The sequence below is a fragment of the Paraburkholderia sp. 40 genome (genome assembly GCF_050434105.1).
Classification (GTDB): domain Bacteria; phylum Pseudomonadota; class Gammaproteobacteria; order Burkholderiales; family Burkholderiaceae; genus Paraburkholderia; species Paraburkholderia tuberum.
This window is the reverse complement of record NZ_JBNPVY010000002.1, coordinates 2702351-3058382: the sequence shown is the minus strand read 5'-3', so window position 1 is coordinate 3058382 and position 356032 is coordinate 2702351. Positions and strand designations below refer to the sequence as shown.

The 356032-nt window shown below is 63.5% G+C and carries 295 protein-coding genes, 3 tRNA genes, 3 rRNA genes and 28 pseudogenes; 159 read left to right on the top strand and 170 right to left on the bottom strand.

All coding sequences use genetic code 11. The features are described 5' to 3' along the window. Together OKW28_RS15465 and OKW28_RS15460 are read left to right on the top strand one after the other, a co-directional pair. Positions 1-240: pseudogene (locus tag OKW28_RS15465) on the top strand (amino acid ABC transporter permease); the annotation flags it as partial. 2 nt (positions 241-242) lie between these two features. Then, positions 243-899 (top strand): amino acid ABC transporter permease, encoded by a 657-nt coding sequence (locus OKW28_RS15460; RefSeq protein WP_184034006.1) that lies wholly within the window; start codon positions 243-245, stop codon positions 897-899. Positions 900-924: 25 nt separating this feature from the next. On the opposite strand, the gene OKW28_RS15455 is transcribed toward OKW28_RS15460, so the two are convergent. The 4 genes and pseudogenes from OKW28_RS15455 to OKW28_RS15440 all read right to left on the bottom strand — a co-directional run bounded on the left by OKW28_RS15455 (position 925) and on the right by OKW28_RS15440 (position 6554). Then, complete coding sequence (locus tag OKW28_RS15455) at positions 925-2247, bottom strand: MFS transporter (protein ID WP_429446993.1); 1323 nt, start codon at positions 2245-2247, stop codon at positions 925-927. Between the two features lie 274 nt (positions 2248-2521). Next, positions 2522-3826 carry a c-type cytochrome gene (locus tag OKW28_RS15450; RefSeq protein WP_429446795.1) on the bottom strand — a complete coding sequence of 435 codons (1305 nt, stop codon included), beginning with the start codon at positions 3824-3826 and terminating at the stop codon, positions 2522-2524. A 17-nt stretch (positions 3827-3843) separates the two neighbouring features. After that, positions 3844-6097: pseudogene (locus OKW28_RS15445) on the bottom strand (molybdopterin cofactor-binding domain-containing protein). Position 6098: 1 nt separating this feature from the next. Further along, complete coding sequence (locus OKW28_RS15440) at positions 6099-6554, bottom strand: (2Fe-2S)-binding protein (protein WP_018420878.1); 456 nt, start codon at positions 6552-6554, stop codon at positions 6099-6101. A 361-nt stretch (positions 6555-6915) separates the two neighbouring features. Here OKW28_RS15440 and OKW28_RS15435 point away from each other — a divergent pair, with 361 nt between their 5' ends. Further along, positions 6916-7314, top strand: a complete 399-nt coding sequence (locus OKW28_RS15435) for a hypothetical protein (protein WP_429446793.1) — start codon at positions 6916-6918, stop codon at positions 7312-7314. Positions 7315-7564: 250 nt separating this feature from the next. Here the strand turns inward: OKW28_RS15435 and OKW28_RS15430 are convergent, their stop codons facing one another. Continuing rightward, positions 7565-8485 carry a peptidoglycan DD-metalloendopeptidase family protein gene (locus tag OKW28_RS15430; protein WP_429446791.1) on the bottom strand — a complete coding sequence of 307 codons (921 nt, stop codon included), beginning with the start codon at positions 8483-8485 and terminating at the stop codon, positions 7565-7567. 429 nt (positions 8486-8914) lie between these two features. Continuing rightward, positions 8915-10093 carry a porin gene (locus OKW28_RS15425; protein WP_429446789.1) on the bottom strand — a complete coding sequence of 393 codons (1179 nt, stop codon included), beginning with the start codon at positions 10091-10093 and terminating at the stop codon, positions 8915-8917. 526 nt (positions 10094-10619) lie between these two features. Between OKW28_RS15425 and OKW28_RS15420 the strand changes: the two genes are divergently transcribed. After that, entirely contained in the window at positions 10620-11729 is a 1110-nt protein-coding gene (locus OKW28_RS15420) for an OpgC domain-containing protein (protein ID WP_429446787.1), read from the top strand. Between the two features lie 212 nt (positions 11730-11941). Further along, a complete protein-coding gene (locus OKW28_RS15415) occupies positions 11942-12814 on the top strand; it encodes an alpha/beta hydrolase (RefSeq protein WP_429446785.1) in 873 nt (290 codons plus the stop codon). Between the two features lie 57 nt (positions 12815-12871). Here the strand turns inward: OKW28_RS15415 and OKW28_RS15410 are convergent, their stop codons facing one another. Beyond that, the gene (locus tag OKW28_RS15410) at positions 12872-13966 is read right to left on the bottom strand and encodes an AI-2E family transporter (protein ID WP_429446783.1); all 1095 of its coding nucleotides are present in this window, start codon (positions 13964-13966) and stop codon (positions 12872-12874) included. Between the two features lie 338 nt (positions 13967-14304). Here OKW28_RS15410 and OKW28_RS15405 point away from each other — a divergent pair, with 338 nt between their 5' ends. Together OKW28_RS15405 and OKW28_RS15400 are read left to right on the top strand one after the other, a co-directional pair. Continuing rightward, a complete protein-coding gene (locus OKW28_RS15405) occupies positions 14305-14592 on the top strand; it encodes a DUF3331 domain-containing protein (RefSeq protein WP_013091570.1) in 288 nt (95 codons plus the stop codon). Positions 14593-14875: 283 nt separating this feature from the next. Next, on the top strand, positions 14876-17461 hold the full coding sequence (locus tag OKW28_RS15400) for an adenosylcobalamin-dependent ribonucleoside-diphosphate reductase (RefSeq protein WP_429446781.1): 2586 nt from the start codon (positions 14876-14878) through the stop codon (positions 17459-17461). An 83-nt stretch (positions 17462-17544) separates the two neighbouring features. On the opposite strand, the gene OKW28_RS15395 is transcribed toward OKW28_RS15400, so the two are convergent. Next, positions 17545-18783, bottom strand: coding sequence for an O-antigen ligase family protein (locus tag OKW28_RS15395; protein ID WP_429446780.1), 1239 nt, complete (start codon positions 18781-18783; stop codon positions 17545-17547). Between the two features lie 219 nt (positions 18784-19002). Next, positions 19003-20466, bottom strand: a complete 1464-nt coding sequence (locus OKW28_RS15390; protein WP_429446778.1) for a hypothetical protein — start codon at positions 20464-20466, stop codon at positions 19003-19005. A 792-nt stretch (positions 20467-21258) separates the two neighbouring features. Between OKW28_RS15390 and OKW28_RS15385 the strand changes: the two genes are divergently transcribed. Further along, positions 21259-21996 carry a class I SAM-dependent methyltransferase gene (locus OKW28_RS15385; protein ID WP_429446776.1) on the top strand — a complete coding sequence of 246 codons (738 nt, stop codon included), beginning with the start codon at positions 21259-21261 and terminating at the stop codon, positions 21994-21996. Between the two features lie 110 nt (positions 21997-22106). Here OKW28_RS15385 and OKW28_RS15380 read toward each other — a convergent pair whose 3' ends face one another. The 7 genes from OKW28_RS15380 to OKW28_RS15350 form a co-directional block, all read right to left on the bottom strand. Next, positions 22107-23060, bottom strand: a complete 954-nt coding sequence (locus OKW28_RS15380; protein WP_429446774.1) for a dimethyl sulfoxide reductase anchor subunit family protein — start codon at positions 23058-23060, stop codon at positions 22107-22109. A 19-nt stretch (positions 23061-23079) separates the two neighbouring features. Continuing rightward, complete coding sequence (locus OKW28_RS15375) at positions 23080-23850, bottom strand: 4Fe-4S dicluster domain-containing protein (protein ID WP_429446772.1); 771 nt, start codon at positions 23848-23850, stop codon at positions 23080-23082. A gap of 21 nt (positions 23851-23871) precedes the next feature. Then, on the bottom strand, positions 23872-26823 hold the full coding sequence (locus OKW28_RS15370) for a molybdopterin-dependent oxidoreductase (RefSeq protein WP_429446770.1): 2952 nt from the start codon (positions 26821-26823) through the stop codon (positions 23872-23874). 246 nt (positions 26824-27069) lie between these two features. Then, on the bottom strand, positions 27070-27423 hold the full coding sequence (locus tag OKW28_RS15365; protein ID WP_429446768.1) for an Ldh family oxidoreductase: 354 nt from the start codon (positions 27421-27423) through the stop codon (positions 27070-27072). A gap of 102 nt (positions 27424-27525) precedes the next feature. Beyond that, the gene (gene dctA / locus OKW28_RS15360; RefSeq protein ID WP_429446766.1) at positions 27526-28914 is read right to left on the bottom strand and encodes a C4-dicarboxylate transporter DctA; all 1389 of its coding nucleotides are present in this window, start codon (positions 28912-28914) and stop codon (positions 27526-27528) included. Between the two features lie 172 nt (positions 28915-29086). Next, positions 29087-30262: a UxaA family hydrolase gene (locus OKW28_RS15355; protein WP_429446764.1), complete on the bottom strand. Its 1176-nt coding sequence runs from the start codon at positions 30260-30262 to the stop codon at positions 29087-29089. 117 nt (positions 30263-30379) lie between these two features. Then, positions 30380-30721, bottom strand: coding sequence for a UxaA family hydrolase (locus OKW28_RS15350; RefSeq protein ID WP_018420865.1), 342 nt, complete (start codon positions 30719-30721; stop codon positions 30380-30382). Positions 30722-30991: 270 nt separating this feature from the next. Here OKW28_RS15350 and OKW28_RS15345 point away from each other — a divergent pair, with 270 nt between their 5' ends. Both OKW28_RS15345 and OKW28_RS15340 read left to right on the top strand, forming a co-directional pair. Beyond that, a complete protein-coding gene (locus OKW28_RS15345) occupies positions 30992-31750 on the top strand; it encodes a GntR family transcriptional regulator (protein ID WP_184008499.1) in 759 nt (252 codons plus the stop codon). Positions 31751-31873: 123 nt separating this feature from the next. Beyond that, on the top strand, positions 31874-33352 hold the full coding sequence (locus OKW28_RS15340) for a diguanylate cyclase domain-containing protein (protein ID WP_429446762.1): 1479 nt from the start codon (positions 31874-31876) through the stop codon (positions 33350-33352). 46 nt (positions 33353-33398) lie between these two features. Here the strand turns inward: OKW28_RS15340 and OKW28_RS15335 are convergent, their stop codons facing one another. The 3 genes from OKW28_RS15335 to OKW28_RS15325 all read right to left on the bottom strand — a co-directional run bounded on the left by OKW28_RS15335 (position 33399) and on the right by OKW28_RS15325 (position 35874). Further along, entirely contained in the window at positions 33399-33701 is a 303-nt protein-coding gene (locus OKW28_RS15335; protein WP_429446760.1) for a putative quinol monooxygenase, read from the bottom strand. Positions 33702-33805: 104 nt separating this feature from the next. Next, positions 33806-35206, bottom strand: coding sequence for a heavy metal sensor histidine kinase (locus tag OKW28_RS15330; RefSeq protein ID WP_429446758.1), 1401 nt, complete (start codon positions 35204-35206; stop codon positions 33806-33808). Continuing rightward, complete coding sequence (locus OKW28_RS15325; protein ID WP_429446756.1) at positions 35203-35874, bottom strand: heavy metal response regulator transcription factor; 672 nt, start codon at positions 35872-35874, stop codon at positions 35203-35205. Before OKW28_RS15325 ends, OKW28_RS15330 begins: the two co-directional genes overlap by 4 nt. Positions 35875-36105: 231 nt before the next feature. On the opposite strand from OKW28_RS15325, the gene OKW28_RS15320 reads away from it, so the two are divergent. The 3 genes from OKW28_RS15320 to OKW28_RS15310 are packed head-to-tail and all read left to right on the top strand — an operon-like array spanning position 36106 to position 38244. Further along, positions 36106-36747, top strand: a complete 642-nt coding sequence (locus OKW28_RS15320; protein ID WP_429446754.1) for a hypothetical protein — start codon at positions 36106-36108, stop codon at positions 36745-36747. 43 nt (positions 36748-36790) lie between these two features. Beyond that, entirely contained in the window at positions 36791-37441 is a 651-nt protein-coding gene (locus tag OKW28_RS15315; protein WP_429446752.1) for a cytochrome b/b6 domain-containing protein, read from the top strand. After that, positions 37438-38244, top strand: coding sequence for a molybdopterin-dependent oxidoreductase (locus tag OKW28_RS15310; RefSeq protein ID WP_429446750.1), 807 nt, complete (start codon positions 37438-37440; stop codon positions 38242-38244). Before OKW28_RS15315 ends, OKW28_RS15310 begins: the two co-directional genes overlap by 4 nt. On the opposite strand, the gene OKW28_RS15305 is transcribed toward OKW28_RS15310, so the two are convergent. After that, the gene (locus OKW28_RS15305) at positions 38241-39209 is read right to left on the bottom strand and encodes an AraC family transcriptional regulator (RefSeq protein ID WP_026225869.1); all 969 of its coding nucleotides are present in this window, start codon (positions 39207-39209) and stop codon (positions 38241-38243) included. The genes OKW28_RS15310 and OKW28_RS15305 overlap by 4 nt on opposite strands. 337 nt (positions 39210-39546) lie before the next feature. Between OKW28_RS15305 and OKW28_RS15300 the strand changes: the two genes are divergently transcribed. Further along, positions 39547-40599 (top strand): NAD(P)-dependent alcohol dehydrogenase, encoded by a 1053-nt coding sequence (locus tag OKW28_RS15300; protein WP_429446748.1) that lies wholly within the window; start codon positions 39547-39549, stop codon positions 40597-40599. A gap of 742 nt (positions 40600-41341) precedes the next feature. Beyond that, a complete protein-coding gene (locus OKW28_RS15295) occupies positions 41342-42298 on the top strand; it encodes a LysR family transcriptional regulator (RefSeq protein ID WP_429446746.1) in 957 nt (318 codons plus the stop codon). A gap of 33 nt (positions 42299-42331) precedes the next feature. On the opposite strand, the gene OKW28_RS15290 is transcribed toward OKW28_RS15295, so the two are convergent. From OKW28_RS15290 to OKW28_RS15270, 5 genes and pseudogenes are all read right to left on the bottom strand, one after another. Next, positions 42332-43477: a nucleoside hydrolase gene (locus OKW28_RS15290; protein WP_429446991.1), complete on the bottom strand. Its 1146-nt coding sequence runs from the start codon at positions 43475-43477 to the stop codon at positions 42332-42334. 170 nt (positions 43478-43647) lie between these two features. Further along, positions 43648-45129 (bottom strand): glucose-6-phosphate dehydrogenase, encoded by a 1482-nt coding sequence (gene zwf, locus OKW28_RS15285; protein WP_429446744.1) that lies wholly within the window; start codon positions 45127-45129, stop codon positions 43648-43650. Positions 45130-45366: 237 nt separating this feature from the next. Next, positions 45367-46298: pseudogene (gene lhpI, locus OKW28_RS15280) on the bottom strand (bifunctional Delta(1)-pyrroline-2-carboxylate/Delta(1)-piperideine-2-carboxylate reductase). Between the two features lie 129 nt (positions 46299-46427). Then, a complete protein-coding gene (locus tag OKW28_RS15275) occupies positions 46428-47060 on the bottom strand; it encodes a C39 family peptidase (protein ID WP_429446743.1) in 633 nt (210 codons plus the stop codon). Positions 47061-47107: 47 nt separating this feature from the next. Then, a complete protein-coding gene (locus OKW28_RS15270; RefSeq protein ID WP_429446741.1) occupies positions 47108-48448 on the bottom strand; it encodes an NAD(P)/FAD-dependent oxidoreductase in 1341 nt (446 codons plus the stop codon). A gap of 231 nt (positions 48449-48679) precedes the next feature. On the opposite strand from OKW28_RS15270, the gene OKW28_RS15265 reads away from it, so the two are divergent. From OKW28_RS15265 to OKW28_RS15255, 3 genes are all read left to right on the top strand, one after another. Further along, positions 48680-48934 carry a helix-turn-helix domain-containing protein gene (locus OKW28_RS15265; protein WP_018420847.1) on the top strand — a complete coding sequence of 85 codons (255 nt, stop codon included), beginning with the start codon at positions 48680-48682 and terminating at the stop codon, positions 48932-48934. A gap of 1 nt (position 48935) precedes the next feature. Beyond that, entirely contained in the window at positions 48936-50276 is a 1341-nt protein-coding gene (locus OKW28_RS15260) for a type II toxin-antitoxin system HipA family toxin (protein ID WP_429446739.1), read from the top strand. 407 nt (positions 50277-50683) lie between these two features. Further along, on the top strand, positions 50684-51538 hold the full coding sequence (locus OKW28_RS15255; protein WP_184067124.1) for a helix-turn-helix domain-containing protein: 855 nt from the start codon (positions 50684-50686) through the stop codon (positions 51536-51538). A 59-nt stretch (positions 51539-51597) separates the two neighbouring features. On the opposite strand, the gene OKW28_RS15250 is transcribed toward OKW28_RS15255, so the two are convergent. Further along, on the bottom strand, positions 51598-53445 hold the full coding sequence (locus OKW28_RS15250) for an ATP-binding response regulator (protein WP_429446737.1): 1848 nt from the start codon (positions 53443-53445) through the stop codon (positions 51598-51600). Next, positions 53415-53984, bottom strand: coding sequence for a molybdopterin-dependent oxidoreductase (locus tag OKW28_RS15245; RefSeq protein WP_429446735.1), 570 nt, complete (start codon positions 53982-53984; stop codon positions 53415-53417). Before OKW28_RS15245 ends, OKW28_RS15250 begins: the two co-directional genes overlap by 31 nt. Positions 53985-54252: 268 nt before the next feature. Here OKW28_RS15245 and OKW28_RS15240 point away from each other — a divergent pair, with 268 nt between their 5' ends. Further along, positions 54253-55200 (top strand): phosphoribosyltransferase, encoded by a 948-nt coding sequence (locus OKW28_RS15240; protein ID WP_429446733.1) that lies wholly within the window; start codon positions 54253-54255, stop codon positions 55198-55200. 40 nt (positions 55201-55240) lie between these two features. On the opposite strand, the gene OKW28_RS15235 is transcribed toward OKW28_RS15240, so the two are convergent. Beyond that, complete coding sequence (locus OKW28_RS15235; RefSeq protein ID WP_429446731.1) at positions 55241-56908, bottom strand: ATP-binding domain-containing protein; 1668 nt, start codon at positions 56906-56908, stop codon at positions 55241-55243. 182 nt (positions 56909-57090) lie between these two features. On the opposite strand from OKW28_RS15235, the gene OKW28_RS15230 reads away from it, so the two are divergent. Continuing rightward, a complete protein-coding gene (locus OKW28_RS15230; RefSeq protein ID WP_429446729.1) occupies positions 57091-57717 on the top strand; it encodes a glutathione S-transferase family protein in 627 nt (208 codons plus the stop codon). A gap of 26 nt (positions 57718-57743) precedes the next feature. Here the strand turns inward: OKW28_RS15230 and OKW28_RS15225 are convergent, their stop codons facing one another. Both OKW28_RS15225 and OKW28_RS15220 read right to left on the bottom strand, forming a co-directional pair. Then, the gene (locus OKW28_RS15225) at positions 57744-58439 is read right to left on the bottom strand and encodes a potassium channel family protein (protein WP_429446727.1); all 696 of its coding nucleotides are present in this window, start codon (positions 58437-58439) and stop codon (positions 57744-57746) included. Beyond that, on the bottom strand, positions 58429-59670 hold the full coding sequence (locus OKW28_RS15220) for a TrkH family potassium uptake protein (protein WP_429446725.1): 1242 nt from the start codon (positions 59668-59670) through the stop codon (positions 58429-58431). Before OKW28_RS15220 ends, OKW28_RS15225 begins: the two co-directional genes overlap by 11 nt. A 260-nt stretch (positions 59671-59930) precedes the next feature. On the opposite strand from OKW28_RS15220, the gene OKW28_RS15215 reads away from it, so the two are divergent. After that, complete coding sequence (locus OKW28_RS15215; protein ID WP_429446723.1) at positions 59931-60539, top strand: Fur family transcriptional regulator; 609 nt, start codon at positions 59931-59933, stop codon at positions 60537-60539. Positions 60540-60687: 148 nt separating this feature from the next. Here OKW28_RS15215 and OKW28_RS15210 read toward each other — a convergent pair whose 3' ends face one another. Then, a complete protein-coding gene (locus tag OKW28_RS15210; protein WP_429446721.1) occupies positions 60688-61212 on the bottom strand; it encodes a response regulator in 525 nt (174 codons plus the stop codon). A gap of 516 nt (positions 61213-61728) precedes the next feature. Between OKW28_RS15210 and OKW28_RS15205 the strand changes: the two genes are divergently transcribed. Then, complete coding sequence (locus OKW28_RS15205; RefSeq protein ID WP_429446719.1) at positions 61729-62460, top strand: ribonuclease activity regulator RraA; 732 nt, start codon at positions 61729-61731, stop codon at positions 62458-62460. Between the two features lie 46 nt (positions 62461-62506). Here OKW28_RS15205 and OKW28_RS15200 read toward each other — a convergent pair. Beyond that, positions 62507-63321: pseudogene (locus OKW28_RS15200) on the bottom strand (TetR/AcrR family transcriptional regulator). Between the two features lie 75 nt (positions 63322-63396). Between OKW28_RS15200 and OKW28_RS15195 the strand changes: the two are divergent. From OKW28_RS15195 to OKW28_RS15185, 3 genes and pseudogenes are all read left to right on the top strand, one after another. Further along, positions 63397-64908, top strand: a complete 1512-nt coding sequence (locus OKW28_RS15195) for an MDR family MFS transporter (RefSeq protein ID WP_429446717.1) — start codon at positions 63397-63399, stop codon at positions 64906-64908. A gap of 431 nt (positions 64909-65339) precedes the next feature. Then, positions 65340-66530, top strand: a complete 1191-nt coding sequence (locus OKW28_RS15190) for a hypothetical protein (protein WP_429446715.1) — start codon at positions 65340-65342, stop codon at positions 66528-66530. A gap of 256 nt (positions 66531-66786) precedes the next feature. After that, positions 66787-67861: pseudogene (locus OKW28_RS15185) on the top strand (TAXI family TRAP transporter solute-binding subunit). 45 nt (positions 67862-67906) lie between these two features. Here the strand turns inward: OKW28_RS15185 and OKW28_RS15180 are convergent. Next, positions 67907-69346 (bottom strand): PLP-dependent aminotransferase family protein, encoded by a 1440-nt coding sequence (locus OKW28_RS15180; RefSeq protein WP_429446713.1) that lies wholly within the window; start codon positions 69344-69346, stop codon positions 67907-67909. A 111-nt stretch (positions 69347-69457) separates the two neighbouring features. Between OKW28_RS15180 and OKW28_RS15175 the strand changes: the two genes are divergently transcribed. The 3 genes from OKW28_RS15175 (at position 69458) to OKW28_RS15165 (ending at position 72036) form a co-directional block, all read left to right on the top strand. Beyond that, on the top strand, positions 69458-70345 hold the full coding sequence (locus tag OKW28_RS15175) for a DMT family transporter (protein ID WP_429446711.1): 888 nt from the start codon (positions 69458-69460) through the stop codon (positions 70343-70345). A 118-nt stretch (positions 70346-70463) separates the two neighbouring features. Then, positions 70464-71372, top strand: coding sequence for a sap1 transcriptional regulator SapR (gene sapR, locus OKW28_RS15170; RefSeq protein WP_429446709.1), 909 nt, complete (start codon positions 70464-70466; stop codon positions 71370-71372). Between the two features lie 76 nt (positions 71373-71448). Continuing rightward, positions 71449-72036: an N-acetyltransferase family protein gene (locus OKW28_RS15165; RefSeq protein ID WP_429446707.1), complete on the top strand. Its 588-nt coding sequence runs from the start codon at positions 71449-71451 to the stop codon at positions 72034-72036. On the opposite strand, the gene OKW28_RS15160 is transcribed toward OKW28_RS15165, so the two are convergent. From OKW28_RS15160 to garD, 8 genes are all read right to left on the bottom strand, one after another. Then, on the bottom strand, positions 72033-72587 hold the full coding sequence (locus tag OKW28_RS15160; RefSeq protein WP_026225863.1) for a putative glycolipid-binding domain-containing protein: 555 nt from the start codon (positions 72585-72587) through the stop codon (positions 72033-72035). The genes OKW28_RS15165 and OKW28_RS15160 overlap by 4 nt on opposite strands. Before the next feature lie 249 nt (positions 72588-72836). After that, the gene (locus tag OKW28_RS15155; RefSeq protein ID WP_429446705.1) at positions 72837-74048 is read right to left on the bottom strand and encodes a porin; all 1212 of its coding nucleotides are present in this window, start codon (positions 74046-74048) and stop codon (positions 72837-72839) included. Positions 74049-74125: 77 nt separating this feature from the next. Beyond that, positions 74126-75478, bottom strand: a complete 1353-nt coding sequence (locus OKW28_RS15150; protein ID WP_187610219.1) for a TRAP transporter large permease — start codon at positions 75476-75478, stop codon at positions 74126-74128. A gap of 13 nt (positions 75479-75491) precedes the next feature. After that, the gene (locus OKW28_RS15145) at positions 75492-76001 is read right to left on the bottom strand and encodes a TRAP transporter small permease (protein ID WP_035470962.1); all 510 of its coding nucleotides are present in this window, start codon (positions 75999-76001) and stop codon (positions 75492-75494) included. 175 nt (positions 76002-76176) lie between these two features. Further along, the gene (locus tag OKW28_RS15140; RefSeq protein WP_429446703.1) at positions 76177-77169 is read right to left on the bottom strand and encodes a TRAP transporter substrate-binding protein; all 993 of its coding nucleotides are present in this window, start codon (positions 77167-77169) and stop codon (positions 76177-76179) included. A 610-nt stretch (positions 77170-77779) separates the two neighbouring features. Then, a complete protein-coding gene (locus OKW28_RS15135; RefSeq protein WP_429446701.1) occupies positions 77780-78709 on the bottom strand; it encodes an SMP-30/gluconolactonase/LRE family protein in 930 nt (309 codons plus the stop codon). Beyond that, entirely contained in the window at positions 78706-79560 is an 855-nt protein-coding gene (locus OKW28_RS15130) for an NAD-dependent epimerase/dehydratase family protein (protein ID WP_429446699.1), read from the bottom strand. Before OKW28_RS15130 ends, OKW28_RS15135 begins: the two co-directional genes overlap by 4 nt. Before the next feature lie 100 nt (positions 79561-79660). Continuing rightward, entirely contained in the window at positions 79661-81250 is a 1590-nt protein-coding gene (garD, locus tag OKW28_RS15125; RefSeq protein WP_429446697.1) for a galactarate dehydratase, read from the bottom strand. 255 nt (positions 81251-81505) lie between these two features. Here garD and kdgD point away from each other — a divergent pair, with 255 nt between their 5' ends. The 3 genes from kdgD to OKW28_RS15110 all read left to right on the top strand — a co-directional run bounded on the left by kdgD (position 81506) and on the right by OKW28_RS15110 (position 84936). Then, positions 81506-82423 (top strand): 5-dehydro-4-deoxyglucarate dehydratase, encoded by a 918-nt coding sequence (gene kdgD, locus OKW28_RS15120; protein WP_429446695.1) that lies wholly within the window; start codon positions 81506-81508, stop codon positions 82421-82423. A 189-nt stretch (positions 82424-82612) separates the two neighbouring features. Beyond that, the gene (locus tag OKW28_RS15115) at positions 82613-83971 is read left to right on the top strand and encodes an MFS transporter (protein WP_429446693.1); all 1359 of its coding nucleotides are present in this window, start codon (positions 82613-82615) and stop codon (positions 83969-83971) included. Positions 83972-84192: 221 nt separating this feature from the next. Next, complete coding sequence (locus OKW28_RS15110; protein WP_429446691.1) at positions 84193-84936, top strand: FadR/GntR family transcriptional regulator; 744 nt, start codon at positions 84193-84195, stop codon at positions 84934-84936. Between the two features lie 143 nt (positions 84937-85079). Here OKW28_RS15110 and OKW28_RS15105 read toward each other — a convergent pair whose 3' ends face one another. Beyond that, positions 85080-86663, bottom strand: a complete 1584-nt coding sequence (locus tag OKW28_RS15105) for an aldehyde dehydrogenase (NADP(+)) (protein WP_429446689.1) — start codon at positions 86661-86663, stop codon at positions 85080-85082. Positions 86664-86896: 233 nt separating this feature from the next. Here OKW28_RS15105 and garL point away from each other — a divergent pair, with 233 nt between their 5' ends. The 4 genes from garL (at position 86897) to OKW28_RS15085 (ending at position 90294) form a co-directional block, all read left to right on the top strand. Then, positions 86897-87697 (top strand): 2-dehydro-3-deoxyglucarate aldolase, encoded by an 801-nt coding sequence (gene garL / locus OKW28_RS15100; protein ID WP_429446687.1) that lies wholly within the window; start codon positions 86897-86899, stop codon positions 87695-87697. Beyond that, positions 87694-88623, top strand: a complete 930-nt coding sequence (locus OKW28_RS15095; protein WP_429446686.1) for a 2-hydroxy-3-oxopropionate reductase — start codon at positions 87694-87696, stop codon at positions 88621-88623. The genes garL and OKW28_RS15095 overlap by 4 nt, the downstream gene beginning before the upstream one ends. Positions 88624-89170: 547 nt before the next feature. Next, entirely contained in the window at positions 89171-90004 is an 834-nt protein-coding gene (locus OKW28_RS15090; protein WP_429446684.1) for an RNase A-like domain-containing protein, read from the top strand. Then, a complete protein-coding gene (locus tag OKW28_RS15085; RefSeq protein WP_429446683.1) occupies positions 90001-90294 on the top strand; it encodes a contact-dependent growth inhibition system immunity protein in 294 nt (97 codons plus the stop codon). The genes OKW28_RS15090 and OKW28_RS15085 overlap by 4 nt, the downstream gene beginning before the upstream one ends. Positions 90295-90436: 142 nt before the next feature. Here OKW28_RS15085 and OKW28_RS15080 read toward each other — a convergent pair whose 3' ends face one another. The 3 genes from OKW28_RS15080 to OKW28_RS15070 all read right to left on the bottom strand — a co-directional run bounded on the left by OKW28_RS15080 (position 90437) and on the right by OKW28_RS15070 (position 93756). Beyond that, positions 90437-91735 (bottom strand): MFS transporter, encoded by a 1299-nt coding sequence (locus OKW28_RS15080; RefSeq protein WP_429446682.1) that lies wholly within the window; start codon positions 91733-91735, stop codon positions 90437-90439. A 45-nt stretch (positions 91736-91780) separates the two neighbouring features. Next, the gene (locus OKW28_RS15075; RefSeq protein WP_184067005.1) at positions 91781-92575 is read right to left on the bottom strand and encodes an NAD-dependent epimerase/dehydratase family protein; all 795 of its coding nucleotides are present in this window, start codon (positions 92573-92575) and stop codon (positions 91781-91783) included. A gap of 359 nt (positions 92576-92934) precedes the next feature. Beyond that, complete coding sequence (locus OKW28_RS15070) at positions 92935-93756, bottom strand: alpha/beta fold hydrolase (protein WP_018420811.1); 822 nt, start codon at positions 93754-93756, stop codon at positions 92935-92937. Between the two features lie 623 nt (positions 93757-94379). Between OKW28_RS15070 and OKW28_RS15065 the strand changes: the two genes are divergently transcribed. The 4 genes from OKW28_RS15065 to OKW28_RS15050 all read left to right on the top strand — a co-directional run bounded on the left by OKW28_RS15065 (position 94380) and on the right by OKW28_RS15050 (position 98279). Beyond that, positions 94380-95804 (top strand): cytochrome ubiquinol oxidase subunit I, encoded by a 1425-nt coding sequence (locus OKW28_RS15065; RefSeq protein WP_429446681.1) that lies wholly within the window; start codon positions 94380-94382, stop codon positions 95802-95804. 24 nt (positions 95805-95828) lie between these two features. Beyond that, positions 95829-96833 carry a cytochrome d ubiquinol oxidase subunit II gene (gene cydB, locus OKW28_RS15060; protein ID WP_429446679.1) on the top strand — a complete coding sequence of 335 codons (1005 nt, stop codon included), beginning with the start codon at positions 95829-95831 and terminating at the stop codon, positions 96831-96833. Next, a complete protein-coding gene (locus OKW28_RS15055) occupies positions 96808-97005 on the top strand; it encodes a hypothetical protein (RefSeq protein WP_187610311.1) in 198 nt (65 codons plus the stop codon). Before cydB ends, OKW28_RS15055 begins: the two co-directional genes overlap by 26 nt. 506 nt (positions 97006-97511) lie before the next feature. Beyond that, positions 97512-98279 carry a response regulator gene (locus OKW28_RS15050; protein ID WP_429446676.1) on the top strand — a complete coding sequence of 256 codons (768 nt, stop codon included), beginning with the start codon at positions 97512-97514 and terminating at the stop codon, positions 98277-98279. 46 nt (positions 98280-98325) lie between these two features. Here OKW28_RS15050 and OKW28_RS15045 read toward each other — a convergent pair whose 3' ends face one another. Continuing rightward, positions 98326-100221 (bottom strand): ATP-binding response regulator, encoded by a 1896-nt coding sequence (locus tag OKW28_RS15045; RefSeq protein WP_429446674.1) that lies wholly within the window; start codon positions 100219-100221, stop codon positions 98326-98328. Positions 100222-100627: 406 nt separating this feature from the next. Between OKW28_RS15045 and OKW28_RS15040 the strand changes: the two genes are divergently transcribed. From OKW28_RS15040 to OKW28_RS15025, 4 genes are all read left to right on the top strand, one after another. Further along, positions 100628-101419, top strand: a complete 792-nt coding sequence (locus OKW28_RS15040) for a hypothetical protein (RefSeq protein WP_429446673.1) — start codon at positions 100628-100630, stop codon at positions 101417-101419. Between the two features lie 252 nt (positions 101420-101671). After that, positions 101672-105088 (top strand): alpha/beta fold hydrolase, encoded by a 3417-nt coding sequence (locus tag OKW28_RS15035; RefSeq protein ID WP_429446671.1) that lies wholly within the window; start codon positions 101672-101674, stop codon positions 105086-105088. Positions 105089-105236: 148 nt separating this feature from the next. Then, positions 105237-105413, top strand: a complete 177-nt coding sequence (locus OKW28_RS15030; protein WP_429446669.1) for a hypothetical protein — start codon at positions 105237-105239, stop codon at positions 105411-105413. Positions 105414-105486: 73 nt separating this feature from the next. Further along, entirely contained in the window at positions 105487-105660 is a 174-nt protein-coding gene (locus OKW28_RS15025; protein ID WP_429446667.1) for a hypothetical protein, read from the top strand. A gap of 18 nt (positions 105661-105678) precedes the next feature. Here the strand turns inward: OKW28_RS15025 and OKW28_RS15020 are convergent, their stop codons facing one another. Next, the gene (locus tag OKW28_RS15020; RefSeq protein ID WP_429446665.1) at positions 105679-107121 is read right to left on the bottom strand and encodes an FAD-binding oxidoreductase; all 1443 of its coding nucleotides are present in this window, start codon (positions 107119-107121) and stop codon (positions 105679-105681) included. A gap of 11 nt (positions 107122-107132) precedes the next feature. Then, complete coding sequence (locus OKW28_RS15015) at positions 107133-108107, bottom strand: isopenicillin N synthase family dioxygenase (protein ID WP_429446663.1); 975 nt, start codon at positions 108105-108107, stop codon at positions 107133-107135. Positions 108108-108343: 236 nt separating this feature from the next. Between OKW28_RS15015 and OKW28_RS15010 the strand changes: the two genes are divergently transcribed. The 5 genes from OKW28_RS15010 to hutC (OKW28_RS14990) all read left to right on the top strand — a co-directional run bounded on the left by OKW28_RS15010 (position 108344) and on the right by hutC (OKW28_RS14990) (position 112312). Beyond that, the gene (locus tag OKW28_RS15010; RefSeq protein WP_429446662.1) at positions 108344-109171 is read left to right on the top strand and encodes a transporter substrate-binding domain-containing protein; all 828 of its coding nucleotides are present in this window, start codon (positions 108344-108346) and stop codon (positions 109169-109171) included. Positions 109172-109260: 89 nt separating this feature from the next. After that, positions 109261-109911, top strand: a complete 651-nt coding sequence (locus OKW28_RS15005) for an amino acid ABC transporter permease (protein WP_176105687.1) — start codon at positions 109261-109263, stop codon at positions 109909-109911. Positions 109912-109939: 28 nt separating this feature from the next. Then, positions 109940-110602, top strand: a complete 663-nt coding sequence (locus OKW28_RS15000; RefSeq protein WP_429446660.1) for an amino acid ABC transporter permease — start codon at positions 109940-109942, stop codon at positions 110600-110602. 13 nt (positions 110603-110615) lie between these two features. After that, positions 110616-111503: an amino acid ABC transporter ATP-binding protein gene (locus OKW28_RS14995; RefSeq protein WP_429446658.1), complete on the top strand. Its 888-nt coding sequence runs from the start codon at positions 110616-110618 to the stop codon at positions 111501-111503. Next, positions 111500-112312 carry a histidine utilization repressor gene (gene hutC / locus OKW28_RS14990; protein ID WP_184038599.1) on the top strand — a complete coding sequence of 271 codons (813 nt, stop codon included), beginning with the start codon at positions 111500-111502 and terminating at the stop codon, positions 112310-112312. Before OKW28_RS14995 ends, hutC (OKW28_RS14990) begins: the two co-directional genes overlap by 4 nt. A gap of 122 nt (positions 112313-112434) precedes the next feature. On the opposite strand, the gene hutC (OKW28_RS14985) is transcribed toward hutC (OKW28_RS14990), so the two are convergent. From hutC (OKW28_RS14985) to OKW28_RS14970, 4 genes are all read right to left on the bottom strand, one after another. Continuing rightward, on the bottom strand, positions 112435-113226 hold the full coding sequence (gene hutC, locus OKW28_RS14985; protein ID WP_429446657.1) for a histidine utilization repressor: 792 nt from the start codon (positions 113224-113226) through the stop codon (positions 112435-112437). Between the two features lie 111 nt (positions 113227-113337). Next, on the bottom strand, positions 113338-114018 hold the full coding sequence (locus OKW28_RS14980) for a methyltransferase family protein (RefSeq protein ID WP_429446989.1): 681 nt from the start codon (positions 114016-114018) through the stop codon (positions 113338-113340). A gap of 23 nt (positions 114019-114041) precedes the next feature. Continuing rightward, entirely contained in the window at positions 114042-114878 is an 837-nt protein-coding gene (locus tag OKW28_RS14975; RefSeq protein ID WP_429446655.1) for an arylamine N-acetyltransferase family protein, read from the bottom strand. Between the two features lie 91 nt (positions 114879-114969). Next, a complete protein-coding gene (locus tag OKW28_RS14970; RefSeq protein ID WP_429446653.1) occupies positions 114970-115647 on the bottom strand; it encodes a hypothetical protein in 678 nt (225 codons plus the stop codon). 329 nt (positions 115648-115976) lie between these two features. Between OKW28_RS14970 and OKW28_RS14965 the strand changes: the two genes are divergently transcribed. The 6 genes from OKW28_RS14965 (at position 115977) to OKW28_RS14940 (ending at position 123937) form a co-directional block, all read left to right on the top strand. Further along, positions 115977-117500, top strand: a complete 1524-nt coding sequence (locus tag OKW28_RS14965) for a carbohydrate porin (RefSeq protein ID WP_429446651.1) — start codon at positions 115977-115979, stop codon at positions 117498-117500. 181 nt (positions 117501-117681) lie between these two features. After that, positions 117682-118776 (top strand): hypothetical protein, encoded by a 1095-nt coding sequence (locus OKW28_RS14960; protein ID WP_429446987.1) that lies wholly within the window; start codon positions 117682-117684, stop codon positions 118774-118776. A gap of 33 nt (positions 118777-118809) precedes the next feature. Continuing rightward, positions 118810-120123, top strand: a complete 1314-nt coding sequence (efeB, locus tag OKW28_RS14955) for an iron uptake transporter deferrochelatase/peroxidase subunit (RefSeq protein WP_429446649.1) — start codon at positions 118810-118812, stop codon at positions 120121-120123. A 71-nt stretch (positions 120124-120194) separates the two neighbouring features. Continuing rightward, a complete protein-coding gene (locus OKW28_RS14950) occupies positions 120195-121226 on the top strand; it encodes an iron ABC transporter substrate-binding protein (RefSeq protein ID WP_429446648.1) in 1032 nt (343 codons plus the stop codon). Further along, positions 121227-122831 carry an ABC transporter permease gene (locus OKW28_RS14945; protein WP_429446646.1) on the top strand — a complete coding sequence of 535 codons (1605 nt, stop codon included), beginning with the start codon at positions 121227-121229 and terminating at the stop codon, positions 122829-122831. Between the two features lie 50 nt (positions 122832-122881). After that, positions 122882-123937 carry an ABC transporter ATP-binding protein gene (locus OKW28_RS14940; RefSeq protein WP_429446644.1) on the top strand — a complete coding sequence of 352 codons (1056 nt, stop codon included), beginning with the start codon at positions 122882-122884 and terminating at the stop codon, positions 123935-123937. 23 nt (positions 123938-123960) lie between these two features. On the opposite strand, the gene OKW28_RS14935 is transcribed toward OKW28_RS14940, so the two are convergent. Beyond that, positions 123961-124818, bottom strand: coding sequence for a LysR family transcriptional regulator (locus OKW28_RS14935; protein WP_429446642.1), 858 nt, complete (start codon positions 124816-124818; stop codon positions 123961-123963). 102 nt (positions 124819-124920) lie between these two features. Here OKW28_RS14935 and OKW28_RS14930 point away from each other — a divergent pair, with 102 nt between their 5' ends. Further along, positions 124921-125853: a DMT family transporter gene (locus OKW28_RS14930; protein ID WP_429446640.1), complete on the top strand. Its 933-nt coding sequence runs from the start codon at positions 124921-124923 to the stop codon at positions 125851-125853. Positions 125854-125874: 21 nt separating this feature from the next. On the opposite strand, the gene OKW28_RS14925 is transcribed toward OKW28_RS14930, so the two are convergent. Then, positions 125875-127173 carry an MFS transporter gene (locus tag OKW28_RS14925; RefSeq protein ID WP_429446985.1) on the bottom strand — a complete coding sequence of 433 codons (1299 nt, stop codon included), beginning with the start codon at positions 127171-127173 and terminating at the stop codon, positions 125875-125877. 205 nt (positions 127174-127378) lie between these two features. On the opposite strand from OKW28_RS14925, the gene OKW28_RS14920 reads away from it, so the two are divergent. The 8 genes from OKW28_RS14920 to mdcH are packed head-to-tail and all read left to right on the top strand — an operon-like array spanning position 127379 to position 134460. Further along, positions 127379-128149 carry a GntR family transcriptional regulator gene (locus tag OKW28_RS14920; RefSeq protein ID WP_429446639.1) on the top strand — a complete coding sequence of 257 codons (771 nt, stop codon included), beginning with the start codon at positions 127379-127381 and terminating at the stop codon, positions 128147-128149. 20 nt (positions 128150-128169) lie between these two features. Then, the gene (gene mdcA, locus OKW28_RS14915; RefSeq protein ID WP_429446983.1) at positions 128170-129840 is read left to right on the top strand and encodes a malonate decarboxylase subunit alpha; all 1671 of its coding nucleotides are present in this window, start codon (positions 128170-128172) and stop codon (positions 129838-129840) included. A gap of 2 nt (positions 129841-129842) precedes the next feature. Further along, positions 129843-130808, top strand: coding sequence for a triphosphoribosyl-dephospho-CoA synthase (locus OKW28_RS14910; RefSeq protein WP_429446637.1), 966 nt, complete (start codon positions 129843-129845; stop codon positions 130806-130808). Positions 130809-130813: 5 nt separating this feature from the next. Continuing rightward, a complete protein-coding gene (locus tag OKW28_RS14905) occupies positions 130814-131137 on the top strand; it encodes a malonate decarboxylase subunit delta (protein ID WP_429446635.1) in 324 nt (107 codons plus the stop codon). Further along, a complete protein-coding gene (locus OKW28_RS14900) occupies positions 131134-132018 on the top strand; it encodes a biotin-independent malonate decarboxylase subunit beta (RefSeq protein ID WP_429446633.1) in 885 nt (294 codons plus the stop codon). The genes OKW28_RS14905 and OKW28_RS14900 overlap by 4 nt, the downstream gene beginning before the upstream one ends. Next, entirely contained in the window at positions 132015-132830 is an 816-nt protein-coding gene (gene mdcE / locus OKW28_RS14895) for a biotin-independent malonate decarboxylase subunit gamma (RefSeq protein WP_429446631.1), read from the top strand. Before OKW28_RS14900 ends, mdcE begins: the two co-directional genes overlap by 4 nt. Further along, complete coding sequence (locus OKW28_RS14890) at positions 132830-133528, top strand: malonate decarboxylase holo-ACP synthase (protein ID WP_429446629.1); 699 nt, start codon at positions 132830-132832, stop codon at positions 133526-133528. Before mdcE ends, OKW28_RS14890 begins: the two co-directional genes overlap by 1 nt. Then, entirely contained in the window at positions 133528-134460 is a 933-nt protein-coding gene (mdcH, locus tag OKW28_RS14885) for a malonate decarboxylase subunit epsilon (RefSeq protein WP_429446627.1), read from the top strand. The genes OKW28_RS14890 and mdcH overlap by 1 nt, the downstream gene beginning before the upstream one ends. 594 nt (positions 134461-135054) lie before the next feature. Here mdcH and OKW28_RS14880 read toward each other — a convergent pair. After that, positions 135055-135969, bottom strand: coding sequence for a LysR family transcriptional regulator (locus OKW28_RS14880; protein WP_429446625.1), 915 nt, complete (start codon positions 135967-135969; stop codon positions 135055-135057). Between the two features lie 100 nt (positions 135970-136069). On the opposite strand from OKW28_RS14880, the gene OKW28_RS14875 reads away from it, so the two are divergent. Next, positions 136070-136897 (top strand): SDR family oxidoreductase, encoded by an 828-nt coding sequence (locus tag OKW28_RS14875; RefSeq protein ID WP_429446623.1) that lies wholly within the window; start codon positions 136070-136072, stop codon positions 136895-136897. Between the two features lie 630 nt (positions 136898-137527). Here the strand turns inward: OKW28_RS14875 and OKW28_RS14870 are convergent. Further along, entirely contained in the window at positions 137528-138868 is a 1341-nt protein-coding gene (locus tag OKW28_RS14870) for a trypsin-like peptidase domain-containing protein (protein WP_429446621.1), read from the bottom strand. 838 nt (positions 138869-139706) lie between these two features. Between OKW28_RS14870 and OKW28_RS14865 the strand changes: the two are divergent. Next, a pseudogene (locus tag OKW28_RS14865) lies at positions 139707-139940 on the top strand (IS5/IS1182 family transposase); the annotation flags it as partial. Between the two features lie 219 nt (positions 139941-140159). Beyond that, positions 140160-141314: an extracellular catalytic domain type 2 short-chain-length polyhydroxyalkanoate depolymerase gene (locus tag OKW28_RS14860; protein ID WP_429446619.1), complete on the top strand. Its 1155-nt coding sequence runs from the start codon at positions 140160-140162 to the stop codon at positions 141312-141314. Between the two features lie 170 nt (positions 141315-141484). Here the strand turns inward: OKW28_RS14860 and OKW28_RS14855 are convergent. The 7 genes and pseudogenes from OKW28_RS14855 to OKW28_RS14825 form a co-directional block, all read right to left on the bottom strand. Next, positions 141485-141734: pseudogene (locus tag OKW28_RS14855) on the bottom strand (IS3 family transposase); the annotation flags it as partial. Between the two features lie 413 nt (positions 141735-142147). Further along, positions 142148-143245 carry an extracellular catalytic domain type 1 short-chain-length polyhydroxyalkanoate depolymerase gene (locus OKW28_RS14850; RefSeq protein WP_429446617.1) on the bottom strand — a complete coding sequence of 366 codons (1098 nt, stop codon included), beginning with the start codon at positions 143243-143245 and terminating at the stop codon, positions 142148-142150. 45 nt (positions 143246-143290) lie between these two features. Next, a complete protein-coding gene (locus OKW28_RS14845) occupies positions 143291-143716 on the bottom strand; it encodes a CopG family transcriptional regulator (RefSeq protein ID WP_018420777.1) in 426 nt (141 codons plus the stop codon). A 510-nt stretch (positions 143717-144226) separates the two neighbouring features. After that, positions 144227-144299, bottom strand: a tRNA-Lys gene (locus tag OKW28_RS14840). Between the two features lie 48 nt (positions 144300-144347). Then, positions 144348-144907 (bottom strand): annotated as a pseudogene (locus OKW28_RS14835) (Hsp20/alpha crystallin family protein). 282 nt (positions 144908-145189) lie between these two features. After that, positions 145190-145597, bottom strand: coding sequence for an Hsp20/alpha crystallin family protein (locus OKW28_RS14830; RefSeq protein ID WP_429446615.1), 408 nt, complete (start codon positions 145595-145597; stop codon positions 145190-145192). A gap of 28 nt (positions 145598-145625) precedes the next feature. After that, complete coding sequence (locus OKW28_RS14825; protein ID WP_429446613.1) at positions 145626-146069, bottom strand: Hsp20/alpha crystallin family protein; 444 nt, start codon at positions 146067-146069, stop codon at positions 145626-145628. A 243-nt stretch (positions 146070-146312) separates the two neighbouring features. Here OKW28_RS14825 and OKW28_RS14820 point away from each other — a divergent pair, with 243 nt between their 5' ends. Next, positions 146313-146696, top strand: coding sequence for a hypothetical protein (locus OKW28_RS14820; RefSeq protein ID WP_429446611.1), 384 nt, complete (start codon positions 146313-146315; stop codon positions 146694-146696). A 165-nt stretch (positions 146697-146861) separates the two neighbouring features. Here the strand turns inward: OKW28_RS14820 and OKW28_RS14815 are convergent, their stop codons facing one another. Both OKW28_RS14815 and OKW28_RS14810 read right to left on the bottom strand, forming a co-directional pair. After that, on the bottom strand, positions 146862-147281 hold the full coding sequence (locus tag OKW28_RS14815) for an ATP-binding protein (RefSeq protein ID WP_429446609.1): 420 nt from the start codon (positions 147279-147281) through the stop codon (positions 146862-146864). Positions 147282-147768: 487 nt separating this feature from the next. Next, on the bottom strand, positions 147769-148569 hold the full coding sequence (locus tag OKW28_RS14810) for an alpha/beta hydrolase (protein ID WP_429446607.1): 801 nt from the start codon (positions 148567-148569) through the stop codon (positions 147769-147771). A gap of 561 nt (positions 148570-149130) precedes the next feature. On the opposite strand from OKW28_RS14810, the gene OKW28_RS14805 reads away from it, so the two are divergent. After that, entirely contained in the window at positions 149131-149940 is an 810-nt protein-coding gene (locus OKW28_RS14805; RefSeq protein ID WP_429446605.1) for a class I SAM-dependent methyltransferase, read from the top strand. A 20-nt stretch (positions 149941-149960) separates the two neighbouring features. On the opposite strand, the gene OKW28_RS14800 is transcribed toward OKW28_RS14805, so the two are convergent. Together OKW28_RS14800 and OKW28_RS14795 are read right to left on the bottom strand one after the other, a co-directional pair. After that, on the bottom strand, positions 149961-152714 hold the full coding sequence (locus OKW28_RS14800) for an HAD-IC family P-type ATPase (RefSeq protein WP_429446604.1): 2754 nt from the start codon (positions 152712-152714) through the stop codon (positions 149961-149963). Positions 152715-152758: 44 nt separating this feature from the next. Then, a complete protein-coding gene (locus OKW28_RS14795) occupies positions 152759-153706 on the bottom strand; it encodes a polyphosphate kinase 2 family protein (RefSeq protein ID WP_429446603.1) in 948 nt (315 codons plus the stop codon). 308 nt (positions 153707-154014) lie between these two features. Between OKW28_RS14795 and OKW28_RS14790 the strand changes: the two genes are divergently transcribed. Next, on the top strand, positions 154015-154470 hold the full coding sequence (locus OKW28_RS14790; RefSeq protein ID WP_429446601.1) for a hypothetical protein: 456 nt from the start codon (positions 154015-154017) through the stop codon (positions 154468-154470). 93 nt (positions 154471-154563) lie between these two features. Here the strand turns inward: OKW28_RS14790 and yjfF are convergent, their stop codons facing one another. From yjfF to OKW28_RS14765, 5 genes are all read right to left on the bottom strand, one after another. Continuing rightward, positions 154564-155661: a galactofuranose ABC transporter, permease protein YjfF gene (gene yjfF / locus OKW28_RS14785; protein ID WP_429446599.1), complete on the bottom strand. Its 1098-nt coding sequence runs from the start codon at positions 155659-155661 to the stop codon at positions 154564-154566. Continuing rightward, complete coding sequence (locus tag OKW28_RS14780; protein WP_184069082.1) at positions 155658-156701, bottom strand: ABC transporter permease; 1044 nt, start codon at positions 156699-156701, stop codon at positions 155658-155660. The genes yjfF and OKW28_RS14780 overlap by 4 nt, the downstream gene beginning before the upstream one ends. Further along, on the bottom strand, positions 156698-158335 hold the full coding sequence (locus OKW28_RS14775; RefSeq protein WP_429446597.1) for a sugar ABC transporter ATP-binding protein: 1638 nt from the start codon (positions 158333-158335) through the stop codon (positions 156698-156700). Before OKW28_RS14775 ends, OKW28_RS14780 begins: the two co-directional genes overlap by 4 nt. A 253-nt stretch (positions 158336-158588) precedes the next feature. Beyond that, on the bottom strand, positions 158589-159575 hold the full coding sequence (locus tag OKW28_RS14770; RefSeq protein WP_184008341.1) for an ABC transporter substrate-binding protein: 987 nt from the start codon (positions 159573-159575) through the stop codon (positions 158589-158591). A gap of 181 nt (positions 159576-159756) precedes the next feature. Then, positions 159757-160359, bottom strand: coding sequence for an alpha-ketoglutarate-dependent dioxygenase AlkB family protein (locus tag OKW28_RS14765; RefSeq protein WP_090806179.1), 603 nt, complete (start codon positions 160357-160359; stop codon positions 159757-159759). Between the two features lie 140 nt (positions 160360-160499). Between OKW28_RS14765 and OKW28_RS14760 the strand changes: the two genes are divergently transcribed. Continuing rightward, positions 160500-161084 (top strand): malonic semialdehyde reductase, encoded by a 585-nt coding sequence (locus OKW28_RS14760; protein WP_429446595.1) that lies wholly within the window; start codon positions 160500-160502, stop codon positions 161082-161084. Positions 161085-161142: 58 nt separating this feature from the next. On the opposite strand, the gene OKW28_RS14755 is transcribed toward OKW28_RS14760, so the two are convergent. After that, positions 161143-161490 (bottom strand): hypothetical protein, encoded by a 348-nt coding sequence (locus OKW28_RS14755; protein ID WP_429446593.1) that lies wholly within the window; start codon positions 161488-161490, stop codon positions 161143-161145. 392 nt (positions 161491-161882) lie between these two features. On the opposite strand from OKW28_RS14755, the gene OKW28_RS14750 reads away from it, so the two are divergent. From OKW28_RS14750 to OKW28_RS14740, 3 genes are all read left to right on the top strand, one after another. Next, positions 161883-163046 carry a metallophosphoesterase gene (locus OKW28_RS14750; RefSeq protein WP_429446591.1) on the top strand — a complete coding sequence of 388 codons (1164 nt, stop codon included), beginning with the start codon at positions 161883-161885 and terminating at the stop codon, positions 163044-163046. 476 nt (positions 163047-163522) lie between these two features. Then, positions 163523-164230: an MgtC/SapB family protein gene (locus OKW28_RS14745; protein WP_090806188.1), complete on the top strand. Its 708-nt coding sequence runs from the start codon at positions 163523-163525 to the stop codon at positions 164228-164230. Between the two features lie 162 nt (positions 164231-164392). Further along, the gene (locus tag OKW28_RS14740) at positions 164393-164647 is read left to right on the top strand and encodes a GlsB/YeaQ/YmgE family stress response membrane protein (protein WP_018420763.1); all 255 of its coding nucleotides are present in this window, start codon (positions 164393-164395) and stop codon (positions 164645-164647) included. Between the two features lie 104 nt (positions 164648-164751). On the opposite strand, the gene OKW28_RS14735 is transcribed toward OKW28_RS14740, so the two are convergent. From OKW28_RS14735 to OKW28_RS14725, 3 genes are all read right to left on the bottom strand, one after another. Next, positions 164752-166251 carry an acetyl-CoA hydrolase/transferase family protein gene (locus tag OKW28_RS14735; protein WP_429446982.1) on the bottom strand — a complete coding sequence of 500 codons (1500 nt, stop codon included), beginning with the start codon at positions 166249-166251 and terminating at the stop codon, positions 164752-164754. A 177-nt stretch (positions 166252-166428) separates the two neighbouring features. Continuing rightward, positions 166429-166647: a hypothetical protein gene (locus OKW28_RS14730; protein ID WP_429446589.1), complete on the bottom strand. Its 219-nt coding sequence runs from the start codon at positions 166645-166647 to the stop codon at positions 166429-166431. A 138-nt stretch (positions 166648-166785) separates the two neighbouring features. Then, positions 166786-168999 (bottom strand): FUSC family protein, encoded by a 2214-nt coding sequence (locus OKW28_RS14725; protein ID WP_429446587.1) that lies wholly within the window; start codon positions 168997-168999, stop codon positions 166786-166788. A 199-nt stretch (positions 169000-169198) separates the two neighbouring features. Here OKW28_RS14725 and OKW28_RS14720 point away from each other — a divergent pair, with 199 nt between their 5' ends. Next, positions 169199-170209: a LysR family transcriptional regulator gene (locus tag OKW28_RS14720; protein ID WP_429446585.1), complete on the top strand. Its 1011-nt coding sequence runs from the start codon at positions 169199-169201 to the stop codon at positions 170207-170209. Here the strand turns inward: OKW28_RS14720 and OKW28_RS14715 are convergent. Beyond that, positions 170198-170709, bottom strand: a pseudogene (locus OKW28_RS14715) (DDE-type integrase/transposase/recombinase); the annotation flags it as partial. The gene OKW28_RS14720 and the pseudogene OKW28_RS14715 overlap by 12 nt on opposite strands. Before the next feature lie 60 nt (positions 170710-170769). Between OKW28_RS14715 and tnpA (OKW28_RS14710) the strand changes: the two are divergent. The 3 genes and pseudogenes from tnpA (OKW28_RS14710) to OKW28_RS14700 all read left to right on the top strand — a co-directional run. Then, positions 170770-171207 carry an IS66-like element accessory protein TnpA gene (gene tnpA, locus OKW28_RS14710; protein ID WP_429446583.1) on the top strand — a complete coding sequence of 146 codons (438 nt, stop codon included), beginning with the start codon at positions 170770-170772 and terminating at the stop codon, positions 171205-171207. Between the two features lie 473 nt (positions 171208-171680). After that, positions 171681-171872 (top strand): IS66 family insertion sequence element accessory protein TnpB, encoded by a 192-nt coding sequence (tnpB, locus tag OKW28_RS14705; RefSeq protein ID WP_429446980.1) that lies wholly within the window; start codon positions 171681-171683, stop codon positions 171870-171872. Positions 171873-172289: 417 nt separating this feature from the next. Next, positions 172290-172472: pseudogene (locus tag OKW28_RS14700) on the top strand (IS3 family transposase); the annotation flags it as partial. A gap of 5 nt (positions 172473-172477) precedes the next feature. Here OKW28_RS14700 and istB (OKW28_RS14695) read toward each other — a convergent pair. Together istB (OKW28_RS14695) and OKW28_RS14690 are read right to left on the bottom strand one after the other, a co-directional pair. Further along, positions 172478-173278 (bottom strand): annotated as a pseudogene (gene istB, locus OKW28_RS14695) (IS21-like element helper ATPase IstB); the annotation flags it as partial. Continuing rightward, positions 173275-174378 (bottom strand): annotated as a pseudogene (locus tag OKW28_RS14690) (Mu transposase domain-containing protein); the annotation flags it as partial. The pseudogenes istB (OKW28_RS14695) and OKW28_RS14690, both read right to left, overlap by 4 nt. An 87-nt stretch (positions 174379-174465) precedes the next feature. Here OKW28_RS14690 and OKW28_RS14685 point away from each other — a divergent pair. After that, positions 174466-175511 (top strand): annotated as a pseudogene (locus OKW28_RS14685) (IS3 family transposase); the annotation flags it as partial. 27 nt (positions 175512-175538) lie between these two features. Here the strand turns inward: OKW28_RS14685 and OKW28_RS14680 are convergent. The 3 genes and pseudogenes from OKW28_RS14680 to OKW28_RS14670 form a co-directional block, all read right to left on the bottom strand. Continuing rightward, positions 175539-177608, bottom strand: a complete 2070-nt coding sequence (locus OKW28_RS14680; RefSeq protein ID WP_429446581.1) for a recombinase family protein — start codon at positions 177606-177608, stop codon at positions 175539-175541. Then, entirely contained in the window at positions 177601-177792 is a 192-nt protein-coding gene (locus OKW28_RS14675) for a hypothetical protein (RefSeq protein WP_429446579.1), read from the bottom strand. Before OKW28_RS14675 ends, OKW28_RS14680 begins: the two co-directional genes overlap by 8 nt. 502 nt (positions 177793-178294) lie before the next feature. Next, positions 178295-178690: pseudogene (locus OKW28_RS14670) on the bottom strand (IS21 family transposase); the annotation flags it as partial. Positions 178691-178935: 245 nt separating this feature from the next. Between OKW28_RS14670 and OKW28_RS14665 the strand changes: the two are divergent. The 3 genes and pseudogenes from OKW28_RS14665 (at position 178936) to OKW28_RS14655 (ending at position 182384) form a co-directional block, all read left to right on the top strand. After that, positions 178936-180444 (top strand): integrase catalytic domain-containing protein, encoded by a 1509-nt coding sequence (locus tag OKW28_RS14665; RefSeq protein ID WP_429446577.1) that lies wholly within the window; start codon positions 178936-178938, stop codon positions 180442-180444. Between the two features lie 151 nt (positions 180445-180595). Next, positions 180596-180967 (top strand): annotated as a pseudogene (locus OKW28_RS14660) (DDE-type integrase/transposase/recombinase); the annotation flags it as partial. A gap of 46 nt (positions 180968-181013) precedes the next feature. Next, the gene (locus OKW28_RS14655) at positions 181014-182384 is read left to right on the top strand and encodes an IS30 family transposase (RefSeq protein WP_429446576.1); all 1371 of its coding nucleotides are present in this window, start codon (positions 181014-181016) and stop codon (positions 182382-182384) included. A gap of 82 nt (positions 182385-182466) precedes the next feature. Here OKW28_RS14655 and OKW28_RS14650 read toward each other — a convergent pair. Next, positions 182467-182991, bottom strand: a pseudogene (locus OKW28_RS14650) (IS3 family transposase); the annotation flags it as partial. Between the two features lie 262 nt (positions 182992-183253). Between OKW28_RS14650 and tnpA (OKW28_RS14645) the strand changes: the two are divergent. From tnpA (OKW28_RS14645) to istB (OKW28_RS14625), 5 genes and pseudogenes are all read left to right on the top strand, one after another. Further along, positions 183254-183661 (top strand): IS66-like element accessory protein TnpA, encoded by a 408-nt coding sequence (tnpA, locus tag OKW28_RS14645; RefSeq protein WP_429444462.1) that lies wholly within the window; start codon positions 183254-183256, stop codon positions 183659-183661. After that, entirely contained in the window at positions 183658-184002 is a 345-nt protein-coding gene (gene tnpB / locus OKW28_RS14640) for an IS66 family insertion sequence element accessory protein TnpB (protein WP_429444458.1), read from the top strand. The genes tnpA (OKW28_RS14645) and tnpB (OKW28_RS14640) overlap by 4 nt, the downstream gene beginning before the upstream one ends. A 30-nt stretch (positions 184003-184032) precedes the next feature. Continuing rightward, positions 184033-185559 (top strand): annotated as a pseudogene (gene tnpC, locus OKW28_RS14635) (IS66 family transposase); the annotation flags it as partial. Positions 185560-185743: 184 nt separating this feature from the next. Continuing rightward, positions 185744-187267 (top strand): IS21 family transposase, encoded by a 1524-nt coding sequence (gene istA, locus OKW28_RS14630; protein WP_429446574.1) that lies wholly within the window; start codon positions 185744-185746, stop codon positions 187265-187267. A gap of 12 nt (positions 187268-187279) precedes the next feature. Continuing rightward, on the top strand, positions 187280-188047 hold the full coding sequence (gene istB, locus OKW28_RS14625) for an IS21-like element helper ATPase IstB (protein WP_429446572.1): 768 nt from the start codon (positions 187280-187282) through the stop codon (positions 188045-188047). Positions 188048-188193: 146 nt separating this feature from the next. On the opposite strand, the gene OKW28_RS14620 is transcribed toward istB (OKW28_RS14625), so the two are convergent. The 15 genes and pseudogenes from OKW28_RS14620 to OKW28_RS14550 all read right to left on the bottom strand — a co-directional run bounded on the left by OKW28_RS14620 (position 188194) and on the right by OKW28_RS14550 (position 204220). Continuing rightward, positions 188194-188406 (bottom strand): transposase, encoded by a 213-nt coding sequence (locus OKW28_RS14620; protein WP_429446978.1) that lies wholly within the window; start codon positions 188404-188406, stop codon positions 188194-188196. Between the two features lie 308 nt (positions 188407-188714). Next, positions 188715-188828: ribosomal RNA gene (rrf, locus tag OKW28_RS14615) — 5S ribosomal RNA — on the bottom strand. Positions 188829-189080: 252 nt separating this feature from the next. Continuing rightward, positions 189081-191962: ribosomal RNA gene (locus OKW28_RS14610) — 23S ribosomal RNA — on the bottom strand. A gap of 366 nt (positions 191963-192328) precedes the next feature. Continuing rightward, positions 192329-192404, bottom strand: a tRNA-Ala gene (locus tag OKW28_RS14605). Positions 192405-192457: 53 nt separating this feature from the next. Continuing rightward, positions 192458-192534 (bottom strand) — tRNA-Ile (locus OKW28_RS14600). Positions 192535-192613: 79 nt separating this feature from the next. Further along, a 16S ribosomal RNA gene (locus OKW28_RS14595) occupies positions 192614-194144 on the bottom strand. The 16S, 23S and 5S rRNA genes sit together here with 2 tRNA genes alongside, the layout of an rRNA operon. A gap of 502 nt (positions 194145-194646) precedes the next feature. Beyond that, entirely contained in the window at positions 194647-195207 is a 561-nt protein-coding gene (locus OKW28_RS14590; protein WP_187630374.1) for a phosphonate degradation HD-domain oxygenase, read from the bottom strand. Between the two features lie 3 nt (positions 195208-195210). Continuing rightward, positions 195211-196663, bottom strand: a pseudogene (phnY, locus tag OKW28_RS14585) (phosphonoacetaldehyde dehydrogenase). Then, positions 196660-197925 (bottom strand): phosphonoacetate hydrolase, encoded by a 1266-nt coding sequence (gene phnA / locus OKW28_RS14580; protein WP_429446570.1) that lies wholly within the window; start codon positions 197923-197925, stop codon positions 196660-196662. The pseudogene phnY and the gene phnA overlap by 4 nt, the downstream one beginning before the upstream one ends. A 121-nt stretch (positions 197926-198046) precedes the next feature. After that, positions 198047-198802, bottom strand: coding sequence for a phosphonate utilization associated transcriptional regulator (locus OKW28_RS14575; protein WP_429446568.1), 756 nt, complete (start codon positions 198800-198802; stop codon positions 198047-198049). Positions 198803-198898: 96 nt separating this feature from the next. Beyond that, positions 198899-199762: a 2-aminoethylphosphonate ABC transport system, membrane component PhnV gene (gene phnV, locus OKW28_RS14570; RefSeq protein WP_429446566.1), complete on the bottom strand. Its 864-nt coding sequence runs from the start codon at positions 199760-199762 to the stop codon at positions 198899-198901. Continuing rightward, positions 199752-200714, bottom strand: a complete 963-nt coding sequence (locus OKW28_RS14565) for a 2-aminoethylphosphonate ABC transporter permease subunit (RefSeq protein WP_429446564.1) — start codon at positions 200712-200714, stop codon at positions 199752-199754. The genes phnV and OKW28_RS14565 overlap by 11 nt, the downstream gene beginning before the upstream one ends. Continuing rightward, the gene (phnT, locus tag OKW28_RS14560; RefSeq protein ID WP_429446562.1) at positions 200692-201792 is read right to left on the bottom strand and encodes a 2-aminoethylphosphonate ABC transport system ATP-binding subunit PhnT; all 1101 of its coding nucleotides are present in this window, start codon (positions 201790-201792) and stop codon (positions 200692-200694) included. The genes OKW28_RS14565 and phnT overlap by 23 nt, the downstream gene beginning before the upstream one ends. Before the next feature lie 73 nt (positions 201793-201865). Continuing rightward, a complete protein-coding gene (phnS, locus tag OKW28_RS14555; protein ID WP_429446560.1) occupies positions 201866-202957 on the bottom strand; it encodes a 2-aminoethylphosphonate ABC transporter substrate-binding protein in 1092 nt (363 codons plus the stop codon). Between the two features lie 507 nt (positions 202958-203464). Then, the gene (locus tag OKW28_RS14550; RefSeq protein ID WP_184068108.1) at positions 203465-204220 is read right to left on the bottom strand and encodes a DeoR/GlpR family DNA-binding transcription regulator; all 756 of its coding nucleotides are present in this window, start codon (positions 204218-204220) and stop codon (positions 203465-203467) included. A 295-nt stretch (positions 204221-204515) separates the two neighbouring features. Here OKW28_RS14550 and OKW28_RS14545 point away from each other — a divergent pair, with 295 nt between their 5' ends. After that, the gene (locus OKW28_RS14545; protein ID WP_429446559.1) at positions 204516-206072 is read left to right on the top strand and encodes an ABC1 kinase family protein; all 1557 of its coding nucleotides are present in this window, start codon (positions 204516-204518) and stop codon (positions 206070-206072) included. A gap of 87 nt (positions 206073-206159) precedes the next feature. Further along, positions 206160-207029, top strand: coding sequence for a DMT family transporter (locus tag OKW28_RS14540; RefSeq protein ID WP_429446976.1), 870 nt, complete (start codon positions 206160-206162; stop codon positions 207027-207029). 36 nt (positions 207030-207065) lie between these two features. On the opposite strand, the gene OKW28_RS14535 is transcribed toward OKW28_RS14540, so the two are convergent. After that, positions 207066-208013, bottom strand: a complete 948-nt coding sequence (locus OKW28_RS14535) for a L,D-transpeptidase (protein ID WP_429446557.1) — start codon at positions 208011-208013, stop codon at positions 207066-207068. Between the two features lie 450 nt (positions 208014-208463). Here OKW28_RS14535 and nadE point away from each other — a divergent pair, with 450 nt between their 5' ends. Beyond that, the gene (nadE, locus tag OKW28_RS14530) at positions 208464-209324 is read left to right on the top strand and encodes an ammonia-dependent NAD(+) synthetase (protein WP_429446555.1); all 861 of its coding nucleotides are present in this window, start codon (positions 208464-208466) and stop codon (positions 209322-209324) included. A gap of 111 nt (positions 209325-209435) precedes the next feature. Here the strand turns inward: nadE and OKW28_RS14525 are convergent, their stop codons facing one another. The 5 genes from OKW28_RS14525 to OKW28_RS14505 form a co-directional block, all read right to left on the bottom strand. Continuing rightward, on the bottom strand, positions 209436-209702 hold the full coding sequence (locus tag OKW28_RS14525; protein WP_429446553.1) for an RNA-binding protein: 267 nt from the start codon (positions 209700-209702) through the stop codon (positions 209436-209438). Positions 209703-210129: 427 nt separating this feature from the next. Beyond that, on the bottom strand, positions 210130-210480 hold the full coding sequence (locus tag OKW28_RS14520; protein ID WP_429446552.1) for a hypothetical protein: 351 nt from the start codon (positions 210478-210480) through the stop codon (positions 210130-210132). A gap of 79 nt (positions 210481-210559) precedes the next feature. Then, the gene (locus OKW28_RS14515) at positions 210560-211234 is read right to left on the bottom strand and encodes a hypothetical protein (RefSeq protein WP_429446550.1); all 675 of its coding nucleotides are present in this window, start codon (positions 211232-211234) and stop codon (positions 210560-210562) included. Positions 211235-211425: 191 nt separating this feature from the next. Beyond that, complete coding sequence (locus tag OKW28_RS14510; RefSeq protein WP_429446548.1) at positions 211426-213090, bottom strand: S10 family peptidase; 1665 nt, start codon at positions 213088-213090, stop codon at positions 211426-211428. Positions 213091-213170: 80 nt separating this feature from the next. Continuing rightward, positions 213171-214730 carry a S53 family peptidase gene (locus tag OKW28_RS14505; protein WP_429446546.1) on the bottom strand — a complete coding sequence of 520 codons (1560 nt, stop codon included), beginning with the start codon at positions 214728-214730 and terminating at the stop codon, positions 213171-213173. A gap of 311 nt (positions 214731-215041) precedes the next feature. On the opposite strand from OKW28_RS14505, the gene OKW28_RS14500 reads away from it, so the two are divergent. Then, the gene (locus OKW28_RS14500) at positions 215042-215554 is read left to right on the top strand and encodes a DUF1993 domain-containing protein (protein ID WP_429446545.1); all 513 of its coding nucleotides are present in this window, start codon (positions 215042-215044) and stop codon (positions 215552-215554) included. A gap of 35 nt (positions 215555-215589) precedes the next feature. Here the strand turns inward: OKW28_RS14500 and OKW28_RS14495 are convergent. Then, a pseudogene (locus OKW28_RS14495) lies at positions 215590-215917 on the bottom strand (YnfA family protein). A gap of 55 nt (positions 215918-215972) precedes the next feature. Here OKW28_RS14495 and OKW28_RS14490 point away from each other — a divergent pair. Then, the gene (locus OKW28_RS14490) at positions 215973-216128 is read left to right on the top strand and encodes a DUF1289 domain-containing protein (protein ID WP_429446974.1); all 156 of its coding nucleotides are present in this window, start codon (positions 215973-215975) and stop codon (positions 216126-216128) included. Between the two features lie 53 nt (positions 216129-216181). Here the strand turns inward: OKW28_RS14490 and OKW28_RS14485 are convergent, their stop codons facing one another. Continuing rightward, complete coding sequence (locus tag OKW28_RS14485; protein WP_429446543.1) at positions 216182-216862, bottom strand: LysE family translocator; 681 nt, start codon at positions 216860-216862, stop codon at positions 216182-216184. A gap of 152 nt (positions 216863-217014) precedes the next feature. Here OKW28_RS14485 and OKW28_RS14480 point away from each other — a divergent pair, with 152 nt between their 5' ends. Together OKW28_RS14480 and OKW28_RS14475 are read left to right on the top strand one after the other, a co-directional pair. Then, on the top strand, positions 217015-217485 hold the full coding sequence (locus OKW28_RS14480) for an Lrp/AsnC family transcriptional regulator (RefSeq protein WP_018425024.1): 471 nt from the start codon (positions 217015-217017) through the stop codon (positions 217483-217485). 86 nt (positions 217486-217571) lie between these two features. Next, positions 217572-217805, top strand: coding sequence for a hypothetical protein (locus tag OKW28_RS14475; protein WP_429446541.1), 234 nt, complete (start codon positions 217572-217574; stop codon positions 217803-217805). Positions 217806-217875: 70 nt separating this feature from the next. Here the strand turns inward: OKW28_RS14475 and OKW28_RS14470 are convergent, their stop codons facing one another. Next, complete coding sequence (locus OKW28_RS14470; protein WP_429446539.1) at positions 217876-218352, bottom strand: OsmC family protein; 477 nt, start codon at positions 218350-218352, stop codon at positions 217876-217878. A 47-nt stretch (positions 218353-218399) separates the two neighbouring features. After that, positions 218400-218783, bottom strand: a complete 384-nt coding sequence (locus OKW28_RS14465) for a hypothetical protein (RefSeq protein WP_429446537.1) — start codon at positions 218781-218783, stop codon at positions 218400-218402. 64 nt (positions 218784-218847) lie between these two features. Here OKW28_RS14465 and OKW28_RS14460 point away from each other — a divergent pair. Then, positions 218848-220182: pseudogene (locus tag OKW28_RS14460) on the top strand (bifunctional DedA family/phosphatase PAP2 family protein); the annotation flags it as partial. A gap of 268 nt (positions 220183-220450) precedes the next feature. Further along, positions 220451-220939 carry an LssY C-terminal domain-containing protein gene (locus OKW28_RS14455; protein WP_429446972.1) on the top strand — a complete coding sequence of 163 codons (489 nt, stop codon included), beginning with the start codon at positions 220451-220453 and terminating at the stop codon, positions 220937-220939. A 328-nt stretch (positions 220940-221267) separates the two neighbouring features. Here the strand turns inward: OKW28_RS14455 and OKW28_RS14450 are convergent, their stop codons facing one another. Continuing rightward, on the bottom strand, positions 221268-221579 hold the full coding sequence (locus tag OKW28_RS14450) for a hypothetical protein (RefSeq protein ID WP_429446535.1): 312 nt from the start codon (positions 221577-221579) through the stop codon (positions 221268-221270). Positions 221580-221785: 206 nt separating this feature from the next. Between OKW28_RS14450 and OKW28_RS14445 the strand changes: the two genes are divergently transcribed. From OKW28_RS14445 to OKW28_RS14435, 3 genes are all read left to right on the top strand, one after another. Continuing rightward, positions 221786-223027: a phospholipase A gene (locus OKW28_RS14445; protein WP_429446533.1), complete on the top strand. Its 1242-nt coding sequence runs from the start codon at positions 221786-221788 to the stop codon at positions 223025-223027. 297 nt (positions 223028-223324) lie between these two features. Next, a complete protein-coding gene (locus OKW28_RS14440; RefSeq protein ID WP_429446531.1) occupies positions 223325-224557 on the top strand; it encodes a hypothetical protein in 1233 nt (410 codons plus the stop codon). A 16-nt stretch (positions 224558-224573) separates the two neighbouring features. Further along, positions 224574-227171, top strand: coding sequence for a response regulator (locus OKW28_RS14435; RefSeq protein ID WP_429446529.1), 2598 nt, complete (start codon positions 224574-224576; stop codon positions 227169-227171). Between the two features lie 36 nt (positions 227172-227207). Here the strand turns inward: OKW28_RS14435 and OKW28_RS14430 are convergent, their stop codons facing one another. From OKW28_RS14430 to OKW28_RS14405, 6 genes are all read right to left on the bottom strand, one after another. After that, on the bottom strand, positions 227208-228314 hold the full coding sequence (locus OKW28_RS14430; RefSeq protein ID WP_429446527.1) for a porin: 1107 nt from the start codon (positions 228312-228314) through the stop codon (positions 227208-227210). Between the two features lie 109 nt (positions 228315-228423). Then, entirely contained in the window at positions 228424-229251 is an 828-nt protein-coding gene (locus OKW28_RS14425; RefSeq protein WP_429446525.1) for an MFS transporter, read from the bottom strand. Then, positions 229248-229682 (bottom strand): hypothetical protein, encoded by a 435-nt coding sequence (locus tag OKW28_RS14420; protein WP_429446523.1) that lies wholly within the window; start codon positions 229680-229682, stop codon positions 229248-229250. The genes OKW28_RS14425 and OKW28_RS14420 overlap by 4 nt, the downstream gene beginning before the upstream one ends. Before the next feature lie 92 nt (positions 229683-229774). Next, positions 229775-230737, bottom strand: coding sequence for a PDR/VanB family oxidoreductase (locus OKW28_RS14415; protein ID WP_429446521.1), 963 nt, complete (start codon positions 230735-230737; stop codon positions 229775-229777). Between the two features lie 14 nt (positions 230738-230751). Next, on the bottom strand, positions 230752-231534 hold the full coding sequence (locus OKW28_RS14410; protein WP_429446519.1) for an SDR family NAD(P)-dependent oxidoreductase: 783 nt from the start codon (positions 231532-231534) through the stop codon (positions 230752-230754). A gap of 105 nt (positions 231535-231639) precedes the next feature. Continuing rightward, the gene (locus OKW28_RS14405; protein WP_429446970.1) at positions 231640-233058 is read right to left on the bottom strand and encodes an aromatic ring-hydroxylating dioxygenase subunit alpha; all 1419 of its coding nucleotides are present in this window, start codon (positions 233056-233058) and stop codon (positions 231640-231642) included. 141 nt (positions 233059-233199) lie between these two features. On the opposite strand from OKW28_RS14405, the gene OKW28_RS14400 reads away from it, so the two are divergent. Beyond that, positions 233200-233988: an IclR family transcriptional regulator gene (locus tag OKW28_RS14400; protein WP_429446517.1), complete on the top strand. Its 789-nt coding sequence runs from the start codon at positions 233200-233202 to the stop codon at positions 233986-233988. A gap of 512 nt (positions 233989-234500) precedes the next feature. On the opposite strand, the gene OKW28_RS14395 is transcribed toward OKW28_RS14400, so the two are convergent. Continuing rightward, positions 234501-235676 carry a M23 family metallopeptidase gene (locus OKW28_RS14395; protein ID WP_429446515.1) on the bottom strand — a complete coding sequence of 392 codons (1176 nt, stop codon included), beginning with the start codon at positions 235674-235676 and terminating at the stop codon, positions 234501-234503. Between the two features lie 287 nt (positions 235677-235963). Here OKW28_RS14395 and OKW28_RS14390 point away from each other — a divergent pair. Continuing rightward, a pseudogene (locus OKW28_RS14390) lies at positions 235964-236852 on the top strand (IS3 family transposase); the annotation flags it as partial. Between the two features lie 39 nt (positions 236853-236891). On the opposite strand, the gene OKW28_RS14385 reads toward OKW28_RS14390, so the two are convergent. Next, positions 236892-238142, bottom strand: a complete 1251-nt coding sequence (locus OKW28_RS14385) for an IS256 family transposase (RefSeq protein WP_184073972.1) — start codon at positions 238140-238142, stop codon at positions 236892-236894. 84 nt (positions 238143-238226) lie between these two features. Between OKW28_RS14385 and OKW28_RS14380 the strand changes: the two are divergent. Then, positions 238227-238472 (top strand): annotated as a pseudogene (locus OKW28_RS14380) (integrase core domain-containing protein); the annotation flags it as partial. A gap of 232 nt (positions 238473-238704) precedes the next feature. On the opposite strand, the gene OKW28_RS14375 reads toward OKW28_RS14380, so the two are convergent. The 3 genes from OKW28_RS14375 to OKW28_RS14365 form a co-directional block, all read right to left on the bottom strand. Next, positions 238705-239559 (bottom strand): PA4780 family RIO1-like protein kinase, encoded by an 855-nt coding sequence (locus OKW28_RS14375; protein WP_429446968.1) that lies wholly within the window; start codon positions 239557-239559, stop codon positions 238705-238707. A 368-nt stretch (positions 239560-239927) separates the two neighbouring features. After that, positions 239928-240227 carry a hypothetical protein gene (locus OKW28_RS14370; RefSeq protein ID WP_429446514.1) on the bottom strand — a complete coding sequence of 100 codons (300 nt, stop codon included), beginning with the start codon at positions 240225-240227 and terminating at the stop codon, positions 239928-239930. Between the two features lie 123 nt (positions 240228-240350). After that, positions 240351-240884: a GNAT family N-acetyltransferase gene (locus tag OKW28_RS14365; protein WP_429446513.1), complete on the bottom strand. Its 534-nt coding sequence runs from the start codon at positions 240882-240884 to the stop codon at positions 240351-240353. A gap of 302 nt (positions 240885-241186) precedes the next feature. On the opposite strand from OKW28_RS14365, the gene OKW28_RS14360 reads away from it, so the two are divergent. Together OKW28_RS14360 and OKW28_RS14355 are read left to right on the top strand one after the other, a co-directional pair. Continuing rightward, positions 241187-241639 (top strand): VOC family protein, encoded by a 453-nt coding sequence (locus OKW28_RS14360; protein WP_429446966.1) that lies wholly within the window; start codon positions 241187-241189, stop codon positions 241637-241639. Between the two features lie 117 nt (positions 241640-241756). Then, positions 241757-242152: a GNAT family N-acetyltransferase gene (locus OKW28_RS14355; protein ID WP_429446964.1), complete on the top strand. Its 396-nt coding sequence runs from the start codon at positions 241757-241759 to the stop codon at positions 242150-242152. Between the two features lie 240 nt (positions 242153-242392). On the opposite strand, the gene OKW28_RS14350 is transcribed toward OKW28_RS14355, so the two are convergent. The 3 genes from OKW28_RS14350 to OKW28_RS14340 all read right to left on the bottom strand — a co-directional run bounded on the left by OKW28_RS14350 (position 242393) and on the right by OKW28_RS14340 (position 245281). Beyond that, complete coding sequence (locus OKW28_RS14350) at positions 242393-243541, bottom strand: WD40/YVTN/BNR-like repeat-containing protein (protein WP_429446511.1); 1149 nt, start codon at positions 243539-243541, stop codon at positions 242393-242395. A gap of 83 nt (positions 243542-243624) precedes the next feature. Beyond that, a complete protein-coding gene (locus OKW28_RS14345; protein WP_429446510.1) occupies positions 243625-243894 on the bottom strand; it encodes a MoaD/ThiS family protein in 270 nt (89 codons plus the stop codon). Positions 243895-244507: 613 nt separating this feature from the next. Then, on the bottom strand, positions 244508-245281 hold the full coding sequence (locus OKW28_RS14340) for an SDR family oxidoreductase (RefSeq protein ID WP_429446509.1): 774 nt from the start codon (positions 245279-245281) through the stop codon (positions 244508-244510). 93 nt (positions 245282-245374) lie between these two features. Between OKW28_RS14340 and OKW28_RS14335 the strand changes: the two genes are divergently transcribed. Then, complete coding sequence (locus OKW28_RS14335) at positions 245375-246010, top strand: TetR/AcrR family transcriptional regulator (protein WP_429446507.1); 636 nt, start codon at positions 245375-245377, stop codon at positions 246008-246010. Positions 246011-246255: 245 nt separating this feature from the next. Continuing rightward, positions 246256-247764, top strand: coding sequence for an integrase catalytic domain-containing protein (locus OKW28_RS14330; RefSeq protein ID WP_429445184.1), 1509 nt, complete (start codon positions 246256-246258; stop codon positions 247762-247764). A gap of 909 nt (positions 247765-248673) precedes the next feature. On the opposite strand, the gene OKW28_RS14325 is transcribed toward OKW28_RS14330, so the two are convergent. From OKW28_RS14325 to OKW28_RS14305, 5 genes are all read right to left on the bottom strand, one after another. After that, positions 248674-249015, bottom strand: a complete 342-nt coding sequence (locus OKW28_RS14325; RefSeq protein WP_429446506.1) for a hypothetical protein — start codon at positions 249013-249015, stop codon at positions 248674-248676. A gap of 367 nt (positions 249016-249382) precedes the next feature. Beyond that, a complete protein-coding gene (locus OKW28_RS14320; RefSeq protein WP_429446505.1) occupies positions 249383-250732 on the bottom strand; it encodes a DUF3734 domain-containing protein in 1350 nt (449 codons plus the stop codon). An 11-nt stretch (positions 250733-250743) separates the two neighbouring features. After that, entirely contained in the window at positions 250744-251526 is a 783-nt protein-coding gene (locus OKW28_RS14315; RefSeq protein WP_429446503.1) for a 3-hydroxybutyrate dehydrogenase, read from the bottom strand. 28 nt (positions 251527-251554) lie between these two features. After that, positions 251555-252334, bottom strand: a complete 780-nt coding sequence (locus OKW28_RS14310) for an acetoacetate decarboxylase (RefSeq protein ID WP_187616608.1) — start codon at positions 252332-252334, stop codon at positions 251555-251557. A gap of 655 nt (positions 252335-252989) precedes the next feature. Next, positions 252990-254282, bottom strand: a complete 1293-nt coding sequence (locus tag OKW28_RS14305; protein WP_429446501.1) for an NAD(P)/FAD-dependent oxidoreductase — start codon at positions 254280-254282, stop codon at positions 252990-252992. A gap of 135 nt (positions 254283-254417) precedes the next feature. On the opposite strand from OKW28_RS14305, the gene OKW28_RS14300 reads away from it, so the two are divergent. After that, on the top strand, positions 254418-255080 hold the full coding sequence (locus tag OKW28_RS14300; protein ID WP_429446499.1) for a TetR/AcrR family transcriptional regulator: 663 nt from the start codon (positions 254418-254420) through the stop codon (positions 255078-255080). A 49-nt stretch (positions 255081-255129) separates the two neighbouring features. On the opposite strand, the gene OKW28_RS14295 is transcribed toward OKW28_RS14300, so the two are convergent. The 3 genes from OKW28_RS14295 to OKW28_RS14285 all read right to left on the bottom strand — a co-directional run bounded on the left by OKW28_RS14295 (position 255130) and on the right by OKW28_RS14285 (position 258620). Beyond that, complete coding sequence (locus OKW28_RS14295) at positions 255130-256176, bottom strand: FUSC family protein (RefSeq protein ID WP_429446497.1); 1047 nt, start codon at positions 256174-256176, stop codon at positions 255130-255132. Between the two features lie 951 nt (positions 256177-257127). Then, the gene (locus OKW28_RS14290; RefSeq protein ID WP_429446495.1) at positions 257128-257940 is read right to left on the bottom strand and encodes an IclR family transcriptional regulator; all 813 of its coding nucleotides are present in this window, start codon (positions 257938-257940) and stop codon (positions 257128-257130) included. A gap of 113 nt (positions 257941-258053) precedes the next feature. Further along, positions 258054-258620 (bottom strand): VOC family protein, encoded by a 567-nt coding sequence (locus tag OKW28_RS14285; protein ID WP_184059845.1) that lies wholly within the window; start codon positions 258618-258620, stop codon positions 258054-258056. A gap of 147 nt (positions 258621-258767) precedes the next feature. On the opposite strand from OKW28_RS14285, the gene OKW28_RS14280 reads away from it, so the two are divergent. The 8 genes and pseudogenes from OKW28_RS14280 to OKW28_RS14245 all read left to right on the top strand — a co-directional run bounded on the left by OKW28_RS14280 (position 258768) and on the right by OKW28_RS14245 (position 266447). Continuing rightward, complete coding sequence (locus OKW28_RS14280) at positions 258768-259619, top strand: fumarylacetoacetate hydrolase family protein (protein ID WP_429446493.1); 852 nt, start codon at positions 258768-258770, stop codon at positions 259617-259619. A gap of 56 nt (positions 259620-259675) precedes the next feature. Next, on the top strand, positions 259676-261208 hold the full coding sequence (locus tag OKW28_RS14275; RefSeq protein WP_429446491.1) for a bifunctional 3-(3-hydroxy-phenyl)propionate/3-hydroxycinnamic acid hydroxylase: 1533 nt from the start codon (positions 259676-259678) through the stop codon (positions 261206-261208). 90 nt (positions 261209-261298) lie between these two features. Next, positions 261299-262645, top strand: a complete 1347-nt coding sequence (locus OKW28_RS14270) for an MFS transporter (RefSeq protein WP_429446489.1) — start codon at positions 261299-261301, stop codon at positions 262643-262645. A gap of 75 nt (positions 262646-262720) precedes the next feature. Next, the gene (locus tag OKW28_RS14265) at positions 262721-263107 is read left to right on the top strand and encodes a nuclear transport factor 2 family protein (RefSeq protein ID WP_429446487.1); all 387 of its coding nucleotides are present in this window, start codon (positions 262721-262723) and stop codon (positions 263105-263107) included. A 37-nt stretch (positions 263108-263144) separates the two neighbouring features. Further along, positions 263145-263309: pseudogene (locus OKW28_RS14260) on the top strand (hypothetical protein); the annotation flags it as partial. Between the two features lie 109 nt (positions 263310-263418). Continuing rightward, entirely contained in the window at positions 263419-264798 is a 1380-nt protein-coding gene (locus tag OKW28_RS14255) for an IS4 family transposase (protein ID WP_429443705.1), read from the top strand. A 204-nt stretch (positions 264799-265002) separates the two neighbouring features. Next, complete coding sequence (locus OKW28_RS14250; RefSeq protein ID WP_184036555.1) at positions 265003-265305, top strand: ArsR/SmtB family transcription factor; 303 nt, start codon at positions 265003-265005, stop codon at positions 265303-265305. An 83-nt stretch (positions 265306-265388) separates the two neighbouring features. Beyond that, positions 265389-266447, top strand: a complete 1059-nt coding sequence (locus OKW28_RS14245) for an alkene reductase (RefSeq protein ID WP_429446485.1) — start codon at positions 265389-265391, stop codon at positions 266445-266447. 91 nt (positions 266448-266538) lie between these two features. On the opposite strand, the gene OKW28_RS14240 is transcribed toward OKW28_RS14245, so the two are convergent. Then, entirely contained in the window at positions 266539-267066 is a 528-nt protein-coding gene (locus OKW28_RS14240; protein ID WP_429446483.1) for a GNAT family N-acetyltransferase, read from the bottom strand. A 150-nt stretch (positions 267067-267216) separates the two neighbouring features. On the opposite strand from OKW28_RS14240, the gene OKW28_RS14235 reads away from it, so the two are divergent. The 4 genes from OKW28_RS14235 (at position 267217) to OKW28_RS14220 (ending at position 270462) form a co-directional block, all read left to right on the top strand. Next, positions 267217-267864 (top strand): VTT domain-containing protein, encoded by a 648-nt coding sequence (locus OKW28_RS14235; protein WP_429446481.1) that lies wholly within the window; start codon positions 267217-267219, stop codon positions 267862-267864. A gap of 120 nt (positions 267865-267984) precedes the next feature. Beyond that, positions 267985-268437, top strand: coding sequence for a MarR family winged helix-turn-helix transcriptional regulator (locus OKW28_RS14230; RefSeq protein WP_429446480.1), 453 nt, complete (start codon positions 267985-267987; stop codon positions 268435-268437). 45 nt (positions 268438-268482) lie between these two features. Beyond that, entirely contained in the window at positions 268483-269061 is a 579-nt protein-coding gene (locus OKW28_RS14225) for an isochorismatase family protein (protein WP_429446479.1), read from the top strand. A gap of 51 nt (positions 269062-269112) precedes the next feature. Continuing rightward, the gene (locus OKW28_RS14220) at positions 269113-270462 is read left to right on the top strand and encodes an MFS transporter (protein WP_429446477.1); all 1350 of its coding nucleotides are present in this window, start codon (positions 269113-269115) and stop codon (positions 270460-270462) included. A gap of 40 nt (positions 270463-270502) precedes the next feature. On the opposite strand, the pseudogene OKW28_RS14215 reads toward OKW28_RS14220, so the two are convergent. After that, positions 270503-270856 (bottom strand): annotated as a pseudogene (locus OKW28_RS14215) (LysR substrate-binding domain-containing protein); the annotation flags it as partial. 231 nt (positions 270857-271087) lie between these two features. Between OKW28_RS14215 and OKW28_RS14210 the strand changes: the two are divergent. From OKW28_RS14210 to OKW28_RS14200, 3 genes and pseudogenes are all read left to right on the top strand, one after another. Continuing rightward, positions 271088-272491: an MFS transporter gene (locus OKW28_RS14210; RefSeq protein ID WP_429446475.1), complete on the top strand. Its 1404-nt coding sequence runs from the start codon at positions 271088-271090 to the stop codon at positions 272489-272491. A gap of 51 nt (positions 272492-272542) precedes the next feature. After that, positions 272543-273613: a Gfo/Idh/MocA family protein gene (locus OKW28_RS14205; protein ID WP_429446962.1), complete on the top strand. Its 1071-nt coding sequence runs from the start codon at positions 272543-272545 to the stop codon at positions 273611-273613. Positions 273614-273665: 52 nt separating this feature from the next. After that, positions 273666-273932, top strand: a pseudogene (locus OKW28_RS14200) (type II 3-dehydroquinate dehydratase). A 37-nt stretch (positions 273933-273969) separates the two neighbouring features. Here OKW28_RS14200 and OKW28_RS14195 read toward each other — a convergent pair. Further along, positions 273970-275049 (bottom strand): hypothetical protein, encoded by a 1080-nt coding sequence (locus tag OKW28_RS14195; protein ID WP_429446474.1) that lies wholly within the window; start codon positions 275047-275049, stop codon positions 273970-273972. 119 nt (positions 275050-275168) lie between these two features. On the opposite strand from OKW28_RS14195, the gene OKW28_RS14190 reads away from it, so the two are divergent. From OKW28_RS14190 to OKW28_RS14170, 5 genes are all read left to right on the top strand, one after another. Beyond that, positions 275169-276074 carry a LysR substrate-binding domain-containing protein gene (locus tag OKW28_RS14190; protein WP_429446472.1) on the top strand — a complete coding sequence of 302 codons (906 nt, stop codon included), beginning with the start codon at positions 275169-275171 and terminating at the stop codon, positions 276072-276074. 98 nt (positions 276075-276172) lie between these two features. Further along, the gene (locus OKW28_RS14185; RefSeq protein WP_429446471.1) at positions 276173-276847 is read left to right on the top strand and encodes an HAD-IA family hydrolase; all 675 of its coding nucleotides are present in this window, start codon (positions 276173-276175) and stop codon (positions 276845-276847) included. A gap of 34 nt (positions 276848-276881) precedes the next feature. Further along, entirely contained in the window at positions 276882-278030 is a 1149-nt protein-coding gene (locus OKW28_RS14180; RefSeq protein WP_429446469.1) for a DSD1 family PLP-dependent enzyme, read from the top strand. A 239-nt stretch (positions 278031-278269) separates the two neighbouring features. After that, positions 278270-278680, top strand: coding sequence for an RNase A-like domain-containing protein (locus tag OKW28_RS14175; protein ID WP_429446467.1), 411 nt, complete (start codon positions 278270-278272; stop codon positions 278678-278680). Positions 278681-278687: 7 nt separating this feature from the next. Further along, positions 278688-278981, top strand: a complete 294-nt coding sequence (locus tag OKW28_RS14170) for a contact-dependent growth inhibition system immunity protein (RefSeq protein WP_184071466.1) — start codon at positions 278688-278690, stop codon at positions 278979-278981. Between the two features lie 29 nt (positions 278982-279010). Here the strand turns inward: OKW28_RS14170 and hpaR are convergent, their stop codons facing one another. Continuing rightward, positions 279011-279418 (bottom strand): homoprotocatechuate degradation operon regulator HpaR, encoded by a 408-nt coding sequence (gene hpaR / locus OKW28_RS14165; protein ID WP_018424961.1) that lies wholly within the window; start codon positions 279416-279418, stop codon positions 279011-279013. A gap of 191 nt (positions 279419-279609) precedes the next feature. Between hpaR and OKW28_RS14160 the strand changes: the two genes are divergently transcribed. The 7 genes from OKW28_RS14160 to hpaI all read left to right on the top strand — a co-directional run bounded on the left by OKW28_RS14160 (position 279610) and on the right by hpaI (position 285625). Next, positions 279610-280383: a fumarylacetoacetate hydrolase family protein gene (locus OKW28_RS14160; RefSeq protein ID WP_429446465.1), complete on the top strand. Its 774-nt coding sequence runs from the start codon at positions 279610-279612 to the stop codon at positions 280381-280383. Further along, on the top strand, positions 280380-281138 hold the full coding sequence (locus OKW28_RS14155; RefSeq protein WP_429446463.1) for a fumarylacetoacetate hydrolase family protein: 759 nt from the start codon (positions 280380-280382) through the stop codon (positions 281136-281138). Before OKW28_RS14160 ends, OKW28_RS14155 begins: the two co-directional genes overlap by 4 nt. A gap of 40 nt (positions 281139-281178) precedes the next feature. Next, a complete protein-coding gene (hpaE, locus tag OKW28_RS14150; protein WP_429446461.1) occupies positions 281179-282636 on the top strand; it encodes a 5-carboxymethyl-2-hydroxymuconate semialdehyde dehydrogenase in 1458 nt (485 codons plus the stop codon). A gap of 82 nt (positions 282637-282718) precedes the next feature. After that, positions 282719-283582, top strand: a complete 864-nt coding sequence (gene hpaD / locus OKW28_RS14145; RefSeq protein ID WP_429446459.1) for a 3,4-dihydroxyphenylacetate 2,3-dioxygenase — start codon at positions 282719-282721, stop codon at positions 283580-283582. A gap of 19 nt (positions 283583-283601) precedes the next feature. Further along, on the top strand, positions 283602-284000 hold the full coding sequence (locus OKW28_RS14140) for a 5-carboxymethyl-2-hydroxymuconate Delta-isomerase (protein WP_187617791.1): 399 nt from the start codon (positions 283602-283604) through the stop codon (positions 283998-284000). A 7-nt stretch (positions 284001-284007) separates the two neighbouring features. Then, positions 284008-284811 (top strand): 2-oxo-hept-4-ene-1,7-dioate hydratase, encoded by an 804-nt coding sequence (hpaH, locus tag OKW28_RS14135; RefSeq protein WP_429446457.1) that lies wholly within the window; start codon positions 284008-284010, stop codon positions 284809-284811. A gap of 10 nt (positions 284812-284821) precedes the next feature. Next, on the top strand, positions 284822-285625 hold the full coding sequence (hpaI, locus tag OKW28_RS14130) for a 4-hydroxy-2-oxoheptanedioate aldolase (protein WP_429446455.1): 804 nt from the start codon (positions 284822-284824) through the stop codon (positions 285623-285625). A 21-nt stretch (positions 285626-285646) separates the two neighbouring features. On the opposite strand, the gene OKW28_RS14125 is transcribed toward hpaI, so the two are convergent. Together OKW28_RS14125 and OKW28_RS14120 are read right to left on the bottom strand one after the other, a co-directional pair. Then, a complete protein-coding gene (locus tag OKW28_RS14125) occupies positions 285647-287968 on the bottom strand; it encodes an EAL domain-containing protein (protein ID WP_429446453.1) in 2322 nt (773 codons plus the stop codon). A gap of 236 nt (positions 287969-288204) precedes the next feature. Continuing rightward, the gene (locus tag OKW28_RS14120; RefSeq protein ID WP_429446451.1) at positions 288205-288498 is read right to left on the bottom strand and encodes a hypothetical protein; all 294 of its coding nucleotides are present in this window, start codon (positions 288496-288498) and stop codon (positions 288205-288207) included. Between the two features lie 510 nt (positions 288499-289008). Here OKW28_RS14120 and bcsD point away from each other — a divergent pair. From bcsD to OKW28_RS14085, 7 genes are all read left to right on the top strand, one after another. Next, entirely contained in the window at positions 289009-289464 is a 456-nt protein-coding gene (bcsD, locus tag OKW28_RS14115; RefSeq protein ID WP_429446449.1) for a cellulose biosynthesis protein BcsD, read from the top strand. Between the two features lie 146 nt (positions 289465-289610). Then, positions 289611-290339 (top strand): cellulose biosynthesis protein BcsP, encoded by a 729-nt coding sequence (gene bcsP, locus OKW28_RS14110; RefSeq protein WP_429446448.1) that lies wholly within the window; start codon positions 289611-289613, stop codon positions 290337-290339. Beyond that, positions 290336-291124 (top strand): cellulose biosynthesis protein BcsQ, encoded by a 789-nt coding sequence (bcsQ, locus tag OKW28_RS14105; RefSeq protein ID WP_429446446.1) that lies wholly within the window; start codon positions 290336-290338, stop codon positions 291122-291124. The genes bcsP and bcsQ overlap by 4 nt, the downstream gene beginning before the upstream one ends. Continuing rightward, complete coding sequence (bcsA, locus tag OKW28_RS14100; protein ID WP_429446445.1) at positions 291121-293328, top strand: UDP-forming cellulose synthase catalytic subunit; 2208 nt, start codon at positions 291121-291123, stop codon at positions 293326-293328. Before bcsQ ends, bcsA begins: the two co-directional genes overlap by 4 nt. A 3-nt stretch (positions 293329-293331) precedes the next feature. Beyond that, positions 293332-295896 carry a cellulose biosynthesis cyclic di-GMP-binding regulatory protein BcsB gene (bcsB, locus tag OKW28_RS14095; RefSeq protein WP_429446443.1) on the top strand — a complete coding sequence of 855 codons (2565 nt, stop codon included), beginning with the start codon at positions 293332-293334 and terminating at the stop codon, positions 295894-295896. Between the two features lie 332 nt (positions 295897-296228). Beyond that, the gene (bcsZ, locus tag OKW28_RS14090; RefSeq protein ID WP_429446440.1) at positions 296229-297416 is read left to right on the top strand and encodes a cellulose synthase complex periplasmic endoglucanase BcsZ; all 1188 of its coding nucleotides are present in this window, start codon (positions 296229-296231) and stop codon (positions 297414-297416) included. Continuing rightward, positions 297407-302122 carry a cellulose synthase subunit BcsC-related outer membrane protein gene (locus tag OKW28_RS14085; protein WP_429446437.1) on the top strand — a complete coding sequence of 1572 codons (4716 nt, stop codon included), beginning with the start codon at positions 297407-297409 and terminating at the stop codon, positions 302120-302122. The genes bcsZ and OKW28_RS14085 overlap by 10 nt, the downstream gene beginning before the upstream one ends. 67 nt (positions 302123-302189) lie before the next feature. On the opposite strand, the pseudogene OKW28_RS14080 reads toward OKW28_RS14085, so the two are convergent. Beyond that, positions 302190-302342: pseudogene (locus OKW28_RS14080) on the bottom strand (DUF2252 domain-containing protein); the annotation flags it as partial. A 467-nt stretch (positions 302343-302809) separates the two neighbouring features. On the opposite strand from OKW28_RS14080, the gene OKW28_RS14075 reads away from it, so the two are divergent. The 3 genes from OKW28_RS14075 to OKW28_RS14065 all read left to right on the top strand — a co-directional run bounded on the left by OKW28_RS14075 (position 302810) and on the right by OKW28_RS14065 (position 306423). Continuing rightward, positions 302810-305470 carry a response regulator gene (locus OKW28_RS14075; protein ID WP_429446434.1) on the top strand — a complete coding sequence of 887 codons (2661 nt, stop codon included), beginning with the start codon at positions 302810-302812 and terminating at the stop codon, positions 305468-305470. A gap of 205 nt (positions 305471-305675) precedes the next feature. Next, positions 305676-306002: a transposase gene (locus OKW28_RS14070; protein ID WP_090806367.1), complete on the top strand. Its 327-nt coding sequence runs from the start codon at positions 305676-305678 to the stop codon at positions 306000-306002. 154 nt (positions 306003-306156) lie between these two features. Then, the gene (locus tag OKW28_RS14065) at positions 306157-306423 is read left to right on the top strand and encodes a hypothetical protein (RefSeq protein WP_184036397.1); all 267 of its coding nucleotides are present in this window, start codon (positions 306157-306159) and stop codon (positions 306421-306423) included. Positions 306424-306451: 28 nt separating this feature from the next. Here OKW28_RS14065 and OKW28_RS14060 read toward each other — a convergent pair whose 3' ends face one another. From OKW28_RS14060 to OKW28_RS14050, 3 genes are read right to left on the bottom strand one after another with little or no spacing between them, the layout of a single operon-like run. After that, positions 306452-307825, bottom strand: a complete 1374-nt coding sequence (locus OKW28_RS14060) for an ATP-binding protein (protein WP_429446431.1) — start codon at positions 307823-307825, stop codon at positions 306452-306454. Then, positions 307822-308535, bottom strand: coding sequence for a response regulator (locus OKW28_RS14055; protein WP_429446428.1), 714 nt, complete (start codon positions 308533-308535; stop codon positions 307822-307824). Before OKW28_RS14055 ends, OKW28_RS14060 begins: the two co-directional genes overlap by 4 nt. A 27-nt stretch (positions 308536-308562) precedes the next feature. Then, on the bottom strand, positions 308563-308856 hold the full coding sequence (locus OKW28_RS14050) for an EF-hand domain-containing protein (RefSeq protein WP_429446425.1): 294 nt from the start codon (positions 308854-308856) through the stop codon (positions 308563-308565). Between the two features lie 247 nt (positions 308857-309103). Here OKW28_RS14050 and OKW28_RS14045 point away from each other — a divergent pair, with 247 nt between their 5' ends. Next, entirely contained in the window at positions 309104-309394 is a 291-nt protein-coding gene (locus OKW28_RS14045) for a hypothetical protein (RefSeq protein ID WP_429446423.1), read from the top strand. A 316-nt stretch (positions 309395-309710) separates the two neighbouring features. Next, on the top strand, positions 309711-309989 hold the full coding sequence (locus OKW28_RS14040; RefSeq protein ID WP_429446420.1) for a hypothetical protein: 279 nt from the start codon (positions 309711-309713) through the stop codon (positions 309987-309989). Here OKW28_RS14040 and OKW28_RS14035 read toward each other — a convergent pair. Beyond that, on the bottom strand, positions 309978-311228 hold the full coding sequence (locus OKW28_RS14035; protein WP_429446418.1) for an arsenic transporter: 1251 nt from the start codon (positions 311226-311228) through the stop codon (positions 309978-309980). The two genes, OKW28_RS14040 and OKW28_RS14035, sit on opposite strands and share 12 nt — an antisense overlap. 274 nt (positions 311229-311502) lie before the next feature. Here OKW28_RS14035 and OKW28_RS14030 point away from each other — a divergent pair, with 274 nt between their 5' ends. From OKW28_RS14030 to OKW28_RS14020, 3 genes are all read left to right on the top strand, one after another. Beyond that, on the top strand, positions 311503-312066 hold the full coding sequence (locus tag OKW28_RS14030; RefSeq protein ID WP_429446415.1) for a cytochrome b: 564 nt from the start codon (positions 311503-311505) through the stop codon (positions 312064-312066). Positions 312067-312182: 116 nt separating this feature from the next. Further along, positions 312183-312758 (top strand): YceI family protein, encoded by a 576-nt coding sequence (locus OKW28_RS14025; protein ID WP_429446412.1) that lies wholly within the window; start codon positions 312183-312185, stop codon positions 312756-312758. A 48-nt stretch (positions 312759-312806) separates the two neighbouring features. After that, positions 312807-313388, top strand: a complete 582-nt coding sequence (locus OKW28_RS14020) for a YceI family protein (protein ID WP_429446410.1) — start codon at positions 312807-312809, stop codon at positions 313386-313388. 32 nt (positions 313389-313420) lie between these two features. Here OKW28_RS14020 and OKW28_RS14015 read toward each other — a convergent pair whose 3' ends face one another. Together OKW28_RS14015 and OKW28_RS14010 are read right to left on the bottom strand one after the other, a co-directional pair. Then, complete coding sequence (locus tag OKW28_RS14015; protein WP_429446408.1) at positions 313421-315001, bottom strand: EAL domain-containing protein; 1581 nt, start codon at positions 314999-315001, stop codon at positions 313421-313423. Positions 315002-315387: 386 nt separating this feature from the next. Continuing rightward, positions 315388-315771, bottom strand: a complete 384-nt coding sequence (locus OKW28_RS14010; protein ID WP_429446405.1) for a hypothetical protein — start codon at positions 315769-315771, stop codon at positions 315388-315390. A gap of 247 nt (positions 315772-316018) precedes the next feature. Between OKW28_RS14010 and OKW28_RS14005 the strand changes: the two genes are divergently transcribed. From OKW28_RS14005 to OKW28_RS13990, 4 genes are all read left to right on the top strand, one after another. Next, complete coding sequence (locus tag OKW28_RS14005; RefSeq protein ID WP_429446402.1) at positions 316019-316462, top strand: Hsp20/alpha crystallin family protein; 444 nt, start codon at positions 316019-316021, stop codon at positions 316460-316462. Between the two features lie 28 nt (positions 316463-316490). After that, positions 316491-316898, top strand: coding sequence for an Hsp20/alpha crystallin family protein (locus OKW28_RS14000; protein WP_429446400.1), 408 nt, complete (start codon positions 316491-316493; stop codon positions 316896-316898). A gap of 170 nt (positions 316899-317068) precedes the next feature. Then, positions 317069-317632: an Hsp20/alpha crystallin family protein gene (locus OKW28_RS13995; RefSeq protein WP_429446398.1), complete on the top strand. Its 564-nt coding sequence runs from the start codon at positions 317069-317071 to the stop codon at positions 317630-317632. Between the two features lie 203 nt (positions 317633-317835). Next, complete coding sequence (locus OKW28_RS13990) at positions 317836-318075, top strand: hypothetical protein (protein ID WP_429446395.1); 240 nt, start codon at positions 317836-317838, stop codon at positions 318073-318075. Positions 318076-318341: 266 nt separating this feature from the next. On the opposite strand, the gene OKW28_RS13985 is transcribed toward OKW28_RS13990, so the two are convergent. After that, positions 318342-318527: a hypothetical protein gene (locus OKW28_RS13985; RefSeq protein WP_429446392.1), complete on the bottom strand. Its 186-nt coding sequence runs from the start codon at positions 318525-318527 to the stop codon at positions 318342-318344. Positions 318528-319191: 664 nt separating this feature from the next. Here OKW28_RS13985 and dinB point away from each other — a divergent pair. Together dinB and OKW28_RS13975 are read left to right on the top strand one after the other, a co-directional pair. Next, positions 319192-320337 (top strand): DNA polymerase IV, encoded by a 1146-nt coding sequence (gene dinB / locus OKW28_RS13980; RefSeq protein ID WP_429446389.1) that lies wholly within the window; start codon positions 319192-319194, stop codon positions 320335-320337. A gap of 87 nt (positions 320338-320424) precedes the next feature. Next, positions 320425-320625: pseudogene (locus tag OKW28_RS13975) on the top strand (DNA polymerase IV); the annotation flags it as partial. Here the strand turns inward: OKW28_RS13975 and OKW28_RS13970 are convergent. The 6 genes from OKW28_RS13970 to OKW28_RS13945 all read right to left on the bottom strand — a co-directional run bounded on the left by OKW28_RS13970 (position 320592) and on the right by OKW28_RS13945 (position 329787). Then, entirely contained in the window at positions 320592-322064 is a 1473-nt protein-coding gene (locus tag OKW28_RS13970) for a heavy metal sensor histidine kinase (protein WP_429446386.1), read from the bottom strand. The pseudogene OKW28_RS13975 and the gene OKW28_RS13970 sit on opposite strands and share 34 nt — an antisense overlap. Then, the gene (locus tag OKW28_RS13965; RefSeq protein ID WP_018424874.1) at positions 322061-322747 is read right to left on the bottom strand and encodes a heavy metal response regulator transcription factor; all 687 of its coding nucleotides are present in this window, start codon (positions 322745-322747) and stop codon (positions 322061-322063) included. Before OKW28_RS13965 ends, OKW28_RS13970 begins: the two co-directional genes overlap by 4 nt. Before the next feature lie 106 nt (positions 322748-322853). Then, positions 322854-324389 (bottom strand): efflux transporter outer membrane subunit, encoded by a 1536-nt coding sequence (locus tag OKW28_RS13960; RefSeq protein WP_429446961.1) that lies wholly within the window; start codon positions 324387-324389, stop codon positions 322854-322856. A gap of 50 nt (positions 324390-324439) precedes the next feature. Next, positions 324440-325666, bottom strand: coding sequence for an efflux RND transporter periplasmic adaptor subunit (locus OKW28_RS13955; RefSeq protein WP_429446384.1), 1227 nt, complete (start codon positions 325664-325666; stop codon positions 324440-324442). Between the two features lie 23 nt (positions 325667-325689). After that, complete coding sequence (locus tag OKW28_RS13950) at positions 325690-328944, bottom strand: efflux RND transporter permease subunit (protein WP_429446382.1); 3255 nt, start codon at positions 328942-328944, stop codon at positions 325690-325692. Between the two features lie 408 nt (positions 328945-329352). Then, positions 329353-329787, bottom strand: a complete 435-nt coding sequence (locus OKW28_RS13945) for a VOC family protein (RefSeq protein WP_008918388.1) — start codon at positions 329785-329787, stop codon at positions 329353-329355. 151 nt (positions 329788-329938) lie between these two features. On the opposite strand from OKW28_RS13945, the gene OKW28_RS13940 reads away from it, so the two are divergent. The 3 genes from OKW28_RS13940 to OKW28_RS13930 all read left to right on the top strand — a co-directional run bounded on the left by OKW28_RS13940 (position 329939) and on the right by OKW28_RS13930 (position 332080). Beyond that, a complete protein-coding gene (locus tag OKW28_RS13940) occupies positions 329939-330814 on the top strand; it encodes a LysR family transcriptional regulator (RefSeq protein WP_429446379.1) in 876 nt (291 codons plus the stop codon). 187 nt (positions 330815-331001) lie between these two features. After that, positions 331002-331640 carry a LysE family translocator gene (locus OKW28_RS13935; protein WP_429446378.1) on the top strand — a complete coding sequence of 213 codons (639 nt, stop codon included), beginning with the start codon at positions 331002-331004 and terminating at the stop codon, positions 331638-331640. Positions 331641-331729: 89 nt separating this feature from the next. Then, positions 331730-332080 (top strand): hypothetical protein, encoded by a 351-nt coding sequence (locus OKW28_RS13930; protein WP_429446376.1) that lies wholly within the window; start codon positions 331730-331732, stop codon positions 332078-332080. A gap of 132 nt (positions 332081-332212) precedes the next feature. On the opposite strand, the gene OKW28_RS13925 is transcribed toward OKW28_RS13930, so the two are convergent. Genes OKW28_RS13925 through OKW28_RS13915 form a run of 3 tightly spaced genes read right to left on the bottom strand, consistent with a single transcriptional unit; the run spans position 332213 to position 335782 of the window. Beyond that, positions 332213-333457, bottom strand: coding sequence for a complex I 51 kDa subunit family protein (locus OKW28_RS13925; RefSeq protein WP_429446374.1), 1245 nt, complete (start codon positions 333455-333457; stop codon positions 332213-332215). Between the two features lie 20 nt (positions 333458-333477). Then, entirely contained in the window at positions 333478-335127 is a 1650-nt protein-coding gene (locus OKW28_RS13920; protein WP_429446372.1) for an FAD-binding protein, read from the bottom strand. A gap of 16 nt (positions 335128-335143) precedes the next feature. Then, on the bottom strand, positions 335144-335782 hold the full coding sequence (locus OKW28_RS13915; protein WP_429446370.1) for a 4Fe-4S dicluster domain-containing protein: 639 nt from the start codon (positions 335780-335782) through the stop codon (positions 335144-335146). Between the two features lie 103 nt (positions 335783-335885). Here OKW28_RS13915 and OKW28_RS13910 point away from each other — a divergent pair, with 103 nt between their 5' ends. Further along, positions 335886-337328, top strand: a complete 1443-nt coding sequence (locus OKW28_RS13910; RefSeq protein WP_429446368.1) for an anion permease — start codon at positions 335886-335888, stop codon at positions 337326-337328. A gap of 62 nt (positions 337329-337390) precedes the next feature. On the opposite strand, the gene glnA is transcribed toward OKW28_RS13910, so the two are convergent. The 14 genes from glnA to OKW28_RS13840 all read right to left on the bottom strand — a co-directional run bounded on the left by glnA (position 337391) and on the right by OKW28_RS13840 (position 354404). After that, positions 337391-338896, bottom strand: a complete 1506-nt coding sequence (gene glnA, locus OKW28_RS13905) for a type I glutamate--ammonia ligase (RefSeq protein ID WP_429446366.1) — start codon at positions 338894-338896, stop codon at positions 337391-337393. 101 nt (positions 338897-338997) lie between these two features. Beyond that, positions 338998-339201 carry a hypothetical protein gene (locus OKW28_RS13900; protein WP_429446363.1) on the bottom strand — a complete coding sequence of 68 codons (204 nt, stop codon included), beginning with the start codon at positions 339199-339201 and terminating at the stop codon, positions 338998-339000. Positions 339202-339513: 312 nt separating this feature from the next. Next, positions 339514-340680 (bottom strand): radical SAM protein, encoded by a 1167-nt coding sequence (locus OKW28_RS13895; protein WP_429446361.1) that lies wholly within the window; start codon positions 340678-340680, stop codon positions 339514-339516. Between the two features lie 238 nt (positions 340681-340918). After that, positions 340919-342010 (bottom strand): hypothetical protein, encoded by a 1092-nt coding sequence (locus tag OKW28_RS13890; protein ID WP_429446360.1) that lies wholly within the window; start codon positions 342008-342010, stop codon positions 340919-340921. Between the two features lie 472 nt (positions 342011-342482). Continuing rightward, positions 342483-342608, bottom strand: a complete 126-nt coding sequence (locus OKW28_RS13885) for a zinc ribbon domain-containing protein (RefSeq protein ID WP_409340077.1) — start codon at positions 342606-342608, stop codon at positions 342483-342485. 160 nt (positions 342609-342768) lie between these two features. Next, a complete protein-coding gene (locus OKW28_RS13880) occupies positions 342769-344385 on the bottom strand; it encodes a methyl-accepting chemotaxis protein (RefSeq protein WP_429446358.1) in 1617 nt (538 codons plus the stop codon). A gap of 179 nt (positions 344386-344564) precedes the next feature. Then, on the bottom strand, positions 344565-345110 hold the full coding sequence (locus OKW28_RS13875) for a phosphatase PAP2 family protein (protein ID WP_429446355.1): 546 nt from the start codon (positions 345108-345110) through the stop codon (positions 344565-344567). A gap of 32 nt (positions 345111-345142) precedes the next feature. After that, positions 345143-346855: a SulP family inorganic anion transporter gene (locus OKW28_RS13870; RefSeq protein ID WP_429446353.1), complete on the bottom strand. Its 1713-nt coding sequence runs from the start codon at positions 346853-346855 to the stop codon at positions 345143-345145. A gap of 656 nt (positions 346856-347511) precedes the next feature. Further along, positions 347512-348564 (bottom strand): LacI family DNA-binding transcriptional regulator, encoded by a 1053-nt coding sequence (locus tag OKW28_RS13865; protein WP_429446351.1) that lies wholly within the window; start codon positions 348562-348564, stop codon positions 347512-347514. Between the two features lie 45 nt (positions 348565-348609). Then, positions 348610-349770, bottom strand: coding sequence for an ABC transporter ATP-binding protein (locus OKW28_RS13860; RefSeq protein ID WP_429446349.1), 1161 nt, complete (start codon positions 349768-349770; stop codon positions 348610-348612). A gap of 3 nt (positions 349771-349773) precedes the next feature. Next, a complete protein-coding gene (locus OKW28_RS13855) occupies positions 349774-350691 on the bottom strand; it encodes a carbohydrate ABC transporter permease (protein ID WP_090806412.1) in 918 nt (305 codons plus the stop codon). Next, positions 350688-351644, bottom strand: a complete 957-nt coding sequence (locus OKW28_RS13850; protein WP_429446346.1) for a carbohydrate ABC transporter permease — start codon at positions 351642-351644, stop codon at positions 350688-350690. The genes OKW28_RS13855 and OKW28_RS13850 overlap by 4 nt, the downstream gene beginning before the upstream one ends. A gap of 8 nt (positions 351645-351652) precedes the next feature. After that, positions 351653-352891 carry an ABC transporter substrate-binding protein gene (locus tag OKW28_RS13845; protein WP_429446345.1) on the bottom strand — a complete coding sequence of 413 codons (1239 nt, stop codon included), beginning with the start codon at positions 352889-352891 and terminating at the stop codon, positions 351653-351655. A 94-nt stretch (positions 352892-352985) separates the two neighbouring features. Then, positions 352986-354404, bottom strand: a complete 1419-nt coding sequence (locus tag OKW28_RS13840) for a GH1 family beta-glucosidase (RefSeq protein ID WP_429446343.1) — start codon at positions 354402-354404, stop codon at positions 352986-352988. A 321-nt stretch (positions 354405-354725) separates the two neighbouring features. On the opposite strand from OKW28_RS13840, the gene OKW28_RS13835 reads away from it, so the two are divergent. Next, on the top strand, positions 354726-355112 hold the full coding sequence (locus OKW28_RS13835; protein ID WP_429348248.1) for an ester cyclase: 387 nt from the start codon (positions 354726-354728) through the stop codon (positions 355110-355112). Positions 355113-355387: 275 nt separating this feature from the next. Here OKW28_RS13835 and OKW28_RS13830 read toward each other — a convergent pair whose 3' ends face one another. Both OKW28_RS13830 and OKW28_RS13825 read right to left on the bottom strand, forming a co-directional pair. Further along, positions 355388-355543 carry a hypothetical protein gene (locus tag OKW28_RS13830; protein ID WP_429446341.1) on the bottom strand — a complete coding sequence of 52 codons (156 nt, stop codon included), beginning with the start codon at positions 355541-355543 and terminating at the stop codon, positions 355388-355390. An 82-nt stretch (positions 355544-355625) separates the two neighbouring features. Further along, positions 355626-355814 (bottom strand): annotated as a pseudogene (locus OKW28_RS13825) (YbiU family protein); the annotation flags it as partial. Positions 355815-356032 lie beyond the last annotated feature (218 nt).

Genomic DNA, 356032 nt, shown 5'->3' with positions numbered 1-356032 from the left:
GCGGCGAACTTCATCCAGTCGCGCAACTTCCGCTCGTTCGAGAGCTACCTGATCATCACGGCGACCTATCTGCTGATGTCGATCGCGTTGCGGCAGCTGTTGAACCGCTTCGGCCGCGGGCTGTTCGCGGGCCGCGCGACACGTGGTCACAACAGCAGTAGCGGCAACGACGGCTTGCCGCGCAACTGGCGCAGCCGCCTGATGTGGCGCGGCGCGCGCACCCTGCCGACGGAGCGCTGATCATGGTCGAATTCACGCTGTGGGACATCGCCCGCAACCTGCTGCTCGCCGCGCGCTGGACCGTGCTGCTGTCGCTGATCGCGTTCGTCGGCGGCGGGATCGTCGGGCTCGTGCTGCTCGCGATGCGCGTGTCACCGATCGCGTGGCTGCGCCGCATCGTCGTGCTGTACGTCGAGGTGTTTCAGGGCACGCCGCTCCTGATGCAGCTTTTTCTCGCGTTCTTCGGCTTGCCGCTCATCGGCATCGACGTGTCGCCGTGGGCCGCCGCGACCGTCACGCTGACGCTCTATACGAGCGCGTATCTGGTCGACATCTGGCGCGGCTGCGTCGAAGCGGTGCCGCGCGGTCAGTGGGCCGCGGGTGCGAGCCTCGGTATGACGTTCGGCCAGCAGTTGCGCTATATCGTGTGGCCGCAGGCGCTGAAGATCGCGGTCGCGCCGAGCGTCGGTTTTCTCGTGCAGGTGGTCAAGAGCACCGCGCTCGCGTCGATCATCGGCTTCGCCGAACTGACGAAGACCGGCACGATGATCACGAATGCCGCGTTCCGGCCGTTTCCGATCTACGGCATGGTCGCGATGATCTACTTCGCGATGTGTTTTCCGCTGACCTGGTATGCTCGCGTGCTCGAAAAGCGGCAGAAGGTGGGACAGCATCGGTGAGGTGAGGTGATTCGCGGTCTGTAGTTCAAGTCATGGATACGTGCTGCCGGGAAGCAATCTTGATGCGCGAGACGAACCACGCCGCGAGCACGAACCACCCCGCTGCGACGACGAACGCGACGACATAGGCGGGTCCGGCACCGGCAAACGCCTTGACCCATGACAGCATCCACCCGGTGACGGCAGGGCCGAGGATCTGCGGTAGCACCATCGACACTTGCCAGATGCCCATGTCCTTGCCGCTGGACGCATCGTCTGGCAACACTTGCAGCGCGAGTGCCCAGTCGACGGCTTGATAGGTTCCGTAAGCGGCGCAGAAAACCAGCCCGACTGTTACCACCAGCAACAGGTTTGGATGCAACGCCAGCAGGACAAAGCCGATCGCAGCTCCGGCCATGATCCAGCTGGTCAGGCGGACGACGGGAACGACGCCGTGCCGGTCGGCGAGCCGTGCGCCCAGCAGGCTGGCCGGGATCGCAAGCACCACGCCGACGCCAAGCAGCCCATTCAGGAGACTGGTCGGATGACGAATGCCGATCACGTCCTGCAGGTAGTACAACATGAAGGTGAAGATCGACCAGATTCCCATGTTGCCGAACAGACGGGTTACCAGCACCCAGTAAAAGTTTCGGTGCAGACGTGGATCGAGATAGAACGAGCGCATGAACTTGACGAGCTCGAACCGTTCTCGGGATCTGACAGGTGTCGGCTCGCGCGAGCCGCGAATCGTCAGCCAAAGGCAGAGCAACATGATCGCAATGAACGCGGCAACCGTAGGATACAGGTGGCCCGGCGAATAGAGGACAACGAGCACCACGTTGCCAATGATCGTGCCGAGCACGGTCATCACGTTGAGCCACGCGCTCGCGCGGTTGGTTTCCTGTTTTGGCACGACATCGGGCACCAGCCCGGCGTACGGCCCCGCCGCCCAGTTCCACCAGAACTGGAGATGCAGGAACGCGAGTGTATACATCCCTACGCTCCCCCCGCCGTTGAATGAGCCAAGCCATACCAGTGCAACCGCAATGCCGAACACGCCGGTGACGAGAAACGGTCGCCGACGTCCATGTTTTGCAGAGCAGCGATCTGAAAGCGCGCCGGCCAGCGGCGCCACGATCATCGCAATGAATGCGCCGGACGCAATGACGGAGCCGGCCACGCCTTCCTTCAACGCGGCATCGCGTCCGAGCATATCGGCGACTTGTGCCGGCACGAGCACCGGAACGACCGTCATCCATTGGGTAAAGAGCGCAAACCACAGCGACGCGATCTGTATGTGACTGAGCGTCGACAAGCGAGAAGCCGACGGTGTGACCGACACGTTCCGGGCTTGACTGGGTAGGGTCATGTCGGAAGTCCATGAGCTTCGCGCAGAGACTTCGACGCCGCACGGCGAACGAAGGTCGTGGCCAATTCTGAGAGCCGTTCGAACACGACGGGGACTCCCATAGGACCAATGCGCCTGTATCGGTCGTGATGCAAATGTCGGCATTGGCCGACGGCGAGTCCATCGACGAAGGCGCGGTGTGGCCGCCCCATTATGATAGCTGCCGTCGGTTGGCCCACAACCTGAAACGGCGCGAGGTCGGCAAGCGCGCTTCTGCGCCGCACTTAGCGACCGATCAACGCCCCGCCTGCGTCGACTGCCGCAACTTCGCCACCTCCGCCGCACCGACCGCCGGCGCGCCGTTGTTCCAGCCAGCCCGCACGAAGCTCAGCACGTCGGCGATCTGCTGATCGTCGAGCACCGCGGCGAAGCCGGGCATCGGAAACGGCGACGGCACGCCGTCGATCACGAGATCGCCGGTGCCGTTCAACGTGACGTTGATCAGCGACGACGCGTCCTTCGCGAGCACGTTCGGATTGCCGGCGAGTGGCGCGAGCATCGGCGCGAAACCGTGCCCGTCGACGCCATGGCAATGCATGCAATACGCCGTATAGACGCGTGCGCCAGCATCGTTCGCGGGGCGATCGAGCGACACCTTCGTCGCCTGCGGATCGTACGTATAGGCCGCCGCGCCGGTGCCGCCGGCCGGCGGCAGCGACTTCAGATACGTCGAGACTGCCGCGACGTCCTGATCGCTCATTGCTTGCGTGCTGTTGTTGATCACGCTCGTCATCGCGCCGAACGCCGATGCATGGCGATTCGCGCCGGTCTTCAGGAACGTGCGCAGATCCTCGTCGCTCCAGCGGCCGAGCCCGGTGTTGTGCTCGCCCGTGAGGTTCGACGCGAACCAGCCGTCGAGCAGCGCGCCGCTCAGGAATGCGCTGCCGCTTTCGTCGAGCGCACTTTCCTGGAACGCAACACCGCGCGGCGTGTGACACGACCCGCAATGTCCGAGCCCTTGCACCAGATAGGCGCCGCGATTCCACGCGACGTCCTTGCCTGGCTTGTCGCGATACGCACCCTTCTCGAGAAACGCCATGTTCCAGAACATCAGCGGCCAGCGCATGTTCAACGGCCACTTGATGTCGGACTCGCGATTCGCCTGCTGCACCGGCGCGACGCCGTGCATGAAGAACGCGTACAGTGCCTTCACGTCGTCGTCGTCGACCTTCGCGTAGGACGGATACGGCATCGCCGGATACAGGTTGTGGCCGTCTTTCGCGACGCCCTCACGCAGCGCCCGCGCGAAGGCGGCTTCAGTGTAGCCGCCGATGCCGGTCTGTGAGTCGGGCGTGATATTGGTCACGTAGATGCGGCCCATCGGGGTGTTCATCGGCAGGCCGCCGGCGAACGGCTTGCCTTTCGGCGCGGTGTGGCAGGCGGCGCAATCGCCGAGTTGAGCGAGGTAAGCGCCGCGTTGCACGAGCGTTTGATCGGCTGCGCCGGTGGCTGCCGGAGTTGCGGCATCAGCAGGTGCCTGGGCGATAAACGGCAATGCGACGCATAGCGCCGCGCCAAGACCCTTCAGCATTTTTTTCATGTCGGGCTCCTTTCGCGTCAGGCGCTGTGCAGTTGGCGGCCAACCGGCAATTGCCGCAGCCGCGTGCCGGTGGCCGCATAGATCGCGTTGGTCAGCGCGGGCGCGAGCGCCGCGGTGCCGGGTTCGCCGATGCCGCCGGGCGCCTCGCCGCTCTTCACGATATGCACGTCGATCGGCGGCGTCTGGTTGATGCGCAGCATCCGGTAGTCGGTGAAGTTGTTCTGCTCGACCCGACCGTCCTTGATCGTGATCTCGCTATAAAGCGCCGCCGTGATGCCGAAGATGATGCCGCCCTGCACCTGCGCTTCGATCGTGTTCGGGTTGACGAACATCCCGCAATCGACCGCGCAGTTGACGCGCTTGACCGTCACTTCGCCCTGCTCGACCGCGACCTCGACGACGATCGCGAAGAAGCTGCCGAACGCGTGCATCACCGAGATGCCGCGCCCTTGCCCCTTGGGCAGCGCGCTGCCCCAGTTGCCCGCTTGCGCGGCCAGGTTGAGTACGTTCAACGCGCGCGGCGATTTGCCGAGCAGATCGCGCCGGTACTGCACCGGATCGATCTTCGCGTGCGCGGCGAGTTCGTCGATGAAACTCTCGACGACGAACGTGCCGCGCGTCGGCCCGACGCCGCGCCAGAACGCGGTGGGCACCGCGTGCGGCTCCACGCGCACGTAGTCGACCAGCTGGTTCGGCAGGTCGTACGGCAGATCGGCGGCGACCTCCACCGCGTCGGGGTCGAGCCCGTTCTTGAACGCGGGCGGCGCGAAGCGCGCCATGATCGACGACCCGGCGATGCGATGCTGCCACGCTATCGGCTTGCCGTTCCCGTCGAGCCCGGCCGAGATCGTGTCGTAGTAGTACGGTCGGTACATGTCGTGCTGGATGTCCTCCTCGCGCGTCCACAGCACCTTGACCGGCGTCGACACCTGTTTGCCGACCTTCACGGCCTGCGTGACCATGTCGGTTTCGAGCCGCCGTCCGAAGCCGCCGCCGATCAGATGGTTGTGCACGATGATCTTGTCGGCGGGGCAAGCCCGTGACCGCGACCGCCGCATCGACGACACGCGTCGGCACCTGCGAGCCGAGCCAGATTTCGCAGGCGTCGCCGCGCACGTGGACCGTGGCGTTGACCGGCTCCATCGTCGCGTGCGCGAGGAACGGCTGCTGGTAGACCGCGTCGACGCGCGACTTCGCATCGCCGAACGCGCGGCCGACGTCGCCGTCCTTGCGCGCCACCGCGCCGCCATGTTGCGAGGCCGCCGCGAGATCGTCGACGATGCGCTTCATCGATAACTGCGCGCCCGCGCCCTCGTTCCACTTGATGTCGAGCGCCTGCAGGCCGCGCTTCGCGGCCCACGTGTGAGCGCCGATCACCGCGACCGCGTTGTCGAGCTTGATGACCTCGCGTACGCCGGGGATCGTCTTCGCATGCGTATCGTCGACGCTCGCGAGCGTGCCGCCGAACACCGGACAGTTCGCGATCGCCGCGTAAACCATGTCGGGCAAGCGCACGTCGAGGCCGAACTGCGCGGTACCGTCGACTTTCTCCGGCGAATCGAGACGCTTCGCCGGCGTGCCGATCAGCTTGAAGTCCTTCGGGTCTTTCAACGGCACGTTCTGCGGCGCGGGCAGCGCGGAGGCGGCCTGCGCGAGCTGACCATAGCTCGCGCTGCGATTACTGGCCGGGTGGATCACCTGACCGGCCTGCGCATGACAACTCGCCGGATCGACCTGCCACTGCTGCGCGGCCGCGTTGATCAGCATCACGCGCGCAGTCGCGCCCGCGCGGCGCATCGGCTCCCACGCGAAGCGGATCGACGTCGAGCCGCCGGTCAACTGGCCGCCGAGCAGCGGGTCCATGAAGAGCTTTTCGTTGGGCGGCGCGTGATCGAGCGTGACCGTGCCGAGCGGCACTTCGAGTTCCTCGGCGATCAGCATCGGAATCGACGTATAGACGCCTTGGCCCATCTCGACCTTCGGTATCACGAGCGTTACCTTGCCGGCGTTGTCGATCTGGATGAACGCGTTCGGCGCGAACACGCCGCTTTGCGGCGCCTCGTTCGCATCGCCGCCGATCACGCTCTTGCCCGCCTTCTGATCCTGGCTCGCGGCCGGCATGCTGAAGCCGAGCAGCAGACCGCCGCCGGCCGCGGCGCCGACCGTCACGCCGAATTTGAGGAAGCCGCGCCGCGAGATGCCGCGTGCATGCCGCGTGTCGGTGTCAGCCGGCTGCGCGCCGTTCTGTGCATCGAGCAACCCCTGGGACATGTCAGGCCCCCTTCGCGGCGTGCTTGATCGCCGCGCGCACGCGGTGATAGGTTCCGCAGCGGCAGATGTTGCCCGCCATCGCGGCGTCGATGTCGGCGTCGCTCGGATTGGGATTGCGCGCGAGCAGCGACGCCGCCGACATCACCTGCCCCGACTGACAGTAGCCGCATTGCACGACGTCGAGCTCACGCCAGGCCTGCTGCACTTTCTGGCCCGTGGGCGTGGCGCCGAGCGCTTCGATCGTGACGATCTTGCGGTCGCCGACCGCCGCCGCCGGGAACACGCACGAACGCACCGCGACGCCATCGAGATGCACGGTGCATGCGCCGCATTGCGCGATGCCGCAGCCGAACTTGGTGCCGGTCAGCCCGACGAGATCACGCAGCACCCACAGCAGGGGCATGTCTGGCGGGGCATCGACGGTATGGGTTTCGCCGTTGATATTGAGCGTTGTCATGAGCGGCTCCGGATGGGGATGTTGTTGTGGTCGCGCGGTTTAGATCGCGACACCGCACCAGACCGCGCACATGCACCGGCTTTGTTCGGCGCGTCGCGCTAATAAGCCATGAAATGCGGCCTGTGAGCGAGCGGGTGTCGCAAGAAAACCGGCCGATTGTAGTCGTGTCGAAAGAAGTTCGCTTTGGCGGTGTCAGGCGGCACGTCGCATGCTGTGCGCGGTGGATCGCATGTGTCGGCTGGAGCGATGCGTTACCATCGACGAATCGATCCGTTAGCGTGATCGCGCGACCCGCTGCATCGCACTGAGTGGTGTTGCGACGCACGATTCCGTCGAATCACCTCAGCCGCTGGAGCCGCCGATGAACGACCCGCAATGCATTCAATTCCTCACGGACATTCGCCGACCATTGCTTGCGCTGCACAAGGCGATTCTCGATCACGAACGCGCCGCGTACGAAAAGGAATTCGGCCCGGTAACGCCGGCGGCGTTCCTGCAGGTGCTGATCAACGGCTCGGGGTTTCGTTGGCTGACGCCGCTGTCGACGGTGATCGCGAGCGTCGACGAAGTTCTCGACGACGCGGAAGCCGAGGCCGGCGACCGTCTCGCGACCGCCGAGGCCGTGGTCGGCCTGTTCTCGCCCGATCAACCGCACAATCACTTCCTGCCGCGTTATCTGCCGCTCTTGCAGGCCGATCCCGCGATCCTGCATTACCACGGCGAGGTATCGCGGCTGCTGCGCGGAGTGCAAACGACGTAACGGCGATTCACACCAGGCACGGCGGCGGCGCGTGCGCTGCCTGCCGGCTCCTGCATTGCCTCACCGTTCATAAACGGCTGCGGGTCGAGGCCGCATGGTTGATCGTCGGTATTCTTGCGCAGATCGAGCGGAATGCTCTTACGTGAAGGTACTTTTGCAACGATTCGTCGACCGCCGGAATGCGCGGTCGATCAAATTACCTGGTTTAGCTGAATAAATTCGAGGTGAGCATTTCCGGGAACGTGGAAGCTCAGCCGCGCCCCTGCGGCAGATAAGGCAGCGGATCGACCGGCTTGCCGTCGCGCCGCACTTCGAACCCCACCGACACACGCGAGTTGTTCTCGTCGCCCATCTCCGCGATCTGCTGTCCCTTGCGGACGATGTCGCCCATCTTGACCATCAGCTTGCGGTTGTGCGAATACGCGGTCAGAAAATCCTTGTTGTGCTGAACGATGATCAGACTGCCGTAGCTGTTCAGTCCGGTGCCCGCGTACATCACCTTGCCGTCGGCGGCGGCTCGCACCGGATCGCCCGCGTTGCCGCCAATTTCGATGCCGCGTGTTTCGCCGGGCTGGAACGCTTCGACGACGCTGCCCGCGGCAGGCCACGCGAGCGTCACGCTGCTCGCGTGCCGGCGGGTTTCCTGCGTGACTTCGCGGACTGCGGTGGCATCCGGCGCCGGCGCGGCGGACTGTGTCGAAGCTTGCGCCGAGGTTTGCGCTGTCGCTTGTGACGCACGCTGCGCCGCGGATTGCGCCGCCGCCTTCGCCGCGCGCACCGTTTCCGGCGACGCAACGTGCAGTACCTGCCCCGGCTTCAGCCGCGCCGACGCCTTCAACCCGTTCCATGCCTGCAACTGCTTGACGCTGATGTGATGATGCTGCGCAACCCGCGCGAGCGTGTCGCCGCGCCTGACCCGATACACGAGGGGCGGCGCCTTTTTCAGCGGCGCGTTATCGCTGGCGTCGATCGACAGCGGCGCGGCTGCCGCCGGGTCGCCAGACGCCGCTCCCGTCGCATTCGCCGCCGGCACGCCGGACGCCGCGTTGGCGCTGGTTGCCGCACCGTTCTGCGCATTGGGTTGCCCGACGTTCGCACAACCGCTGACGGCCAGCGCGACCCACGCGCCGGCGAGACTGGCCAATAACGTTCTGTCGAAACGCTTTCTCATCCTGTTCGACTCCTGCTGTATGAATGCGCAAGCCGGATAGCCAGATGCCGCGGACGAGGTGCGCGATCTTCGGCCGCGCGGCCTTCCCGACGGCACGGCGAAGCCGCCTCGTACGGCGCTCATTTCCTGCCTGCTTGCCGATCAAATTTCTCGCGGAATTCTAAAGTGTCGTTTAATAAAAACGCCTGCCCCACACACTCTGATACAGACGTTACGAGCCGTATTTCCGCGTTACGACCGCACGTGTATTGGGACGCCAACGACGCACACACATCACCGCTTCGCCGCGGCGCGTTCAGACTTGTTGACATTCGACTTATCGGCAGGCGCGAGGGGAACTTGAATAGACATGCGTCGCGTCGGAGGGCGAAAAAAAGGCCAGCCTTCGAAATCCGAAGGCTGGCCGATCTGCGTTTGAAGGGCAGCCAACTAGAACTTATGCCGGATCGCCGCGCGTACGACGACCTGCTTCGACGTCGACGACGGCGACTGCGTGCCGGGGATGAATGCGTAATCGAGGATCGATAGCGTGGAATCGCCGGTGACCTGTTGATAGGCGCCCTGCAGATAGAGGTCGGTGCGCTTGGACAGGTTGTAGTCGGCCATCAGGCCGAACGTATGGATGCGCGGCTTCACGCCGCCGTTCGATGCGTCGTAGGTTTCCATCGTGTACACGTACTGCGCGCCGACGAACAGCACCGGCGAAATCTGATATTTGCCGTTGATCTCGAAGTTCTGATACTTGAGCGAATTCAGCAGCACGCCCGGCGGTGTGACGGGCACGAGCGGCACCGGCGGCTCGATGCCGAGATAGCCGTTTGCGGTCGGCTCCAGGTAGTTCGAGTTGCTATAGACGAAGCCCGCCGTCGCCGGTCCGAACGTATAGGTGATGCCGCCGCCGAACACGCGCAGGCGCGTCGCGACGAAGCCGGCGTCGTTCGCGGTGATCGCCCCGTTCGAGCCGTTGCCCGGATTGTCGGCCTGCAGATAGGCGGCCGCGACCAGCAGCCCGCCGTACGTGTACTGGCCGCCGAAGCTGTAGGCGCGATTGTTGGCGAAGTTCGTGTCGTTGCTGAAGCTGTAGGTGCCGCCGAACTGGAAGCCCGAGATCGACGGGCTCGTGTACTTGACGGTGTTGTCGAGGCGGAACGTGTTGTCGGTGTTGTCGTTGTCGTACGGATGCGAGAACAGCTCGCCGCCCCAATTGCCATTGGCCGTGGTCTGCGCGAGATAATCGACGACCGAGTCGTATTGCCGGCCGAACGTCAGCGTGCCGTACGCCTGTGAACTGAGTCCGACGAAAGCCTGCCGGCCGAACAGGCGGCCGCCCTGCCCGAGCCGCCCGGAATTCAGATCGAAACCATTCTCGAGCTGGAAGATCGCCTTCAGGCCGCCGCCGAGATCTTCGGAACCCTTCAGGCCCCAGCGGCTTCCCTGCGCAAGACCGCTGGCGAGTTCATAAACATGGCCGTGGCCGACATTGTTCGTGTAGTTGATGCCTTCGTCGATCACGCCGTACAGTGTGACGCTAGTCTGCGCGGCGGCAGGTGCGGCAAGAACGACAGACGCAGCAATGGAGACAGCCAGCGCGAACACTTGCTTGTTCATGATGATCTCCCTGCACCTCGAGTGATAGGACAACTCGATCCGGCCGCTTTTTTCTCTTTGCTCTTTATTCTCGTCACTTTTCCAGCAGTTCTGAAGACTGCTCCAATAGCTGCGCTTTTCCGGAAATCCTCACACGACATAGTCTGGCCGTCCATGAGTGGATGCGCCAAGCATCGAGAATGTTGCTAATTCTCCACTGCGCGTTGCTGCCTCTTTTTTCATAACGTCGCTTCAGGTAAACAGCAGCCGCCGCTGCGGCCTCGCTGCGTCATTGTCATGAAAAGAAATATAATCTGCGCCTTTGCTGCGATGCAACGGAACTCGGCGTCACCGCAAAGGTCATCTTCACAGCCCGCTGACACGGCCGCCTTGCGATACCGGTCGAGCGTGGCGAGATGGGCCACAGGCGACGCCAGCACGGATCACCTCACCGCCGCAGCACCCAATCCCATATTAAAAAGCCTTGTGAGACGCCCGCCGCGCTGGATCAGCGCGCCGTCGCACGGGGCTACTTTTGACGCAAACAATGGCCAAGTCATCTTCCCGCATGATCGAGCTCGACTTTTTCCGCGGACTGGTTCTGCTGATCATCGTCGTCGATCACATCGGCGGCAGCATTCTGTCGCGCGTGACGCTGCATGCGTACGCGCTGTGCGATGCCGCCGAAGTATTCGTGTTCCTCGGCGGCTTCGCGACCGCCACCGCCTATGCGACGCTCGCCGAGCGGCGCAATGAGACGATCGCGCGCGGCCGCTTCCTGCGCCGCTCGTTCGAGATCTATCGCGCGTTTCTCGTCACCGCCGGGCTGATGCTGCTGGTCAGCGCGGTGCTAACCGCATTCAGCATCGACGGGCCGAATCTCGCCACGACCGATCTCGACGACCTGATCGACACGCCGCTTGCCGCGCTGCGCGACATCGTGCTGCTACGCCGCCAGCCGTACCTCGCGTCCGTGCTGCCGATGTACGCGTTCTTCGCGCTGCTGGTGCCCGCGATCCTGCCGCTCGCGCGCAGCAAGCCTTGGCTCCTGGTCGCCGGCAGCGTCGCGCTGTGGGTCGGCGCACCGGCGATCAGTCAGTACCTTCCCGCCGCGCCCGACATGCAGTGGAACTTCAACCCGTTCGCGTGGCAACTGATGTTCGTGCTCGGCGTGCTCGCGCGCTGCCAGCCGGTGTATCAGCGCACCAGCGCGCATCGATCCGGATGGCTCGTCAGTGTGCTGGCGTTCGCGGTGGTCGTGGGCGCCGCGTACTACAAGCTCGTTCTGCTGGATGCGCCACTTGCCGGGAGCCTCAAGCAGAACCTGTCCTACCTGCGCGCTGGGAACTTCCTCGCGATCGCGTGGCTCGTCGCCAATCTGGTCGAGCTCGGCTGGGCGAAGAAGGTCGCGCGGCGGCTGCCGTGGGTCGGCGTGATCGGGCGTCAGGGTTTGCTGTGCTTCATTGCCGGCGCGGTGATTTCGCTGGTGATCGACTCGGTGCTCTACGCGGCGACCGATGGTTACCTGAACTATCCGCTCGGACTGCTCGCCGATGCGGCCGCGGTCGGCGCGCTGTTTGCCGTCGCGTTGGCCGTGGAACCGCTGAAGCGGGTCGTCAGGCGGCTCGTGGACGGGCGGCTGCGGACGTCGGGCTGAAGAACTTTTCGGCTACGCTTCGAGCGCCCTTCGAGCGCGTCCCTGACGCGTCGCGATTTTCGGGGCACTTGACGTACCCTTGGCGCCCGAAGAACTTTGCGCGCATAAAGCGCCGTCCTTCTCTGCGCCACTTTCCATCTCAAATCTGGCGCCAATGCTGATAGCATGACGGCCGCGCGCGAGTCCCGCGCCCGCCGTCCTTCCCTACTGACATGCGTCGATTCCTCAGTTACGCCCTCGCACTGCTTGCCTTCGCCGTCGGCGCGCCCGCGTTCGCGAGCACGGTCGCGAGCCGCAGCTTCCATTCCGATGCGCTCGGCCGCGACTTGAACTACACGATCTACCTGCCGGGCGGCTATCGCGCGGACGGTCCGCGCCTGCCGGTGCTCTACCTGCTGCACGGCAATAACGGCGACGCCAAAGACTGGCTCACGCAAGGTCATTTGCAGAACGCCGCGGACACGCTGATCGAGCGCAAGGAGATTGCCCCGGTCGTCATCGTGATGCCGCAAGGCGGCACGGACTGGTACGTCGACCGCAAGGAAAAGATGGAGAGCGCGTTCTTCGACGATCTGCTGCCCGAGATCGAAACGCACTACGCGGTCGCGACGCAGCGCGGAGGCCGGATGATCGGCGGCGTGTCGATGGGCGGCTTCGGCGCGCTGCGCTACGCGCTGACGCGGCCCGAGATGTTTTGGGGCGCGCTGCTGCTCAGTCCGGCGATCTACACGAGCGAGCCGCCGCGCGCGTCGGCGGCACGGCGGGTCGGCGTGTTCGGCGAGCGCCAGTTCGATCCGCGCGTGTGGCACGAGCTCAACTATCCGGCGCAGTGGGACCGCTACATGAGCCAGGCATATCGCCTGCCGATGTTCATCGCATCCGGCGACGACGACCTCGACATCCAGGCCGACGCGTCGCTGCTGTACACGCATCTGCGGCTCGCGGGCAATCCGGCGGCGTTGCGCATCATCGACGGCGGCCACACGTGGGACGTGTGGAGCGCGCTGTTGCCCGCCGCGCTCAAATACACGCTCGGCTGCGTGAAGCCGCCGGCGCAGGAGCATCCGTCGAATCAGCGCCCTTGAGCCGGCGCGGCACGCGAGGCGCACGGCCGCCCAGCCCCGCGTCCCTCGACACTTGCGCTACTCCACGAGATCGGTCCACAGCACCATCAGCACCGTCATCAACGCGGGGCCGATGAAAATCCCCAGCAGCCCGAACGTCTCCGCGCCGCCGAGAATGCCGAATAGCACGAGCAGAAACGGCAGGCGCGTCGAGTTGCCGATCAGCACCGGCCGCACGAAGTGCTCGGCGACGAACACGACGACCGCGCCGAATACCAGCAGCCCGGCCGCCGCGACCATCGAGCCCTGCACGAGCAGCCACAGCGCCGCAAGACCGAACACGATCGGCGCGCAGAACGGCAGCATCGCGGCGATCGCCGTGACCAAGCCGAGCAGCGCCGCATGCGGCACCCCGGTCACGAAGTAGGCGACGCCAAGCAACAGGCCTTCGCCGACGCCGACCACGATCAACCCCGACACGGTGCCGCGCACCGCGGTACCCATATGCGCGACGAGGTCCGCGCCGCTATCGCCGAAACCGCGTCGCGCGGCCTTCAGCAGCGAGCCGGACAGCCGCGGCCCCGCCTGAAAAATCACGAACAGCGTGACCAGCATGAACGCGAACACCATTGCCGCATGCACGGCGCGCGCGCCGAAATGCCGGCCGAGCGTCATCACCGTATTGCTGTGCAAGCCTTTCATCGCGGCCGAGTCGCGCAGCGGCTGAGCAAGATTGGCCTGCCACCAGGAAGTGATCTGCTGCACGCCGAACGGCAGACGGTTGATGAAGTCCGGCAGCGCGATGCCGTTCTCCTGCGCGCTGCGGAACCAGTCGTTCAGCTCGTGCGCCTCGCGCAGCGCCTGGCCGATGCCGAGCCCGACCGGCAGCAGCACGAGCACGGCGATCACCAGCGTGAAGACCGTCGCGAGCAAGGTCGCGCGCCCCTTGAACCAGTGGCTGCCCGCCACCTTGTGCAGCAGCGGCCACAGCGCGATCGCGACGACCCCGGCCCACGCCACCACCACGATGAAATCGCGCACCACCCACAATGCGAGCAGCGCGAGACCGATATAGAGCACGACCGATGCGGCCTTCTGCTTTTTCAGGCGCTCGGCGGCAACGGACGACGCTTCGGGAGAGTTGGGGGGGACGGCGGGAGGGCGTGGAATCATGTGAACTCTTGTGTTGAACGGTGTGCGCGCGAGCCGACCTGAAAAATTCAAACCCGCTACACTGACGGCTCAGTTCGCCGCCCGACATTCGACATCTTAAAGGAAGCGTTGCCGCTTCTTTCCCGGCCACTGTCCTCGTCGCGCCACAGACAACACAGCGTTGCAAAACTATGCATTATTAAAAAATCACATAAAAATGCTTGCAACGCCTGTCATTTCGGCGAATCGCTATGTCAAGTCTGATTATTGCTAATTCCGGAACGGTGTTTCAACGGTGACACAATGGCTATCCGGCGCGCGTGGGACTAAATTCGGCACTCCACAATACGGAGCCGATGATGACCCTGGAGTCCATCCCCCTCGACGGTAGCAATGGCGTACGCATCGAAATTCTCGAGAGCTCCGACACGACGCTGGTGATCCGCTGGGTCGAGCCGGGCCGCTGCCACTACGGTGAGCAGCGCTGGCGCCGTCGCTCGGCGCATTCTTCCGGCACCTGCGCGGTGTCGCGCCGCAAGATCCGGCGCGGTGACCCGGTGTTCAAGCCGGCCGAGCGCCCGGCGCCGTCGAATGCGTCCGCGATGATCTGCGCGGAAATCCTCGAACCGCTGCTTGAAGCGGCCTGACGCACGGAACATTCCTGAGTCCCGCGCACGAAGCGCGGGTTTCAACCCGTTGTTCCGGGGTCGATCTCCCTACCGCCCACGTGCCCTTAGCGACCACGCGCCCGGCGGCTGCGGCATCGCAAGATGCGGCGCCGCGCCGGCCCCGCTGCCGGTTGCCGCCCCACGCCTCATGCGTTAAGGTGGACTCGTTGCGCCCGCCCGACCGCCGGCTCGCTATCCGGTGCCGGCCGCGCGCCTTCCACCACCGCGCCGCGTCCGCCGCGACGCCGTTTGAGGGCCGATCATGGCAGAAGACACGCCGCAAACCCGCGCGGCCAACGCCGCTTCCACGTCTCCCGCCTCCTCCGCTCCTCCCGCTTTGCTGATCCCGCCGCAGCAGTTCTCTCTCGACGTGCTGCTCGAAAAGTATGCGAAAGGCGACGAGCAATCGGCCGACGATGTATATCGCCGCGTCGCGCGCGGCGTCGCCGAGGCCGAGCCGCCCGAGTTGCGCGCGTCGGTCGAGGAACAGTTCGTCGACAACATGCGCCACGGCGCGCTCGGCGCGGGCCGCATCATGAGCGCGGCGGGCAGCGGCATCGCCGCGACGCTGATCAACTGCTTCGTGCAGCCGGTTGGCGATTCGATCCAGGGCGTCGATGAACAGGGCTTGCCCGGCATCTACGTGGCGCTGCTACAGGCGGCCGAAACGATGCGGCGCGGCGGCGGCGTCGGCTACAACTTCTCCGCGATCCGGCCGAAGGGCGCGCGCGTTCACACCACGAGTTCGGCCGCCTCGGGTCCGTGCAGCTACATGGACGTGTTCGACGCGTCGTGCCGTACCGTCGAAAGCGCGGGCTCGCGGCGCGGCGCGCAGATGGCGGTGCTCGACTGCAACCACCCCGACCTGCTCGAATTCATCGAGGCCAAGCATTCGAAGGGACGCTGGAACAACTTCAACGTGTCGGTCAGCGTCACCGACGAGTTCATGCGCGCGGTCGAAAACGACGAACCGTGGCAACTGGTCCATCGCGCCGAGCCGTCGCCGGCGCTGCGCGCGGCCGGCGACGTGCGGCAGCGCGAAGACGGCCTGTGGGTCTACAGCGAACACCCGGCGCGCGCGATCTGGGACCGCATCATGCGCTCGACGTACGACGTCGCCGAGCCCGGCATCGTGTTCATCTCGCGGATGAACGAGGACAACAATCTGCGCGCCGTCGAAACGATCCGCGCGACCAATCCGTGCGGCGAGCAGCCGCTGCCCGCGTACGGCTGCTGCAATCTGGGGCCGCTCAATCTGACGCGCTTCGTCGTCGATCCGTTTGCGCAGTTGCAGGGCCGCCAGCCCTCGTTCGACTGGGACGGCCTCGCGCGGCGCACCCGCACGCAGGTGCGTTTTCTCGATGACGTGCTCGACGTCACGCTGTGGCCGCTGCCGCAGCAATACGACGAATCGCGCGCGAAGCGGCGCATCGGCGTCGGCTTCACCGGCCTCGGCGATACGCTCGTAATGATGGGCCTGCGCTACAACTCGCAGGAAGGCCGCGATTTCGCGGTGCGCGTCGCGCGGCTGATGCGTGACGAGGCGTATCGCGCATCGGTCGAACTCGCGAAGGAGCGCGGCGCGTTCGAGCTGTTCGACGCCGCGCGCTATCTGGAAGCCGGCACGTTCGCGTCGCGCCTGCCCGATGACATTCAGCAGGCGATTCGCCGCGACGGCATTCGCAACAGCCACCTGCTGTCGATCGCGCCGACCGGCACCGTGAGCCTCGCGTTCGCCGACAACGCGTCGAACGGCATCGAGCCGGCGTTCTCGTGGACTTATACGCGCGTGAAAGTGATGGCCGACGGCGGCCGCGAATCGTTCGACGTCGAGGACTACGCGTACCGGCTCTATCGCGAGCTCGGCGGTGACGTGAGCCGGCTACCCGACTATTTCGTCAGCGCGCTGCAGATGTCGGCGCGCGACCATCTCGACATGATGGCGGCCGTCCAGCCATACGTCGACACGTCGATCTCGAAGACCGTCAACGTGCCAGCCGACTATCCGTTCGACGCGTTCGAAAGCCTCTACTTCGATGCATGGAAAAGCGGGCTGAAGGGCCTTGCCACCTATCGCCCCAACGACACGCTCGGCGCGGTGCTGAGCGTGACGCCCGCGCAGGCCGACGACACGCTCGCCGAGATGGATCAGGACCCGCTGCGTATCGCGATCGATCATCGGCCCAGAGGCGAGTTGCCGGCGATCATCGAGAAGGTCGAGTATCTGACCCAGGCGGGCAAGAAGTCGCTGTATGTCGCGGCGTCCTTCATCGAGGTGACGGGGCGGCTCGGCGGCGAGGACGTGACGATCGAGCGGCCGATCGAGTTCTTCATTCCGACCGGTCAGCGCGATGAGTCGCAGCAGTGGATCACCGCGACGATGCGTTCGCTGTCGCTGGCCGCGCGCGGCGGCTTCGTTGCGCGCAATCTGCAGGATATGCGCAAGGTGTCATGGGATCGCGGACAGGTGCGGCTTGGCGACGTGCAGCGTCTCGACGGTCATCGCGCGCCGCGCTGGCACGATTCCGAAGTGGCGGCGCTCGCGTTCGCGATCCAGCAAATCCTGTATCGACGCGGCTTTCTCGACGCCGAGGGCAATCAGGTCGCGTCGCGGATGCTCGCGCGTTTGCCGCGCGGCCACATGAAAACCGACATGGCGCTGTCCGCCGATTTCGGCATCCGTCCGAATCCAGCGGATAGCGCCGACACCTTGCTGCAGCCGAACGGCACGCAAGGACTGCACACGATGCTCGGACGCAAATGCGCTTCGTGCGGCGCGAATGCGGTGATTCGCAAGGACGGCTGCGATTTTTGTACCGCGTGTGGGGAGGTGGGGGCGTGCGGGTAGTGTGAGACGAGGTGCGTGCCGGGCCGGTGTACGTGTGGGCATTACCTCGGCTTAGCGTGGAGTATCACTGTAAACAGATGCGCTCAAGTGTGATCCTGTCGTGTCGGCGAAGCCGCTCTGAACGGAGGGGGAGGCAGCCGCCAGGCGAGCAGCAGCGATATCACGAGCGAAAGGATCAGCACGTTCGATGGCGTCACGAGGCGATGTTCGGTAGCAGACATGACGAGCAGGCAAATCGAAGATAGCTCGACAAAACGATAAGCGGCGAAGTTCCTGCCGCCATTGCGCAGCGCCGACACGGCTGCGCCTCTCTGGCTCCAGGCGATCAGCTTCCAATAGAAGCTCAGCATTAGCGCGAGCCCTACGATGCCGAGTTCCGCCAGGATATTAAGGTATGAATTGTGGGCGTGTGAATCGCTGTGTTCAATGATTACATCGGAAGGAATGCCGAACAGGCCGAAGTACGAAGCGACCGAACCTATGTGATCATCGAACGATCCAAATCCAAGTCCGACGATGGGGCTTTGCTCGAAGTAAGCAAGGGCTCGCGGCCACAACCATTCGTAGCGAATGCTTAGATTGGCGGCTTTGGGGTCCGAGTCGTGAAACGCAAATGTGTACCCCATATAGTCGACGTGCGGAAGGACGTTATAGATGGCAAAAGCAATCGAGGCAGTGACAAGGATGACAAGCAAGCTAGCCAGCGCCCAGCGCTTACGGCCCAGATACAGGTACGCAAGCATCCCGGCGACACCCAACAAAGAGCCTCTGCTGTAGGTGGAAAACAGCATCAGCGCATTCAGACCGAGTAACGCCAGAAACAGCTTGCTCCGTCGTTGCAGGCGGCACGCCACCCCGAGGCAGAACAGCATGGCGAAAAATCCGCCGGCCGCGTTGCGGGCAATGAAGTAACTGCCAAAGCTGTCGAACTGATTGGCGAACATGCCCAGCAAACCGTTCTGCCCAATGTAATATAAGTAAGGCGGTAGATTGACTGCCACAGCGAACCCGAAGAATGTTCGAAGAACTCTATTCAAGTCCAGGCGGTGCGTGTAGAGGCAACCTGCGAAGATCGGCGCATACGAGATGAAAAAGTTGCCGTCGCGTCGATAAAAGTCAAAGTTGATAAAAGACTGCGGGTCATAGAACAACGTCGACAACCCAGCGAACAAGGCGAACGCGGTTAGCGGTGTCATGAAGTCCGGATACCTGCGTCCAAAGAAACGCCACGACAACAAAACGATCGGCAGAAACCCGGCCGCACTGACGGGTATCAGATTGGTCACGGTCAGGAATAGCGCAAGTAACGTTATGAAGGCCATTGCGACTCCCTCGACAGGCCAGGACTCCCCAACTTTGACTCGGTGCACCTCTAATGCTCACGAGGTGACGCCCGCTTGGGCCGGCCGTCACCTCGTCAATACGGAGTATGGCCAGAGGTCGGCGAACTACCCAATGAAACGTGCAACGCTTCGCGTTGTCGCCCAACGGAGGTAAGCAGCGCAGTATAACCACGCTCGCGTTCGCTGCACCGCAACCTTCTATCGGTGTACGACGATGTAACTCAAATGCATCGGTTGCCTGCCCTTTTCGCCATTCATCGGTTGCCTGCCCTTTTCGCCATTCACCAGAGCGGGTATTTTGAACCGAATCTTCATGCTGTCGCCGTCCCGTGTCAACGCTACCGCGTCGCGTGCACTGACGACTCCTCCGACGGCGTCGATCAACCGCACACCCGGAGTCGGAGACGTCGACGGATCGATTCCCGCAACCGTGACATCTCTCCAGCCGGGCGCGCCGCGCACCTGAAGCACGATGTCGTTGCCCGACCGAAGCGCATAGCCGCTGGCGCCATCGCTGAATTGCAGCGCCCCCGCGAATGTCGAGAGCGGCCCACTCAGCGTTTCCCGAAGGACGATCAGGCTCCGTCCAGACGGATTGTAAGTTCGCCTGGGAGGGCCAGGATGCGTGAGAACAAAAGGCTGTAGACCGTCCCAGTGATAGATCATCGATACGTACTTGTCCGCATCGTCCCAATTGCGCTTGAGCGCCCATACTGCGAAGTCGAAGTAGTAACGCGGCAAGTAGTGCGGATCTTCCATGTACTCGAAACCGATCTCGGTTTGCCACAGTCCGCGGGCTGGACCGTGACTCACGTACTTCTCATATAGCGAATCGAGATCTTTGACAGGCAGGTAGTGTGTATCGATGTAATCCACCCAGTCGAGCATTCTCTCGTTATTAAACACAGGGCTTCTGTATTCGAGCCATTTGCTGTAGTTATCGAGCCCCCCTTGGTCCGGCCAGCCGCCATAGACAACGTACGCGTGATAGCTGCGAATGACACGCGCGGCTGGAATATGGATACGTTCGACATAGTCTTGCATTGCGCGGCCGTACGTTCCGGACCCCTTGCCATCAGCCGTTGAACTGGGCCCGTGCCAGAACGGCGATTGTGGCAAGCCGCCGGACAGCCGGCCACACGCCTCATTCCATATCTGGAAATGACGAAGGTTGTAAGGCGGGGCCGAATATTTGCGGACCACCGCATCCACGTAATGCTTCCACGCGTCGACATCGACAGGCGCTGACTTTGAATCTCCCGGAATCTCTCCATTCCATTCGGGTGTGAACGCGAGCAGAAGCAATGAGCGAATGCCATTCTTTTTGTTGCGGATCAGGATCGGCGGCAAGTCAGCGTTGGACATTGTTCTATCGACACGCATAGGGTCCATCGCCGAATTTGGCTGTCCCGGTCCCACCACATCGCGTCCCCATGTGATGCCCATTTCATGCCACATCGCTATGTCCGACGGCGATCCCGGCCAGCCGTTCGCCCCGATCATGTCAGTGATCTTGCGGCCGACCGTTCCGCCTGGACCCGCGCCTGACCCGGCGCTCAGGCTGGGGCCCGTGGAAACCGCCAGCGCCGGGTCCAACGCGGCGCACACGATGCCGCCAAGCAGGCACAGCGCACGCCGCCGCCCGGCGCCGACATCGTCCAAGCAAGGAGCTCGAGCCGCAAGGTGGCCACTCGCGCAGGAGGATCGCGTCTGCGCTAGCACTCGCCGTGACCACTGCCACTGATATCTGCGCGAATCCATCAAAGCCCTCCGGGCGGTAACGCTTACTGAAACGCGTATCGGAAACGATGGGCAGTGCCTTTGCGATCGTAGATCGATGTTCGCCAACGCCTGGCGGACAAGACTTTCGCCATTTCAACAGGCAGGCGGACCTGCTGCGCCCGTGCAGGGAAACCGCGGACCCGTTCTCGTGGAAGACTTACTTAGGCCAACATGGGAATGGACGAATCCATATGTAGTGCCTGAATGGTTCGAATCGCTAACAATGTATGAGGTCCGTTCAAAACAATGCCGAAGCGAATCATAGCGTGCGGTACACATTTTTGCTGCCGCCGGCCGAAATTCGATTGTTATTGGCTGATCGAGCGAGGCTGAAGCTCGCCTCGGCACCATCAGGATCCAATTCGGAAAGATCCGCCATTACGTCGTAAGTAATCGGCCAATTTTCGGATGCTGCTGCGCAGGAGGCTATTCTGCATCTCATCGTGCTTAACATGGATTCGGATAACTGATAATCGTCCGATTAAAGGATTGCCTTTTCTACGCTACTGAATCAGCACGACGCCATTGTTTGATTCGCATCACAAGTGCCGTTCACTGCACGCTAGCCAGAACCGGTGCGGCGCACTCCCATGAACCGCTGTTTTCTTGTACGCCCACTTAACGCAAGGGGTCAAAGCTTGATCCCGAACGCAACTGCGAGGGTGACTCCACATGATGAACAACAGAATTCGACAGCAATGGGAAGCGCTTGGGTCTGATGATCCCTATTGGGCCGTCCTTTCGCACCCCGAGAAGCAGCACGGTGGATGGAATAAAGATGAATTTTTCCGGACCGGAACGGATGAGATAGCTGATGCCCTTGCTAAAGCTTCGTCTTTAGAGGTGCGACTCAGATTTGACGTCGCACTGGATTATGGATGCGGTGTAGGACGTCTGAGCAGGGCACTTTCACCTTCGTTCCAGCGTGTTATTGGTATCGATATTTCGGATGCCATGCTGGCCGAGGCGCGGTCTGCCAATACGAGTTTCGACAACATCCAGTTTGTACGTAATAGCGGCAACGCTCTGCCATCGATAGGGGATGGAGAAATCGATTTCATTTATTGCAACATCGTTCTTCAGCACTCTCCGCGAAAAACCCAGCGTTCATTGCTCGGCGAATTTTCCCGAGTGCTACGCCCGGGAGGACTGTTGATCTTCCAAACGCCTGCGCATCAGAATTTGATGACATTGAAAGGCCTGCTCCATTTTTTGTTGGGTAATCACGTACTGAACATTGGAAGAACATTGAAGTATGGAAAAGCGCGCGTAATGGAAATGCATACTTTCCCGAAAAGCGATGTATTGAAGACGCTCGATGAGGCTGGAGCGTCGGTTCTTAAGGTGGAACGGTTCGATTGCGCCGGACGGTCTTTTATCAGCTATGTTTACTTCGTCACCAAGCATTAGTGGATGAGACCGGTTACAAGCCATCGGTGACCTGTACATCTTCAAAAGCCTCTTACCCTTTCCCGTGCCGTGGTGGGATGCGGTTTCAGCATTCAGGGCTATGTTATGCCTCACCCCACCCTCGCGTAGTAAAGATTCTGCGGATGCTTCGCCTCCGCGAAGAAAAACCAGCGCTCCGCCACGAGCCCCGCATACTGCACGAGACAAGCCGCGGCCAGCAAGCCGAACGACCCGCCAGGCGAACGCAGCCCCGCCCCCAGCACGATCAACACGACCGGCACGACGAACGCACCCACGAGAAAGCCCCATTTGACGCCACGCAACGTCCGCGCCGATTTGCCGTGAAAGAACTCGCGCAAATTGAACGCACCGGCGGTGAAGCCTCGTGACACCTGCACGAGCTTTCGATTGCGAATGCCCGTCGCGCTCTGCACCGTCGATTTCGGTCGCAAGCGCGCATTGCGCATGAGCGACGCGTAGCGGCTCGCGCATCCGGCGAGCGTCAGCAGGCACGCCCAGACCGCCAGTCCCGCCGTCAGCGCGGGCGCGAACCATGCGCTCAGTGCGGTCGCGAGCGTCAAGCCCGATGCGCAGCCGAGCAGCACGAAGTTCACCAGCGTCAGCGGCGTCGCCCACTCCTGCAGAAAGCGCAGGCACGCATAGATCATCGCGGTGCAGACGAACAGCGCGGCGCTCGCGAGCACGCCGAGCCAGCCGAGCGCGAGCGACCACGGCGAGCCGAGCCAGTGCGCGACGCCATACAGGCACGCGCACGCGAGAAACGCCGGCAGGCACAGACATTCGCGCGACAGCCAAGAGGTGCGCCACATCGCGATCGCGCGCCACGCGCGTTCCGGATGGCCCAGATGGAAGAACGACGCGATCAGACCAAGACCGCCCAGCAGCACCGCGAGCGCCGCGCCGCTCACGTAGAACGCGGTGGCGGCGGGTTGCGCAACGACGCCCAGGCATGCCGCACTTTCGACGCCGACGAGCGCGATCAACAGCCCCTGCGCCGCGCCGCTCAGCGTGGTCAGGAAGACTACGGAAAAAGCCGGATTCATCGTGCGGCCTCGTTGTCGTTCAAATGCGCTTCGCGATCGACGCCAGATGCACTTGGCCATGCGCGAGCTGCCCCTCGAGCTGCGAGTCGGGCGAGCCCGACGTGTGCATGGCATCGCCGGTGGTCGTTCCTGACGATTTGCACGAGCACCCGTCGCCGCCGCAACTCGCGGACGTGATCGGCACGCGCGGCAAATAGTGATTCGCGGGACGCGTGCCCCACTCCGGCATCAACTGATAGCCGCCGCGCTCGCGGATCGCTTGCGACACCACCGACTCCGGATCGTGAATATCGCCGAACAGCCGCGCGGATGTCGGACATGCGAGCACGCAGGCCGGCTTGCGATCGCGCTCGGACAGATGCTCGTCATGAATGCGATCGACGCACAGCGTGCACTTGGTCATCTCCTTGCGCGCTTCGTCGAGTTCGCGCGCGCCGTACGGGCACGCCCACGCGCAATACTTGCAGCCGATGCAGCGATCGAAATCGACCAGCACGAGACCGTCTTCCTTGCGCTTGTAGCTCGCGCCCGTGGGACACACCGGCACGCACGGCGGGTCCTCGCAATGCAGGCACGACTTCGGGAAATGGATCATCTCCGTGTCGGGGAAGCTGCCCGCTTCGAAACTCTGCACACGGTTGAAGAACGTGCCGGACGGGTCCGCGTCGTAAGGATTGAAATCGGCGAGGCTGCCCGATTCGCCTGACGTGTTCCATTCCTTGCAGCTCGTCACGCACGCCTGGCATCCCACGCATACGTTCAGATCGATCACCAGCGCCATCTGGGTCATTGCAAGCTCCTTGCTGTGGCTTTAGCGGTCGTCGCCGTTAGTTTCGGCGCGGCGCAACGTCCCGCGCAGGCGAGCCGCGAATTCTCCGCGTCCCGCGAAATAGGTCTGGACGATGCGCGACACCACACTCTTCTGTGCAACCGCGCCGGGCAATTCGGGCATCGCCTCGAACTGCGGCAGCGTGTGCCGCGCGTCGGCTTCGGCCGGATAGATGCGCACGCGCACGTCGTACCAGGCGGCCTGGCCCGTCACCGGGTCGGAGTTCGACATGCGCGCGGGTGCCTCGTCGCGGCCCGGCAACTCGTCGGTGATCAGGTGATTGAGCAGGAAGCCGCGCTGCGATTCGTTCGCGTCGGGACCGAGATTCCATGCGCCCGCCGCTTTGCCGATCGCGTTCCACGTCCATACGGTGCCCGGTTCGACGGTCTCGCTGTAGCGCGCCATACAGCGCACGCGGCCCCATTGCGATTCGACGTAGATCCAGCTGCCGTCGGCGATGCCGTTCCCGCTCGCCGTTTTCGGATTCACATAAAGGTAATTCTCCCCATGAATCTGCCGCAGCCACGCGTTCTGCGAATCCCACGAGTGATACATCGCCATCGGCCGCTGGGTGACCGCGGCGAGCGGGAATCGCGCGAGATCCGTCGCCGCGCTTTCGAGCGGCGCGTACCAGAACGGCAGCGGATCGAAATACCTGTCGACGCGCGCGCGCAGATGGTCGGGCGGCTGCCGGCCGCTCGTGCGTCCTTGCGCGGCGAGCCTGAACTTCTGCATCACGTCCGAGTAAAGCTGGATCAGAATCGGTTCGCTGAATTTGCGGAAGCCATTTTTGACCGCCCAGTCTAGATACGGTCCGTTGCAGTTGCGCGTGTACTGCAAGGTCTCGGGCAAGCGGTAATGGAATACGCAGTTGTTCTTCGCGTACTGCTCCCATTGATTCGGATTCGGCTCGCCGACGAGCGCCTTGTCGCCATCCTTGCCGCGCCAGCCGATCAGAAAGCCGACGCCGGAACCGGGCGACGTCGTGTGATTGACGATGAAGTCCGGATAGTCGCGAAAGCGCCGGCCGCCATCCGCATTGGTGAACGCCGGAAACCTCAGGCGCGACGCCAGTTCGATCAGCACTTCCTGGAACGGCTTGCATTCGCCGGTCGGCGGCACGACCGGTACACGCACCGAATCGACGGGGCCGTCGAACTCGGAGATCGGCCGGTCGAGCATCGACATCGCGTCGTAACGTTCGAGGTAAGTCGTGTCCGGCAGGATCAGATCGGCGAACGCGGTCATCTCCGACTGGAACGCGTCGCACACGACGAGAAACGGAATCTTGTAGTCGCCGTTGGCGTGTTTGTCGGCGAGCATCTCGCGCACCTTCATCGTGTTCATCGACGAATTCCACGCCATGTTGGCCATGAAAATCATCAGCGTGTCGATGGGATACGGATCGCCGCGCCACGCGTTGGTGATCACGCTGTGCATGACGCCGTGCACCGCGAGCGGATATTCCCACGAGAACGCCCGGTCGATGCGCACCGGACCGCCGTGTTCGTCGATGAACAGATCCTCGGGCGCGGCGGGCCAGCCTAGCGGGCCCGCCGCAAGCGGTGTATTGGGCTTCACCGCGGCGGGGTCGTTCGGTGGTTTCGCCGATGGCGGCACCGCGCGCGGAAACGGCGACTTGTGACGAAAGCCGCCGGGCCGGTCGATCGTGCCCAGCAGCGACATCAGCACGGCGAGCGCGCGGATCGACTGAAAGCCGTTCGAATGCGCGGCGAGCCCGCGCATCGCATGAAAAGCGACCGGGTTGCCCGTGACCGTCTCGTGCGTTTCGCCCCACGCGTCGGTCCAGCGGATCGGCAGCGTGATGCGGTGCCGGCGGCCCGTCTCGATCATCTCGCCGGCGAGCCGCCGGATTGTCTCGGCCGCGATGCCGGTGATCGCCGCCGCCCATTCGGGCGTGCACTCGGCGACGCGCTCGCGCAACAATGCAAACGACGGCGTCACCGGCTTGCCGTTGTCGAGCGTGTAACGGCCGTCGAGCGCGGGCGTCACGCCGCTCGCATGATGCGGCACCGCGCGCTGGGTGGCCGGGTCCCACCACAGATGATTCTGCGGAAACAGCGGATTGCCTTCGGCCCGTTCGGGATCGCGCACGAACAAACCGAAGTTTTCGCTCGCTTCGTCGAGATCGATCAGCTCCGCCGCGTTCGTGTAGCGCTGCACGAACTCGTGATCCCACGCATCGGCGGCGATCAGTTCGTGCAGGAACGCCATGAACAGCGCGCCGTCGGTGCCAGGCTTGATCGGCACCCATTCGTCCGCGATCGCCGCATAGCCGGTGCGGATCGGATTGATCGCGATGAAGCGGCCACCCGCGCGCTTGAACTTCGCAATCGCGATCTTCAGCGGATTCGAATGATGATCTTCCGCGGTGCCGATCATGAAGAACAGCTTCGCGCTGTCGAGATCCGGTCCGCCGAATTCCCAGAACGAACCGCCGATCGTATAGATCATGCCGGCCGCCATGTTCGACGAGCAAAAGCCGCCGTGCGCCGCATAGTTAGGCGTACCGAACTGCCTGGCGAACAGGCCGGTCAGCGCCTGCATCTGGTCGCGGCCCGTGAACAGCGCGAACTTCTTCGGATCGCTCGAGCGAATCGCGGCGAGACGCTTTTCGAGCACGTCGAACGCGGTGTCCCACGAGACCGGCTCGAACTGCGCGCTGCCGCGCTGCGCGCCGGCCTTGCGCATCAAAGGCTGTGTAAGGCGCGCGGGCGAGTACTGCTTCATGATGCCGGAGGCACCCTTCGCGCAGATGACGCCCTGATTGAGCGGATGCTCCGGATTGCCGTCGATATAGCGCACCTCGCCGTCGCGCAGATGCACGCGGATGCCGCAGCGGCACGCGCACATGTAGCAGGTGGTGGTCTTGACATCGAGCCGTTCGTTCTGCGTGCGGGCGTGGTGCTCCATGGCCATCTCCGTCGTTGCTTCTGGTGGGCCGAAGCGCGCGTCATACGCGCTGCTCATACGATACCGACCATCGTATTCGCACCTGCCTCACAAGGGAAATCGCGATTTGCGAGCAAAACTATCTGGCGCACCGATAGTTTCGGTTTCGCTTTCAGCTATGCGCTTTTTTCGACGGCGTGTCCAGTCGGGTGAGATCGGTTAGGTGCGCTGGGACGCTCGTTTGAGCGCGGCCCTCCAGTTGCGCGATCAGCGCATCCGGAATTTCGACGCCCTCCTCGTATGCCGCCTGCGCAAGCTGCTCCCGGCGATAACCGGGCAGGCGCACGTCGAGGCTGGATACGCGAGGCCGTCCGCGCCGTCGAGCAACACGGCCGCGCCGCGATCCGCGACGATGACGGCTTGCGCTGCCGGATCGACGCGACCGTTGCGCAACTGTGCGCAGTACATCGGCAGACGCGATACGCCGTGCGAAGACAGGCCGCGCACGTCGGCATAGACGAGTGCGCGCGCCGTCCATCCGGCCGTCGCCGGCGACGCGTCCGCGCGGCGCAACGCGCCAATCGCAAGCGCGGTGAGCGCGTCGGGAAACAGTCGGGCCATCGGGTCTTCCTTGGTTTGGTTGCCATCAGCGCAACACTTTGTCATTGCGGCAGTGAAGCATCAAGTCCGGCACTACCGTTCGATGCCGGCGCGCCGCGATCCTCACTTCGCCGCCTTCTCGAACAGCGCCGTTGCGCGCGGATGGTTGGGTTCTTCCTCGCGCGCCTGAGCCGCCTGCCCGGCAGGGCCCGCTTGCGTCGCCTGCGGTTTGCGCACCGGCTGCGTCAATGCCTGCGCTTGCACCTCGCGCGGCGCGGCAAGGAATTCGCGCGCGGCGCGCGCATCGAATGCGCGTTCCCAGCGCGCGACCACCAGCGTCGCGACGACGTTGCCGATCATATTGGTCAGCGCGCGGATCTCGTTGAGCACGCGGTCGACGCCGAGAATCAGCGTGATGCCCGCGACCGGAATGATGTTGTGCGTCGACAGCGTCGCGGTCAACGCGACGAGCGCCGCGCCCGCCACACCCGCTCCGCCTTTCGAGGTCAGCATCAGGATCGCCAGCAATCCGATCTGCTGCATCAGCGTCAGATGCGTGTTGGTGGCCTGCGCGATGAATAGCGACGTCATCGTCAGATAGATCGCGGCGCCGTCGAGATTGAACGAGTAGCCGGTCGGCAGCACGAGCCCGACGACCGCGCGCGGACACCCCATGCGCTCGAGCTTTTCCATCAAGCGAGGCAGCACCGACTCCGTGGTCGACGTGCCGAGCACGATCAACAGCTCCTCGCGGAAGTATTTCAGCAGCGGCCATAAGCCCACGCCGGCCCAGCGCGCGGCCGCGCCGAGCACGATCACGATGAACAGGATGCTCGTGATGTAGAAGCACAGAATCAGCAGCCCAAGTTGCTGCAACGTGGCGATGCCGTATTTGCCGACCGTGAACGCAATCGCGCCGAACGCGCCGAGCGGCGCAAGCCGCATGATCATTTCGACGATGCGCATCAGCGTGTCGCCGAACTGCTCGATACCGCGCATCAGCAGCCGGCTGCGCTGCGACATGATCGACAGCGCAATGCCGAACAGCACCGAGAACAGCAGGACCTGCAGCAGATCGCCGCGCGCGAACGCGCCGACCACCGAGTTCGGCACGATCATGTCGATGAAGCTCGACGATGCCGCGTGCGCATCGGCGACGTAATGCGTGAGCGCATGAGGATCGAGCGAAATGGGATCGATATTGAGCCCCGCGCCCGGACGCAGCACGTTCGCGACGACGAGGCCGAGCACGAGCGCGATGCTGGTGACGACCTCGAAGTACAGCAGCGTCTTGAAGCCGACGCGGCCCACCTGCTTCAGGCTTTCCATGCGCGCGATGCCCACGGAAACCGTGCAGAAGATCACCAGCGTGATCAGCATCTTGATGAGGCGAATGAAGGTATCGCCGAACGGTTTCATCTGCACGCCGAACGCGGGCGCGAAATGACCGACGAGAATGCCAGCCGCAAGTCCGATCAGGACCTGCACGTAGAGATGTTTGAGCACGCGCAAGATGGTGTCTCCTCCACTCGCTGCTGCCAGATGTCGAGCCGGCGCTACTGCCGCATGAGCTGCCGGTCACGGGGGCGTCGCCGGCCACTTCTGCGTGCCGGCATACGCCGGGAAGATGAGGACCGCGGCGCGCGAGCCGTGCGGCTCGCCGCGACGGTCGGGGCCGCCCGCGTCAGGCGCTTTCGAACAGACGCGTCAGGACGAACTCGCGATGACCGAGCGCTTCGGCCGCGGTGAAACGGCCGTTGATCGTCGCCATCATGCATTGGAGCAGTTTGTCGCCGCTCTGGTCGAGATTCTGCTCACGCTGCAGAATGCCGGTCACGTCCACGTCGATATGCTCGCCCATCGTGCGGACGGTGCGCGGATTCGCGCAGATCTTGATGACCGGCACGATCGGATTGCCGATCACGTTGCCCTGCCCGGTCGGGAAGAAATGCACGACGAAGCCCGATGCCGCGCACAACGTCACCATCTCGGCCGCCGCGGACGACGAGTCCATGAACCACAAGCCCGAATGCGTCGGCTGCTCGGCTTTGTCCAGCACGCCGTCGACCATGCACTTCTTGCCGATCTTCTGGATGTTGCCGAGTGCCTTTTCCTCGATCGTCGTCAGGCCGCCCGCGATATTGCCCTTGGTCGGCTGCGACTCGGACAGGTCGTCGGTTTTCCAGCGGTTGATCATGTCCTGATAGCGGTCGAACATGAACTGAAAGCGCTCGCGCACGCCGTCGTTCGCGCAGCGCGCGGCCACGATCTGCTCGCCGCCGGTCAGCTCCGAGGTTTCGCCGAACACGAGCGTGGTGCCGAGGCCGTAGAGTTTGTCGAACGCGTTGCCGACGGTCGGATTCGCGCCGCAACCTGACGTGGTGTCCGACTCGCCGCATTTGGTCGACACCCACAACTCGGAGATCGGGCACGCTTCGCGATCGAGCGACGTCGCGTACTGCACCATTTCCTTCGCGGCTTTCGACGCGCGCATGACCGTGTCGTGATCGCCATGCAGTTCGATGCCGAAGCCCATCACCGGCTTGCCGGTTTTCGCAATGCCGTCGACGACACGCTTGGTCCAGCCCTCCTCGATACCGATCACGACCACCGCCGCGACGTTCGGATTGCTGCCCGCGCCGATCAGCGTGCGGAAATGCAGTTCGAGGTCGGCGCCGAATTGCAGCCGCCCATACGGATGCGGCAGCGCCATGGTCCCCTTGATGTTGTGTTCGACCGCCTGCGCCGCGGCATTGGACAGATCGTCGACCGGCAGGATGATCACGTGGTTGCGTACGCCCACGCGGCCGTTGTCGCGACGATAGCCGCGGAAAGTCGTATCCAGGTCAATCACGCTCATGGTGTCTCTCTCGTTCGGGTTGATGCCAGTGAGGGGCGGCTCGATGCCGCGAAGCGGGAATCCAGCAAAACAGCCGGGCGGCAAAAGCGCGCGCAGCGACGCGCGGCGCTGCTCGGCCTACCAGCGCTTCGTCTTGATGTTGTGCACGTGGGCGTGCTCGCCGGCCTTGATCGGTGCGACCACCTTGCCGATGTCGACGCCGTACTTGAACACCGTGTCGCCAACGGCCATGTCCTTCAGCGCGACCTTGTGACCGATCGGAATGTCCTGCTTCGCCGGCACGGTGACGATTTCGTCGTCGTCCATGATCCATGCGTTGAGCAGCGTGCCCGCCTTGATGCCCTCGACCACCGCCACGCCGACCGTGTCTTTCGCCTCGTGCAGCACGATGTGGATCGTTCTGCGCGGCGCCGACGCGCCCGCTGCGGTGTCGTTGATGTCTGCCGTGGGATTGCTCATGAGCGTCTCCGTTCGTAGTTTGAATGCGGTGAGGGTGCCGCCGGGGGCAGCGCAGCCAGGTGCGCCGCGGTGAATCGATATTAGGCGGCGATTTACCCAATGTCAACTAGGTCATATATATGTGTTAGACGACCGGGCGAGAACCGGGCTGTTGTCGCGATTCACCGACAACATACGATTCATCCAGATGTATTAGATGACCTGGTCGTTTAGAATCAGGGCAGGTTCAACCCCCGCGAGCGGCACGACTCGCGTATCCCAGAGGTTTTCATGAGCACGCTCGCGATCAATGCGCCCGCAGTGGGAGGCACACGGTACAAGGAGGTCAAGAGCGCAATTCTCGCGGCGCTCGCGGCCGGCGAATGGAAAGGCGGCGAATGCATTCCTTCGGAAAAGCGCCTCGCCGAACGCTTCGGCGTGTCGATCGGCACGCTGCGCAAAGCCATCGACGAACTGTGCGCCGAGAACATTCTGATCCGTCATCAGGGGCTCGGCACGTTCGTGGCGATGCATCAGCGCGACCGGCACTTCTTCCGCTTCTTTCGCATCGTGCGACGCGACGGCGACAAGGCCTACCCGGTCGTCACGCTGATCGGGTTCAGGAAGGCGCGTGCCTCGCGCGAGGCAGCCGCCGCGCTCGGCATCGACACCGGCGCGCGCGTTCTGCAGTTCGTCAACGGGCTCGCGCTGCACGGCAAGACCGTGCTGATCGAACATATCACCGTGCCCGAAGCGCTGTTTCCCGGCTTGACGGAAAGCAAGCTGCGCAACCGGCCGAACACGCTGTACAACTTCTATCAGGACGGTTTCGGCATCAACGTGGTTGAGACCGATGAGCATGTGAGCGTTGCGCTCGCCAATGAGCTCGAAAGCACACAACTAGGCGTCGAAGTCGGCGCGCCGCTGCTCGAGATCCGGCGCATCGCGTACTCGTATCACCGCAGCGCGGTCGAACTGCGCATTTCGCGGCTCAATACCGAGGAGTACGAGTACATCGGCACGCGCGCGGCGCGCGACGATCAGAAATAGCGGACCTCGGTCGCTGCCTGCGCTTCATATCACATCTGCGCAAAAACGACAGGCCAATCGTCTTTCATTTTCGGCCGGCGCCAACCTGTCTAAAATAGCCGCACTTCCGCCCCCGAGAACCTCATGCTGGATACCCTCACGAGCGGCTCCGCGCCCATCAACGACGACTCCGGGATGTTCGAACTCGCGCCCGTGTCTCTGTGGCTCGAAGATTTCAGCGGCGTGCGCGCATTGTTCGACGCGTGGCGAGCCGCCGGCGTGACCGATCTGCGCGCCCATTTCGCCGAAGACCCGCGCCGCGTCACCGAATGCGCTCATCGCATCCGCGTGATCAAGGTCAATCGCCAGACGCTCACGCAATTCGAGGCCGCCGATTTCGACACGCTGACGAGCAATCTCGCCTCGGTGTTCCGCGACGACATGCTGAAAACGCACCTCGAAGAACTGTGCCAGCTGTGGGCCGGACAGTCGAACTTCACGAGCCACACGGTCAACTACACGCTCGGTGGACGGCGCCTCGACGTGCTGCTGAAAGGCGCGGTGCTGCCCGGTCACGAGGAACGCTGGGACCGCGTGCTGGTGTCGACCGAAGACATCACCGAGCTCGAAGGCGCGCGGCGCCGCGTCGCGCAAGCGGAGGAATACGCGCGCGGGCTCTTCGAGCATTCGCCGGTATCGCTGTGGGTCGAGGATTTCAGCGCCGTCAAACGCCTGCTCGACGGCGCGCGCGCGGCCGGCATCAACGATTTCCGCGTGTTTACCGACGTCCATCCCGAGTTCGTCGAACGCTGCATGGCTGAAATCCATGTGCTCGACGTCAACCATCACACGCTCGGGATATTCGGCGCGAAGGACAAGAAAACGCTGCTCGCGCGCCTCGCCGACGTGTTCCGCGACGACATGCGTCCGCATTTCCGCGAGCAGTTGATCGACCTGTGGGACAACAAGCTGTTCCAGCAGCGCGAGGTGCTCAACTATTCACTCGACGGCAACGAGGTGCACGTACACCTGCAATTCTCGGTGCTGCCAGGCCACGAACAGGACTGGGACCTCGTACTCGTCGCGCTGACCGACATCACCGCGCGCAAGAAGGCCGAGGCGTACCTCGAATTCCTCGGCAAGCACGACGTGCTGACCAAGCTGCGCAACCGCTCGTTCTACGTCGACGAGCTGAACCGGCTCGAACGCAAGGGACCGTGGCCCGTGACGATCATCATGGCCGACCTGAACGGCCTGAAGCGCGTGAACGATCAGCTCGGTCACGCGGCCGGCGACGCGCTGCTGCGGCGTGCCGGCGAAGTGCTCGCGAAGGCGATGGAATCGCCGTTCCACGCGGCCCGCATCGGCGGCGACGAGTTCGCGATCCTGATGCCAGATACCGACGAGCGCGGCGGCGCGGCGATGATCGACGCGATCCGCCAGCTCGTCGAGATGAACAACCAGTTCTATCCGGGCTCGCCGCTGAGCTTCTCGATGGGCGCGGCAACCTGCCAGCGCGGCGATCGGCTGGAAGCGGGCGTGCAGCACGCCGACCTGCTGATGTACGAGGAAAAGCGCGCGCACTACGAGGCGCAGCCGGCGACGGACGCGACGGCGAAGTAACGCTCGCCGGCGTCAGGCGTTCACCACGCCAACGCAACGCTCAACCTCAGCCCGGCAGCCTGGCCGCGAGCACATCCACCTTGACGATGCTCGGTGGCGACGCGAACAGCTCGCCCGCCTTCTCCATCAACGCGGCCGCGACCTTGCCGTTCAGATGCGCGTCGCGGCCGGCTTCGTCTTCGAACGCATCGAAAATGGCGTACGTCGACGGACCGAGCTTCAGACCGAACCACGCGGCGGTGGCCGGCTCCTGCTCGACGAGCGGCAGGCCGCCGAGCAGAAACGCCTCGACTTCCTTTTCCTTACCGGGCTTGGCTTCCAGACGGACATACAAAGCGAGCTTGACCATGATGCGACTCCTGGTGAGTTCGGCAGCGAACGGTCCTTTCAAAGCGCTTTGAAAAGTATAGGCGGCGTCGGCTGAGGCTGCGCCGGACCTACCCCGCTAGCAAGTCACGCACCCGGAAAGCGCAGCTCGAAGCGCACGACGCCTGGCAGCGGACACACCACGCGCGCACTGCCGCCATGCAGATGCATGATCGCCTTCACGATCGCGAGCCCGAGTCCGTTCGATTCGGTGAACGCGCTGCGCGCCGCGTCGCCGCGATAGAAGCGGTCGAACAGCCGGTCGAGTTGCACGGCGGGAATCGGCTCGCCCTCGTTTTCGACCGTCACCAGCGCGCCTGCTTCGTCCTGCGCGCCGCGCAGGCGCACGATCGTGTCGCCCGCGCCGTAACGCACCGCGTTGACGACCAGATTGTTGATGGCGCGGCGGCACAGCATCGGATTGGCAGACGCGACGCCCGCCGCGTCGACTTCGAAACGCATCCCGCGTTCGTCGGCCAGGCCTTCGAAATAGTCGGCGATCCTGATGAGCTCGCCATGCAGATCGACCGGCTGCCGCTCGATCGACAACGCCGCATGATCCGCATGCGCGAGAAACAGGATGTTCTCCGCGATATGGCTCAGGCGATTCAACTCCTCGAGATTCGATTCGAGCAGTTGCTGATATTCGTCGGCTTCGCGCGGCTGGGCGAGCGCCACCTGGGTTTGGCCGACCAGCGCGCCGACCGGCGTGCGAATCTCGTGCGCGAGATCGGCGGAAAACTGCTGCAGGCGTTGATAGCCGTCGGCGAGACGATCGAGCATCGCGTTGAACGCGTGCGTGAGTTGACGCAGTTCCACTGGCGCCGCTTCGTCGTCGAGCCGCACCGCCAGGTTCGTCGGACTGATTTGCGCGGCCCGCGTGGCGATCTCGCGAACCGGTCGCAGCGCGCGGCGCAGCACGCCGTAAGCGAGCAGCGTCGCGGCCAGCATGCCGGTCAGCGTCGCCAGCACGATGCGGTTGCGGTATTCGGCCAGCATGCGCATTTCGTGCGTCATCGGATGGCCTGCGATCACCTCGACTTCGGCGCCATCCTCGCGCGCTGTCGCGCTCGCAATCGCCCAATGCACCGGCACGCCGTCGGGCGTGCGCGTCTGACGCATGTCGGCGGCACGCGGCGGATTGCCCGCCGGGCCGGCCGGTAGCTCAGGCACCGCGAGCCTGCCCGGATTCACGTCGACGAACGGCGCTTCGCCCGGCCGCCGGAAGATCAGCACGTCCTCTTCCGCGCCGAGCATCGTCTCGAACAGCAGCGGGCGCTTTTTTAATTCGCTAACCGAATAAAGGTCGTGCACGATGCGGCTGAAATGCTCGACACGGCCGCTCAGCACGACGTCGGCGCGGCGTTGCAGCGAGACTTCGGCGGAATGATAGAAATACGCGCCGAGCGAGCCGATCACCGCGCAGGCGATCAGCGCGAACAGCACCGTGGTGCGCGCAATCAGCGAGCGTTCGCTCCAGAGTTTCATGCGCCGTCGCCGAACGTGTAGCCGATGCTGCGCACCGTGTGAATCAGCTTCTTCCCGAACGGGTGATCGACCTTTGCGCGCAAGCGCTTGATCGCCACGTCGACCACGTTGGTGTCGCTATCGAAGTTCATGTCCCACACTTCCGACGCGATCTGCGAGCGTGACAGCGCTTCGCCCTCGCGGCGCGCCAGCAGATGCAGCAGCATGAACTCCTTGTTGGTCAGCGGAATGTCGACGCCCTCGCGCGTGACCCGGCGGCGCAATACGTCGAGCTTGAGGTCGGCGACTTCGAACACGTCGCTCTCGCGGATTACGCCACGGCGCAACAGCGTGCGAACGCGCAGCACCAGCTCGGTAAACGAAAACGGTTTGACCAGGTAGTCGTCGGCGCCGAGTTCGAGACCGCGAATGCGGTCGCTGACCTGATCGCGCGCGGTCAGGAAAATCACCCGCAGATCGCGCCGCGCACGCAACGCCCGCATGATTTCCCAACCGTCGATGCCGGGCAGCATCACGTCGAGAACGATCAGTTCGTATTCATGCTCGAGCGCCAGATGCAGGCCGTCCGTGCCGGTGCGCGCGAGGTCGACCGCGTAGCCATTCTCGCGCAGGCCCTTCTTCAGATAGTCGCCGGTTTTCGGATCGTCTTCGATGACCAGAATGCTCATGATGCTCGCTGCTCCTCTCGCGCGATGCGACCGTAAAGGCCGCGCTCGCACGCGCAAAAAGCCTGATGACAGCGCTCGAGAACAACCGCAGCGCTCCCGGCGGCCATTCTACGTGGCCACCATCGACCATTGATGACGTTTTTGTCATCCTCCCGTCACTCTGATGAGCCGATGCGACGGCTAGTGTGAACGCACCATCCACCACGCTGCATCCCTTCCTGGAGTTGCCTCATGAAGACCCGCATGAAGATCGCCCGCGCACGAACGCTGCGCGCCCTCGCCGTCCCTGCACTCGCCGCCGTGCTGCTCGCGACGACGTTCGCGGCTTCGGCCCAGACCGCCGCGCCGACCGGCGTGCGCGGCACAGTGACGTCGCTGTCGGGCGATCTGCTCAAAGTCCACACGCGCGATGGTCAGGACGTCGACGTGAAGCTCGCCGCCGACACGCCGATTCGCGGCGTCACGCTCGCCAACGTCAGCGACATCAAGCCGGACAGCTACGTCGGCACCGCCGCGATTCCGCAGCCCGACGGCACGTTGAAGGCGCTCGAAGTGCATGTATTCCCGCCGAGCATGCGCGGTTCGGGCGAAGGTCATCGGCCGTGGGATCTCGGCGCGAACAGCACGATGACGAACGGCACGGTCGGCTCGCTCGTGGTCAGCAACGGCCGCACGATCACCGTCAAGTACAAGGATGGCGAGAAGAAGATCGTGATTCCGCAGGACGTGCCCATCGTCAGTCTGGAGCCGGGCAGCCGCGCGTTGCTCACGCCCGGCACGAAGGTCGTGCTGTTCGCGCACAAGGAAGCGGATGGCGCAATGGCGGCGAATTTCATTTCGGCCGGCGAGCATGGCGTGACGCCGCCGATGTAAAGCGGCGCGTCGTTCGTCTTCATCCCTCTCGTCTTTGAAGCCAATGCCCGACTCGCAAGCATTTCTTGTCGTTCATCCCCTGGTCGTTCGCGTGACGCACTGGATCAACGCGTTCGCGATGGCCTGCATGGTGATGAGCGGCTGGGCGATCTATAACGCGTCGCCGATCTTTCCGTTCCGGTTCCCCGTGTGGGCGACGGTCGGCGGATGGCTCGGCGGCTCGATCGCATGGCACTTCGCGGCGATGTGGCTGCTGTGCGCGAACGGGCTGCTGTATCTCGCGTATGGCGTCGCGAGCGGCCATTTGCGTCGCAAGCTGCTGCCGGTGCGTGCCCGCGAGCTGGCGCGCGATGCGGCGCTTGCGTTGCGCCTCAGACTGCCGCACGAAACCGGCAGGTACAACGCCGTGCAGCGCGCGTTGTATCTGCTGGTACTGCTGCTCGGCGTGCTGCTGGTCGCATCGGGACTGTCGATCTGGAAGCCGGTGCAATTGTCGTGGCTAACCGCGCTGTTCGGCGGCTTCGATTTCGCGCGCCGCGTGCATTTCGTCGCGATGGCCGGCGTGGTCGGCTTTGTCGTCGTGCATCTGCTGCTGGTGCTGCTGGTGCCGCGCACGTTGCCGCCGATGTTCACCGGACGCGCCCGGCGCAGCGCGCAGCGCATCGATCAAGCCCCCCAGAGGACTCGCGCATGAGCGCCCCGCAACGAACCGACACGGCGAACGATACGCACGCCAATACAGAAGACGCGCGCCGCTCACGCATCGTGCTTGCCGAGCACCGGCCGCGGATCGAGCAGTTGCAACGCCGCTTGTTTCTGCGCTCCTCGCTATCGATCGGCGCGCTCGCGATGCTGTCCGGCTGCAACCTGCAGGACAACGATTCCGTCGACAAGGTGCTATGGGCGATGTCGCGCTGGAACGACCGCGTGCAGGCGTGGCTGTTCAGTCGCAACAAACTCGCGCCGACCTATTCGGCGCGCGATATCACCGATCCGTTTCCGTTCAACGCGTTCTATCCCGAGTTCGACGCGCCCGATATCGACGGCTCGACCTATCGGCTCGAAGTATCGGGGCTCGTCGCGGACAAACGCGGCTGGAGTCTCGCGCAGTTGCGCAGGTTGCCGCAGGTCTCGCAGATCACGCGTCACGTGTGCATCGAAGGATGGAGCGCGATCGGACAATGGAGCGGCGTGCCGTTTCGCACGTTTCTCGAACGGATCGGCGCCGATCTGAGCGCGCGTTATGTGGGCTTCAAATGCGCGGACCGCTACTACTCCAGCCTCGACATGGCGACCGCGCTGCATCCGCAAACGCAATTGACGCTCGATTTCCGCAACGCGCCGCTGCCGGCCAGATACGGCTATCCGCTGAAGCTGCGCGTGCCGACCAAGCTCGGCTTCAAGAACCCGAAGCACATCGCCGCGATCTTCGTGACCAACACGAACCCGGGCGGCTACTGGGAAGATCAGGGCTACAACTGGTTCAGCGGGCTTTAGACCGCGGTCACATAACGCGGCACCGGCTTGTGCGCGCGCGGCGGCGGCGCATCGTGAGCGACGCGCATGCGCTTGACCTCGTCGACGGGACTCAGGCCGAACAGCCGCTTGAACTCGCGGCTGAACTGCGACGCGCTTTCGTAACCGACCCGCACGGCGGCCGCGCCCGCATTCAAGCCATCCTGCACCATCAACAGACGCGCGTGATGCAGACGCGTGGTCTTCACGTACTGCATCGGCGAGGTCGCGGTGACCGCCTTGAATTGCGCATGAAACACCGCGAGACTCATGCCGGCCTCGGCCGCGAGCGTATCGACATCGAGCGACGCGTGGTAGTCCGCATGAATGCGCCGCAGTGCTTTCGCGATGCGGCCAAAGTGATTCTGATGCGTGAGCGCCGCGCGAATCGCGCCGCCCTGCTCGCCGGTCAACACGCGATAACAGATTTCCCGGACGATGCCTGGCGCCAGGATTTGCGCGTCGAGCGGCGACGCGAGCGCCTCCAGCAGACGCTGCACCGCGCTGCTCAGTGCGGCATCGAGCGGCGTCGAATACATGCCGGCCGGTTCGTATTGCGCGAGGCCCTGGGTTTCGTTGAGCGCCATCAGCAGTTCGGCGACCATCGTCAGATCGACACGCACCGACATGCCGAGAAACGGCTCCTGTTCGCTTGCCTCGGTCTCGCATTCGAACGGCAACGGCACCGACAGCACCAGGTACTGCTGTGCGTCGTACTGGAACACCTGATCGCCGAGATAGCCGCGCTTGCGCCCCTGACAGACGATCACGATGCTCGGCTCGTACATGACCGGCATGCGCGGCATCGGACGATTCGCGCGCAGCAGGCTGACGCCTTCGAGGCTCGAGCGCGTCATGCCGGCATTCGGCGCGAGCAGGTTGAACAGTTCGAGCAAGCGGCGTTGCGCGGGGTCTTCCGGAATGGAACCGACAGCTTGAGTGGACATGACGATATGGTGACGGCCAAGAGAATAATGCTTGAAATTTAGCATCAAACAGCCTGTCGCGCTGCCCGTCCAGAGTTTTAGGCAAACCTTCAAGACGATCAGGTATTCCCCGGGCGGCGCCGGGCTCCTAACATGGGAACCCTGCCGGATCGCCTTTTTCGACGCGCGCAGCGTGCGCGGTCATCGACCGCCATGCGCCGACAGCTTGCCAACGGTGGCCCCCAACGCTCGCGCCCCGATCCCGGATCATGCTGCGGCCCGCCGCATCCGCAACCCAGTGTTGCGCATCGTCGGCGCGTCGCATGTTGCGCCATCACCCTCTTTGCTGGAGCCATCCATGAGCACGACGTATGCCTATGCAGCGACCGACGCCACCGCGCCGCTCGCCCCATTTGAAATCCAGCGCCGCGCACCCCGCGCCGATGACGTGCAGATGGAAGTGCTGTACTGCGGCGTGTGCCATTCCGACCTGCATCAGGCGCGCAACGAATGGAAGAACACGATCTACCCGGTCGTGCCGGGCCACGAGATCGTAGGCCGTGTGACCGCGGTTGGTCCGAACGTGACGAAGTACAAGGTCGGTGAACTGGTCGCGGTCGGCTGTCTGGTCGATTCGTGCCGCACCTGTTCAAGCTGCGCGGAAGGTCTCGAGCAGTATTGCGAGAACGGTTGGGTGGGCACGTATAACGGTGTCGATCGCGTCGACGGACAGGTCACTTACGGTGGCTATTCGACGCAACTGGTCGTCGATGAGGCTTTCACGCTGCGCGTGCCGCAGAATCTCGACCCCGCGGGTGTCGCGCCCCTGCTGTGCGCGGGCATCACCACGTATTCGCCGCTACGCACGTGGGGCGTGGGCCCGGGCAAGAAGGTCGGGATTGTCGGCCTCGGTGGACTCGGCCATATGGGTGTGAAGCTGGCTCGGGCGATGGGTGCGCATGTCGTGCTGTTTACGACCTCCCCGTCGAAGATCGAGGATGCGAAGCGGCTTGGCGCGCATGAAGTCGTGGTTTCGAAGAATCCGCAGGAGATGGAAGCGCATGTGAATAGCTTCGATTTCATTCTCAATACGGTGGCTGCGCAGCATGATCTGAATCCGTTTTTGAATCTGCTCAAGCGTGATGCGACGATGACGTTGGTGGGCGCTCCGGAGCACGATCATCCGTCGCCGCAGGTGTTCAATCTGATCTTCAAGCGGCGGCGCCTTGCTGGTTCGCTGATTGGCGGTATTGCCGAGACGCAGGAGATGCTCGATTTCTGTGGCGAGCATGGCATTACTTCTGATATTGAAATGATTCCGATGCAGAAGATCAATGAAGCGTATGAGCGCATGCTCAAGAGCGATGTGAAGTATCGGTTTGTGATTGATATGGATTCGATGCGGAAGTAATAGCAACTTTTTGGCCGCGCAGCGGGTGGTTTTTTTGCGCCCGCGGCGCGGGGTTCTGTTTTGTTGTTGTGTTTTTTTTGCCTTCGCCCGTTTTTTCTGTGTTCTTAGGGCGTTGGCCTTTCCTTGATTTCTTGTCGGTCTATTGGCGTTGCCCCTGTGCGGGGCGGCACCTACTTTCTTTGCTGCTGCAAAGAAAGTAGGCAAAGAAGACAGCTTTAAACCGCTAACTCTTAAGCGGGTCCCTTTGTCCACCGCGGGTAGTGGTGCATCTGGAATCTGTGTTCCCGCACACTCCGCGTTAGTGACAAGGCCGTCATTCTTCCGGCGGCGCTGCGCGCGCCGAAGCGCTGTTCTCAGACCATTGGTCGTTTCGGCGCGTCGCCGAGGCGCAGCCGATGGCCCCACTAACCTAAAAAAACACTCTGGTTTCCCTTGCATACCCGTCCGCGACGCACGTAGTGCGCAGTGGGATGGATGACGGCTTTGTCACTGCCGTGGAATGTGCGGAGGCACGGATTCCAGATGCACCACTGCCATTTGTGGAGCACGGTGCCCGCTTAAGAATTAGCGGTTTGAGCTGTCTTCTTTGCCTACTTTCTTTGCAGCAGCAAAGAAAGTAGGTGCCGCCCCGCACAGGGGCAACGCTAATAGACCGACAAGAAATCAAGGAAAGGCCAACACCACAAGAACAAAGACAAATCCGCCGCAGGCAAAAAAATAGAAAACCATTTGGAGCATCCCAGTGATCGACAGAATAACTGCAATGCGCACATTCATCCGAATTGTGGACACCAACAGCTTCACCCGCGCAGCGGAGTCATTAAACATTCCGCGTGCAACGGCGACGACGATCGTCCAGAACCTGGAAGCCCTGCTGGGCACAGCGCTGTTAGTCCGCACGACGCGCCGCCTGAGCATCACGCCGGAGGGCGCCGCCTACTACGAACGCTGCGCGCAAATCCTGGCCGACATCGACGAACTGGAAGCCAGCCTCCGCAATTCGACCGACAACCTCACCGGCCGCCTCCGCATCGAAATGCCCAGCGCGGTAGCGAGTGCAATCGTGCTGCCGTCGCTAGACGAGTTCCACACCCGTTACCCGGACCTCGACCTCGCGATCGGCGTCAGCAACCGCACCGTCGATCTGGTCTCCGAAGCAATCGACTGCAGCATCCAGCTCGGTGAATTGCCCGATTCCAATCTCGTCGCGCGGCAACTCGGCACGCTCGATCAGGTCACCTGCGCGAGTCCGGCCTACCTGGCCCGTCACGGCACGCCCGCCGATCTCGACGATCTGCGCGCGCACGTCGCGGTCAACTGCGTGTCGCCGCATAGCGGCCGCGAATGCGACTTCGATTTCGAAGTGGGCGGCGAAGCGCGCAAGGTCAAGCTCAACGGCTTCGTACAAGTCAGCGACGAACAGGCGTACCTGACCTGCGGACTGCAAGGCCTCGGCATGATCCAGCCCGCGCGCATCGCCGCGCAGCCTTACCTCGATTCGGGCTTGCTGCATGAAGTGCTGCCGCAATGGAAACCCGTGCCGATGCCGGTCTCGGTCGCGTATGTGAAGAACCGCCGCGTGTCGCCGCGCGTGCGCGCGTTCGTCGATTGGCTCGCGGAGCTGTTCGACAAAGCCGGGCACGTCGAGCAGGATCTGTCGCGCGTGCGTCAGTTGCTGCGCGGCCTGCATCCCGCGTGAAGCGGGTCCGGGCGCGCGGCGCTCGCGCGTTGACTAGTCCAACGGCCGCACCGGCACCGGCCGCGTCAACAGATCGACATAGAAATTAAAAAACGCCGGATTATCAAATCGTTTGACGACCGTCATCTTCTGCAAACCCGGCGGCGGTGAACTCGTGTAGCCCCTTGCCTTGCCATCGTTGGCGCCGAAGCCCGTATCCACATCCACCCACTCCTCGACGGTCTGCGTCGCGAACGACGGATGCATCAGATAGGCGAGCGTCAGCGTGTCCCAGATGTTCGTCGTGTAGTTCGGATTGGTCTCGAAGCCGTTCTTGCCGTCGTATCCGTAGCCGTTCAGCGTCCTGAACAGTTGCGTGATGATGGTCTGCTTCGCCGGATCGTGCGCGACGCGATCGTACAGTGCCTTGTCCATTTTCACGGTATCCGTCACGTCGAGCGGAATCACCGTCTGTTTGATCGGCAGACGCAGCACCGCTTTCGCCGCTGCGGGATCGAACCACCAGTTGAATTCGGCGGCGGGCGTGGTATTGCCCCGCACGTCGATCGCGCCGCCCATGTAAATGATCTGCTTGATCAGCGGCACGATCTCGGGATGCTCGCGCGTGGCCAATGCGATGTTGGTCAGCGGGCCGATCGCGAGGATCGTCACCTCGCCCGGGTACCGCTTGACCGATTCGGCGATGAAGTCGATCGCGCTCTGGCTCTGCACCTTCGTGTGCGTCGCGAAGCCGTCCGGCGGCGCGACGAGGTCGCTAGCCGATTTCGGCTCGGGCCTGCTCCATGCGCCAACATAGCCATCGCCGCCGGGGAATTCCTTCAGTTCCCGCTGGATCGTTTTGAAGTCGTGCGTCAGTGCGTAGTTGGCGCCCGCATAGACGCCGATCTGTTGTTCGACGCCGAGTCGTTCGACCGATTTCAGCGCATCGGCAACACCTTGCTTCAGCCACTGATTGCCCGACACCACGGTAATGCCGAGCACTTTCAGCGAGCCCTGCGCCTGCAATTGCGCGGCCATCACCCCGAGCTGACCGTCGTCGCCGAGCGTGTTGTAGTCGCTGTCGATGATCACCTTCGGCGGATCGCTCCGGGCATCGAGACTGCTGCTGGCGCAAGCCGTGAGATCGAGTGTGATTGCCACGCTTGCCGCCCAGATCAATGCCACGAGAATTCGCCCCATCGATGCCCCGTTTGGAATGCCGCTGAGTGACGCGGCCAAGGAAACCGTCATAGGCGCAAGCCGTATGAATGGCGAATAATCAGCGCGGCAACGACAGCACACGCAAAAGCGGCTCGCGACGCCATTGCAACGTCGCGAGCCGCTTCGAATAGCGCGCTGTCAAAAGCCCGTTACTGCGATTCCTCCGCCCACACGGCGTTCTCCCGCGTCATCAACGCGGTCGATGCCGCCGGTCCGAACGTGCCCGCCGAATATGAGCGCGGCCGCTCGCCCGACTTCGCCCAGCCTTCGAGAATCGGCTCGGCCCACGCCCATGCCGCTTCGAGTTCGTCGCGGCGCATGAAGTGCGTCAGACGTCCGCGGATCACGTCGATCAGAAGTCGCTCATAGGCTTCCGCGCGACGCTCGGTGAACGCCTGCTGCAGGTCGAGGTTCAGGCTCACCGGCAGCATGTGCATGCCGCTGCCCGGCTCTTTCGCAAGCACCTGCAACTGGATCGACTCTTCGGGTTGCAACTGGATCACCAGACGATTGCCGTAGGTTCGCCCACCGCTCGGGATGATCGAGAACGGCAGATCGGAGAATTCGATGACGATCTCCGACAGCTTCTTCTGCATCCGCTTGCCGGTGCGCAGGAAGAACGGCACGTTGGCCCAGCGCCAGTTGTTGATCCGCGCGCGCAACGCGACAAAGGTTTCGGCGCGGCTGCCCGCCGGCACGTTGTCTTCCTCGAGGTAGCCCTTGACCGCCTCGCCATCCACCGCGCCCGCCGTGTACTGGCCGCGCACCGTGTCGCGCGCGATGTCCTCGGGCGTCATCGGCCGCAGCGAGCGCAGCACCTTCAGCTTTTCGTCGCGCACCGCGTCGGGATCGAGCGACACCGGCGGCTCCATCGCGACGATGCACAGCAGTTGCAGCAGGTGGTTCTGCACCATGTCGCGCAGCGCGCCGGTCTTGTCGTAGAACCCCGCGCGGCTGCCCACGCCGACCGTTTCGGCCACCGTGATCTGCACGCTCTTGATGTATGGCGCCTGCCACAGCGGCCCAAAAATCGGATTGCCGAAGCGCAGCACCATCAGGTTCTGCACGGTTTCCTTGCCGAGGTAGTGGTCGATCCGGTAGATCTGCGCTTCTTCGAAATGCTTGCCGACCGCGTTGTTGATCTCCTGCGCGGACGCGAGATCGTGGCCGAGCGGCTTTTCGAGCACCACCCGCGAATTGCCGTCGACGAGCCCGGCCGACGACAGGTTGTCGCAGATATGGGTGAACAGATCCGGCGACGTCGCCAGATAGAACACGCGGTTCACGCCGTCGCGCGACGCTTCCTTCAGGCGCAGGTAGTCCTCGGCCGCATCGACGTCCATCCGCACGTATTCGAAAATCGCGAGGAATTTGTCCCACGCCGACGCGTCGAACGCTTTTTTGTCGATGAAGGGCTTCGCCTTCTCCTCCATGAATTCGCTGATGTATTCCTCGCGCGACCAGGGCTTGCGCCCGATCGTCAGAATGCGGGTGTCGGGCGGCAGGTTGCAGTGCAGATGCGCCATGTACAGCGCGGGCAGCAGCTTGCGGAACGACAGGTCGCCGGTGCCGCCGAAGATGATCATGTCGAGCGGCAGGTCGGGTGTGGCAGGAGCTTGTTGGGTCGTCATGGCACGGTCGCAGCGTCTAGGGGGAAGGCGTCGATCAGGAATCGGCGGCGGGCGGACGGGCTACGGCTCACGTCCGCTATGGCGCTTTTTCCGGCAAACATCTATGGTGCAACGTTTTGAGATAGTTTGCACGGCAACATCTGCCGCAGGTTAGCGCAAGTTGCCAACCTTGCGCGCCCAGACAGTTGTTTTTTCGGGATATTTTGCGCGATTATTTGCCGGTTGGGCCGCTGACGGTCAGCCGCGCGCCAGCGCGTCACGCGCGACCCGGCACGCGGCCAGATCCCACGCCGCGCAGCCTACGCTCTTGAACACCACCGGCCCCGCCGGCAAGGGCTGCGTCTGCTCGAGCACCGCGGCGATCCCGCCCACCCGCGCCCAATCCACACCGGCCTGGATGAAATCGCCGGCCTCGTGCATTGCGCCAGCCTGATCGTCGACGAACAGCGCGCTGCCCGCGATCGTAGTCGCGCCGATCTCGACCATCTGCGGCGTGAAAGCGCCGACCCCGATCACGAGCCGCTCGGCGCGTGCCGTCTCGTCGTAGACCGGCTGTTTGCTCGTGGTCAACGCGATCACGACGTCGACCGAAGCGGGAATCGTCGCGCCCGCATCCGCAGCGGCCGCAGCTCACGCACCTTGCCGCGCTGCGCCGCGCAGAACGCTTCGGCGCGCACGGGCGCGCTGCCCTTGACCCACACGCGCGCGTCGGCAAACAGTTCGCCGATCGCCTCCAGATGATTGAGCGCCTGCGTGCCGGTGCCGATCAGCAGGAACTCACGCGGCGTGCGCGCGGCGAACGTCGCGATGCCGAGCATCGACATCGCCGCGGTCCGGCGCCCCGTCACTGTCGGACCATCGAGGATGAACAGCATCTCGCCGGTATCGGCATCGAAGGCCATGACCTGACCGTGGATCGTCGGCAGACGGCGCGCGCCGTTGCTCGCGCACACGTTGACGAGCTTGTGGATCGCGAGATCGGGCGCGGTGGCGGGCATCGACAGCATGACGCCGCCGGCGTTCAGCGGCACGACGAGCCGCTCGGGGCTCACGATGCGTCGTTGCGCGTAGTCGATGCTAGCGCGCCTCAACGCGTCGACAAGCGCTGCGTAAGGCATCAGCCGCGCGGTGGCGGCGGCGTCGAAGATCTGCGTGGTCGGGCGGGTCATGGGCGGAGCGATCCAATGGGGATGGAGTGGGCATGACGTCACCGTAACCGAGCGCGAAAAAATTGACCAGTCGTGTGGACGTCTACTGCCCGCCGAATCGCGAACTCCGCTTCATGCCCAGCGCGCCGGCTAGCTCGTGCCGCGGCTGAGCGTCATCCCCCGCCCTGCATAGAAACGCGACATCGTCGCGAACGGCAGGTACACGTCGGACTGATGCGGCGCGACGCCCGACGGGTTGTGAAACCACACGCCGCCGCGATCCCGCCCGTGCAGCAGGATCAGATGACCGCCCCGCCGCTGGTTCGTCCGCTCCGGATAGCGGATCTCGGGACTCACCGACACGATCGCGAGCGTATCGTCGTCGAGCCGCGCCGCGATCTCCTCGAGCGACGCCTGCGGCAGCACGTCGATATCGAGGCCGAACGCCGGGCCCGCCCAGTCGGCGAACGGCCGGTAGATCAGACCGTCGACGCCGCCATCGTCGCGCAACCGGTATACGCCATGCCGCAGCGCGTCGTCGAGCAGTGCGGCGCGCGGCGCGTGATCGATGCTCCAGTAGTCAAGAGCCGACTCGAGGCACGTCAGCCCGCACAGGCGTTGCGCCCAGAAGCGATAGCGCTCGGGGTCGGCGAAACCGCTGCGCTGCCAGTGCGGATCGTCGCACGGGTCGCGCTGCTGTTCGACGATGGCGCGCACCCACTCGGGGCTGCCCCATTGCGTGTAGTACGGGACGTCGGCGTGACGGAGGACGGGTTCGGTCATCGGTGGTATCGGTTGGATTGGGTTGTATCGGGCTGGGTTGCGCGGGGTTACAGCATGCTGCGCGGCCGCTTCATCGTGCCGTCGAAGAAACGCTGCAAACGGAACGCCGACAGATCGAGCGACGCCTTGCCGCCATCGTTGAGTTCAGCCAGCAGCTTGCCGACAATCGGCCCCATCGCGAAACCGTGACCGCAGAAGCCGGTCGCGATCGTCAGGCCCGGAACCTGCGGCGCCGCATCGATCACCGGAATGCCGTCGGGCAACACGTCGATCAGCCCCGCCCACGCCTCGACCACCTGGGCGTCGCGCAACGCCGGAAACAGTGCGCGCAGCTTTTTCAGCGCGCGCGGCGCGTGGCTCGCGTTCGGCTGCGGATGAGGGTCGCGCGGATAGAGCACGCGTTCGGCGTCGGGCACGCCGCCCGGCAGACGTTCGCGCAGATCGCGCAAACAGGCGCCGTTCAGATGGAAGCTGAACTTCTCGCGCTGCGTCCACAGTTCGGGCAAAAACCATTTCAGCGCGCGGAAATGACCGAGCGTCATGTCGATGTCGACCTGCATGTCGTCGGCGAGATTGATCGCGCCGTTCGCGCGCTGCCGGATGCCGAGACCGTGGCCCCAGAAGGTCGACGCCGTGATCGGCGGCAACGGATTGGTGCGCATGCAGGTACCGCGCACGGCCTGCTGCGGGAGTTCGAGACCGAGCGTTCCGAGCAGCCGCCAGCTGCTCGCGCCGGCCACGCAAATCAGACGCGAGGTACGAATCGTGCCGCGCTCGGTGACCACACCAGCGATCGCACCGCCCGCGCGTTCGACGCCGACCACGCCGCAGCCCTCGAAAAACAGCGCGCCGGCTTCGGCCGCCCGTGCCGCGAAGGCCGCGGCGACGCGGCGCGGTTCGGCCTGGCCGTCGCCTGGCGTGTACAGGCCGCCGAGCGCGGGGCCCTGCATGCCGGTCACCACGGCGTCGATCTGCCTGCGGTCGAGCGTGCGGGTATCGAGGCCATACTGACGCGCGACCTCGGTCCATTGCTGAAACGATGTCCAGTCTTCGTCATGGGTGGCGACATACAGGCAACCGCCCTGGCGCCATTCGAGATCGAAATTCAGCTCACGTTCGAGTTCTTTCCACAATGGAATGCTGGCGATCATCAGCGGCACCTCCGCGGCTTCGCGACCCTGCTGACGCACGAAACCCCACGCGCGCGATGACTGTTGCCCGGCGATCCGCGACTTGTCGAGCACCGCCACCGACAGGCCGCGCCGCGCCAGGTAATAAGCGGCCGCGCAGCCCATGATGCCGGCACCGGCGATCACGACGTCGGCGTGGCCGGGAAACGGTTGGTCGGCGGGCGTGAAGGTCGAGTGCAGCGGGTAAGTCGTGGTCATCGGTGGGCGGATTGGAGATGTGGGCGTCATCTTCGCAGTGGGAGCCATTGTCCGCAATGACGAGCGACGTCGGTACCGCGGCTGGTCGCAGCCGGGACGGCGCGGCCGGCGCCCGCCGAAATGCCCGATTATCCGTCACACGAATATTTGTCGATTATGCGTCACACAAATATTTGACAAATATTCGTCTCACGCATAAATTGCATTTATTCGTCTCGCAGATAATCCGCCATGCTCCACCTGATCGCCACGTCGGACCAGCTCGCGCAGTTGCTAGCGGCCAGCCGCCGCCAGGCCGGCCTCACGCAGACCGAGGCCGCCGCGCGCGTCGGCGTGAGCCAAAGCCGCATTTCCACGCTCGAAACCGATGCGAGCGGGCTCACGCTCACCCAGCTGCTCGCGCTGTGCGGCGCCTACGGCCTGCAACTGCAGTTGCGCGACAAAAATCAGCCGAGCTCCGAGCCGGCACCGAACGTCGAGTGGTGAGATGGCCCGGCAAACCGCTTCGAAGGCATTGTCGGTGTGGGCCAACGGCGAGCGCGTCGGGCTCTGGCGGCTGCCCGCGCGCGGCCCGATGGAGTTCGCCTACGACGCCGCCTGGATCGCGTCGCCCGCGGGTCGTCCGCTGTCGCTGTCGCTGCCGTTCACGCCCGGCAACATGACGCACAAAGGGCCGCGGGTGCTCAACTACTTCGACAACCTGCTGCCCGACAGCGACGTCATCCGCAAACGCATCGCGCAGCGCTACCGCACCGAAACGCTCGACGCGTTCGATCTGCTGCAGGCCATCGGCCGCGACTGCGTCGGCGCGGTCCAGCTGCTCGCCGAAGACGACGCGCCGGCCGGGGTCCAGCGCATCGAAGGCACGCCGCTTTCCGACGACGACATCGAGGCGCTGCTCGCGCAGACGGTCGGCAAACCGACGCTCGGCGCGCCCGACGAATCCGACGACTTCCGCATCTCGCTCGCCGGCGCGCAGGAGAAAACCGCGCTGCTGTGGCACGACGGTCAATGGCAACGGCCGCACGGCGCGACGCCGACCACGCATATCTTCAAGCTGCCGCTCGGGCTGGTCGGCAACCGGCTCGCCGATCTCAGCACGTCGGTCGAAAACGAGTGGCTGTGTCTGCGGATTCTGCGCGCGTTCGGCCTGCCGGTCGCGAACACCGAGGTGCTCAGGTTCGGCAAGCAGCGCGTGCTCGCCGTCGAACGCTTCGACCGGCAGATGCATTCGAGCGGCAGCTGGCTGCTGCGTCTGCCGCAGGAAGATTTCTGCCAGGTCTACGGCGTGCCGTCGCATCGCAAGTACGAAAACGAGGGCGGCCCCGGCGTGCTCGACCTCGCGCGGATTCTGCAGCAATCGGTCGAGGCGCGGCAGGACATCGAGACCCTGCTCGCGAGCCAGATCCTGTTCTGGATGCTGGCCGCGCCGGACGGCCACGCGAAGAACTTCAGCATCCGCCTGCTCGTCGGTGGCCAGTACCGTCTGACGCCGCTTTACGACGTGATGTCGATCTGGCCGGTCGAGGGCAACGGCCCGAACCAGTGGTCGTGGTACAAGGCGCGGCTTGCGATGGGTCTATGGTCGCGCAGCAAGCACGATGCGTTTCGCGACGTGCAGCGGCGACACTTCAACGCGATGGCGTTGAAGTGCTCGTACGGCGCCGACGCCGAGCCGCTGCTCCAGCGTCTGATCGAGCAGACACCTGGCGTGATCGAGCGGGTGTCGGCGGAGTTGCCCGAGCGCTTTCCGGGCAAGGTCGCCGAGCGGATTTTCAAAGAACTTCAAAATTCGGCGGCCCGGCTCGACACGATGCCGGCAAGCTGAACGCGGACCGCGCGTGCCGGCGCAAACCCGATCCCTCCGGACACACTTTTCATTGCGCCTCTCGCCTGGCTTTTCCGCAAGAGCGGACCTGCCGGGCTTTGCGGCAAGCGGCCGGATCCGTCGCCTTGCGCACTACTCATTCGTGGATTCCCTACGGTTTCGTCATCGTTTCACCGGTAGAATGCCTTGTGATGCTCAATGCATCAAAAGTCACCGGCACGGCCATGGCGTCGCTTGCATCAGCGGACTCGGCGGCCGGTCTGACAAAATCATAAATGGTGAATTTTTTTACGGTACATTTGCTGTCCCCGCGTGGCCGATTCATGCGCATAGCATGCGCAGGGTCGGCTTGCGCCTGCCGACCGCGCTCCAGATGTACCTTTTAACCCAGCGGATTTTCACGCAGCATGGCCAACGAAACACACTCACCCGACTCCATCGCGGTTGCCGAGCGCGTGCGCGAGTTGATGAGCAGGCATGGAATCGGCAAGCGACAGCAAACCACGGAGCTATGCCGCATCCTCGATCTGAGTTTTTCTCAGGGGCACCGCAAACTGCGCGGCAATAGTCCGTGGACGCTGTCGCAGATCAAGAAAGTCGCCGAGGTATTCGACGAACCCGCGGCGCAGCTGTTCGGCGCGCAGTCGCTCGATCCGGGCGTCGTCGGCGCGATCGCCCAGGAGGCGGTGTTCTGCATCGGCGCGACCGAAATCGCCTGCACCGCGTGGGTCGGCGCGGCGCTCGAACCGGGTAGCCGCCCGGAATTCGTCGCCTATTCGCGGCTCGGTCAATGGCGCGTCTCGCGTCATGATGGCGCGCTGTATCAGAGCGCGTACGAAGTTCACAAGATCGAGATCTATCCGCGCCGCGCCGAGACCGACAAGCCGGCCATCGCGGTGGTCGACGACGATCGTGCAAGCGCCGATAACCTGCGCGATTATCTGGAGCGCAGCGGCTTCACTGCGGTCGCGATCTATGGGCTCGCGGCCTTCAGCGAGCAGTTGCAGACGCAGGTGTTCGACGGCGTGATCATCGACTGGCTGTTCGGCTCGCAGACCTCGGCGGCCGCGATTCGCGCGGTGCGCGCGTCGGAGAACCCGGACGCGCCGATCTTCGTACTGACCGGAGAACTGCTGACCGGCAAGGCCAGCGAATCGGAGATCAGCGAGGTGATCCGCGATTTCGACGTCGCGTGCTACGAGAAGCCCGCGCGCATGGCGATCCTCGTCGCCGATCTGTCGAAGCGGCTGAACCGCCCCTGAAGCGCGGGCGCCGATGCGCGCCCCGTTCGCGGCAGCGCCACCTTCACGCGCTCACGCGCTCACGCCTGATGCCGCGCCGCCAGCGCCCGCTGCAGGGCGTGCTTCAGATCCTCGTAATGGACTGGCTTTAACAGCGCCTCGAACACCGACAGCGCGCCAGTCGCGCCACTTTCGCCATTCCGCACGACCTCCGGCGCGTACGCGCTGACCACGATCACCGGCACGCCCGCCGACGGTCCGCCGCGCATCGCGAAGTCTTCGAGAAACGTGTAGCCATCGCGCTCCGGCATGTGCAGATCGAGCAGCACCACTTCGCAGCGGTGGGTGTCGAGCCACGCGAGCGCGTCGTTGACATTGCCGAGTGCGAGCGAGTCGTAGCCCATGTGCGCGACCATTTCGCTGAGCGACTCGCGGATCAGCCGGTTATCGTCGATGATCAGCACGCACGGCTGCGCGCCGTCCGGCTCGGCTTGCTCCGCGACGTCGGCCGGCTCGACGGTTGCGACCGGCACGACCGGGATCCTCACCGTGAAGCGGGTGCCCTCGCCGACCGTGCTCGCAACATCCACCGTGCCGCCGAACAGCTTCACGAGCCCTTGCACGATCGTGAGCCCCATCCCCGCGCCTTCGAAGCGGCGCGTGCGCGACGCGTCGAGCTGCGTGAACTCCTCGAAGATCAGCGGGATCTGTTCGGACGGCACGCCCGGCCCCGTGTCGCTGACGACGAAAACCAGCAGCGCCGGCTCTTGCCGCAGTTCGACGCGCACCGTGCCGGTCTCGGTGTAGCGGATCGCGTTGGTGACGAGGTTGTTGACGATCTGCCGGATGCGGTGCGGGTCCGACTCGACGAGCCCGCTCGCGCCGCTCGCCTCGCTTTCGAGCTCGAGCCCGCGCGTCCTGGCGGACATCGTGTGTTCATCGACGATCGACGCCAGCAGCTCGCGCGGCTCGAAATGCTGGTGCCGCAGTTCGAGCTTGCCGGCGCCAAGGCGCGCGTAGTCGGTCAGGTCCTTCATCTGCGCCTCGAGATGGCGCGCCGCGGTTTCGAGCCGCTGGATCACCTTGCGGTCGGCCTCCGAGTGATAGTTGAAGCCGAGCAATTCCACCGACGAGACGATCGCATGCAACGGCGTGCGCAGCTCATGGCCGATCATGCCGAGAAACGCATCCTTCGCGAGGCTCGCCTCGCGCGCCGCGCGGCTCGCCTGATGCTCGGCTTCCAGCGCCGCGCGCTGCTGGCGCATCAGCCGCGTGCGGCGCCGGCCGTTGAGCACGAGCAGCAGCGTCGCCGCCGCCGACAGCAATAGCAGCACCAGACCGCCCGCGAACAGAATGCGGCGCTTGTCGATGAAATCGCGGTTCATCGCCTCGCGGTCGGCGACATCGGCGAAACGGCGCGACAGCGCGAGATCGTTGACCTCGCTCCAGTGCTGGCGCAGCTGCGCGTCGATCTTCGCGGCACGCGCACGGTCGCGCTGCAGTACGTCGATCTCGGGCTGGATGTCGCCGAGCACAGTCTCGAGCGTCTTGATTTCGTCGAGCTGCTGTTGCAACAGAGCGAGCTGCGCGGAGAGCCGATGCGTCGAGCCGGCCATCACGCGCAGCTTCGATTGCAGCAGCTGGAAGCGCAGCTGCAACTGCTGATAATCGTCGTCGGCACCGGACTGATACAGCAGCAGCTGGTTCTCGAAGCGCGCGTACGCGATCTGCAGTTGCGCGGCGTCCCAGTAGAAACCGTCGTAGGTACCGGTCAGCTGCTCGGTTGCGCGCGGGTTCAACAGGTTCGCATAGAGCAGATAGCCGATCGCGCCGGCGGGCGCCGCGAGCGCCATCAGCCAGATCAGCACGTACAACACGCGCCGCCACGGACGGCGCGCTATTTGACGATGAGGGCCTTGATCTGCCATACGAATTTCGAGTCGCCGACCGCGCCAGTCAGTTCATCTGGAAAAGCGTCGCGCGGATAGATCAGAAACAGCGGCCCGAAGTCGCTGAGTTTCAGGCGCTGGCCGTTCATGCTGTACGCGACGATCACGCCGTAGCGTTCGCAGTCCGACACCGGCACGGTGTAGGTGTAGTCGTCGAACGTGTGGAGCTCGATCTGGGTGCCGTGCGCGCCGACGGCCTTCAGGATGTCGGCGAGCCGGGGCCCGGTGAACGTCGAGCGCGGCGTCCAGGTGGTCGAGGTCGTGATCGTATGCACGGGCAGCGCGAGCAGTTGAGCCTCGTTGAAGTGATAGGTGCGATGCGCGGCGTCGTTGGTATTGGCGATCTTGCCCTGCACGTCGAGCGCCAGCGCCGGCGACTGCCGCGCGCCCGACTGCGCATGCGCGCAACAGACGGAAAGCCCGACGATCAGTCCCGCCAGCCCCGTCAGCCAGCGCATCCGCCAGGGCACACCGGTTCCGCTGGCTGCGTTGGGCAGCGTTGCAATCAGATTGGCCATTTGCTTTTTTTATCCGTTTTCGTTGATTCGCCGGACCGCGGGCGGCGCCACGGTCAGCCGATCTCATGCCACGCGAAATTGCGCCGTGCCGTGCCGTCAAACGCGTGCGACCCCGACACGCGACCTTTGACCCGCATGCATAATATCGCCAAAATGCGCTGACTCAAAAACGGGGACCCGCGATGTCGCGCCAGTGCGTCAGCGCGCGCCGGGCGCGCATCCCCGCGGACCATTGCCTTCCATCGCGCCACGCGGCGCCTCGATAGTCATGAACAAGCCGGTCCTGCCTCTGACGTACGAACAGCTCGATCACTGGATCGAATCACTGCAACCCGCGTTGCTGGCCGAGCGTTTCGCGATGGCGCTCGGGATTCTGCGCGGCGGCGCGCCGCTCGCGCTGATGGTGTCGCACGCGGTCGGCGCGCCGGTCGCGTTCCTGCGCTACGACCGCCAGACGCGCGCGGTCGCATGGGATTCGACGCTGCCGATCCCGCCCGCCGGATCGAAAGTGCTGTTGTGCGAGGACATCGCGGGACGCGGTTTTACGCTCGTCGATTGCATCGCGTTTCTGCAGGCGCACGGGCTCGAAGTCAAAACCCTGACCGCCGCGGTCGATGATCTGAGCCGCGCGCAGCCCGACTACGCGATCGATGCGCGCGGCTACTTCGCCCTCTTTCCATGGGAGCGCCAGGCGTACACCGAGCGCTACCGCGACGACTGGGCGCGCGTCGAAGCCGGCGCCGCGCCCGCAATGGCGAACGACCACGAGTACGCGGTCTACGCGATCGACCTCGACGGCATCCTGCTGCCCGACGTACCGCTCGCGCGCTACGACGAGGACCTCGCCGCCGCGCTCGCCGAGCGCGACGCGCTGCTGCCGTTCGAGGTGCTGCCCGGCATCGACCTGCAGCAGGTGCGCACGATCATCACGGGCCGCCCGGAGATGGATCGCGCGCGCACCGAAGCGTGGCTGGCGCGACACGGCTTCGCTCACATGCAGTTGGCGATGCGCACGCCCGGCCTGCACGACGACAGCCTCGCCGGCGCGGCCGCGCACAAGGCGAGCGCGGCGCTGCGGGCGGGTGTCACGCACTTCGTCGAAAGCGATCCGGTGCAGGCGCTGCTGATCGCGCAGCAAGCGCCGCTGCTGCGCGTGATCTGGTGGGATGCGCTGACGCGCACGGGGATGCTGGTGAGCGCAAGGGCGTGGAGTTGAGCGCAACGTTCCGAGTGGGCGCAGCGCCCGAACGCCGCCGCTACCTGTCCTTCGCCTCGCGCAACTGCAAATGCCGCGCGGCCCGCTGCGACGCGACGACGATCAGCTTCATCGTCGCGCGCGTCGCGCCGACGAACAGCTTGCGCGCGCTGCGTTCGTCGAACGCGTCGAAGTCGATCTCGGTGAAGATCACGCACGGCGCCGCCTGCCCCTTGAAGCGGTAGATCGACTCGAACAGCACGTCGCCTTCACGATACTCCGGGTTGCCGAACAGATCGTATTTGCCGGTGAAACTGCGCAGCCGATGCGGTCCGAGATGATCGAGCGCGCTCATCGCCGAGCCCTCGCGGCCGCGGAACGACAGCACCGCGATGTCCTGCTTGCGAAAACCGAGCGATAGCGCCTGGGTGATGGCGCGCTTGGTTGCGTCGATACTGCTTTCGGCGCCCTGCGCTTCGTCGTAGACCGACACCGAAACCTCGGAGCCGTCGAACGGACTGCCCGACGTAAGTGCCGCGGCCAGCGGCACGGACGCGCCCAGCACGTCGCGCAGATAATCGAGGATGTCGCGAGGACTGCGGTAATTGGTGGTTTCTTTCAGCGTGGTCCAGCCGGGCAACGAGACCGGCTCACGCATGTACAGATTCTGCAGTGGGTCTTCGAGCCACCACCACGCGGCGCCCGGCCGCAGCAGCCGCTCGAGCGCGGCAAACCATGGCTGCTGGAAATCCTGCCCTTCGTCGACGATCAGTACGTCGAATTGCCAGCGCGGTTCGATCGGCGTGTCGGCGAATACGGCCTCCAGTTGATCGAACACCTGCGCCGACCGGAAATCGGGCGCGCGGCCCGCGTCGCGCGCGATCCAGTCGCAAAGCTGATGATAGTTCGCGACTTTCGCCTCCGGCGGCGCGACCCGCGCGATGTGATCGGCGAGCGGCCGGTTGAAGCACACGTACAACGGCCGCTCGCCGCGCGCGACCGCGTCCTTCATCACCTGCACCGCGAGTTGCGTCTTGCCGGAGCCCGCCGTGCCAATCACGCGCAAACGGAACGGCGCGAATTCGAGCCGCCGGGCCCATGTCGCAAGTCCGCCCGCGAGGCGCGTGACGAGCGTGCCCGCCTGCCCGACGAGCGCGCTCGTGTCGGGCGTCAACGCGAGTTCGTCGGCGAGAAAGTGGTGGATTTTCGCCGCGCAGGGAAGCCGCGGTTCATCGGCCGGCAGCGCTTCGCGGATGATCGCCGCGAGACGCTCGCGCCGCGTAGCGTCGACGATGCGCGCGGGATTCACGCCGGCGATCGCCGCATCCTTGACGATGTGATCGGGACAGTACAGCAGTTCCTCGATGAAATAGGCGCCCGCGCCGAACGCCGCGGTAAAACGCCGGTGCAGACTCTCGATCGTATGCGCGAGCGCGATCGCGACGTTTCGCTCGGTTTGCAGATACACCTTGACGAGCCCCTTCGGCGTTTCGCGCAGAAAGCCGGTCTTCTGCTCGATGATCAGCAGGCGCCCGGCGGGACTCACGATCACGAAATCGGCCTCGCCGAACACGGAGAAGTTCTGGTTCAGGCGCGTCCAATGCACGCCGTGGTAGACGGTGTAGTCGGCGGGCAGTGGCTTTTCGAGCAGCGCGAGCGTTTCACGTTCGCGCGCCGCCGCGCCGGTCGCTTCGAGGCTTTTCCAGTCGTCGGGAACAATGCGGGCCATGCGATGCCTCAATGAGTTGGGATGCGTGTTTTCAGCGGGCGATCCGGAGTGCGGTCATTGTACGCAACGCAATGTCGGCCGGGCGGCCCGTCGCGCAAAGGCGCGCGCATCGTGTATCGTTACTGGCTGAACGCCGCGCACGCCGCGCGGCTTGCCAACCGTAAGAGAAAAGGATTTACCGGATGATTACGATCTGGGGACGCGCCAACTCGGTCAACGTCCAGAAGGTCTTGTGGTGCTGCGACGAACTCGTGCTGCCGTTCGATCGCATCGACGCGGGCCTGCAATTCGGCCGCAACAACGAACCCGACTATCTCGCGATGAACCCGACCGGCAAGATTCCGACGCTGGTCGACGACGACTTCGTGCTGTGGGAATCCAACTCGATCCTGCGCTATCTGGCGATGCAATACGGCGAATCGAGCCTGCTGTATCCGGCCGACCCGAAACTGCGCGCGAGCATCGACCGCTGGCTGGACTGGTCGCTGTCGACGCTGCAGCCAATGGAACGTCCCGTGTTCTGGACCCTCGTGCGCACGCCCGAGGCCGAGCGCGACGCCGCCAAACTCGCCGCCGACGTGAAGGCGGTCACCGTGCTGTGGCGTTTGCTCGACACGCATCTGCAGGGCCGCTTCTTTCTCGAAGGCGACAAGTTCACGCTCGCCGATATCGTGATCGGCGCGTACGCGAAGCGCTGGTTCGGCCTCGACGGTTTGCAGCGGCCGCCGCTGCCGAATCTGGAGCGCTGGTATTCGCGTCTGTCGACGCGCTCGGGGTTCAAGAAGTATGTGGATTTCCCGTTGACCTGAGCATGGCGCGGGTCGGCGCAAACGGTTCAGGTATTCGCGTGACCCGCAAACTCTTCAACCCTGCTCGCGGGGCCCGATACGATCAGCAGATCCCCCGGCACAACAACTGTGTCAGGCCCCGCGTGCTGGAACTCTCCGCCAGCGCGCCTGACGGCCACGACCATGACACCGAACGCCTCCAGAAGGCCGCAATCTGCGAGCGGACAGTTGTGTGTCGGCGCCGGGGCATGAATCGTGGCGACGGCAAATCCTTCGCCGAATTCAATGTAGTCCAAGATTCGGCCTGTGATCAGGTGAGCGATCCGTTCACCCATTTCCGCTTCCGGATAAACCACGTGATGCGCGCCGATGCGCTGGGCAATCTGGCCGTGTTCCGTGGTCACCGCCTTCAGCCAGATGTCCTTGATCTGAAGTTCCGTTAGGGCCATCAAGGTCATCAGGCTCGCCGACAGGTCGCTTCCAACGCCCACGATCGCATGAGGGAAGTCGGCAACGCCCAATTGGCGCAGGGTATTCACGTTGGTCGAATCGGCCTGGACGGCATGCGTCAACCGGTCCGCCCATAACTGCACCTGCTGCTCGTCCCGGTCGATTCCCATCACGTCATGGCCAAGCCGAAGCAGCGACTGGGCCACGGCACAGCCAAACCGCCCCAAACCGATGACGACCACACTGTCGCTTTTCGAAAAAGAGAGCGAAATCTTGAACAGGTCAGCCAACAATTGGATGCTCCTCGGGGTAGCTATATTGCGCACGCCGCTCAACCAGCATCAACGACGTCGCAAAGGTAATGGTTCCAACCCGGCCGACGTACATCAGCGCGATGATCACGAACTGTGCCGGCGCAGGCAAATCACCGGTGATACCCGTTGACAGACCGACCGTACTGAACGCCGAAATGACTTCGAAGATGACCTGATCGGTAGGGAAATCGGTGATGTGCAAAACGATCAGTGTGCCGACCGTGATCATCACGGCACCCAGCGCCACCACGGTAATCGCTTGCCGCTGCGCCGACGCGCTGACACGGCGCCCAAACGCTTCGATATCGCCACGCCCGCGGATCTCTGCGATCACCAGCAAGGCCAGAATGGCGATGGTGCCGATCTTGACACCCCCTGCCGTCCCCGCGCTGCCCCCGCCAACGAACATCAGGAAGAAATGCAGGGCCCAGCTGTCATGACTCATTGCGCCGACGTCGAGCGAGTTGAAACCCGCCGTGCGCGCGGATACCGAGGCGAAAGCTGCCGAAAGGAGCTTCTCTCCGAACGGCATCGGACCGAGGGTTTTCGGATTGGTCCATTCGAACAGCAGCAACGCAAGAAATCCGCCGAGCAGCAGCGCCCCCGTGACCACTAAAGTGAGCCTGGTGTGCAACGAAAGCCGACGGGCACCCCGAAGTTTTTCCCGCAGATCGTACAGAACCGGAAACCCGATTCCGCCGACGACAATCGCGACCATCACCGGAACCAGCATCGACGCGTCGGCGGCATAGCGCATCAGACTGTCCGGGTGAATTGAAAAGCCCGCGTTGTTGAACGCGGAGACCGCATGGAACCATCCACTCCATGCGGCCTCGTCCCATTGGAAGTTGTACCCGAGATGAAGCCTGACCGTCAGCCAGAGTGCCGTGGTCAGTTCAGTGACGAGCGTCACGACGAGCACCAGGCGCGCCACGCTGCCGATGTCCCCGAGACGGAGCGTGTGCGTCTCGACCTGGGTGATCAGCTTCGCTCGCAGCGGCAAGGACCGGTTGACCATGAGTCCCAGCAAGGTGGCTGCGGTCATCATGCCGAAACCGCCAATCTGAAACAGCCCCAGGATGACCCACTGTCCAAAGCTTGACCAGTAGGTGCCCGTATCGACAACGACGAGTCCAGTCACGCAGACCGCGGAGGTAGCGGTAAAAAAAGCGCTCAGCCACGGCGCTGCCTCACCTTTGGCCTGCGACAAGGGCAACCGCAAAAGGAGGGTCCCTGCGGCAATCGCAAAGAGAAAGGCTAAGGCTACTGCCCGAGATGGGTGAAGCAGTTGTCTCATCGAGGTCCCATCAAACACATTCAGCGACTGACTGACAAAGAATAGGCATTTTTTGCCAGTAAAGACCCTATTTTTCGTTTGTTGTCAGTTGTAAGCCAAATCTGGGGAATCCCGGTTCTCTCGACGCTTCGACCGGCGCGGCACTTGCATCCCCCTGCCTCTATAATCGACGCATGAAAACCGCCAAGCCCGCCGCGACCGGCCGTCCGGTCGCTCCCACACCTGCCGCCCCCGCCGCCCCCGCCGCCGATGCACACGATCATCAAGCGCATCACGACGTGCACGAGTCGTCGCACGCACATGGCCCGTCGCAGGAAGCGGCTCTCGCACTCGCCGAGGAATATTGCCGCGAACGCGGCGAAAAACTCACGCCGATCCGGCGCAAGGTGCTCGAACTGCTGCTGAACTCGGGACGCGCGACCAAGGCCTATTCGCTGCTCGACGAAATGCGCCAGATCCACGCCGGGTCGGCGCCGCCGACCGTCTATCGCGCGTTGGATTTTTTACTGTCGGTGGGGCTCGTGCATCGGATCGAATCAATCAATGCGTTCACTGTCTGCCATGATCTGACGCAATGCCAGCACGGCATTCTCGTCGTATGCCAGCAATGTGGCAGCGTCACCGAATTGCATCAACCGAAGCTGCGTCAGGCCCTCGTCGCGCAGATCGAGGACGCGGGCTATCGGCTCGCGAGCGACGAAATCGAATTGAAGGGATTGTGTGCCGCCTGTCAGGCGGCCAAAGCGGCCAGCGCGGCCGCGCCGGTGGCCGCGGCGAAATAGCGGCGCGCCACATTGGGTGCGCAACGCTGCGTGACGCGCTGCAAGGCGTCGATGGCCGTGCGCTGCTTCGAGAAACGACATCTCCCCGCCGCGCGCCGGCCTGCTCTGTCTAAAACCCGTTCCCACGAGAGCCGCTGCTAAGCGTCGATCAACCCGCCGCGCGGGCGTCGATCGCGTCGTGCAGCAGCGTCACGAGCGCTTCGGGTAACGCGGGCTTGGTCATGAAATGCTGGAAGCCTTCGCCGATGCTGCGCAGGCGATATGCGTCGTCGGTATGGCCGGTGAGGGCCACCGCCACCGAGGGGGAATGACCGCCGCAAATCTCGTGGTCGCGCAGCCGCTGGATCAGATAGAAGCCATCCATGGCCGGCAAGTCGAGGTCGCAGACGACCGCGTCGGGAAGCAACCGCATCGCCGCCACGACGCCCTCTTCCGCATCGGCGACCGCGCAAACCTTCGCGCCTTCCGCCTCGAGTAACAAGGTCAACGATTCCCGGCTGTCCGGGTCGTCCTCCACCAGCACGATCGTGGCCTGATCGAGCCTCATTGCTGCGTTCATCGTATGTTGTTGCTCTGAAAAACCGGTTAGGCCGTCCGAGGGGGCCGAGGTTTCACTTCGTATTTCACTTTGCTGATTGCCGCCGATTCGCGCGGCCAGGGTGTTGCTGTCCATGATTCCGACTCGATTTCGCACGCCGAGTTGCAGACAGGTCCGCGCCTGTAAAACATTGCGCAACATCTTCCCGAGTACAACCCTTGCGCACGGTAACGCGCCAAAATTGCACGTCGATGAAAAAACGGCGCTCGACGCACACCGCGATTTAGCTGCTCAGTGTCCGCAGTTTTTCCGCGGCTCGCCGATCGCCGGCACCCGATGTTCCGGCGCGGTTCGTACGAACCCCGTTCGTACGGCCTTCCCCGCCCGGTATCGATTCTGCCCTTCGTATTGTTTGCACAACGCGGCGCTGCCGTTCGTTTTGCGTCGCTCGCATCCGACGACACTGCAAGCACGTCGCGTGCCTCGTTGCAGCGGTTCGCGTCACGTAAAGAAGGGCTCGGTCGCGGTTGCCGATGTCGCGGCGATGAATGGCGCTGGTCTGCTAACCGGTGGTGTCGTGGCGCTATCATCGTGGGCGCGCACGCGTGCCTACCGATGTCCCCTCATCTCAACCCGAGGTCAACCGACACCATGTCCGCCACATCGCCCGCGCTTTCCGCCGCGACGCTCGACATCCTTCGTCACGTCAGCACTGCCACGCTGACCACGCAGCTATTCAAGCGCGGTCTGCGCAACACCTTCATGCAGGGCGTCGCGCCGCTCGGTCCGCGGCGCGGCGCGAATCTGGTCGGGCCGGCGTTCACGCTGCGCAACATCCCATCGCGCGAAGACATCGACGTACTGGAGCTATTCGCGGACCCTGAGTACGCGCAACGCAAATGCGTCGAGACCATTCCGCCGGGCCACGTGCTCGTGCAGGATTGCCGCGGCAAGCGCGGCAGCGCGTCGTTCGGTTCGATTCTGTCGCTTCGTTTGCAGGTGCGCGGTGTTGCCGGCATGGTGTCCGACGGCCCGGTACGCGACAGCGCGACGATCGCCGCGCTCGACATGCCGGTGTTTTGCGCCGGCGCGAGCGCGCCGCCCAATCTGATCCGCCATCACGCGGTCGATATCAACGTGCCGATCGGCTGTGGTGGAGTCGCGGTGTTTCCGGGCGACGTGATCGTCGGCGATGTGGATGGAGTTGTGGTAATTCCGCTGAAGATGGCCGACGACGTCGCGCAAGCCGCCGCCGGACAGGAACAGCTCGAGGCGTTCCTCACCGAAAGGATTCGTGCCGGCGCCGCGCTGCCCGGCACCTATCCGCCGAACGACGAGACGAAGGCGGCGTTCGACGAGTGGAAGAAAAATCGCAAAGTCTAGGGCCTTTTCAAAGGACGCGGCGACCGGTGCGCCACCGGGCGCCAGTTCAATCGCCCTTGCCGGGCCCGATGCCCTGCACCAGCAACGCCACCGCGTGCCGCGCAATCTCCGCGCCGCCGATACTGCGGCGCAATGGATCGTTGCGCCACAGCTTCGAGGTGGCAAGCGGCAGAATCGTCATGCCGAGCAGCGTGACGAACACGAGCGCGGGTTCGAGCGATGCATTCAGGCGCCCCTCCTTCTGCCAGCGCGCGATCGCCAGCAGCGACGCGTTCTGATGCGCGAAACCAAAGCGCTCATGCATGCGCTGGCGCAGCAGCCCGCCGTCGCTGATCACTTCGCGCACCCACAGCGACGCGAACCATGGGTTGTCGCTCGCGATCTGCACGAGCCGCGCTCCGTGAGTTGCGTGATTGCCGCGACCGGATCGTCGGGATTCTCCTGAAACGGCAGCCCGAGGCTCGCGCGCAACGGTGCGAAACACTCGTCGATCAGCACGTCGAGCAGTTGATCGCGCGTCTTGAAGTAGTAGTGCACCATCGCGGGCGTGAAGCCGGCCTCGCGGGCGATCTCGCCCAGCGATGTCTCGACGATGCCCTGCCTAGCGAACAGCGTCAGCGCGACGTCGAGCAAGCGCGCACGCTGCGCGGGACCGCGCGCGGCGCCCGACGGCCGGCCAGGGCGGCGGGCGGCCGATCCAGCCGGTGCGCTGCTTCCGATATTCGCGGCATGAATATCCGTTGGCGCTGCCGTGAGTTTGGGCTTCGACGCGTCGCGCTCTTTCGCGGCAATTCGCGCGGGCGGCCCCGTATCTGCCGCGGCATTATGCGCCGCGGCGTCGTCAGGCGAGATCCTTGTCATTGCATTGAATTTGACGTGAGAGGCGATGTCACATATATTAATCTCTCAGTTAATTAATTTCAACGCGTTGCCGCCATGGAACAACCCGCTACGACCCTGTCAGTCGACCCCACGCCCGCGGCCGACCATCCGCCGATCCGGCTGCTGTTTCCGGCGCTGCTGCTGGTCATGCTGCTCGCCGCCCTGGACCAGACGATTGTCTCGACCGCGCTCCCGACCATCGTCGGCGAACTGGGCGGGCTCAATAACCTGTCGTGGGTCGTGACCGCCTACCTGCTCAGTTCGACCATCGTCGTGCCGCTGTACGGCAAGTTCGGCGACCTGTTCGGCCGCAAGATCGTGCTGCAGACGGCGATCGTCATCTTTCTCGTCGGCTCGGCGCTGTGTGGCATCGCGCAGAACATGAGCCAGCTGATCGTGCTGCGCGCGCTGCAAGGGCTCGGTGGCGGCGGCCTGCTCGTCGTGACGATGGCAGCGATCGCCGACGTGATTCCGCCCGCTGAGCGTGGCCGCTACCAGGGCGTGTTCGGCGGCATCTTCGGTCTCGCCACCGTCATCGGTCCGCTGCTCGGCGGCTTTCTGGTCGAGCATCTGACGTGGCGCTGGATCTTCTACATCAACCTGCCGCTCGGCATCCTGTCGCTCATCGTGATCGGCGCGGTGTTCAAGCCGCACGTGCGCCACGTGAAGCACACGATCGATTACATGGGTGCCGCGTTTCTCGCCGGCGCGCTGACCTGCATCATCCTGTTCACGAGTCAGGGCGGCACGATCCTGCCGTGGTCGTCGCCGCAACTGTGGTTCACGCTCGGCATGGGCCTCGCAGCGATCTGGGGATTCATTCACGAAGAACGCAGCGCGGTCGAACCGATCATGCCGCTCGGACTGTTCAAACAGCGCACGTTTCTGATCAGCAGCCTCGTGAGCTTCATCATCGGCGTATCGCTGTTCGGCTCCGTGACGTTCATTCCGCTCTATCTGCAGGTCGTGAAGGGCTCCACGCCGTCGCATGCCGGCATGCAGATGCTGCCGATGATGGGCGGCCTGTTCATCCTGTCGATGGTGACGGGCCGCGTGATCAGCAAGATCGGCAAGTACCGGCTGTTCCCGATCATGGGCACGTTCCTCGTCTCCGTGGCGATGCTGCTGCTCGCGCGCCTGCAGATCGATACGCCGATTCATGTGATGTATCTGTACATGGGTCTGCTCGGCTGCGGCCTCGGCATGGTGATGCAGGTGCTGGTCCTCGCGGCCCAGAACACCGTAGAGTTCAAGCATATGGGTGTGGCGACGTCGGGCGTCACGCTGTTTCGCTCGATCGGCGGCTCGATCGGCGTGGCCGGTTTCGGTGCGGTGTTCTCGAACGGCCTCGCCGGACGCCTCGAAAAGCTGATCCCGCCCGACACCGAACTTCCGCACGCATTGGGTCCCGCAGCGATTCATCAGCTGCCCGAAGCATTGCGCAACGACTATCTGCATGCGTTCGCGGGTGCGTTGCACACCGTGTATCTGTCGGCCGCATGCGTCGTGGTGCTCGCCTTCGTGCTCGCATGGCTGCTGAAGGATCATCCGTTGCGCAAGCACTGAGCGTACTTCGACGCCTGATCGGGAAGCTGATGCAAACGCGTACCGGCAAGCGCCAGATAGAAGGTCGATCACGAGGTCGCACGCACGACGCGTCGGCCTCGTTGTTTTTTTGTCGCGCTCGCTTCATGCAGCGCGATGCTTCCGGTTACCTTCCATTTGTCGTGAAACAACAGACACATACACTCGTTTCGAATGCATGGCCAGGGTTTCTTCATACCTCCAAATGAGCGGTAGCGCACACAATCCAGGGGCCAACCGCGTTGACGTCCCCCGTGAAACGCCACATATTGGAACCCGTGGAAACGCGGCCGCTGCCTACGTCTCCACGACTTCCGGCGCATGTGGATCGTGATTCCGCGGACAAGGCTCCTGCCTCAACCCGATCCGAAGCATGCCTTTACGGCATCGTTTTCCAAAGGTGGGTCCACGGCATGTCCACCCAGACAGCAACCGGCCAAAGTTTCCCCACGCCCTGCAAACGCTGCGGTGGCGCACTGTACCGACAAGTCGACGCCTGCCCCTACTGTGGCGCTGCGCATCCGTTCGACCAGGACGATCGGCACATCCGCACCGGTATTCCAGGCAGCCGTGCGAGCGCCACGCACAAGCCCCTGCCCCGTTTCGACGACGATCTCGGCACACGGGACGAGTCCGCCATCGCCGCTGCCGCGATGGCGTCCGAACCCCTGTTGCAGACCGAGCCGGTCATGCACACGGCGCTCGTGTCGACCGACACCACTATCCCACCTTACGAAGATCCGATGTATGCGCCGCCCAACACTGCGCAGACTATCTGGCGCGTGCTGTACGTGATCGGCGCGGTTGTCGCAATCGGCCTGGCGTATGTCGCTTATACGCTATTCAGCGACGGCGGCGAATCGGAAGATAAAGGCGTGGAGCAGATTACGCCGGATACCAGAACAACGACCGGCATGATCGCGCCGCTTGTGTCCGCCCCGGTGATTGCTCAAGCACAGACCACGCACGCGCCGGCCGCGGCCAAGCCTGCGCCACCGCCCGTGACCGCACTGGCGGCGAAGCCCGCGCCCGTCGTGCCCGCGGCTCCCGTCATTCCAGCGACACCAGCTGCGCCGCCTGCCGCGCCGCCGATGGCCGCGACGCCCATGCGGCCCGCGCCGCAATCCCACGACGCCGGACAAGCATTGCAGGTCGCGAGGACAGCGTTCCGCGCGAACGATCTGTCCGCCGCGCAAGCCGCTCTCGCCGCCGCGCAAACGTTACAACCCGGAAACAGCGACGCGCAGGGTCTGGCCGATCAGATGCGGCCGCTCGTCCAGCGTCGCGATACTGCGCTACAGGCCGCGCAGGCCTGCGTCGCGCAGCAGTCGTGGCCGTGCGCGCGTCTGCACGCGAACGAGGCGCTCGCGATCGACAGCGGCAACGACGCGGCGAAAGTGATCCTCGAGCGCGTCATTCGCGAGACCGGCTGGGCGCCGCTGACTCCGCCGCATGCGGCGACGACGGATGCCGCGCCGGGCGTGCCGCTCGCGCAAGCGCAAGCGCAGGCACCGCTGTCCGTCGGCATGCAAGCGCACGGCGAACTGGGCGTGACTGCAACGAACGTCGGCGTCGTGAGAACCGCGACGCCGCGGAGCAACTAGCGCTCACCCGCGACGCGACGGTCCGAACAGGGTCCCGGAGACGCAAACTGCTGCGCCGTCGCGCAAAAACATTGCTTCGCATACCAGATCAAATGGCCGCCGTCTGTGCCGATTCGCACATTATCGTGCGTCCTCTGAGCGGAAACAGACGGAGCGACCCTGGCAGCAGTTTGAACATGACAGGGCAACCGGATCACTGGTGCTTCCACGCGCCACGCGTGAAGCGGGATCAACCTGACCGATAGGTAGAAAGATCATGCTGAAGAGACTTCTCGCGGGCTGGCTGGGCCTGGTGGTACTGGTCGCATGTTCGCTGGCCGGCGCGGCAACCGGCGCACTACAAGATCGTCACCGGGCCGGAGCGCGGCACGTATATCCAGATCGGCAATGACCTGTCGAAATGGGTGGCCCAGCCGGTTGGCATCGACCTCGAAGTGGTGGCGTCGAAAGGCTCGGCGGAAAACGTGCAGCGCATGCGTTTCGAGCCCGGCGTGAAGCTCGCGCTCGTGCAGTCCGACGTGTACCAGGCGTTCATCGACATGGCCAACTCGGGCAACCCCGATGCGGGCACGACGATCCGGCCGCTGCGGCTGATCATGCCGCTCTACGACGAGGAAATTAACGTCGTCGTACGGGCGGATTCGCCGCTGAAAACGCTCGCCGACATCAAGGACAAGACCATCAGCGTCGGCCTGCTAGGCAGCGGCACCGCGCAGTCGGCGACGACGCTCTACCGCCTGATGTTCGGCCAGCCGATTCCGCAGCAGAACGTCGTGCATCTGAGCAACGAGGACGCGCTCGCCGCGCTGATCGTGAAGAAGATCGACGTCGCGATCATCGTGGTCGGGCAGCCGGCAAAGCTGTTCAACGACATGAAACCCGACCTGCTGTCACAGTTGCGTCTGTTGCCCGTCGATCCCAACGCGCCGGAGACGAACCGCGCGAAGCAGACCTACTTTCCGACTACGATCCACCAAAGCAGCTACCCAGGCTGGTTGAAGGAAGACGTGCCGGGTCTGACCGTCAAAGCGTTTCTGGTCACCTACGACTACGGCTTGCGCGACACAGTCAGCAATCTGAATCATTTCGCCGACTCGTTGTGCGCGAACTTCGACAATCTGCAGGAGCATGGCCATCCGAAATGGAAACAGGTGAAGCTCGAATTGCCGACGCTCGTTCATGGGTGGAAGTACTACGGTCCGGTCGAGAAGCATCTGCGCGCGTGTCTCGCGAACCGCAGCGCGGCGATGAGCGCGGCGGCCGCGCAACCCGCGCCGAAACCGCACACGCCTTGCTCGGAAGAAGAACGGATGCTTCTGCTGTGCAAATAGCGCTGTAGCGGCGGACCGCGAACGCCTGTTTCGCCTGAGTTCGTCTCAGACCCGCTCGCGCCCCGCGTCGGCCGACACCGTGCACGCTTCCATCGCCCGTTGCAATGCCTCGTACACCTTCGGGCGATTGCATTGCGACACGTTGAAACGCAGAAAGCCCGCCGCCGCTTGCGACGCGCTGAACACGTTGCCCGGCGCGAACACGACGCCCGCCGTCAGCGCGTGACGGGCGATGTCGGCGGCATCGAGCGCCCCGGGCAAGCGCGCCCATACGAACAGGCCCGCGCGCGGCCGTGTCCAGATATCGAGGCCCGCATAGCCGAGACGCCTGATGGTCTCTCCCATCGCATCGGCCAGCTTCGCGCGCATCGCCTCTAGATGACGCCGATAGGTGCCGTCGACGAGCATCCGATGCACGACGCTCGCCGCGAGCTGACCATTGCCGAACGATGTCGCGAGCTTCAGATCGATCAACGGGTCGACCCATTCGGCGCGTGCCGCAATATAGCCGCAGCGCACCGCCGCCGACAGCGTCTTCGAAAAGCTGCCGATCGACACGACGCGCGCGAGGCCGTCGAATGCGGCAAGGCGCGGCGCGGCTTCGTCTTCGAAGTCCGCGAAGATGTCGTCCTCGACGATCAGCAGATCGTGCTCGCCGGCGAGCTTCAGCAGCCGGTGCGCGACGGCCGGCGCGAGCGTCGCGCCGGTCGGATTGTGGATCGCCGAGTTCGTCACGTAGAGCCGCGGACGCTGCTCGACCAGAACGCGCTCGAACGCCGCGAGATCCGGTCCCTGCGACGTGTACGGCACGCTCGCGATCCGCACGCGATGCGCGCGCAACAACGCCTGAAAATTGAAATAGCAAGGATCGTCGATCAGCACCGTGTCGCCGGGTTCGAGCAGGAAGCGGCACACGAGATCGAGCGCATGGGTGCCGCCGTCGGTCAGCAGGATCTGCTCGGGCGGTGCATCGACCCCGTGCGCGGAAAGCCGCCACGCAAGCTGCTGACGCAGCGCGGGCAAGCCCGCCGGGCTCGCGTAATCCGCGAGCAGCGATTGCGGATCACGGGCGACCGCGCGCAGCGCGCGCCGCACGCCATCTTCCGGCAACCACGAAGCCGGCATCCAGCCGCAGCCGGGCTTCAGCGCTTTCGAGCCGGTCTCCAGCGACTGCCGCGTGAGCCACAGCGGATCGACCTCGCGATCGAGCCGCGGCCCGAGATCGGCGAGCGCGAGCGGCGGCGCATGGCCCGACACGAAGAAGCCCGAGCCGCGCCGCGCGATGATCACCCCTTCCGCAACGAGACGGTCATAGCCTTCCACCACGGTCGACTTGGACACGCCGAGCGTGTCGGTCATCGCGCGAATCGACGGCACGCGGGCGCCCGGCATCAGCGAGCGGCTCGCGATACGCTCCCGTAGATTGTTCATCACGAGGCCGACACGCGTGCCCGGCACCGTCTCGTTGCTCTCGCTTTCCGCCATCTGTACTGCTCCCATGTTCGGTACAGTTTGTACGAACTGTACTGATCTGTAGCTTAACGTTTACGGCCGCGGCGCGCATCATGAGACTCTTTCAGCGCAGGGATGTTTGCCATGGACAAAACCACCAACGGCTGGCTCAGCGGTTTCGCGGGCGTGCTGATTTTCAGCGGCTCGCTGCCGGCCACGCGGCTTGCCGTGCAGGGCCTCGATCCGGTGTTTCTGACCGTGGCGCGCGCGACGATCGCGGGCATCCTTGGTCTACTGCTGTTGCTGGTGTTCCGCGAGACCCGCCCGGAGCGGCGCGATCTGCTGCCGCTCGTCGTGGTCGCGCTCGGCGTCGTGGTCGGCTTTCCTTTGCTGACCGCGCTCGCGCTGCGTCATGTGAGCGCCGCGCATGCGGTCGTGTTCATCGGCCTGCTGCCGCTCGCCACCGCGATCTTCGGCGTGTTGCGCGGCGGCGAGCGGCCGCGGCCGGCGTTCTGGCTGTTCTCGACGCTCGGCAGCGCGGCGGTGGCCGCGTTCGCGCTGCGTCACGGCATCGACGCCTCGCCGCTCGGCGACGCGCTGATGCTCGCGGCGATCGTCGTGTGCGGGCTGGGCTACGCGGAAGGCGCGCGGTTGTCGCGTCATCTCGGCGGCTGGCAGGTGATTTCGTGGGCGCTCGTGCTGTCGCTGCCGTTGATGCTGCCGCTCGCATGGTGGACGCGGCCCGTGTCGTTCGACGGTGTCGGCGCCGCCGCGCTGTGGGGACTCGCGTACGTGTCGCTGTTCAGCATGCTGATCGGCTTCGTGTTCTGGTATCGCGGGCTCGCGCTCGGCGGCATCGCGGCGGTCGGCCAACTGCAGCTGCTGCAGCCGTTTTTCGGGCTGCTGCTCGCCGGCGTGCTGCTGCACGAGCAGGTACCGCCATCGATGATCATCGTCACCGTGATCGTGGTCGCCTGCGTGGCTGGCGCACGGCATTTTTCGCGCGCCGCGCCGGTGCGGCGGCCGGTCTGACGCGGCTCGACCGTCGCACGGCGAACAGGCTTTTTCAGGATCGAATTGCGCGAGCCGTCGATCGATATGTCATCATTTCGCAGACTGGCACAACCAGCGCCCCGCGCCGCGACTGACGATGACGACTGCTTTTGCCCAAACCGTCGAAGCCCGTTTTGCCGAACTCACGCCGACGTCGAAACGCGTCGCCAGCTACATGCTCGCGAATCTCGACCGGCTCGGCCTCGAGACCGCCGATCAGATCGCGCAGCGAGCCGGCACCAGCGGTATTTCGGTCGGCCGCTTTCTGCGTAGCGTCGGCTATCGCAATCTCGACGATCTGAAACGCGAGCTGCGCGGCACGCAGCAGCGGCCCTGGCTGATCACGGACCGGCTCGACGCGTTCCGCCGTGGCCCGAGCGACTGCGCGCAAACCGGTGAGCCTCATGAACCGAGCGTCGCTGACGGCTCCTCGCCGCGCGACGCCTCGCTCGCCCAGTCGCTCGAACTCGAGATCGGCGCGATCCGGCACGTGTATGAACTCGCGCGCTCGCCGGCCTTCGCGCGCGTCGCCGAGCGCATTGCGAACGCCGATGCGGTCTACATCCTCGGCATCCAATCGACGCGCGGCATCAGCAACGCGTTCTACAGCTATCTCGAATACATCCGCCCGCGCGTGTTCTATTCGGACGGCATGTCGGGTTCCTACGTCGATTCGCTGAACTCGGAATTCAGCACGCCCTATCTGATCGTCACCGACACGCGCGCCTATTCGACGATCGCGCGACGCTATTGCCAGGCGGCCTCGCGCCGCGGCGTGCCGTTCGCGCTCGTCACCGATATCTACTGTCCGTGGGCGCGCGATTTTGACGGCGATCTGCTGCAGGTGACGACCGACGTCGGTCAGTTCTGGGATTCGCTCGCGCCGCTGACATGCCTGTTCAATCTGCTGATCTCGGCGGTCGTCGAACGGCGTGGACCGGCTATCGACGAACGCGTGGCGCGTAATCGCGAGCTGCAGAGTGAGTTCGATCAATTCGATCTTTGACCCGCTTCAAATCCGCCCCGGCGACAGGCATAGTGAAGACGTCCGCTAAACTGCGCCCGCCAAGACAGGACCCCGCATGACTTCACCCAGCCCTCCGCTCGACGCCCCGCTGATCCGCGACGCCAGCGAAGCCGACCTCCCCGCGATCCAGGCGATCTACGCGCATCACGTGCTGACCGGTGTCGCGTCGTTCGAGGAAACCCCGCCGTCCGTCGACGATCTGCGCGCGCGGCTCGCAAGCGTGCGCAGCCACGGACTGCCATATATGGTCGCGGAGATCGAAGGCGACGTGGCCGGCTATTGCTATGCGACGCCGTATCGCCCGCGCGCCGCCTATCGCAACACGATCGAAGACTCGATCTACGTCAACGACGCGTATCGCGGACGCGGCCTCGGACGCGTGCTGCTGCAGGCGCTGATCGAACGTTGCGAGACCGGACCGTGGCGTCAGATGATCGCAGTGATCGCCGATGGCGGCAGCGGCGGCTCACTGTCGTTGCACGCGCAACTCGGCTTCGAGCTGACCGGCACGTTGAAGGCTGTCGGCTACAAGCACGGCCGCTGGCTCGACACGACGCTGATGCAACGCCCGCTCGGCCGCGGCGCATCGACTGGGCCCGACGACGACTCAAACGCAGCGGGCGACGCCGAACGCAAAACCTAACGCGCGCGCGGCAAACGCGTGAACAAGGTCGGATAGTCGATCACGAGACCATCGCTATCCACGCGCAAATTGGCGGTGAACTCGCGAAAAATGCCTTCGTAGCGGTACTCGCCATTCAACTCGATGCACGTGTATGCCTGCTCGGCGCGCGTGACCTGCAAGTCCGGCGTCGAGATATACGCGACTTCGATCGGCTGACGTTCGCCTTGCGCCAATTGCAGCCGACGGATCGGCAACGTATTGGTGTACGGCGTCGCCGCGATATCGATGTCGATACAGCCTTCGATCGCGCTGAGCGCGAGGCCGTGCCCGTCGTGCCAGTGGCCGTCGCCATCGCCATGCAGCTCCAGCTCGCCGCCGCCGACGATCTTCAGCCGCGCGTAGCGCGTGCGCCAGCGCGCGTCGCAGCGCACCGCGTAATGCAGCCCGTACGCCTTGCCATAGCGCTGCCCGACCACGACGCTTTCAACGGCGAAGCCATCGTCGCGCGCATCGAATACCAGATGTTCGATGCCATCGCCCTCTTCCGAAGCCCATCGTAATTCACGCATCGGCGTCTCCTCGCGAAACGGCGCAGGAAAGCGCGCCGGGCTCTCATCGTAACGCGAAAGCCCGCGCGCGAGGCAATCCCAACCCAGATCTGGCACCGCTGGCGAGACCAGCGCCGGCGATGCATCAAAATGAAGCATCGAAAAAAAAAGCTGCGCACGTAATGTGCGCAGCTTTGCGAGACTGACGATGCGAAAAAAACGCGTCGATGTGGCGGCAAAACAACGCGCCGCCACGTCTTCAGTAACTGTTTAGAACTTGTGGATGATACCCACGCCAACCGCGGTCTGGCTGCGCGACGAGGACGGCGAACCGTTCTGGCCGTCACCGATGCTTGCCACTGCGTTGATGATGGACTTGCCGTTGCCCGACAGCGTCTGGCCGCTAGCGCGCTGATACGCTTCGAGTGCGTACAGGCCGGTGCGCTTGGACAGCGAGTAGTACTGCGACAGGTTGAACTGGCTGTAGCTAGCGGTGCTCTGAATGCCGTTCGACGACGTTGCACGGGTGTAGCTATAGCCAGCGGCCACGTCCAGCACCGTGATCGGCTTCCAGTGCAGCACTGCGCCACCGGTATTCCAGATCTGCGTGTCGTGGAACAGCGAAGCCTCGCCCGCAGCGTATTTAACGTTCGAGTATGCGAACGAAACGTCCCACTGCGAGTTGAACGCGTAGCCACCCGTCACCGCAATGCGCTGCTGCTTCGCTGCGGTCTGGAAGCCGTTGTTGATTGCCGAGACGGACGGCTGAGCGCCGTTGTTCGTCGCCGTGGAATTCCACGCGGGGGTGGCAACGGATGCCGCGTTGTCAATGCGCTGGATACCTGCCGCGACACCGATCGGGCCGTTCAGGTACTGTGCCGCCACGCTCCAGGTTTGGCCGGCTGCGAAGCTGCCCGCATTGCCGCCCAGTGCGTACGAACCGCTAACCGTCAGACCGGCAAAGCTCGGCGACGTATAAACCAGTTGGTTGTTCACCCGGAACGTCGTATCCAGCGAGTCGATATCGCCCGGATGCGCACCGTATGCACCGGTCAGCCACGTGGTCGGGCTATACGGCGAGAGCAGCGTGTAGTACGAGGTGTACCCGCGGCCTGCCGTCAGCGTACCGAACTGCGCGTTCGTCAGACCGACCCATGCCTGGCGGTTGAATGCCAGACCCGACACACTTTGCGCGCCAGTTGCGCTGTTAAAGCCTTCTTCCAACTGGAAAATCGTCTTAGTGCCGCCACCCAGATCTTCCGAGCCCTTCAAACCGAAACGGCTGCCTGCCCAGATGCCGTTGATCATCTTGACCTGCGAGCTGCCAGGGATGGTCTGCGGTTTCGCCGCGGTGGTCAGCGACGCCGAGCTGTTCTGCCAACCCAGGCCCGTATCGACGATACCGTAAAGCGTCACGCTGCTTTGCGCATGAGCGCCCAGGGCGACCAACCCCAAGGCCGAAGCTAAGAGAGTCTTTTTCATTTTTACTCCTCTGTTAAAAACTTTCTAATGCGGCCTATGCGAGCGCCGCTGAGTGTGGGTAAGACGTTTTATTTGGATCAGAACACCGGATGGCCGTTGATGATGCTCGGTAACCAAGTCGAGAACCACGGGACGTAGGTGACAATATTGATGGCCGAGAAGATAGCGAGGTAATACGGCCAAGCCACCTTAGTAGTTTCCCCTATCGACACATTGCCAATTGCGCAACCAATGAACTGCACCGAGCCAATCGGCGGATGCACGAGACCCAATGCACAGTTCAGCAGAATCATGATGCCGAACTGAACCGGGCCCACCCCGTTGTGCATGGCCATCGGCAGGAACAGCGGGGTTGTGATCAGGATGTGCGCCGCCATGTCGACGAACGTACCGAGGAACACCTGAATCACGTTGATGTACAACAACATCAGCCACGGCAGCGAGGTCGCGCCGTCGAGCATGCGTTCGATTGCCTCCGGGATCTCCAGATAGGCCATCTGGTAGCGCAGCATGTTCGACACACCGATCAGCAGCAGCACCACGCCGGTCGTTTTCGCGGCCTTGCCGAGCGCATGGCCGAGCTTCTTCATCGACAGCGAGCGATACACGACGATGGTCAATATCAGCGAATAACCGACGGCGATTGCGGCCGCCTCCGTCGCGGTGGCGATACCGCGCGCCACGCAGAACAGAATGATCGCGATGACCATCAGACCCGGCACCGCGCCGATGAACGTGCGCAGCACCGCCATCCAGCCCGGGAAACGCTGCAGTTCGGTCGAGCCGTCGGGACGGCGCGGATAGCCGAACTTGACGGCCTGCCAGTAAGCGGCGATCAGCACGAGGCCCATCACCCACAGCACCGGCAGCAGACCCGAGAACAGCAGATCGCCGATCGACACGCCGCTCATCTGCTTGCCGTTCAGCACGCCGCTCACGCCTTGCGCGGCGAACGCGTAGATGATCATGTTGGTCGATGTCGGCATCAGCGCGCCGGCGAGCGACGAGTGCGTGGTCACGTTGACCGCGTATGCGGCGCTATAACCTTCGCGCTTCATCAGCGGGATCACGACGCCGCCCATGGCCGACGTATCCGCGGTCGGCGAACCCGACACGCCGCCGAACAGCGTACAGGCGACCACGTTGGCCATGCCGAGGCCACCACGGAAATGGCCGACCGTGGCCTGCGCGAAACGCAGGATGCGGTCAGCGATGCCGCCGTGGAGCATCAGCTCGCCGGAGAAGATGAAGAACGGGACCGCGAGGAACGAGAAACCGTTCATGCCCGAGATCATCGACTGCATCGCGGTCGCGGTCGGCAAGCCTTCGAACAGGTACGTCAGAACGCAGGACAGGCCCAACGCGAATGAAACCGGAACCCCGAGGAAGAGGAAGATTAGAAAACTGGCGGTAAGAAGGGCAAGTTCCATGATGGTTCTACTTTTATTCCGTGGCGGAGAGTTCGAGCGCCGGCTCTTCCCGTTTCCCCGCGAAGAGCTCGAGCAGATGCTCGATCGAGAACAACGCGATGCACACACTCGCGAAGATCGGGATGCAGTAGCGCACGCCTTCCGGCACGCCGATGATCGGAATGCGGTCGCCCATCGTGGTTTCCGCCATCTCGAGGCAACCGACGAAGACCGCCACCGCGAAAGCGACCAGACACAGGTGCTGAATCCCTTTCGCGATCACCTGGCCTTTCTCGGGCAATTTCTTGACGAGCGAGTCGAGTCCGATGTGACCGCCCTCGCGAACCTTCAGCGCGGCGCCGAACATCGCGATCAGGATCACCAGCAGCAATGCGATGGGCTCAACGAAATCGGGCGCGTCGCTAAACACGTAGCGCATCACCACGCTATAAATCACGAGCAGGCAAAGTACGGCGAGGCTAAGCGACGCCACGACCAGCAGCACGCGAAAAAGAAAATCATTTGGGCGTTTCAGGAAACTCATGACCCTGTCCTTGCTTACGACCGACCTGTGCTTGAAATTCAGCCGTCCCGATGCGACGCGATCCGCACGCGCGCGAAATCGCGCGGCGGAAGGTCTCGCGAATTTCCTCGCGGTACCATTCACGCCGCTGTTGCGACAAGCGTTGCAATTGCTGATTGCGTCCGGGACGCGAGACTTACTTGATTGCTTCGATCTCGTCGACGATCTGCTTCATTTGCGGGGTCTTTTCGTACTTCGCCCACACAGGCTGCATCACCTTCACGAAAGCCGCGCGGTCGATCTGCGAAGCCGCGATGACCGTTGCGCCACCCTTCGTGACGGCCTTCTGTGCGTCGGCTTCGCGCGCGGTCCACAGCTTCTGGTAGTACGGCACCGAGTCAGCCGCGGCCTTCTTGATGATCTGCTGCTCTTGCGGCGACAGCGTGTCCCACACCTTCTTCGAGAACACCAGCACTTCAGGCGTCATCGAATGCTGGGTTTCCGAGTAGACCTGAGCGACTTCGAAGTGCTTGGTTTCTTCGTACGACGGCAGGTTGTTTTCGGCACCGTCGACGAGGCCGGTCTTCAGGCCCGTATAGACTTCCGAGAACGGCATCGGGGTCGGCGTGCCGCCCATTGCCTTGATTTCGTCGACCATCAGGTCGGACGGCTGCACGCGGACCTTCAGCCCCTTCATGTCAGCCGGCGATTTGATCGCCTTCTTCGCGTACATCGAGCGTGCGCCGCTCTCGTAGAACGTCAGTGCGATCATGCCCTTCGCGGTGAAGGCGTCGAGGATCTTCTGGCCTTCCGGACCGTACATGACCTTGCGGAAATGGTCGACGTCGCGGAACAGGAACGGCAGCGACGGGATCATCGATTCCGGCACGATTTCGTTGAACGCAGCACCGTTGGCACGGGCCATGTCGAGCGCGCCGATACGGACCTGGTCGATCGTGTCGTTTTCCGAACCGAGCGCGCTGTTGCCGAACACCTTCACGGAGTCCTTGCCGTCGGTCGCCTTGTTGATCTCCTCGCCCATGTGCTTCACGGCCATGTTGGTCGGGAAGGTGTCGCCGTGCACATCGGCAACGCGGAACACACGCGCTTCAGCCGACATCGTGCTGAACGCCAACGCCGCGGCCGCGACGATCATCGAAACATGGGAAGAGGCAAACTTCTTGTTCATCGTGACATTCCTTGAAAAATAGACCATCCCAGCAACAGCGGATGTGACATGGTTTTGACGCGTCTCCGGCTTCACGCTCACTGCCTTCGCAGGCGCGGGCGTTGGCCGTACTGGCTGCGCGACTTCCCCGGCACAGTTGACCCAGCACTCCAGTCGACAACTCGACTACTTACTTCAATCACGCCGGCCGGCTTCGGACATGCATGCCGCATCGACCGCAGCGGCACGAATGCCCTGCAAACCCACCGAATTGCACTGGCACACCAACACAGAAAGCCATTTGTTTGGGCTTATATGTTGTACGACAACATACGAAGTCTATAAAAGGGGTTTTATCTTGTACAGACGGTATTTACCCGCATCAAGAAAAGCGCCGGCACGGATGACCGGCGTGGCATGCCACAAGGCCCTGCGCCGTCTGGCATTGGATGGGGCGGAATCGGTATAGTCTGCGGAGCTGTTGTATTTTTGCTGAAGAAATACGTGGTGTCGTGGTCTTCACGCAACATGTTGTACGACGAGTGACGAATAAAGGGCCACACGAGTGGTCCTGAAAAATGAAAACGCCGGGAGAAAGCTTCGTCCCGGCGCATGCTTCATGCAAGCAACGTTACAGTTGCCCTGCGAATTCGGGCTCAGGCAGCCCGCTCACGCCGGGCCGCAGCGCGAACACGTGGCCGTCGTGCTCGCTCGCGCCGTTGGCGGGACGAATCGAGGTGACGAACAGTGTATCGAGATCACGGCCGCCGAACGCGCACATGGCAGGCTTGATGGCCGGCACCGGAACCTGCCGGTCAAGCTTGCCCTGCGGCGTAAAACGCAGCAGCAGACCGGCGTCGTTCGCGCAGATCCAGTAGCAGCCGTCCGCATCGACCGCCGCGCCGTCCGGACGGCCCGAATAGTGATGCAGGTCGGCGAACACGCGGCGGTTGCGCGGCTCACCGGTGTCGACGTCGTAGTCGAACGCCCAGATCAGCCGGCGCAGCGGATGCGAGTCGGACAGATACATCGTCGTGCCGTCCGGCGACCAGCCGAGGCCGTTCTGCGTGATCAGCGAATCGACGACCGGCGCGGACAGCATGCCCTTCTCGTCGAAGCGGTACAGCGCGCCGCCCGGGATCGCCGCGGCCATGTCCATCACCATCGTGCCGGCCCAGAAACGCCCTTGCCGGTCGCAGCGGCCGTCGTTGAAACGCATTCCGCCGTGCGGGAATTCAGGCGCCGCGAGCTTGCGCAGCGACGCTGTCAGCGGCTCGCCGCTCGCCGCCTTCGACGCGTCCGCGAGCGTGAGCGCGAACAAGCCGGTCTCGCAGCCGGCGAGCACGGTGCCGGCGTGATCGAACGCGATGCAGGCAACCTGCTCCGGCAGCAGCCATTCGGTGCGCTTGCCTGTCTCGAGCGAACCGCGCACGATCTTCTTCGCCGGAATGTCGACCCAATACAGCGCCTGCTCGGCCGCGCGCCAGACCGGGCTTTCACCGGTGGCCGCGGGCAACGGACCGGCCGCTTCGAAGCGCTCCACTTGCGGATTCGCGCTCATTGTTTAGGCTCCCGCTTCGGCTCCATCGGACCGGCTAGCACGAACGGGCCGCCCTGGTACAGTTGGGTCGGGTCGTCGAAGCGCGTGTCGGGGGCGCTCGGCGGGAACAGGTGTTCGAACTGCGCCGAGCTGTCTTGCGGACGGTAGCCGAGAAACGCGGCGTTCGTGTTGTCGACCCACGAGATGCGGTTGTTCGACACGCCGTAGACGATCGCGTGACCGACGCGGTTCGTGAACAGCGAGCAGCGCACGAGCTCGATGAAATCGCGGTAGCTCAGATACGTGACGAGCATGCGCGCGGTCTTCGGCTGCTCGAACGACGAGCCGATCCGCAAACACACGGTCTCGAGGCCGAAGCGGTCGAAGTAGTAGCGCGACAGCGATTCGCCGAAACACTTCGTCACGCCGTACATGCCGTCCGGACGCAGCGGCACTTCGGTATCGAGAACCGACGTCACCGGATGGAAACCCACCGCGTGATTCGAGCTCGCGTAGATGATGCGCTTCACGCCATGCTTTTGCGCCGACGAGTACACGTTGTAGAGGCCGCGGATGTTCGCTTCGAGCAGGTCTTCGAACGGCGCTTCGACGGAGATGCCGCCGAGATGCACCACCGCGTCCACGCCTTCGAGCAGCGCGTGCACGGCTGCTTCATCGGCGAGATTGACGACGGCCGCTTCCTCGTGCGCGGCGACTTCGCCGAGCGCAGCGATATCGGACACGCGCACGATGTCGGCCCATTGCGCGAGCGCGGGACGCAGTTGCTTGCCGAGGTTGCCGGCGGCGCCGGTGAGCAGCAGACGGCGGAAGGGTTTCTTTGCCGCGGAGCGGTCAACGTTCAAATCGGTCATGTCTCTTTGCTGTTGTGATTGCGATCGGGTCTTCTGAACGGAAAGGCGAGCGCCGGCTGGACCGGCGCTCGCCTGAGTATTGACGGGGCAAGGTGCCTGCTCAGGTCACCGGCGCCGGGTTGAACAGCGTCAACGCATTGTGCAGTCCGAGCTTCTCCGCGCAGGTTTCCTTGCGGCCGCTCGCGACTTCGAGCATCAGGCGGAACAGTTCCCAGCCCACCTCCTGGATGCTGGACTGGCCGGTCGCGATCGTGCCGGCGTCGAGGTCCATCAGATCGTGCCAGCGACGCGCGAGGTCCGAACGCGTCGCGACCTTGATGACCGGTACTTCGGCGAGGCTGTACGGCGTGCCGCGGCCGGTCGTGAATACGTGCAGCGTGATGCCCGAGGCGACCTGCAGCGTGCCGCAGATGAAGTCGCTGGCCGGCGTCGCCGCGTAGATCAGGCCCTTCTGATTGACCTTCTCACCCGGCGACAGCACGCCGGAGATCGCCGAGTTGCCCGACTTGATGATCGAGCCCATCGCCTTTTCGACGATGTTCGACAGGCCGCCCTTTTTGTTGCCGGGCGTCGTGTTCGCGCTGCGGTCCGCGCCGCCGCGCTTCAGGTAATCGTCGTACCACTGCATCTCGCGGATGATCGCCTGTGCGACGTCCGCATTGGCCGCGCGCGCGGTCAGCTGATCGACGCCGTCGCGCACTTCGGTGACTTCCGAGAACATCACGGTCGCGCCGGCGCGCACCAGCAGATCCGTTGCAAACCCGACGGCCGGGTTCGCGGTCAGGCCCGAGAACGCGTCGCTACCACCGCACTGCACGCCGATCACCAGATCCGACGCCGGACAGGTTTCGCGACGGCGGTTGTTCAGGCGCTTCAGATGCCCTTCGGCCATCCTCATGATCGACGTGATCATCGACTGGAAGCCGACGTGCGATTCGTCCTGCAGCACCACGACGTCGCCGTTCTGGTCTAGCGCGACATCACCGATGTCCGCAACGTCGTCGACGACCGCTGCCGCCGCGATCGGAATCGTTCCCGGCGGCATCAGACGCTCGGGCTGCAGCTTTTCGCAGCCGAGGCTCACCATCATCACTTCGCCGCCGAAGTTCGGGTTCAACGCGATGTTGCGCACGGTCCGGATCGGCACCATCGCGTCGGGCGCGTCGATCGCGACGCCGCAGCCGTAGGTGTGACCGAGGCTGACGACGTCGTCGACATTCGGATATTTCGGCAGCAGCTCGGCCTTGATGCGCGTGACCGCGTGTTGCACGACGGCGGCGACGCACTGCACGGTGGTGGTGATCGCGAGGATGTTGCGCGTGCCCACCGAACCGTCCGAGTTACGGTAGCCCTCGAACGTGTAGCCTTCGAGCGGCGGCATGTCCGGCGCTTTGGTGGTGGCGATCGGCAGGTCTTCGAGTCCCGGCGGGCTCGGCATGCGGATCACGTGCTCGTTGATCCAGCTGCCCTTCGGCAGCGGCTTCAGCGCATAACCGATCACGACGTTATAGCGGATGACCTCGTCGCCCTCGGCGAGATCGGCCAGCGCGACCTTGTGGCCCTGCGGCACACGCTCGCGCAGCCTGAGGCCATCGGCAAATACCGCGCCCTCGCCCAGACCGCCGTCGTTGACGACGATCGCGACATTGTCATTGGGATGAACGCGGATGTAGAGCGGAGTTTGTTCCATTGATCGATCCTTGAGGCGTGATAGACCTGCTTCGCCAGAAATCATACGTCATCCTACAACATGAAGTTTTGCCCGGATGTTCCGTATTTACCCTATAGGGTGAATTATGCCGTGAAAACCCCGTTGAGTTACCGGATATGTTGTTGTACGATGACGTATAAGAAATCTGATTTCCAAAGATTTTCTACTAGTACGACGTCCGTTGTACTGGTTGGAACCAACAACGACCCAATCCGACGCCTGGATATTTTGATCATGACGACACCGCAGGAACTCAAGCAGATCGTTTCGGAAGGCCTCCTGTCCTTCCCCGTCACCGACTTCGACGCTAAAGGCGACTTCCGCGCCGACACCTACGCAGAGCGTCTCGAATGGCTCGCTCCGTACGGCGCTTCGGCGCTGTTCGTCGCCGGCGGCACGGGCGAATTCTTCTCGCTGACGCATGACGACTACACGCAAGTCGTGCGCACCGCCGTCGAGGTCTGCAAGGGCAAGGTACCGATCCTCGCCGGCGCCGGCGGCCCGACCCGCGTGGCGATCGCCTACGCGAAGGAAGCGCAGCGCCTCGGCGCGCACGGCATCCTGCTGATGCCGCACTACCTGACCGAAGCAAGCCAGGACGGTATCGCCGAGCACGCCGAAGAGGTCTGCAAGGCTGTTCCGGGCATGGGCGTGATCATCTACAACCGCGCGAACTCGAAGCTCAACGCCGACATGCTCGAGCGTCTGGCAGACCGTTGCCCGAACCTGATCGGCTTCAAGGACGGCGTGGGCGAGATCGAAAACATGGTGACGATCCGCCGCCGCCTCGGCGAGCGCTTCTCGTACCTCGGCGGCCTGCCGACCGCGGAAGTCTACGCTGCAGCCTACAAGGCGCTGGGCGTGCCGGTGTACTCGTCGGCGGTGTTCAACTTCATTCCGAAGACCGCGATGGACTTCTACCGCGCGATCGCCGCTGACGACCACGCGACGGTCGGCAAGCTGATCGACGAATTCTTCCTGCCGTATCTGAAGATCCGCAACCGCCGCGCCGGCTACGCGGTCAGCATCGTCAAGGCTGGCGCGAAGCTGGTCGGCCACGACGCAGGTCCGGTGCGTGCACCGCTGACCGACCTGACGCCGGAAGAAATGGAGCAGCTCGACGCGCTGATCAAGAAGCTCGGACCGCAGTAAGGCACCGGCGCCGGGGTCTCGAGCGAGAAAGCTCGCCAGCCTCATCGATGAGGGCCGCCTAGACGGCCGCGTGGCGAACGCCCGGCACAGCAACGTCGCCGGGCGTTCGTGTGTTTGCCCGACAGGCAGGTGGTCTGCGGGCCACCCGGTGTGCAGACTACACCTCGCCAGACAATACAGGAGATGACCATGGACTTGAGCCGCTCGGCCAGTTCCACCGACGCCGCTTCTAGCGCGGCACGCACCAAGGTCCGCTACGGGATCCTGCTGCTGATCTTTGTGATCACCACCCTCAACTACGCCGACCGCGCGACGCTGTCCGTCACCGGTTCCGCAATGCGCACCGCGTTCAGCCTCGACGCGATCCGCATGGGCTATATCTTTTCCGCATTCAGCTGGGCTTACGTGCTGTCGCAACTGCCGGCCGGCTGGCTGCTCGACCGTTTCGGCGCGCGCCGCGTGTACGCGGCGAGCATCTTCTTTTGGTCGATATTCACGCTGCTGCAGAGCTCGGTCGGCCTGCTCGGCAGCGCCGGTGCGGCGATTACCGGCCTGTTCGCGCTGCGCTTCGTGATGGGCGCGGCCGAGTCGCCGGCGTTCCCGGCGAACGCGAAGGTCGTCGCGAGCTGGTTCCCGACCAACGAGCGCGGCACCGCGTCGGCGATCTTCAACGCCGCGCAATACTTCGCCGCGGTCGTGTTCACGCCGCTGATGGCGTGGCTCACTCACGCATTCGGGTGGGAAATGGTCTACGTCGTAATGGGCGTGGCCGGGCTGCTGCTCGCGCTGACGTGGCTGAAGGTCATGAAGAATCCCGCCGACCACCCGCGCGTGTCGCGCGCCGAGCTCGAGTACATCGAGCAAGGCGGCGGCCTCGTCAGCGGTGCGCGCAAGACGCACCCGGACGATGTTTCGAAGGCCGGCGGCTGGACGCTCGTGCGTCAGTTGCTCGGCAACCGCATGCTGCTCGGCGTCTATCTCGCGCAGTACTGCATCAACGTGCTGACCTACTTCTTCCTGACGTGGTTTCCGATCTACCTCGTGCAGGCGCGCGGCATGACGATCCTGCATGCGGGCCTCGTGGCCTCGCTGCCGGCGATCTGCGGCTTTCTCGGCGGGGTGCTCGGCGGCGTGCTGTCGGACGGAATGATCCGCCGCGGCTGTTCGCTGACCGTCGCGCGCAAGGTGCCGATCGTCGGCGGCATGCTGCTGTCGACCTGCATCATCGGCTGCAACTACGTGTCGACCGACTGGGTCGTCGTCGCGCTGATGTCGCTCGCGTTCTTCGGCAAGGGCATCGGCGCGCTCGGCTGGGCGGTCGTCGCTGATACGTCGCCGAAGGAAGCGCTCGGCTTGTCCGGCGGGATCTTCAACATGTTCGGCAACATCGCCGGCATCGTGACGCCGATCGTGATCGGTTATCTCGTCGCGCGCACGGGCTCCTTCAATGGCGCGCTGGTGTTCGTCGGCGCGAACGCGCTGCTGACCGTGATCAGCTATCTGGTGATCGTCAAGGACATCCGGCGGGTCGAGTTGCGTCCGGCGTGAGCCCGTTATAGGCTTGGTTATCGTCGCGGTTATCGTATTTCCGGCCGACCGACCCGGCGCCTCGCGCGATCTATCCGCGCCGAGGCGCCAAACTTCGGGCCTACGCCGATATACGTGACATTTGCGCCGGAAACGATCAGGCCTTATATAATCAGTCGTCAGACGACGATATAATAAAAATGCACGATTCCCAGCGATCTTTCAAACAAGGAGCGTTTTCGATGGCTACACCACTAGCATCCGCGGCACCGCCACGACGCGCTCGCAATCTTGCCGAATTCGTCGTCAACTACGTCACCGAGCAGATCACGGCCAACCTGCTGAAGCCGGGCGACAAACTCCCCACCGAATCGCAGCTGATGAGCACACTCAGCGTGAGCCGCACGGTGATTCGCGAGGCAATCTCGCGGCTGCAGGCAGGCAAGGTCATCGAGACGCGGCACGGCATCGGCAGCTTCGTGCTCGAGCCGCAACGCGAAAAGCTCGGCATCGACATGGTGCCCGCCACCACGCTGCGCGACGTACTGTGCATTCTGGAGCTGCGCATCAGCCTCGAAACCGAATGCGCCGGTCTCGCCGCGCAACGCGCGAAACCGGACGACCTCGCGCGCATGCGCACCGCGCTCGACGCGATCGAGGCCACGCGCCACAACGGGCTCGACAGCGTGGAGGCCGACCTGCAGTTCCACATCTCGGTCGCACGCGCAACCGGCAACCGCTATTTCGTCGACATCCTGTCGCAAATGGGCAGCGCGCTGATTCCGCGCAACCGGCTCGACTCGGCCGGCATCGCGCGCGCCGATCCTGATGCGTATCTGTCGCTCGTGAACCTCGAGCATGAAAGCATCCTCGAGGCGATCAGCCGGCACGACGCCGAAGGCGCACGCGCGGCGATGCGCATGCATCTGTCGAATAGCCGCGAGCGGCTGCGTCGCGCGAATGAAGTGAGCGAAGCGAACAGCTGATTCTCACGAAGCTCGCGGGCGAAAAAAATGGCCGGGAATCTCCCGGCCATTTTTTTATCTTGCGATTGCATCCGCCCTTCCCTTCGATCCGCGCCCGGCCGACCGGGCCCGGGCACGCATCCGTTCAGGACGGCGTCACGCGATTAACCGCGCGTGAGTTCGCCATCGCGACGACGCCACAGTTCCAGCGGATTGCCGTCAGCCAGCGTTTCCGGCAGCAGCTCGGCCGGGAAGTCCTGGTAGCAGACCGGGCGCAGGAAGCGGTCGATCGACGTGGTGCCGACCGAGGTCGCTCGGCTATCCGACGTTGCCGGGAACGGGCCGCCGTGGACCATCGCGTGGCACACTTCGACGCCGGTCGGGAAGCCGTTGACCAGAATCCGGCCGGCCTTGCGCTCGAGAATCGGCACCAGCTTCTTCGCAGCCGCCACGTCGGCGCTGTCCATCTGCAGCGTCGCGGTCAGCTGGCCGGCGAAGTGTTCGGCGACCTTCAGCATTTCCTGCTCGTCCTTGCAGCGGATGATCGTCGACACCGGGCCGAACACTTCGTCTTCGAGCGCCGGGTTCGCGAGGAACGTCTGCGCGTCGGTCACGAACAGCGCCGCGCAAGCCTGGGTCGGGCCGGTTGCGGCGACGCCGCGTGCCACGACTTCGACGCCCTTCGTTGCGGCCAGTTTGCCTTCGCCGTCCTCATACGCGGCGTGAATGCCCGAGGTCAGCATGGTCTGCGCCGGCTTCGCCGCGAGCGCTTCCGATGCCGTCGCGACGAAGCCCTTCAGCGCGTCGCTGTCGATCGCGATGGCGAGGCCCGGGTTGGTGCAGAACTGGCCCGCGCCGAGCACGAGCGAGTCGACGAAACCGCGCGCGATGCTGTCGCCGCGTGCCGCAAGAGCGTTGGGCAGCAGGAACACCGGGTTGATGCTGCTCATTTCAGCGTACACCGGGATCGGCTCCGGACGCGCCGCCGCGACGCGCATCAGCGAAGTGCCGCCCGCGCGCGAACCGGTGAAGCCGACCGCCTTGATGGCCGGGTGCGCAACCAACGCCTCGCCGACCGAGTTACCCGCGCCGACGATCATCGAGAACACGCCTTCGGGCAGATCCATTTCCTGCGCGACACGCTGGATCACGCGACCGACCAGCTCCGACGTGCCGAGGTGAGCGCGATGCGCCTTCACGACGACCGGGCAGCCAGCAGCCAGCGCCGCGGCGGTGTCGCCACCCGCCACCGAGAACGCGAGCGGGAAGTTGCTCGCGCCGAACACCGCGACTGGGCCGAGCGCGATCTTCTGCATGCGCAGATCCGAGCGCGGCAGCGGCTTGCGCTCTGGCAGCGGCGAATCGAGCGTAGCGTTGAGCCACTGGCCCGCGCGCACGGTCTGCGCGAACAGCTTCAACTGGCCGGTGGTGCGGCCGCGCTCGCCTTCCAGACGCGCCTTCGGCAGGCCCGATTCAGCCTGCGCGCGCTCGATCAGTTCGTCGCCGAGCGCGGTGATGCCGTCGGCGATACGGTCCAGGAACTCGGCGCGCACTGCGAGCGGCAGTTGACGGTAGGCGTCGAACGCCCGTTGCGCGAGCGCGCAGGCCTGCTCGACGTTCTCGACGGTGCCGCTGCCGAACACCGGCTCGGCAATCTCGGAACCCGTGGCAGGATTGAACGCGCGCAGCGGTTTTTCTTCGCCGCGCACGGCTTTGCGACCGATCAGCATTTCGCCGGTAATAGGCATTTTTGGCTTTCCTTTAATGAAGGCTAAAGATATAGGTCATCCTACAACATCGCGGGGACCTTATGCAACCCAAAACGCTTGTCTGACAGGGGCATACGGGTATACTCGCCCGTTACAACCGGGCCGTGCGGTGCTAATCTGCGCTAGTCATACGACGACTTATAACTCGCATTTCGCGGGGTTTAGCATTGTCGCAGCTTTTCCCGATCCATCGCCGTTCGAGGAGACACCGCATGCCCGCCGTCACGCCTTACGAATCCTGGCCCAACCGCTTCCGGCGCGCGGTGCGCGAGGGAAAAACCCAGATCGGCTGCTGGGCGTCGCTCGCCAGCCCGATCGCCACTGAACTGCTGGGCACGGTCGGCTTCGACTGGATGCTGCTGGACGCCGAACACGCGCCCAACGACGTGCTCACGCTGATCCCGCAGTTGATGGCGCTCAAGGACAGCGGCAGCGCACCGGTCGTCCGACCACCGGCCAACGACAGCGTCGTGATCAAACGTTTTCTCGACAGCGGCTTTTCGAACTTCCTCGTGCCCTTCGTCGACAGCGCCGACGACGCCGCCCGCGCGGTCGCGTCGACACGCTATCCGCCGCAGGGCATTCGTGGCGTGTCGGTCGGCCATCGCGGCAATCGCTACGGCACCGTGTCCGACTACTTTGCAATCGCCAACGACAACGTCTGCGTGATCCCGCAGATCGAAAGCCGCAAGGCGGTCGAGAATATCGACAGCATCCTCGCGGTGGACGGCATCGACGCGGTCTTCATCGGTCCGTCCGACCTCGCAGCCTCGTATGGCCACCTCGGCAATACGAGCCATCCGGACGTGCAGCAGGCGATCGCGCATGTGTTCGCGCGCGCGCAGGCGGCCGGCAAGTCGAGCGGCATTCTCGCGCCGGTGCAGGCCGACGCGGAACGATATCTGTCGATGGGCGCGCGCGTCGTCGCCGTCTGTGCGGATCTCGGGTTGCTCAAGGGCGCCGCGCAGGCGGCACAGAAACACTTCATGCAGAAACCGGCGGGTGAGGCTTGAACGCGGCCGCCACGACATCTTCGGAGCATTCCATGCAAAAAGCAGGCTTTATCGGACTCGGCATCATGGGCAAGCCCATGGCCGCCAACCTTCTGAAAAACGGCGTGTCGCTCGCCGCCTTTACGCGTAGCGGCGTGCCCGCCGAGCTCACGCAGGCCGGCACCCTCGCATGCGACAACCCCGCCGCGGTCGCCGCCAACGCGGACGTGATCTTCATCATGGTGCCTGACACGCCGGACGTCGAACGCGTGCTGTTCGGCGAGAACGGCCTCGCGAGCGCGCTGCGCGCCGGCCAGACCGTCGTCGACATGAGTTCGATCTCGCCGATGGCAACCCGCGATTTCGCGGCGCGCGTGCGCGCAACCGGTGCCGATTATCTCGACGCGCCGGTGTCCGGTGGCGAAGTCGGCGCGAAGGCCGGCTCGCTGACCATCATGGTCGGGGGCGAACAGGCCACGTTCGACAGCGTGAAGCCCCTGTTCGACATGATGGGCAAGAACGTCACGCTGATCGGCGCGGTCGGCGCGGGCCAGGTGTGCAAGGTCGCCAACCAGGTGATCGTCGCGGCGACCATCGAGGCGGTCGGCGAAGCGCTGCTGCTCGCGTCGAAGGCCGGTGTCGATGCGGCGCGCGTGCGTGAGGCGCTAATGGGCGGCTTCGCATCGTCGCGCATTCTCGAAGTGCACGGCGAGCGCATGACCAGGCGCACGTTCGATCCGGGCTTCCGCATCGAACTGCACCAGAAGGACCTGAACCTCGCGCTGTCGACCGCGCAGGCGCTCGGCGTGTCGCTGCCGAACACCGCCACCTGCCAGGCGCTGTTCAACGCGTGCGTCGCGCACGGCGGCAAGGCGTGGGACCACTCGGCGATGGTGCGCGCGCTCGAAGTGCTCGCGAATCACGAGATCGGTCAGAAGACCGCGTAAGCACGCAGTCGCACGGCGCCACTTCACAGTTGCGATCGGGTTTTCCGTCTGTCCCCATGTGACCGATGGCCGACTCGATCGCAATTCGTCGTCTGATCGAGAGCGATCCTCCTCACGGTCGACCATCACGGCTTCCGCCGCGGCATCGCTCTGAATTGCCGCCTGATCCAGCGTTTGTCACCAGCGTATGACTATCAACGCGTGAGCATATCTCGCGACCTTCAGTTCTCCCCTCAGTAACGGCAGCAGCCTGATGTTCGAACAGGCGCAGTGCGTCGTCGACGCTCGCCGCCGTATCGCTGCTGCTTTCGCATTTTCATTACGAGCTATTCGCCCATCTTGCGCCTGTTCACAGCACACGGCGTGGGTGGTGGCCGCGCTGTCGCGACATTCGCCGCCATGCCCTTGCGCCATGCAATCCGACTAACGTCCGATCGAGCGAACCATTGGGGAGCACGGACGGGCGCAAGAATCATCCTTCGCCCATTCCCTATCCCTGTAGTCGGCTGCTAGCTTGGCAGCCCCAACAACTACAGAGGAGTCCACAGTGTCGTATGACCAGGATTCGGACGGCGTGCGCCTCGTACTCAGTGCGCCACAACTGGTGGCGGTGCTGACCCGCCAGTCGATTAGCCACAGCGAAATGCTTTCCAACCGGCTATGGGGCGGGTTGCAACTCGTCGGCGGTCTGCTGGAAATGGTCGGAGCCGGAGCGCTCTGTGTGATGCCGGAACCGACAATGGCAAGCAAGGCCGGATGCGTCGTGTTCGGCGTACATGGCTCCGACGCAGCGGCCGCCGGCTTGCGTCAGATCTGGACGGCGCGAGATACGGCGACGCTCACCCAGCAGGGCACGACGAAACTCGCCGAAGCGATTAAGGCCAGTCCCGATATGGCGAACAATATCGGTCTGTCGCTCGATATGGTCGTGCCGTTTGGCTTTGCTGGTTCGATCAAGGCTGTACGGGCTTCGCGGATCGTGATGGGCCGGATCAGTCTGGACATGCACGAAGCGAAGGCGGGGAGCCGGATTGGCGGACATACGCTGTTGAAGCACGTCGGACGGACCGAAGCGCAGTTGCGGGAAAGGTTGCGCCTGGAACCGAAAAGAGACGTGGTATCGTCGTTTAGGGATTTAGCGGCGGCCGAATGGTCGATCTCTAGAGTGATGGAGTCCAACGCGTCTGAGATCAGGAATTGGGCTCAATCAAATCCGAGGCGATTTCTGACTTTATCTCAGGACGTCGGAAAAAAGGTAGGCTATGGAGTTATTCGGGAAACCGGAGAATTCAAGGACATGAGCACCGTTCATATCGTCATTAAATTTCAAGAATTCAATGGGATGCCATATTACATTTTTACGTCTTATCTACTGAAATGATGAACAAGGAGTCATATCCTCAGTTCTATGTCTTGTTTGGCGGATATCTCAACCAGGATAGTGATCTGTTAGGCGATAGCCTGGCGGAGGTTGTATCGTGCTTCAAGGGAGACAGTTCTACTGAAGAAATTGCCGAAACGCTGCGCGAAATAGACAAATATAAAAAAGAAGCAGGCGAGAGTCTTGACCAAAAGTTTTACGAAGATTATGGATTTAATTTCTATCCGAAATTGTGGGGATACACGACCGAGTCCTTCTTTGACGAATTAAAACGTCTGCTGGGCGACTAATCTGCTTGCCGGCTGCAACGCTCACGGCGCAACACCGCCATGTTGCATATGGCCGCAAAGCCCGACCACAAAAAAACGGCGCCCACTCATGGGCGCCGCTTCTTTCACAACATTGGCCCGCTAAAGCCAACCGCACTTCGCCCTACTTCGCCGTCACCGCACCGGCCGACGCCCACTTCGGCTCCGGCATCTTGTCCGAACTCCTGGCCATCAGGCAGACCACGACCGCGGCAATCAGATCGAACACCGCCAGCACGACGAACAGCGGGCTATAGCCGATCTGCGTGACGAGCACACCGAACAGCGCGGTGAACGCCGCGGCGCCCAGATATCCAGCCATGCCGCCCATGCCCGTCGCGGTCGCGACCTCGTGCTTGCCGAACATGTCCGACGTGATCGCGTACAGTGCACCCGACAACGTCTGGTGCGCGAAGCCGCCGACGCACAGCAGCGCCACCGCCATGTAAGGGCTCTCGACGAGACCGACGCACGCAGGCCCGATCATGAACAGCGCACCGACCACGAACACCATCTTGCGCGACGTGAACAGCGACACCTTCGCGTACTTGTGGAACAGCGGGCTCAGATAACCGCCGAGCACGCAGCCGATGTCGGCGGCGAGGAACGGCATCCACGCGAACATCGCGACTTCCTTCAGGTTCATGTGACGCTCGGTCATCATGTACAACGGAATCCACGCGTTGAACGTTTGCCAGGCCGGCTCGGACAGAATTCGCGCAATACCGATCGCCCAGAAATCGCGGCTCGCCAGCATCGCGCGCCAGTTGCGCTTCGGCGTGTTGATGTCATCGTGATGCTTCGCTTCCTGTCCGCTCAGAATGTAGTCGCGCTCCGCGTTGCCCAGCAGCTTCTGGTTGCGCGGATGCTTGTAGATGATCATCCACAGCACGCTCCATACGATACCCGCCACGCCGACGATCACGAATGCGAGTTGCCAGCGGCCGTGAAACAGTGCCCACACGACGAGCGGCGGCGCAAGCAGCGCGCCAATCGACGAGCCTATGTTGAACCAGCCGATCGCAACCGACCGCTCTTTCGCCGGGAACCACTCGCTGGTCGCCTTCACGCCAGCCGGAATCCCGGCCGATTCGGCGAGACCCAGGATACCGCGGAACACTGCGAGGCTGCGCCAGCCCGTCGCCCATGCCGCCGCCGCGCAAGCCACCGACCACGCCAGCGCGAACACCGCGAAGCCGACCTTGGTGCCGATCGTGTCGAGCACGAAACCGGCGACCGGCTGCATGAACGCATAGCAGAGCTGCCACGCCACGACCACGTGCGAATACTGCTCGGTCGTGATGTTCAGCTCCTTCATCATCGTCGGAGCCGCAACCGACAACGTGTTACGCGCCAGGTAATTGATGATCAGGCCGGCCGCGACCAGCGCGACCATCCACCAGCGAATACCCTTGATCTTCATTGCTGCTACTCCTCGTGATGCAATGCCCGTCAAACCGAACGGGACTTAAGCCTTGCGCGAATAGTCGATGCCGACGAAGCTACCGCCCTGGTAGCGCTGGCATAGCTCATCGAGCGGATTCGGGCGCGACAGGATGTCTTGCGCGTAGTCCTCGGCGTTCTGCTTCGGCTCGTAGCCGAGACGCGCGGCGCCGCTGTTGTCCCACCAGCTGCGCGTATTGGCCGACACGCCCCAGATGGTCAGGAAGCCGACGTCTTCCGCTTCGATGCAGCGCTCGAGGAAATGCATCAGGTCCTTGTGGCCGAACCAGGTGCTCAGATGGCGCTGCTCGGTCGGACGCTCGAGGCAGCTGCCGATCCGCACGCACACGCTTTCGATGCCGTGCTTGTCCCAGTACATGCGCGCGAGCGCTTCGCCCCACACCTTCGACAGGCCGTAGAAGCCGTCCGGGCGCAGTTCGCAGTCGAGGCTCAGATGCTCGGTGACCGGGTACATGCCGATCGCGTGGTTCGAGCTCGCGAACACGATGCGCTTCACGCCGTTGCGGCGCGCGCCTTCGTAGACTTCGACGAGGCCGCGCAGGTTGTTCTCGATGATCTCGGGCAGCGGACGCTCGACGCTCGTGCCGGCGAAATGGATCAGCACGTCCACGCCGTTCAGCAGACGGTCGACCACCGCCGGATCGCGCAGGTCGCCGTTCATCACGTCTTCGCCGTCGACGAGGGGCGTCAGTACTTTTGAGCCCGCGGCCGAGCGCAACGGCACGCCACGCGCGACGAATTCAGCACGTACCACGGAGCCGAGCTGGCCGCCGGCGCCACTCAGGGCAATCTTCTTCATAGGGGTTCCTTTTACTGCGCCGCGCGCGAGGTCTTCAGAGAACAGACAGAGAATCTGAGCGGCCGGCGAAATCGCGCTGCGCGCGTCGCATAACACACTCAAGTTGTACGATAACGTACTATCGATGATGGACAAGCGGATTTCAACTCCGCATTTACCCTTAAATTACTGCGCGGCAGTTTCATAGCTCCTTAAAAAACAAAGGCATAGGAACGTCGCGTTCGTGCGACATCGTATAACTAGAATTGGATTTTTGTTCCAGGAGCGGATTTACCCGACGCCAGCGGGCGCGTGGCGTCCGACGCGAGCGGCGTCCGTATGCCGCCCGCGCCCTCAACAGATCACATCGTTACGTTCGCTCAGGCGCCGATGAATTCGAGCAGATCAGCATTGACCTTGTCGGCCTCCACCGTGCACATGCCGTGCTGGCCGCCCGGATAAACCTTCAGCGTTGCGTTCTTGACGATCTCCGCGGTGCGTCGGCCGGCTGCGTCGATCGGCACGATCTGGTCGTCGTCGCCGTGCAGCACCAGGGTCGGCACGTCGATCTTCTTCAGATCTTCGGTGTAGTCGACTTCGGAGAACTGCTCGATGCAGTCATATAGCCCCTTGATCGAACCGGCCATGCCCTGGCGCCAGAATGAATCGATCACGCCCTGCGACACCTTCGCGCCCTCCCGGTTGTAGCCGTAGAACGGCACGGCCAGATCCTTGAAGAACTGCGAGCGATCGTCCGCGACGCCCTTGCGGATGCCGTCGAACACGTCGATCGGCAGGCCGAGCGGATTATCGGCGGTCTTCAGCATCAGCGGCGGCACCGCGCCGATCAGCACAGCCTTCGCGACGCGCCCCGTGCCATGCCGGCCGATGTAATGCGCAACTTCGCCACCGCCTGTCGAATGGCCGACCAGCGTCGCGTCCTGCAGATCGAGATGTTCGATCAGTGCGGCGAGATCGTCGGCGTAGGTGTCCATCTCGTTGCCGTCCCACGGCTGCTCCGAGCGGCCGTGACCGCGCCGGTCGTGCGCGATCACGCGGAAGCCTTTGCTGCCGAGAAACAGCATCTGCGCATCCCACGCATCGGCGGTCAGCGGCCAGCCGTGCGAAAACACGACCGGGCGGCCATGGCCCCAGTCCTTGTAGAAAATCGAGGTACCGTCTTTCGTCCTGATCGTGCTCATCTGCTGACTCCTTGTCGATGAAGTCTGCCGTCGCCGGCAGGTGGATGAAGCGGAAGCTGCTCACGAAGCATGCGCGCGACGCATGACAGAACGCCGTGCGAATGCGGCAATGAGTAATGACCTATTGAGAAATTCCGCCGCGAAATAACATCAACACCAAACGAATGGCGAACGGATAATGCGCAACGGATACTGAAGAGAAAAAGCGGAAACGGCCACGCGGCAGCGTGCATCGTAGAAGTAAAAAAATCGCCTGACCAGCACGCCCACCGACGAAGTCGGTTTGGATGGATCGATTGTCGGCTGGCGACAGACACCGCCCGCGACCTTGCCGCGCAAGGCTGCGCGAAACGCATTGCTGCAGCGCGGTCGATTGACGCAGTTCGCGCGACGAGGCACACACGGCGACGTATCAGCCGCCAGAAGAAACTTGATACTCAACAATGGTTTGCCTCATCGATAAGCGTATTTCGCATAAAACAAGGCGGTTTTTTGACGCACATCGCATCGCAACACTTTTTGTTTCGATCCCCTACTCTTGCGCCATCTGCCCAGCGCAGTGCGCACCGACATCGGTCGACGCGCGTAAGTCCGCTCACGCGGCCATCACGCACAACAGGATCATGAACTCCGCACTATCGGCATTCGATCTCGCGCGCATTCAATTCGCGTTCACCGTTTCTTTTCACATCGTTTTCCCCGCGCTCAGCATCGGTCTCGCCAGTTTCATCGCCGTTCTCGAATGGCGTTGGCTGAAAACCGGCAAGGCCTACTACAAAGATCTTTGTCTGTTCTGGTCGAAGATCTTCGCGGTGGCCTTCGGCATGGGCGTCGTCTCCGGCGTCGTGATGAGCTATCAGTTCGGCACCAACTGGTCGGGCTTCTCGAGTTTCGCCGGGCCGATCACCGGTCCGCTGCTGATGTACGAAGTGATGACCGCATTCTTTCTCGAAGCGGGCTTCCTCGGCATCATGCTGTTCGGCTGGCAGCGCGTGAGTCCGCGCGCGCACTTCGGCGCGACGCTGATGGTCGCGATCGGCACGCTGATCTCGACCTTCTGGATTCTCGCGTCCAATAGCTGGATGCAAACGCCGCAGGGCTTCGAGGTCGTCGACGGTCATGTCGTGCCGCTCGACTGGTTCAAGATCATCTTCAATCCGTCGTTCCCCTACCGGCTCGCGCATATGGCGCTCGCGGCGTTCATCGTCGCGGGGCTGGTGGTCGCGGCGGTCGGCGCGTGGCATCTGCTGCGCGGCCGGCGCGATCCCGCCGTCAAGAAGATGTTCTCGATGGCGCTGTGGCTGCTGCTGATTCTGACGCCGATCCAGGCATTCGTGGGCGATCAGCACGGCCTCAATACGCGCAAGTATCAGCCGGCGAAAATCGCGGCGATCGAAGGCTTGTGGGACACCGAAAAAGGCGGTACCGCGCTGAACCTGTTCGGCATCCCCGACATGAAGGCGGAAACCACGCGCTACGCGGTGTCGGTGCCGCACCTCGGCAGCCTGATCCTCACGCATAGCTGGGACGGCGAAATCCGCGGCCTGAAGGAATTCCCGCCGCAGGACCGGCCGGATTCGACCGTCGTGTTCTGGAGCTTCCGCATCATGGCCGGCCTCGGCGTGCTGATGATCGCGATGTCGATCGCGGCCTGGTTGCTGCGCCGGCGCGGGCGTCTGTTCGAAGCGAAGTGGTTCCAGCGGCTGTGCGTCGCGATGGGGCCGAGCGGCTTCATCACGCTGCTGGCCGGCTGGGTCACCACCGAAGCGGGCCGTCAACCGTGGGTCGTGTACGGCGTGATGCGCACGTCGCAGGCGGTGTCGCCGCTGACCACGCAGCAAGTCGGTCTGTCGTTGATGACGTTCGTGGCCGTCTACTTCCTCGTGTTCGGCACCGGCATCTACTACATGCTGAAGCTGATGCGCTCCGGTCCCGCGCTGCCTGGCGGCAAGTCGCACGACATGCCCCACGGCCTGCCGCAGCCGACGCCCGCGCAGACCGCGCGCCGCCCGCTGTCCGCCGCCGATCAGATGATCGACGCCGTCTAACCTACGCTTCGAGAGAAAGAAAAAATGGACGTAACCGTCGTATGGGCCGCGATCATCGCGCTGGGCCTTTTCATGTACGTCGTGCTGGACGGCTTCGACCTCGGCATCGGCATTGTCTTTCCGTTCTTCCCCGACGAAAAGGAACGCGACCTGATGATGAACACGGTCGCGCCGGTGTGGGACGGCAACGAAACCTGGCTCGTGCTCGGCGGCGCCGCGCTGTTCGCGGTGTTTCCGGTCGTCTACTCGACCGTGCTGTCGGCGCTCTATCTGCCGCTCGTGTTCATGCTCGTGTGCCTGATCTTTCGCGGCGTGTCGTTCGAGATCCGCGCGAAGTCGCGGCGCACGAAGCATCTGTGGGACCTCGCATTCATTGGCGGCTCGGCGGGCGCGGCGTTCTTCCAGGGGATCGTGCTCGGCGCGTTCCTGCAAGGCATTCCGGTCGCCGATGGCGCCTATACCGGCGACGCGTTCGGCTGGCTCACGCCGTTCAGCCTGCTGACGGGCCTCGGACTCGTCGCGACCTACGCGCTGCTCGGCTGCTGCTGGCTCGTCGCGAAGACCGAGGGCGATCTGCAGCGACGGCTGCATCGCGTGGTCTGGCCGCTGACGCTGGTGCTGCTCGGCTTCATCGCGCTCGTGAGCCTGTGGACACCGCTGATGGATGCGGGCATCGCGCAACGCTGGTTCCATGACGGGATCTTCGACCGTCTGCTGCCGGTGCCGTTCCTCGTCGCGATCTGCGCGTTCTTCATGCATCGCGCGGCGCGCGCGCGCCATCACAACACGCCGTTCGTGCTCGCGCTGGCGCTCGTGCTGCTCGGCTATCTCGGGCTGCTCGTGAGTCTGTGGCCGTATGCGATTCCGGCGAGCATCACGCTATGGGAAGCCGCCGCGCCACGCACGAGCCAGACGTTCACGCTGGCCGGCGCGGCGGTGATCCTCCCGATCATCGTCGCCTATACGACGATGGGTTACTGGGTCTTTCGAGGCAAGGTGCGTCATGGCGACCAACATCACTATCACTGAAACGCGGGGTGCCAGTGCGTCGGCTCCCACCGCCACTGCCGCAACGCCCAGCCGCAAACTGCCGGGCTGGCTCTGGTTCATCGCGCTATGGTGCTTCGGCGTGAGCGCGGCGATGTCGCTCGGCTTCGCCTTCAAGCTTCTGATGAATGCGACGCTGTTCGCGGTCAGATAGCGGCGCGCGAACCCGTGTCGATCCGGCGGGCATAAGCTTCCGGATCGTGCGCGTCAGCGCTTCAAAAACGGGGCGCGCGGCTCGTCTACGTAGCAAGCCGGAACCTATGCGCGGGAGACCTGCCTTAACATCACGAAGCGCATCGAACGATGCCGGCAGCCGGCCACGCGCGGCACGGCAAGGGAGCGGGACCCTGGCGAGTTGGAACGATGCCGGATGCGGCGGTAAGTGCGACACTCCACGCGGCGAGAACCGAGGCAACGATTTCGGCGACGACCGCGGCATCAAAAGCAGCACGAATCGCAGCGTCAATGAACGGCAATCGGATCGACTCGTCCTGGGAGCCGAGGATCGACCAGGAAGCGCGGACGACCAGCCATGATGCGTGTCACGAGTACAGCAGTTAGTCATACTGCAACTGCGCAGCCTGCAACTGCGCAGCCTGCAACTGCGGCATGCGCAACGGCGGCAGCCCTCAACGGACAGGCTCGACTCGCGGAGACATCATGAAGTTTCTTGTAGCCGACGACCATGAACTGATCCGGCAAGGCGTCAAAGGCATGCTGCGCGGCTTCGATCCCGACGCCCAGTTCGACGAAGCCGACAGTTGGGAAACCCTTGCGAGCGCCGCGCGACCCGACGCGAATCACGATCTGGCGATCGTCGATCTGCATATGCCGGGCATGAGCGGCGCGACGTCGCTCGAAACGCTGCTGAAGGCGAATCCGGCGCTGCCGGTCGTGGTGCTGTCCGCGGAGGAATCGCCCGACGAGATGCGCGCGGTGCTCGCGGCCGGCGCGCTCGGCTTCGTGCCCAAGCGCCAGCCCGCCAGCGTGATGCTGAAGGCGATCGAACTGGTGCTGTCCGGCGGTGCCTATGTGCCGATCGAGGCGCTGAGTCTGCTCGGCTCGCGCGAGACGCAGGCGGGCACCGGTGCGGATGGATCGGCACGGGTGCCGGCCCCGGGCGCCGCCGCGCAAGCCGTCCGCGGGCCGGGCCCCGGCACCGTCCCGCAGATCGAACCGGTCACGCAGGTACCGTCGCTGCAGCCGCATCAGCAGCATCTGCTGGAGAACCTGTCACCACGTCAGCAGGACATCATGCGGCTCGTGCATCGCGGCTGGACCAACAAGATGATCGCGCGCGATCTCGGCGTCGCCGAAGGCACGGTGAAGGTGCATCTGTCGGTGATCTTTCGGGCGCTTGGTGTGCATAACCGGTCGACGGCGATCGCCGTAATCAATGGATGGCTGGAGGCCGGGAAGACGTTGTAGCGCATTGTGCTGCGCCGCAAGCCCAACCCGTCTTTGTTTCCCGCCTCTAAGGCTGCGTTTCGCTTTGCGCGCCTGAGCCCGCTTCGGCTTGCGGCGAGCCAGCCGCGGCGGGTGGCGGCGGTGGGTCGTCCACCGCTCCGCCCCCCAACACCACCGCACCCGCCGGCCGCCCCTGATCAAGCTCCGCCTGCTGCCACAGCATTTCCAGCGTGCGCCGCAACCGCGCCGGCGTCACCGGCTTGTGCAGCACCGGAATCCCCTGCAACGCGAGCGCCGTCAGCTCCGCCGACGCCATATCGCCGGTGATCAGCAGCGTCACCACATTGCCGTGCCCCTCCTCCCGCGCAAGCACGCCCCGTATCGCGCTCAGCGCCTGCGCGCCGGTGCGGTGATTGGCGAGCTGGTAGTCGCACAGCACCGCATCGGGCACGAAGCCGTCCGCGAGCGCGGCGAGCGCGCCGGCTTCGTCGCGCGCGCCGCGCACGTCGCAGCCCCAGCGCTCGAGCAGACTCGCGAGGCCTTCGAGTATCGACGGCTCGTCGTCGATGCACAGCACGCGCCGCCCCTGCGCGGCCGGGCCGCCCGCGACCGAATCATTCAGACTCGCGACGATGCCGCTCGCGTCACCCGCCTGCACCGCAAAGCGGAACACCGAGCCGCGCCCCGGCGCCGAGCGCAGCTGCAACTCGCCGCCGAGCAGGCCGACGAGCCGCCTGACGGTCGGCAGCCCGAGCCCATGCCCCTGACGCGCGTCGCGCTGTGGATTCTCGACCTGGTAAAACTCCTCGAAAACGCGCTCGTGCTCCTGCGGCGCAATGCCGACGCCCGAATCGCGCACCTCGATATAGCCGCCCTTCTGTCGCCCAGCGCGCCGGAAGCCGAGCCAGATCGCGCCTTGCTCCGTATAACGCACCGCGTTCGACAGCAGATTGCTCAACACGCGTTCGAGCAGCACCGGATCGTCGTAGACGACCATCGTCGTAGGCGCGATGCGTAGCGCGAGCCCCTTCGCCGCGGCCTGCGGACGATACTGGCTACCAACCCGTTCGAACAGCTCGGAGAGCCGGAAGTGCAACCGGATCACCTGGGTCACGCCGCTTTCGAGCCGCGCGAGATCGAGCACCTGGTTGAACAGCTGATTGAGCGCCTCGACGTTATAGACGATGTGCCCGGCCGTCTTCGCGTGCTGCGCGGGCGTCGCCGCCGGATCGTTCAGAGATGCCGCAAGCAGGCCGATCGCATGCAGCGGCTGACGCAGATCGTGGCTTGCCGCCGCGAAAAAGCGCGTCTTCGCGAGGCTCGCTTCTTCGGCGACGCGCTTTTGCGCGGCCAGCGATTCCGCGAGGTATTGCTGATCGACTCGCGCCTGCACGACCTGGCGAAACAGCTTGCGATAGCTCATCGCGTAGACGTTGATCGCGCAGAAGAAGAACGCGAGCACGATCGCGAGAATCGTGCGATCGAACGTATGCGAGCCGAAATGCAGCACGATCGACGGCAGCAGCAGAAATGGAATCGACGTCGAAAAATTGAGGAGATCGAATCCATTCGACATGAACACGCCGGCCGCGAGCGTCACCAGCATCACGGTATGCAATAACGGCAGATCGGTTTGCGGACTCTGGAACGCGAACCACACTGCGAAGCCCGGCCCGCTATAGAGGAGCACGCCGCGCAGCGCGTGCAGATAGATCCAGTCGCGCGGCGAGACGAGCTGCGGATAGCGGCGATTGCAAATCCACAGCGCCAAGCCCGCGCAATTGGCGAGCGCATAAAAAACGAAGCACGCGATAAACAGCGGCGGCGCCGGCACATGCGGCCAGTAGATCGCCACCAGGACCGCGATCGAAAACCAGTGCGAAAAGAACGCGATCGGATCCTGCGCGTAGAGCACGCGCACGAGGTCTTCGTCGATGGCACGCTGGATCGGGTCGGCCCGCATGGGGCGGTCTCCTCTGTCGATCGGCGTGAGCGCTTTAGCGCTTACGCCGATCCCACGCAGCTTTATCGCAGGGGCATGGCAACTTCGTTGAGACGAAACACTGACGAAGCGGCGGCGCTCCGGCGCTTCGTGGCAATCGCGGGTCGAACCGGGCGACCGAGCGCGCCCGCCCGCGCGGTCTATTCTACGGCGAATGTCCGCTCCTCAGATGAATCGTCAGCAATCCATCAGAAGGTTTACCCGGCAGTTTACCCATCGGCTAACACTTAATCCATATAGGCGAAGGCCTTGCCGCGAACCATACTGCATTCACGTTTCAGCGCGGCATTTCAGCCACCTTCCCTCGACTCGCGGCCCACGCGCCGCGGCTCGCCGCGCTCCCTGCCAACCGTGACGGAGGTTTTCCATGGGCGCAGTCCCGAGCTACGAGTTCGCCCGCCAACTCGACGACGCGATCCTCCCCGATCTGTGGCGCAGGCGCACCCGGCTCTCAGCGGACGAAATGGTGTCGATGGTCGAACTGGTCAAGCGCGCGTTGCGGACCTACCACCCGCTCGAACTGCAGGCGCTCGGCGAGGACAAGGAAGAACTGGTCGCTCAGTTCATCTACGCGAAGGTGTTGCGCCTCGCGCCCGGCCACACCGAAACGAACGCGCGCGCCGACAGCGCACCGTCCAACGGCTACGCGGTATGCGCGTATTTCCGCCGCTATCTGATCGACTGCCTGCGCAGCGCGTGCCATCAGCGCAATGTGTCGATGGAGACCGAGGGCGTCGCGCAGGAAATCGATCTGCACGCGCACGCGCTCGAAGACCCGGTGGAAAGCGTGCTGCTGCAATACGGCCTCGACGAACAGCGTGTGCGGCGCGCGGCGCGCGAGTTCATCGAAGGGCTCGACGAACCCGAGCGGATCGTGCTGGCCGGCAGCCTCGGCTGGTGCTCGGAAGGCAAAGGCGGGCTTTCGGCGGTCGCGGCTCAGCATCGGGTGCCCTCTTATCACTATCGCGCCGTCAAACTCGGCGTCACCACGAAAAAGACGGCCGGCGCCGAGGAATTTTCCAACACCAAGCTCGGCCGCTGGCTCACCGACGCGCTCGGCATCGAGATCGACGTCGACAATCGCGCGGCGATTCTGGTTGCGCTGAATCTGCTCGCGGTGGAATCGAGCGATAGCGAATTCTATGAAGTGGCCGCGTAATAGTTCGGATAACCAACAAGCCACATAAGAAGCGCGATAAGTGCGCATGCCCGTACGGCCGGGTACGCCCGGCAACGGCCGGCCGGGCGTGCCGCCCTGAACGTCGCACGCTACGACTTCGGCGCGCCCTCCACGGCGCGCTTTTTTTGCGTCGATATTCCGCCTACGATAAAAAAGCTCCCGCAGCACGCCGTCTTTGTTCCGAAGTCGAGCTTCCGTTCCCCGCATCCGATTCCAGACGAGGTGGTCCTGATGAACCGCTTATCGAGCGCGCCGACGGCGCTGCAACGGCATTACGAAGTGGTCGTGATCGGCTCGGGCTACGGCGGCGCGATCGCCGCGAGCCGCATGGCGCGCGCGGGCCGTCGCGTGTGCGTGCTCGAGCGCGGCCGCGAATTCATGGCCGGCGAGTATCCGCGCACGCCCGTGCAGGGCATCGATCAGATCCAGTACAACACGGCCGAGGCGCAGATCGGTTCGCCGCTCGCGCTGATCGAAGTGCACGTGAACGAAGACGTCAACGCGGTGGTGGGCTGTGGGCTCGGCGGGACGTCGCTGATCAATGCGAACGTAGCGCTGGAAGCCGATCCGCGCCTGTGGGACGACCCGCGCTGGCCGGCCGCGCTGCGCGCCGACCAAGCCGGACGCGACGACGGCTATGCGCTCGCCTGGAAAATGCTGTCACCGTCGCCGGTGCCCGACGATTTCCCGCCGCTGCCGAAGCTCCAGGCGCTCGAAAAATCGGCGCAGGCGCTCGGCATGGCCGACCGCTTCAGCCGTCCGCCGATCACGGTCACGTTCAAGGACGGCCCGAACGCGGCGGGCGTCGAGCAGCAGCGCTGCGTCGGTTGCGGCGATTGCAACTCCGGTTGCAACTACGACGCGAAGAATTCGACCCACATGAACTATCTGCCCGACGCGGTCGCCCACGGCGCGCAGATTTTCACCGGCACGGCCGTGCATTCGGTGCTGCGCGATCCCGACACGCAGCAATGGAAGGTCAACTTCCAGCTCGTGAAGCTCGGCCGCGAAAGCTACGACGCGCCCGATCTGTTCGTGCTGGCCGATATCGTCATCGTCGCGGCGGGCACGATCGGCTCGACCGCGCTGCTGCTGCGCTCGCGCGACGCGGGCTTGAGCACGTCGGAGATGCTCGGCCAGCATTTCACCGGCAACGGCGACGTGCTCGCCTTCGCGTACAACACCAGGGACACGATCAACGGCGTCGGCTGGGGCGAGCACAAGCCGGGGCAGATTCCGCCGGTCGGGCCGACCATCACCGGCCTGATCGACAATCGCGCCGACGAGAAAAACGTCAGGGATGGCTATGTGATCGAGGAAGGCTCGCTGGCCGGTGCGGTCGGCGAGGCGCTCGTCGGCATGCTCGGCGCGGTCGCGCCGCTCGAAGGCGTGGATGCGGCTGGGGCCCCGTCGCTGCTCGAGCGCATGAGTTATGACGCGCGTGCGCTCGAAAGCCTGATCCGCGGCCCGTACCACGGTGCGCTGAATCACACGCAAAGCTACCTCGTGATGGCGCACGACGACGAAAGCGGCCGCATCACGGTCGGCGACAAAGGCCGTGCGCGCATCGAATGGAAAAACGCGGGACGCCAGCCGATCTTCCAGAGCATCGAGAACGTGCTGATCGAGGCGACCAAACCGCTCGGCGGCAAATATCTGCGCAACCCGATTTCGACGAAGATCGCCGGCCGGCACACCGTCACCGTGCATCCGCTCGGCGGCTGCGGCATGGGCGAGGACGCCGCGCATGGCGTGGTCGATCATCTGGGCCGCGTGTTCAGCGGCACGGCCGGCGTCGCGGTGCACGACGGCCTCTACGTGATGGACGGCGCGGTGATGCCGATGTCGCTCGGCGTCAATCCGCTCCTGACCATCTCCGCGCTCGCAGAGCGCAATTGCGCGCTGCTGGCCAAAGCGTACGACTGGTCGATCGACTACATGTCGAAGGGCACCGTCGCCGCGCCGCCCGCACAGAAGATCGGCCTGCGCTTCACCGAGACGATGGTCGGCACCTACACGCCCAGCGTGGCGGGCGAAGCCGCGAAGAGCGCGATCGAATTCACGCTGACGGTCGAGTCCGACGATCTCGCCGACATGCTGAGCAACCCGAATCACCTCGCGCGCACCGCCGGCACACTGACCTGCCCCGCCCTGTCCGCCCAACCGCTGACGATCAGCGACGGCACGTTCAACCTGTTCGTCGTCGACGAATCCGACGTCGACGAACGCAACATGAACTACCGGATGACGCTCGACGCGGTCGAAGGCAACACCTGGTATCTGACCGGCAAGAAGATCGTCACGCGCACGTCGCCGATCAACCTGTGGGAGCAGACCAACACGCTGTATGCGGAGATTCGCGCCGCGGCGCAGGACGATGCGCCCGTCGTCGGCACCGCGACGCTGATCATCACGCCCGAAAACTTCCTGAAGCAGCAGCGCACGCTCGAAGTCACCCACGCGCCCGACCTGAAGACGCGCCTCGAATGGACGCTGAAGTTCGGCAAGTTCTTCGCGGGCGTGCTGTTCACCGAATACGGCGGCGTGGCCGCGCCGCTGCAGTTCTACGATCCATACATACCGCCGCGCGCGAAACGCACGCTGCGCGCGCCGGCGCCGCAGATCACGTACTTCGACACACCCGACCGCACGCGGCTCAAGCTCACGCGCTACTGCGATCCGGCCGCGGGCAAAGCCGCGAAGCCGATCCTGCTGATCCACGGCTCGGGCGTATCGAGCCGCATCTTCTCGACCGATCTGATACCGACCAATCTCGTCGAATATCTGTACGCGTCGGGCTACGATGTGTGGCTCGTCGATCTGCGCGTCAGCATCGAACTGCCGAGCGTGCTCGTGCCGACCAACGTCGACAAAGTCGCGCGCGAGGACATTCCCGCCGCCGTCGCGAAGATTCGCGAAGTGACCGGCGCGCCGAACATTCAGGTACTCGGCCACTGCCTGGGCGGCCTCGCGCTCAGCATGTCGCTTCTCCATGGACTCGACGGCGTGCGCTCGGCGGTGATTTCGCAGGTGTCCGCGCATCCGGTGCCGGGCACGTTGCAACGGATCAAGGCCGGCTTGCATATTCCCGACCTGATGCAGCATCTGCGCATACGCGACCTCACCGCCTATACGCAGGAAGATTCGTGGCCCGCGAACCTGTTCGACGAAGCGCTGCGTCTCTATCCGCTCGATCACGGCGAGGGCTGCGGCAATCCGATCTGTCATCGCGCGACGTTCCTGTATGGCCTGCTCTACGAGCACGACAAGCTGAACGAGGCGCTGCATGCGAATCTGCAGGAACTGTTCGGCATTCACGACATGGCCGTGTTCCAGCATCTGGCCACGATGGTGCGCGCGGGCCAGGTCGTCGATGCGCGCGGCGACGACGTGTATCTGACCGGCGCGGACGGCATGAAAGGACTCGAGGGCATGCGTTTGCCGATCGGCTTCATTCACGGCGAGAAGAACGAAACCTATCTGCCGGTCAGCACGGCGCGCACTTACGACCTGCTGCGCGAGCGCTTCCCCGAGCAGCCGTACGAGCGGCATCTGATTCCAGGCTATGGGCATATCGACTGCATCTTCGGCAAGAACGCGGCGGTCGATGTTTATCCGTTGATCGTCAGCTATCTGAACGCGCATTGACGGCAGAGCATGTAAAACAAGAGATTTTGATAGAAGCCGGCGTGTCGCAATATTGCGTGGATTTGTTCGACCACTATCTCAAAATCACGAGGCGCGATTAATACGTTAGCATCGACCCTGTCGTAAAGGCGAGGCGCAAAGCTTCCGATTGCATCCGGTTGGCGGCGACGGTGTTTCATTCGGATGTATCACGCTGAAAAGCGTCGCCGACTTTAGCAAGCTTCGACATGCGCTCCTGCATACGCCGACTGTTCAGGCCGGTAGTTCAGGGCTACACGCTTACGGATGGATCGAGGTAACGACAATTGGCGACACTTGCCCGTAGACTTTGCAAGCTGTTTCTTTTTTTGGCTTTGTTTTTGTTATCGGTGCGATATGTCCACACGTACCCATCACCCATGACGCTGGAGCAGCAGCAAATATTGATCGAAATCTCCGATAAGCTCGGAGTGGCCGATTATGAACTGCTTTACATCGGCGCAATGACGGCTATAGATCTGATTGCGGCGATCGTTATTTACGTGCTGACCGTGAAAATATGGCGGACTTGCACGCGAGGGAGAAGTCGTTGATTTGCTTCTCATCGAAACTCAGAACAGCTTGCCCGGATTCAAAATGCCGTTCGGATCGAGCGCACGCTTGATCGCGACCATCGCGGCAAGCTCGGCCGGCGAGCGCGAAATCGGCAGGAACTCGCGCTTCAGCGAACCGATGCCATGTTCCGCCGACACCGACCCGCGCAACGGTCCGAGCATCTCGTAGACGAACGTATAGACCGCGTGATGATCGACGCCCCGAATCGAATGGCCATCGACAGTCAAATGCAGATTCGAATCGCCGATATGCCCGAAGAAATACGCTTCGTTGCCGGGCCAGCGCTGATCGAGCGCCGCGCGGCAACGGTCGACGAACGTGCCGATCTCGCCGATCGGCAGACTCACGTCGAAGTTGATCGGATCGAGCTTGATCGGAAACTCCGCGGTGCACTCGCGGATCGCCCATAGCGCGCGCGCATCGGCGACCGATTGCGCGATCACCGCGTCGCGCAGCGCGCCCGCTTGCAGCGCATCGGTCAGCGCCTGGGCGAAACGTTCCCCAGCGTCGTCGGCATCGAAGCCCGCGTGTTCAATCAGCGCATAGAGCGGATGCGCGGCGTCGAACGGCGAGCGCGCGCCGGTCAGCTTCACGCCGAAATCGTAGAAGTCCGGCCACATGATCTCGAACGCGCCGATGTCGTTGCCGAAGCGCGTCGCGAGACGGCGCAACAGGCTCACCGCGGCATCGTAATCGTCGAGCGCGACGAGCGCCGTATGGCGCGCCGCACGTCGCGGATGCAGCCGCAGCACCGCGCGCGTGATCACGCCGAGCGTGCCCTCCGAACCGATGAACCAGTGCTTCAGGTCATAGCCGGTGTTGTTCTTGACCATCTTGCCGAGCGAACTGAGCACGTCGCCATTGGCGAGTACCACTTCGAGCCCGAGCACCTGGTCGCGCGCGGTGCCGGACTGGATCACGCGATTGCCGCCCGCGTTGGTCGCGAGATTGCCGCCGATCTGGCATGAGCCGCGCGCGCCGAGGTCGAGCGCGAGTTCGAAGCCCGCTGCTTCGGCGGCTTCCTGCGCGGCCTGTAACGTGGTGCCGGCACATACGGTCAGCGTGGCCGACGCCGCGTCGAGTTCTTCGACGCCGCTCAGGCGTTCCAGCGACAACGCGATATCGTTGGCGCGCGCGATCGCGCCGCCCGCGAGTCCGGTCATACCGCCTTGCGGTACCACCGGCTGATGCGCGGCGTGGCAGATCGCGAGCGCACGCGATACTTCGTCGGTCGTGCGCGGCATCAGCAGCGCCGCCGGACGCGTCGGCTCGTGGCGCGTCCAGTCCGTCAGCGCGCGTTCGCCGATCTGCTCGCCGACGCGCACCGCGTCGAGGCCGAGCGCGGCGCGCAAGGCCTCGAGTGTCGTCGCGAGCGGTGCGGTTGCGGTCGGGGTTGCGGTCTGGGTCGTCTTGTCGTCGGTGATGCTCGGTTCTGTCATGCAGGAGGTCCTTACTGTGCGGTAGCGGCGAGTTTCTTGCGGTAGCCCATCGAATCGTTGATGCGGCCGAGGATATAGTCGCCCGCGGCGACCGGCTGATATTTGCTTTGCGCGTCGCTCGCGCCGAGCTCACGCGGATCGACGAGCGCGCCGTAGGTCGGATCGTAGAACGTCGCGATCGAATAGCGTTCGCGCCCCGATGCGTTGATCACGCGATGCAGCGTCGAGCGGAAGCGGTCGTTGGTCCAGCGCGCGAGCAGATCGCCGACGTTCACGACGAAGCTGCCTTCGACGGGCGGCGCCTCGACCCACGTATCGTTGGCGATTTCGCGCACCTGCAGGCCGCCGACCTGATCCTGCCACAGCAATGTGATGCAGCCGTAGTCGGTGTGCGGCGCGACGCCGAACAGATCTTCGTCCGACTGCTGCGGCTGCGGCGGGTAGTAGACCATTTGCGTGCGCTGCATGCGCTTCGTGTAGCGCGGCGCGAAGAAATTTTCTTCGATGCCGAGACTCACCGCGACCGCGCGCAGCAGATCGGCCCCGCACGCGCCGAGCGCCTCGTAATAGTCATACAGCACCGGCCGCAACCCGGGCATGAAGTCCGGCCAATTGTTCGGCCCGCGTAGTGCCTGGCCCGCCAGCACGTCGGGATCGTCTTCCGGCAGTTCGAGGCCGATGCTGAAGAACTCCTTATAATCGGGCCGCTTCGCCTGATACATCGTCGCGTCGCCAAGCGCATTGAAGCCGCGATGCCGATGATTGACCGCCGCGCGTCGTTTCGTGTCGACCGGAAACGCGAAGAAAGTGCGCGCGGCCTGCGCGGCGGCATCGATCTTCGCTTGCGGCACGCCGTGATTGACGATGTAGAAAAAACCGATCGTCGTACACGCTTCATGAATTTCCTTCGCGATGCGTCGGAGCGCCTGCTGATCGCCCGCGCGCACGCCGGCGACATCGATGATCGGAATGCGGGTCACGGGCATCGCGCGGCTCCTTCGAGGATCGGTATTGCAGTGGTATATACCGGCAAAAACAGAGCCGCAAGTTGCTTCGCTCGCCTCGATATCAGGGCTTTCTCTACTCGAGCGAGCATTTATTTTTCGCTGGAAACGCGGTATATACTGCCCAGCGAGGCCCGCATCGCGCCGCCGGCGCGGCGGGTCCTAACGAAGACTTCGACACGCCGGCGACCCAACACCAATTCGCCCCGGAGAACCCCATGCGTATCCTTGCAGGCTGGAAATGTCGTCTCGTCATGCTGGCGCTGTGCGCCGCAAGCGCCGCCGCGCACGCCGAAGACCAGCTCGCCAAAGTGAAGAAAGCCGGCGAACTGGTGGTCGGCACCGAAATGCAGTTCGCGCCATTCGACTTTCTCGAGAACGGTCAGCAAGCCGGCTTCAACAAGGAGCTGTTCGCGGAGATCGGCAAGGAAATCGGCGTCAAGGTGCGCTTCATCGATCTGCCGTGGCCGAGCGTGCTGCCCGGTCTCGAAGCGGGCAAATTCGATATGGTCGGTGGCCCGCTGACGGTCACGAAGGCGCGCATGGAACGCTACACGTACACGCTGCCCGTCGCCGATGCGACCGACGCGCTGCTCAAGCGCGCGAACGATGCGTCGATCAAGCAATCGTCGGATATCGCGGGCAAGACGGTCGGCGCGGGCAAAGGCACCGCGCAGCTGGACCAGCTGAAGAGCTACGCGGCCACGCTGCCGAAGCAGCCTGAAATCCGCGAGTACGTCGACAACAATCAGGCTTACGCGGACCTCGCGGCGGGCCGCATCGCCGCGGCAGCGAACTCGATGACCAACATCGCGTATGTCGCGAAGCAGCGCCCCGAGATGTTCGCGGTCGTGCAGCCGCCGTTCGGCGCGAAGGTGTACTTCGCGTATGCATTGCGTAAGGACGCCGACAGCAAACCGCTCGCCGACGCGTTCAACGCAGCGCTCGTGAAGATGCAGAAGGATGGCCGCCTCGCCGCGTTGCAGAAAAAGTGGTTCGGTGTCGCGATGGAGATGCCGTCCACGATGCCCACGCCGAACTACTGAGCGTCTTCAACGTGGGCGTCCCGCGTCGTGCAATAGTTTCGCCGTAGCGCGGCGCGCGGCGCCCTTCCCGTTTCCACCGGCCGCGACCCATGTTCAACACGACCGTCTTCGTTCAGGGCCTGCCGCTGCTGCTGCATGCGGCGCTCGCCACCGTCGGCATTTCTCTGACGGGGCTCGTGATCGGATTCTTCGTCGGCATCGGCGTGTGCACCGCGCGGCTGTCGCAGCATCGCGCCGCGCGCCTCGCGGGCGGCGCCTACGTGTTTTTCTTTCGCGGCGTGCCGATGCTCGTGCAGCTGCTGCTCGTGTACTACCTGCTGCCGTTCGCCGGCATCAACGTGTCGCCGATCGTCGCCGCGATCAGCGCGGTGTCCTTGTGCTCGGCCTCGTACATCGCCGAGATTCTGCGCGGCGGTTTTCTGAGCATTCCGCCCGGACATCTCGAAGCCGCGCGCATGCTCGGGCTTTCCCCGCTCGATACGCTGCGGCGCATTCTGGTGCCGCAAGCATTCCGTTTGACGCTGCCGTCGCTCGTCAACGAAATGGTGCTGCTGATCAAGGCTTCTTCGCTGATCTCGGTGGTCGGCGTCGCCGAGTTGACGCGCACCGCGCAGAACATCGCCGCGAGCACTTACCGGCCGCTCGAAGCGTATGTCGCGGCCGGGCTCATCTACTTCGTGATCTGCGGTTCGCTCGCGCTGGTCGCGCATGCGGCCGAACACCGTTTGCAGCACGCCTGAATCGACTCACGTTTAAGCGAACCTCGCCATGCAAACGTTCGACCCGACCGTCATCACGCACAACCTGCAGCCGATCGCCGCCGGCCTGGCGACGACGCTCGGCAGCTGGGCCGCGGGCGTCGCAATCGGTCTCGCGATCGGCTTCCTGATCGCGGTGCTGCAACTGTTCTGCGGACGCTGGCTGCGCGCCGTGTTGCGTGTCTACATCGAGTTGCTGCGCGGCACGCCGTTTCTCGTGCAGCTGTTTCTGCTGTATTACGCTGGCCCGTCCATCGGCCTCACGCTCGAACCGATGACGGCTGGCATCGTCGGCCTCGGCCTCTACGGCAGCGCGTATTTCGCCGAGGCGTTTCGCTCCGGCTTCCAGTCGGTGCCCAAAGGCCATCTCGAAGCGGCGGCGTGTCTCGGACTCACGCGCTGGCAGGCGATCCTGCGCATCCAGGCGCCGCAGATGCTGGTGCTGATCGTGCCCGCGCTGACCAATCTGATCATCGTGTTGAGCAAGGAAACGGCAGTGCTGTCGATCGTCACGGTGCCCGAACTGACGTTCGTGCTGACCGGCATCGGCTCGGCCACCTTCGCTTTCGTCGAAACCCTGCTGGTGCTGTGCGTGTGCTATCTCGCTCTAGTCGAGCTGACCTCGCGCGCGGGCATGTGGGCCGAAGCCCGCCTCGCACGCTTCATGGCATGATTCCGGAACACCTATGAACGCCATCGCCGACATGTCCTCCCCCGCGCAATCTTCCGCGCCGTCCGCCAGCGCAACGGCGAACGCGTCGAATGCCGCGCCGCTGATCGAGGTGCGCGATCTGCGCAAACGCTTCGGCGATGTCGAGGTGCTGCGCGGCGTCGATCTCGAGATCGCGCGCTCGGAAGTGGTCTGCATCATCGGGCCGTCGGGCTCGGGCAAGAGCACGCTGCTGCGCTGCCTCGCCGCGCTCGAAACCTACGATCACGGCGACGTGCGCATCGAAGGCGAACTGCTCGGCTATACCGAGCGCAACGGCAAACGCGTGCGCGCCTCGCAGGGCGAGATCAACCGCGTGCGCCGCAACGTCGGCATGGTGTTCCAGCACTTCAACCTGTGGCCGCACATGACCGCGCTCGGCAACGTGATGGAAGCGCTGCTGCGCGTGCAGCGCCTGTCGCACGACGAAGCGCGCCGCCGCGCGAGCGCGATGCTGGAGACGGTCGGCCTCTCGCACAAGGGCGACGCGTATCCGGCGAAACTGTCGGGCGGTCAACAGCAACGCGTCGCGATTGCGCGCGCACTCGCGATGGAGCCGCACATCATGCTGTTCGACGAACCGACGTCGGCGCTCGATCCGGAGCTGGTCGGCGAGGTGCTGCAGGTGATGAAGCAGCTCGCGCGCGACGGCATGACGATGGCCGTGGTCACCCACGAAATGGGTTTTGCCGCGCAGGTCGCCGACAAGGTCGTGTTCATCGATCAAGGCCGCATCGCCGTGCAGGGCAAACCGCGCGACGTGTTTCACGATGCCGCGCAGCCGCGTCTGCGGCAGTTTCTGCAAAACTACTTCGACCGCAATGCGTTCTGGACGCGCGGCCCCGACGACACCCCGCCCCTATGAGCGCCACCGTTCGCAACAAGCCTCATGGCAAATCGTCCGCCAGCGCGGCCAGCGCCGCGGCCAAAATCGCGCGCGGCAGCGACGAAGCGCCGGCCGCGCGCTACGAGCAGGTCAAACAGCACATTCGCCAGATCATCGGCTCGGGCGAACGCCAGGCGGGCGACCGTCTGCCTTCGGAGCTCGACCTCGTCGCGACGCTCGGCGTTTCGCGCATGACGGTCAACCGCGCGCTGCGCGAACTCGCCGACGCGGGGCTCGTCACGCGCCTATCGGGCGTCGGTACTTTCGTCGCGCCGAACAAGCCGCAGTCCACGCTATTGATGATCGCCCATATCGGCGACGAGATCCGCTCGCGCGGCCACGCTTATCGTTGCGATATGGTGCTGTTGCAGCGCGAGACCGCGTCGGTCACGGTGTCGAACGCCTTGGGGCTGGCGCCGGGCGCTTCGGTGTTTCATGTGATCTGCGTGCATCGCGAGAACGGTCTGCCGGTGCAGCTCGAAGATCGCTATGTGAATCCGGCCGTCGCGCCGGATTTTCTGCAGCACGATTTCTCGGCGCTGAAGCCGTCCGAGTATCTGCTGACGGTCGTGCCGATGCACGATCTCGAACACGTGGTCGACGCGGCGCTGCCGACGCCTGCCGAAGCAGAGCTGCTCGAAATTCACGCCGAAGAACCGTGCCTGACGCTGACGCGCCGCACGTGGACGGGCGGCGTCGCCGTGACGTTCGCGCGTTTCGTGCATCCAGGTTCGCGCTACCGGCTCGGCTGCCGCTTTTCGCCGAATACCTCGCAGCGCCAGGGATAACGCGCGCTTCAGAAACCGTACCAGGGCCTGTTCACGCTAATAACGGGCTTGCGCTGGCCGCCAGAAGGTTTTTTAAAACAGGGGAACGTGCCTTTCCGCCCGTATTGCTGCGTGAACAGGCCCTAGACGGTCCCCGCCAGATGAAAACGCGACGCCGGATGCCATAGCCGCACCGACGTCGCGACGTTCTCGCCGACCCACGTGCGCCGCCACAGCAGCAGACACGGCTCGCCGATATCCATCATCAGATGACGCCGCACATAGGCCTCGGGCTTTTGCGCGTAGATGCGAAACTCGGCGCGCTGCACGGGCGCGAGCCGCACCATGTAGTGATTCGGCGTTTCGACCGAGAAGTCCTGCTGCAGATATTCAGGGAACACCTTCGGATTGACGAAGCGGTCCTCGTACTGGATCGGCTCGCCCTCCTCGCTGTGCACGATGCACGAATGAAACGCGGGACCGTTCGCGAGACCGAGCGCTTCGAGCGCATCGGCGTCATCGCTCGGTTCGAGCGTCAGCACGCGCGCCGAATGACGATGACCGCGCGCGGCGATTTCATCGGCGATATTGCGGATCTCCAGCACCGTAGATTCATACCGCTGCGGCGCGACGAAGGTGCCCGAGCCTTGCACGCGCGTGAGCACGCGCTCGGCGGTCAGCTCGCGCAGCGCGCGCGACACCGTCATGCGCGCGACGCCGAACTCCTTGACCAGTTCCGTTTCGGAAGGGATCAGCCCGCCCGGCTTCCATGCGCCTTCGCTGATGCGCTGAAGCACGTAGCGTTTGATCTGCTCGTAGGCGGGCATCGCCTTGACCGGCGTGTCGCGATCGCGATCGCGATCGCGTTCGGCGGAATGCTGTTTCTGCTCGGCCTGTGCGGCGGGCGCTATACGCGCCTGTGTCGTTGTTTTCACTCCAAACCTCATCGGTGGTTCGCCGGTGGTACATGAGGTACACCGTGGCCGGTTCTCCGACGGCCGGGCCCAATCTTACCCGGTTCGACGCTGGCAGACGGCTGGAACGCGCTACCAGATAAACGGCACGAAACGGTAACGCACACGAGCCATGTATTGGGTGTAGCCATCGAGCTGCCCGGCGAGCAGCCGCTCCTCGCGCACCGCGCGCCAGCCCATCCCGTACGCCATCACGGGCAGCGCCACCAGCCCCCACCACGAGCCGAGCATCAGCGGCGTGCCGACGAAGAACACCAGCGCGGCCGCGTACATCGGATGACGGACGTACGCGTAGGGCCCGGTGTCGGCGACCTTGTGCCCGCGACTCGACTGAATCTTGACCACCGGTGCGGCATAGCTGTTCGCGCGAAACACGAACCGGCACATGAAGATGCACAGGAACACGCACAACGCGCCGAGGCCCATGAGCCACGACGGCAGAGGCGCGGACCAGCGAAACCGCATCGCGTCGAAACCCATCAGGATCAGCCAGCCGCACCACGCGGCCCCGATCGCGGCCATGAACACACGATCCCAGCGGCTCTGCTGCGCCTGCACGAACGGCGCGAGCCGCTCCGCGAGCAGCGCGGGATCATGACGCGCGAGCCACAAGCCGAGCCACAGGCTCAATACCGCCAGCTCGAACAGATACCACCACGCTGCCGGCCACGCGAGCGTGCCGGCCGCGCCGAACAGCAGCACGCCCATGAAAACCAGCCACGCCAGCGATTGCAGGATCAGACGTGCGACCATCGCGGCTCCCTTGAGCGGTCGGCTCATGCGGCCTCATCGCGCGTGCGCACGCGCTCGAACACGTCGGCGATATCGATGTCCTCCAGATTCAAGCCGAAACGCTCACGCAGACAGTCGGCGAGTTCGGCGGCGCTCGCAAGGCGCCGTTCGTTGACGATCTGCCCTCGTGCGTCGCGCTCGTTGAACTGATCGTTGAATAGCGCCAGGCGCAGTTCGGGCAACACGCGGCACGCCAGCAGGTTATGAACGAACTTCGAATCCGGTGACGTCGACGTGTACCAGTTCGAGGTTTCATAGTCGATCCACTCGACTGCGCGCAGATCGACGTGATAAACGCGGGTCCAGCTCTCGTCCGGCGCCAGCACCTCGAGATAGACGGTGTCGCGCCCCGCGTCGGCGAGACGGAACGTGCCGAGCGGAATCGGCTGCGCGAGGCCGGCGGTCAGCCGCAGCGGCGCGGTCAGCGTCACGGCGCCGAAGCCGACGTCGGCGATCCATTCGTCGCCGTCGATATCGACGCGCAGCACCATATGCGTGCGCGGCGAGATCGTGCCGGGGTCGCGGCCCCACACGACGCGCGCAAGCATCGGCGTGACCTTGAAGCCGAGTTGCATCAGCACGTTCGCGAACAGAATGTTCTGCTCGAAGCAGTAGCCACCGCGCTTTTCGGTCACGAGCTTGCGTTCCACGGCTTCGAGCTCGAGCCTGACGGGCCGGCGCGTCAACGGGTTCAGGTTCTCGAACGGGATCGCGGCGGGATGGAGCCGGTGAATCGCCCGCAGCACGTCGAGCGTGGCCGCGCGCGGGCCCTGATAGCCGATCCGGGCGAAGTAGTTTTCCAGATTGATGGTGTGGGACATCGGCGGAATTCCGGTTGGGTTGCGGGTTCGACGCGATCATAGCGGCTTTCGGCGCTGAATCGACCGCGCGCGGGACGAAGCGAAAACGCGCCTACAACCCCTTCAACGCCGACGTCGCGATCGACGGCACCGTAATGCCGTGGCTCGATGCGAACTGCACGGCCGAGCTCAGCGTCGACATCAGCGACTGCAACTGACCCGGCGCCGATTGCGCGATATACGAAGCGCTTTGCGCGGTCTGCGGATTGAGGCCCGATTGCAGCAGCGACGACGGACTCATCTGACCGAGGCTGCCGAGCCCCGACTGCAAGCTCGAATACTGGCTCACACCCTTGCCGAGCGACGACAGACCCTGCGTGAACGCTTCCTTGTTGACCGGCGTCGCAGACGCGCCGCCACTTGCATGATTCGCGAACGCATCGGTCAGCTTCTGCGACAGCGACTGCTGGGTGCTGCCGACCTGCGTCAACTGACTGACCGACGGCGCGCCGCCGCTGAGCAGCCCCGCCGCCTGCTGCGCCTGGCCGGCGGCACTCGTCATGCCCATCGCCGACGCGAGGCTCGACTGTCCGCTCAGCACCTGCTGGTTCGCGCCCACGTAACTCTGCAGCAACTGCGACACGCCGCCCGACGACGCCCCGGCACCCGCCGCGCTATCACCGCCCCCGCCGATGCCGAACTGCTTCAGATTCAACTGCGCGTGCGCTGCGCCGCCCAGCAACAGACCACCACTCACCAGCAACGAAACCAGAAGAATGCGCTTGCCCATTTCTACCTCCTTACTTTGACTTTCGGGGTGACTCGTGCGCTTCGACACCTCGCCGTTTCACACGTTCGGCCTGACTACATCAATACGTTTTCATTACGCGCTAATGAATGCCTGCTTACGTCCTCATAAAGTTTAGGCACAGTCCGTAAATCCGGGAATTACATGCCAGCAATCTTGTTGCGAATCGTTCTCATTTGTGTTGACTACCGCAATCCGCCTGCGTACGATCACGCCATCAGCCGCTTTGGCAGCCTGGGACAACACGCGATGTCGCGCAAGGCAGTCGCAGATTGATCACATCGGTCGAAACAACACTCATAAGGATTTCGATGAAGTTCGCTCAACTCAATGGATCGCGTGCCAATGCGCGTCCGGTTTGCGACTCTTCCGCAGGTCCCGGCGCAACTCATCGTACGCGTTTGCCTTCGATGCGGCGCGTCGCACTGTGCACGGCCTTCGCGTGTGCCTCGTTGACCGCCCACGCGGCGCTGGCCGAAGCCAATCCCGATGCGAACCCCGAAGCGCCCGAGGCCGACCTGAACATTCAGGCGACGCAGACCAACCAGTGGACGGGCCTCTGGAACCGCCAGCAATTGCTCGGCGACATGGGCGGCCTGCGTCCGTGGCTCGGCAAGTACGGCATGACCTTCACGCTGACCGAAACCAGCGAAGTGCTGGCCAATCTGCGCGGCGGTCTCGCGCGCGGCGTCAACTACGACGGCCTGACCACCGCGACCTTGCAGATGGATACGCAAAAGGCGTTCGGCCTGCCGGGCGGCCTCTTCAACGTCAGCGCACTGCAAATTCACGGCGCGAACCTGAGCGCGAACAAGCTCGGCACGTTGAATACCGCGAGCGGCATCGAGGCCGACGACGCGACGCGTCTGTGGGAGCTCTGGTATCAGCAGTCGTTCCTGAACAAACGCGTGGACGTGAAGATCGGTCAGCAGAGTCTCGACCAGGAATTCATCACGAGCACGTATGCGGCCCTGTTCCTCAACACGATGTTCGGCTGGCCCGCGCTGCCCTCGTACGACATGCCGTCGGGCGGTCCCGCCTATCCGCTCGCGGGTCTCGGCGTGCGCGTGCGCGGCCAGATCACCCCTTCGTTGACCGCGCTTGCCGGCGTGTATTCGGGCGACCCGCTCGGCAACGACCCGGACAACATGAGCGGCACGAACTTCAACCTGCATAACGGCGCGTTGTGGATCGGCGAGTTGCAGTACTCGATCAACCAGCCGGCCGAAGGCGAAATGGTCGGCATGGGCGGCCGCGGTCTGCCGGGCACCTACAAGCTCGGCGTCTGGTACAACACCAACAAGTTCGCCGATCAGCGCTACGACAACATGGGGCTGTCGCTCGCGAATCCGGCGTCGACCGGCATTCCGGTGAATCACAGCGGCAACTACAGCTTCTATGCGGTCGCCGATCAGATGGTGTGGCGCCCCGATTCCGACGCACCACGCAGTCTCGGCGTGTTCGCGCGCGTGATGGGCGCGCCGGGCGACCGCAACCTCGTGCAAGTCGCGGCCAACCTCGGCGTCGTGCTGAAGGCGCCGTTCAAGGGCCGTGACAACGACAGCGCCGGTCTCGCGCTGACCTACATCAAGGTCGGCAGTCACGTGAACGGACTCGACAAGGACTTCCTGGCATTCAACGGCAGCCCCTACGGCGTGCGCACCAGCGAAACCACGCTCGAGGCGACCTACCAATATCAGGTCAATCCGTGGTGGCAGTTGCAGGCCGACGCGCAATACACGTTCAACGCCGGTGCGGGCCAGAACCCGAACGACCCGACGCAGCCGCTGCGCAACACCTTCGTCGTCGGCGTGCGGACCAATATCAACTTCTGACGCCGCCCGCCGCGCGCTTTCATCCTCGCAGGCACATGCCACCCCACGCAACCGGACCAGCACTTCCCATGCTTTCTATCGTCGCCGCCACTCCCGCTTTGTGCACCCGCACGGAGGCCCAATCGTGAATCAACTTACGCGCAAGCTTGCGGCGCGCGCCGCGCGAGCCCTGCTCGCCGCGATGGCCGGCGCCGCCGCTCTCACGATGGCCGCCAGCGCGCAGGCCGAGCCGCAAGGCTTCCTTGAAACGATCAAGCATCACACGACGCTGATCAACACCGTGCCGGATAACGGCGACCAGAATCCGTACGCGCTCGTGGTCGCGCCGGTCAGCGCGGGCACCGTGAAGAAAGGCGACGTGCTGGTCGGCAACTTCAACAACTCGACGAACCTGCAGGGCACCGGCAGCACGATCATCGACTATCACCCGGACACCAGACAGATGACGGTGTTCGCGACCGTGCCGCGCGATCTGAAGGAATGCCCGGGCGGCATCGGCCTGTCGACCGCGATGACGATGCTGAAGTCGGGCTGGGTGATCGTCGGCAGCACGCCGAGCAACGACGGCACGACCGGCACCAAGGGCGCTGGCTGCCTGATCGTGATCGACCCGCAGGGCAAGATCGCGTCGACGATCTCGACGCCGAACATCAACGATCCGTGGGGCAACATGGCGGTCGTCGACAACGGCACGAGCGCAACGCTGTTCGTCAGCAACGCGGGCTTCGGCGTCGGCGGCGCGCAAGGCAATCCGCCCGTGTTCAAGCAGGCCACCGTGCTGCGCCTCGATCTCGACGTGCCGGAAGGCAAGCCGCCCGTCGTGAAGCAGGAAACCGTGATCGGCAGCGGCTTCGGCGCGCAGGCCGACAAGGGCGTGTTCCTCGTCGGGCCGACCGGCCTTGCGCTATCGGACGATCAGAAGCTGCTGTACGTGTCCGACGCGATTGGCAACCGCATCACCGAGATCGACGATCCGCTCACGCGCGACAGCAGCGCGGGCGTCGGCCGCCAGTTGACCGCCGACGGCCTGCTGCATCGTCCGCTCGCGATGGTCACCGCGCCCAATGGCCACCTGCTGGTGACCAACGCGTTGAACGGCCAGGTCGTCGAGATCGATCCGGCGACCGGCAAGCAGCTGTACGCACGCTGGATCGATACCGACAAGGCGCAATCGCCCCCCGGCAACGGCGACCTGTTCGGTATCGCGATGACGCCGGAAGGCGACGGCTTCTACTACGTCGAAGACGACGTGAACACGCTGGTGCTCGCGAAGTAGGCGGCACCCAGGTTTCAGGAAGATGAACTGACCATGACAAACGATCACCCCCCACGGCCGTCACGACGCGGCTTCCTGAAGGCGGGGGGCGCGGCGGTCGCCGCCGGCGCGAGTCTCGGCGCTGGCCTCGCGACCTCGCCGCCCGCGCTCGCGAAGGCGCCCGCGCATAGCGCCCAGAACGCCGATCCGCAGTTCGCGGCCGAGCCGTTCTACGGTCCGCATCAAGGCGGCATCGTCACGCCGCAGCAGAGCCACACCTACGTCGCCGCGCTCGATCTGACCACCGACAAGCGCGACGAAGTGATCGCCCTGCTGCGCACGTGGACCGAAGCAGCCGCGCGCCTGACGCAAGGCGGCACGGCCTTCGCGCTGGCCGCCGGCGACGGCGGCGGCGACCAGGCCGCCCCCGATTCCGGCGACGTGCTGGGCCTCGGCCCGAACGGTCTGACGATCACGTTCGGCTTCGGCCCCGGCCTCTTCACCAAGGACGGCAAGGACCGCTACGGGCTTGCGTCGCGCCGCCCCGCCGCGCTCGTCGATTTGCCGCGCTTCAACGGCGATCAGTTGATCAAGGAGAAGACCGGCGGCGACCTGTTCATCCAGGCGTGCGCGAACGACGCGCAGGTTGCGTTTCACGCGGTACGCCAACTGACGCGCCGTGCCTACGGCGTCGCCGCGATGCGCTGGGGCCAGGCCGGTTTTCTGTCCGGTCCGCGCGCTCAGACGCCGCGCAACCTGATGGGCTTCAAGGACGGCACCAACAATCCGTCGACCGCGAAGCCTGAGCCGATGAACCAGTTCGTGTGGGCTCGCGCCACCGACGACGCGCCGTGGATGGAAGGCGGCACCTACACGGTCGTGCGCCGCATCCGCATCACGCTCGAACACTGGGACAACACCGAGCTCGGTTTCCAGGAACAGGTGTTCGGCCGCCACAAGTACAGCGGCGCGCCGATCGGCAGCAAGAATGAATTCGACGCGGTGGATCTGAAGGCCGAGGACAAGGACGGTAACCCGGTGATCCCCGAGAACTCGCACGTGCGTCTGTCGAATCCGGCGAGCAACAACGGCGCGCAGATTCTGCGCCGCTCGTATTCGTACAACGAAGGCACGAACTTCTATATCGAGCGCTGGCCGCCGTGGCGCCAGGAAACCGAGTACGACGCGGGGCTGATTTTCATCGCGCACCAGAGCGACCCGCGCACCGGCTTCATCCCGATCAACGACCGGCTCGCGAAGTTCGACATGATGAACCAGTTCACAACCCACGTCGGCAGCGCGATTTTCGTCGTGCCGCCGGGCGCGAAGCCGGGTTCGTATGTCGGCGCGGGGCTGTTCGAGACGTGATGCAGCAAATGAAGCACGCCGGGCGTGCAGCGCCTGGCTCACTCAACACAATCAAAACGGACTTCTGCAACATGGCTCATTCCTGGTTTGCCACCCGTCTGCGCGCGCTCGGCAGCATGGCCGCGCTGTCGCTCACCGCGCTCGCGACGATGCCGTCGGCGGCTCACTCGGCGTCGATCACGCTGTACAACGCGCAGCACGAGCAGGTCGTCAATCTGCTCGCAAAGGAGTTCGAAAAGGAGTCGGGCATCTCGGTAAAAATCCGCAACGGCGAAGGCCCGGCGCTCGCCGCGCAGATCGTCGCGGAAGGCGCGGCGTCGCCCGCCGACGTGTACTTCACGGAGAACTCGCCGGAGCTGATGCTGCTCGAGGAAAAAGGTCTGCTCGCGAAGGTCGACGAAGCGACGCTCGGCACGGTGCCGGCACGTTTCAATTCGCCGAGCGGTGTATGGGTCGCCGTGACCGCGCGCGAGAGCGTGCTCGCATACAACACGACGAAGCTGCAGCCGTCGCAACTGCCGCAATCGGTGTTCGACCTCGCGAAGCCTGAATGGAAAGGCAAGGTCGGCATCGCGCCGAGCGACGCCGACTTCCTGCCACTCGTGAGCGCGGTGCTGGCCCTGAAGGGTGAAGAGCAGACGCTCGCGTGGCTGAAGGGTCTCAAAGCCAACTCGCAGATCTTCGACGATGACGAAGGCGTGGTCGCCGCGGTCAATCGCGGCGGGGTCGCGACCGGTCTGATCAACAACTACTACTGGTCGCGTCTGCATGCGGAAATCGGTGATGCGAAAACCCGCAGCGCGATCTATCACTTCGGCCACGGCGACGCCGGCGCGCTCGTCAACGTATCGGGCGCGGGCGTGCTGAAGTCCGCGCATAACGCGGACGGCGCGCAGAAGTTTCTCGCCTATCTGGTCAGCGAACGCGCACAGCAGCTGATGGCCAACAGCCACGTGATGTTCGAATATCCGCTGCACGCGGGTGTCGCGCCGGACCCGATCCTCAAGCCGTTTGCCGAACTGACTCCGCCCACGCTGACGATCCAGCAGCTCGGCGACGATAGTCACGCCGGCAAGCTGCTACGTCAGGCAGGCCTGCTGTAAATGAGCGAAGCACTGTCAGCCGGTCCGCCGGCTGTCCCCCCAGCCCCGGCGCGCGGGCGGACGCGCGCGCCGCGCGGCCTTTTTGCGGCGGCAGCACTCAGCGCTTTGCTGGTGCTGCTGCCGATTGCGTTTACCTTCTGGCGCGCGGCGAGCTTCGGGATCGGCGACGCGCTCGATCTGATCTGGCGGCCGCTCGTCGGCGAGTTGCTCGTCAATACGGTGTTGATCACCGTCACGACTACCTTCGTTTGCGCGGTGATCGGCACGGCCGCCGCGTGGTTCGTCGAGCGCACGCATCTTCCCGGACGGCGCGCGTGGGCCGTGCTGTGCGCCGCGCCGCTCGCGATGCCGGCCTTCATTTCGAGCTATGCGTGGGTGTCGTTGAGCGAGGACTTGCAGGACTTCAACGGCGCGTTGCTGGTCTTGACCTGCGCGTATTTTCCGCTCGTCTATCTGCCGGTCGCCGCCGCGCTGCGCGGCATGGACCCGGCTCTCGAAGAAAGCGCACGCGCGCTCGGCTGCAACCGCTGGACGAGTTTCGCGCGCGTCGTGCTGCCGCAACTGCGGCCGGCGCTGCTCGGCGGCATGCTGCTCGTCGCGCTAGGCGTGCTATCGGAATTCGGCGCGTTCACGCTGCTGCGCTTTCATACGTTCACCACGCAGATCTACGCGGAATTTCGCACCAGCTTCGACGGCGGCGGTGCATCGTTGCTCGCGTGTCTGCTGATCGTGATCTGCCTCGTCGTGCTTGCGTTCGAGTTTCGCGTGCGCGGTGCAGCGCGCTATGAGCGCGTCGATCGCGGCACGCGCCGCGCGGTGTTGCGCTACGAACTCGGCGGGTGGCGCTGGCTCGTCATCGCGGGCTTTGCGCTGCTGACGCTTGCGACGCTCGGCGTACCGCTCGGCATGATCGGCTTCTGGCTCACGCAGCCGGGCGCGGCCGCCGTGACACCCGCCGACGTATCGCCCGAACTGCTGTGGAACGCGACGTGTTCGTCGCTGGGTTTCGGCCTCGCGGCCGCCGCGCTGACCACGTTGCTCGTGGTGCCGCTCGCGTTTCTGCTGGTGCGTTATCCGACGCGTTTCGCGACGCTGTTCGAGCGCACCGTGTTTCTCGCGCAGGGCGTGCCTGGGCTCGTGATTGCGCTCGCGATCGTCTCGCTCGCCGTGCATGCGCTGCAGCCGCTCTATCAAAGCGCGACGCTGCTGATCGTCGCCTACGCGATCCTGTTCATGCCGGTCGCGCTCGTCAGCGTGCGCGCGGCATTCATGCAGGCGCAGCCGCGCCTCGAGGAAACCGCGCGCGCGCTCGGCCTTGACTGGACGCAGACGCTCGTGCGCGTCGTGCTGCCGCTCGCGAGCCCCGGGCTCGGCGCTGCCGCGGCGATGGTGTTCATCTCGGTCGTCACCGAACTGAACGCGACGCTGCTGCTGTCGCCGCTCGACACGCAAACGCTGGCGACCCAGGTGTGGGCCGACACGTCGACGATGGCGTTCGCCGCGGCCGCCCCGTATGCGGCGCTGCTGACCGGCATCTCGCTGTGCGCGTCGGGGCTGCTGTTCGCGCTGCTCGGCCGCTCGGCGCTGCCCGGTGAGCACGGCTGACACGCGCCGGCTTTTTCATCGCTGCTTTTGTTCGACTACTTCGGATTTTCATGAGCGAACTTCGTATCCGCGGACTGCAGAAATCGTTCGACGGTCACCCGGTGCTGCACGGCCTCGATCTCTCGGTCGAGCGCGGCACGCTGCTCGCGCTGCTTGGGCCCTCGGGCAGCGGCAAGACCACACTGCTGCGCCTGTTGTGCGGCTTCGAGCGCGCGGACGGCGGCAGTGTCGAGATCGATGACCGGCGCGTCGTCGGCGACAACCTGCACGTACCGTCGGAGCAACGCCGCATCGGCTACGTGCCGCAGGAAGGCGCGCTGTTTCCGCATCTGTCGGTCGCGGACAACATCGTGTTCGGTCTGCCACGCACGCAACGCCGCGCGCGCCATCGCGTCGCTGAGTTGCTGGAGCTGGTCGGCCTGCCCGCGCATTTTGGCGAGCGCGCGCCGCAGCAACTGTCGGGCGGTCAACAGCAACGTGTCGCGCTCGCCCGTGCGCTCGCACCCACGCCGACGCTGATCATGCTCGACGAGCCGTTCTCCTCGCTCGACGCCGCGCTGCGCGTCGAAACGCGCCTGGCGGTCGCAAGTGCGCTTGCCGCGGCCGGCGCGACTGCCGTGCTGGTCACGCACGATCAGTCCGAGGCGTTGTCGCTCGGGCATGAGGTCGCGGTGCTGTGGAATGGGAGGCTGATCCAGACCGCGACGCCCGAAGTGCTATACCGCCGGCCGGTGACGCGCGAGCTTGCGTCGTTCATTGGCGAGGCGGTGTTGTTGCCGGGCATCGCGCAACATGATCGCGCGAGTTGCGAGCTCGGCGAACTCCCACTGGTCGCGCCCGTCGGCCACGGTGCGGTCGACGTGATGGTGCGTCCCGAGCAGATCCGCCTGCTGCGCGCCGATGAAACCGCGCGCACAGGCGCCGCGCACGACGCGCTCGTCACTGACGTGATCTTCCAGGGGCAGGACGCAAGCGTCGCGCTGCAATTGCAGTCCGCGACGCGGACGATGGTGCGCGCGCGCGTGCCCGGATATCTGTGCCCGCGTCCGGGTGAGCGCGTGCGGCTCGCGGTCGAGGGTGAAGTGACCGCCTATTCGCGCGCCTGAACGGCCAAGGCTGGCACGCTCGGCTACCGCAGCGACAGATCCTGCACCATCTGCTGCGCCAGATAATCGCAGGTCGGCCGATCCGATTTCGCGCTGCGCGCGACCACGATTTCGAGCGGCGCGATTCTCGGCAGGCCTTGCGCATCGCCGAGTATCGCGAGCCGCGGCGGCACACTGCACCGCGTCAGCGCAATCACCGACAAACCGGCATCCACGGTCGCGACGAGCCCCATCAGGCTCGCGCTGCTGAACGCCGCGCGATAACGGATGCGCGCGCCATCCAGCGCAGCCAGCGTGTGCTGACGCGCGACGCAGCCCGGCTCGTACAACCCCACCGGCAACGGCGAGGCCTTCAGCACCGGGGTATCGACAGACGCCCCCACCCACACCATCGGTTCGCTGCGCACGAATTCGCCGCGCATCCTGCGGTCGCGCGTGACGAATGCGAGGTCGATCTTGTTGTCCGCGAGCATTGGCGCGAGTGCCGTGCTCTGCGCGCAGACGATCTCGATCTCGACGCGCGGATACAGCGTCGCGAAACGCCGCAACACCGGCGATAGCAGCGACGACACATAGTCGTCCGGCGCGCCGAGCACCACCCGCCCGGTCACCTCGGGCCGCACGATCGCCGACCACGCCTCCTCCTGCAACGCAAGCGCGCGCCGCGCGTATTCGAGCAGCGTATTGCCGGGCCGCGTCAGCGACAGGTTGCGCGTGTTGCGTGCGAACAGCGTCGTGCCGAGCATCGTTTCGAGCCGCTTGATCTGCATGCTGACCGCCGCCTGCGAGCGATGCACGCTCGCCGCCGCCTTCGTGAAGCTGCCCGCCTCCACGACCGCGACGAAGCTGCGCAACAGATCGACGTCGAATTCAGGGTTCACGATTTATCAACCCGGCTTATGGAATTGCTCAATTTAATTCGTTTGTGAACAGGCCACAAGCGGCGCAATACTCGCAGGCATCATGTTACGGAGTCGTTGCGCATGTCCCTCACCTCACGTCAACAAGGCGCGATCACGCTGGCGAGCGGTGGCCTGCTGATGGGCACGATCGGTGTTTTCGTCGAAGAGGCGCGGCTCGATGCGCTGACGCTCGTGTTCTTCCGCTGCCTGTTCGGCTTTCTCTCGCTCGCCGCCTATTGCGCGTGGAAGGGCTTTTTCACGCGCGCGCAGTTCACGCGCCGCACGGTCGCGCTCGCGCTGATTTCCGGCGTGCTGATGGTCACGCAATGGGTCGGCTTTTTCGATGCGATTCATCGCACCAGCATCGCGGTCGCGACCGTCGTGTTTCATGTGCAGCCGTTCTGGGTCGTGCTGATCGGCGCGGCGCTCTTTAACGAGCGGCTCGGCGCGGACCGGCTCGGCTGGATCGCGACGGCGTTCGTCGGGCTCGTGCTCGCATCGGGCGTGATCGCGGCCGGAAACCTGCAAGGCCACAGCAGCTATCTGATCGGCTTGAGCGAAGCGCTGCTCGGCTCGCTGCTGTATGCGAGCGTCACGCTGATCGCGAAGAGCCTCGGCGAAATGCGCCCGGATCTGCTGACGCTCACGCAATGCGCGGTCGGCGTGATCTGCCTGCCGCTGATCGCGCCGCTCATCGCGCCTTTGACGCTCACGCATATCGGTCCGATGCAGTGGTTCTGGCTGATCGGCATGGGCGTGCTGCACACGGGATTGTCGTATGTGCTGATTTACGGCGCGCTGCCCAAGCTCAGCACGCCAGTGATCGCGGTGCTGTTGTTCGTTTATCCGCTGACCGCGATCGTCGTGGATGCGCTCGTGTATGGCCGTGCGCTATCGCTCTCGCAACTGGCGGGCATGGCGCTGATCGTCGCCGCGAGTCTCGGCGTCAATCTCGGCTGGCCGTTGCTGACGCTGCTCCATCCGGGTGGGCGGGCACGCAGTCACGCGAAGTAAAGCGCGCCGCCCGCCCGGTTCTTACTGCGGCAGCGTTTCGCCCTTCGTCTCCGGCGCGAATGGAATCACGAACAGGCCTAGCACGAACACGAGCGCGGTCAACGCGATCGGCACGCCGAGCGTCTGCATATGCAGCACCGCCGCGCCGAGCAGAAAGTTGACGCCGGCGCCGACGAAGCGTCCAAACGACGTGCAGAACGCAAACGCCGTCGCGCGTACGCGGGTTTCGAACTGCTCGGGCAGCCACAGGCTGAACAACGCGAAGTTGCCGCCGAAAAAGCCCAGCACGAACAGCCACGCGATGAACGGCGCGAGCCCGTTCGGCAGATAGAACGCCCAACCGAAACTCGCCGCGATCGACACCGCCATCCCCGCGAAGTACACCGCGAGCGTCATCTTGCGGCCGATGCGCTCGGCCAGTGGCGGCAGCGCGAGACAGCCGAGGATCGTGCCGATCGACAGCAAGCCGGTCGCGAGCGACGCGGTACGAATCGAATCGCCCTTGGACATGCCGGCGCGCGCCGCCAATTGGATCACCGCGGACGGCTCGTAGACGGCGCCCGCCCACAACCCGATGATCGCGATGGTTAGCAGAATGCACGCGACCCATGTGCGACGCCGGTAAGCCGGCCCCATGATCTCGCGCAACGGCTTCACGCGCACCGTCTTTGCGTCTGCTTTCTGCCACTTCTCCGGCTCCTTCACGCGCAGCAGAATCAGAATCGCGACGACGACCGGTACCGCGCCGGTCAGGAACATCGCGCGCCAGCCGAAATGCACGCCGACCGTGTAATTGAGCGCAGCCGCGAGAAAGAAGCCCGCGTAGTAGCCGGTCTGCAGATAACCGGCGCCCATTTTGCGACGATCCTCCGGCCAGGCCTCGGCAACGTAGGTGCCCGCGAGCGCCCATTCCCCGCCGATCCCGACGCCCGCGATGAAGCGATAAATACCGAGCTGCCACACATTGGTCGAGGTCGCGGCGAGCCCGGTGAAAATCGCGAACGTGAAGATGGTGGCGGCGAGCACCTTGGTGCGGCCGAAGCGATCGGCGAGCGGTCCCCAGATGAACGACAGTCCCCAACCGACCAGAAACAGCGCGAACAGGATCGATCCCGCGAGGCCGACATTCGACGGCGTCGCCGCCAAGCCCGAACGCGGCAACAGCTCGGTCAGCGCGGGCGTGAGCACCAGCGCGTAAATGAACGAGTCCATGCCGTCGAGCGTCCAGCCGGCCCACGCTCCCCAGAACCCTGCGATCTGCGAACGATTGAGCGGTGTGCGCTGACGCGCGACCGCTCGTCGGTCGGTTACTGTATTCATCATGCTCCTCCGGCCTACGATAGTTGAACGTAACGAAGAAAGGGACGGGCGCGCTTGGAGATGGCTCGACGACGTTGATTGATCGGCGATGTCCTCGTACAACTCATTCAGAGGACGGCGCGAGCACCTGCCTGGAATGTGGGTCAAGACTTCCGGGTTTGCCCGCGCTGAAATGCGCGTCTTTTTATATATAATATTTGATACTATGACCGACGCAACTGAAGGTTTTCCCCTGGACGCCGCCATGTCCGGTTCGTTTCTTCCGGCCGCCGCGCCGCGCGAAAGCACCTCGCACATGATTGCTGAGGCGCTGCGCGCGGCGATCGTCGACGGCACGCTCGCGCCCGGCGCCCCGCTGCGCCAGGACGCGATTGCCCGGCATTTCTCGGTCAGTGCGATTCCCGTGCGTGAGGCGCTGCGCCAGCTCGAAAGCGAGGGCTGGGCACGCGCGGCGGTCCATAAAGGCGCGACCGTCGCGCCGCTGTCCGCCAACGAAGCGCGCGAGATCTACGAGATCCGCTCGGCGCTCGAAAGTCTCGCGCTCGGCCTTGCGATTCCGCATCACACCGCCGCGACGCTGCGCGAAGCCAGGGACTTGTGCCGCGCCGCCGAGCGCGAAGAGGATCCGTCGCTATACGTCACGCGCAATGCCGCGTTCCATATGTGTCTCTACGCGCCCGCCGGCCGGCCGCAGCTCGAGGACATGATCGGCTTGCTGCACCGGCGCGGCGAACGCTATCTGCGCCTGAAGTTCGGCTTGCCGTCGTACAAGGGCGAGTCCGACAGTGAGCACGCCGCGCTGCTCGATGCCGTCGAGCGCCGCGATATCGCGACCGCGCAGTCGCTGGTGGTCGCGCATCTGCTCGGCACCGGCGAGCTTCTGCATCGTTTCCTGACCGAGCGCGCGCGCGAAGAAGCGCTTGCGCATCAACCGAAGCCGCGCGGCCGACGCCCGCGCGTCACCACCGGGAGCTGATCGAACCGATGACCGAGCCGATGAACCACCCCGCCGAAGCCGCCGCATCGCGGTCCACTGCCCGCTCGTGGACGACCCGGCGCGACGAAAAGAACCGCCGCCTCGCGGCCATCGCGCCGTGGCTCGAAGACGGCATGCTGCCCACGCATCGCATCGTCGATGCGCTCGAAACGTTGATCCAGCCCGGCGAGCGCGTCGCGCTCGAAGGCGACAACCAGAAGCAGGCCGACTTCCTGTCGCGCTCGCTCGCCACGGTCGATCCTCACAAGCTGCACGACGTGCATCTGCTGATTTCGAGCATCAGTCGTCCTGAGCATCTGACGCTGTTCGAGCGCGGCATCGCGCACAAGGTCGATTTCTCGTTCGCGGGGCCGCAGAGTCTGCGCGTCGCGCAACTGCTCGAAGACGGCCAGCTCGAAATCGGCGCGATCTATACGTATGTCGAGCTGTATGCGCGCATGTTCGTCGACCTGACGCCGCACGTTGCACTGCTATGCGCGGACAAGGCCGACCGTCACGGCAATCTGTACACCGGCCCGAATACCGAGGACACGCCGACGATCGCCGAGGCCGCCGCGTTCCGTCACGGCATCGTGATCGTGCAGGTCAACGAGATCGTCGACGAATTGCCGCGCGTCGACATTCCGGGCTCGTGGGTCGACGTGGTCGTGCAGGCGGACCGGCCGTTCGCGGTCGAGCCGCTGTTCACGCGCGATCCGCGTCATATCGGCGACTTGCAGGTGCTGACCGCGATGATGGTGATACGCGGCATCTACGAGCCGTATGGCGTCACGTCGCTGAATCACGGCATAGGCTTCGATACCGCGGCGATCGAACTGCTGCTGCCCACCTACGGCGAATCGCTCGGTCTCAAGGGCAAGATCTGCCGCAACTGGACACTCAATCCGCACCCGACGATGATCCCCGCGATCGAATCGGGCTGGGTCGACAGCATCCATTGCTTCGGCAGCGAGGTCGGCATGGAGGCGTATATCGAGGCGCGCCCCGATGTGTTCTTCACCGGCAACGACGGCAGCCTGCGCTCGAACCGCGTGCTGTGTCAGTTGGCCGGGCAATACGGCGTCGACCTGTTCATCGGCTCGACGCTGCAGATCGATGCGGACGCGAATTCGTCGACGGTCACGCGCGGACGGCTCGCCGGTTTTGGCGGCGCGCCGAACATGGGCCACGATCCGCGCGGCCGGCGTCATTCGAGCGAGGCGTGGCTGAAGCTGTTGAAGGGCGACGGTGCGGTGTCGCGCGGTCAGAAGCTCGTCGTGCAACTCGCGGAAACGTACAAGAAAGGCGGCGAGCCGACCTTCGTCGATGAACTCGACGCGGTCGCGGTCGGCGCGAAAAACGGCATGCCGATCGCGCCGGTGATGATCTACGGCGACGACGTGAGCCATGTGGTCACCGAGGAAGGCATCGCGCATCTGCACAAGGCCGAAGGCATCGACGAGCGGCGCGCGGCGGTCGCGGCGGTGGCCGGTGTCACGCCGATCGGTCTGCGCGCGAAGCCCGAGAAAACCGCGGAATTGCGCCGGCGCGGCATCGTCGCGTATCCGGAAGATCTCGGCATCCGGCGCGGCGACGCGAAGCGTTCGCTGCTCGCGGCGCGCAGCATCGACGATCTGGTCACGTGGTCGGGCGGACTGTACGCGCCGCCCGCGCGCTTCCGGAGCTGGTGACGATGGCGTCCGCTGCTGTTCTTCCTGAACGGTTGGACGCGCCGCATGCTTCGGTCCTACACGATGCATGTGGCAGGTCGCCGGTCGCGCCGTTTTCCGACGCCCAACTCGCGCGCGACGCGATCATCGCGCTGATCGACGAGGCGGAGCTCACGCCGAAGCCCGCGCTCGTCGATCGGCGCGGCAGCGGCGCGCATCGCGACCTCGATCTCGCGATCATGCGGCGCTCCGCGCACGCGCTCGAACCGACCTTCGCGGCACTGGCGCGCACGGCGCGCCGCCGCGGCGAACCCTCGGCGCTGCTGCGCGCCGAGCTCGCGCAGATCGGCCGCGCGGGCGAACAGGAGATGATGCAGGCGACGGGAGGGAGCAATGCGCATCGCGGGGCGATCTGGATCATCGGCTTGCTTGTTGCGGGCGTCGCGCTCGAAACGGCTTCGAGATCCTCCATGCGTGCGCACAGACCTGGCGATCCCAACCGTGTCGATACCTCGCGCGTCTGCACGCTGGCCGCGCAGATCGCCTGCTTCCCGGATCGCTTCGCCGCTTCGTCCGATAGCCACGGCGAACGCGCGCGTCGACGCTATCAGGTCGGCGGCGCGCGACGCGAAGCGCAGGACGGCTTTCCGCACGCGCTCGACGTCGGTCTGCCGGCATTGCACGCGGCCCGCGCACGCGGTCTCGACGAAAACGCCGCGCGTATCGATGCGCTGCTCGCGATCATGAGCACGCTCGACGATACCTGCCTGCTGCATCGCGCGGGACTCGCCGGCTTGCATGCGGGGCAGCGCGGCGCGCGGCGCGTGCTCGACGCGGGCGGCAGTTCGACAGCCGCGGGCCGCGTCGCGCTCGACGCGCTCGAACGCGAACTGCTGTCGCTGAACGCATCGCCGGGCGGCGCGGCCGATCTGCTCGCCGCCACCCTCTTTCTCGACATGCTGGCGCATCGCGACGCCAGCCGGAGCTGAGCCTCATGGAACATCTGACCTTCGACTATCCGGCGCAACGCGCCGTCACGACCCGCGCGCACGTCGGCGTGGTCGGCTCGGGCGATCTGGAAGTGCTGCTGTCGCCTGCCGCCGCCGATCCAGGCGGTTCGGCGCTCGCCGCGCACGTGGTGGTGCGCACCAGCGTCGACGGCTATAGCCACATCTGGAAGAGCGTGTTCGACCGCTTCTTCACGCGCTACGACGGCGCCGCACACATCGAGATCAACGACTTCGGCGCGACGCCGGGCGTGGTCGCGTTGCGGCTCGCCGAAGCGGTCGAAGCGGCCGAGGAAGGAGACAGCGTATGAGCACGAGCGCCAGCGTACGTAGCGCACCGCTGCTGCGCGAAAGCTTCATCGAACTGCCCGCGCGCGAGCGCGCCCGCTCGCTGCTCGACGCGGGCAGCTTCCGCGAACTGCTCGGACCATTCGATCGCATCGGGTCGCCGTGGCTGCCCTTGCAGGGCATCGTCTGCCAGGCCGACGACGGCTGCGTGATCGCGCGCGGCACGATCGACGGCGAACCGGCCGTAGTCGCCGCGATCGAATCGGCGTTCCAGGGCGGCAGCATCGGCGAAGTGTCGGGCAGCAAGATCGCCGCGGCGCTCGAGATGGCGCTGCGCGACTGCGAGCGTGGCAAGCGCGTGCGCCCGGTCGTGCTGTTCGAGACTGGCGGCGTGCGGTTGCAGGAAGCGAACCTTGGGCTTGCGGTCATCGCCGAGATTCAGGCGGCGATCGTCGCGCTGCGCCGGCGCGTGCCGGTGGTCGGCGTGATCGCGGGCATGGTCGGCTGCTTTGGCGGCATGTCGCTCGCGGCCGCGCTGTGCTCGTATCTGATCGTGACGAAGCAGGGACGGCTCGGCATGAACGGACCTGAAGTGATCGAGCAGGAAGCCGGTATCGAAGAACTCGATGCGAGCGATCGCCGCCGCGTATGGCAACTGATCGGCGGCGAGCAGCGCGTCGCGAGCGCGCTCGCCGACACGCTCGTCGACGACGATGCCGAGGCCGTGCGCGCCGCCGTACGCGCCGCGTTCGCGCAAGGCGTGCCGGCCACGCATCGCAGCGAGCAGGTCGACATGTTCTTGCAGAGGCTCGCGCGGATCGATCCGGCGAGCGTCACGCCCGAGACGCTGCGTGATGTGTACAACCCGCAAGGGCGCGATGCGTCGAACAGGGAGCTGGCATGAACGACACGACACTCACGCGCGGCGCGCGCTGGTTCAATGCACTTGCTGGTGAACCGTCGAGCGCGGCGCCCGTCTGGAGCGGCGATGCGCCGCTCGGCGGCGACACCGCGCGCTTCATCACGGTCGTGCCCGATCCCGCGAACCGTTTTCCGCGCGCGACCACCAACGTAGTCGGGCTCGAACAAGGCTGGCAACTCGCGCGCGCGGTGCGTGAAGCAATCGAAGCGGATAAAAGCGCTAGCACGCGCCGCCCGATCGTCGCGATCGTCGACGTGAAGAGCCAGGCGTACGGCTATCGCGAGGAAATGCTCGGCATCCACCTCGCCTGCGCGGCCGCCGTCGACGCCTATGCGAGCGCGCGCGACGCCGGCCATCCGGTGATCGCGCTGATCGTCGGTCCGGCGATGTCCGGCGCGTTCCTCGCGCACGGCTATCAGGCGAACCGCATCGTCGCGCTCGACGCGCCCGGCACGATGGTCCACGCGATGGGCAAGGAAGCGGCCGCGCGCGTCACGCGCCGCACGGTCGAAGAACTCGACGAACTCGGCGACACGATCGTGCCGATGTCGTATTCGATGGCGTCGTTCGCGAAGTTGGGGTTGCTCGATCAGTTGATCGAAGGCATAGACGCGGACGCGCCCGACGCGGCACAGATCGAGCGCGTGCGCACGGTGCTGGTCGAGCAGATTCGCAGCGCGCGCGAGGGGGATCGTACGCTCGCGCGTCGGCTGGAATCGGCGGCGGCGCGGCAGACTCGCGCGGCGTCGATCGAGGTGCGGCGGCGTCTTGCCGAACAATGGGATGCCGTGTGATGCGCGTGTGTGCGGCTGCGCCCTTCTCCACCGTGCACGCCACGTCGTGCGACGCGCGGTGGCGGCCGCATGATCTGCTGCGCTTGCGGCGGCTGGACTCGCCCGATGACGAACCAGCGTGGGTTCGCGACGCGTTCGAACGCGCGCCGTATGCGGTCGTTCGACGCGCGCTCGCCGCTGATGGTTTCGTCGCGATCGGCGTACGCGGTGCGAAGCGAGCGCAACGCTACGGCACATGGGTGCATGCGGACGATATCGTCGGTGCCGTGCCGCCGGAATCGCTCGCGCAGACGCAAGCCGATGCCGGACGTGATGCATTGCCCTCGTTCGTTGCATTGCTTTCGTTGCAACGTGATTCGGGCGGTCCGCTTGGTGGATTCGCTTGGGGACCTATTGGCAGCACCGGCTTTGAACTGGCGACGCACGTGCCGACTGTCAACGAAACGAGCGACCTCGATCTGTTGATCCGCGTGCCGCAACCGCTGGCGCTGAATGTCGCGAGTGCTTTGCTGGAGCAACTGCAAACGCTCGCGGCGCATATCGGTATCCGCATCGATGCGCAACTCGAAACGCCCGCGGGTGGCGTGGCGCTCGCGGAATGGGCCGCGGGCAAGGCGCGCGTGCTTGCCCGCGATGCGACCGGCCCCCGCTTGATCGCCGATCCGTGGGCGGCGGTTGCTCACAATGGCATTGCCTGATGCTCGCGCTTCTGTTCCCCGGCCAGGGTGCGCAGAGCGAAGGCTTTCTGCATCAACTGCCGCAGCATCGCGCGGTACAGGACACGCTCGCTGAAGCCTCCGACACACTTGGCATCGACGTGCTGACGCTCGACTCATCCGACGCTTTCGATTCGACGGTCGCGGTGCAACTGGGCTTGACCGTCGCGGGCGTCGCGATCATGCGCGCGCTCGCCGATGAAGGATTGGCGGCGGAGATCAGCGCGGGACTGTCGATCGGCGCGTATGCGGCGGCGGTCAGTTGTGGCGCGGTGGCGTTCCGCGACGCGCTGAAGATGGTGCAGCGACGCGCCGAGCTGATGGAAACCGCTTATCCGGCGGGCTATGGTCTCGCGGCCGTCTCCGGCTTGAGCGAGCAGCAGGCGGAAACGCTCGTTGCACAGCAGGCCGCGGAGCAACGGCAACGCGTGTATATCGGCAACGTCAATGCACCGCGCCAGATCGTGATGGCCGGCGCGGACGATGCGCTCGACGGGTTCATCGAACGCGCGCTCGCGGCCGGCGCGCGCAAGGCCACGCGGCTCGCGGTCAGCGTGCCCTCGCATTGCGAATTGCTCGCGCGTGCGAGCGACGAACTGCTGGCGTACTCGCGCACGTTGCATTTTGAAAGACCGCGCGGTGTTTATATCGGCAATCGCGGTGGACGCCCGTTATATACGGCCGATGCGATTCGCGAGGATCTTGCGACCAATATGCGCTACACCGTGCGCTGGTTCGATGCGCTGACCGTGATGCAGGAAATGGGCGCGCAGGTGCTGGTCGAGGCGCCGCCGGGGCAGGTGTTGACAGATATCGTGAGGGAGAATTTTTCTGCGGTCAGTGCGCTGGCTGCGAGTACATTGCCGTTTGACAGGTTGGTGGGGACGGTACGCAGGCGGTTGGAGCGTGGCTGACGGGGTGTGCTTTGCGGTGTACTAATGCGGCTGGGCCAGGGGCGTCTGGGAGCTTCGGCCAGACGCCGCTCGCAAGCCGGCGTCGGTGAATGGTAATCCGTGGCTGCGCAAAGCGGTCATTCCGACGCCGAGTCGCAGCCTGTGTTGCACCTTGCGCCTCGGCAGCGCATGACTGATCCTGGCCGTCCCGGGCTGGAGCGTTGTCTGCGGTGCCACGGAATTGAACGTGCGACACCTGGCGCGTGAAGCGAGCGAAATAGACTTGAGACGCTGTGTTTCAGCTGAGGCAACTGACGCCGATACCGTACCTGGAAAGACCAGCATGGAGCCTGCGATACGGCGTGACCGGCTCAAAGGGGCACCGGACAACGGTCTGGTGTCCGGGGCATAGCAGCCGTTGGAGCGTCAGCGCCGGCGCGTAGCCGAACGGCAGAAAATGGCCTTCCGCTGCCCGAGGCAGTCCGCGCTGGTCTGCCCGATCAGGTCGTTCGATGGCGACCACCGTCATGACTGTTTTCAATCCAGCTACGACTTGAGCTCGAGTTCAGCTAACGGTTGCATAAAAGGCCGTGCGAAGCTGCTGATTCGCGGAAGCTACCTCGACGGCTCGGACCCGCTGCCGGGCAGTTGCCGCACCAGTTCGATGAATGCCCGCAACCCGGCGGGAATATGTCGGCTTCCGGGAAAATAGAGAAACAGTCCGGGAATGAGCGGGCACCAATCACTCAGCACCGCAACGAGCCGCTTGCGTGCCATCGCGTCGCGCGCATACGGCTCGGGTACGTATGCAATACCGAGTCCCCCCAGTGCCGCTTCGATCATCAACGTATTGCTGTCCATCGTGAGCGCGCCGGGCGGATCTATCGTGAAGGCCTGACCGTGACGCGCAAACTCCCATCGATAGCGTTTGCCACTGGGCAGACGTTGCCGGACGCAGCGATGGGCCTGCAATTCGTCCGGCACGGCAGGCCGGCCATGCTTGCGCAGATAACGCGGCGACGCCACTGCAACAAAGCGTAAATCCTCGCTGACCCGTACCGCGATCATGTCCTTGGGTACCGCTTCACCGAGCCTTACGCCTGCATCAAAGCCTTCCGCGACGATATCGACGAAACGTCCGTCCGAGACGAGATCCAGCTCCATCTGCGGATACGTCGCCAGAAAGCGCGGCACGACAGTCTGGAGCAGTTGACGGATCGCCCCGTCGCTTCCATTGATGCGCAGCGTGCCGCGAAGCGCCTCATCTTCCCGCGCGACATCGTCGAGCACGTGATCGAGATCGCCCAGCACAGGGCGCAGACGTGCAAGCAGACGCTCCCCCGCTTCTGTCAGGGATACGCTGCGCGTGGTCCGGTGCAGCAAGCGCACATCCAGATCGTTCTCGAGTCCGCGCATCGCATGGCTCAGCGCCGAACGCGACACGCCCAGTTCGCCTGCGGCCTGCACGAAGCTCCGCCGCGCGGCGACGACCATGAACGCCTGCAAATCGTTGAGAGTCGGTTTGCCCATTGGTGAATTTCCTTCAACACGTCATGCCGATCGGCCTGGCTTCTCCGACGAATTCCATTGTTCTAGCATGAACTCCTGATCCTTCCAACGGAGCATGAGCATGACGAAGAACTGGCTGATCACGGGCGCATCGAGCGGGCTGGGGCGTGGGCTGACGGAGAAGCTGCTGGCACGCGGCGACGGCGTTGTCGCGACGCTGCGCAGGCCCGGCGCATTGGACGATCTGCGCAAGCAACACGGCGATCGACTGGAGGTCGTCACTTGCGACCTGACGAACGTCGATGCAATCAGAGCCGCTGTAGCGCAGGCATTTGCTGCGCTCGCGCGCATCGACGTCGTCGTCAGCAACGCGGGCTACGGGCTGTTCGGCGCGGCCGAAGAGCTCGACGACGCCCAAATTGCACGGCAGATCGAGACGAATCTGACCGGGTCGATCCAGTTGATACGCGCGGTCATTCCGCGTCTGCGGGAACAGGGCGGCGGACGGATCGTGCAGGTGTCGTCGGAGGGCGGCCGAATCGGCTATCCGGCTTTTAGCATTTATCACGCGACGAAATGGGGAATCGAGGGTTTCGTCGAAGCTGCCGCGCAAGAAGTCGGACCGTTCGGCATCGACTTCGTGATCATGGAGCCCGGTCCTACGCGCACCAACTTTGGCGCGGGTCTCGACCGCGCGGCGCCGATGCGCGTGTACGACGACACGCCCGTCGGTGAAATCCGGTGCGCGCTCGACGCTGGCAATTTCGATTTTGCGGATGCGGCGAAAACTGTCGACGCAATGATCACCGCGATCGACAGCCCGTCCCCTCCGCTACGGCTTGCGCTGGGCAAATCCGCGTACGAATCGATACGTGCGTCGCTGACAAAGCAACTCGCGAGTCTCGAGGCGCAGAAGGAGATCGCATTGTCGGTGATGGAGCGTGGATAGCCAGATGGCGAGCCACTCGGTGGCCCCGGAACGTAGCGCAAGCGACGTTTCTGAAGGATGACTTCCAAGGGATGAAGAGATTCGAACAGCCGAACACTTCGTCAACCAAGGGAGCAGATGTGACCGGTCCGTAGTTGACGCGATCGCCCCAGATCGACACGCAAGTGCCCTCCGAATCCCGCGTGCTCTTTACGCCGGCTTCCGACCCTTTACTGCCGGTCGAGCCGTGGCGTTTCCAAGGACGGGCATCAGAGCGGAACGGTCATTTCGTGCCGTCACTCAAGGACAAGTCATCGGCCATAGCCGACGGGCGGTGATTAGGAGCCCTGCGGCGGCCGCACCTTGCTTTGCGGACATTCACAAACCGGCGTCGACGAATGGCAGCTCTCACAGCCGGTGAATGAGCCGTCACGACCCAAGTCGGTCGGCCCCCATGCCCGGTACCAAATGAGCGTTTTCGAAGTACAGCGGCCATTGACTGTGCAGAGGGCTGACACACGCTGCGCGAATATGCCCGGTCTGCGATCCGTCGTGATCGTCCCTCACCCGGGGCGTTAGCGACATGTGTTCACCGCGTCGGCATGCGAGGCGGGAATCGTGTATCGATTAGCCGCTCTCGCACTCCGGTTTTTATTTGAGGTCGACCGTGACGAAGCTTCGTGCGTGATTGCGCTGGATCAGCAACGCTGCCTTCTTGCCAGCCCTTGCCGCAAGCGACGCCAGTTCATCCTGGGACGCGACCAGCGTGCCGTTCAACGACAGCACGACATCGCCCGGCTTGATGCCGGCAGCGGCCGCTGTCCCCGACACGTCATCGACCATCAGACCTTGAGGAAGGTCCATGCTGCGCCGCTCCTGGTCGGTCAAAGAATGCATCGTGAGGCCAAGATGATCAAGCGCGTGAAACTGCCGCGAGCCGGCGTCAGAGCTTGGGCCTGCAACCCCGCCCGCACCTGCGTTCGCCTGTTGCGACGCTGGCCCGATATTCACCATCACCGTCATCGGCTTGTGATCGCGGATCAGCTTCAGCGGGACTTTCGTTCCGGTCTGCAACGCCGGGTTCTGTCCGGTTAGATCGGCCGCGTGGTCGATAGGCTTGTCGGCGAGTTGCACGATCACGTCGCCCGTTTTCAGATTGCTCGCCGCCGCCGGACTGCCCGGGTCGACCGACGTCACCAGCGCGCCCGCCGCGCGCGGCAGGCCGAACGCGCTCGCCAGATTCGTATCGACGTCCTCTACCTGAATGCCCAGATTGCTGCGCGCATTGTCTTGCGCGCTTAGCTGGCCCTGCTGGGCTTGCTCAGCCTGCAACTGCGAGCGCACCTTGTTCGCCATATTGATCGGGATTGCGAACGTCAGGCTCTGCAGGCGATCGCTATCGGCATACACCTGGACGTCGATGCCGACCACTTCGCCCGCGCGGTTGAACACGGGACCGCCCGAGTTGTCGGGGTTCAGCGACACGTCCGTCTGGAAGAACGGAAAGGTGCTGCCATCGGCGAGCGTGCGCGACGTCGCGCTGACGATGCCCGCCGTGACCGTGTTCTGATAGCTGTCTGGCGAACCGATCGTCAGCACCTGCTCGCCGACGCGCACGCGCGCCGAATCGCCGAGCTTGACGGTAGGCAGCTTCGTCGCGTCGATCTGGATCACGGCGATGTCACTTTGCGTATCGACGGCCACGATTTTTGCCTTGAACTCGCGCCGGTCGGTCAGACGCACGGTCACGTCACCCGACTGATCGACGACATGCGCGGTCGTCAGAATGAGACCGTTCGGGCTCACGATGAAGCCCGATCCGACGCCCGACATCGCGCGCGGCGTAGCGCCCTGGCCGTCTGGCGATTGTGGCAAGGCCTGCTTGAAGAACGCGAAGATGGGGTCGTCACCGTCGACCGCTTCGGCTCTGGGACCGAAAGCAGGCGTCGCGCTCGCGGGCGCATTCACCGGCACTGTCACGCGGATATTCACAACCGCTGGCCCATAGCGCTCGACAACCGCCGGAAAGTCGATTGGTGCCGCCGTGCTGGCGGTTGCAGCGCTCTTTTCCCTCGCTGGCGCGGTGGCGGGCGCCGAAGGTGGCGCTGATGCAGGAGCAACCGCGGAAGCAGCTGCCGGAGAAGTGGCGACTGCGGCTGCGTCCGCGCAGGAACAACCGGTCAGACATGCCGTTGTTACGGCGATGTAAAACCCGATGCGAGACAGGGTTGAGTGGGTCGATTGGCTAAGGTTAAGCACAGCGCACCTCCCATGGTGCCTTGCACTGTGAAGAAATTATTTCGCGCGTGTGATAGCGCCGAGCGTTCCAGTGCGCTCGCGCGCAGGGATGCGATCGACCCGATACATGATCTTCGATGGATCAAAGTCGACTTGAGATTCGGCTGCAGCATGTTTGCCAGAAATGGGCCATCAGGACGCGAACGGTTTGCTCGCTCGTCCTCTTTTATTTATAGGGAAGCAGCGGGCAAATTGCAGCGAGTACAAATCCTGGCGTGCGTCAAAGGGTTGTCGTCGGGGGCGTTTCATGCGGCGGTGCAAAAAGCGCCGACGATCCGTTCCTGCGCATAGGTAGGCGCGTCGTCGCCGGCCGCTTCTGACTGGTCGGCCCCGCGCTCGCCGCTGATGCTCAGTAGCCTTTTGTCGATGACAAGGCGCTGAGCGCGCGCGTTTCAAATGTCCCTGATCGACCCTCTACGGCTCTTCGACCCAGCGAGAAAGCAAGGGCCGCTTCAGGAGAGTGCAACGGCCATTCGCTTGGAGCGGCTAACGCAATAGGACCGTTGGCTCTTGATGCGGTACGTTTGCGGGCATGGCGAGAAGAACAGTAAGCAAAGAATTATGGTTGGCGCTGAGCCGCTGGTTCCGGAATTCAAGCCGTCCATCGAGGTGGACGGCGCCGTTCGGTCGATGACCGGGCGGCGCTCAACGGCATCCTGTATGTGCTGAACGATTGCGCCTGGCGATGCTCAGCCGGCTGCGGGAGGACGGTCAAATCGACTGGAGTCGCGCAAGCGTTGATGGCTCTAGCGTGGTCAGCCGTCCGGACAAGCTTCATGCTGATAAGGCTTGCGATTATAGGCGCTGCAGGAGCGATTTTTGCTGATCTGCCGAGTATCGCCGCGCGCATTGCACGCCGCAATCGTCTGTTCGCGCTTTGTCGATGACTTGCCTTAGCGAGTCTTAGGCGGAAGCTGAAACGGCCGGTAATTCGACGGGCGCAGCGACGTCACTAATTTTATTCCGCTCCGACGAGGAGACGACAATGATGACGATGGCGTTAGGCCTACGGTTAGCGTCGGCGGCTGTGTTAGCGATCGGCCTCGCCGGGTGCGGCGGTGGTGGCGATTCCGCCAGTACGGATGCCGGTGCATCGGCAAAGGCGTTAGCCGCCACCGGCAGCCCCACCGCGGACGGTGGATCGGTCGCGTCCACGATCGTTAAACTTCAGCGCTATCGGATCGACCCGACGAAGGTCTTCGTCGCCGGTATTTCGTCTGGCGGTTTCGCGGCGGTGCAGATGCATGTTGCCCACTCTTCGACCTTCAAAGGGGCCGCTGTCTACGCGGGCGGGGTGTACTGGTGTGCCGGCGCCGGGGGAGCCGCGACAGCTTTGGCAAACTGTGGCGGTTTGACGCTTCCGTCGAATCAGGCGTCGTACAAGAGCACGCTTACGGAATCCGAGGCGTATCTGGACGCGCAATCGTCCCTCGGTACCATCGACCCGGCGACGAATCTGCGTGAACAGCCCGTCTACCTCTGGTCCGGCACGCAAGACCAGGTCGTCAATCCGCTCGAAATGGCCGACCTCAACTCGGAATACCGACGTTATGGGGCCAATGTTCACTTTGACAATGCCTATCCCGCCGAGCACGGCTGGGAATCGCCTGACGGCGAACTTGCATGCGGCACGCTCGGGAGTCCCTACATGGTGCGCTGCTTGGCAAATGGCGCAGTCTACGATTCAGTAGAAACGTGGCTGACGATGTTCCTCGGTCCATTGAAACCGCGCAACAACGGAAAGCTGTCGGGTACGCTGTCTTCATTCGATCAGACGGAGTTCGGAGCGTCGCCAAACCTTTCGATGAGCTCGACAGGCAGCGTTTTTGTTCCCAAAGCCTGCGCGCAAGGGGACAAGTGCGGATTCGTGCTCGCTCTCCACGGCTGTCTGCAGGAGGCATCACTTATCGGAAACCGCTGGGTCACCGAGGCCGGCCTCAACGAATGGGCCGACACTAACAAACTGGTGGTCGTGTATCCCGACACGATTGCGTCGTCTGCGCCGGGGCCAACCAACCCGAATGCATGCTTCGACTGGTGGGGCTACTCCAATCAATACGACCCGAACTACGCACTCAAGAGCGGCTTGCAAATGTCGGTGCTCTACGCGATGGTGCAGCGCGTGACTGGCCGACCGTAGGGCCGTCGGGGCACGGTTCGAATCGGGCGGCCGGTCGCCGCTGGCAGCAGGGCTTATTGGGTGCCAAATGATCAAGGTGGGGCCGTCGAGGGCCGGCTTTTGACGTTCAACCGGCGGAGTTTTTGGGGCATTCCAGTATTCACCCCCGGGAATCGTTGAGGCTGTCTGGTTCAAGGTGATGCCGATGCGACAGCGCTGTTGCTGGGTTGCCGGTAATAGTTTGCCTCAGCTTCGACAGGCAAGATGAGCCCAAAAGGGTTCCATCGATCGATGGTGATTGAACCAGGCCACCCATTCGAGCCTGGCCAGCTCGACGGATTCGCGAGTTTTCCATGGGGTACGGCGATGAATCAATTCCGCTTGGTGCAGACCATTGATCGTCTCTCCGAGCGCGTCGTCATGACTGTCGCCGGGACCACCACGATCATCCGCAAAGACTGATGAAGCAACGTTCATCTGCGCCCAACGAACGACCGTTTGCCGGGCGGATTCGACATTTGAACGTCCGAAGGCCCTGACCGCCGGATGACGCTTAATGGCCGATGACTGCCTCATGCAATGGGCGCACATCGCTCGAACTTCGCAAGGCCGCGATCGGCGACACGCGACCCGTTGTTGACGATGGACGAACACGCGTGGATGTCTCCAATTGAATGGCAACCCGCCGTACGTTGATTGCGGCGCAAATCCGGGCTTCGCCGACCTGCCGCCGAGGATTCGCTCCGGAAGTGATTCATCGGGCAGCCTTTATGCAATTGAGCAAGCGGACTTGCTCTACATGCACAGCGGACGCCACTCCGTCGCAATCATAGTAACCACAAGAGAGGCCTGCACTATTGTCGTTGCGGATGATCAAGAAAGAAGCGCAGCATTTCGGCACTCGCATCCGGACCAGTAGCGTCCGTATAACTGCCTCGTGCATTGCCGCCTGCCCAAGCGTGCCCTGCGCCATGAATGGTCCACAACTCGGCGTCGATACCGTCGTCGGAAACCAGCCGCGAGACGGTACAGGCGCGTCGGCCCGCGTCGACCCGACGCCGTTCGCTGCCGGCGTCCGGCCGTGCGTCGAACCTCTGCACGAGCCGCGTGGCATTCGCTACGTGAACGGTGGCATCCGCGTCACCATGAAAGACGATCATGGGCCGTCTCGGTGACAAGTCTGTATCGCCTTGCACGCGCCGTGCGTTTCGGGGGTGCTTGCCGCCTTTCATCGCCGCGAGCGCGGAGGGTAAATTGTGCGCGCACCGTGCCGGAAGACCGGAATGCACGCCGACCGCGGCATACAGCTCGGGATACTCGGCGATCATGATCGCCGCCATTGCGCCCCCGGCGGACATCCCCGCGATGTACACGCGCGCAGGATCGACGTTGTGGGCCGAGATGATTTCGCGCGTGATGCCTGCGATCAGCGACGGCTCGCCGCGCTCGCGATGCTGATCGTCAGGTTTGAACCAGTTCCAGCACTTCGACGGATTCGCCTGCCGCGGTTGCACCGGATAAGCTACGAGACATCGATGCCGCTCGGCAAGCGCGTTCATCTGCGTGCCTGCTGCGAAATCGTCGGCGTCCTGCGTGCAGCCGTGCAGCATCACAATCAGTGGCAGCGGCTCGCCGGCGCCCCCCGCCGGCACATACAGCCGATATTGACGGCGACCGGCGGCATTCGCATACGCAAGCGTGATGAAATGTCCTCGTTCCTCCACGTCAACGCAGTCTTCTCGGGCCTTGTGCGCGGTCGCTTCCTTGGTCTTTGCAAACGGGAAGACAACGGGCTCTGGCGTCTTGTCCCGCGACGCAGTTTCGTTCACTACACCGACGCTTTCCCCTCGCAGTGCGCGTTGTATCGCTTCTGTCGCTTCGGCAACGCCGCGGGTACGCAGCAAAGTCATCGCTTCGTGCATTGAGTTCAGAAAGCCTTCGTTGAGTTTCATCACATTTGTCCGATTACCGGTGTTGAGGGGGTGGGCCTCGCGCGGCTAGTGGATTCTGCCGGCAAGCGCCGTCTTGACTGCGGGCGAAGCGTGAAAGGCTCCCAGCACCACGACGCTTTCGATAGTCGCGAGCGCGAGTTCCGGGGAGACATCGGCGGCAATGCTGGCCAATCCCAGGACCTGGATGTTGAGACGCTCGCGCGCGGCTCGAATCGCCTCGAGATCCTGCCTGGAGAAATGCTGCAGCCCGAGCACGAGCGAACGACGCGCAACCGTTTCCTGGACGACCCGCGCATGTAGCGCGAGCTGGTTGCGAATCGCCGTTCGGATCAGGTCGGTCCGGTTCGCATAGAAGCCTTCTTCAACCAGGAGATCGATCTGCCCGAGGTCGACGGGTCCGAGGTTGATCGTGATTTTTTCCGAGTCGCCGCCTTTCGAGCGGGGGGTGTCCAATACCGCGGGTTTCTTCATCGCACCATCCTTTCGCCATCTATATGGATGGTTATAGGATGGTTTTAGATGCGGCGCAACATAAAATTTGGGGCGAGACGCCTTCTGGGCTCGCCGCATCGCTGGTCGTGGGGGCTAGATAGAGCGCGGATATCGCTCAGTGGTTGTCGCGTGACTTTCCCAAGCGCTATCGCCGGTCGGTGCGCACATGCATAGCTACGAGGTACTGGCCGGTTTGAGGACGCGGCAGCGGTTGAATACTGCGCTGAGCCTCCTCGGCTTCGCGGAACAAATCGCCCGCCGGTCTCATCGTTGTAAAGGCCGGTTACAGCGCTGGGTTTGCGACACGCGCCTTCCTCGATCTGGTGGCTCAATACTATTCGTTTAACAATAGCCGAGGCCCTACTCGCTGAGCAGAACCTTCCGCACGTCGGACTCGGGGGCAATGCGCTCATCCTGCCCCGCTTGACCGGGCACTGGGCATCCAGTGATGTCGCGCCTGCAAGGTCCGACTCGATCGTGCCGCCAGGGTAGGCCGTACTGGATTCGAACCAGTGACCAACGGATTAAAAGTCCGCTGCTCTACCAGCTGAGCTAACGGCCCGACTCGCCCGAGGTTCCCCGCGACCGGGGCACTTCTTGCCTGTTTGGCCTAGCCGATGATCGTGCGACTCGTGGATCGCGCCGGCTCCGATTTTGGCACGGTCAACGTGAGCACTCCATTGTCAAACTTTGCCAGGGCGTGATCGGGGTCGGCGTTTTCCGGCATCGGGATTGTGCGCATGAAGCTTCCATAGGCGCGCTCGAGCCGGTAGCAGCCGTCTTCCTCGCTGCGTACGTCCTGTTTCTTTTCGCCGCGCAACACGATCGCCCCGTCCTCGACGCTAACACTCAGGTCTTCCCGCTCCATCCCGGGCAGTTCGGCGGTCACGCGCAGTACCTTCCCTTCGTCGACCACGTCGATGCGCGGCTGGAAGCGCGATGAACTGAAGTCGCCAACCATCGTTCGAGCGCGCCGCGACCTGCAAACGGGTCATGGAAGAACTCTTCCAAAGCACGCCACGGTTCGCGTGCGAACAGCCGCGGAATGTCAGGCCACGGGGCACGCCACTGTTCGTTCGCCGGGGGGCTTTCCGGGCTGTCCGCATCGGACTTGCGGGCCGCCCCGCGTAGGAACTTGAAGGGATTCCACTTTTTCGGATCCGTATTCATCGTATCCTCTTCTACAGTCTGGCCGGAGAACCGGATTCCTGTCATTGCGCTGAAGTCGCGACTCTGCCCTCGACATTCCGGACTGCATCTGCGGAACGCCGCCACGGCCGCCTCGCGATCCGCGGTGCGTCCTGTCACGTACCGGCACCGCGCCGTATGCTGAGCGTGCGTCCGCGCCAGCATTCATGTATGACGTCCGCATCCAGGCCTCCGCAGTCAGTAGGTGGCGGCCAGACGACCGCCACCGGTTTTCTCCCTGTCGTTGTTGCCCACCTGCCGACTTCAGTCCGTCCGCACCTCGATCCGGCGCGGCCGGGCTTCGTCGCGGCGCGGTATCGTCAGTTTCAGCACGCCGTCCTTCAGGTTCGCATCGATTTTCGTTGCGTCAAAGTCAGCCCCAAGAGCGAACGCCCGCGCGAAATGCGGCTGGCGGATCTCCGCATGTTGCAGGCGCAGCCCCGCCGGCGTGGGCACCACCGCCTCGGCCTCGACGTACAGGTTGCCATCGTGTACCTTCACATCAAGGCGGTCCTTTGTAACGCCGGGCAGATCAGCCCACAGGGTGACGCCCTGGCTATCCTCGAAGATGTCTACGGGCGGCGTTAGCGTGATCGGGCGTTGCGACTGCTCGTCTTCGCGACGGGCCACCGCCGTTTCGTCTTTCCTGGCAAGTTCTGTCGTGTCGTTCATGATGTCCTCCTCAGTTCTGCGACCGGTTTCATTGAACAGTGATGGCCCGCGGCTTCGACGTCTCCCGCTTGCCGATGCTCACGGTCAGGCAACCATTGGTGTACTGCGCCGTCACCTTGTCGGGGTCCGCATGCTGCGGCAGTTCAATGACGCGCCGGAAGGTGCCGACGAATCGCTCCTGCGCATAGGTACGCACGTCGTCGCCGGCCGCTTCCGGCTGTCCCGTCTGGCGCTCGCCGCTGATGGTCAGCAGCCCCTTGTCAATCGACACATCGAGCTTCGCCGGATCGACGCCTGGGGCGAACGCGACGATCTCGATAGAGTCGTCGGTCGAGCCGATGTTGACCTGCGGGAAGGCGCCGAAGCGCCCGGAACGGATGCTGGAGGGGAAGCCGCCGAAGAGGCTCGCCATCTGCCGTTGCAGACGGTCGAACTCGCTGAAAAGGTCGGTCCCGAAGTAGAGACCACTCATGATCGTTTCCTCCTTCGATGCAGCAGGGAAACGAACCGGCCTACGCGCTCCAGTCCGTCCGCCATGCTGCCGGCAAACAAATCGAAACACGCAGCGCGCCGGAATGCCGGCGCGACTGCCTGAGCGGAATTCAGAATAGAATCCCAAACGAAAATTTCAAGGGGATTTTGCGGCTTTCTGTTCCTGAAGCCGGGAGGTCACATCCCTATCTTCACGAGGTCCTGACGACCATGCGAGGACACCATGGAATTCGCATACGATTGGCTGCCCCTTGGCCAGCACCGAATCAGGTTGCGCTCAACAAAGGGGTTCCCGACTGAGACGATGCGCACGGCGGTCGAAGTCATCCGGCTGGCGATCGACAGCAACATGAGCGCGCGTGCGCGGCTGGTTGAAGTGATATTCCTGCAGGAAACCGCCTACGAGATTGCGGTCGGCACCACGTTCGCCGACGACCGGCTTTGCGCGGCGCAGCTGGAAGCGGCGATAGCGACCGTCCTGGGCCTGCAGCCCGCGCAGGTCAATATTTCAGTGACCGTAGTCACCCAGGAAGAGGTCGATCTGCACTTTGGTGTCTACGAAAGGATGCTCGCCGAAAAGCTCGGCGTGGTACCGCCGATCCAGTGATGCGTCGTGGCAGGCAGCGGGCGGACGATCGGCATGGGCACAACTCCGCGCTTGCCGCGCAGTCGCCCGGCTGCGGCTGCTGACGGCGGCGCCGCCTTTGCTGCAATACAGTTAGCAGCGTCCAACCGGATTGCGTACTGCAGAGTCACGCCCTGAGGTGGTCCGTCAAGTTTTTTTGAACGGGAGCCTGTTCTTCCGAAGCCCTCCCGGTTTGACCTGCACGTTGCTGGCCGGGCGAGTTACCCACCGCCGCCCTGTCATGTTCGCTTTGTTGCTCGGCTCCCGCGTCAAGGGATCGAAAATGCGCGCCAAGGTTTCATGCTCGATGGCGGGTCCGCTGTTTCTGACATCGATATAAACCTGGGTTGCGTCTCCGGTCACCTCCACGCGCACCGGCGTATCCTGTGCCCCATACTTGATGGCATTGAGTACCAGGTTCTGAAGCAATTGCTGCAGGCGCCGGCCATCCCACACTCCGTGTAAATTGCCCCTCACCTGAAGCTCGATCTGCCGGTCAGAGTGAACCGCACGCAGTTCATCGATTTCGTCGGCAAGCACGCCCGCCAGATCGATACTCGTTGGCATGACGTTGATGCCCAGGCCCAGCCGCGTCCGGCGGTAGTCACGACCTGCAGCGCGAGTTGGCTCCCGCTGTCATGGCTCGGGGCAGTAGTCGCGCGAAGGAGCTTTGTTCGTTGTGCGCGTCGATCTGCGACGCTTGCGCCGCTGAGTGCGAAAAGCACCAGCACGAACGCTGCGAGCAATGCGCGGAAGCCTGTCGGCGCTGAAGGAATGCACAGCTATGAGGCAGTAAGCAGGGGCTCGCGTTGAGGTCGCATATGCATCGACGTGCCGCAGACGACGACGCGAAATAGCGACGTTCACGGCCGCCGCGCGGCAGGCCAGCAGTAAGCGGGCATATCGACATCGGCACACGGACGTCGGCAATGGCCAATGACGTGTCGCACCGTTACGAGCTGACGACCGTTGCTCCCGGGGAACTGCCGCTGACTTCGTGCGAACTTCCCGGAGCTCCGTACCCCAGCGGGTCCATCCCGCTGCCGGGAAAACATTACTGCTTCTGTAACGGTTGGCCGTGCAGCCAGCCATGAATATTCGCTAGCACCTCAGTCTCGATCCCAAGAAACCCATGCGGCGAGTGCCCACCGCACCTTGTTGACGTATCGCCTTCTCCTTCCGTCGAACCGACTTCGTCATACGCAAAGTGGTTGCTCTCGGCCAGCCGCTTACCCGCATATGCCGGCGACGACACGCATTGGTCGTTCCGGTTGGAGACAACGAGCACCCGATATGTAGTGCCATCCACGTCAAGATCGGAGATAGTCGCGCCGCCCCCCTTGTGGGAAACCGTGACCGGTGAAGTCAGGACAAAGGCATCCGCGATGTTTGGATCGCGTTCCAGCGCGTTGCCGACCGACACCGTGCCTGCGCTCGTCCCGATCAGCGCAATCTTCGACTTTGGGAACCGCTCGCGCAACTTTGCCACGATGGCCTGCGTGTCGGCGAACGACTCCTTGCTGCGACGGAACAGGTCATCGACGCCCGGCGCACGGTCGGACGGCGTATCGACCAGCACCACGGCGTCTCCTCGATCGATCCAATGGTGAGCTGAGCGGATCAGGAAATTGCCCTTGAGCGTCGTCGCGCCGGTAGTGTCCAGATGCAGGGCGCCCGGCGTGCCTCCGAACAGAACGACGACCCACGCCGGGCTCGACGAAGGCGACTCGACAAAAATGCTTTGCGTGGCTCCTTCGCGCGACGCAAACGTCACGAGTTCGCCGTGGTCGAGCGGATCGGCATAGATATGGGCGGATAGCATGAGAACAGCCAGCGTGCAGCAAAAACGTTTCATACAAGAGTCCTCGAGCTATCGATGACGGAGTCGAATGCCATGCAGGTCGTTCGCTCTCCACATGCTCGCGCATCATTAGATACCTTGAACGCAGGCTTCTGTCGGTCACGATCTACCTGACGGACATCGCGCTGTTCGACCGCATTGTTAAGTTAACGCTGAATAAGACGGCCGAGCAACGGGAGGTTGGCACTGATGTTCGCTCGAACACAACGGATGAGCGTCAAGGCGCAAAACCATCAGAATAAGGCGCGAAATGGAGAGGTTCCCCGACCAGTTTTGACAAATTCAACTGCTATCCTTCAAAACTTGAACCCGTTCACTATCGCGGCTTTATCCAGGTAGTTGCTGCCGCAGGTCTCGCCAAACGCAGTCCATCAGCGCTCAAAATCGGAGTAGTCAACATCCCGCGAACCTCTCAACCCCGATGTCACTCGGGCAGCGAAAGCCGGTACTGCGGAAGCGGATTGCGCAGACCTCAACATGGACCAAGGATTACCAGCATACTGGCCCGGTAGAGCCTGAAATTCGTCGTATCGTTCGCACCGCCATGAGGGATATATGCATAAACCCACCGACACTGAAACGATCCGGAGCAATGAATTGCAGCAGGTCAAGGCGACTTATGCCAAGCTTTGCGAGGACTACATTGCACATCGTAGCGATGGTGAATACCGGGACTATGTGCAATCGGTCATTGCCAACAACGCGAGTCTCGATCGCCACGTGCGCGCGTTCGAAATTTACGCACCGTATATCAAGCGTGGCATGAAAGTGCTCGACTGGGGATGCCGGCACGCCCCAGATTCGTGCATGCTTCGCACGCTCTACCATGACATCGATATATATGGCTGCGACATCTGCAAGGATGGGGAATTCGCGGAATTCCATGAGTACGCCGGGTTATCTTTCGCATCGCTCGATCATGAATTTCTGCTGCCCTACGAAGACAATCAATTCGACGTGGTGATCGGAAGCGGTGTACTCGAGCACGTTGCCCGCGAGCAAAAGAGCCTCGATGAGCTATGGCGCGTGCTGAAAGACGACGGTTTGCTGATAATCACATTTTTACCTAACCGCTTATCGGTGACGGAAAACGCGTGCAGAGTCATGAAGAAGTACACGGGCCATAATCGGCTGTACAGTCTCAGCGACTCGAGGCGCCTGTTTCTCAGGTCGGGATTCGTACTGGAAGAATGCGGCTATCATCAGGTCTTTCCCACCTTCGCAAAAGGCATAAAGGGCGGCGGAGCGCTCAACGCCCTGGCCAATATCGGCATGAAGCTGAACCGGCCTTTCGAGCGGATACCGATCGTGAATGCAGTCTCGGCTAATCTGTTTTTCATCCTCCGCCGCGTGCATGAGATGTAGCAGGCGGCCGCCAAGGCGGCCTACCTCGCGGGATCATTGCGCAAGGCCGCGCCCTCCTGTTGCGACGTCACAAATCCTCTCAATGCAGGGGTAAGCCGGAAAACGAGCTTCTCGATCTCCACCACGAGGAAAAACAGGACGCCACCACCGACGAGCCACCCCCACGCCGACAAGGGCAGAGCCTCGGTGTGGAACACGGCATGGAACGGGAACGTATAGGTGAACAGAAGCTGCAAGACCACGACGCCGGCTATTCCGTACCAGAGATAGCGATTGCCTATATGGGCGCGCACGGACAGCGACGAATCGAGCAGATACCGGATGTTGAGCAGATAGAACACCTGGCCCAGCGTAATGGCGTTGACCGCGGCCGTGCGCGCCATCTGATCCGACGCCCCTTGCGACTTCATCCAGAAGAAGGTGGACAGCGTATAGATCACGAGCGCCGCGCCGACGAACAGGATGCGCCAGATGCCGAAGCGCGTGACGATCGGCCGGTCGATTGCGCGTGGCGAGCGGCGCATCACGTCTGCCTCGTGTGGCTCGAACGAAATGGTCAGGCCGAGCGCGACGGAAGTAACCATGTTGACCCACAGGATCTGCGGCGCCGTGATCGGCAGCGTGAAGGCGAACAGGATCGCCACCGCGATCACCGCGCCTTGCGCGACATTGGTCGGCAGCATGAACAGCATCGCTTTCTCGATGTTGTTGTAGACCGTGCGCCCTTCCTTCACCGCCGCGGAGATCGACGCGAAATTGTCGTCGGCGAGGATCATGCCCGCCGCCTCCTTCGTCACCTCGGTGCCCTTGATCCCCATCGCGACACCGATGTCGGCTTTCTTGAGCGCCGGCGCATCGTTGACGCCGTCGCCCGTCATCGCGACGATCTGCCGATTCGCCTGGATCGCCTTGACGAGCCGCAGTTTGTGCTCGGGACTCGCGCGCGCGAACACGTCGACGCCGCGCACGCATTCCTGCAGCGCCGCATCGTTCATCGCCTCGATCTCGGTGCCGGACACGGCGGTCTTGCCGTCGCCGATGCCCAGCATTCTTGCGATTGCCGCCGCCGTGATCTTGTGGTCGCCCGTGATCATCGTCACGCGAATGCCGCCACCGTGGCATTCGCGCACGGCGTCGATCGCTTCTTTGCGCGGCGGGTCCATCAGGCCCACGAGGCCGAGCAGTACGAGGGTACGCGGCAGGTCCTGCGGCCCGAGGCCGCCCGTACGCAGGCCCGGGTCCGACAGCCACGCGAGCCCGAGCACGCGCTCACCTTGCGCGGCGAGCCGGTCGCCCTCCCTCGCGAAGTGCTCGCGATCGAGCGGCGCCGGGCCTTGCGCCGTCTGCTGCCGGTCGCAGTGGTCGAGGATCACCTCTGGCGCGCCTTTGACCAGCAGCATTTCGCCGTCCGTCGAACGGTTCAGCGTCGCCATGAACTTGTGCTCGGACTCGAAGGGGATCGCGTCGATCCTCGGCGCGGCGGCCGTCTCGGCGGCGCGGTCCATGCCCAGCTTGGAAGCGAACGGATAGAGCGCGCCCTCGGTCGGGTCACCTTCCACTTTCCATTTTCCGTCTTCCTCGAAGAGCTCGGCGTCGTTGCACAATAGCGACACGCGGCCCATCAGCTTGAGCACGTCCGGCGCGGCGCCGAGCGGCTTGCCATCCGCGCTGACCTCTCCTTCGCTGGCGTAGCCGTCGCCCGTAACGGCATAGGCCGCTTCGGCCGTTACGACGGAGGTCACCATCATCTCCATCAGGGTCAGCGTGCCCGTTTTATCCGAGCAGATGCGCGAGACGGCGCCCAGCGTTTCGACCGCCGGCAGGCGGCGAATAATGGCGTTGCGCTGGGCCATGCGCTGCACGCCGATGGCGAGCGTGATGGTGATGAGCGCCGGCAGGCCTTCCGGGATGACCGATACCGCAATCCCCACGATGGCCTGGAACAGCTCGACGAAGGTCATGTGTCCGAGCCAGTGCCCCCAGGAGAAGAGCAGCACGCTGACAACGGCGATCACTGCCGTGATGACGTAGCCGAACTTCTTGATCTGGCGCAGGAGCGGCGTCTCGAGCGCGCTGACCTCGGCGAGCATCTGGTTGATCCGGCCGAGTTCCGTCTGGCTCCCGGTCGTCACCACGACGCCGGTTGCCCGGCCCGACAAGACCATCGTGCCGCAGAACGCCATGTTCTCGCGGTCGCCGACCGTGGCTTTGGCGGGTACCGGCGCGGTGCCCTTCTCGGCCGGGAGGGATTCCCCCGTGAGAGCCGCTTCTTCCGTGCGCAGGTTCCTGGCGTCGACGAGACGCATGTCCGCCGGGATTTTGTCGCCCGATTCCAGTAGCACGATGTCGCCAGGAACGAGTTCCTCGGCGGGGATCAAGCGAACCGCTCCGCCACGCATAACGCGCGCTTCCGCGGACAGCATGTTGCGAATCGAGTCGAGCGCCTTCTCGGCGCGTCCTTCCTGCAGGAAGCCGAGCAGCGAGTTGAGGATGACGACGGCCAGAATGACCGAGCCATCGAGCCACAGGCCCAGCATGAATTTGACGAAACCGGCCGCGACCAGCACGTAGATCAGAACGTTGTGAAGCTGCATCAGGAAGCGTACGACTGGCCCCCTCTTCTTGCCCTGCGGGAGGCGGTTCGGCCCATAGGTGGACAGCCGCCCGCTCGCTTCCGTTACATCGAGGCCCTGCGCGGGATCGACGTTGAACTGCCGTTCGATGTCACCGGCCGGCATCGCATGCCACGGCGTCGCACTCTCAACTGAGCTCATCCTCGTGTCTCCCGGTTCCAGTGATTTCGGGTCAGGGGCCGCTCTCAATGGTCTGGATCGTCCCCGGGTTGATCGGGTCTCGTCTCGTCCAACGCTTCAGCGTCGAATTCCTCCCTCGCGGCGGCGAGATCCTTCATCTGCTCTTGCGTGGCTTTCGGATATTCGAGGTCGAGCTTCTCGACGGCCTCGACGATCGCGGCCGCGACGATGAGGCGCGTGAAAGGTTTGTTGTCGGCGGGCACGACGAACCACGGAGCCGCTTCGGAGGCCGTCGCGCGGATCGCCTCTTCATAGGCGTGCATATAGTCGTTCCAGTAGCGACGCTCGCGAACGTCGGCTGCGGAAAACTTCCAGTGCTTGTCGGGATTGTCGAGGCGATCCATGAATCGCCTCTTCTGCTCCCCGTACGACAGGTTCAGATAGAACTTGAGAATGACCACGCCCTGGCGCGTCAGATAGTCCTCGAAGCGCGCGATGTCGGCGAGCCGCTCGTCCCATATGTTGTTGCCGACCCGTGCCGCTGGGATCTTCTGCGCATGGAGCAGATGCTGATGCACGCGCACCACCAGCACCTCCTCATAGTACGAGCGGTTGAAAATGCCGATGTGCCCGCGCTCGGGCACTTTCCTGGAATAGCGCCAAAGGAAGTCGTGGGAGAGCTCCTCATCCGACGGCTGCTTGAACGAGATGACATCGCACCCCTGCGGATTGACGCGCGACATCACGTGCTTGATCGTCCCATCCTTTCCCGCGGCGTCCATGGCCTGGAACACCAGCAGCACAGACCAGGAATCCTGCGCGTAGAGGATCTCCTGCTCCATCGCGAGCCATTTCGACCCGCGCTGGAGTAGTTGCTGCGCCTCTTCCTTATGCATTCTGAGTCCCACCGTCTCGCCGGGATCGAAATTCTTCAGGAAGAAATCTTTGCCGCTCGTGACGCGGAACGGATCGGTGTATGCCCGCAGCGCGTCGAGTATTTCCGTGCGAACCATCGCTCTTTCTCCACGGCATCTGCATTCAGTTGCACGATTCGCGGATTGCATTGCAACCGCAGTCGTACTGTTCACAACTCTTTCTGATAATAGGTCACGCAAACGGAAACGTGCTCATCGGCAACGACGCTGCGCACCCGCGTAGCGACGGGAAACACACGTCTCAACGCTGCAACGTTCCGGACAGCCGAGCCGGTCGATTACAGCCTGTCGGCCCCCTCGACCTAGTCGCGACAAGGCCGTCAGACGATAGGCATTACCTGTGCTTATCCTTCACCAGACAGCGCCAACAAAAATTGCCGAGCACAATGTCGAGCCACGAACACGAGCACGGGGAACAGCGGAGCAGTGGGCGTTACCTGATCCGATACCTGAGCGGCTGGGCCGTCGTGGCCCTCGTCACCGCGCTCGACTGGTTCTGGGTCGCCGGCAAGGGCTACACCGTGCCCGGCGACGGCGTCGCCAATCTCGCGCAAGCCGACGCAAGGCGTGGTGTCGATGCCTTCATTTCACACGACGCTCGCTATTGTCTTTATCTATGCGCTGCGTCGCATGCCACGGCTTTTGCTGTTTGCGATTCCTCTCAACGTGACGATGATCCTGTCGACGCCGACGCAAGGCGGTCATCTCTCGCCGGTGTGTTTGCGGGTCTGCTGCTCAGTGCGCTGACGATTGCAGCGCTCAAGCGCTGCATGCACCTGCTGGCGACGCGCGAATCCGCGAATGCGCCGAGTTCGCGGTCTATGCCGGTGCGAACGGCATGAACTGGACGCTCGGAAGCGGCCGCGCGGACTAACGTGAACGCAGCGCGGCTTGCGCCGCGCCGCCGTGGTTCGAAGCGACTGGAAGACCGCGCGCTAGCCCGGCGCCCGCCCCAACACCTGCGAATCCGACGACGCCGTCGTCGACGTCTCGTCACGCCCGTGCCCATGCCCCGTCGTCGTGACCGCATTGGTGCCGCCGGGCCGACGGACCGATTTCGCGTGCCGCTCGATCAATCGCTGCAGCAAACAGAACGCGCACAGCAGCGCGCCGATCACGATCCGCGTCCACCACGAACTGAGCGTGCCGTCGAACGTAATCAGCGTCTGAATCGTGCCCAGAATGCCGACGCCGAACAGCGAGCCGACCACATAACCGACGCCGCCCGTCAGCAGCGTGCCGCCGATCACCGTGGCCGCAATCGCATCGAGTTCCATGCCCTGCCCTTGCAGCCCATAGCCCGACAGCACGTAGAACGTGAACACCGCGCCGCCGAGCGCCGAACAGAAGCCGCTCAGCGCATACACGCCGACCCGCGTGCGCGCGACCGGCAGGCCCATCAGCAGCGCCGAGCGCGGATTGCCGCCGACCGCATACACGTTGCGTCCGAAGCGCGTGAAATGGGCGACATAGATCGCGGCCGCGAGCGTCACGGCCGCGATCAGCACGTTCGCCGATACCGAACCGACGCCGACGCTGAGACGAAACGCGGAGATCGCCTTGAACGTCGGATCGGTGATCGTGATCGACTGCGTCGTGATCAGAAAGCACAGGCCACGCGCGAAGAACATCCCCGCCAGCGTCACGATGAACGCCTGCAGGCGGAAGTAGTGAATCAGCGCGCCCTGCACCGCGCCGAACACCGTGCCCATCAACAGCACGATCGGAATGATGAGCCACACCGACACATGCATATGCTCGGACAGCACGGCTTCGACGATCGTCGTCAGCGCGACGATCGAGCCCACCGACAGATCGATGCCGCCCGACACGATCACGAACGTCATGCCGATCGCGACGATCAGCAGGAACGCGTTGTCGACGAGCAGATCGAGCAACACCTGCCACGAGAAGAAACCGGTGTACATCACCGAACCAAAGCCGAACAGCGCGCAGAACAGCAGGACCGTCACCGCGATCGGCAGCGTGCGCGGATCGACCACGCGGGCGAGTGCTTCGAGAACGCGCGTCATCGTGCCACCCCGCGCGATTTGACGAGCGACGCGCCGAACGACACCGCGAGCGCGCGTGCCACAGGCGACTGGATCACGCTGACCGCGAGCACGACGGCCGCCTTCACGACGAGCGTCGCTTCCGGCGGCACGCCGATCGAATACGTGGTGTACGTGAGCGTCTGGATGATCAGCGCGCCGAGAACCGTGCCCGCGAAACTGAAGCGGCCGCCGAGCAGCGACGTGCCGCCGAGCGTCACGGCGAGAATCGCGTCGAGTTCGAGCAGCAAGCCCGCGTTGTTGCCGTCCGCGCTACGCACGTTCGAGCTGATCAGGATGCCGGCCAGCGCCGCGGTCAGGCCCGAGAAGCCGTACACCGCGAATACGATCGCCTTCGAGCGCAAGCCGACGAGCCGTGTCGCAACCGGGTTCACGCCGATCGCGCGAATGAACAGACCGAGCGCCGTGCCCTCCACCAGGGCGGCGGTCGCCAGCACGGCTACGGTCGCGATCCATACCGAGCACGGCACGCCGAGCCAGTAGCCGCCACCGACGAACAGATAGCCGGGCGCGCCGATCGGGATGATCTGCCCAGCGGTCAGCAGTTGCGCGATGCCACGGCCCGCGACCATCAGAATCAGCGTCGCGATGATCGGCTGCATGCCGACGAACGCCACGAGCAGGCCGTTCCACATGCCGCTCAAGATGCCGACGACGAGCGCGGCCAGCAGCGCCTGCGCGATCAGCGCACCGCTCGGCACGGCCTGGGTCGCGAGTATCGTCGCGGCCGCGGCGCCCGCGATCGCGACCACCGCGCCGACCGAAATATCGATGCCGCGTGTCGCAATCACGAGCGTCATGCCGATCGCGACCAGCACGAGCGGCGCCGCGCGATTCAGGATATCGATCGGCGCGCCGAACAGGTGGCCGTCGAGCGTGCGCAGCGCGAGAAAATGCGGATTGGCCAGCAGGTTCAGTCCGCCCAGCAACACGAGCGTCACGCATGGCCACAGCAGCGGACGCTCCACCCCGTCGCGCGCGAACCAGTTCGATAGCTTCATTCGCCGCTCCCTGCGATGAGTCGGTAGATGTTGTCCTCGTTCGACGACTTACCGGCCACCTCGGCGATCTTGCGGCGATCGCGCAGCACCGCGACGCGATGGCTCACGCGCAGCACCTCGCTGATCTCCGACGAGATGAACAGGATGGACAGGCCGTTCGCGCACAGCGCGAGCAGCCGGTCCATGATGTCGAACTTCGCGGCGACGTCGATGCCGCGGGTCGGCTCGTCGAGGATCAGCAGTTTGGGATCGGTTGCCAGCCAGCGTGCGAGCAGCGCCTTCTGCTGGTTGCCGCCGGACAGCAGCGCGATCGGCTGTTCGGCGTCGGACGCCTTGATGCCGAGCCGCTCGATCCACATATCGGCGAGCTCGCGTGCGCGTTGCCGGCTGATCTTGCGCCACCAGCCGCGCCGCGCCTGCAACGCGAGCATGATGTTTTCGCGGATCGACAGTTCGGCGACGATGCCTTCCTTCTTGCGGTCTTCCGCGCAATAGCCGATGCCGTGGCGCACCGCGTCGTGCGGCGTGCGCAGCCGCACGGCGCGCCCTTCGACGAGGATCGTGCCGCTGTCCGCGCGATCCGCGCCGAACAGAAGCCGCGCGGTTTCGGTGCGGCCCGAGCCGAGCAGACCCGCGAGGCCGAGAATCTTGCCGGCCTGCATCTCGAGATCGATCGGCTGCAAGGTGCCGCGACGGCCGACGCCGCGCAGCTCGATGAACGGCTGCGTGGCCGTTGCTTCCGTGTGGTCTTGCGCGACCTCCTGCAGATCGTCGGCGGCCTGTCCTTCGTGCGCCGCTTCGCGCAGACGCGCGCTCATGCGCTCGTGGCCGACCATCTTCGCGACCAGCTGATCCGCGGACAGATCGCGCGCGAGATATTCGCCTTCGCGCTCGCCGTTGCGCATCACCGTGATGCGATCGGAGATCGCATAAGTCTGCTCGATGAAATGCGTGACGAACAGGATCGCAATGCCCGATCGCTTAAGATGCCGAAGTATTTTGAATAGCTGCGCGACTTCGCTGTCGTCGAGGCTCGAAGTCGGTTCGTCGAGAATCAGCACGCGCGCATCGACGGACAACGCTCGCGCGATCGCGACCATCTGCTGCACGGCGATCGGATAGGCGTCGAGCGAGCGCGTGACGTCGAGCGACACGTCGAGGCGGGCGAGCGCTTTCTGCGCGCGCCGCTTGATGTCGGGCCAGTCGATCGCGCCGAAGCGGCGCGGCTGCCGGCCCGCGAAGATGTTCTCCGCCACCGACAGATTCGGGCACAGGTTCACTTCCTGGTACAGCGTGCGCACGCCGGCCGCCTCGGCTTCCTGCGGCGACGCGAACGCGACCACCTCGCCGCCGAGGCGGATCGTGCCGGCATCGGGTGCGAGCACGCCGGTGAGCACGTTGATCAACGTGGATTTGCCGGCGCCGTTCTGGCCCATCAGCGTATGGACCTCGCCGGGAAACAGGCGGAACTCGACGTGTTGCAACGCCTTCACGCCCGGAAATGTCTTGCTGACGCCGGAGGTCGCCAGAATCGGTTCGCGCACGCTCATGTCATTCTGTTGGCTTGGCGCGCCCGGCGGCGTGCCGCGCTGCGGCTGGTCCGGCTGATTCGGTTCGGTAGCGGAATGGGTCATGGACCTCGCTCGATCGGCTATGCATGGTTCGGCAGGCCCCAGTGACATGCTCCCGCGGGCGCATGCTCCTGAAAAGAGACCGCCCGCTGCAGAAGAAAGCAGCCCGGGCGGTCAGGCACCACTGGAGAAACCTGTTCGATGCGTCCGTACTGCACATCTCCTTCGCGCCGTGAGCCCGTTGGCCCCGGCGCCTGAACACCGCGCACGCCGCGGCGCTCGCGCGAGCGCGGCCGCGGCGACGTTGCGCGCCGCGTCAGTACTTACGCGACGGCAGAGTTTGCGCGGCCACGCTCATCGGGAAGACAGTCTCCTGAGTCAGGATGCGCTTCGGCAGCGGCTTGCCAGCCACGACGTCTTTCACCGCCGACATCAGCTGCGGTCCGAGCAGCGGGCTGCACTCGACGTCGACATTCATCTTGCCGGCGGCCATCGCCTGGAAGCCGCCCTTGGTTGCGTCGAACGAAACCACCACGACGTCCTTGCCCGGATGCATGCCGGCTTCTTCCATCGCCTGGATCGCGCCGAGCGCCATGTCGTCGTTATGAGCATAGACGACGTTGATCTTGTTGCCGTAGGTCTTGATGAACGCTTCCATCACCTGCTTGCCGCCGGCGAGCGTGAAGTCGCCGCTTTGCGACGCGATGATCTTGAACTTCGGATCGCTCTTGATCACTTCGATCAAACCCGCATGGCGGTCGTTGGCCGGCGCGGAGCCGACCGTGCCTTGCAGCTCGGCGATGTTGACTGGACCTTTATCGTCCTTGTAGTGATCCGCGAGCCAGTGGCCCCCGCGCCGTCCTTCTTCGAGGAAGTCCGAGCCGATCATCGTCACGTACAGCGACGTGTCCTTCACGTCGATGTTGCGGTCGGTCAGGATCACCGGAATCTTCGCGGCCTTGGCTTCGAGCAGCACGGGTTCCCAGCCCGATTCGACGACCGGCGAGAACGCGATCACGTCGACCTTCTGCGCGATATACGAGCGGATCGCCTTGATCTGGTTTTCCTGCTTCTGCTGCGCGTCGGAGAATTTGAGGTTGATGCCGGCGTCCGTCGCCGCCGACTTCACCGATTCGGTATTCGCGGTGCGCCATGCGCTTTCCGCACCGACCTGCGCAAAACCGAGCGTAATTTTCTTGTCCTCGGCATGCGCGCCGGGCGTGGCCAGCGTCAGCGCTCCGAGACTCGCGGAAAGCGCGAGCGCGCCCAGAGCGCGACACGCGGCACGTCGTGTATTCGCCATGACAGTCTCCAATCGTTGTTGTGTAGACGACCCAGCGGTCTGCCCGGCCCTCGTGGCCCTCACGGCGCATGGATCGTGATGTAGCGTACTGTGCGACACGTTAACCGTCCAATCATATGATTCGCGCCCTCGATATCAATTTTGGTATAGCGCGCCGGTCAGAGCATTGCCGCTCGCTGCCTCAGGTCGGCGTCATTCTCGGAGTGACCCAGCGAAACGTCAGATTGATGCGCTCGCCGCTCACGCGCGGCTCCTTCGGCACCCGATGACGCCACTGCGCCTGGGTGTCGCCCTTCATCACGAGCAGGCTGCCGCCCTTCAGCGAGAACGATTGCACGACGCCGCTGCGGTTGTGCTGCAGATCGAACCTGCGCGCGACGCCGAGGCTCACCGACGCGATCACCGGTTGCTTGCCGAGTTCGGGCTCGCGGTCCGCGTGCCAGCCCATGCTGTCGGCGCCACTGCGGTAACGATTCAGCAGCACGCTGTTAAAACGCGCGCCGCTGGTCGCCTCGACGGCCGCCTTCAGTTCGGCGACGGCGGGCGTCCATGCTTGCGGCACGTTGCGGATGCCCGAGTACACGTACACCGCGTCCGGTTCGCCCTGCCAGGCGGTCAGACGCGGCAGTGCAACCCGGCCAGCGGGCGTGCCCATCATGTCCTGGCGCCATTGCACTTCGTCGATCAGTCGGGCCAACAGGCGTTCGGCGTCGGCCGCCGCGAGCCAGTCTGGATACCAGTCGACGTCGGGCGTCGGCAGGTCGTTGAATAAATCGGTGCTCATCGGAATGTCTGGGTGCAAGCGGACAAGTCAAAACCCTGACTATTATGGCGACACTGGCCCACCCGCTGATTCACGCGCGTTGCTCTTTCATTCGACGCGGCTCTCCGCGTTCCCTCTGTTCTTTCGCACGGACTACTTCCATGACACTTTCCGATCAGGCGCTCGCGCAGCTCTTTCGCGACGCGCGTACGCACAATGGCTGGCAGAACAAGCCGATCGACGACGCCGTGCTGCGCGAGCTGATGGAGCTCGTACTGCTCGGCCCGACCTCGGCCAATTCGAGTCCGGGCCGCTTCGTGTTCGTCAGGACGCCGGAGGGCAAGGAGAAACTGCGCCCGGCGTTGTCGGCTGGCAATCTCGAGAAAACGATGGCCGCGCCCGTCACGGTGATCGTCGCCATGGACATGGCCTTCTACCAGTATCTGCCGAAACTGTTTCCCCATGCGGATGCGCGCAGCTGGTTCGCCGGCAACGAGCGGTTGGTTGCGGACACGGCCTTTCGCAATTCGACGCTGCAAGGCGGGTATCTGATTCTCGCGGCGCGTGCGCTCGGTCTCGACACTGGGCCGATGTCGGGCTTCGATCAGGCCAAGGTCGACGAAGCGTTTTTTGCGGGCACGACGGTGAAGTCGAACTTCCTGATCAATCTTGGCCACGGCGATCCGTCAAAGCTGTTAGCGCGCAGCCCGCGTTTTTCGTTCGACGAAGCGGCGCGCATAGTGTGACGGGGCGTTGATGATGGATGGCGCTGCGGGTGCGCGCCACGCGCTGGATCGGATCGCGTCAGGTCAGCACCGCGATATAAAAGACCACCGTGCCGATCAGCGCGCCGATGAAGCAGAAGCCCTCTTCGGCATCGTCGCCATTCGAGCGCAGCCACGCGCCGACCGCACCGAACAGGCCCGCGATGCCGAGCGCGACGCACACCATCACGACGTCGAACAGCGCGCTTTTGCCGAGTTCGGAGAAATCGATGTTGCGTACGCCGACGTAAAGCGCAATCGCCATCAGCGAGATGCCGACGAGCGGCAGCATCACGTGGCTGCCCTCGCGCCCGACATGATGCTCATGATGCACATGATGCACGTCGTGCGCGTGATGCCACAGGTGGCCCGATTTGAGTAGCTTCATGATGTGCCTCCCCCCGCCCGATCTTTCCCGGCGACAGAACCAGTCATGGCCGAAGCGCCCTACGCTGCCCCGGCAACAAGCTGGCTGGTTTCAAGCATACTCCACACATGAATACAATTCAAAGCCCATTTAATTCGCTTGCATAGGCATTGAATGCGTGGCGCGCGGCCCTGTAAGTATGTGCTGAGCAGGAATGCGCCTGCCCCAACGCCCCCCCGTCGTGGCTCGCGCCGGCGCCTTCCGGCCCGCGTATCGTGCGGTGCGGGAGCACGAATTTTGCGGCTACGGCAAGGTACCGAACATGTCGGTAGAATGATTCGCCGCGTTCGTCAACCGATCGCTGCCGCGCTGTCGCTGCCCTTAGGCCCCTTCCCGCCCTGATCCTCTTCTTTATGCGACGTTCATCGTTTCTTGTCCGCATCATCCTGATTGGCATCCTGCTGCATATCTACGTCGGCTTGCGCCTGATTCCCGACATGCCGATCGACGCGGCCGGCCGCGGGCTGTGCGTGCTGTGGCTCGTGCTGTCGATCTACCTGATCCCGGTCGGCATGATGGCGCGCGGCTTCAAGCGCCAGCCGCTCGGCGACCGTCTCGCGTGGGTGGGCCTGCTCGCGATGGGCTTCTTCTCGTCGCTGCTGGTACTGACGTTCGCGCGCGACCTCGTGCTGGCGTCGCTGCTGACGATCGACGCGATCTGGCCGAACACGCTCACGATCGCGCATTGGCGCACCGGCTCGGCGGCGGCGGTGCCGCTGCTCGCGCTGCTGTCGACGCTGATCGGCCTGTTCAACGCGCGCCGTCGCGCGCGCGTCGTCACGATCGAAGTGCCGATCGACGATCTGCCTGCCGCGCTCGACGGCTTCACGATCGTGCAGATCAGTGACATCCACGTCGGCCCGACGATCAAGGGCCGTTATGTCGATGCGATCGTCGACGCGGTGAACCGGCTCAAGCCGGATCTGATCGCGGTGACGGGCGACGTCGTCGACGGCAGCGTGCCGCAGCTGAGCCGGCATACGCAGCCACTGTCGCGGCTCGCCGCGCGGCACGGTGCGTTTCTCGTGACCGGCAATCACGAGTACTACTCCGGAGCGAACTCGTGGATCGCCGAATTCCGCCGGCTCGGCTTGCGGGTGCTGCTGAACGAACACGTGATCGTCGACCATGACGGCGCGCGCGCCGTGATCGCCGGCGTCACCGATTACTCGGCGGGTCATCACGACCCCGCGCATCGCAGCGACCCGGTCGCGGCGCTCGCCGGCGCGCCGGGCGACGTGCTGATCAGGGTGCTGCTCGCGCATCAGCCGCGTTCGGCCGAAGCGGCCGCGGCGGCCGGCTTTACGCTGCAGTTGTCGGGTCATACGCACGGCGGTCAGTTCTTTCCGTGGAATTTCTTTGTGCGCCTGCAACAGCCGTTCACGGCAGGCCTCGCGCGCCTGAACGGACTCTGGGTTTATACGAGTCGCGGTACGGGCTATTGGGGTCCGCCGAAACGACTCGGTGCGCCTTCGGAAATCACGCGCTTGAGACTCGTGCCGGGCGAACCGGATTGAACTCAACATTCGCAGTCCGGAGCAATTAATTACGGCCTGTCTACGATACGGCTGTAGCAAACCCACATGCGCACTCTCCGCCGATCGCGGCTTGACTGAACTTTGCGGCGCCCTCTAAAATCCGCACAATTCTTTTAACCGGAATCACGATCTTGGACAGTAGCAGTTGTACCAGCCGAGTATCGATTTGCCCGCTCGCCTGAGCGGCAGGATTTCCGCGTCAGGTGTCCCTGTCGCCGTCCTGCCCTCGGGCTCGATGGCGCACGTCGCTCTCATTTCATTGTCATTCGCGTACTGTCGGTGAAGCGCAGCGTGGCTCGATGCCATGCCGATGCCGCACGCTTCCGGCCGCCGCACGCGTGTGCGCGCGTATTTCGTTCCACCCTCATGCGTTTACCGTGCACGAGGTAGACGACCTGACGTTCCCACGCGTAGGCTTCACCCTGCGGCAGCACGCACGCCAACCTTTCTGAACGATGACACTCGAATTCTTCCTGCGGCTTCTGACCGCTTTTGCTTGCGGCGTCGCGATTGGCCTCGAACGACAGATGCGCCAGCGCACTGCCGGCCTGCGCACGATCACGCTCGTGGCGAGCGGCGCGTGCCTGTTCGTCACGCTCGGCGTGCTGACCGGCAACGGCGTCAGCGGCGTCACGCAGATTGCCGCCTATGTGGTGTCCGGCGTCGGCTTTCTTGGCGGCGGCGTCATCATGCGCGACAAAGGCTCGATCCAGGGGATCAACACCGCGGCGACGCTGTGGTGCTCGGCGGCCGTCGGCGTGTTGAGCGGCGCGGGACATTACGGACCGGCGCTCGCGGGCACCGCGGTCGTGCTGCTGGCCAACACCGCGCTGCGTGAAGTGAGCCGGATGATCAACTCGACGCCGGTTTCAAACGCCGACCTCGTGCGCGAGTACGTGCTGACGATCGTCTGCCGCGAAGCCGACGAGATCAACATTCGCGCCGCGATTTCCAACTCGATGTACTCGGCGCCGCTGTCGTTCCAGAGCCTCACGAGCGAGGATGTCGAGGACGAACCGGCGCGCATTCGCGTGACGGCGACGCTGACGATGCATCCGAAGGATCAATCGAAGCTCGAACAGATGGCGAGCCGCCTGAGCATGGAAAAGAGCGTGTCCAGCGTCAGTTGGACCGCGCGGGAAGCGGAACCGACGCCCGAGTGAAGCGCAGCGCGTAAGTCTCCTTTGTTCGCGCGCATCGTCTACACTTAGCTGGCAGCAGATTCAGATAATGTTAATTCCGCGTCGTGAACGTGGACGGTCCCATAACCTTCGACTAAGCTCTGTCACCGTGAATTGTTCACACTCAACCAGGGAGTCTCGAATATGGAACACGGCATCATCGCATGGATCATCATCGGCGCGATCGCGGGCTGGCTCGCGGGTGTGCTGGTCAGGGGCGGCGGCTTCGGCCTGATCGTCGACATCATCGTCGGGATCATCGGCGCGTTCATCGGCGGGTGGCTCGCCGGCGTGCTGCATATCTCGCTTGGCGGCGGCTGGATCGGCTCGATCATCACCGCGTTGATCGGCGCGGTCATTCTGCTGTTTATTATCCGGCTCGTGCGACGAGGGTCCTGAGCACCGCATCCGACGTCATCAAGCGCCAGCGGGTTCGAATCGCTGGCGCTTTTTTATGGCCTGTTGCTTCTGCTTTTATCGCCGCGGTTGTGGCCGCCGCAGAATCAGGCCGGCAGCATCGACCCCGTATCGCGCAGCCGCGTATGCCATGCAAACACCTGATCGAGGCAATGCGGCGTCTGACCTCCCCAAAGCAACGCATCGCGGTAGTAGTCGCGCAACAGCTCGCGATACCGCGGATGTACGCAATGCTCGATGATCAGCGTCGCACGTTCGCGCGGCGCGAGGCCGCGCAGATCGGCGAGACCCTGCTCGGTGACGACGACGTCGACGTCGTGTTCGTTGTGATCGCAATGCGGCACCATCGGCACGATGCTCGAAATGCGGCCGTCCTTCGCGGTCGACTTGCTCGCGAACACCGCGCACGACGCATTGCGCGCAAAGTCGCCCGAGCCGCCGATGCCGTTCATCATATGCGTGCCGCCGACATGCGTCGAATTGACGTTGCCGTAGATATCGAATTCGAGCGCGGTATTGAGCGCGATCAGACCGAGCCGCCGAATCACCTCGGGATGATTGCTGACTTCCTGCGGACGCAGCACGAGCCGGTCGCGATAGCGCTCGATATCGCCGAATACCTGCGCCTGCCGCGTGGCCGACAACGTGATCGACGCGCCGGACGCGAACGCGACCTTACCAGCGTCCATCAGATCGAACGTCGAATCCTGAAGGACTTCCGAATAAATTTCGAACACCTCGAAAGGCGAATCGACGAATCCCGCCAGCACCGCGTTGGCGATCGTACCGATGCCCGCCTGCAGCGGCGGCAACTGCTTCGGCATGCGGCCACGCGTGACTTCGTACTGGAAAAATTCGATCAAATGACCGGCGATCAACGCGGTTTCCCGATCCGCGGGCAAGACCGTGGACGGGCTGTCGGCCATGTCCGTCATCACGATCGCCGCGATTTTCTCGGGCGGAATCTCGATAGCGGGTGTGCCGACGCGATCCCGCGCGCGCACGATCGGCAGCGGCTCGCGATGCGGCCGGCGCCCCGGAATCCAGATGTCGTGCAAGCCTTCGAGCCCGAGCGGCTGCGCAAGATTGATCTCGACGATGACCTTGTCCGCGAGAATCGCGAAGCTCGCCGAATTGCCGACCGACGTCGTCGGCACGATACCGCCGCTCTCCGTGATCGCGGCGGCTTCGATGATCGCGACATCGAGCTTGCCGAGCTGGTTCGCGCGCAGCATCTCGACGGTCTCGGACAGATGCTGATCGACGAACATCACTTCGCCGCGATTGATGGCGTCGCGCAGCGTCTTGTCTGCCTGAAACGGCAGACGGCGCGCGAGCACATGCGCTTCGGTCAGCATGCGGTCAACGTCATGACCGAGCGAGGCGCCCGTCATCAACGTGATGCGCAGCGGCTCGCCCAGCTGGCGCGCACGCTCGGCGAGCGCGACCGGCACGGCCTTCGCGTCGCCCGCGCGCGTGAAGCCGCTTGCACCAACCCGCATGCCGTCGTGAATCAGAAGCGCCGCGTCGGCGGCCGTGGTGATTTTTCCGCGCAGCGCGGTGCAGCGAATTCGGTCTTCGTACATGAAAGGGAGTCTCTCCATAGTCGCCAGCTCCGTCTACTGGTGCGCACGTCTGCGGTGTGCTTCGCTCGATAGGCGGTTGCCGCACCCGCCGCGGCGTCTCGATCGGACGGCGTCGCGAGCAGGTGTTGGGTCGCGCGATAGGATCCGCGACAGGTGTTGCGCGTGAGCCAGCCGGACTTAGCTGCCGAAGTAGATGTTGCAGAAGCTCATCGGGCCGACACATTCATCAGCTTTCGCTTTCGGCGCTTCCACATGCTTGCGCGGGGCAACCTTATCGGCGCGCTGGCCATCCGCTTGCGCAACCTGCTGCTCCGGCGCGGCCGGCGCCGTCTGTGCATAGGCGGCGGCAGCGGTGGACAAAGAACAGGCAATCAGGACCGTCTTCAACACTTTCATCTCGTTCTCCAGGACTTACGACTACTGCGACGAATACTGCGAGGCAGTGACGAAACTATATGACCGGCACCTACGCGAATAAACGGGGCTGCCCGGAAGGGATCTTTCCATCTGGCAGAAAGATCCACGCAGCATTGCTCAGCGACGATTGAAGGGCGCGTCCTTGTCGAGCAACGCGCTGCGAATGAAGTGCAGACAGCTCAAGATACGTTGCAGATCTTGATGCCGGGCGCGCTCGGCGTGCACTGCCTGCAGCATGTCTTGCGCGAGCCAGGTGGCCGAGCGCACGGCGACGAGTGCGCGTTCGAGCGAACGTGGACCTGGGCGTTCGAAGAGCCGGGCGAGATCGTCGCACGTGTGTTCGATCACGCTGCGCCAACGCGGCTGAAGGATGTCGGCATAATCGGCGCGTGCGGCTTCGTTGCGCAGATCGATCACGGCGTGACCTACTTCGATCGTCGCGAGCATCCAGCGAAGTGCGTCGCGCCGTCGTCGTGAACGGTGCGTCAACAGCACGCGCAGTTGCGAAGTCAGATCATGCGTGCCCGACTGGAAACGTTGGCTCAGACCCGGCAGCGCGTCCTTGCATGCCGACACCGTTTGCGCTCGCAGGTCGCCCATGATCCGGTCGATGAGCCAGCGCATATCGGCGGGAAAGACCACCGCGAAAACAACCGCTGCGAGCAGCATCGACGCGGTCAGCGCGATGCCGTTGTTGATCAGCAGATCGGGCACGTAGCTGACGACGTTGTCCGGCCCGGCCAGCAGACAGAAGAACACCGAAAAGCCGATGCCAAGCCCTGCCGCGCCGCGACGCGTCGCGATGAATGCGCCGAGCGCGAGCACCGGCACGAGTACCGCGCAAAGCAGCGGGAAACCATCGATGTTCGGATACACGTAGCACATGAACACATAGCCGGCCAGTGTCGCGAGCACCGCGCCGATCGCCATCTGGACGGCCATTCTGGTGGCGCTTGGCGCGGTGGACGTCAACGCGCAGACCAGTGTTGCGCCTATTACGGCGAGACCGCCGCTCGGCCAGTTGGTCGCGATCCAGAACGCACCGGCGATTCCGATGACGACAGCCGAGCGCAGGAACGTGAACAGTACGGCGAAGTGGTTTGTGCGGCTTATAGGTCTGCTTGTGCGATGACTCTTGGTTGGGCTTGAGCTGCATCGTAGGCGGTGCTGCCGGCTTGCTGTTTTGCGCCACAAGCATGCATAGGTTTGCGAATAGTTTATCCATTCGCCCACGAATCGATACAGCAATTCGGCTGCCGTGTCGAAGTCCGCAAGCAATTGCGCGGACGCGGCTTCGAGTGGCCGCCTGGTTTCGCGTACCCGGCGTGGCAAGCTCGTTCGAAAGGGACGCAGATCGGCTGCTGCGTGCGATGCTTCGACGCCGGCTTCAACTTGTGCTTCGAACAAGGCTCCCAGTTCGTCGAGGTACGGACCGATGGCCGCGAGTATCGACACAGCGCGGCTGGCGCGCAACCGTTTGAGCAACTGATTCAGCGCATGCAGACGCGCGCACGCATCCATGAATTCGCGATTCAGACGCGCCAGATGCGCGCTGCGCGAGCGCATCGCCGGATCTTCGAATGCGACGAACGTGCGGGTTGCTTCGAAGCCGGCGATTTCGTCGACGAAATCCGCGAAACGCCGTTCGAACTGATTGCGCTCGAGCCCGCGTGCGAGCACGTCGACAGCAAACGCAGTAAAATTCGCGTACCTGATCTGAAGGTTACGTCGCAGCGCAAGGATCGAGCGCTGAGGCAGCAGCAACGCGCTGACCGCGCTCGAACACACGATGCCGACCGCCACTTGCGCCGCACGCGTGAGTGCGGCGAGGAACAGTCCCTGAGGCGTCGTCACGTTTGGAATGCCGATCAGCGCGGCGGTGTAACCCGCGAGCACAAAACCGTACCATCTGAAATGCCGATACCGGACCGCCGCAGCAATACAGGCGCTCACCCACGCGATCATGCCGAGCATGTACAGTTCGGGCTGCTGAACGAACAGCCCGCCGAGCACGAGCGCGGCCACGGTCCCTACTGCCGTTCCGAGAATCCGGTAGAAGCTCTTCGCGAGCACCATGCCGCTGAACGGTTGCATCAACACAAAAACAGTGGTCATCGCAATGCGCGGCTGCGGCAGATCGAGCAGCATCGCGATGCCCAGCGCCAGCAGTCCGGCGGTGACCGTCTTCAGCAGATGCAGCCAGGTCAGTCCGTCGCTGCTGGCCCAGTCGCGCGCGGCGCGATTGAGTTTGGCTCGGCTGAGTCGTCGCCGCATGACGCCGCGCGGACCGAAGAAATCCGCCGACGGTTCGATCGCATGATCGGGTTTCATCTGGAAACAGTGCACCCCACGTGGTCGCTGAGAGAGCCTCCGGACAGAATGGCTGACACCGGCAGGCGAGGCGCCGATTGTATGAGTCCGCGATGTGTACATTAAGCCGACGGGTGCAGAACATCTGTTCCAGAACGGACAACAATAGGGTTCTGAGACTGACGGAAAATATGATCTTGATCATGAAACAGAAGGTTTGATGGACACGCTACAAAATATGCGAGTGTTTGTGCGCGTGGTTGAAGCCGGTAGCTTCACCGCGGCCGCGCAATCGCTCAATTCAACGACCGGCGCGATGTCTCGCGCGGTCTCGGAGCTTGAAGCACATCTGCGCACGCGCCTGCTGAATCGCTCGACGCGTCGGCTTGCGCTGACCACCGCCGGCGAGCGCTATCTGAAACGATCGCAGCAGATCCTCGCGGATGTCGATGTTGCGGAAGAAGAAGCCAGTTGCGCACACGAGCGACCAACCGGCGCGCTGCGCATGCATAGCTTTGCGAGCATCGGCCAGCATTACGTCCTGCCGGCCATTTCGCGCTACCGCGAGCTTTATCCTGATGTGACCGTCGAGTTGACGCTATCGCAGCGCATGCCCGATCTGTTCGAGGGCAGCGCCGACGTGGCCGTGATCGGCGCATCGACGCTGCCGAATTCGGACCTCGTATCGTTTCCGCTGGGGACGACGTTCAGCATCCTGTGCGCATCGCCGGCCTACGTGCGGGCGCACGGCGCGCCGCAAGAACCGGCTGACCTTGCGCATCACGAATGTCTGATCCTGCATACGCCGGCGTTCCCGCCACATGAATGGACGCTCGACGGCCCGAACGGCAGTGAGTTGATGGAAGTCGACGGCCCCGTGCATGTGAACATCGCCGAATCATTGATCGTGGCGATCCGCGAAGGCATGGGCATCGGCATGGTGCCGCTCTACGCGGCCATTTCCGGATTGCGCGATGGCACGCTGGTGCGCGTGTTGCCGGAATATACGCTGCAGAAGACGACTGTTTATGCGCTCTATCCGTCGCGCAAATTCATCGATGCAAAGACGCGCACGTGGGTCGAATTCTTGCGCTCGCATCTGCCAAAGGTGATTGCGCGCGACGAAGCATTGCTTGCTGAGGTCGGGCAGCTGGGGGGCGGAGATGACCCAGTGCAGCTGGTTGGAGTTGCCCCTGTAACTCAGGACACGCGGACACCGTTAGGTCAATGAAGTCGCGGCAGCACGCCTGAACTCACGCGGCGAGCGGTATTCCAGGGCTTTGTGCGGATGGCGCTCATTGTAGTGTTCAAATGCAACAGCCAGACACGAGAGCGCCGCTGGCGCGTCAGGCTCGTCCATACAGGCGACGTAATTGTGGCTTCATGATCTTCACGAACGATTCGACCATGCCATTGCTCTGCGAAGAACGTGCCGGCGTTGTCAATGACTCCAGGGCCAATTCGCGAGCGAAGCTGCGAATGCGGTGGTCGACATAAGCCGAGCCGTTGTCCGTCAATCATTCGATGGACGGCGCGACCTGCCCGGTGCCGAATTGCTGCGCGACGGCGGCCAGCATCGCGTCGCGCACTACATCACCGCTATGCCCGCCGGTCCCCGCCGCCCAGCCAATCGCCTCTCCGATCGCGGCAGTCGAGTGCGAACGTTACGCGCAACGGCGTGCCATCGTCGCACCGGAACTCACTGCCATCGGAGCACCAGCGCGAGCTGGCCGGGCAACTGTAAGCGGCTCGTGCCGGCCGTTATAGACGGTGACTGAGGGAGACATCAAAGTGGTGCCCATCATTTCCGATCTGATGGGCAGCACTTTGACACAGTCTGCAGAGAAGAAGCCGGGTTCCCGTACGGGGCGCCCTAACTATCCCCGGGAGCTTCGCGAGCGACTGGCTGCAGCAGCTTGCGAGCCCGGCGTATCGGTCGCGAAGCTGGCCCGGGAGAATGGCATCAACGCAAACATGCTGTTCACCTGGCGACGGCGATATCTGGCCGATCAGCAAGCTCAGTCTGCCGGGCTCGTTCCGGTCGTACTGCCAAGCGACGCGCCAACGGAGGCTGTCGCGTCAGCTCCGGGAACACCGCAAGCGCAGGGCGCAAACCCTGTATCACCTGTCGGCACGATCGAGATCCGGATCGGTCGTGCGGTGGTTAAAGTGGATGGCCTGGTCGATGCCGATATGCTGCGAATCGTGCTGGGCAGTCTGCGCTCATGATTTCCCTCCCGGCAGGCACGCGCATCTGGATCGCAGCGGGCGTCACGGATATGCGCTGTTATGCGGAATTGCCGGTTATGCGCAGTTGGCCGGCAGTACACGGGGCGGTAGGGGCCGTGGGCCTGATGACGCTGCGCATAAAGGGCTAGTGCCTCGTTGATCTCAGCATCTCGATCAGAGCGTCAGGCGGCCGGAAACGGCCTCGCCGAAGGTTCGGAATTCCGGTCGCGGCGAGCGCGTCCAGTTTCTCTGTCGGGTCTGCGCGTAGATAAAACTCCGCGCTCTGAACTCTGGCGTGACCGAACCACAGAGCGACCCTTCGGACATCGTGTGTTGCCTGCAGGGTATGCATCGCGCAGGAATGCCGCCTATGTCGCTGGGTAGATAGAGCAGAGATTTTTTTGATTGCCGATCGCGGAATGGCCCCGACTCGACTGTTCACCCGTCAGTAGCCGCGATCGCCAACCAAAAAAATCTCTGCTTTATGTGGTGCACCACATAAGCGATGCGGGTTTCAGGGGCTTGCCGCAAAGGTACAAACGGCGCTTCAGGAGAATCAGCTGGGAGGCAACGTCTACATCTTCCGGGGCCGTCGTGGCGATCTGGCAAAAATCCTTTGGGCTACAGAGGACGAAATCTGGCTGCTCGCGAACTATCTGGCTTGATACTACAACTCCTTCCATTGGATTAGAGAGTTTTGGATCCCACGGCCGCTCGCGTTGCTACTACGCGGTCAGTGAGTCGGTCCCATCGGCTGCTATGCTTAACCGGCGGGTTCGAATCTGGGACGTCGTAGAGGAACGCATAATCGTTGTAGGCATGTCTTGTAACAAGACCATGCTCAACCCACCTGGTGAGTGTTGCTTCGTGGATGCCGAGTCGAGCTGCAGCCTCCGGTTTTGTGAGCATGCCGCAATCGCGCAGTCTGTCGCGACGAGAGCGGAGCCCGTTTCATTGAGCCAGATATGAGACGTGCAGCGCATCAAACCGGATATTCGCCTTACCTGGGCGGACGCAACCGCCAGGGCGAATTGAACCGCCCCGGATTTGGTGCAGGCTCCAACTCTTGAGAGAATGGAGCCATGAACAAGTCGAACAAATTTTCTGCTGAAGTCCGGGAACGTACAGTGCGCATGGTGCAGGAGCATCGGGGCGAGTATCCGTCACAATGGGCAGCGATCGAATCCATTGCCCCCAAGATCGGCTGCACGAGCCAGACATTGCTGGGGTGGGTCAAACCAGATGAAGTCGATAGCGGTGAGCGCGCTCCCCCCTCCGATTCGGGCTCGGGTAATTGACGCCGCCGCGCGCGCTTGTTGTTGTCGGCGCTGCGACGCCGGTAGCTTTCGACGTTCAGCTCGAAGATCGTCGAGTGATGGACCAGGCGATCGATGGCGGCCACCGTCATCGACGGATCGGGGAACACGTCGCTCCAGCCAGAGAACGGCTGATTGGCCGTGATCAGCAGACTGCGCCGCTCATATCGTTCGGCAATGAGTTCGAACAGCACGCTCGTTTCCGGTTGATCCTTGCGCACGTATGACAGGTCGTCGAGGATGATCAGGTCGAAGTGATCGAGCTTGGCAAGCATCGATGGCAATTGCAGGCTCTGGCGGGCCGCCTGCAGCTTCTGCACGATTTCGCCGGTGCGTGTGAACAGCACCCGGTATCCGGCGTCGATCAACGCATGGCCGATGCCACAGCCTAAATGGCTCTTCCCGGCACCCGGTGGCCCGAACAGTAAAATCGTGGCGCCTTTCTCGAGCCACGAGTCACCGCTGGCAAGCGCCATCACATGCGCCTTGGAGATCATCGGCACCAAGCCGAAGTCGAACGTCTCGAGCGTCTTGCCCGGGTCCAGATGCGATTCGACGCGATGCCGCTCGATACGCCGTTTCGCACGCTCGGCCAGTTCATGCTCGAGCAGCGCGCCGAGCAGACGCGTCGATGGCCAGCCCTCCTTGTCGGAGCGCTGCGTGAACTCTGGCCATAGCCGCGCGATCGTCGGCAAGCGCAACTCGGTGAGCATCAGCCCCATACGGGCGGCGTCGTAGGTTGCGGGCGCGTTCATACCGATACCTCCTCGCCGATCAGCGTGTCGTAGAGCGCCGCCGGCGGCATGTCCACCGCCACGTCCGGACACTGCGCCTGGCGCGGCGCAAATTCATGCTGCAGCTGCTTCAGATCGGGCAATTCACCGGCGATGAGCAACGCCTCGAGCCGCTCGGCAAGAACCGCCTCAACTCCGTGATTGGCGGCCAGTTCAAGCAGTCCGACCATGGTCTTGCAGGCTTCGCGCTGCGTGAGTTGCGCCTCGAGCCGCTCCCACGTGCCGCGGTATGCCTCGCGCGGGAACAAGTCGTCGCGAAACGCCAGCCCTTTGAACGCCTGGGGCTTGCGCTTGAGCGCCTCGATGAAGTGCCGGTAGTCGAGCTTGCGACGGCGGCTATTGGCAGCATGGGAACCCCGAGCGGTGCTATGCACGAGTGCGCCGGACAGATAGCAGTCGAGGTGATCGGCGTAGACACGGACCTTCAGACGGTGGCTGATCAGGCGTGACGGCGCGCTGTAGAGAATGCCGCGCACGGTGAAGGTGCCGCAGCGTGTCACGCGTGCTTCCTCCTCGATGAAGTCGGTCGTGCGATGCGCGGGGAGATCCTGCAAATGCTCGCGTTCGGCATTGAACGCAGCCGCGTTGCGGCGGTTGCGTCGCATGACGACCTCGCGCACAAACGCCTCATAGCCAGCACGATCGTCGAAATCGCGATGGCCACGCAGCATCAGCGCCTGATCGACCGCCTCCTTTAAATGGCGGTGCGAGGATTCCACACTGCCGTTCTCGTGGGCCACGCCAACGTTGTTGCGTGTGCCGGCCATGCCGTAATGCACCAGCAACGCGTCATAGCGCGCCGTGAAGTCCTCTTCGGTCTGCAGATTCTTGAACGCTGCCGATAAGCTGTCGGTGCGATGCTCGTGCGGGCAACCGCCGGCCTGCCATAGCGCTTTCTGCAAGCCCGTGGAGAGGGCCTCGAAGCTCTCGCCGCCTTCGACGACATAGGCGTATTCCCAGTGCGAGAACGCGAGCACGAAGTGATAGAGCCGATGATCCAGGGGCGCGCCGGCGATCGTCACATGCAGGTCCCGCATGTCGGTAAAGTCCGACAGTCCCTGAGAGATGGCCGCGCAAATTCGGACAGTCGGATAAGTGGAACGCTCGGGGCCTGAGCCGGCGATAATGCCGAAAAAGGAACCAGGAAGATGACGAAGAGAACCCGACGGACGCACTCAGCCGCGTTCAAAGCGAAAGTGGCGATGGCGGCGGTCAAGGGCGAGCGGACGCTAGCCGAACTGGCGCAGCAGTTCGATGTGCACCCGAACCAGATCACCGAATGGAAGCGGCAGTTGCAGGAACGTGCCGCCGACGTGTTTGGCGCAGGCGGCACGGCGTCGAGCGAGCCGCAAGTCGATTTGAAGGAGCTACATGCGAAGATCGGCCAGCTCACGCTGGAGAACGATTTTTTAAGCGGCGCGCTCAACAAGGCGGGATTGCTGAGCGCAAAGCGATGATCGATCGTACGCACGCATTGCCGGTCTCGCAGCAGGCGCGACTCGTTGGTATCGCAAGATCGAGCGTGTATTACCGGGCGCAACCGGTGAGCGAGGCAGACCTGTTGCTGATGCGCCGGATCGATGAACTGCACATGGAGTTTCCGTTTGCCGGAGCGCGGATGCTGGCGCGACTGCTGCGTCGCGAGGCACACGAGATTGGCCGCCGGCGCGTGCGCACGCTGATGAAGCGCATGGGTATCGAGGCGCTGTACTGCAAGCCGAACACGAGCCGACGCAATGCTCAGCACAAGATCTGGCCGTATCTGCTGCGGGGCATGACGATCACTCGGGCAAACCAGGTCTGGGCACTGGATACGAGTTATATCCCGATGGCGCGCGGCTTCGTGTATCTGACCGCCGTGGTGGACTGGGCCAGCAGGAAGGTACTGGCCCACCGCGTAGCGATCACGATGGAGGCGATGCACGCTGTCGAGGCGTTGGAAGAAGCGTTCGCAAAGTACGGGCAACCTGAGATCGTCAATACCGACCAGGGCAGCCAGTTCACCGCGACAGTGTTCACCGGGGCCGTGCTCGGCAGGGGCATCCGCCTGTCCATGGATGGCAAAGGCGCCTGGCGCGACAACGTGTTCGTCGAACGCGTGTGGCGCAGCGTGAAATATGAAGAGGTGTATCTGAAAGCCTATGAATCGGTCGGCCACGCCCGGCGCTCAATCGGCGACTACATCAATCTGTACAAGTGCGTTTCATACTGCCCAACCTCGCTATGTTGTTGATAAATCTAGAGAGCCCTGTTGTGTCGTTGGTATTGTGGGGTGTCCACGCCGTGCGCGAGCCCGTCCGACGAGTTCGGTAACTGCGTCCCCGGTCCGCGAATTGCGATTGAAGATCCATGGCCCGTTGGGTAACGGATGTTCGGCTGGGATCTTGTTGCGCTCAACTGCGAGCCTGAGCGTTCCGGGGCTCACACCGATGAACGCCGATGCCTCGGTCAACGTCATCCATCCTTCAGCAGCACGTCGTTCGCTCGAATGGACCGGGATCTGATGGTGGCTGCGCAACGCGGTGACTCGCTCCTGGGTCCAGAAGTTACCCCGGCCGGTTCGCAGGTCATTGCGATTGAGTACGCCGGCGATCACCAGATCCGGACAGATACGGACAAGCTGGCGCACGGCATCAATTGCTTCACGTGACGTATGCGTAGTGTTCTCTCCGCGGCGCCGCCGCGGCACGCGAATCTCGGTATGTACTCCGCCCTTCCAGTGAATGACGAGCACGATTTCGCTCGTTGCGTCGTCAACGTCAACGACGACTTCGTGGATCAGGGTGCGCACTATGCGCTTCTTCAGGCGGGCGTCGGCCTGCGGCCAGATCGATTCCAATGCAGTGGCAAGATCGGCAAACTCCTCTGGCTGGGTAGGCGGTATCTGGCCGGATGTGCGCGACTGTTGCTCGATACGCGATTCCAGTTCCTCTACGCGTAGTAGCGCATGATTCCAGCGCCGCTCCAGTTCGTCGGCGACGAGCCGGTTCTCGGGGTCAGCAGCATCGTACTGTTTCTGCGCGCGTTGCGCGGCGTAGCGTGCAGCCTGAAGATCCCGCTGCAACGCGGCCAGCACTTCGTCCTGCTTCAGGGTCTCTTCTTCGCGCGCCACGATTGCTGCCTCAATTGCCGCCGGTTGAACGACCTGCAAGACCGCCTCGGCGATGGCCGCGTCCGCGCGTGTGCCACCGAACGCAATACAACGCGGTTGCCCCTTGTCCATCCAGCCGCGATGACAGCTATAGCGCAAGGCGTCGTGCCTGTTACCCGTGTAGTGTAGCGTCAGCTTGCTCGCGCAGCGCCTGCAGCGCAATAGTCCCGCCAGCAGGGCCTCACCGTTCTTCGGGGCGCCAGCGTGTCCGGCCAGACGCAGGTTGCCGCTAATGGCACACTGGATCCGTTCGAATTCGTCCCAGTCAACGTACCCTTCGTGGGCATTCGGAATGAGCGCAAGCCACTGATCCCGTGGTTTGCGGCGATCACGTTTGCGTGGTTCCCCAGCCTCGTAATGGATCGCGCATTCGGTTTTGCCATAGGCATACGTGCCACCGTAGATCGGGTTGGTCAGGATCCGGTACACCGTGCCGTAGCTCGGCCGTTTCCATTGGATTTCGCCGCGCGGCATGCATGCCGGCAACTGCAGGCCGTGCTCCAGGAACCATAACAACGTCTGACGCACCGAACCAATCGCGCCGAACTGGCGGAATACTGAGCGGATGGCGTCCTGCACGCGCAAATCCGGATCCTTCTCCAGGCGCTGGTCTTCGGTCTTGCAGTAACCCACCGGCGCCGCGACAATGAGTTCGCCGCGTTTGGCCTTCTCCCGACGAGCTTCGAGCGAACGCTGACGCAACAGATCCAGCTCGTATTCGTTCAGGCTGCCCTTCAAGCCGAGCAGCAAACGATCGTTGCTCTGCCGCGGTGAGTAGACGGTCTCCTGATCGACGAGCACCGTGTCGACGACGCGGCACACCTCAACCAGTTGCTGCCACTCGCGACTGTTGCGCGCGAATCGTGAAACCTCGCGAGCGGCAACTGCGCCGACGTGCCCAAGACAGACCTCTGCGACCATCCGTTCGAAGCCCGTGCGCGTTTGCGTTCCGGCCGCAGAGCGTCCCAGATCCTCGTCGATCACCTCGATCTCGTTCCAGCCCAACTGATGCAGACGATCCTGCATCGCATACTGCAGCTTCTGGCTCTCCAGATTGTGGCTGACCTGGTAGGCCGACGACTGGCGCACGTACAGCATGGCCTTGCGCGCCAGATGCTGCGCCCGAATCTTGTCACTCATCGCGCACCTCCGGCTCGTGTACGGCGGCGAGCAGCCCGCGACGGTGTTGCCGCAGCAGCTGCGCCAGGAAACGCACCGTCTGCTGCCGGACCTCTTGCGGCAGGTGCTCCCATTGTGGTGTCTTCGGAAAGAGACGGAACAGGTCGAGTTGACCGCCCGGTTGGGGGTTTGTCTGGCGTCGCATCAGCACCTCCTGTACGGAGCAAAGGATGGTGCTCGGCTTGTACCATACCGCGCGGCGTGGCAGCAGGCGCCTGCGCCAACAGGTACTTCAGTTCCCTCAATGCTTCACAGCTGACGGCGGGAGACGTTGCCGAGGTAATGCGACAGCAGGCAACGGGATCGAACATCCATTGCGGCACCTCCAGCAAGCCCGCCGTGTCGAACGGCTCTCGCCCACAGCGCAGCACTGACCCGGCGTTCTTCCTCTCTATCGTGGTGAAAATCCATACCGTGTGCCCGTACCACGGGTGCCAGCGGTAGAGAACCTCCTTTGATTCGCCGATATGGGCGTTGTGTTGACGGCTTGTACAACCAGAGACGACCTCATTCGAGTCTGGAAGACCGCACGCCGGATGAGGCATACTTCGCGACGCTGCCTGCGATCAAATTGGCAGCATGACTGCCCCGGACGTTCCACTTAAAAATCTCAGAAGACTGTCCGAACGAGTGAGGCCATCTCTCAGCACGCCGGGCAAATGCTGCTGCGGGAAGAAGATTTCCTTGCCGGGACCCTCGAGTGCGCGCCATTGGTTGACGCGCCGCTCGAGCGTGCGCCGCATGCTGTCAGGAAAGCGGTCGGGATGCGCCTCCTGCAGCTTACCCAGCAGCGTGATGGCCTTGAGCCGAGGCGCGTGGCGCAGCATTGGCACGACCTCGCTCCCCCATACGTCGGCGAAAGGATCAGATCGAGTGCGCCATGTGCGCGGCGGCCTCTGCGACGGCAGACGCCCGTCATGCTCGATGCGCCGGGCCGTGCGAACGCTCATGCCCGCCATAGCCGCGGCGACTTCTTGAGTGTGATGTTTGCGCTTGCTCATAAAGAGTCGGACCTGCCGGTCCGTCACGTAGGTTCCGGGCATGGCTGTTCGCTTCTTGTTCGACGCGATCAGCCATCGTAAAACCCCGCTACTCCGGCACCGCCGGTAGTTCGTCGTCTCCGGCGGCTACGCCGCCTTCGACTCCTCACCACCGGCCAAGGTAATTGTCAAAGGACCGGCGCATTGACTCATCAGAAATGCAACTCGCGCTGACCTGTTGCCTCACGTAGTTTGCTACCCGCCGGATTGTCCGGCGGGAGCGACACGAGGTGACGAGGCAAATCAGCATGACGACACGCAAGGAGTTGGTCGCAGCATTGCAGTTGCGGTATAGCAGCGCGGCGTTTGGTGACCGGATCAGGATTCTCGACGAGTTCGTGGCTCTGACCGGATATCACCGCAAGCACGCCATCCGGCTGCTGCGGGAGCAGCCCGGCGCGGCAAAGGGGACGCGCGAGCGCAACCGGGGGTACGACGAAGCGGTACGCCAAGCGCTGACGGTGTTGTGGGAAGCGGCCGACCGGGTCTGCGGCAAGCGCCTGAAGGCGTTGATCCCGAAGCTGGTTGATGCCATGGAGCGGCACGGCCGTCTCGACCTGGATCCGGTCATCAAGGCCAAACTCCTTGAGGTCAGCGCGGCGACCATCGATCGCATGCTGGCCAATGCACGTTTGCAGATCGACGGGCAGCGCAAACGCCGCAAGGGTGTGGGCTCGGCCATCCGGCGCAGCATCCCGGTGCGCACCTTCGCCGACTGGCGCGATCCGCCGCCAGGCTTCTTCGAGATCGACATGGTCGAACACTGTGGCGGTCCGAAGACCGACGGTGACTTCGTCCACACGCTGACGCTGACCGATATCGCCAGCGGCTGGACAGAATGCGTGGCCATGCGAGTACGCAACCAGATGCTGGTTATAGAGGCGTTTGACAAGGTGGCCGCCGATCTGCCATTCGCGATGCTTGGAGTGGACTCGGATAACGACACCGCATTCATGAACCAGAGCGTCTTCGACTACTGCAAGGAACATGGTCTTGAGCAGACCCGCTCGCGGGCCCACAAGAAGAACGATCAGGCCTGGGTGGAGCAGAAGAACGGCTCCGTCGTTCGGCGACTGGTCGGTTATGGCCGCCTGAGCGGCGCCGATGCGAGGAACGCGCTGGCGCAGCTGTACGCGTCATCGCGGCTATACATCAACTTCTTCCAGCCTTCGTTCAAGCTGAAGTCCAAGACGCGCGATGGCGCGCGCGTGCATAAGGTCTACTTTGCGCCGGCGACGCCGTGCGATCGGCTTCTGGCACACGACAGCGTCGAACCAGCTATCAAGGAAAAGCTGAAGGCGCAGTTCAACAGCCTCGATCCTGTGCGCCTGCTGCAGGAGATGCGAACGGCTCAGCAGACATTGAGCGAGTTCGCGGCCCACGGCGTGCGCGCTGACGCAGCGCCAGCAGACGAATCAGACGTTGCCGTCTTCCTCGCGAGCCTCTCTTCGGCGTGGAAGGAAGGGGAAGCACGTCCAACGCACCGAAAGCAACCCAAGGCAAAGCACTGGTGGAAAACCCGGGTGGATCCTTTCGCCGACGCGTGGCCGGTTATCGAAGGGTGGCTGATCGCCGAACCCGCTGTGTCGGCGAATGAATTGATGGACCGGTTGGCGACGATGGTTCCGGACGCCTATGCGAGCAAGGCACAGCTTCGAACGCTACAGCGCCGGGTCAAGGCATGGCGCGCCGAGCGCGTGAAAGAAATGGTCCTGGGCTGCCTGCACAAGTCCGCCGAGACGCCCGCTCAAGTGTGAGCTGCGGAAAAGTTGAAAGCCGGCGGGGGCCGGGCGCTTCGCGCCCGGCAAACCCCCGAAAGAAAAGAAGAAAGAAACCGAAACGACAACAATCCGTCGGGTAACATTCCTTCGTGAGGCAACACGTGAGGCAACACGACCGGCCAAGGTAATTGTCGTTCTCTACTGCACGGTCGAACGGCTGATGAAGCAACCGGGCTTGCGCGGCGTAATGCGAGGCAAACGTGTTCGCACGACGATTGCCGATGCGGCGGCCGCGCGCCCGCTGGATCGGGTCAACCGTCAGTTCAAGGCAGACCGGCCGAACCAGCTCTGGGTTTCTGATTTCACGTACGTTTCGACGTGGCAGGGCTGGCTGTATGTGACCTTTGTGATCGACGTGTTCGCCCGCCGTATCGTCGGCTGGCGCGTCAGTTCATCGATGACCACGGACTTTGTTCTGGATGCACTTGAACAGGCACTTTATGCGCGGCGCCCACTCGGCGACGGAACGTTGACACATCACTCCGACAGAGGCTCGCAAGGCGGATTCAACCGGTCGATGCAACATCTCCTAACGGAGGTGTCACATGGGACGACCACAGGGTTGGGGTTCGGAACAGACGGGAAGACCAATAATGCGATCGCCTGGCAGGCCAAGTGTCAATCAACTAGAGACCAAGCGAGCCTTCTGGAACTGTATCGCGCAGGGCATGGAGACTGAAGCTGCCGCACTGGCATGTGGCGTGTCACAACCTTTGGGACCAAGATGGTTTCGTGAGGCGGGTGGAATGCGGCCGATCGAACTGGCGCCGGGCGCGGGGCCCTATCTGTCTTTTTCTGAAGGCGAAGAAATCGCGCTGCTGCGGGCACAGGATTGCGGGGTTCGTGAGATCGCGCGAAGACTGCAGCGCTCGCCTTCGACGATCTCACGCGAGTTGCGCCGTAACGCTGCGACCCGTGGCGGTACTTTGATATACAGGGCGACAGTTGCTCAGTGGAAAGCTGAGCGTGCAGCGGAACGTCCGAAAGCTTCCAGGCTGGCAGAGAACGAGAGATTAAAGAAATATGTGCAGAGTCGATTGGCGGGAGCAGTCACCGACTCAGAAGGCAGGCCAATTGCCGGACCTGACGTACCGTGGAAAGGACGACGGCAAGGTCGCCGCGCGGACCGGCGTTGGGGCATCTGCTGGAGTCCGGAACAGATCAGTCGGCGATTACAGGTCGACTATCCCGAAGACCAATCCATGAGAATCTCTCACGAAGCCATCTATCAGGCGCTTTACATTCAGGGTCGTGGCGCTCTGCGACGAGAGCTTACTGCCTCGCTGCGTACAGGCCGTGCACTTTGTGTGCCTCGAGCCAGAACGCAACAGCGTGGAAAGCATTTCATCACTCCGGAGGTCATGATCAGTGAGCGCCCGGCTGAGGTTGATGATCGTGCCGTGCCGGGTCACTGGGAAGGCGACCTGATCATCGGTCTTAACCGGTCCGCAGTAGGTACGCTAGTCGAGCGCACCACCCGCTTTACAATGTTGCTCCACCTTCCACCTATGGAGGGCCATGGCACCGGCGTCCGCGTCAAGAACGGGCCACCGCTGGCGGGTCATGGAGCGGAGGCTGTCCGCAATGCCATAGCTGCGAAGATCGTCTTATTACCTGAGCAGTTGAGACGATCACTCACATGGGATCAAGGTGCAGAGATGGCCCAGCATGCGCAGCTCCGAATCGATACGGGTCTGGAAATCTATTTTTGCGATCCTCAAAGCCCGTGGCAACGCGGGACCAATGAGAATACGAACGGTCTGTTACGTCAATACTTCCCAAAGGGCACCGACATCAGCCGGTACTCGGAGCGTGAACTTGATGCTGTCGCAAACGCACTGAATTGCAGACCGCGTAAGAGCCTTGGATGGAAAGCACCGGCAGAAGCACTGCGGGATCTACTACTCGCATCATAAACATCAGGTGTTGCAACGACCCCTTGAACCTAAGTTGACATCCCTGGTCCGAATGTAGAATTACGCCCTCGTGGCGTCGCTGCAGCAACGCCATATCGAATGCGCGCAGCATCAGTTCGGTGTCCAGATGGCTTGACATCGCCCAGCCTACAATTCGGCGACTGAACACGTCGAGGACTACGGCCAGATACAGAAACCCCTCGCCAGTCGGGATGTAGGTGGCGTCCGCCACCCACAGCATGTTTGTCGCCTCCGCGCAGAAGTGCCGACGCACCAGATCAGGCGCACGCCGGGCGCCTGCGCGTGGCCGTGTGGTGCGCGGCCAGCGCCGCCGGCTTGCCCCGCACAGACCCGCCATACGCATGAGGCGCGCCACCCGCTTGCGCCCCACGTGTACGCCTTCGCGCGCGAGCTGCGCATGGATACGCGGTGCCCCATACGTGCCGCGCGAGCTCGCATGTAGCGTGCGGATGCGCGAGAGCCGTTGCGCATCGCTGCGTGTGTGCATCGCGGGCTCACGCACCAGCCACGTGTAATAGCCGCTCGTCGAGACGCCGAGCAGCCGCGCCATCATCGCAATGGGCCAGCGGGCCCGGTTCGCTTTCATGAACCCGTACCGCCCTTCGGTGGAATGGATCCCGTCTCCCTCGCGAACCAGGCTGCCGCGTGAGAGAGGATGTCGCGCTCCATCTTCAGTTGCCGGACTTCACGACGCAACCGTGCGAGCTCCTGCCGTTCGGCTGTGGTCAGACCATCATGCCGCACGCCTGTGTCGCGATCAGCCGGTAAGCGCCTCATCTCGGCCGTTCTCTAAGCAGCCATAAATGGAGGTAATTTGGTTCCCACCAAATTTTTTGGCGGGAACCAAAGTGGCCGACATAGTAGATGGCAAGAACGAAGCGCCCGGTAGGCGCCCGAACTTTCCGCGCGAATTCAAGCGACAGCTGGTCGAACAGACCTTCGAACCGGGAGCTTCCGTATCGCTGGTCGCGCGTCGCAACGACATTAACACCAACCTGCTGTTCAGATGGCGTCGCCAATATCTTCAAGGCGTATTCGGAGCACCACATCCGGCGCATGTGCAACAGCAGTCAGAGGTTGACGTTGCACCGTTTCTTCCGGTGAGCGTTGTCGCCGAAACCGAGACATCGATGTCCATGCGCGAGGCTGTGTCGGAGAACGTCTGCGAGATCGAATTTGACCGTGCACGCCTGCGCATCCGCGGCAACGTGTCGCCTGATATGCTGCGGTTACTGGTACGAGAACTGTCCCGATGATCGGGCTGCCGGCGGGCACCCGCATCTGGATTGCGGCTGGCGTCACCGACATGCGTTCCGGATTTCAGGGCCTGGCGGCGAAGGTGCAAACTGCACTGGAGGAGAATCCGTTCGACGGGAACGTCTTCATCTTCCGGGGCAGGCGCGGTGACCTCATCAAAATCCTGTGGGCCACGGAGGACGGGCTATGGCTCCTGGCGAAGCGGCTTGAGCGAGGGCGGTTTGTCTGGCCGCAGGCCGACGGCGGTAAGGTCCATCTGACACAGGCACAACTCTCGATGCTACTCGAGGGCATTGACTGGCGGCAGCCGCGTCGAACCGCGGCGCTATCGGTGTTGTAAACGCTTCGGGGCACGCGTAAACTCCGGCGCATGACCGATGATGCCCGTCTTCCGGATGACGTCGATGCGCTTAAGGCCTTGCTGCTGGAGGCTCGTGCCCAGCTTGCCGAGCGCGATATCGAGATCGAACAGCTCAAGGCCCAGATCGACAAACTCAAACGGGTGCAGTTTGGCCGCAAGTCCGAGCAGCTGGACCGGCAGATCGAGCGGCTCGAAACGGAACTGGATGAGCTGAGCGGTGGGCGCGGTGTCGCGGATGTTCGCCGCGACCGCACATCGGGCACAAGTGTGCCCGCCGGCGCAGCAGCCTCGAAGGAGGCGTTGCCGCCCCATCTGCCGCGTGAAGAGCGCGTGCTCGAACCCGATCCGAGCTGCCCGAACTGCGGCAACACCATGCGGCCACTCGGCGAGGACGTGTCCGAGCAGCTTGCCCGTGTCGCCGCCATGTTCAAGGTGATTCGCACGATCCGCCGCAAGGCGGTCTGCACCTGCTGCAATCACATCTCGCAGCCGCCGATGCCGGGCTTGCCAATTGAGCGCAGCATCGCGCATCCGGGCCTGCTTGCTGACATCCTCGTTTCGAAGTTCGCTGATCATCAACCGCTGTACCGGCAGTCGGCAATTGCCGCGCGTGACGGCGTTAAGCTCGACCCCGCCAGCATGGGGCGCTGGGTCGGCCAGTGCGAGGCTTTGTGCGAGCCGTTGACCGAAGCGCTGCGCGTCTACACGATGGCAACGTTCAAGCTGCACGCGGACGACACGCCGATCCCGGTGCTTGCACCGGGCAACAAAAAGACGCGCACGGGTCGCCTGTGGGTGTACGTTCGCGACGACAGCCGTTCGGGCTCGACGGACCCGGCCGCAGTCTGGTTTGCCTACTCGCCCGACCGAAAGGGGATACATCCGCAGACTCATCTGGCCGGATTCAAGGGCGTCCTGCAGGCCGACGCCTACGGTGGTTTCGACGAGCTGTATGCAGGCGGCAAGATTCGTGAGGCGGCTTGCTGGGATCACGCGAGACGGTACATATACGACGTTCATGTCCGCACGCCGACTGAGTCGACAAGGCACGTACTCGAGCTGATCGGCGAACTCTACGACATTGAGGCTGATATCCGGGGCGAGCCCGCCGCCGAACGATTGCGCGTACGGCAGGAGAGAAGCCTCGCGGTGCTCGCGACCATCAAGGCGTGGATGACGGACAAGATCGCGACCCTGTCGGCAAAATCCGAGTTGGCCAAGGCGATACGCTACTCGCTCAATCAATGGAACGCACTCGTTCTGTACTGCGAAGACGGTCGTATTGAGATCAGCAACGCTCTCGCCGAAAACGCTCTGCGCTGTGTAAGTCTGGGGAGGAAAAACTTCCTGTTTGCAGGCTCCGACAGTGGAGGCGAACGGGCCGCTGCCATGTACGGTCTGATCGGCTCGTGCAAACTGAATGACATCAACCCCCGTGCATATCTGGAATACATCCTGACTCACATCGCGGACCACAAAATCAGTCGCATCGACGAACTGCTGCCCTGGAACATGGTCGGCAAGTTGCCCACGCAATCCACTCCGCCGTCAGTGCGTATTTCGGACGAACGTGACCGGCCGTTTCGGGATGGTGACCGGCGATTCCGGCAACGTGACCGACGATTTCGGGAACGTGAGCGGTCGGACCGGAAGACAGGATCGGCGTTGCGCATGACATCAACCACGCGGGCTATGCTCGCCGGCTTTGGCCGGAGAGACCATGCCCGCGCACCGGATGAACATGCGCATGATCAAGGACGTTTTACGACTTAAATTTGACGGCGGCTTCTCGCACGACCGGATCGCCGCGTCGCTGGGCATTTCCAAGGGCGGGGTCACGAAGTACCTCGGACTGGCCGGCGCCGCCGGACTCGACTGGGCCAGCGCCAGCGATATGGACGAAGGCGAGCTCGAGAGGCGGCTGCTCGGCAAACCCACGGGGCCAGCGGCCTACGCGCAGCCCGATTACGGGCGTATCCATCAGGAACTGCGCCGCAAGGGCATGACGCTGACGCTGCTGTGGGAAGAGTACCAGGCTGAGTTCGCGGACCGGCAAACGTACCGCTACACGCAGTTCTGCGAGCATTACAGGACGTTTGCGAAACGCCTGAAGCGCTCGATGCGGCAGATTCATCGTGCCGGCGAGAAGCTGTTCGTCGACTTCGCCGGCCCCACGTTGCCGCTGACCACCGGACGCCGGGCACACATCTTCGTGGCCGCCATGGGCGCCTCGAGCTACACGTTCGCGTGCGCCACGCCGGCAGAAACGATGGAGGACTGGCTCGGCGGCATCGCACGCGCGCTGACGTTCTATGGAGGCGTGCCGCAACTGATCGTGCCGGATAACCCGCGCGCCATGATTGCCGATCCCGACCGCTATGAACCTCGGGCCGGCGACACGGTGCTGGACTTTGCGCGCCACTACGGCACCTCATTCCTGCCGGCTCGCGTTTATCGCCCACAGGACAAACCGAAAGTAGAGGTGGCAGTCCAGGTCGTCGAACGCTGGATCATGGCGCGCCTGCGTCATCACCGCTTCGCTTCGGTCCAGTCGGTCGACGACGCCATCCGTCCGCTGCTGAAGAACCTGAACGAGCGCCCGTTCCAGAAACTGCCGGGCTGTCGCGCCAGCGCGTTCGCACAACTGGACGCGCCGGCACTGTCGCCGTTGCCGGCGCAACCTTGGGAACTCGCACGCTTCAAGACGGTGACTGTTCACATCGACTATCACGTCGAGATCAACAAACACCGCTACAGCGTGCCGCATGCGCTGGTCGGCCTCAAGCTCGATGCGCGCATTACGGCCGGTGCGGTTGAACTGTTGCATCGCGGTCGCCGTGTCGCCAGCCACGCCCGTAACGATCGCGCCGGCGACTACACCACCGTCGTCGAACACATGCCGGCCGCACACCGCGCCCACCTCGAATGGACGCCGCAGCGATTGATTCACTGGGGCCAACAGATCGGCGCGGCAACCGGCGTGCTCGTCACCCGGCTACTGCAGGAGCAGCGTCATCCGGAACACGGTTATCGGGCTTGCCTCGGATTGCTCTCGCTCTCACGTCGCTACGGCCGTGTACGGCTTGAAGCGGCCTGCGCGCTGGCGCTGGAACTGGGCGTACACCGCTACCGCCATGTGCGCGACATCCTGGTCAACAACCGCGACCGCGCTGCGTCGGCCACACCTGCTGACTGGATCAGTCCAAGCCACGCGCATGTACGCGGCCCCGGCTACTACCAATAAAGAGAACCCGCCATGATGATGCAACAGACACTGACACAACTGCGCACCCTGAAGCTCGAAGGCTTCGCTGACGGACTGGAAGAGCAATTGACGCAGCCCGGCGCGGCCAGTCTGAGCTTCGAGGAACGCCTGTCCCTGCTGGTCGACCGGGAAGCCAGCTGGCGCGATGATCGCCGTCGTACCCGACTGCTCAAGCAGGCGCGCCTCAAGTATCCGCAGGCCGCCATTGAAGATCTCGATACTCGCGCCGGCCGGGGCGTGGATCCGCGCACGCTCATGAGCCTGGCGCTCGGTGACTGGGTCGAGGCCGGCTACAGCCTGCTCATCAGCGGGCCCACCGGAGCAGGCAAATCGTGGCTCGCCTGCGCCCTCGCGCAGTACGCCTGCCGGCGGGGGCATTCAGCTCTATACCTGCGTGTCCCGCGACTGAACGAGGAATTGCGAATCCTGCACGGCAACGGCGGCTTCACCAAATGGCTGCTGCAGCTTGCCCGTGTTGACGTCCTTCTACTGGACGATTGGGGCATGGCGCCGCTTGACGCGATGGTTCGAAACGACCTGCTGGAAATGATCGACGATCGCTCGGCCGGCAGAGCGACGATCGTCACCAGCCAGTTACCGATTGAGCACTGGCACGGCTGGATCGGCGACGAGACCATCGCCGATGCGATGCTCGACCGTCTCATGCAGCGTCATCACCGGATCACGCTGACCGGCGAATCGCTCAGAAAAGCCCCCCTCAAACCCAACATCATGGAGCCCGAACTCGACCAGAACTGACAAGGAAACCTACAATCGATATCGCGCAACGCTTATCCCGCCAAATCGGTCACGTTCCCGAAATCGGCGGTCACGTTCGCCGAAATGCGCAGTCAGCGACAACCTGATCGCCGCAACGTCTCCTGCCGGTATCCGCGAGGTATCGATCAACGCGTTACCGATAGCGTGCCACATGCGCGCGACACATCACGAACGGCCGACGCGAGGCGCTTACGATCAGCCTGCGCTACCCAGTTGTAGATGGTCTGTGCAGTCGGCTCGAACTCCTTTTCCAGTTCCTCCGGCCTGCGTCCGGCCTTCACCAACTCGACTATTTGCGCCCGAAATTCCGCCGGGTACGGGGTACGATGCTTGCCCATAATCGGCACCTCCTTCTCCAAAGGATAGATGTCCGTTTTTCTGGGTCAACTTCACCTTAGATACGTGCGGGAGGCTAGCGTTGAGCGCGGGAACGCCACCGAGCAGCGCTCGGGACGAGCTAGACGCTTGTTTGTGCGCAGGTCGTATGCGCAAAAAAGCGTCGATCAACAGGCTACTTTTGGCAGTGGCTGGCAACGGCGTCCGGCCACGCTTATTGTTCGTGCTCGGTCGAGCATGTTGCTGTTGATTTGGGCCGTGTAAACGCAAAAACCCCACCGCGGCGGGTGGGGTTTCTGACTGGGGAGGAGCCTGACGATTACCTACTTTCACACGGGCAATCCGCACTATCATCGGCGTGGAGTCGTTTCACGGTCCTGTTCGGGATGGGAAGGGGTGGGACCGACTCGCTATGGTCATCAGGCATGACGGGTTGCTGCGTCGCAGGGTTGGAGTCAACCGGTTGCGCCACAGCCAATCGGGAAGAAGCGTAAAGGATTCGGGTGGGGGTTGTGTTGTTTCTGGCACAACACCGATCTCAACCGTGTGCGTGTTCCTGCCCCCTTCGGGGGTGGGGTCCGGGTAAGCGCTTTGCATGGGCCCGGAGTAAGTGCTGAAGCACTAACTCCGGCCGACAGCTGAAGCGCCAACGCTGACCGCAAAACACACCGGTTATAGGATCAAGCCTTACGGGCAATTAGTATCAGTTAGCTCAGTACATTACTGTACGTGCACACCTGACCTATCAACGTCCTGGTCTTGAACGACCCTTCAAGGGGCTCGAAGCCCCGGGGATATCTCATCTTAAGGCGAGTTTCCCGCTTAGATGCTTTCAGCGGTTATCTCTTCCGAACATAGCTACCCGGCGATGCCACTGGCGTGACAACCGGTACACCAGAGGTTCGTCCACTCCGGTCCTCTCGTACTAGGAGCAGCCCCCTTCAAATATCCAGCGCCCACGGCAGATAGGGACCAAACTGTCTCACGACGTTTTAAACCCAGCTCACGTACCTCTTTAAATGGCGAACAGCCATACCCTTGGGACCGGCTACAGCCCCAGGATGAGATGAGCCGACATCGAGGTGCCAAACACCGCCGTCGATATGAACTCTTGGGCGGTATCAGCCTGTTATCCCCAGAGTACCTTTTATCCGTTGAGCGATGGCCCTTCCATACAGAACCACCGGATCACTATGACCTGCTTTCGCACCTGTTCGACTTGTCAGTCTCACAGTCAAGCACGCTTATGCCATTGCACTATCAGCACGATTTCCGACCGTACCTAGCGTACCTTCGTACTCCTCCGTTACACTTTGGGAGGAGACCGCCCCAGTCAAACTGCCTACCATGCACTGTCCCCGACCCGGATCACGGGCCAAGGTTAGAACCTCAAACAGATCAGGGTGGTATTTCAAGGACGGCTCCACGCAGACTGGCGTCCACGCTTCATAGCCTCCCACCTATCCTACACAGACCGGTTCAAAGTCCAATGCAAAGCTACAGTAAAGGTTCATGGGGTCTTTCCGTCTAGCCGCGGGGAGATTGCATCATCACAAACACTTCAACTTCGCTGAGTCTCGGGAGGAGACAGTGTGGCCATCGTTACGCCATTCGTGCAGGTCGGAACTTACCCGACAAGGAATTTCGCTACCTTAGGACCGTTATAGTTACGGCCGCCGTTTACCGGGACTTCAATCAGGAGCTTGCACCCCATCATTTAATCTTCCGGCACCGGGCAGGCGTCACACCCTATACGTCCACTTTCGTGTTTGCAGAGTGCTGTGTTTTTATTAAACAGTCGCAGCCACCAGTTTATTGCAACCCTTTCACCCTTCTGGCGCAGGCCAGTCAGGCTATGAGGGCGTACCTTATCCCGAAGTTACGGTACCAATTTGCCGAGTTCCTTCTCCCGAGTTCTCTCAAGCGCCTTAGAATACTCATCTCGCCCACCTGTGTCGGTTTGCGGTACGGTCACTGTGAAACTGAAGCTTAGAGGCTTTTCCTGGAACCCCTTCCAGTTGCTTCGTCGCCTGAGCGACTCGCCTCGCACCCTTGAATTCCGCGCCCGGATTTGCCAAAGCGCCTTCTCCAATGCAAGGACCGGGACTTCCAACACCCGGACAACCTTCCGCGATCCGTCCCCCCATCGCATTTCACAATGGTGCAGAAATATTAATCTGCTTCCCATCAGCTACGCATTTCTGCCTCGCCTTAGGGGCCGACTCACCCTACGCCGATGAACGTTGCGTAGGAAACCTTGGGCTTACGGCGAGGGGGCCTTTCACCCCCTTTATCGCTACTCATGTCAGCATTCGCACTTCCGATACCTCCAGCACACTTTCCAGTGCACCTTCGCAGGCTTACGGAACGCTCTCCTACCATGCACATTACTGTGCATCCGCAGCTTCGGTATATGGCTTAGCCCCGTTACATCTTCCGCGCAGGACGACTCGATCAGTGAGCTATTACGCTTTCTTTAAAGGGTGGCTGCTTCTAAGCCAACCTCCTGACTGTTTTAGCCTTCCCACTTCGTTTCCCACTTAGCCATATTTGGGGACCTTAGCTGGCGGTCTGGGTTGTTTCCCTCTTGACACCGGACGTTAGCACCCGATGTCTGTCTCCCGTGATTGCACTCTTCGGTATTCGGAGTTTGCTATGGCGTAGTAATCCGCAATGGACCCCACAACCATGACAGTGCTCTACCCCCGAAGGTGATACACGAGGCACTACCTAAATAGTTTTCGGAGAGAACCAGCTATTTCCAGGTTTGTTTAGCCTTTCACCCCTATCCACAGCTCATCCCCTAACTTTTCAACGTTAGTGGGTTCGGTCCTCCAGCACGTGTTACCGTGCCTTCAACCTGGCCATGGATAGATCACCTGGTTTCGGGTCTACACCCAGCGACTGGACGCCCTGTTCGGACTCGCTTTCGCTACGCCTGCCCTAATCGGTTAAGCTCGCCACTGAATGTAAGTCGCTGACCCATTATACAAAAGGTACGCCGTCACCCCTTCGCAGAGGCTCCGACTGTTTGTATGCATGCGGTTTCAGGATCTGTTTCACTCCCCTCCCGGGGTTCTTTTCGCCTTTCCCTCACGGTACTGGTTCACTATCGGTCGATCACGAGTATTTAGCCTTGGAGGATGGTCCCCCCATCTTCAGACAGGATTTCACGTGTCCCGCCCTACTTCTCGTACACCCAGTTCTTCCATGCTGTTTTCGTCTACAGGGCTATCACCTGCTATGGCCGCACTTTCCAGAGCGTTCGACTAACAATACAGATAACGTGTACAGGCTGATCCCATTTCGCTCGCCACTACTCTGGGAATCTCGGTTGATTTCTTTTCCTGCGGTTACTTAGATGTTTCAGTTCACCGCGTTCGCCTCACGCAGCCTATGGATTCAGCTACGGATACTCCATTAGGAGTGGGTTTCCCCATTCGGACATCTCCGGATCAATGCTCGTTTGCCAGCTCCCCGGAGCTTTTCGCAGGCTACCGCGTCCTTCATCGCCTGTGATCGCCAAGGCATCCACCACATGCACTTGTTCGCTTGACCCTATAACGGGTGTGTCTCTGTCGACCAGTGTTAGCGCTTTAGCGCTTACACTGGTCCCATCCCCGGAGGGGACAGGTTCCCGAAGGAGTCGACCATTCACGTTCCGTTACAGGTTGAGTATTCGTGTTGCGCCGTATTCCAAGGCAATCTTTCGATCACCTTTAAAATACATCGATACAATCACAACCCTGATTCACCTACTCACACACCCATCTCCAGGCATGCTTTCGTGAATCTCTTTACTACTTCTTCCTGATTGTTAAAGAACGGCAGCCGGTATAAAGCCTGTGCCTCATACCGCCCTGACTGGCTCAATCGCCAATGCGCAACGCTCTGCCTTCAGGCAGAACCCTGCGCATTGAGGATTGGTGGAGGATGACGGGATCGAACCGACGACCCCCTGCTTGCAAAGCAGGTGCTCTCCCAGCTGAGCTAATCCCCCAGTCCCACAGCTATTCCAGCGGCCCCAGCCCTTCAGCTCACCAGACAAGACCGTGGTGGGTCTGGATGGATTCGAACCATCGACCCCCGCCTTATCAAGACGGTGCTCTAACCGGCTGAGCTACAGACCCCTGATGTCTGTCTGCGTTGCTTCCATTAACCACAGCCGATAAGCGTGAGCACTTGAGTGCAGTGAATGCACAGCTCTGGAAAGGAGGTGATCCAGCCGCACCTTCCGATACGGCTACCTTGTTACGACTTCACCCCAGTCATGAATCCTACCGTGGTGACCGTCCTCCTTGCGGTTAGACTAGCCACTTCTGGTAAAACCCACTCCCATGGTGTGACGGGCGGTGTGTACAAGACCCGGGAACGTATTCACCGCGGCATGCTGATCCGCGATTACTAGCGATTCCAGCTTCACGCACCCGAGTTGCAGAGTGCGATCCGGACTACGATCGGTTTTCCGGGATTGGCTCCACCTCGCGGCTTGGCAACCCTCTGTTCCGACCATTGTATGACGTGTGAAGCCCTACCCATAAGGGCCATGAGGACTTGACGTCATCCCCACCTTCCTCCGGTTTGTCACCGGCAGTCTCCCTGGAGTGCTCTTGCGTAGCAACTAGGGACAAGGGTTGCGCTCGTTGCGGGACTTAACCCAACATCTCACGACACGAGCTGACGACAGCCATGCAGCACCTGTGTTACGGCTCCCTTTCGGGCACTCCCGCCTCTCGGCAGGATTCCATACATGTCAAGGGTAGGTAAGGTTTTTCGCGTTGCATCGAATTAATCCACATCATCCACCGCTTGTGCGGGTCCCCGTCAATTCCTTTGAGTTTTAATCTTGCGACCGTACTCCCCAGGCGGTCAACTTCACGCGTTAGCTACGTTACCAAGCCAATGAAGGCCCGACAACCAGTTGACATCGTTTAGGGCGTGGACTACCAGGGTATCTAATCCTGTTTGCTCCCCACGCTTTCGTGCATGAGCGTCAGTATTGGCCCAGGGGGCTGCCTTCGCCATCGGTGTTCCTCCACATCTCTACGCATTTCACTGCTACACGTGGAATTCCACCCCCCTCTGCCATACTCCAGCGCTGCAGTCACCAATGCAGTTCCCAGGTTAAGCCCGGGGATTTCACATCGGTCTTACAGCACCGCCTGCGCACGCTTTACGCCCAGTAATTCCGATTAACGCTCGCACCCTACGTATTACCGCGGCTGCTGGCACGTAGTTAGCCGGTGCTTATTCTTCCGGTACCGTCATCCCTCACGGATATTAGCCACGAGGTTTTCTTTCCGGACAAAAGTGCTTTACAACCCGAAGGCCTTCTTCACACACGCGGCATTGCTGGATCAGGCTTGCGCCCATTGTCCAAAATTCCCCACTGCTGCCTCCCGTAGGAGTCTGGGCCGTGTCTCAGTCCCAGTGTGGCTGGTCGTCCTCTCAGACCAGCTACAGATCGTCGGCTTGGTAGGCCTTTACCCCACCAACTACCTAATCTGCCATCGGCCGCCCCTTGAGCGCGAGGTCTTGCGATCCCCCGCTTTCCTCTCCCGAGCGTATGCGGTATTAATCCGGCTTTCGCCGGGCTATCCCCCACTCCAGGACACGTTCCGATGTATTACTCACCCGTTCGCCACTCGCCACCAGACCGAAGTCCGTGCTGCCGTTCGACTTGCATGTGTAAGGCATGCCGCCAGCGTTCAATCTGAGCCAGGATCAAACTCTTCAGTTCAAACCTGTTACTGTTTTCGGGCTCTCTCGAACCCGGTCGCTCACTCAACGTACTGACGATGATTGATCCGTCTTCCGACAGACAAACCTTCCTCCAATACTGTGTGAGGCTTCTGATACTTCTGCCTGACAGCAGATTCCACAGAATCCGCCGCCGCATTCCGCATCAAGCGCCCACACTTATCGACTGTTAGTTTTTAAAGATCGGTCCGCCAAACCCGCCGCGCCTGAACCACCACTACCCGGCACTGCTTCGTTTGCGTCGCTGCGTCTGCAGCAGAGAAACGAGATTATGGAGAACTTCCGTCGGATCGTCAACAGGTTTTTATCACTCGCTTAACCTGCCCACGCCGCTGAAGCCCTCGCCCTCAAAGGCTTCCCGCTTCTCCGCACCCCGGCGTCCGGAGCGCGAAAGAGCGGAATTCTAGTCGCCGACATCGGGACTTGCAAGCGATATTTTGACCGCTCGGCGCGCAACCTATCGCGACCCAAAACACCTCGACTCACGCAGTCGCATGCGCGCGCATCGCCCGTTCGACCACGGCCAGATAATGGTCGATCCCCGGCGTCGCGCGATCCTTCTCTTTCGCGCGATCGTCCCATCGGCGCAAACGCATCGCGTCTTCGGCGTACGGTTTCTGCATAAACGCCTGCGCCTCTTCCCTGCTGAAGACCCCGCCCTGCAATTGCAAGCTGCGCACCGAGTCGGCGGACAGCTGGCCCAAATAGGTAGCGTCGATCGCGCACAGGCAGCGCTTCGCGTCGACGTGCAGACGAATCGGCTCCAGCACCGCATCCGACAACACCGGCCGCAAAAACGGCAAGGCGAAATACTGATGCAGATCGTCGACACCCCGTTCCGTCGGCGTCTCCCCTTGCAGGTTCAGCAGATGGCCGAGGTCGTGCAAGAACGCCGCGGCGACGAGTTCGTCGCTCGCGCCTTCCGCCTCGGCGAGCGCGCCGCTCTGCAACGCGTGCTCGAGCTGCGTCACCGGCTCGCCGCTATACGCGAGGCTGCCGTGTCGCTCGAAGAGCACACGGATATCGTCGAGACTCAATGCCACCTGTTACTCCCAAGGTAATGAAAACGTCTTCAGATTGGTAAAGCTCTTCATCGCTTCCTGAACGCCTTCCTTGTAGCCTAGCCCCGAATCCTTGATGCCGCCGAACGGCGTCAGCTCGATCCGATAGCCTGGCACTTCCCACACGTTGACGGTGCCCACGCGCAGCTCATTAATGAAACGCGTGATCGCGTCCTGCCGGTTCGTACACACGCCCGACGACAGCCCGAACGGTGTTCCGTTGCTGATGCGAATCGCATCGTCGAGCGTGTCGAACGCGATGACCGGCGACACCGGCCCGAAGGTTTCCTCGCGCACGAGCGTCATCGACGGATCGACGTTGTCGAGCACGGTCGGCGCATACAAGGCGCCGCGGCGCTCGTTGCCGAGGCGCAGGCGCGCGCCCGCGGCCACCGCCTCATTAACGCGCGCCTCGAACAGCTGCGCGGCGGCGGCGTCGATCACGGTGCCCATCTGATTCGACGCATCGAACGGATCGCCGAACGTCCACTCGCGCGTCTTTTCGACGACCAGCTCCGTGAATTCCGCCGCGACGCCGTGTTGCACGAGCATCCGCTTGACCGCCGTGCAGCGCTGCCCCGAGTTCTTGTACGAGCCTTGCACCGCAAGCGTCGCCGCGCGCTCGAGGTCCCGCATCGTCGAGCACGATCAGCGGGTCGTTGCCGCCCAGCTCGAGCACGACGCGTCTATATCCGACCTTCGTCGCAATGTATTTCCCGACTGCAACACCGCCCGTAAACGTAACGAGTTCGACCGACGCGTGCGTAACCAGCTCGTCGGCGATCTCGCGTGGATCGCCGGTCAGCACCTGCAGCATCGGCGCGGGCAGCCCCGCTTCATACAGCAGATCGGCCAGATAAAGCGCCGACAGCGACACCTTCTCCGACGGCTTCAGCACCACGCGATTATTCGTCGCGATGGCCGGCGCGACCTTGTGCGCGACCTGGTTCATCGGATGATTGAACGGCGTGATCGCGACGATCACGCCCGCGAGCGGCTCGCGCTGCGAGAACACGCGACGCCTGTTGCCATGCGGCGTCAGATCGCACGAGAAACTCTGACCGTCGTCGCGCAACGCCTCGAACGAGGCAAAGCGGAACACGTCGGCGACGCGGCCGATCTCGTAGCGCGAGTCCTGCTTCGACAGACCCGACTCGAGCGAAATCAGATCCGACGCCGGTTCGATCCGCTCACGCAGCAGCACCGCCGCGCGCTCGAGAATCTGCGAACGCTCGTAGCGCGACAGCGTCGGCCGATACGCGAGCGCGTAGTCGAACGCGGCGCGCACATCGTCGATGCTGGCGAGGGGCACCGTGCCGACGCGCGTGCCGGTATAAGGATCGAACACGTCGAGCGTCCGGGCGCGCGTCGCGCGCTCGCCGCTCAGCCGCAGCGCTTCGGCGCGGAACTCAGGATGGTCCCGCGGCGCCGTGTTCACGATGTCGACACGCGATTGAGCGCGACGTCGAAGATATCGAAATTGCGCAGCCGTTTGCCTTCGCTGCCGGTGGCTGATGGCTGGACGCGCCGGTTGAACAGCAGTGGCACTTCCTGCTCGGAAATCCCACCGTGCGAGCGCAACGGCACGGTGAGCCCGGACAGGTCGTGCTCGTCGCGCCGCGTGCCGAGCACCACATGCTTCGTGCCGATCACGACCAGATCGCCGATGCGATCCTCAGGCAGCCCGAAGCGCACACACGCGGCGCGTCGATCGAGCACGACTTCGATTCCCGGCAGGCGGCCGATCCGCGCAATCACGGACGCAGCATCGACCTCGCGCGGCAAATAGACCGTCGCGAACGAACCCAGCGCGCCATGATGCACGACGTACGGATCGGTGATCGGCAGAATCACGCGCGCCGTCGACGCGTCGAGCCAGTCGTCGAGCAAGTCCTGCAGATAGATCACGTTCGGCTCGCCGGTCTGCGGATCGTGCTTCGCGTTCATGCCGTGATCGGCGGTGAGGCCGATCACCCAGCCGAGCGCGTCGAGCTTCGCGAGATAGCCGTCCATCATCGCGTAGAACGCGTTCGCGCCTTCGGTGCCGGGCGCCCATTTGTGCTGGATATAGTCGGTCGTCGACAGATACATGAGGTCGAGCTTGCGTGTCTGCGCGAGCCGCACGCCGGCCGCGAACACGAATTCCGACAACCCCGCGCTATACACATCGGGTAATGGCAGGCCAACCAGATCGAGCACGTCGTCGATGCCGTTTTCCTCGCGCGTCACCTCGTCAGCTTTCTCCGCCGAAAAGCAGATGCCCTTCAACCGCGAGCCGAGCAGCCCGCGCAGTTTGTCCTTCGCGGTGACGACGGCGACCGCGGCGCCCGCGTCGGCGGCGGCCGCGAGCAGCGTGGGCGCGCGTAGGTAGGCGGGATCGTTCATCATCACCGCCGCGCCCGTGCCGTCGTTCGCGTGGGTGTCCCAGAAGTAGTTGCCGCAGATGCCGTGCACGGACGGCAATACGCCGGTCACGATCGACAGGTTGTTCGGGTTCGTGAACGACGGGATCACGCAGTCGCCGCGAAACGCCGCGCCGCCTTCGAGCATCGAACCGATAAACGGCGCGACGCCGGCCGCGACCGCCGCTTCCAGGTACGCAAACTCGCAGCCGTCGACACAGACGACGACCGTCGGTTGTGAAGGCAGCCGGTAGCTCCGGCCGTTGACTTCGATCGTGCGTTGCTCGGGGTGTGTCATCGCGTGGTTTTCCATTGCCGGGGTCGTCACTGCAAAGGCTTCATCGCCGGGCTGTCTGTTCGTGGGGCGAAGCTGCCGCGGCGTTTGCCGGTGCGCTTGCCTCGGCTTCATCGCCGCGCCGTCATCGCCCGCGCGAGCCGGCCGCACCCGCGCCTGCCGGGAGGCGCTGCTCGTGCGCCGCATCGCCCGCCGCCTCGCAGGCCGCATGCGCGCGCTGCAACCCGCCCTGCACATGCGCGCGCATCAACTGCGCGGCCTGCTCCGCATCGCGCGACGCGAGCGCTGTCAGAATCGCGCGATGCTCGGCGAGCGAGCGCGCCATCGCGTCGGCCTGCACGACTAGCGCCGCACGCCGAAACAGGCTCAGCTCGCTGACGAGCCTGCGATACGTGTCGTACAACTTCGTGTTGCCCGCCGCCGCGACCAGCGCATCGTGAAACGCGACGTTCGCGCGCGCATACGCATCGTGATCGTGCGACGCGAGCGCCGCGCGCATCGCGTCGACCCAGTCGCGCAGCACCGCGAGCTTGCCCGCATCGATGTTCGACGCGAGCATCCGGCACGCCCCCTCTTCGAGCACCGCGCGCACCGCGTAAATCTCGTCCGCCTCCGCGAGCGACACCGTCCGCACGAACACGCCGCGATTCTTCTCGGTGCGCACCAGACCCGCCTGCTCTAGCGCGCGAAACGCCTCCCGCACCGGCCCGCGCGACACCTGCAATCGCGCCGCCCAGTCGGCTTCGTTGAGCTTGTCGCCCGGCGCCAGCATGCCGCTGACGATATGCCGCTCGATCTCGTCGCGCACCAGCGTCGTCAGCGAATGGCGGCGCAGGACCTCGATCGGATCGAGGGAAGCAGAGTGCATATATTCGGTCATTTGGACAACTTTTGCCACATCTGCATCGATGCTCACCGGTTCGCGCGCGTGCTTCAGATCAACGAAATCGCTCGCCGATCACTCGGCTCAGTCGGCTCAGTCGATCCGGCGCCGCGGAGCGCGCGCCGCGATCAGCAGCAGAGCGACCAGCGAGACCAGCAGCAAAATCAGCGACAGCGCGGAAGCCGGCAGGTAATAGCCGCGTTCCACCTGCCCGACGACGACGATCGGCACCGTCGCGAAGCCTGGCGGATATACGGTCAGCGTCGCGCCGAGTTCGCCGAGCGACAGCGCAAAGCCGAGCGCGAGACTCGCGCGTATCGCCGGCACCAGTTGCGGCAACACGACGCGGCGCAGCACCATCGACGGCGGCGCTCCGAGGCTCGCGGCCGCTTCGCGCAACACGGTCAGCTCCGGGCGCAGCGCGGCGGCCGCGCAGCGGTAGCAGAACGGCAGTACCAGCGCGAGCTGCACGAACACCACGATCGCCGCCGAGCTCGACAGATCGAGCGGCCGTTTGTGATACGCGATCAGCACCGCGAGGCCGAGCACGACGCTCGGCACGCCGTTGGGCATCATCGCGATCGTGTCGATGACGGCGCCGAGGCCGCGCCGGTCGCGTCCTTCGAGCGCGAGCGCGAGCCACAAACCGAGGATCGTGCCGAGCACCGCGACGCCCATGCCGACTTCGAGGCTGGTGGTCAGCGCGTCGAAGTCGCTCGAACCGAGGCGCTCGAACCAGCGCATGCTGAAGCCGTCGGGCAGGATCGTGCCGGACCAGTGCGACGCGACGCTCGATAGCGCGACGACCAACACCGGCAGCACGAACAGCCAGAAGCACAGCAGCGCGGCAAAGCCGAGAAACAGACTGCCGAGCAGTCGCACCGCGAGGCTGCGCCGCACCGGCCGGCCCTTCTTGTGCATGACCGGCAGCACGGTCGGATCGAGTTCAACGGCCATGGCCGGCTCCTTTCACCTTGCGACGATTGACACGCCGGTACAACGCGTACAACGACAACGACATCAGCAGCATCACGACCGCGCCGGCGGCCGCGGTCGGCAGATCGAGATCGACGGTGGCGGCGCTGTAGATCGCGACCGGCAGCGTGATCAGATGGGCGCTGCCGAGCACCAGCAGAATGCCGAACTCGTTGAGCGTCAGCAGAAAACACAGGATCGTGCCGGCCGCGATGCCCGGCCACGCGAGCGGCAGGATCACCTTGAACGCGACCATCAGGCCGTTCGCGCCGAGGCTGCGCGCGGCTTCGATCAGTCGCTGGTCGAGCAGCGCGAACGATGCCAACGTCGGACGCACGACGAACGGCGTATAGAACACGACTTCCGCGAGAATCACGCCGCCGATGCCGAACAGAAAATCGAGCGGCGGCGCCTGCAGATTGAACAGCCGCTGCAGCCCGATGCTGACCGAGCCTTGCGAGCCGTACAGAAAGATCAGCGTGAACGCGACCAGAAACGACGGGAACGCGACGAACAGTTCGAGAAAGCGCGTGACCATGCGCGCGCCCGGAAACGGCTTGAAGAACAGCAGCGACGCGAGCGCCACGCCGAGCAGCGACGCCAGGCTCGCGCTCGCGAACAGGATGCCGAGCGTGGTGCCGATCACGCCGCGCGTTTCGGGGTTACCGAAGAACGTTACGTACGCGTGGCCAGACAGGCCATGCGCGCCGGTCAGACTCAGCATCACGAGCCGCACCAGCGGATAGATGACGAGCGGTCCGAGCACCACGACTGCAATGAACAGCAGATGCCATTGCGCGAGGCGCTCGCGCCGCTTGACGGCGGCCGCGTGCGCCGCCGCGCTCGCGAGACGGCGCGCGGCGGCGGCTTCGACCTCGGCTTGCGCGGCAACGTCGAGTGGGTTGGACGTATCAGGGCTTGATAACGACGACATCGCCAGCCTCGTAACGCAGGGAAACACGCGCGCCCTTCTCCGGCGTCATGCCGAGACCACGCTGCATCGTGACGAGCACGGGGTCGTTCGGCAGCGCATCGAGCACGACCGATACCGACAAGGCCGCGCCGTACCACTCGACCGACGCGATCGCGCCGTGCAACTGCCCCTCTCCGAGCGGCACGATGCGCAGCGCCTCCGGACGCAGACACGCGACACGTTCGCGCTCGTTGTAGCGCGCGTCGTCCATGCCGAACGCGACCTGCGGCGGCAGCAGATTGGCCGCGCCGAGGTAGCGCGCGACGAAGCCGTCGGCTGGCGAGTCGTACAGCTGCTGCGGCGTGCCGAGCTGCGCGATATGGCCATCGCGCATCAGCAGCGTGCGGTCGGACAGCACGAGCGCGTCGTCCTGATCGTGCGTCACGCAGACGATCGTCAGATTCGGCAGGCGTTCATGCAGCGCCTTCAGTTCGGAGCGCACCGACGCGCGCAGATTGGCATCGAGCGCGGACAGCGGTTCGTCGAGCAGCAGCACGTCGGGCTCGATCACGAGCGCGCGGGCGAGCGCCACGCGCTGCTGCATGCCGCCCGACAGTTGCGCGGGCATCACGTGACCGGCATCGCCGAGCTGCACGAGCTTCAGCACCTCGGCGACGCGGCGCGCGACGTCGCGCGCCGGAATACGCCGCGCGCGCAACCCGAACGCGACGTTCTCGAATACCGTCAGATGCGGAAACAGCGCGTAGCTCTGGAATAGCAGTCCGAGGTTGCGCTTGTGCGGCGGCATGTGCGTCAGATCGCGGCCGGCCACCGTCAGCGTGCCGGCCAGACCGTCGGCCTCGATGAAGCCCGCGATGAAGCGCAGCAAGGTCGTCTTTCCGCAGCCGCTGCGGCCGAGCACGGTGAGCAACTCGCCGCGCCGGATGGTCAACGACAGATCGTCGAGCACCGTGCGCGCGCCGAAGCGCACCGTCAGGTGATCGATCTGCACGCCGCCCGGCGCGTCCGAACGCGCGGCGCCGAGCGCATCCAGCGGAGCGCCAGGCGCAGTGGGGTGAGCGAGACTGGCCGTATTCACCGGAGTCGTCCTCCAACAGGATCAATGCTGATGCGGCGCCGCGCATTACGCGCGAAACGCCGCCTGAATCGACTTACTTCGGCTTGACCACTTCGGTCTCTTTGCCCGAGGAACCGATCACGTCGCTCTTCCAGCGCGCGGTCCAATCGGCCTTCTTCGCCATCACGTGGTTCCAGTCGACCGGAATCAGCTTGACGCCGCTGATCGCCTGCTTGACCGCTTCGCCGTTCTTGCCGGCGAGCGGCACGTCGCTGCGACCCGGAATGCCGAAGATGTCCGGCACCCTCGACTGCACTTGCGTCGACATCAGATAGTCGATCAGCTTCTTGCCCTCGGCCTGGTTCGGACCGTTCTTGATCAGCGCGATCGCGTACGGCAGCTGGAACGTGGTGGGCTGACCGCCGGGCGTGGCGGCGAGGAACACCGGTTTCAGCGACAGGCCGCCGTTGGCCGCGTCGTCGAGATCCATCTGCAGATCGCCGTTGGCGACCGCGATCTCGTTACGCGACAGCAGCACGTCGAGATAGCCCGTGCCCTTGGTGTGGAACTTGGCGCTCTGCTCGAGCTTCTTCAGATAGTCGAACGCCTGGTCTTCGCCCATCAGCGACGAGGTCAGGATGATCACCGCCATGCCGTCGCCGGCGGTCGCCGGATTCGAATACGCGACCTTCCCGGTGAAGTCCGGGTGCAGCAGGTCCGCGAACGTCTTCGGCTCGGTTTTCGTGACTTCGGGGTTGATCGCGAACGAGAAGTAGTTGTTCACGAAGGTCGCCCACGCGCCGTTCGGCGCCTTCGCGATGGCCGGCACGTTCTTGTAGTTGGCGCTCTGGTACGCCTGCAGCAGGCCGCTCTGGTCGGCCTGCTGAATGAACGGCGGCAGGGTGACGAGCACGTCGGCCTTCGGCTGATCCTTCTCGATGGTCGCGCGATTCACGACTTCGCCGCTACCCGCCGTGACGATATTGACCTTCACGCCCTCCTTCTTTTCGAAGGCCGGCAGCACATCCTTGTACAGATTTTCGAGGCCGTCGGCCGTGTACAGCACGACGGCGTCGGCCGCATGAGCCTGCATCGCGGCACCGCCGAACGCGGCCGCGGCGACCAGCGCCGGCAGCAGTTTGCGCGCAAGGCCGGCCGCAGCGTGAAGGGAATTCGTCTTTTTCATGTCGCTCTCTCCGAAAGGCTAAAAACCAGACGGTCGGGATAACCCATACCTGTAGTGATTGAACGGCGGCACGCGCCGCTGGCGTGTTGCCCGCTGCGGTTGCCGCGCCGGTCTGTCGTGGATTGCAGATTGCCGACAACTTTGCCGCTTCTCGCCCAGCCTGACTGACAGCCCCCTACCACACCCGCGCTGCCTGCCGCGCCTGAGCGGGCACGGCAAGAATCACAGGTTTCGATGACAGGGCCATGACGATTGTGCTGAATTCCAAAAAAAGACACAAATTGCCAACTTGGGCCAACCGATGGAATTCGTCGCGCCACCGAAAAGCAGAGCCCCGCACGCCGATCCCGTGTGGATCGTACATGGCGAAAATGACGATGTATGCACGCCGCGTCGGGAAAATGCGGAGGGGCGGGTGGCTTTTTTTATTTAGATTTTGGCGGGCGCGGAATGTCGCTCAGCGCGAGCGGCGTACGAACGCGGCGGGAACCGTCCCGCCAGCCCGTCTCAGGCGATCAGAATCTCCGGACCATGCGCGGTGATCGCCGTGCCAAGCGCGCGCTCGGGCGCCAGTTCGGTGACCAGATACCGCGCCGACTCGATCCCGTTGATGCGCACCGGCGTCACGCGTCCGAATTTCGAATGATCGGCGACGACGACCACCATGTCGGCCGCGGCGATCATGCGGCTGCGTACTTCGGCCGCCATGCGGCTGTAGTCGGTGAGATAGCCGTCCGGCGAAATTCCGCCCGCGCCAATGAACGCGAAATCGGCGTGGTACTGCGTGAGCTGCTGAACCGTGTCGAGGCCGAAGGTCGCGTCTTCGATATCGGACAGCTCGCCGCCGAGCAGCGTCACGCGATTGTCGTTGCGTCGGCCGAGCAGTAGCGCGATGCGCCAGTCGTTGGTGTAAACCGTCAGCCGATGCCGGTCGAGCAGCGCCCGCGCGACCGACTGCGTGGTGCTGCCCGAATCGATGATCAGCGACGCGCCGTCCGGCACGAACTCGGCCGCGCGCTCGCCGATCGCACGCTTCGCGCCGGCGTTCTCGGCTTCGCGCGTATCGAGATCGGGCTCGCGCCGATCGCTCGACAACGCGCCGCCGTGTGTCGTCACGAGCAGGCCGCGGCCGGCCAGCGCGTTGAGGTCGCGACGGATCGTTTCGCGCGATACGTTCAGTTCGCGCACCAGTTCGGCGACCGACAGCGCGCCGTTCTTTGCGACTTGCGCGAGGATGTATTGATGACGTTGTTCTGCGAGCATCTGAGAAGGCCGAAAGCCGGCACGCTTGGGTTTCGCCGTGGTTGAGGAAGGCCGCCGTATTGTATTACGCGTATTGCGCGTTGTTGGTGCTGGCTTGCAGGTAGCGCTCAGAGTGGCGTGGGGGCGCGTTCATGGCGCGCTCGGCTTGCATCGAGCCGCCCTTGCGCGCGAACACGCCAGCCATCGCGCCGACCTGCTAACCTTGACGGCTGGACTCGCCGGCCATGCGGCGAACGCAACGCCGCCGCCCGGCCGAGTCCCGCGCACAACGCCTCGCCCGTCAACCGAACCGCCGATGCCGCCACTGTTTCGCCGTCTACTGCTGCTGTTCCATGCGCTGCGTTACGGCGCGCGCCTGATCTGGCTCGCCGCCCCGCCCGACCACAAGCTGCACTGGATGATCGAACTGATCGGCCGCGTGCATGCGTCGGAGCGCAGCGGCGCGCAGTTGCATGGTCTGCTGCCGGCGCTCGGTCCGCTCGCGAGCCGCTTCGCGCAGACGCTCGCCAGGCGCCCCGAGCTCGCGAGCGGCACGCTGCATGACGCGCTGGACGCCATCGATCACATGGAAGTGCCGCTGTCGCCGGACGACTCCGCGCTGGCTTTGACTCGCGCGTTCGGCCGGCCGCTCGGCGAGCTGTTCAGCGCGGTCGACCTCGTGCCGGTACTCAGCGGCTTCGCCGAGCAGACCCATTTCGCGCGGCTCGCGATGCCGGTCAAAGGTCATCACGAAGTCGCCGTCAAGCTCGTGCGCGCGCAGCAGTTGCAGCAGATCGGCGATGAACTCGGCCTGTTGCGCTGGGTCGCGCGCTGGCTCGAAAAGCTGTCGCGCGTCGCGCGCCGGCTGCAGTTGCGCGCGCTCGCGCAAACCTTCACCGACGACATCCTGCGCCGCTTCGACTTGCGCGCCGAAGCCGCGAATCTGAGCCAGACCGGCCACCATTTCGACGGCGACAAGCGCATCGTCGTGCCAGACGTGATCTGGGAGCTGTGCACCGATCACACGCTGACGATGCAGCGCATCAACACGCTGCCCGCGAGCGACCTGCCCGGTCTGCACGCGCACGGCATCAAGCTGGCGCCGCTCGCCGCGCATATCGTCGAGGTCGTCGCCGAGCAGGCATTCGAGCATGGCTTCTTCCACGCGACGCTCGATGCGCGCCGCGTGCGCGTCAGCATCGAGCCGGACACGCTCGGGCGCCTCGTGCTCGCGGAGTTCTCGATCATGGCGACGCTGTCGAGCGGCGAGCGCGAATTTTTCGTGCACGGCGCGACCGCGTTGTTCGACCAGCACTACGGGCGGCTCGCCGACATGCATCGCGAGGCCGGCCACGTGCCGGACGACGCGCGCGCCGAGCTGCTCGAAGCCGAGTTGCGCACGCGCGCCGAAGCGCACTTCGCGGCGGCGCCCGAGGATCGCTCGGCGGGTTCGCTGTTTCACCATCTGCTGCACGGCGTGCAACCGTTCGGCGGCCACGTGCCGGGCGGGCTCGCGACCGCGCAGCGCTCGTTCCAGCAGGCGGAGATACTCGCGCGGGCGCTGCATCCGGGCATCGATACATGGAACATCGCGCGCGGCGTGCTCGCCGATATCGCGCGACGAGATCTCGATCATCGCGGCTGGCTCAAGCGACTGTCACACGAGCTGCCGCATCTCGCGCATATGCTGCCGCGCGTGCCGCAACTGGCGGTGCGCTATCTGCAGCAGCACGATCGCACCGGCACCCCGCAGCAGAACGCGCAACTGCTCGCGGATCTCGCGCGCGAATACCGGCGCACGCGCTGGCTGCTGTGGGCATGCGTCGTCTGTGGCGGCGTGCTCGGAGCGGGGATGACGCTGCTCGCGTGGTGACAGTCCCGCGCGCGCGTTGCAGCTTTGAACAAGACGCGCGCCGCCCGTGCCGCCAACATGGCGGCTTTTTTCACGCCTCCCGCCTCGATGCTCGCTTCCTTTCTTGCCGCCGTCTTCGTCGTGCTGTGGTCGACCGGTTTCGTGGTCGCCCGCGCGATTACGCCTTACGCCGATCCCAATCTGTTTCTGCTTGCCCGCTTCGGCGGCACCGCGCTGGTCTTCGCGCTGGCCACGCTGGTCGCGCGCGCAGCCTGGCCGACGGGACGCGACTTTGGCAAGCACCTGGCCGCGGGCGCGCTGCTGCAAGGCGTCTATCTCGGCGCCGGCTACTGGGCCGTCGCGCAAGGTCTGAGCGCCGGCGTGATGGCGCTGCTCGGCGCGCTGCAGCCGCTCGCGACGGCCGCCGTCGCCGCGCCGCTGTTCGGCGAGCGCTTGTCGCGGCGCGGCTGGAGCGGCATGGCGCTCGGCCTCGCCGGCGTCGTGCTGGTGCTCGCGCCGAAACTCGCTGCCGCGACGCCGTCCACGCACGGCAACGCACCCGCGTGGCTGGTCGTGCTGATATCGATCGTCGCGGTGGGGGCGATCACGGCGGGCACGCTGTTCCAGAAGACCTCGCTCGCAAAGGCCGATATTCGCAGCGCGAGCGCCGTGCAGAACGTCGGCGCGGCGATCGTCGCGGGGGTGCTGGCGCTGGCGCTCGGTGAGCATCGCTGGATCGCGTCGCCGACGCTGTGGGCATCGCTCGCGTGGGGCATCGTGATGCTGTCCGGCATCAGCGTCACGTTGCTCGTCTGGATGGTCCGGCGCGGCGATGCGGCGCGCGCAACTGCGCTGCTGTTTCTTGCGCCGCCGCTTGCCGCGCTCGAAGGCTATCTGGGGTTCGGCGAAACGCTGCTGCCAGTGCAGATCGCCGGGTTTGCGGTCGCGCTGACTGGCGTGTTGTTGGCGAGGTCGTGAGGGGCGCCGCGCGCCAGTATTGCCACAAAGCGCTCGTCAGTCGGCCGTATCCGCGCGCGCGGGCATTTTCGCTCGCGCAACCGCGCCCGGTGCTGGCGACCACGCCGGCCGACTCTTGCGCTGCGAATCGACCACGACGATAAAACGCCCCGCCCACGGCATGATCTGCCGGTCGCTTTTCAGCACCCACAGCGATTGGCCGGAATCGACGAGCTGCGCATATCCTGCGTCGAGAATCCCGTAGTGATCGAGAAACGTGTTCAGCGATGCGGGAATCCGCACGCAGCCCTTCGAATGACGAATGCCGAGCAGCGATTCGAGCCGCTCGGGGTCGGTCGCGTGCATCTGAAAACGCATCTGCGACATGCCGCCCTTGCCCCAGCCGCGTTCACCCTGCGCCCAGCCGAGGTCGAAGATGCGCATATCGCGCCGTCCGTAGCCGCGAATATGGTTTTCGTTCTGCGTGCCCTCGGAGCGGAAATCCATGTTGTCGGGCATATGTTCGAACACGCCGAGCGGCGTGATGAAGTGATCGTACTCGCCGGGCCGTCCCGTGGATACCGGCGATGCGCCGATCATCTGCCAGTTGTCGGCGGGCGCCGGGCGGAAGTAAATCAGGAGCGCCTGCACGTTCGCATTGCGATCGACGAGCACCACGTACTCGCCCGACAGATTGCCAAGCTCGTTCTCATTGAGCGCCGTCTCCAGACGGTCGGCGTACGCGCGCTGCTCCGCGACGGGCAGTCTGAGCCGGCGCGTCACGTCCCGCGCGAATACGTCGCGCAGCAGGAACGCGCGGCGCGGATCGACGACGCCAGCCGCGTCGGGCGCGGCGATGGTGGCGGCGTCGATCGTGGGCAACGGCCGGCTCGCGCCATTCCATGCGTTGGCCGGATTGGCCAGATTCACCGTATGCGCCGCTGATGTCGCGGATGCAGGCGACTGAGCGCTACCGGGCGCCGCCGCATGAACCGGCGCCGCCATCGCACCGGCACTCGAGACGACGGCTGCGCAAACCCACGCGCAAATCCTCAGGCGGTTCAATCCAGGCTGGCCAGGCCGATCTGGGTATCTCATCGCGTCTTGGAGCAAACATGATTATTATTGATCGCACGCCGGGTCCCTGCGGCGTTCGGCACGACCGATGTTACTCAGCGAAGCGAGGCGTGTCGATGAAAATGCCTTCTAACCTGCGAACTCTTCAAAAATGATCGGCTATTTTTCGACAATCGACATGCCAGCGAAAACGCAATTAATACGCAATTAAATCGGTCATCGGAAAATCAAACCCCAAAAGGCAATATACGATTTCGTTCGACGAAAGGTAGACCGAAGACGGCGGCACGTGCCGATACTCACGCCGATTTTCAACCTGCTTGCAATCTGTTTCAGGCCACTTCAATCGCTTTTTCTCTCGCGAGGACAACAACGATCATGGCTCAATCCGATCCAGCCGCGCGCCAGGCCCGCATCGCGACCGAAATGCACGTCACCGCCGAATTCGACGCAAGCCGCGAAATCGAGCGCCGGGTCGATTTTCTGGCGAACTATCTGCGCAACAGCCACCTGAGAACTTATGTGCTCGGCATTAGCGGCGGCGTCGATTCGACCACGGCCGGGCGTCTCGCGCAACTCGCGGTCGAGCGTTTGCGGGCGAACCATTACGACGCGAGTTTCGTCGCCGTCCGTCTGCCTTACGGCAAACAACGCGATGAATCGGATGCGCTCGAGGCATTACGCTTCATTCGCGCCGACGAAAATCTGACTATCGATATCAAACCCGCAGCCGATGCGATGCTCGAGTCGCTCGATAAAAGCGGCGTGTCGTTCAAGGACGAATCCCAGCGGGATTTCGTGCACGGCAATATCAAGGCGCGCCAGCGGATGATCGCGCAATACGCGGTGGCTGGCGCGCGCTCGGGCGTCGTGATCGGAACGGACCACGCGGCCGAATCGGTAATGGGCTTTTTCACGAAGTTCGGCGACGGCGGCGCCGACGTGCTGCCGCTGGCCGGGCTCAGCAAGCGCCGCGTGCGTGCGGTCGCGAATACGCTCGGCGCGCCCGACGCGTTGGCGCACAAGGTGCCGACCGCCGACCTCGAGATGCTGCGGCCGCTTCGTCCCGACGAAGACGCGTATGGCATCCCATACGACGCGATCGACGATTTTCTCGAAGGCAAGCCGGTCAGCGATACCGTGCGTGACGTGGTCCTGCAGTTTTACAACGCGACGCGTCACAAGCGGGCGCTGCCGTATACGCCGTTCGATTGGCCGACGTCGCCGGATGGGCAATGATGCGCCCGCGAACGGCGCTCTCAAACGAATAAAGGCGGTGGACATGCGCGCGTCGTCGCGCCTGTCCACCGCCTTCGAAAACAATAGAGCTTACTGCACCATCTGCGGCGCTTACTGCTCGGGCGGCGGTTCGTCGCTGAACAGATCGGCGCTCGCTTCGAGCGGCTGGCCACCCAGGTGCTTGCCGTGAATCTGCCGCGCGATCACGTCGCCGACATACGGCACGCTCGCGTCGAGTTCGACCGTCGCGTAGGCGCTGGGCTTGCCGGCGTCCACCACCTCGACGTGTTTTGCGTAGTGGCCGAGTTCGCGCTTCAGAAATTCCCGCACGTCCTGCTCGCTGCACGATTCGGCGATATTGCGCACGGTCAGGTTCATGTGGCCTACCCTCGCCGCGCCTGGCGGCCCGTCCGTCGGTCAGCGCTTGCGATACGCACCGGTCGCAGCGCGGCACGCTGCTTCGTCTGAGTCGCGCCGAGTGCGCGAAGTGCGACCACGCCGGTCGCGCCGGCCAACCCCATAGCGAGCCATGACAAGTAGAAGGCCATCGTTCAAATCTCCTGTGCGAATTGCATCCTGTTGTCAGGATAGCCCGCTTCGACAGCGAACACACTGTGACGCAGTGTCGTAGGCAATGGCGAAACGTCCCCGTCGATGCACTGTACCTGAATCAGTCGCGCCAATCCTGGGAAAATATCGGCTGCCTCGGCACCTTGCATGCCAGGCCAGCCCCGGCCCGGCACGCAGACCTATCGTCGAAAGCATCGTGCGGGGGACGTGGGCAAAGGCGGACTGATCGCGCCGATCAGTCCGCCGCTTGCACGTTCGCCGCGCTCACCCACCACGCATTCTTACCTTGCGGCAGACGGACCAGCACCGCGGAAGGATCCTCGACGCCGTCATCGGCGATCTGGCATACCGGCAGGCCGTCGGGCAGACGCTTCACTTCGCCAGCGGCCTCGAACAGCGCGATTCGCTGCGCATCCAGCGGGCGCAGTTGCCGATACACGTCAAAGCTGAGCGCCGCGGGCACGTCGCCGCGAATCTCGAGCTCATTGGCGCGCGCGCAATGCGCGGGCGCGACGGCAATCGCGGCGGCGCTGCCGCTCAGGCAGCCGATCGTCAGCGCGACGGCGGCGAGACGGGAATGGGTCATCGTGTTTCTCCGAAAAGAGTGAGGGGCAGCGAACCGTGGTTCCGCGAGGAATGCGCAAGCGTGCGGGCGCGCGGCGCGCTCAACGCTGGCGGGCATGCGCGTCGCCGCGTCGGCTGTCTTCGCTGTCGACGCCATCGTCGTCGCGAGTCGCGAACTCGAGCCGGTTCACGTCGCAGGACGCCTGGCCAAAGCCCGCATACACCGCCGACCAGTTGCCGACGATCACCGCTTGCGCCTGCGCGAGACTCAGCTTGCCTTCGCAGACGCAACGCTTGAGCATCGCCGCCGCGCGTGCCTTGCGGCGCTCGCCCTGCGGGCCGGACCACGGCAATAGATCGAGATTGGCCGGCGCATCGGGCGATCCGCCGAGCATGACCGGCACACGCCGGTCGAGCGCGAACGCGGCGACGTCAACCGCATCGATGCCGCGTGCGGCAAGCATACGATCCTTGTGCGCCATCAGTTCGTCGAACGGCGGCGCGACGGTTTCCGCATAACCGGGGCGGCAAATCGTCTGGCCGATCGACTGCTGGGTCACGCGTTCGTCGAGCACGGCGCTCGGTTGCGCGGCGGCATCTCCGATGCGCAGCACGATCATTGCGCCAACGGTGACGAGCAGCGCACGGTGCGTGATGTGCACGCGAGGGCGAAGGACGCGCGTGGGTCCGAGCCGCGGCGCGTTGGCCGCGTCATTGCTGCTGGTCGTGTCGCGGGAAAGACCGCGCCGATGGGTGTCTGCGATGCCTGCGTTCATTCGTCGGCGCGCCGGCGGCGGCACGCGGTAGTTCAATTCGCAAGGCAATTAAAACACATTCAATATGGATGAGTACAAAAGCCGGACATGAGGGCGCGGCGTTTGCTGGCTCGCGGCAGCCGCCGCGAGCCAGCGCAGACCAACCCAGCACGACGTCGCGATGAGTGATGAGTGGGGGCGCCCCGCCGCCTCTACTTCGCCACCCGCGCCTGCAGCGCGCGGATCCGCCCGAGCGCCTGCGCGTTCGACACCGTCTCTTCGTACATCTTTGCGAGGTCGGCTTTCAGCGCGGTGCGCGAACCGCCATCGAGATACACCATATGCCCCGATGGATAGAACCGTGCCGACAGGTTCTGCCGCACCTGCTGACTGACCAGCGGCATCTGCTGCAGATCGAGCACGGTCTGATAGAACGGCGTGACAAAATCGAAAAAGCCGTTCGCCGACAGCACCTTGAGGTCGGGATTGAGCGCCATCACGGCGGCAAGGTCGCCGGCCGTGTACAGAATGATGTTGCCTGTCGAGTCGAGACCCTTCTGCGCGCCGGTTGGATCGATATGGCCGAAATCCCAGTACTTGAACGCCTGATCGTTGAGGTCGGTGAACGACGAGTTCGACGTGTACTTCAACTGCTCGTTCAGATACACGTTCCACATCGTCGTGTAGACGCCGGTGACCGCGGTCATCGTCGGATCGTTGCCGCCGGAGTTCGGGTCGATCTTGCCGGCGATGCCGGTGTCGATCGCCGTTACGCGGCCGTCGTAGGCGCCGAGCGCGAGGCCTTGCGGCTTCAGCAACGTGGTCAGGAACAGCGAATTGCCGCGGCTGTCGTAGCCCGCGATGTCGAGGCTCCACGCGAGCAGCGTCGTTTTGTCGATGCCGGTGTATTCGCTGAGTTTTTCGGTGGTCGCGGAATCTGTGGTCGGGAACTTGCGCAGCGCGGCCAGGTAGTCGGTGCGCGCGAACTGCGCGACCTCCTCGGCGAACGCGCCGAGATCGGTCGGCCGCGGCGCGACGCCGAGCTTCTTGTGATACCACGCGTCAGCGGCTGCCGTGGGCAGCGCGCCGACCGGATTGCCCGATTGCGTGTAATCGAGAATCGACGATTGCAGCGTAATGCCGTTCAGATCGACCCCATCCTCGTGCAGCCGGTACGCGAGCACGCAGCTACGCGCCGTGCCGTAGGACTCGCCGAATAGATACTTCGGCGAATTCCAGCGGTTGTTCTTCGTCAGGAAACGCTTGATGAATTGCTTGATCGAATCCGCGTCCTGATCGACGCCCCAGAAGTCGCGATTCTTCTTCGGCGCGATCGCCGCCGAATAGCCGGTGCCGACCGGGTTGATGAACACCAGGTCGCTCTTGTCGAGCAGACTGTCCGGATTGTCTTCGAGTGAATAAGGCGCAGGCGGCGTGAACCCCGGCATCGAGGTCTTGATGCGGCGCGGCGCGAACGAGCCGAGCAGCACGAATACCGACGACGACCCCGGCCCGCCGTTATAGAAAAACGTGACCGGCCGCGTTTCTTCCTTCTGATTGTCCTGCGTGAACGCGACGTAGAACAACCTCGCCGACGGTTGCGAGCTGCTCGGATCGACGATCACCAGATGGCCCGCGGTCGCCGTGTAGTCGATCATGTGACCGCCGATCGTCACCGAATGATGCGTGATCGCGGCCGTCTCGACTGTATCGGTAACCGAATCGTCCGGGCCGTTGCCATAGGCGACCGGGTCGAAGAGCGGCTGGTCGCCGGCCTTGTGCGGCGCGCTCGTGGCGGTGGACGCGCCTGCCGAGGCCGTGGCATGCGTGTTGTGCGGCGAATGCTGGCTACCGGAAGCTGATTCTGTATTCGTCATGATCGCTCCAAGGGTTCGTTTTACTTGCCATGCGTCCTCGTTCTTACGTCTCGTTGTTGTGTTATGCGCTGTGTTGCAGACTATAGTGCGCCCGCCACCTTCCCGCCATTGGGGCTGCCTAGTCCCGTGCAGGCGTCCCACCCCTTCGACGCCGCGAAGCTGCCGTTGTTGCCCTGCGTGATGTCGTTGCAGACGCCCGGCGCCTTGTACAGCTTAGCGTTGACGAAGCCGGCCGGCTGTCCCTTCGCCGCGTTGATGCGCGCGATCAGCGCCGCCCACAGCGGCGCGACCGCGCTGGTGCCCCCCACCACCGTTTGCATTCCGTCGACCAGCACGTCGTAGCCGGTCAACGGCGAGGCATCGCCCGCGACATCCGGCACCCCGCGCCCGCCGAGCGGCTGGCTGCCGCCGCCCGTCGCCGTGGCCGACAAACCCTGCTGCCACGCCGGCACCGGAAACGCGGTGCTCACGCCGCCGCCGCTGGCCCCGCCCTGCTCGCCGTCGTTCCACACGACCTCGCGGGTGATCGCCGAACCGGACGAGCTCAGGTGCGTGCCGCCGCAGGCGAGCACGTACGGGCTCGACGCCGGGAAGTCGACCGCGTCGCCGCCGCCCGAGCCGTCGCTCGACCCGCTGTCGCCCGAGGCCGCGCAGATGGTCACGCCGAGCGCCGCCGCCGATTGCAGTACGCTGTTGAGCGCCTGCATCGACTGGCTGGTCCACACTGATTCCGGCGCCCCCCAACTGATCGAGATCACCGACGGCTTGTTAGTTGTGTCGTGCACCGCGCGGCTCACCGCGTCGATGAAGCCGGCGTCGCTGTTCTGCGTGAAGTACACGGCGATGGCCGCGCCCGGCACAATTGCGCCGACGATCTCGATGTCGAGCGTGACCTCGCCGTCCGGCCCGTTCGGATCGCCGCTCGGCTTGTTGCCAGCCTGATCGACGCCGACCGGGGTCACGGTCGGCTCGCTGACACCGAGGCTCGAGAAATAGGTCTTGAGGTCCGACGTGTTGTAGCCGCCGCCGAGCTCGATGATGCCGACGCACTGACCGCCGCCGTCGCCTTGCGGAAACTGGTAGAGCGAGGCGAGCTGCGGCGGCGAGTACGACGTCTGCCCGGCGCGCGCCGGCACGAACGGCGGCCGGATGCGAAAGTGCGGACGCGCCTGCGGCCGGTTGTCGAGTCCGAGCACCGCCTCCACGACGCCATGCAGATCGTCCGGCACGCTGATCGTGCCGGCGCGGCCACGGAACTGACCGGCCGCGTGATGCTGGTAGAGCTCGAGCTTGACCTCGAACGCGCTCTGGAATTGCGCGATCGTGCCGCTCAGCAGCACCGAGCGCGCCGCCGGATCCTCGCGCGCGACGGTGAGCCCATGCGCGGCCGCGAAGGCGCGGACCTTCGCGATGTCATCGGGCGCGGCGCCGTAGTCCTGGGCGAGCGCCTCGCGCGACAGCGGCTTCACGCTCGCGTCGCCGGCTTCGATGCGTTTCATCAAGGCGTCGAACTGCGCCTGCTGCTGGCGGCGCAGCATCACGAAGACCTCGATCCGCTCGGCGGGATCGCATTGCCCGATGACCGTCGTGCCCTGCGCGACCTTTCGCTCGCTGCCCGGCAATGGATGCTTGGTGACCATAGTATCGACTCTCCTGTTAGCGTGGCTTCGCACGCGGTCATGCACGACCGCGCGGCCCGGCGGCGGCCAGGCACGCCACGCGCCTGCATGAAGCGCATCGTGGCGATACGCGGCAGGGGTTGTTCAAGAACTTCATCCAAGCGTCCGACCAAAGCATTCGAACACAGTTCCGGCCAGCGCGACAGTCGTCCGCATGGCCAGCGTCTAATGCGCGGCGTGGATGCGACACGCTATGATGCTGAAGCGGCATTCCCGCCGTTTCATTGCCGCGCGCGCCGCCTGCGCGCACGATCGAGAAATCAGAGGAACTCATGTCAATTTCGATGTATCAAGCATCACTGCCTGTGCTGATTCGCGGCCTCACGAACCTGCAGGCCATCCTGGGCAAGGCCGAAGCGCACGCGGCCGCAAAGCAGATCGAACCGTCGGTGTTCACGAATGCCCGGCTCGCGCCGGACATGCTGCCGTTCGTGCGCCAGGTGTATATCGCGAGCGATACCGCGAAGGGTTGCGCGGCGCGCCTCGCCGGCATTGAGCCGCCGAAGTTCGACGACGTCGAGCAGACTTTCGATGAACTGCAGGCCCGTATCCAGAAAACGATCGATTACCTGAAGGAATTCAACGCGGCGCAGATCGACGGTTCGGAAAGCCGCACCATCACGCTGAAAATGCGGACGGGTCCGATCGAGTTCACCGGAGCGTCATATCTGTTCGGTTTCGTGCTGCCGAACTTCTATTTCCACGTGACGACCGCGTATGACATCCTGCGTCATAACGGTGTCGAGCTCGGTAAGCTCGACTATCTGGGCGGGATGCAGCAGTAAACGGAGCAGGCGGGTCGTCGATCGCGCGGCCGCCCTCACGCGTGCAGGCGCGGCTGGAATGCGATCACCGCCATGCCGGCCAGCGTCAGCGCGACGCCTGCCGCGTCCCACAGCGTGGGCCGCACCTCGTCCACGACCCACAGCCACGCAATCGCGACCGCCACGTACACGCCGCCGTAGGCCGCATACACGCGGCCCGCTGCGGTGCCATGCAGCGTCAGCAGCCACGCGAACAGCGCGAGGCTTGCCGCGCCTGGCAGCAACAGCCACGCGGAGCCGCCCTCCTTTAGCCAGCGCCACGGCCAGGTAACAGCCGAGAATCTCGGCGACAGCGGTCACGACATACAGCAGGAAGGTTTTCATCGATGAGCGTGAGAAGGTGGTTGTGTCGCCGCGCGTGCGCGCGGCCGGCCGCGCTATCGGCTTTATTAACACAATCACCTGGCACCGCGGCCTTTGCATCGGCTGTATGCGCACGCGCGACGAATGCAAAGGCTGGAAAAAAATGAAGGACAAGCATCGCACGAAAATTATCGAGGACCGGCCGCGGCGCGAGCGCAAGCTGAAGAAGTGAGCGGCCGGCGTCGCCGGTCGGTCGCTCCCGCAAACTCACGCCTGCGCCGAGTTTCAATCCAGCGAAAGCCGCAGCGCGAAGCCGATCAACGCAGCCGAGAAGGTCCACCGTTGTACCGTCTGCGCCAAAGGATGGACGCGCATCCAGTTGGCGATGCGCGCGGCGCCGATCGCATACAACGCGTCGAAGCATGCGCCGATCACGAGCAGCACGACACCAAGCTCGATCATCTGCCACGCTACCGGCCCCGCTTCCGGCCGCACGAATTGCGGCAACAGCACCGAGCAGAACAGTAGCGCCTTCGGGTTGAGCAGGTTCGTCAGCAGACCTTTGACGAACGCGGTCCGCAACGGCCGCACCGCATTGCCCGCAACGCTCGAAGCAGTGGATTCCACTCGCGGCGCGCCGGCCGCTTGCTTGTCGCGCGACCCGGCCGGCAATGCGAACCCGGGCGAGCGGAAGATTTGAATCCCCACCCACGCGAGATAGACGGCGCCAGCATAGCGCACCGCGTCGTACAGCCACGGCGCGTTGCGCAGCAGCGCCGCCATGCCGCACGCCGACAGCGTCACGTGCGTCGCGCGCGAGACGCCAAGCCCCGCCGCGGCCGCGAAGCCGCTGCGCACGCCGCGCGCGATGCTGGTTTGCAGGATCAGCGCCATGTCCGGCCCAGGCACCGCATAAACGACAATCAATGCCGCCACGTAGACGGCCAGCAGGTGAGCGGAAATCATCGGAGCCTCCTTGTTGTTCGAGGCTCCATGTTGCTATCGGATGCGGAGCGTTTGCTGGCGATTTTCAGTCCTCTGCATTCAAAAAATAGCGGAATGCGCTAATATTTCGACATCTGGCGACGCCTTCCACCACCCTGCAGCCCCCTCCCGACATGTCCACGGACGATCTCGACAAAACCGATCGCGCGATTCTCGCCGCGCTGCAAAACGACGGCCGCATGTCGAATGCGCGTCTCGCCGAGATGGTCGGCCTCAGCGAGACGCCTTGCGCGCGGCGTCTGAAACGTCTGGAGAACGATGGTTACATCGACCGCTACCGCGCGGTGCTGTCGCGCGCCGGGCTCGGTCTGGGCGTGATCGCGTTCGTGCTCGTGCGCTTCGCGGTGCACGACCGCGTGGTGGCCACGCGCTTCGAGCGCGAGGTGCAGGCGATTCCGCGTATCCTGTCGTGCCACAACGTGTCGGGCAGTGCCGACTACATCCTGCAGATCGTCGCGCGCGACCTCGACGACTACGGCACGTTCATGCGCGACGAACTGCGCGGCCTGCCGGGCGTGACGTCGGTGGAATCGGCCTTATCGTTGCGCGAGGTGAAAGCGTTTGGCGGTCTGCCGCTGTCCTGAGCGCGAACGTGGCATAGTCACCCCTTTAGTCCCCTTTTGAAGCGGCATGAGCCGTTCCGACGCAACCCGACGACCCCGGAGTTCTCATGGATCACGACAAGGCGCGAGCCGAAGAAACCGCCGCAATGGAACGCGTGTTGATCGCCACGAAGCGGGTGCAGACCGCGTTCGCGTCGCTGCAATCGCAATTCCCGCCGGCAGGCAGCGGCAAACCCTCGCAATTTGCGTTGCAGACTTTCGACGCCGCGCTGCAGGAACTCGAAGACGCACAAGCCGCGTTCGACGAACTGCTCGGCGATCTGCTCGACGGCAATCGTTGAGCGCTAGCGAGCGTCTGGCCGGCGCCCCGCTCGCCAGCCGGCTTGCACGCTTCGCGCCGCCGCATACGCCTTAACGCGCGTCCGTCTCCACCACCGGCTCGCAGAGAATCGGAAAATTGACGGAGTTCGCGACGTAGCACTTCTGATGCGCGACGTGATGCAGATGCGTGGCCAGTTCGACATCGCCGCTCGCGCGGATCGTCACGCGCGGGCGCAGCACGATCTGCGAAAAGCGGCCTTCCTGCGCGGTATCGAGCATCGTGCCTTCGGCGTCGTCGCGATAGTCGAGCACGACGATGCCCGCCTCCGAGCACAGATGCAGATACCACAGCTTGTGACACGCGCTCGCCGACGCGACCAGCAGGTCCTCGGGATTCCAGCGCGTCGCGTCGCCGAGAAACGCCGGATCCGACGAGCCCGGAATGTCGGGCTTGCCACCGGAAGAAATCACGTGATCGCGGTCGTAGTCGCGGTAGCCGGAGGTGCCGCTGCCGCGGTTGCCGGTCCATTTCACCGATACGTGGTACTTGTGCTCGCCGCGCGCCATTCGCTTCCCCTTTGGTCGGATCGGACCTGCATTCTATCCGCGCCACACTAGCGCGGCGGCGCCGCGCGGCCGGTCACGTTCGGCGCGCGTGGGTCGGGATTCATATAGAGCGCCGTGCCGTTCGCGCGCATGTTGTTGAGCGCGGCGCCCGAGCCGGTCGCGCCACCAGAGCCGAGCCCATACGAGCCGCCCGCCGACATGCCGGGCCCCGGCATGGTACTCGGACTGACGCCGGTACCGATGCCCGTCGCGCCGCCGACAGCCGCATTGCCGCTGCCCCCGCTGGTCCCCGCGTTCGTGCCCGCATGAGTGCCGTTTTGGCTGCCGCCAGGATTGCCCGGTTGCTGGGCCTCTACCGTTGCAGCGGCCCCCACCGTCAACAGCGCCGCAAGCAACGCCGACCACACGATCCCACCTGTTGCTGTCTTCATAGCTACCCTCCAACCGCATCGATCCGCCGAGCACGATATCTATTCTGAGCCGATCGCGCGACCGATGCAGCGGCGCCGCTCCCGCCCGCGCCCACGGCGTGTCCGTGCGCGTTATGATCGATCGTTACGCCCGAACGGCCGATCGCGCACGATGGAGCACGCCTACATCCACCTTTTGCATATGCTCGCCGGCCACTCGACGTGGATGCTCGCGGTCGTTTTCCTCGCCGCTTTTTTCGAAGCGATCGCGGTCATCGGCACCTTCGTCCCCGGCAGCACCGCGATGTTCGTCGCCGGCGCGCTGACGGGCACCGGCTCGCTGAGCCTTGCCTGGGTCTTCGTGTGGGCCATCGTCGGCGCGGTCGCCGGCGACGGCGCCAGCTTCTGGCTCGGCGATCGCTACAGGGAGCGCATCGTCACTCTGTGGCCGTTCCGCGCACACCCCGGCGTACTCGACGCGGGCCAGCGCTTCTTTCTGAAACATGGCGCGAAGAGCGTCGTGCTCGCCCGCTTCATCGGCCCGCTGCGGGCGATCGTGCCGGTCGTCGCGGGCATGATGGGCATGCGGCCGCTGCGCTTCCTCTCGATCAACGTGCTCTCCGCGCTGCTGTGGGCGCCCGCGCACATCCTGCCCGGCGTCGTGTTCGGGGCGTCGGTGCTGCTCGCGGGGGCGGTGTCGTTCCGGCTCGTCGTGATCATCGCGATGCTGGCGTGCATCGTGTGGCTCAGCTTTCGCGGCGCTGGGTTTCTGGTGTCGCACGCGAATGCGTGGTCGAGCGCGGCAGGCCGTCATCTCGGCAGCTGGGCATGCCGCCATCCGGGTCCGCTCGGCCGCATCGCGCGCCGCATGCTCGACCCCGATACGCCCGATGCGACCCACCTGCTCGCGACGTCGCTGATCGTGCTGGTGGCCGGCGCGCTTTTCTTCGGGGTCCTTGACGACGTCGTCAGCGGCGATCCGCTGACGACCATCGACCTGTCCGTTTATCACTTTCTGCAATCGATACGCACGCCGTGGGGCGACACGGTGCTCGCGGCGCTCGCGACGCTCGGCAGCGGCATCACACTGTTCGCGCTGGTCGTCACGGTTGCCCTGTGGATGGTGTGGGAGCGGCGCTGGCGCACGATCGGCTACTGGCTCGCGGCGGTCGTGTTTTCGCAGCTGCTGATTCTCGGCCTGCAACTCGCGATGCGCCGCGCCCCGCCCAACGAACTCATGAGTGGCCACTTCGTGTTTCCGAGCAATCACGTCGCCGCGACGGTGATCGTCTACGGCTTTCTCGCGTTTCTGCTCGCGCGCCGGATCGGCAAGCTCGGAGGTGTGCTGGTTGCCGCCGCCAGCATCATCGTCGTGATCGTGGTCGCGCTCGCGGGCGTCTACTTCGGCCACTACTGGGTGTCCGACGCGATCGGCGGCGCGGCGCTCGCGTGTGTGTGGGTCGCGCTGGTTGCGCTGACGGCGATCTGGAGGCATCCGCGGCCGCCGCCGCCGCGCCGTTTCATGCCGCTCGTGGTGCTCGCGGTCGTAGCGCTCAGTGTCGGCCTGCAGCTCGGCGTCGCAATGCCGACGCCGCCCGGACAGCGCGCCGCAACCACCCCCCGTGCAGTTCACGCAGACGCAGTGGAAGCTCTCCGGGTGGAAGCGGCTGCCGTGCTTTCGCTCCGACATGGGCGGCGATCAAAAGGAGCCGCTGACGCTGCAATGGGTCTCCGAGCCCGCTTCGATACGCGAGCGGTTGCGCGCGCAGGGCTGGGTCGAGGGCACCGACGTGTCCGCGCACAGCCTGCTGTCGCTTGCTTCGCCCGACGTCGCGGCGGTGTCGCTGCCGGTGCTGCCGAAGCTGAACAATGGCGTGCCGTCGTCGCTGGTCTTCATGCGACCGGGCAATTCGCGCGAGGAACGCTACGTGCTTCGTTTCTGGCCGAGCGGCTACGCGGTCGACAACGGCACCTCCGCGGCGCCGCTTTGGGTCGGCGCATTCGCGCACGAGCGGCTGACGCGGCCGTCCTGGCCGCTGAACATTCTGCGCATCGATCACGACGTGAGCCCGTTCGACGCGCCCAACAGGTCGGGCGCCGAGCTCGGCGCGACGGTTCTCGCGGAGGTCGATTGTCACGGCGTGCCGGTGTCGCTGCTGGTCTCGCCGAGGCAATGAGCTGCACATCCAGGCACATCCAGGCAACTTCAGGCATCTCAGGCATCCCCAACTCAACGATTCGATAAAGGAGACAACCGTTGGCCGCTTTTCGACCGAACAACTCGATGACTACGCAGTGACGTTCGAACGCGACGGCATGGTCGTTCTGCGCCAGCATTTCCCGAAGACGACGCTGCTCGCATCGCGCGACGGCCGCCTGCCGTTGCGTGCGATCACGATGGAACTCGCGTGAGCGAACTCGACAATGCAAGCGCGCCGGAGCAATACCGGAAATTCGCCTATAGAAGAAAGCATTCAGTCGCCGGATTGGCCGCACAACGAATTGTCACGAAAGCGAATCGCCAATTGACGCGCAATTGCCATAACGGAAATGACTGAGGCGAACGCGGGGATACACCGGGTCGAGAACGACAATCGATTTGACATTTAAGCCTTCGTTGCGCAAATGCAACGACACACCGGCATTATCCCCACTTCCCCCCGCTATTTGCACCGATAGCGCTCCTAATTCATTTATCCACTCACGCAATCCGTAATCGCACTGGCAGAATGAGCAGAACGCCAGATAGCGGGAACCGGCACGCGCCGCCATTTCCGCAATGAAACAGGGCGGCCGCGATTTTTTACCCAATTGCACGCATTAACCCTATCGTCTCTTTGCGACCTGAACTCGTAGTCCACCAGGAGCTTAGTGTGCGGAATCGATCGATGTCTCGCGTGAAGAAAGACCGCCAGTCCGCCGTTCGCAGCCTCTGCTCGCGTGTTTCCCGATTATCTTCAAGTCCGCTTTCCGGCTCGGTTTCCAGCTCGCTTTCCAGGCTTCTCCCGCGGTTATCGCTTTGCATGACTGCGCTGGTGCTCGGCAGCTACTCCGCGTATAGCGTCGCCGGCGTTTCCGTATTGCGTCCGCCGCGCGAAGCGCTATCGAGCAGTCCACTCGAAGTGACGATCGTCTATGCCGGCGATCAACCCGGTGGCACCGAAGTCGACGTGCCGGCGCAATTGAATATCGCGATCAGCAATACCGACGTGGTACCGCATCGGCTCGCGCTCACGCGCGAAAGCGGCGCACCCGAGCATCTGAAGCTCGCCGCCGGCGAACTGAAGGCAGTGCGCTATACCGGCACGTGGCCCGAATGGGCGCGCGGCGCGATGCAGATCGACGTGCCGGATCTCGACGTGTCGCCATCGTACGTGCTGCTGACGCGTCCGCCGCGCTCCGGCAAGGACGCGGCGCTCGCGTCGGCCGGGAGCGCCAATGGAGCAACGGCGGCGGGCACCGCGAGCGGCGCACCGTCGTCGACGAGCCTGATCGCGTCGTCGCCCGCGCCATCACGACCGGATGCGCCCGTGCCGCAAATCAACACTTTCCTGAGCCGCTTCTCCGCCTTCGAACCGATGTATTTCGCCGATGGCGGCGGTAGCGAGTCCCTCGCGAAATTCCAGCTCAGCTTCAAGTTCCGCCTCGTCGTTCCGGACGACCCGCGCTCGCGTGGTTTCGCGGACAACCTGTACTTCGCCTATACGCAAACCTCGCTGTGGGATATCAAGAAGTACTCGGCGCCGTTCCGCGACACCAGCTATATGCCGGCACTCTTTTATTACCTCGAAGACACCGGCTGGAAGAGCACGTGGTGGAGCAGAATGGGCGTGATGGCCGGCTACGAACACGAATCGAATGGACGCGACGGTCCGGAATCGCGCGGCGTCGACTATGTGTTCCTCAAGCCGATCTGGGATTTCGGCGACATCCACAGCTACCATCTGACCATCGAGCCGAAGATTTATTACTATACGCACATCGCCGGCGAGAACCACGACATCGCCGACTACCGCGGCTATGTGGACCTGCGGTTCATCTACGGCAGCCCCGACGGCGCGCAATTGGACACGACGCTGCGCAAAGGAACGCAAGGCGGCAAAGGCAGCGTCGATACGCAGTTCACCTATCCATTGGCGAAGCTGATCAATAGCCGCTGGGGCGGTTACCTGTGGCTCGGCTTCTTCAGCGGTTATGGCGAGGACCTTCTCGACTACAACCAGCATCGCTGGATTGCGCGAATCGGCTATAGCATCACACGCTAATCCGGAATTCGCCTGGCATGCAAGCAAAGGGCCGCCGAGCGGCCCTTTTCCATTCGATGACGGCCCACGACGCGCCGTAATACATCGAAAGTTCTGCCGTAATCCTTTCAGAAGTTTGCCCCAAGCCGCCCCCCACCCGGCGGGCAACCCGTCATGGATCGCTCGTGAATGCTGTGTGCACGAACAGACGGGCATATCGGTGTGGATTTCTCTAGAGTTGAAGGGTCACCGGTCCAACCGGCTGGCCACGCCGCGCGCTGACTTTTCCAGCGTCTAATCAAAACCACGGAAAAACCAATGAAAACCGCTCTCCTTAAAGACGTGTCGCCTGTTTCAAACGAGCCAACTGGACTTCTTTTGCATCGGAATAGTGCACCGCTTGCGCTCAAGCACGAAATTCACCCGGAACAGATCCGGGATAGCCTGCCGGCCAGTCAGGGGGGAGTCGGCTTTCTGTTCCACGCGACCGATTGGGAAACCCTTTCATTTTCTTTTCACAACGTTCGCGAACGAAGCGAATCGTTCGAAGAGGAGTTGTGGAAAACCAGGCCTTTCATCGCATCGCCGATCTATTCGGGCGCGCAGGTGATCGGCGCGAATATCGCCTGCCCGGTGCCGCTCGAAATGTGGCTCGGCAGCCCGCGCGGCATCAAGCGCTTTCGCGAGACGCAATTCTTTCCGGCGCTCGAGCTCGCCCGAAAGGCGGGCTTGAACATGGTCGCGATGGGCGCGTCGACGCCCTACGCGTGCAACTACGGCGCGCTGCCCCGGCCGGTCAAGCCGCCTCACATCACGACGGGTCACGCGGCGACCGCGGCGATGCTGAAGGACTGGGCGATCCATTGCTGCGAACAGCTCGACCTCGAGCTCGGCAACACGAAGCTCGCGCTGTTCGGCGCGGCCGGCCGGCTCGGCACGACGGTCGCCAAGTATCTGCTCTACAAGGATGCGCCGAAGGAGCTGGTGCTGATCGATCTGCCCGACAAGATCAACCTGCTGATCGATCAGGCGAACGAGCTGCTCGCGTCGGACCTGCTCGGCAAATCGAAAGTATCGGTGCATACGTTCAGCCCGGACACGCCGCTGCCGGACTTCGACGGCGCGATTCTCGCGAGCAGCACGAGCGTGCCTTACCTGAGCGCCGCCGATCTCAAACGCGCGCAATTCTGGATCGACGACTCGCATCCGCGCGCGGCAAGCGTCGAAGCGGAACTCGCTTCTCGCGGTCATACGCTCTATATTGAATGCTTCGCGCGCGGGCCCGCCGGACTCGACACCGCGTTCCCGTTCAGGCTGCCATCCACCCGCGACTGCTATACCTGCTTCGCCGAAGGCTATTCGGCATGGCAGGAAGGTATCGCCTCCGATTTCATCATTGGCAGCCCGCCCGTGTGGTCGGTCTCTTATACTCATGGTCTCCTGAAGAAGTATGGCTTTTCGGTCGGGCCGTTTCACGGCAAGAACGGCGATTCGCTCGCCGAAGGCGTCGAATCACAGCAATTCAATACGCATGAAATGATGGGTTCCTAATGAACTCGGAGGCCTGATGGCGATACCGCGCGAAAGCATGCGGGATATGCTGGAACGAAGCAGGTTCGCAATTCGATGGGGAGGCGCACTCGGCCTCCTGTGTCACCCCATCTATTACGTCGTCTGGACCTACATTCTTCCGCAGTCTTACGACAACCTGCTGCTGCGGCTCAGCGCGGCGGCCGTCTGCGTTCCCCTGCTGTTCCAGGCGCGCTGGCCGAGGCGCTACAACCCCGCGCTGCTGATCTACTGGCATTGCTGTCTGATTTACGTGCTGCCGTTCGTCTGCACGTTCCTGACCGTCAGAAACGGTTTCTCCACGATGTGGATGATGACCGAGGTCATGATGATCTTCATTCTGGCGCTGTGTATCGACAACCCCCTGCTGCTGATAACCTGCATCGGTATTGGCGTGTTTTCCGGCGGGCTCGCCGGCGTGTGGAGCGCGCCGACGCCGGTCGTTCTCAGCGCGCAGGACAAGTCCAATCTCGCGTTGCTGCCGGTGGTCGTGCTGTGCAGCATGGCGTTCAGTCATGCGATCAGCAAGGGACGCATCTTCGTCGAAAAGAACCGCGCGTTGCAGGCGCTCGCGGGGTCCATCGCGCACGAGATGCGCAATCCGCTGAGCCAGTTGCGGCACGTGCTCGACCGCGTCGAGGAAGCGCTGCCCGCGGCGACCGAAGCGGGCGCGGCGCCGACGCTGACCGACGGCACAGCCTCGCTGATGTACAACCACCTCGCGCAGGGGCAATTGTCGATCGAGCGCGGCCTGCGCATCATCGCGATGACACTCGACGAAGTCGCCGCGAAATCGATCCGCCCGGATAGTCTCAGCTACCTCCACGCAGGCGCGACCACGCGCAAGGCGCTCGATGAATACGGCTTCGACAACGACAAGGAACGCGCGAAGGTGAGCGTCGTCGTCAGGCGCGACTTCGTGTTCAAGGTCGACGAGACGGTTTATCTGTTCACGTTGTTCAACCTGATCAAGAACGCGCTGCATCACATCGTCGCGTATCCGCAGGCGACGCTCACATTGACCGTCGACCGCGACTCGGTGATCGTACGCGATACCGGCCCCGGCATCGCGCCGGAGATCCTGCAGCATCTGTTCGAGCCGTTTCGCACGGCCGGCAACTCGGGCGGCACCGGGCTCGGGCTCGCGTACTGCCAGCGCGCGATGCGCGCGTTCGGCGGCAGCATCGACTGCGAATCGGGACTCGGCAAGTTCACCGCGTTCACGCTGCGCTTTCCACCGGTAGCGGCCGACGAGGTCGAGGAACACGAGCGGCGCCTGTTCGAACGCGCGATGCCGGCGTTCAAGGGCAAGCGCGTGCTCGTCGTCGACGACGACGACACGCTGCGCGCCCGCACCCGCCGCGTGCTGACGAAGGCCGGCGCCTATGTCAGCGAGGCGTCGGGCGGCGAGCTTGCGCTCGCCACGTTGCGGCGCGCGCCGCTCTACGATCTCGTGTTGATGGACATCAGCATGCCCGCGATGGACGGCTACACGACGACCGAGCGCATCCGCGCCGACAGAGACTGCCCGAACCGCAACGTGCTGATCGCCGCCTATACCGCCGAAACGGGCAACGCGGTGCGACTGCGCGCGCGGCGCGCCGGCATGGACGAGATCATCAGCAAGACGTCGAGTGTGCAGGAGCTGCTCACCGCGTTGCAGACCCTCTTCGACAACGGTGCGCATCGTCAGCCGGGCGAACTGCCCGATGTCTTCGCCGGCAGAACCTTTGTGATCGCCGACGACGACACCTACAGCCGGCTTGTCGCGAAGGCGTATCTGGAGCGCTGCGGCGCGAGCGTCGTCGAGGCCGACCACGGTCAGGCGGTGCTGACCAAACTGCACGAAGACGGCTTCATCGACGCGATCCTGATGGACGTGAACATGCCGGGCATGAACGGCATCGAGACGACGAAGTCGATTCGCGCGCGCACCGATGCCTACGCTACGCTGCCTATCGTTGCGCTGACCAGTCACACCGATGCCGAAGCGGTGCAGGCCTGCGTTGCCGCCGGGATGAACGAGGTGTTGATCAAGCCGGTGCAGGCCGGCTCGCTGTACGCATGTCTCGCGCGGCAGTTCGGCACACGCGGCGCGCTGGTTGCGGACGCTCCACAACGAATCACGGAAACCGCGGGCGGAGCCGCGCAAACGGATTTTGCGGCGACGCCGGTGGCATTGCCCCCCACTGCGAACGCGCCCGCGGCCGCCACCATCGCTGAAGAAAGCCTGCTCGACGAAGCGCACCTCAAGGAACTGGTCTCGCTCGATCTGCTTGACGAATCGTTCCTGAACGGCATCGAACAGATTCGCTCGCTCGTCGTGCGCCTCGCAAGCAACAGCGCGGCCGCCGATATCAAGGCGACGCACGCGAGCTTGCATGCGTTGCTTGGCGTCAGCGGCAACATCGGCGCGAAGGCACTGCATCGCTACGCGCGGCAGATCTATCCACGCGTGATCGCCGGTGAGTGGCCAGTGGAAACCGACTGGCACGCCCAGATCCGCGCGTTGAGCGCGCGCTCGACCCACGCCTTGCAGCGGTATTACGCGTCGGCGAAAGGCCGGCGCGATCATCGCGACGCACTGAGCGATTGAGAGGGCGGCCTCGGTCGCCCTCTTTGCAGCATTGAGTCAGAACTTGTGCAGCACGCCGACCGCAACAGCGAGCTGGTTCGCGCCGGTCTTCACGGTCGTCGTCGCGACCGAAGTCGCCCACCCCGTCGCACTCAGCGCGGCCTTCGAGCTGTTGATCACATACGTGATGTCGGTGTACAGCGCCGTGCGCTTCGACAGCCAGTAGTCCGCGTTGACACCGGTGCTCAATGCGTGCGCGTCGACCTGGCGATACGCGTGGTAGTAAGTCGCGGCTGCGAGGTCCAGCGCCGGCGCCACCCTGTAGCGCACGCCCGCGAACGCCATCGACTGCGGCGGCGATGCGGCGAGCGTCGACCGGACGTCGTTCAGCAGCAATTCGTAGCCGCCGTACAGCGTCGCCTTGCCGAACTGATACGAACCGCCGGCCACGTAGCGCCGCTCGCTGTCGCCCGATGACGCGATGGCCGAGCCTTGCCGCTGCTCGTACACGAACGTCAGATTCAGCGGCCCCTGCACATAGCGTCCGCCGATGTCGTACTGCTTGCCGACGCGGAACGAGCCCGCCACCGGCACGTTGTAGGTGACTGCGTCATAGCCGAGGCTGTAGAGCGCATTCAGCTCGAATGGTCCCACATGGCCGAGATACGACACCGCGTTATCCGCGCGACCGACGAACTGCGCGTCCTGCGCGGAAAGGCCGTAACTCGAATAACCGAGCGGGTCGAGCGCGAGGAAGTAGCGATACATCGGCGTCATCTGCCGGCCGAGCATCATCGCGCCGTAGCGGTCCGATTCGAGTCCGACGAACGCCTGCCGGCCGAACAGCCGCCCTCCTTGCTGCAGGGCACCCGTGCTCATCGACATGCCCGATTCGAGCGTGAAAATCGCCCGCAGTCCGCCGCCGAGATCTTCCCTGCCCGTAAAACCCCACCGCGAATTCAGCCGGTTGCCGGTGCCGAGAGCGACCTGCGTGCCCGACGATCCCTGCGACGTGACAGCGTGAGTCACGTATGTCACCCCCGAGTCGACGATGCCATACAGCGTGACCGACGACTGCGCATGCGCAGCGCCGCTGATGCCGATACCAATACCACATGCAAAAAGGACCTTCGACGGCCTGGCGAGAGGCTTGTGCTTCACCATGTGTCTCCTGCTGGAAAGTGAGTTGTTTTGTGATGCGGATTAGTTTTATCGTTCGACCTCTGTCGTCGCGGTAGCCGGCGCGGGGCCGCGTCGGCTACCGGAGAATCGGTCATTCGCGTGCGATGTGCGGGTTGACGAAGAACATCGCGATGACCGCGATAGCGGGTCCGATCGCGAGTGTGAGGAGCGCGAGCATGAACGAATGGCTCGCGCCATACAGCGAGCCGACCACCATCGGCGACACCGCGCTGCCGGACTGCCAGATAGCATTGGTCCAGCCGGCGCTCGCGCCCGCGAGACGCTTGCCCGATGCGTCGCTGACCTGAGCCATCAGCACCGGCAGATAGCCGAACGAGAACGCACCGAGAATCGGCGCGACCAGATAGAACTGATGCACCGTCGAGCAGTAGCCGAACACCAGCAGCGCGATCGCGAAGGCGATCAGGCAGCCGATCGACATCATCCGCCGCGACACACCAGGCAGGTCGGAGATCCAGCCGAGCGTCGGCTTCGCGATCACCGCGCCAATGCCGAACGAGGCGACGATCGATCCGGCGACGATCGGCGCGATGCCGTATTGGCGCGTCATCAGTGCGTTGCCCCATGCACCGAAGCCGACGGTCGCCCACAACCCGCCGCATCCCGCGATCGACAGCGCGATCAGGTTACGGTTGCGCAACAGGCCCAGCATTTCCTGAAGGCTGTTGCGCGCGGGCTTCGCTTCGTTCGAAGGCCGGTTCTTCAGCAGCAGCAACGTGACGATGCCCCACGCGAACGTGACGATGCCGAGCATATGGAATGCGTTCGACCAGCCGTGCCGCGCGGAAAACGACGGCACGACCGCATTCGCGATCACGACGGCGAGCGACGTCGCGGTCGTGTAGAGGCCCATTGCGCGGCCACGGTCGCGCGTGAACCATGCGGGAATGATCTTCATGCCGGCCGAGTAGTCGGCGCCGCCGCGAAACCCATCGCGGCCTGAATCACGATGCCGAATGCGAGCGAATGCGTATTGCCGAACGTGAACGTGAGCACGCCGAGCGGCAGCAGCGCAAGCGTGAGCATCGCGCGACCGCCGAGCAGATCGGTCAGCATGCCGCCAACCACGTTCGCGATCACATAACCCGCGTAAAACGCGGTGACGAACGCACCGAGCATCGACACGCCGATGCCGAGCGACGCGCCGACCGGCGCGGCCACCGTACTCCACGCGACGCGGACCACATAGCTGAGCAGAAACGCGGCCCAGACGATGAACAGCGCGACCCAGCGATACGGGCTCGTGTCGGCGCTACTCGCCGCCCCCGCCCCGTTCGCGGTCCAGACGCTCGCGGGCATACCCTCCGACGACGCCAGATTCTTCTCCATGACTCCTCCGATGCCGGGCGTGCCAGCGGCCGCCCGTTTTCTTTCTGATAGATGGCGCCTACCGCGCCTGGCGGCCGGGCCGGCGATTACGGTTACAGATCGAGCACGAGCACCCTCGACTTCGCGCGTGAACAGCACGGCAGGAACTGATCGTTGCGGGCCTGCTCTTCTGGCGACAGGAACAGGTCGCGGTGGTCAGGTTCGCCTTCGAGCACCCGCGTGACGCAGGTGCCGCAAATGCCCTGTTCGCACGACACCGGCACGTCGACGCCCGCCGCCGCGAGCGCCTGGGTGACCGTGCAATCGGCCGCAATCGACACGACGCGGCCCGAGCGCGCGAGCCGCACGTCGAACGACGCGCCATCACCCGACGGCTGCGCCGCCGCGAAGTATTCGTAATGCAGACGATCGTCACTCCAGCCGAGCGAGCGCGCCGTGTCGAGCACCGCGTTCATGAAGCCCTGCGGACCGCACACATATAGATGCCGGTCCGCGCCGGCGTCCGTCAGCAGTGCGTTCAGATCGAGCATGCCGTGCGCGTCGTCGAAGTGGTATTGCACGTTGTCCGGCCACGACGACGCGGCGATTCGCTCGACGAACGCCGCACGGCTCTTCGAGCGCGCGCAGTAGTGCATTTCGAACGCCGCGCCCATTGCCGCCAGTTGCTCCGCCATGCAGAGAATCGGCGTCACGCCAATGCCGCCCGCGAGCAATAGCGGCTTCGCGTCATGCCGGGCGAGCGGAAAGTGATTGCGTGGCACGCCGATGCGAATCGCGTCGCCTTCGCTCACCGCGTCGTGCATGCGCTGCGATCCGCCGCGCGAATCGGCGGCGCGCAACACCGCAATCTGATACCGGTGACGCTCGCGAGGCGCGTTGCACAGCGAGTACTGCCGCACCGGCCCGCCGGGCACATAGACGTCGATGTGCGCGCCCGCCTCGAACGGCGGCAGGTCGCGGCCGTCGATGTCGACGAACTCGAAGCCGGCAATCCCGTCGGCTTCGTCGTGTCTTGCGGCGACACGCACCATCAGCGTGGAATCGGTCATGTTCATGCCACCTCCTCCGCTCACATCGCCGACAGGCCGCCGTCGACCATCAGTGTCGTGCCGGTTATGTACGAAGCCTCGTCGCTCGCGAACCACAGGATCGGCCATGCGATCTCTTCGGGCGACGCCCAACGGCCGATCAACGACGTGTCCTGGCGTTGCGTCTTCAGCACTTCGACGCTTTTGCCCGATGCAATGGCCCGGTTCATGTGGAATTCGGTCAGCGTCGAACCCGGGCACACCGCGTTCACGCGCACGCCGTTCGCGGTCTCCTCGAACGCGAGTGTGCGGGTCATCGCGAGCATGCCGGCTTTGGTCGCGTCGTACAGGCCCATGCCCTTGCGGCCGGTCACCGCGTAGCACGACGACACGTTGACGATGCTTGCGCGGCCCGCGCGACGCAGGAACGGTAGCGCTGCCCTGCAATAGTTGGATGTGCCGACCAGATTGACCGACACCATCGCCTGCCACTCGGCCGGCGTCGCGTCGGCGAGCGCGCTGTAGTTGCGCATCGCCGCGTTGTTCACCAGCACGTCGAGCCGGCCGAACGAATCGGCGGCGAGTTGCGCCGCGCGCACCGCATCGGCGTCGTGCGACACGTCGGCCGCGAACGTCTCGACACGCGCGGATGGATCAGCCGCCTTCAGTTCCTCGGCGACGCGCGTGAGCGCCTCCGGGTTCGCATCGACGAGCACCACCGCGGCACCCTCTGCGCAGAACACGCGCGCGGTCGCGGCACCGATGCCGCCTCCGCCGCCGGTGATCAGCGCGACCTTGTCCTCGAGTCTTTTACGTTGCTGCATTGCATGCCGGCGCGCAGCCGGCCTCCTTTTGCGGAATGGGCAGAAGGTCCAGTCGGACCAGACGACGACACGCGGGGCCGGACCAGAGTCCGGCTCCGCCGTGCATCAGATCGAGTAGATCGGCTGGTCCTTGCCGTCGTGCAGATGGATCACCGCCCATTCCTGCGGCTTCTGATCGCGCGGCAGCAGCACGCCGGCAGCACGTACGCGCTGCTGGTCGGCGTCGATCGCGGGCGGATCGGTGTCGGGCACCAGCGCCGTTGCCGCCTCGTACATCATGCGGCGCGCCATCACGATCGCGCGGTCGGTCGGCAGCAGCTTTTCCTTGCTGTGATCCTGGATCGGACCCATGCTTTCCTGCAGCGACGCGTCCTGCATCGCGAAGCCGAACACGCCCGAGTACGCGCGCTTTTCCTTCTGAGCCTGGCGGTCGATCAGGTAGTCATTGTCCTTGTTCGCTTTCGGCCGAGGGTGTGTCAAAACGTGCTGCTTCGTAGTCGAGTGCGAAAGTCGACCCACCAGAACGCGCTGTATCGGCTTCGCGGCACGTGGGGAGGGGTAAAGCGACACTCGAAAACCTGGCAGTTTCGAGTTTTGACACACCCTCGGCCGGAACGTGCCACCCTCCTCGTACTCACAATGAATGCCCTTGCCGGCGTTCAGGTCGGCCAGTTCCTGCTCGTCGAGCGGACGGTCCGGGCGGAAGTTGATGCTCCACGCCCAGCAGGTGTGATCGTCGATCGGTACCCATACGTGGCCCGCGAGCGAGTGATCGCCGAACGGCGGGATCAGCGTGTACCACGGGAACAGCCACTGCGTGACGCGCCAGTAGTACGAATCCGGCTCGCCATTGCGGCGGCCGAACAGCGTGAGGCCGAACGGCTGCTTCTCGATCTCGAAGATCACGTTGCCGTCCGCCTTGATGTAGTCGAGTGCCTTCGTGCCCTGATGCATCGGGTCCTCGTCGACTTCGTAGCGGTGTACATACGACACGTGACTCGTGTCGATGCCGCCTTCCATCGCCTGCAGGTAGTTCGATTCCTGCAGCCGCTTCGAGACGAACACGTGGCTCTCCGGCAGATTGCACCACTCGAGATCCGGCGGCGCCGGCTGGCGGTCCTTCGGCCCCATGTACGCCCACACGATGCCCGCGCGTTCGATGCACGGATACGCGGTGATGCCCATGTGCTTGCACGCCTGCGGCGCGGACGGCACTTCCACGCAGTTGCCGTTGCGGTCGAATTTCAGACCGTGATACGAGCAGCGGATGCCGTTCTCTTCATTGCGGCCGAAGTACAGCGACACGCCGCGGTGCGAGCAGAACTCATCGATCAGCGCCGGCTGGCCGTCGGAATCGCGAAAAGCGAGCAACTTTTCGCCGAGGATCTGCACGCGCACCGGCGGGCAATCAGGCTCTGCGATTTCGCTGGCGAGGAGCACCGGCACCCAGTAGCGGCGCATCAGATTGCCCATCGCCGTGCCTGGGCCAGTGCGAACCAGAGTTTCCGACATGTTCTTGTCCATCATTCCTCCGAATCCGGTTGTCCGTTGTGTGAGAATAGCGTCTCATTGTACGGACAGATTGATCGACGTCAAGTTCTTGCGGCTAGGGACTTTCACTACAATGTGCAATCGACGCGGACCGCCGCAGAAAGGAAATTTCAAATGGAAGAAAAAAAACCGCACGAAAATGTGCGGGCAGTCGAACGGGCGCTAGAAATTCTTCTGGCGTTCCGGCCCGGGGACAAAGAATTGACCGTCGCGGAGCTGCTGACCCGCGTGGACCTGAGCCGACCGACGCTGTACCGCCTGCTGAATACGCTCGAACAGAACGGCTTTCTCGCCTCGTCGGGCGAGCCGCAACGCTTCAGACTCGGCAGTTCGGTCGCGCAACTCGCGCACGCGTGGATGGCGAACAATACGATCGCGCAGCTCGCGCAGCCGATGCTGCGTGAGCTTTGGGAAGCGACATCGGAGACGGTCGCGTTGTTCGTGCCGGAGGGGACGTACCGGATCTGCGTGGCCGAACTGGAAAGTCCGCAGCCGCTGAGTTTCCGGCGCGGGGTCGGCTATCGCGAGAAGCTCGTGCTCGGCGCGAGCGGCCGCACGATTCTTTCGCAGATGCCGCTGTCGGAGGACGATCTGCGGCGCTATCTGACCGATCCGGATCAGGACGTCGCGGCGCTAGCCGCCGATCTCGACGCGGTCCGCGCACGAGGCTTCGGCACCAGCCATCACGAGCTGATCGCCGGCGCAGTCGCGGTAGCCGCGCCGTTCTTCAACGGCGCGAACCAGGTGGCAGGCTCGGTGTGCATCTTCGGGCCGAGCGTGCGCGTAACCGATGAGCGCGTCGCGCAGTTCGCGGAGTTGCTCAAGCGCGAGGTGGGCAATCTGTCGCGTGCGCTTGGGCATCAAGGGGAAACTGGACGGCCGCCGGGTACGGCACGTCGGTGAAATCGGCCTCAAAGGCGCTGGCCAACGCCGGGAGCGTCGTCAGAAAGGTCGACGCTTTGCTCAGGCTCCCGCTGATTCAGGGCGGAAGCCGAAACCTCACCCCTCTGGCTGTGCGTTTGTCACGCGCCCCGCGAGCGCCGTGCGCCAAGGACCGGACGGCATTATGTTCGGCATAGCCATTGCCGCTGCGATGCCGGCATAAGCGTTATTGGCGACATCGTTGATAGCCTGGTTTGCCTCGGTTAAACAGCTGGTCGCTAGAATTTTTGACCGGCTGTACGCCCTGTGCGCCATCGGACACGCGCACGATACGGGCAACCGCGCCCGTCGTGATCCGTCCGAATGGCGAGACACAGCAGAATCATCTCCGATGAGCAATGAGACGCTTCTCTACCCTCCAAAGCGGGCGCGATGCCCGGCGTTCTCGTCTTTGCCGTCATGCTCATCTACGTTACTGCCCGACGAATTCTGTTGACTTCGTCAATGCGACAATCTCCGCATCGTCTCGCTCCTCAAACCGAGGAGCCCCCCGGCTTTCCAGATCGATTCGGTGTGCCTTCAGCATTCGACGCCATCCTTGTCGTCGGAATATCGACGGGCAATGCCGCGAGTTTCTCGCGCAGAGCGCCCATCGCGCTGTCGAACGCGATTCGCTGAATGGTAGTGAGCGGCATGGCGCCAGTTCGGCTCGTCACAGATATTGGATCGATCGGTTGATTATTCTTGCGCACCTCAAAATGCAGGTGAGCTCCGGTGGCCGTCCCAGTGGCGCCTACCGCGCCGAGCGGTTGCCCTTCCGTCACCGGCGCGCCTACGCGCAAATCACGCGCAAAGGCCGACAGGTGAGCATAGAACGTCGTATAGCCTTGCGGATGACGGAGCACGACGATCTTGCCGTATCCGCTTCGGATGCCAACGAACTGCACGGTTCCCGAGGCAGCCGCGACAACCGGGGTCCCCTTCGGGGCGGCAAAGTCCACACCTGTGTGCATCAGGTGCCTGCCCGTGACCGGATGGGTTCGGTAACCGAATCGCGAACTTACCCGAACGTAATCAAGCGGCATCGAGAATGGCTCAGCGGCAAGCCGCCGTCCGTCAAATGAATAGTAGTCTCCGCCAGTTTGCCCCGGCGGGATAAACCACATGGCCTGATAGATCTCACCGCGCGACCGGAGTTCGACGGCCGTTAGATGCTCGCGCTGTATGGTTGTCTCGTCGCGCACGTAGAGAACATGGTAAGTGTCGTCCTTGTGCGCGGGCGCAGCGAGGTCGAGCCGGGAGGCAAAAATACGCACGATCTGCTCCCGTATTTCGACCGGCACGCTGGCCCGCTCCAAGGTGTCGAGCAAGCTACCCTCGATGCGTCCCGCGTATGCACCACTGTAAGATTCCGACATGACAAAAGGTCGAGCGTCAGATAGCTGACTATTCCCGGTTTCAGTAACCAATTTGTCAGTAGCCGGCGCAGCCATCTCCAAGGTCAAGGTCGGTTGGGATGCGCTGGATTTGTTCGCGCGACTGACTATCTCGGATACGATCACCCACGCGGACACACTCAGCACCGCAACCACACCGCACAGCAACACGGCGCGCACCAGAGATTCAAATCGGGAATGCACCAAATGACTCACTTTGGTGGAAATGGCCTGAGCGCTTGCGCGGGCATGACGTAAATAGGACAATCGCATCACTTCAATACCTCACAGTCGGAACAAGAGGGGCCGTGGGCATGAATGACGTTGCTCGAAACGTACCGGAAACCTGACTGACAGAAGGCTCCCCTTCGCGCTACACAACCCAGTAGGAAGAACCTCTAGGCTATGGATTGCGGTTAGCCACGAATATCAGCCCGATCCGATTTTTGAGATAACCGGCGCCAGCGCAAGAGAAGTGGCGCCGAGAATTCGGACAGGTCGGTAAGTGGAAAAGCTGGGACGTGAGTCGGTCATAATGGCCGGCAACAAGGAACCAGAAGATGACGAAACGCAACCGACGGACACACTCACCGGCGTTCAAGACAAATGTGGCACTCGCGGCGCTCAAGGGCGACAAGACGCTGGACGAGCTGGCCCAACAGTTTGATGTGCATCCGAACCAGACCACGGACTGGAAGAAGCAACTGCAGGAGCGTGTTGCCGAAGTGTTCGAGACGGGCCAGACATCGGCCGAGCCCCCGGTCGATGTGAAGGTGTTGCACGCGAAGATCGGGCAATTGACTCGGGGTTCACTCCGCAAGGCCATCATGTCTTGGAAAGCGCGCTCGGCAAGGCGGGATTGCTGAGTGTAAAGCGATGATTGATCGCGAGCACGCATTGCCGGTGAGCCGGCAGGTGCGGCTGGTGGGCATTGCCCGTTCAAGCGCCTACTACCAGCCACACCCGGTCAGCGAGGCCGATCAGAAGCTGATGCGGCGGCTCGATGAATTGCATCTGGGGAGTTCCCGTTTGCCGGTGCACGAATGTTGGTTCGCCTGCTCAAACGTGAAGCTATCAGGGTCGGGCGCAAACCCGTCGGCACTCTGATGAAGCGCATGGGCATTGAGGCGCTGTACTGCAAGCCGAACACGAGCCGCCGTCATGCGAAGCACGAGATCTGGCCTTATCTGTTGCGGGGCATGACGATCAATCGGGCAAACCAGGTCTGGGCACTGGATACGAGCTATATCCCCGATGGCGCGCGGCTTCGTCTATCTGACCGCCGTGGTGGACTGGGCCAGCCGAAAGGTACTGGCCCACCGCGTGGCGATTACGATGGAAGCGATGCACGCTGTCGAGGCGTTGGAAGAAGCGTTTGCGAAATACGGGCGACCTGAAATCGTCAACACCGACCAGGGCAGCCAGTTCACCGCGACAGCGTTCACCGACGCCGGGGGTGTCCGGAATTTTGTGTAAACGGGTTGAGGTTTAACCCGGCACTAGCCGCTCTTCGAACTGGATTGTGAAGCGGTTCAGGGCCGCTTTCCAGTCGCGGATAGGCATCGTCCACTTCTTGCTGATGTTGTTCAGCGCCAGGTAAAACAGCTTGGTCACGGCCTCATCGGTCGGAAACGAGCTGCGGGTCTTGATTACTTTGCGCAGACTCATGTTGATCGATTCTATGGCATTCGTGGTGTAAATCACCTTCCTGATTTCCGGCGGGTAATCGAAGAACGGAATCACGCGTGCCCAGTTGCGCCGCCAGCTCTGCCCGATGGAAGGGTAGTCCTTGTCCCACCTGGCCTCGAAGACGCCGAGCATCTGCTCGGCCAGCTCTACGGTCGATGAAGTGTAGATCGTCTTCAGATCGGCGGCGACTTCCTGCTGTATTTTCCACGGCACGAAGTTCAGGCTGTTGCGCACCATATGCACGATGCACAGTTGCACGGCCGCCTTCGGATAGACCGCTTCAATGGCTTCAGGGAAACCTTTGAGCCCGTCGACGCAGGCGATAAAAATGTCCTGCACGCCGCGCGTCTTCAGCTCAGTGACCACCTGCAACCAGAACTTGGCACCCTCGGTCTGGGCAATCCACAGTCCCAGAACCTCCTTGTGACCGGTCATGTTCACGCCGATGGCCAGGTACACTGCCTTGGTGCGCACCGCGCCGCTGTCGCGCACCTTGACGTGGATGCAGTCGAGATAGACGATCGGGTAAAGCGCATCGAGCGCACGGCCTTGCCAGACCTTCACCTCCTCGCTGACGGCGTCGGTGACCGCCGAGATGAGCGTGGGCGAGACCTCCGTGCCGTACATTTCTTCCAGGTGCCCCTGGATCTCGCGCACGCTCAGGCCACGCGCATACAGCGAAATGATCTTGTCGTCGAAGCCCGTCCAGCGCGTCTGATGGCGCTCCACCAGCTTCGGCTCGAACGCCCCCTGACGGTCGCGCGGGATGTTGAGCGGCAACTCGCCAAATTCCCCCTGCAGCGTCTTGGCGCTATGCCCATTCCGGGTGTTGCCAGTGGCATTAGTCACCGCTTCGCTCTTGCCATGGCCCAGGTGCTCGGACATCTCCGTCTCAAGCGCTCGCTCCACCAGCATCTTCGTGAGCTGCTTGAGCAACCCGTTCTCGCCTATCAGATCTTCCGGCTTCTGGTAGTTCGCCAGCAGGCTGTCTGCCAGCTTGACGAGTTCAGGATCGGGTTTTTCTCTTTTGTTGCGTTTCGCTACGGTCATCTGTGCTCCTGTTGCTGACAGTTTCCTGCCAAATGACCGTTTACACAAAAATTTTTACACCCTCCCGACGCCGTGCTCGGCAGGGGCATCCGCCTGTCCATGGATGGCAAAGGCGCCTGGCGCGACAACGTATTCGTCGAACGCGTGTGGCGCAGCGTGAAATATGAAGAGGTGTATCTGAAAGTCTATGAATCAGTCAGCCATGCACGCCGCTCCATCGGCGATTACCTGAACCTTTACAACCAGAAACGGCCCCATTCAAGTCTGTCCGACCAGACCCCGGATGAGGCATACTTCGCGACGCTGCCAGCGATCAAATCGGCAGCTTGATGACCCCGGCGCTTCCACTTATAAATTCGATCTGACTGTCCGAACCAACGGCGCCACTTCTTAGGCGGTGACTGAGATAGACACCAAAGTAATGTCCACCATTCCGATTTGATGGGCACTACTTTGTCACAATCTGAAGAGAAGAAGCCGGGTACCCGCATGGGGCGCCCGGACGGCGACATACGACGAGGTTCTTCTTCAGTGCCATCTCCGGCGACATCGAACGCGGTTACTAGCCTGCGCTCAGTTCCTGCTGTCGCCGCAATCGCGCGTCTTCCTCAAGACGTGTCGCTTCGATCTCCTGCAGCACACCATCGAGGTCGACAACTCGCGTGTCAACTTCGATGTGGCCTGTCAATACGGCATCGACATGCAGTCGGCCTGCTTCAAACAGCGTCCAGATCTCCGTGCCATAGCTCGCGGTGAGTATTTCCGGTGCGAACCGTCCGAAGTACGCGGCCAGGTTGTCGACGTCACGCTTGAGTATCGCAGCCGCGTCGTTGTTGCCGGCTGCGTCAACGGCTTGAGGCAGATCAATAATCACCGGCCCATCCGCTGCCAGCAGGATGTTGTATTCCGACAGGTCGCCGTGAATCACGCCCGCACAGAGCATTCGGACAACCTGGTTGAGCAGAAGCGCGTGCAGTTCCAGGGCGCGCGCTTCGGTCAGATCGACGTCGTTCAGGCGCGGCGCGACGTCACCCAACCCGTCGACCACCAGTTCCATCAGCAACACGCCATCGGTACAGATATAGGGTTGCGGCACGCGCACGCCTGCGCCGGCGAGCCGGAACAGCGCGTCGACTTCTGCGTTTTGCCATGAGGCTTCCTGCATCTGACGGCCGTAGCGCGTCCCTTTTTCCATCGCACGCGCCTGCCGGCTGTTCTTGACCTTGCGGCCGTCCCGATACGACGCGGCCTGCCGAAAGCTGCGCTGCTTCGCGTCCTTGTAGACCTTTGCACAACGCGTCGAGTTGCCGCTGCGCACGACGTAGACTGTTGCCTCCTTGCCGCTCATCAACTGGCCGATGACTTCGTCGATGAGGCCTTCTTCGAGAAGCGGCGCAAGCCGTTTGGGCATTTTCATACGACCGCCAGGTGCGGCTCGCGGGGCGTGTACTCCACGTGCGTGGATGACGAATAGCCCGCTGATGTATGTGCGATGAACGAACCGATGAATCGGGTGCCCAGTGGCCCCGCTCGTAAGCTTGCTGCGTGGGAAATGGATGGAGTCATGCCGGATTATAAGCGAGGGCGAGGACGAGGCGGCGCAAATCTTCCGGCGCAGATGCATTGCCGCCGCGGCTCCAAGGCGCTCGCCGCTTGCCGCGGCGGACCGCCCTCGACCCGGAACAGACGTTTGAGCCGGTGCTATGTTAAAGGCAGCTTCTAGCGGTACAACGGTCATCGACTTCATCCTCGATACCGCGAGTCGCTGAGGCCGCCCCGCATTCATTAACGCCGACCCCTATCAACTTCGGCTTTCCAGTCGAGCAGCAATTCGGCGACGCGTTTGGAATGCTCCGGATTTGCACCCAGATCCATTCTCTCAGTCGCGACGTTGTCGAGGCACGCGGCGATTGAGGACGCGTCCGTTCCCTCCTGCAACATTGCGAAAACTTTGGGCAGATACCTGACATATTCGTCGCGCGCCGCTGCACTGGTTGCGATGCCAATCGGGTCCCATACGTAGTGCAAAACCTCATCCACTCGCCTGTATAGCGCCAACTCGTTGTCGGTCAATTTTTGTCCCATTGCTTCTTTCCTTGCGCCTGCGTCCGGTTATCAACAGACCTGCACGGGAATTGTCGACGATCCAGATCGTGAAGTCGACCGTCCGATCCTGGCCGACGGAAGCCAGTCCATAGGCGGAATCGCCTATACCTCGGTTGCGACTGGCTGGCGAGGAATTCTGTAAACCACAGACTTGTACTTTGGCGTCGCGCGGCTTTCCACAATGACGCCGCCTAGCGATTCGGCAATGCGCCGGCTGGGACGGTTCTCTTCGGCAACCGGATAGGTAAAGCTTTCACAACCAATGGTTCGCGTTGCCCAGTGTGCAACAAGGGTCACAGCTTCACAACCAAACCCATTTCGATGACGATCTTCACGAATCCAGATACCGAGTTCCGGGCTCTCGGTGCGTACGCGGTGAAGCCCGGCTAACCCAAGGAAACTCCCGTCGGCGCGTTGACGTATCGCGAACACATAGTCTGACCCATCGTCAATCGACGGTACCCAGGACCGCCAAACACCATCAAAATCCTGACGGGATGCAGGCGGCTCCCACGCCATGTGACGGGTGAGCGAAGGGGTGATGAACGAGAACGCAGCATCCGCGTCGTTGGCCGAGAACGGTTTGATCAAGAGCCGGGTTGATTCAATTTGGATTTCTGTCGGCCGCAGCATCATCTCAGTCTTCCGTCGAGGTTTGTCTATATTCACCGATTGTCGACGAATCAGAAACGTGTGTCGAATGTCTCATCCTGGCCGCGCTGCGTCTCACGACCGCGCTCAACCATCGTCTTCGGGGGGTGTCTCATGCGAAAGGCATGATGCGACCTTGAAGGGACTTTGGCGTCTCCCCATAACAGCCGTTCGTAGGAATGCATCTGCGGAGCACATTGACGAGTGACGGGAAGCATCCGCCGTTTTGCGTTATCCGCAGTCATGCCATACTTCGAGGGTCATTGACCTCGCGATAAACACAATCCATATGGCTGCACCCGGAAGCCTTCACCACCTCGAAATCAACGTTTTATCGCTCGAAACGTCGCTGCGATTCTGGATACCGTTTACTCGAACAGTTCGAATATAGCGAACATCAGGTCTGGGCCGGCGGCAGAAGCTACATACGCGACAGCACTTACCTCGTGTTCACGCAAGTCGAAAAGGTCGATGGCGCTTACGACAGAAGGAACGTCGGTTTGAACCACCTTGCATTCCATGCGGCGTCTCAAACGCAAGTCGATGAAATAACGCGATGGGTGAAGTCAAATGGATATCGCGTGCTCTATGAGGATCGTCATCCTTTCGCCGGCGGCCCCCAGCACTATGCCCTCTACTGTGAAGACCCCGACCGGATGAAGGTCGAAATTGTCGCCCCAGCCGGCTGGACTTCCAATGCTGGCGATGCCGCTCGAACGACCGACTCCGGCCGACCCTGAGGCGCCTCTTGATCTTCTCGAAAGGCGCCCGTTCAGAATGGCCGAACCGTTGAAATCCGCAGCTACGTCTGGGTACATCAATCTCGACTTTTCAGATATGGATCTTCGACACTATGACTGAACAACAACGAATCGGCCTGGAAATCAGACGACTATCGCCAACGGAATGGGCGCTGGCCTACCCCGGTCGTCGTCCAACTCAGTACCCTTGACGAACCCGAATTTCTCGACCGGGTTCGGCGGCAATCGCTTTCTGGCTATGAGCTGGTCGCAGCATTCCGCGGTGAGAGGATTATCGGAGTGATCGGGATGCGGCCTGTCCATACATTAGCTCGTGGGCCGCACCTGCATATCGATGATCTGGTAGTGGACGCAACCGCGCGAGGAAGCGGCGCCGGCCGACAGTTAGTGAATTTCGCAGAAGCCGAAACCCATGCTCGCGGTATGAACGCAATATTTCTTGATGAGCGCCCAGATGCCGTCCGATTCTGTGAACGAGAGCGCTATGAATGAGCTGCGTCCTCCGTCAAAAGCTGTCTCTCGCGCAGGGACGTCCGCGTGATTCCTGGTGCTGATCGGACGTTCGGCGAAGTGTCAAAAAGTCTCTTCCGACAAGCCGGGCTACACAAAGCGGTTCGCCGGCGCGTACGGCTCGAAGTATCGATCCATCACGCCGATGCACGCATTCAGGCTATGACCGGCGCATGAATGGCAATGTAGGCGTTTCATGTCTCACCAGCCCGCCCCGCGCCCTCATCCAAACCGAACACAATAAGCAGGCGGCAAATGCGCTGAAATCAAATGCCAGCTTTCGCCGCCGTCGTCGGATGTCCATAGCGCGCCGGTGGTCGACGCCATTGCGAGGCGCGTGCCGGAGTCATCTACAGCGAGCCCGTGCCGATACACGAGGTCATACGCCGGTGCAGGCGGCAACCCGTTCGAGAAATGCTCGAACGTGCGGCCGCCGTCGCGTGTGCGCGTGACGACGAACTGGCCGTCCACCGGGATCCGGCACTGGTCTTTCACGGCGGGCACAAACCACGCGGTGTCCGGCTCGCGCGGATGCACGGCAACCGCGAAGCCGAAGCTCGATGGCTGCGCTTCGATCCGCTGCCAGTGCGCCGCGCCGTCGGTCGAGCGGAAGATCGCGCAGTGATGCTGCGTCCACAGCGCATCCGGGTTTGCCGCGCATTGCACGACGCGGTGCGGGTCTTGCACGTTGGCATCGCCGCGCCGCTCCGGCGGCATGTAGTCGGCCTCCATGCCCTCGGCACTCACGCGCCAGGTCGCACCGCCGTCGGCGGTTTGCCAGACGCCGCCACACGACACGCCGATCGTCACGTGCCGGCTGTCGCGCGGATCGACCATCACGGAATGGATGCCCGGCGCGTCGTAGCCGCCTCCGAACCATTCTCGGCGCTCCGGGCGATCCCACAGCGCACGGTTGAGCACCCATGTGTCGCCGCCATCGTCGGAACGGAAGAGCCCGCCGGGAATCGTGCCGGCCCACAGGACGCCCGGCTCGTCCGGGCCGCCGGTTTCGAGCGACCAGATTTGCTGGAGCGTCCAGGGAGGGGCCGGCGGGCTGGGCACGGCCGCGCTCGCATTGTCCGCGGTCGTGTCCGCGCCGTCACCGGTATGCGTCTCGTCGGCAGGCTGCGGCGGGTAGACGGGGACCGCGCACTCTTCCCAATCCTCTATGCCCGCGCGCCGGCGATGCAGCTTCACGCCGAAGTGGCCGAGATTGAGCGCGGCATACAGCGAACCGTCGCGCGGATCAGGCAGCACCATGCTCACCGGCTCGCCGACGAAATACGGCTCACCGAGCGTCCAGCCGCCCTCGCCGTCGGCTTGCAGAACGAACAATCCCTTGCGGGTTGCAACAAACAATCGATCGCTCATGTGGAGTGTCTCCTGTCGACCAAAGTTGGCGCTTTAGCGCTTACTCTGGTCCCATGCAAAGCTCGAGTAAGAGTGGAACCTTCTTATCCGCCCGACAACGCCTGTATGACGTAAACCCGGCTTTCCTCGCCGAGCGCATCGGACAGATGTTGTCGGTCGCGCACCGGCCGGCCGTCGACAAACACGGCGAGATGCCTTCGCAGTGAGCCCTGATCGTCAAGGATGTAGCCGCGCAGTCGAGGTTGCGCGGCGAAGACGGACTCCAGTGCTTCGCCGAGCGTGCGCGCGTCGATCTCGCGCTCGGGCGTTGCGATATGCCGTTGAATCGAAGCAGCGAAAAAGATATGCGCCATGGCGGGGTAGCCGAGCGGGAATGGCCTGTTCGTCGATTCTCAGTTTAGACGATCCGCCGGGTGCTTCGGGGCATCGCCATACAACAGACGACAGGTTGCGCCACCGAAGCGGCCGCCCGAAATTCGGGAGGTCCATGCCGTTTGCATGAGACGGTGATCGGCCGAGGGTGTGTCAAAACTCGAAACTGCCAGGTTTTCGAGTGTCGCTTTACCCCTCCCCACGTGCCGCGAAGCCGATACAGCGCGTTCTGGTGGGTCGACTTTCGCACTCGACTACGAAGCAGCACGTTTTGACACACCCTCGGCCACAAACGGACAGTGCCGAGCATGAAACCAATGTCCGCAGCCCGCGCGATTCCGGTCACAGGATCACTCGATTGCCACCGGGCAACTGTAGTTGACGCGGCTGTTTGCCATCAGGTGACGAGCCGATGGTCTGGAGATGAAATAGGACTCGCATGGGCCATGCACACCACCAGAAGGCTTCGCCCACGGTGGCGGCTTGGAGACGCGAGCGAGTCGCGCCATTTCTCTCGTTTAGTCGTGCGCCTACGCATACGTCCACCCCCTTTTATGCGCTGGCGCGATCTTTCATATCTAGCGGACGCAATGGTTAGAGGCGGGCACCACCCGTCGCGTCGATCACCTGTCCCGTAGTCCAGCGTGCCTCATTCGATGCAAGGAAGGCGATGACGTCAGCCACATCGGCAGGTTGACCCACTCGCGAGAACACCGACATGGCCTCTGCGCCGGCACGCGCCTCCGGTACGGTTATCCACGCCGCATTCATGTCAGTTTCCGTCACACCCGGCATGACCGCATTTACCGTGATACCGCGAGGACCGAATTCTGGGGCAAGCGCCAGTGTAAGGGTTTCAAGGGCACCTTTCGACGCGGCGTAGGCGGGATGTGTTGGAGCGGCGACACGCGTAAAACCTGTCGAAACGTTGATGATTCGTCCATCGTCGCGGATGTGATCGGCAACAGCCTGGATCAAAAAGAACGGTGCCTTGAAGTTGACCGTCAGGATCTCGTCGAAGACGGACTCACTGGTCTGAGACATGGGAATCGCCGGTGCCACGCCAGCATTGTTGACTAGAATGTCAAGCCGAGGCTCGCCCGTGGCGGCAATCGCGGCTGCCTTGAATTGCTCCCAGATACTGTCCGTTGCTTCCTTCCCGCGACTCAAGTCCGCTTTGATGGCGACGGCTTTTGATCCGAGGGCCTCGATCTCGCGGATGGTCGCGTGAGCAGCATCCGCGTTGCTGGCGTAGTGCACGCCGATGAGCGCGGCTCCTTCTCTCGCGAAGGCCAGTGCCACAGCACGGCCGATACCACGCGAGCTTCCCGTTATGAGGGCCACCTTGCTTGAAAATTTTCCAAACATCAATCTCTCCTTTTCGGTTGAATTGAATAGTGAACGTTACAATAATGGTGCTGGAAACCCCCTGTCAATGATTTTTATAGTATTCAATATAAAATGAGCGAACCCGCCCGAAAACGTGGCAGACCGAGGTTGCTGGACCGCGATGTGGGGCTTGATGTCGCCGCGCGGCTGTTCTGGGAGCATGGATACGAGGGAACCTCGATAGCCGACCTGACCCTGGCCATGGGTATCCCGCCGCCGTCCCTCTACGCAACGTTCGGCTCGAAGGAGGACCTTTACAGACAGGCGCTCGACCATATCAGCGAGCGTGAGAACAAGCGGTGGCTGGAAGCGCTGCAAGGAAACATGCCGGCCTACGATGCGATAGCGTTCTACCTGCACGACGCCGCAGCACGCTTTACCGACCCGGGAAGGCCGCGCGGCTGCATGATTTCGACTGCTGTTCTTCAACATGCCGAAAAGAGCGAATCTGTCGCCCAGACGGTCGCCGCGCGGCGGGAGCTTGGGCTACAGGCCATCAAGGCACGCTTCGACCGTGCCGTCGCCGAGGGCGAGCTTGCCCCTGAGACCGACACCGAAGCTCTCGCACGCTTTTATTGCGCAGTTGTGCAAGGCATGTCGGCGCAAGCCTGTGACCGTGCATGCAGGGCCACACTGAAGCGGCTGGCTGATATTGCGTTGTCGGCATGGCCTTGGCCTCAAGGTCATCGCCGGAACCCGGTTCCGTAAGTGCATTGGTTTTCACCAAAGACGACACGGCTGTACCGCTGGGGTTCGGCCACAAGGAGTCAAGCGAGATCGATACGCGAACGACTTGGATAGCGTCAAGCAGGAAGTCCGGTTTACCGACAAACATCTTGGCCGGCCGCATTGACTCATCGGAATTGCAACTCGCGCTGACCTGTTGCCTCACGTAGTTTGCTACCCGTCGGATTGTCCGGCGGGAGCGGCACGAGGTGACGAGGCAAATCAGCATGACGACACGCAAGGAGTTGGTGGCAGCATTGCAATTGCGGTATGGCAGCGCGACGTTCGGTGACCGGATCAGGATTCTCGATGAGTTCGTGGCTCTGACCGGGTATCACCGCAAGCACGCCATTCGGCTGCTACGGGAAGAACCCGGCGCGGCAAAGGGGACACGCGAGCGCAACCGGCTATACGACGAAGCGGTACGCCAGGCGCTGACGGTGCTCTGGGAAGCAGCCGACAGGGTTTGCGGCAAGCGACTGAAGGCGTTGATCCCGAAGCTGGTTGATGCCATGGAGCGGCATGGTCATCTCGACCTGGATCCGGTCGTCAAGGCCAAACTCCTTCAGGTCAGCGCGGCGACCATCGATCGCATGCTGGCCAATGCGCGTGCGCACATTGATGGGCAGCGCAAACGGCGCACGGGGGTGGGCTCGGCCATCCGGCGCAGCATTCCAGTGCGTACCTTCGCCGACTGGCGCGATCCACCACCGGGCTTCTTCGAGATCGACATGGTCGAACACTGCGGCGGTTCGAAGATAGACGGTGAGTTCGTCCACACCCTCACGCTGACTGATATCGCCAGCGGCTGGACAGAATGTGTGGCCATGCGGGTACGCAACCAGATGTTGGTGATTGAAGGATTTGAGAAAGCGGCTGCCGATCTGCCATTCGCGATGCTTGGAGTGGACTCGGATAATGACAGTGCGTTCATGAACCAAAGCGTCCTCGACTACTGCAAGGGCCGCGGTCTTGTGCAGACGCGCTCGAGGGCCTACAAGAAGAACGATCAGGCCTGGGTGGAGCAGAAGAACGGCGCCGTCGTGCGGCGGCTGGTCGGTTATGGCCGGCTGAGCAGTGTCGATGCCAGGAACGCGCTGGCGCAGCTGTACGCGTCATCACGGCTATACATTAACTTCTTCCAGCCTTCGTTCAAGCTGAAGTCCAAGACGCGTGACGGTGCGCGCGTACACAAGGTCTATCTAGCGCCGGCGACGCCGTGCGATCGGCTTCTGGCACACGACAGCGTTGAACCCGCTATCAAGGAAAAGCTGAAGGCACAGTTCAAAGGCCTTGATCCTGTGCGGCTGCTGCAGGAGATGCGAACGGCACAGCAAACATTGAGCGAGTTCGCGGCCCACGGCGTGCGTGCTGAAGCCGCGCCGGCGGGCGACTCAGACGTCGCCGTCTTCCTCGCAGGCCTTTCTTCCGCATGGAAGGAAGGTGAGACACGTCCAACGCACCGAAAACAACCCAAGGCAAAGCACTGGTGGAGAAGTCGGGTGGATCCGTTCGCCGACGCGTGGCCGCTAATCGAAGGATGGCTGATTGCAGAGCCCTCGGTGCCGGCCAACGTATTGATGGATCGGTTGGCCGCGATGTTTCCAGAAGCGTACGCAAGTCAGGCACAACTAAGAACGCTACAGCGTCGGGTCAAGGCGTGGCGCGCAGAGCGCGTAAAAGAACTTATTCTGGGCGGCCTGCGAAAGTCCGCTGATGCGCCAGCCGAAGTGTAAGTTGCGCAAAAGTTGAAAGTCGCCGGGGGCCGCGCGCTCCGCGCCCGGCAAACCACGAAAGAAGAAAAAAAAGAAAGCGAAAACGACAACAATCCGCCGAGTAACATTCCTTCGTGAGGCAACACGACCGGACGTAGTCATTGTCGCCGCCCAAACGACTGCCTTCGCGCGCATGCCGGACCTTAGAAAGAGGTCGCAAAATGTCCGCAACGGGTCGGGAGTGTGAGTTCGCGATGCCGGAAGCTGTCGCCCGGCTGCTCGGCGCCGCTACCGTCGGCAATCCATCACATTGCCGACGTAGAATCCAGCCCGCCCCAAGGTCGGCATTGGCCGAACTGCTGTCTCTGAGGCGCCGTCATGAACGATCGGACCATCTTGTTATCTGCGCTTGAACTCCCAACTGCGCGACCGGCGGCAATGCGGTCTAGAAGACCCATTCGGCGATAACGATAACTTGTTCAACCGAAGGTAGCCAGCCACCCCCGTGTGTCTACGGTGAGTTCGGGATGCGGCGCGACATACGGCAAGCCATGATCGGCAGTCTGAGCGACGCCCGGACCCGCATCGGAAATCGCTCTCGTGGAAACCACAGAGTTTCATCCTGCCGACAGATATCGGCGCTTCGAGTCCGGGCACGACAGCCTTCAGGGCTTGCATTGAGCCATCCGGCGCGGACGGCGGATCGACACGCAGCCATGGCCCCAGCGTATTGCGGGCGCACTGCTGGCAAACGTCAACGCTCATATGGGCGCTGTCGTGAAAAACCCGGGCCAAAGCAGCCACGCCAGTCGGGCGACACGTTTTCGTACCACTCCCACTGGTCGTCATCGGCGTCATGCGCCGGCCGCAGCGGGAGCATGTGCAGGCCGCGACCTACCGCACTGTCCTGTCCCGGTATTTGCGCATGACCTACCCCTTTCCCCAGTCCGACTTTTCCCAGACCGGCGGCACCAGACCAAGCTGCTTCGCAATGTCGACCGGCAGGCGCAACTGCACCGTGCCCGGGCCGCGCTCCATGTTGCCGAGCATCGTGATTTCGGCGGCTACTCCGTTGAGCTCGAGATACACGACGTCGTCCGGCTGAGGAATCTCGGTGTAGAAATCCCAGCCGGGCTGATCACCCTCTTTCGCCTGATACCTGATGTGGTTCCTGGTACTTGTGAATCCCTGTCCCTTTTGCGAGCGTTTAGCCGATGCCCTAATTGTCGGTGGCCAATCGATGCAGATACTGGATGCGGTCAGCGGCGTCACTGACAGCCGCCTCTCATTTCACTGTTCATCATGCGATCCCGGTTGGCCAGAAATGTTCGCGAGGTGCTCCGGCCTTATCCCTTCTTCCCGATGGAGCAGCCGATCTGAATGCGGCCATGACAGACTCGAGTCGATAACCGCAATATGCTCCAGGGAGCGCCATTGTCGCAATCTACGATGCCCGGCGTATATGGTGTATGGCGAGAAGCAGGTTGGCCGAGCGGCCGTGCTGCCTGACGCTTATAAAATTTACAGCGCATTCCAGAACGCCACCATCGCACAGGCGGACGAACTCACCTGCGGCAGCGCCCCTTTGGCTGGCGTGGAAAGGGACCGGCCAAACCGAACCCGGCCGGCCCCACGATGGCTAGCGGCCTGTCGCATCCTGCACAGCTTCCTTCGTGGCTTCCCCAGGTGGGGCGGACTTCGGCGCTGCCACTTCGAGATGTGGTTGCGCGACGCCCGCTTTGTGGCGCCTGCGCGAGTAATGCGCTGGCTTGGTAGCGCCCTCCAGCCGCGCCGCGTGAGGCGCGCCCCCGGGACGATGCACGTCGTGCGTCACGAATCCCGAATCGTGATTCGGTATCGCAAACCAGTCCGGATGCTCAAACGACGCGCGAATGTCGTCCAGACCCGTCTGCCAATGCTCGCTCATCGTGTCGATGCTGAATTCGTAATCCTTATAGTGCCCCTCATACGCCTTGTTCTTGTATATGAGGTGCACAACATTGACCGCACTGCCATCGGCAACTTCCCGTGCCTCCCGGATGAGCGGATGCTGCTTCTCCAGGCCCGGCGGCACATGCTTCAATAGCTCCTTGATGAGCTGTGCATGACGCTGGGTCGACCCGAGCATCGCGGTGATAGCGCGGGTCCGGCTGGAATACTGGATGTCCTTGGCGCGCTCGGACACATCCAGCATGTCGCCCGGGAGGCCACCGCTCGAACTCCAGAGATCAACCTGGAAGACCAGGGTGTCCTTGTGCTGCGGGTCGCTTACAACCTCAGTCAACGGGGTGTTCGACACCAGACCGCCGTCCCAGTAATATTCGCCATCAATCTCGACGGCAGGAAAGCCCGGAGGGAGCGCACCCGAGGCCATGAAGTGCTCTGGCGAAAGGCGCATCTGGGTGTTGTCGAAGTACACCAGGTTACCCGTGCGCACGTTGACCGCGCCGACGGAGACGCGAATATCGCCGTCGTTGATTCTGTCGAAATCGGCGAATTGCAGAAGGGTCGCCCGAAGCGCGGTGGTATCGTAAAAGCTCACTTCTTCTGGCGAGCGCTTGCCCATCCCTGGGATGGGCACCGGAAGGCGCGGCGAGAAAAAGCCTCGCTGCCCTTCGGTGAGTGCGCGGCCTGCCGCCCAGCAGCTCGACCACTTGCGCGACAGGTCGTGCATGCCCGCGGCGCGGGGCAGCCACGCGCCAAGGTTCCCAAGCATGTCCGCCGGCTGGCAGATGGTGCTCCAGAATCCATGCAATGCCTCGGTACGCTTCCCCGGAGCGTTGCCCGCGATGATGGCTGTGTTAAGCGCGCCGATGGAGATGCCGGAAATCCAGTCCGGATGAATGCCAGCTTCCTCGAGGCCTTCGTAGACGCCGGCCTGATAGGAGCCCAGCGCGCCGCCACCCTGTAGCACGAGAGCGACCTCGTCATAGGCCGGAAGCTTGAAAGTCTTGCGAGGTGTGCCTGGTGTTTCTTGATCTTGACGCACTGGGCGGCTCCTTAGTGCATCGACCAGCCGTGGCTGACGATAATGGACTGGCCCGTCAATGCGGACGATTCGAAGCCGGCGAGGAATGCCACGGTATTGGCGACGTCTTCCACCGTCGTGAATTCGCCGTCGACCGTTTCCTTCAACATCACGTTCTTGACGACGTCTGCTTCCGAAATGCCCAACGCTATCGCCTGCTCCGGAATCTGCCTGTCGACAAGCGGCGTGCGCACGAACCCCGGACACACGACATTGGCCCGTACACCGCGCGAACCACCTTCCTTGGCTACCACGCGTGCGAGACCGAGCAGTCCATGCTTGGCCGTCACGTAGGCAGCCTTCAGCTTCGACGCTTCGTGCGAGTGGACCGAGCCCATATAGATAATCGACCCACCGTTGCCCGCAGCGTACATGTGCCTGACAGCAGCTTTGGTCGTGAGGAACGCGCCGTCCAGATGGATTGCGAGCATTTTTTTCCAGTCGGAGAAAGCATAATCTTCAATCTGGTTGACAATCTGGATGCCCGCGTTTGAGACCAGCACATCGATGCTGCCAAGCCTGTCGACAGCCTGCTGGATGCCGGCGTTGACCGCTTCTTCGCTCGTCACGTCCATTGATACAGGCAGCGCTTTGCCACCCTCCTTACGGATGCTCTCGGCCACGCTCTCAGCAGCCTTGAGGTTCAGGTCCGCGATTACCACCGACGCGCCGAGCGCCGCGAGCTTGCGTGCGCACTGTTCACCGATACCACTTGCAGCGCCCGTCACGAGCGCGACCTTATCTTTTACGGACATGCCTTTTCCTTAATATGTCAGAGGGTGCTTACTGATTCGCGGCAAGCTTGAGTGCCGGCGCCTCGGCGAGGTAATCGAAAGCCACCTCCCCGATGTCGAGCGTGAGATTGGCGATAACGTGCCGCGCGCCGACGATTTTGCGCACCGGCAAATCCGCCACAGGAGCCAAGGCATGGGGGTGCAGCTCAAGCGCGGCCGGACCGCCCCACGCGCCGAGCACCGTGACATCCCGCAGGAAGTAGCGCACGAGCTCGCAGATGCGGGCTGAACCGTCGACGTCCGGAATGACTTTCAGTAGATAGTTCGGCGTGTCCGCCAGCTTCTTGCGCTCGACCTCGAGGTCAAGTGGCTCGTACTTGTAGCCCATCGTGCCCGTGGCAATGCGCTGGGTGCCATAGTCCAGCGTTCCAAGCAGCGTGTCGTTGCCGTCAACACGCAATTTCGGACTCGCCAGCTTCTTGGGGAAGCCCCAAATCTCACGACCGCCGGCAATCGGGCCTTCGTCGTCGAGGTACATCGCGTGTGTGTAGCTGCCTGGCGCGCCGGCATCATCTCTCACCGAGATAACCTGGCCGCTTTCCGTGTAATCGCCGAATCCCGACGAGTCTGGCATGCGAATGAATTCGTAATGCACGAGGGGGCTTGCGACTGTCAGTGGTTCCGGCACCACGGCGCGCAAAGCGTCCATGTCGGTCTCGTACGAAATGATGAAGTACTCGCGATCAAGGAAGCGAAACGGCGGGCGGGGGTAGGAAGGATTGTGGACGGGCATCGCAAAAGCATCTTTGCGGATTTGTTCGATTTTCAACTATCTCTCCAGTAGTGACGTCAAATGACGTCGCGTCTTTAAAGCCCACGCATGCGCACCAGAGGTGCTGTGCTGCACACCGCGCCTCTGCCTTATCACAGCGTGTCGGGTTCGAGTGGCCCTGTGCTTTGCATCGTTGTACAGAGCACTGGCAATAGTAGCGCCTTGGTCCATACATCGGTGTCCTTGCTGGCCGTAAAACACTGTCCCCCTCGCCGCAACAATTGGTTCGATCCTTGTGCGCGTCAGCTTCTCATCGGCGAAACGCCGCGTGTAGCGATGTCGCTTCGTGAGAGGCAATGTCGCACATATAGGAATACGTATTAATTGTCACATGACTCGTTGTTTCGTCCCCGATGCCTCGCTTGCTTCAGGCATGTCCATTCGAAACCGCCTCCCCGAGAATATAAACGCGCGCAAAGTCACAGTTAGACATTAACGGAAGCCGCGACCATCATTGCACCTGCGTTTCGCGGCGGCGGATCGCCTGCTCTTGGAGAGTACACGGCCTCGCCCGCCTCAATCGGATGACCGCTCAACACGCACGTCCCCGGCCCCTTCGCGATGAACACCCGTCAGGGCTGGTAATCACAGCGACCGCTGCACGAATCGCACCAGGAAACCGACAGGGTCTGCAAAGGGTTCGGCGCCACTTTCAGGTCAGGCGGATCTTCGGTTGGACGAGACCGTTGATCTGTTCCGCTGTCCACAGCAGCGTCGCCTTTCGAAAGCCATGGAGAGCCTGCTGATGGCGCCGGTAGAGCATGGCGTGACTCAGTTGAGCGAAACGTCCGCGCACGAAACCGCCACGAAAGAGTCCGAAGCGCCCAAGCGTGCCGAACGCGTTGTAGTCGCTCAGCGAGACGAGCGAACCGAAATCGCGGAAACGGAAATCGGCAAGTGGCTTGCCTGCAAGCCACCCCGGAAGGTGACGCGCGAGATGCTCGGCCTGCTGCGTGGCGACCTGCGCGGTCGGTGCAAGTTGCCGTTCGTGACCGGCGAGTGTCAGGCTTGCGCAATCGCCAAGCGCGAACACGTGATCGTCACGCGAAGACTGCAGACTCGCTCCGACGACGATCTGGTTGGACCGGTTCGTTTCGAGTCCGTCGAGATTGTTCATGAAATCCGGCGCCTTGACGCCCGCTGCCCAGACCATCAGATCGGCCTCGGCAAGCGTGCCGTCGCCATGGCGAAAACCATTCGCCTCTGCCGCGGTAACACGCGCCGAAGTCAGCACGCGAAAACCGATATGCTCGAGCTGCGACTGGCTCGATGCCGATATCTCCGGCGCAAACGCCCCGAGCACGCGCGGGCCGCTTTCGAGTAGCGTCAGACTCAGCCGCTCTCGCACAGTCGGGTCTCCGTAACTCGACGCAACGTCAAGCAAGCGGCTCAGTTCAGCGGACAACTCAACACCCGTTGCACCCGCGCCGACGATCGCCACACGCAGTGGTTCGTCCTTCGCGACGCTTCGAAATACGCGCGCTCGCAACGCGGCGTTGAACGCTTCGGCCTGTTTTTGACTGTCGATGAAATGGCAGTGCTCTTTCACGCCCGGCACGCCGAAATCGTTCGCCCGGCTACCCAGCGACAGCACAAGCACGTCGTACCCGACCGTTCGCGGACCGAGCACTACTTCACCTCCCGGCGTCCTGAGCTCGTCGAGCTGGACCAGCCGCCGGCTTCGATCGAGCCCGTGCATTGCGCCGGGCTGATAGGTGAAGCCGTGATCGCGGGCATGGGCGAGGTAGATCACCTGCTGCTGCTGAACATCGCGCGTGCCGGCTGCAATGGTGTGCAGCATCGGCTTCCATATGTGCGTCGGGCTGCTGTCGATCAGCGTGACGCTGGCCCGGCCGCTACGCCCTAACAGGTCGCCGAGTCGGGTAGCCAGCAAAATTCCCGCAATCCCGCCGCCAACGATGACAATCCGTATTGGTTGTGACATAATAAATTCAACGCGTGATGAATAAATCACATCGTAGCCTAAAGCACGAGCTCCGTCAAACCGTGGCCCTCCTCAGCGTCTCACGCGCCGTCAGTTAAACTCCGGCTGAATTGACGATCCACAACTCACACCCAAATGAACGACGTAACGTCAGGACCTGCCAAGCTGATCGAGAAAAAGCGTACCCGCGGACGACCCGCGTACAGTGCTTCCGTCGGTGCCGACGTTCTCCTGCGAAATGCCCGGCACACCTTCGCAAAGCGTGGATTCGACGCTACCAGCGTGCGGGAAATCGCGCGCGACGCGGGTGTCGACCCGGCGCTGATCGCGCATCATTTCGGGTCGAAAGAAGCGCTATGGCTTGCGGTGGTAGAGCAGATCGCGGATCAGGCTGCGCCAATGATCGACGCCACAGCCAGGTTGCGCTCGGCCACGCTAGGTGCGCGTGAGCGTGTCGAACACGCAGTGGTTCTTTTCATCGATCAGGTTTTCGACGAACCCGACCTTGGTATGTTTTTTTCGACTGCCGCGACCGAAGAAGGCGAGCGCTTCAACATACTCATCGGGCGTCTGGTGCGCCCCTATCACGACGTGTTCGTGCCTTTGCTCGAAGATGCATCGAGGGCGAAGGAATTGAAACCGCACCACCCCGAAGTCATGTTTTCCATGCTGATGAACGCCATCAGCAATACCGTGGCTTACCACCATATGCTTCGGGCGTTCTCGTCACTTCCTGAAGATCAGACCAGGTTCAAGCGCGCGGTGCGGGACACGGCGCTGAACATGATCAGAAAGTAATCAGCAAGACCCAATGCGCTTCGCGACAAGCCCAGAATCCTCCACCTGCTTATCGTGCGCGTCGTCCCCTGACGCATTCGCTGCCCAAGAGAACTACCATGGCGATGACCGCCCCAAGGAACGTGTCCACGATCCGCTCGCCGACGAGGGCGAGGGGAGCGCTCGTCCCGCCCACCGCTGAGATGGTCAACGCGGTTGGGGTAATGAAGGTCAGGGCCAGGGCGTAGTGCCGCGCGGCCACGACTTCGATCGCGAACTGGAGCAGCGCGAGGACCCCGACGAGCCAGAGGCCTTTCGGGTCGACGAGCTGGATCAAGCCAAAGACAGCCGCGCCCAAGACCGTGCCCACAACGCGGTGCACGGCCCGAATGGCACTTGAGCGCGAGACGTGGCTGCCCTGCAGCACCGCACCCGCGACCATAACCGTCCAGTAGGCACGGTGCTCCCCAAAAGACAGGCTCAGCAAGCCGGCGCTGGCAACCGCAACGATCACCCTCGCGGCGATCGTGGCCGTTTCCCCGTCGAGCAAGCTGGGAGGAAACCGCATGCGCAAGCTGGGCGCTTCGCCCTTGCGCTGGTGCACAAGTGGCAGCGCGAGGGGTGCGATCACGAGCAAGTACGCACTGAGCGCGCCGACCGCGACCAGAGAGGGGATCATAAAGACGCCAAGGGGCGAACCGCTGAAACGCGCGGAAGCGGCCAGATGACCGCTGACACCGGCGACCAGCACGAACTGCATCGGCCCGGGCGGCCCCATTCCGACACCGAGCAGAATGATGCTGGCGAGCGCAGCCACGGCGACGAGGCAGGCGATGGTCAGCCACGCATTCGTCGCGCACAGTACGCCCAGCGTGGAGGCGGCCACGAACCCCGCCGCGACGAACGGCAAGGCCTGGAGCCGGTCGCCCAGGCGCAGCGTCGAGCCGTAGAGAGCCGTGAAGGCGCCGAGAGAAGTGATGAGCCCGAGTGACTGGTGGCCGGCCAGCGTGAACGCGGTCAGAGGCACGCCCATGGCGACGCCCCCTCCGACGCCGGCCGACCACCGCCACGGGCCGTCGTTGAAGCCGAGCAGGCTTTTCAGTACGCGGGGCGGCAAGAAAGGTCTTCTCATTTGGGATTGATTTGTGAAGCGGCCAGGTGATTGGGTAATGAAATTTGAATCGAAGGCAGAGATCGCGTTTTCGCTCCGACGGCGCTCCGGATTGCACGTCTTGTCTGTCGACACTTCAGAGCCGCATCCCGCAGGGTCGCAAGTGACCAACCGCCTTCAAGACGGCCCTCTCCTGACGACGTCGGTCTACGCGTTCGTGCTACCAGTTCGTTTGTCGCAAGTGCCGCCCGCCTGGATCGACAACCCGTTGATCTTTGACCGCGCCAAACGACGGGCTCCGTGAGTGGAGGAGCTGACGAACTTCCCTGCTCCTTCACATTGATAAAACATTGTTTAATCTTGCAAATATGTAGGTATACATCTACGTGTAGCAGGAAGCGGCGCATGAACTCATCCGCGCGGAGAGTCATGATCTTAGCGGGCGCCTCTCGTACCGGCGTCGTGCAGACATCAAGACGCTTCGCCACTTCTTCCTGACCTAGATGCGTGTTGGCCGGATACAAGCCTCACAGGATTTCTGCCTGAGCGTGCTCAGCACATATTGCAGAGCGGTCCGATAGGGTGCGCCGGCGGCGCTCGTAAGAGTACGATCTGACATGCTTAGGTCCTCAAAGGTTAGTTTCGCGTGGGGCGTGAGAATGGCTCGCGACCATCATTAGATAGGATGACAAATTATAATAGTCGCTAGCCTCGATAAAGGATTCGTTTATATATGGGGCAGTTCAGTCGCTAAGCAGCAGAAAAAGTCTCGCAAGAATCCTGACAGTACCCACGTGCGCAGTACCCGCCGCTATCAACGCTCCGTCCGACGTTCGCTTCCGTTCCGACGCCCTCGAGGACAACACAATCAACGCAGCCAAGCGTGACAAGCTTCCCCCGGAACCCACCGAGGTTCAAGTGCGCGAGCGCGATCGAATGACGTTCACGTGACCTCCATCATGCGGACCGCTTGCCTCGCGCAACGGTGTGCGACGACGTGATGGCTCCGGTCCCCCGACTTTCAACCAACGCACGCGTACGCTGCGAGATTCGCGCCGCTGCCTCCTGGATCGATTCGACAAGACGGTCGAGATTGGCAAATTCGAGTCGCTGGGTCGGCAGGATCACCGCAAGCGAACCGACTGCTTCACCGGAGTCGTCCGCAAATAGCGGCGACGCCAGTGCAGAAACGTTGCTTTCCAGTTCGCCCCTCGACAGATAACAACCGGCCCGCCGAATTTTGAGCAGCGACGCGCGAAACTCGTCGAGTGTCGCCCCAAGGCCGCTTTGCGCGATCTCGTCAGCATACTGATCGAACAGGACCGCGAGCTTGGCCTTCGGAAAGGTGGACAGGATCGCTTTTGGAGCGGCGCCGAGAAACAGGGGGCGAGTACGGCCCCGGCCGTACCGGAGGTCAAGCGCCGCGCCGTGAGTCTCACGATGCGTGTCCACGAGTTCGTTACCGTACCAGCGCGACATCACCACATCGAAGCCGGAGTGTTCACTCAACTCACGCATGATCGGCTGCCCGACCGCAAGCAGCGGATCCGACATGCGCAGGTGGTAGTCAAGCTTGATGATGCGAGGGCCGAGACCATAGTCTCCTCCTGCAAACCGGATGAGCAAGCCAGCATCCAGGAGCTCGCGTACATAGCGATAAGCCGTTGGGGTTGAGCAATCGAGTTCGGCGGCAACGTCTTCGACGGACAGGAACGGCTTCGCCTCCGAAAACAGCTCGAGTATGGATAAAAGTCTCGTAATGCTCGACATCTATTGCGCTGCGCCTCCTCGTGTGTGAACGGAATTATATCCACTGGCAAGATCGCCATTGACCTTCGACCACCGCGCGGAAACAGTCGCACGCGAGCCACGCAGCGCCACGCTTATGCAAGCCCCATGCGCTCGGCCATTTCGGTTTGCCAGACACTTCGCGGCCTGAATCCCGATAGCGTTCTTGCGTGGCGTTCGACAGCCGCCATCAGTTCAGCATCGGGCAAGCCGAAGTCCACCGGCACCCGCATCGGCTGGTCGACGTACCACGGCGTGTCGATGTAGAGCTCGAGGCGATTGCCCTCGGGATCGCGCGCATAGATCGAAACCGAATTGCCGTGGGTGACAGGGTTGATTTCCTGCAGGCCTTCCGCAATGAACTGCCGATGAAACCGCCTCAACGTGGCAAGGCTGTCAGCTGTGAACGAAATCTGGTTGATCGGGTTGAACGCCAAGTGCTCGGGGCGGCCGCTCGCGAGCACGATCTGGTGATGCACCGCGGGATCGCGGCTCAGGAATACCAACTGCACAGCGCCGTGCGGCGTCTGCAGCGAACCCCGATCCGTCACGGTGAATTCCATCACCCGCGTATAAAAGTCCTCCACGCGCGCCATGTCGCTCACATAGAAGCCCATGTGACTGAGGGACAGCCCTGCCCTCGCTTTCTTCATACCGTTCATGCCTGTCTCCAAGTAGTGATAAACCCTAACAAAAAACACGTTGTGACATCCACTAAAATTAGTCTATTCTCACAATAAGATAAATGCACGGTTTTTTTACGAATCGAGGCGTTGATCCTATCGACTTTTTATCTATCCGGAGCTTCAATGAAACTCGCCAGCTTCTCCACCCACCTTGGCTCATCGTTCGGCATCGTTCGCGATGAAACCGTGTTCGACCTTGGCAAGCGTCTCGGCGGCCGCTATGCCGATCTGAAGGCACTGATTGCCGCCGACGCATTCGGCGAGGCCGCGCAGGCCGCCGATGGCACGCAGGGCGACTACCCGCTGTCGGAAGTCACGCTGCTGCCTGTGATCCCGAACCCCGAACAAATCTTTTGCGTGGGACTCAACTACGCGGACCACGTCAAGGAAACCAACCGCGAAACCACCGAGCATCCGGTCATCTTCATGCGGGTGCCGGCTTCCCAGGTTGGCCATGGCCAGCCGATGCTGCGTCCGCCTGAGTCGCAGAAGTTCGACTATGAGGGTGAGATTGCCGTCATCATCGGGCGCGGTGGACGACGCATCGCTGAGGCCGACGCGTGGAATCACATCGCTGGCTACGCCTGCTACAACGACGGTTCCGTGCGTGACTGGCAGCTTCATACGGGCCAGTGGGGCCCGGGCAAAAATTTCTATCGCACCGGCGCGTTCGGACCGTGGATGGTGACGAGCGACGAGATTGAACCCAACGCGGTGATGACGCTCGTCACCCGCCTGAATGGACAGGAAGTGCAACGCGCGACGACGCAGATGCTGATTCACGGCATTGCCAAACAGATTGCCTACCTGTCGACGTTCACCCCGCTCTCTCCAGGAGACGTGATCGTGACCGGCACGCCTGGCGGCGTCGGCGCGAAGCGCAATCCGCCGCTGTTCATGAAGGCCGGCGATGTGGCGGAAGTGGAGGTTGACCGGATCGGCGTTCTGTCCAATCCAATCGCCGACGAAGCGTAAAACTCGTAGCCGGGCGCGTTCGTGTGCGCTCGGCGTCTTATCTGGCGGAACAAGACATGTTAGAGAAAACTATTTCGACGCACGCGTGCGACTACGACGTAGCCGTTATCGGTCTCGGGCCCACCGGGGCGACGCTCGCGAACCTGCTGGCAATCGAAGGCTTGCGGGTCCTGGTGCTGGAGCGAGACAAGGAGATTTTCGCGCTTCCTCGCGCGGTGCATTTCGACGGTGAATGCATGCGCGTGTTCCAAACCCTCGGTTTAACCGACAAGCTGCTACCCAAGCTGTTCGTGGGTCCCGGCATGAAATTCGTGAACGGGGAAGGCAAGTTGCTGATCGACTGGCAACGGCCAACCTGTATCGGACCACAGGGGTGGAGCGCGAGTTACAAGTTCCATCAGCCCGATCTCGAGAATGCGTTACGCGAGCGTCTTGCGCAGCAATCGAGCGTTGACGTCCGGTTGCGCCACGAAGTGTTCGCGCTTGACGAGGCGAGCGATGGCGTCCAGTTGCGCTTCGAGGATACGTGCTGCGGCAAACTTGGACGTACCACCGCGCGATATGTAGTCGGCTGCGACGGTGCGCGCTCGATTGCGCGACGCTTTATGGGCACCGAATTGACCGATCTGAAATCGCATGAACGCTGGGTTGTGGTCGACGTATTGCTCGATGCACCGCGGCCCGATCTTGGCGACTACTCGGTCCAATACTGCGACCCGGCGCGCCCGACCACTTACACGCGCGGTCCCGGAAATCGGCGCCGCTGGGAAATCATGGTGATGCCCGGTGATGACGTGACGCAACTCACGTCCCCCGAATGGCTGTGGGACAAACTCGCTCGCTGGATTTCTCCGGCCGATGCGCGCCTCGAACGTTCTGCCATATATACATTTCACTCGGTCGTGGCGAACGGTTGGCGCCGTGGCCGACTGCTGCTTGCAGGCGATGCCGCACATCAGACGCCACCCTTTATGGGCCAGGGGATGGGAGCCGGTATTCGCGACGCGTCGAATCTCGCGTGGAAGCTTGGTGCCGTCATTCATGGCGAAGCGCCCGATACCCTCCTCGACAGCTACGAATCCGAACGCTCGCCGCACGTGCGCTTATTTATCGAAACGGCGGTACAGCTCGGCTCAGTCATTCAAACAACGAGGTCAGACCTGGCCGAAGTCCGTGATGAAGAAATGAGCGCAGCGATTCGCAATTTTGTGACCCCACAACCCAGGCTTGGCCCGGGCGCATGGATCGATGAACCATCGGGCGTGGCCGGGCATATTGCACCGCAACCCCGCCTGCTGGACGGACAACTCGTGGATGACGTGGTCGGCTATCGGTTTGCGCTGCTTGCGCGACCGGAATTGCTCCGTAAATACCCCGACGTCGCCAATAGCGCTGCGCAAGCGGGCGTCGGGATTGTGGCCAGCGATGGAGCGGCTGTTCGCGAGTGGCTGGAGTCGATCAACGCTCCAGCGGTGCTTGTACGCCCCGACCGGTATGTGTACGGCGTCGCGCAGGACGGTGAATCCTTGCAAAACCTTCTGCACCACGCCGTACCCGGCTTGCAAACCGAAGGTGCTGTGGCCATCTGAGCCCGCAACCCCGGTTCTCACGCGAGACGTCTCGCGGTCGACGCACGTAGACCATCGGACAAAGAATCCGATAATCAAATTGGAGGAGTCATGGGAATATCCCACAACCCGGTCGGCGGCGCCGACCGTTCACAGCCATCCGGCTTGTCCCGGTCGCAGTGGAAGATGATTCTCATCGCAAGCCTTGGCGGCTCGCTGGAGTTTTACGATTTCATCGTCTACGGCTTTTTTGCCCATAACATCGCGGCCCAGTTTTTCCCGAACTCGTCGTCGCTGGTCAGCATGCTGGCTACTTTCTCCGTGCTCGCAATCGGGTACGTGATCCGACCCCTCGGCGGAATTGTGCTCAGTAGCTGGGGCGACCGGTATGGCCGGCGTCCCGTGTTTCTCGGCTCAATCATCGTGGTCACGACCGCGACGATCTGTCTTGGTCTGCTGCCCAACTTTCAGAGCTGGGGCATGACCGCATCGATCCTGTTGATCCTGCTGCGCATGCTTCAGGGTTTTTGCGTCGGCGGAGAAATGCCCGGCGCGATTACCTATGCAGTGGAAGCCGCGCCGCATCGGGCGGGGCTCGCCGCGGGCATTATTATCTGCGCGGTGAACTTAGGTGTTTTGCTGGCCACATTCGTCAACCTCGGCATCCAGACCTACCTGTCCGCCACGGACGCGGCGGCGTATGGCTGGAGGATCGCGTTTCTTTTCGGCGGCGTTTGTGGGATCGCGTCCTACCTGATGCGCCGTAATCTGGACGAGTCGCCCGAGTTCAAGAGGATGCAAGGAGCTGTCGTCAAACAGCCGTTTCGCGAGACCTTGCGACGTCATGGCAAAGCGGTCGCGACGGGGGCACTGGCGATCGCCGTGATGGCCGGCGTCAACGGCATACTTTATGGCCACATGCCCGCCTACCTCGTCCAGCAGCTGCACTATGCACCACGGACCGCGGCAATTGCCCAGAACGCTTATCTGATCGTCAGTTCCCTCGGCCTCCTCGCCGCAGGCTGGCTCGGGGACAAGATTCCACGCCGGTACCTGCTTCGAGCGTCAGCGGCGCTGCTGATCGCATTGAGCTACCCGTTCTATGAAGCGCTGGCGACTCATACCGTCAATCCGGTGGTGCTGTTTGTGCTTGCCGGCTTGGTTTTTTCACTGGCAAGCGGGACATGGGCGTCGGTGCTCGCCGACCAATTCCCTGTCCAGATCAGATTCAGCGGAATCGCGCTGGCTTACAACCTGGCCGTTGTCGTATTCAGCGGCTTTGCGCCCTTGCTGGCGACCATGCTGATTCGCATGACCGGCTCCTTGGCAGCGCCAGCCTGGTATGTCATCGCCGCATGCACGGTCGCGCTGCTTGCGAGCTATGGGTTGCCGGCGGGAAAGTCTCGGGCCGGGTCGCCTTCGAAGACAGATCGACTGGGCGGCGAATTGTTGCGTTGAGCCGAATCGAGCCACGACGCGGCCGGCACCGTCTCTGACAAGAGGTATCCATGCAGTATTTTCGGGAGATTTACGATGAAAGATGCGTCCATTCAGGCCGTCGTCGAGGCGTTGGAACAACAGCGCTGCGACGCCACGGTGGCTGGAGACCTGCTCAAACTCGCGTCGCTACTCGACGACGATCTGACGTTCGTCCATTCAGCTGGCTACGTTCATGGCAAGTCGGAGTATCTGTCCTTCCTTACCGAGAAGATCAAGGTGCGTCAAATCGTGCGTCCGCAACCGCTCGCGTATAGGTTCCTGCCAGACACCGTGATCACGACGGGCCATCTCGAGCAATTCCTGGTGCGCAGGACCGATGGATCTGAGCTCAACATTCGCGCGCTCGTAACTGAAATCTGGGTCAAACGCGAGGGCGACTGGAAACTGCTGCATCTCCATTCTGGGCGCTTGCCGGATTGACGCAGATCCCTATCTTGCCGTCCATCTCGGGGTAAGCCTGGACACCGATCCTGAACAGGTTCGCGAACTTATGCTGCGTGCCTATCAGGCGCACCCGTCGACTCTCGACCATCCCGCGCCATCCGTCATGTTCAGTCAACTGACGCCCGACGGCATTACGCTGAGCGTCACCGGTTATGTCCGCAGCCCCCGAATCACGGCTCAGGATTACCCATAAGTCGCTCGCGACTGTGCGATTGAAGGGCGATGGCTTGTAAACGGTGACGACCGATGTTAACTTTGATCCGGTTCGTGATCTGTGATGTCGGGCATTGTCGGACACATCTGACCTTGATGATTGGGCAAATGAAGAGTTTGGCGCCGCCGAGCTCGGCGACGCTCGCCTGACCAGACGGCTCGTGACGCTGGCACGCAAGCTTTCGTTGGGCCCACATTGCTCTTTTCCGCAGTCGTTCAATGGTTCGGAGCTGAAGGCGGCATATCGTTTTTTCGACAACCCGCACGTGGATGTCGATGGCGTGCTGGGTGGGCACATCGGTCAAACGCTGTGTCGTATGCAACAGGTGCCAGTCGTCCTTGCTGTTCAGGACACCACCGAGTTCAATTTGTCTCATCTGCGGGCAACCGAAGGTCTGGGATATGGCTCCGATCCACATGTGCGTGGTTTCCTGATACACAGTCTGCTTGCGCTCACGCCAGAGGGGCTGCCACTCGGGGTGATCGGGATGAAGACCTGGATACGCAGGCACGAGGAGTTGGGCAAGAAACATCTGCGTGGGCAACGAACCGTACAACAGAAAGAGAGCGCGAAATGGCTCGAAGGCATCGAGCAACTGGGCGTACTCAAGACGCACTGTCCGTGCACGCATGTCATCGGCGTGAGCGACCGTGAAGGCGATGTCTATGACGTGTTCCTGGCGCAGCGGCCTGCCGGTGTCGACTGGTTGGTGCGCGCGTCGTGGAACCGACGCGTTGCTCACCCCGATCGATATTTGTGGGAAACCGTGCTGGCCTCGCCAGTGCTTGGAGAGGCGCAACTGCAGGTGCCTGCACGCGAAAACCGCCAGGCACGCACCGCACGGCTGGTTGTGCGCTGCATGCCCGTACGCCTTCGTCCGCCGCAAAATCGTCGTCGCGAGAAGCTTCCCGAAATTGAAGTGTTTGCAATTCATGCACAGGAAACGAACTTAGACGAAGGAGCAGAGCCATTGGAATGGCTTCTACTGACTTCGGTGCCTACGCAAACACACGCAGAGGCCCTCGAGCGTCTTGCATGGTATGCGCGCCGATGGACGATTGAATCGTGGCATCGTGTGCTTAAAAGTGGCTGTCGCATTGAAGCCCGCCAATTTGGCAATCTCGATCGATTCGTCCGCGCCACCGCATTGTTCGCCGTCGTAAGCTGGAGGATCCTGTACTCCATGTTGCTTGCCAGGCTTGATGGCAACCTGCCATGCGAAGTATTGCTGCAGCCAATCGAGTGGCGAGCCCTCTACTGTCGTACGCATGGCAGTACCGAAATACCTGATAAACCGCCGTCACTCGCGCAGGTCATCTTGTGGATCGCCAGACTCGGCGGATATCTCGCTCGAAAGCATGATCGTCCACCTGGTCCTACCGTCATCTGGCGTGGATTTCTTGTCCTGCACGAAATCACGATGATGTACCGAATATTCAGGCAAAACGAATAGCACCATCACATTACTTGTGGGTAATCCTGAGGAATCACGGGGGGATATCAAGAGCGATCTGCTGTATGTCGATACCTATCACCCCATCCGCAGTAGTGCTTTCACCCATATCGTTAAGTTCCGATATATGATTCGTTGTGTAGCGATGCATGTCGCGCACGCCATGCGGCGTGCCGGTTGCCGAATCACCTGAAAACCATCCACATGACGCCCGATTTCGACGCGATCCATAAAGCGCTGGCCAACCCGGTCCGCCGGGAGATTCTCGGCTGGCTGCGTGAGCCGTACGCGCATTTTGCCGATCAGGAGTTGCCGCTCGACCACGGCGTGTGCGCGGGCAAGATCGACTCGCGCTGTGGTCTGTCGCAGTCCACCGTGTCGGCGCACCTGGCCGCGTTGCAGCGCGCGGGGCTCGTCACGTCGAAACGGGTTGGTCAATGGGTGTTTTTCAAGCGCAACGAGCCCGTCATTCAGGCGTTCCTCGAATACATGAACGCGAAGCTCTGAGCGCCGCATTCGCATCGCCGCGCTACCTTTTTCACGCAGTTTTTTGAGGCTCGGGCCTTGCCCGCCGCCAAAGGTGAACTCTTATGCCGACTCTTTTCGATCCGCTGCAAATTGGCGATATCACGCTGCCGAACCGCATCATCATGGCGCCGCTCACGCGTCAGCGCGCGGAGGAAATCCGCGTGCCGAACGCGTTGATGGCGCGCTACTACGCCGAGCGCGCGAGCGCCGGTCTGATCCTCAGCGAAGCCACGTCGGTCACGCCGCAAGGCGTCGGCTACGCCGAAACGCCGGGCATCTGGTCGCAGGAGCAGATCGAAGGCTGGAAGCTCGTCACGCAGGCCGTGCACGACGCGGGCGGCAAGATCTTCCTGCAACTGTGGCACGTCGGCCGTATTTCGGATCCGGTGTTCCTGAACGGCGAGCTGCCGGTCGCGCCGAGCGCGATCGCGGCGGGTGGTCACGTGAGCCTCGTGCGTCCCGAGCGTCCGTTCGTGACGCCGCGCGCGCTCGAGCTCGATGAAATCGCCGGTGTCGTCGAAGCGTTCCGCAAGGGCGCGGAAAACGCCAAGGCCGCGGGCTTCGATGGCGTCGAAGTGCACGGCGCGAACGGCTATCTGCTCGACCAGTTCCTGCAGGACAGCACCAACAAGCGTATCGATGCCTACGGCGGCCCGATCGAAAATCGCGCGCGTCTGCTGCTCGAAGTCACCGACGCGTGCATCAGCGTGTGGGGAGCAAACCGCGTCGGCGTGCATCTCGCGCCGCGCCGCGACGCGCACACGATGGGCGATTCCGATCCGGCCGCAACGTTCGGCTATGTTGCGCGCGAACTCGGCAAGCGCAAGATCGCGTTTATCGCGGCACGTGAAGCGCTCGGCGACGACCGCCTCGGCCCGCAGTTGAAGGAAGCGTTCGGCGGCCCGTATATCGCGAACGAGAAGTTCACGAAGGAAAGCGCGCAGCGGGTGCTCGACGCCGGTGAAGCGGATGCGGTGGCATGGGGTCAGCTGTACATCGCGAATCCGGATCTGGTGCGCCGCTTCTCTGAAGATGCGCCCCTGAACAAGCCGGTTCCGGCGACGTACTATGCGCGCGGCGAAGTCGGCTACACCGATTATCCGGCGCTCGAAACGGTGTAATCGGTACCGACAGCGGGCTCATGTCCGCTGTATGAAATGACAAAGCGGCGGGCGTGACTGAATTCCAGTCACGCCCGCCGCTCTTTGTGCGCTAGACAAGCTCGCGCCGCATAAACACCCGTTTCGATTCATCGAGTCCGCGCGCGATATGCGCGTCGCGCCGCGCGAGCAACGCCGCGTCGAGCTCCGACGTGTCGAGATCGCGAAACCCGAGCCGCCGGTAATACGGCGCATTCCACGGCACGTCGCGATACGTCGACAGTACCAGCTGTGTCAATTGTCGCGCGCACGCGATTCGCGCGACCTCTTCGATCAACGCCGCGCCGATGCGCCTGCCCGCGTGCGAGCTCAGCACATCGAGCTCCTGAACGTAGATGCGCGTCGGCTGCGGCTCGAACATCACGAAGCCCGCGCAGATCGTCTGCTGGTCGAGCGCGACGATGATCTCGCGCGCTTCGATCTTGCGCTCGACGACCTCGCGCGCCATAGGCGGCGCGTCGGCAATCCCGGTCATGCCGACGCTGACGAAACGCAGGCCCGCTTCGAATTCGATGGCACGAATCGTTTCGGCATCGTGCAAAGCGGCAAATCGGAAGGTGATGGCGGAATCGTGCGACATGGCGTTGCGTCCGATGAAGACCGCCCGAGTTTGACATCGGCACCGCAACATCGACAAGCGGCATATGGCATAAACTCGCGCAAGCGCCCTGCACGCACGCTCGCGGGACTACACTCATCACATCCGAACGCCACCCGAGGCCACGCCAAGATGAACCTGATGAACGTGCTGCAGATCGCGCTGCACCTCGACCAGCACCTGAGCGCGCTGATCGTGCAGTTCGGCACGGCAATCTACGCACTGCTGTTTGCCGTCGTGTTCGTCGAATACGGTTTTCTGCCGCTGTTCTTTCTGCCCGGCGATCCGCTGATCTTCATCTGCGGCGCGCTCGCGGCCACCGGCGCATTGAACGTGTGGGTCATCGCGCCCGTGCTGTTCGTCGCGACGGTGGCCGGCAGCAGCGTCGGGTACGCGATCGGCCATGCGGTCGGCGACAAGGTCTATACCCGCAACTACTACTGGCTCAATCGCGATGCGCTGCGCCGCGCCCACGTGTTCAGCGAGACGCGCGGCCGCCTGACCTTCCTGCTATCACCGTTCATCGCCGTGGTGCGCACGTTCGCACCGTTCGCCGCAGGCGTGTCGCGCATGACGTTCTCGCGCTTCGTCACGTTCGTCACCGCCGGCGCGGCGCTGTGGGTGGTCTCGCTGATCGCGGCCGGCTATCTGTTCGGCAACGTGCCGGTGGTGCGCGAGCATCTGAGTTCGCTGGTGTTGCTGGGCCTCGCGCTCGGCGGTGCGATGCTCGTCGGCGGAGCGGTATGGCGCTTTTTCAACCGGCGCATGCGGGCGCGCTGAGGCCATCGGGGCGACGTTTCGGCGTACGGCCCCCCACCACCTCAAAACTTGACCCGGGCGAGATACGAAGGTAACCTTATCAGGAAACCTTCACATCATGTCATCGCACGAGTTCACCGCATGACCAAATCCCCTCCCGCAGTTGCGCCGGAAGAACTTCATACGCTCGCCGAAGATCTGCGCGTGCTGGCGGGCAAGCTGCGCCGGCGTCTGCGCGAAGAGTCGCATGTCGGCGACTTCACGCCGTCGCAGGTGCAGGTGCTGAACTTGCTGGAACGCGAAGGCCCGGCCACCGTCACCTCGCTCGCGCGTGCGCACGGCATGCGGCCGCAGTCGATGGGAGAAACACTCGCGGTACTGAAAGCCGCGGGGCTCGTCCGCGGCACGCCCGATCCTAACGATGGACGGCAGACGGTTCTGTCGCTGACACCCTCCTTTCGCAAGAAGGTCAAGGCAAGCCGCGCGGCACGCGAAGACTGGCTGTACCGCACGATTCAAACGCGTTTCACGGCAGCCGAACAGCAACAACTCGCGACGGGCGTCGATCTGCTGAAACGCCTCGTCGATTTGTAACTCGCGATTCGCGCACACGCGTCTCGCCACTCGCAGGATCACTTCATGGCACTCACTGCTCTCGACGCCAAAACCGCACTGGTCGTCGTCGACCTGCAGCGCGGCATCGTCGCGCTGCCCACCGCCCCCCATCCGGCCAGCGAAATCGTCGAACGCTCGGTTACGCTGCTCGACGCGTTCCGCCGCCACGGCCTGCCCGTCGTGCTCGTGAACGTCACCGCCGGCGCAACGGGCCGCACCGACCAGGGTCGCCACTCCGTCGACTTGCCGCCCGACTTCGCCGACCTTCTGCCCGAACTGAAGCAGCAGCCGTCGGACCATCTGGTCACGAAGCGCACGTGGGGCGCCTTCACTAACACGGACCTGGCCGCGTATCTGCAACAGCAAGGCGTCACGCAAGTGGTGCTCGTCGGTGTCGCGACCAGCATCGGCGTCGAATCGACCGCGCGCTTCGCGAGCGAGGCGGGCCTGAACGTCGCGCTCGTCGTCGACGCGATGACCGATCTGAACGCCGACGCGCACACCAACAGCATCACGCGCATCTTCCCGCGCCTCGGCGAAACCGGCACGACGCGGGAAGTGCTCGATCTGCTCGAACGTTCGCGCGATGAAAGCCTGAATTGAAGCGGGCCGCTACCCGCATGCGGCCCACCCCGCGTTGAGGAAACCCCTGTCGTGAGCACCACGTTCCGTTCGCTGCGCATATTCAACTATCGTGTCTGGGCGAGCGGCGCGATCGTCTCGAACATCGGCACATGGATGCAGCGCACGGCGCAGGACTGGCTCGTGCTCACCGAGCTTACGCATCACAACGCGACGGCGGTGGGCATCGTGATGTCGCTGCAGTTCGGGCCGCAGATGCTGTTGCTGCCGCTCACCGGCTACGCGGCCGATCACTTCGACCGCCGCAAGCTGCTGTTCGCGACCCAGGCGGCAATGGGTACGCTGGCGCTCGCGCTCGGTCTGCTCACGGTCACGGGGCTCGTGCAGCTATGGCAGGTCTACGTATTCGCGGGCCTGCTCGGCTGCGTGACCGCGTTCGATTCCCCCGCACGCCAAACCTTCGTATCCGACCTCGTCGGCGAACGCGATCTCGCGAATGCCGTCGCGCTGAACTCCACGTCGTTCAACGCCGCGCGCATGCTCGGGCCAGCGGTCGCGGGTCTGTTGATCGCGTCGGTGGGCAGTGGCTGGGTGTTTCTGATCAACGCGCTTTCGTTCGTCGCCGTGCTCGGTGCACTGCGCATGCTGCGGCTGGACCAGTTACATATCAAGCCGCGCAATGTGCGCTCGCGCGGCAGCTTCGTCGAAGGCTTCAAATATGTCTGGACACGCCCCGATCTGAAGGCGGCGCTCCTGATGCTGTTCCTGATCGGCACCTTCGGCCTGAACTTCCCGATCTTCATCTCGACGATGTCCGTCACCGCGTTCCGTGCGGGCGCGGGCGAGTACGGCGTGCTCAGCTCGACGATGGCGATTGGCTCGGTCACCGGCGCTCTGCTCGCCGCGCGCCGCGCGCGGCCCACCATGGGTCTGCTGCTCGGCGCCGGCGCGATGTTCGGCGTCGGCTGCACGGCGGCTGCGCTGATGCCGAACTACGTGCTGTTCGGCATCGTGCTGGTCGCGATCGGCGTGTCGACGCAGACCTTCACCACCTCGACCAATAGCCTCGTGCAACTGACCACCGAACCGGCCATGCGCGGCCGCGTGATCGCGATCCTGCTCGCGATCGCGCTCGGCGGCACACCGCTCGGCGCGCCTGTGGTCGGCTGGGTCGCCGACCGTTTCGGGCCGCGCTGGGCGCTCGGCGTCGGCGCTGCATCGGGCTTCGGCGCGGCGCTCGTCGGACTTGTCTATCTGATGCGATACCGGCAGCTGCGTTTCTATCGCGAAGGCTGGCGCCTGCGTTACAGCATCGAAGATCCGCGGCCCGTCACGGCCACCACGGTCATTCCCGACTCCGTAACGACGGTTCAGCGTAGCGAGCTGGACGAGGCGGAAGAGGATACGGCTTCGAGCGTGTAAAAGCGCAAGCGTGTGAGCACCGGATCCAGGCAGGCGCAGCTCAGAGTCCGCCCACGCCGCGCGTCACCAGTGCACACGGTCCGTGCGTCAGCTGCTCCCTGAGAAACTCGATGCACTCCTGAATCCGCGCCGACGACGACAAGCGCTCGGCCGTCATCGCCCACACATCGGCGGATTGCCGATAGTCGGGCGGCACGCGCACCAGTTCGCCCGCGCGCAGGCTCTCGGCCACGTCCCAGATCGACACCATCACGATTCCGTATCCCTCCTTCGCCCACTGCACGACGATGTCGCTCAGATGCGACGCGACCGTGCCCGTCACCTTCACGCTCCTTTCGCCATGCGGCCCGCTCAGGCGCCAGACCCCGAAGCGGTCGTCGCGGCCGCGAAACAGTGGGGCAAGGGGCAGTCGTTTGAAGCCGGTTTGAATGCAATGCCCGGCGCACTCAGGCCGTGGTTAACCCGGAGTGCGCCGCGGCGGCTCGTGACACGCGTCGATCCATCCCCGTTGTGCCGCACCGCGGCAACGAAACCAGGAAAATCCTGGCTTGCGCGGCGCCCGTTTAAAGGCGCCAATGATTCAGCCGTAGAAGCTGACAAAAACATTTTCCATTCAGGAGACGTCATGCAAACGAACGCATCGGCAAGCAGCGGGCATAGCTCGCAGGCGCGCAAGGCTACCGCCAGCGGCTGGATCGGCTCGGCACTCGAGTACTACGATTTCTTCATCTATGCGCAGGCCGCCGCCCTGATCTTTCCTCAGCTGTTCTTCCCTTCCGGTAATCCCAAGATCGCGATCGTCGCATCGCTCGCAACCTACGGCGTCGGCTACGTCGCGCGGCCGATCGGCGCGGTCGTGCTCGGGCACTGGGGCGATACACACGGGCGCAAGAATGTACTGCTCGTCTGCATGTTCCTGATGGGTCTGTCGACGATGGCGGTCGGTCTGCTGCCGACCTATCAGCACGTCGGCTTTCTCGCGCCGGTGCTGCTCGTCGTGCTGCGACTGATCCAGGGTTTCGCGGTCGCTGGTGAGATCTCGGGCGCCAGTTCGATGATCCTCGAACACGCGCCATTCGGGCGACGCGGCTTTTACGCGAGCTTCACGCTGCAAGGCGTGCAGGCCGGCCAGATTCTGGCCGCCGCGGTCTTCCTGCCGCTCGCCTATTTCATGAACGACGCCTCGTTCAATGCGTGGGGCTGGCGCATTCCGTTCCTGCTCAGCGCGGTCGTGCTGGTCGCCGGGTACATCATCCGCCGCGAAGTCGAGGAAACGCCCGCGTTCGAGAAGGAGGACGCGAGCGGCGGCGTGCCGCGCTCGCCGATCGTCGAAGCATTCAAGTACAACTGGCGCGACATGCTGCGCGTCGTGCTGTGCTCGCTGATGAACGTGATCCCGGTCGTCGCGACGATCTTCGGCGCGGCGTACGCGGTGCAGCCGTCGTACGGCATCGGCTTTTCGAAGAGCCTGTATCTGTGGATTCCGGTGATCGGCAACATCGTCGCGGTGCTGGTGATTCCGTACGTGGGCAATCTGTCCGACCGGATCGGGCGGCGTCTGCCGATCATCGTCGGCGCGCTCGGCGCAGGGCTGCTTTCTTTCGCGTATCTGTACGCGATCAGCATCCACAACGTGCCGCTCGCGATGGTGATGTCGATCCTGATGTGGGGCGTCATCTATCAAGGCTACAACGCGATCTTCCCGAGCTTCTACCCGGAACTGTTCCCGACCCGTTCGCGCGTCTCCGCGATGGCGATCGGCCAGAACATCGGCACGACGATCACCGCGCTGCTGCCGGCGCTGTTCGCCTACGTCGCGCCGCCGGGATCGCACAACGTGCCGCTGACGATCGGCGCAATCACGTTCGCCATCACGATCGTCTGCGCGATCGCCGCATGGAGCGCGCGTGAGAACTTCCGTGTGCGGCTTGGCGACCTCGGCGAAAGGAACGTCGTGCCGCTCGACAAGCTCAGCTACGACGCAATGCGCGCGCAGAGCATGGCCGACGCGAAAAAGGCCGCTGCTTGAGCCCGCTTGCCCTTTGACGCGTCTTGATCAAGACTTTCAGGGAACCCGCTCATCAACCGCACCCGAATCGCCGTCGCCGGCGCGGGGTACATCGGCCGCGCCCATCTGGCGGTCGCGCAGCAAAACGACGCGTGCACGCTGTCGGCGATCGTCGACCCATCGCCCGCGGCCGCCGCGCTCGCGGCCGAGGCGGGCGTGCCGCTCTTCCGCACGCTCGACGAACTGTTCGAACGCGATCGCCCGGACGGCGTGATTCTCGCGACGCCGAACCAGCTGCACGTCGAACACGCGTCGCGTTGCCTCGCGGCGCGCGTGCCGACGCTGCTCGAAAAGCCGATCGCGCCGAGCGTCGACGAAGCGGCGACGCTCGCCGCCGACGCAGCACGCAGCGGCGTGCCGCTGCTGATCGGCCATCATCGCGCGCACAGCCCGATCATGGCGCGCGCGCGGCAGCTGATCGACGAGGGCCGGCTCGGCAAGCTCGTCGCGGTGATGGGCAGCGCGGTGTTCTTCAAACCCGACGAGTACTTCGCCGATGCCGACTGGCGGCGCCAGCCCGGCGGCGGTCCGATCCTGCTGAACATGATTCACGAGGTGCACAACCTGCGCATGCTGTGCGGCGACATCGTCGCCGTGCAGGCTTTCTCGTCAAATGCGACGCGCGGCTTTCCGGTCGAGGATACGGTTGCGATCAACCTGCGTTTCGCGAACGGCGCGCTCGGCAGCTTCATGCTGTCCGATACCGCCGCGAGCGCACGCAGTTGGGAGCAAACGTCACAAGAGAACAAGGCCTATGCGTCGTACCCGGATGAAGACTGCTACGTGATCGCGGGCACGTTCGGCTCACTCGCGGTACCGACGATGCGCCTGAAGACCTACGCCAAAGCCGTGGACCGCTCGTGGTGGAAGCCGTTCGACGTCAGCGTCGCCGACATGACGCGCGACGATCCGCTGAAGCTGCAACTCGAGCATTTCGTGCGCGTCATTCACGGCAAGGAACCGCCGCTCGTCAGCGCGCAGGACGGCTTGCGGAATCTGCGTATCACCGAGGCGATCGTCGAAGCGGCCCGCACCGGCGCGGTCGTCGATACGACGCGCGCCGTCGCGGCGGCCGTCCGCTAAAACAATCTGAAGTCGCGTCGAGATTACTCAGCAGCTTACTCAGGATGACTCTATGAAATCGTTCGTGACGCTGCACGGCATCACCACAACATGTTCGGCAAGCGCGATCCCGCGCAATACGGCACGATCACCCTCGAGGAAATCGACGCACGCCTGCGCGCGCTCGGCGATGAGCTCGGCGTGCGGGTCGAACATTCACGCGCGCGAAGCGTTCCGGCATCAGTCGGTGTTCGCGGAGACCGTCAAAGGACAGATTTGCGGTTTCGGCGTGGACAGCTATCTGCTCGGGCTGCGCGCGGCGGTATCGGCGGCGGGCTAGCCACGGGAATGCGCCGCGCGGCGCTGGCCTCGCACGGCTAGCGCCATGTTTCGGTCAACTCGTTGGCCAGCACCATCTTCTCGCGCACCGCCTCGACGAAGGCCGCGTCGATGCCCGCCCGCGCCTTCAGGAATTTAAGCGCGGCGGAATGCACGGCGCGCAACGCGCCGCCGTCGATGCCCGTCATACGCGCCGCGCCGCGGCGCGTTTCCTCGACCAGATCGCGCGCGCTCGTGAAGTCGGGCGACAAGCCGCATTGCGCGTCGAACGCGGCGCGCAGACCGGCCGCGTAGTCGCGCGACTCGCCAAGCCGCTCCATATCGATCAGCAAATCGACGCCCTCGCCCATACGCAGCGCGCAGAGGATCCACAACGCAATGAACGCGCGATACGCGTTGTCGCTGTCCACCGTGCGCGCGAATTGCTCGCAAGCGACGGCATACGCCTCATCGGGAATCGACGGTAGCGGCGGCAGGCGTACGCCGCACACGCCGATCGCTTCGCGCACCAGCGGGTCCATCTGATTCAGACCGAGCACGCGAAACGGCGCGGCGACAAAGAACGCATTGCTCCACTGCTGCCGCAGCATCCAACCCGATGCGAACTGCGATGCGGGATTGCGCAGCACGCCCACGTGCAGCGCCTCGGCAAACGCGCGCTTCAGCCACGGCAGACGACCGCCCGTGCGGCAAAACTTGAAGACGGGCACGCGGCCCTGCTCGATCGTGTGCTCGCTCAGCGCACGCAGATAGGCCTGCAGTGACGGGAATGTCGCATCGGGATCGCGCGTAAAGCGATCGATGCTGAAGCGCCGGTCGTAACCCGCCACGCCGCGCGCATCTTCGCGCAAAAACGGGCGGTATTCGTCGAAGTATGGTGCGGCGAGCGGCGGGTGCCCCGAGGTCAAGGTCGGCCGCGAGGCGGGCACGTCGGCGGGTTTGAGATCGGCGAGCACATTGCTGAGCGGCTCGTAAAAACCGGCCGCGCGCTCGTGTTCGCGCAGCCGCGACCACACCCACGTGCCCGCGCTGCGCCAGCCCGTGTGCAGAAAAACCGCCTGTTTCAGCGGAGTATTGGGCGTGGCGTCGTACGCGGACGACTCATGAGGCAACGGCATGGGACTTCTCTTCCAATGATTGGATCAATAGACTGGAAGCGCCACTTTACCCTGTGATCGATCCGGACGCATTATGCTGCGAGATTCCCCGCTCCCGCCATTGCACCCACCTCGCACCCATGAACGATTCGGCCGATATCCGCTTCCTGCTCACGCTGCGCGCGAGCGGCAGCCTGATCGCCGCCGCGCGCCGACTCGCGCTGTCGCCGTCGGCGGTCACGCAGCGCCTGCAGCAACTCGAAAAGAAGCTCGGCATGCAGCTCGTGAACCGCAGCGCGCGCCGCCTGCAATTTACCGACGAAGGCCTGCTGCTGTGCGAGCGCGGCGCCGAACTGATCGAGCAGTTCGACGCGTTGTTCGACGATCTGCAAGCGCGCCGCGGCGGCCTCGTCGGCACGCTGAAGATCAATGCGCCGCTCGGTTTCGGACGACGCCATCTGGCGCCGCTGATCGGCGAGTTCCAGCAGCAGAACCCCGACATCGACGTCGCGCTGACGCTGTCCGACCGGCCGTTGACCGAAACGCTCGATCGCTTCGATATCGTCGTGCATATCGGCGAGCTGCCGCCGTCGAACCTGGTCGGCTATACGATCGCGCCGAACGCGCGCTTCGTCTGCGCGGCGCCCGCGCTCGTCAGGCGAATCGGCCAGCCCGAATCGCCGGATACGTTGAGCCGGCTGCCATGCATCGTGCTGCGCGAAAACAATGAGGACGTGTCACTGTGGCAGTTCAGCAAGGGCCGCACGCGCCGCAGCGTGCGCGTGTCCGCGCATCTGAGTTGCAACGACGGTGACGTGATCCGCCAATGGGCCTGCGAGGGACGAGGCGTGATTCTGCGCTCCGAATGGGACGTCGCCGAGGATCTTGCGAAGGGCAAACTCGTGCGTCTGCTGCCGGGCTGGAAAGCGCCGGACGCGAACGTGATCGCGCTCACGCATCAGCGGACGGGACTGCCCGCGCGCGCACGCCATTTCATGCAGTATCTGCAAAGCCGCTTCAGGCCGTTGCCACCGTGGCGGCGGTGATTCAGTCCATCCGAATCTAAGAGTCAACCTATCTGAACGCTGAAGTACTATCGAAAACCTATAATTGACTCATCCTCAACAGCCGGCCCCATGCAATCATGACTGCCGCCGCCCATTCCACCGACACCCCCGCCTACCCCGACGCGGTCCTGTTCGACCTGCTAACCGCCCTGCTCGACTCGTGGACCTCATGGAACCGTGCGGCAGGCTCCGACGAAGCGGGCCGCGCATGGCGTGCCGCCTATCTGCGTCTGACATACGGCTGCGGCCGCTACGTTCCCTACGAACAACTGGTGCGCGAGGCCGCCACGCAAGTCGGTTTGTCCGAAACGGCCGCGAACGCGCTCCAGGCGAACTGGCTGAACCTGACGCCGTGGCCCGGCGCGCTCGGTGCGTTGCGCGCGCTCGCGCCGCACTGCAAGCTCGCGGTCGTCACCAATTGCTCGACGCGGCTCGGCTCGCAGGCGGCCGCGCTTTTGCCCGTGCGCTGGGACGCGATCGTGACCGCCGAGGAAGCCGGCGTCTACAAGCCGGACCCGCAACCGTACCGCCTCGCGCTCGACAAGCTCGGCGTCGAGCCGCGGCGCGCCGCGTTCGTCGCCGGCTCGAGCTACGACATGTTCGGCACCGCGGCCGTCGGCTTGCGGACCTACTGGCACAACCACGTCGGCCTGCCGCTCGTCACGGGAGCGCAGGCGCCCGAGGTCGAAGCGGCATCGCTCGATGGGCTGGTGCCGTGGCTCGCAAGCTTTGGCCGCGATCGTCGTCACTGAATCTCCAACCTCACCTCGCTCCTCAGGTGCAAACATGAAACTCGAACAGATCGAAACCCCGGCCGCGCTGATCGACGTCGCGCGGATGCAGAAGAACATCGCGCGGATGCAGGGGCGGATGAATGCGCTCGGCGTCGCGTTCCGGCCGCACGTGAAGACCACCAAGTGCATCGACGTCGTGCACGCGCAGATCGCCGCCGGCGCGCGCGGCATTACGGTGTCGACGCTGAAGGAAGCGGAAGCGTTCTTCGCGGCCGGCGTCGACGACATCCTGTACGCCGTCAGCATGGTTCCGTCGAAACTGCCGCGAGCGCTCGCGCTGCTCCGCCAGGGCTGCGAACTGAAGCTCGTGGTCGACAATCCGACCGCCGCCACGGCGATTGCCGCGTTCGGCGACCAGCACGGCGAAACGTTCGAGGTCTGGATCGAGGTCGATACGGACGGACATCGCTCGGGCATCCAGCCCGAACAGCAGACGCTGCTCGACGTCGGGCGGATTCTGCACGAGAACGGCGTGAAGGTCGGCGGCGTGATGACCCATGCGGGTTCGAGCTACGAGTTGAATACGCCTGAGGCGCTCGCCGCGCTCGCGGAGCAGGAGCGCGCGGGCTGCGTGCGCGCCGCCGAACGGTTGCGCGAGGCGGGCATCGCGTGTCCGGCCGTCAGCGTCGGTTCGACGCCGACCGCGCTCGCCGCGCGGCATCTCGAAGGCGTCACCGAGGTGCGGGCCGGCGTCTACGTGCTGTTCGATCTGGTCATGCGCAACGTGGGCGTTTGCACGCTCGACGACATCGCGCTTAGCGTACTCACGACCGTGATCGGTCATCAGGAAGACAAAGGCTGGGCGATTCTCGACGCGGGCTGGATGGCGTTAAGCCGTGATCGCGGTACGTCGCGGCAGTCGCACGATTTCGGCTATGGGCAGCCGTGTTTGCTCAATGGCACGTTGCTGCCGGACTATGTCGTGAGCGGCGCCAATCAGGAGCATGGGATTCTTGCGGCGGTTCCGGCCGATGCGCGAGCCGATGCACAGACCGACGACATCGCGCAGCGCTTTCCGATCGGTATGAAACTGCGCATCCTGCCGAACCACGCTTGTGCGACCGGCGCGCAGTTCCCCGAGTATCACGCGGTTGCGCCGGACGGCAGCAGCGTCGAATGGCAGCGATTTTACGGCTGGTAGGTCCCGGCGCACTCGGCACACTCAAGGAGAACCAACGCCTTCTGCCAGAATCATCCATCGCCCATAGACGGACCGTGAATCCCACCGTTAGCGTGGAATCTCCACAGGAATACAGAGGATTCTTGCATGTCCGAGTTGAATGAACCAGACGGCGTTCGCGTCGTGCTGAGCGCCCCGCAACTGGCGGCGGTGCTGACCCGCCAGTCGATCAATCAGACCGAAATGCTTTCTAACCGGCTATGGGGCTGGTTGCAACTCGTCGACGGTTTGCTGGAAATGCAAAGCCTGGCTGCCGCTTTGGCGGGCATACATTCGAAAAGCATGTGGCGCGGACTGAAGCACAGTTGCGTGAGCGACTGGCGCGCGAACCAAAGCGCCGGGTTGTTTCATCGTTCACTGATCTACAAACGGCAGAGTGGGCGATTTCCAAGGTCATACAGGACAACGCGGCCCGGATAACGACGTGGGCGCAATCTCATACCGGTTCCATACGACTGGAACTGACGGGCGATGCAGGTAGGCAGGTAGAGTACGGGGTCATTCGCAAGACGGGGGAGATGGTGAATCTGAGCAAGGTTCACATGTTCTTGATCCGGAAGGAATATAACGGCATGTCATACTACGCCCTGACCGCCTACCTGATGCCATGAGCTTACTGTGAAAGACGAATCACCTTACCCGAATCTGGATTTTCTGATTCATGGCTATTTCAATGAAGATTTCGATTTATGGGGCAACGACGTACAGGAAATTGTCACGTGCTTCAAAAAAGAGAGCGACAAGACCCTTCATAAGTTAGTCGTGGATGAAATCGATCGTTTTGAAAGCGACCATTCCGCCAACCTGGACGGATATTTTGAGGAAATCTATGGCCTCTACGTTGATCCCGAACCGTGGGGTCACACGACCGCCTCATTTCTCGATGAAGTGAAGCGTCTCCTGAGAGAGTAGATAGCCCCAAACCTGCCGCGAAACGTCGGTCACTCATCCTCTTCCGACAACCCCGCCAACAGATCGTCGACCGCGCGATACACGCGCTCGACGATCTCCGGTCCCACCTTGCGCTCGAGCTCGCGATAGTGCGCCTCGAGATCCTTCGAAATCACGCGCACCAGTTCGACGCTCGTATCGGTCAGCGACACGAGCACGCGCCGCTGATCCTCCGCGAAACGTTCTTTCGTCACGAGTTCCATGCTCTCCATGCGCGCGAGCACGCCGGCCATGCTCGGGCTCGAAATCGTGCAGATGTCGGAGATGTGGCGCGGCTCCATCGGGCCGTGCTCGTTGAGCGCGCGAATCACTCGCCATTGCTGCTCGGTGAGTCCATGCGCGGTGATCAACGGACGAAAACGCTCCATCATTTTTTCGCGGGCGCGTAACAACAGCATCGGCAAATTGCGGTGCAAAACTCGGGTGGACGCAGCGGACATGGTGGCAAGGAATCAGAAAAAAACAGCTGGCGAAGCTTACGGGAAAACCCGCGATCAACCGGCAGCCTATTGACCGTCAATGATATCAAGCGGGATACTACTAACATCTTAGTGTTTTCGCCAAACTTTCGCCACGAGGCTGCGCATTTATGTTTGCCCTTGCCGATCATCTGCTGCATCCCGAAGGCGACGCGCTGCCTCGCGACGTGGACGCGCACACCGCGGCCGCTTTGCTGGCACGCGGCTTTGCGTGTCGCGCGCCGGTCAGCGGCGTCGTGTACGGCACCCTGCTGAACGATCGCGCCGCCTTGAACGCGCTGGGCGACGCAGTGCATGCGGCACCGTACAAGGCGCCGCCGAAAGCGCCGATTCTGTATCTGAAGCCGCGCAACACGCTGGCCGGGCATCGGGCGCGCGTGGTCGTGCCGGATAACACGCTCGGCGTCGAGGTCGGCGCGTCACTCGGCATCGTGATCGGCCGTACCGCGACGCGCGTCGGCGTCGAGCGCGCGGCGGACCACATCGCCGGCTATACGCTGGTCGGCGATCTGAGCGTGCCGCATACCAACGTGTATCGCCCGAACGTGCGACTGCGCGCATGCGACGGCTTCTGCGTGATCGGACCGGCGCTCGTCGCCGCGCGCCACGTCGCCGCGCCGGATCGGCTCGACATCGCCGTCTCGCTGAACCGCGCCGAACCGTTCACGGCAAGCACCGCAACGTCGGTGCGCAACATCGCGCAATTGCTCGCCGACGTCACCGATTTCATGACGCTGAACGCGGGCGACGTGCTCACGCTCGGCGTCCGGCACGGCTCGCCGGTCGCGCACGTCGGCGATACGGCCACGCTGTCGATCGGCACGCTGCCGCCCTTGACCATATCGTTCATCGGCATGGATCAACACAACGGAGAACCGTCATGATGCGCGGCCGCGTCGCCTATGCGGGAGCGATTCACGAAGCGTATCCGCACGAGCAGGGTGTCCGCCTCGCCGACGGCCGCGTGCGTCGCGAGGACGAAGTGGTCTGGCTTGCGCCGATCGAAGTCGGCACGATCTTCGCGCTCGGCCTGAACTACGCCGAACACGCGAAGGAATTGCAGTTCAGCAAACAGGAAGAACCGCTGGTGTTTCTGAAGGGGCCCGGCACGGTGCTCGGCCATCGCGGCGTCACGCGTCGCCCCGCCGACGTCACGTTCATGCACTACGAGTGCGAGCTCGCGGTCGTGATCGGGCGAACCGCGCAAAACGTCGCGCGTGAAAACGCCATGCAGCACGTGGCGGGCTACATGATCGCGAACGACTACGCGATTCGCGACTACCTCGAAAACTACTATCGCCCGAATCTGCGCGTGAAGAATCGCGACGGCGGCACGGTGCTCGGCCCCTGGTTCGTCGACGCCGCCGACATCGCCGACGTCACGCAGCTCGAGCTGCGCACGTTCGTCAACGGCACGCGTCAGCAATGCGGCAATACGCGCGATCTCGTCACGGGCATCCGCGCACTGATCGAATACCTGAGCAGCTTCATGACGCTCGCGCCCGGCGACGTGATCCTGACCGGCACGCCTGAAGGCATCGTCAACGTCAACACGGGCGACGAAGTCGTCTGCGAAATCGACGGCCTCGGCCGTCTCGTCAACACGATCGCCTCGGACGCGGACTTCGGCCGCGCCTGATCGACAGCAAAAACCCACCGAACAGCGAAAGGACAAGGCAATGCCGATCGACCATCTGATCAACGGCGAGGCGTGCACCTCGAGCGACTATTTCGAAACCGTCAACCCGGCCACCCAGGAAGTGCTCGCCGAGGTCGCACGCGGCGGCGCGAAGGAGATCGATGCGGCCGTGCAAGCGGCCAAAGGCGCCTTCCCCGCCTGGGCCGCGAAACCCGCCGCGGAACGCGCGAAGCTGATTCGCAAACTCGGCGACCTGATCACGAACCACGTGCCGGAAATCTCGGAGACCGAAACGAAGGACACCGGCCAGACGATCTCGCAGACGCGCAAGCAACTGGTGCCGCGCGCGGCCGACAACTTCAGCTATTTCGCCGAGATGTGCACGCGCGTCGACGGCCACACGTACCCGACCGACTCGCATCTGAACTACACGCTGTTTCATCCGGTCGGCGTATGCGCGCTAATCTCGCCGTGGAACGTGCCGTTCATGACGGCCACCTGGAAGGTGGCGCCCTGCCTCGCGTTCGGCAACACCGCTGTGCTGAAGATGAGCGAGCTGTCGCCGCTGACCGCCTCGATGCTCGGCAAGCTCGCGCTCGAAGCGGGCATCCCGGCGGGCGTGCTGAACGTCGTGCACGGCTATGGCAAGGAAGCGGGCGAGCCACTCGTTGCGCATCGCGACGTGCGCGCGGTGTCGTTCACCGGGTCGACCGCGACCGGCAATCGCATCGTGCAAACCGCGGGCCTGAAGAAGTTCTCGATGGAGCTTGGCGGCAAGTCGCCGTTCGTGATCTTCGACGACGCGGACTTCGAACGCGCGCTCGATGCCGCGGTGTTCATGATCTTCTCGAACAATGGCGAGCGCTGCACCGCGGGCTCGCGCATTCTCGTGCAGCGCGCCATTTACGTGCGGTTTGCCGAGCGCTTCGTCGAGCGCGCGAAGCGTCTGACGGTTGGCGATCCGCTAGCGGACAGCACGATCGTCGGCCCGATGATCAGCCATGGGCATCTCGCCAAAGTGAGCAGCTATATCGAACTCGGCCCGAAGGAAGGTGCCACGCTTGCGTGCGGCGGGCTCGATGCGCCCGAGTTGCCCGACGCCTTGCGTCACGGCAATTTCGTCACGCCGACCGTGTTCGTCGACGTCGACAACCGTATGCGCATCGCGCAGGAAGAGATCTTCGGACCGGTCGCGTGCCTGATTCCGTTCGACGATGAAGCCGAGGCGATCCGTCTCGCCAACGATATTTCGTATGGTCTGTCGAGTTATATCTGGACCGAGAACACGGGCCGCGCGCTGCGCGTGGCGGCCGCCGTCGAAGCCGGCATGTGCTTCGTGAACAGCCAGAACGTGCGCGATCTGCGTCAGCCGTTCGGCGGCACGAAGGCGTCGGGTGTGGGCCGTGAAGGCGGGACGTGGAGTTATGAAGTGTTCCTCGAACCGAAGAACGTCTGCGTGTCGCTCGGCTCGCATCATATTCCGCGCTGGGGCATTTAATCGCGACGTCAAACGATATTGCTAAAGCATGGGACCGGAGTAAGAGCTGACGCTCTAACGCCGGTCGACACTGGAGACCGCGATGGGCAAACTCGCGTTGGCAGCAAAGGTTACACATGTGCCGTCGTTGTATTTATCCGAGCTCGACGGTCCGCACAAGGGTTGCCGTCAGGCCGCGATCGACGGACACCATGAAATCGGCCGACGCTGCCGCGAACTTGGCGTCGATACGATCGTCGTGTTCGACGTGCACTGGCTAGTGAATAGCGAATACCACATCAATTGCGCGCCGAAGTTCGAAGGCGTGTACACGAGCAACGAGCTGCCGCATTTCATCAGGAACATGCCGTACGCGTATCCGGGCAATGTCGGGCTCGGTCAGCTGATCGCGGACGTCGCCAACGAAATGGGCGTGAAAAGCCGCGCGCACAGCGAGACCACGCTCGAGCTCGAATACGGCACGTTGGTGCCGATGCGCTATATGAACGGCGATCAGCACTTCAAGGCGGTGTCGGTGGCGGGCTGGTGCATGTGGCACGACCTCGCGACCAGTGCGCGTTTCGGCCTCGCGGTACGCAAGGCCATCGAAGAACGCTACGACGGTACGGTGGCCATTCTCGCGAGCGGCTCGCTGTCGCATCACTTCGCGAACAACGGCACCGCCGAGCAGTTCATGCACAAAGTGTGGAGCCCGTTCCTCGAACAGATGGATCGCAGCGTGGTGCGCATGTGGGAAGCCGGCGACTGGAAGACCTTCTGCGACATGCTGCCGCTCTACAACGAGAAATGTTGGGGCGAAGGCGGCATGCACGATACCGCGATGCTGCTCGGTGCGCTCGGCTGGGATCGTTACGACGGCAAGGTCGAGGTCGTCACGCCTTATTTCGGCAGTTCGGGCACCGGCCAGATCAACGCGATCTTCCCGGTCAGACCGCTACCCGTCTGACACTCGCGAAGGAATCGCCATGCCTCACTTGACACTCGAATACAGCGCCAACCTCGCGGACGCGCAACGCCTCGGCGACCTATGCAAAGACCTCGCGCAGTGCCTCGACGCGCAGCGCGATAACGGCGAGCGCGTCTATCCGCTCGGCGGCATCCGCGTGCGCGCGCTGCGCTGCGACCAGTACTGCATCGCCGATGGGCGGCCCGACGCCGCGTTCCTGCACGCCAATCTGAAGATCGGCGCGGGCCGCCCGGAGGCCGTCAAGAAGGCGACCGGCGACGCGCTGTTCGCGCTGATCAAGCAGCGCTTCGCCACTGAGTTCGAACGGCAGGGGCTCGCGTTGTCGCTCGAAATCAACGAGTTCAGCGAAGCGGGCACCTGGAAGCACAACAATCTGCACGCGCGGTTCAAGGGCTGACATCATCATGCTAGACGAACAAACCATTCGCGACCTCGCCGCGCAACTCGATCACGCGGAAAAGACCCGCACGCAGCTGCGCCATTTTTCCGCGCAGTATCCAGAGATGACCGTACTGGACGGCTACGCGATACAACGCGAGTGGGTCAAGCTGAAACTCGCCGAAGGCCACGTCATCAAGGGCAGGAAGATCGGCCTGACGTCGCGCGCGATGCAGCGCTCGTCGCAGATCGACGAACCGGACTACGCGCCACTGCTCGACAGCATGTTCATCGAAAGCGGCCAGGACATTCGCGTGGATCGCTTCATCGCGCCGCGCGTCGAAGTGGAACTCGCGTTCGTGCTGAACAAACCGCTGAAGGGCCCCGGCGTCACACTGTTCGATGCGCTCGACGCGACCGCGTACGTGAGCCCGGCCGTCGAAATCATCGACGCGCGCATCGAGCAGTTCGATCGCGAAACACGCGCGCCGCGCAAGGTCCATGACACGATCTCCGACTTCGCCGCGAACGCGGGCGTCGTGCTCGGCGGCCGGCCGGTGCGTCCGCTCGACGTCGACCTGCGCTGGGTCGGCGCGTTGCTGTACAAGAACGGCGCGGTCGAGGAAAGCGGGCTCGCGGCGGCGGTGCTCAACCATCCGGCCACCGGCGTCGCGTGGCTCGCCAACAAAATTGCTCCGCATGACGAATCGTTGAATGCGGGCGACGTGATCCTGAGCGGCTCGTTCACGAGCCCGGTTCCCGCCCGCGCGGGCGACACGTTCCACATCGACTATGGCCCGCTCGGCGGCATCGGTTTGAATTTCATCTGAACGCATCAATATGTCCTTGCCGAAAAACCCCTTCAAGCGCGCGCTCGCCGAAGGCAGACCGCAGTTCGGCCTGTGGGCCGCGCTCGCCGACGCCTATGTGACCGAGCTGCTCGCCACCGCCGGCTTCGACTGGCTGCTGATCGACAACGAGCACGCACCGAACGACGTACGCAGCACGCTGTCGCAATTGCAGGCGGTCGCCGCGTATCCGTCGCATCCGGTCGTGCGGCCGGTACGCAGCGACGCCGCGCTGATCAAGCAGTTGCTCGACATCGGCGCGCAAACGCTGCTGCTGCCAATGATCGACACGGCCGCGCAAGCGCTCGATGCGGTCGCGGCCACGCGTTATCCGCCGCAAGGCATTCGCGGCGTCGGCAGCGCGCTCGCGCGTGCGTCGCGCTGGAATCGCGTGCCCGACTATCTGGACACCGCCGCCGACGAACTGTGCGTGATCGTGCAGGCGGAGACCGTGCAGAGCCTCGACAATCTCGTGGAGATCGCGCATGTGGATGGCGTCGATGGCGTGTTTTTCGGGCCGTCGGATCTGAGCGCGTCGATGGGATTGCTCGGCAAGCCGGGCGACGCGCGCGTGCGCGACGCGATTCGCCACGGCATCGACACCGTGCGCACCGCTGGCAAGGCAGCGGGCGTGCTCGCCCCTGATCCGGCGCTGGCGGCCGAATATCTGGCGGCGGGCGCGACCTTCGTCGCGGTCGGCACGGACACCGGCTTGCTGAGCCGCGCGGCCGCGGACCTCGCCGCGTCGTACAAGAACCTGGCGGCGAGCGCGCCGCAGGTCAAAGGCGGGTATTGAAGCGAAAGCCTTTCACTTCCCCTACTCGCCCGCCGGCCAAGGCAAGCCTCGCGCCGACCAATCCAGCTCGACCCCCATCACACAGCGCCCGCTCGCCAGCTGCACGGCAAGTGTCACCGCGATGCACGGCCGTCCGCTCGCGAGCGACAGATAAGGATTACTGGTGATCGCCTCGCCGGGAAGCAGCACCGCATTGCGGAAGTAAGGCCGATGATCCCAGCGCGCATCGCGCGGATTCGCGACCGGCTGCAGCGACGCCGCGTCCTCGCACCATGCGGGCCCGCGCACCTCGTGACCGATCTGACGGCCGGTGTCGTTGAGGATGAAACAGCTGATGCAACGCTTGAAGGTGGCGAGCAGCGCGAACGCGTCGTCCATCATGGCGCCGGCGCGCAAGCCGTCGGCCGCGCGCCGCAGTTCGAGCCGGTACGGCTCCATTTCGGATTCGAACAACGCATGCTGATGCGCACGGCCCTGCGCGATCACGTCGAACGCATCGTCGATCTGGCGATGCACCGACTCGGGCGGCGCGATCTCTGCCGCGGGCCGCCCTAGCAGATAGCCCTGCGCGAAATCGACATTCGACTCGACCGCGAGAATCAGCTCGTCGGCCGTCTCGACGCCTTCGACGACCACCAGCATCCCCGCCTGGTGCAGCAGCGACACGAGTTTCGGCAGGATCGGCTGCTGCGTGCCGTACGTAGTCGCGCGAATCAGCTCGCCGTCGAGCTTGACGATGTCCGGCCGGATCCGCAGCAGCCGGTCGAGATTCGACTGGCCCGCGCCGAAGTCGTCGACTGCGATCAGGAAGCCGTGCTGGCGATAGCGCGCCGCCGCGCGCGACATCTCGTCGACGCTGCCGCCATGCGATTCGAGAATCTCCAGAATCACGCGCTCGGGTTCGAGCCCTGCGACGCGCACGATCTTCGTCAACTGGTCGGCGTAGCCTTCGGCGACGAAGGTGGACGGCAGGATGTTCAGGAACAGCCACGCGTCGCCGGGCAGCGCGCGACGCGCGTTGCCGAGATGCACCGCGTGGCTCGCGCGGTCGAGCGCGCCTTCGTCGCTCGACGGCTTCGGCGCGAACATCACGACCGGCGGCACCAGCGTGCCGTCGTCATGCTCTCCGCGCAGCAGCGCCTCGAAGCCCACCTGCTTCTGATGCGATAGGCTGTAGAGCGGCTGAAAGTGCGAAATCAGATAGAAGTCTTCCCAGCGGTAACGCGCCGGGTCGGCGCTCGGGTCGCCGAACGGTGACTGCAGCGCGTCGAACGGCAGCGCGCGCTCCGCGCAGACACGGTTGCGCCCCGTCTGCTTCGCGCGCAGCAACGCTTCGTCCGCGCGATCGAGCAGCATCATGAAGCTTTCGCCGCGCCGATGCTCGGCGACGCCGAAGCTCGCGGTCAGATGGCCGTCCGGCCGTTCGATCCCGGCGATGTCGAGGCGCAGCCGCTCGGCGAGCTGCAACGCGCCGGTGAGATCAGCGTCGAGCAGCAGCGCGAATTCCTCGCCGCCGATGCGGCTCACGCTTTGGTAGAGCGCAACCGCGTTCTTCAGCACCTGCGCGACCTCGAACAGCGCATGGTCGCCGACCGCATGACCGAAGCGGTCGTTGAGCGACTTGAAGCTGTCGATGTCGAGAAAGATCGCGCTGATCTGCGCCCCTGGCGCCAGCGTCTCGAGGCGTCCCTCCGCGTGCTTGACGAACGAGCGACGATTTTGCAGGCCGGTCAGCGGATCGGTCGCCGCGAGTTGCGCGAGCTGGCTCTCGAGCAGAAAGTGATTGCGCCGGAAACGGTAGAAGCCGAAATGGAATACCACCGCCGTCGGCGCACCGATCGCGATGACCCACGTCCACACGGCCGCGTCGACCTCGGGCGCATGAGCTTTGCCGCGCAGCAGCGCGATGGCCGCCGCGTAGAACACCACGCTGCCGGTGACGAAATGCGCGGGCGTGAGCCATAGCGGCGCCGCGCAGATCGGTATCACCACGAATGCGGGCAATAGCCACGGCAACGGATACGCGAGGCCCTTCGCATTCAGCACGAGCCCGGCGATCAGCACCAGTTCGTACGCGACGCCGATCGCGCCGAACAGCGCCGTCGACTTCGCGCGCGGGATCGCCAGCACCAGCAGCGCGAGCAGGAGCGCGCACAGCAGCCGGTACGCGAGCGGCCCGGCCGGTGCGCCAACCAGTTCGCGCGCCGTTACCATGCACAGGAACGCAACCACCGTGAAGCCCATCGTCACGAGGGAAAGCGGCCGCTGATGGTCGAGCGAGCGCCGGTGAAAGCGCTCACGCATGCTTGGCTCGGGCAGGTGCTGCGTCGGGATGGCAGACATAGATGGCTGATCAGGGTTTCCGGTCACTCCGCCAATAGTTATCGGCAAACGTTCGATAAACATTTATGGCTAACGTAACACGACGTATCAATTCGGCGCCTGCGTGCTTGAAAGTCGTGCTGCTTTCCCACTGTGCGATCCGGCAATCCGGTCACCGGCCGGGCCGCGCTACGCCGCCATCACCCGATCGCGCCCCGCGGCTTTCGTCGCGCACAACGCACGGTCGGCGCGCGCCATCATCTGCGCGAGCCGTACATGGCGCCGCGCGTCGTGTGGCCGAGGCACAGCAGCAGCGCCGCTGTCGCGAGAAAGTAGAAGCTGTAGCGCGGCCGGTTGGCCGGGCGTCCGGTCAGCATCAGCAGACCGAGCACCCCATAGAGGCTCGCATGATAGGCGGACACCAGCGCGACGCGCGCATTTAAGTTCCGCGCGTCGAAGGTCCAGTAGACCACGCCGACCAGCACGAACAGCAGCCCCACATAAGCGGGCCACGGCCGCGAGCGCGTTGGCGGCGATCCAGTAGTTGACACCCGGAATCTTCGCGCGCCTTAGCGACAGCAGCACGGCCATCGCCATTGCGTCCGCCAGAATCGTGACCAACAGAATAGTGAGTGGATTGAGCATTGCAAATAATTTGAATCGAACGACGCCGCGCCGATCTTTCGCGCGACTCACCATCCGCCGAATGCATGAATAAAAGACTAAAGCTCAAAGCAGGCCGGATTGCCGGCTAATACACATATCACATTTGGTTCCGCAAGCCTTTTCGCGCGCCAGGCGAAGATTAACCTTTCAATTTCTTTTAAGCAGCAAAAATTACGCAATTCCTGTGTCTCGATTGCGCGTTTAATAACGTATAAGCTAAGCAATGGAAAGTGGCTAAAAGCCTGTGTCTTAAGTAGACTTCTCATGATGTGTGCCGGGCACCCTAGACAACCCGGTAGAAATGACGTAATCGGCGCCCGATTGCCGAACGACTCCGATGCTCAATGGCTGTCACGTTCGCGATGCGCAACGGGCCGCGACCACTTCCGGAAAACATGGTCCCAATTCTCAACTATCTGCTCGAACGCCAAATCTCGCCGCAATGGCGCGGCATGCTGAGCGCGCTGGCGAGCGAATTCGAAGCGCAAATCGGACACGACGAACTGCGCCAGCTGATGCATCGCGTCGGCAGCCGTTTCGCGCTCGCGTGTCCGCTGCCCGCCTGCGCATCGACGGCCGAGCTCGAGCAGGTGTTGAATTCTTACTGGCATCAGATGGATTGGGGTTACGTCGCGCTCGCCGATGAGGCGGAGTCGCTGCGCATCATTCACTATTGCGCGCCGCTGCCCGCCTTCGGCGAATCGGCGCTCGCCTGGACGCCGGCATTTCTCGAAGGCGCCTATCAGACGTGGTTGAGCGCGTTGGGCGCGCAAGGTTTGTCGGTCGTACAGACGAGCGCGTTCGGCGAGGACAGCTCGCTCGAATTCCGCCTCGGCCGTCACCCCGCCTGAGCACCAGCGGTTCTGCACGCGTACGTGCGAACGAGCGTGCGACGGCGATACAGCCGCCACGCAGGATCAGGGAAGGCAGTTCAAATAAACAGCACCCCGAGCAGTCGGTTTGGGGCCATGCACGGTATGTAACAGACGACGGCATCATGAGTTCATCGAGCGACATCGAAAAACTGTTCGAGCAATTTGGCGGCGACGCCAACGCGTACCAGGAGATCGGCCGCGAGAACGACGCGCGCACCGCGCGCACTCGTTGGCCACTGCTCGTGACGCTCGATCTGACGCAACCGGCCATTCCGGCAATCGGCCAGCTTCGCGACGCGAAACCACAGCCGCCTATAACCGTGGCGCCACGGGCCATCGTCCACGAGGACACGACACCGAAGGACATGGCATCCGTGACGCGCGCGAAGGCACCGCTGTTCACGCGCCCGCACCGGCGTGACATTCCACCGGTACCTGTGGCCGCGGCCCAGCCCGCGGCGCCGAGCGGCGCGTCACGCTTCCGCACGGCCGACGAACTCGGCGAGGCGGCCGCGCAAACGATTGCGCCTGTCGCGCCAAGCGCGACACGCCCCGCCGCGCCCGCTTATGGCAGCGCGAGCACGGCACCGGCATCGTCGATGCCACCGCCACCAGCGCCGCAACCCACCTATACGGCCCAACCCGCGCAACCGGCCCAACCGCCGTCGATCCTCGGCAAGATGTTTGCAGCGCAAACCCCGAGCGCGCCGCCGCAAGCGGCCGCGCCCGCGTCGCTGAACTCGGTGTTCGACCGTCTGCGCGGCACGTCTGCCCAAGGCACGCAGGCACCCGCCGGCACCGCGCGCGGCGGCTTCGCCTCGTGGCTCGCCAACGGTCCGCGTCGCTCATGAAAGTCATTGCCGTGGTGTCCGCCAAAGGGGGGGTCGGCAAGACCACCCTCGCCGCCAATCTCGCCTCCGTGCTCGCCAACAGCGGCCGGCGTGTGATTGCACTCGATCTCGATCCGCAGAACGCCCTGCGGCTGCACTTCGGCGTGCCGCTCGACAGCATCGACGGCCTGTCGCGCGCGACTCTCTCGGGCAACCCGTGGCAAACGGTGATGTTCGACGGCATCGACGGCGTGACCGTGCTGCCGTACGGCGCGCTGCTGGAGGACGACCGCCGCCGCCTCGAGGCGCTTATCGACCAGCATCCGCAATGGCTCGCGCAGTCGCTGCAGAACCTGCGGCTCGATGCGTCCGACATCGTGATCGTCGATACGCCGCCCGGCTCGTCGACCTACGTGCGAACCGCGCTGAGCGCGGCCACCTTCGCGTTGAACATCGTGCTCGCCGACGCCGCGTCGTACGCGGCGATCCCGCAGATGGAGCGGCTGATCGAAACCTACGCGGCGCCGCGCGCGGACTTCGGCGGCGTCGGCTATGTGATCAACCAGATCGACCAATCCCGCCAGTTGACCAAGGACGTGCTGAAGGTGCTGCGTCAGATGCTCGCCGGCAAGGTGTTCCCCGGCGTGATCCATCTCGACGAAGGCGTCAGCGAAGCGCTCGCCTGCGACACCACGCTGATCCATTACGATCCGCTGAGCCAGGCCGCCGCCGATTTCCGCGCATGCGCCGCCTGGCTCATGGCGGCGCTCGACGCGATCGCCGCCCAGCCCAGGAACGTCGCATGAGCAATCCAGCCTCCTCGCGCGAGCCCGAGGGCGGCGAGCCGTCGCGGTTCCAACGCTTCATCGACGCAAGCTTCTGGAACAGCCGCATCGTCACCGGGCTCGTCACGATGCTCGCGCTGTACATGCTGTACTTCGTGTTCACGGTGCCGCTCGAGTTCTATCAGCAGCTGACCTTCGCGACCCTGTGCTTCGTGCTCGCGCTGCTGTTTCGCCGTCGGCCCGGCCGCTACGCGACGATGGTGATGATCATGCTGTCGATCGTCGCGTCGGGCCGCTACATGTACTGGCGGCTGACCGAAACGACATACTGGGAGCATCCGCTCGACGCCGCCTGGGGTCTGCTGCTCGTGTCCGCCGAGCTCTACTCGACGATCGTGCTGATGCTCGGCTACTTCCAGACCGCGTGGCCGCTCAAGCGCAAGCCAATGCCACTGCCCGCCAATCGCGACGAATGGCCGACCGTCGACGTGTTCATTCCGACCTACAACGAGCCGCTCGCCGTCGTGAAGCCGACCGTCTACGCGGCGCTCGCGCTCGACTACCCGGCCGACAAGCTGTCGATCCACGTGCTCGACGACGGCCGCCGCGCCGAGTTCAAGGCGTTCTGCGAGGAAGTCGGCGTGAACTGGACGATCCGCACGCACAATCGCCACGCGAAGGCCGGCAATATCAACGAGGCGCTGAAGATCACGAGCGGCGAGTACCTCGCGATCTTCGACTGCGATCACATCCCGACCCGCTCGTTCCTGCAGATCGGCCTCGGCTGGTTCCTGCGCGACAAGCTGCTGTCGATGCTGCAAACGCCGCACCACTTCTTCTCCGCCGACCCGTTCGAGCGCAACCTCGGCACTTTCCGCAAGGTGCCGAACGAAGGCGAGCTGTTCTACGGCCTCGTGCAGGACGGCAACGATCTGTGGAACGCGACGTTCTTCTGCGGCTCGTGCGCGCTGCTGCGCCGGAGCATGGTCGACGAGATCGGCGGCATCGCGGTGGAGACCGTCACCGAGGACGCGCACACCGCGCTGAAGCTGCACCGCCTCGGCTACACCACCGCGTATCTGGCGATTCCGCAGGCCGCCGGCCTCGCGACCGAAAGCCTGTCGGGCCACATCGGCCAGCGCATCCGCTGGGCGCGCGGCATGACGCAGATCTTCCGCATCGACAATCCGCTCACCGGCAAGGGGCTGAAGATCGGCCAGCGGCTGTGTTACCTGAACGCGATGATGCACTTCTTCTACGGCGTGCCGCGTCTCGTGTTCCTGACCGCGCCACTGTCGTATCTGTTCTTCGGCGCGCATGTGATCGAAGCGGCGGCCAGCACGATCGCGATCTACGCGCTGCCGCACATGATGCACGCGAGCATCACCAACTCGCGGATGCAGCGCCTGTTCCGCCATTCGTTCTGGGCCGAGGTGTACGAGTCGGTGCTGGCGTCGTACATCACCGCGCCGACGCTGCTCGCGCTGATCAACCCGAAGCTCGGCAAGTTCAACGTGACGGCCAAGGGCGGCGTGATCGAGAAGAGCTACTTCGACTGGTCGATCTCGCGGCCGTATCTGTTCCTGCTGCTGCTGAACCTGCTCGGTTTCCTCGCGGGTCTGGTGCACATCTACATGAACTGGCACGTGCGCAGCATCGTCGAGACCACACTGCTCAATCTCGCGTGGACCAGCTACAACATGCTGATCCTCGGCGCGAGCGTGGCCGCCGCGAGCGAGCGCCGCCAGATCCGCGCGGTGCCGCGCGTCGCGATGAAGATGCCGGTGATGCTGAAGTTCTCGACCGGCCGCACGCTCGCGTGCGAAACGATCGACTACTCGGAAGGCGGCGTCGGCGTCGCACTGCCCAGCACCATCGAAGTGCCGATGCAGGAGCGCGTGACCGTGTCGCTGTTCCGCGGCGACGAAGAGTACGCGTTCCCCGCCACCGTCAGTTTTACCGAGCCGGGCCGCGTGGGCCTGCGCTTTTCGTCGATGTCGCGCGAACAGGAGTACGAGTTCGTAAAGACCACCTTCGCGCGCGCGGACGCGTGGACCGGCTGGGCCGAGGGGCGCGAGCACGACACGCCGCTGCGCGGTCTGTCGCACGTGCTGAAGGTCGGCGTGCGCGGCATCGCGGGGCTGTTCGAACATCTGTACGACGACTTGCGCAGTTCGATCAAAAGCCGTCCCGCGGACGTCAAGAAGCTAAAAACCAAAGACTGATCTATGGGCTACCGGATGGCCACGAACAATATCGAACGCCCGGCTCACGGGCGCAACAGCACTGGACCGCAATCGCGGCTGTCTGCTTGTCACGGCTTGCGACACTCGCGGCGAATCATGCGCGGCGTCGCCTGCTGGCTCGCGCTGCAGACCGCGCTGGCGTCGTTCGTGCCGCTCGCTGAAGCGGCCACCCCTGCTGCCGCCGCGGCCAAACCGGCGTCGGACGCGGCGGCACCCGCCGGCGCGCCGCAAACCCCGCAAGTCGCGACCGACGTCGGCAACGTGCCCGCGCCGAGCGCGGCGGTGCCGTTCGATCCGAACGCGATCGCCCAGGGCCAGCTCGCCACGCCGACGCCCGCCCTCGCGGCGGCGTCCGTCAAGGCGCTCGGCGTGCGCACGCCGACCACCGCCGAGCCCGGCACGCTGGTGCCCGGAGGCCGTCGCCAGACGCTGACGTTCGCCGACTTCGGTGCGCTCGACCCGCTGCAATTGCGCGGCGTCGACGGACAGAACGGCATCGCGTTCTCGGTGCGCGGCGACGAGGTCGTGACCGGCGCGACGCTGCATCTGATCTACAGTTATTCGCCCGCGCTGTTGGCGAACCTGTCGCAGCTGAAGGTGCTGGTCAACGGCGAAGTCGCGGCGACACTGCCGCTGCCGCACGAGCAGGCCGGCATGCTGGTCGCGCGCGAGATCACGATCGATCCGCGCTTCATCACCGACTTCAACCACCTGAACCTGCAGCTGATCGGCCACTACACGACGGCCTGCGAAGACCCCGCGAACTCGTCGCTGTGGGCGACGATCAGCAACGCGAGCTCGCTCGACCTGACCTACTCGTCGCTCGCGACGAAGGCGGAGCTGGCCGCGCTGCCGCAGCCGTTTTTCGACCGCCGCGACGTGCGCCGCCTCGAGCTGCCGTTCGTGCTCGCGCAGAAGCCGGGCAACGGCACGCTCGAAGCCGCCGGCATCGTCGCGTCGTGGTTCGGCTCGCTCGCCGGCTATCGCGGCGCGGTGTTTCCCACCCAGCTCGACAACGCGCCGCTGTCGGGCAACGCGGTCGTGTTCGCGACCAGCGACCAGCATCCGGCCGGCGTGACGATTCCCGAGATCACCGGGCCGACCATCGCGGTGGTCGAGCGCGACGCGAACGCGCGCGGCAAGCTGCTGCTCGTGCTCGGCCGCAACGAGGCCGAGCTGAAGACCGCCGCGAAGTCGCTCGGGATCGGCCATAGCGCGCTGTCCGGCGCGAGCGCCACGATCACGTCGCTGAACGAAATTTCGCCGCGCGTGCCGTACGATGCGCCGAACTGGTTGCCGACCGACCGCGCGGTGCGCTTCGGCGAGCTCGCCGATCCGAAAGACCTGACCGTGTTCGGCTACGACGCCGACGCGGTGCGCATCAACATGCGGGTGGCGCCCGATCTGTTCATGTGGCACACGCGCGGCGCGCCGATCGATCTGCGCTACCGCTACACGGTGCGGCCGGCGCGCGACCGCTCGTCGCTGAACATCAGCGTGAACAACGGCTTTGTGCAGGCGCTGCCGATTCCGGCGCGCGCTGCGTCGGTGTTCGACCTGAGCCGCTACTTCAACCTCATCATGCCCGACGGCACCGCCGACGCGCGCCGCAACATCCGCATCCCGCCGCTGCTGATGACGCCGCGCACACAGCTGCGGCTGCACTTCTACTACGACATCCCGAACACCGGCGAATGCGCGGGCCGCCTGCTGCAGAACGTGGTCGGCGCGATCGATCCGAACTCGACGATCGACCTGTCGTCGTTCCCGCACTACATGGCGCTGCCCGATCTGGCCGCGTTCGCCAACAGCGGCTTTCCGTTCACGCGGATGGCGGACCTCTCCGAGACCGCCGTCGTACTGCCGGACGACCCGGACGCGAGCGACTACGGCCTGTATCTGCTGACGATGGGCCGGATGGGCGAATCGACCGGCTATCCGGTCTCCGGCGTGACCGTCACCCATGCGGCCGACGTCGACCGCCTCGCCGACAAGGACCTGCTGGTGTTCGGCGCGCCTGGCAAGCAGCCGCTGTTGCAGCGCTGGTCGAAGTCGATGCCGTTCTCCAGCGACGGCGCCGCGCACACTTTCCAGCTCACCGACCTCGTGTTCAAGCTGCGGGACTGGTGGCACGGCGAGCGCGGCGTCGAGCGCACGCCCGCGCGTGCCGATCTGACGATGGTCAGCTCGAACGGCGCGGCGCTGCTAACCGGCTTCGAGTCGCCGCTGCAGCGAGGCCGTAGCGCGGTTGCGCTGATCAGCGCGGCCGGCCCGTCGGATGCCGATCTGTCCGCCGCGCTGCTCGACGCCGACGTGCTGCCGAAGATTCAAGGCGCGATGGCCGTGATCCATGGCCGCGCCGTCACCATCACGTCGAACGGCACCGCATACTACGTGGGCCGTCTGTCGCCGCAGGAGTATCTGCGCTGGGCACTGTCGTCGCATCCGCTGCTGCTGTTGCTCGGCGGCGTGCTCGCCGCGCTGATCATCGCGGCCTTGTGCTACCGGACGCTTCGCGCGATCGCCGCGCGTCGACTGAAGGACTAGGGTCTGTTTACATATGGAACGCACGTGCGAATGCCCGCTATCGGCCGTCCCCCAAGGGGACTTCCTTCGGGGCGCAGGGCAAGGAGTAAGGAGCGCTGCGTGGCCGCGCCACGTGAGCGACGCGCGACGCCGCCATGCGGCCGATAGCGGGCATTCCCCTGAAATGAAATCCAGGCAATGGGGTTGCCGCGAGAAGGGCCGCTCGCTGCGTCATGCTCCTTGCGAATACGTCGAGTATTCGCGGCGTCGCAGTCCTTGCGAGCGGCCCTTCTCGCGGCAACGCACGTGCGTTCCATATGTAAACAGACCCTAATGGAACGGATATGACTCGTATGCGGTTTCGGATCAGCAGAAGAACCTCTTTTGCGCTCGCGCTCGGTATCGGCATGACGGCGTCGGCCAGTCTGGCGGGTTTGAGCGGCGCCGCTCGGGCCGCGCAGAACGGCGCTGCATGCGGCGACTGGGGCGCCTGGCAAAGCTTCGTGCAACGCTTCGTCCAGGCCGACGGCCGCGTGATCGATTACTCGACGCCGGCCCAGCAGACCACCTCGGAAGGCCAGTCCTACGCGCTCTTTTTCGCGCTGGTCGCCAACGACCGTGCGACCTTCGACAAGCTGCTCGGCTGGACCCGCGCGAATCTCGCGGGCAACCAGTTCGACGCCCAGAACCTGCGGCTGCCCGCATGGCAATGGGGCAAGAAGCCGGACGGCTCGTATGGCGTGCTCGATCCGAATTCGGCGTCGGATTCCGACCTCTGGATCGCCTACGATCTACTGCAGGCCGGCCGCCTGTGGCACAACCCCGCCTACACGCAACTGGGCCAGGCACTCGCCGAGCGCATCGCGCACGACGAAGTCGCGAATCTATCTGGCCTCGGGCCGATGCTGCTGCCGGGGGCGCAGGGCTTCAGGAACGGCAACGTCACGCGTCTGAATCCGAGCTATCTACCGCTGCCGGTGTTGCGCGCGCTCGCGCACGAGGTGCCGGACGGCCCGTGGGCCAAGCTTGCCGACAACGCTTATCAGTTCGTCAAAACCGTGTCGCCGCAAGGCTTCGCGCCTGACTGGGCGGCGTGGCAGAACGGTCGGTTCGTCGTCGATCCGAAGAACGGCGACGTCGGCAGCTACGATGCGATCCGCGTCTATCTGTGGGCCGGTCTCGCATCGCCCGCCGATCCGCTTGCGAAGCCGTGGCTCGGCGCGCTCGGCGGCATGCGCGCGAAGGTCGCGCAGAACGGCTTCCCGCCGGAGAAGGTGGCGTCGACCACCGGAGCGTCGAGCGGCGAAGGCCCGCTCAGCTATTGGGGCGCGCTCGCGCCATACTTCAAGACACTGGGCGACGAGCACGGACTCGGCCTCGCGCGCACGCGGCTCGCCGCGCTCGACGCGAACGTCCCGGGCCGTGAACCGGTTTACTACGATCGTGTGTTGGGTCTGTTCGGCACGGGGTTCATCGATGGCCGCTATCGCTTCGATGAAGCCGGCAGTCTCGTGCCCGCCTGGAGGACCGCATGCGATTGAACGCCCTCGCCGTGTCGCTGCGTATCGCGCTGTCCGTCGGCGCCGTCTTGTGCGCGGCCGCGGCCGCGCCCGATGCGCTCGCGCAGGCGAGCAAAGATCCGCTGACCGTGCTGATCGATCAGGGCAAGTACTGGCAGTCGCATCAGCGCGGCGACCTCGCCGAGCAGGCCTGGCAGAAGGTGCTCAGCATCGATCCGAAGCAGCCCGACGCCCTGTTCGGCATGGGCATGGTGCTGGCCGACCGCAAGGACGGCGCCGGCGCGCAGCAATACCTCGCGCGGCTGAAGGCGGTCGCGCCGAATTATCCGAATCTCGATGAGCTCGGTCGCCGCCTCGGCGAAACGAGCCCGCGCAACCAGACCATCAGCGAGGCGCGCCGGCTCGCGCAAGCCGGTCAGAGCGCGAGCGCGGTGCAGGAGTATCAGCGCGCGCTGGCCGGCAAGCCCGCCACGCCCCAGTTGCAGCTCGAGTATTACCAGGCGCTGTCGGCGACGCCGCAAGGCTGGGACGAAGCACGCCGCGGCCTCGAACAGCTCGCCCACGACAACCCCAACGACCCGCGCTTCGCACTCGCGTACGCGCAGCATCTGACCTATCGCGACGTCACGCGGCGCGACGGTATCGCGCGGCTGCAAAAGCTCGCCGGCGACACCTCGGTCGGCGCGGCGGCGAAAAAGAGCTGGCGCCAGGCGCTGCTGTGGCTCGACGCGCGGCCCTCGGACGCCGCGCTGTACGAGTGGTACTTCCAGACCGCCGGTGAAGATGCCGCCGTGAAGGCGCGCTTCGAATCGATGGTGCAGCAGGACAGCGCGGCACGCGCCCGCGCGCAGGAAAACGCCGCCGCCGACGCGCGCGGCCGCGTGATCGCCGACGGCTTCGCCGCGCTCGACCGCGACGACATCGTGAGCGCGCGCGCCAGGTTCTCGTCGGTACTCGCGAACAGTCCTAACGATACCGACGCGCTCGGCGGCATGGGCATCGCCGCGCTGAAGCAGGAGCGTTTCGCCGAGGCGCGCAACTACCTCGAGCGTGCCTCGCGCGGACCGAATCCGGCGCGCTGGAAAACCGCGCTCGACAGCGCGACCTACTGGACCTACACGAGCGAAGCGATCGGCGCGCGCAGCAATGGCGAGTTCGCGAAGGCGAAGGCACTGTTCGAGCGCGCGATCGCGCTGAGTCCGTCCGACGTGACTGCCCAGGTGCAGCTCGGTGAAATGCTGCTCACGACCGGCGACCCGGCCGGCGCCGAGCAGGCATACCGGATGGCACTGCGCCGCCAGGCCGACAACCCGGACGCGATTCGCGGCCTCGTCGGTGCGCTCGCCGCGCAGGGCCGTGCCGACGAGGCGCTGCAGTTCGCCAATCAGCTGAACGCGCAGCAACAGGCGAAAGTCGGCGGCATCGACCGTTTGCGCGGCGACGCGCAGGCAGCGCAGGCGCGCGCGGCCGAAGCGCGCGGCGATCTCGGCAGCGCGCGCAGCCTGTTCGAAGACGCGCTGCTGAACAAGCCCGACGATCCCTGGCTGCGGCTCGACCTCGCGCGCATCTACGTGCGCCAGGGCGCGGTCGCGAATGCGCGCAGCATGATGGACGGTCTGCTCGCCACGCATCCAGACATGACCGATGCGCTGTACGCGAGCGCGCTGCTGTCGGCGGAAACGCAGGACTGGTCAACCGGTCTCGCGCAGCTCGACCGTATTGCGCCCGCGCAGCGCACCGATGCGATGACGACGTTGCAGCATCGGCTGTGGGTGCATCGGCAGGCCGACCTCGCGACGCGCATGGCGAAGAACGGCCAGACGCAGCAGGCCATCGCGACGTTGCGCGCCGCCGAGCCGGTGGCCGGCAACAACCCCGAGCTGATCGGCGTGATCGCCGGCGCCTACCAGCAGGCCGGCGACCCGACCCGCGCGCTCAGCCTCGTGCGCGGCGCGATGAGCGCGGCGCCCGGCAACACCGATCTGCTGCTGCAATACGCGGGCATTCTGTCCGCGGCCAACCAGCAGGCCGAGCTCGGTGCCGTGATGCGCCAGTTGCAAGGCATGCAACTGACGCCGCAGCAGCGCACTGACTTCAACAACCTGAATCTCGCCATCGTCATCCGACAAGCCGACGCGGTACGCCTGCGCGGCGATCTCGCGAGCGCCTACGACGTGATCGCGCCCTGGCTCGCCGCGATGCCCGACAACCCCGACCTGCAGGCCGCGCTCGGCCGCATGTATGCGAGCGCGGGCGACGACCGCAACGCGCTCACGAGCTTCCGCGTCGCGCTGCAGCGCCGCCCCGACGATCTGAATCTGCTGCAGGCGGCGATCTCGGCCGCGGCCGGCGCGAAGCAGTTCAGCTACGCCGAAACCCTCGCGAACCAGGCGCTCGCCCTCGCGCCCAACGACCCGGGCGTGCTCGCGACCGTGGGCCGCATGTATCGCGCCCAGGGCAAGCTGTCGCTCGCATCGACCTATCTGCAACGCTCGCTGGTCGCGGCCAATACGCCGCTGGCGGCGAACGCGCCCCGCAACGCAGGCACCAACGTGCCGCGCGGCTGGGAAGCGGCGATGGGCCAGATCGGCGCGACGCCGCTGCCGGGCACCAATCCATTCGAAGGCAAAACGGCGATCGTCCCTTCGGGCGACGCCGACAACGCCGCGCGTCCCGCGCTTCCGTTCCTGAATACGCAGTCTTCCTCGCCGACGCAGACCGTGCCGAACTATCCGCCGCCCCTTCAGCCCGCGCCGTATGTCGCGCCCTATACGGCGCCCGCCGCGACGCCTTATAACGCGCCTGCCGCACAGCCCGCGCCCGTCGCCGCACCGTACGGAGCGCCCCGCTCCGCCGCCGAGGTCGGCGGCTACGGTCAGGAATCCAACGGATCGAGCCAGTCGGGCGCGCCGTTGCAGCCTTATCCGGGACAAGGCCAGGTGCCCGGGCAGCCGATGCCGCGGCAGCAGTACGATGCGGGCTATGCGCAGCCGCAGCCCTATGCGCAGCAGCAAGCGTATCCGCAGCGGCAGCCTTACCCGCAGCAGCAAGCGTATCCGCAGCAACCGGCGTACGGGCAACCCGGATACGCGCAGCCGGCAAACGGGCAGCAGCCCTATGGGGCGCAGGACGGCTATGCGGCCACACCGTGGCCTATGTCGCCGGCCGCGCGCCAAGCGCAGGCCAACGCCGCGTCGACGACGCCGCTGCCGTACGGATCGACACGCACGAGCACGCAGAAGAGCGCAAAGAAGAGCACGGCGAAAACGAGCCAACCCGCGCCGGTCTACGCGCAGCCGCCGCCGCCGTATCCGCAGCAGCAGGGCTACGCGCAGCCGTATCAGCCGTACCCGCCGCAACAACCCTATCAAGAGCAACCTTCGAACCAGGGCTACTACGCGCAGCAGCCGTACATTCCGCAACCGCCGGCCGGCTACGCGCAGCCGTACTACCCGCCCGGCAGCAACGCGCAGAACAACCCGCAGTCGAACGTCGCGAACGCGCAGACGCTCGGCGTCGCCGAGGAGCTTGCACAGGTCAATCGCGAGCAGTCGAGCACCGTGTCGGGCGGCCTGATCTTCCGCAATCGCGTCGGCGAGGACGGGCTGTCGTCGCTCACCGACATCGAGGCGCCGATCCAGGGGCGTATCAAGGCGGGCAACGGTCACGTGGTCGTGACCGCGACCCCGGTCACGCTCGACGCAGGCACCGCGTCGAACAGCACGTCGACGCTCGCGCGCTTCGGCGCGGGGCTTTCGACCGCGTCGTCGAAATCGGCGGCGCAGAACGGCACCAACAACTACGGCAGCCAGACCGCGAGCGGTGTGGGCCTGTCCGTCGGCTATGACAGTCGCAGCATCAGCGGCGATATCGGCGTGACGCCAATCGGCTTCCGCGAGACCAACATCGTCGGTGGCGCGCAATACAACGGCGGCATCACCGACAAGGTCTCATACTCGATCGCGGTCGCGCGACGCGCGGTGACGGACAGCCTGCTGTCGTACGCGGGCGCGCGCGATGCGGCCGCCGGCCTCGAATGGGGCGGCGTCACGTCGAACGGCGCGCTTGCCAGCCTCAGCTGGGACGACGGCACGAGCGGCCTGTACGTGAACGCGTCGTATCAGCACTACATGGGCACCAACGTGCCGAGCAACAACGCGATCAAGGGCGGCGGCGGCGTCTACACGCGTCTGCTGAAAGACGCCGACCAGACGCTGACGGTCGGTGTGAACACGACGATCATGGGCTACAACCGCAATCTGTCGTACTTCACTTACGGCCAGGGCGGCTACTTCAGTCCGCAGCAGTACGTGATCCTGAATCTGCCGGTCGAATGGTCGGGCCGCGCGGGCCTGTTTACATATGACGTGAAAGGTTCGATCGGCGTGCAGCATTATCGCGAGGATGCGTCGAACTACTTCCCGCTGAACGACGGCTCGACGCGGCAAGGCGACGCGGCCGCCGCCGCGCAATCCCTCGGCAACGGTCTGACCGCCGTCTACCCGGGTCAGAGCAAGACCGGCGTGTCGTATTCGATCAGCGGCGTCGGTGAATATCAGCTCGCGCCGCAGCTCGCGGTCGGGGCGACAGCGTCGCTCGGCAATGCCTATGAATATCGCGAGTGGCTCGCGGCCGTGTACGTGCGCTACAGCTTCAACAAGCAGACCGGCTTGCAGCCGTTCCCGCCGGTGCCGTTGACGTCGCAGTACCTGTCGCTGTCCAACTGACGGACGCACTGGTTGGGTGAGGTCGCGGCTTGCATTCGATGAATCGCAAGCCTCGTCGCCCCCGCCCTCACTTTCGTTCGCACTCCATTGCATAGCGCCGGCAATGCTCGAGATAGCCGGCCTCGTGGCTGCTGACGAGCTCGACGGTGCTGGTCCGCAGCCAGTCAGGCGCGTCGAGCGTCTTCGAGCGATTGCGACACATTTCGGCAAGCCATGCGGCGTGCGCGAGCGCGTCACTTCCGCGTTACGTCGCCGGGTCAGGCGCGGCTGTCGCGCGGCGGCTTTGGGGTGTGGATATCGTGTGATGTTTTTCTTCGCCATCGTACGGTGCGTTCCATTGAAGTTCGAAGCTCGCGCAGGAATCGGGGACGGCAGCACGATTCGCACCTGACCGTGGGCACGACCACGAAGGTATCGAGCCACGCCGGAAATGCGGGCGCTTCTTCCGCTTTCGCCGCGCAGCAAACGCGCCTCGCGGTAAATGTTGCCCGTGCATCGAACGAGGTGCCAAATTGGTAGGGTTTCGGACACGGTTGCTTACCCGGCAAAACCCCCAAATAGCGTCTGCGATGCATCAACGATAAGGCGTTGTGCCCTACAATATTTTGGGGTTCGCGAGGCTGCGCAACGCGCGTGAACCCTCGAAGCTTCGAATCATTTTCGACGTGATTTCACGTGGAGCGCTGCATGCCTTTTCCGGCACAAGACTGCGGCTGCGCTGGCTGGCGCGGCGAGATGGCGCGACGCATCAGCGAATTCGACTGGCGCGCGACCACCCTCGGCGCGATCGAAAACTGGCAGCGCAGTCTGACCTCGACGGTCCAGATGATGCTCGCCTCGCCGGTGCCGCTCGTGCTGTTGTGGGGCGAGCCCGGCTACATGATCTACAACGACGCCTATGCGGTCTTCGCGGGCGGACGGCATCCGTATCTGCTCGGCCGTCCGGTCGAAGACGGCTGGCCCGAAGTCGCCGATTTCAACCATCACGTGATGGTCACCTGCCTCGCGGGCGGCACGCTGTCGTATCGCGACAAGGCGCTCATGCTGCTGCGCGACGGCAAGCCGGAAGACGTGTGGATGGATCTGTACTACAGCCCGGTCGCGGGCGACAGCGGCGCGCCGGCCGGCGTGCTCGCGATGGTCGTCGAGACCACCGGGCGCGTGCTGACCGAGCGGATGCGCCAGCAAGCCGAAACCGAATTGCACGAGACCAACGAACGCCTGCAGCTCGCTTTGAACACCGGCGCGGTGCTCGGCACCTGGGTGCTCGACGTGCGCACCGGCGAGGTCACGGGCGACGAACGCTTCGCGCGGACCTTCCTGTTTGCGCGCGATAAAGCGTCGAAGGGCGTCGCGCGCGATGCCGTGACGCAGATGATCCACCCCGACGACCAGGCGCTAAACGACCGCCTGACCGCCGAAGCGATCCGCGGCGGCGAGCCGTTTCGCGCCGAGTACCGAATCCGGCGGCCTGACGGCGGCTATATGTGGGTACAGGCGAACGGCCGCTGCCAGTTCGACGAACACGGCGAACCGACCCGCTTTCCGGGCGTGCTGATCGACATTCACGATCGCAAGATCGCCGAGCAGCAGCTTCTTCAGTTGACCGAAACGCTCGAGCAGCGCGTCGCCGATTCGATCGCGGCGCGCGCGCTCGCCGAGGAACAGCTGCGCCAGGCGCAGAAGATGGAAGCGATTGGCAGCCTGACGGGCGGCGTGGCGCACGACTTCAACAACGTACTGCAGGTGATCAACGGCAATCTGCAGATGCTCGCGGCCGACGCAAACGACGACCCGCTCACGCAGCGGCGTCTATCCGCCGCGACCGATGCCGTCAAACGCGGCGCGAAGCTCGCCGCGCATCTGCTCGCGTTCGCGCGGCGTCAGCCGCTGTCGCCGACCGTGCTGAATCCGCGCCGCCTGCTGACCGGCATGAGCGAGATGCTGCATCGCGCGCTCGGCGAAACGGTGCGGATCGACACGGTGCTCAGCGACGATCTGTGGAACGTGCAGGTCGACCGCAACCAGCTCGAAAACGCGCTGCTCAATCTCGCGATCAATGCGCGCGACGCGATGCGCGCCGACGGCGTGCTGACCGTGCGCGCGACCAACCGCACGCTCGACGCCGCGTTCTGCCGCGGCAAGCCGGAGTTGTCGCCCGGCGAATACGTGGAGTTCTCGGTTGCCGACACCGGCTCGGGCATGCCGCCCGAAGTGCTGCAACGCGTGTTCGAGCCGTTCTTCACGACCAAGCCCGACGGCCACGGCACCGGCCTTGGCCTGTCCATGGTGTTCGGCTTCGCGCGGCAAAGCGGCGGGCATGTGTCGATAGAAAGCGAAGTGGGACACGGCACCACGGTGTCGCTGTTCTTTCCGCGCTGCTGCGAGGCGGAGACGCCGGAGACCGTCGATGGCACCGCGGCACCGGGCGGCGGCGGCGAAACGATACTCGTCGTCGAGGACGATGCCGACGTGCGGCTGACCGCGGTCGAAATGCTCGCGCAGCTCGGCTACAAGGTGCTGACCGCGTCGAACGGCGACGCGGCGCTCGAATTCATCGACAGCGACGTGCCGATCGATCTGCTGTTCACCGACGTCGTGATGCCCGGCAAGCTGAAGAGCGTCGAGCTCGCGCAACGCGCGGCCGCGCGCACGCCACCGCTGCCTACGCTGTTCACATCGGGCTATACGCGTGACGAAATCGTCCACCACGGCAAGCTCGACGCCGGTATCACGCTGCTGTCGAAGCCGTACCGGCGCGACGATCTTGCCCGTCTGGTGCGTAACGTGCTACGCGCGGGCGCCGCGCGCGCGGACCACGCGGCCGGGATGCGCGAAGCGCGTATCGCCGCATGCGTGCCGCCCGCCGCGTACGAAAGCGCCAACACGTACGCCACTGCGAAGGGCCCGCGGAGAGCGTCGAACAAAGAGCCAAAGAAAAAACCGCAACAGCCGATCCAGCCGCGTGCGGCCCACGAAGCCGCGCGCGTGCTGTTCGTCGAGGACGACACCGAATCGCGCGAGGCGCTCGGCGAACTGCTCGGCGCGTTAGGCCTCGCTTGCACCGCGGTCGCGAGCGCGGAAGCAGCGTTGCCGCTCGCGAACACGCAACGCTACGACGTACTGTTGACCGACCTCACGCTGCCCGGCATGTCCGGCCACGAACTCGCGCGCGCGGTGCGGCAAGTGCAGCCGGAGATACGCGTGCTGCTGGTGTCGGGCTACGGTCGCAGCGCGGAGATCGGGGCGGCGATTCCGGGTGCACGGCTACTCGGCAAGCCGCTCGATATCGCGCAGTTGCGACGCGAGTTCGCGCAATGGCTCGACCACACCGAAGCGGCGTCCTAGTCCCGAAGAGATCAGCGTCGGCTCCTTCAACGTGGTCGCGGTAATCCCCGGCGCGTCGCAGATGAAGGTCAGGAAAGCAACGCTAGCACCCTCGGACGCGAAGCAATCCGCGGTTCAGCGGGCCAAACCCCGCGTAAATCCGGAATTAGAAGGAACCGCCCAAACCGTAAGATCGACATAAACCGGTCAGTCAGGTGTTCGCGGCATGCTAGATCTTCCTCTTTCCGATGACGCCTGGGCGCGCATCAGTCATCTGTTCAAGCAGGACCCGAAGAAACGTCTGGGCCGGCCCGCGCGTCCTCCGCGCGAGATCCTGGACGCGATTCTGTGGGTCGTCACGCGCAACGAGAAATGGCATCGGCTGCCCGGCACGTTTCCGCCGTCGCAGACGTGCTACATCAGGTGGCTGCAATGGCGCCGCACGGGCTTGATGAGCGCGATTCTCGACGAGCTCGGCCTGAGCGGTTGCGCGCTTGCATCGGCGTCTCGCGCGGATTCGGCGCCTCCGGCGGGGTCGACTGCCGACGCCTGAAATCGCGGCCTGGAATGGCATATATTGTTGGTAAGGATGAGTACCGCAACGGCGCGGCCCCGATCTGCATCAGCCGCGCGGGTGCGGGTATGATGCCGGGCGCGGTGCCCGCCGCACCCGCTTCCGATGCCGCATTTTTGCCACGAGAACCATCATGCCTGCCCAACACGACGAAGCACCCGGCGCTCACGACACGACGGACAAGCCTAAGCGCAAGACGCTGTCCATGTCCGTGCGCAATCTCCTGATGGTCGCCATCGGCGTCGTGATGTTCACGATCGTGTCGGGCGTCGTGCTGTACAACCCGATCATGTACGGCGACGAGATCCCGAACTTCGGCATCATCCTGATGCTGACCGTGCCGGTCATCGCAGGCGTCGCGTTTCGGGTCGGGCTCGACGCGTGGCTCGATCGCGAGTGAGCGGCAAGAACGCCACCGCCTCATCCCATCATGCCGCCTCGACCGGCAATACGACCCACACTTCGAGGCCGCCGCCGTCGCGCGGATGAAACTGCAGGCCGCCGCCGTGCAGCCGCGCGATCCGATCGACGATCGACAGCCCCAGCCCCGTGCCGCCGCTATGCGCACGCGCATTGCGGCCGCGCTGGAACGGCGCCTTCAGCTTCTCCAACTCCTCCGCCGTCAAACCTTTACCGCGATCGCCGACCGCAACCGTGACCGCGTCCTGCGTCGCCCACGTGCGCACCGCAAGCCCGCTGCCGCCGTAGACGATCGCGTTCTGCATCAGATTCATCAGCAGCCGCATCATGCTGATCGGCCGATATCGAACGGCCGGCAAGCTGCCCAGCGACAGGTCGAACTCGTGCCCGAGCCCCGCGAAGTCGCCCGCGAGCCGTTCGATCAGCGCATTCAGATCGCCGGGCTGCGCTTCCTCGCGCTCGCCGCTGCCCGCGTAATCCATGAACTGCTGCAGAATCGTCTCGATCTGATCCAGATACGATTCGGCGGCGATGACGAAACTGCTGTCGGCCCCCTGCGGCATCGCCATCGCCATCGACAGGCGCAGCTTCGTCAACGGCGTGCGGATGTCGTGCGAGATGCCCGCGAGCATCAACGCGCGCGTCGCTTCGGCGTCCTGTAACGCGCGCGTCATCTGATTGAAAGCGCCGCCCACGGCGGCGATTTCGGCGGGGCCGTCGGTGGGCAGCGGCGCGGGCAGGTCGCCGGCGCTGACGCGCCGCGCCGCTTGCGTGAGCTCGTGCAACGGTTCGTTCAGGTGCAGCTGGATCGCGTAGCCGGCGAGCGCGGCGAGCACGCCGAGACCCAACGACAGGAAGATCGCCGCTTCGAGGCCGCTGCCCTGCGCGTCCTCGGGAACCGGCAGCGCAATCCAGTATGGCGCGCTGGCCAACGAACCCGCCGCGTGGTCGGACCCGGCAGCCGGCGCATGCATGCGAATCCACAGCCGCTGCGCGCCCTCGGTCTGCCACCGCACGAGCATATCGGCGGGCAGATGCTTCTGCAGGCTGTCGATGAAAACGCCGCGCTGATAGGTGCTGTACACCCGCAACAGATCGTGCGGCGGTATGTCGGTCGCTTCGGGCGGCAACTGCTCGCGCGCGTCGAGACGCGCGGTCAGCGCCGCGCGCGAGGCGGGCGGAGTGGCCGCGAGCAGGTTGTCGAGCGTCGTCACGTAGGTCGCGAACACGGCCGCCGCGCGTTCGACGCGTGGCCGCTGCACGTAATGCAGCAGCACGACGATCGAGCAGATCTGGCTCAGCATCACGAGCGCGATCAACAGCGCGATATTGCGCGCGAGCAGCGTGCGCGGCAGCAGTGCGCGCGACAGTGAGCGCATCATGATTCGACATCGGCGACGAGCATATAGCCGACGCCCCAGACGGTGCGAATGAAACGCGGCTTCGACGGATCGTCCTCGACGATCTGCCTCAGCCGCAGCACCTGTACGTCGATGCTGCGATCGAGCGCGTCATGGTCGCGCCCTCGCGCACGCGCGAGCAGGTTGTCGCGGCTCACCGCACGATTCGGCGACGACGCGAGCGCGACCAGCAGCAGCATCTGCGCGGAATGAATCTCGAGCGGCTCGCCCGCGCGCGACAGCTCCTGCTTGCCGATGTCGAGCGTGAAGTCGCCGAAACGCACGCGCTGCGACGTCACCGTGACGTCGCCCGCGGCCATCTTCTGGCGGCGCAGCAACGCATTGACTCGCGCCACCAGTTCGCGCGGCAGAAACGGTTTCGCGAGGTAGTCGTCGGCGCCGGTTTCGAGGCCGGTCACGCGATCGAGCGGATCGCCCTTCGCCGTCAACATCAGGATCGGCAAGGTCTGCCCTTGAGCGCGCAGCTTCGCGCAGATCTCGAGGCCGTCCTCTTCGCCGATCATCAGATCGAGTATCAGCAGGTCGAACGGCTCGCGCTCCAGGTAGCGATTCAGGCGCTTGCCGTCCTCGGCCGCGCGCACGTCGAAGCCATGACCGCGCAGAAAGCGCAGCAGCATGTTGCGCAATTCGGCTTCGTCGTCGAGCACGATGATCCTGGCGGGGCGTTCCATCCGAAAGCTCCTCGATAACCGAGCCGCTCAGTGTGCGGCCCCGCGTTCCTGCATGAATGCCTCGATCTGCGGGAGCGTGATGTAGCCGGCCTTCTGCGTGTCGATCTCGTCGAAATGACGCGCGAGCAGCGGCATGCCGGCCGCTGCCTGGTCGCGCGTCAGCTTGCCGTCGTGGGTGGTGTTCGCGCTTGAAAAACGCGTTTGCAACTGCTGCTCCATGCGCTCCATCCGCTGCTGGCCGATACCTTGCGGCGCGGCGGCCTGAGCGAACGCGACGGTGGAGGCGCAGCACAGCAGCACGGTGGCGAGCAACTTCTTCATGACTGACTCCTTCGGTTGAAACATCGACCGTCGCCTGCCTGGGTGCCGCGAGCCGTTTCGATGACAGGCCGAATTGTTGGTCAGACGCCGCGCGATCGCAATTCGAGAATCATGTCGAATCATGTCACGGCACCGGGTGCCGCTGCGGCGTGACATCGAATGAAATGAGTTCGCGGTTTCGTTTTGCGGGCCTGCTGCGTATGGTTCCGTCTGCCGTTCGTCGGCATTCACGTATCAGGAGTCCCAAATGACTATCCGTCTCGCCTGCGCCTCGACTTTCACCGCCATCGGTCTCGCCTGTTCTTCCGCTGCCTACGCGCGAGTCGTCGTGTATCTGCCCGCCGCCGTGGTCTACGCGCCGCCGCCGCGGCCGGTCTACTACCCGGTGCCGGTCAATCCCGTGTACGTATCGGCACCGCCTGTCGCCGTGCCAGTGGCGGCCGCGACCATCGTCGCGGTGCCGCCCGCGCTCAACTATGCGGTGGTGCCCGCGCCGACGGTGAGCGATGCGCAACCGCTCGTGATCGCGCCGCGTTGAAAGCGCGCGCCGGGCCCTCGCGCGGGCGGTTTCGATCGCCCCGCGACCGGCCCACGCCGTTGACTCAGCATAGGACACGCGCCTCGCGGGCACGCCTGGTGAATTCCCGTTGTCCCGTTGAAAGGTGGAGCGCCGCGTAAAACTTGCGTGGAGTTTGCCGCTTCTTACCATCGCGCACCGCGCGAGCTGCGCGCCCGATATGGCGCTCTGTGCCGTCACGGCTGATATTGACTACATATAGGCGGGATGGAACGGACCTTGCGATCCCTGTCGGGTTCGCGCGCTCCTATCCACCTTTCTTTCCTGGACCTTTGTGATGAGTTACCAAGATATCGACAAGGAAATCGCCCACCTCGAAGTCGTTTTCAACGCACTTTCTGGGCGCGACCGTTTTCCGTTGTCGTACTGGCATCGTCGGCTGCATGCGTTGAGCCGTTCGTCGATGGTGCCCGCGCAACGCCAGCGCGTCGTCCACCTCGAAGCAAGGCTGCGCTCGGTCGGCGCGCGACTGGACCAGCTCGCCGGCGCGACACGCGTCGGTTCCTGCACAAGCCCGCTGATGGCGGGCGGGTCCGGCATCCGTTCAGCCAGTTAATATCCGTGCCCCAAGCGCCAGCACGAGCGCGGGCACCATCACCAGCGCGCCGACTTTCAGAAACTTCATGAAGCTGACGTCTTCGCCTTCGCGGCGAATCGCGTTGAGCCACAGGATCGTCGCGAGCGAGCCGGTGATCGACAGGTTCGGCCCCAGGTCGACGCCGATCAACAGCGCGTCGATCACGCGCTCGGGGCTATGCGCCTGCATGACGGTCGAACTCGCGATCAAGCCGGCCGGCAGGTTGTTGATCAGATTGCTGAGGAACGCGACACTCGCGCCGGCCCACCCGGCCGCTTCCATTTCGTTGTGTTCGGTCGCGCGGCGCAACGCACCTGCGAACATGTTGATCACACCGGTGTGATCGAGCATCTCGACCAGCACGAACAGCCCGGCGACGAGCGGCAACACGTTCCACGAAATTTCGCGCATCATCGGCAGCGGCGACCTGCGCTCCTTGATCAGCACGACGAGCGCGGTCAGCGTGCCGAGGATCGCGGTCGGCAGGCCGAGCTGGATGTCGTAGGCGGAGACCGTCAGCAGCGCGCCGGCCGTCACCGCGATGCCCGCGAGCGCGACGCGCCCACTCGCCGAGAGCTCGACCGCGTCGAGATTTGCCTCGCAGACGCCAGCGAGCGCCTCGCGTTGCGTCCAGCGCAGCATCACGAAGGTCGCGGCGATCGACAGCACCGACGGCAGCGTGAAGCGCAGCATCCACGGTCCCAGCGGCGGCGTGTGATTGCCGTACAGCACGATGTTGGCCGGATTCGAAATCGGCAGCACGAAGCTCGCCGCATTGGCGACGAACGCGCAGACGAACAGCAGCGGCAGCGGCGGTGTCTTCGCTTTCTTCGCCGCCGCGAACACGGCGGGCGTCAGCACGACGGCGGTGGCGTCGTTGGAAAGAAACGCGGTGATCACCACGCCGAACAGATACACGAGCACGAACAGCTTGCGCGGCGAACTGCGCGCATGATTGACAGCGAGCACCGCGACCCAGTCGAACAGCCCTTCGCGGCGGCCGACTTCGGATAGCAGCATCATGCCGAACAGGAACAGATAGACGTCGGTGCCCTTGCCGATCGCTTCGACCGCGAGATGCAAGGGCAATAGGCCGAGGGCGACGAGCAGCACCGCGCCGGCGACGGCCCACACGGCTTCGGGCCATTTGAACGGCCGTGTGATCACGCCGGCGGTGGCGAACGCGGCAATACTCCAGGAAAGAAAAAGGGAATTCACGGCTTAACGCCCGAATAATGGGTTATGTCGGTGGCTGCGCAAAGGGCGCAACCTTGTTGTTCGGGGCAACAAATTACCACAGCGGTACCACGGCGAGCGCTCCATAGCAGTGTGCGTGCCTTCATGCGCGGACCTTGCAGCGCGCATACCTCTCGACACGATTAACATCACCGCGACAACGATCTGTTCCCGCCCACCCGCCTATTCAGTTTGAATGGGCATCCCTACTATCCGCATTCTCACGCGGCTTCTCGCGAGCAACAGATAGAACACGATGCAAACACACGCTTCCGCTCCCACGCGCTACCACGGCGCGGCGATCGCGCTGCACTGGCTGGTCGCCGCGCTGATGATCTGCGGCTTCTACATCGGCTGGATCATGACCGATATCCCCGGCTTCACGCCGACGAAGCTCAAGTACTTCTCGTGGCACAAATGGATTGGCGTGACCGTGTTCGCGCTGGCGCTGCTGCGGGTGCTGTGGCGCGCGACGCATCGCGCGCCCGCGCCCGATGCCGCGACACCCACTTGGCAGAAGGCCGCCGCGCATCTGGTGCACGGTCTGCTGTATCTGCTGATGCTCGCGATTCCGCTGTCGGGCTACTTCTACAGCTCGGCGGCCGGCATTCAGGTCGTGTATCTGGGCATCCTGCCGCTGCCGACGATCATCGGTCCCGATCACGCGCTGAAGGCCGCGCTGCGCACGGTGCACGTGCTGCTCAACTACACGCTGCTCGCGCTCGTGCTGATGCACGCGCTCGCGGCGCTCAAGCATCAGTTCATCGATCGCGACGGATTGCTCGCGCGCATGGTGCCGTTTCTGAAGACCCGAGCATAACGATATGACAGCCTGAAGAAAGCCATAACTCCTGTCGATTGGTTACGACTGGTTGGCAATCAAATTCCTCGCGGTGTGCAATCAGGCCGCGAAGCTCGGATAGGATGCGTACCATCATGAAGACACCCTTTTATCTCTCCGCTCGTCGCGCGACGCTCGCTTCTTTCGCGGCGCTTGCGCTGCTCGGCGCGAACCTCGCGCACGCCGACGTCGACCTCGCGAAAAGCAGCGTCATCGCCACGACCAAACAGATGAACGTGCCCGTCGACGGCAAGTTCAGAAAGTTCTCCGCGCAACTGAATTTCGATCCGGCGAAGCCGGCTGCGGGCAGCGCGAACGTGTCGATCGACACCGCGAGCTACGACCTCGGCGCCGACGACTACAACAAGCAGGCGCAAGGCAAGGAATGGTTCGACAGCGGCGCCTTCCCGAGCGCGACCTTCGTGTCGAGCTCGATCGCGCCGGCTGGCGGCAACCAGTACAAGGTGACCGGCAAACTGACGATCAAAGGCAAATCGCAAACGGTCGTCGTGCCGGTCGTGATCGCGAGCCAGGGCGCCACGCAAACTTTCGACGGCTCGCTGCCGATCAAGCGCACGCAGTTCGACGTCGGCACCGGCGAATGGAAAGACACGTCGGTGGTCGGCGACGAAGTCGTCATCAAATTTCATCTGGTCGCGGCGAAGAAATAACCCACAACGCCGCAGCACCGCCTTACCCTTCGACCTCTGGAGTCCAACTTGAAGAAATCCTTCCTGCTCGCCGCCGGCGCGCTCGCCGCTGCATGCTCGTTCAACGCGATGGCCGCCGCCGAAACCTACCTGCTCGATCCGACGCACACGTCGCCGAGCTTCGAGACCGACCACTTCGGCGGCCTGTCGATCTGGCGCGGCAAGTTCCAGAAAAGCAGCGGTACCGTCGTGCTCGATCGCGCGGCGAAGACCGGCACGGTCGAGGCGACGATCGACCTGACCTCGGTCGGCATCGGCAACGACAAGCTCAACGAGGAACTGGTCGGCGACAAGTTCTTCGACACCGCGAAGTTCCCGACCGCGACCTACAAGGGCACGCAGATCCGCTTCGACGGCGACAAGCCGGTCGAAGTGATCGGCACGCTGACGCTGCACGGCGTCACGAAACCGATCAATCTGAAGATCGAATCGTTCAAGTGCATCCAGCACCCGATGCTGAAGCGCGAAGTGTGCGGCACCGAATCGGTCGCGACGTTCAATCGCGACGATTTCGGCATCGACTTCGGCAAGGCGTACGGCTTCAACATGAAGACCACGCTGCATATCCAGGCCGAAGGCGTCAAGCAGTAAGCGCATCACGCCCGGCACGGCCGGGCGCCGAACTACTGGATCGCGGGCTGCGCCGGCGCGTGCGACGCGCGGCGCGCCTCCAGCCACGCGACCAGTTCCTCGCGGCGCATGGCCTTCGCGAACAGCCAGCCCTGTCCGTACTGAACGCCTCGGCGCAGCAGATACTCGACCTGCTCGTCGCGCTCGATTCCCTCCGCCACGATCTCGACCCCTAATTCGTGCGCCATGTCGATGATATGCGGCGCAACGATGCTCGACGCCGCCTGTTGGGCGATCGTGTCGACGAACGATTTGTCGATCTTCAGAACGTCGATCATGAAAGTCTGCAAATAGGCGAGGCTCGAATAGCCGGTGCCGAAATCGTCGATATAGACCGGGTGGCCGGCGCTTCTGAAGGCCGCGATCGTCTGCCGGGTCGCATCGGCGTTCAGGAAGCTGCGCTCCGTCGCTTCGATTCTGATCTGAGCGGGACGTATGCCGGTTCTGGCGAGCTTTGCGGTGATGATCTTCAGAAAGCGCGGCGTGCGCAGATCCTCGCTGCTCACGTTGACGGACACATAGAACGACGGCTGCGAGCGCAGAAGCTCCGTCAGTTCGTCGAGGGTTTTTTCCAGCACGAGGTCGGTCAACGGCTGGATCAGGCCAGTCTGCTCGGCCACCGCAATGAAGATATCCGGCGAGATGTCGCGCCCGTTCAGGTTCAATCTGGCCAGCGCCTCGACGCCTACGCATTCGTTGCTCGCGAGACGCACGATCGGTTGATACACGACGTCGATGGCTTTGCGCGCGATGACCCATTCGAGCGTGGCCTGGAACGACACCTGCCGCGAGATCCGTTTGAACGCGAACCAGCCGAACCCGGCGCCCAGCGCGACGCCCATCGAAAGCCACATCGCCAGCAGGCCTGGCCAGTCTCTCAGCAGGCTGGTGCGCCGGCCCTTGACGACGACGCCAAGCGCGCGCGTCGTCGAACGTGCGACCGCGTAGTTCCATTCATCGCTATCGACGCGCCCCGCCCGCTTCCATGCATGGAGCATCTCGTCGGGGTCCGCGCCCGTCGACAGCGCGACGATCGAGTTCAGGTCGGTGTTGATCGTGGCGATGGGCCTCCCCGCCGGATCCATCACATCGACATATGACTGCGGATCGATTGACACGTACTCGCCGTTGCGCCCGATCTGTATATCCTCGCGCACGTCGCTGAGCGGATTCTTTTGCTGGAACCAGACCAGGTAGCCGTCGTTGCTTCGCCAGCGCGGCGGCGGCAGTTCGACATTCTGCGTCCGAACGTCGCCGAACAGCGGCGAGCAAAGATAGCGCCCGTCGCCGTACGCACCTGCGTCCCGGACGTAGCGGTAGTTGAAAATCACATGGGCTGCGCGCTCCAGGTATTCCGGCGAACACGGCGCGCCGTGCTCGGCCTGCAGGTCCGCGATCGCCGCAAAACCCTGATACGTGACGAGTTCCGTGCGCATCACGGCCTTTTCCGCGTATTGGCGCAAATCTCGCTGCTCGCGGCGTGTGACGTCTTCGTTCGCGATATAGATGCTGATCAGGACCGGCAGCACCGTTGCGGCGCAGCCGAGTGCGATATACGCCGAAATCAGCGACATGCGCTTGATCATCTGTCGAGCCCCGTGGTGAACAGCCGCGGCGAAATCCGCCCGGCGCGGCTGCGCACTGGCACGCTATCGCCGGATTTCAGTGTCAAGGATAGTTTCTGAAGCCGCTTTTTCAACATTCCGTTGAACGACACGCGTGCGGCCGACCGCGGCGGCCCTGACCGGGGCCGTCGCGGCAAGGTACCATGACGGGCTGGCGCGATCGGAACGCGCGCCTTCACCGCTCCCGTTCATGGCCATTGCCCGCGTCAATCCCATGAATTCGCCAATCCGCCGCATCGCGCATCTCGACATGGACGCGTTTTATGCGTCCGACGAACTGCCGCGCTATCAGGAACTGCGCGGCCGCGCGGTGGCGATCGGCGGCGGCGCGCGCGCTACTGGATCGGCGGCACCACGCCGAGTTTTTCAGCCAGCATCCTTTCGTAGACACCGAAGTGCAGGTCGACCTCCTCCTGTGTAACGACGGTCACAAGGATGTTGATCTGCGCCGGTTGCAGCCCCAGCACCGTCGCGACCGCCGCTTCCAGGTGCGGCGCGCATAACCGGTCGTCGGCGAACGTGGTGCCAACAGCGATCTCGTAAGCGGCATCCTGCCGGCACACCACTTCAACCAGCCGCGCCCGGGCGCTCATGTTGCTGTCGATCGCCAGCCGGATGACGTCAACCGCCGTGCGCATCGTCCCGGTCGGGAAACCCTTTGTTGAGCGCAACCGGATACGGTGCCGGCCAAGGGTGAACCAGTCGTATTCGAATTCCATGGTGTCCTCGCAGGGTGTTGCAGGGTGTCGTGAAAATAGGGGTGTGGCAATCCGAATTCAAGAACAAAAAGTCGCCATAGCTCCTTGAAATTTTCCGTTTCCAGTCCTATTTTAGATATCGCTCAGGCAGTCGCGCCGGGATGTTTTGGCGCGCTGCGTGTTTCGATTTGTTTGCCGGCAGCATGGCGGACGGACTGGAGCGCGTAGGCCAGTTCGTCTTCCTGCTGGTTTATAGGAGGAAACGACCATGAGTGATCTCTACTTCGGGACCGACCTTTTCAGCGAGTTCGACCGTCTGCAACGGCAGATGGCAAACCTGTTCGGCGGCTTCCCCTCCAGCATCCGTTCCGGGCGCTTCGGCGCCTTCCCGCAGGTCAACATCGGCTCGACCGACGACTCGATCGAGATCGTCGCGTTCGCCCCAGGCGTCGATCCGGCGAAGCTCGATGTGTCGATTGACAAGGGGCTGCTGACCATCAGCGGCGAGCGCCAGACGGGACAGCCGGAAGCGGCCGGCGACGACGTGCGTACCTATGCGCAGGAGCGCTTCACCGGCTCTTTCCGGCGCGTCATTGAACTGCCGCAGCATGCCGACCCCGACAAGGTGACGGCGCAGTACACCAATGGCTGCCTGACCGTGAGCATCGGCAAGCGGGAGACGTCCAAGCCACGGGCCATCACCGTTCAATGAAATGCGTCAAGGAACTGAGGAGGACATCATGAACGACACGACAGAACTTGCCCGGAAAGATGAAACGGCAGTGTCCCGGCGCGAAGACGAGCAGTCGCAACGCGGAATCACGCTAACGCCGCCCGTGGATATCTTCGAGGATAGCCAGGGCGTCACCCTGTGGGCTGATCTGCCCGGCGTAACAAGGGACCGGCTCGATGTGAAGGTGCATGACGGCAACCTGTACATCGAGGCCGAGGCGGTGGTGCCCACGCCGGCGGGGCTGCGCCTGCAACATGCGGAGATCCGCCAGCCGCATTTCGCGCGGGCGTTCGCTCTTGGGGCTGACTTCGACACCTCGAAAATCGATGCGAACCTGAAGGACGGCGTGCTGAAGCTGACGATACGGCGCCGCGACGAGGCGCGGCCGCGCCGCATCGAGGTCCGCACGAACTAACAGTGCGGGCGACGGCGACAGGGAGAAAACACGGTGGTGGCCGTCTGGCCACCACCTCTCGACCGCCGCGGCCCGGAGGTGGCACGTTGAGTGTAAGTAGGCGGCGGAGTCGCTGCTTCAGTGAAATGACCCATATCCGGCTCTCCTGCCAGACCGTAGAGGAGGATACGATGAACACCGACCTGAAGAAGTGGAACCCCTTCAAGTTCCTGCGTGGCGCGGGGCGCAAGTCCGCCGCGGACAGCCCGGAAGGCCCGCCGGCGAGCGAACAGTGGCGGGCCCCGTTCTCCGACATTCCACGATTCTTCTCGCGCGAACCGTGGCGTGCAGTCGAAGAGTTCTTTCATGATCCGTTCGCCGGACGGGGTGCTCTGGAACGATGGTTTGGCGACTTCAGTTCATCGCGCTTCCAGCCGCGCATCGACGTGGTCGATGATGGGCAGGTACTGCGTGTAACCGCCGAGCTGCCCGGAATGGAGCGGGAGGATCTGAACGTCACCGTCGAGGATGGGGCGCTCGTGCTGCGTGGCGAGAAAAAACAGGACGTGCGCAGCGAGGAAGACGGCTGCTACCGGCTTGAGCGCGCCTATGGAAGCTTCGTGCGCACGATCCCGATGCCGGAAAACGCCGACCCCGATCACGCCCTGGCGAAGTTCGACAACGGCGTGCTCACGTTGACCGTGCCGAAATCGGAGCCGTCGCGATCCGCGAGCCGCACGATCGATATTGGCTAGTGGGCAGGCAAGTCGCGCCGGTAGCGGATGAGTATCGGGCTAGCCGGGCCGATAGCCCAGCTTGTAGAGCAGCATCGGGGCGGGTGTCAAGTCTGCTCATTTGCAGCATCGGGCGCGGTACTTGCGCCACATGAATGATGACGCGCGACTCGATAGACGCGCACAGCGCCGTGACGGCGTTTCCTTGGCTACCGGGAGGCACTATGCAGAGGGAAGACATTACCTACCGTGGTTTCGTGATCCGGCCCCTCGTTACGATGTCGGAGCGGGGGCGCTATGCAGCCGCGGCCATTGTCACGGATCGGGAGAGCGAAAGCCGTACGTTCGGCGTCGAGGGCGACTTTGGCGACATGCAAGAAGCGTGGGACCAGGCAATCGAACTGGCGATTGCATGGATCCATCAACGCAATGTCGTATCGGACCACTACATCCGTCAGCGATAAATCCAGATGTCGTCCGACACCGGCGATCTCGTCGGTAAGCCGAACGCGGGCCGGAACGTCTGTGTCATGTTTGCCGTGGCCAGCGCGGGGCTGACCATGCGGCGCGGCGAATGGGACCGACCATGGCCCCCTGAAGGGCGGACGACAGACTCAATTCAAGCTGGCGAAAAAAAGCGCGCGGGGTGACGCATCCACGGCATCCCCATGATGCCAGTCATGACTTGCGGACAATGTCAGGACGGCCGCGGCCTTTACCTTTTTGATCATCAATCAACCTCAAAGTCCGACTCGGGCGCAATGGAAAGCGACGCCTGCTGCATTAGCGATGAAGCCGCAGCGAACAGAGCAACGGTGCCGAAGTGGCTCGCCTGAAGATGGAGCGAGATATTCATATGGCCTGTTTTTGCAAGCAGGACGAGCGCCGCTCTCGCTGCCGCGATCTCGAACGTCAACGTATCCGACCTGATCGGTAACGCGGCACACGGGCTGTTTGTCGACGATGGATCAAGCTCATACCCGCGGGCTGGTTACCGCACTTCACCTTTCCGTCACGGGGCTGCCCCGCTCTTACAGTAATAACGGAGATCGCGCAGTTGCGTGCTCACAAAAAAAATCTCGAGGATTCCCCTCATCGTGCTCGGTGCCGCGTTACCGATCAGGTGGAAGATGTCAGTTCTGCAATAGCGCCTCCGTAATTCAGTGAATGGATGAGGGAGTTGCGAGAATGCTCAGGTTGGCTGCAGTCGCGTTCCGATGTCCCAGCTGAAGCCGGATAGCCATTCGAGAAAGAACTGGTTCGCGGCTCAGCAAGGCGAAGCCGCATAATTTCCCCAGCTATTGGATTCGTCAAGCGGGGGCAAGGTCAGTTTGCGGTCATCGCTCTCAACGAATCGCTTCATGAGTCACCGGTCTCAACGCCGGATCACCCTCGTCTCAAACGCTGACAAATAGCGGTGGATTTCATCAGCGTCCTGACAAACATACTGTATAAATGTACAGTCTCAGAAAATGCCCTCAAACGCGACATGTCGCGGTCTCGTTGCCTGCCCCCAAAGGCAGTTGAGGACAGTCGTTTCGGTCGGGCGGAGCATTAATCGCTATTTTTGAGTCTTAGGCATGCCAGATGACCGGCGCATAGCCCATATCGACATGGACGCATTCTTCGCGTCTTGTGAACTGTCGCAGTACCCCGAGCTACGAGGCGAAGCCATGGTGGTTGCTGGTCGTCGCTCGGATGCGCCGCGAACAAATTCGGATGGCACACGCGAATTCTCCCGATTGCGCGACTATGTGGGCAGAGGCGTCCTTACGACCGCGACATACGAAGCTCGCGCACTCGGAGTTCATTCCGGAATGCCCGCGATGAAGGCCGCCCGGTTAGCGCCGGACGCCATTCTCCTTCCCGTGAACTTTGACCTTTACAGAACTTACTCGCGACTGTTCAAGGACGCAGTGCGATCAATTAGCCCGTGCATAGAAGACGTTGGAATCGACGAGGTCTACGCCGATGTTTCGCTCACGAATGGCAATTCAGAAGAAATCGCGCGCAAGTTGAAGTCGGCGGTGTTCGAAGCAACTAGTCTGACATGCTCAGTCGGAATCGCGCCAAACAAGCTGCTTGCAAAGCTGTGCTCCGATATACAAAAGCCAGATGGGATTACGATCCTCAGGTTTGAGGACATCGAATCCAAAATTTGGCCGATGGCCGCGAACAAGATCAACGGCATTGGACCTAAGGCCAGCGCCAGGCTTGCGTCGTTGGGAATAGCAACCATTGGCGAGATCGCCGCGTGCGACGAAACCTGGCTCATGGAGCACTTTGGACGAAGCTATGGGGCGTGGCTTCGCAGAGTCTCTCACGGTCTTGATGACAGGCCTGTCGTGACGTACAGCGAGCCAATCTCGATGAGTCGCGAGACGACGTTTGAGCGCGATCTACACGTCGTACGGCACCGACAGGAACTCGGCGCCGCCTTTACCAGTCTTTGCGAACAGGTGGCGCTCGATCTACAGAGAAAGGGCTATTTGGCTCGGAAAATCGGCATCAAACTGCGCTTCAATGACTTCAAGACAGTAACGCGTGATGTAACGCTTCCTGAACCAATTGCTGATGCGAAAGCGTTGCGCCGCGCGGCGACGGAGTGTTTGAAAAGAATTGATCTTGTTAAACCCATCAGACTGTTGGGAGTCAAGGCTGGCAATCTCCAACCCGCTGGGGAATCAACCGGCAATGAGTCGTCTCAGTTCACGCTGGATTTTTAGTGCAGGGGCCGCGTTCCGAGCATCGCGCCGAACAAGCTGCTCGCGAAGATCGGCTCCGAACTCGACAAGCCTGACGGCCTGACGATCCTCGACCTGACGCTCGATGAACCGACCGCCGACGCGACCGAAATCCGCCGCGCGGCGACCGAATGTTTGCGACGCGTGAAGTTGAACCGCAAGCTGCGGCTATTGGGCGTGCGCATCAGCACGCTGACGTCGGCCAGCGAACAGGCACTGAAGCCGCGCCTGCCGGTTCAGGCCGACTTGCCTTTCGCGAGCGACGAATAGGCGCTGTCGCCGGCGACGCCGGTCGCGTTCGCACGCATGGCCGGCACGTCGCCCGACGTGGACCGCGCCGACGCCGCCACCGAAAACGAGAACGTGTTGACGCCGTTCGCGCTTTGCGCGGACACGGTGCCGCGATGCATCTCCGCGATCGCCTTCACGATCGCGAGCCCGAGCCCGTGGTTTTCGCGGCTATTGGTGCGCGAGACTTCCGCGCGATAGAAACGGTCGAACAGATGTTCGAGGACGTCCGGCGCGATCGGCTCGCCAGGATTTGCCACGGCGACGCGCACCTGGTCGCGCATCGGTCCTTTCCCGCGCGCGATCGTCACGCTGATCGACGCGCCCGGCTCGCAATGCTGGATCGCGTTCATCAGCAGGTTCGTGCACGCGCGGCCGAATAGCGACCGGTTCACGCGCGCGAACGCATCGCCGTGCAACTGCGCATGCACGCGCGCCTCTTCGAGCGGAATCTCCAGAAACTCGAGCGTATGGGCGAGTTCCGCCGCGAGCGACACCTCGACGAGCCCCGTCGCGCGTTCGCCCTGATCGGCGCGCGCGAGGAACAGCATGTCGTTGATGATCGTGCGCATCCGCTCGAATTCTTCGAGATTCGATTGCAGCGTGTGGCGCAGATCGTCGACCGAGCGGTTGCGGGTCAGCGCAACCTCGGTCTGGCCGATCAGGATCGTGACCGGCGTGCGCAGTTCATGCGCGACGTCCGCGTTGAACGATTCGAGCCGGCCGTAGGCGCCGTCGAGCCGTTCGAGCGCGCCGTTGAACGAGTTCGCGAGGTCGTTCAGTTCGAGCGGCAGCGACGCCGTATTGAGCCGCTGCGAGCGGTTGTTCGGGCTGACCGCCGATGCGTCGCGCGTCAGACGCGTGAGCGGTGCGAGACCGATGCGCGTGACCGAGTAGCTGAGCAGCAGCACCGCGAGACTGCCGAGCGCGGACAGCGCCGCGAGCGCCGAGCCGAACACGCGCATCGTGCGCAGGTTCGGTGAATAGCTCGACGCGACCTGCAACTGCACCGGCGGCCGCGCGGCGTTGGCGGGCAAGGTCACCGTCGAGGTCAGCATGTCGGGGCCGCCGCCCGCCGGCGCGATGCGCGCATAGCCGCCCGGCCAGCTATTCGTGACGGTCCCCTGCACCGGCGTGCCGAAGTGATAGCTCGGGTCCGCGCTCGTCACCGAGTACACGGTGCTGCTGTCGTGCGGCGTCATGTCGGTGAGTTTTTCGCGGCACATCCGCCATTTTTCGGGCGTCACCGCGTGATAGACGATGATGCGCGCGATCTGCGTGCGATCGTCGAGCGACTCGCGCAGATGATGCTCGAGCTGCGTGCGCAGCACCAGAAAGAGCCCCGTGCCGACGAGCGTAAACACGAACAGCGCGACCAGCGCGAACATCGACGCGAGACGGCGGGCAATCGAACGGTTCATGATGTCTCGGCCTCTTCGCGCACTTCGAGCACGTAGCCCATGCCGCGCACCGTGTGCAGCAGCTTCGACGGGAACGGGCCGTCGAGCTTCGCGCGCAGCCGCTTGATCGCGGTTTCGACGACGTTCGTGTGGCTGTCGAAGTTGACGTCCCACACGAGTTCGGTGATCGCGGTCTTCGACAGAATGTCGCCCTGACGGCGCGCGAGCACGCTGAGCAGTTGAAACTCTTTCGCGGTCAGGTCGAGGCGCACGCCGTCGCGCGTCGCGCGGCGGCCGATCAGATCGACGAACAGATCGCCGACGGAAATCAACGTGGACTCCTGCGAACGCGTGCGGCGCGCGAGCGCATGCAGACGCTCGACCAGCTCGAGGAACGAGAACGGTTTGGTCAGGTAGTCGTCCGCGCCTTCGCGCAGGCCGCGCACGCGGTCGTTCACGTGATCGCGCGCGGTCAGCATGATGACCGGCGTCGACTTGCGCATGCGCAGCGCCTTCAGCACGCTGAAGCCGTCGCGCTTAGGCAGCATCACGTCGAGGACGATCACGTCGTAATCGAATTCGGTGGCCAGATGCATGCCTTCCTCGCCGTCGAGCGCGACATCGACGACCCAGCCCTGCTCTGTCAAACCGGAGCGCAGGTAGTCCACCACCTTGTGCTCATCTTCAACAATCAGCAATTTCATCCGCGTCCCCATGCCACGTTTGGCGGTCAACTGTCCATTATACGAAACGCCCCTAATGCCTCGCGCCGATCCCACTCCCTCGGCATGGAAGCTCTGCCGGGGCGATTCAGTGTGCAGGAGCCGGCATCTCCTTCTGCTGCGCGCCGCCGGCTGGCGCTTGCTGCGGCGATGCCGTAGCACTGGCGACGTTCGCTGTCGCGTTCGTAGGGGTAGCCTCGTTCCCGGCCATTGCGCCACCTTGCGCGCCGCCATCCCAGCCGCCGCCGAGCGCCTTCACGAGCGCCACCGACAGCGTCAACTGCTGGCCGTGAATCTGCACGTCCGTGCGCTCGCTGGTCAGCAGCGACTCCTGCGCGTCGATCACGTTCAGATACGCGACGAGGCCGCCCGAATAGCGATCGTTCGCGAGCGACAGCAGCCGCTGCGCGTCCTCGACCGCCTCGCGCGACTGCTTCGCCGCGCCGTCGAGCACCGACAGTCCTGTGATGCCGTCCTGTACCTGCTGGAACGCGCTCAGCACGGTCTGCCGATAATTCGCCTCGGTCGCCTTGTAGCCCGCGCTCGCGTACTGGACGTTGGCCGCGCGCCGGCCGCCGTCGAAGATCACTTGACCGACCGTCGCGCCGAGCGTCCACATCAGCGTCGGCGCGCTCAGCAGATTGGCGAACTCGGTGCTCTCCCAGCCGATGCCCGGCGTCAGCGTGAGGCTCGGGAAGAACGCCGCCTTGGCCACGCCGATCTGCGCGTTGGCCGCCGCCATCGCACGTTCCGCCGAGGCGACGTCGGGACGCCTTTGCAGCACGTCGCTCGGCACGCCGAGCGGTACGGTCGGCGGCTTGATGTCGAGCACCTTCGGCTCGATCGCGAACTGCGGTGCCGGCACGCCGACCAGCGCGGCGATCGCATGCTCGAACTGCGCGCGCTGATTGAGCAGCAGTTGCGCCTGCACGCGCGTCGAATCGAGCTGCGATTTCTGCTGCAGCACGTCGAGGCCCGATACCGAACCGAGATCGTGCTCGGTGTTCACGTAGTCGAGCGCTTTCTGCTGCAGCTTCACCGACTGGTTCAGCACGTCGATCTCGTTGTCGAGCTCACGCAGCGTGAAGTAGTCGGTGGCGAGGTCGGTCGTCAGCACGAGGCGCGCGTTCGCGAGATCGTCCGCCGACTGTTCGGCCGACGCCTGCGCGCCCTCGACCTGACGACGGATGCGGCCGAACAGATCGGTGTCATAGCTGATCGTCGGCCCGAGCAGGATGTTGTTCTGCACCGTCGATTCGGTGGGCGTCGCGTAGTTCGTCAGCGGCCGGTCGTGCGAAATACGGAAGCGCGAGGCCTGTGCGTTGAAATCGACTTCCGGCACGCGCTGCGCGCTGATGTTCGCGAGCGTCGCCTTCGCCTGCTCGTAGTGCGCGCTCGCCGCGGCGAGCGTCTGGTTCTGCGCGAGTGCCTGGGTTTCGAGCGTCGCGAGCGTCGGGTCGGCGAAGCCCGTCCACCAGTCCGGCGCGATCGGCGCATGCGACGGCGCGGCGACGCGCCAGAACGAATCGGTGTGCCATTCGGGCGGCACCTCGGCCTGCGGCCGCTGATAGTCCGGGCCGACCGTGCACGCGGCGAGCAGCGCCGCGCCGGCGCACGCGCTCAGCGCGGTGAAGACAGTGCCACGCGTACGCGCCTGGCGTGAAGCCGCGAACGTCACGACGCCCCCTTGCCGTTCTTCTGCAGCGGCTGCACCTGCACGTGATCGCCATCGGCAATCGAATCGCTCGGGTTGACGATGATGCGATCGCTCGGCGAGATACCGCTTTCGATTTCGAGCTGCTGTCCGAGGTCCACCGCGATCACGACCTTGCGCAGGCTCACGTTGCCCTTTGCATCGACGACCGCGAGGCGCGGACCCTCCGCGCGAAACAGCAGCGCGTTGCCGGGCACCGTGAGACGCGCATGCGCGGCGGCCGGCACCGCGACCTGCACGTACGCGCCGGGGCGCAGCTTGTCGTCGGGATTCGGCAGCGTCACTTCGATCTGCAACGAGCGCGTGGGTACGTCGATCGCGCCAGATATATGCGTGATCTTGCCGTTGAACTGCTGGCCCGGCAGCTCGGCCTGCGTAACCACGACCTTCTGCCCGACCGTGACGTTCTGCGCGTAGGCCTGCGGCAACTGCACATAGACGCGCAACGGGTCCGATTGAGCAAGCGCGAACAACGCACGGCTCGTGCCGCTGCCCGCGTCGATCAGATCGCCGACGTCGACGTTGCGCTGCGTCACCACGCCGGTAAACGGCGCGACGATCCGCTTGAACGATTCGAGCTGCTGCAGACGCTTGACGTTCGCATCGGCGGCCGCGAGATTCGCGAGATCCTGCGTGTAGGTGCTCTGCCGTTCATCGAGTTCCTGCTGCGACACCGCATCGCGCTGGCGCAACTGCTGCCAACGGTCCAGCGAGCTCTTCGCGAGCGCGAGGCTCGAATTGATCTGCTGACGCTGTGCCAGAGCCTGCGCGAGTTCCTGGTCGATTTCCGGCGTATCGAGCTCGGCGAGCAGTTGCCCCTGCTTCACGTGGGTGCCGATGTCGGCGTACCAGTGCAGCAGATAACCGGTCGCGCGTGCATAGATCGGCGACTCGACATAGCCGCGCAGCGTGCCCGGCAGCAGCGTGTCGCCGCCGCCCTCGGTCTGGGTCGGCGTGACGACGTTCACGTACTGCGTGGCATTCTGCTGCGCGATCGCCGCGACTTCGCGGTTTTGCAGCACGTTCGCGATCACGGTGCGAAGTGTGCCTACCACGAGCAGCACGAGCACGATCACGACGGCAATCTTCGCGCGCTTCCATTCGCGATGGCGCGGCGGCAGCAGGTGCTCGCCTTCTTCGGTTTCCCGCGCGGGGATCGCTAGCGATGCATGAGTTTTTTCGGTCATCTCAGTCAACCATCGTTTAACTTTTACGCGGGCGTCGCCGCACTGCTGGGTTCCGGTGCGGGGGTGCCACTATGGCCGCCACTGCCACCGCCGTTGCCGCCAGCGTCGCCACCGCCGTTGTCGTCGCCGCCGCCGTTCATATGACGGCCCGCGAGCCACGAATGAATTCCCGCAAACACGAGCGGCACGAAAAACAGCGTCGATACGGTCGCGAACAGCAACCCGCCGATCACCGCGCGGCCAAGCGGCGCATTCTGCTCGGCGCCCTCGCCGAGACCGAGCGCCATCGGAATCATGCCGATGATCATCGCGAACGCGGTCATCAGCACCGGACGAATCCGGCTCGCGCCGGCTTCGAGCGCGGCCGTGAGCGGCGGCGCGCCGGCCGACAGCCGCTGGCGCGCGAACGCGACCATCAGAATACTGTTCGCGGTCGCGACGCCCATCGTCATGATCGCGCCGGTCAGCGCCGGCACGCTCAGATGGGTGCCGGTCAGGAACAGCATCCACATGATCCCCGCGAGCGCCCCCGGCAACGCGCTGACGATGATCAGCGGATCGACCCACGACTGGAAGTTCACGACGATCAGCAGATACACGAGCACGATCGCCATCGCGACGCCGATGCCGAGCCCAAAGAACGAACTGCGCATCGTCTGTACCTGGCCGCGCACGGTGATCGTGCTGCCGCGTGGCAGCGAGCCGCGCACCTCGTCGACGATCCTGTCGACCTGATTCGCCACGCTGCCGAGATCGCGCTTTTCAACGCTCACATACAGATCGATCACCGGACGGATGTTGTAATGCGTGACTTCCGCGAACTGGCTCTTCGGTGAGATCTGCACGAGGTTGCCGAGCAGTTGCGTCGGCCCGTTCATCGTGGCCGAGACCGGGGTGCGCAACAGTTCGTCGATCGAAGACACCTGGTACTGCGGCGTCTGCACCGCCACCCTGTATTCGACACCGTTCCTGTTGTTGACCCAGAAGCCCGGCGACGTCTGCGAGCTGCCCGATAGCGAAACGAGCACGTTCTGCGCGACGTCGTTCGCGGTCAGGTTCAATTGTTGCAGGCGGGTGCGGTCCATGTGCAGATCGATCACCGGTTCGTCGAGCTTCTGCTGGATATGCGTGTCGACGGTGCCGGGAATCAGCCGCACCTGCTTCAGCAGCTTGCGCGCGACGTCGAGGTTGCCCTGCTGATTCGCGCCCGAAATCTGCACGTCCACCGCGGCAGGCAGGCCGAAGTTCAGGATCTGCGTGACGATATCGGCCGGCTGAAAGAAGAACTCGACGCCCGGGAAACGCTGCGGCAGGATCGCGCGCAGCTTGTCCATGTAGATCTGCGACGGCTTGTGGCCTTCGTTCAACGCAATCTGGATCTCGCCGTCGAGCGTGCCCATCGTGCCCGCATTGCTATACGACAGGTTGATGCCGCTATACGGCAGCCCGAGGTTGTCGAGAATCGTGCCCAACTCCCTGGGCGGCACGACTTCGCGGATCACCTTCTCGACCTCGTCGGCCAGCCGCGCGGTTTCTTCGATACGCGTGCCGGTCGGCGCGCGCATGTGCAGACGGATGTCGCCCGCGTCGACGCTCGGAAAGAAGTCTTCGCCGAGTGCAAAGAACAGACCCATCGACAGCACGCAGAAACCGAGGAACAGCGCGCCGAACATCTTGCGACGCACGAGCAGGCTGCTCAGGATCACGATGTAAGTCGCGCGCATGCGCTCGAAGCCTGCGTCGAAGCGGTGATACAGACGCATGAACAGATTCGCCTTCGTGCCCGCCTTCGGCTTGTGCGCGTGGCCCATCAGCAGCATCGCGAGCGTCGGCACGAGCGTACGCGACAGGATGTACGAAGCGAGCATCGCGAACACCACCGCTTCCGCGAGCGGCACGAATAGATAGCGCGCGACGCCGGTCAGGAAGAACATCGGCACGAACACGATACAGATACACAGTGTCGAGACGAGCGCCGGCACTGCGATTTCGCCGGCGCCGTCGAGAATCGCATCGTGCAGATTCGTGCCCATGTGCAGGTGCCGCTCGATGTTCTCGATCGTCACGGTCGCGTCGTCCACCAATATGCCGACCGCGAGCGCGAGGCCGCCCAGCGTCATGATGTTGATGGTCTGCCCGAGCGCGTGCAGCACGATCAGCGATGACAGAATGGACAGCGGAATCGAGATCGCGATGATGCAGGTGCTGCGCCAGTTGCCAAGGAACAGCAGGATCATCGCGGCGGTCAGCGCGGCGGCGACCAGCGCTTCGCGCACCACACCCTGCACCGCCGCCTTCACGAACACCGACTGGTCGAACAGCGCGGTGATCTGCAGATCCGGCGGCAGCGCGGCGCGCGCGGCCGGCAAAATGCCTTTCAACGTATCGACGATCGACAGCGTCGACGCGTTGCCGTTCTTCAGCACCGACATCAGCACGCCGCGATGGCCGTTCTGCCGCACGATGTTGGTCTGCGGCGAGTAGCCGTCGCGCACATGCGCGACTTCGCGCAGATAGGTCGTCGCGCCGTTGACGGTGCGCACCGGAATGTCGTTGAGACCTTCCAACGTCGGTGGCGACCCGTTCATGTCGATCGTGTATTCCTTCGGCCCGATCTTGGCCGTGCCCGTGGGCAGAATCAGGTTTTGCGCGTTGAACGCGTTGACCACGTCGGCAGGTGTCAGGCCCTTGGCCAGCATCGCTCGCGTGTCGAGGTCGACCGAGATCAGCCGCGATTTGCCGCCATACGGATACGGCACGGCCGCGCCCGGAATCGTCACGAGTTGCGGTCGCAGGAAGTTCAGCGCGGTGTCGTTGAGATCCTGCTCCGAGAGTTTCGGACTCGACAGGCCGAGCTGGATGACTGGAATACTGGAAGCCGAGTAGCTGATGACCAGCGGCGCGGTGGCGCCCGGCGGCATCTGCTTCAATTGCGCCTGCTCGATGGCGACCGTCTGCGCGATCGCCGTCTGGATGTTCGCGTTCGGCTGCAGAAACACCTTCAGGATCGCGATGCCGGGCAGCGATTGCGATTCGATATGTTCGATGTCGTTGACCGTCGTGGTCAGACTGCGCTCGTTGACCGACGTGATGCGGGTGGCCATGTCTTCGGCCGACAGCCCCGTATACGTCCAGATGATGCTGACGACCGGAATGTTGATATCCGGCAGCACGTCGACGGGCATGGTGAACAGCACGAAGGGCGTCGCCAGCACGATCAGAATTGCCATCACGATGAACGTGTATGGCCGCTTAAGCGCTACGTTGACGATCCACATTGAAACGGGCCAGAGAAAATGCGGGTGGAGGGAGGGATTGAATCTGAGCTTATGCTAGATCGATGGCACCAACGCCTGCATGGCATGAAAATGGCGAAATTGTCAGGAAGCTTGTTGAAAGCAAATGCGCCATTTTTGAAGGCGAAGGGCTCTCGCCGAATTAGCTGCGAATCAGCCGCAAAGCAAACGTTTGTTGAATAAATTTACGCGCAGTTAATGAAACGTTTGCTGATACGCGGCACGTTTTTTGGCCGAATAATATGAAACATGCATTCAGATCGATTCGCAAGACGGGGCGATTTTGCTCCGTGCGGCCATCCCCTTCAACGAAAAATGGCCGGTCGACCCGAATGGTCGACCGGCCTTCATTTGCAGTTATCCGTATCTTGGCGTCAACGCCCGCGACGCTTATTTGGCGAACAGCGACGACATATCGGCGAACGCCTTGAACTCGAGCGCATTTCCTGACGGATCGAGGAAGAACATCGTCGCCTGCTCGCCGACCTCGCCCTTGAAGCGCACATGCGGCTCGATGATGAATTCGATGCCGGCCTTCTGCAGTTTGTCCGCGGCGGCCTGCCATTGCTCCATCGACAGCACCGCACCGAAGTGGCGCACCGGCACCGCGTCGCCATCGACCGCGCTGGTATGACGGTGACCGACTTCGTCCGGCGCCAGATGCGCGACGATCTGATGACCGTAGAAATTGAAATCGACCCATGCGTCCGAACTGCGCCCTTCCGGGCAGCCGAGCAATTCGCCGTAGAACTCGCGCGCGGCGGCGAGGCTATGAACAGGAAACGCCAGGTGGAACGGCGGCAAAGCGGTTTCGGCAACGCTCATGATAGGAAGACTCGCTGGGGTGGGTGTGAGGATGAATTACGACTGGCACGACTGGCAACTGGTTCAGTTAAAGCAAAGTTTAATCATGAATAAAAATGTTGAGAAACGATATATATTTGACCTGACCATCACCAAAATAGATTGATCGATCATGCTCAGCGAGTTGAAAACCTTCATCGCCGTCAGCCAGTACGGCACGTTCTCCGGGGCGGGCGCACGCATCGGGCTCACGCAATCGGCCGTCAGCGCGCAGATGCAGCGGCTCGAACAGGAACTCGGCTTTCAGCTGTTCGACCGCACCGGCCGCTCTGCGACGCTCAACGAGGCGGGCCGCAAAACGCTCGCGCTCGCCGAGGAAATGATGACGCTCTATGCGCGGCTCTCCGAGCGCAGCGGCGGCGCCGCCGAAAGCGGCATGCTGCGGGTCGGCGCGATCGCGTCCGCGCAGGTGTCGCTGCTCGCCGACGCGCTCGCGCGCTTTCGCGACGACCGTCCCGGCTGGCGGATTCGCGTGGTGCCGGGCGTGTCGCTGGGGCTGCTCGGCCAGGTCGACTCGGGCGAGCTCGATCTGGCCGTCATCATCAAACCACCGTTCGCGCTGCCGTCGGAACTCGAATGGCGCACGCTCGTCGCCGAACCGTTCGTGCTGCTCGCGCCGAAAAAGCTTGCGCGCGGCGGCCGCTCGTGGCGCGAACTGCTGCGCAGCGAGCCGTTCATCCGCTACGACCGCGCGTCGTTCGGCGGACGGCTCGTCGACCGTTTTCTGCGGCGCGCGCGCCTTGGCGTGCGCGATGCGGTCGAGCTCGACGAATTGCAGGCGATCGTGCAACTGGTCGCGCGCGGCATGGGTGTCGCGCTGATTCCGAATACGGCCGGGCTCGGCAAATGGCCAACGAGCGTCGTCGCACTCGAACTCGGCGATGCGAGCTTCGAGCGCGAGATCGGGCTCGTGCTGCGGCCGCGGCATAGCCGGCCGATGGTCGCCGATGCGTTGGCGGAGTGTATTGCGAGCGCGGCGCGCGGTTGAGCGCTTTGCACGCCGCATTCGATGCGAGTTCGCTCCGGGTTCGAATCGAGTGTGCTGCCATACGTACGCGCAACTGTATCTGTGAATCGCGCGCGACGGCGCGCAGAATCGTTGCTTCATTCAACCGGCTGTGTGGCGCGTTGCATTGCATTGTCGAACACGCGCTTCGCCCTTACATTTGCCCGCCATGATCGCCAGCCCTCTGCTCACCGCCGATGTCCTGATCGCCTACAGCGCCTATTTCGTCGGCACCGCGAGCCCTGGGCCGAGCAATCTCGCGATCATGTCGCTCGCGATGAGCGCGGGCCGACGCGCGGCACTGGTGTTCGCGCTCGGCGTGGTGTCGGGCTCGTTCTCATGGGCGCTGCTCGCGTCGCTCGGGTTGTCGGCGGTGCTCGCCGCCTACTCGGAATGCCTCGTCGCGATCCGGATCGCGGGCGGCTTGTATCTGCTGTGGCTCGGCTTCAAGTCCGCACGCTCGGCGTGGAGCGCCGGCAAGCCGGCCGCGGGCGCGGCGCGCGTCGACGAACCGCTCGGGCGACTCTATCTGCGTGGCCTTTTGCTGCATCTCACGAATCCGAAAGCGGTGCTGGTGTGGCTGTCGATCGTGTCGCTCGCGATGTCGCCGGTACACGGCGCCGCGCACGTGACGCCGGTCGTGCTGGGCTGCATGGTGATCGGCGCGACGGTATTCAGCAGCTACGCGGTGCTGTTTTCGACGGCGTCCGCACGCCGCGTCTATACGGCGATCCGGCGCTGGCTCGATGGCTCGCTCGCGGTGATGTTCGGAATTGCGGGGGTCAAATTGTTGACGTCGAAGAGTTGAGGTGGGTCGGCGCGTCTGGGTCGCCCGACGCCGCGCTCTGCGATACTGGCGGTTCGGCTCCATCAACGACGGCACCCACCTACGCAACGATGAACGGCAACGACCACGACGCACCTTCTTCCAACCAACGCTCGCCGCTGCAAAAGCGGCTCTATCTCACCGGCGCGGCGATCCTGGTCGTCAGCCTGATCGCCGCGGTGCTCATCTACGTGAGCGTGCCGCCGCCCGATAGCGCGGTCGCGATGTACGGCATGATCGATCCGCGCTATCAGATCGAGCTACAGCAAATCGGCGGCAACGCGGCAGTGCTGATGGCGCAGTTGCATCAATGGTTCGATAGCTTGTGGCACGGTGCCAGGCTCGCTTATACGGTCGCGGCGCTGGGCGCTGCGCTGGCGGCCGGCTGTTCTTTCATCGGCCGTTTTTTCGCGGACGATTAGTCGCGAGACGCTCGCCGTCAATCGCTCTCACGCCATGACCGAGCTTGCGACGTAGCAACGTCCGCACTTCGCTGTCACCCAGAATTCCGATGTCGGGCGAAATGTCGCCACGAGCGGCAATCCTCATCCGGCCTACGCCATCAGTAGCGCTTCATATTCCGCGCGGAACTGGTCGATGGAACTCTCCACCACCGTCACCGCGCCGTCGATCAAACCGCAACGCCCGCTGCCGGGAAGAAGGCGGCACAGGTTCTCCAGTGCATCCAGATCGGCACGCACACCGCGGCCCGTGTCGAGCCGGTTGAGAAGCCGCATCATCTGAAACGTTCCGCCCTTGCATGGCGGGCACTGGCCGCACGAACCCTGAGCGAAGAAGTTCACGTAGTCCGCGACTTTGCGCACGATGCTCGTGCCTTCCGACACCACGATCATCGCGCCCGTCCCCAGACGCGAACGGCGTTGACGTACCGAGTCGAAGTCCAGTGCAACGTCGAGATCGCGCTTCGTCAGCAGCGTGTTGGATGGGCCGCCCGTGAAGACCGCCTTGAACTCCTTGCCCTGCAGCATGCCGCCGCCGTGCTGGAACACCAGCGTCTCCAGGCTCGTGCCCATCGGCAGTTCGTACAGGCCGGGACGCAGCACGTCGCCGGAAAGCGAATAGAGCTTGGTTCCGGCGGCGTTCCCCACCCCGAGGTCGCGGTACCACTGCGCGCCGTGGCGCAGAATCCCGGGTACGTGGGCCAGCGTCTCGACGTTGTTGACGATGGTCGGTGCGCCGTGCACGCCCTGCTCGGCCGGGAAAGGCGGTTTGCGCCGTGGAAACGGAAAGCCACCTTCGACGCTGGCGATTACCGCCGTCTCCTCTCCGCCGATGTAGAGCCCCGAGCCAGGCACGACGCCAAGCGACACCGGCGCACCGATCCAACGCTCGATAGCGGCGAATTGCGCGTGCCCCGACCACTGCTCGACCGCCTCGCGAGTCGCGGCGAGAGACCCCGTCTGATGCGGATTCACGTACAAGACGACATGGTTGGCCCGCGTCGCCACCGCGGCGATCAGCGCGCCCTCGATCACCTGATGCGGTGTGTGTTCGAGCAGAAAGCGATCCTTGAAGGTGCCCGGCTCGTCTTCGTTGCCATTGCAAACGACGTACTTGTCGCCGTCCGGGGCGGCCGCGACCGGCGCCCACTTTCGATGTGCGGGGAAGCCAGCGCCTCCCATTCCACGCAGGTCGGCCTGGGCGATCTCGGCGAGGATCGCCCCCGGGTCTTCGAGCGCTTTGGCGAGTCCCTCGCCGCCGCCGCGCGCGAACCACGCATCGAGGTCGGCACCGACGCGGAAATCGTCCCTCATCAAGCATTGATTCAGCATTTGCATCGCGTGCTCCGTGGTTCGCCTCACCGGATGCCGCCGATCATGCGACCGCGTGCGCTGGCGCGCAATCCCGCATCGACTCGCAGATCGAAATGGGCATAGGCGGGAAAGAGCTGCGGCGCCTTCACGTGAAGCGGCAGTCCCGCCAGCGTCAGCTCTCTCTGCCACGCGTGCACGTGACCGATTCCGGCGCGGTTCGCCATCACCCACTCGCTGGATTGAGCGGCCTTCGCGCCGGCACGGCGCCCCATGCTCAGAATGTCGAGCAGCGCGTTACCCATCAAGCGGTTGCGGCCGTGGATGCCGCCCGTCACCTCGCCGACACAGAAAAGGCTGGGGACGTTGGTGGCGCCGTCTTTGTCGATGGCGACGCCGCCGTTCTGATAGTGGAGCGTGGGATAAACGAGGAACGGCTCCTGCGCCGCGTCGATACCGCATTTGTGGGCGAGATGGCGAAGCGTGACGAGGCGTTTGGCCAGAATGCCCGGATGCTCGATTTCGAGTGTCGGCGTATCGAGGAACACGCCGACCTGGCCGTCGCGCTCGATCCCGCGGCCCTGAGCGCACTCGCGCAGGATCGCCGATGCGACGACGTCGCGCGGCTTGAGTTCGTCCACGAAGCGTTCCCCTTCGCCGTTCAGAAGTCTCGCCCCCGCGGATCGCGCCGCCTCGGAAATCAGACCGCCCGCCAGATGGTGCGGGTAGGCGATGCCGGTGGGATGGTACTGGAACGAGTCGAGCTCGCGCAGGCGCGCGCCGATCCGATAGGCGAGCACCAGACCGTCGGCGGTGGCGCCGTAGTGGTTGGAGGTCGGAAACGAATTCAGGTGCAGTCGCCCCGCGCCGCCGGTGGCGAGGATCACGGCGCGCGCGCGCACCAGCACGAAGGTACGCCACTCGAGGTTGTAGATCACCGCTCCGGCGCAGCCGCCGCGCTCGTCGGACAGCAGTTCGACCACAGGGCAGCGGTTCCACAATTCGATGCCCGGGTCGAGGTCCACCGCCTCGCGCAGCACGCGCATCATTTCGAGGCCGGTATAGTCGCGATACGACAGAATGCGCGCCGCCGATGCGCCTCCGGGCTTCTTGCGCATCAGATTGCCGCCGAGCGGCTGGTCCTCTTCCAGATCGAACATCATGCCGAGCTGGATCAGCCAGCGAATCACGTCGGGGCCGTCCATCACCATCTGGGCCACGAGTTCGGGTTCGCCGCAGAAGTGTCCGGCGCGAAGCGTGTCCTCGAAGTGCAGTTGCGGGCTGTCATCCTCGCCGATGGCCGCCTGGATTCCGCCTTCGGCCATCACGGTATTGCTGTCGCCGAGGCGCAGCTTGGTGGCGAGAATCACGCGCGCGCCCTGCTTCGCCGCCGTGAGCGCCGCGGCACAGCCACCACCGCCGCCGCCGATCACCAGCACATCGGTAGTCATCAGCTGCGCGCCGGCGATATCGACATCATCGATCAGCGCGTTGGCCTGCAGGTGCCGCGCGAGATCGGGCTGACACGGCTCGCCGCGATTGACCCCGACACTCAGCGTGACGCGCGCATGCGGCCCATGATCGGGGTGATAAGCCTTCAGCAATTCATCGACCGGAACGTCATCGCCGCGGACCGTGGCCGCCATCCCGGGGCGGTAGCGCTGGCGCGCGTTTTCGTAGGGTATGCCGGCGGACATGATGATTCGCCCCCGGTCAGCGCGGCGGCTGCGCGCCCGGCGCAGCGAAGTCGATCTTCAGCTCGCCGCTCTCGATCTGCTGCAGCCGTCGCATCAGATTGGCCGGACGCAGCGAAAGCGACGCGATCATCCGGCGCACGAACACACCCAGATGGTTGGGCCGGATATGCTCGGGGCATGCGAGCGTGCACAGGTTGCACATCACGCATTCGTCGAACACCTGGCTCGATGCGGCCAGATTGCCCTCCACCGCCAGGTTCACGCCGCGCTGCACGTCCAGCCCCTTCGGACAGGCGCGATCGCAACCGTTGCAATGACGGCAATGCGATGCTTCGGGGAAGATCTCGGCGATCTTGCTGAGCGCCTGCCAGCTGTCACCGATATCTTCCATTCGATACAGGTGACGTTCCGATTCGGTGAAGTAATCGAGGAAGGCGACCTGCATACCCTCTTCGACGAGGGTCTCGCAAGCGAGCGCGGTGTGGACTGCCTGCTCGCCGCTGCGTCGCACCATCACACGGCACGACCCGCACACGCCCTGGGACATGCAGCCGACACCCTCGACGAGGGTCTGCCCCGCGTGCCCCATGGCCTGCAGAATCGAGCAATTGCCCGGCGCCTGAATCTCGCGCCCTTCGATACTCACGCGAACCATGGCCTCGCACCCTCCTTGCCCGCCGTGAACAGTTCACTGGCGAACGCGCCAAAAAGGTCATATAAACCTTAGCACATGGACGGTTATGAGAAAGGGGCATGGCGTGAAAACTTTCTGGAAGGCCGTCGCTCCGCTGATCGTGGCGATCGTGATCGCACTGATTCCCGCCCCTCCCGGTCTCGCGCAGCACGCGTGGTATTACTTCGCGATTTTCGCGGGCGTGATCGTCGGGCTGATGCTGGAGCCCATTCCGGGCGCCGCGATCGGTCTCATCGCGGTGACGCTCGTCGCTGTATTCAGCGAGTGGGTGTTCTTCAGTCCCGCACAACTCGCCAAGCCCGGTTTCAACGTCGCGAACGCGGGGCTCAGCTGGGCGCTTTCAGGTTTCTCGAATGGCACGGTGTGGCTGATCTTCGGTGCCTTCATGTTCGCCCTCGGATACGAGAAAACCGGGCTCGGCCGGCGCATTGCATTGATGCTCGTGCGGGCGCTGGGTCGCCGGACCCTCACGCTCGGTTATGCGGTGATGGCGGCGGACGCCGTGATCGCGCCATTTACCCCTTCCAATACGGCCCGCAGCGGCGGGACGATCTTTCCGGTGATTCGCAGTTTGCCGCCGCTTTACGATTCGAAGCCGAACGATCCGTCTGCGCGGCGCATCGGTTCGTACATCATGTGGACCGCTATCGCCACGACCTGCGTGACGAGCTCGATGTTCCTCACCGCGCTCGCACCCAATCTGCTCGCCGCGGAACTCGTCAAGAAAACGGTCGACGTCGACCTCGAATGGACGCAGTGGTTTCTGGCCTTCGCGCCCGCGGGCATCTTGCTGCTGCTGGCCATACCGCTGCTGACCTACGTGCTTTATCCGCCGCAAGTGAAGCATAGCGCCGAGGTGCCAGCCTGGGCTGCCCGGCAGCTCAAGGAGATGGGGCCGCTCACGAGGCGGGAAATCATGCTCGCCGTGCTGGTGCTGATCGCTCTCGCGCTGTGGGTCTTTGCGGACGACTACGTCAATCCCACGACCGCGGCGCTGATGGTGATCGCGTTGATGCTGATCACCCGGGTGGTGAGCTGGGACGACATGCTCGCCAACAAGCAGGCCTGGAACACCCTCGTGTGGTTCGCGACGCTCGTCGCCCTCGCCGATGGGCTCAGCAGGACCGGCTTCGTCAAATGGTTCGCCGCGACGATATCGACCCACATGACCGGCTTTCCGCCGACGACGGCCGCGATCGTCCTCGTGCTGATCTTTTTCTTCACGCATTACATGTTCGCGAGCATCACCGCCCATGCGACGGCGATGCTGCCGGTCATGCTGGCGGTGGGCTCGACGATTCCCGGCATGCCGATGGAGGCGTTCGCGCTGATGCTCTCGCTGACGTTGGGGATCATGGGGATCCTGACACCGTATGGAGCGGGGCCGAGCCCTGTGTACTTCGGCAGCGGGTATCTGCCCGTGGGGGATTTCTGGAGACTCGGGCTGATTTTTGGCGTCATTTATATCGCTGTGTTTCTTCTGATTTGCGCGCCGATCCTGCTTTGAATTTTGAGGCCGCGCTTGCGCGGCGCCTGCTTCGAAAGATCGCGACGATTTCCCTCGTTCTTCTAGATATCGAAGTACAGATAAAACTCCCATGGATGCGGACGCAATTTGATGGTGTCGATCTCGCGGCTGCGCTTGTAGTCGATCCAGGTCTGGATCACGTCGTCGGTAAAGACATCGCCTTTGCGCAGGAACGTGTTATCGGTTTCGAGCGCCGCCAGCGCCGCGTCGAGGGATCCCGGCACCTGGCGTATATTGCGCGCTTCTTCGGGCGGCAGATCATAGATGTTGCGGTCGAGCGGCGCGCCGGGATCGGTCTTGTTTTCAATGCCGTCGAGGCCGGCCATCAGCATCGCGGCGAAAGCAAGATATGCATTGGCCGACGGGTCCGGACAGCGAAATTCGACGCGCCTCGCGTTCGGCGAATCCGAATACATCGGAATGCGCGCCGCGGCCGAACGGTTGCGCTGCGACATCGCCAGATTGACGGGCGCCTCATATCCGGGTACCAGGCGTTTGTATGAATTCGTCGTCGGCGCGCAGAAGGCCATCAGCGCGGGTGCGTGCTGGAGCAATCCGCCGATGTACCAGCGGCACATGTCCGAAGTCAGCGCCCAGCCGCCCGCGTCGTAAAAGAGGTTCTGTTCGTCTTTCCACAGGCTCTGGTGACAATGCATGCCGCTCGCATTGTCGGCGAACAGCGGCTTCGGCATGAAGGTTGCGACCTTGCCGTGCCGACGCGCGACGTTCTTGCAGATGTACTTGTAGATCATCACGTTGTCGGCCATGCGGGTCAGCGTCGCAAAGCGCATGTCGATCTCGTTCTGTCCGGCGGTCGCAACTTCGTGGTGATGCACTTCGATCTGTACGCCCGCCTGCTGGAGCGTCAGCGCGATTTCCGAGCGGATCTCCTGCAGCGTGTCATGAGGCGGCACCGGGAAATAGCCCTCCTTGTAGCGCTGCTTGTAGCCGAGGTTGCCACCGCCGTATGCGCCTTCGTCGCGACCGGTGGTCCAGTCGCCCTCGCCCGACTCGACGTAGTAGTAGCCGCAGTGCTGATCCTGGCCGAAGCGGATGGAGTCGAAGATGAAGAATTCGAGTTCCGGCCCGAAATAACACGTCGTCGCGATGCCCGTCTGGCGCAGATAGTTCTCCGCCTTTTTCGCCACGTAGCGCGGATCGCGCGAATACGGCTGCCGCAGCACGGGATCGACGACGTCGCAAATGATCGACAGCGTCGGCGTGCCGCAAGCCGGGTCGACGAAGGCCGTTGCCGGGTCAGGCCGCAGCAGCATGTCGGACTCGTGGATCTCCTGAAAGCCGCGGATCGATGAACCATCGAAACCGATGCCGGCGCTGAACAGGTCGTCGTGAACCTCGGGAAGCGTGATCGAAAAATGCTGCCAGAGTCCGGGCAAGTCGGTGAATTTCAGATCGACGATCTGAATATCGCGCGCTTGCAGCAGGCCGATCACATCGCTTGCGCTTTGTGGTCGCGTGACGCGATAGCTGCCCGCTTCGACGGTCGCCGCAAACGGCGATCCGGTTGTTCCTTGCGTACTGGCCATGAACTTTGCCCTCTTCCGCCCCATTACCGCCCGTGTACTTATAGTCCAACGTTAGTACGTTAGTACGTCCACGCGCGAAAACAAGGCGGCAGTGCGTGGACCTAGCGGTCTTGCTCCAGCGCCTTCAAATGAGCCACGCCGGCATCTCTGGCAGCGGCGGAGGTCGCATACGTCTCGTCCGAAACGAGCGAGCGTTTGACCTCACGGGCCGCGAAGTCGACCAGCGTGATTACCCAGACATGCTCGCCACCCTGCTCGGCCGTTTGCACGAAAGCGCGCACGTCGCCCTTGTCCTCTGATTTCATCGTGACCTCCTTGTGGAAAAGTCGCGCGGAAAAAGGGGAGCGCGACAATAAAGCCGTTCGCGAGCCGCGGTGCTTTCCTCACGGAGCGCGCAACTTGATCTTAGGCAATGGAATCGGTCCAATGACAGTTTTCTCGCTTCCGATGCCGAGCACAGCCGATGGGTTCGGCGGTGAAAGCGGCTTGCCCGCAATCATCTAAAGCCCTCATCGAGACCTTGTCGGGAGGCGCGGTTCCGCCGGCCCAGTAACGCGGACGGGCGTTCGAATGGGCGAGCCGTCTCCCCGCCGGGACCTCAGTCGCGGAAATCGAGCTCATTCACTTTGCGGCGTGGAACGGCGTTGGCCAGTCCGTCTTGCGAACGAGATGAGCGCCGCTCGAGGTAATTCTTCCACTGAAAGCGCCCACAGCGAATACGCAACGCTGCGCTGGAACAACAAGCCGACAGCAGTCCGAAGCTGCCCCTTGCCCAGCGCGTACACCGAGTCGGTCACGGCGACGGCACCGTGCATCAGAATGCTGGCATGCCGGTAGCATCCCATCATGCAGTCATTGCAGGGTTGCCGTTGATCGGGCAGGCGGTCGAGGTCGAAGACGGAGCCCATCGGCTCAGGCCACGCCTCGCAACGCCAAACATCGAGGTTCCAGTCGATATAAAAGTACTTGCTGCCACCGATGCATGGAACCAGTTGCTGTTCGCCGCGCACGAAACGCGCGACCTCGGCCAGCGCAGCGCTCGGGTCCATGACACGGAAATGCTTCTTGAGGCGCGCGATTGCGCTCAACGCTTCGAGTAGTTCGTCGGCGTTCAGGTCGACGAGTTTCGATTCTTCGTCGTAAACAAGCGATGTAGATCCAAACGCCTCGCGCCGTGGATAGGAAAAAACGACGGCATCGAAGCCAAGCCGATTGAGCGTCTCGGGAAGCGACTCGTAACGGACCAGTCGGCTCACCGTAATCGATGCGCAGACCTCGATGCCGAAGCTATGGGCCTGAGTGATGCCCTCGCGGATGCGGGCCTCGAGACCGCGCAGACCGCGATTGCGCTCATGCTCGCCCATGTCCGCGCTGTCGATGGAAATCAGCAGACGCCTGAGGCCGGCCGCCGCCAGTGGCTTGATGTAGCGGGGAAGAAACCAGCCGTTCGTGATCACGCCGCACTGCATGCCGGCCTTGGTGGCCGAAGCCACGAGCGATGCGATCTCGGGATGAACCAGCGGCTCGCCTCCCTGCAGCGTCATGTAACGAATCCGGCGTCTGCGCAGGATCGGCAGTGCGCGCGCGAACTCATCAGGGTCGAGATAGCGACGTGGCCCCGCCAGATTTTTCTCGCGAGAGAACCCGCAGAAGTCGCATGCGGCGTTGCAAACGTTCGTCACCGATACGTCGCACACCGCGGGCAGCGGATTGCGCGGTTCGCTGCCGACACCGTCTGCATGCCGCTGATCGCGCCACTTGATGATCCGTTCTGTCGTATCCATGGGACCCTCACGGCCTGCCGACGAATTCGGCACGAAGCTTCATAGAATACGCTCAACGCGCTGCGCGTGATCCATTCTTACGCCAGCCTACGCCCCTACGCCCCTACGCCCCGACCCGTGACGGTCAGCGGATGGAAACTACGCACCGTTGAAGTTAAACAACCGCATAACGGCAACCACGCGCAAATGACGTTGCCTATCATGCGTACCGCGCCGTCAAACCGGCAGCGCGCACTGTCTATTTCCAGATTTGCACGCTCCCATCGAGATACCCAATCTCCTTCGTCTTGCTGCCCGTAAGCAGGCACGAGGTTGAAACGGCCCGAGTCTGGAGCGCAAGTCGGCTCACGTCTCGCAGATGTGCATAGGATTTCAAACGAGTCGGCGTTTTTGGTGTGACATCCCGTTTCAGGCTCCTGATAAACACGTACTTATAGTCGCTCTCTGTGTCGTGTTCAGCCAGGTAATTAGCCAACCACGCAGTCGCAATCGAAATGACGCGATTCCGCGCTTCATTGGCGTTATTCTGGGCTATCGACTTCCCCATATTGACCGTTCCGAAACCGGCCATCGGATGCTTTGCCATCTTACGCGTGAGGCCTGATTTCGCGCTCCGTCCTGGAATGTCGTCCGGAGCGGGTTGCGCGTCTGACGCGCCGGCATGCATCAACATAGACGCCCAGGTATAGTACTGGCCGTTTAGCCCATAGCATATTTGCTTCTCAATCAAGTCGAGCAGCATGAAGGTCGCCATGAAAACGCCTCCTCCTGACTTATCCCGGTCGGCGCCTCCCTCGCTGATCAGCAGTCCCGCGATCGTGTTGGCCAATTCGACCGCGTCGTCGTCGCCGCTGGTTTGCCCCCACAGGAGTTGCCGCGCTTTGGTGGCCGCTGTCGAATAAACCTTCGCGACCCGCCGTGCCTTGCGGGTGTAGACCGTCTGCGCCTTCGGGTCGAATCCGCGCGCCTTATCAGCCGACTCGCCTGCGGTTACCACGTGCGAAGTCGCCATGGCGACTTCGCCTTCGAAGAGTTCAGGCGGAACTTCAGTCACGTCCGACGTGTAGCTCTTCAAACCTTTTGCCGCTCCGCCCCACTTCGCAATTAGCCGGTCTGCCACCTTGATAAAAACGGTTTCTTCACCCACCGGCTGTTGGCTTAACCAGTACCAGTCGCCAATTCCAAGGGGTTGGTAGGGAACGGCGAACGTGCCCTCGCCGTGTGGTTTGCTTGCGGTTGGTTTGGTGCTTGCTAACAGGTTCCAAATGTCCGCATACAGCAGGTGATCAACGTCTAGCGATCTGAATGCTCTACCGAATCCGATCTTCATCTCGACCTCACAAAGTGGGTTTGAATCGAAAATTGGTATACCGCAATCAAGCTCTCGCGCAAGTTGGCGGAATTGGCGCGTTCTTCAACTGGAATTCCTCGAGCTATGCCTTTTCAATTCCCCGCGTTAAGCCGAAATTGAACGTGAATGCCGCGCTATATATCTTATTCAAATTCGCGGCGGATTTCGTTCCTGTCGCTTTGGTGCATTTGATCCAGGTGGACGCCATTTACCGCGATTAGCGTCTATGGCTTATGCCATTTGACCGGATGGATTGCCTACAGAAATGTTGTTACGGGACTCGACTGCGCCACACAGTCGGCAACCGGCTTACGCCATCCCCCAGGGCGACGACAGGATCGGCGAGCGAAGATCCGCCGGCAGGGCAGAACCGACGCACGAATGTCCGCGCGAAAGCATGGGCAACGGCTGCAAATGGCCCGGATTTTGCCGTCGCCCGGTCAGACAGGTTTCAGCTCTTTCTGGAGGTTTTCGGCACAAATGGCGTGGGTATATGCAGAACCTTCTCGCTTCCGCACTTTGGGCAAGCCGGATGAGCGTTTTCATGTTCAGCAAGATGCTCGGCATGTTCGAACATCTCACCGCACTTCTCACACCTGTACCGGTAAGTCGGCATGGCATTCCTCCAAAGAGAATCCCGCACGTCGGGCTGACAAGATACATCTACGACGTCGGCAATAACCCATTCTAGTGCAGGAAAGTGCGAGAAACGCCTGCGTGCACCTCGCGCGCAGCGCTCATCGTATGGGGCGAATGTCAGTTTGCCCGTCGCCTACCAGCCGAAATACCTGCACGGCATCTTCCAATGTGGACGCCTGTTCTTGCATGCTGGCTGCCGCGGCTGCCACCTGCTCCACCAGGGCAACGTTCTGCTGGGTCATCTCGTCCATCTGCCCGATCGCGCGGTTGACTTCGCCGATGCCGGTACTTTGCTCGTTGCTCGCGTGGGTAATCTCACCCATCAAGGTGACCACACTATCGACAGCCGTGACGATTTCGGTCATGTCCCGGCCAGCCTGGTCGACCAGTTCGCCGCCTGCATTGACGTTGCCGACCGAGTCGGTGATCAGCGCCTTGATTTCCTTGGCGGCCATGGCGCTGCGTTGGGCCAGGCTGCGCACCTCGGCTGCGACGACCGCAAAGCCGCGTCCCTGGTCGCCGGCGCGTGCTGCCTCGACGGCCGCGTTCAAAGCCAGGATATTGGTCTGAAAGGCAATTGAGTCGATCATGCTAATGATGTCGACGATCTTGTGGGAACTGCCGCGGATCAACGACATGGTGGTCACCACATGCCCCACCACGGTGCCGCCTTTGACCGCGAGATCGGAGGCCGAGGCGATGTGTTGGTTGGCGTGCGAAGCGCGTTCGGCATTGGCGCGGACCATCGCCGTCAATTGTTCCATCGTCGACGCGGTTTCCTCGAGCGAGCCAGCCTGCGCCTCGGTGCGGGACGAAAGCTCCGCGTTGCCGGCCGCAATTTCGCGCGCGCCCAGCGCGATCATATCGGAGGCACGTCGGACGTTGCCGACTACCGAGGCCAAACCGACACTGATGCCGTTCATTGCCTGCATCAACTGGCCCAGTTCGTCGCGCCGGCTGACATGAACTTGCGCGGTCAAATCGCCGGCCGCGAGTTTTTCGGCGGCGGCCTTCGCTTCGAGCAGTTGCATGCCGAGACCGCGCCGGGTCGTCACAAAGACCAGCGCGCTGACCAGCAGCGCGCCGAGTAGCCCGAAGCCGATCACCCCGGTTTGCAGGAAAGCTGGCAACGCCGCTCCCGGGGTCGATCGGTCGGGGGGGATCACGGCCTCCAGCAGCCGACCATAGCCCAGCAGAAGTACGGTATTGGCGGCCAGGGTAAGCAGCGCGAGTCTGGCTCCGATCGACAGGTTCCACTCCTCACTGACGTCGAGGCCGACATACAGCGCGCCGATTACCTCGCCAGAACTGTCCCGGATCGGCTCGTACCGTGTCATGTATTGCTTGCCGAATAGCGTCGCGTAACCGGTGTAGGGTTGCCCCCCGCGCAGCATCCGATAGCCGGGATGCGAGCGGTCGAGTACCGTGCCCACGGCCCGCTCGCCGGTTTGCCTTTTGACCGAAGTGGCGACGCGCACGAAGTCGTCGCCAATTGCGACGAATAACGTGCCCGTCGCGCGGGTTTTGCCGGTGAAGCGGTCCACTTCGCCGTAGTTGAGGTTCAGCAGGGTGTTCCCGTTCAGCAACCTGGGGGTCATGACACCGAGGATGTCGACACTGCTTGATTCGTCGCGTGAAAATGGAGCTGGAAAATACCCGGCGAGCGTTCGCGCGTGACGGCGCACCTGGGCCTTGAGCGGCAGCAGAGAGTACATGAAGTGAACCCCGTCGACTAAGTCAGCGAGCCGAATAAATCGGACGTTTTATTCTGAATTCATTAGACAGAATATTGCATGAGATGGCAATAGAGTGTGCTCGCTAATCTCGGCTCACTGAAAGGCGGCGCCAGGCGAACCTGAAGAATATCGGCATGCGCCGTGGCGCTCCGCGCGGGTCATAGATGTTTGAACACTCCGCAGGCCAGAGCACGCAGTTCTTCGAACTGCGTGACGAGTTCGACACATAAAATGAAGGCCAGCATTGCAGAAGGTCCCGGATGGCGTTCGATCCATCGCAGCGCCGGGGTCGCGTAGCGCGCGCGGATCGTATCTCGAGTCAGGACCAAGGTAATCACGATGCCCACGGCGCCCCCTACCAACAAATCGGTCGGATAGTGAAAGCCGAGATAGGCCCGCGGAAGGCAAATGAAGAGCGCGGTGTAGAGAAGCGCCAGCACGCCGATGCCCCGCCACACGAGGAAGATGCCGGTGGCGATGGCCATCCATAGCATGGCGTGATCGCTTGGGAACGAACTCCAGTCTGACAACTGCGCAGCCCGGGTCGCGCCGCTCGCGAACTGCAGATGAAGTTCGGCGCTATAGATGTAATCGATATCCGCCAGTCGAAGCGGAAGGTCAGAATAATTGAGGCAAGCGACAACAAATGAGGCGCAGACAACGTTTGCTAGCAATTTGCCCGTCCGAGGCGGTGTTCGCGGCATGCGCCGCCTCAGTGCGAAGCTAGGGCTCCCCGTTATGGCGCCCCCTTAACCTGCTCATGCGGATTCTCCACTCCCGCCATGCTCAGCGCCTCATGCAGCGTGCCGAAAATACAGCGCTCCTCGACGATCGGCGTGATTCCATGCCGATCCATATCCGAGCGCAAATAGCGATTCACCCGCGCAAAGACCACCTCGATCCCATTGCGCTTGAGCGCCGAGCACAACTCGCCCACCGAGCGCGCCGCCGAATAATCGACATCCGTAATCGCGCTCGCATCGACGACGAACCAGCGCACGGCGTTCGGTGCGTGATCGATGAGGCGGCGCGTATCGTCGACGAAAAAATGATCGTTCGCGTAGAACAGATCGGCGCCGAAACGATAGACGATCAACCCCGGCGCGGTCTCCACGCCGGGCACCGCCGGCACCGGCACCCACATGCCGTCGCCGTTGGGCGCGAGCATCATCGTGTGGGGGCGGTAGCTGTGTCGCACGTGACGCAGCAACGACAACGCGACGGCGACCAGAATGCCGTGCTCGACGCCGATCAGCACGACCGCCGCCGCCGTGAACAAAGCCAGCGCGAATTCGCCGGGACTTTCGCGGCGAATCGAAAAGAGCGACTGCAGATTGATCAGGCCGACCGCGATCGTAAACACGATGCTCGCGAGAATGCAGTGCGGCAGATACTGAAGATAGCGGCTGAAAAACAGCAGCACGACCACCACGACCGCCGCGAACACGAGCTGCGCGAACTGGCTGCGCGTGCCGGCGCGATCGGCCATCGCGGTCTGCGTCGGGCTGCCGTTGACGACGAACGCGCCGGAAAACGCCGCCGCCGCGTTGGCGGCGGCGATGCCGAGCAGGTCTGCGTTGGTATCGACCGGCTCGTGATAGCGGTCGGCAAACACCCGGCTCGCCGCGGCGCTTTGCGCGACGATCATCACGAAGCACGACGCCGCGACCGGCACGAGATCGAGCATCTGCTGCCACGTCACCGACGGAATCCGCAGCGGCGGCAATCCGCCCTCCACCGGTCCGAGGATGGAGATGCCGTGCGCGGCGAATCCGAATACATCGCTCGCGGCAATGCCCGCGACGACTGCGGCCAACGACACCGGCAGGCGCGGCCAGAAGCGCTTGCAGACGAGAATCGCGGTCACCACGAGCAGCGAGATCGCCAGTGTCGGCCGATTGATTTGCGCGGCGTCGCTCACGACGAGCAGCAGTTGTTTCACGCTGCTCGCCGAATGTCCTGGCACGCCGAGCATGTCGGCGAGCATCGCGATGCCGACCTGCACGCCGACGCCCGCAAGAAAGCCGACCAGCACCGTACGCGACAGGAAATCGGCGAGAAAGCCGAGCTTGAAGATGCGCGCGACGAGCAGCAACGCGGCAGTCAGCAACGCGACCATCGCCGCGAGCGCCGCATACTCGGCGCTCGACGCGGGCGCCATCGTCGAAAGACGACTCGCGAAGATCGTCGCGGTGGCCGAATCGGCGGCGACGACCAGATGCCGTGAAGCACCGAAGAACGCGAACGCGACGAGCGGCAGGAACACCGTGTAGAGCCCGGTGACGGCCGGCATGCCGGCAATGCGCGCATAGCCGAGGACCTGAGGAATATCCATCGACGCAAGCTGCACACCGGCCAGCGCATCGCGCGCCGCCGCAATCCGGCTCAAAGGAAGAACGCCCTTCAGCACGCTGGCACGTGCCGCCATTTTTTGCAGAGAGTCTTGCATACGCGATGCTGACCTAAAACGAACGTAATCGCGCATCGTGCCGCGAACCGGCACGCCAAGACAAGACTTATGGAAGGGAGAACGGGCTATTGACGAAAACGAAAACGAGAAAGCAAACCGAAAGAACGCAAACGATTGCTCCTTTCAAGCGCACAACAAACTAACGGACGTCAATCGCAAAGCGAAAATCTCCACGGCGCAGCCGCGAAAAAAACGCGCGAAGAAGATCTACCGTTTGAATTGCCCTGTCTGCGGGTCCACATGGCGCGCGAAACCGAACAGCGCAGCAATGCAGATCGGACAGGCGATCAGAAAGATGACCAACATCACACTCACCCCGTAACAGCTTGTTACCAGGAAGTGTAAAGAAATTTGAAGTAAGTTTAATGAGGAAAACCGCAAAGCACTATTGCGAAGGATTGCGGGAGCCTAAAAAGATCGTCGATACGTAAGTGAAAACGCGAATAGGCGCGCCATGCCGCACGTGAAAAACCGCGCGGAAATATCCGTTGGATTTCAAGGAAAACCCCCGCCGCGCATTGTTGGCGGCCGCGCCCCTACTTCGTTCGCAGGTCTGCACACCGCCCGCATACGACAGCCGTCACGGCGCGCGTCCGCGCGCCAGGCATCACACCGCCACGATTAGGCAAACCCTTCTACCGCTTTGCGCCGCGCGTATTTTTCTTCGGCATCGGCGCTGGCCCGACCGATTCGCGCATCGTCACGCTGAGCGGAAACTCGCGCAAGATCTCCCAGGTGGTGCCGTAACACTGGTTGATGAGCCAGCGCACCGCGTTTTGCGTAAGTTCCCCGGTTGGAATATGCACCGACGTGAGCCCGGGCGCCGCGTAGGCGGCCGAGTAGTCGTCGTCGTAGCTGATCACGGAGATGTCGTTCGGCACCGAAATGCCCGCCTGGTGAAAGCGCGCGAGCACGCTGACCGCCATCGTGTCGTTCGCGCAGAACAGGCCGGTCACGCGCCGCTGCGTCTCGAGCAGCTTCTGCGCGGCCGCGTAGCCGCCTTCGGGCGAAAAGTCGGATTCGATCAGCGTGACGTCGTCGCGCGCAATGCCGGCTCGCGCGAGCTCGGCGAAAAAGCCGTCGATCCGCATCACGTTGTCCGACGCGGTAGCGGGCCCGGAAATCACCGCGATGTCGCGATGCCCGTGATCGAGCAGCGTGCGCGCCGCGAGTTCGCCGCCGCGCCGATGATCCGCGCTGAACGACGCTTCGGGCAACTGCTCGAACGCGCGATTCAGGAACACCATCTTCGGATGCATGCCATGCAGCATGATCAGGTCTTCGTCGTGCAGATCGTGGCTGATCACGACCACGCCATCGCAATCGCGGCCAATCAAAAAGCGCACTGCCTCGATCGCCTGCTCGCGCGGCGACACCTCGCCGCAACCGGTCGCGACCACGACATGGCGCCCCACCGCGCGCAGTTCGGTGTCGGTCTGCTTCAGAATGGTGCCGTAGTAGGAACCGAAAAAAGTCGGCACGAAGATGCCGATGATGCCGAGCTGCTGCGTCGCCATCGCCCGGCCGATCGACGACGGGCGGAAATTCAGCGCCTCGATCGCCGCCTTCACGCGCGCCGCGGCATCGGCGGAAATCGGTCCCTTGCCGGAAATGGCTCGTGAGGCGGTCGACATGCCCACGCCGGCCAGTTCCGCGACGTCCTTGAGTGTTGCCACGCGGTTCTCCATCAAGCCTGTCTCGACGAGCCGCTTCGCGCGTGACGCGCCGCGGCGTTATAAGCGCGCGCCGCTCGCTTCGTCGAATAGCGAGACATGCGCGGCGTCGAACGAGAACGCCACGGTGTCATCCTCCGCAATCGGCGCTTTGGTCTGATCGATCGACGCGATCTGTTCGCCATGATAGTCGAGCCAGATCACGCGGTGGTTGCCCATCGGCTCCATCAGCGAAACTTTCGCGCGCTCGCTGGCGCCTTTTGTGATATGCACGTCTTCGGCGCGCACGCCGAGTACGCAGGGCTCACCGTGCGCGGGCGCCTGCCTGAACTCGTACGCCGACACATCGATTTGTGCATGCCCGGAGCAGAAGCGGAGCGCGCCGTCGCGCGTCTCGAGCGTGCCCTTCAGCAGATTCATCGCCGGCGAGCCGAGGAAGGTCGCCACGAACAGATTGTTCGGCCGCGCATAGACCTCGGCCGGCGTGCCGAACTGCTGGATCACGCCGCCGCGCATCACGGCCATGCGCGTCGCGAGCGTCATCGCCTCGACCTGGTCGTGCGTCACGTAGATCATCGTCGCGCCCAGGCTGTGATGCAGCTGCTTCAGTTCGCGGCGCAGTTCGGTGCGCAGCTTCGCGTCGAGGTTCGACAGCGGTTCGTCGAACAGGAACACGTCGGCCTCGCGCACGATCGCGCGGCCGATCGCGACGCGCTGCCGCTGTCCGCCCGACAACTGCGACGGCCTGCGCTTGAGCAGCGGCCCCAGTTGCAGCATCTCCGACGCGCGGGCGACGCGCCGCGCGATTTCCGCCTTCGGCGTGCCGTTGATGCGCAGCGCGAACGACAGGTTGCGCTCGACGCTCATGGTCGGATACAGCGCGTACGACTGGAACACCAGCGCGATGCGGCGATCCTTCGGATCGGCCCACGTCATGTCTTCGCCGGCGATCTCGATGCTGCCGTCGCTGACATCGATCAATCCCGCGATGCTGTGCAGCAGCGTGGACTTGCCGCAACCCGACGGTCCCAGCAGCACGACGAACTCGCCGGCGAGCACGTCGAGATCGAGGTTCTCGATCACCGTGTTCGAACCGAGGCGAATCGTCAGATTGCGGACCGCCACATTGGCGGGATGCGTGAGCGCCGCGGCGTCGGAGTCAGCGTCAGCGCTTGCACCCGGCACGCCGGCTGCATCGATCGTATTAGCCATGTTTGCCATGCCCTACCCCTTGACGGCGCCCGACGCGATGCCGCGCACGAACCAGCGGCCCGAAATGAAATAAACCGCGAGCGGCACCAGCGACGTCAGGATGGTCGCCGCCATATTGACGTTGTAGAGCCGCTCGCCGGTCGTCGTGTTAATGATGTTGTTCAACTGCACCGTCATCGGTAGATTCTTCGTGCCAGCGAACACAAGGCCCAGAATGAAGTCGTTCCAGATGTTCGTGACCTGCATGATCAGCGCGACGACGATGATCGGCGTCGACATCGGCAGCATCAGTTGAAAGAAGATGCGCCAGAAGCTGCCGCCGTCGATGCGCGCGGCCTTGAACAGCTCCTGCGGAATCGACGCGTAGTAGTTGCGGAACAGCAGCGTCATCACCGGCATGCCGAACATCGTATGGATCAGCACGATGCCCGGCAGCGAGCTGAACAGATGCACGCTCGCGAGCACGCGCACGAGCGGATAGATCATTACCTGCACTGGAATGAACGCGCCGACCAGCAGCACGCCGAACAGCAGACCCGCGCCGCGCGGCCGCCAGAACGACAGCGCGTAGCCGTTCACCGCGCCGACCATGATCGACAGCACCGTGCTTGGCACGACGATACGCACCGAGTTCCAGAAGCCGACGCGAATGCCGTTGCAATCGAGCCCGGTGCAGGCCGACTGCCATGCGGCGCTCCACGCGTCGAGCGTGAAATGCATCGGCAAGCCGAGCAGATTGCCGAGGCGGATCTCGCTCATCGGTTTGACCGACGTGACCAGCATCACGTAGAGCGGCAGCAGAAAGAACACCGCCGCGGTGAGCAAAAACGCGTAGATGCCGAGCCGCGCCGGCGAGAACGCCGAGCGGCGGGGCCGCGTGCGCGCGCGATGCGGCATGCCGCCTTTGAGCGTGGAATCGAGCGTGTTCATCCTCTCTCCCCGCGCAGCGCCGCACGGCTGCGTGCATAGAAGAACGGTGCGAGAACCGCCAGCACCGTCGCCAGCAGCACGATCGATGCAGCCGACGCAAGGCCGATGTTCGCGCGCCCGAACAGATAGTCCATGATGAATTTGGCCGGTACTTCGCTCGCAGTGCCGGGGCCGCCCTGCGTCATCGCGACGACCGCGTCGTACAGCTTCACGACCATCACGAACAGCAGCACGAACGCGGTCGAGATCGACGGTCCGAGCATCGGCACCACGATGCTCGCGTACACGCGCCAGCGTGGAATGCCGTCGATGCGCGCGGCTTTCCACAACTCTTCGTCGATGCCGCGCAGGCCCGCGAGCAACAGCGCCATCACGAGGCCCGAAGCTTGCCACACGGTCGCGAACACGATCGTGTAGATGACCCAGTCCTGATCGACGATCCAGTCGAAGCGCGCATGCGCGAAGCCGAGATTGCGCAGCACCTGCTGCGCACCGAGCGCGGGATTCAGGATCCATTGCCACACGAGCCCGGTCGCGACGAACGACATCGCGTACGGATACAGAAACACCGTGCGCAACGCGCCTTCCGCGACCACTCGCTGATCGATAAAGATCGCCAGCAGCAAGCCGATCACCATGCACGCGATGATGAAACACGCGCCATAGATCACGATGTTCTGCAGCGACGTCAACCAGCGGTCGTTGTGAAAGAGCCGCACGTACTGCGTGAAGCCCACGAAGTCGTTCGACGGAAACGTGTGCGAATTGCTGAGCGACACGCGCGCGGTCCAGACCATCGTGCCCAGGTACGTGAACACGACGGTCAGGAGCATCGGCAGCAAGGCCAGCCAGACCGCGATCGAAAACCGCCGGTTCAGCGGCTTGTTTCGCGGTTTGGGGTGCGACTTACCCTGTGGTTTCGAACCCTCGGCTGGCAGCTTGAGCGCGTGCATGGCGAGGCCTAGCCCTTCAACGCGCTGGCGAACGCTTTCTGCGCGTCGTCGACGGACTCGTTCTTGTTCCAGAAGTTCGTCACGACGTCAGTCAGCGCACCCTGCGTATCGGGCGACAGCAGCATTTCCGGATTCGGCAACTGGCGCGACTTGTCCTTCATGATCGCGATGCCCTCCTTGGCGCAGACGTCGAGGCTGCTTTCGTCGACGTCAGACCGGATCGGAATCGAGCCCTTCTTCGCGCTGAACGCGACCTGCGCGGACGGCGAGGTCATCACCGTGGCGAGCAGATTCTGCGCCTTGATCGCCGACGCGCTGTCGGTCTTCGGGAACACGAAGACGTCGCCCGCGACCAGATACGGCGAACGCGGACCGAAGCCCGGGAAGCAGCCGAAGTCCTTGCCCGCCGTTTGATTCGCCGCGATGAACTCGCCCTTCGCCCAGTCGCCCATGATCTGCACGCCGGCCTTGCCCGAAGTCACGAGCGCGGTCGCGTCGTTCCAGTTGCGGCCAGGCGAGCCCGGATCGACGAAATCGTGCAGCCGCTTGAACGACACGAGCACCTTCTTGAACGCATCGGAGTTCACCGCGTTCTGATCGTGATCGCGATAGACCTTCATATACAGGTCCGGGCCGCCCACATCGGCGAGCACCGCGTCGAACGTGATCTTCTCCTGCCACGGTTGGCCGCCGAACGCGAGCGGAATCACGCCCGCGCTCTTCAGCTTGCCGAGATCGGCGATGAATTCGTCGTAGCTTTTGGGCTCGCTCGCGATGCCCGCTTTCTGGAACACCGGCTTCGAGTAGAAGAACCACGCGGGCATATGAATGTCGACCGGCGCCGCGTAGAAATGGCCCTTCACGCGGATACTGTCGAGAATCGACTGCGGGAAAATGCCGTTCCAGTTTTCTTTCGCGGCGACGTCGTCGACGTTATTCAGGAGTCCCTGGTCGATCAGATCGTGAAACTGCTTCGACGTATTGAACTGGGCGGCGGTGGGTGGATCGCCGCCGACGATCCGGTTGATCGCGGTGGCACGCGCCTGATCTCCGCCGGCGACTGCGTTGTCGACCCATTGGCCGCCGGCCTTGTCGTACGCGACGGCAAACTGTCGAATCGCGGCCGACTCGCCGCCCGAGGTCCACCAGTGAATCACGTTGGCCTTGAGCGGTTCCGCATGCGCGACGACGCCATACAGCGCCAGTGCCGCAACTACGCCTCGCAAGACCATTCTGTTGCTGTTCATTCCGTCTCCTCCAGGCTCAGTGCCCGTGTGTCAAGTCGAAATACCTTCCGGCTCCACCCGGCTTTACATCGTTGCTGCGTCGTTTTAATTGTGTTTATTGCGCTTGCGCGTTGCGATCTTCGAGGAATTTCGACACCAGCTCCGCGCTGCGCTTGACCGTACGCTTCTGCGTTTCGTAGTCGACGTGCACGATGCCGAAGCGCCGCTCATAGCCGAAAGCCCACTCGAAGTTGTCCATCAGCGACCACAGGAAATAGCCGCGCACGTGGACGCCCGCCTTGATCGCCTGATCGACCGCGGCGAGATGGCGCTTCAGGAACGAGATGCGCTGCGTGTCCTCGACGCGGCCGTCGATCACCTTGTCGTCCGATGCCATGCCGTTCTCGGTGATGTAGATCGGCGGCAGATTGGCATAGGTATCCCTGAAACCGGTCAACAGATCGCGAAGACCGTCAGGGTAAACCTCCCAGCCCATCTGCGTGCGCTCGACACCCTCGAGCGGCACCTCCTTGAAACCGTGCCCACCATCGCTCGCCACGTTGGTGCGGAAATAATAGTTGATGCCGAGAAAATCGAGCGGCGTATTGATCGTCTGCATGTCGCCTTCGAGCACGAGCGGCTCGCTGCCCGGCCACAACTCGAACAGGTCTTGCGGATACTCGCCCTTGAACAGCGGATCGAGAATCCACGCGTTGTGCTGAACTTCGAACAGCTCGGCCGCGCGACGGTCGGCGGCGTTGTCGCTATTCGGCGTGCCGCGCCCGACGTTCGCGACGATGCCCTTGTGCGAGCGCGGGTCGTTCGCGCGCAGCACCGGAATCGCGAGACCGTGCGCGAGCAGCAGATGATGCATGGCCTGCGCGGCGAAACGCAGGTTCGAGAGTCCCGGCGCGTGATGGCCGTTGCCGTAGCCGAGGTACGCCGAACACCACGGCTCGTTGAGCGTCGCCCACGCATCGACGAGGCCGTGCAGTTCGCGGCTCATCAGATCCGCGTAATCGACGAAACGGTACGCGGTTTCGCGATTGAGCCAGCCGCCGCGATCCTCGAGATGCTGAGGCAGATCCCAGTGATACAGCGTGACGAAAGTCGTGATGTTCTTCTCTTTGAGCCGTCCGAGCAGGCGCTTGTAGAAGTCTAGCCCCTTGCGGTTCGGCGTGCCGTTTTCGTCCATCACACGCGGCCATGCGGTCGACAGCCGGTACGCTTCGAGGCCGAGGCCCGCGAGCAGGTCGACGTCCTGTTCCCAGCGATGATAGTGATCGCACGCGACGGCGCCGGTGTCGCCGGCCAACACCTTGCCCGGTGTGGCCGAGAACGTGTCCCAGATCGACGGCAGGCGGCCGTCTTCGTTGACCGCGCCTTCGATCTGATACGACGCGGTGGCCGCGCCGAGCAGGAAATCCTGGCGCCACAGCGACGAATCGGCGGGCGGTGTGAATGGATCGGAATGCGGTTCGCCGTGAGCGGTTGGACGGGCGGCGTCGATGATTGCGGATGCGTCGTTTACCACGGATTCTCTCCTGCCAATGAGGTCGTTGAACCGGGTGTGGTGGAACTCGAGGCACTGGCGTTTGGACTTACTGTCAACGCTTAAGTGGAAGCGCTTCCACACTGTCCAGCGAACGATAGCAGCGGGGAAATCGGCGCAGCAATCCGGGTTTGTCTGGAGGGGTTTCTGGCATGCGTGCGAGGGTGATGCGGCGCGCATCGAGGGTTGTCCGACTGCAACGGACAGTTGCAGCTTCCGACGAAAATCCCTGGCAGCCATGCAACGCAAAGTCTCGGATCGCCGACAATCGGCTTATCCACTGAGGCATGGAAGACGATTGCGATGAGCGAATTCAATCTGTCGGAACTCTACCGCGGCTATATCGCCTGCCTGAACACGCAGGACTGGTCAAAGCTGCGAGACTTCGTTGGCGAAGACGTGAAGTACAACGGCCAACGAATCGGTTTGTCGGGCTATCGCGAGATGCTGGAAAGAGACTTCCGCGAAATTCCGGACCTGCACTTCGAGATTCAGATGCTGGTTTGCGAGCCGCCACATATCGCAAGCCGATTGCATTTTGACTGCACACCCATCGGCATGTTACTTGGGCTTCCCGTGCAAGGAAAACGGGTGGAGTTTTCCGAGAACGTCTTCTACGAGTTTGGTGACGGCAAGATCCAGCAAGTCTGGTCGGTCATCGATAAAGCCGCGATCGAGAGTCAGTTGTAGCGGCTCAAGGACACGCCGCGCTCAAACGTTTCTCTTTGGCAGCCCTGGCGCGTGTCGCTCGCGTGCATCTTTTTGTGCGCGCGGAGACGCCCCCTCAGCGAGGCTGTCACGGAGCGCATCGCTCCGGCAAACCTCCGTCTCCGTTGAATTCGCTATGCGCGGCACTCATGGCAAAACCGGACTCGCGCGGCAATTCCGCCATGTGGGGAAATGCCGCGGTTATCAGAAACGCCCGCATTTCACTTCGATTCTTTTTATCGGGCGAACGCGCTCATCTATGGCTTGTCGTCCTCGCGATCGGGGTCGATGTCGGGATCGAGTGGCGGCTCATCCGGGTCCTGCGATGGACCGACGTCGGGCAGATCCGTCTGCACGACGTCGGACTGATCCGGGCGAATCGGGTTTTCGTCCTTGTTCGGTATGGTTGCCATGGCCGGTCCTCCCTAGGTCGTTGCCATGCTGAAGCGGCAGCAAGTTCTGCTCCCGATCCAGACGCGGCGATGCCCTTTCCGGTCACAAGTCGAAGCCCATTTGCGCACGGCCAAGCTCGGTGAGATCGTCTGGCGTCGCGCGGCCGACGAAATCGACTTCGAAATGATCGGCCGGAAAATCCGGCGGGCTCCTGCCTTCGAGAAAGCCCGGCAGTTGCCGCTTCAGATACGCATCGTTCTTCGCGCAGCTCGGCAGCGAAGCGATATACATGAATTTCAACCGGCAATTCAAAGCCGCCAAGGACATGACGCCGGTTGAATTCAGGCAGCAGTTCGCGGACGCGCGGCGGGCGGAGCAACAGATGTCGCCAATGCTTACCGAGCGCGCGCCTTCTCTTCGGAGACTCCGGAACATAGGAGACGGCAAACGGATGTCCCGGCCCTCGCGCGCAGGCCGGCAGTCCGAATGACCGGACTGCTCGGCGAGCA

Bases quoted from the DNA above. Each gene is read 5' to 3' on its own strand.
- OKW28_RS15435 (WP_429446793.1), top strand. From the start codon at position 6,916: ATGAACGACCCGCAATGCATTCAATTCCTCACGGACATTCGCCGACCA.
- OKW28_RS15085 (WP_429446683.1), top strand. From the start codon at position 90,001: ATGATGAACAAGGAGTCATATCCTCAGTTCTATGTCTTGTTTGGCGGA.
- OKW28_RS15365 (WP_429446768.1), bottom strand. From the start codon at position 27,423: ATGGCCCGACTGTTTCCCGACGCGCTCACCGCGCTTGCGATTGGCGCG.
- OKW28_RS14435 (WP_429446529.1), top strand. From the start codon at position 224,574: ATGGCGATACCGCGCGAAAGCATGCGGGATATGCTGGAACGAAGCAGG.
- OKW28_RS14230 (WP_429446480.1), top strand. From the start codon at position 267,985: ATGACCAAATCCCCTCCCGCAGTTGCGCCGGAAGAACTTCATACGCTC.
- OKW28_RS14510 (WP_429446548.1), bottom strand. From the start codon at position 213,090: ATGACGAATACAGAATCAGCTTCCGGTAGCCAGCATTCGCCGCACAAC.
- OKW28_RS15270 (WP_429446741.1), bottom strand. From the start codon at position 48,448: ATGACCACGACTTACCCGCTGCACTCGACCTTCACGCCCGCCGACCAA.
- phnV (WP_429446566.1), bottom strand. From the start codon at position 199,762: ATGGCCGTTGAACTCGATCCGACCGTGCTGCCGGTCATGCACAAGAAG.
- OKW28_RS14740 (WP_018420763.1), top strand. From the start codon at position 164,393: ATGGAACACGGCATCATCGCATGGATCATCATCGGCGCGATCGCGGGC.
- OKW28_RS13895 (WP_429446361.1), bottom strand. From the start codon at position 340,680: ATGGATACGACAGAACGGATCATCAAGTGGCGCGATCAGCGGCATGCA.
- cydB (WP_429446679.1), top strand. From the start codon at position 95,829: ATGGACGTAACCGTCGTATGGGCCGCGATCATCGCGCTGGGCCTTTTC.
- OKW28_RS15115 (WP_429446693.1), top strand. From the start codon at position 82,613: ATGGACTTGAGCCGCTCGGCCAGTTCCACCGACGCCGCTTCTAGCGCG.
- sapR (WP_429446709.1), top strand. From the start codon at position 70,464: ATGACGACTGCTTTTGCCCAAACCGTCGAAGCCCGTTTTGCCGAACTC.
- OKW28_RS15070 (WP_018420811.1), bottom strand. From the start codon at position 93,756: ATGAGCACGATCAGGACGAAAGACGGTACCTCGATTTTCTACAAGGAC.
- OKW28_RS15205 (WP_429446719.1), top strand. From the start codon at position 61,729: ATGTCCGCCACATCGCCCGCGCTTTCCGCCGCGACGCTCGACATCCTT.
- OKW28_RS14775 (WP_429446597.1), bottom strand. From the start codon at position 158,335: ATGACCCATTCCGCTACCGAACCGAATCAGCCGGACCAGCCGCAGCGC.
- OKW28_RS15370 (WP_429446770.1), bottom strand. From the start codon at position 26,823: ATGGAGCACCACGCCCGCACGCAGAACGAACGGCTCGATGTCAAGACC.
- OKW28_RS14085 (WP_429446437.1), top strand. From the start codon at position 297,407: ATGCGATTGAACGCCCTCGCCGTGTCGCTGCGTATCGCGCTGTCCGTC.
- OKW28_RS15065 (WP_429446681.1), top strand. From the start codon at position 94,380: ATGAACTCCGCACTATCGGCATTCGATCTCGCGCGCATTCAATTCGCG.
- OKW28_RS14235 (WP_429446481.1), top strand. From the start codon at position 267,217: ATGAACCTGATGAACGTGCTGCAGATCGCGCTGCACCTCGACCAGCAC.
- OKW28_RS14270 (WP_429446489.1), top strand. From the start codon at position 261,299: ATGGGAATATCCCACAACCCGGTCGGCGGCGCCGACCGTTCACAGCCA.
- OKW28_RS14850 (WP_429446617.1), bottom strand. From the start codon at position 143,245: ATGAAACTCAACGAAGGCTTTCTGAACTCAATGCACGAAGCGATGACT.
- OKW28_RS14860 (WP_429446619.1), top strand. From the start codon at position 140,160: ATGATGACGATGGCGTTAGGCCTACGGTTAGCGTCGGCGGCTGTGTTA.
- OKW28_RS14210 (WP_429446475.1), top strand. From the start codon at position 271,088: ATGCAAACGAACGCATCGGCAAGCAGCGGGCATAGCTCGCAGGCGCGC.
- OKW28_RS14410 (WP_429446519.1), bottom strand. From the start codon at position 231,534: ATGCAGCAACGTAAAAGACTCGAGGACAAGGTCGCGCTGATCACCGGC.
- OKW28_RS15150 (WP_187610219.1), bottom strand. From the start codon at position 75,478: ATGGAACTTGCCCTTCTTACCGCCAGTTTTCTAATCTTCCTCTTCCTC.
- OKW28_RS14055 (WP_429446428.1), bottom strand. From the start codon at position 308,535: ATGGAACGCCCCGCCAGGATCATCGTGCTCGACGACGAAGCCGAATTG.
- OKW28_RS15175 (WP_429446711.1), top strand. From the start codon at position 69,458: ATGGACAAAACCACCAACGGCTGGCTCAGCGGTTTCGCGGGCGTGCTG.
- OKW28_RS15440 (WP_018420878.1), bottom strand. From the start codon at position 6,554: ATGACAACGCTCAATATCAACGGCGAAACCCATACCGTCGATGCCCCG.
- OKW28_RS15165 (WP_429446707.1), top strand. From the start codon at position 71,449: ATGACTTCACCCAGCCCTCCGCTCGACGCCCCGCTGATCCGCGACGCC.
- OKW28_RS15045 (WP_429446674.1), bottom strand. From the start codon at position 100,221: ATGCGGGCCGACCCGATCCAGCGTGCCATCGACGAAGACCTCGTGCGC.
- OKW28_RS15155 (WP_429446705.1), bottom strand. From the start codon at position 74,048: ATGAAAAAGACTCTCTTAGCTTCGGCCTTGGGGTTGGTCGCCCTGGGC.
- OKW28_RS13860 (WP_429446349.1), bottom strand. From the start codon at position 349,770: ATGGCAAACATGGCTAATACGATCGATGCAGCCGGCGTGCCGGGTGCA.
- OKW28_RS14830 (WP_429446615.1), bottom strand. From the start codon at position 145,597: ATGAACGACACGACAGAACTTGCCAGGAAAGACGAAACGGCGGTGGCC.
- OKW28_RS13970 (WP_429446386.1), bottom strand. From the start codon at position 322,064: ATGAACCGTTCGATTGCCCGCCGTCTCGCGTCGATGTTCGCGCTGGTC.
- OKW28_RS14905 (WP_429446635.1), top strand. From the start codon at position 130,814: ATGGAACATCTGACCTTCGACTATCCGGCGCAACGCGCCGTCACGACC.
- OKW28_RS14430 (WP_429446527.1), bottom strand. From the start codon at position 228,314: ATGGTGAAGCACAAGCCTCTCGCCAGGCCGTCGAAGGTCCTTTTTGCA.
- OKW28_RS14825 (WP_429446613.1), bottom strand. From the start codon at position 146,069: ATGAGTGGTCTCTACTTCGGGACCGACCTTTTCAGCGAGTTCGACCGT.
- OKW28_RS15025 (WP_429446667.1), top strand. From the start codon at position 105,487: ATGACGCTGGAGCAGCAGCAAATATTGATCGAAATCTCCGATAAGCTC.
- OKW28_RS15330 (WP_429446758.1), bottom strand. From the start codon at position 35,206: ATGAAACTCTGGAGCGAACGCTCGCTGATTGCGCGCACCACGGTGCTG.
- OKW28_RS14795 (WP_429446603.1), bottom strand. From the start codon at position 153,706: ATGGTTCGCACGGAAATACTCGACGCGCTGCGGGCATACACCGATCCG.
- OKW28_RS14755 (WP_429446593.1), bottom strand. From the start codon at position 161,490: ATGAAGCTACTCAAATCGGGCCACCTGTGGCATCACGCGCACGACGTG.
- OKW28_RS15355 (WP_429446764.1), bottom strand. From the start codon at position 30,262: ATGAGCGTGATTGACCTGGATACGACTTTCCGCGGCTATCGTCGCGAC.
- OKW28_RS14060 (WP_429446431.1), bottom strand. From the start codon at position 307,825: ATGATGCGCTCACTGTCGCGCGCACTGCTGCCGCGCACGCTGCTCGCG.
- istA (WP_429446574.1), top strand. From the start codon at position 185,744: ATGCCCGCGCACCGGATGAACATGCGCATGATCAAGGACGTTTTACGA.
- OKW28_RS15035 (WP_429446671.1), top strand. From the start codon at position 101,672: ATGAACCGCTTATCGAGCGCGCCGACGGCGCTGCAACGGCATTACGAA.
- tnpB (WP_429444458.1), top strand. From the start codon at position 183,658: ATGATCGGGCTGCCGGCGGGCACCCGCATCTGGATTGCGGCTGGCGTC.
- dinB (WP_429446389.1), top strand. From the start codon at position 319,192: ATGCCAGATGACCGGCGCATAGCCCATATCGACATGGACGCATTCTTC.
- garL (WP_429446687.1), top strand. From the start codon at position 86,897: ATGCCCGCCGTCACGCCTTACGAATCCTGGCCCAACCGCTTCCGGCGC.
- OKW28_RS15230 (WP_429446729.1), top strand. From the start codon at position 57,091: ATGATTACGATCTGGGGACGCGCCAACTCGGTCAACGTCCAGAAGGTC.
- OKW28_RS14960 (WP_429446987.1), top strand. From the start codon at position 117,682: ATGGCCGGCGCCGCCGCTCTCACGATGGCCGCCAGCGCGCAGGCCGAG.
- OKW28_RS14335 (WP_429446507.1), top strand. From the start codon at position 245,375: ATGAGCGAACCCGCCCGAAAACGTGGCAGACCGAGGTTGCTGGACCGC.
- OKW28_RS15255 (WP_184067124.1), top strand. From the start codon at position 50,684: ATGGCCAACGAAACACACTCACCCGACTCCATCGCGGTTGCCGAGCGC.
- OKW28_RS15180 (WP_429446713.1), bottom strand. From the start codon at position 69,346: ATGGCGGAAAGCGAGAGCAACGAGACGGTGCCGGGCACGCGTGTCGGC.
- OKW28_RS14735 (WP_429446982.1), bottom strand. From the start codon at position 166,251: ATGTACGAAGACCGAATTCGCTGCACCGCGCTGCGCGGAAAAATCACC.
- OKW28_RS14975 (WP_429446655.1), bottom strand. From the start codon at position 114,878: ATGTCCCACACCATCAATCTGGAAAACTACTTCGCCCGGATCGGCTAT.
- OKW28_RS14815 (WP_429446609.1), bottom strand. From the start codon at position 147,281: ATGCCAACGAGTATCGATCTGGCGGGCGTGCTTGCCGACGAAATCGAT.
- OKW28_RS13880 (WP_429446358.1), bottom strand. From the start codon at position 344,385: ATGTACTCTCTGCTGCCGCTCAAGGCCCAGGTGCGCCGTCACGCGCGA.
- OKW28_RS14070 (WP_090806367.1), top strand. From the start codon at position 305,676: ATGCTAGATCTTCCTCTTTCCGATGACGCCTGGGCGCGCATCAGTCAT.
- OKW28_RS14280 (WP_429446493.1), top strand. From the start codon at position 258,768: ATGAAACTCGCCAGCTTCTCCACCCACCTTGGCTCATCGTTCGGCATC.
- OKW28_RS14750 (WP_429446591.1), top strand. From the start codon at position 161,883: ATGCGACGTTCATCGTTTCTTGTCCGCATCATCCTGATTGGCATCCTG.
- OKW28_RS14880 (WP_429446625.1), bottom strand. From the start codon at position 135,969: ATGGGCAAACCGACTCTCAACGATTTGCAGGCGTTCATGGTCGTCGCC.
- OKW28_RS13890 (WP_429446360.1), bottom strand. From the start codon at position 342,010: ATGAAGATCGGATTCGGTAGAGCATTCAGATCGCTAGACGTTGATCAC.
- OKW28_RS14675 (WP_429446579.1), bottom strand. From the start codon at position 177,792: ATGCGACGCCAGACAAACCCCCAACCGGGCGGTCAACTCGACCTGTTC.
- OKW28_RS14945 (WP_429446646.1), top strand. From the start codon at position 121,227: ATGAGCGAAGCACTGTCAGCCGGTCCGCCGGCTGTCCCCCCAGCCCCG.
- OKW28_RS14395 (WP_429446515.1), bottom strand. From the start codon at position 235,676: ATGCGATTGTCCTATTTACGTCATGCCCGCGCAAGCGCTCAGGCCATT.
- OKW28_RS14265 (WP_429446487.1), top strand. From the start codon at position 262,721: ATGAAAGATGCGTCCATTCAGGCCGTCGTCGAGGCGTTGGAACAACAG.
- OKW28_RS15275 (WP_429446743.1), bottom strand. From the start codon at position 47,060: ATGACCGAACCCGTCCTCCGTCACGCCGACGTCCCGTACTACACGCAA.
- OKW28_RS14065 (WP_184036397.1), top strand. From the start codon at position 306,157: ATGCCTGCCCAACACGACGAAGCACCCGGCGCTCACGACACGACGGAC.
- OKW28_RS15260 (WP_429446739.1), top strand. From the start codon at position 48,936: ATGGCCCGGCAAACCGCTTCGAAGGCATTGTCGGTGTGGGCCAACGGC.
- OKW28_RS15190 (WP_429446715.1), top strand. From the start codon at position 65,340: ATGTCCACCCAGACAGCAACCGGCCAAAGTTTCCCCACGCCCTGCAAA.
- OKW28_RS14195 (WP_429446474.1), bottom strand. From the start codon at position 275,049: ATGCCGTTGCCTCATGAGTCGTCCGCGTACGACGCCACGCCCAATACT.
- mdcA (WP_429446983.1), top strand. From the start codon at position 128,170: ATGAACCACCCCGCCGAAGCCGCCGCATCGCGGTCCACTGCCCGCTCG.
- OKW28_RS15005 (WP_176105687.1), top strand. From the start codon at position 109,261: ATGTTCAACACGACCGTCTTCGTTCAGGGCCTGCCGCTGCTGCTGCAT.
- OKW28_RS14160 (WP_429446465.1), top strand. From the start codon at position 279,610: ATGTTTGCCCTTGCCGATCATCTGCTGCATCCCGAAGGCGACGCGCTG.
- OKW28_RS14445 (WP_429446533.1), top strand. From the start codon at position 221,786: ATGACTGCGCTGGTGCTCGGCAGCTACTCCGCGTATAGCGTCGCCGGC.
- OKW28_RS14025 (WP_429446412.1), top strand. From the start codon at position 312,183: ATGAAGACACCCTTTTATCTCTCCGCTCGTCGCGCGACGCTCGCTTCT.
- OKW28_RS13945 (WP_008918388.1), bottom strand. From the start codon at position 329,787: ATGAGCGTTGCCGAAACCGCTTTGCCGCCGTTCCACCTGGCGTTTCCT.
- OKW28_RS14245 (WP_429446485.1), top strand. From the start codon at position 265,389: ATGCCGACTCTTTTCGATCCGCTGCAAATTGGCGATATCACGCTGCCG.
- OKW28_RS14050 (WP_429446425.1), bottom strand. From the start codon at position 308,856: ATGAAGAAGTTGCTCGCCACCGTGCTGCTGTGCTGCGCCTCCACCGTC.
- OKW28_RS15420 (WP_429446787.1), top strand. From the start codon at position 10,620: ATGGCCAAGTCATCTTCCCGCATGATCGAGCTCGACTTTTTCCGCGGA.
- OKW28_RS14535 (WP_429446557.1), bottom strand. From the start codon at position 208,013: ATGGCGGCGCCGGTTCATGCGGCGGCGCCCGGTAGCGCTCAGTCGCCT.
- OKW28_RS14180 (WP_429446469.1), top strand. From the start codon at position 276,882: ATGAAACTCGAACAGATCGAAACCCCGGCCGCGCTGATCGACGTCGCG.
- OKW28_RS14720 (WP_429446585.1), top strand. From the start codon at position 169,199: ATGGACACGCTACAAAATATGCGAGTGTTTGTGCGCGTGGTTGAAGCC.
- OKW28_RS13965 (WP_018424874.1), bottom strand. From the start codon at position 322,747: ATGAAATTGCTGATTGTTGAAGATGAGCACAAGGTGGTGGACTACCTG.
- OKW28_RS15325 (WP_429446756.1), bottom strand. From the start codon at position 35,874: ATGAGCATTCTGGTCATCGAAGACGATCCGAAAACCGGCGACTATCTG.
- OKW28_RS14375 (WP_429446968.1), bottom strand. From the start codon at position 239,559: ATGAAAATGCCCAAACGGCTTGCGCCGCTTCTCGAAGAAGGCCTCATC.
- OKW28_RS14285 (WP_184059845.1), bottom strand. From the start codon at position 258,620: ATGAACGGTATGAAGAAAGCGAGGGCAGGGCTGTCCCTCAGTCACATG.
- OKW28_RS14415 (WP_429446521.1), bottom strand. From the start codon at position 230,737: ATGAACATGACCGATTCCACGCTGATGGTGCGTGTCGCCGCAAGACAC.
- OKW28_RS13885 (WP_409340077.1), bottom strand. From the start codon at position 342,608: ATGTTCGAACATGCCGAGCATCTTGCTGAACATGAAAACGCTCATCCG.
- hpaE (WP_429446461.1), top strand. From the start codon at position 281,179: ATGCCGATCGACCATCTGATCAACGGCGAGGCGTGCACCTCGAGCGAC.
- OKW28_RS14140 (WP_187617791.1), top strand. From the start codon at position 283,602: ATGCCTCACTTGACACTCGAATACAGCGCCAACCTCGCGGACGCGCAA.
- OKW28_RS14965 (WP_429446651.1), top strand. From the start codon at position 115,977: ATGAAGTTCGCTCAACTCAATGGATCGCGTGCCAATGCGCGTCCGGTT.
- OKW28_RS13865 (WP_429446351.1), bottom strand. From the start codon at position 348,564: ATGGAGAACCGCGTGGCAACACTCAAGGACGTCGCGGAACTGGCCGGC.
- OKW28_RS14250 (WP_184036555.1), top strand. From the start codon at position 265,003: ATGACGCCCGATTTCGACGCGATCCATAAAGCGCTGGCCAACCCGGTC.
- OKW28_RS14475 (WP_429446541.1), top strand. From the start codon at position 217,572: ATGGATCACGACAAGGCGCGAGCCGAAGAAACCGCCGCAATGGAACGC.
- OKW28_RS13940 (WP_429446379.1), top strand. From the start codon at position 329,939: ATGCTCAGCGAGTTGAAAACCTTCATCGCCGTCAGCCAGTACGGCACG.
- OKW28_RS14040 (WP_429446420.1), top strand. From the start codon at position 309,711: ATGAGTTACCAAGATATCGACAAGGAAATCGCCCACCTCGAAGTCGTT.
- OKW28_RS13925 (WP_429446374.1), bottom strand. From the start codon at position 333,457: ATGCAAATGCTGAATCAATGCTTGATGAGGGACGATTTCCGCGTCGGT.
- OKW28_RS14175 (WP_429446467.1), top strand. From the start codon at position 278,270: ATGGGGCTGGTTGCAACTCGTCGACGGTTTGCTGGAAATGCAAAGCCT.
- OKW28_RS15455 (WP_429446993.1), bottom strand. From the start codon at position 2,247: ATGACCCTACCCAGTCAAGCCCGGAACGTGTCGGTCACACCGTCGGCT.
- OKW28_RS15210 (WP_429446721.1), bottom strand. From the start codon at position 61,212: ATGGACAGCAACACCCTGGCCGCGCGAATCGGCGGCAATCAGCAAAGT.
- OKW28_RS14930 (WP_429446640.1), top strand. From the start codon at position 124,921: ATGTCCCTCACCTCACGTCAACAAGGCGCGATCACGCTGGCGAGCGGT.
- OKW28_RS14545 (WP_429446559.1), top strand. From the start codon at position 204,516: ATGCCGCCACTGTTTCGCCGTCTACTGCTGCTGTTCCATGCGCTGCGT.
- OKW28_RS14790 (WP_429446601.1), top strand. From the start codon at position 154,015: ATGTCGAGCCACGAACACGAGCACGGGGAACAGCGGAGCAGTGGGCGT.
- OKW28_RS14505 (WP_429446546.1), bottom strand. From the start codon at position 214,730: ATGGTCACCAAGCATCCATTGCCGGGCAGCGAGCGAAAGGTCGCGCAG.
- OKW28_RS15160 (WP_026225863.1), bottom strand. From the start codon at position 72,587: ATGCGTGAATTACGATGGGCTTCGGAAGAGGGCGATGGCATCGAACAT.
- nadE (WP_429446555.1), top strand. From the start codon at position 208,464: ATGGCTCAATCCGATCCAGCCGCGCGCCAGGCCCGCATCGCGACCGAA.
- OKW28_RS14900 (WP_429446633.1), top strand. From the start codon at position 131,134: ATGAGCACGAGCGCCAGCGTACGTAGCGCACCGCTGCTGCGCGAAAGC.
- OKW28_RS15110 (WP_429446691.1), top strand. From the start codon at position 84,193: ATGGCTACACCACTAGCATCCGCGGCACCGCCACGACGCGCTCGCAAT.
- OKW28_RS14305 (WP_429446501.1), bottom strand. From the start codon at position 254,282: ATGTCACAACCAATACGGATTGTCATCGTTGGCGGCGGGATTGCGGGA.
- OKW28_RS14500 (WP_429446545.1), top strand. From the start codon at position 215,042: ATGTCAATTTCGATGTATCAAGCATCACTGCCTGTGCTGATTCGCGGC.
- OKW28_RS15385 (WP_429446776.1), top strand. From the start codon at position 21,259: ATGATGAACAACAGAATTCGACAGCAATGGGAAGCGCTTGGGTCTGAT.
- OKW28_RS13990 (WP_429446395.1), top strand. From the start codon at position 317,836: ATGCAGAGGGAAGACATTACCTACCGTGGTTTCGTGATCCGGCCCCTC.
- OKW28_RS14155 (WP_429446463.1), top strand. From the start codon at position 280,380: ATGATGCGCGGCCGCGTCGCCTATGCGGGAGCGATTCACGAAGCGTAT.
- OKW28_RS14290 (WP_429446495.1), bottom strand. From the start codon at position 257,940: ATGTCGAGCATTACGAGACTTTTATCCATACTCGAGCTGTTTTCGGAG.
- bcsA (WP_429446445.1), top strand. From the start codon at position 291,121: ATGAGCAATCCAGCCTCCTCGCGCGAGCCCGAGGGCGGCGAGCCGTCG.
- OKW28_RS15450 (WP_429446795.1), bottom strand. From the start codon at position 3,826: ATGAAAAAAATGCTGAAGGGTCTTGGCGCGGCGCTATGCGTCGCATTG.
- OKW28_RS14950 (WP_429446648.1), top strand. From the start codon at position 120,195: ATGGCTCATTCCTGGTTTGCCACCCGTCTGCGCGCGCTCGGCAGCATG.
- OKW28_RS13830 (WP_429446341.1), bottom strand. From the start codon at position 355,543: ATGGCAACCATACCGAACAAGGACGAAAACCCGATTCGCCCGGATCAG.
- OKW28_RS15425 (WP_429446789.1), bottom strand. From the start codon at position 10,093: ATGAACAAGCAAGTGTTCGCGCTGGCTGTCTCCATTGCTGCGTCTGTC.
- OKW28_RS14875 (WP_429446623.1), top strand. From the start codon at position 136,070: ATGACGAAGAACTGGCTGATCACGGGCGCATCGAGCGGGCTGGGGCGT.
- OKW28_RS13835 (WP_429348248.1), top strand. From the start codon at position 354,726: ATGAGCGAATTCAATCTGTCGGAACTCTACCGCGGCTATATCGCCTGC.
- OKW28_RS14455 (WP_429446972.1), top strand. From the start codon at position 220,451: ATGGGCGGCGATCAAAAGGAGCCGCTGACGCTGCAATGGGTCTCCGAG.
- OKW28_RS14400 (WP_429446517.1), top strand. From the start codon at position 233,200: ATGGAAGAAAAAAAACCGCACGAAAATGTGCGGGCAGTCGAACGGGCG.
- OKW28_RS14470 (WP_429446539.1), bottom strand. From the start codon at position 218,352: ATGGCGCGCGGCGAGCACAAGTACCACGTATCGGTGAAATGGACCGGC.
- OKW28_RS14970 (WP_429446653.1), bottom strand. From the start codon at position 115,647: ATGGGCAAGCGCATTCTTCTGGTTTCGTTGCTGGTGAGTGGTGGTCTG.
- OKW28_RS13900 (WP_429446363.1), bottom strand. From the start codon at position 339,201: ATGAAATCAGAGGACAAGGGCGACGTGCGCGCTTTCGTGCAAACGGCC.
- OKW28_RS14765 (WP_090806179.1), bottom strand. From the start codon at position 160,359: ATGAGCACCGATTTATTCAACGACCTGCCGACGCCCGACGTCGACTGG.
- OKW28_RS14665 (WP_429446577.1), top strand. From the start codon at position 178,936: ATGACGACACGCAAGGAGTTGGTCGCAGCATTGCAGTTGCGGTATAGC.
- OKW28_RS15195 (WP_429446717.1), top strand. From the start codon at position 63,397: ATGGAACAACCCGCTACGACCCTGTCAGTCGACCCCACGCCCGCGGCC.
- OKW28_RS14045 (WP_429446423.1), top strand. From the start codon at position 309,104: ATGACTATCCGTCTCGCCTGCGCCTCGACTTTCACCGCCATCGGTCTC.
- OKW28_RS15140 (WP_429446703.1), bottom strand. From the start codon at position 77,169: ATGAACAAGAAGTTTGCCTCTTCCCATGTTTCGATGATCGTCGCGGCC.
- garD (WP_429446697.1), bottom strand. From the start codon at position 81,250: ATGGAACAAACTCCGCTCTACATCCGCGTTCATCCCAATGACAATGTC.
- OKW28_RS15105 (WP_429446689.1), bottom strand. From the start codon at position 86,663: ATGCCTATTACCGGCGAAATGCTGATCGGTCGCAAAGCCGTGCGCGGC.
- OKW28_RS15020 (WP_429446665.1), bottom strand. From the start codon at position 107,121: ATGACAGAACCGAGCATCACCGACGACAAGACGACCCAGACCGCAACC.
- OKW28_RS14465 (WP_429446537.1), bottom strand. From the start codon at position 218,783: ATGAAGACAGCAACAGGTGGGATCGTGTGGTCGGCGTTGCTTGCGGCG.
- OKW28_RS14005 (WP_429446402.1), top strand. From the start codon at position 316,019: ATGAGTGATCTCTACTTCGGGACCGACCTTTTCAGCGAGTTCGACCGT.
- OKW28_RS15380 (WP_429446774.1), bottom strand. From the start codon at position 23,060: ATGAATCCGGCTTTTTCCGTAGTCTTCCTGACCACGCTGAGCGGCGCG.
- efeB (WP_429446649.1), top strand. From the start codon at position 118,810: ATGACAAACGATCACCCCCCACGGCCGTCACGACGCGGCTTCCTGAAG.
- OKW28_RS13955 (WP_429446384.1), bottom strand. From the start codon at position 325,666: ATGACCGAAAAAACTCATGCATCGCTAGCGATCCCCGCGCGGGAAACC.
- hutC (WP_184038599.1), top strand. From the start codon at position 111,500: ATGAGCGCCACCGTTCGCAACAAGCCTCATGGCAAATCGTCCGCCAGC.
- OKW28_RS15015 (WP_429446663.1), bottom strand. From the start codon at position 108,107: ATGCCCGTGACCCGCATTCCGATCATCGATGTCGCCGGCGTGCGCGCG.
- OKW28_RS15135 (WP_429446701.1), bottom strand. From the start codon at position 78,709: ATGAGCGCGAATCCGCAAGTGGAGCGCTTCGAAGCGGCCGGTCCGTTG.
- OKW28_RS14275 (WP_429446491.1), top strand. From the start codon at position 259,676: ATGTTAGAGAAAACTATTTCGACGCACGCGTGCGACTACGACGTAGCC.
- OKW28_RS14240 (WP_429446483.1), bottom strand. From the start codon at position 267,066: ATGTCGCACGATTCCGCCATCACCTTCCGATTTGCCGCTTTGCACGAT.
- OKW28_RS14540 (WP_429446976.1), top strand. From the start codon at position 206,160: ATGCTCGCTTCCTTTCTTGCCGCCGTCTTCGTCGTGCTGTGGTCGACC.
- OKW28_RS14485 (WP_429446543.1), bottom strand. From the start codon at position 216,862: ATGATTTCCGCTCACCTGCTGGCCGTCTACGTGGCGGCATTGATTGTC.
- OKW28_RS15340 (WP_429446762.1), top strand. From the start codon at position 31,874: ATGCTGGATACCCTCACGAGCGGCTCCGCGCCCATCAACGACGACTCC.
- OKW28_RS15395 (WP_429446780.1), bottom strand. From the start codon at position 18,783: ATGGCCTTCATAACGTTACTTGCGCTATTCCTGACCGTGACCAATCTG.
- OKW28_RS14225 (WP_429446479.1), top strand. From the start codon at position 268,483: ATGGCACTCACTGCTCTCGACGCCAAAACCGCACTGGTCGTCGTCGAC.
- OKW28_RS13850 (WP_429446346.1), bottom strand. From the start codon at position 351,644: ATGCACGCGCTCAAGCTGCCAGCCGAGGGTTCGAAACCACAGGGTAAG.
- OKW28_RS14000 (WP_429446400.1), top strand. From the start codon at position 316,491: ATGAACGACACGACAGAACTTGCCCGGAAAGATGAAACGGCAGTGTCC.
- OKW28_RS15460 (WP_184034006.1), top strand. From the start codon at position 243: ATGGTCGAATTCACGCTGTGGGACATCGCCCGCAACCTGCTGCTCGCC.
- OKW28_RS15265 (WP_018420847.1), top strand. From the start codon at position 48,680: ATGCTCCACCTGATCGCCACGTCGGACCAGCTCGCGCAGTTGCTAGCG.
- OKW28_RS14770 (WP_184008341.1), bottom strand. From the start codon at position 159,575: ATGGCGAATACACGACGTGCCGCGTGTCGCGCTCTGGGCGCGCTCGCG.
- OKW28_RS15080 (WP_429446682.1), bottom strand. From the start codon at position 91,735: ATGAAGATCAAGGGTATTCGCTGGTGGATGGTCGCGCTGGTCGCGGCC.
- OKW28_RS14780 (WP_184069082.1), bottom strand. From the start codon at position 156,701: ATGAAGCTATCGAACTGGTTCGCGCGCGACGGGGTGGAGCGTCCGCTG.
- OKW28_RS15290 (WP_429446991.1), bottom strand. From the start codon at position 43,477: ATGGGGCGAATTCTCGTGGCATTGATCTGGGCGGCAAGCGTGGCAATC.
- OKW28_RS14845 (WP_018420777.1), bottom strand. From the start codon at position 143,716: ATGAAGAAACCCGCGGTATTGGACACCCCCCGCTCGAAAGGCGGCGAC.
- OKW28_RS15335 (WP_429446760.1), bottom strand. From the start codon at position 33,701: ATGGTCAAGCTCGCTTTGTATGTCCGTCTGGAAGCCAAGCCCGGTAAG.
- OKW28_RS14805 (WP_429446605.1), top strand. From the start codon at position 149,131: ATGCATAAACCCACCGACACTGAAACGATCCGGAGCAATGAATTGCAG.
- OKW28_RS14810 (WP_429446607.1), bottom strand. From the start codon at position 148,569: ATGAAACGTTTTTGCTGCACGCTGGCTGTTCTCATGCTATCCGCCCAT.
- bcsP (WP_429446448.1), top strand. From the start codon at position 289,611: ATGAGTTCATCGAGCGACATCGAAAAACTGTTCGAGCAATTTGGCGGC.
- OKW28_RS15040 (WP_429446673.1), top strand. From the start codon at position 100,628: ATGGGCGCAGTCCCGAGCTACGAGTTCGCCCGCCAACTCGACGACGCG.
- OKW28_RS15430 (WP_429446791.1), bottom strand. From the start codon at position 8,485: ATGAGAAAGCGTTTCGACAGAACGTTATTGGCCAGTCTCGCCGGCGCG.
- OKW28_RS14440 (WP_429446531.1), top strand. From the start codon at position 223,325: ATGAAAACCGCTCTCCTTAAAGACGTGTCGCCTGTTTCAAACGAGCCA.
- OKW28_RS14525 (WP_429446553.1), bottom strand. From the start codon at position 209,702: ATGAACCTGACCGTGCGCAATATCGCCGAATCGTGCAGCGAGCAGGAC.
- OKW28_RS14550 (WP_184068108.1), bottom strand. From the start codon at position 204,220: ATGCTCGCAGAACAACGTCATCAATACATCCTCGCGCAAGTCGCAAAG.
- OKW28_RS13950 (WP_429446382.1), bottom strand. From the start codon at position 328,944: ATGTGGATCGTCAACGTAGCGCTTAAGCGGCCATACACGTTCATCGTG.
- OKW28_RS13935 (WP_429446378.1), top strand. From the start codon at position 331,002: ATGATCGCCAGCCCTCTGCTCACCGCCGATGTCCTGATCGCCTACAGC.
- OKW28_RS15400 (WP_429446781.1), top strand. From the start codon at position 14,876: ATGGCAGAAGACACGCCGCAAACCCGCGCGGCCAACGCCGCTTCCACG.
- OKW28_RS14125 (WP_429446453.1), bottom strand. From the start codon at position 287,968: ATGTCTGCCATCCCGACGCAGCACCTGCCCGAGCCAAGCATGCGTGAG.
- OKW28_RS15300 (WP_429446748.1), top strand. From the start codon at position 39,547: ATGAGCACGACGTATGCCTATGCAGCGACCGACGCCACCGCGCCGCTC.
- OKW28_RS14820 (WP_429446611.1), top strand. From the start codon at position 146,313: ATGGAATTCGCATACGATTGGCTGCCCCTTGGCCAGCACCGAATCAGG.
- hpaH (WP_429446457.1), top strand. From the start codon at position 284,008: ATGCTAGACGAACAAACCATTCGCGACCTCGCCGCGCAACTCGATCAC.
- OKW28_RS14940 (WP_429446644.1), top strand. From the start codon at position 122,882: ATGAGCGAACTTCGTATCCGCGGACTGCAGAAATCGTTCGACGGTCAC.
- OKW28_RS15375 (WP_429446772.1), bottom strand. From the start codon at position 23,850: ATGACCCAGATGGCGCTGGTGATCGATCTGAACGTATGCGTGGGATGC.
- OKW28_RS14015 (WP_429446408.1), bottom strand. From the start codon at position 315,001: ATGTCGCTGATTTCGGCGTATATCGCACTCGGCTGCGCCGCAACGGTG.
- OKW28_RS15250 (WP_429446737.1), bottom strand. From the start codon at position 53,445: ATGGCAGATCAAGGCCCTCATCGTCAAATAGCGCGCCGTCCGTGGCGG.
- OKW28_RS15310 (WP_429446750.1), top strand. From the start codon at position 37,438: ATGAGCGCCCCGCAACGAACCGACACGGCGAACGATACGCACGCCAAT.
- OKW28_RS15215 (WP_429446723.1), top strand. From the start codon at position 59,931: ATGAAAACCGCCAAGCCCGCCGCGACCGGCCGTCCGGTCGCTCCCACA.
- OKW28_RS14725 (WP_429446587.1), bottom strand. From the start codon at position 168,999: ATGAAACCCGATCATGCGATCGAACCGTCGGCGGATTTCTTCGGTCCG.
- OKW28_RS15235 (WP_429446731.1), bottom strand. From the start codon at position 56,908: ATGGCCCGCATTGTTCCCGACGACTGGAAAAGCCTCGAAGCGACCGGC.
- istB (WP_429446572.1), top strand. From the start codon at position 187,280: ATGATGATGCAACAGACACTGACACAACTGCGCACCCTGAAGCTCGAA.
- OKW28_RS15410 (WP_429446783.1), bottom strand. From the start codon at position 13,966: ATGATTCCACGCCCTCCCGCCGTCCCCCCCAACTCTCCCGAAGCGTCG.
- OKW28_RS14655 (WP_429446576.1), top strand. From the start codon at position 181,014: ATGGGACGACCACAGGGTTGGGGTTCGGAACAGACGGGAAGACCAATA.
- OKW28_RS15320 (WP_429446754.1), top strand. From the start codon at position 36,106: ATGAAGACCCGCATGAAGATCGCCCGCGCACGAACGCTGCGCGCCCTC.
- OKW28_RS14565 (WP_429446564.1), bottom strand. From the start codon at position 200,714: ATGTCGTCGTTATCAAGCCCTGATACGTCCAACCCACTCGACGTTGCC.
- OKW28_RS14575 (WP_429446568.1), bottom strand. From the start codon at position 198,802: ATGACCGAATATATGCACTCTGCTTCCCTCGATCCGATCGAGGTCCTG.
- OKW28_RS14925 (WP_429446985.1), bottom strand. From the start codon at position 127,173: ATGAATACAGTAACCGACCGACGAGCGGTCGCGCGTCAGCGCACACCG.
- mdcH (WP_429446627.1), top strand. From the start codon at position 133,528: ATGCTCGCGCTTCTGTTCCCCGGCCAGGGTGCGCAGAGCGAAGGCTTT.
- bcsQ (WP_429446446.1), top strand. From the start codon at position 290,336: ATGAAAGTCATTGCCGTGGTGTCCGCCAAAGGGGGGGTCGGCAAGACC.
- hpaI (WP_429446455.1), top strand. From the start codon at position 284,822: ATGTCCTTGCCGAAAAACCCCTTCAAGCGCGCGCTCGCCGAAGGCAGA.
- OKW28_RS14520 (WP_429446552.1), bottom strand. From the start codon at position 210,480: ATGACCCATTCCCGTCTCGCCGCCGTCGCGCTGACGATCGGCTGCCTG.
- OKW28_RS14370 (WP_429446514.1), bottom strand. From the start codon at position 240,227: ATGGGACAAAAATTGACCGACAACGAGTTGGCGCTATACAGGCGAGTG.
- OKW28_RS14920 (WP_429446639.1), top strand. From the start codon at position 127,379: ATGACCGACGCAACTGAAGGTTTTCCCCTGGACGCCGCCATGTCCGGT.
- OKW28_RS13920 (WP_429446372.1), bottom strand. From the start codon at position 335,127: ATGTCCGCCGGCATACCCTACGAAAACGCGCGCCAGCGCTACCGCCCC.
- OKW28_RS14300 (WP_429446499.1), top strand. From the start codon at position 254,418: ATGAACGACGTAACGTCAGGACCTGCCAAGCTGATCGAGAAAAAGCGT.
- OKW28_RS15245 (WP_429446735.1), bottom strand. From the start codon at position 53,984: ATGGCCAATCTGATTGCAACGCTGCCCAACGCAGCCAGCGGAACCGGT.
- OKW28_RS13870 (WP_429446353.1), bottom strand. From the start codon at position 346,855: ATGCAAGACTCTCTGCAAAAAATGGCGGCACGTGCCAGCGTGCTGAAG.
- OKW28_RS14350 (WP_429446511.1), bottom strand. From the start codon at position 243,541: ATGAGCGATCGATTGTTTGTTGCAACCCGCAAGGGATTGTTCGTTCTG.
- OKW28_RS14480 (WP_018425024.1), top strand. From the start codon at position 217,015: ATGTCCACGGACGATCTCGACAAAACCGATCGCGCGATTCTCGCCGCG.
- OKW28_RS14340 (WP_429446509.1), bottom strand. From the start codon at position 245,281: ATGTTTGGAAAATTTTCAAGCAAGGTGGCCCTCATAACGGGAAGCTCG.
- OKW28_RS14010 (WP_429446405.1), bottom strand. From the start codon at position 315,771: ATGGAATTCGAATACGACTGGTTCACCCTTGGCCGGCACCGTATCCGG.
- OKW28_RS15345 (WP_184008499.1), top strand. From the start codon at position 30,992: ATGAGCACGCTCGCGATCAATGCGCCCGCAGTGGGAGGCACACGGTAC.
- OKW28_RS14515 (WP_429446550.1), bottom strand. From the start codon at position 211,234: ATGAACGCAGGCATCGCAGACACCCATCGGCGCGGTCTTTCCCGCGAC.
- bcsB (WP_429446443.1), top strand. From the start codon at position 293,332: ATGGGCTACCGGATGGCCACGAACAATATCGAACGCCCGGCTCACGGG.
- zwf (WP_429446744.1), bottom strand. From the start codon at position 45,129: ATGACGACCCAACAAGCTCCTGCCACACCCGACCTGCCGCTCGACATG.
- OKW28_RS13845 (WP_429446345.1), bottom strand. From the start codon at position 352,891: ATGAACAGCAACAGAATGGTCTTGCGAGGCGTAGTTGCGGCACTGGCG.
- hpaD (WP_429446459.1), top strand. From the start codon at position 282,719: ATGGGCAAACTCGCGTTGGCAGCAAAGGTTACACATGTGCCGTCGTTG.
- OKW28_RS14425 (WP_429446525.1), bottom strand. From the start codon at position 229,251: ATGAAGATCATTCCCGCATGGTTCACGCGCGACCGTGGCCGCGCAATG.
- OKW28_RS13930 (WP_429446376.1), top strand. From the start codon at position 331,730: ATGAACGGCAACGACCACGACGCACCTTCTTCCAACCAACGCTCGCCG.
- OKW28_RS14345 (WP_429446510.1), bottom strand. From the start codon at position 243,894: ATGGCGCATATCTTTTTCGCTGCTTCGATTCAACGGCATATCGCAACG.
- OKW28_RS14330 (WP_429445184.1), top strand. From the start codon at position 246,256: ATGACGACACGCAAGGAGTTGGTGGCAGCATTGCAATTGCGGTATGGC.
- OKW28_RS14745 (WP_090806188.1), top strand. From the start codon at position 163,523: ATGACACTCGAATTCTTCCTGCGGCTTCTGACCGCTTTTGCTTGCGGC.
- OKW28_RS14185 (WP_429446471.1), top strand. From the start codon at position 276,173: ATGACTGCCGCCGCCCATTCCACCGACACCCCCGCCTACCCCGACGCG.
- OKW28_RS14420 (WP_429446523.1), bottom strand. From the start codon at position 229,682: ATGGAGAAGAATCTGGCGTCGTCGGAGGGTATGCCCGCGAGCGTCTGG.
- OKW28_RS13855 (WP_090806412.1), bottom strand. From the start codon at position 350,691: ATGAACACGCTCGATTCCACGCTCAAAGGCGGCATGCCGCATCGCGCG.
- OKW28_RS13875 (WP_429446355.1), bottom strand. From the start codon at position 345,110: ATGCCGCGAACACCGCCTCGGACGGGCAAATTGCTAGCAAACGTTGTC.
- OKW28_RS14405 (WP_429446970.1), bottom strand. From the start codon at position 233,058: ATGGACAAGAACATGTCGGAAACTCTGGTTCGCACTGGCCCAGGCACG.
- OKW28_RS14910 (WP_429446637.1), top strand. From the start codon at position 129,843: ATGGCGTCCGCTGCTGTTCTTCCTGAACGGTTGGACGCGCCGCATGCT.
- OKW28_RS15050 (WP_429446676.1), top strand. From the start codon at position 97,512: ATGAAGTTTCTTGTAGCCGACGACCATGAACTGATCCGGCAAGGCGTC.
- OKW28_RS14365 (WP_429446513.1), bottom strand. From the start codon at position 240,884: ATGATGCTGCGGCCGACAGAAATCCAAATTGAATCAACCCGGCTCTTG.
- OKW28_RS14980 (WP_429446989.1), bottom strand. From the start codon at position 114,018: ATGGTCGCACGTCTGATCCTGCAATCGCTGGCGTGGCTGGTTTTCATG.
- phnA (WP_429446570.1), bottom strand. From the start codon at position 197,925: ATGACACACCCCGAGCAACGCACGATCGAAGTCAACGGCCGGAGCTAC.
- OKW28_RS15350 (WP_018420865.1), bottom strand. From the start codon at position 30,721: ATGAGCAATCCCACGGCAGACATCAACGACACCGCAGCGGGCGCGTCG.
- OKW28_RS15405 (WP_013091570.1), top strand. From the start codon at position 14,305: ATGACCCTGGAGTCCATCCCCCTCGACGGTAGCAATGGCGTACGCATC.
- OKW28_RS13915 (WP_429446370.1), bottom strand. From the start codon at position 335,782: ATGGTTCGCGTGAGTATCGAAGGGCGCGAGATTCAGGCGCCGGGCAAT.
- hpaR (WP_018424961.1), bottom strand. From the start codon at position 279,418: ATGCTGTTGTTACGCGCCCGCGAAAAAATGATGGAGCGTTTTCGTCCG.
- OKW28_RS15000 (WP_429446660.1), top strand. From the start codon at position 109,940: ATGCAAACGTTCGACCCGACCGTCATCACGCACAACCTGCAGCCGATC.
- OKW28_RS14030 (WP_429446415.1), top strand. From the start codon at position 311,503: ATGCAAACACACGCTTCCGCTCCCACGCGCTACCACGGCGCGGCGATC.
- OKW28_RS14995 (WP_429446658.1), top strand. From the start codon at position 110,616: ATGAACGCCATCGCCGACATGTCCTCCCCCGCGCAATCTTCCGCGCCG.
- OKW28_RS14620 (WP_429446978.1), bottom strand. From the start codon at position 188,406: ATGGGCAAGCATCGTACCCCGTACCCGGCGGAATTTCGGGCGCAAATA.
- OKW28_RS14315 (WP_429446503.1), bottom strand. From the start codon at position 251,526: ATGTCCGTAAAAGATAAGGTCGCGCTCGTGACGGGCGCTGCAAGTGGT.
- OKW28_RS15315 (WP_429446752.1), top strand. From the start codon at position 36,791: ATGCCCGACTCGCAAGCATTTCTTGTCGTTCATCCCCTGGTCGTTCGC.
- OKW28_RS14075 (WP_429446434.1), top strand. From the start codon at position 302,810: ATGCCTTTTCCGGCACAAGACTGCGGCTGCGCTGGCTGGCGCGGCGAG.
- OKW28_RS15240 (WP_429446733.1), top strand. From the start codon at position 54,253: ATGAACAAGCCGGTCCTGCCTCTGACGTACGAACAGCTCGATCACTGG.
- mdcE (WP_429446631.1), top strand. From the start codon at position 132,015: ATGAACGACACGACACTCACGCGCGGCGCGCGCTGGTTCAATGCACTT.
- OKW28_RS15305 (WP_026225869.1), bottom strand. From the start codon at position 39,209: ATGTCCACTCAAGCTGTCGGTTCCATTCCGGAAGACCCCGCGCAACGC.
- OKW28_RS15130 (WP_429446699.1), bottom strand. From the start codon at position 79,560: ATGACCGATTTGAACGTTGACCGCTCCGCGGCAAAGAAACCCTTCCGC.
- OKW28_RS14190 (WP_429446472.1), top strand. From the start codon at position 275,169: ATGAACGATTCGGCCGATATCCGCTTCCTGCTCACGCTGCGCGCGAGC.
- OKW28_RS13995 (WP_429446398.1), top strand. From the start codon at position 317,069: ATGAACACCGACCTGAAGAAGTGGAACCCCTTCAAGTTCCTGCGTGGC.
- OKW28_RS15075 (WP_184067005.1), bottom strand. From the start codon at position 92,575: ATGAAGAAGATTGCCCTGAGTGGCGCCGGCGGCCAGCTCGGCTCCGTG.
- OKW28_RS15145 (WP_035470962.1), bottom strand. From the start codon at position 76,001: ATGAGTTTCCTGAAACGCCCAAATGATTTTCTTTTTCGCGTGCTGCTG.
- glnA (WP_429446366.1), bottom strand. From the start codon at position 338,896: ATGGCCAGTACGCAAGGAACAACCGGATCGCCGTTTGCGGCGACCGTC.
- OKW28_RS15055 (WP_187610311.1), top strand. From the start codon at position 96,808: ATGGCGACCAACATCACTATCACTGAAACGCGGGGTGCCAGTGCGTCG.
- bcsD (WP_429446449.1), top strand. From the start codon at position 289,009: ATGGTCCCAATTCTCAACTATCTGCTCGAACGCCAAATCTCGCCGCAA.
- OKW28_RS14890 (WP_429446629.1), top strand. From the start codon at position 132,830: ATGCGCGTGTGTGCGGCTGCGCCCTTCTCCACCGTGCACGCCACGTCG.
- OKW28_RS14800 (WP_429446604.1), bottom strand. From the start codon at position 152,714: ATGAGCTCAGTTGAGAGTGCGACGCCGTGGCATGCGATGCCGGCCGGT.
- OKW28_RS14730 (WP_429446589.1), bottom strand. From the start codon at position 166,647: ATGAAAGTGTTGAAGACGGTCCTGATTGCCTGTTCTTTGTCCACCGCT.
- yjfF (WP_429446599.1), bottom strand. From the start codon at position 155,661: ATGACGCGCGTTCTCGAAGCACTCGCCCGCGTGGTCGATCCGCGCACG.
- OKW28_RS15010 (WP_429446662.1), top strand. From the start codon at position 108,344: ATGCGTATCCTTGCAGGCTGGAAATGTCGTCTCGTCATGCTGGCGCTG.
- kdgD (WP_429446695.1), top strand. From the start codon at position 81,506: ATGACGACACCGCAGGAACTCAAGCAGATCGTTTCGGAAGGCCTCCTG.
- phnS (WP_429446560.1), bottom strand. From the start codon at position 202,957: ATGAAAAAGACGAATTCCCTTCACGCTGCGGCCGGCCTTGCGCGCAAA.
- bcsZ (WP_429446440.1), top strand. From the start codon at position 296,229: ATGCGGTTTCGGATCAGCAGAAGAACCTCTTTTGCGCTCGCGCTCGGT.
- OKW28_RS14680 (WP_429446581.1), bottom strand. From the start codon at position 177,608: ATGAGTGACAAGATTCGGGCGCAGCATCTGGCGCGCAAGGCCATGCTG.
- OKW28_RS14760 (WP_429446595.1), top strand. From the start codon at position 160,500: ATGACACTTTCCGATCAGGCGCTCGCGCAGCTCTTTCGCGACGCGCGT.
- OKW28_RS15415 (WP_429446785.1), top strand. From the start codon at position 11,942: ATGCGTCGATTCCTCAGTTACGCCCTCGCACTGCTTGCCTTCGCCGTC.
- OKW28_RS14385 (WP_184073972.1), bottom strand. From the start codon at position 238,142: ATGACCGTAGCGAAACGCAACAAAAGAGAAAAACCCGATCCTGAACTC.